Raw genomic sequence first — 461,373 nt, 5'->3', positions numbered from 1 at the left:
TGGTATTGTTTTTTACTCCCAGAGCGAGGGGCATTTTGCGCAACAAAGCGAAACAGGGCAACTCATATAGCAAGTTTTGCGCAAAATTCAGGCAAATCCCGTATGGCAGTTTTTCTGCGCAAACGGTTTCGTTACCCGCGCGCTTTCTCTATAATACCGCCCGTTTTCCCTGTTGCGCCCAATGAAGCGTCGCCCGGCGCTTCGAAGACGAGAGATCTTTAATGATGGAAATTCTGCGTGGTTCGCCCGCTCTGTCAGCATTTCGTGTAAACAAACTGCTGACCCGCTTTCAGAACGCTCATCTGCCGGTGAGTGATATTTACGCCGAGTATGTCCATTTTGCTGATGTTGCCGCACCGCTCAGCGCGGATGAACACGCCCGCCTGCAGCGTCTGCTGAAATATGGCCCTTCTCTCGCTGAACATGCGCCTCAAGGGCGTCTGCTGCTGGTCACGCCGCGCCCCGGCACTATCTCTCCCTGGTCATCGAAAGCCACGGACATTGCTCACAACTGCGATCTGCCGCAGGTTAAGCGCCTGGAGCGCGGCCTGGCGTTCTATGTTCAGGCGCCGCAGCTGACAGAAGCGCAGTGGCAGCAGCTGGCTGGCCTGCTGCACGATCGCATGATGGAGTGCGTATTCAGCGATCTGCAGGCGGCAGAGCAGCTGTTTGCTCATCATGCGCCGCAGCCGCTGCAGAGCGTTGACGTGCTGGGAACCGGACGTCAGGCGCTGGAGCAGGCGAATAGCACGCTGGGCCTGGCGCTGGCGGATGATGAAATAGATTACCTGCTGGATGCCTTCACCCGTCTGGGTCGCAACCCCAACGACATTGAACTCTATATGTTTGCGCAGGCGAACTCAGAGCACTGTCGCCACAAAATTTTCAACGCTGACTGGATCATCGATGGCGAAAAACAGCCCAAATCGCTGTTTAAGATGATCAAAAATACGTTTGAGCAGCATCCCGATCACGTGCTGTCAGCCTATAAAGATAACGCTGCCGTGATGGAAGGCTCGGAAGTTGGCCGCTTCTACGCTGATGCGCAGCAGGGCGAGTACGCTTTTCATCAGGAAGCCGCGCATATCCTGATGAAGGTAGAGACGCACAACCATCCAACCGCTATCTCTCCCTGGCCGGGTGCCGCCACCGGTTCAGGTGGCGAAATCCGCGATGAAGGCGCAACCGGGCGTGGCGCCAAGCCGAAAGCGGGTCTCACCGGCTTTTCCGTTTCCAATCTGCGTATTCCGGGCTTTGAGCAGCCTTGGGAAGAGGATTTCGGCAAGCCGGATCGTATTGTTACCGCACTGGATATCATGACCGAAGGCCCGCTGGGCGGCGCGGCGTTTAACAATGAATTTGGCCGTCCGGCGCTGAACGGTTACTTCCGCACCTATGAAGAGCAGGTTAACAGCCACAACGGCGTTGAACTGCGCGGCTACCATAAGCCGATCATGCTGGCAGGCGGGATTGGCAATATTCGTGCCGATCACGTGCAGAAAGGCGAGATCGTCGTGGGCGCCAAACTGATTGTGCTGGGCGGACCGGCGATGAACATCGGCCTCGGCGGCGGTGCTGCGTCATCCATGGCCTCCGGTCAGTCCGATGCCGACCTCGATTTTGCCTCAGTGCAGCGCGACAACCCGGAAATGGAGCGCCGCTGTCAGGAAGTAATTGACCGCTGCTGGCAGCTGGGCGAAGCCAACCCGATTCTGTTTATCCACGACGTCGGCGCGGGCGGTCTCTCTAACGCCATGCCTGAGCTGGTCAGCGATGGCGGACGCGGCGGTAACTTCAGCCTGCGCGACATTCTCAGCGATGAGCCGGGCATGAGCCCGCTGGAAGTGTGGTGTAACGAGTCGCAGGAGCGCTATGTGCTGGCCGTTGCGCCAGAGAAGCTGGCGCTGTTTGATGAGCTGTGCCAGCGCGAGCGCGCCCCGTATGCGGTGATTGGTGAGGCGACTGAAGAGCAGCACCTCTCCCTGAGCGACAGCCATTTCGACAACAAGCCTATCGACATGCCGCTGGATGTTCTGCTGGGCAAAACGCCAAAAATGACGCGCGACGTCACGCGGCAGCAGGCAAAAGGCGACGCGCTGCAGCGTAACGGCATTACGGTTGCGGATGCGGTTAACCGCGTACTGCATCTGCCTGCGGTGGCTGAGAAAACGTTTCTTATCACCATCGGCGACCGTTCCGTGACCGGCATGGTGGCGCGCGATCAGATGGTGGGACCGTGGCAGATCCCGGTGGCAAACTGCGCCGTGACCACGGCCAGCCTCGACAGCTATCACGGCGAAGCTTTCGCCCTGGGCGAACGCGCGCCGGTCGCGCTGCTTGATTTTGCCGCCTCCGGGCGTCTGGCGGTAGGCGAAGCGCTCACTAACCTGGCCGCTACCGCGATTGGTTCGCTGAAGCGCGTGAAGCTTTCTGCGAACTGGATGGCAGCAGCCGGACATCCGGGTGAGGATGCCGGCCTTTACGAAGCGGTCAAAGCCGTTGGCGAAGAACTCTGCCCGGCGCTGGGGATCACTATCCCGGTCGGCAAAGACTCAATGTCGATGAAAACCCGCTGGCAGCAGGGCAATGAAGAGCGTGAAATGACGTCGCCGCTCTCGCTGGTGATCACCGCGTTTGCGCGCGTGGAAGATGTCCGGCGTACCGTAACGCCGCAACTGCAGGCAGAGCAGGATAACCTGCTGCTGCTGGTGGACCTCGGCAACGGTGCCAATACGCTGGGCGCAACCGCGCTGTCGCAGGTCTATCGTCAGCTGGGCGATAAGCCGGCTGACGTGCGCGATGCCGCACAGCTTGCAGGCTTCTTCAATGCTATCCAGACGCTGGTCAGCGAACAGAAGCTGCTGGCCTACCACGACCGTTCCGACGGCGGGCTGCTGGTGACGCTGGCGGAGATGGCCTTTACCGGCCACTGCGGTATCGAGGCGGATATCGCCGCGCTGGGCAGCGATGCGCTGGCGGCGCTGTTCACCGAAGAGCTGGGCGCGGTGCTGCAGATCAACGCGGCCGATCTGGCAGCGGTAGAGAAGGTATTTGCTGACCACGGTCTGCGCAGCGCGCTGCATGTGATTGGCAAGGCGCTGCCGGGCGACCGCTTTGTGATCCGCGCCGGCGAGCATCCGGTCTACAGCGAAAGCCGCACGACGCTGCGTACCTGGTGGGCCGAAACCACCTGGCAGATGCAGCGCCTGCGTGATAATCCGGCCTGTGCCGATCAGGAGCATGAGGCGAAGCAAAACGACAGCGATCCGGGTCTGAACGCTCAGCTGACCTTCCGGCCGGAAGAAGATGTGGCTGCGCCGATGATCGCCACCGGCGTGCGCCCGCGCATCGCCGTGCTGCGTGAGCAGGGCGTTAACTCACACGTTGAGATGGCAGCAGCGTTCCATCGCGCCGGCTTTACCGCCGTGGATGTACACATGAGCGATCTGCTGGCGGGACGTCGCGGCCTGGAGGAGTTCCATGCGCTGGTGGCGTGCGGCGGTTTCTCTTACGGCGACGTACTGGGTGCCGGCGAAGGCTGGGCAAAATCGATTCTGTTTAACGATCGCGTGCGCGACGAGTTTGAAAACTTCTTCCATCGTCCGCAGACGCTGGCGCTGGGTGTCTGCAACGGCTGCCAGATGATGTCAAACCTGCGCGAAGTGATCCCCGGCAGCGAGCTGTGGCCGCGTTTTGTCCGCAATCAGTCTGAGCGCTTTGAAGCGCGTTTCAGCCTGGTGGAAGTGGCGGCCAGTCCGTCGCTGCTGCTGGAGGGGATGGCAGGTTCACGCATGCCGATTGCGGTATCACACGGTGAAGGCTTTGTTGAAGTGCGCGACGGCGCCCATCTGGCGGCGCTGGAAGCAAAAGGCCTGGTGGCACTGCGCTTCACGGATAACTTCGGTAAAGTGACCGAAAGCTATCCGGCTAACCCGAACGGCTCGCCAAACGGTATCACGGCGGTCACCAACGAAAGCGGTCGCGTTACGATCATGATGCCGCATCCGGAGCGCGTCTTCCGTACCGTCAGCAACTCCTGGCATCCGGCAGAGTGGGGCGAAGACAGCCCGTGGATGCGCATTTTCCGTAATGCGCGTAAGCAGCTGGGCTGATCTGCGTTTTACAGCAGGTGCCTGTAAGCAGTAAAAAAAAGCCGCCGCAGTAAAGGGCGGTTTTTTTATCTGATGCAGACGACTGTCGCTCAATTCCGACAAATCGCCTGCCGCACTGTCTCTTTATGGAGACACTTAACTCTTTGATTTATATTAATCAGAAAAATCCAGGCTAAATGCGTCGCTAAGCAGAGACACTTTTATGCGGTCAGCAGCTCAGAGCCACCTGCCGGAGGCAGCGGTACTATGGCGCCACTCTGATAAATAAAGAGTTTTAAAAAGTGGCACGATAGTTGCTATAATCAGGACGTGGCTCATTCGCCTGTCTGTGATTGCCCCGTAATTTACGGCAGAGCTCACAGAACCCTGAATGACGCACCAAACGGAGCCTGCCGTCCACCTGACCGATAATCGTCTGCATTGCAGCGTTATCAAGCACCGGACGTAACGTTGAGTTAGGCTCCACCTTTTCTGAGCGGCAGACCTTCGGGTCTGCCGTTTGCATTTCCGGCTTTCTAAGCGCGCCAGAGTTAGCTAGCATGCCTGCAGCACACTTTTTACGAGAGCGCGGCAGTATGAGATGGCGTCCGTTTCCCCGATCCCTGCGACAACTGGTTCTGATGGCCTTTTTACTGGTGCTGCTGCCGCTGCTGGTGCTGGCGTGGCAGGCGTGGGAAAGCCTCTCTGCGCTCAGTAATCAGGCGGCAGACACTAACCGCAATACCTTTACCGACGTGCGGCGCAGCGAGGCGATGGCCCGCACCGCCCTGGAGCTTGAGCGCAGCTATCGTCAATATTGCGTACTCGGTGATGCTGCGCTGGTCAGACTCTATACCACCCAGTGGACCCGCTACGGGCAGATGCTGAACAGCCATGCGGCCAGCCTGCCGGAACTGCCCACGTTTACCCTGCTGCGCAGCACGCTGCCGCAGCTCGCCACGGCCGCCTGCGAAAACGGTAATCCTTCAGCGTCCGGTGCCGCTGCGCTGGAGCGCTTTTCTGATGCTAACGCGCGTATGGTGCAGGCGACGCGCGACGTGGTGTTTTCCCGCGGGCTGCAGCTGCAGCGCGATATCGCCGAGCGCGGTCAGTTCTTTGGCTGGCAGGCGCTGATCCTGTTCCTGGTTACGCTGATGCTGGTGCTGCTGTTTACCGGCATGATTATCGGGCCGGTAAAGCGCGTGGAGCGGATGATCAACCGGCTGGGGGAAGGGCAGTCGCTGGAAAATAACGTCAGCTTTCGCGGACCGCGTGAGCTGCGCTCGCTGGGACAGCGTATTGCCTGGCTTAGCGAACGGCTAAGCTGGCTGGAGGCACAGCGACATGAATTTTTACGTCATCTTTCACACGAGCTGAAAACGCCGCTCGCCAGCCTGCGCGAAGGCACAGAGCTGCTGGCCGATGGCGTTGCCGGGCCGCTTAACGCAGAGCAGCAGGAGATCGTCGCTATTCTCGACAGCAGCAGTCGCCATCTGCAGCGCCTGATTGAGCAGCTGCTGGATTACAACCGCAAGCTGAACGAGATGCCGCTTACTCCGGAGCCGGTCGCGCTGGATGCGATCGTGGCGGCTGTCACCCGCGTGCATTCGCTGCCTGCCAGCGCCCGGCGAATAAAAACGCACGTTGATCTGCAGGCCACCCGCTGTCTGGCGGAAGCGACGCTGCTGGAGCGCGTTATCGATAACCTCTACTCGAACGCCGTGAACTATGGTCGTGAATCCGGTAACATCTGGCTGCACAGCCGGCAAAAAGGCGACCGGGTGTGGATTGATGTGGCGAATAGCGGTACTCCGATTCCGCCAGAGGAGCAGGCGATGATCTTCGAACCTTTCTACCAGGGCAGCCAGCAGCGGCAGGGGCCCGTAAAAGGCAGCGGCCTGGGCCTGAGCATTGCAAAAGATTGTCTGCGGCGCATGCAGGGAGACCTGGAGCTGGTCAGTCACAAAGAGGCAGATGTCTGTTTCCGCATTATTTTACCCGCCGGTGCCAGGAAGCCTGAACCATGAAACGCCTTATCAGACAAGCTCTTCTGAGCGTACTTATTTTAAGCGGCGTGAGCGCCTGCCAGCCGCATGCGGTGCCGGTGCCCCAGCGTGAGCATATAAGCGTCACTGAACCCGATACCCGGCTGCCGGACTACCTTACTACCGCCTGTCAGAACGTATGGCCTGCTGAAACCGCAGCGGCGGTAAACAATCCGCTTTACTGGCAGCGAGCGATTGACTGCAGCGAACGGTTTTCGGCGGCTGAAGCCCGCGCAGAGGCCCGCCGCTGGCCGGTGCAGAGCTGGGCGCGCGCCTTCAAGCAGGGCATTCTGCTGGCGAACGGTAACGTCACGCCGGTTGAGCGCCGTCAGTATATCGCCACGCTCGACAGCTACAGCGCAGACTTTCCCGCAACGGTGCGTCCGCTGATCCAGCTGTGGCGCAGTAACCAGGCTGCACAGCTGGAGCTGAGCGAGGCGCGCAGCCGCTACAGCGCGCTGCAGCAGAGTCACGATAGCGAACTGGATGCCCTGCGCCATCAGCAGGCCCGGCTGCATCAGGCGCTGAACGAAACCCAGCGCAAACTGGAGCGGCTGACTGACATAGAGCGCCAGCTTTCATCGCGTAAAGCGCCGGACAGCAGCGACAGCCCGCACGCCGGGGATGAAATCCGGGAGGAGCAGCCATGAGTGCACGTGCCCGTTTACTGCTGGTAGATGATGACCCGGGCCTGCTCAGGCTGCTCGGTATGCGTCTCAGCAGTGAGGGTTTTCAGGTCGCTACCGCCGCCAGCGGGGCTGAGGCGCTGCGTCAGCTGCAGAAAGAGCCCGCGGATGTGGTCATCAGCGATCTGCGTATGGATGAGATGGACGGGCTGGCGCTGTTTGGCGAAATTCAGCGGCGTCACGCCGGGCTGCCGGTCATTATCCTGACCGCGCACGGCTCCATACCCGATGCGGTTTCTGCCACGCAGCAGGGGGTATTCAGCTTTCTCACCAAACCCGTGGATCGCGACGCGCTGTATAAAGCGATCGATGAGGCGCTGGCGCTGCGTGCACCGATCAGTGACGACCGGTGGCGTGAAGCGATTGTCACCCGGAATCCGCTGATGCAGCGGCTGCTGGAGCAGGCGCACATGGTGGCGCAGTCGGACGTCTCCATACTGATTAACGGTCAGAGCGGCACCGGGAAAGAGGTGCTGGCGCAGGCAATTCATGCTGCCAGTCCGCGCGCGGCGAAACCTTTTATCGCCATTAACTGCGGCGCACTGCCGGAGCAGCTGCTGGAGTCAGAGCTGTTTGGCCACGCGCGGGGCGCATTTACCGGCGCGGTCAGCGCGCGCGAAGGATTATTTCAGGCAGCAGAGGGCGGCACGCTGTTTCTGGATGAGATTGGCGATATGCCTCCGGCGCTGCAGATCAAACTGCTGCGCGTGCTGCAGGAGCGCAAAGTGCGTCCCCTTGGCAGTAACCGGGATGTGGAGATCAACGTACGTATCCTTTCTGCCACCCATCGCGATCTGCCAAAAGCGATGGAGAAAAAGAGTTTTCGGGAAGATCTTTACTACCGTCTCAATGTCGTGAATCTTAAACTTCCGGCGCTGCACGAGCGTGCTGAAGATATTCCGCTGCTGGCTAACCATTTACTGCGTCAGGCCGCCGGGCGCCACAAGCCATTTGTCCGCAGCTTCTCTGCCGGTGCAATGAAGCGGCTGGTCAGCGCCAGCTGGCCGGGTAACGTCCGTCAGCTGGTTAACGTTATTGAGCAGTGCGTTGCGCTGACCGTTGCTCCCGTGATTGGTGAAGCGCTGGTAGAGCAGGCGCTGTCGGGCGAGAACACCGCGCTGCCCACCTTTGCGGAGGCGCGCAACCAGTTTGAGCTGAACTATCTGCGCAAGCTGCTGCAGATGACCAAAGGCAACGTTACTCACGCCGCGCGTCTTGCTGGACGTAACCGTACCGAGTTCTATAAGCTGCTGTCTCGTCATGAGCTGGACGCCAGCGACTTTAAAGAGTAGTTAGCCGCGCCACAGGCGCCGTTAGCGATATATACTTTCTGTTATCCGTCCGTCATGGAGGGAGCGAAAAAGGGATCTGCGATGAAAAAGATCGATGCAATTATTAAACCATTCAAACTTGATGACGTACGTGAAGCGCTGGCGGAAGTCGGCATCACCGGGATGACGGTGAGCGAGGTCAAAGGGTTTGGACGTCAGAAAGGTCACACCGAACTCTATCGTGGTGCCGAATATATGGTCGATTTCCTGCCCAAGGTAAAAATCGAGATGGTGGTCGGGGATGACATTGTCGATACCTGCGTGGAAACCATCATGAAAACGGCGCAGACCGGCAAAATCGGCGACGGTAAAATTTTCGTATTTGACGTGGCGCGCGTGGTGCGTATCCGCACCGGCGAAGAGGATGAAGAGGCAATCTGATCCTCTGTCCGGCGTCACAGTAAAAGCCTGCCTGCCGCAGGCTTTTTTATTGCTGCAATTACAGCACCTTGTGCGGGCCGAAAACCTCATAGTGAATGCGTGCGGTATCGACGCCTGCATCCAGCAGCTGGCGAGCGACAAACTGCATAAACGGCAGCGGCCCGCACAGCCAGAACGTGCGGTCCGGCTGGTTCAGCTCCGCTGACACGCAGGCCAGATCCATTACGCCCTCTGCATCATACCGGCCGGCATCGTCGCTGGCAGGCTGGCGATACCAGACGTGGCTGCGAAAGTGCGGCAGGGTGGCGCCCAGCGCGGCAACTTCCCGCGCAAAGGCGTGCTGCGCGCCATTTTCAGCCGCGTGCAGCCAGGTCACGGCTGCCGGATGCTGTTGCTGCGCCAGCACCGCGAGCATCGCTAACATCGGCGTCTGACCGACGCCCGCTGAGATCAGCGTCACCGGCGTCGCTGGTTCTGTCTGCAGCACGACGTCACCCGCCGGCGCGCTGCACTGCACAATATTTCCCACCCGGGCGCAGTCGTGCAGCCAGCCCGACACGGTGCCGTGCGCTTCACGTTTGACAGCAATACGGTAGGCTTTGCCGTCAGGCGCGTGCGTCAGCGAATACTGGCGATGCTGCATAAACCCGTTTTCTGTCAGACGCAGGCTGAGCGTCAGGTATTGTCCCGGCAGAAAATCGGCCACCGGCTGCCCGTCATTGGGAACCAGCTCCAGACTGGTAATCACGCTGCTTTCCGGCGTAATGCGGCGGATACGAAAGTCACGCAGGCCGCGCCAGCCACCACTCTTCTGCTCAGATGCCTGATAGATAGCTTCTTCACGCTGAATAAAGACCTGCGCCAGCAGCGCATACGCTTTGCCCCAGGCCGCAAGTACCTCCTCGTCCGGATTGAGCTGCTCCTTCATGGTGGCCAGCAGCGTGGCGCCTACCAGATCGTACTGTTCAGGCCGGATATTCAGGCTGGCGTGCTTCTGCGCAATTTTCTCGACCGCCGGCAGCAGCGCTGGCAAATCTTCCAGATGGGTGGCGTAAGCGCAAATCGCATTAAACAGGGCTTCACGCTGATCGCCGCTGCGCTGATTGTTCATGTTAAACACGTTTTTCAGTTCAGGATGATCGTTCAGCAGTTTGTGGTAAAAACAGCCGGTAAGAGCGGGTCCCATTTTGGCTATAGCGGGCACGGAAGATTTAATGGTCGCGATAGTCTGAGCGTCAAGCATGGTGTGTTCCTCAGCGGATAACTTAAAAGATGTATTTTAAATGCATCTTATGCCGTGCACGTCCGGCTGTAAACCGGCAGCAGCAGCTTTTAGCGTGAGCCGGGTACGCATTCCGGGCGGTTTACGCTGATCTTCCGTCAATCCATGCCCTTTTTTTGCGTGCAGCTAAAGCGTAAAAAAGGCGTTCCAGCGGCATGCCAATCGTTTGCGTAAAAAGAGCGCCCTGGCGCTATCGTCCCCTGGCAAAACCGTTTACACTGTTGGCCTTCGCCCCTAAGCGGGGGCTTAAATTGCCGTTAAAGTTGCTGAGTCAGGAGATGCGGATGTTAAAGCGTGATATGAACATTGCCGATTATGATGCCGATTTGTGGCAGGCTATGGAGCAGGAGAAAGTGCGTCAGGAAGAGCACATTGAACTGATCGCTTCAGAAAACTACACCAGCCCGCGCGTTATGCAGGCGCAAGGTTCACAGCTCACCAATAAATACGCGGAAGGCTATCCGGGCAAGCGCTACTACGGCGGTTGTGAATATGTTGATATCGTTGAGCAGCTGGCGATCGACCGCGCAAAAGCCCTGTTTGGTGCAGATTTTGCCAACGTTCAGCCTCACTCTGGTTCGCAGGCAAACTTCGCTGTTTACACCGCGCTGCTGCAGCCGGGTGATACCATTCTTGGTATGAATTTGGCGCACGGTGGTCACCTGACCCACGGTTCACCGGTCAATCTTTCCGGAAAACTCTACAACGTTATCCCGTACGGCATCGATGAAACCGGCAAAATCAACTATGACGAACTGGCCGAGCTGGCGCAGACGCATAAGCCAAAAATGATCATCGGCGGCTTTTCTGCCTACTCCGGCGTCTGCGACTGGGCAAAAATGCGTGAAATCGCTGACAGCATCGGCGCCTGGCTGTTTGTGGATATGGCTCACGTGGCAGGTCTGGTGGCAGCTGACGTCTATCCTAACCCGGTTCCGCACGCGCATATCGTGACCACAACTACGCATAAAACGCTGGCGGGTCCGCGTGGCGGCCTGATTCTGGCGCAGGGCGGAGATGAGGATCTGTATAAGAAGCTCAACTCTGCGGTCTTCCCTGGCGGACAGGGCGGCCCACTGATGCACGTCATCGCCGGTAAAGCTGTAGCTTTCAAAGAGGCGATGGAGCCGGAGTTCAAAACCTATCAGCAGCAGGTGGCTAAAAACGCTAAAGCGATGGTTGAAGTCCTGCTGGAGCGCGGTTACAACATCGTTTCCGGCGGTACGTATAACCATCTGTTCCTGATCGATCTGGTGAGCAAAGGCCTGACCGGTAAAGAAGCGGATGCCGCTCTGGGACGTGCAAATATCACCGTGAACAAAAACAGCGTGCCAAACGATCCGAAAAGCCCGTTTGTGACCTCTGGCGTGCGTATTGGTACACCAGCGGTAACCCGTCGCGGCTTCAAAGAAGCAGACGTGCGTGAACTGGCTGGCTGGATCGCCGACGTGCTGGATAACGTGAATGACGAGGCCACCATCGAACGCACCAAACAGAAAGTGCTCGATATCTGTGCCCGTCTGCCCGTTTATGCCTGACAGGTTTTAACGGATGAAAAAAGGATGGCTCCGGCCATCCTTTTTTATTGGTGCATTTTCCACTGCTTAGCGCACGATTGATCCGCTCTGCGGGTTTCTTTTTAGCCGGTGCTTTGCCAAAGTAGCGCCCAAACCGCAGGCAGTGGCGCGCGCCACAGGAGAGAGCATGACCATCGCATCAGCCAGATGGCTGGGACTGAGCTATTTCACCTACTTTTTTTGCTACGGCATCTATTTACCTTTCTGGAGCGTCTGGCTGCAGGGCAGCGGACTCGATGCGGAAAAAATTGGCCTGCTGCTCGGTTGTGGCATGGTCGCGCGCTTCGCCGGCAGCCTGCTTATCGCTTCACAGGTTAAAAATCCGGCTCAGCTGATTGTTGCGCTGCGGCTGCTGGCGCTTCTGACTGCACTGTTCGCTCTCGGCTTCTGGTTCGGCGGCCAGTGGCTCTGGCTGCTGCTGGTCATGGCAGGGTTCAATCTCTTTTTCTCTCCGCTGGTGCCGCTGAGTGATGCGCTGGCGGCAACCTGGACGCGCCAGATTGGGCTGGCCTACGGTCCGGTGCGGCTGTGGGGATCGCTGGCGTTTGTCATCAGCTCGGCGCTCACCGGCATGCTGGTCAGCGCTTATTCTTATCAGGCGGTTTTGCTGCTGCTGAGTCTGGGCGTCGTGGCCATGCTGAGCGGGATGCTGCTGCCACCGCAGACGCGTCCGCAGGGTGAGGCGCGACAGGGCGCCAGTGGCGGCTGGGCGGCGTGGCGCGATCTGCTGCGGGAAAAGAGCGTCTGGCGTTTTATGATCTGCGTTACGCTGCTGCAGGGCGCGCATGCCGCCTACTACAGCTTCAGTGCCATCTGGTGGCAGCAGGCGGGCTACTCCGCCTCCGTGGTGGGGTATCTGTGGTCGCTCGGCGTGGTGGCGGAGATTGTAGTCTTTGCCCTCAGTAACCGTCTGTTCAGACGCTGGAGCGCGCGCGATCTGCTGCTGCTTTCCGGCGTCTGCGCGTTGCTGCGCTGGACGCTGCTCGGTGCCACGACCGCGCTGCCGCTGCTGGTTGTCGCACAGATTTTGCACTGCGGCAGTTTTACCATCTGCCACCTGGCGGCGATGCGCTTTATCGCTGCACGCAAAGGCACCGAAGTGATTCGCCTGCAGTCGCTCTACTCGGCGCTGGCGATGGGGGGCGGGATTGCTGTGATGACCATGATCTGCGGCGTCCTGTTTGCCCATTTGCAGGGGCATCTCTTCTGGGTCATGGCGCTGGTAGCGCTGCCGGCGCTGTTCCTGCGTCCTGCGGCTCAGGCGTCCAGCAGCTGAAGAATACGCTGCTGCTGATGATCGCTTAACGGCAGTTCTGCGTGGATCAGCGGCGGCGAAAAGAGCGGCAGCGAAATAGCATAGGGGGTGACCACCAGCGCCACATCGCGCGGTGCGCCCTCGCGCTGGAAGTGCAGCATATCCTGATAGGTTATATTGATCGGCAGCAGCGTCATGTCGCGCAGCTGCTGCTCCAGCAGCTGCTCCAGCGCGGCGTCGACGCCGGTGAGCAGCAGTACCTGCTTCTCCTGCAGCGCGCTCTCCTGCATCATCCAGGCACCAAACAGCACCGCCACCAGGCTGGTCTCTTCCGCGCTGAACTGCGTGCCAAAGTCGCTGCTGAAATGGTACAGCGCGCGCTCGGTGGTGCGCATCAGCCGCGGATAGAGCCGCGCCACATCCAGCGCCACGCTATTATCGATGCCAATAGAAAAATGGCTGCGGTCCAGCGCCTGCGCCAGATGAGTATAGAGCTGGAGCTTCAGCTCATGCTGGTTGCGGATGCGCGTTTTTGCCAGCTGTTCAAAACGCGCAATCAGCGCTTCGGTGGCACTCATCAACCGGTGCGCCTGTGGCACACTCAGCTGGGTGGCATCAGGCGCATGAATCAGACTGAAGAGCAGCGTCCAGAAATCGGTTTCGCTGGCATCGGGCATCAGATGACAGCGTTTCTGCCAGTGGTGAATGACATCGTCTGCTGCGGCACGCTCCGCTTTGTCTGCCAGCCAGCTGCGCTGCCGCTCGCTGAACAGCGCCGCCTGACGCTGACAAAGGGCATACTTCATAAAAATAAGCAGAAAAAGCTGGTCGCGGGGAGAGAAATTGCGCATCAGCCGCAGGCTGCAGTGCTGGATCAGCGCCTGCAGGTTGATCTCATCCCACAGCGCTTTTTCAATCTGCAAAACTTTGAGCCGCTGACGCAGGGCGGGAACAAAATGGTCGCAGACAAACGCCTGCGACAGGCGCAGCGCGCGTCGCAGCCAGTGGATCAGGCAGAGTCTTCTGTCCAGTTCCGTGCCGTGAATGCGAAAGCTGCCATCCACCATCTGATGCAGTTCCAGCTGATGAAAGCGCTGTATCTCATCGCCCACATCCGCGATATCCTGACGGGCAACCGCAGGATCAACGCCGTTCAGCTGGCACAGTTTATCGAGCGTCAGGGCGGGGGCGGGCAGAAATAACAGCAGTAACAGATGGCAACGTCGCTGGGAACGGCTGAAGAGCGGTGCTGTAGCAGGCGCAAAACTCATCACGTATTTTATCCGCAGCTCATTTTTCAGCTAAGAATAGCCAATATCGCGCTGAAATTACGCTATCGGTGCAGACTTTTACTCAGAGCTTCAGGGCGGGTCACAGTTTTTTTCGGGCCACGTAAACCTTTACCTTATAAATTGTTACTTTATAACATATGAAAATTGCGCTTTTACTGGTTACGCTGTTTTTCTCCGCTGCGGCTGCATGCCATCCGCACAGTTTTATTGCGATGAAAGCAGAGCTGAAAAGCCAGAACGATCGGCTGACCGGCATAAAAATGGTCTGGACGATGGACGAAATCACCTCCGCCGACCTGCTTTATGATGCCGGGCAGGCCAGTCCGGGTGATGTGGTCTGGAAAAAGCTGGCGGCTCAGGTGATGGCTAACGTACTGGGTCAGCACTATTTTACCGAGCTGTGGCAGGAGAAAACGCGGATAAAATTTCTTAATTTGCCGCAGGAGTACAATTTGTCGCGTAGCGGACATAAGGCCGTGCTCGAATTTATTGTGCCGCTGGGCGAGCCGCAGCCGTTGGCCGGGAAGCGTTACCGTATGCTGACGTTTGATCCCAGCTATTTTGTTGATATGCAGTATGAGACGTCACAGGATATTGCCATGGATGAGAACCTAAAGGCGCACTGCCAGCTGAAGCTTACGACCCCACAGCCGGACGCGTCGCTGCAGCAGTATGCACTGTCGCTGGATAAAGCTGACGCGCCGCCGGAAGATATGGATTTGGGCCGCCAGTTTGCCCAGACGGTGACGCTGATATGTCGCTGAATATTCCGCTCCCTACGCGGCGTCGCTGGCCACTGCCCGCCGCCGGCCTGTTGCTGCTGCTGACCGCAATGCTGCTCTGGCACGCCTGGCCGCACATTCTGTTACAGAGCGTGCTGTGGCAGAAAGCGCTTAACCATTCCCTGACACAGCTGCTGCTGCAGGTCGCAGCACAGCCGCGCCAGGCGGGGATAACGCTGCTGCTGCTGAGCCTGGCGTATGGCGTCCTGCACGCGCTGGGACCGGGGCATGGCAAAGTGGTGATCGCCACTTTTTTAGCGACGCACCCTGCGCAGTTGCGCACCAGCATTCGTCTGACTCTGCTGGCTGCGCTGCTGCAGGGCGGGGTAGCCATTGCCCTGGTGACGCTGATGCTGGTGGTACTGCAGACCTCATCGCGCCAGCTCCATCTCAGCAGCTACTGGCTGGAAAAGGGGAGCTACCTGCTGGTTATCGCGCTGGGCTGCTGGCTGGGCTGTCGCGCCGTGAAATCGCTGCGGGCAGCCCTGCGTCCGGCAGCGGGCTGGCAGATCCGGGCAATACATACGCAGCATCAGCATGATGCAGCCTGCGCATGTGGCCATACTCATGTACCGGATGCGCATCAGCTGGCGCACGCGGTGAGCTTCAGGACTCAGCTGCTGCTGGTCCTCTCCATGGGCCTGCGCCCCTGTTCAGGGGCGCTGATGATGCTGCTATTCGCTAAAGTGATTGATGTTTATCTGTGGGGCGTGGCCGCTGCGCTGGCGATGGCGCTGGGGACCGCACTGACGGTGTCTCTGCTGGGCATCATGGTTCAGCGTTCGCGCGTGCTGGCAGCGAGATTGAGCCGTTCAGCAGCCGATCAAAAACGGAGTGCGGTAGTGATGGCGCTGCTTATGCTGCTGGGGGCCATTGCGCTGATACTGGCCGGAGTACTTCTGTGGCAGAGTGCACTCCCCGCTGCCAGCAACGGCCTGCGCCCCTTTTAACCGGACCCGGGATAAACATCCGGCCGCGCATAATCTGCCGGATGTTTAATTTTCCGCTATCAGAGAAAAATATCCTGCTGTGCACCTCTGGTGTAAATAGCATTCTCTGTCTACGCTAAATGACATCAGCTGAGAATTAACTTTTTTAAAATAAACTTTTATCAGTCGTCGTTTTTTGCGAGGAGAATACCATGCCTGAAATCCGGACTCATAATGGCATCACGGAGACCGTGACCGATACACATGCGGGACTGCCGTTAAAACGCATTTCATGGAGCGCAATATTTGCAGGTGTTATCGCTGCGCTGATTGTTCATATATTACTGGGAGTATTGGGTACGGCAATTGGTGCTACGACCATTGATCCACAGCAGGAGCAAAATCCTCTGGAGCATCTTGGTACTGGCGCGCTGATCTGGACCGGTGCCAGCATGCTGATTGCGATGGCGGTAGGTAGCTATATCGCCGGCCGTCTGGCACAGCGCGAAGGCGCACTGCACGGTTTACTGATGTTTGGTGTTAGTACGCTTATTACTCTGTGGCTGGCTTTCTCTCTGGCAAGCGGTATTATTGGCGGCGCCTTTAATATTCTGGGTTCAGGTGTAAATGCGCTGGGTAATGGTATTTCTTCTGTTGCGCCTTCGCTGACCAATATGGCGAAAGAGAAGCTGCAGGAAAATAATATTAACCTCGACGATCTGCAGAATGAGCTGGAGACCACGCTGCGCCAGACCGGCAAGCCGGAATTACAGCCAGAAAATCTGCAGCAGGATGCAAATAACGAAGCGAACAACGCTGAGAATCAGGCAAAAAATACGGCACAAAATCCGCAGAACGCGGATGCTGATTTGAGCAACTGGTTTAAAGGCGTGCTGAGCCGTCATTCTGATACGCTGCAGGCTGCTGACCGCGATGCGCTGAAAAATATTATCAAAGCGCGTACCGGTAAGAGTGACCAGGAAGCAGAACAGATTGTTAACCAGGCAGAGCAGAGCTATCAGCAGGCGATGCAGAAGTATCAGCAGCTGAAGCAGGAAGCGGAGCAGAAAGCACGTGAAGCAGCAGAACAGGCTGCCGCTGCTACGGCGAAAGCAAGCTGGTTCACCTTCATCATGCTGATTATCGAAGCCGTGCTGGCAGCGATTCTGGGTGGTGTAGGTCGCCGTACTCAGCCGCGTCAGGTGTTAACGCACGAACGTCGTTAATCAGTACCATTAAAAAAGGCGGCCCGCGGGCCGCCTTTTTTTTGCTTAGCGCTTCAGTGCTTCGCTCAGCTCTTCGCGCATATTAGCCAGCATGGCTTTTACGACGCGCGGATTGCCGGCTACGATGTTACCTGAGTGCAGATAACCGTGGTTGCCGGTGAAGTCAGTCACCAGACCGCCAGCCTCACGTACCAGCAGCTCACCCGCTGCAAAATCCCACGGCTTCAGGCCAATTTCGAAATAGCCATCCACGCGGCCGGCTGCGACATAAGCCAGATCCAGCGCGGCTGAACCGCTGCGACGGAAGTCTGCGCACTGGGTAAACAGTTTGCCAACAATATTGATATATGGCGTCGCGTGCTGCTTAACCTTGAACGGGAAGCCGGTCGCCAGGATGGTGCCATCCAGATCGCGGGCGTTGCTGCCGCGCAGACGATAGCCATTCAGCTGTGCGCCCTGACCGCGTACGGCGGTGAAGAGTTCATTACGCATTGGATCGTAAACCACAGCCACTTCAGTGCGGCCTTTAATGCGCACGGCAATAGAGACGGAGAAGTGTGGCAGACGTTTGATGAAGTTGGTGGTGCCATCCAGCGGATCGATTACCCATTGAATATCCTGATCCTCACCCGCCAGCTCACCGCTCTCTTCGGTGATGATGGTGTGTTGTGGGTAAGATTTACGAATGACTTCGATAATCAGGCTTTCTGCGTCACGGTCAACATTGGTCACGAAGTCGTTGCTGCCTTTCTGGCTGGCTTCGACAGCGTCCGGGGTTTCGTAATTTTTGGCAATTAAATTTCCGGCCTTGCGCGCTGCGCGCACGGCGATGTTGAGCATCGGATGCATCGGTATCTCTCGCTGGATGTTAAAGAACGGGGAAAACGGCGCGGAGTATAGCAGCGTGTTCAGCAAATGTCCTGCATTTATGTTAGGATGCGCGTCATCATTTTCTCACCCGCTCATAATTATGCTGCAAAATATCCGAATTGTACTGGTTGAAACGTCCCACACCGGCAACATGGGTTCTGTTGCCCGCGCCATGAAAACCATGGGGTTAAGCAACCTTTATCTGGTGAATCCGCTGGTTAAACCTGACTCGCAGGCGATCTCTCTTGCGGCGGGTGCCAGCGACGTTATCGGCAACGCCCGCATTGTTGATACGCTGGATGAGGCGATTGCCGGCTGCAGCCTGGTGGTCGGCACCAGCGCCCGTTCACGGTCGTTGCCATGGCCGATGCTGAATTCACGCGAGTGCGGCATTAAGAGCGTGGAAGAGGGGCAGCAGGCACCGGTCGCGCTGGTATTTGGCCGTGAGCGCGTCGGACTGACCAACGACGAACTGCAGAAGTGCCATTATCACGTAGCTATTCAGGCTAACCCGGAGTACAGCTCGCTGAATCTGGCGATGGCGGTGCAGATTATCGCTTATGAAGTGCGTATGGCGTGGCTGGATGCGCAGGAAAAAGCGGCTCCGCAACCGGAATATGAAGCCTCACCTTATCCGCTGGTGGACGATCTGGAACGCTTTTATCAGCATATCGAGCAGATGATGCTGGAAAGCGGCTTTATTCGTACCGGCACGCCGAGCCAGGTAATGAGCAAACTGCGCCGCCTCTATACGCGCGCCCGTCCGGAACGCGATGAGCTGAATATTCTGCGCGGCATGCTCTCCTCCTTTGAAAAACCCAAAGGCGATAAGGGTAATAGTTGAGTAAAACGCCAGGTTAAATAGTTGAGTAAATTACTCGGTTAAATAGTTGACCAAAATACTCGGGAATGGCAGACTGCGCTGACTGACATTCCACCGATAACCCGCCTGAGTAAGGGCGGATGCCGACGAGGTTTTACGCTATGAGACTGACATCCAAAGGACGCTATGCCGTTACCGCTATGCTGGACGTAGCCCTGCATTCGCATGAGGGGCCGGTACCGCTGGCGGATATTTCCGAGCGTCAGGGGATTTCACTCTCCTATCTGGAACAGCTGTTCTCGCGTCTGCGTAAGCACGGCCTGGTTGCCAGCGTGCGCGGGCCGGGTGGCGGTTATCTGCTGGGCAAAGATGCTAATGCTATCGCAGTGGGTGCGGTGATCACCGCGGTAGATGAGTCGGTGGATGCGACCAAATGTCAGGGTAAAGAGGGCTGTCAGGGGGGCGAACGCTGCCTGACTCACGTGCTGTGGCGCGATCTCAGCGAGCGCATCAGCGATTTCCTGAACAATATTACGCTGGCTGAGCTGGTGAATAATCAGGAAATCCTTGATGTTGCCGATCGTCAGAACAGCGTGGATAACCGTCGTTTTCAGCAGCATCGCGTGCAGGAAACCATCAACGTTAATCTGCGTGCCTGATCGCAATCATATTGCCTGACTGAAGACTGACTTTTACAAAGCCCCGGGCGCTTAGCGATGAAGCCCCCGGGGCTTTGTGCTGTTAGCGCTCCCGTTACCGGCCGCATGACCGGTTTACTCTCTGCAGGCTGAATCATGCTATAAAGACCTGTGTTTTATTTTACGGAGTTACAGCGCCATGAAATTACCGATCTATCTGGATTACGCAGCGACCACGCCTGTGGATCCACGGGTCGCCAGCAGAATGATGAAGTGTCTGACGCTGGATGGCACCTTCGGTAATCCCGCATCCCGTTCCCACCGCTTTGGCTGGCAGGCTGAAGAGGCCGTGGATGTTGCCCGCAATCAGATTGCGGCGCTGGTTAACGCCGATCCGCGCGAGATTGTCTTTACCTCCGGCGCGACCGAAGCGGATAACCTCGCTATTAAAGGGGCAGCACACGCCCGTCAGGCGCGCGGACGGCATATCATTACCAGCCAGACGGAACATAAAGCGGTACTCGATAGCTGTCTGCAGCTGGCGCGCGAAGGGTTTGACGTGACCTGGCTGACGCCCGGCAGCGACGGTATTGTCACGCCGGATATGCTGGCTGCCGCACTGCGCGACGATACCGTGCTGGTATCGCTGATGCACGTGAACAACGAAACGGGTGTCATCCAGGATATTGCGGCGCTGGGCGCGCTCTGTCACGCGCGTGATATTTTGTTCCACGTGGACGCCACGCAGAGCGTGGGCAAGCTGCCGCTTGACGTCAGCACGCTGCCGGTGGATCTGATGTCGTTCTCGGCGCATAAGCTCTACGGACCCAAAGGCATCGGTGCGCTCTGGGTACGCCGCAAGCCGCAGGTGAAGATTGACGCACAGATGCACGGCGGCGGGCATGAACGCGGTATGCGTTCCGGAACGCTGCCGGTGCATCAGATTGTTGGTATGGGTGAAGCCTATGCGCTGGCAGGCGAGGTGATGGCAGAGGAGATGACGCGACTCGCCACGCTGCGCCAGCGGCTCTGGCAGGGCATCAGCCAGCTGAGCGGCGTACAGCTCAACGGCTCGCTGACGCACAGCGCGCCAAATATCCTTAACATCAGCTTTGCGCAGGTTGAGGGTGAATCACTGATTATGGCGCTGAAAGATCTGGCGCTTTCATCCGGCTCAGCCTGTACCTCGGCGAGTCTGGAACCCTCCTATGTGCTGCGCGCCATGGGCGTTGAGCCGGAGCTGGCCTACAGCTCGCTGCGCTTTTCGCTGGGGCGTTTCACCACGCAGGAGGAGATTGACTACGCAATTGCGCTGGTCAATAAAGCCGTCAGCCGGATGCGGGCCGTTGCCCCGGCAGCCGCCCGCTGATCCATGCCACTCCGCGCCGGTCTGGCGTGGAATAAGACCAAACGTAAACGGAGCGACGCGATGACAACACAACCGATGAATATTACGCTCAGCACGCAGCCTGCTGATGCGCGCTGGGGCGAAAAAGCCCTGCTGAGCAGCAGCGAGAGTGGTATGACGCTGCACCTTACGGGCAGTGATGCGCTGCTGACGATTCAGCGCGCGGCGCGCAAGCTCGACAGCCAGGGCATCCGTCACGTTGCGCTGTGCGGTGACGACTGGGATCTGGAAAAGTGCTGGGCATTCTGGCAGGGCTATCGCAGCCCGAAAGGCGCGCGCCAGGTGGAATGGCCGGCGCTCAGCGACAGCGATCGCGCTGAATTCGATCGTCGTCTGCAGATTATTGACTGGGTGCGCGATACCATTAACCTGCCAGCGGAAGACCTGAGTCCGGAACAGCTGGCGCATAGCGCTATCGATCTGATCAGAGACGCGGGTGGCGATGCCGTCAGCTATCGCATCACCAAAGGCGAGGATCTGCGCGAGCAGGGGTACAGCGGTATCCATACCGTTGGACGTGGCTCGTCGCGCGTGCCGGTGCTGCTGGCGCTTGATTTCAACCCGACCGGTGACGCAGATGCGCCGGTTTACGCCTGTCTGGTCGGTAAAGGGATCACATTTGATACCGGCGGCTACAGCCTGAAGCAGAGCGCATTTATGGACTCTATGAAGTCCGATATGGGCGGAGCGGCGACCGTCACCGGCGCGCTGGCGCTGGCGATTGCCCGCGGGCTGACGAAGCGCGTAAAACTCTATCTCTGCTGTGCCGATAACATGGTCAGCGGCAACGCATTCCGTCTTGGCGATATCATCCGCTACCGCAACGGTAAAACCGTTGAGGTGATGAACACCGATGCGGAAGGGCGTCTGGTGCTGGCGGATGGCCTGATTGACGCCAGCGAGCAGAAGCCGGAGCTGCTGATTGATGCTGCCACGCTGACCGGCGCAGCTAAAACGGCGCTCGGCAACGACTATCATGCGCTGTTTACCTTCGACGATGTGCTGGCTGAATCGCTGCTGGGCAGCGCCACCGGCGAAAATGAAGCGTTCTGGCGTCTGCCGCTGGCGGAGTTCCACCGCAGCCATCTGCCGTCAAATTTTGCCGATCTCAACAACATCGCCAGCCCGGCTCACGCCGCCGGCGCCAGCAGCGCGGCCGCATTCCTCTCGTGGTTTGTTGAAAAATATCAGCAGGGCTGGCTGCATATCGACTGCTCCGCCACCTACCGCAAAAGCGCGGTGGATCAGTGGTCAGCAGGCGCAACCGGACTCGGCGTGCGTACCCTTGCCAACCTGTTACTGAAATAATCCCGCTTCGGGCAGGCTGGCTCCTGCCCGCTTTTTTGGAATGAAACACGCATGAGTAATCGTCTTGAAGAGGTGCTGAAGCTGGCGGCCACCGAGCCGGCGCATCGCCCGGAGTTTTTTCAGCTGTTGCTGGCCGCAGATGTCTGGGTGCCAGGCGAAAGCCCGGCTGAACAGTTTAACGCGACCTCGCCCGTCGAGTTACAGCACTGGGAGAAAGAGGGAGGCGGTAGCGTGATCCCGTTCTTCAGCTCTGAGGCGGCTATGCGCGAAGCGATAACGGATGAACAGCCGTGGCTGCGCCTGCCGGCGCGTACGCTGTTTGAGATGACGCTGGGGGAAGCGCTGTTTCTGAACCCGAAATTACCAGCGGGTAAAGAGTTTACGCCGGGTGAAATCGCGCATCTGCTGGGTGAGGAGGGAAGTGCGCTGAGCCAGCAGACAGTGCTTGAGGGCGGCCACGCGCTGCTGCTGTCGGAGGTAGCTGAGCCGCCGGCACAGATGATCGACTCCCTGACCCAGCTGTTTGCTAAATATAAACAGGTGCGCCGCGCCTACATTGCCAGCCTGCGTGAAAGCGTGAACGAAGCGCCTAATCTGCTGATTGGTATAGAAGCTGACAGTGATATCGATGAAATTATTCAGGCCGCAGGCAGCGTGGCGACCGATACGCTGACCGATGATGCTCCTGTTGATATCTGCGAAGTGGATGCCGGACAGCATGGCGTCAGCCATTTTTTTACCGCGCATATCACGCCATTTTATGAGCGGCGCTGGGGCAGTTTCCTGCGCGATTTTAAAGGCAGCCAGCGCATCATTTAACCATCGTATGTTGATGCGTATGGCCCTGGCACGCGCATAACGCGGGAATTCCCTGTAGGGGCGCCATTAATGGCGCCCTGGTTTCAGGCGGGTACGGATCCTGTAGGGGCGCCATTCATGGCGCCCTGGTTTCAGGCAGGTGACTATTTTTCAATCGGTAAATCGTCGCGGCTGCCCCATTCGCCCCAGGAGCCGTCATAGAGCGTTGCGTCGCGGACGCCCAGCGCCGTCAGCGCCAGAATCAGCACCACCGCCGTTACGCCCGAGCCGCAGCTGGCAACGATGGGCTTATCCAGCGCCACGCCTGCCTGCGCAAACTGCTGACGCAGCTCGGCGGCGGGTTTCAGCGCGCCATTCTCCACCAGACTGTTCCACGGCAGATTCAGGCTGTACGGAATATGTCCGCGCAGCAGGCCGGGGCGCGGCTCATCCACCTCAGCGTTAAAGCGGTTTGCTGCGCGCGCGTCCACAATCTGCGCGCCTCCTTCATGGCTGAGCAGCAGTACATCGTTCAGTCGCTTCACCTGACTGCTGTCGAAGTGTGCCGCGAAGTCACCTTCCGGCAGCGCCACCGGGCCGTCTGCGGTAGTCAAACCTGCGGCTTTCCAGCCCTGCAGACCGCCGGCCAGAATGGAGATGCGCTGGCAGCCAAAGGTGCGCAGCATCCACCAGGCGCGCGGGGCAGAGAAGAGATTACCCTCGTCATACACAATCAGATGCTTATCCTGCACCACCCCCAGCTCACGCATTGCGACAGCAAAACTCTCCGGGCGGGGCATCATATGCGGGTAAGGGCTGGTGTGATCGGAAAGCGCTTCAATATTAAAGAAAGCTGCCTGCGGCAGGTGACTGGCCAGATACTCTGCGGTGACATCGCGCACTGCATCCTGACCCGGCGGAACCATGCGCGCATCCAGCACCTGTACTTCTTCATCACCGTAGTGCTCATGCAGCCACTCAGCAGATACAAACAGGGGAACCGTCATTGCCATCTTCTCTCTTCTTGCGGAAAAGGTCAGTCTCCGGGAATGTGCAGGCTATCTCAAGCCCGCAATGGCTAAAGTGAGCGCCGCGGGATGAAAATGCAGCATCTGTTCTGCTGAAGATATCCGGCCTGCAGCACAGGGCGTAAACCCGTGGCGGGTGCGTCACGGTGCAGCCTGCACCGCAAAAAGTAATTATTTTCAATAATTCCACCAATCACTCATAGGCAACACGCGTCGATCTCCCTATAATCGGCGCGTTTTTCTTACCGGGAGAGGGTTCCCGGTTTATTCAGGATGCTAATTCAGAGGTAATCATGGCAATCGAACGTACTTTCTCCATCATTAAACCAAACGCCGTTGCTAAGAACGTTATCGGTGCTATCTACAACCGTTTTGAGAGCGCGGGCTTCAAAATCGTTGGCGCAAAAATGCTGCACCTGACCAAAGAGCAGGCTGAAGGCTTCTACGCTGAGCACAAAGGCCGTCCATTCTTTGATGGTCTGGTTGAGTTCATGACCTCTGGCCCGGTAGTGGTTTCTGTTCTGGAAGGCGAAAATGCCGTTCAGCGTCACCGTGACCTGATGGGTGCTACCAACCCGGACAACGCACTGGCAGGCACCCTGCGTGCAGATTACGCAGACAGCTTCACCGAAAACGCGACCCACGGTTCTGACTCTGCAGAGTCTGCTGCCCGTGAAATCGCTTACTTCTTCGCTGAAAACGAAGTCTGCGCGCGCACCCGCTAAGTGCATTGCGGCTGAAGCGGACAGGGGAGTTTACACCTTTTACGCTGGCGTAAAACGGTTACCCTGGCATCGTGCCGCAGTTATAGTACAATAATGCGCCCCTGTTGAGCCTGGCTCAGCCGGGGCGCTGTTTTTTCTTCTTCCTAACCAGAGCCGTAACGTGTAACAACGAGGCCAGAGATTATTATGTCTGAACAGATTGTGACGCCAGCTGACGCGTCCCCCGCCATGGTTTCTCCTAAAAACGAAAAAATTAACCTGCTCGATCTCAATCGTCAGCAGATGCGTGAATTTTTTATCGAAATGGGCGAGAAGCCGTTCCGTGCCGATCAGGTCATGAAGTGGATTTACCACTACTGCTGCGACGATTTCGAGCAGATGACGGATATCAATAAAGTGCTGCGCGGCAAGCTGATGCAGCGCGCAGAGATCCGCGCGCCGGAAGTAGCGGAGGAGATGCGCTCCAGCGACGGCACCATCAAATGGGCGATTCGCGTAGGCGATCAGCTGGTGGAGACGGTCTATATTCCGGAGGCGGAGCGCGCCACGCTGTGCGTCTCTTCTCAGGTAGGCTGCGCGCTGGAGTGCAAATTCTGCTCTACGGCGCAGCAGGGTTTTAACCGCAACCTGCGCGTTTCCGAAATTATTGGTCAGGTATGGCGCGCGGCCAAAATTATTGGCGCCGCGAAAGTCACCGGCCAGCGTCCTATTACCAACGTGGTGATGATGGGCATGGGTGAGCCGCTGCTCAACCTGAACAACGTCGTGCCGGCGATGGATATTATGCTGGATGATTTTGGCTTTGGCCTCTCCAAGCGCCGCGTCACGCTCTCCACCTCAGGCGTTGTGCCCGCGCTGGACAAGCTTGGCGATATGATTGACGTAGCGCTGGCGATCTCGCTGCACGCGCCGAACGATACCATTCGCGATGAAATTGTCCCAATCAACAAAAAATATAATATCGAAACCTTCCTGGCGGCGGTGAAGCGCTATATCGGCAAATCCAATGCCAATCAGGGCCGCGTGACCATTGAGTATGTGATGCTGGACCATATCAACGACAGCACCGACAATGCACATGAGCTGGCGGCGCTGCTGAAGGATACGCCCTGCAAGATCAACCTGATCCCATGGAACCCCTTCCCGGGTGCACCTTATGGCCGCAGCTCCAACAGCCGTATCGATCGCTTCTCTAAAGTGCTGATGGACTATGGCTTTACCACTATCGTGCGTAAAACCCGCGGCGATGATATCGATGCGGCCTGCGGCCAGCTGGCGGGCGATGTGATCGACCGTACCAAGCGTACGCTGCGTAAAAAGATGGCGGGTGACGCTATCTCTGTGAAGGCGATCTGAAACCGCACGCCCGCCGATTCGCTGCGGGCGTAAAGCGTGGCACTCTCCCGGTTTATTCGCAGGGAGAGCGCTATGCTAAAAGGATTAGGTATTGCCGTTGCGGCAGGCTTTGTTGTAACCGGGTGTGTCACCGGCCCGTCATCACATCGTGCGGCGGATATTCGTCTGCAGCTGGGACTGCACTATTTAGCCGCAAATAATTTAGCGGCTGCTGAACGCAATCTGCTGCAGGCGCAGCGCGTGGCTCCTGAAGATTACCGCGTGCCCCTGGCGCTGGCGCGGGTCGCTCAGGCGCAGCAGAATAGTATACAGACGCGCCGGTACTACCAGCGGGCACAACAGTTAGCGCCCGCTAATGGTTATGTCGCTAACAATTACGGTGCGTTTCTCTGCAGATTAGGGCAGTATGGCGAAGCGCATCAACAGTTTAAGCTGGCAAGTGCGGCGCCGGAGAGCGATGCCCGTCAGGATCTCCTTCTGATTTCAGGCTATTGTTATCTGCAGGCGGGCGACGAGGCCGCCGGGCGCAAACGGCTGCTGCAGGCGCTGGAAGCCGCACCTGAGCAGGGAAACTGGCTGCTGGAGGAGGGTGAACGGCAGCTGATGCAGCCGGCAGGAAAAATGCTTCCCGTGCTTTTAGAACTCTACCATCAGCGTCTGCCCGCAACGGCAGAGAGTCTGTGGTTACAGATACGTTTCGCCGCGCAACAGGGAAACGCTGCTGACGTTACACGTTATGGCGACCGGTTGGCGCGAAGTTTTCCACAATCGATACAGTACCAGCGTTATTTAGCTAATGAATACTGAAGCCACTCAAGAAAAATCTGCAGTACATTCCACAGGTGAACGCCTGCGTCTGGCCCGTGAGCAGATGGGGCTGACGCAGCAAAACGTCGCTGAGCGCCTGTGCCTGAAACTTTCCACCGTGCGTGACATTGAAGAGGATAAGTCGCCGGCCGATCTCGCATCGACCTTTCTGCGCGGTTATATTCGCTCCTATGCCCGCCTGGTTCATGTACCGGAAGACGATCTGCTGCCAATGATGGCAAAGCAGGCGCCAGTGCGCGCGGCCAAAATCGCGCCGATGCAGAGCTTCTCGCTGGGCAAGCGCCGCAAAAAGCGCGATGGCTGGCTGATGATCTTTACCTGGCTGGTGGCGTTTGTTGTTATTGGCCTGACCGGCGCCTGGTGGTGGCAGAATCACAAGGCTTCGCAGGACGATCTGGTCTCAATGGCCGATCAGAACGGCAGCAGCGACGGCGGTCAGTCTATTCCGCTGGGCGATACCAGCACCGACAGCACCAGTGACAGCGACACCAATGCCGCCGGCACGCCGGTTGATAACGGTTCCGGGGCGGTAACGTCGCAGAGCAGCACTACAGACAGCGCGGATAACAGCAGCCGCGCGCCGGCTGCCTCTTCGGCCACCTCTGGTGATAACGCGGTCGTTTCTCCTTCGCAGGCGCCGGTTGATAACGCGCCGCCAGCGGCCACCTCGCCGGCACCGGCCAACAGCGTCGCAGCTGGCAGCATGCCAACCGCGAGCGCGGCTGTCAGCCAGCCCGCAGGCGATCCCAACGCTGTGGTCATGAATTTCAAGGCCGACTGCTGGCTGGAAGTCAGCGATGCAACCGGCAAAAAACTGTTCAGCGGGATACAGCGTAGCGGTGGCAAGCTCAGCCTCTCCGGCACGCCTCCGTATCGTCTGAAAATTGGCGCACCGCGTGCGGTTGACGTGCAATATCAGAATCAGCCCGTTGATTTAAGTCGTTTTATCCGTAATAACCAGGTTGCCCGTCTGACGCTGGGTGCGCAATAACGCGCAGCGCGCTTTCCGGGGAATTGTGGAGAGAAAATATGCATAACGAAGCACCCATTATCCGTCGCAAATCAACGCGTATTTACGTCGGCAAGGTGCCAGTCGGCGATGGTGCTCCCATCGCCGTTCAGTCCATGACCAATACCCGCACCACCGACGTGGAAGCCACGGTTAACCAGATCCGCGCGCTGGAGCGTGTGGGTGTGGATATCGTGCGCGTCTCGGTGCCGACCATGGACGCGGCGGAAGCCTTTAAACTGATTAAGCAACAGGTCAACGTGCCGCTGGTAGCGGATATTCACTTTGACTACCGTATCGCTCTCAAAGTGGCGGAGTATGGCGTTGACTGCCTGCGTATCAATCCGGGCAACATCGGCAACAACGAACGTATTCGTCAGGTTGTGGACTGCGCCCGCCATTACAACATTCCGATTCGTATCGGGGTGAACGCCGGTTCACTGGAGAAGGATCTGCAGGAGAAGTATGGCGAACCCACGCCGCAGGCGCTGCTGGAATCCGCTATGCGCCATGTCGATCATCTCGATCGTCTGAACTTCGATCAGTTCAAAGTCAGCGTTAAAGCCTCTGATGTGTTTCTTGCCGTAGAGTCTTACCGCCTGCTGGCAAAAGCGATCGATCAGCCGCTGCATCTCGGGATCACCGAAGCGGGCGGCGCGCGGGCGGGTGCGGTGAAGTCGGCAATCGGCCTTGGTCTGCTGCTGGCAGAGGGCATCGGCGATACGCTGCGTATTTCGCTCGCAGCCGATCCGGTAGAAGAGGTAAAAGTTGGCTATGACATCCTGAAATCACTGCGCATCCGTTCGCGCGGGATCAACTTTATCGCCTGTCCGACCTGCTCACGTCAGGAGTTTGATGTGATCGGTACCGTGAATGCGCTGGAAGAACGGCTGGAAGATATTATTACGCCGATGGATGTCTCCATTATCGGCTGCGTAGTCAACGGTCCGGGCGAGGCTACCGTTTCGACGCTCGGCGTTACCGGCGGCAGCAAGAAAAGCGGTTTCTACGAGGATGGCGTTCGTCAACGCGATCGTCTCGACAATGATGACATGATCGATCAGCTGGAAGCGCGCATTCGTGCCAAGGCATCCATGCTGGATGAGAGTCGTCGAATCAGCGTGCAGCAGCTGGAAAAATAACCAGGCGGTGCGCGCCCGGCGCGTACCAGTTTATGAATGAACCTGTGCGGTTTCATCCTCATAAGGTATGATGCCGGACAGGTTTTTTTGTATTAAGAGATTTTAACGTGGCGAAGAATATTCAAGCGATTCGCGGGATGAACGACTTCCTGCCAGCCGACACCGCAATCTGGCAGCGTATCGAGGGCACCCTGAAGCAGGTGCTGGCCAGCTATGGCTACAGTGAAATCCGTCTGCCAATCGTCGAGCATACCCCACTGTTCAGCCGTGCCATTGGTGAAGTGACCGATGTGGTTGAAAAAGAGATGTACACCTTTGAAGATCGTAACGGCGAAAGCCTGACGCTGCGCCCGGAAGGCACGGCGGGCTGCGTACGTGCAGGTATTGAACATGGTCTGCTCTATAACCAGGAGCAGCGCCTCTGGTATGTCGGTCCGATGTTTCGCTACGAGCGTCCGCAGAAAGGGCGCTATCGTCAGTTTCATCAGATGGGCGTCGAAGTGTTTGGCCTGCAGGGGCCGGATGTTGATGCTGAGCTGATTATGATGACCGCGCGCTGGTGGAAAGCGCTGGGCATCGCTGACCACGTTGAACTGGAGCTGAACTCCATCGGCTCTCTGGCGGCGCGCGCGGACTACCGCAGTGCGCTGGTGGCGTTTCTGGAGCAGCATCAGGATGTGCTGGATGAAGATTGCAAACGCCGCATGTACACCAATCCGCTGCGCGTGCTGGACAGCAAAAATCCGGAAATTCAGGCGCTGCTGAATGATGCGCCAACGCTGGGCGAATTCCTGGATGAAGAGTCGCGCGCCCACTTCACCGGACTCTGCGCGCTGCTGGATGATGCCGGTATTCGTTATCGCGTCAACCAGCGTCTGGTGCGCGGCCTCGACTACTACAACCGCACCGTCTTTGAGTGGGTCACCAGCAGCCTCGGCTCGCAGGGCACCGTATGCGGCGGCGGGCGTTACGATGGCCTGGTTGAGCAGCTGGGCGGACGAGCCACGCCAGCGGTAGGATTTGCCATGGGTCTGGAGCGGCTGGTGCTGCTGGTGCAGGCGGTGAATCCTGAATTTGAACCGACGCGGGTTGTTGATGTCTATGTTATCGCTTCAGGGCAGGGCGTTCAGTCTGCGGCTATGCAGCTGGCGGAAACGCTGCGTGATGCCAACCCGGCGCTGAAGCTGATGACCAACTTCGGCGGCGGCAACTTTAAAAAGCAGTTTGCCCGTGCAGATAAATGGGGCGCACGCATTGCGCTGGTGCTCGGCGAAGATGAAGTGAAAGCGGGCCAGGTGGTGATTAAAGATCTGCGCACCGGCGACCAGCAGACGCTGGCTCAGCAGGACGCCGCTGCGACGTTGCAGACGCTGCTGCAGTAAGCAGCACGCGGCAACAGCCATTTTAAGGAGAGGGATTGCGTGGAAGTTTACAGCAACGAGAATGAACAGGTTGATGCGCTGCGCCGCTTTTTCGCCGATAACGGCAAAGCGCTGGCGATTGGCGTGGTAGTAGGGATCGCGGCGCTGGGCGGCTGGCGCTACTGGAGTTCGCATCAGGAAAATTCAGGCAAAGCGGCATCTGCGGAGTATCAGCAGCTCACCAGCGCGATGCAGGCGGATAAACCGGAAAGCCTGGAGGCCGTTGCCAGCTTCGCCAGCGAAAACAGCAATACCTACGGTGCACTGGCCGCGCTGGACCTGGCGAAGCAGTACGTTGAGACCAGCCAGCTTGATAAAGCCATTGCGCTGCTGCAGAAAGGGCTAAACGACACCAAAGATGCCAATCTGCAGGCGGTTATCAACCTGCGTCTGGCGCGTATTCAGCTGCAGCAGAAGCAGGCTGATGCCGCGCTGGCTACCCTGGATAACGTTAAGGGTGACGGCTGGAGCGCGATTGTGGCAGATATTCGCGGTGAAGCATTGCTGAGCAAAGGCGACAAGCAGGGCGCGCGCGATGCCTGGAGTAAAGGCGCGGGTTCGCAGGCTTCTCCGGCACTGAAGCAGATGCTGCAGATGAAAATAGATAACTTAAGTTAAGCCAGACAAGAGAGCGCACATGGAATTACGTAAATACCTGCTGCCAGGGCTGATTTCCGTCACTCTGCTCAGCGGTTGCTCGCTATTCAGCGGCGAAGAAGATGTAGTGAAGATGGCTCCGCTGCCGAAAGTGGAAAATCAGTTCACGCCGGAAACTGTCTGGAGCACGTCAGTAGGCGACGGCATTGGCGATTTCTACTCCAACCTGCATCCGGCATGGCTGGACGGCACCGTTTACGCTGCCGACCGTTTTGGCGTGGTAAAGGCGCTGGATGCCAGCAACGGTAAAGAGAAGTGGAAAGTCGATCTCTCTGAGAAGACTGGTTTCTTCTCGAAAAACATCTCTGCGCTGCTCTCCGGCGGCGTCACCGCCAGCGGCGATCGGATCTATATTGGCAGCGAGCGCGGGCAGGTATTTGCACTCAACAGCAGCGACGGCTCGCTGGCGTGGCAGACCAAAGTCGCCGGTGAAGCGCTCTCCCGTCCGGTGGTCAGCGATGGCCTGGTACTGGTTCACACCAGTAACGGTATGCTGCAGGGACTGGATCAGAGCAGCGGTGCGGTAAAATGGACCGTGAACCTCGATATGCCGGCGCTTTCGCTGCGCGGTGAGTCTGCGCCTGCGGTCGCCTTTGGCGGCGCTATCGTTGGCGGTGATAACGGTCGCGTCAGCGCGGTGATCCTGAACCAGGGTCAGCTGATCTGGCAGCAGCGCATTTCACAGCCGAGCGGCGCGACGGAGATCGATCGTCTGAGTGACGTCGATACCACGCCGGTTATCGTTAATGGCGTGGTCTATGCGCTGGCGTACAACGGTAACCTGACCGCACTCGACCTGCGTTCCGGTCAGATTATGTGGAAGCGTGAAATCGGCGGCGTTAAAGATTTGATTGTCGACGCCGGACGCATCTATCTGGTGGATCAGGACGACCGCGTGATAGCGCTTAACGCCGATGGCGGCGTAGCGCTGTGGCGTCAGAGCGATCTGCTGCACCGTAATCTGACGGCACCGGTGCTGTTTAACGGTTATCTGGTTGTGGCAGACAGCGAAGGTTACGTGCACTGGATCAACACGCTGGATGGCCGCTTTGTGGCGCAGCAGAAACTGGACAGCGACGGCTTCCAGACCGAGCCGGTTGTGGCCGGTGACAGACTGCTGATTCAGGCGAAAGGCGGCGAGGTTTACGCCATCAGCCGTTAAGTCCTGAGCGCGCGGGAATGGATTTCCGTCAGTAATTACGGCTCCTGATTCGTCAGGAGCCGTTCTGTTTTTTGTCAGGCGTGATATTCTAGGCGCCTTAAGCCTGAAGCGGGCGGCAAATGTCGTTATACTCACGCCATTCGGGCGATTCATTTTTAAACTGAGGCAAGTGTTATGGTACCTGTGGTCGCGCTGGTTGGGCGTCCCAATGTGGGGAAATCCACGCTGTTTAACCGCTTAACGCGCACCCGTGATGCGTTAGTGGCCGATTTCCCTGGACTGACTCGCGATCGCAAATATGGTCGCGCCGAAGTGGAAGGGCGCGAATTTATTGTTATCGATACCGGCGGTATTGATGGCACCGAAGAGGGCGTAGAGAACCGCATGGCGGAGCAGTCGCTGCTGGCGATTGAAGAAGCGGATGTGGTGCTGTTCATGGTTGATGCCCGCGCAGGCGTTATGCCGGCGGATCAGCAGATCGCTAACCATCTGCGCTCCCGTGAAAAAGCGACGTTCCTCGTAGCGAACAAAACGGATGGCCTGGACGCCGATGCCGCCGTGCTGGACTTTTACGCGCTAGGTCTGGGTGATATTCATCCGATTGCCGCCTCGCACGGTCGCGGCGTTACCTCGCTGCTGGAAACCGCGCTGCTGCCGTGGATGGACGTGGCAGACCCGCAGGAAGTCAGCGAAGAGGATGAAAACGAAGCCTACTGGGCCGCATTAGCCGCAGAAGAGAGTGGCGAAGAGGCGGAAGAGGAAGAGGAGTTTGATCCGACCGGCCTGCCGATTAAGCTGGCTATCGTGGGTCGTCCTAACGTAGGTAAGTCAACGCTCACTAACCGTATTCTTGGTGAAGATCGCGTGGTGGTCTATGACATGCCAGGCACGACGCGTGACAGCATCTATATCCCGATGGAGCGTGACGAGCGCGAATATGTCCTGATCGACACCGCCGGGGTGCGCAAGCGTGGCAAGATCACCGATACCGTTGAGAAATTTTCGGTGATCAAAACCCTGCAGGCGATCGAAGATGCTAACGTCGTGATGCTGGTGATTGACGCGCGTGCCGGTATCTCCGACCAGGATCTCTCCCTGCTGGGCTTTATCCTCAACAGCGGGCGTTCGCTGGTGATTGTGGTCAACAAATGGGATGGCCTGTCGCAGGAAGTAAAAGATGAAGTGAAAGAGACGCTGGATTATCGTCTCGGCTTTATCGATTTTGCCCGCGTACACTTTATTTCGGCGCTGCACGGCAGCGGCGTAGGTAACCTGTTTGAATCCGTAACGGAAGCGTACGACTGCTCAACCAAACGCGTAAACACCTCCATGCTGACGCGGATTATGAATATGGCAGCAGAAGATCATCAGCCGCCGCTGGTGCGGGGCCGTCGCGTTAAGCTGAAATATGCGCACGCCGGTGGATACAACCCGCCTATCGTGGTCATCCATGGTAATCAGGTAAAAGATCTGCCCGATTCCTACAAGCGTTATCTGATGAACTACTTCCGTCGCTCGCTGAACGTTATGGGTACGCCAATCCGTATCCAGTTCAAAGAGGGTGATAACCCGTATGCCGGCAAACGCAATCTGCTGACGCCGACGCAGCAGCGCAAGCGCAAGCGTCTGCTGGCGCACCTGAAAAAGAATAAGCGTTAAGTAAAAAAGAGCCCGCCGGGCTCTTTTTTTTTGCCTGTGATTTAACAGCGGCTTAGCCCGGCAGATGTAGCAAAAATGCTATTGGCCGGTAAACCCTGCGTTATGATCGTTCACTTTCAATTGTACCATCTGGTACAATCCTGCCGCCTTATGGTGAGCTCGCCCTGATATGCCGCGTTCTCATGCATGAGTGCGCGGTTGCGGACTGCTTTGCGGTTCGTCATTAAACAGGGTGCTGCTGTGTCCCGCGACGAAGCCGGACAGGCGGCATGCACTATTTTTCAGGAGAGTTTGTGTGAAGGCAGAACATTCCACTCGCCCCGGCAGGGGACTCAGCGTCTGGTCCGTGCTGTTCGGGCTGGTGCTGCTGGCGATCGGCCTGTTTTTCGCTATTGGCGGCGGTAAACTGGCGGCGCTGGATGGCAGTAAATACTTTCTGATTGCCGGTATCGTTATGATAGCGTCGGCGGTCCAGTTTATGCGGCGTAAAGCGTCAGCGGTGACGCTGCTGGTCCTGGCGTTTATCGGAACCCTGATCTGGGCGGTAATGGATGCCGGCTGGCACTTCTGGCCGCTGGTTTCCCGGCTGATGGTGCCGGCGGGGCTGATGCTGTTCGCATTTCTGACCTGGCCTGCGCTGCGCAAAAGCGAAGGCAAAGCGCCGCTGGCAACGCTCTCTTACGCACTGTCAGCGCTGATTGCGGTTGGCATGATCGCCACCGTGGTGCAGATGTTTCAGCCGCATCCGACCGTGGCCTTTACCGGTTCGCAGCTGCCGCTGATCCCGGTGGATAAAAGCAAACCGCAGCAGGACTGGAGCAGCTACGGCCGCACGCCGGAAGGGGATCGTTTTGCGGCGATTGATCAGATCACGCGTGACAACGTTAATGAACTGCAGGTTGCCTGGACCTTCCGTACCGGCGACACACCGCTCAGCCCGACCGGCAATGGCGCTGAAGATCAGCAGACGCCGCTGCAGGTTGGCAACACGCTCTATCTCTGCACGCCGCACAACAATGTGATTGCGGTAGAAGCGGACAGCGGTAAGCAGATCTGGAAGCGTGAAATCAATGCGCAGGCGGAAGTGTGGAACCGCTGCCGCGGTCTGGCCTATTTTGACGCCACCAAACCGGTAACGCAGCCTACGCAGCCAGGCTCCACGCCGGTGCAGGCACCGGTTCTGGCCGCAGGCGACAGCTGCCAGCGCCGTATCCTGATGAACACGATCGATGCGCGTCTTATCGCGATTAATGCCGACAACGGTGAGTTCTGCGCCAGCTTTGGCAACAACGGCGTGGTTGACCTGAAGCAGGGGCTGGGCAAGGCGCCCGATCCGCTCTATCAGCTGACCTCCGCACCGCAGGTTGCCGGTACCACCGTGGTAGTCGGCGGTCGCGTGGCGGACAATGTGCAGACCGATATGCCAGGCGGCGTACTGCGCGGCTTTGATGTGATCAGCGGTAAAATGCGCTGGGCGTTCGATCCAGGCAACGACGATCCGAATGCGGTACTGATGCCGGGCCAGGATTATACCCGCAGCACGCCGAACTCCTGGGCGCCGCTCTCCTACGATCCGGCGATGAACACCGTGTTCCTGCCGATGGGCAGCTCGTCAGTGGATCTGTGGGGCGCGAATCGCACAAAGCTCGATCACACCTACGGTGCATCTATCCTCGCGCTGGATGCCACCACCGGCAAACAGAAGTGGGTCTATCAGACAGTTCATAACGACCTGTGGGACTTTGACCTGCCGATGCAGCCAAGCCTGGTCGACTTCCCGATGAAGGATGGCACCACCAAACCGGCGGTGGTCATCGGGGCAAAAACCGGCATGATCTGGGTGCTGGACCGCCTGACCGGCAAGCCGCTGACCAAAGTGGAAGAGCGGCCGATGCCGCAGGGTCACATCCCGAACGAGCAGTACACCAAAACCCAGCCGCACTCGGTTGAGATGCCCAATATCGGCAACCAGACGCTGACGGAATCCGATATGTGGGGCGCGACGCCGTTTGACCAGCTGGCGTGCCGTATCGCGTTTAAAGGCATGCGCTATGACGGTCTGTTCACCGTACCGGACACGGACAAATCGCTCAGCTTCCCGGGTTCTCTGGGTGGTATGAACTGGGGCAGCATCTCGTTTGATCCCAACAATCAGTATATGTTCGTCAACGATATGCGCCTCGGCCTGTGGGTACAGATGATCCCGCAGGACACCAGCAAAGTGGCTCGCGGCAGCAACGGCGGTGAATCGGTTAACACCGGCATGGGCGCCGTACCGCTTAAGGGCACGCCGTATGCAGTGAATAAAAACCGCTTTATGTCGCCGCTCGGCATTCCTTGTCAGGCCCCGCCGTTTGGTACGCTTTCAGCCATCGACATGAAAACGCGTCAGATTGTCTGGCAGGTGCCGGTGGGTACCGTGCAGGATACCGGCCCGTTTGGTATCAAAATGCATGCGCAGATGCCGGTAGGTATGCCAACGCTGGGCGGTACGCTGGCGACGCAGGGCGGACTGGTGTTTATCGCCGGTACGCAGGACTACTACCTGCGCGCCTTTGACAGCTCAACCGGTAAAGAGGTGTGGAAAGCGCGCCTGCCGGTCGGCAGCCAGGGTGGCCCAATCAGCTATGTCTCGCCCAAAAATGGCAAGCAGTACATCCTTATCTCTGCCGGTGGCGCACGCCAGTCGCCGGACCGCGGGGATTATGTGATTGCTTACGCGCTGCCAGACAGCAAGTAAGAGCAGCAGGGCCGGCAGAGGATGCCGGCCTTTTTTTTGCCTACTCTCCGTTCTGCCACAGCGCCTGTAGCGCTGGCGGCGCATCTTTTTCCGCTACGTAAATCACGATAGCACCCGCCTCATGGTGGGTGGCGTAGGTGATCTGGATGCGGAAATAGTGCTGATCGCCACTGCCTGCGGAGGCAGCCTGTTCCGCCTGCTCGCCGAGCGGCAGAGCCTGCTCCAGCACCTGACAGACCCGCTGTTTCTGCGGTTCCGGCAGCTGGGCCAGCGCAAAACGCCGCTCTTTACGCAGTTTGGGAATAAAGGCGAAGCCGCCCTCCCGCGCCAGCTCTACAATGGCGTCATCCGTCAGTTCTATGTTCACTTCACACCCACCTCTTGCCAGGCGGCCTGGATCTGCTCCGCGACCTGCCGATCAAAGCGTTTTGCCGCATGCTCAACGGTAAAGCGGGCAAAGGTGCTGAAATCAGCATCCTGCGGCAGGGTTTTGTCACACAGCGTGTCATACCACGCCTGACCGGCGCGTTCCCATGCAAAACCGCCCAGCGCGGTGGCCGCAAGATAAAACGCGCGGTTAGGAATACCGGAGTTGAGATGCACGCCGCCGTTGTCATCACGCGTTTCGATATAGTGCGCCATATCCGCCGGCTGCGGATCTTTACCCAGCAGCGGGTCATCATAGGCGGTGCCGGGGGCTGACATGGAGCGCAGACCGCTGCCGTTAATGCCTTTAGCCAGCAATCCTTCGCCGATGATCCAGTCCGCTTCCTCCGCGCGCTGCTGCCGCTGATACTGTTTTACCAGTGAGCCAAAGACATCAGACATCGACTCATTCAGCGCGCCCGCCTGCTGAAAGTAGATCAATCCCGCTTCGCTTTCCGTGACGCCGTGCGTCAGTTCATGGGCGACCACGTCAATCGCGATGGTGAAGCGATTAAAAATCTCGCCGTCACCGTCGCCAAAGACCATCTGCTGGCCGTTCCAGAAAGCGTTCTGATAATTCTGGCCATAGTGCACGGTACCGTCCAGCTTCAGCCCTTTGTTGTCGAGCGAGTTTCGCTGATAAACGTTCCAGAAAAAATCATAAGTAACGCCCAGATAGTCCCAGGCTTCATCCGCAGCCACGTCGCCGTTGCCAGGCTGACCTTCCTGACGTATCAGCGTGCCGGGCAGCGTCTGACTCTCTCTGGCATCAAAAATGGCGCGCAGCACCTGGCCTGGCCGGGCGATATCCGCCGGTGCGATGACGCGGTGCGGCTCCGCCATTAGCTGCTGAACGTGAGTAAGCGTGCGGCGCGCCGACTCCTGTTGCGGCCCTGCACAGTTGTCGATGATGTTACGCAGGATATAGGGGGGAATTACGCTGTATGACATGCCGGACTCCCTGAGTGATGGGTATGCAAAGAGTATAGACCGGGGTCAGGCAGAGCAGGAAACGTGCAGGCAGGGAGGGGATCTCCCTGCGTGCTGGTCAGGATTGGCGGGGTTTACGGCGGCGTTTCAGCGGCGTGAGGGCGGTGACTTCGCTCTCCACCCAGCCATCTTCCAGCCGGGTGCGCAGCCTGTCGCCCGGCTGCAGCGGCGCGATCTGTTTTACAACTTCGCCCTGCGCATCGGTGGTAACGCTGAAGCCGCGCGCCAGCGTCGCCAGCGGACTGACCCCTTCCAGCTGCGCCATCAGCGTACCAAAGCGCTGGCGATCCTGCCCCAGCTGCTGCTGCATGCCCTGCTGCAGACGGTAGTGCCAGTGCGCGAGCTGCTGCTGCGCGCGCAGGATGCGCCCCTGTGGCTGCTGCGCACTGAGCCGCTGCAGCAGCCGATCCTGCTGGCGCTGCGCGCTGCGCAGCTGCCGATCGGCGGCCGCGCCTAAGCGACGCTGCAGCTGAAACAGGGCGGTCTGCTGCCGTGCCAGGCGCAGCTGCGGATGCTGCTGCTGCAGGCGATGCTGAAGCTGCGTGAGGTAACGCTGCTGCCCGGCGAGATAGTAGTCCATCGCCATCTCCATACGCTGCTGCTGTGACTGCAGCTGCCGCAGCAGCTCGACCTGATTGCGGCTGACAATCTCAGCGGCGGCAGAGGGCGTGGGCGCGCGCAGATCGGCGACAAAATCGGCGATAGTGACATCCGTTTCATGCCCCACGGCGCTGACCACCGGCAGGCGGCTGGCAAAAATCGCACGCGCCACGCGCTCATCGTTGAAGCACCAGAGATCTTCCAGCGAGCCGCCGCCGCGGCCGACAATCAGCACGTCACATTCGTTGCGCTGGTTGGCCAGTTCGATGGCACGCACGATAGCAGCCGGCGCATCGGCCCCCTGCACCACGGTGGGATAGATAACCACCGGTAATGAGGGATCGCGGCGGTGCAGCACGCGCAGCACATCATGCAGCGCGGCGCCGGTTGCGGAGGTGATCACCCCGACCTGGCGGGCCGGATCGGGCAGCGGCTGTTTGAACTGCTGATCGAACAACCCTTCTGCGCTGAGCTGCGCTTTCAGCTGCTCAAACTGCTGCTGCAGCAGGCCTTCACCCGCCGGATGCATGCTTTCAATGATTAACTGATAGTCGCCGCGCGGCTCATACAGCGTTACGCTGGCCCGCACCAGCACCTGCTGCCCGTGCTGCGGCCGGAACGTCACGCGCCGGTTGCTGTTGCGGAACATCGCGCAGCGCACCTGGGCGCCATCATCTTTCAGCGTGAAGTACCAGTGGCCGGACGCGGGCTGCGTGAAATTGGAGATCTCAGCGCTGAGCCACACCAGGCCCATCTCATTTTCCAGCAGCGTGCGCACCGTGGTGTTGAGGCGGCTGACGGTAAAAATATTGGCGGTTGCAGGTAGCGACATGTGATGAAGATCAAATTTTAAATCAGAGGGTTAATTCATCGATACTACAGGGCTGCTGCGCAGGATCAAGACTTTTTCTGAAAAAGCAGTAGAGGCAATCGGTTTCGTCCTGTATAATGCCGCGGCAATATTTTATCTGTTTTCAACGCCCCCAGGTGGAGATATTGCAATGCTAAGAATCGCGAAAGAAGCCCTCACATTTGACGACGTCCTGCTCGTTCCCGCTCACTCCACTGTATTGCCTAACACCGCTGACCTCAGCACCCAACTGACCAAAAACATCCGTCTGAACATTCCTATGCTCTCTGCTGCGATGGATACCGTGACCGAAGCGGGTCTGGCAATTGCGCTGGCACAGGAAGGCGGCCTCGGCTTTATTCATAAAAATATGTCGATTGAGCGTCAGGCTGATGAAGTGCGTAAGGTGAAAAAGCATGAAAGCGGCGTGGTAACAGAGCCGCAGACCGTGCTGCCAACCACGACGCTGGCGGAAGTGAAAGAGCTTACCGATCGCAACGGCTTCGCCGGCTATCCGGTCGTCAACGCCGGTAACGAGCTGGTGGGGATCATCACCGGTCGCGATGTGCGCTTTGTAACCGATCTGACGCTGCCGGTTACCGCGGTCATGACGCCGAAAGAGCGTCTGGTTACGGTAAAAGAGGGTGAGGCGCGCGAAGTGGTGCTGCAAAGGATGCATGAAAAGCGCGTTGAAAAAGCGCTGGTGGTGGATGAGAGCTTCCACCTGCTGGGCATGATTACCGTAAAAGATTTCCAGAAAGCTGAACGTAAACCCAACGCCTGTAAAGATGCGCAGGGCCGTCTGCGCGTGGGCGCGGCGGTGGGTGCCGGCGCCGGTAACGAAGAGCGCGTGGATGCGCTGGTTGCCGCTGGCGTTGACGTGCTGCTGATTGACTCTTCGCACGGCCACTCTGAAGGCGTACTGCAGCGCATTCGTGAAACCCGCGCCAAATATCCCGACCTAGAAATCATTGGCGGCAACGTTGCCACCGGCGCCGGTGCCCTGGCGCTGGCTGAAGCGGGCGTCAGCGCGGTGAAAGTGGGTATTGGTCCCGGCTCTATCTGTACCACTCGTATCGTCACCGGCGTGGGCGTTCCGCAGATCACCGCTGTTTCTGACGCCGTTGCGGCGCTGGAAGGCACCGGTATTCCGGTCGTGGCAGATGGCGGTATCCGCTTCTCCGGCGATATCGCTAAAGCGATCGCCGCAGGCGCAGCCGCAGTGATGGTTGGTTCTATGCTGGCCGGCACCGAAGAGTCTCCGGGTGAGATCGAACTCTATCAGGGCCGCGCATTTAAATCGTACCGCGGTATGGGCTCACTCGGCGCAATGTCCAAAGGCTCTTCTGACCGTTACTTCCAGACCGATAACGCCGCAGATAAGCTGGTGCCGGAAGGTATCGAAGGCCGCGTTGCCTATAAAGGCCGTCTGAAAGAGATCGTCCATCAGCAGATGGGTGGCCTGCGCTCCTGCATGGGCCTGACCGGCTGCCCGACCATTGATGACCTGCGCACCAAAGCGGAGTTTGTCCGCATCAGCGGCGCCGGTATCAATGAGAGTCACGTACACGATGTGACCATCACCAAAGAGTCACCGAACTACCGCATGGGTTCCTGATCCCTGAAGATTTCCCGCCCGGCTCTGGCCGGGCGCTTTTATTGTTAAGTCCATCCCACTGGAAATGCCTCAATGACGACTGAAAATATTCATAAACATCGTATCCTGATCCTCGATTTTGGTTCGCAGTATACGCAGCTGGTTGCGCGCCGCGTGCGTGAGCTGGGCGTCTACTGCGAACTCTGGGCGTGGGATGTCACCGAAGAGCAAATCCGTGCGTTCAACCCGAACGGAATTATCCTGTCAGGTGGCCCTGAGAGCACCACCGAGCTGGACAGCCCGCGTGCGCCTGAGTACGTCTTTAACGCTGGCGTGCCGGTACTGGGCGTCTGCTACGGCATGCAGACTATGGCGATGCAGCTGGGCGGCAAGGTTGAAGGCTCAAATGAGCGCGAGTTTGGCTATGCGCAGGTGGAAGTCACCACGCAGAGCGCGCTGGTGCGTGATATCGAAGATGCCATCAGCGCCGCCGGCAAGCCGCTGCTGGATGTCTGGATGAGCCACGGCGATAAAGTCACCGCAATTCCGGCTGACTTCGTCACCGTCGCCAGCACTGAAACCTGTCCGTTTGCCATCATGGCGAATGAAGAGAAGAAATTCTACGGCGTGCAGTTCCATCCGGAAGTGACGCACACCCGTCAGGGACTGCGCATGCTGGAGCGCTTTATCCGCGATATCTGCGGCTGTGAAGCGCTCTGGACGCCGGCGAAAATCATTGAAGACGCCGTTGAGCGTATCCGCCAGCAGGTGGGCAGCGACCGCGTGATCCTCGGCCTCTCCGGCGGCGTTGACTCCTCGGTAACCGCCATGCTGCTGCACCGCGCTATCGGCGATCGCCTGACCTGCGTATTTGTTGATAACGGTCTGCTGCGCCTGAATGAAGCGGAGCAGGTGATGGATATGTTTGGCGACCATTTCGGTCTGAACATTGTCCACGTACCGGCGGAAGCGCGCTTCCTCGATGCGCTGGCGGGTGAAAACGATCCGGAAGCCAAGCGTAAAATCATCGGCCGCGTGTTTGTTGAGGTGTTCGACGAAGAAGCGCTGAAGCTGACCGAAGTGAAGTGGCTGGCGCAGGGCACCATCTATCCGGATGTGATTGAGTCCGCTGCTTCTGCCACCGGTAAAGCGCACGTGATCAAATCGCACCATAACGTGGGCGGCCTGCCGAAAGAGATGAAGATGGGCCTGGTTGAGCCGCTGAAAGAGCTGTTCAAAGATGAAGTGCGCAAGATCGGTCTTGAGCTGGGCCTGCCATATGACATGCTCTACCGTCACCCGTTCCCGGGACCGGGTCTCGGCGTGCGCGTGCTGGGCGAAGTGAAGAAAGAGTACTGCGATCTGCTGCGCCGCGCCGACGCCATCTTTATTGAGGAGCTGCGCAAAGCGGATCTCTACAATAAAGTGAGCCAGGCGTTTACCGTGTTCCTGCCGGTGCGTTCCGTCGGCGTAATGGGCGACGGCCGCAAGTATGACTGGGTGGTCTCACTGCGCGCGGTGGAAACCATCGACTTTATGACCGCACACTGGGCGCATCTGCCATACGATTTCCTTGGCCGCGTCTCCAACCGCATCATCAATGAAGTCAGCGGCATCTCCCGCGTGGTGTATGACATCTCCGGTAAGCCACCGGCGACGATTGAGTGGGAATAACCCCGTTCTGACATAAAGCCCGCCGCATGCGGGCTTTTTTTATGGCTGAACCGCAGCCGCAGCGCACGATGATGGGTCTGCCGTCGCGTTGCGTGCCAGCGCATAGTTGGTGAATAAACAGGCGCCGTTTTGCTGCATAATAACGCACTTCTTTTTCTGCCCCGGATACCCTGAATGCTGCCTGTGAAACTTATCCTGCTGACTTTTCTTTGTGCCGTGATCCTGTCGCTGGCGGCGAGCCTGGCGCAGGCGACGCGCAGCGGCGACCTGCAGACCGGGCAGGGCGGCTGGGCCACCGCGCGGCGCGACTCCGCCGGACTGGCGCCCGATCCGCAGCGCTACGCCAGCGAAGCGGTGGTGCAGGTCTATGCGGCTCCCACTTACGGCTGGAAAGGCGCGGTGGCGGTGCATCCGTGGATCATCTTTAAGCGCGCCGGCGAGACGCAATATAATCGCTATGAGGTGATCAGCTGGGGCAGCGGTGACAAGGTGCGGCGTAACCGTAACCTGCCGGATGGCTACTGGTATGGCGCCCGTCCGCGTCTGCTGGTGGATCACCGCGGGGCCGCAGCGCAGGCGATGATCCCGCAGATTGAGGCGGCAATCCGCTCTTACCCGTGGCCCGCCACCTATCGCGCCTGGCCGGGGCCAAACAGCAATACCTTTCTGGCGCACATTGGTCGCGAAGTGCCGGCGCTGAAGCTCGACCTGCCGGCAAACGCGGTTGGCAAGGATTACCGCTCGCTGCTGCACCCGATAGGGCTGCCGCCCTCGGGGCGCGGTCTGCAGCTGTCGCTGCTGGGCGTACTGGGCGTGACAGTCGGTGCGGAAGAGGGGGTAGAGATGAACCTGCTGGGGCTTAATCTGGGCGTCGATTTCACGCCGCTGCGGCTGCGGCTGCCGTTTATCGGCGGTATTGGCCGGGATAACGTGCAGAAGGAAAATCCCTGACGGGGCGCCGCGGATTGCGGCGCGCCGGGCACTCAGCAGACGCCGAAGTCGCCCTCTTCATGATAGAGATTGACGCTGTCTGCTCTAATCTCAATCTCTTTTTTCAGCGGGTCGTCGATACGGGCGCACCAGAGCATATCGCCCTCTGCACGCAGCACCTGCATTTTAGGACCACCGGTTTTCGACTGCACAAAATCGCCTGCGTTAAACATGCTGTGTCTCCATCAGATAAGGGTATGAATGAGTGTAGCTGCGCCAGCATAAAGGCGCAGCTGTCGTGACTCAGTGCGGCAGTAAAAACAGCGTGGCCAGACCGAGAAAGATAAAGAAACCGCCGGTGTCGGTGAGCGCGGTGATCAGCACGCTGGACCCCACCGCCGGATCGCGCTTCATTTTGGTCATGATCAGCGGAATAAGCACGCCCATCAGCGCCGCCAGCAGCAGGTTCAGCACCATCGCCAGCATCATCACGCCGCCAAGCTGAATATTGTCATACATCAGCCAGGTGATGCCGCCCATAATGCCGCCCCAGAACAGGCCGTTGATCAGCGCCACGCCCAGCTCGCGACCGATCAGGAAGGAGAAGTTACCAGGCTCCACCTGATGCAGCGCCAGCGCGCGTACAATCATGGTAATGGTCTGGTTGCCGGTATTGCCGCCAATGCCCGCCACAATCGGCATCAGGGTCGCGAGCGCCACCAGCTGTGAAATTGTGGCTTCAAACAGGCCGATGACGCGCGAGGCGATAAATGCGGTGCAGAGGTTAATGGCCAGCCACGTCCAGCGCTTGCTTACCGCTTTACGCACCGGCGCAAACACATCCTCCTCCTGGCTGATCCCGCCCATTTTACGGATGTTGCTCTCATTCTCCTGGTTAACCAGATCGATCACATCCTCAACGGTAATACGGCCAATCAGTTTGCCTTTGGCGTCGGTAACGGCAGCAGAGATCAGGTTGTAGCGCTCAAAGGCGCTGGCGGCATCCTCGGCATTGTCATTGAGCTGAAAAGTAGTGGGGCGGGGATTCATCACATCTGCGACCAGCGTTTTGGGCTTATTGAGCAGAATATCGGTCAGCGGCAGCTCGCCGAGCAGCTGGTTTTGCGCATTGGTGATAAAGATTTTATCGGTGCCGTTGGGCATACTGCTGCGCTTGCGCAGAAAGCGCTGCACCGTGGCAAGGGTGACGTCGGCGCGCACGGTGAGAATATTGAAATCCATGATGCGGCCTACGCGGTCGCGATCGAGCTCAATCACATCGAGCAGGCGCGCGCGCAGCTGCGGCTCCAGCGTGGTCAGCAGGCGGCCGGTGAGATCGCGCGACAGATAGCGCGCCAGATAGACCTGATCGTCGATATCCAGCGGTTCAATCGCGCGCAGGATCTCGCGGTCGCTCATGCCTTCGGTGAGGCTCTCCCAGACGGTCTCTGAGGCTTCAACCAGCACGCGGCCACGCTGTTCGGAGGGGACCAGCTGCCAGAGCGCCCGGCGCTCCTCTTCCGGCAGCGCTTCCAGGATATCAGCGAGGTCGGCGGCGTGCAGCGGCGCCAGCTCCTGCTCCAGCTGCTGGCGCCAGGCGGCCACTTCGCGCAGCTCTGCGGCGTTGAGATCGACGGATTTATCCAGCAGGACATCCACTAAGTCCTGTTTGCTCAGCAGCAGTGAAAGAATGCGCTGGCGGGATTCGGTTAGTTGTTGTGCGTGCGAGGCAGACATAACGCGTCCTTTGTGTCTGTAAAGTCAGCACAAAGTGTAGCGTGTTACCGCCAGAACGGGCAGAACAAAGGCGCCAGTCGCAGCGTCAGCGTGTCTCGCTGCTGCTCAGCGTTGCCGGTTCCGGCAGGGTCTTTTTCTGCTGATGATGCTCAATGGCACCGGGAATGATAAAGATCAGGCGACCAGCCAGAATAAAAAAGCTGATCAGCAAAACGATGCGGGTCATGGTGCCGGTTTTGGGACGTCTTCGTGGTGATAGGGCGCTGTTCACGCGGGTGTTCCTGTTGTTACCCCTCAGGGCGATAACAATATTTAGTCACAGTTACCGGATGGGGTCAATCGCTGTATGAAAAATAAGCATTGAATGCGTGCGACAGGGGCCGCAGACCGCGGCCCTGCTTCAGTAACTCGCCTTTTGTGCCAGCAGGGTGGCAAACTGACATTTAATACGGTTGCCGTCAGCGTCACGACGGTGCAGCTCGCCGACATCCTCGTTATATTTTACGATGTGCCAGTTGCGGTAGTAGTGGCTCAGCTCGCCCGACTTAAAGGTAAACGGAAACGCCTGCGTATTGGGGTAATCAGCGGTGCTCATCGCCGCCACAATCAGGTTGTAGCCATACTTCTGCGTACTGGCCTGCATATCGGCAATCAGCTGCGGGATCGTCTCCGGCTGCAGAAACATCATCACCACCGTTGAGAGCACAAACTGATAGCTGCCGTTGAAGCGCAGCTGGTTGAGATCGCACAGTGCTGTCTGAATGTTCGGCAGCTGTTCGGTGGCAATAATGGTATTCAGGTAGTCAAGGCTTGCCGGATTAGCGTCCCAGGCGGTGACGTTAAAGCCGTGCTGGCTGAGATAAAGGCTGTTGCGGCCTTTACCGCAGCCGAGATCCAGCGCGTTGCCCGGCGTCAGCTTCGGCAGCGCCGCGCGCACTTCAGAGTGCGGCGGCGATAAATCATACTTTTCTGTAAACCAGTTATCAGGGCGTATCGTCATTGTCAGACAGCGGGCGGACGGCCCGCGTTACTCCTCTTCCAGCAGCAGTTTCCAGCCGGTCACATCGCTCCAGTACGCCTGCTCGCGCTCCAGATCGAGCTGCACCAGCGTATTCTGGCTGAGAAAACCGGCCGGGAAAGTGAGCGTCCAGTGACCATCGTCCGTTGAGAGCTTCAGTGCATCGGGGCGCGTGGTCGCCTGACGCTGGTTATTCAGCAGCGTGCCGAGGCGCAGCAGAAAAATCATCGGCAGCACCTGCTTTTTCTTGAACAGGGTAAAGCGCGGGATCTCATCCTGCTTCACCGCTTTACGATGGAAGCGTACCAGCGTGGCCAGTAGCATCTGTTGATCCTGATTAAAGCCAGGCATATTGGAGTGCTGCAGAATATAGGCGGAGTGCCGCTGCATACCGCTGTGATTAATGGTCAGCCCGACCTCATGCAGCAGCGCCGCCCATTTCAGCAGAGCGGTCAGCTGCGGGTTCGCCTGTTTCGGATTCTGCTCCTGCCACTGCAGATAGAGCTGCTCTGTTGTCTCCAGCACGCGGCGCGCCTGATCGCTGTCGATCACATAGTGGTTCGCCAGACTCTGTGCGGTGCGGCTGCGGATATCCTGATGGCGGAAACGGCCCTCCATCTCATAGAGCACCCCTTCGCGCAGCGCGCCGTCAGAGAGACGCAGTTCACGGATCGCCAGTGCGTCAAAGACGCCGCACAGGATCGCAAGGCCAGGCACAAACACCGCTTTGCGCTCTTCAGATAAGCCCGGCAGGCTCAACGCATCAAAGGATTTGTGCTTCAGCACTTCACCGACCAGCATATCGAGACTGTCAGGCGTTACGCGCTTCTCTTTCTCGCCCATTGCCAGCAGCACTTCACAGGCGGCTTTAATACTGCCGGAGGCGCCCAGTGCATATTGCCAGCCGTGCAGGCGATACTGCCACGCCAGCGTCTCCAGCTTGTGCGTAGCGGCGAGGCGGGCGCGACGGAAATTATCCTGGCTGATTTCGCCTTTCGGGAAATAGAGATTAGCGAAGCTGACGCAGCCCATGCGGCGGCTCTCAACCAGCTGCGGCTCAAAATCCTCACCGATTACCAGCTCGGTTGACCCGCCGCCGATATCGATAACCAGCTTGCGCCCTTTTTCTGGCTGAGTGTGCTCAACGCCCATGAAGATCAGGCGCGCCTCTTCGTTACCGGAGATGACCTCAATCGGATAGGGGATCACTTCCGCGGCGCGCTGCAAAAACTCTTCGGCATTGGTCGCAATGCGCAGCGTGTGCGTGCCGACAATGGTCACGTTGGCGGCGCTAAAGCCCTGCAGTCGCTCAGCGAACAGGGCCAGGCAGCTCAGGCCGCGCACTATCGCCTCTTCGCTCAGCCGGTTCTGCGCGTCAAGCCCGTCAGCCAGATGCACCCGCTGCTTGAGGCGTCCCAGAACCTGCATGGCGCCATCCACCACGCGGGCGATCACCATATGAAAACTGTTTGAGCCGAGATCGATGGCCGCAAATTCCTGCGGCTTCGGCGTACTCTTCGGAGTAATTGGCATAGGCGTTATTCGGGTTGTTCCAGTCTCTTGATGTAATCGTAAATCGCCAGCTGCGAGCGCACTTTCCTGCGATTGCCGCGCGGAACATAACGGTTACTCAGCTCTTTGTCTACGATACGTGCTTTAACCGTATCACTTAACAGAATGGCGATAATATCCAGAATCCGCTGTTTAAGACGCGGATCGAGCACCGCCACGGCGACCTCAATGCGGTAATCGATGTTGCGCGTCATCCAGTCAGCCGAAGAGAGAAACACCTTTTTCTCACCGCCATTTTCAAAAATATACACCCGGTCGTGCTCAAGATAACGATCAACAATGCTGGTGATGCGAATATTTTCGCTGATGCCAGGCAGGTCCGGGATCAGCGAGCACATACCGCGCACCAGCAGATTGATTTTTACCCCGGCTGCCGAGGCTGCATAGAGCCTGTCGACCAGGCCATTATCCACCAGGTTATTGATTTTAAGCGTAATTCCGCACGGCTTACTCTGCTGCGCATTGGCAATTTCCGTGTCAATCAGCTGATAAAGCACGGCCCGCGAATTTTGCGGTGACACCATCAGATGTTCAAAGGTAACCGGGCGATAGGGGTTCTCAATGAAGTTAAATACGCGGCGGACTTCGTTCGTGATGCGCGCGTCAGCGGTCAGCAGAGAGTAGTCGGTATAAAGGCGCGCAGTCTTCTCATTAAAGTTGCCGGTGCCGATATGCGCATAGCGCACCACCTCTTCACCTTCGCGGCGGGAAATCAGAAACAGTTTGGCGTGAATTTTCAGACCAGGCGCAGAGAAGATAACGTGCACGCCCGCCTCAGTCAGCCGCTTGGCCCAGTGGATATTCGCCTCTTCATCAAAGCGCGCCTGCAGCTCAACCACCACCGTCACTTTTTTGCCGTTGTGCGCCGCGTGGATCATCGCATCCATAATGCGGGAGTGTTTGGCTACGCGATAGATATTGATTTTGATCGCCAGCACGCTGGGATCGAACGACGCCTGACGCAGCAGCTCCAGCACATGCTCAAAGGTGTGATAGGGGTAGTAGAGCAGCACGTCGCGATCGCGGATGGCGTCAAAGCCATTGCGGAAGCCATCAAAGCCGATATGGCGGATCTGCGGCAGCGGCCGGTTGACCAGGTTACTTTTGCCGACGTTGGGAAAGCCGATAAAATCTTTGAAATTATGGTAGCGACCACCCGGCACAATGGAGTCATAGTTAGAGATAGAGAGCTTGTGGCGCAGCATCTCCACCATGGCATCGGGCATATCGCGCTGATAGACAAAGCGCACCGGTTCGGCAGTAAGGCGCTGCTTCAGGCTGGAGGACATCAGCTCCAGCAGGCTCGACTCCATCTCTGTAACCAGATCATATTCGGCATCGCGCGTCATTTTCATGGAGTAGGCGTTCAGCGCATCGTAGTCAAAGAAGCCTTTAAAAATCTCATCCAGGCAATAGCGCAGAATGTTATCCAGCAGGATCATCGGCTTGCGGCGGCGTGGCGACTCGGCCGGCAGGTTGATAAAGCGCGGCACTTTGTCTGACGGGATCTCCAGCAGCGCATAGCGGATATCCTCGCCGCGAATGATCTCCACCGCCAGATAGGTGTAGTCATCCTTGAGAAACTCAATCAGATCGGTGTCATGGTTGATCAGAATCGGCGTAACGTGCTGACGCAGCTGGTGTTTGAAATAGTGGCGCAGCCACTCCTGCTGATTGGGTGAGAGCTGGCGTTCGTTGATCAGAAAGATCTGGTTACGCGCCATCTCCAGCAGCAGCTCATTGTAGAGCGCGTCAAACTCCTGATCGGACTTCAGTACCCGCTGCTGGATCTTCTTCAGCAGATGCCGCAGGGGAGTGGGCTTACCCTGCTCTTCGCTGATCAGAATGCGCCGCTTCAGATCGGCAAAGCGCACCTTGTAGAACTCTTCAAGGTTGTTGGAATAGATCCCTAAAAACCGCATGCGCTCAATCAGCGGGTTACTTTTATCCGCCGCTTCCTGCAGCACACGTTCATTAAAGGATAACCAGCTTATTTCTTTTTCTATATACAGCTTTTCCTGACCCATTCTGACTCCGTGATGCTGTGGCGGGACGATATGTCCGGCGCAAGGCGCGCAGTGGTGCGGCTCCGCTCAGTCTCCTTCACCATTATTGCTAGAGTATGGCAGGCTTGTCCAACCGCAACAGTTGTCTTATCAATCCGCTACGGGCAACATAGCGACTCTCTAATCTGAATCCCTGACCGGCATGAGCATAAACCATATTCCTGTTGAATCTAATGACCGTCGCCGGCGCGCCATCGATCGCTTTGTGCGGCGCATGGTAACGGCGTGCGGCGCAGGAATATTGCTGCTGATGCTGCTGCTGTTCTTCTGGCTTATCTGGGTGGTCCTGCCGCTGTTCAGCGCGCCACAGCTTCAGCCTGCGCTCAGCCAGCAGCTGTGGGATAAAACGCCGGCGCTGGCGCTGGGCAGCAGCGACACGCTGGGCTGGCGCATCAGTCGTCATGAAGCGCGTTTTATTCCGCTTAACGGCGACCCCGCCGGACCGGCGCTGGCACTTTCGGATGCGCCGCAGGCCGCCGTGACCAGCAGCGCGGCTGATGCCGTGTTACTCAACGTGCAGGGCGCACTGCTATTGATGCAGCCGCGAATAGAGCACGATCGCGGCGAGTGGTATTTTCCGCTGGGCGATCGGCCGCTGCGCCTGCCGCAGGGTGCCGTCAGCCAGATGGCGCTGGCGCACATCGACGACGGGCAGTGGCGTATTGCTGCACAGACGCCGTCGGGGATCAGCGTGCTGACGCTGGCCAGTCAGCAGCCTGTCAGTCAGGTTATGCTGCCGCAGCAGCATGCCGACCAGCTGCTGCTGTCGCCTGACGGCACGCAGCTCTTTACCAGCCGTGAGCGCCAGCTGCAGGTGTGGCAGATTAGCGCTGAGGGCGCACAGCTGCGCGAAACGCAGGCGCTGACGCAGCCGGTTGCGAGCCTGCATATGCTGGCGGGTGGCCGGACGCTGCTGATCAGAGACGATCGCGGTGTCAGCCAGTGGTTTGCCATTACCGGCGAGCACGGTCCGCGCCTGCAAAAAATTAAAACCTGGCACGGCTCGCAGGGGGCGCAGGGTGTGGCAACCGAGTCACAGCGCCGGGTATTTGCCAGCTGGGATGCGCAGGGCGTACTCAGCCTGTTTGCCAGCAAACAGTCAGGCCCGATCCTCACGCGTCAGCTGGCGCCGGGCATTCAGGCGGTCGCCTTTTCGCCGCGCGGCGACGGCGTGATCGTCGAACACGCCGGGCGCTGGCAGCAGTTCCGCATTGATAACCCGTGGCCTGATGTTACCTGGCGTAGCCTGTGGCAGAAAATCTGGTATGAAAATTATCCGCACGCCGACTGGGTGTGGCAATCCACCGCGGCCGGTGACAGCTATCAGGCGAAGTTCAGCCTGGTTCCGCTGGTTATCGGTACCCTCAAGGCCGCCGCGCTGGCGCTGCTGTTTGCCACGCCGCTGGCGCTGGCTGCTGCTATCTATACCGCCTGGTTTATGTCGCCGGGACTGCGGCGCTGGGTTAAACCCGGCATTGAGATGATGGGCGCGCTGCCGAGCGTGGTGATCGGCCTGATTGCCGGTATCTGGATGGCGCCGCATATCAGCCATGTGCTGGCGGGCGTGCTGCTGCTGCCGGTAATACTGGCCGCTACGCTGCTGCTGTGCGGCGTGCTGAGCCCGCGTCTGCCGGCGCGCTGGCGTCGTCCGGGCGTCGAGGTGCTGTTACTTCTGCCGCTGCTGCTGCTGGTCACGCTGCTGACGCTATGGCTGGCAGCCCGGCTCTGGCCGGACGCCGGTGAACAGCTTATCCACTACGAACAGCGTAATCTGCTGGTTGCCGCCGTAGCAATGGGATTTGCGCTGGTGCCGCTGATATTTACCCTGGCGGAAGATGCGCTGTTCAGCGTGCCGGGGGCGCTCGGACAGGGATCGCTGGCGCTGGGTGCTACGCCGTGGCAGACCCTGACGCGGGTCGTACTGCCCGGCGCTTCTGCCGGGATTTTTGCCGCACTGATGATCGGTTTTGGCCGGGCGGTGGGCGAGACGATGATTGTGCTGATGGCCACCGGCAACACGCCGGTGAGCGAAGGCGGGCTGTTTGCCGGGCTGCGCGCGCTATCAGCGAATATTGCGATAGAGATGCCGGAGGCGGCAGCGGGCAGCGCGCACTACCGCATCCTGTTTCTCAGCGCGCTGCTGCTGCTGCTGTTTACGCTGGTTATCAACACGGTCGCAGAAGTGATCCGCCAGCGGCTGCGCCGGCGTTATGGCCAGCATGAGGGACAGGGATGAAAAACGCACATCGTCAGAACGATCGCTGGCGCTGGCTGACGGCGGGTGCGGTGGCCGTCTGTTTACTGGCGTTTACGCTGCTGATCGGCCTGCTTGGCTGGCAGGGCGTGCGCGCCTTCTGGCCGCAGCCGGTGGATCGCTATCAGTTTCAGGCTCCCGGCGCGTCGCCGGTTACGCTGCTGGGCGAGACGCTGCAGGCAGAGCGGCAGAGTACCGGATGGCGCTACCTGGTAAAAACCGGCAACCGCGATTTTGCCGCCCCCGATTTCCGCGTTATTTACGGCGCCGGGCCCGCGCGCGCGGAACAGCCGCGTGACGTGCTGGTGCTGCAACGGCGCAACGGCGGTAACGCTTACGGCTGGCTGGTGGCGCTGCGGGAAGACAATGAGACGCTCACCGCACACAACCGTGATGCGCTGCTGCAGCAGCGTCTGCAGCAGGTACAGGAGCAGCTGCGTCAGGCAGAGGATATCCGCCGTATCGATATGGCGCGGCTCAATGCGCAGCTGGAAAATCTGCAGCAGCAGGCGGATGAGCAGCAGCGCGAACAGCGTTTTGGCCTGCAGCAGCAGTCAGAGTTCGACGCCAACAGCGCGGCGCTGCATCGTCGCTTCAGCGCGCTGGCTGAGCAGCTGACGCATCTGCAGCAGGCGAGCCAGCGCGATACGCTGATCCTGCGCGACGCGCAGGGCGCAGAACATACTATCCCGCTGGCGCAGATCGTCGCGGCCTGGTACCCCAATAACATGAGCGTGTCGCAAAAAGCGCAGCACTTTTTGCGGCAGGTGTGGCAGTTTGTCAGCGACTCACCGGCGGCAGGCGGCAGCGAGAGCGGCGCGTTTCCGGCTATCTTTGGCACGGTGCTGATGGTGGTGCTGATGTCGGTCATCGTTATGCCGCTCGGCGTGGTGGCTGCCGTCTGGCTGCATGAGTATGCCGGACGTCACGCCCTGACGCGGCTGGTGCGTATCGCCGTGGTGAATCTCGCCGGCGTCCCCTCTATCGTTTATGGCGTATTTGGTCTCGGTTTTTTTGTCTGGCTGATTGGCGGCACGCTCGATCAGCTCTTCTTTTCCCGTGCGCTGCCGAACCCAACCTTTGGTACGCCAGGCCTGCTGTGGGCGTCGCTGACGCTGGCACTGCTGACGCTGCCGGTGGTGATTGTGGCGACAGAAGAGGGGTTATCACGTATACCCGATACGCTGCGTCAGGGATCGCTGGCGCTGGGGGCAACGCAGGCAGAAACCCTGTGGCGGGTGGTACTGCCGCTGGCGGTGCCGGCGATGCTCACCGGACTGATTCTGGCGGTGGCGCGCGCGGCGGGAGAGACGGCGCCGCTGATGCTGGTCGGCGTGGTTAAGATGGTACCGGAGCTGCCGGTAGACGCCGTGTTTCCTTATCTGCATCTCGACCGCAAATTTATGCACCTCGGCTTTCAGATTTACGATCTGGCCTTTCAGAGCCCGAACATCGACGCCGACAGGCCACTGGTTTATGCCACTGCGCTGCTGCTGGTCATGATTATTCTGTCGCTGAATCTGCTGGCGATGGTGCTGCGCCACCGGCTGCGCGAACGCTACCGGCTGATGACGCACTAACAAGGTTGAAATATGACGTCCACTGAGAACATTGCGCTAAGCGTAAACAAGCTATCGCTCTGGTACGGCGAGCGCCAGGCGCTGAACGCTATCGATCTGCAGATCCCGAAAAACCGCATTACGGCGCTGATTGGACCATCCGGCTGCGGAAAATCCACGCTGCTGCGCTGTTTTAACCGTATGAATGACATGATTAGCGGCTGCCGAACCGAAGGAGAAATTCTGCTGGACCAGCTGCCGGTAATGCAGGCAGGGCAGGATCTGCCTGCACTGCGGCGGCGCATCGGCATGGTGTTTCAGCGTCCGAATCCGTTTCCCAAATCGATCTATGAGAACGTGGTGTATGGCCTGCGTCTGCAGGGGGTGCGCGACCGCCGCGTTCTAAACGAAGCGTGCGAACGCGCACTGCGCGCGGCGGCGCTCTGGGGGGAGGTGAAAGATCATCTGGCGCAGAACGCGCTGACGCTCTCCAGCGGCCAGCAGCAGCGGCTGGTAATCGCCCGGGCAATTGCCATTGAGCCAGAAGTGCTGCTGCTGGATGAGCCCACCTCCGCGCTCGACCCTATCTCTACGCTGGTGATTGAGGAGCTGATGACCACGCTGAAGGCGCATTTCACGCTGGTACTGGTGACGCATAATATGCAGCAGGCGGCCCGCGTGTCTGATTACACCGCGTTTATGCATCAGGGACAGCTGATTGAGTTCGGCGAAACCGATCGGATTTTCACCGCACCCGGCGTGCGCCGCACCGAAGAGTACATCACCGGCCGGTTTGGTTAACGCCGGTTACCGGGGCGTTATTGCGTTCTAACCCAGGGGCGCATAAATGCGCCCCCTACGGGGGCTAGGGGATGGGCGCATTCATGCGCCCCTGACATACCTACGGGGCGTACCCTTCTGCGGGCAGAGGCTGACCATCCAGCCATGCTTTGCCTTCGCGCATCACCAGCCGGCCATCCATAAACCAGCTAATGGCCAGCGGATAGATGGCATGCTCCTGATGCTGCACGCGCGCCGTTATCTCGGCTTCATCATCACCGGGAAAAATGGGTACCCGCGCCTGCAGAACGACCGGACCACCATCCAGCTCATCGGTGACAAAATGCACCGACGTGCCGTGCTCTTTATCGCCGTTCTCCAGCGCCTGGCGATGGGTATGCAGGCCCGGATACTTTGGCAGCAGGGAAGGGTGGATATTCAGCAGGCGATCGTGATAGTGCGCAACAAAGGCGCTGCTGAGGATGCGCATATACCCTGCCAGCACCACCAGATCGGGCTCAAAGGCGTCGATCTCCTGCATCAGCTGGCGATCAAAAGCTTCGCGATCGGGGAAGTCGCCGGGCGACAACGCCAGGCCCGGCACGCTCGCCTGCTGCGCGCGCGTCAGGCCGTAAGCGCTCTCTTTATTACTGAAAACGGCAGCAACGCTGCCGTTGATCCGCCCGCTGGCGCAGGCGTCAAGGATGGACTGAAGATTGCTGCCGTTGCCGGAGATCAGTACAACCAGTTTTTTCATGAATTGATAACCACACGCTCTGCGGAATCAGACGCCTTAATAACGCCGATTTTCCACGCCTGCTCACCGGCATCCTGCATCAGCTGTACCGCTTTGTCTGCTTCATCCGGGCTGAGGGCAATCACCATGCCGACGCCGCAGTTAAAGGTGCGATACATCTCATGGCGGCTGACGTTCCCCGCCTGCTGCAGCCAGCTGAACACCGCCGGCCACTGCCAGCTCTGCTCATCCAGTACCGCCTGCGTATTGTCAGGCAGCACGCGTGGGATGTTTTCCCAGAAGCCGCCGCCGGTAAGGTGGGCAATGGCGTGCACATCAACCTGCTCAATCAGGCTCAGGATATTTTTTACATAGATGCGGGTCGGGGCCAGCAGGTGATCGGCCAGCGATTTACCTTCCAGCTGCTCGCGTTCCGGATCGGTGGCGCTGACTTCCAGAATCTTGCGTACCAGCGAATAGCCGTTGGAGTGCGGGCCGCTTGCCCCCAGGGCAATCAGAACGTCACCATCCTGAACTTTACTGCCGTCGATGATCTCCGATTTCTCCACCACGCCGACACAGAAGCCAGCGACATCATAATCTTCGCCGTGATACATGCCCGGCATTTCCGCCGTCTCTCCGCCTACCAGCGCACAGCCTGACTGCAGGCAGCCTTCGGCAATACCGGTGATCACCGCAGAGGCGGTATCAACGTCCAGTTTGCCGGTAGCGTAGTAGTCGAGGAAGAACAGCGGCTCGGCGCCCTGTACCACCAGATCGTTCACACACATCGCAACCAGATCGATGCCGATACTGTCGTGACGCTTAAGATCCATCGCCAGGCGCAGTTTAGTACCGACGCCATCCGTTCCCGAAACCAGCACCGGCTCGCGATATTTCTGCGGCAGCGCACACAGCGCGCCAAAGCCGCCCAGTCCACCCATCACTTCCGGGCGGCGGGTTTTCTTTACTACGCCTTTAATACGGTCAACCAGATCGTTACCAGCATCAATATCAACACCGGCGTCTTTGTAGCTGAGAGAGGTTTTGTCGGTCACTGCGGAATCCCCACGCGATTGCGATTGGTGGCAAAAATTAAGCGCGGCAATTCTAACAGCGCAGGCAAACGTTTGCGAGTCTGATCTCACGCCCGATATTCGTTATGTCAGATTTTCGCGATTCCGCTATTCTCAGGACAGGCAGCCATCCCCCTGCGCAATCCGCTGTGGCGCAAAAGCAAAAAGGCGGTATAATCCGGCGATTTTTTTTTAGCTCAACTCAATTCCGGGAGAATAATCATGAAAATCGTGGAAGTCAGACACCCGCTGGTTAAACACAAACTGGGCCTGATGCGTGAGCATGATATCAGCACCAAACGCTTTCGCGAGCTGGCCTCGGAAGTGGGCAGCCTGCTGACCTATGAAGCCACCGCCGATCTTGAAACCGAACGCGTAACGATTGAAGGCTGGAACGGCCCGGTTGATGTTGATCAAATCAAAGGTAAAAAAATTACCGTCGTTCCTATTCTGCGTGCCGGTCTTGGCATGATGGAAGGGGTACTGGAGCACGTGCCGAGCGCGCGTATCAGCGTGGTGGGTGTTTACCGCGATGAAGAGACGCTGGAGCCGGTGCCCTATTTCCAGAAGCTGGTCTCTAACATCGAAGAGCGCATGGCGCTGGTCGTCGATCCGATGCTGGCGACCGGTGGCTCAATGATTGCCACCATCGACCTGCTGAAAAAAGCGGGCTGCAGCAGCATCAAGGTGCTGGTACTGGTAGCGGCCCCGGAAGGTATTGCCGCGCTGGAGAAAGCGCATCCGGACGTTGAGCTGTATACCGCGTCAGTCGATCAGGGGCTGAATGAGAAAGGCTATATCATTCCAGGTCTCGGCGATGCCGGCGATAAGATCTTCGGAACGAAATAATGTTTACTCCGGGCTATGTTGCTGGTCGCGTTGCCTTCGGGCAGTGCCCGAAACCGCTGCCTGCGCCGGTACGCTCCGCGCTGGCCGTGAGCCCAATGCCGCCGGCAACGCCCGGCCTGCAGCTGCAGGCAGAATATGCATTAGCATTTTTAAGACATAGTATTTGAGCAGCCGACCAGAGAGTCGGCTTTTTTTTAACAAAAAAAACAGTAATTAACCGCCTGTCATACAGGAAGGGAAGGGGATACGATGACGAGACGTGCCATTGGGGTGAGCGAACGCCCGCCGCTGCTGCAAACCATTCCACTCAGCCTGCAGCATCTGTTTGCGATGTTTGGTGCCACGGTGCTGGTGCCGATCCTGTTTCATATTAACCCGGCGACCGTGCTGCTGTTCAACGGCGCTGGTACGCTGCTCTATCTGTTTATCTGCAAAGGTAAAATTCCTGCCTATCTCGGCTCCAGCTTCGCCTTTATTTCACCGGTACTGCTGCTGCTGCCGCTGGGTTACGAAGTGGCGCTGGGCGGCTTTATCCTCTGCGGTCTGCTGTTCTGCATTGTGGCGCTGATTGTGAAAAAAGCGGGTACCGGCTGGCTGGACGTGATGTTTCCACCCGCCGCGATGGGCGCTATTGTCGCCGTGATCGGGCTGGAGCTGGCAGGCGTGGCGGCCAATATGGCGGGCCTGCTACCGGCGGAAGGTACGGCACCGGACAGCACCACCGTACTGATCTCCATGGTGACGCTGGCGGTTACGGTGTTTGGCTCCGTGCTGTTTCGCGGTTTTCTTGCCATCATCCCGATTCTGATTGGTGTGCTGGTGGGCTATGCGCTCTCCTCAATGCTGGGCATTGTTGACTGGCGCAGCGTGGAAAACGCGCCCTGGTTTGCGCTGCCAACCTTCTACACGCCGCGCTTTGAGTGGGCGGCTATGCTGACCATTCTGCCTGCCGCGCTGGTGGTGATTGCCGAACACGTCGGGCATCTGGTCGTGACGGCAAATATTGTGAAAAAAGATCTGATCCGCGATCCGGGGCTGCACCGCTCTATGTTCGCCAACGGCCTCTCGACCATGTTCTCCGGCTTTTTTGGATCAACGCCCAATACCACCTATGGCGAAAACATCGGCGTCATGGCGATCACCCGCGTTTACAGCACCTGGGTTATTGGCGGGGCGGCGATTTTTGCCATTCTGCTCTCCTGCGTGGGCAAGCTGGCGGCAGCGATTCAGGCGATCCCGGTGCCGGTGATGGGCGGCGTATCGCTGCTGCTGTATGGCGTGATCGGCGCCTCCGGTATTCGCGTGCTGATTGAATCAAAAGTGGACTACAACAAAGCGCAGAACCTGATCCTGACCTCGGTGATCCTGATCATCGGCGTGAGCGGTGCCAAAGTCCATATCGGTGCGGCAGAGCTGAAAGGCATGGCGCTGGCCACGCTGGTCGGCGTTGCGCTGGCGCTGATTTTCCGGGTTATCAATATTTTACGTCCGGAAGAGGTGGTGCTGGAGGCGCAGGAGCAGCAGGATCGCTAAGCGCGGCCGCCGGGCAGGGACGCCTGGTTCATCTCTGCAGAGGATCGTGATAAACTTGCGCCGTTTTCTGCCCGCTCACTTGCTGAGGTACTTCTGAACACGCCGGCACAGCTCTCACTGCCACTCTACTTACCTGATGATGAAACCTTTGCCAGCTTCTGGCCAGGGGACAATCCGTCGCTGCTTGCCGCACTGCGCGGCGCACTGGCGCAGCAACACGGCAGCTATCTCTACTTCTGGTCGCGCGAAGGCGGTGGACGCAGTCACCTGCTGCACGCGGCGTGCGCCGAAATGTCTGCCCGCGATGAAGCGGTAGGCTATGTGCCGCTGGATAAGCGGACCTGGTTTGTGCCGGAGGTGCTGGAAGGCATGGAGAATCTGGCGCTGGTCTGCATCGACAATATTGAGTGTATTGCCGGGGAAGCGGAGTGGGAAATGGCGATATTTGACCTTTATAACCGCATTCTTGAAACCGGTAAAACCCGCCTGCTGATCACCGGCGATCGGCCGCCGCGCCAGCTCAGTCTTGGCCTGCCCGATCTGGCCTCCCGTCTCGACTGGGGACAAATCTATCGTCTGCAGCCGCTCTCAGATGAGGATAAATTACAGGCGCTGCAGCTGCGTGCCGGGCTGCGCGGTTTTGAACTGCCGGAAGATGTCGGGCGTTTTCTGCTGAAGCGTCTCGATCGTGAAATGCGTACGCTGTTTGAAACGCTGGATCGTCTCGATCGCGCCTCTATCAGTGCCCAGCGCAAACTGACGATCCCGTTTGTTAAAGAGACGCTCGGACTCTGACGTTATCCTTTCTGATACTGCCGGAAACGCCGCTGCAGCTCACGCAGTTGATCGATACGCGCGTCATAACGCGCCTGCTTCAGGCTGCCAAGCGGCACCTGTGCGCTGGCGCTGCCCAGCGCGGTAATGGCCTGATCGAGCTGGCCGCTGAGCGCCAGGCTCTCCGCCCGCGCTGACAGCTCTTCATCGCGTAATCCCTGCGCCGCCGACGCCTGCGCCAGCAGATCCCAGGCGTTAAGATCGTCCGGATGGGCAAAGGTATAGCGGTTAAGAATGCGGCTGGCGCTGGCGGGCTGTTTCGCTTCCACATAAGCGTTAGCCAGGTTGAGCTGCAGCACCGGATTAGTGCCGCCGCCGCGGGCGCTGCTCAGCATGGCGATCGCCTGCTGCGGCTGGTTGAGCCCCAAATCGATATCGGTCATCAAATCAAGAAACCAGACGTTGTCCGGCTGTTTTGCCAGCAGCGGCGCCAGCGTACGTTTAGCATTCGCAAAATCTTTGGCCTGCAAAAACTGCACCGCTTTGCCATACTGCGCGGCCTGCTGTTCACGCAGATTGCCTTTCGCATACTCATTCAGCAGATCGTCGGTGAGCTGATTGCGGCCGGTAGGATACATGCCAAGCACACGCACCTTCGCCATATAGAAATCCTGCGACGACTGTACCACCACCGGACGCATCTGGTTTGCGCGGTTGCGCGCGTCAGAGAGACGGCTGTCAGGCAGCGGGTGCGTCAGCAGAATTTCCGGCGGGCGGGAAGAGAAGCGCGTCTGGTCGGCAAGCTTTTCCAGGAAAGCGGGCATCGCCTGCGGATCAAAACCGGCACGCTGCAGCACCTGAATACCGATGCGATCCGCCTCCTGCTCATTGCCCTGCGTGAAGCTGATGATGCCCTGCTGGGTGCCTGCCAGCGTACCGGTCAGCGCCGCCATTCCCGCCTGCGGATTTGCCATCGCCAGCAGAATAGAACCCAGCGCGCCAACCCAGGTCAGCGGCGCGCTGCGTTTCTGCTCCTCCATGGCGCGCGCCAGATGGCGCTGCGTCACGTGTGAAATCTCATGCGCCATCACCGAGGCGAGCTGGCTCTCATTATCGGTATAGCGGAACAGTGAGGCGTGCAGCACCACGTTGCCGCCAAAAAAGGCAAAGGCGTTGAGCTCGTCATTCTGGATCAGGAAAAAGTGAAACGGCGTGCGCACTGAACCGGCGTGCGCGACCAGACGCTGCCCCAGCTCATTAATGTACTGGTTCAGCAGCGGATCCTGAATCAGTGGCGCGCTGGCCCGCAGCTGGCGCACGTAAAAATCGCCCATCTGCAGTTCCTGATTAATCGATAGCGTGGAACCCGCCGTCGTGCCGATGTCGGGCAGATTATCACTGAGGTCGGCGCGTGCGCTGAAGGCGGGCGTCAGCAGCAGCGCAGGAATGAGGGTGGCCAGTACGGAGATACGCAGTCGGTTTAACATGCCTCGATCCTGATGATGCTCATCTGTCGCCGGACAGAAGAGAGGGTAAATGTTCGATGTGAATCGGGTTTTCTGCTCTGTCGCTATCTTAACCGCAGGCCGCCGGGTTGCAAAGAGAGCGGTCGCAGAAGCGCAAAACAGAGCGTGGAGAGCGATGAGTCGCTGATTTGCCGCAAAAAACTGAACAGTAATGCAGCGACAGATATAAGGTTATGCTGCAATGAATTCAAAGTTACGTAAAGTTGCTCAAAAATATTGAATCTGGCATGGATTTTTCCAGGTATTCTCTGAAAAACAGGGCTGGCCCGGCCTTAACTATCACTCTGTTCCATCAGCTTTTTTTATCATCAGCACGGGATAAAAACGGACCTTAACAGAAATTAATGGTCAGGATTGATCCGTTCGTCAACCCGTGCAGTAAGCATAAATAAACCGATTTCCCGGCCATCTTATTCTGCAGCGCTGCCGCGATGACCATCGAATTCTCTGTTTAATCAGCACCGCTAATTATGTTGCGCGCAACTAAAGCGTGGTTACACGGCGCCGGTCAGTCACGCCGTTCCGCATGCGCTGTGGTATAGATAAGGCACTTTTTTCCCCTATGAACTGTTAATACACGTGCCGTGTATGCCGGAGAGTATGTATGCGTTCAGCAGTAAGCTATGCCCTGATTGCTGTTCTGGGAGGCGTGGTCGGAGCAGGAATAATTAAAGGAGACGACCTCTATCAGCGTGTAGCGAAACATTTTACCGCTGAGCCTGCCGATCCCGAAGGATTCTGGAGCACGCCCGCCATTGAAGGCTATGGCAAAATTCATTATGAAGCGGATGCCGCATTTAAGCCGGCGGCCGGCCTGAGCAATAAGGTGGTTTTCCAGCTCACCAAAAATGAGGGTGACATCAAACGTCCTAACCTCGGGCTGGAGCGGGTTGCGCGCGTGGTTAACCTCTACGTTGCCTCCGGCGTTCCTGTTGATCAGCTGGAATTTGTTGTCTCCATGACCGGTGATGCGACGCCTGCCACGCTGGATGACAGCCACTTCAGACAGTTTTATGGCGTCGATAACCCTAATCTGCCGCTGATCAATGCGCTGAATAAGCTGGGCGTAAAAGTGTCCGTATGCGATCAGTCTGTTGCCTTTCACCACTATCCCAACGCCTGGATCGATCGTTCCGTGATCCATGCGCTCTCCAGCCCGACTACGGTCTCCACGCTGGAAAATCAGGGCTATGCCCTTTTGCAGATGTAATCGTTTCGGTTAAGGAGAAACAGAATGCGTGTAGCGTCTTATATTGTTATCGCCGCGCTGGCAGGATTTGTCGGCGGCAATGTGTTACAGCTTCCTGAGCTGGTGGATAAGGTCAGCGGTAAATTCGCCGATAAAAAAGCGGAGCCTGCTGACTTCTGGAGCACGCCGGCAATCGCCGGCTATGGCAAAATTCACTTCGTGAATACGCCTGACTACAACCCGGCAACGACGCCGGGGCTGAGCAATAAAATTGTGTTTCAGATCAACCGCAGCGAAGGCGATATTCACCAGGCTAACCTGGGCCTGGAGCGCGTGGCACGCGTGACCAACCTCTATTATGCTGCGGGCGTGCCGCTTAATCAGCTAAACTTTGTGGTCTCTATCAACAGCGATGCCGTACCGGCTGCGCTGAACAACGAGCAGTTTCATAAGGCGTACGGTTTTGATAACCCGAACCTGAAACTGATCGATGAGCTGAAAAAAGCGGGCGTTAAAGTCACTGTCTGCGACCAGTCCGTGGCGTTTCACCAGCTGCAGCGTGACTGGATCGATACCCGCGTGACCCATACGCTCTCCAGCGGCACGACGGTTGCTACGCTGCAGAATGAAGGATACGCCTTTTTGATGCTGTAACATGCGCTGACAGCGGTGCAGGCCGCTGTCACTTCTCTGCCTCCCTCCGTAAACCGATCCAGCGTAAAACAGAGTTCTGTTGCCAGAGCAGCAGGATGATCCGTGCTGAAACGACCTGAGCGGTGTACACTTGCTTCTCTTTTATAACAACAAGTGACCCCCTTAATCACCACAGCGTCAGGCACGAAATCTATGAAGCAACCTATCCGCGCGGCAGCGTTATGCTGATGCGAATCCGGCCCAAAACTGACCTGCGAACGCTGATCGCGCTGCTGGCAATAATCAGTATTGTCATTACGCTGGCGAACACGCTTTATGCGACCTGGCGCGTGCAGCGTATGGTGCTGATTGAAACCACGCTGGAAGCCAATCGCGCCTATGCGACCAAGCTGGCGACCACCACGGAACTTTTCTTTCAGCAGGCACAGTCGCAGCTGCACTTCAGCGCTAATCTGCTGGGTCAGGCGTTTGATGATGAAGCACTTGCGCAGCAGGAAGTGAATCGCCTGCGCGAGCAGACCAGCAGTTTTAACTCCGTTGCGGTGGTGGACAGTAATGGCATCGTTAAAGCGATTTCACCGGAATCCCTGACGCTGAAAGGCATGCAGCTCACCAGTCAGGCGTCACGGGAAGCGCTGTCGCAGCGGCAGCCGCTGGTCAGCCGGGCAGTGATTTCAGCCGCAAACAACCTGATCGTGTTTGTTTCATGGCCGATCTGGAACAGCGAAGGGCGCTATCTGGGGTACGTGGGCGGCACGCTCTATCTGAAGAAAAAAAGCATCCTGAATGCGCTGCTGGGCGAGCAATATTATCGCGACGGGACGCAGGTCTTTGTTCTGGACCGCAATAATCAGGTGCTTTATCACCAGAACAGCCAGCTGGTGGGTAAAAGCGTGCCGGCGATTATCAGCGAACGCGAGCGGGCGGAGCGCAGCAGCGGTACCGCGCAGATCACAGAGAACAGCAGCAATAAGCTGATTGGCTACGCTGTGGTGCCCGGTACCGGCTGGATGGTCGTGGCGCTTAAGCCTGCGGCACTCACGCTGGCGCCGCTTTCCGGTCTGCTGCTGAACGTGCTGAAAAACTCGGTGCCGTTTGCGCTGCTGACGCTGCTGGTAGCGATCGTGCTGGCGCGGCTGATCGCGCTGCCGCTCTGGCAGCTGTCGCGGAAAGCCAGCCAGATGGATACGCAGGGGGTGTCGGCAGAGATCGGCGGCATCCGTGCGTGGTACTTTGAGGCGGCGCAGGTAAAGCGGGCGCTGCTGACCGGTATCGGACTGGTACAGGATAAAATCGGCCGGCTTAACTCAGAAGTACAAAGCGATCCTCTGACGCAGCTGCTCAACCGGCGAGGATTGCACGCCGTGCTCGACTATTTTGAGGCGATGCAGCAGCCATTTGCCGTGCTGGCGCTGGATATCGACCACTTTAAACGGGTAAATGATAATTTTGGCCACGGCGCGGGTGATAACGTCATTAAGCAGGTCGCGCAGACGCTGCGCAGCAACGCCCGTCAGACGGATGTAGTCTGCCGTAACGGCGGCGAAGAGTTTCTGATGCTGCTGCCGGCTACCACGGTCGAAGAGGCGCGGGTTATCGCCGAGCGGGTACGCGTCAGCATTGCGGAGAGCTGGATCGATCCGCCCGGCCATATCACGCTCTCGGTGGGCATCGCCTGCTGGCAGCCGCAGCAGGGCACGCAGGAGGAGAGTCTCCGGCAGGCGGATGCGGCGCTCTATCAGGCCAAGCACGCCGGACGAAACTGTGTGATGATTGCCGGCCATAACGCACTGGTCAGCAGCATTATACGCTGATATGCGGATCGATAAGCGGGCGGCAGCGTGCCGTGCCGGGGCAGTAAAAGGATAAGGTTGATGTTGTCTCTGTTGTTTCATTGGTACAAGCGTCGCTTCAGCGATCCGCAGGCGATTGGCCTGCTGGCGATCCTGCTGGCGGCGTTCTGCATTCTGTTTTTCTTTAGCGGGCTGCTGGCGCCGCTGCTGGTGGCGCTGGTGCTGGCTTATCTGCTGGAGTGGCCCGTAGTGCGGCTGCAGCGTATCGGCTGCAGCCGCAGCTGGGCAACCAGCATCGTGTTAATACTCTTCGCCGGCATTCTGCTGGTTATGGTACTGATAGTGGCGCCGGTTGCCTGGCAGCAGGGCATTAACCTGACGCGCGATCTGCCCAACATGCTCAATAAACTCTATGTCTCAGCGGCTGCACTGCCACAGCGTTTTCCGGCACTGGTAGATGCAGGCATTATCGATATCATCGTAGAGAATCTGCGCAGCCGCCTGACCGGCCTGGGTGAATCCCTGGTGCGCTATTCGCTGGCCTCGCTGGTCGGTCTGATGACGCTGATGATCTATCTGGTGCTGGTCCCGCTGATGGTGTTTTTCCTGCTGAAAGATAAAGAGCAGATGCTGAATGCGGTGCGGCGCGTGCTGCCGCGTAATCGCGGGCTGGCGGGCACGGTATGGAAAGAGATGAATCAGCAAATCACCAACTATATTCGCGGCAAAGTGCTGGAGATGGCGGTGACAGGCGTAGTCAGCTGGATCGCCTTTTTAGTGCTGGGGCTCAATTACGCGCTGCTGCTGGCGGTGCTGGTGGGCGTTTCGGTGCTGATCCCTTACGTGGGCGCGCTGGCCGTTACGCTGCCGGTCATTGGCGTCGGGCTGTTTCAGTGGGGGCTTAGCAGCGATTTCTGGACGCTGATGGTGGTGTATCTGGTGATCCAGGCGCTGGATGGCAACGTACTGGTGCCGGTGCTGTTTTCAGAAGCGGTAAATCTGCATCCGCTGGTGATTATTCTCTCCGTGGTCATTTTTGGCGGACTGTGGGGCTTCTGGGGCGTATTTTTTGCTATTCCGCTGGCCACGCTGGTAAAAGCGGTTGTACGCGCCTGGCCGGAAACCACGCCGGAACGGCAGATCGCAGAGTAAGAAATAGCGGGAAGCGGTGCGCAGCAAAGGCGCACCGCTTTTGATCAGGCAGACTTCACGTAATCAAGCACGATATCGTGATGGTCTGCGGTTTTAAAGCTGTCGAACACCTTTTCCACTTTACCATCCTGACCAATCAGGAAACTGATGCGGTGGATGCCGTCGTAGCTTTTGCCCATAAATGACTTCTCACCCCAGACGCCAAACTGCTCGCACACCTGGTGATCTTCATCAGAAAGCAGCGTGAAATTCAGCAGCTCTTTCTCAACAAAACGGGACAGTTTTTCCGGCTTGTCGGTGCTGATACCCAGTACCTCTACGCCCGCTTTTTTCAGCTCGTCCATGTTGTCACGCAGGCCGCAGGCCTGAGTAGTACAGCCTGGCGTCATCGCTTTCGGGTAGAAATAGACCAGAACACGCTGTCCCTGGAAGTCGGCCAAATTTACTTGTTCGCCATCCTGATCGGGCAAGCTAAATTTCGGTGCGGTATCACCGGCTTTCAGTGGATTCATCACAACTCTCCGTTTTTTGTTCATGCTGCGGGTATGACACCCGGCAGAGCCTGCTGGCTGGCCGGACGTTTACCTCAGGGTTATTTCACAACACGTTATGCTGCTGCAACAGAGTGTGTGGCGAAATAACCCGGAGCCTGATTACAGGACATTGCTGCTGTCGTCGGTGACACTATAGAGGCGAATTGAGCCTTGTGCATGCAGTTCTTCACACAGCTGATTAAACGCCTGCTCTATCGGTGCGCTTACCCGGTTTGCCGGACTGTGTGCTGTCATCTGAATATAGAGTACCGGCTGTTCATTGTCCTGAGCCGGGTTAATACGCGACACCAGCTCAGCGATATTCAGCTGATGTTTATCAAGCAGATCGGTAAAGCGCTCAATGATGCGTGGCGAATCCGGCACTTCTACCTGAATCCGGACCGTCACCGGCATCGGTGGCGTCGCGCGCGCGTTCGTGCGCTTCATTACGATCAGCAGCTCCAGCTCAGCGCCTTTCATCGGCAGCGTGGATTCAATCAGCGTAATGGCGTTCCAGCTGCCGGAAAGCAGCATAATAAAGGTGAACTCATCGCCGAGCATCGCCAGACGGCTATCTTCTATATTGCAGCCGCAACTGCTGACGTGGCGGGTAATGGCGTTAACGATACCCGGACGATCGACGCCAAGAGCAGTGATGACCAGATGATGCGGCTGTGGCTGCGACAAAATGAGTTTTCCTGTACGTTCGCTAATAACTATAAGGTAAACATAAAAAAAACTGCTGACAAGCGCGGGAATGGGCTGGCTCGCTTGCTTTTCTTTGAAGGTAAAACGTAACATGAGGCACTTGTTTGTCGAGGGGATAGCCCATGTTCACCGGAAGTATTGTTGCACTCATTACGCCTATGAATGACCAGGGCCAGGTTTGCCGCCCGAGTCTGAAAAAACTGATTGATTATCATGTCGCCAGCGGAACCGCAGCGATCGTTTCTGTTGGCACCACCGGCGAATCTGCAACGCTCAGCCATGAAGAGCATGGTGACGTGGTGATGCAAACCCTGGAGCTGGCCGATGGCCGTATTCCGGTTATCGCCGGAACGGGCGCTAACGCCACTGCCGAAGGGATCTCTCTGACAAAACGCTTTACCGGCACCGGCGTGGTCGGCTGCCTGACCGTGACGCCTTATTACAATCGTCCGACTCAGGAAGGGCTTTACCAGCACTTCAAAGCGATTGCGGAAAGCACCGATCTGCCGCAGATGCTCTATAACGTTCCGTCGCGTACCGGCTGCGATATGCTGCCGGAGACCGTGGCGCGCCTGGCTGAAATTAAAAATATTATCGGTATTAAAGAAGCGACCGGGAACTTATCGCGGGTTTCACAGATCCAACAGCTGGTTGGTGACGAGTTCATTATTGTCAGCGGCGATGATGCCACTGCGCTGGATTCCATGCAGCTGGGCGGCAAAGGCGTCATTTCTGTCACCGCTAACATTGCGGCGCGTGAAATGGCTGAACTCTGTGCGCTGGCGCAGGAAGGCAAATTTGCCGAAGCGCGTAACCTGAATCAGCGTCTGATGCATCTGCACCAGACGCTTTTCTGTGAGCCCAATCCTATTCCGGTAAAATGGGCCGCAAAACAGCTGGGATTGATCGCGGATGACACGCTGCGCCTGCCAATGACGCCGCTGACCAGCGCGGGCCAGGAAAAAACGGCGCAGGCACTTATCAAAGCGGGTCTGCGTTAATTTAGGGAGAATCAATGAGTTTTTCAGTTAAGCGCTCGGCGCTGGTAACGGTAGCAGGTCTCTCCACTCTGATGCTGCTGACAGCCTGTTCCAGCGATCAGCGTTACAAGCGCCAGGTAAGCGGCGATGAGTCCTATCTTCAGACGCCTGAACTGCGCGATCTGAACGCGCCGGCAGGGGCAATACTGCCGATACAGAACGGCGACTATGAGGTTCCGCATCGCGTAGCTAATGGCGCGCTGGGTAAAGCACTCGATATTCGTCCGCCGGCGCAGCCGCTGGCGCTGATGAACGGTACGCGCGCGCAGTTCACCGGTAATACCGGCGTACTGGCGCTGGAAAGCAGTCGCGGTTCTATCTGGTCACAGGTGGTCAACGTGGTGCAATCCTACAAGTTCCCGATTGCCCAGCGTAACGATGCCGGGCAGCAGCTCACCACCGACTGGGTGCAGTGGAACCGCGCAGATGAAGATAATCAGTATCGCGGCCGCTATCAGATCAGCGTGCAGAATCAGGGGTATCAGCAGGTCCTGACGGTGCGTCTGCTTGAGCTGCAGCAGCAGGGTGAGACGGTGACGTCACCGGCACAGGTTCAGCGCTATACCGGCCAGATGCTCAACGATCTCAGTACCGGTCTGGATAAGATCGATACTGCCAGTCAGGATGCTGCCGCCGGACGTGCGACCGGACAGATCGACGTCCAGAGCGGTGCAGATGAAACCGGCCTGCCGCTGCTGATCCTGCGCTCGCCGTTTAACGTCACCTGGCAGCGACTGCCGGCGGCGCTGCAGCGTGCTGGCATGGAAGTGACGGATGACAACCGTTCGCAGGGCAGTCTGAAAGTGACCTATAAGCAGCCGGGCAGCAGCGCGTTTGACGCGATTGGCGCCAAAGATCCGGAGTTGCCAAACGGTGACTATAAGCTGCAGGTCGGCGACCTTGATAACCGCAGTAGTCTGCAGTTTATCGATCCTAAGGGTCACGTGCTGACCCAGGCGCAGAACGATGCGCTGGTGGCCGTCATGCAGGGCGCACTGAATAAATAATTGTGTAAAGGCCGGAGATTCTCCGGCCTTTTTGTTTTGATTTTGGCATAATGGCGCCCGGCGAGGTAAACGATTGCGTCACGCAGTCGTCGCGCGGTGGAACACCGCTGAACACGGGTTATTTCATGTCTGGAGTTAACAAGATGCAAAAGCGAGCTGAGTTGTATCGCGGTAAAGCGAAAACCGTATACAGTACCGACAATCCGGATTTGCTGGTACTTGAGTTCCGCAACGATACATCAGCAGGAGACGGGGCACGAATCGAACAGTTTGATCGTAAAGGCATGGTAAACAACAAGTTTAACCACTTTATTATGACCAGACTGCAGGAAGCGGGCATTCCTACTCAGATGGAAGCGCTGCTGTCTGATAACGAAGCGCTGGTGAAAAAGCTGGAGATGGTGCCGGTAGAGTGCGTGATCCGCAACCGCGCGGCCGGATCGCTGGTCAAACGCCTTGGGGTGGAAGAGGGCATGCTGCTCAGTCCGCCGCTGTTTGATCTCTTCCTGAAAGATGACGCCAAACATGATCCCATGGTCAACGAGTCTTACTGCGAAACCTTTGGCTGGGTCAGTAAAGCGAACCTGGCGCGTATGCAGGAGCTGACGTATAAAGCCAACGAGGTGCTGAGCAAACTGTTTGATGATGCCGGTCTTATCCTGGTCGATTTCAAGCTGGAGTTTGGTCTGTTTAACGGCGAAGTCACGCTGGGCGACGAGTTCTCACCCGATGGCGCGCGTTTGTGGGACAAAGAGACCATGGACAAAATGGATAAAGACCGTTTCCGTCAGAGCCTCGGCGGCGTCGTGGAAGCGTATGAAGCTGTAGCACACCGCCTCGGGGTCAAACTCGACTAAACCGCATTACGCGGCAGGTGCTATCGGGTCGTCTCTGCAGACGGCCCTTTTTTATATCCGTCATCTGCCTGCCTGCAACGCTGGTGATTATGCCTGGCGCCATCTAAAATCATGCCTATCTGAAGATAAATAAACAGGAGCAGGCCATGCGCTGGCAAGGGCGTCGTGAAAGCGACAATGTGGAAGATCGTCGCGGCGAATCATCAGGTTTTGGCGGTGGCGGGCGACAGATCCGGCTGCCGCGCGGGAAAGGCGGCATTATCCTGCTGGTCGTTGTGGCGGTGGCCGGATATTACGGCTATGACCTTACCGGACTGCTGGGCGGCGGTGGCAGCGCACCGGTGCAGCAGCGCCAGGTGGACTCCGCACAGGATAACGAGGCGGCGAAATTTACCTCGGTGATCCTCGCGACAACCGAAGATACCTGGGACAAGCTGTTTAAGCAGATGAACAAACAGTATGTGCCACCAAAACTGGTGATGTATCGCGGCGTGACGCGCACCCACTGCGGAACCGGTCAGGCGGCGATGGGGCCGTTTTACTGTCCGGCTGACCAGAGCGTCTATATCGACCTCTCTTTCTACGATGAGATGAAAACCAAACTCGGCGCAGGCGGCGACTTTGCGCAGGGCTACGTCATTGCGCATGAGGTGGGTCACCATGTGCAGAAGCTGCTGGGTATTGAGCCGAAAGTACGTGAAATGCAGCAGGGTGCCAGTGAGAAACAGGTGAATCAGCTGTCGGTGAAAATGGAGCTGCAGGCGGACTGCTTTGCCGGCGTCTGGGGCCACTATATGCAGCAGCAGAACATTCTGGAAGTGGGCGATCTGCAGGAAGCGCTTAACGCGGCCGAAGCGATTGGTGACGACCGCCTGCAGCAGCAGAGCCAGGGGCGCGTAGTGCCGGACAGCTTTACGCACGGCACATCTGAACAGCGCTATACCTGGTTTAAACGCGGTTATGACGGCGGCGATCCGGGCCAGTGCAACACCTTCGCCACTAACTGATGTCCTGTGCGGTTATCACGGCGGCGATGCAGCAGGCAGGCATCCGCCGCTTAGCGGTTATAGCAGGTGATGCAGAGTGGGCGCGCGAGCAGGCCGGTCTATGGCAGCAGGCGCTGCCGGGTGACTGGATCACGCTCAGCAGCGCCTGCGACCTGACGCCGCACGTTGCCCCGACAGCGCTGCGAACGCTGCTGGGACGTGAATTTACCCATGCGCTGTTCGATGCGCGGCACGGCTTTCACGCTGAGGCTTTTGCCGCGCTGGCCGGTACGCTGCGCGCCGGCAGCTGGCTGCTGCTGCTGACGCCGCCGTGGGAGAGCTGGGCGACAGCTGCCGATGCGGACAGCCTGCGCTGGGCCGATGTCGCAGAGCCCATCGCCACGCCCCGTTTTATACGCCGCCTGCAGCAGCTGATGCTGAAAGATGACGAGGTGCTGCTGCAGCGACAGCATCTGCCGGTACGTCAGCCAGCCGCAGGTGTCTGGCCGCGCTGGCAATGCCAGGCGCCACAGCAGCAGGCGGCTATTCTTGCTCAGCTGCAGGCGATCGCTTCCGGGGTGGCGGTGGTTACCGCACCGCGCGGGCGCGGCAAGTCGGCGCTGGCCGGCATGCTGGCACGTAATACAACGCACGCGCTGGTCACCGCTCCGGCGAAGGTGTCAACAGAGGTGCTGGCGCAGTTTGCCGGCGAGCAGTTTTCCTTTATGGCCCCTGATGCGATCCTGCAGCAGCCGATCGATCCGCTGCCTGCATGGCTGATCGTTGATGAGGCAGCCGCGATCCCGGCGCCGCTGCTGCAGCAGCTGGTTGCACGCTTTCCGCGTGTGCTGCTGACCACAACGGTGCAGGGGTACGAGGGCACCGGACGCGGCTTTCTGCTGCGCTTCTGCGCCACCCTGCCTGACGTCCGCTATTTCACGCTGGATGAGCCCCTGCGCTGGTGCGCACAGGATCCGCTGGAGCAGTGGCTCAACCGCGCGCTGCTGTTTGAAGAAGCGGATCGCGCCGCACCCGCATCTGAAATCACGTTATACCGAGCGACGCCGGATGCGCACCCCGCTGCGCTGGAGGCGGGCTATCGTCTGCTGGCGAGCGCGCACTATCGCACTTCGCCCCTCGACCTGCGCCGCCTGCTGGACGCGCCGGGGATGCAGCTCTGGCTGGCTGGCGCAGCAGAGAGCGTGGCCGGTGCCCTGTGGCTGGTTGAAGAGGGCGGACTGGATGCAGAACTGGCGCAGGCTGTCTGGGCCGGCACGCGTCGCCCGCGCGGTAATCTGGTCGCGCAGTCACTGGCGGCACACGCCGGTTTCAGCGCGGCGGCTACGCTGCGCTCTCTGCGTATCAGCCGCATTGCGGTGACGGCCGCCCGCCGTCAGCAGGGCATTGGCCGGGCGCTGGTTTCACAGGCGCGTCAGCAGGCCGCCGGCTGTGATTTTCTCTCGGTGAGCTTTGGTTACACGGCGGCGCTGTGGCGCTTCTGGCACGCCTGCGGCTTTACGCTGGTGCGGGTCGGATCGCAGCGTGAAGCGAGCAGCGGCTGCTACGCCGCAATGGCCATCTGCGCACTGACGCCGGCCGGGAAACTGCTGCAGACGCAGGCGGCGCAGCGTCTGGCGCGCGATGCCGTCTGGCTGAACGATCTCATCGATTTGCCACTGCCAGAGGAAGCGGGGCTGTCGCAGGATATTAATGAAGAGGATGTGGTACTGCTGGCAGGTTTTGCCTGGGCACAGCGCCCGTTCGAGGCGAGCTATGCGGTGCTGCAGCGGCTGGTACGCATACAGCCACAGCCGTTAATGCAGGCCATACTGCTTCAGAAACAGACGCTGAGCGAGGCGGGCAGCAGCGCCGGTCTCAGCGGCCGCAGGGCGGTGGTACAGCGGCTGCGTCAGGAGACGGCTGAGGCGCTTGAACGGCTCGATCCGCAGGCAGCGCAGGCCTGGCAACAGCGGCTGACGTTGTTGCAATAAATCAGCGCTCTTGTTCAAATTTTCCCGGTATCACTCTGCTGGCTGCGGCGTATAGTGAATACAGGAGGTCAGTATGGCTTTACGATATGTTGTTGTTCAGCAGCCGGTGCAGGCTGCTCAGCTTTTTTTGCTTTACCACGGCGCTGATGATAACCCTGATGCGATGGCACAAATTGGCACCTGGTTTGCTGAGGCGTTTCCGGACGCGCAGGTGGTGTCAGTAGGTGCGCCTTATACCGGTAGTGTGCCGCAGGGCCGCCAGTGGTTTATGGACTATCCCGCTCAGGATCGCTCGCCGCAGCAGTGTGTCGATGCGGTCATGCCGCTATTTATCGAGTCTGTCCGGCACTGGCAGCGTACTGCTGGCGTCCGGCCCGAAGCGACGGCGCTGGTCGGATTCTCGCAGGGCAGCACCATGGTTCTGGAGGGCGTCAAAGCGCAGCCGGAGCTGGCGGGACGGGTGGTGGCGTTTAGCGGGCGCTATACCACGCTGCCGGAACGCGCCAGCAGGCGTAATACCATTCATCTTATTCACGGCGACGATGACGAACAGGTACCGCTACAGCATGCTGAAGCGGCGAACCAGCGTCTGACCGAGCTGGGTGGCGATGTGACGCTGGATGTGGTGAACGATCTGCCGCATGCGATAGATGAACGCAGCATGGCGCGGGCGCTGCATCATCTGCGCTATACCATACCGCGCCGCTATTTTGATGAAGCATTGAGCGGCGCCAAACCAAACGACGACGATGTTGTGATGTTTCTGTAGGGGCGGGCGGCATAAATGCCGCCCCTGCAACCAATCCGCCCCCTACAATAATCCGTAGGGGGCGCATTTATGCGCCCCTGATGTTTTTACGCGCCCCTGGCCTATTTTTTCTTTGGCCAGTCATCTTCATCATCCCACTTATCGTTGAAATCACGATGCGGAGGTAAATCCGGCCGGTTATCCATATATTTCTTATGATCGATGCGCTTGAGATCTTTATAGACGTTCATCAGTACGCCCACCATCAGCACAATCACCAGGATCCACCAGTACTCTTTTAACCACTCCATGCCCCGTCTCCTTGTTTATGCGGTCAGGCAATCAGCTGCTCCATAATGCGCTGATACATGCGGCTCAGCAGCTGCAGATCTGACGCTTTGACGCACTCATTGATTTTATGAATTGTGGCGTTAACCGGGCCAAGCTCCACCACCTGCGCTCCCATACGGGCAATAAAGCGTCCGTCGGAAGTGCCGCCCGTGGTCAACAGCTGCGGCTTAATTTCATTATAGTGCGTTACGGCGTTTACCACGGCGTCAACCAGCCTGCCGCGTGACGTCAGGAAAGGCTGTCCGGAAACGGTCCACTCCAGCGTATAGCGCAGCTGATGGCGGTCCAGCAGTTCCGTCACGCGATCTTTAATCATCTGATCGGTCAGCTCGGTGCTGAAGCGAAAGTTAAACTGCACAAAAAATTCGCCGGGAATAACGTTATTGCTGCCGGTACCCGCCTGCACATTCGCAATCTGCATGCTGGTTGGCGGAAAGAATGCGTTGCCCTGATCCCACTCGGTGGCCACCAGCTCATTCAGCGCCGGCATGGCACGGTGTACCGGATTATCCGCCAGGTGCGGGTAGGCGACATGTCCCTGCACGCCGTGCAGCGTCAGGTTTGCGGTCATTGAACCGCGCCGGCCGTTTTTCACCACATCCCCGACGATCTCTGTACTGGAGGGCTCACCCACCAGGCAGTAATCCAGCCGTTCATGACGCGCCATCAGGCGCTCCACCACTTTGACCGTGCCGTTGACCGCGCTGGCCTCTTCATCGGAGGTGATCAGAAACGCCAGGCGGCCCTTGTGCTGCGGATGCGCAGCGACAAAACGTTCAGCGGCTACCACCATCGCTGCCAGCGAGCCCTTCATATCGGCGGCACCGCGCCCAAACAGCATGCCGTCGCGGATAGTGGGCTCAAACGGCGGGTTGATCCAGCGGTTTGCATCACCGGGCGGTACGACATCAGTGTGTCCGGCAAACGCTAAGGTTTCACCGTGACCGCGCGTGGCCCAGACGTTCAGCGTGTCATCAATATGCATCTGCTCAATCTGAAAACCGATCGCCTCCAGGCGGGCGATCAGCAAGGCCTGACAGCCCGCATCATCCGGACTTAGCGAAGGGCGACGGATGAGCTGCTGAGCCAGCTCAATAACCGGACAGAACATGTTATGACTTCTCCTGAATAAAAGCGTGGTAAAGATCGGCGCTGTAGCCCGGCAGCAGGCTGCCATCGGGGGCGGCAAGCAGCGGACGTTTAATGATGGCAGGCTGTGCCAGCATCACGGCGCTGGCGCTGGCGGCATCCTTAATCGCGGCACGTTCTGCTTCCGGCAGCCTGCGCCATGTGGTACCGCGCGTATTCAGCAGGGCTTCATAGCCAAGCCGTTCGATAAAGTGCTGCAGCAGCGCGGCATCCAGTCCATCCGCGCGATAATCGTGAAACCGGTAGTCGATGCCGGACGCGGTTAGTGCATTGCGCGCTTTTTTTACGGTGTCGCAATTTTTGATTCCGTACATCACCCACTGCGCTGTCATAGCTGTTTCCCGTTCTGCAAAAAAATCTGCGCGCGAGTTTACCACAGCGGGGTGCGCGCGGTGAGCGTCAGTGGATATTGCCTGCATTTTTCATCATCTGCGGCCTTTAATCGAAAACGCTAATCAGGACCAGTAAGCGCTTTCATTCTGAGCGCAAACTGCCCGCTGTCTTATTATCAGGCCGGTAAGGATTATCTTAATCACGGAATTGTGCTACAGAATGAAAAAAACATTATTTTTCATTCTGAACAGAAGTTTGCAGAAATGTGCGTTACGGCACAAAAAAGAAAAACTGCAGCTTTTCCCCGCTTCTGCCGATAGTGATAAGAGGTGGAAACGTATTCACCTGCAGAAAAAAGCGGCGTACAATTGCCATCACAATAAGAGAGGTTGTTATGGTTGAACATGAACTGGGGAACTGGAAAGAATTTATCGAAGCGATGTTACGTAAGTAACGCGTGACGAGGAAAGCAGGGCGTTTCCCCCCTTGCTGTAATTCTGACCACACACATCAATAGAGCCGCCGGGAGCTTCTCCCGGCGGCTTTTTTCATGCCGGCTAATCGTGCGGTTTCTCACGCAGCGGAAAGCGACGCCGGACCAGCACAAAGAACAGGGGTACAAAGAAAATAGCCAGCAGCGTGGCTGTCAGCATACCGCCCAGAACGCCGGTCCCTACCGCGTGCTGACTGCCTGAACCCGCGCCGCTGCTGATCGCCATTGGCAGGACGCCAAACATAAAGGCAAGTGAAGTCATTAATATCGGACGCAGGCGCTGACGCGAGGCTTCCAGAGTGGCCTCCTTTAACTCACGGCCTTTGCTGTTGATCTCATTCGCAAACTCCACGATCAGAATCGCGTTTTTCGCCGAAAGCCCGATCACCGTCAGCAGCCCGACCTGAAAATAGACATCGTTTTCCAGTCCGCGCAGCCATGTTGCCAGCAGAGCACCGACAACACCCAGCGGCACAACCAGCATCACCGAAAAGGGAATAGACCAGCTTTCATAGAGCGCAGCGAGACACAAAAACACCACCAGCAGCGAAATAGCATAGAGCGCCGGGGCCTGCGCGCCGGATAATCGTTCCTGATAAGATGCGCCGGTCCACTGGAAGCCTACCCCGAGCGGCAGCTGCGCCACCAGCTTCTCCATCTCATCCATGGCGGTTCCGCTGCTGACGCCGCTGGCCGCTTCGCCAACAATTTCCAGCGAGGCGTAGCCGTTATAGCGCTCCAGGCGCGGTGAGCCGGTTTCCCAGCGGCTGGTGGCAAACGCAGAGAAGGGCACCATGCCGCCGCTGCTGTTGCGCACGTACCATTTATTGATATCGCCGGGCAGCATACGAAACTCCGGTGCCGACTGCACATAGACCTTTTTAACCCGGCCGCGATCGAGAAAATCATTCACATAGGTCGATCCCCAGGCGGTAGAGAGGGTCTGGTTGATGGTGTCCAGCGAGACGCCGAGCGCCTGCGCTTTGCGCTGGTCGATATCGATCTGCAGCTGCGGCGTATCGTCCAGGCCATTATGCCGCACGCGCGACAGCGCCGGATCGGCTGACGCCAGCGCCAGCAGCTTATCGCGCATCGCCATCATCTGCGTGTGCCCGATACCGCTGTGATCCTGCAGCTGCAGATCAAAGCCCGAGGAGCTGCCCATGCCGCTGATGGCCGGGGGGCTGCTGGCGACCACGCGTGCTTCAGCAATCGCGGCAAATGCGCGGGTAGCGCGCTCAATAATGGCAAAAGAGGTGCGGTCGTCACCGGGACGTTGATCCCAGGGCGTGAGGCGGACAAACAGCCGCGCCACGTTCTGACCGTTGCCGCCAGGCCCGGATCCAATGGTGGCAAACACGGACGTGACGTTCTCTTTTTCCGCCGTAAGGTAGTAACGTTCAACTTTCTCAACCACGCGGGAGGTCTGCTGCAGCGTTGAACCCGGCGGCAGCTGAATCTGCGTCATAAATACGCCGCGATCTTCCAGCGGCAGAAAAGAGGTCGGCAGACGCAAAAACAGAAAAGCCATCAGGCCGATCAGCGCGGCATAGAGCAGCATCCAGCGGCCACTCTGGCGCAGCAGTCGCGCAACGCCCCGTTCGTAGCGCTGAGTGCTGGCGTTAAACGCGCGGTTAAACCAGCCGAAAAATCCGCGCTGACCGTGATGTTCACCCTGTTTCAGCGGCTTAAGCAGCGTGGCGCAGAGGGCGGGCGTCAGGATCATCGCCACCAGTACTGACAGCACCATAGCGGAGACAATCGTAATGGAGAACTGGCGATAAATGGCACCCACCGTGCCACCAAAAAAGGCCATCGGGACAAAGACCGCGGAGAGAACCAGCGCAATGCCCACCAGCGCGCCCTGTATCTGCCCCATCGATTTGCGCGTGGCGGCCCGTGGCGATAACCCTTCCTCGCTCATGATGCGCTCAACGTTTTCCACGACCACGATCGCATCATCAACCAGCAGGCCAATGGCCAGCACGACGGCAAACATGGTCAGGGTATTAATACTGAAGCCGCAGATATAGAGCACGGTAAACGTACCCAGCAGCACCACCGGCACCGCGATAGTGGGGATCAGCGTGGCGCGAAAATTCTGCAGAAAGAGATACATCACCAGAAACACCAGCAGGATCGCTTCCAGCAGCGTTTTGACGACATCTTTTATGGAGGCCTTAACAAAAGGCGTGGTTTCAAATGCGATTTTCGCTTCAAGGCCGGGGGGAAAATAGTGTGCCAGCTCCGCGACGCGGGCGCGAACCAGCCGGTCAGTATTCATCTCATTCGCGCCGGAAGCCAGCTTAACCCCCAGGCCTGATGCGGACTGACCGTTATAGCGACTCAGGTAGTCATATTTCTCTGCGCCCATGGCGATACTGGCAACATCACCGAGCGTGACAACTGCACCGCTGCCGCTGCTTTTTAAGGTAATGGCGCGAAACTGCTCCGGCGTCTGCAGCATGGACTGCGCGTTGACCGTGGCATTCAGCGCCTGCTTCTCTACCGACGGCAATCCGCCGACCTGGCCGACGGCGACCTGGGTATTTTGTGACTCAATCGCCTGAATGATATCGGCGGTCGTGAGCGCATAGCGCGTCAGTTTGACGGGATCGAGCCAGATGCGCATAGCGTACTGTGACCCATAGGCATCCACCTGACCGACGCCATCGATGCGGCTGAGCGGATCCTGGATGTTACTGGCAACGTAATCAGCAATATCCTGCTTATCCATGCTGCCATCGGTGGAGACAAACGCAATCATCAGAATGTTGCTGTCGCCGGTTTTATTAACGTTAACCCCCTGCGCCTGAACGGCGGCCGGAAGTTTGCGCAGTGCGCTCTGCAGCTGGTTCTGCACCTGCTGACGCGCCTCATCGGGATCGGTACCGGCGAGAAAGGTCAGCGTAATCTGCACCTGGCCGGTATTGCTGCTGTTGGAGGACATATACATCAGATTATCGATGCCGGTCATATTCTGTTCGATAACCTGCGTAACGGTATTCTCCAGCGTCTGGGCAGAGGCGCCGGGATAATTGGCCGTGATGCGGACATTGGGCGGAGCAAGATCCGGATACTGTTCAACCGGAAGCGAGGTGATAGCCAGCGTGCCGCACAGACAGAGTAAAATCGCCAGAACCCAGGCAAATACCGGGCGGTCGATAAAAAAGTCCGACATAACTCTGTTACTCCTCAGCGGCAGCTTGTCATTATTATATGAGCAGCGCACGGCTGGCGCGCTGGCAGGCGAGGCGGGCACACTCTGCAGGCGCCTGCCCGCTTTACTTTACGCGGTGTAAATCAGAGAAACGTGGAGTAATTATGGAAGAAATGTAAATGTTGCGTGGCCGGACGGCTCAACCGGTGCCGTACTGCTTTACCTTTCCCGGCAATACAGACATTGATCTGGCTAAACATTAAACAGATTTACCGACCGCCTGGCCTGGTTTGCACAGGCTTGCCAATACTTCTCCTGTCACCCGCTATTTTCTGCCACTCAGGAGATCCTTATGAAACGAGCTACTACCCTCTTTGGTGCGGCCCTGCTTGCCACCGCAAGTTTTTCCACGCTGGCTGCTACGCCGCTGAGCGAGGCGGATGCCCAAAACATGCAGCCTGCAGGCACCATATCGGTCAGCGGCGTGCGCGGCACGCTGGATGACGCCACCCGCCAGCTGTCGCAAAAAGCGGAAGAGATGGGCGCCACACACTTTCGCGTCATTGGCGCGCAGAATCCTGGCGACTCCAGCCTCTGGAACGGCAGCGCTGAAATCTATCGCTAATGCGTTACCCGGGAGCTGCGCAACCGGGCATTTCCCGGCCCGATTTTCTGCTTTTCTGACGCCATCCTGACCGGTCACGCTGCTGACCGGTTTTTTTTGTGCGTCACGACCGATTCTTACAAATCAGATCGTGCGTCCAGCCAGTATATTTTGCTTCGTTCATGCAGAACGGGTAGGATTCATCGCCGTAATTTCCCGGGTCGCCACGCGCATCGTTCCACTGCTCCGGCACCGGTTTTTTACTCCATTTCGCACCGCAGGCGCAAACGATTGGTCAGCCGGTGATTGATGGTCAGGACAAACAGGAAAGCTATGAAACATACTAAAAAAACGCCCGACGAACAGCGTGCTGCGAGAAGGCGCTGGCTGAACTCTCACGATACCGGTTACCACAAAGCAATGGGTAACCGACAGGTACAAATGATCGCCATTGGCGGTGCTATCGGCACTGGTCTGTTCCTCGGCGCAGGCGCACGCCTGCAGCTGGCAGGTCCGGCGCTGGCACTGGTCTATCTGGTGTGCGGCATCTTCTCTTTCTTTATTCTCCGTGCGCTGGGCGAGCTGGTACTGCATCGCCCCTCAAGCGGCAGCTTTGTCTCCTATGCGCGTGAATTCCTCGGGGAAAAAGCGTCTTATGTAGCGGGCTGGATGTATTTCGTTAACTGGGCGATGACCGGGATTGTCGATATCACCGCCGTGGCGCTTTATATGCATTACTGGGGCGCGTTTGGCGACGTACCGCAGTGGGTATTTGCGCTCGGCGCGCTGGCCATTGTCGGCACCATGAACATGATTGGCGTTAAGTGGTTCGCCGAAATGGAGTTCTGGTTTGCGCTGGTCAAAGTGCTGGCAATTGTGATCTTCCTGATTGTTGGCGTGGTGTTTCTCGGTACCGGCAAACCGCTCGACGGCAACGCGACCGGCTTCCATCTGATCACCGATAACGGCGGTCTCTTCCCGCATGGCCTGATGGCCGCGCTGGTGCTGGTGCAGGGAGTGGTATTTGCCTTTGCCTCGATTGAGCTGGTAGGAACCGCGGCCGGCGAGTGCAAAGATCCTAAAACCATGCTGCCCAAAGCGATCAACAGCGTGATCTGGCGTATTGGCCTGTTCTATGTGGGTTCCGTGGTGCTGCTGGTGCTGCTGCTGCCGTGGAACGCCTACCAGGCGGGACAGAGTCCGTTTGTGACCTTCTTCTCAAAGCTGGGCGTTCCCTATGTCGGCAGTATTATGAACATTGTGGTACTGAGCGCGGCGCTCTCCAGCCTTAACTCCGGTCTCTATTCAACCGGCCGTATTCTGCGATCCATGTCGATGGGCGGCTCAGCGCCGCAGTTTATGTCGAAGATGAGCAAGCAGCAGGTGCCGTATGCCGGTATCCTGGTCACGGTTGCGGTTTACATCGTTGGCGTGGTGCTGAACTACTACGTGCCGTCGCAGGTGTTTGAGATTGTCCTGAACGTTGCCTCGCTGGGGATCATCTCTTCCTGGGGCTTTATCGTGGTCTGCCAGATGCGTCTGCGCAAAGCGATCAAAGAGGGCAAGGCTGAGGATGTCAGCTTTAAGCTGCCGTGGGCGCCGTTCACCTCCTGGCTGACGCTGCTGTTCCTGCTGAGCGTGCTGGTGCTGATGGCGTTTGACTACCCTAACGGCACCTATACCATCGCTTCCATTCCTCTGATCGCCGTACTGCTGGTGCTTGGCTGGTTTGGCGTACGCAAGCGCGTCCAGGCAGAGGCAATGAAAGAGCATGAGGTGCACGCGGATGAGAGCAGCGATGCGTCACCGCAGCTGGCGGACGAAAGCGGACGCTAAACCTTTCTCTGTAGCGTAACGGGAGCCTGGCTCCCGTTTTTTTTACCCGCCGCTGCGCAGGTAATTCAGATAGTTTTCCCCGCCGCTGCCGCCTATCATTTCAGCCTCTCTCAGCAAAGCAGCGGAGCGCTCATGGCATTCACTATCAACGTCATTAAAAATAAGATCCTGTCTGAAAACTGGTTTGTGCTGCGCAATTACACCTACGAGCTGACGCGCAGCAATGGCGAGGTGGTGCGGCACAAACGTGAAGTCTACGATCGCGGTAACGGCGCAACCATCCTGCTCTACAATCGTGAAAAAAACAGCGTGGTGCTGACCCGGCAGTTTCGCATCGCCACTTACGTTAACGGCAACGAAAGCGGTGAGCTGATTGAAGCCTGCGCCGGGCTGCTGGACGACGACACGCCCGAAGATTGCATCCGTAAAGAGGCGATTGAGGAGACGGGCTATCAGGTAGGGAAGGTTGAGAAACTCTTTGCTGCCTACATGTCACCCGGCGGCGTTACGGAACTGATCCACTTCTTTGCTGCAGAATATAGTGAAGCGATGCGTGCCAGCAGCGGCGGTGGCGTTGAAGATGAAGCGATAACCGTGCTGGAGCTGTCGTTCCCGCAGGCGCTGGCGAGGGTAAAAGATGGGGGCATCTGTGACGGTAAAACCATTATGCTGCTGCAGCATGCGCAGCTTGCCGGATGGCTGAAGCCGTAATCAGGGCGCAGTGATGCGCCCCCGCGGCGGGCCTGCATGGCTGAATATCTGTGCCTGAAGCTCAGTTACGCCACCGCGTTCTCTATCTCCCCGACCACGCACTCCGGATGCGCCTGCAGTCGCGCCAGCGCCTCGGCATAGGAGGGCATTGAGTCGGCTGCGCCAGCGCGCTCAACGCAGAGCGAGGCAAACGCTGCGGCAAACCGCGCCGCCTGCGGCAGATCGTCGCCTGAGGCGAGACGCGCGGCAAGCGCACCGTTAAATGCGTCACCCGCGCCGGTGGTATCGCGCGGCTGCGCCGGAAAGAGCGGAATACGCTGCTGCCGGTCAGGCGTGGAGAGCAGGGCTCCCGCCATGCCCAGCGTAATAATGACCTGGCGCGCGCCCTTACGATGCAGCACCCCGGCGGCACGGCGCGCGCTGGCGAAATCGGTTACCGTTACGCCGCTGAGCTGGGTAGCTTCGGTGCTGTTCGGCGTCAGCAGATCGACCTTTGCCAGCAGCGCATCGCCGATCTTCTGCCACGGCGCCGGGTTAAGGATGACAAAGGTGCCGCTGGCGCGGGCGTTGTCGATCATACGCTGGATAGCGCTGAGATTATTCTCCAGCTGCACCAGCAGAATATCGGCAGCGGCGACCGTAGGCTGGCAGCGCGTCACCTCGGCTGCGGTCACGGTGGTATTGGCGCCCGGATAGACTGAAATCATATTCTCCGCGTCGTCGCCCGCGACGTAAATCAGCGCATTGCCGGTTGGCTTCTCTTTACAGGTAAACAGCGTAATGGCATCGAACCCGGTTTTTTCCAGATGACGGCGGGCAAACAGGCCAAAATCGTCATTGCCTACTTTGCCGATGTAGTGCACCCGCGCACCTGCGCGCAGCGCCGCCGTGGCCTGATTAGCCCCTTTGCCGCCTGCGCCCATCATACTGTGGTGCGCCGTCAGCGACTCACCCGGCAGCGGAAAGCGGCGCATCACCGCCACGATGTCGAGATTAAAGGAACCAAATACACACACTTTTCCTTTCATCATACGCTCCTGAACAGGCGTTCGGCGGCCAGACAGGCACCGCGGCAGCCCGTGTAGTCGGTTGAGTGGCTGAAGATAATCTTCAGATTTTCACGGGTAACCGGCGGCCGCAGATGCTGCTGGATCTGGCTGCGCAGCTGCGCCAGCGGAAAATCAGCCATCGCCAGTACGCCGCCCCCGAGGATCAGGTACTCCGGATCGAGAATATTCATTTCGGTCGCGATAAGTTCAGCCAGCCGCCGGACAAACGCCTGCAGTTCCGGCTGTTCGCCGTGGCGGGTAAACAGCGCCGGCATCGGCGTATCGGCGGCGTTCTGTGCGGCCCAGCGGCTCAGCCAGTGGCCCGACGTCAGCGTTTCTGCACAGCCGTGGTTGCCGCACGGGCAGGGCAGGGCGTTGCCCGCCACCGGAATATGCCCCAGCTCGCCGGCACCGCCATGCTCGCCGTGATAAAAGCCACCGTTCAGCCACAGGCTGTTGCCCATGCCGGTGCCGGGATAGAGACCCACGGCGTTGTCCGGCAGCTGCTCCAGCTGCAGCAGATCCCACAGCATCAGATGGTTCACATCTTTGTCCATCGCCACCGGCACGCCAAGCAGCGCGGTGAGGCGCGACGCGACCGGCTGGCCATCCAGCGCCTGAATAAAGGGCAGCGAAATCACCTGCTGCCGGTCGCGGCTGAGAATACCCGGCAGACCCAGCATAATGCCGCTTACCGGCTGCTGCTCCAGCGTGTCGCGGATGAGCTGAGCAAGCGCCAGCAGCGCGTCGGGCTGCTGCGCCCAGCTGACGGTGGCGACTTTGCGAAAGCTGCTCCAGACGCCATCCTCTTCCATCAGCTGCAGCCGCGTACCGGTGCCGCCGATGTCGATACCGAGCCAGCGTGGTTTCATGCGGACACCTGCGTCAGCCCCTGGGCTTCATCAATGCTGTCGCGCATCATCTCCCACGCGGTCGCCAAATCATCATGAATATTGAACAGGCCGGATGTGCCGACAATCAGCACTTCTGCACCGGCCCCAATCAGCTGGTTATAGGTGCGGGTGTTGCAGGAGCCGTCGATCTCAACCAGATAGTGATAACCGTGCTGCTGTTTAAGCGTTTTCAGCTCGCGCACTTTCTCCACCATCTCCGGAATAAAGGGCTGACCGGCGTAGCCGGGATCCACCGTCATCACGGTGATTTTATCCAGCAGGTGAATATAGTGCTGGATAAAGGAGACCGGCGTGGCGGGATTCAGCACAACACCCACTTTTTTACCAAAGCTGCGGATCATATTGATCACGCGGAAGGCGTCGCGGTTAATAGTTTCTGCATGCGGGCAGATGTAATCAGCGCCCGCTCTGGCGACCGCCTCGATAAAGTCGGTCGGCTCTTCCACCATCAGATGTACATCAATGGCCACGCGGGTATAGGGCCGGATCTGTTCAATAAAGAAAGGGGAGAGCGTGATGTTTTTAACGTAGTGACCATCCATGATATCCACGTGAAGAAAGTCAGCGCGCGAATCGAGAACCTGCAGCTGGTGCTTGATCTCCATCAGGTTCATACACATCAGTGACGGGGAGATTTGAATACGCATCATACTTCCTTCTTTTCAGTCAGAGGATTAAGCACCGCGGCCAGCTTGCTGAGCTTTACCGCACGGTGTTCGTTGAGTCGGGTTTTGAGCTGTTTAAAGGCGAGTACCACAATCAGCACCGCGCCCCACATCGCCAGACTGACGTGCTGGCTGATATTCATCAGGTTGAAGCCGGTTGAGAGCACCTGCAGCGCAATCAGCGCCAGCACGACACCGGTGACGCGACCAAAGCCGCCGTTGGGATCGGTGCCGCCGAGGATAATCGCCAGTACCGTCAGCAGCAGGTAGGCGTCGCCGTAGCCCATGCGCGCGGAGTTAAAGCGCGCCATCATAATCAGGCCCGCCAGCACGCAGAGCAGGCTGGAGATCACGTAAACCAGCATCACCATGCGGTGGGTGTTAATGCCGCTAAACCAGGTTGCGTTGATGTTGCTGCCGCCCATATAGATACATTTGCCGGCCCGGGTTTTACCGAGAAACAGCGCCAGCAGCGCGGCGGCGATGAGGAACACCCAGAGCGGCAGCGGCATCCCCAGCAGCGTATCAGCGCCCAGCGCCTGCACCACCGGCGGCATGCCGCTGACGGCTGCGCCTTTGGTCAGCCAGATACCGATCCCGTTCAGCGTCATCATCGTAGCCAGCGTCACCAGAATCGGATGCGCGCCGATGCGCGTGACCATCAGGCCGGTGATGACGCCGATGGCGGCGGCAATCAGCATGGCGCCGATAATGGCGATAACCAGCCACAGCAGCTGCAGCGCCATCCCGGCACCGGCGGGCAGGGCGCTCATCAGCGTCCAGGCGATAAACAGCGCGGTCAGGTTGGCGGTGGCAATAATGGCGAGATTCAGGCCGCCGCTGAGAATGGCGATAAACATCGCCAGAGTCAGTAATCCCAGTTCCGGCAGCTGAAACGCCATGCTCATAAAGGTGGAGTCGGTCAGGAAGCGACCCGGCAGCATCAGCGTAAAGGTCGCCAGCGCCAGCGCGATCAGCAGCATCAGACCAAGGTTGGTGCCGTCAGGGCGCAGTGCAGTCAGTGATTTCATCATCAATGCCCTCAGTCACACGAAACTGACATCAGTTTCTTTGCGTTTTTTGTAGTGCGTTACGGCGATCGCAATCATGATGACGCCGCCTACCACGATGTTCATGAAGTAGTTCGACACGCCTACCAGGTTAAGACCGTTCTTCAGGATGGCGATCAGAAAGACCCCCATTAGCGTGCCGCTGACCGTGCCTTTACCGCCCATCAGACTGGCGCCGCCCAGCACCGTTGCCGCCAGCACATCAAGCTCGCCGCCGACCAGTGCATTAGGCACCACTTCGCCCATGCGATAGACCTGTACCAGGCCGCCAACCGCCGCCATTGCGCCCAGCCAGCCGTAGGCAAAAACGTGGATCAGGCCGACGCGGATGCCGATACGTCGCGCAGACTCTGCGTCGCCACCCACCGCATAAAGCTGGCGCCCGAGGTTGGTTTTATTCAGCAGCAGTGCCGTCGCCGCGGCAATGATCAGCATGGTGGTCAGCGGCAAGCCGACCTGAAAGCTCTCGCCCTGCCAGCTGAATGGCAGTACGTTACGCAGGGTGATCCACCACTCCGGCAGCGAATAGAGGCTGCGGCCGCCGGTCACCCACATCAGCAGGCCGAACAGCAGCGACTGCATGCTGATAGTGATGATGATGGAGACCACCCGCAGCGTGGTGATCAGCAGCGCATTGATCACGCCAAACAGCGTGCCGCACACGATCGCCAGCACAATGCTGAGCAGCGCGTTATCAAACTGAAACTGCACAAACAGGGACGCAAGCAGGTACTGCACCACTGAGGCAACGGCGGCAAAAGAGATATCGATCCCGCCGGTCACCAGCACTACAAACAGGCCCAGCGCAAAGATGCCGGTGACCGCGTAGCTCTCCGCCAGATCCAGCAGGTTCTGTACGGTAAGAAACTGATCGCTGGTCACAGAGAAAAACAGAATGAACGCCAGCAGCACCCAGGCGAGCCAGCCCTGGCTGGAGTGCGGACGTAAACGGGAAAAATCAGGCATTGATCACCTCCGCCAGCTGCTGCTGCTCGACGCTATCGGGTTGATATTCGGCATGAATGGTGCCATCGCGGAAGTGCAGGATACGGTCGCAGTTGTACCAGACCTCCGGCACCTCATCAGAGATCAGGATGATCGACAGCCCCTCTTTCGCCAGCTCATGGATCAGCTGATAGATGCTGGCTTTGGCACCGACGTCTACGCCAACGGTAGGCGAGTCGAGGATCAGAATACGCGGCTGCGTCAGAACCCACTTTGCCAGCACAATTTTTTGCTGATTACCGCCGGAGAGGGTAGATATGGCGAGATTCGGGTCGGCGACGCGCACGCCGAGCTGCTGGATCCACTGCAGGATCAGTTTGTTTTTACGGTACTCATCGATCAGGTGAAAGCGGTTCTGCAGTTTGTCGAGGATCGGCAGCACCATGTTGTCGGCCACCGACTGCTGCTGCACCAGCCCCAGCGTCAGGCGATCTTCTGACACATAGCCAATGCCGGCTTTGATCGCATCTTCATGACCGCGAAAGCGGACCGGTTTGCTGTCGAGCCAGATTTTGCCGCTGTCGGGACGCGTCATGCCAAACAGCGACAGCGCCAGCTCGGTACGTCCGGAGCCAAGCAGACCGCACAGCCCCAGTACTTCGCCCTCATAAAGTTTAAAGCTGACGTCACGGTACTGACCGGCACGGGTAAGATTATCTATCTCCAGGATCACGCGCTCGCTATTACGCGTCGGTGCTTTCAGCTGGTAGTCGAGCTTCAGGCCGGTCATCAGCTCGGTCAGATGATGCGGCGTCATCTCCCGGGCGGGCCAGCAGCCCATTTTGCGGCCGTCGCGGATCACCGTGACGCGGTCGGAGATCTCCAGCACCTCATCAAGCCGGTGGCTGACAAAGACCACGCAGATATTTTTATCTTTCAGATAGCGCACGGTGCGCAGCAGCTGATTGACCTCGGTACGGGTCAGCGAGGCGGTTGGCTCATCCATGATCACCAGGCGCGCATCGGCGACCAGCGCGCGGCAGATCGCGACCTGCTGGCGCTGGGCAATCGAAAGCGCCGCGACTTTCGCATCCAGATCGAGGTCAAATTTCAGCTCGGTTATAATGCTGCGCGCGCTTTCACGCAGGCGCGCGCTGCGGTGCCAGCGCAACAGGCCATTGAGGTTATGCTCAAACGCGATGTTCTCCGCTACGCTCAGGTTGGGGAACAGCGAGAGGTCCTGATAGATGACCTGAATACCGAAATCACGCGCCTGTTGCGTGGTCAGGCGCGGCAGTGCCGGGCCATCGCCCAGCGTAATATGGCTGCCGCTGTCCGGGGCGTGCACCCCGGAAATGACTTTGATCAGGGTGCTCTTGCCACAGCCGTTGGTGCCAGCGAGACAGTGCACTTCGCCTGCCAGTAAGGTCAGGGAGATATCGCTCAGCGCGCGGTTGCCACCAAATGTTTTCGACAGATTCTCGAGCGCAATTAGCGTCTGTGGAATGACCTCTTGCATATCAAAGCCCCATTTTTACCAGTTTTGGCAGGTTGTCTTTATCCAGACTCTCTGTGTTGTTGCCGAGAATGGTATGCGTCGCTTCATCCACTTTGACTTTGCCCAGTCCTTCAATCGTCATACCGTCGGTGATCGGCTCTTTCTTCTGCATCATGTCGGCGATACGCACAAAGACTTCACCTGCGGTTTCCGGATTCCAGATGTAGCCGCCTTTGATGGCGTTACGCTGCACCAGCGAGGCGCCCTGACCCGGACTGAAGGAGCCAATGACGCAAACCTGGTCAATTTTTTTGCGGTTCATGACGGCGCGCCCGGCACCAATCGGCCCCTGTGAACCAAACGCCATAATGCCTTTCAGATCGGGATATTTAGACATCAGCTCGTTGGTGGTACGGATGGAGTCATCCAGCGATTCGCCGACGCCAAATTTGTCGGTGACCAGCTGCATGTTGGGATAGTGCTCTTTCTGATAATTGAGCGCGGCATCGGTCCACTGCTGATGCAGCGGTACGGTGAGGCTGCCCACGTACATGGCGTATTTGCCCTCGTCGTGCATGCACTTCGCCAGCGCTTTCATGTGATTGATTCCGTGGGTTGCGGCGTCAACCAGCTCAAAATCCCAGTTGGCACCCTGCTGGCCGGGTGACTCATGCGTAATCACTTCGATACCGGCGTCCCGCGCCCGTTTCAGTACCGGCTCCAGCACTTTCGGATCGTTGGGTACCACGCCGATGATGTCGACTTTCTGCGCAATCAAATCTTCAATGGCGCGCACCTGCAGTGCCGGATCGGCTGCGGTAGGGCCGACCATCCATGCATCGATGCCGCGCTTCGCCGCCTCGCTTTTAATGCCCGCTTCCATGGCGTTAAACCAGGGAATACCCCCGATTTTAACGACGATACCCATGCGTAATTTATCAGCGGCATGCGCGCCGGTGGCGGCAAACAGGGCAAGCAGAGAACAGGCGATAAGATGTTTTTTCATACAGACTCCTGGTTAATTTTTAATTAGCTGCATGGACTGATGACGCTGAGAACAGACAATGACGTTAACGCCATTCCACGCCAGTTCCTGCTCCAGCTCTTTATCTTTTAATTGGTCAGTTATCAGAAAATCGACATCACGGTAGTGACAAACACGGGCAAAAGAGGGGCGCATAAATTTGCTGCCATCCAGTAACAGATGTTTTCTTTCAGCGGCCAGTAACATTTGTTGTTTTAAATGCGCGTTATTCTCATTGCCTTCACGTAAATATCCGTCATTACCTAAACTGCTACAGGAAAAAAATATCTTATTAATCTGAAATTCACGCAGCGGCTGCTCAGCCACCACGCCGTGAAAATCCTCATCGCGGTCAGAATATTCTCCGCCGAGGCAGATAGTGCGAATGCTGCCGCGCGCCGCCAGCGTCTGCACGATGCGTAGCGAATTGGTTAGCACGGTTAACTCGATATCGGGCAGCTGCCGCGCCAGATACCAGCAGGTGGTACTGCTATCGAGCAAAATACAGTCACCCGGCGTGATAAAATCGAGCGCGCGCTTGGCAATGCTCATTTTTGCATCGACATGCTCATTAATACGCTGCCGAAAAGATAATTCGTTTTCTCTGACAGCTCTGTTATTTCCCTGAATGCCGGCGTTCTGTTTTTTTACCGGAACAGCACCACCATGACTGCGCTGTAATAATCCTCTTTTTTCCAGCTGGCTTAAATCACGCCGTATGGTTTCCTGCGAAACCTGACATAGCGTGACCAGCTCTGAGACAATTACGCGGCCATTTATATTAAGTTCGTTAATAATTCTTTGCTGTCTCTCAATCGGCAACATACTTATCCTCCGATGGCTATAAATTACTGGAAGCGGGCACGGGAAAATGTGGACTGGGCAGGAGTCCACGGTGGTAAAAAAAGAGGCCCGTTATTGAGTGATATAAGTTCAGTTATTAATGTAATGCTTAACGCTTATTTGCACGTAATGTTGATGTGGCTCACATAATTAACCCCTGAAGCGTCACAGTTAAAACAGATCCGATCGCCAGCTTATTAATCCATAGCTACCATAGCATGACTGTTTATGACCGTTTATGCGGGATTGACCGTTTCAGACTGCGCCCTGATAGTCAGGGGAATCTGATTGAGCCGCCGTCAGGCGCAGTGGATGATGGGACCGCAGCGTACAACCTGTCCGTACGATGATGAATCGCTGATTTAATAAGCAGTTAATTCTGCTTTTCAGGCCGCTTCACACTTCCAGCCTGCTGATAACGCACGCAGTGCGCTATGATTTTCTTTCCAGAAATTCGGGGACCGGGTTGTTAATGTCGTATTGGATAAAGTCACTGCTCTTGAGCTCTCTGGCAGCCAGCGCCAGCGTGCAGGCTGAACCTCTGCAGAAGTCTTTTTCTGACTGGCAGCTCACCTGTAACAATGCGGCTTTTTGCGTGGCGCGCAGCTTTCCCGGCGACAATGGTCTGGTGATGACGCTGTCGCGCCACGCCGGCGTCGACGATCGTCCGCTGCTGCGTATCGACTACGGCAGCGCCTATACCGGCGCGCTGCCGGGTGGCCCGCTGAAAGATAATCTGCTGCTGGATCAGCGTCGCCTGAAGCCCGACCTTAAACACTGGACGGTTGAGCCGCACCATCTTGCTACCAGCAACGCTATTGCGATTGATGAGTTTCTGGGACAGACGCTGGACGCGAGCACGCTGCAGCTGACGTACCAGGCCAAAGCGGTGGTTCCGCTGCGTGGCCTGAAAGCTGCGCTGCTGCTGATGGATGATGTGCAGGGGCGCGTAAACGGGACCAGCGCATGGGTCAGGCGTGGGGCGCAGTGGGATCTCCCGCCACCGCCGTCGCTGCCATCGCTGCCGTCATCAGCACCGCCGCCCGCGCCGCTGACGCAGGAGGAGACCAGCGGATTGATCGACTATGGAACCTGGCGCATCACCACCGATAGCTGCTCACTGGATCCGCTGCGGCGCGAGGTGAGCGTCGCGCCGCTGACCGACAGCAAAGCGCTGCTGCTGGTCAGCTGTGAAACCGGTGCCTACAACGTTATCGATCTGGCGTTTGAAGTGACGCGCAGCCAGCCCTACGTATCACGCGGGCTGACGCTGAATCTGCCTTTTGTTCCTCCGGCGCGCAGCGACACGCAGCTGGAGCTGGTAAACGCAGAGTTTGATGCCAGTAATGGCCTGCTCTATACCTTCAGTAAAAATCGCGGGCTGGGTGATTGCGGTACGGCAACACGCTGGCAGTTTGATGGCAGCGCGTTTGTTCTGGCGGAATATGCGGAAGAGCAGATCTGCGACGCCTGGCACAGCAGCGACGACTGGCCCACGCTGTGGGTAAGCCAGCCGGCGCGCTGAGCGACTTTCCGGGTGTCAGGGGATCGCGCCGATCATCATCGGCGAACCCGTCTTATTGCCCGCCAGCTCTGTCAGCAGATTATTCACGCCGTCGCTCATGGGCGTAAAGCGGCTGAGCGGTGAGCGGGTGACGACCACAAATACGCCAAGGTTATGCTGCGGAATCATCGCCATATAAGTAATGAAGCCGCCGGCACCGCCGGTTTTCTGAATGATACCGGGCCGGCCCGCTTTGGGGGCCATATAGACCCAGCCCATACCCAGCGCATCGGCACGTCCGGGTACATCCATCCCTTCAACTTTGGTCAGCTGATCGCGCCGGTAGATCAGCGTCTGCAGGCGATCGATCTGCGGCGTGCGGTGGCTTACCGCTGAGTCGAGGAACTGCTGCATCCAGCGCGCCATATCATCAGGGGTGGAGTAGACGCCGCCGCTGCCGATCGCCGCCAGAGTATTATTACAGGGGCTGGCCCCTTTTTCCGGCACCATCAGGCGCTGGCACTGGTCCGGTGAGGGTGTAAAGGTGGTGTCCTTCATCCCCAGCGGGCGCGTGACTAACCGCTGCAGCAGCGCCGGATAGGGCGTGCCGCCCGCTTTCGCCAGCGCGTCAGCCAGCAGGTCAAACCCGAGGTTGGAGTAGGCCGCCTGAGTGCCGGGCGCGGCTTTCAGCGTGGCGTTGCCCAGCCACTGCCAGCGATCGCTTTTAGTTGGCCAGACAAACACCGGACGGTGCGGTTTACCGCCGGGCTGTTCGCGCGGCAGCGAGCCGGTGTGGGTGGCGAGGTTGATCAGGCGGATCGTCTGGCCGTTATAGGCCGGAACGCGCGCCCCCGGCGGGGCGTAGCGGCTGAGCGGGTCATCCAGGCGGATCTGCCCGCGCTCGGCCATTTTCACCATCACTTCGCTGGTCATCAGCTTGCTGAGTGACGCGATGCGGATAACGGAGTCCTGCTGCGGCCGGACATTATTACCGGGGCGGGTTTCACCAAAGCTGGTAAAGACGCGCTGATTGCCGTCGATGGCGACCAGCGCCATGCCGGTTGCACCGCTGGCGTAAAAAATATGTTCGGCATAGCGATCAACAATCTGCGATGCCAGCAGAGGATTAGGTGAGACCTGGGCCATACCGCTGACAGGCAGCACGGAGACCATCAGGGCCAGTAAAAATGAAGTCGGTTTTTTCAACGGGAGTGCGTCCGCTATCAGAATCGGAAGAAAACCTATAGTAATCAGTTTGCGCAGAGCGGGAAGGGGAAAACGCGATTTTTTTTGTATAGAAAGTGCTAAAAAAAACGGCCCTCACCGTTATCGGGTGAGGGCCGCGGGGCTTATGCCGGTTTCAGCAGCGATTCCGCCTGGCTTACCACGTTTTCAACGGTAAAGCCGAAGGCCGGGAACAGCTTGCCGGCCGGCGCGGATTCACCAAAGGTGGTCATGCCGACGATTTTGCCGTCGATGCCGACATATTTGTACCAGTAGTCTGCAATACCTGCCTCAACCGCGACGCGGGCGCGTACGGTAGTGGGCAGCACGGATTCACGGTAGGCGCTATCCTGCTTATCGAACACATCGGTGCTGGGCAGTGACACGACCCGGACCTTGTGGCCATCCGCGCTGAGTTTCGCTTCCGCTCCCAGCGTGATCTCCACTTCTGAACCGGTGGCGATCAGAATCACATCCGGCGTGCCGTCGCAATCCTTCAGGATATAGCCGCCGCGCGCAATGTTTTCGACCTGCGCCTGGCTGCGCTCGGGCTGCAGCAGGTTCTGACGGGAGAGGATCAGCGCGGTCGGGCCGTGATGACGCTCAACGGCTGCTTTCCATGCCACCGCGGTTTCAACCTGATCGCACGGACGCCAGGTGCTGAAGTTAGGCGTCAGACGCAGGCTCGCCAGCTGCTCGACCGGCTGGTGCGTCGGGCCATCTTCGCCCAGGCCGATAGAGTCATGGGTGTAGACCATGATCTGGCGTGCTTTCATCAGCGCAGCCATACGGGCGGCGTTACGCGCGTACTCAACAAACATCAGGAAGGTTGCGGTATAAGGAACAAAGCCGCCATGGTGCGCGATGCCGTTTGCAATCGCGGTCATCCCGAACTCACGCACGCCGTAGTGAATATAGTTCCCGGCCGCATCCTCTTTGATCGATTTTGAGCCTGACCAGATGGTGAGGTTACTCGGTGCCAGGTCAGCCGATCCGCCCAGGAATTCCGGCAGCAGTTTGCCAAAGGCTTCCAGCGTATTTTGTGACGCCTTGCGGCTGGCGATTTTCTGCGGATTCGCCTGCAGGTCCCGGATAAAGTCAGCGGTTTGGCTTTCCCACTCCGCCGGCATTTCACCGTTAAGACGACGGCTAAACTCCTGCGCCAGCTGCGGATGCGCCTGCTGGTAAGCGGCAAACTTCTCATCCCAGGCTTTTTCGTGCGCGGAACCCGCTTCTTTTGCATCCCACTGCTGGTAGATATCCTGCGGGATTTCAAACGGCGCATAGTTCCAGCCGAGCTGCTTACGCGTCAGCGCAATCTCTTCGTCGCCCAGCGCAGCACCATGTGACTCCTCTTTGCCCGCCTTGTTTGGCGAACCAAAGCCGATAGTAGTGCGGCAGATAATCAGCGACGGCTTATCGGTTACGCTCTGCGCCTCTTTAATCGCGGCGGCCACGGCGTCGGCGTCGTGACCATCGATGCCTTCAGCGCTGCCGATCACGTGCCAGTTATAGGACTCAAAGCGTTTATGCGTATCATCGGTAAACCAGCCTTCTGTTTCACCATCGATAGAAATGCCGTTGTGATCGTAAAAGCCGATCAGCTTGCCGAGGCCCAGCGTACCTGCCAGCGAACAGACCTCGTGTGAGATGCCTTCCATCAGGCAGCCGTCACCCATGAACACATAGGTGAAGTGGTCGACAATATCGTGTCCTGGCTGGTTGAACTGCGCGGCCAGCGTACGCTCAGCAATCGCCAGACCCACCGCATTCGCCAGACCCTGGCCGAGCGGGCCGGTGGTGGTTTCGACGCCTGGCGTATAGCCAATTTCCGGATGTCCCGGCGTTTTTGAATGCAGCTGACGGAAGTTTTTCAGCTCTTCCATCGGCAGATCGTAACCGCTGAGATGCAGCAGGCTATAGAGCAGCATTGAGCCGTGGCCGTTAGAAAGGATAAAGCGGTCACGATCGGCCCATGCCGGGTTAGTGGGGTTATGTTTCAGGAAGTCGCGCCATAACACTTCCGCGATATCGGCCATGCCCATCGGCATACCTGGGTGACCGGAATTTGCTTTCTGTACCGCATCCATACTCAACGCGCGAATCGCGTTAGCCAACTCTCTGCGTGAAGACATAGGGTTCTCCCTTGTAGTAAAGCATCAGCGGGTTCGCCTCGGCTCGCCCGCACTCAACGGTGGTGCAATCAGAGGCGTGCTGACAGCACATCTTCCAGTTTCTGCTGGTCAACGGCGAACTGGCGGATACCTTCAGAGAGTTTTTCAACCGCCATCGGATCCTGGTTGTGCTCCCAGCGGAACTCCGCTTCTGACAGCGAGGAAGGCTGATGGAAACCTTCGGTAGAAGGTTCCAGCTTGCGCTCAACCGGCGCATCGCTGTTCGCCAGCTCTTCCAGCAGGTTAGGGGAGAGAGTCAGACGATCGCAGCCCGCCAGAGCCAGAATCTGCTCAACTTTGCGGAAGCTGGCGCCCATGATCACCGTGCTGTAGCGATGCTTTTTGTAGTAGTCATAGATGCGACGCACAGATTTCACGCCCGGATCTTCATCCACAACATAGGGGTCCATTGGCTTACGCGTGTTGTACCAGTCATAAATGCGGCCCACAAAAGGTGAGATCAGATAGACGCCCGCTTCTGCGCAGGCGCGCGCCTGCGCAAAGGAGAACAGCAGCGTCAGGTTGCACTTAATGCCGTTTTTCTCCAGCTCTTCAGCCGCTTTGATCCCTTCCCAGGTTGAGGCGAGCTTGATAAGAATACGTGAGCGGTCGATACCGTGCTCTTCATACAGGCGTACCAGCTTTTCTGCTTTGGTCACGCACATACCGCGATCGAAAGAGAGGCGGGCGTCAACTTCAGTTGAAACGCGGCCCGGCACGCTTTTCAGGATTTCCATGCCGAGATTGACAGCCACTTTGTCGCTGGCGTTGATAATCTGCGTCTCTTTACTGCCACCCTGCTTTTTCGCATAGTCGATGGCGTCATCAATCAGGTGTTTATAAGCGTCAAGACCGGCAGCTTTCAGGATCAGAGAAGGGTTGGTAGTGGCATCTTCCGGATTGTAATGGCGAATGGATTCGATATCGCCACTGTCCGCCACCACGGTGGTGAACTGTTTTAGTGCGTCTAGCTGGTTCATCGCTTAACTCCTTGATTAGCAATATTGTGGGCAAAAGAATGCCGGGCAACCGTCGCCTTGTCTGCGCCCTTTGCTGGGGATAGTGGTTCCACACAGTGCTACAGACGCCCGCTGATTAAAATGCGTTTTCTCTGATTATGGCGTGGCGGAGAGAGAGGCGGCGTAATCGGTTCAGCCATGTTTTGCCATCTTCAAGCATAGCAGCTTGCGCCGGAGATGCAGGCGAGGCGGTAAGTTCGCCGTCAGCTGCGGCGGTGGCCTGTGCTCCGGCACGGCGATCGGGCAGAGGACGCCTGGCCGCGTCCTCTGTACTCCCCGATTTAGCGCCAGCTGCGTGCTGCTGCGCCGGGGCGCATGTTAAGCGCTGGTTCCGTTCGCCGTCAGCTGCGGCGGCAGCTTTTGCTCCGGCGCGGCGACCGGGCAGAGGACGCCTGGCCGCGCCCTCTGCACTCCCCGGCCCTGCGCCAGCCCCGTCCGCCGCTGTGCGGTTCCCTCTCTCACGCCCGCTTCCCCGGGACCGGCCGCCATTCGCTCCTGCTCACCGCGCCCTTTCGCCGACGTCCTGTCGGCTCATCCCGGAACCGTGCCCTCCCTCGGCGGACCCGGATGGCGCTTCCCGCCGCTGCTGGTTTTTTCTCTTTTTCTTACGTTTTTTATGGCTGAAGGTTTCGTGAAGAAGCTTCAGACCACACCGCAACACTTTTAAAAAAACAAAATGAAAAATTTACAGGCGGGGAGGAGGGGCGCTATCCGCAGCGCCGGGCGCAGAGTGACGGCCAGGGCGAGCCGGCAGGACGCCGGCGAGAGCGCGGGTTGAGCAGGAGCGAATCCGCGCGGTCCGTTAAGGCCGGAGGGATAAGTCCGGGAATTCGCGAGGACGGCGCGGGGCGCGGATTGCTAAGGGGCGCGCCCACCCGCCCCTTAGCCCGTCCGCGTGCGGAAATGCCGCTGAAACTGCCAGAAGCCTGGCGGGCGGAACCCCTCCGGTGCCGCGCGCTGCCCGGCGCCCAGCCCCGCGCTGCTAAGCGCCACTCCCGCTAAGCCACTCCCGCACGGGGAGAAAATCCGTATAAAGCTGCGCTTCCGGTGAGCCGGGCTCGGGCTGATAGTCATATTCCCAGCGCACCAGCGGCGGCATCGACATCAGAATTGACTCGGTTCTGCCGCCAGTCTGCAGACCAAACAGCGTGCCGCGGTCCCACACCAGATTAAACTCAACGTAACGCCCGCGGCGGTAGAGCTGGAACTGGCGCTCGCGATCGCCCCACGGCAGTGCTTTACGGCGTGCAACAATCGGCAGATAGGCCTGCAGATAGCCGCGGCCGACCGCCTGCATAAAGTCAAAGCAGCGGTCAAAGTCTGGCGTGTTCAGATCGTCATAAAACAGACCGCCGATACCGCGCTGCTCATTGCGATGCTTCAGGTGGAAATAGTCATCACACCATTTTTTATAGCGCGGATAGACATCCTCGCCAAACGGCTCGCAAAGATTGGCTGCGGTCTGATGCCAGTGCATGGCATCCTCGGTAAAACCGTAGTAGGGCGTCAGATCAAACCCGCCGCCGAACCACCAGACCGGATCGGCACCGGGTTTTTCAGCGATGAAAAAGCGCACGTTAGCGTGGCTGGTCGGCACATAGGGGTTTTCCGGATGGACTACCAGTGAAACGCCCATCGCCTCAAAACTGCGTCCGGCAAGCTCCGGACGATGCGCGGTGGCTGAAGCAGGCATCTGGTCGCCATGCACATGGGAAAAGTTGACCCCGGCCTGCTCAAATACCGTGCCGTTACGCAGAACCCGGCTGCGTCCGCCACCGCCACCGGGACGCTGCCAGCTATCTTCGGCAAACGTTGCGCCGCCATCCGCTGCGGCCAGTTGATTGCAGATCTCATCCTGCAGCGTCAGCAAAAACGCCTTAACGCGTGAAATATCGGGATTGCTCATGCGTCACTCTCTCTGTAAATGTGCCGTAAGCTTACCACAGCCCGGGATCACGCCTGGCGACGATCGTATGCGGCAAAATAGTTAACAATTCCGCTGGCAATGGCGGTGGCGATCTTATGGCGAAAGGCGGGAGTGCCCAGCAGCTGCTCTTCATGCGGATTGGTAATAAACGAGGTTTCAACCAGCACGGAGGGAATAGAAGGCGACTTCAGCACGGCAAAGGCGGCCTGCTCGGTATGCTGACTGTGCAGATGATGCACCGGGCGGATCTGATCCAGGACGTGCTTGCCCAGCGTCAGGCTGTTGCGAATCGTATCGGTCTGCACCAGATCAAACAGAATCTCATTCAGATAGTGATCTTTCTGCTGTACGGCGGCGCCGCCTGCTTTATCTGCATCGTTTTCACGCTGCGACAGATAGCGTGCCATTGCGCTGCTGGCGCCGCGATTGGAGAGGGCAAATACCGAGGCGCCGTTGGCATCCGGGCTGGTAAAGCCGTCAGCGTGAACCGACATAAACAGGCTCGCGCCGTGCTGATGTGCAATCTCCACCCGCTGATAGAGAGGGATAAAGTGGTCACTGTCGCGCGTCAGTCGCACCTCAATATGCGGATGTGACTGCAGCAGCGTGCGCACGGTATTGGCAATCTCCAGAACAATATGCTTCTCCTCCGCGCCTTCCTGTCCCACCGCGCCGGAGTCGATACCGCCATGACCGGGATCGATCATCACAATTCGCTTACCGCTGGCAGCAGGTTTCGGTGCGGCATGACGCGGCGCCGCTGTGATCTCTGCCCGCGTCTCCTTCGCCTGAATTGCGCGCGGCGAAAGCACTGCCAGCGCCAGTCCCGAAAGGATCAGCTGGCGGCGGTTAGTCAGGCGTGAAAGCAGTGAAATCTTTTTCATTTACAGGTCCCTGGCGGAGAAATAAGCCCAGTGTTATAACGTAACCGCCGCAGCACGGCGACCCCGCAACCATTTCAGCGTATTACTTTGTATTGCACGGTGCTAACCGGGATTTAGCCGCTTTTTTCTGCCATTGCGGAGCAGGAGGGTTGCGCCACGCAAAGAATGCGTGATAATCAGCGAATTATGCCGATCAGCAGGATACGTCGATGGAAATTCGCTCTTTCCGCCAGGAAGATTTTGATGAAGTAATCACGCTCTGGGAGCGTTGCGATCTGTTACGCCCGTGGAACGACCCGGAGCTGGATATCGAACGCAAAATGAATCATGACCCGGAACTGTTTCTGGTCGCTGAAGTGGGCGGCGAAGTGGTCGGCACGCTGATGGGCGGCTACGACGGTCATCGCGGCTCAGCCTACTATCTGGCTGTGCATCCGGACTATCAGGGGCGCGGCTTTGCCAATGCGCTGATGAACCGGCTGGAGAAAAAGCTGATTGCCCGCGGCTGCCCGAAAATTCATCTCATGGTGCGGGAAGAGAACGATCAGGTCGTGGCATTTTATGAAAAGCTCGACTATGAACCCGTGGAGGCGCTGCTGCTGGGCAAGCGGCTGATTGAAGATCGCGAATATTGATTGATCCGGCCGGCTAAACTTTTTGCCATCGCGTGACTCCAAGAGGCACGCAATAAAGTTGAAACCATGGAGTTAGCATGAAAGCTGTACGTTTTGCGGCGCTGGCGGCGGCGCTGGCCGTGTCAGGCTGCGCCACTACCGGCCAGGCACCGGCAGAGCATGAGAGCCACTGGTATAATCCACTGACTTACCACTGGGCCGCGCTCAACCCGCTAAGCTGGTTTGGCGGTTCTCTGCAGGTAACTGAGCAGGGTGTGGCGGGTCTCAATGGCAGCACCCTGATGAGTGAATCGGCTATTTCGCAGGCGCTGAATAATGATTACCAGCTGCGGCAGGGTATGCGCAGCGAACAGGGCGAGGTGGCTGAGTTCTGGCAGGCGCTGCAGGATGGCAAGGTGAAGCTGATCATCAGCGGTAAACCCACCGTTGAACGGATCGAGGTGCTGGATGCGGCAGCGGAGAGCAGCAGCGGCAGTAAAATCGGTGACCGCTTCAGCGATACGTTCACTAAAGCCTTCAACAACTGCAAAATGGTCGCAGGCCTCGATGCGCACGACGTTGAGTGCCAGGCGCCGGGCAGTCAGCATATCTTCTATGTCTACAGCGGCAAATGGCACGGCCCGGCGGGTCTGATGCCTTCAGATGACACGCTGAAAAGCTGGACGATCAGTAAAATGGTCTGGCAGCGCTAACCCTGCCGGGGGCCGCTTTCAGGCGGCCCACACCCGCCTGCGTATATTTCTGAAAACCTGCTTTTCTCTGCCGATCGCTTATGCCTTTTTCGACTTTTAAATCCCCAAAAGATATATAAAACCGTTACTGCTTTCCGGGAAGTTATAAATACACTGACAGCATCTACTGGCCCAGGCTGGATTTCTATTTATCAGGGTGCTGCATGACACTTCCGGTTTTGAAAACATGGCTCAGCGGCGTGGCGCTGTCACTGTCGCTGGCAGCGGCGGCGCAGGCAACGGAGCTGCTGAACAGCTCGTATGATGTGTCACGCGAACTTTTTGTGGCACTCAACGCACCCTTTGAACAGCAGTGGGATGCGGCACACCCTGGCGATAAACTCACGATTAAGCAGTCTCACGCCGGCTCGTCCAAACAGGCGCTGGCTATCCTGCAGGGGCTGCGGGCAGATGTCGTTACCTACAACCAGGTCACTGATGTGCAGGTGCTGCATGATAAAGGCAACCTGATTGCCGCTGACTGGCAAAGTCGTCTGCCAAATAACAGCTCGCCGTTCTACTCCACCATGGCGTTTCTGGTGCGCAAAGGTAATCCAAAGCAGATCCATGACTGGGCCGATCTGGCGCGCGACAACGTAAAGCTGATTTTCCCGAATCCGAAAACCTCCGGCAACGGCCGCTATACCTATCTTGCCGCCTGGGGCGCAGCGGAAAAAGCTGACGGTCAGGATCGCGCAAAAACTGAAGCCTATATGCAGAAGTTTTTGAAGAACGTTGAGGTGTTTGATACCGGCGGGCGCGGCGCGACCACCACGTTTGCTGAACGCGGTCTGGGTGACGTCCTGATTAGCTTTGAGTCAGAAGTAAACAATATCCGCAATCAGTATGGCAAAGATGATTACGAAGTGATTGTGCCGCGCAACAACATCCTGGCGGAGTTCCCGGTTGCCTGGGTAGATAAGAATGTGGCGCATAACAACACCGCTGACGCAGCTAAAGCGTATCTGAACTATCTCTACACCCCAGCGGCTCAGGCGATTATCACCCGTTACTACTACCGCGTGAATAATCCACAGCTGATGGCAGAGCAGAAGGATCGCTTCCCGCAGACCACACTGTTTAACGTCAATGAGGCGTTTGGCGGCTGGGAGCAGGTAATGAAAACGCATTTCGTCAGCGGCGGTGAACTGGATAAATTACTGGCAGCGGGGCGCGGCTGATGTTTGCTACAGCACAAAAACGCGTCCTGCCAGGTTTCGGCCTGAGCCTCGGCACCAGCCTGCTGTTTACCTGCCTGATTCTGCTGCTGCCTATCAGCGCGCTGCTGATGCAGCTGTCGCAGATGACGCTGGCGCAGTACTGGGCGGTGATCTCCAGTCCGCAGCTGGTAGCGGCTTATAAAGTAACGCTGCTGTCAGCCGGCGTCGCGTCGCTGTTCAACGCGGTGTTTGGCATGCTGATGGCGTGGATCCTGACCCGTTATCGTTTTCCGGGGCGTACGCTGCTGGATGGCCTGATGGATCTGCCGTTTGCCCTGCCCACAGCGGTAGCGGGGCTAACGCTGGCCGGACTCTTTTCCGTTAACGGCTGGTATGGTCAGTGGCTGGCGCATTTTGATATCAAAGTCTCTTATACCTGGATTGGTATCGCAGTAGCGATGGCCTTTACCAGCATTCCGTTTGTGGTGCGTACCGTTCAGCCGGTACTGGAAGAGCTGGGCCCGGAATATGAGGAAGCGGCGGAAACGCTGGGTGCCACGCCGTGGCAAAGCTTCCGGCGCGTGGTGCTGCCTGAGGTGGCTCCGGCGCTGCTGGCCGGAACGGCGCTCTCGTTTACCCGCAGCCTCGGGGAGTTTGGTGCGGTGATCTTTATCGCCGGCAACATCGCCTGGAAAACGGAAGTGACGTCACTGATGATTTTTGTTCGTCTGCAGGAGTTTGATTATCCGGCCGCCAGCGCTATCGCCTCGGTGATCCTTGCCGCCTCGCTGCTGCTGCTGTTTGCCATTAATACGCTGCAGAGCCGCTTTGGCCGTCGCCTGGGAGGTCACTAATGGCGGAGATTTCACACCTCAATCGCGCTGAGCGTGAGCCTTTTAACTGGGGCAAATGGCTGCTGATTGGCACCGGTGCACTGATATCGATACTGCTGCTGGTAGTGCCGATGATCTCTATCTTCTGGGAGGCGCTGGCGCAGGGCGCAGGCCAGGCGTTCAGCAACCTGCAGGATGGCGACATGCTGCACGCGATCTGGCTGACGGTGCTGGTTGCGCTCATTACCGTTCCGGTAAACCTGGTGTTTGGCACGCTGCTGGCGTGGCTGGTCACCCGCTTTACCTTTCCGGGACGGCAGCTGCTGCTGACGCTGTTTGATATTCCGTTTGCGGTATCACCGGTGGTGGCGGGCCTGATGTATCTGCTGTTCTGGGGCGTTAACGGCCCGGCGGGCGGCTGGCTCGATGCCCACAATATTCAGATTATGTTTGCCTGGCCCGGCATGGTGCTGGCGACCGTATTTGTCACCTGTCCGTTTGTGGTGCGTGAGCTGGTACCGGTAATGCTGAGTCAGGGGAGTAACGAAGATGAAGCTGCGGTGCTGCTTGGCGCATCGGGCTGGCAGATGTTTCGCCGCGTAACGCTGCCCAATATTCGCTGGGCGCTGCTCTACGGCGTGGTATTGACCAACGCGCGGGCCATCGGTGAGTTTGGTGCGGTGTCGGTGGTGTCAGGATCGATTCGCGGTGAGACCTATACGTTACCGCTTCAGGTTGAATTACTGCATCAGGATTACAACACCGTGGGCGCATTCACTGCCGCCGCGCTGCTGACCCTGATGGCAATTGTAACGCTGTTTCTGAAAAGCGTGGTGCAGTGGCGATTAGAGCATCAGCAGAAGCGCCAACAGGAGGAAAATCATGAGCATTGAGATCAAACAAATTAATAAAGCCTTTGGCCGCACCCCGGTGCTGAATGATATCTCTCTGGATATTCCTTCCGGCGAAATGGTGGCGCTGCTGGGCCCTTCCGGCTCGGGCAAAACCACGCTGCTGCGTATTATCGCCGGGCTGGAGCATCAGAACAGCGGACAGATCTACTTTCATGGCAAAGATGTCAGCCGCATTCACGCCCGCGATCGCCAGGTGGGATTTGTTTTCCAGCACTATGCGCTGTTCCGCCATATGACGGTGTTTGACAATATCGCCTTTGGCCTGACGGTGCTGCCGCGCCGCGAGCGCCCTTCAGCCGCTGAGATCAAACAGCGCGTCACGCGCCTGCTGGAGATGGTACAGCTGGCGCACCTGGCAAACCGCTTTCCGGCCCAGCTCTCTGGCGGACAGAAGCAGCGCGTGGCGCTGGCGCGTGCGCTGGCGGTAGAGCCACAGATCCTGCTGCTGGATGAGCCGTTCGGCGCACTCGATGCGCAGGTGCGTAAAGAGCTGCGCCGCTGGCTGCGTCAGCTGCATGAAGAGCTGAAATTTACCAGCGTGTTTGTTACGCACGACCAGGAAGAGGCGATGGAAGTCGCGGACAGCGTGGTCGTAATGAGCCAGGGGAACATTGAACAGACAGGTTCTCCGGACGAAGTGTGGCGTGAACCTGCTACCCGCTTTGTGCTGGAGTTCCTGGGCGAGGTCAATCGCTTTGAGGGCGAAGTACACGGCTCACAGTTCCACGTCGCTGCACATCACTGGCCGCTGGGTTATACGCCAGCGCATCAGGGCGGCGTTGAACTCTTCCTGCGCCCGTGGGAAGTGGATGTCTCACGGCAGAGCAGCCTGGAGACGCCGCTGCCGGTACAGGTGCTGGAAATCAGTCCGCGCGGACACTTCTGGCAGCTGGTTGTCGAGGCCGCTGGCTGGCACGCTGAGCCGTTTACCCTGGTCTTCGAAGGTGAGCAGGCGGCCCCGGTACGCGGCGAGCGTCTGTTTGTCGGGCTGCAGCAGGCCCGTCTCTATCAGGGGAATACCCCGCTGCGCCCGGTTGCCTTTGCCGAGAGCGCCTGATATTTTGACAACTCTTTCGGGCGGGACTTTCCCGCCCGTTTTTATTGCCTCTCTTGCGCCTGGAAAACGATCGTGACCACTCTGGAAAATACCATCGGCAATACGCCGCTGATCAGGCTGCAACGCCTGTCGCCCGATAATGGCAGCGAAGTCTGGCTGAAGCTGGAGGGGAATAACCCGGCCGGCTCAGTGAAAGATCGCGCGGCCTGGTCGATGATTCATCAGGCTGAGCTGCGCGGTGAAATCAGGCCCGGCGACAGGCTGATTGAAGCCACCAGCGGCAACACCGGTATTGCGCTGGCGATGATCGCCGCGCTCAAAGGGTACAGGCTGCGGCTGCTGATGCCGGAGAACATGAGTCAGGAGCGGCAGGATGCGATGCGCGCTTACGGGGCCGAACTGGTGCTGGTTACGCGTGAGCAGGGCATGGAAGGCGCACGCGATCTGGCGCAGGCGATGGCCGATCGCGGCGAAGGCCGGGTGCTGGATCAGTTTAACAATCCCGATAATCCGCTGGGCCACTATCTCACCACTGCACCGGAAATCTGGCAGCAGAGCGGCGGGCGCCTGACGCATTTTGTCTCCAGCATGGGCACCACCGGTACCATCAGCGGCGTGGGCCGCTTTCTGAAAGAGCACGCGCCGGCGGTTAAAGTGATTGGCCTGCAGCCGCAGGAAGGCAGCGCCATACCCGGTATCCGCCGCTGGCCTGAAGCCTATCTGCCTGGCATCTGGCGCCCTGAGGTGGTAGACGAGATCATGGATATGGGGCAGCAGGAAGCGGAAGAGACGATGCGTGCGCTGGCGCAGCGTGAAGGGCTGTTCTGCGGCGTGAGCTCCGGCGGCGCCGTGGCGGGGGCGCTGCGCATCGCCCGGGCGCAGCCCGGCAGCGTGATAGTGGCGATCGTCTGCGATCGCGGCGATCGTTATCTCTCCACCGGTGTTTTTCACTGACAGCATCTGCCCGGTCAGCCTGCTGCGCTGACCGGCTTGCCGCTTCTGTATCCGCGCATCTGACTGTAAGGATCGCGTAAATCCTGCTGCGTTTCTCCCGCAATCGGCACAAAATAGCACCACTTTAGCTGAGAGAAACCGATGAAAATCCTGCTTGTTGATGATGACGCTGAGCTGGGCACCATGCTCAGCCAGTACCTGCTTGCTGAAGGCTTTGAAACGCAGCTTGCCCTGACCGGCAGCGCCGGGATTGAGGGGGCACTGTCAGGCAGCTACAGCGCCATGATCCTGGATATCATGCTGCCTGACATGAGCGGCACCGACGTGCTGCGTCAGGTACGCCAGAACAGTCGCCTGCCGGTGATCATGCTGACGGCAAAAGGCGACAATATTGACCGCGTAATCGGGCTGGAGATGGGTGCGGATGATTATGTCCCGAAACCCTGCTATCCGCGCGAGCTGGTGGCGCGCCTGCGTGCGGTTTTGCGCCGCGTGGAGGAGTTGCCGGCGGTGGCGGATAAAAAGGAGCCGCTCTGCCTGGGTGACCTGACGCTTAACCCGGCGACCCGCGTTACCGCATGGCAGGGCAGGGCGCTGGAGCTGACCGCGTCAGAATTTAACCTGCTGCAGCTGCTGCTGCGGGCGCCTGAGCGGGTGGTAACCAAAGATGAACTCTCTGAGCAGGGGCTGGGGCGGTCGCGGGAAGCTTACGATCGCAGCGTTGATGTCCATATCAGCAATATCCGGCAGAAACTGGCGGCGCTGACAGCCGAGAGCGTAACGATTGAAACCGTGCGCAGTATTGGCTATCGCATCCGATGAAGCGCAGCTATCGCGGGCGCATGTTCTGGAAAATCCTGCTGGGTTTCTGGCTGGTATTTCTGATTATCAGCCAGCTGCTCTGGCTCGGCTTTGCGCTGTCGGGCAGCCGGCATGAGCCGCCCGACATTGCCGCTGTACGGCGCATTGTGAATCTGCAGATGGCCTCCGCTGTCTCCGTTCTTGAGCGCGGCGGTCCGGCTGCGCTTGACGACATGATGGCTGACTGGTCTGCAGAAGATCGTCAGTTTTTCTCGGTGCTGCCCCAGCGTGCGACGGCGCCGCGCGCCGCCGGCAGGACGCAGCCAGCGTTTGGCGCGCCGTTTCACGGCCCCATTCCTGACGTGATAGTGCGCCAGGTAACAGACGCAGACGGCAACGGCTGGGAGCTGCGTTATGACGTCAGGGCGTTGCGGCGCGACAGCACCTTAGGCGAGCGCCCGCGCCGCATTCTGAATATTCCGCAACCGATGTTTATCTTCGCCGGTGCGCTGGGGCTGCTCTTCAGCCTGCTGCTCGCCTGGAATCTTACGCGCCCGATGCGCCAGCTGCGCGAAGGATTCGCCCGCGTAGCCAGTGGCGATCTCTCGGTGCGGCTCTGGCCGCTGATGCGCCGTCGTCACGATGAACTCTCCAGCGTGGCGCACGATTTTGATGCCATGGTAGAGCGGCTCGATACGCTGATTAACGCCCGCGAGGCGCTGCTGCACGATATCTCTCACGAGCTGCGTTCACCGCTGGCGCGCCTGCAGCTGGCAACCGGGCTGGCGCGTCAGACGCCGGCAACGGTCGCGGTATCGCTTAACCGCATTGATGAGGAAGCGCGTCGCCTCGACAAGATGATTGGCGAGCTGCTGACGCTGTCACGCGTCAGTCACGAAAGCCTGCCGGGAGAAGATTACTTTGATCTTCTCGGGCTGCTGGAGGTGGTTATAACCGATCTGCGCTATGAAGCGCAGCTGACTGGCGTGCTGGTGGAGTTTACCGCCGATGAGACGGCTGACTATACGGTGCGCGGTAACGCCGAGCTGATCCGGCGCGGCGCAGAGAATGTATTGCGAAATTCGCTGCGTTTTTCGCAGCAGGGGCAGGTGATCCGGGTAGATCTGCACGCGGAAGCCGCCTGGCTGACGATCTGCATCCGCGATAGCGGACCCGGCGTCGATCACAGCAAACTCTCCAGTATCTTCGATCCCTTTGTGCGGGTAAACACGCCGCTGGCCGGAAAAGGTTACGGCCTCGGGCTATCTATCGTCCGTAAGGTGATGCTGGCTCATCATGGCGAAGTTCAGGCGCAGAACGTGCCGGAAGGTGGTCTTGAGGTGATTCTCAGGCTCCCGCACTGGCGCAAAGCATAGAAACAAAAACGGCACCCATCGGGTGCCGTTTTCAGAGAGTGCTAACGTCCGTTATTTTTTGATACGAATAACCGGCGTTTCGCCAACGGTTACCTGACCGGAAAGCTTGGTCAGATCTTTGATCTCATCCATATTCGAGATCACAACCGGTGTCAGCGTGGATTTCGCTTTCTCTTCCAGCAGCGGCAGATCGAACTCGATCACAACGTCGCCTTTTTTCACTTTCTGACCTTCTTCGGCGATACGTTTGAAGCCTTCACCTTTCAGCTCTACCGTATCGATACCGAAGTGGACAAACAGCTCAATGCCGTTGTCTGATTCAATGGAAAACGCGTGGTTAGTTTCGAAAATCTTGCCGATAGTACCATCAACCGGTGCAACCATTTTGTTGCCAGTCGGTTTGATTGCGATACCATCGCCCACGATTTTCTCAGCAAACACGACATCAGGTACGTCTTCAATATTGACAATTTCGCCTGACAGAGGCGCAACGATATCGATAGTCCCTGACGCGCTCTCTGATTTTTCGCCAAAAAGTTTAGAAAACAAACCCATGATCTTCTCCTAAGCAGTATTTTGGGGCCAGCATCACGTGGATCAGCAGAGCGTTTTTTCTTTAATGAACTTGTTGACCAGATTCATCAAATCTTCCGCTGTGGGTTGAGCCAGAGCCTGCTCTGCCAGAGCCTTAGCATCTTCGTAATTGGTATTACGAATGATTTTCTTGATGCTCGGGATCGAAATGGCACTCATGCTGAATTCGTCCAGCCCCATTCCCAGTAACAGTAGTGTAGCACGTTCATCACCCGCCAGCTCACCACACATGCCGGTCCATTTCCCTTCGGCATGTGATGCGTCGATCACTTGCTTAATGAGGCCAAGTACAGATGGCGTCATTGGGTTATAGAGGTGTGAAATCAAATCATTACCACGATCGACCGCCAGAGTATACTGCGTCAGGTCATTTGTCCCAATACTAAAGAAGTCGACTTCTTTCGCCAGATGACGGGCGATAACGGCTGAAGCCGGGGTTTCCACCATGATGCCCACTTCAATGGACTCATCAAAGGCTTTGCCCTCTTCACGCAGCTGCGCTTTCAGGGTCTCCAGCTCCGCTTTCAGGAAGCGTACTTCTTCCACCGAAATAATCATCGGGAACATGATACGCAGCTTGCCAAAAGAGGAGGCGCGCAGAATGGCGCGCAGCTGGGCATGCAGGATCTCTTTACGATCCATTGCGATACGAATTGCACGCCAGCCGAGGAACGGGTTCTCTTCTTTCGGGAGGTTCATGTAAGGCAGATCTTTATCGCCGCCGATATCCATCGTGCGCACGATAACCGCCTGAGAACCTACGGCCTCTGCGACGGCTTTATAGGCCTGGAACTGCTCCTCTTCTGAAGGCAGCGAATCACGGTCCATAAACAGGAATTCGGTACGATAGAGGCCCACGCCTTCTGCACCATTACGCTCTGCACCCGCCACGTCGCGAACGGTACCGATGTTGGCGCAGACTTCAACCTGATGACCATCCAGCGTAATGGCAGGCAGATCTTTCAGCTTGGCCAGCTCATGTTTCTCAGAAAGGTACTGAGTCTGAATCGCTTTCAGCTCTTCCTGTTCCGCTTCAGTTGGATTGACATAAATTTTATTGTTTACGCCATCCAGAATCAGAAAATCACCGTTTTTAACGGTGGTAGTCACGCTACCGGTGCCGACAATCGCAGGCAGTTCCAGCGAGCGCGCCATGATTGAGGTGTGCGAGGTGCGTCCACCCAGATCGGTGATAAAGCCCAGCACCTTTTTCAGGTTAAGCTGCGCAGTCTCTGATGGAGTCAGATCTTTTGCGACCAGAATCGCTTCTTCAGCAATAGAGCCGAGATCGACCATATGCAGGCCAAGAATGTTCTGCAGCAGGCGCTTACCGATATCACGTACGTCAGCTGCGCGCTCTTTCAGATACTCATCATCGAGCTCTTCCAGCGCTTTAGCCTGGCCTTCAACCACAGAGTGAGCCGCAGCGTCAGCGGTGACATGATCTTTTTTAATCAGGTCAATGATTTCCTGCTCAAGCTCTTCGTCTTCCAGCAGCATGATGTGACCTTCAAAGATCGCCGCTTTCTCTTCACCGAAGGTTTCACCGGCTTTGACGCAGATCGCCTGAAGCTGTTCTGCTGCTTTGCTACGTCCATCAAGGAAGCGCTGAACTTCCTGATCAACCTGGTCGTCTGTAATCTTTTTACGGTTGATGACGATCTCATCTTCTTTCAGCAGCAGTGCTTTGCCGAAAGCGATACCCGGTGATGCTAAAATGCCTGAAATCATAACCCTACCTTTTTATCACGATGGCTCGTTGACCCGATGCATTGCCATTGTCGTGGAGCAGTACTCTAGTGAAGCGATATCGCGGACAGGTTGTCCGCGATCAAGATAGTTGCACTCAATGGGGCAAAGGAGTCGATTTGGTGGTGACCGCGCGAAGTTACTCGAGCTCGGCCATCAGCTTAACCAGATGTTCAACTGCCTGCTGCTCATCTTCACCTTCAGCAGAGAGCGTGACTACGGTTCCCTGGGTCAGACCCAGCGTCTGCAGCTTAAACAGGCTTTTTGCGCTGGCAGATTTGCCGTTGGAAGTCACAGTGATTTCTGACTGGAACGCCTTAGCTTCTTTGACGAACTGTGCAGCAGGACGCGTGTGCAGACCGTTTGGTGCGGTAATGGTAACTTCTTGCTGGAACATGCTATTTCCCCAACTTTTTCAGGTTTGGTGTTATGGATCTAAAGTCTAGCCTGGAGCCGTAACTTTAGCCTGTGTAGGTACGCTGGTATGGCATCATGCTGACCAGAAAAGGACGCTCTGATGAATAAGCCATTTTTGCAATGACGGATCAACAACTGCGTTTGTTCGTCACCGGGTTAATTATGCCGTGATTCGCCATTTCGCCAAATCAGTAAATCGATTCAGCTTGATCCACTTCAAGGGCAGATTAATTTCAGGCACCGAAATAATTGGCAGCTTAAATACCAGAGCGGCATCACTGAAATCAATCTGCCCGGTGATGAAAGTGAGATCTGCGCCACAAAAAAGCACCCGGAGGGGTGCTTTTTTCGACACTTTAAGACTTTGACGATTACTGCTGCAGCTCTTTTTCCGTGAACAGATCGGCAAAGAGTGCGGTGCTGAGATAGCGTTCGCCGGAAGAGGGCAGGATCACTACAATATTCTTGTTTGCGAAGGCTTCATCTTCCTGCAGCTTCAGCGCAGCAGCCACCGCCGCACCCGATGAGATGCCGGCAAGAATACCTTCTTCTTCCATCAGCTGACGCGCCGTGCTGATCGCTTCATCGTTGGTGATGGCAATAACCCGATCGACCAGCTGCAGATCAAGGTTACCGGGAATGAAGCCTGCGCCGATGCCCTGAATTTTATGCGGACCCGGTTTGATCTCTTCACCCGCCATCGCCTGTGCGATAACCGGCGAGTCGGTAGGTTCTACCGCCACGGTAATTAGCTCTTTTTTGCCTTTGGTATTCTTGATATAGCGACTTACGCCGGTCAGGGTGCCGCCGGTTCCTACACCGGCAATAAAGACATCAACTTCGCCATCGGTGTCTTCCCAGATTTCCGGCCCGGTGGTTTTTTCATGAATCTCCGGGTTAGCCGGGTTGCTGAACTGCTGCAGCAGAACATACTTATCCGGATCGCTGGCAACAATCTCTTCCGCTTTGGCGATGGCGCCTTTCATGCCTTTTGGCCCTTCGGTCAGCACCAGATTGGCACCCAGCGCTTTCAGCAGCTTACGACGCTCAATTGACATCGTCTCTGGCATGGTCAGCGTTAGCTTGTAGCCGCGTGCAGCGGCGACGTATGCCAGGGCGATACCCGTGTTACCGCTGGTCGGCTCAACCAGTTCTACGCCAGGCTTCAGAATTCCGCGTTTTTCTGCATCCCAAATCATATTGGCACCGATACGGCACTTGATGCTGAAGCTCGGGTTACGCGACTCGACCTTCGCCAGAATACGTCCGTTACCGATGCGGTTCAGTCGAACCAGCGGCGTATGACCAATTGTCAGCGAGTTGTCTTCGTAGATCTTACTCATTGCCCGTCCTTAACTGTATGAAATATTGGGAACCCTTTGAGGATACCTGTTCTGTCTCCGCGCGGAAGGAAAGAAATAGTATATCTATATAGCCCCTGACCATAAGCCGTGCGGAAAAATGCATAAGCCTGGATCGCTGCGGTTAATGACGAGCTAAATCAGCACGATAGCGATCGACCCACATCGCGGTCGCCCCGCATACGGCCACCGGCATAATCACCAGATTCAGAATGGGTATCATGGTAAACAGGCTGACCATCGCGCCAAACTGCATATTGGCGACTTTATGCCGCCGCAGGGCAGTGCGCATATGCGGAAAGCTGACCTTATGGTTGTCAAACGGATAGTCGCAGTACTGGACAGAAAGCATCCATGCGCTGAACAGAAACCACAATACCGGCGCCACTATCTGACCAAAGCCAGGGATAAAATAGAGCAGCAGCAGGCCCAGCGCACGCGGCAGGTAGTAACCCAGCTTCTGCAGTTCACGTTTCATAATGCGCGGCAGATCTTTAAGCAGGCCCATCCAGCCACTGTCAGGCAGCGGCCTGCCGGTGAGTTGTCCCTCCAGCTGTTCAGCCAGCAGGCCGCAAAAGGGAGCGGCAATCAGGTTGGCGAGCGTGGAAAAAAAATAGCCAAACACCAGCACGATTGAAATCACTGAGAGCGGCCAGATGAGATAGCTCAGCCACTGCAGCCAGTCGGGCACGTGTGAAAGCAGCTGAGGGATCCACTCTCCCAGCCGCCGGAACAGCCAGTAAAACGCGCCGCCGAGCAGCAGCACATTCACCAGCAGCGGCACAATGACATAGCGGCGGATCCCCCGCATATGCACCAGGTTCCAGCCGCGGGCAAAGTAGTGAAGACCATTAAATGATGAGACTGAATTCTCTGCGGGCATAACAAGCCTTTCTCCTGTAAGTAGCGGCATCAACATCATACCCTGGCTTTTCCCGGTGAGCTGGCCTGCTTTGTGCGAAAAAACAGCGAAAAAGCGTCGGCTGGCTATCTTATTTGTCAGAAAATAGTGCGCAGACTTGCACTTGTGTAGCAGGGCAAATACAGTTAGAGGATAAAGTTTGCCGTGGTGGCAAGGTATTGGAACAACAGAGAATACAATGATGCAGGATTTGCGTCTGATATTAATCGTTGTTGGCGCGATCGCCATAATAGCGCTGCTTCTTCACGGACTGTGGACCAGTCGTAAAGAGCGTTCGTCCGTATTTCGCGATCGCCCGCACAAACGTCTCAAACAGCGCGATGACGCGGATGACGATCTGCTGAGTGATGAAGAGGATGGCGTCGGTGAAGTGCGCGTCCATCGTCAGCATGACGACAGTAATGAACCTGTGTTCACCGCGCCGCCAGCCAAACCGGCCGCGCCGCGAGCGCCGGAGCCGGCACGCCAGCCTTTCACACAGCATGAAACCCCGCTGACGGGCGATCCGCTGCTGGACAGCAAGCCTGCGCCTGCGCCTGCGCACTCCGCGCCGCAGCAGCCTGTTTCTCCGCCGCCTGTGCAGCAGCCTGCTGCGCCGCAGCCGGTTGCGAAACCGCAGCCTGCACCGGTACAGGCCGATCCGCTGCTGGATAACGAACCTCTTCCAGCGGCACAGCCCGCTCCGGAATTCAGCGCTGCACCTGAGCCTGAAGCCATACCTGAGCGTGAAGCGACGCCAGCCCCGCAGGAACCGCAGCCTGCAGCGCCTGGCAGTAAAAAAGAGACGGTACTGGTTCTGCACGTTGCCGCTCATGCAGGCGGTGCGCTCAACGGTGAAGCGCTGCTGCAGGGCGTGTTACAGGCGGGTTTCCAGTTTGGCGAGATGAACATTTTTCACCGCCATCTGAGTCCGGCCGGCAGCGGCCCTGTTCTGTTCAGTCTTGCTAACATGGTGAAGCCGGGTTCCTTCAACCCTGACACCATGGGCGACTTCACGACACCTGGCGTCTCGATGTTTATGATGGTGCCATCCTACGGCGACGCGCATCAGAACTTTAAGCTGATGCTGCAGTCAGCCCAGCGTATTGCCGATGACGTCGGCGGCGTGGTGCTGGATGACGAGCGTCGCATGATGACGCCGCAGAAGCTTGAGACTTACAAAGCCCGCATTCGCGAGGTGGTTGGCGGCTAACCGCTACGGCAGTATTACATGTTTGCGCCCGCCATTTGCAGCGTGAAACAGAGTCACTCTCAACCCCCGCCAGCCGGGGGTTTTTTATCGGATAAACACTATGAAATCAGTTCAGGAGCAGATCGCAGCGCTCAGTACCACGCTGCGTCATCATGAGTATCTCTACCACGTGATGGATGCGCCGGAAGTCCCGGATGCTGAATATGACCGGCTGATGAATCAGCTGCGCGAGCTGGAGCGTGCGCATCCCGATCTGATTACCCCCGACTCACCTACGCAGCGGGTCGGCGCGGCGCCGCTGACCGCTTTTGAGCAGGTGCGGCATGAAGTGCCGATGCTGTCGCTGGATAACACCTTTGATGAGGCAGGGTTCCGCGCCTTTAACAAACGCGTACAGGATCGGCTTAAGAGCAGCGATGAGCTGACCTACTGCTGTGAACTCAAACTTGATGGTCTGGCGGTCAGCCTGCTGTATGAAAACGGCTTACTGGTGCGGGCCGCTACCCGCGGCGACGGCACAACCGGCGAAAATATCACCGCTAACGTGCGCACCGTCCGGGCGATCCCGCTGCGGCTGCGGGGCGATAATATCCCGGCGCGGCTGGAAGTGCGCGGTGAAGTGTTTATGACTGAAAGCGGGTTTGAAAAGCTCAATGAGGAAGCGCGGCGTACCGGTGGCAAAGTCTTTGCGAATCCGCGCAATGCGGCAGCCGGCTCACTGCGTCAGCTCGATCCCCGCATCACCGCCAGACGCCCGCTAACCTTCTTCTGCTACGGCTTTGGCCTGCTGGAGGGCGGCGAGATCCCGGCCAGCCACTGGGAACGCCTGCAGCAGTTTAAAGCCTGGGGTTTACCGGTCAGTGAGCGGATCAAACGGGTTCATACCGCTGATGAAGCGCTGGCGTTTTATCATCATATTGAGCAGGAGCGGCCTAAACTCGGGTTTGATATCGACGGCGTGGTAATCAAAGTCGATTCACAGGCGCTGCAGGAGCGGCTCGGTTTTGTGGCGCGCGCGCCGCGCTGGGCGATCGCCTTCAAATTCCCGGCACAGGAGCAGCTGACCGTGGTGCGCGACGTTGAGTTTCAGGTCGGACGCACCGGGGCCATTACGCCAGTAGCGCGTCTCGAACCCGTGCAGGTCGCAGGCGTCATGGTAAGTAATGCCACTCTGCATAACGCCGATGAGATCGCCCGTCTCGGCCTGCGCATCGGCGACCGGGTAGCGATTCGCCGCGCTGGCGACGTGATCCCGCAGGTGGTCAGCGTGGTAGAGTCTGACCGGCCGGCTGACGCGCGTGAAATTGTGTTTCCGCAGCACTGCCCGGTGTGTGGCTCTGACGTGGAGCGGGTAGAGGGTGAAGCGGTAACGCGCTGTACCGGAGGGCTGATCTGCGGTGCCCAGCGTAAAGAGGCGCTTAAGCATTTTGTCTCGCGTCGCGCCATGGATGTGGATGGCATGGGAGATAAAATCATCGATCAGCTGGTTGAGAAAGAGTATGTGAAAACGCCAGCCGATCTGTTTCGCCTGACGGCCGGTAAACTGACCGGACTGGATCGCATGGGGCCGAAATCGGCACAAAACGTGGTGGCCGCACTCGAAAAAGCTAAACTGACGACGCTGCCGCGGTTCCTGTATGCGCTGGGGATCCGCGAGGTGGGTGAAGCCACGGCAGCTAACCTCGCCCGTCACTTTGGCGAGCTGGAGCGGGTGATGAATGCCGATCTCGATGCGCTGATTGCCGTGCCGGATGTGGGTAAGGTTGTTGCCGCTCACGTCCGCAATTTTATGGAAGAAGAGAGCAACCGTGAGGTGATCCGCGAGCTGACAGAAGAGATCGGCATTCACTGGCCTGCCGTCGCGGTGATCAAAGCAGAAGAGATCGACAGTCCCTTTGCCGGTAAAACGGTGGTGCTTACCGGCTCTCTGTCGCAGATGAATCGCGATGATGCGAAAGCGCGTCTTGCCGCGCTGGGCGCCAAAGTCAGCGGCAGCGTATCAAAGAAAACCGATCTGCTGATCGCCGGCGAAGCGGCGGGCTCCAAGCTGGCGAAGGCCCAGGAGCTGGGTATTCCGGTTATTGACGAAGCGGAGATGATCCGCCTGCTGGACGCATAATATGGAGAAACAGCAGCTGCTGGCTATCGCCAGCACGGTGATGCCGTTTGGTAAATATCAGGGCCGGCTGCTGATCGATCTGCCGGAAGAGTACCTGCTCTGGTTTGCGCGCAAAAATGCGTTTCCGGCGGGTACGCTGGGTGAGCTGATGCAGCTGACGCTGGCGATTAAAATTGAGGGGCTGCAGGGGCTGATCGCACCGCTCAGGCGCCCCCCGCAATAAAAAAGCCCGCTTGCGCGGGCCGTTTTTTATGACTTCTGTACCTCTGGCTGCTGCGCCAGCCGCTTTTCATTACCTGCTTTATAGCGCTGAGCAATGAACGAGCAGATCATCAGCTGTACCTGATGAAAGATCATCAGCGGCAGCACAATAATGCCTACCGCACTGGCCGGGAAAAGAATATTAGCCATCGGCACGCCGTTCGCCAGGCTCTTTTTCGAACCGCAGAACAGCACCACAATCTCATCAGCCCGGCTGAAACCAAACAGCCGTGAGGCACCAATATTGATTGCCAGCGCAATCAGCAGCAGCAGCAGGCTGCCTGCCAGAATCCACAGCAGGGTATCGACGCCAACGCGATGCCAGATGCCATTTACCACCGCTTCACTAAAGGCTGAATAGACAACCAGCAGAATCGAGGTTTGATCGGTTTTGCCAATCAGGCTGCGATGCTTTTCCACCCAGCCGCCGATCCAGCGGCGGGAGAGATGACCGACAACAAACGGCACCAGCAGCTGCATCACAATCTTACCAATCTGCTCCAGGCCGTTACCCGGCGCCGCACTGTGTACGTTCATTACCAGATTGACCAGCAGAGGGGAAATAAACACGCCCAGCAGGCTGGAGGCGGACGCAGCGCAGACCGCCGCCGCAACATTCCCGCCTGCCATAGAGGTAAAGGCGATAGAGGATTGTACGGTGGCAGGCAGAATGCAGAGGTAGAGGAAGCCGGTATAGATTTCAGGCCCGACGTTAACCGGGTGCCACCAGACCAGCAGCAGCCCGAGCGCCGGAAAAATCACAAACGTGCTGCACATAATCCACAGATGCAGACGCCAGTGGCTGCTGCCGGCAATAATCTTCTCGCGCGACAGTTTGGCACCGTGCATAAAGAAGAGCAGGGCGATAGCGGCAGTGGTGAGGTATTCAAAAAAGTCGACAAAACCGCCGCGTGCCGGCAGAAAGCTGGCCAGCAGTACGGTAATGATGAGTTTGATCATCATTGGATCGAGTCGTAAAAAGCCCATTGTTAACGTCCGGTTAAAAGAAAAAGTCTGGCAGAGATTGTGCGCTAAGCGCGTTTAGAAATAAAATTGATTTATTGCATTAATCTATGAGCAGAATCGATGAATTATACGTTACGCCAGCTGCGTACTTTTGTTGCTGTTGCCCGACAGGGAAGCTTTAGCCAGGCGGGGCAGCTGATAGGGTTAAGCCAGTCGGCGGTAAGCCATAGCGTGAAAGAGCTGGAGGCGGAAATAGGCGTGCGCCTGCTGGACCGCACGACGCGTGAAGTATTACTCACCGGGGCAGGGCAGCAGCTGGCAACCCGGCTGACGCGCCTGCTGGAAGAGCTGAATACCACGCTGCTGGATGTGCGCAGTTACGGCGAGCAGCGCAGCGGGACGGTACGGGTTGCGGCCAGTCAGACGCCCTCTGCGCATCTGATGCCGCAATGTCTGGCCAGCACGCAGCAGCACTATCCCGATATCCGCGTGATCCTGCACGACAGGGTGCAGCAGGCCGTGTTGCACAGCGTGCGTAATGCGGAAGTTGATTTCGGGATTGTGATTGGCCCGCTGGGTGACGCAGAGTTTGACGCCGAAGAGATCCTGCAGGAGCCTTTCCTGCTGCTCTGTCACCAGAATGATGCGCTGGCACAAACCGAGAGCGTTACCTGGGCGATGCTGACAGATCGCAATATGGTACTGCAGGACTACGCCTCAGGCAGCCGGATGCTGGTGGACGCGATACTGCAGCAGCTCGCTGTCAGTGTGAATGTGGTACAGGAGATTGGTCATCCGGCCACCCTCTATCCGATGGTAGAAGCGGGCATCGGCATCAGCATTTTGCCGGCGCTGGCGCTGCCGCTGCCTTCGGGACGTAAGCTGGTGGTACGCCGGCTTTATCCGGAGATGAACCGCAGTCTGATGCTGATCAAACGTAAAAACCGTTCGCTTACGCCCGCTGCGGAGGCGGTCTGGCAGGAAGTGCGTCAGCAGGCTGAGCTGCTGACGCAGACTCGCTCACTCTATCCGGCGTTTTAGATATAGACGTCGAGCTGGTTGTCTGGCGTTGGCCGGTTAATGCCATCCGCCCGGGCGCTCACCGGCTGTTCAGTCTGCTGCTGCTGTTCTGCCTTTTCCGCTTCGCGCTGCTGAATCTGAGCAATCTGTGCATAGAGCATCTGGATCTGGCTCTCCAGCATCTGCTGCTGTTCTGATTTTTGCTCCTGCGTCAGCGTATGATTGTCCGCCAGAGATTTGAGCTGGCTGGTAATAGCGGCGATCTGTTTATTAATAGCGGCAATCTCAGAGGCTGCCCCGCCTCCGCTGCTGCCCCCGGCCCCGATAGTGCTGATACCTGATATTGTCGTCATCATTTTCTCCTTGCCATAAACTCTGAAGGTTATCGGCAGCAGAAGTAAAGGCTTCAGGCGTGCAACCTGGAATGTTGAGGGCCGCGCTGATTTCAGGGCCGCATAAATGCGACCCCTACAGGTGCGAGCAGAGCGGCTTATTTGTAGGGGCGGCATTAATGCCGCCCAAAAGAAACAAAAAAAGCGCCCATAGGGCGCTTTTTTCTGAATTTGGTGGGTCGTGCAGGATTCGAACCTGCGACCAATTGATTAAAAGTCAACTGCTCTACCAACTGAGCTAACGACCCGAAGTGGTGGGTGATGACGGGTTCGAACCGCCGACCCCCTCCTTGTAAGGGAGATGCTCTACCAACTGAGCTAATCACCCACTTCGGTACTTCTTTAACAGGCTGTCTGGCTAAGATATGGTGGGTGATGACGGGTTCGAACCGCCGACCCCCTCCTTGTAAGGGAGATGCTCTACCAACTGAGCTAATCACCCATATCTTATCTCTTACTACCTGTTCACTGCGGGCCACCTTAAGAGTGGTGGGTGATGACGGGTTCGAACCGCCGACCCCCTCCTTGTAAGGGAGATGCTCTACCAACTGAGCTAATCACCCCCGCTGTGTGGAGTCGCATTATAGGGATCCTTCGAAGTGAGTCAACGCTTTTTAAAATTAAAATGTTTGTTCGCTTTAAAAATAGTCATCCTGAAGGGGTTTTAGCCAATGTGCTGGTTTTATTAGCAGAAAAAGCCGTTTGCGCTACGGCAGCGGCGGTGAGAGTGATTGAGGAATCATCTCCACCTGCTAGAATGTGCGCACTGTTTTTTCGCGTTAACCCGTTTTTTTGTCATCCAGACAAGAAAACCTGCGCATCTAAGGCAATGCTGAATGAAAATTAAAACCCGCTTCGCCCCCAGCCCGACCGGCTATCTGCACGTTGGAGGCGCCCGCACCGCGCTTTACTCCTGGCTTTTTGCACGTCATTACGAAGGCGAGTTTGTCCTGCGTATTGAGGACACTGACCTGGAGCGCTCCACGCCGGAAGCGATCGAAGCCATTATGGATGGTATGAACTGGCTGAGCCTTGACTGGGATGAAGGTCCTTACTATCAGACCAAACGTTTTGACCGCTATAACGACGTCATTGATGAGATGCTGGAAGCGGGCACCGCCTACAGGTGCTACTGCTCCCGCGAGCGTCTTGATGCACTGCGTGAAGAGCAGATGGCTAACGGTGAAAAGCCACGCTATGACGGTCGCTGCCGCGACAGCCATGAACATCACGCTGCTGATGAGCCGTGCGTGGTCCGTTTCCGTAATCCGCAGGATGGCTCTGTCATCTTTGACGATCAGATCCGCGGCCCGATTGAATTCAGCAATCAGGAGCTGGACGACCTGATCATTCGTCGTACCGATGGTTCACCGACCTACAACTTCTGCGTAGTGGTGGATGACTGGGACATGGGGATCACGCACGTTATCCGTGGTGAAGATCACATCAATAACACACCGCGTCAGATCAACATTCTGAAAGCGATTGGCGCGCAGGTTCCTGTCTATGCGCACGTCTCCATGATCCTCGGTGATGATGGTAAAAAACTCTCCAAGCGTCACGGCGCGGTAGGCGTGATGCAGTATCGCGACGATGGCTATCTGCCGGAGGCGCTGCTTAATTATCTGGTTCGTCTGGGCTGGTCTCATGGCGATCAGGAGATCTTCAGCATTCCTGAGATGAAATCGCTGTTTACGCTGGATGCGGTCAGCAAATCAGCCAGCGCTTTCAACACTGAAAAACTGCAGTGGCTGAATCACCACTATATTACTACGCTGCCGCCAGAGTATGTGGCGACGCATCTGCAGTGGCACATTGAACAGCAGCAGATCGATACCCGCACCGGGCCTGAACTGGCAAAACTGGTGACGCTGCTGGGCGACCGCTGCAAAACGCTGGTGGAGATTGCCGCTTCCTGCCGCTACTTCTATGAAGAGTTTGACGCCTTTGATGCGGATGCCGCGAAGAAGCATCTGCGTCCGGTTGCGCGTCAGCCGCTGGAGCGGGTGCGTGACAAGCTGGCTGCACTGAGCGACAGCGACTGGAATGCAGAGCAGATTCACCATGCGATTCAGAGCGCGGCGGATGAACTTGAGCTGGGTATGGGGAAAGTGGGCATGCCGCTGCGTGTTGCCGTTACCGGAGCAGGGCAGTCGCCGGCGCTGGATGTGACCGTGGAAGCGATTGGCCGCAGCCGCAGCGTTGCGCGGATTGATAAAGCGCTGGCATTCATTGCTGAGCGCGAAGCTAACGCCTGATAGCTTATCGCTCTCGCACGCCGCGGGAGCGTTATCAGGTACAACAAAAAAGCCGGAAGCAATTGCCTCCGGCTTTTTTATGCATCCTGAATACCCAGCCTTTCCAGAACACCGCGGATCCCTTCACGCAGTAACAGGGCGGCGAGCTGGTCCTGTTCTGTCTGCGTCATTTGCTGGACAGAATTTATTAATAACGCAGGTAACGTATTCTGCTGAGCGGCGTAATTCGCTGCCGGTTCACTCGCGTGGCGGGTGGACTGAATAAAGCTTTTCACCCGCTCATCGATATGGATCAAACGCGCTTTGCCGCCCTGTACGCCGGGCTTAGGCGTGGTGGTCCAGTTTTCGCGTTTGATCCATTTGTTCACCGTCTGCCGACTGTAGCCCGTTTCAAGCGCGAGCTCTTCGGGGGTTAGCCATTCCTTTTTCACGATGCTGTCCCTGTTGAATACATTAGCTCTACATATTACAACAAAACGTTACTGGGAAAAGTAATCCGGACAGAAAATGCTTTTTACGACCAATAAAAGACATTAATAGGTTACGAGGCTTCGCGAGCAACTGCCTGTTCAGGGCGGAACGCCAGGAAATAGGTCAGACCGACGAAGATAGCTCCCCCTACGGCGTTGCCAAGGAACACGGCAATTACGTTAGGCGCAAACTCGGCCCAGCTCATCTGACCCGCAAAGATAGCCGCCGGCACAATAAACATGTTCGCCACGACGTGCTGGAAACCAATGGCCACGAACGCCATCACCGGGAACCACATCCCCATGATTTTGCCCACCATATCTTTACTGGCAAACGCCAGCCATACCGCCAGGCAGACCAGCCAGTTACAGCCCACGCCAGAGATAAAGGCATGCAGGAAATCGGCGCTGACTTTAGCGTGCGCAATCGCAACGGTTTTTTTCAGGTAGTCACCTTCCGTCATGCCCAGCATATGCCCAAAGAACCAGGCGACGGCGACGCTACCAATAAAGTTCGCAACCGTAACCCAGAACCAGTTACGCAGGACGCTCAAAGCGCTGATACGGCGGGCAAACCACGCCACCGGCAGCGTCATCATATTGCCCGTCAGCAGCTCACCGCCAGCCAGCACGGTCAGAATCAGACCGACCGGGAATACGGCAGCGCCCAGAAAGCTTGAGAATGAGCCCCATTCAGCAGGCAGCTGGTTAATGACGTGCAGATCAAGCAGGAAGCCGGTAGCGATAAAGGCACCAGCCATAAAGCCAAGGATTAATAAGGTTGAAACGGGCAGGCGGCTTTTAGCCACGCCAGCCTGAATCGCCAGCTGGGCGATCTCTTTAGGAGTATGTAGTGACATAATTCTCTTTTTCTTTTATTAAACAAAGGGATGATTTTACCGGTTATTAAGGAGCTAACCCTGGCAGGTCAACCGGTTAATTAGCGTGCGAAGTTTTACACGGACCATTAACGAAAACAAGCCTGGCGCTAACATCTTTAACCTGAATTTAACCCGCCAGCGCGCTGCTTTTTGGCCACCATCAGCAGCAGGAGGAGCATAAGTGGCGAAAAAAAGGTCACTACAACACGGGTTTGCCGTCTTTTTCAGCGATTGCACACAGAACGAGAATTTGCCGTTGACACACTCAGAGCGGTTTCATATTATGCCGTCCGTCGGGTCTGCCCGGCAGTTTTTTCGGTACGGGGCTATAGCTCAGCTGGGAGAGCGCTTGCATGGCATGCAAGAGGTCAGCGGTTCGATCCCGCTTAGCTCCACCAAACCGCTCCCAACGGTTTGAACCGAAAGAATGATTCCAGATGTGGGGGTATAGCTCAGCTGGGAGAGCGCTTGCATGGCATGCAAGAGGTCAGCGGTTCGATCCCGCTTATCTCCACCAAATCTTCGTTGTTGCTCTGAATATCTTCCCGTTACTGCGATAAATCTCTTCCTGAATGACCTTTTCTGTCAGTTCTGCTCCCTGCAACGCACGCTTTATAGCGGCAGCTATTCCGTTGATGAAAATCAGTGATGTGCAGAAAGCGCAGAGAAAAGCGGGAAGCGTGGTGCTGAAGGCGTAACGGCTGAGCAGGAGAGCAGGGCGAGCCGAAGCCCGCCCTGATAATCAGAAAGCGAGTACCAGACCGGCAATGGCAGCTGAGAGCACGCTGACCAGCGTTGAACCGTAGAGCAGTTTCAGGCCAAAGCGTGATACCACGTTGCCCTGTTCTTCATGCAGTCCTTTAATCGCGCCAGCCACAATCCCGATGGATGAAAAGTTAGCGAACGATACCAGGAACACCGAAAGAATGCCCTCTGCGTTAGGTGACAGCTGGCCTGCAACTTTCTGCAGATCCATCATCGCCACAAATTCGTTAGAGACCAGTTTGGTGGCCATGATACTGCCTACCTGCAGCGCTTCATGAGCCGGAACACCCATCACCCAGGCAAACGGATAGAATACATAGCCCAGCACGCCCTGGAAGCTGATACCAAAAATCAGGTCAAACAGCGCATTCAGACCGGAGATCAGGGCAATAAAGCCAATCAGCATAGCCGCAACGATAATCGCCACTTTAAATCCGGCAAGAATATATTCACCCAGCATCTCAAAGAAGCTCTGACCTTTATGCAGATCCTGCAGCTGCAGATCTTCTTCATTCTCTACGCGGTAAGGGTTGATCAGCGACAGAACGATAAAGGTACTGAACATATTCAGCACCAGTGCGGCAACCACATACTTTGGCTGCAGCATGGTCATGTAGGCGCCAACAATGGACATCGATACGGTCGACATAGCGGTGGCCGCCATGGTGTACATACGACGCTGCGACATTTTGCCGAGAATATCTTTATACGCGATGAAGTTTTCTGACTGTCCCAGAATCAGAGAACTGACGGCGTTAAAAGACTCCAGCTTGCCCATGCCGTTCACTTTTGACAGCACGGTTCCGATACCGCGGATGATCCACGGCAGAATGCGGAAATGCTGCAAAATACCGATCAGCGCAGAAATAAAGACGATAGGGCATAAAACATTAAGGAAGAAGAAGGCGAGTCCCTTTTCGTTCATGCCGCCAAACACAAAATTGGTGCCTTCACCTGCATATTTTAGCAGGTAATCAAACATGCTGGCAAAGCCCTTAACAAAGCCCAGTCCCGCCTCAGAGGTCAGGAAAAACCACGCCAGCAGGAGTTCAATCACTAAAAGCTGTGCGATATAGCGAAAGCGAATACTTTTACGGTCGTGACTGACCAGCAGGGCCAGCACGCCGACGACCACCAGTGCTAAAAGGAAATGCAAAATATGGGACATATCGGCTCCAAATTTGAGGAGGGTTGTATTTTGCTGCGTATTCTATGTAACACGTTACTTAAAAACGAGATCAAACCCGCATTATAAGTATTCAGTATCGCAATTTTTTGCGGATAACTCTGCCTGCTCACATCACCGTAACAAACCGCTCACACAATTTATCCACACAGAGATTGTTTATAATTTGTTCCGGGCGTAGAGTAAATCCGTTCTATGCTTTGTCAAAGGCCGATCTTTGCGTTGATGTATAGCATTGGCTATACTTTATAGCACTATCTATTACTGCGATAAATATAACCAGATTTCACTTGCCTGTAAGGCCCCTTAAACTCAGCGGGTCTACACGCGTCAGGACAGGATCACACTATGTCAGAAAGCCGCACCGCAGAGCGCGCCGCCCGCGGAGCCAGAAAACTCAAGCTCGCCCTGCTGGGGCCTGCGTTTATCGCCGCTATCGGTTATATCGATCCGGGTAACTTTGCCACCAACATTCAGGCAGGAGCCGCCTATGGCTATAAGCTGCTGTGGGTGGTGGTCTGGGCAAACGTCATGGCGATGCTGATCCAACTGATGTCAGCCAAGCTGGGGATCGCAACCGGTAAAAACCTGGCGGAGCACATACGCGACCGTTTCCCGCGTCCCGCCGTCTGGTTTTACTGGGTGCAGGCCGAAATCATCGCGATGGCGACCGACCTGGCAGAGTTTATCGGTGCCGCGCTGGGCTTTAAGCTGCTGCTTGGCATCTCACTGCTGCAGGGCGCCGTACTGACCGGCATTGCGACCTTTTTGATCCTGATGCTGCAAAGCCGCGGACAGAAACCGCTGGAGCGGGTGATTGGTGGCCTGCTGCTGTTTGTTGCCGCGGCCTATATCGTTGAGCTCTTTTTCTCCCAGCCCAGCGTCAGCCAGCTCGTTACCGGGATGGCCCTGCCTTCGTTACCGGGGTCTGACGCGGTATTTCTGGCAGCCGGTGTACTGGGTGCCACCATTATGCCGCACGTTATCTATCTGCATTCAGCACTGACCCAGCACGGTAATAAAGGCACCAAAGCCGAACGCTACTCCTCCACCAAACTGGATGTGGCGATTGCGATGACCATTGCCGGCTTCGTGAACCTGGCAATGATGGCCACGGCGGCGGCGGCGTTTCACTTCAGCGGACACACCTCCATTGTCGATCTTGACCAGGCGTATCTGACGCTGGAGCCGCTGCTCGGGCAGGCCGCAGCGATTGTATTTGGATTGAGCCTGGTGGCGGCCGGACTCTCCTCCACGGTGGTCGGCACCCTGGCAGGGCAGGTGGTGATGCAGGGCTTTATCCGGTTTCATATTCCGCTGTGGGTCCGGCGGGTGATTACCATGCTGCCCTCATTTATTGTTATCTGGGCTGGCTGGGACCCGACGCGCATTCTGGTGATGAGTCAGGTGCTGCTGAGTTTTGGTATCGCGCTGGCGCTGATCCCGCTGCTGGCGTTTACCGGGAATCGTGAGCTGATGGGGGATGAACTGGTCAACTCCCGCCTGATGCAGAACACCGGTCGCCTGATTGTGATGCTGGTCGTGGCACTGAACATCTATTTACTGGTGGGAGAAGCGCTCGGCTGGTAGCGTAAAAACCGGCGCGAAGGCGCCGGGAGAGGGTTTAGTGATGGTGGTCATGAGGATGCGGCGGGCCGCCGTGTCGCCAGTGCGCGCGACGTTCCCGTTCATGATGACGATCCTGTTCACGCCAGCGCTCCCGCTCGTGCCGGCGTCGTTCATGTTCGCGGTCGCGCTCCCACGCTTTATGACGCTTCCACTCTTCATGGCGCCACCAGCGATGTTCATTATACTGGTAGCGGTCGTTCCACCAGCGCGGTTCGCGCCAGTTCCCGCCATCCCAGTAATAGCCGCGACGGTCACGTTCTCCCAGCTGTAAACTGACGCCGGGGGCAAGATCGATGGTAGCGCTGGTAGCATGGGCTGTGTGTGGCACCAGCGGCGATAATGTTGCCAGCAAAACGGCAACGAAAAGTGCAGATTTCATGTTATCTCCTTGCGACAGCTTATCACTGCTATCGTCAGACCAGTGTGCCACATCGGACCAGCTTAGCCTTGAGAGTTAGTCTGAAAAAGTACGACGGCAGCAGAATATGCGGTTAGTTAACCGCCCCTGCTGCCGTAAAAGAGAGCGGTTACATCAGGATCCGATCGATCGCCTGCAGCTCTTCAGGAGTCAGCGCCGGCTGGCTCAGCATCGCTACCGCGTCGTCAATCTGCGCGATTTTGCTGGCGCCAATCAGCACTGAAGTGATGCGCGGATCGCGTAACACCCAGCTCAGCGCCATCTGCGCCAGCTTCTGCCCGCGCTGCTGCGCCAGCACCTGCAGCTGCCGGACTTTTTCCATTTTCTCTGCGGTAAGCTGGTCCTCATTCAGGAATTTACTGCCGCTGGCAGCACGCGAATCCTGCGGGATGCCCGCTAAATAGCGATCGGTCAGTATGCCGCCCGCCAGCGGTGAAAAGGCGATGCAGCCGGTTCCCTGTTCGCCCAGCACATCCAGCAGGCCCTGTTCCGGGCCGCGTTCAAACAGCGAATAGCGCGGCTGATGAATCAGACAGGGCGTACCGAGCTCACGCAGCAGCGCTATAGCGCGTGCGGCCTGCTCAGCCGGATAGTTAGAGAGCGCAACATAGAGCGCTTTGCCCTGACGGACGCAGTGATCGAGCGCGCGCATCGTCTCTTCCAGCGGCGTATGCGGGTCGGGACGATGGTGATAAAAAATATCCACATACTCCAGCCCCATGCGTTTCAGGCTCTGATCGAGGCTGGCGATCAGGTATTTACGCGACCCCCAGTCACCATAAGGGCCGTCCCACATGGTGTATCCCGCTTTGGTAGAGATCACCAGCTCATCGCGCAGGCCGGAGAAATCTTCCCGCAAAATACGACCGAAGTTGCTCTCTGCAGAACCGGGCGGAGGACCATAGTTATTGGCCAGATCGAAATGAGTAATGCCGCAGTTAAAGGCGTGGCGCAGCAGTTCGCGACTGGTATCGACGCGCGTCGCGTCGCCAAAGTTGTGCCAGAGCCCCAGTGAAATAGCGGGCAGTTTCAGCCCGCTCTGGCCACTGCGGCGATAGTACATCTGCTGATAACGATCGGGATGAGGAAAAAGAGGCATGGCTTAGAGTTATCCTGCAATAGAAATGAGCATTCCGGCCAGTTAGTGTATGCGTTTACACGGCGCTAAAAAGCGTGAAAGATCCCATTCTGCAGAGAGATATCACGCCGTAACGAATGCTTGCCATTCAGCCCGGCGCAATCGCGGTTAAAAAGTCGCTTCCTTTCAAAGCCATCGCTGATACTCCAGAACATTCCCCCTGGAAGGAGCATCTGATGAAGAGGTTCACCGTAAGCGACTATCTGTTACAGAGGCTGGATGAGGCGGGCATCCGTCACCTGTTTGGCGTGCCGGGCGACTACAATCTGCAGTTTCTCGATAGCGTGATCGCGCATCCGGCGATCGCCTGGGTCGGCTGTGCCAACGAGCTTAACGCCGCCTATGCCGCTGACGGCTATGGCCGCTGTCAGGGCGCGGCAGCGCTGCTGACCACCTTTGGCGTGGGTGAGCTGAGCGCGATTAACGGCATCGCCGGCAGCTATGCCGAGTATGTGCCGGTGATCCAGATTGTCGGTGCGCCAGCGCTGACGGTGCAGCAGCAGGGGGAGTGCGTGCACCATTCGCTGGGCGACGGTGATTTTCACCATTTTCTGCGCATGGCGCAGGAGGTCAACGCCGCGACAGCGGTGCTTACCGCAGAGAACGCTGCGGCGGAGATCGATCGCGTGGTAAGCACTGCCCTGCATGAGCATCGGCCGGGCTACCTGCTGCTGGCGGTGGATGTGGCCGCGGCAGCGATAACCCCGCCGTCAGCCCGCGCTGAGCCGCACAGCGAAAACGCAGATGCCGCTGCAGCCTTTGCGGCGGCGGCTGAGCGTCTGCTGGCACCGGCACAGCGCGTGGCGCTGCTGGCTGATTTTCTCGCCGCACGCTGGGGGGCTGCCGCACAGCTGGCCGGACTGCGTGAGCTGCGCGCGATCCCGTCAGCGACGCTGCTGATGGGCAAAGGCGTGCTCAATGAACAGCAGCCTGGTTTTGTCGGCACTTACGCGGCGGCGGGCAGCAGCATGGCTATCCGCAGGGCGATTGAGGAGACGGATGTGACGCTGTGCGCAGGCGTGCGCTTTACCGACACGCTGACCGCTGGCTTCACCCAGCAGCTCTCCGCTGAACGCGTTATCGATATCCAGCCGTTTCACAGCTGTGTGGCGGGCGAGCGCTTTGCGCTGCCAATGAAGGCGGCGCTGGCGGCGCTGCAGTCGGTTTATCAGCGTCACTGCCCGCGCTGGCCGACCGGAGAGAGCATGCAGTGCGAGGAAAATCATCAGATTGCTGCAGGGATAATCACTCAGCAGGCATTCTGGCAGGCAATGCAGCACTTCCTGCTGCCGGGTGATATTATCCTTGCCGATCAGGGTACGGCGGCATTTGGCGCAGCGGCCCTGCAGCTGCCGGAGGGGGCGCAGCTGCTGGTACAGCCGCTGTGGGGATCGATTGGCTATACGCTGCCGGCGGCGTTTGGTGCGCAGACGGCGCGGCCCGACAGCCGGGTGATCCTGATCATTGGCGATGGCTCAGCACAGCTGACTATTCAGGAGCTGGGCTCCATGCAGCGTGACGGCCAGCGTCCGGTGATTTTCCTGCTCAATAACGACGGCTATACCGTAGAGCGCGCCATTCACGGTCCGGAACAGCGTTATAATGACATTGCGCGCTGGAACTGGACCGCACTGCCGCAGGCGATGAGCCTGGAAGGGGCGGCGCAGAGCTGGCGGGTCAGCGAAACCGCGCAGCTGGAGGCGGCGATGGCGGTGGTCAGCAAAACCGCGCGTTTGTCGCTGATTGAAGTGGTAATGGAAAAACAGGATCTGCCGCCGCTGCTGCGCAAAGTTACCGCCGCCCTGCATCAGCGTAATAGTGGTGCAGTTTAAGAAAGTTGCCTCTATACAGATGGCCTGACAATCGCCAGGCTGTGCATCACACTGGATTAACAGCGTCCGCCTCACCGGCGGGCGTTGTTGTTTTATTGGCAGGCTTCTATAGTGTTTGCCACTATTTATGACCCAAGCGGAGCAGCAGAAGAATGACAAAATACGCCCTGGTCGGCGATGTGGGCGGTACTAACGCTCGTCTCGCGCTGTGTGAGGTAGAGACCGGCGCCATCTCACACGCCAAAACATTCTCCACATCAGACTACGACAATCTTGAAGCCGTTATCCGTTTCTATCTGGCGGAACAGCAGCAGGCAGTGACTGATGGCTGTATCGCTATCGCCTGTCCGATCACCGAAGACTGGGTCGAGATGACCAACCACGACTGGGCATTCTCAACGCGCCAGATGAAACAGAATCTGGGCTTCAGCACGCTGGAAATTATCAACGACTTCACCGCCGTCTCTATGGCGATCCCGATGCTGACGGAAAACGAAGTGATCCAGTTTGGCGGCAAAGCGCCGGTTAAAGATAAGCCGATCGCTATCTACGGTGCGGGCACCGGACTGGGCGTCAGTCATCTGGTACACGTCAATCAGCGCTGGGTCAGTCTGCCGGGTGAGGGCGGCCACGTCGATTTCGCGCCGAACAGCGAAGAGGAAGATCAGATCCTCGAAGTGCTGCGTGCAGAGATGGGCCACGTTTCTGCCGAGCGCGTGCTGTCAGGAGCCGGACTGGTCAACCTTTACCGCGCGATTGTGAAATCTGACGCGCGCGAGCCGCAAAACCTCAAGCCCAAAGATGTGACCGAGCGGGCACTGCAGGACACCTGTATCGACTGCCGTCGCGCGCTGACGCTGTTCTGCGTGATCATGGGACGCTTTGGCGGCAACCTGGCGCTGAACCTCGGCACCTTTGGTGGCGTTTATATTGCGGGCGGCATCGTGCCGCGCTTCCTCGACTTTTTCAAAGCCTCCGGTTTTCGCGCGGCGTTTGAAGACAAAGGGCGTTTCCGCGACTATCTGGTCGATATTCCGGTGTATATGATCACGCACGATCAGCCCGGCCTGCTGGGTGCCGGCGCGCATCTGCGTCAGGCGCTGGGCCGCGTGCTCTGACACAGCGGCGGACGGCGCGGGTCGTCCGCCTTACAGCCGCATCAGCTGCCGGAACGGTCTGGCTTTGCTGCGGCTTACCGGCACCTGCGCTTCCAGATCGCGCAGCTTCACCAGATAGGTATTATTAAACCACGGCTCTATCTCGCGAATTTTACTCAGGTTCACACAGTAAGAGCGATGACAGCGAAAAAACAGCGCCTCCGGCAGCCGGCTGCAGAACTCACTGATGGCCACTGACATCACGTAGGCTTCCCGCCGCGTATACACAAACGTCAGCTTCTCATGCGCTTCCACATAGTAAATATCGTTGATATCGGTAACGATGATGCGCTCATCTTTCTGCAGATTCACCGTCTGCGGCGTAACAGCCGGGCTGTTCTGCGGCGGCGGCGGCTGCGTGGTGGCCTCCAGCTTATTCAGCATGGTGATGATGCGCGCCTCATGATAGGGCTTGAGGATGTAGTCAAACGCGTCGAGTTCAAACGCCTCCACCGCATAATCTTTCCAGGCAGTGATAAAAACAATCAGGGGCTTGTGGGTAAACTGATGAATATTCTGCGCCAGCAGCATGCCATCGAGCGACGGAATATTAATATCGAGGAAAATCACGTCGACCCGGTGCGTCTGCAGATATTTCAGCACATCCAGCCCGTCATCAAAGCTTGCTTCAACCGTGATCTGACTATGCTGCTGAATCATCCAGCTGAGCTCCTGGCGCGCCAGAAATTCATCTTCCACTATTATGGCTTTCATACTGTTATTTCCGGTTGAACGCTGAGCGCGGCAGGAAGAGGCTGGCTGTTTTTCGGCAGGCTAAAGGCGATTTCCGTTCCCGGCTGGTGACGCATGATAATCAGCCCCTGGCCGGTCAGCAGTCTGACACGATGGTGAACGTTCAGCAGGCCAATTTTATTGCCCGGCATCTCATTGCGCGCAACGCGACGGATCACCTCGTCGCTGATCCCCGGTCCGGTGTCGCGTACGGCGATACGCACCCGATCGCCCAGATCTTTCACGCTGAGCGTCACCACGCCTTTGCCCCGGCATGGCTGAATGCCGTGCACAATAGCATTTTCCACCAGCGGCTGAATCAGCAGGCTGGGCAGAGTAAAGTGCAGATCGTCGTCGATATCGTAGATCATTGACAGCTTATCGCCGAAGCGCGCCTGCTCAATGGCAATATAATCTTTTACCTGCCACAGCTCTTTCTTGATATCGATCAGCTCATCCTCATTGAGTTCAAGGTTGTAGCGCAGGTAGCGCGACAGGTTGATAACCAGCTGACGGGCAGTATCGGGATTCATCCGGATTGAGGCAGAGATAGCGTTCAGGGCATTAAACAAAAAGTGAGGGTTAATTTTGCTCTGCAGGGCACGGAGTTCCGCCTTATTGGCCATTTCACGCAGCTGCTCAGCGCGCGATACCTCCAGCTGGGTCGAGATAATCTGCGACAGCCCGATAGCCATCTCTTTCAGCGAGCCGGTAATGCGATGCGCCCGGCGATAGTAAATTTTCAGCGTGCCGGTCACCTGACCCTGCTCCCAGAGCGGGATCACCAGCATCGAGTGAATATCGCGCGTGCGATGCGCTTCATCGTTGTTTTTGATGATGATTTTTCCGCTGGCAATCGCCTGTGCGGTAGTGGGGCTGATGCCATCATCGCCATTATGGTAGTTCTGTTCACCATAGCCGACATACGCCTGAATCTGCTGCGTATTGGTAATGGCAACCGCATCAGCGTGGATGTCGCGCCGGATAATATCGCACACTTCGCGCAGCGCATCGCTGTTTACCTGACGAAACAGCGGCAGCGTTTTATTCGCTATCTCCAGCGCAAGTTTGGCCTGCCGGGCGGCAATCGCCTCTTTTTCTCCCTCCACGCTCTGCACCAGCAGCACAATCAATCCGATACTGGAGGCACCCAGAATCATCGGCAGGGCGATTTCCGAGACAATCGTCAGGCCGAGCGCTGCAGGCTTTGCCCATAACAGGATCAGCAGCATAGTCAGCGCCTCGCACAGCATGCCGCCCACTATGCCGGCCCCCCAGCGCTGCTCTTTGCTGACCCGGCGATTAATTACGCCAGAGGCGATACCGGCCACAATGCTGGTGATCAGGCAGGGTACTGACGTGACGCCATCTATGTCGATCAGGAAGCGGTGCAGCCCGGCAATGACGCCGGTCGTCACGCCCACCCAGGGGCCAAACAGAATGCCGCCCGCCATCACCGCAATGACGCGGACATTCAGCAGTGAGCCATCCACCGCCACGCCGGACCAGGTGCTGAACAGCGCAAACAGCGAGAAAATCAGGGTGACGATCGCTTTCTCGCTCAGCGTGTGTTCATCTTTCTGCAGCAGCTGGCGCAATACCCGGGTGCGGGTGAGAAAAAAGAGGCAGATGAGCATCAGCGCTGCGCGATCGAATACCGCCAGCAGCATGTCAAAATGGAAGGGCACAGGCATTTCCGGGACAGAATATCGGTGGCGTCATAATAAAAAATGCGCGCGCAATGCGCCAGCATAGCGCGCCGGGTTTAACGGGCCGCATAAATGCGGCCCGTGCGGAGGCGCACAGGGGCGCCATTAATGGCGCCCTGGCTGTCGCTGCGGCAGTTTGCTATGTTGCACTATTCCCCGTAGCGGAGCGCCGCCATGCAACTTCAGACCCCGCGATTAACCCTGAGCCGGTTGCAGCCGGAGGACTGGCAGATCTTCAAAGCGGTACATGAAGACGCTGCCACCATGACCTGGGTAAGCGAAATTCCCGATGAAAACGACATTCGTCAGCGTTTCAATGAACGCCTGGCGCCGTGGCAGCCCGCCAGCTTTCATATGCTGTGCCTGGTGGCGCGCCTGCAAACAAATCAGGAACCGATAGGCCTGTTTGGCTGCAGCGCCGAGTGGCACCCTTATCGCCAGGCGGAAGTTGGCTATATGCTGCGCCATAGCCACATCGGGCAGGGCTACGGTAGCGAAGCGCTGGCGGCGCTGGTTCACTTTCTGTTCAGCGCAGAATTTCATAAGCTGAAAGCGCTGGTGATTGAGGGTAACTGGCCATCCCGACGTATTCTGGAAAAGAATAATTTTATGCTGGAGGGGACTCTGCGGGATAATTATCTGCTAAACGGAGAGTGGGTAAACGATTGGGTGTTTGGCTGCCTGAATCCCGAAAAATAAAAAAATTTTCTGCTGCTCTCGACAGCGCAGGTCACAGCGCGTTATGTTCGGGGTGAGGTCACAGCAAGTGATCCGCGTCGCTCGGACGGTCCGGGCGCTCACGTAATCCTGAGGACATCATGGCTGATAACAGCATACCCCGTCGTTTCTCGCGTATAGAACGCCTTCCCCCATACGTATTCAACATCACCGCTGAACTGAAGATGGCTGCGCGTCGGCGCGGCGAAGATATTATCGACTTTTCAATGGGGAATCCGGATGGCGCTACGCCGCCGCATATTGTGGAAAAGCTCTGTCAGGTGGCGCAGCGTGAAGATACGCACGGCTACTCCACCTCAAAAGGTATTCCGCGCCTGCGCCGGGCGATTTCGCGCTGGTACGCTGAGCGCTATCAGGTGGATATCGATCCGGAGTCAGAAGCGATTGTGACTATCGGCTCCAAAGAGGGACTGGCGCACCTGATGCTCGCCACGCTCGATCATGGTGACACCGTGCTGGTGCCCAACCCCAGCTATCCTATCCATATTTATGGCGCGGTGATCGCCGGGGCGCAGGTTCGCTCCGTGCCGCTGGTCGCGGGCGTGGATTTCTTTACTGAGCTGGAGCGTGCAATTCGCGAAAGCTATCCAAAGCCGAAAATGATGATCCTCGGCTTCCCTTCTAATCCCACCGCTCAGTGCGTCGAACTCGACTTTTTTGAACGGGTTATTGCGCTGGCAAAACAGTATAACGTGCTGGTGATCCACGATCTCGCCTACGCTGACATCACCTACGACGGCTGGAAAGCGCCCTCAATCATGCAGGTGCCGGGTGCACGCGACGTGGCGGTAGAGTTCTTTACGCTCTCCAAAAGCTACAATATGGCGGGATGGCGTATCGGTTTCATGACAGGAAACAAAGAGCTGGTAGCGGCGCTGGCGCGCATCAAAAGCTATCACGATTACGGGACATTCACGCCGCTACAGGTGGCAGCCATTGCCGCGCTGGAGGGCGATCAGCAGTGCGTGCGCGATATCGCTGAGCAGTATAAGCGCCGGCGTGATGTGCTGGTAAAAGGGCTGCATGAAGCGGGCTGGATGGTGGATCTGCCTAAGGCATCGATGTACGTCTGGGCAAAAATCCCGGAACGCTACGCGCATCTTGGCTCGCTGGAGTTTGCCAAACTGCTGCTGCAGGAGGCCAAAGTCTGCGTGTCGCCGGGCATCGGTTTTGGTGAATATGGTGATACACACGTGCGCTTTGCGCTGATTGAAAACAGCGATCGCATTCGTCAGGCGGTGCGGGGAATTAAGGCGATGTTCCGCGCCGACGGTATCTTACCGGGAGCGGTAAAAGAAGCAGAAGAGACGCGTTAAGCGTGCGTCGGGGCGACTGGTATGGTCGCCCCGTCCGGTACTCAGAGCATCAGCACAAAGGTGCCGACCCAAAGCAACACGAAAAAAGAGATGCCCATCAAAGCGTATTTCACAACATAACTCCTCTGTGCGGTTACCGTGATGGCGATCCCAGACCAGCGTAACCCGAACAGAATAAGAGAAAGGTGGAGTTCATTAACGCTACACGCTTTCTACTCAGGTGGTCCCGGCCAGACCGGAACAGGATCGGGCGCTAATTTACGCGGAATCGATCCAGAAATAAATAGGCCGGTTCTGAGATATTGCTCACAATTTATTGGGTCTGAATGTGCGGGATCGCCGACATGCCGACGCGCAGCTGCGCCAGATCGGGCTGACCCGCATCAAGCACAATCTTTACCGGCAGACGCTGAACCACTTTAGTGTAGTTACCCGTTGCATTATCAGGTGAAATTGCCGAGAAGGTTGCCCCTGTTGCCGGCGCAATGCTGTCGATACGCCCGGTAAAGGTTTTACCCGGTAGCGCATCAACAGTAACGCTGACCTTTTGCCCTGGCCGCACGTCGGTCAGCTGGGTTTCCAGATAGTTAGCCGTAATGTAGAGCTGCTGCAGCGGCACCACTGCCAGCAGGCGGCTGCCGGCACTGACATAGGCGCCCGGACGTACGGTACGCTGGCCGACCGTGCCCTCTACCGGCGCAACAATACGGGTATAAGAGAGATTAAGCTGCGCCTGGTCGACATTCGCCTGCGCGACTGCGACATCCGCCTCCGCCTGACGCACGGCCGCCTGCAGGACATTAACCTGCTTAAGCGCCGCGTCCAGCGCCGCCTCACTCTGTCGTACCGTCGCCGAAGCGGAACGCTGGTTAGTATCCGCTTTTTGCTGATCGTCAGCCGCAATGGTGCCACTTTTATAAAGCTGATTATAACGTGCGGCGTTCTGGCCGGCGTAGCGGGCCGCTGCCTCACTGGCCGCCAGCGTCGCTTTTGCCTGATTAATCGTCGCCTGCTGCTGCGCCAGCTGCGCCTGGGTGCTTAGCCGCTTAGCCTCGCTGACCTGCAGCGAAGCGCGCGCGGTTTCCAGCGCCACGCGAAAATCGCGATCGTCAAGCGTTGCCAGCAGATCGCCCGCCCGGACGTGCTGGTTATCCTGCACGCTGACCCGGGCGATATAGCCTGAAACTTTGGGGGCGACCAGCGTGTAATCCGCATTAACCCAGGCATCATCGGTGCGATGATCGTTGGTGGTCATGGCACGCCAGAGGAGAAAGGCGAGCGCGAGCAGCAGCACTAACAGGGCGCTTAGCAGCGCCGTTCTTTTTACAGCAGAGAGTTGCATATCAGTTTTCCCGACGTGGCGTAACAGATTGAATCAATGTTTGAGGCGGCCAGACGCGGTGCGCCAGACAGAGCGTCAGCAGCAGCAGCAGGGCGCCAAAGGTGGTCAGCATCAGCCAGGCGTCGCTCAGGCTGAGTACCAGCGCCTGATGTTTCAGCAGGGCGGCAAATCCGCTCAGGTTCTGCACGCTACTGGCGCTGCCGTCCGGCAGCAGGGGAGTGCTGCTGCCTGCCTGCGCGCTGCTGGTCGCGGTCATCAGCCAGCTACGGCTGGCCGCCTGATCTACCAGTACATGCGAATGGAACTGTTCGCGATGGCTGATAAACCACTCCACCAGCGTGCTGGCCGCAATGCTGGAAAAACCGCGTACGGTGTTGAACATGGCAGAGGCAAAAGGGCCCTCCGGCGGCGCCACAACGCTGGTGGCACTCATCAGCACCGGCAGGATCACCATCGGCTGTCCGAACGCCTGCAGGATCTGCATCAGCCAGAAATTCTGCCGCGCCCAGTCAGTGGTAATCTGCGTTCCCAGCAGGCAGGCGGTGACCAGCAGCAGCACGCCGCAGCACAACACCCAGCGGCAATCGACCCGGCGAATGTTCAGCAAAGCGGCGATCAGCGGGGCAATCAGCAGCTGCGGCAGGCCCACGGTCAGCGCCAGCGGCGCAAACTGCAGCGTGCGAAATCCCTCTACCTGACCAAAATAGAGCGAAGGCAGCGCTGAACCGGAGAGTGCCAGAATCAGCACCGCCATCAGCGCCAGCAGGCCGTGCGCCAGGTTGGAACGGCGCAGCATCTGCAGCCTGAACAGCGGCAGCGGATGAAACCACTCGTTAATCAGAAACACCGTCAGCAGCGCCAGCGCACTCAGCAGCATGGCGGTAAACAGCGGTGAGCTGAGCCAGTCCAGCCGTTCCCCCTGAGTCAGGGCCAGAATCAGCAGCGCCATGCCGGCGCAGCCGGTAAGCATGCCAAACAGGTCGATCTGCCGAAAGCGCTCCAGGCGCAGCGGATCCTGCGGCAGTCCCCAGGCAATCAGCGTCATTGCCAGCAGCATGGCCGGGACTACCTGCCAGAACACAAACGCCCAGCCCACCTCATCGGTCCAGAACGCCGCCAGCGAGGCCGCCATATTGGGGCCGAAGGTGGCGGTAAGCGCATAGGCGCCCAGGCCATAGAGTTTGATCGGCGGCGGCAGAAAGCGCAGCGCCACTGTCATCAGCAAGGGCGGCAGCGCGCCGCCAAAGATACCCTGCAGCACGCGCAGCGCAATAAACAGCGTCGCATCCTGCGTCAGCGGCAGCACCAGGCCGCACAGCATAAAGCCGGCAGAAACCACCAGGGCAAAGCGGCGCAGAGAAAAGGTGACGGCGAACCAGGGCGCGATCATCATTGCGGCGACTTCAGCCGCCTGATAGCCGGAGACAATCCAGCTGCCGCGATCGTGACTGACACCGATAGCGGCGCGGATATCTGCCAGCGCAATATCCGTGACCCGATCGTTGAGTCCTGACGTCAGCGCCGCGATCAGCACGCCCGCCAGCCCGAGAGCCAGGCGCAATGTAAACGGGTGCGGAGCTGGCGGAGCAGCGGGCGAAGCGGTCATAGCAGAACTCTCATAAAATTATGATGCAGTGTATTACGATGTGATACAGGCCGCGCATCTTACATGCCGGTATGATGTATTGCAATGTGATACGCAGGTACAAAAGTGCGATCATTCGCGCTACAGTAAAGCAGGCTCATAAGGAACGCATTATGGTGGGATCTGCCTCAGGCCGTGAGGATGAAAAAGCGGGTGGCATTCAGGTCATTGCGCGTGCGGCAAAAATTTTACATGCGCTGGGTGAACATCCCGGCGGCATGAGTCTGGGCGAAATTGCGCAGGTGGTGAACCTGCCACGCTCCACGGTACAGCGCATCGTGGCGGCGCTCGACAGCGCTCAGCTGGTGCGCAGTAGCGGGGCAGGGGGCCTCAGGCTGGGGCCAGCTCTGCTGAAACTGATCTCCAGCGTCCATACAGATGTGGTGGAGCTGGCGCGTCCGCTGCTGGAACAGCTCTCAGCAACGGTTAATGAAACCGTCTCGCTGGCGCGCGCCAGCGGGACGCAGCTGGCGATCGTTCATTATGTCGTGGCGCCGCGCGAGCTGCGGGTCGTACCGCGGATGGGGCTTAATCTGCCGCTCTATAGTACCTCCGGCGGCCGGGCGCTGCTGGCGCTGGAGAGCGATGAAGATGTACAGCTGCTGGTGGGCGATGCCTGGCAGGAACTCACGGATAAAACGGTAAAAACGCTGCCGCAGCTGATGGCGCTGATTGCTGAAGTACGCAGCAGTGGCCTGGCGATCGATCGCGGTGAAACGCTTGAAGGGATCACCACCCTGGCGGTCGCCATTGACACACTGTTCGGACGTTTCTCTATCTCGCTGCTGGTTCCCGGCGCGCGCTTTGCGCAACATGAAGCGCGCTATCGCAAAGAGATCATCACCTGTAAAGAGGCGCTGCTGCGCGAAATTGGCAAAATAACCGCTGTGGAGAAGAGGTAACGACTCATGAAAATGTTGTTAATGGCTATCGATAACTCACCGGTCGCGGAGAAAGTGATTGCGCTGACCCTTGAACAGGCGCTGGCGCTCAACGCCCCGGTCACGGTGCTGTGCTGTATCGATCCCGCCTATTCAGCCTGCAGCCAGCCTATCGAAATTGACGCCGGTGAAGATCCGGATGATTTTGTCGCGGCAAAAGATGAGCAGAACACCGCCGAGATGGTGGTGCGTCATGCGCTGGCTCCGCTGCTGCGGGCGGGTGTGAATGCCAGAGGCGTCATCCTGGCGGGTGAAGCCGCTGAAACCATTGTGGCGCAGGCTGCGGCACTGCGCGCCAGTATGATTATCATGGGACGCCGGCACCTCTCGCCGCTTAACCGGCTGCTGAAAGGCTCGGTCAGCGCGGCAGTGATCGAACGCGCGACCTGTCCGGTTCTGCTGGACGTGCGTAAGGATTAACGCCGTATTATGACGCTGCTTTTTATTTCGGTGCTGGCCGCTTTTGCACTGCTGGCGCTGGTGATTGTGATGCTGGTACGCACCACGGCGCTGCAAGCCTGGCAGGGGGTGCTGCTGTTTATCCTGCCGCTTGTGGCAGCTAATCTGATCTGGTTTAGCTGGCTGCATCCGCGTCAGGCAGAGAAGATACAGATGGAGGCGGTTGCGCAGCAGCTCAGCGCGGCGCCAGGCTATCGCCTGCTTAGGGTTCAGGAGCCGGAGCTGTGGCAATTACTGAATCGTGAACTGCGGCATAAGCTGCAGCAGGGCGTTTCCGCCGAACAGGCGCTGGGCGACCTGCGGGGCTGGCTGACTGATATCGTCAATAAACGTATGACCCGCGCCAGCGATGATGCAGTGATCGCCTATGTTCAGGTGTCGGTGGAAGAGATGCAGGCGCTGCAGCAGCAGAGTCCGCAGCGCTGTTTTCAGTTCCTCTATCCGCAGGTCAGCGGCGGCATCAATCTGCAGGAGGTGCTCACTCCGGCACTCTATCAGCGCGACGGTCATGCACTTGAAGCCCTGCTGCTGAGCAGCCAGGGGGCAGAGCAGCAGACCGACCAGACGCTGGCCCGCCGCGATCTGCGTGAGATAGTTGACAGGCTTTATGGGAAACGGGGCAATAAACTTCAGCAGCTTAATCAGCCGGCTGATACCGCCGTCGATCGCAGCGCGCTGTGTGCTATGTCTATCGATCTCTACAGCGCCATTCTCGCATTGCCTGCTAAGCGCGCCGCCGGCCTTTTACGTAATATGGTGCACAGCAACGGCTAACCGGTGAAAAAAAGCCCGCTCAGCGCGGGCACAAAGGTCACTTTGTTACATCTTCTTATTATTGATATTACCTGGTGTGGAGCAGACATCGTGTGGTCTGACTGCACTATCGCAGTTGTCATATGATAAGAAAAGCCGTTTGGTTTTATTGATTCAATTGGCAAAAACACTGGTCTTAACACTGTTTCGCGCGTTTTCCTATAGGCGCGCGGTGGCATCGTTGTTTACACTTCGACGCCTGAAGAGGACACCTGAATGAAAAATATCGTTACCGGCGCGTTAGCGCTCATTATGCTGGCGGGCTGCAGCGTTAATCAGCCTGGCGGATTTGAACGTGTAGATGAAGATAATACGTCCAACACCGTTCAATATCGTTACGACCCGCATAGCCTTAATCGGGATGCCATGAATGTTGACCTGGCAAATTACTGCAGCGAGCGGGGTTTTGATAAAGTGGATTCGCTGCCTGCTCAGGACAGTCATCTGCCAGGATTAAAGAAAGCCTGGTATCAGTGTAATTACGCGATTAAAAGCTAAAAAAAGGGCGGGATATATTCCCGCCCTGCTTATTTATTTTTTTATTAGTGCTGTGTGCGCTTTGCCCGATTATCCGTGACGATGCCCGTGGTGGCCATGATGCCAGCCGCGGTCATGACCCCAGCCAGCGCCGCGGCCACGGTCGTGCTCAATAATACATCCGCTGAGCAAACTGACCATAACCGCTATCGACGTTAACGAAATAAGCTTTTTCATGGAAAGACCTCCTCTTTTCCAGTGAGGTCAGATTACGCCGGAATAGTGGAGTGAAGATGCAGCAAATGTAGAGTTATTTAGATAAATATTGCCAGATGTGTCTAAATAAAAGATCGGGAAAGCGGGTTTTTCTATTTGAATCAGAATAAGCTGAATAGCAGGCTATATTAGCGCGATAATTCTGAAAGACAATAATTCGCGCCTGCGGATGAAAAATAAAAGTGCGAGCGCTCAGGATAACAGCGCTCGCCTGTAAGTTAATTATGCAGTGCAGGCCTGTTAATTGCCTGACGGCGCGGCTGACGAACGCTCAGTGAAAGCAGCAGCGAAATAACCAGCAGCGTCATGATCAGACTAAAGGTAACGGTAAAGCCACCGAACAGGGAGGCGACCAGCGAGCCGAGCACGCTGCCAATACCAAACCCGAGGTAGATCAGCCCGTAATTTTTTGTCAGGTTGTTCAGGCCAAAGAAGTCGCTGATCAGCGCCGGGAAAACGGTGATTGTGCCACCGAAGCTGAAGGCTACGCAGGCCAGCGAGACAAAAAAAGTGGTTTCGTTCATACGGGTAAACAGCAAAATACTCATGCCCGCGAGCGCAATACATTGCGCCAGTGAGATCACCCGGATACGGGCCATTTTGTCTGACAGTACCCCCAGCGTTAACCGGCCGCTAAGGTTGGCAATGGCGATAACCGTTACGGCACTGGCGGCTATCTGCGGCGTAAGGTGCACCATTCCTTCGCCGATATCTTTCGCTACGCCGATCACATACAGGCCGCTCATACAGGCGGTGAGGAACATCAGCGCCAGCATCCAGTATTGCGGCAGGCGAACCGCCTGTGCCAGCGTAAAGTCGCGTCCGGCATGCTGCGGATTGTTGCTGGCAGCACGCACCGGCGCATCGCGCATCAGCAGCGCGCCGCAGAACATCATGCTCATCGCCAGCACGCCCCAGATCATGAAGGTGTTCTCCAGGCCAACAGCATCCAGCAGGGTGCCGCAGATAAATTTGAAGCCGAGACTCCCCAGACCGTAGGCGCCGATTGAACAGGCGGAGATAAGGCCTTTGCGCTCAGGAAACCACTTTACACAGTTGGATAGCGTCATCAGGTAGCCCGCACCATCTGCCAGGCCCACCAGAATACCGGCGCTCAGATAAAGCATCATCAGGTTATCAGCCTGCGCGGTCAGCCAGAATCCGGCTGCCATCAGGATGCCGGCTCCGATAGTCACATTACGCACGCCAAAACGCTCCTGCAGCTTGCCTGCCAGCGAGGAGGCGATAGCCAGCCCCAGGCTGAGCAACCCAAAGGAGAAAGCAACCTGACTGACTGATTCGTGCAGTTTATGCGCCAGCGCGCCGTTAAAGAGGCTCCAGGTATACACTGACCCCAGCGCAAGCTGGGTAATGACAGTGCCGATCAGAGTCAGTATGCGGGTGCGCTGGTAGTGCGCCGTTGAGGCTGTGGTCATGGTGATTCTCCCGTCCGGGAATATGGAGTCTGCTGGCAGCTTAGCGCGCACGCGCGTAGCCGCGGCCGGATCCCGCTTCAGCGGTCAGAGAAACAGAATGAAATGCCGTTTTTCCGGTATGAATGGCAGCAGCGTGACAATTCACGTCCCGGTATGTCCTGCGATGAGCATATGTAACCAGGTATGTTAAGCGAGGCGATTTTGCTGCAGAGTCCGGGATGTTTGCCAGGCTTATATTTCAACCAACGGGAGGAAATATGAAAGACCGAGCATATGAATCCGTATCCAGTGGAGATGAAGTCTGCTGTCTTATCGGTCAGGCGGTGATCGAATTGAGCGATGAACATCAGCCTGTCAACAAAGCCACGCTGTCGTTAAAGCTGCTGGCTATGGCCGATCGTGACAGGGATGATGAGCGGGTAATGCTTTACTGGATCGCCAGAAAAGCCCTTAATCAGCCGCAGCAGCTTCAGTCCGGCGCAGGTGGCTGGCGTTAGAGGATGAGCAGAGCGGGCTGCACGCCCGCTTCTGCTGTCAGGCCAGCCGCAGTGCGCGGCGCACCGGCCAGCGCATAAACATCACCAGGTTGCCCAGCAAAATCAGCGTCAGTCCCGCCACGGCATTAGCGTGCCACTGATAGCCTTCATAAATTGTCGAGAGCGTCAGCGCAACCAGCGGAAAAAGTAGCGTACTGTAGGCCGCCTGACTGGCACCGATGCGACCCACCAGCGTGAAGTAAGCGCCAAATCCAATCACAGAACCAAACAGCGCCAGATAACTCATCGCGCCCAGCCACTGCAGATTGCGCGGCAGCTGCAGCGCATCGCCATTAAGCCATGCCATTACCGCCATGATCAGCGCGCCGTAGAGCATGGCGTAACTGTTAGTGGTGAGAATATCGCGCTGGCGGCGCTGATGCCGGGCTGAAATCATATTACCCAGCGAAAAGCCAAAGGTGCCCAGCGCACTCAGGCCCGCGCCCCATAACAGCTGCGGCGAGGGGTGCGCCGCGCGAATATCGCTCCAGAAGAGCGCGACGATACCGCCCATACCGAGCAGCGCGGCAGGCACCAGGCGCAGCGGCGGACGCTGGCCAAAAAAGAGCCAGCCGTTGAGCGCGTTAAAGATCACCGCCATGGAAAAAATCACCGACTCCAGACCGGTGCTGATCCAGGCTGCTGCATGATAAAAGCAGACAAAGTTGAAGCCAAAAACACAGCCTCCCTGCAGCAGACAAAACAGATGATCGCGCCTGTCCAGCGATCGCAGACGGCGGCACAGCGTCAGCAGCGCCAGCATCAGCAGCGAGGCGAAGAGAAAGCGCCAGAAAACAGCCACATAGACCGGCGTGGTGGCTGCGTCCTGCTGCAGAAAGATCGCCAGCCAGGTGGTGCCCCAGATCAGCACCACGCTCAGATACAGCACTACATTCATCGTTAATACTCCGGCAGAGACAGGACGACAGTATCCGCGCAGGCGCGGGCGGGCGCTTGCACCCGATTGCGCAGCACTTGCAAAAACTTGCGCTTTTTTCATTCTCACACCGACTGCCGCGCTGTTTTCCATCGTCCGGACGGGTAAACTGCTGGTTAACCGCTGCCGATGTGATATGCGCAATGTCCGATTACCAGACCTTTACTATGCTAAAAAACCGAAAGGCTCAGCTGCGTGATAGCGTACCGCTTTCAGGCGGGATCCGGCTGGCAGCCTGGTTTAATAGCGGCGACCGCGTAACCAACCACAGCGATCACCATACCCTGAGCCTCTATATCGAAGAGGGGTATGATACCTGGCATAAAACCGCGCACGGGTGGCGCAACGGTGGCGCCCCGGATCGTTTCTGCCTGATGCCGTCCGGTATGGAGTCCACCTGGGATCTGCGGGCCGACCTCGCATTCGTGCACCTCTACTGCACCGATACCCATTTACGCCAGCTTGGCGAACAGATCTGGGATCGCACGCCAGCCAGTCTGAATCTGCAGGAGAAGATTTTTGCTGATGACGATCGCATTACGCAGCTCTATCGCCATTTTTTGCTCAGCGTCAGCTGGCAGCAGCCCGCCAATCAGCTGATGCTGAGCAGCGCATCGACGCTGCTGCTGACGCATCTGCTGCATCGCTACAGCGATGTGCACTGGCAGCTGCCCGCCGTGCGGGGCGGCCTGGCACCCGCCGTGCTGCGCCGGATCATTGCCCTGATTGATGCGCAGCTCGATCAGCCGCTGACGCTGGCGCGGCTGGCCGCAGAAGCTGCGCTCAGCGAATATCATTTTGCGCGTATGTTTCGCAGCAGCACCGGCAGCGCGCCGCACCAATATGTGATGCAGCGCCGTATGGCGGTGGCGAAAGAGCTACTGATGCACAGCACCCTGCCGCTAACGGAGATTGCACTGCGCTGCGGTTTTCACTCCGCCAGCCATTTCAGTAACCGGTTCCGCCAGCTGCACGGCGTGGCGCCCTCCGCGTGGCGGCAGGACTTTAGCCGGTAAAAAGCGCGTCGTCAGGGAAGCACTTCACCCCGCACGATAACTTTGCCCGGCTTGCTGTCGCTTTCGTTAATACGCCGGAGCGCCAGATTCAGCGCCTGCCAGGCGATGCTCTGCAGATCGTGCGCGATGCAGGGAAAGTGAAAGCCATAAATATCCGCCTGCGTGACCTCATCAATGCTGAACAGCTTTACCTGCTGTTGCAGACTGAGTTTGTGTTCGATACAGGCTTTGATAATGCCGAGTGAGATCTGATTGTTACACCCCACGAAGTAATCAGGGGCGGGGTGCTGTTTCAGCCAGCGCCGGGTCTCCTGCCAGGCCGCATCCATAAAAAAGTCGGCATAGAGCACCTCAAGCGAGGCAGCTTTTCCCTGCAGCGCGGCCTGCAGGCCGAGCACGCGCTCACGCGCAACGTTCGACTTTTCCGGGCCGGAGACCACGACAATACGCTGCGCCCCCTGTTCCGCCAGCCAGCGACCGGTCTGCAGGCCGCAGTCGAGGTTATCAATATAGACGCCGCTGCAGTGGGAAACCTGCAGCTCGCGGTCGACCAGCACCACCGGTATATTCAGCGTCTCCAGCCGTCTCATATAGGCCGGGTGATAGTGGAGATCGTTGGAGATCACCGACAGAATAATGGCATCAACGTTATACCCAATCAGCTTATCGATAATACGGTTCTCATTCTCCTGCGACTCACAGGAGTCAAAAACCAGCGTATCGTAGCCCAGCTTGTTCGCCTCAAGCGTCATCAGACGCGTCAGGCCGCCAAAGAAGGGGTTTGCCATATCGGGGTTGACGATCCCGATGGTTTTACTGCTTTTCGCCCGCAGGCTGCGCGCAGCCGTATTCATCACATAGCCCAACTGCTCTGCAGTAGCGTGAATGCGCTGCAGCGTCTCCGGATGCACTTTCTCCGGCTGTGAAAAAGCGCGCGAGGCGGTAATTTTGCTTACGTTTGCCTGGGCAGCAACGCTTGCCAGCGTTGCCTTGCGTCCCCGTCCTGCTGCCAAGTCTGGCTCCTTAATCAACCCTGTCATTTTGTATCATGAGTCAATCATGGCAGATCGTACCGCGTTAAGCGATCTCGCTGCGCTAGGCGAGTCGCCTGACGCGCGGGTCGGTGAAAATATCCAGATCGTCGCGACTTTCTGACGAAAATTCAGAGATAACGGCCCCGTGTTCGCCCGCCTGAAACCAGTGCCGCGTATCGGGTTTAATGGTGTACTGTTCGCCCGGACGCAGCAGGATATAGCGGCTGCAGGTATAGGCGGTTTCACTGCCGGCAGGCACCTGACAGCGCGGAGTGCCGGTCGCATCGTTTGGCGTAAGCTGTTCATCATCGACAAACAGATAGACCTCGCCCCAGCGGCAGCGAAAGGTTTCCTGCTTGCCTGGCGTGCCGTTAAACGGCGGATGCCGATGTTCAGGACAGGTCTGGCGGGGAAACAGCACCAGTTCTTTAGCGCAATAGCGCGGTTCGTTGATATAGGTTAACAGCTGCAAACCTGAGGCGGGGTAATCGTCCAGGCCGAAAGTAGCAATCTCAATCTTCTTCTGCTCTGCAGGGGTGAGAACAATATTCGCCTGCTCTAAAAAGGTCAGGGTGCGCTGGATCGCCTGCGGATAATCGGTCATACGGTTTCTCCTGTAATGATATCGATACCATTAAAGCGTGTTCCGCTTGTGATCTTCTGTGATCCCGATCCGCAATTCGCTGCGACAGGGCTAAATTGCGCTACTGCAGATCGATATTATTCAGCTTGCATCACAGTTTTCACGTTTTTTTTAGGTCAGTATCGCCGCATTGAAATGATATCGATACCATTAAAATGAATCCGGGGGCGTAAATGAAAGCGTTAGTTCTGACTCAGGCAGGCCACATTGCGATTGAAGATCGGGAATTTGATGAAGTGCTGGGTGATAACGATGTCAAAATTAAAATTCACTCGGTAGGGATTTGCGGCAGCGATGTTCACTACTACAAACATGGCCGGATTGGTCCGTTTGTGGTGGAGGCACCGATGGTGCTGGGTCATGAAGCCGCTGGCATTGTGCTGGAGATCGGTAAAAACGTGACGCACCTGAAGGCGGGCGATCGCGTCTGTATGGAGCCAGGGATCCCGGATATGCACTCCGATCAGTCGCGCGCCGGTCTCTACAATCTCGATCCCGCCGTGCGCTTCTGGGCAACGCCGCCGGTACATGGCTGCCTGCGTGAAACGGTCATTCATCCTGCGGCGTTCACGTTTAAGCTGCCGGAAAATGTCAGCTTCCGCGAAGGGGCCATGGTGGAGCCGCTGGCGGTGGCGATGCAGGCCGCGACCAAAGCCGGCATCAAACCTGGCGATATCGGCCTGGTGCTGGGGGCCGGTCCGATCGGCGTGGTCACGGCGCTGGCGGCGCTGGCAGGCGGCTGTTCCGATGTCATCATCTGCGACATGTTTGATGAAAAGCTTGCCGTGGCGGCAGCGTATGAAGGGCTGCACGCCGTTAACATCAAAACCGGCGATCTGGCCGGTAAAGTCTCAGAACTGACCAGCAGTAACGGCGCGGATGTGGTGTTTGAGTGCAGCGGAGCCAAACCTGCTATTGCCACGCTGGCGGAACACGCGGCGCCGGGTGCTACCGTCATTCTGGTGGGCATGCCGGTGGACGCCGCGCCAATGGATATTGTTGCGGCACAGGCCAAAGAGCTGACCTTCAAAACGATTTTTCGCTACGCCAATATGTATCCCCGCACGCTGCGCCTGTTAAGCAGCGGCAAGCTGCGGGTAGAGCCGCTGATCAGCCACACCTATAAATTCGCCGACAGCGTTGAAGCGTTTGACCGCGCAGCCGCGGGCCATGCGGCGGATATCAAAATCATGCTGGAGATGGAGTGACGCATGGCGCTCTATGCAGGCATAGATTGCGGCACGCAGGGAACGCGCGTGGTTATCGTGGAGAGCGAGCGGGGGACGATCGTCGGCGAAGGCAGCGCGCCGCACCGGCTGCAGAGCGGGGCGGATGGCGCCCGTGAACAGCATGCCAGCGACTGGATCGACGCGCTGGTCACGGCATTCCATCAGGCAGCCTCAGACGCCGCTATTGATACACAGCAGATTACTGCGCTCAGCGTCTCCGGCCAGCAGCACGGCTTTGTGGCGCTGGATGAAGCCGGAGCGGTGCTGCATCCGGTAAAGCTGTGGTGCGATACCGCCACCGATGCACAGAACAGCTGGCTGCTGCAGCAGCTGGGAGGGGTTAGCGGTGCGCTGGCACAGCCCGGGATTGTTCCGGCTACCGGCTACACCGCCTCAAAAATTCTCTGGCTGAAGCAGCAGCATCCGGCGCTGTGGGCGCGTTTACATACCGTGTTGTTGCCGCACGATTATCTTAACTTCTGGCTGACCGGCGAACGGGTTATGGAGTATGGCGACGCCTCCGGCACCGGACTGCTGGATATCCGCAGTCGCAGCTGGGATCGGCATACGGTGGAGCTTATCGATCCTGACGGCCGGCTGTGGCAGGCGCTGCCGCCGCTGGCTGCCGCGCAAAAGTGTATCGGCACCCTGCAGCCGGAAGCGGCGCAGCGGCTGGGACTACGCCGCACGGTGCGGGTCGCGACAGGCGGCGGCGATAATATGATGGCCGCCATCGGGTCCGGCAATATTGCGCCTGGCACGGTGACGCTCAGCCTGGGAACATCCGGCACGCTGTTCGCCTGCAGTGAGACGCCGGTGACTGACGAAAACGGCCTGATTGCCAGCTTCTGCTCCAGCACTAATTGCTGGCTGCCGCTGATCTGCACCATGAATGTCACCTCGGCGACCACGCTGATCCAGACGCTGCTGGCAGAGGATCTTACCGGCTTTAATCAGCTGCTGAACCAGGCAGAGCCGGGGGCTGAGGGCGTTGAGATGCTGCCGTTTTTTAATGGCGAGCGCACGCCGGCGCTGCCCCACGCGCAGGCGAGTCTGCACAACCTGAACGCCGTGAATTTTACCCGCGCTAACCTCTGCCGCGCCGCCGTGGAGAGTGCCACATACGGATTACGTTACGGACTTGATCTGTTCCGGCAGCAGGGCATCAGCGCGCAGGAGATCCGCCTTACCGGCGGCGGCGCGCGCAGCGCTGGCTGGCGACAAATTGTGGCTGACGTCATGAACTGCCCGGTGGTCTCTTTGCGTATTCCGGAAACCGCCGCGCTGGGTGCGGCAATTCAGGCGATGTGGGCCAGCGCGCTGCTGGATAACCCGGCACAGCAGCCGGATGCGTTACTGCAGTCGCTGTGCCAGCGCTTTGTCACGCCGGATGAAAGTACCCGCGCCGTGCCCAATGCCGCGCGCCATCAGACCTATGAAACGCACTATCAGCGCTATCTGAAGCGTCTCAGCACGACTTATCCGGAGGTGGCATTGTGACCAGAAATAACCAGGAGATGCTGCTGGAAGTCACGGGGATCCGCAAAGCGTTTGGTCCGGTTGTGGCGCTGAAAAACGCCGAATTTGCGCTGCGCCCCGGCTCCATTCACGCGCTGTGCGGCGGCAACGGTGCCGGAAAGTCGACCTTTCTCAGCATCTTAATGGGGTTTATCCAGCCCGACGCCGGAGAGATATTTATTCGCGGCAGGCGCTGCAGCTTTGCCCATCCGCGGGACGCGCTGGCCGCCGGTATCGCGATTGTTCAGCAGGAGCTGAGCGCAATTCCGGACCTGACGGTGGCTGAAAATATCTGGCTGGGACGCGAACCGCGCCGCTTTGGTTTTGTTGACTTTGCCACGCTCAATCAGCGTACTCGCGCGCTGCTGGCAGAGCTCGACTTTGACATCTCTGCTACTGAAAAGATGCGTAACCTCAGCGTTGCCGGGCAGCAGCTGGTGGAGATCGCCAAAGCGCTCTCGCACGCGAATGCTGACATCATCATCATGGATGAGCCAACCTCAGCGATTGGCGAGGAGGATGCGCAAAAAATCTTTCAGACCCTGACCCGGCTGGCGCAAAAGGGCAAAGGCATTATTTATGTCTCCCATCGCCTCTCCGAGATTTTCCAGATTGCCGACAGCTATACCATCTTTCGCGATGGCGCCTGGGTGCAGGAGGGCATGCTGGCCGATATCACGCGCGAGCAGCTGATTGAGCAGATTATTGGCGGAGAATATGAGAGTGAATTTGCCAAGTTTAATCAGCCGGGTAATGAGGTGATGATGGAGGTAAAAAACCTGCGCTGGCGCAATAAAATCAACGATATCAGCCTGCACCTGAAGCGGGGCGAAATCCTCGGCATTTACGGGCTGGTTGGCTCCGGGCGCAGCGAGTTTCTCGATTTACTGTTTGGGATTGAACACGCAGACAGCGGAACCATTCGCCTCGGCGAGGTGGTGCTGGGCCGCCACTCACCGAAAGAGTCGATCCGGCACGGCATCGCTTATGTCACAGAAGATCGCAAAGCAACCGGGCTGGTGCTCTGCCGTTCGATTCGCGAAAACATCAACATCGCCTCATTTGGCGCTATCTCCCGCGCCGGTTTTATCAGTGAGAAGCAGGAGCAGCAGCGCAGCCTGGAGATGATCAAACGCTTTAACGTCAGAACGCCGGATGCCGAACAGCTGGTGGGCAACCTCAGCGGCGGCAATCAGCAGAAAGTCGTGCTGGGACGCTGGGCATTACTGGACCCGGAAGTACTGCTGCTGGATGAGCCTACCCGCGGTATTGATGTCGGCGCGAAAAAAGAGATTTATCGCTTTATGTCCGAGTTTGCGTTGAAAAACAAGGGGATCGTGATGGTCTCCTCAGAGCTGTCGGAGATCATCGGCATGAGCGATCGCATTCTGGTTTTTCGCGACGGACAGCTGGCGGGAGAGCTGAGTGCGGCTCAGGCAACGCAGAGTGAACTGATGAAGCTGGCGGTTTAACAGAGAGATCACGTTATGAACACCACACATTCCATGCCTTCCGGCATCTCATTTTTTACGCGCAACAAAAGACGTATGCACAAATACGGCATCATCATCGCGTTCTTTGTGCTTTGCCTGATTGTGGCTGCCGTCGGCGAGCTGCAGGTCGCTAATGGCGCCTGGAGCAGTAACTATTTTCTCAGTAATGAAAATATGCTGATTGTGCTGCGCCAGGTCTCTATCAACGGCATTTTAGCGATCGGCATGACCTTTGTGATTATCACTGCCGGCGTCGATCTGTCGGTAGGATCGGTGCTGGCGCTGAGCGGCATTGTTGCTGCACGTTTCGCCACGAACAACAGCGGTATGGCAATTGGGGATACGGCACATGCGGTGATGGTGCCAATGATTATCGCGCTGGGAATTGGCATTGTCTGCGGCCTGATCAACGGTACCGTGCTGGCGCGTTACCGGCTGCAGCCGTTTATCGTCACCATGGGCATGCTCTCCGCTGCGCGCGGACTCACGATGCTGACCACCGGCGGCAACCCGGTTTCGCAGCTTAACAGCGATTTTCGCTGGCTCGGCAACGGCTACATAGCCGGCATACCCGTACCGGTCATTATCTTTGTCGTACTGTTTGGTCTCGCGTGGCTGCTGCTCAATAAAACTTTGCTCGGGCGCTACGTCTATGCCGTTGGCGGCAACCCGAAAAGTGCCCGCACGTCAGGGATCAGCGTCGTCGGAATAAAAGTCATGGTCTACACCCTGTGCGCCGCGCTGGCCGGAATCGCCGGGCTGATCCTCACCGCACGCACCGGATCGGCACAGACCAACGCGGGCGCAGGCTATGAACTTGATGCGATTGCTGCGGTAGTGATTGGCGGCACCAGTATGGCTGGCGGTGTCGGTACGCTTGTCGGCACCTTTTTTGGCGTGCTGATCATCGGCGTAATGAATAACGGCCTGGATTTACTGGGGGTGCAGTCTTACTACCAGCAGATCATCAAAGGCGCTCTGATTGTAGTGGCTGTACTGCTCGACCCGTCGCGTAAACAACAGCGCGATTAACCTCTGAATAGATAAACCCTGCCAGGAGAGAACAATGAAAATAAGATCTATCGCTCTGTTAACCTCAGCCCTGACGCTGGGCGCGATTAGCATAGCGCAGGCTGCCCCCGTAAAAATCGCTGTGCTGATGTATGGCAATAAGGCGGAGTTCGTTCAGCTGATGGAGCGCTACGGTAAAGCGCATCCGGCAGTAAAAAGTGGTGAAGCCGTGCTCACCTTTTATGATGGTCGTTATGACGCGTCGGTGCAGAATGACCAGGCGGCGACCGCTATCCAGACGCGTGCCGACGCGATTATCGTGAACCCGATGGATTATGAAGCCAACATCGATATTGTGACCAATGCTAAAGAGGCTAAAATTCCGGTGGTGGTCACCAACGCCCGCCTGAATACGGAAGAGATGACGTCCGAAGTGGTCTCTAATGATGAGCTGGGCGGCTATCTGGAAGCCAAAGCGGTACTGGATAAGCTGCAGTGCAAAACCAAAAAGGTCAATGTCGTCATTATTGAAGGGCCGAAGGGCGGCAGCGGTGAGATCCAGCGCGGCAAAGGCAATGATAAAGCGATAGCGGAGTGTGGTCCGGGCCAGGTTACCGTACTGGAGAGAAAAACGGCCAACTGGTCACGCGCTGAAGCACAGCCGCTGATGGAGAACTGGCTGCAGAAGCATCGCGGCAAAATCAACGGGGTGATTGGGCAAAACGATGAGATGGCGCTGGGAGCCATTGAAGCGATTAAGGGCGCCGGGCTGAACGTGAACGACTTCGCCATTGCGGGTGTGGATGGGGTGTCTGATGCGATTCATGCCGTTCAGGCGGGTGAAATGGTCTCTATTCTGCAGGATGCGAAAGGCCAGATGCAGGGCGCTATTGATGTCGCGCTGCGTGCGGTAAAAGGCGCAGGCTATCAGCCGCAGTCTGACATCTGGCAGCAGTATGCCAAAGATCTCGCCTGGGATGGCGGCACGAAAAAACACTATTACATTCCGTGGACCACGGTTACTGCGGATAATGCGCAGCAGCTGCTGGACGCGCGTAAGTAATCAACGCGACGGCGGGCAGGCTGTCTGCCAGCAGACAGCCTGCCAAAGCCGTTTACTCGTTGCCCCACTCATTCAGAAAGTTCGCCACATCATCAATGCGCGCGTCAGCAATTCCCGCCTCGCGCGCCATCTCATGCTGCGCTTCTTCACTGATCTCCTGATGGTTATTCAGGCGGGTGATCAGCAGCTGGAAGTAGTGCGCCAGCGGGTCGCGCTCGGCTTCGCTCACCGGTTTTTCACACTCTTCAGCGTAGGCGTCAGCGATATCGTAATACTTCAGATCAATCTCATGTTTCATAGTGCGCTCCGGAAACGGGAAGGGGTCAGATGCCAGCGGCATCATTTAACGTAAATCATACCACTCCTGCCAGCTTTTTCCCGCCTGCCGGAAAAGGCAGAGACATCGCGCTATTATTGTCATCATGAACCTGGTACCGGGCCGGTATTATCAGCATGCCGGCAACATAATAAACAGACACAGGGCTAAGTGGCATAACATCGTATTCTAAAGTTTTAATAGCGATGTTATCGTGGTGTTGCGCTGATGTACTTTATATACGTGGATACTGTTTTATGGCGAAATTAATGACCTCCCTGACGCTCTGTTCAGGGCGAATGACGCACGGGGAACGACGCGTCGCCCAGAGGCTTGAATCGCATCTCGGCGATGATTGTCTTATCTGGTATGACATTCCGGTCGGGCGCCAGTACAGGCATCCCGATTTTGTTATTATCGATCCTGCCAACGGGCTTATTTTCCTTGAGGTCAAAGACTGGAAGCTAAGTACATTTCAGCATGCGGACCCGCAGACGGTAACGCTGAGACATGCTCAGGGCGAAACGCAGGCGCAAAATCCGCTGCTGCAGGTCAGGGAGTATGCCTGTGCGACCGTTGACCTGTTATCTCAGGATCCGAAACTGCAGCAAAAAACAGGCCTGTATAAAGGAAAGCTGAATATCGCCTGGGCTTATGGTGTGGTGTTTACTAATATTACCCGTCAGCAGCTGACATCACTCTCAGCCGATGGCGTGGTTGAATCTATATTTCCACAGGCGCTGACGATTTGTCAGGATGAAATGACCGAGTCTGTCTCTGTTTCTGCGTTTCGCGCTAAAGTTTCCGGACTCTTTACCACCCGTTTCAGGCCTGCAATAACGCCGGCTGTGCGGGATATTCTGCGCCGGCATCTTTTTCCGGAGATCGCCATTACGGTAAAAAATAAGCGCAGTAATATTTACCGGGTAATGGATCTGCAGCAGGAGGTGCTGGCACGCAATCTCGGCGAAGGGCATCGTGTTATTCATGGCGTAGCCGGTTCCGGTAAAACGCTGATTTTACTCTACCGCTGTTTATACCTTTCCGAGACCACCACACGCCCTGTGCTGGTGCTCTGTTTTAATATCATTCTGGCTAACTATATCCGTGAATGCATCGCGGCCAGAGGACTATCGCATAAAGTACACGTCTATCATTTTCATGACTGGTGCGCGACGGCAGCCCGGACCTTTAAGCTGAAGATGAGCGGGGAAGGGCGCTATTATGATAACTGCTTTGCGGCGCTGGAAAATGCGGTTGATAGCGGCACTGTCGGGGATGCGGGGTATGATGCGGTGCTGGTGGATGAAGGACATGACTTCGACCGGCGCTGGCTTTCACTGATAGCCCGGCTGTTTGATAACACCCGCCGCTCGCTGCTGCTGATGTACGACGACGCCCAGTCTCTGTACCGGCGCGAGAAAGCGCTGAACTTTTCGCTGGCGAGCGTGGGTATTCAGGCTCAGGGGCGCACCTCTATTCTTCGGGTGAATTATCGCAATCCGCGGCGCATTCTCAATTTTGCCTACGCTTTTTCACGCGACTACTTTGACCGGCACCATAATCAGGAGCTTCCGCTGGTGCTGCCGGAAGCCTGCGGCGAAGAGAACAGCGACATTCCCGATATCGAACAGTGTCAGTCTGCAACAGATGAAGCGCGTCGCGTTGTGGCGTGGCTGCGAGAGAAGTATGCGGCGGCAGGCCGCTGGGGCGATATGGCGGTGCTTTGTCCTACGCATTTTTCAGCAGACAAACTCATCGACCTGCTGCAGCAGCATGCGATCCCCGCCGCCGTCAGCTTCACCACGGAAGATAAAAAACGCTATTCGCATCGGGAGGATGTGGTTCATCTGCTGACCTTTCAGAGCAGCAAAGGGCTTGAATTCCCTTACGTTGCCGTGATCAATGCATCATTTGTTCATAAAGGGGCTGAAGATGAGTCTGAAGCTATCCCGGCGCTGTATGTGGCGTTTACGCGCGCAACCCAGGCGTTACTGGTCACCTGCTACAAAGAAAATAGCATCAGTCAGCAGCTGTCGAAATTTGCCGGTATGGATCTGCAGGATGAGGGAGAGATGTCTGTGGTGTCCCCTGCAGGAATCGAACCTGCAACTAGCCCTTAGGAGGGGCTCGTTATATCCATTTAACTAAGGAGACATCCGGAAACGCAGTATACCCGTATGTCTCCCGGATGTTAACCGGGCGCGGCGTGATTGCTCATTCTGTCAGCAGCGCCGCGCCCGGAAGAGCGGGTTATTCCGTCTGCTCTTCGGCAGCGTTCTTCGCTTCTGCTTTCTCGCGGCGTTTTTGATCCGCCCGCGCCTTCGCTTTGGCCTCTTCGCTCATGTCGTTGCGGATCTGTGCATGGCTGATCAGGGCAAAAATCAGCGTGCCGCCGGTGATGTTACCGAGCAGCGTGGGCAGCGCAAACGGCCAGAAAAACTCCTGCCACGGGACTGTCCCCGCAAAGACCAGATAGAGTACTTCGACCGAGCCGACCACGATATGCGCCAAATCGCCCAGCGCCACCAGCCACGTCATCATAATGATGATCAGCAGTTTGGCATTCTCCGCATGCGGGATCATCCAGACCATTGTGGCGATGATCCAGCCGGAGATCACGGCATTAGCGAACATCTCGCCCGGCGAATTTTCCATCACCTTTTCACTGATGGCCGTAAACGCCTGGCGCGTCGCCTCATCAAAAATGGGCATGTAGTTAAAGGCCAGCGCCGCCAGCCCGGTACCAATCAGATTGCCCAGCAGCACCAGCCCCCACAGGCGCAGCAGCAGCATAAAATTGCTGCCGGTGGGCTTATGCATGACCGGCAGGACCGCCGTCACGGTGTTCTCGGTAAACAGCTGCTGCCGCGCGAGGATCACAATCACAAAGCCAAAGGTGTAGCCGAGGTTCTCCAGCAGAAAGGCGCCGGGGACACCCTCAAGATGAACCTGAAAAATCCCTTTCGCCATCAGCGACGCGCCCATTGAGAGGCCTGCGGCGATGGCTGACCACAGCAGCGCCATGCCGTCACGCTCTAACTCTTTCTCCCCGTCCTGCCGTATCTCTTCATGAATCGCCGCTGCCCGCGAGGGCAGGGCCTCTTCATCAACTTCAATCTCAGTGCCTTGCTCTTTTTCTTCGCTGTCTACGTCATTGTCGTGTTCAGCATTTGATGGCGATGGCTTCATGTTTGCTCCTGGTGATAGTGCCAATGCGTAATAAGCGTAGACGGTTTTAGTAAGCCTGAAATGTTACGAAGAATTTCTTCAAGCGTAACAAAATTTTAACCGCGCGGCTTTTTTATACAGTTTTCGGATCTGAAGGCGTGAAACAGCGGTGCGCAGCGAAATGAGAGCACGGTCACACTCTTCGGCGCACTGCAACAGTGTGGTATTATCGCCGCCTCATTTTTTGCGGTGATGCGCCCCTCTATGTTTGAAGTCATTAATCTCTCATGCGTTCGCGATGAGCGAATGCTGTTTCATGGGCTGAGCTTCCATGTCCGGCCGGGTGACCTCGTGCAGATAGAAGGGCCGAACGGCGCCGGCAAAACCTCACTGCTGCGTCTGCTGGCCGGGCTTAGCCGGGCAGAAGAGGGCGAAGTGCGCTGGCAGGGCGAAACGCTGCAGCGTCAGCGTGAAATATGGCAACAAAACCTGCTCTATCTTGGCCATCAGCCTGGCGTAAAAGCGGTACTCTCTCCGCTGGAAAATCTGCGTTTCTGGCACGGCGACAGCAGCCAGACGGCGCTGTATGCGGCGCTGGAGCAGGTCAGCCTGACCGGCTATGAAGAGGTGCCGGTGGCGCAGCTCTCTGCGGGTCAGCAGCGGCGCGTCGCGCTGGCGCGCCTCTGGCTCAGCTCAGCCCGACTGTGGATCCTGGATGAACCGCTGACCGCCATCGATAAAGCCGGTGTCGAAGCACTCATGGCGCGTTTTAACCAGCACGCCAGCCAGGGCGGGGCGGTGATCCTCACCACGCATCAGGAGCTGCCCGCCGCCGCGCTACGTAAAATACGCCTGAGCGGGGAGTGGCAATAATGCTGCTGCGTATTCTCCGGCGTGAACTGAAAATTGCGTTTCGCAGCGGGGCTGAAGTGATCAACCCGCTGTGGTTCTTTCTCATCGTCATTACGCTGTTTCCGCTCGGCATCGGTCCGGAGCCGCAGCAGCTGGCGCGCATTGCGCCCGGCGTGGTCTGGGTCGCCGCTCTGCTGGCTTCGCTGCTGGCGCTGGAGCGCCTGTTCCGCGACGATTTCCTTGATGGATCGCTGGAGCAGCTGCTGCTGTTGCCGGCACCGCTGCCGGTCACGGTGCTGGGTAAAGTGATCGCTCACTGGCTGGTCACCGGCCTGCCGCTGATCCTGCTGTCACCGCTGGCGGCGCTGCTGCTGTCGCTGGATATGGCAGGCTGGCGCGCGCTGGCGCTGACGCTGCTGCTGGGTACGCCGACGCTGAGCTTTCTTGGTGCTATCGGCACCGGCCTGACAACGGGATTGCGGCGTGGCGGCGTGCTGCTCAGCCTGCTGGTGCTGCCGCTGACCATTCCGGTTCTGATTTTTGCCAGTGCGGCTATCGACGCCGCCGGGCAGGGGCTGCCAGTTGGCGGCTATCTGGCGGTTCTGGGCGCGATGCTGGCGGTAAGTGCGACGCTGTCGCCGTTTGCCACCGCTGCGGCGCTGCGGATCAGCCTGCAGTAGCGCGCTTCCTCAGAGAAGCCGTTCCCTCTTTATTATTAGTGTGAGCAATGCAAATGTGGAAATGGATACATCAGTGGGCAAGGCCGGAACGCCTTTACCAGCTATGCGGGCGACTTATTCCCGGCATGGCGATTGCCGCAGCCGGCGCGCTGCTGCTTGGCTGGGGATGGGGATTTGGCTTCGCCCCGGCTGATTACCAGCAGGGCAATAGCTTCCGGATTATGTACCTGCACGTGCCCGCTGCCATGTGGTCAATGGGGATCTACGCCGCCATGGCGATTGCCGCCTTTACCGGTCTGGTGTGGCAGCTGAAGATGGCTGACCTGGCCGCCGCCGCGATGGCGCCGGTGGGAGCCGCCTTTACCTTTATTGCGCTGATTACCGGCTCCGCATGGGGCAAACCGATGTGGGGAACCTGGTGGATCTGGGATGCGCGCCTCACCTCAGAGCTGGTGCTGCTGTTCCTTTATATGGGCGCGATGGCGCTCTGGCTCGCCTTTGACGATCGCCGCACGGCGGGCCGCGCCGCCGGTATCCTGATCCTCGTCGGCGTGGTGAACCTGCCGATTATTCATTTTTCTGTGCAGTGGTGGAACACGCTGCATCAGGGCTCATCCGGTCTGCTGCAGCAGGCGATCGATCCCTCTATGCGCACGCCGCTGCGCTGGTCGATTCTCGGCTATCTGCTGCTGTTTATCACGCTGACGCTGATGCGGCTGCGTAACCTGATTTTACTGACCGAACGGCATCGTCCGTGGGCTATCGCGCTGGCACAGCAGGGAGCAAAAGCATGAGTCCGGCCTTCACCTCATGGAGTGAATTCTTTGCTATGGGCGGCTACGCCTTTTTTGTCTGGCTGTCGGTTGCCTGCACCCTGATCCCGCTACTGGGCCTGGTGCTGCATACGCTGCTGCAGCGGCGGCGTCTGCTGGCGGAGATCCGTCAGCGTCAGGCGCGGGAGCAGCGTGTGCGTGCGGCACAGACTAAACAGCGCGCGCGCGCTGCCGGGGAGGCAGGATGAATCTCCGTCGTCGCAACCGCCTTTTGGTGGTGCTGGCTATTCTTACCGGCCTTGGCCTCGCGACCGCGCTGGTGATGTATGCCCTGCGCTCAAACATCGATCTGTTCTATACGCCGGGCGAGATTATCAACGGCAAAGGCGACGCGCAGCTGAAGCCGGAAGCGGGACAGCGTCTGCGCGTGGGTGGCATGGTGATGCCAGGCAGCGTGAGGCGCGATCCGCAGTCGCTGGCGGTAACCTTCAGCCTGTATGACGCCAGAGGCGTGGTCAGCGTCAGCTATAACGGCATCCTGCCCGATCTCTTCCGCGAAGGGCAGGGGGTAGTGGCGCAGGGCGTACTGCAGGCGGGTAATGTTATCAGCGCCCGGGAAGTGCTGGCCAAGCACGACGAAAAATACACGCCGCCGGAAATTCAGGACGCAATGAATACCAATCATACCCGCGCCGCAGTGCGCTATCAGCCGGCGGGTAATCAGCCATGATGCCGGAAATCGGAACTTTTCTGCTCTGTCTGGCGCTGGGCCTGGCGCTGCTGCTGAGTATTTACCCGCTGTGGGGTGCCGCGCGTCAGGATGCGCGGCTGATGACGCTCGCGCGACCGCTGACCTGGGGCATGTTTTTAGCCATTGCCGCCGCCTTTATGGTGCTGGTGCACGCATTTGTGGTGAACGATTTCACCGTTGCATACGTCGCGACAAATTCAAATACGCTGCTGCCGGTCTATTACCGCGTCGCCGCGACCTGGGGTGCGCATGAAGGATCGCTGCTGCTGTGGGTACTGCTGCTCAGCAGCTGGTCGCTGGCGGTGGCAATTTTCAGCCGCGAGATGCCGCGCGATGCGCTGGCGCGCGTGCTGGCGGTAATGGGGATGATCAACGCCGGCTTTCTGCTGTTTATCCTGCTGACCTCCAACCCGTTTGCCCGCACGCTGCCTGATTTCCCCATCGACGGCGGCGATCTTAACCCGATGCTGCAGGATATCGGCCTGATCTTCCATCCGCCGCTGCTCTATATGGGCTATGTCGGTTTTTCGGTCGCCTTTGCCTTTGCCATCGCCTCGCTGATGACCGGACGGCTGGATACCGCCTGGGCGCGCTGGTCGCGCCCCTGGACCACCGCCGCATGGGTGTTTCTGACCATCGGTATCGTGCTGGGATCGGCGTGGGCCTATTATGAGCTGGGCTGGGGCGGCTGGTGGTTCTGGGACCCGGTGGAAAACGCCTCGTTTATGCCGTGGCTGGCCGGAACCGCGCTGATGCACTCGCTGGCGGTAACGGAAAAGCGCGGCAGCTTCAAAGCCTGGACCGTGCTGCTGGCGATCGCGACGTTTTCGCTCAGCCTGCTCGGCACCTTTCTGGTGCGCTCCGGCGTGCTGGTCTCGGTGCATGCCTTTGCCTCCGATCCGGCGCGCGGGATGTTTATTCTCGCTTTTCTGATCATCGTGATTGGCAGCTCGCTGCTGCTCTATGCGCTGCGCGGCGGTCAGGTACGCAGCCGCGTGCAGAGTGAAATCTGGTCGCGGGAATCGTTTCTGCTGGGCAATAACGTGCTGCTGATTGCGGCAATGCTGGTGGTCCTGCTCGGTACGCTGCTGCCGCTGGTGCACAAGCAGCTGGGGCTGGGCAGTATCTCAGTGGGAGAACCTTTCTTTAATACGCTGTTCAGCTGGCTGATGGCGCCGTTTGCGCTGCTGCTCGGTATTGGTCCGCTGGTGCGCTGGCGGCGTGATGAGCCGCAAAAGCTGTGGAAGCGGCTGAGTGCCGGGCTGGTGGTTACCCTGCTGCTCTCTGTTCTGCTGCCGTGGCTGCTGGAAGATCGCATTGAAGCGATGACGGTAACCGGGCTGCTGATGGCGATCTGGGTCACGCTGCTGACGCTGATGGAGCTGCATGAGCGCGCGACTCACCGGCATAGCCTGCTGAAAGGGCTGTGGCATCTGTCGCGCAGCCACTGGGGCATGGTGCTGGGGCATCTGGGCGTAGCGGTAACGGTAGTAGGCATCGCGTTCAGCACCCAGTACAGCGTTGAGCGCGATGTGCGCATGAAGGCGGGCGACAGCATCGATATTCATCGCTATCACTTTGTGTTCCGCGACGTGCATAACCTGCAGGGGCCTAACTACAGCGGCGGCGTGGCGATCATCGATGTCACCCGCGATGGCAAACCGGAAGCGGTACTGCGGGCGGAAAAACGCTTTTATACCGCTGCCCGCACCATGATGACCGAAGCGGCGATCAGCGGCGGATTTACCCGCGATCTCTATGCCGCACTCGGCGAGGAGCTGGATAACGGCGCCTGGGCCGTACGCCTCTACTACAAACCCTTTGTCCGCTGGATCTGGTTTGGCGGCCTGTTTATGGCGGCAGGCGGCCTGCTCTGCCTGCTGGATCCGCGTTATCGCGCGCGGAAAAAAGTTGCGCGTGAGGAGCGGGCATGAGCAAAAAAATTCTCTTTATTCCCCTGGCGCTGTTTCTGCTGCTGGCGGCAGCGCTGCTGTGGCAGCTGTCGCGTAATGCACAGGGTGACGATCCCTCCCGGCTTGAGTCAGCCCTGACGGGCAAACCGGTGCCACAGTTCAGACTGGAAGCGCTGGATCAGCCAGGCAAAATCTACAGCCAGCAGATCCTTACCGATGGTCAGCCGCTGCTGCTCAACGTCTGGGCAACCTGGTGTCCGACCTGCCGCGCTGAGCATCACTATCTGAACCGGCTGGCGGAGCAGGGCGTGCGCGTGGTTGGCCTCAACTATAAAGATGACCGTACAAAAGCGATAAACTGGCTTAATACGCTGGGCAACCCTTACGCGCTGAGCCTCTACGACGGCAGCGGCATGCTGGGGCTTGACCTCGGTGTCTACGGTGCGCCGGAAACCTTTCTCATTGATGGCCACGGTATCATTCGTTATCGCCACGCCGGTGATATGAACGAGCGCGTCTGGAATGAAGAAGTTAAACCGCTGTGGGAAAAATATAGCCGGGAGGCGGGGGCATGAGCAGGCTGCTTATTGCGCTGACGGCGCTGCTGCTTACGCTCAGCGTCCGGGCCACCACCACAGATAGCCTGCAGTTTACCTCGCTGCAGCAGGAGGATCAGTACCGGGCGATCACCGCCTCACTGCGCTGCCCGAAATGCCAGAACAACAGCATTGCAGATTCAAACGCCATGATTGCCGCTGACATGCGCCTGAAAGTCTATGAGCTGATGCAGCAGGGCAAGAGCCGGCAGCAGATAGTGGATTACATGGTGGCGCGCTACGGTCACTTTGTCACTTACGATCCGCCGCTGACGCCCGCGACGCTGATTTTATGGGCCGGTCCGGCGCTGTTTGTGCTGCTGGGCGGCGGGGTGATCCTGCTGCGTAACCGCCGCGCGCGTGAAACGACTGAACTGAATGACGATGAACAACAGCGCCTGGCGGCGATTCTGGAACGTAACGGGAAGCCGTAATGATTGTATTTTGCATGACTCTGATCGTCTTACTGGCGGCTGCGGTAGCGCTGTTTCTGGCTGCGGGATGGCGCCAGCGTGAATACCATGCTGACGAACGCGACCGGCTTAACACCGCCTTTTACCAGCAGCGCCTGCGCGAGCTGCAGCGTGATGAAACGGAAGGCGTGGTGGCAGACCGCGCAGAGATGGAGCGCGATCTGCAGCAGATGCTGCTGACTGACGTCACTGACGGGCAGCACGTCCCGGGGCGGCAGAGCAGCCGCTGGGTACTGCTGCCGGGCGTGATCCTGCTGCTGCTGGTGACAACCGGGGTCTATCTGCAAACCGGCGGCTACGCACAGCTCGCGGGCTGGCTCGCCGTTCAGCGTGACTATCCGGCGCTGCGCGCCCGCGTAATGGATCCGGATGCGCAGCCGCTGACGATGGAGGAGCTGGCGCGCCTGCAGCTGGGACTGCGCACGGCGCTGCAGCAGACACCCGGCAGCGCCGATGAGTGGGCGATGCTGGGGCGGCTTGGTATGGTGCTGAACAATGCTACCGCTGCCGGACAGGCGTTTGAGCGCGCGCTGCAGCGTGCGCCTGACAGCCTGGAGCTGCAGCAGGATTACGCCGAAGTCCTGACGCGTTCCGGCGATCCGCAGGATAACCGGCAGGCGAGCGTGCTGCTGCATGCGCTGCTCAAGCGCGACAGCGCGAATCTGCGTACGCTTAGCCTGCTGGCGTTCAACGCATCCGGACAGCAGAACTATACTGAAGCGCTCGACGCGTGGCGCGCCATGCTGGCGTTGCTGCCTGCCGGCGATCCGCGCATAACGCTGATTCAGCGCAGCATTGAGCAGGCGAAAACCGCCGCCGGGCAGCAGGCGGTTGCGCTGAGCCTGACGGTCAAGCTGTCGCCGCCGGCAGAAAAAATGTTGCCGCCGGACGGAGTGTTGTATATTTCTGTATCTGACGGTGTTTCACCGGTGCCCGTGGCCGTTAAGCGCCTGCCGCTTAGCCACTTTCCGCTATCGCTTACGCTGGATGACAGCAACGCTATGATGCCCGATCGCCTGCTTTCGGCGCAGCATCAGGTTCAGGTCAGAGTGCGTATTGCCCGCGACGGCAGCGCAAATCCTCAGGCCGGGGACTGGTTCGGGCTCAGTGCTATTACCTCGTGGGAGGGTCACCAGCCGCTGACTGTTGAGATCAATCAGCAGCAGCCCTGAAGCGCTACATTTATCATCCGCACAGGGAGAAGAACATGAATAACCGCCTGACCAGTCTGGCACTGGCCAGTTTACTTCTGGTGGGATGCGCCAGCTCAAAACCGGCGGATGACGCCGCCCCGGCGCAGCGCAGCGATCCGCTGGAAGGTTTTAACCGTACGATGTTCAATTTTAATTACAACGTACTTGATCCTTATGTGGTGCGCCCGGTGGCGGTAGCCTGGCGCGACTATGTGCCGGTACCGGCGCGTACCGGCATGAGTAATTTTCTCGGCAACCTGAATGAACCCGCCAGCATGGTTAACTCCATTCTGGTAGGCGAGCCGCGTCAGGCCGGGATCCACTTCACGCGTTTCTTCCTGAATACCGTACTGGGTCTGGGCGGCTTTATCGACGTCGCAGGCAAAGCGAACCCGGCGCTGGCGCGCGAGGTGCCGCATCGCTTTGGCAGTACGCTGGGGCGTTATGGTGTCGGCTACGGTCCGTATGTGGTGCTGCCCGGCTACGGCAGTTTCACCGTGCGGCAGGATGGCGGTGACTATGTGGATACGCTCTATCCGGTACTCAGCTGGCTGACCTGGCCGATGTCGATCGGTAAGTGGGCGCTGGAGGGAGTAGAGACGCGTGCTCAGCTGCTGGACTCTGACGGGCTGCTGAAACAGCAGCAGGATCCTTACTCTTTTATCCGCAATGCCTATTTCCAGCGTAACGATTTTCTGGCTAACGGCGGCAAGCTGAAGCCGGAAGAGAATCCAAACGCCAGCGCGATACAAAACGATTTGCAGGATATCGACGCGCCGTAAAAAAAGGGCAACCCACCGGGTTGCCCTTATTACTTGTGCGGCAGGCGCGATCAGAACTTATAGTTAAAGCTTGCGCCGTAAAGCCAGGCTTTGCCTTCTGAGTTGAAGGTATAAGGGGCTTCATTAACGGTAACGTGCTGACCATGCATATAAGATACGCCGACATCCACTGACGCTTCAGGCGTAAAGGCGTAAGACGCACCGGCGCTCAGCCACAGACGATCCTGATCCGGAATAGAGATAGAGCGTTTATCGGCCGGAACCGGGCTGTCATCGAAGGCGATACCGGTACGGAAGGTCCAGCGATCGTCATAGAAGTAGGTGGTACCCAGCGCAATGCGATAGGCATCTTTAAAGCTCTCATCTTTCTGGAACAGCGTCTGGCCGCGGCTGCCAGTCGCTTTCAGCTCCTGGAACTGGCTCCAGCTGGTATAGGCAAGGCTGTAGTGCACTGCCCACTGCGGCGCAACTTTATGCCAGCCGGACACTTCCCACATTTCCGGCAGGTTCAGGGTCAGGTAGCCGGGCACCGTTGAGCCGCCGGTACCGCCAAACGCCGCCGGGATATCGTTTTTATAATTGCCGTCAAAGTCGACTTTTACTTCAGAGCGGTAGGTAAAGCCGAAACGGTTATTTTTATCCACTTCATACAGCACGCCGGCGTTCCAGCCATAGCCCCACTCATTGCCTTTAAGGTGTGCGACCTGCAGATCGGACGGAAAGCCCACTGCCGGGCCAGCTTCACCGGCATAACGCTCAATTTTGGCGCGAGCATAAACCGCATCAAAGCCAACGCCAAAGCTCAGGTGCTCGTTCAGACGATAGGCGGTGCTGAGATTAAGGTTAGCGGTCATCAGATCGGTTTTACCGCCATAGCCCCCTGCGGCATAACCATTATTGAATTCAGTGGCCAGGCCATAGTTTGAGGTTGCGGATGCGCCCACCCACCACCGATCGGTAAGCGGCTGAACATAGTGAATATTTGGTACCCACTGATTAGGCGCAATGTTATTCGCGTTCAGGCTATTGCCGGTGAGCGGACTGCGTCCGCTGATATCCACTTCAGGATCGATATAGACTGCGCCGATCGAGAACATCGGGCTATCCATCAGTGCCATGGTGGCGGGGTTACGACTGGCCGATGCTGCTGTGTCACCCATCGCGCCTTCGCCTGAATAAGCGCGACCTAATCCAATTGCTGAGAATTCGTTAAGTTGAAAGCCTGCGGCGTAAACCTGGGAGGAGACGAGCGCCACTGCAGCTGCCACAGCTGACTTTGCAAACAGGTTCTTATGGTTCATGACCACAACCTCATCAAAATTATTATTAAACGTTGTCACGTCGCGTAACAAAGGACGGCGGATTGTAGGGACTGAGACTAAACAGACATATCAGACCAGTGCGACGAGTATAGGTCTGACCTGTGTGTAAGTTGCAATAATGTTTTTCAAATATTACAGACTTGATCGATAAAATCAGATCTGCTTAACAATTTCTTTATACTGCGCCGTCAGCATACCGGCTCAGGTTTGTTTTGGATCAAATTTTATTGTGATATTCGTCACTTAGCGGCGCAATGATAGAGGAAAATGGCCCGCAGGCGTACACTTTATGACAGAACATCCCCTTAGATCGCCCGCTTTTTCAGCCGGAGAAACCTCATGAGTCAGACCATTAATAAATGCAGTGCCCGCGAGACCGCTGCCTGCTGCTGTGTGGATACGGGCATTGTGATTGATAACAGCGACTGCAGTGCCCGCTGGTCAGCGCTGTTTCCCGATCGCGCAGCTGCCGAAGCGATGCTGTTAACGCTGACGGAGAAAGCGCAGCAAACTGCCTCTGAACCCTGTGAGATTACGTCGCAATTTACCTCAGAGCCGGAAGGTATACGCCTGAACGCTGAATTTACCTTTGCCTGTCAGGCTGAAGCGCTGATTTTTCAGCTCGCCCTGCGTTAATTCTGCATCGCCGTCAATCCGCGACGGCGAATCGCTATTTTCGTGTTTTTCCTCGCACTTTTTTCTCTTTGCTATTGGCGAGCCGTCGCCGGATGGTTAACACTGACGATCAGGTCAGACCTCTCTGGCAATGGTGTCAGATCGTCGGTTACAGGGGGAAAAGCATGAGCAGAGCGCAGCCGTTGCTGACGCGTCAGGGCGAACGTATCGCTATTACTCACGGGCTGCGTACGCCTTTTGTCCGGCAGGCGAGCGATTTCCACGGCATTCCGGCGCTGGAGCTGGGGCGTATGGTGGTCAGCGAACTGCTGGTGCGCAGCGAACTGCCGGTTGAGGTAATCGATCAGCTGGTGTTTGGTCAGGTGATACAGATGCCGGAAGCGCCAAATATTGCGCGCGAAATTGTGCTGAGCAGCGGGCTGAGCGTGCACACGGACGCCTACAGCGTCAGTCGCGCCTGTGCAACCAGCTTTCAGGCCGTCGCGAACGTAGCGGAGAGCCTGATGGCGGGCACCATCGATGCCGGAATTGCCGGCGGCGCAGACTCCTCCTCCGTGTTACCGATTGGCGTCAGCAAAACGCTGGCGCGTGCGCTGGTCGATCTTAACCGTGCGCGGACAGTGGGCAAAAAGCTGCAGATCCTGCGGCGTCTGCGCCCGCGCGATCTGCTGCCGGTGCCGCCTGCCGTGGCGGAGTATTCAACCGGACTGCGCATGGGAGATACGGCTGAGCAGATGGCTAAAACCTGGGGTATTACGCGTGAGCAGCAGGATGCGCTTGCCCTGCGCTCACATCAGCGTGCCGCACAGGCCTGGCAGAGCGGCGTACTGCAGCAGGAGGTCATGCCCGCCTTTGTGCCGCCGTGGAAAGCGCCGGTTGAGCAGGACAACACCATCCGCTTTAACGCCAGCGCGGCCGATTATGCCCGACTGCGGCCTGCGTTTGACCGGCGTCACGGCTCGGTAACCGCAGCAAACAGTACGCCGCTGACGGACGGCGCGGCAGCCCTCATCCTGATGCGTGAAGGGCGCGCCCGCGAACTGGGAATAGCGCCGCTGGGCTACCTGCGCAGCTACGCGTTTACCGCCATCGATGTGCAGACCGACATGCTGCTGGGCCCGGCTTACGCCTCGCCGCTGGCGCTGGATCGCGCTGGCGTCACGCTGGGTGATTTAACGCTGATTGACATGCATGAAGCCTTTGCCGCCCAGACGTTAGCCAACCTGAAGCTGTTCAGCGATGCGCGCTTTGCGCGTGAGGTGCTCAACCGGCCGCAGGCGCTGGGCGAGGTTGATGATGACCGCTTTAATGTGCTGGGTGGCTCCATCGCCTACGGGCATCCGTTTGCCGCCACCGGTGCCCGCATGATCGCCCAGACGCTGCATGAACTGCGGCGGCGCGGTGGCGGACTGGGACTGGTAACCGCCTGCGCGGCGGGCGGTTTGGGCACTGCAATGGTTCTGGAGGCTGAATAATGCAGCATACCGCGTTTGAGTTAACCCTGCGCCCGGATCATGTTGGTGTGATCACCATTGATGTGCCGGGTGAAAAAATGAATACGCTGCGCGCTGAGTTTGCCGCGCAGATCCGCGCGGTGATCGCCGCAGCCCGTCAGCATCCGCAGCTGGCGGGTCTGGTACTGATTTCCGGCAAAGCGGACAATTTTATTGCGGGTGCTGATATCAGCATGATCGACCGCTGCCACTCATCAGCTGAAGCGCAGGCGCTGGCGAAGCAGGGGCAGGAGGTGATGGCGGAGATTGCAGCGCTGCCGTTTCCGGTTGTGGCGGCGATACACGGCGCCTGTCTGGGGGGCGGTCTGGAGCTGGCGCTGGCGTGCGACGCCCGCATCTGTTCGCTGGATGAGAAGACCCGGCTTGGTCTGCCTGAAGTTCAGCTGGGCCTGCTGCCCGGTTCCGGCGGCACACAGCGGTTGCCGCAATTGATTGGCGCAGAGCAGGCGCTGTCGCTGATACTCAGCGGTAAAGCCCTGCGCGCCCGGCAGGCGCTTAAGCTGGGCCTGGTCGATGATGCGGTGCCGCCGGCCATTTTACTGGCAACGGCGGTGGCGCGCGTTCATAAAGGAAAGGGCGCGGCGCGGACGTTGCCACAGCGGGCGCGCCTGATGCAGAGCTTTGCGGGGCGCCCGTTGCTGTTTGCGCTGGCAAAGCGTCAGACGGATAAAAAAACTCAGGGTAACTATCCGGCGACCGGGCGCATTCTTCAGGTGGTGCGCATCGGGCTGGAGCAGGGTAGCCAGGCGGGACATGAGGCTGAAGCGCAGGCGTTTGGCGAGCTGGCGCTAACGCCGGAATCGGCAGCGCTGCGCAGCCTGTTTTTCGCGTCCACCGCGCTGAAAAAAGCCGCCGCCGCAGAGGGCGAAGTGCGCACGCTGCAGCAGGTGGGCGTACTGGGTGGTGGGCTGATGGGCGGAGGGATTGCCAGCGTGACGGCGCTGAAAGCGGAACTGCCGGTGCGTATCAAAGATATCCAGCTCAGCGGAATCAATCACGCGCTGCGCTACAGCTGGGATCTGCTGACAAAAAAAGTCAGGCGGCGTCAGCTGAAACCCGCAGAGCGTCAGCAGCAGATGGCGCGCATCAGCGGCGGTACCGACTATCAGGGCTTCAGCCGGCGCGATGTGGTCATTGAAGCGGTATTTGAAGATCTGGCCCTGAAGCAGCAGATGGTGGCGGAAATGGAGCAGCACTGTCAGCCCGACACCATTTTCGCCTCGAATACATCCTCGCTCGCTATCAGCGCTATCGCCGCGCAGGCGCAGCGGCCGCAAAATATCATCGGGCTGCACTACTTCAGTCCGGTAGATAAAATGCCGCTGGTTGAGGTGATCCCGCATGCGGCAACGTCAGCGGAAACGCTGGCTACCACGCTGCGGCTGGCGCAAAAGCAGGGTAAAACTGCAGTAGTGGTAGCGGATCGCCCAGGCTTCTACGTTAACCGTATTCTCGCCCCCTATATCAACGAAGCGCTGCGCTGTCTGCTGGAGGGGGAACCGGTCGAACATATTGACCAGGCTCTGGTAAAAGCGGGTTTTCCGGTAGGGCCGTTGCAGCTGCTTGATGAAGTCGGTATCGACACTGGCAGTAAAATCAGCCCGCTGCTTGAGCAGGCTTATGGCGCGCGCTTTGCCGCACCGCAGGCCGCGGTTGATGCTATTCTCGCTGACGACCGCAAAGGACGAAAAAACCGGAAAGGGTTTTATCACTATGAGAAGAGACGCTGGCCCGGCGCGCGTAAAGCGGATCGCAGCCTCTATACGCTGCTCGCTCTGAAACCTGAGGCGCGTCAGAGTGAGCAGCAGATTGCTGAACGCTGCATGCTGATGCTGTTAAATGAGGCCGCGCGCTGTCTGGATGAGTCGGTGATCCGTTCGGCACGCGATGGCGACGTTGCTGCGGTATTCGGCATCGGCTTTCCACCTTTTCTTGGCGGACCGTTCCGTTATATGGATCGATACGGCAGCGCTGCGCTTGTGGAGAGACTTACGGCCCTCGCCCAGCAGCATGGCGATCGCTTTGCCCCGTGCGAGGCGCTGCTGAAGCGGGCAGAAAGCGGCGCGCATTTTTACATTTAATCACATTCAGCAAGAGCGGTGCATATTCAGCCGCTTAGCAGAGAAGATGCAGTACAGGTCAGCCGGTACCGATTTAGCAGGCGCTTATTTAATAAGCAACCGGTTGACTATACTGAAGCCATTGGGGTAAAACACAGCCTTCATTCGCAGAATGAAGCGTCTGGTGCCGTGGTACCGGACGATATCGACCAACAACAGCGGTGCTTTATGCAAGTTTTTATCATGCGTCATGGCGATGCAGCTCTGGAAGCCGCGAGCGATTCTGCTCGCCCCCTTACGCTGTGCGGCTGTAACGAATCACGTCAGATGGCGAGCTGGCTCAACAGCCAGACGCCGGATATCGGAAGGGTGCTGGTCAGCCCCTATCTGCGCGCCGGGCAGACGCTCGCCACCGTGCGCGAGGCACTGGATTTGCCGCAAAACCAGGACGTTCTTTCTGAACTGACGCCGGGCGGCGATCCGGGACAGGTCGCATTGCATTTGCAGGCGCTGGCGGTGCAGGGCGTGAAAGCCGTGCTGGTGATTTCGCATCTGCCGCTGGTAGGATACCTGGTTTCTGAGCTGTGCCCGCAGGAAGCGCCGCCCATGTTCGCCACGTCGGCTATCGCCTGTATCGATTTTAATGCCGACGAGTGCGAAGGTAAGCTTTTGTGGCAGGTGAGTCCGGCCAGGCTTGCTAAAGCTATCTGATTCCCCTTCATAATTCAGGCTGCAGCTGCGTTGGCTGCGCGCCTTCACCCCGGTCACTTACTGATGTAAGCTCCCGGGGATTCATTTGCTTGCCGCCTTGCTGCAACCTGAATTATTTCGGGGAATACGCGCGTACAGGCTGCAGCCGCACTGGCTGCGCGCCTTCACCCCGGTCACTTACTGATGTAAGCTCCCGGGGATTCATTTACTTGCCGCCTTGCTGCCACCTGCCACCTCATCTGCTAAGGCAGTTCGGGCGGTTGCCACTCTTCTACCTCAATCAGCACCAGCAGTGCGGCGTCGCCGCCGAACATTTTAGGTGCCTGGTGAAACGCCATCACATGCGGGTGCTGCGCCAGCCATAGCGGCGTCTGCTGTTTAAGAATATGTTTTCCGTGGCCGGTCATGACGCTGGCGCAAAAAATATGTTCGCGGCGGCAGGCGGCGATGAGCGCGCCCAGCTCCTGCTTCGCCTGCATCTGCGTCAGCCCGTGCAGGTCGAGAAAAATTTCCGGCGTGTAGTCACCGCGACGCAGCTTCTTCAGTTCATAGTGGCTGACGTCAGCACGGACATAGCGCACCGGCCCGTCGCTGGAGAGCAGCGGCTGAAACTCATCGGAAAAATAGTGGCTGTTGTCAGCCTGTTCGGAAAGCAGACGTTTCAGCGGGACTTCCCGGGTTTTAACCGCAGGTTTATGTACGATAGTGTCCTGTTTCAGCTTACGCGTCCCGATCATTAACTGACGAAACAGCGCCTGATCGTCGTCGTTCAGCGGCGTCTTTTTACTCATGGCGGGAAAATTCTTTCAACGTTGCAGTTTACCGGGCTGTTACCTTACCGCTAAGCGCTGACAAATGTCAGCTTTTTCGCCTCGCTGCGCTGAATTCTGGCCCGCTTCATGGCAAACTATCGGCCGATTGATTTTATGGCCTGCGGAGGGCTACGTGGACAAGATTTTCGTCGATGAGGCAGTAAACGAACTGCACACTATTCAGGATATGTTGCGCTGGGCCGTCAGCCGTTTTTCAGCGGCTGGCATCTGGTACGGTCACGGCACGGATAATCCCTGGGACGAAGCGGTCCAGCTGGTTCTGCCCACTCTGTGGCTGCCGCTCGATATTCCTGAAGATATGCGCAATGCGCGCCTGACCGCCAGTGAACGGCACCGTATCGTTGAGCGGGTGATCCGCCGCGTGAATGAACGTATTCCGGTCGCTTACCTGACCAACAAAGCCTGGTTCTGCGGACATGAGTTCTACGTAGACGAACGGGTGCTGGTTCCGCGCTCACCCATTGGCGAGCTGATTGAAAACCGCTTTGCGGGTCTGATCCCCGGCCAGCCACAGCATATTCTGGATATGTGTACCGGCAGCGGCTGCATCGCTATCGCCTGCGCCTATGCCTTTCCTGAAGCGGAAGTGGATGCGGTCGATATCTCCCACGACGCGCTGGCGGTGGCGGAACAAAACATTGAAGAGCATGGCCTGCTGCATCACGTCACGCCGATTCGCGCCGATCTGTTCCGCAACCTGCCACCGGTAAAATATGACCTGATCGTCACCAACCCGCCGTACGTGGATGCGGAAGATATGGGCGATCTGCCTGGCGAATATCATCATGAACCGGAACTTGGCCTGGCGGCTGGCAGCGATGGCCTGAAGCTGGTACGCCGCATTCTCGCCTGTGCGCCTGACTATCTCAGCGAGCAGGGCGTGCTGATTTGCGAAGTCGGCAACAGCATGGTGCATATGATTGAGCAATATCCTGACGTGCCTTTCACCTGGCTGGAGTTTGATAACGGCGGCGACGGCGTCTTTATGCTGACGCGCGATCAGATCGTGGCGGCGCAGCACCATTTCTCCTTTTTTAAAGATTAATTTGCGGCGCGCCTGAGCGCCCGCACTATGGCAACAAGGAGCCATCATGGCCGGAAACAGCATTGGACAACTTTTTCGCGTTACTACGTTTGGCGAGTCGCACGGTCTTGCGCTGGGCTGCATCGTTGACGGCGTGCCACCCGGTATTCCGCTGACTGAAACCGATATCCAGCACGATCTCGATCGCCGCCGTCCCGGCACCTCGCGCTATACCACCCAGCGTCGCGAGCCGGATCAGGTGAAAATTTTGTCTGGTGTGTTTGAAGGGGTCACTACCGGCACCTCTATCGGCCTGTTAATCGAGAACACCGATCAGCGTTCGCAGGATTACGGCGCGATTAAAGATCTGTTCCGGCCCGGCCACGCGGATTACACCTATGAGCAGAAGTATGGTCTGCGCGACTATCGCGGAGGCGGACGCTCCTCAGCACGCGAAACCGCTATGCGCGTTGCCGCCGGTGCCATCGCCAAAAAATATCTGCAGCAGCACGGTATCGTGGTGCGTGGCTATCTGGCGCAGATTGGCGACGTCGCCTGTGAGCTGAAAGACTGGAGCATCGTTGAAGAGAATCCGTTTTTCTGTCCGGACGCCAGCAAGCTGGAGGCGCTGGATACGCTGATGCGCGCCCTGAAGAAAGAGGGCGACTCTATCGGCGCGAAAGTGACCGTGATGGCGGAAAACGTGCCACCGGGCCTCGGTGAGCCGGTGTTCGATCGCCTCGATGCCGATCTGGCGCATGCGCTGATGAGCATCAACGCCGTTAAAGGCGTAGAGATTGGCGATGGCTTTGCCGTCGTTAACCAGCGCGGCAGCGAGCATCGCGACGAAATCCGCGCCAGCGGCTTTCAGAGCAATCACGCCGGCGGCATCCTTGGCGGCATCAGCAGCGGGCAGACCATCAGCGCCAACCTGGCGATGAAACCGACCTCCAGCATTACCGTACCGGGTAACACTATTACCCGCACGGGGGAGGAGGTGGAGATGATCACCAAAGGGCGTCACGATCCCTGCGTCGGCATTCGCGCCGTGCCCATTGCCGAAGCGATGATGGCGATTGTGCTGATGGATCACCTGTTACGCCAGCGCGGGCAAAACGCTGACGTTAACAGCAGCGTACCGCGCTGGTGAGCCTGATGATGCGCCGCGCTCTGCTCACTTTCGCCGCGCTGCTGGGTAGCGCGGCCGCCGTTGCCGCCACGCCGTGGCAGCAGATCCAGCACCCTGTCTCTGGTGCGCCGCAGTCGATTGGCGGCTTTGCCAATGGCTGTATCGTCGGCGCGCAGGCGCTGCCGCTGGACGCACCGGACTATCAGGTCATGCGTCAGGACCAGCGCCGCTACTATGGTCATCCCGATCTGATCGCCTTTATTGAGCGCCTCAGCACCCGCACCCGTCAGCTTCATCTGGGGCAGGTGCTGATTGGCGATATGGGAATGGCGGCGGGTGGACGTTTCAGCAGCGGCCACGCCAGTCATCAGACCGGACTGGATGTGGATATCTGGCTACAGCTGCCAAAAACCCGCTGGAGCGCACAGCAGTTGCTGAAGCCGCAGCCGCTGGATCTGGTGGCGCCGGATGATAAACAGGTGATCGCCCGTCACTGGCAGCCGCAGATTGATAGCCTGATCAAGCTGGCAGCGAAAGACAGCGACGTCACGCGAATTTTTGTGAATCCGGCGATCAAAAAACAGCTTTGCGCCGATGCCGGCAGCGATCGCGAGTGGCTGCATAAAGTTCGCCCGTGGTTTGCGCATCGGGCGCATATGCATGTGCGCCTGCGCTGTCCGGCCGGCAGCCTGGAGTGTGAAGATCAGGCGCCACCGCCGCCGGGCGACGGCTGCGGTGCAGAGCTTGAGAGCTGGTTCCTGCCGAAAAAGCCCGGCAGCACGCCACCGGTAAAAAAAGCCCCGCCGCCGCTGCCGCCATCCTGCCAGGCGCTGCTGGATAACCACCGGCTCTGAGTACCTCTCCCGGCGCGCAACGGCTATTGCCCCGCGCCGGGCTTGTCTGCTACCTGCTGCGAGAAGTGAAATGGACCTTTTTATCGTCAGCCCGCTTATCCTTGGCGTACTGTTTTTTGTTGCCATACTGGCCGCTTTTATCGACTCCATTGCCGGCGGCGGTGGACTACTGACCGTTCCTTCGCTGCTGGCGGCCGGGCTGTCACCGGCACAGGCGCTGGCGACCAACAAGCTGCAGTCGGTTGGCGGCTCTTTCTCCGCCAGCCTCTATTTTGTCCGCCGTGGCGCCGTAAACCTGCGTGACCAGCGGCTGAACATCGCGATGACGTTTCTCGGCGCGGTCGGCGGCACGCTGCTGATCCAGCATATTCAGGCGGATATTCTGCGTCAGATCCTGCCGCTGCTGCTTATCGCCATCGGACTCTGGTTCCTGCTGATGCCGCGTCTGGGAGAGGTGGATCGCGAGCATCGTCTGCAGGGCGTGGCGTTTGCGCTGGTGGGCGGCGGCTGTGTGGGCTTCTATGATGGATTCTTCGGTCCGGGAGCCGGCTCCTTCTATGCGCTCGCCTTTGTCACGCTTTGCGGTTTCAATCTCGCCAAAGCGACGGCGCATGCCAAGGTGCTGAATTTCACCTCCAACTTCGCCAGCCTGCTGTTCTTTATGTTTGGCGGCAAACTGGTGTGGGGAACCGGCGTAGTGATGCTGCTCGGCGCATTTATCGGGGCGCGGCTTGGTGCGCGGCTGGTGCTGAGCCGTGGCCAGCGGCTGATCCGCCCGATGGTTGTGACCGTTTCTGCGGTCATGAGCGCCAAACTGCTGTGGGACAGCCACGGGGCTGAGCTACTGGCCTGGTTTGCCGCAGGATAAACCGACTCGTCAAATCGTGCCGCCGGTGCGACAATGGCGCCAGATGATTAACTGACAGATGACTATGCCGACAGAACACCACTATCAGCAGCTGATCGACATCTTCGACGGCTGCTTTGCTGAGACTTTTAAGACACGTCTAATTAAAGGCGATGATGAACCGATTTATCTTCCGGCAGATGCGGAATCACCCTGGCACCGCGTAGTTTTTGCCCATGGATTTTACGCCAGCGCGCTGCATGAAATTTCGCACTGGTGTATTGCGGGCGACGCGCGTCGGCAGCAGGTTGATTTTGGCTACTGGTACTGCCCCGACGGGCGTGATGCGCAGACGCAGAGCCAGTTTGAAGCGGTTGAAGTAAAACCGCAGGCGCTGGAGTGGCTATTCTGCGTTGCGGCGGACTTCCCCTTTAATGTCAGCTGTGACAATCTCGAAGGCGATTGTGAACCCGATCGCATTGCGTTTCAGCGCCGGGTCCATGCCCAGGTGATGCACTATCTGGAGCAGGGGATCCCGGCTCGCCCGGCACAGTTTATTGCGGCGCTGAACCGCTATTATGGTACGCCAGCGCTCACTGCAGCGCAGTTTCCGTGGCCGGAAACGCTTTAATTCGCCTGCTTAAAATGAAAGGAATGAGAGATGATCGTAGAATTTGAGTCCCGCATTCTGGCGCTGATTGACGATATGGTCGATCACGCCAGTGATGATGAGCTGTTTGCCAGCGGTTATCTGCGCGGCCATCTGACGCTGGCGGTTGCGGAAATTGAGCAGAGCGGCGAACACACGCCGGAAGCGCTGCAGATTGTCGTCTCCCGGAGCCTGCAGAATGCTATCGCCGCCGGTGAACTCTCGCCACGCGATCAGGCGCTGGTGGTCGGCATGTGGGATAACCTGTTTAGTCAGGCACGTCAGACCGCCTGATGCGCGGGGCGACTTTTCGCCCCGGCTCTCAGCGCCCCGCCTTTTTTCCCTTCAGCAATTTACGCACCCAGTAGCGGTTCGGATTCAGCGCCGCCAGCGTTGCGGCATCGAGCGGCTGCGGCTCACCGCTCATTTGTGCCGCCAGCACTTCAGCTGCCAGCGGCGCGCTGCAGAGCCCGCGCGATCCCAGCGCCCCCAGCACGAACAGCCCGTGATAGTGCGGGGCTTCAGCAATCTTCTCCCCGCGGGCGCGCTGTCCCGGCAGGTCAGCATACTGCGCCAGCGTGGCAGCGTAGTCTGGCAGGCCGCCGCTCATGGGCAGATGATCGCGCGTGGCGCAGCGCACGCCAGTCCGCGCCTCGTTATCACTGAGATCAACCTGCTGCGGCCAGGCGGCCTGCGGCAGGCATGCCATCAGACGCTGACGGTTGTTCTGCTGATCATCGGCACGAAAAGCGGTCGCGGTGTCACCGCGATGATAGCTGGCGCCGATGCAGTGGGTGCCAAACGTCGGGCTGACGGGTGTCAGATAGCCATCGTAACAGAGCACGCTCTGCAGGTTTGCCAGCGCGGCTGATGAGGGCGCATGGCTTACCTGGCCTGCGACCGGGTAGACCGGCAGATCCTGGCTCTGTTCCAGCGTCCGCAGCGCATGCCCGTTGGCCAGTACGACATTCTGATGCTGCATATCAGCCCGGTCGGAAAAGTGCAGCGTCCAGCCGTTTTCATGCGGCGTCAGCTGCGTAACCCGGTGCAGCCAGTGCTGGTGCAGACCCTGCGTCTGCGCCTGATCCAGCAGGTTGCTGGTAAGCTGGGAAGGGGAGATCCATCCGCCACGCGGATAGCAGATGCCGCCCATACCCAGCGCAACGCCCGCCAGCTGCTCCGCCTCGGCCGGTGAGACGCCGTAAGCGATCTCCGCCGGCAGCGCCAGGGCCAGCATCTGCGCAATCTTATCGGCGCTTTTTTCATCCCACGCCAGCTGCAGCACTCCGCACCAGCTCTGTTCAGCACGCTCCGGCAGGCTATCGTAAAGACGACGCGCGAAGCTGAAAGCGGCGGGGAAAAACTGCGCCAGCGCGGGATCGTGCTGGTTCAGTAAGGGGTAGAGCGCTGCCTGACGGTTGCCGGATGCACCCAGTGCCGGGGCCTCATCGGCGCAGTAGAGCGTCACGCGCCAGCCGCGGCGCAGTAATGCCAGCGCCAGCAGCGCACTGGCGACGCCGCCGCCAATGATGGCGACATCCTGGCCCGCTGCTGCAGGCCGCGCATACCACGGCTGCACGGCTGGCAGCGGCACCGCATGCGCCAGCGTGCCGGTCAGCATTTCGCGCTTATGCGCAAAGCCTTTACGTTTATTGATGGTAAATCCCGCTTCCTGCAGGCCACGCCTGACAAAACCCGCAGCGGTAAAGGTCGCCAGCGTTCCTCCGGCACGTGCCAGCCGTGCCAGAGCGCTGAACAGCGCCGGGGTCCACATATCCGGATTTTTAGACGGCGCAAAGCCGTCCAGGAACCAGGCGTCAACCTGACCCTGCAGGCTCTCATCAAACTCTGTTATCAGCGTATTAATGTCGCCAAACCAGAGATCAAGCGTAACCCGTCCACCGTCAAACAGCAGCCGCTGACAGCCGGGCAGCGCCGATGGCCACTGCTGCTGCAGCTGCGTTGCCCACGGCGCCAGCTCCGGCCAGCGCGCCTGCGCGGCAGCGAGATCGGCCTGCGTTAGCGGATACTTTTCACAGCTGATAAAGTGCAGCCGCTGCAGCGTCGCAACAGGCTGCTGCGCGCGAAACTGATCGAACGCCTGCCATAATGTGAGAAAGTTCAGACCGGTGCCAAAGCCGCTCTCCGCCACAATAAACAGATCGCGCGTATGCGTGCTGAAACGCTGCGGCAGCTGATTACCGCCGAGAAACACATAGCGGGTCTCTTCCAGTCCATTATCGTTAGAGAAGTAGACATCATCGAACGCTCGGGAAACAGGTGTACCCTGATCGTTCCAGGTTAATTGCGCGTGTTCAACCGGGGATAATTTCACGGGAAAGGCTCATTTTTCAGGCAGTGGCGCGATTTTAGCGAGTGGCGTCACATGACGCAAATTTACAAAAGGAAATGGCTGATCGGACTTGTTCGGCGTACAACTGTACGCTAGAGTGCACGTCAATCCAAAAAGATGTGGAATGAGGACTATTGAATGAAACGTGCAGTGATTACTGGCCTGGGTATCGTTTCCAGCATTGGTAATAACCAGCAGGAAGTGCTGGCTTCTCTGCGTGAAGGCCGTTCCGGTATCACTTTCTCTGAAGAGATGAAAGAAGCCGGTATGCGCAGCCACGTGTGGGGCAACGTCAAACTGGATACCAACGGGCTCATCGATCGCAAAATCGTGCGTTTCATGAGTGATGCCTCTGTTTACGCCTATCTTTCTATGGCGGAAGCGGTCAAAGATTCAGGCCTGACTGACGAGCAGTATCAGAACAATCCGCGCGTGGGTCTGATCGCCGGTTCCGGCGGTGGTTCACCGCGCTATCAGGTGTTCGGTGCTGACGCTATGCGCGGTCCGCGCGGCCTGAAAGGCGTGGGTCCTTATGTAGTGACCAAAGCCATGGCCTCAGGTGTATCTGCCTGCCTCGCGACCCCGTTTAAAATTCATGGCGTGAACTACTCCATCAGCTCCGCCTGTGCCACCTCAGCACACTGCATCGGCAACGCCGTTGAGCAGATTCAGCTGGGCAAACAGGATGTGGTCTTTGCCGGTGGCGGTGAAGAGCTGACCTGGGAAATGTCCTGCGAGTTTGACGCGATGGGCGCACTTTCGACCAAATATAACGATGCGCCTGAGAAAGCCTCGCGCACCTATGATGCTAACCGTGACGGTTTTGTTATCGCCGGCGGCGGTGGCATGGTTGTGGTTGAAGAGCTGGAGCATGCGCTGGCACGTGGTGCGCATATCTATGCTGAGATTGTTGGCTATGGCGCAACGTCTGATGGCGCTGACATGGTTGCGCCGTCAGGTGAAGGCGCGGTGCGCTGCATGAAGATGGCGATGCAGGGCCTCGATGCACCGATCGACTATCTGAACACGCATGGCACCTCCACGCCGGTTGGCGATGTGAAAGAGCTGGGCGCAATCCGTGAAGTGTTTGGTGACAACACCCCGTACATTTCAGCGACCAAAGCCATGACCGGTCACTCCCTGGGTGCAGCGGGCGTGCAGGAAGCGATCTACACCCTGCTGATGCTGGAGCACAGCTTTATCGCGCCGAGCATCAACATCGACGATCTGGACGAGGCCGCAGCAGGGATGAACATCGTGACGCAGCCAACGGAAAAAGCGCTGACCACGGTCATGTCCAACAGCTTCGGCTTTGGCGGCACCAACGCCACGCTGACCATGCGTAAATATCAGGGCTGAATTTGCCCGCGTCCCGTCGCCCCCTGACGGGATATCACAGGCTGCCGCTATGGCAGCCTGGCTTTCTCTGCTCAGCCTGAGCCGTTTTGACAACCCCGCTTTGACCTGCATACACTCCTGTTTTACCTTCCCGTAATTTCCCTGCGCTATCGTCGCTGACAAGGAGTGCGCAAAGATGACCGCTCACGCTAACGCGTCCGTATTGCCGCTCGCCTGTACCTCGTTTGCCGTGTTTCTCAGTTATCTGACCGCCGGACTGGCACTGCCGGTGATCCCGCTGTATGTGCATCAGGAACTGGGCATGAGTAACCTGATGGTGGGCATTGCAACCGGCAGTCAGTTTATTGCCACCCTGCTGACGCGCGGTTTTGCCGGCCGGCGTGCGGATCAGCAGGGAGCACGCGCTACCACCCGCTACGGTATGCTGACGATTGCGCTGACAGGGGCTGCCTATGCCGCCGCCGTGTTGCTGCCGGTCGCACCCGGCGTGCGCTTTATGCTGCTGATAGTGGCGCGTCTGCTGCTGGGGGTAGGGGAAAGCCTGCTGCTGACCGGTAATCTGACCTGGGGGCTGGGGCTGGCGGGGGCCAGGCGCTCTGGTCTGGTCATGTCCTGGAACGGAATGGCGATTTATGGCGCGCTGGCGGCAGGCGCTCCGCTGGGAGTGCTGATGTATCAGCATGGCGGGCTACTGGCTATCAGCGGTGCGGCGCTGCTGCTGCCGCTGCTGGCTCTGCTGGTTAACGGCTGGATCCGTGCGGTGCCGGTTGCCGGCGGTACGCGGCCGTCGCTGTGGAGCGTTATCAGCGCCATTTTTTCACCGGGGCTGGTGCTGGCGCTGCAGGGCGCCGGTTTCGCCGTAATCGGCACCTTTACCTCGCTCTATTTTGCTGCTCAGGCGTGGGGACACGCCGGCTTTGCGCTCACCGCCTTTGGCTGCGCTTTTACCGGGGTGCGGATCCTCTTTGGTCATCTGCCGGATCGCTATGGCGGGAGCCGGGTTGCGCTGGTGTCACTGCTGGTGGAAGCGCTGGGTCTGCTGCTGCTTGCCGTTGCCACCTCAGGCTGGCTGGCGCTGGCGGGGGCGGCCCTCACCGGCTGTGGCTGCTCGCTGATCTTTCCGGCGCTGGGGGTTGAAGTGGTACGTCGCGTCGCGCCGCAGATACGCGGTACTGCCCTGGGCGCTTTCTCTGCCTTTCAGGATATCGCCTATGGGATCAGCGGCCCGCTAACCGGACTGCTGGCGACGGCGTCTGGCTATGGCGCCGTCTATCTGGCGGGCGCGCTCTGTGCCGTGGCCGGTTCCGTTATCACCTGGTGCTGCGTGCTTCGCGCGCCAGCAGCATAACCAGCTTATCGCAGGCGCCGGCGATCTCAGCCGGCGTCAGCGCTGCAAAGCCGAGCAGCCAGCCGGGCTGCGGTGCAGCTGTATGGCAGAGCGGTGAGAGAGGCGGCAGCAGCAGACCCGCTGCCGCTGCCCGCTGTGTCAGCGCTGCCTCATTGCCCTGCAGCAGCGAGACGGCCAGTTGCAGACCACCGTTTGCCGGAAGCGGGCGCAGCCACGGCTGCATACGGCTATGAATCTCTTCCAGAAGCCGGTTGCGCCGGTAGTAATAGAGCTGCCGCATCAGCCGCAGATGGCTGGCAAAATGGCCCTGCTGCAGAAATTCAGCGGTGATAGCCTGCGGCAGCAGCGCGCTATGGCCATCCAGCACGCTGCGCGCCCGGCCCAGCGGCTCAGTCAGCTGCGGCGGTACCACCATCCACGCCAGGCGCAGGGAGGGAAACAGGGTTTTGGAAAAGGTCCCCAGTGAGATAACCCTGCTGTCGCTCGTCATGCCCTGCAGCGCCGGAGCAGGCCGATCACCGTAATGAAATTCGCTGTCGTAATCATCTTCAATCAGCCAGCTGTTATGCTGCTGCGCCCACGCCAGCCACTGCAGCCGCCGTGCCAGACTCATCGCTATACCGGTTGGATAGTGATGCCCGGGCGTCAGGTAAACCAGCCGGGCGCGACCGGAGAGCGGGACCGCACCGTGCTCATCCAGCGGCATCGCACGGCAGTGCGCGCCTGCGGCAAGAAAGGCGTTACGCGCCCCCGGATAGCCGGGATCCTCCAGCCACACCTCATCATCCGGATCCAGCAGCAGCAGCGCCAGCAGCTGCAGCGCCTGCTGCGAGCTGGTCAGGATGATGACCTGTTCCGGACGACAGCGCATACCGCGCGACAGGCTCAGATACTCCGAGACCGCCTCGCGCAGCGGCAGGTAGCCGAGCGGATCGCCGTAGCCCATTACGCGGCTGCCGAGCCGGCGCTGCACGTTGCTGCTGATGCGCCGCCACTGCGTATGCGGGAAAGCCCGTAAATCGGGCGATCCGGCGGCAAACGCGGCGGGGAAGGGCGGATCCTGACAGCCGCCGGTCGCCATCAGCTGCAGGCCACGCTGCGAGAAGTGCGGTGCCCGGCGGGTTGACGGCGTATCTGGCGGCGGAGCCAGCGTAATCGCGACAAAAGTACCGCGTCCGGTGTGGCGCTGCAGATAACCTTCGCTTTCCAGCTGCGCGTAGGCCGCTTCCGCGGTTACGCGCGCGACTGACAGCTCTGCGGCCAGCTGACGGCTGGAGGGAAGCTTCTCACCGTGGCGCAGCTGGCCGCTGACGATTGCCTGCCGCAGGGCGCGGCAGAGGCGCTCGCGTCGTCCACCCTGCGCCTGCTGCTGAAAAAGCGTAGCCAGTTCCTGATACATAATGGTCTTATTACTCTGACAGAAAGGGTCTCATTGCGGAGACCAATTTGCCGTAAAGTGGGTGCACATCGCAACAGGAGAAGAGTATGTCCGCTGTCTTACACTATCCCGCCGCCCGTGCGGAAGAGAGTTACGCCTATCTGCAGCAGAAGCTGAGTTATTACACCGATGCCTGGGATCTGGCAGAGGATCTGGCACGCGGGGAGTGTGCCATTGTCGTTTTTGATGCGCGCAGCCCTGAACACTATGCTGCAGGACATATCTGCGGCGCGCGTTCGTTTCCGCACCGTACCATCAGTGCACAAAGCACAGCGGCGCTCGATCGCAGCAAGGTCTATATCACCTACTGTGATGGCATCGGCTGCAATGGCTCAACCAAAGCGGCGCTGAAACTGGCGGCACTGGGGTTTCAGGTTAAGGAGCTTATTGGCGGGCTGGATTTCTGGAAGCGCGACGGGCATCCGCTGACGTGGGGAACCGTCGCGGGAGAGTGGCCACAGCACGGTGCTGCGGCCGGGTGCGGCTGCTGACTCAGGCCAGCAGCCAGAGCAGAAACAGCACCACCGCTACTGCGATTATCAGCGACAGCGCCGGGCGCTGCGCCAGCGGGCGCGGCAGGATCTCTGTAAACGGTGCCCAGATAGGTTGTGGCTGGCGCACGCTGTCCGTCAGCGGCAGCGTTTCACCGCGCTCAGCCCGGCGGCTGAAAAGCTGATTCAGCAGATCCTGACACTGCGCGGCGGTCAGCACGGTTTGCGGCGTCGCCTGAAAACGCTGCTGGCTGTAATCCTGCAGCAGCTGCTGTTCATCACGATTCAGCGGCTGCTTCAGCGAGCTTTCCAGCAGCTGCAGCGTGGGTGCGCTATGCTGCCCCAGCGTCTGGCGCACCTGCAGATACTGCGTCAGCAGCGGGAAGTGCCGCGACGGCACCGGATCGCCGCTTTTAAGATTCACAAGCTTCAGCGCGTCGGTCAGCAGTTTTACCGGCGACTCGCCGGTCGTGGCCGCCAGCCGCGTCACCTGCTGGTTCAGCGCCTGCTGCTCCGCCGGCAGCAGCGTGCGATCGGTACTGCGGCTCTGCTGCGGCTGCGGGATCGCCATCTGGCCGTTCTGCAGCATGGTCAGCACCTGACGCAGCTGATCCTGGCTCAGCGCACTCAGCACCGTCTGGTTAAACTGCTGGCGGATAAAGTCGCTTACCGCCTGACGGTTATTGCCCTGCGGCAGCTTATCCTGCAGCTGCTGAAGCAGCTGGCGCGTCGCGTGATTGTCCTGCACCTGACTCAGGCGACGATTAAGGTGCTGCTCGGCAGCCGGAAAATGGCGCGACTGAAAGTCAGCATCGCTCTTCACGCCCACTTCATGGCGTACGCCCGCCCACAGCTCAGGCGCTTTCAGAGTGCTGAGAGACATAATGCGTACAATGAGCCGTTCCAGCGTGGTGCGCTGCGCCGGAGAGAGAGGCTGTTCGCCAGCCGGACCGCCGGGGCGGGCCGGGCCGGAAACACCGGTAAGCGCAGAACGATCGCCCGCGGGCACACCGGGACCGCTGAGAGGTTGCATGGCGGAATCCTTGAAAAACGAGTCAGATCCGGGTGCGCCGGAAAAAGAGGGGCATATGATAGCAAAAGCCCCCGGGAAATCCACGGGGGCTGGTATCAGAAAAGCGAGAAGATGCGGATTTATTCCGCCTCTGCCGCTCTGAAGCGGCTGCGACGCCAGCGTTTCCAGACGAATGGCACCACCAGGACTGCGACCGCCAGCACCAGCAGCACTTTGCAGATGAGACTCTCCCACAGAATAGGCAGGTTGCCGTTACTGATTGAGAGCGCACGGCGCAGGTTCTGCTCCAGCATTTCCCCCAGCACAAAGCCGAGGATCAGCGGCGACATCGGGAAATCCATCTTGCGCAGGATATAGCCGAAGATGCCTAATCCCACCATCAGCAGCAGGTCGAAGGTTGTGCTGTGCACCGCATACACGCCGACGGCGGAAATGGCGGCGATCGCAGGTACCAGGAACCAGAGCGGGATGGTCAGCATACGGGCAAAGATATTGATCATCGGGATATTCATGATCAGCAGCATCACGTTGCCGATCAGCAGTGCGGCAATCAGGCCCCAGACAATGTCAGGCTGTTCGATAAACATCGCCGGGCCTGGCGTGATGTTATAGAGCGTCAGCGCGCCCACCATCACCGCCGTGGTGCCGGAACCCGGAATGCCCAGCGTCAGCATCGGAATAAATGAGCCACACGCCGAGGCATTATTTGCTGCTTCCGGTGCTGCCACGCCGCGAATATCCCCCTTGCCGAACTGGTCACTGCCGCTGATTTTCTTCTCCGTCATATAGGCGATAGCGCTGGCGATAGTGGCACCCGCACCCGGCAGCACGCCAACGAAAAAGCCCAGAAAGGAGGAGCGCAGCGTGGCGCCGGTTGCCTGGGCCGCTTCTTTCATATTGAACATCATGCGGCCGCTGGCGCGCGCGACTTTCTTGCCCCCGCTGGTGGACTCCAGCATCAGCAGAATTTCGCTGACCGAGAACAGGCCAATTACCACCACCACAAACTGAATGCCGTCGGAAAGATGAATGCTGTCGAAGGTAAAACGATAAACACCGGTATTCGCATCGACGCCCACGGTAGCCATGCTCAGACCGATCAGGGCGGCCAGGAACGATTTCAGCGGGTTGTGGCTCATCATGCTGCCGAGGCAGGCGATGGCAAACACCATCAGGGCAAAATATTCCGCCGGACCAAATGCCAGCGACCAGTTCGCCAGAATCGGGGCAAACAGAATGATGCCGATGATGGCGATGGTGGAGCCAACAAACGAGCTAACGGCGGAGATAGAGAGCGCTACGCCCGCTTTACCCTGCTGCGCCATCGGATAGCCATCCAGTGCGGTCATGATAGCACCTGCGTCACCCGGCACATTCAGCAGAATTGAAGAGATACGTCCGCCATATTCACAGCCGATATAGACAGTAGCCAGCAGGATCAGCGCTGATTCAGCCGGCAGGTGCAGAGCAAACGCCAGCGGCATCAGGATCGCCACGCCGTTAATCGGGCCCAGCCCCGGCAGTAAGCCGACAATGGTGCCGATAAAGCAGCCGATCAGGGCGATCATCAGGTTCTCCGGCGTCATAGCGACGGCGAAGCCCTGCATCAGAAAAGACCAGGTATCCATTATTGACTCCTGTTAACTCAGCCAGCTGCCCATCGGCAGCGTTACGTCAAGCAGCCGGTCGAAGGCGTAAAACAGCGCCACGCCCATCACCACGCCAGAGATCGCCGCCGCCCACCAGCGCGCACCAAACAGCAGGCCGATACCAAAGGTCAGCAGGGTCGTGCAGAGCGGAAAGCCCAGATGTTCGAACTGCCAGCCATACGCCATCAGCAGAATGCACAGGACAATCAGTTTTTTAAACGTGGTGGCTGAGGGCCACTGTATGACATCAGGCTTGCGCAGCAGCATCATGACGGCGCAGATCGCCATCAGCCCGAGCAGCAGCAGCGGGAAAGGGCGCGGACCGACCGGCTCATAGCTATATTCACTCTGGATCTGCCAGCCGATAAACAGGCCGGCAATACAGAGCGCCAGCCAGATGGCGGCAAAAATACGATCGCTCATTATCGCCTCCGCTATTTCGCCAGCCCGAACGATTTCGCTTTTTCACGATAGTCAGCGACCTGTTTTTTCACGTAAGCATCCAGCTCGCTGCCAAACATGTTGAATTCAAACAGGCCGCGCGCGTCGCGCTGCTGCTGAAACTCTTTGGTGGCAACCAGTTTTTTAAACGAATCTTCCCACCACTGGTACTCCGCATCGCTGACTTTAGGACCCAGGTAATAACCCCGGATCACCGGCCATTCAACGTTAAAGCCCTGCTCTTTAGCGGTGGGGATATCGGCCAGATTTCCCGGCAGACGTTTGTCGCTCATCACCGCCAGCACGCGCATTTTGCCGCCCTGCAGGTGTGGCACCATTTCACTCATATCACCGGACACCACCTGAATATGGTTGCCAAGCAGCGCGGTCACCGGCTCGCCGCCACCTTCAAAGGCGACATAGCGCATTTTGCGCGGATCGATACCGGCTTCACGCGCCAGCAGCGCGGTTTTCATCCAGTCCTGACTGCCGATGGAGGCGCCGGCGCCTACGACGACTTTATTAGGATCGTTTTTCATCGCCTCCATCAGCTCGCCCAGCGTTTTCCACGGCGCGTCGGCGCGTACCGCCACCATGCCGTAGTCAGTGCCGACGGCGGCCAGCCACTTCACGTCGTCCACGGAATAGCGGCCAAATTTGCCCTGTGACAGATTAAGCAGCGACCCGCCGGAGAAGGCTACCAGCGTACCCGCTTCGGCCGGGCGCTGCGCAATGATGGCGTTATAGGCCACTGCGCCGACGCCGCCTGGCATGTAGGTTACGCGCATGGGCGAGGTGAGCTGGCCGGTCTCCTGCATGGAGACCTGGATCAGCTTACAGGTCAGGTCAAAGCCGCCGCCGGGTTTAGCCGGGGCGATACACTCGGTGCGCTGTGGTACCTCTGCCAGCGCAGAGGTTACTGAAAAAGCCAGCAGGGATGAGGCGAGGACGAGAAGGCCTGTTTTTTTCATGGTTCGCTCCAGTCATTCTTCCAGATTGTGATTGCTACCGAACATTTTCGGTTGCTGAATTGTTAAAGGAGTAACCTTTCATTTACCTTTCAGCTATCAGCAAAAATGACAGGATGTGATATGCGTCTCTTACTGGTGGAAGACACCACTGAACTGGCCTCATGGCTGCAAAAGGCGCTCACGCAAAAAGGGTTTGCTGTCGACTGGGTCGCGGACGGGCTGGCCGCCGATCATATATTGCAAAGTGAGGACTACGCGCTGGTGGTGCTGGATGTGTCACTGCCACGGCTGGATGGCCTGGCAGTACTGGCCCGGCTGCGCAAACGCGGACAGAACGTGCCGGTGCTGCTGCTGACGGCGCAAAGTACCCTGGCGCAGCGGGTGCAGGGCTTAAACGGCGGCGCCGATGACTATCTGACCAAGCCGTTTGAGCTGGATGAGCTGGATGCGCGACTGCGCGCGCTGCTGCGCCGCAGCCACGGCCAGACGGCGCAGACCCAGCGGCTCGGACAGCTGGAGCGCGACAGCGAAGGCTATTTCCTGCTGAATCATAAGCCGCTGTCGCTGACGCCGCGCGAATCGAGCGTGCTCTCCACGCTGATGCAGCGGCCGGGACGACCGGTATCGCGCCAGCATCTTTATGAGCAGACGTTTACGCTGGCCGACGACGCCAGTCCGGAGAGCATTGAGCTCTATGTGCATCGGGTGCGTAAAAAGCTCTCCGGCAGCGATGTGGCGATTGTGACGCTGCGCGGGCTCGGCTACAGCCTGGAGCAGCAGCCGTGCGGCTGATGCACTCGCTGCGTGGTGAGCTGCTGCTGTGGCTGGGCGCACCGCTGCTGCTGCTGTGGGCGCTGTCGGTTTATACCCATTATCAGAGCGCGCTGCAGGCAGCGAATCAGGCTTATGACCGCTCACTGCTGGCGTCAGCGCGCACCGTGGCGGAAAGGCTGGCGGTGCGCCAGCGCCATCTGGAAGTGGATGTGCCCTGGGTGGTGCTGGACAGCTTTGAACGCAATATGAACGATCAGCTCTTCTATCAGGTTATTTCACCGCAGGGAAATACGCTCTCCGGCTACCCCGATCTGCCGCTGCTGCCGCGTAACGCGCCGCTCTCTGAGGCTTACCCGGCGCTGGTGCACTTTTATGACGCGCACTACCGCAGGCAGCCGATTCGGGTGGCGGCGCTATGGCAGCCGGTGAATGAAGAGGGGGTAGAGGGCATGGCGCTGGTGCTGGTGGCGGAAACGCTGAACTCCCGGCACGCCTTTGCCGACAGCCTGCTGCGTACGGCGCTGATCAGCCAGAGTTTCCTGGTGCTGATCACGCTGCTGCTGGCGGGGATGCTGCTGCGCCGGGTGCTGCGGCCGCTGCGCCGGCTGTCGCGGATTATGCTGCGCCGTGCGCCAGGAGAGCTGACGCCCTTGCCGTCGCTGGTACCCTGGTCAGAACTGCAGCCGCTGATTGTGGCATTTAACCGGCATCTGGAGCGGCTGCGCGGGCTGCTGGCGCGGCAGGAGCGCTTCAGCGCCGATGTGTCGCACCAGCTGCGTACGCCGCTGACCATTTTGAAAACCCAGGTCAGCGTGGCGCTCAGCAGTGACGATCCGCAGCAGTGGCGTGAGAGCCTGCAGGGCATGCGCCACACGCTGAACGATACCGTAGAGCTGACTGACCGGCTGCTGCAGCTGGCGCAGATCAAGGCGCGCCACGGCGAAGATAAACCCTTTACCCGCGTTGATCTCAGTCAGATTGTGCAGCAGGCGTGCCTGAGCGGCTATACCGCCGCGCGGCACAAGCAGATTGATTTAGGTTTCGAGGGCGAAGAGGCGTGTCGCGTACAGGGAGACGCGCTGCTGCTGGCTGAACTGTGCGCCAACCTGCTGGATAATGCGATTAAATATACGCCGGCGCAGGGAACGGTAACGGCACGGCTGCAGGGGCATCAGCTGGAGATTGAAGACAGCGGCCCCGGTATAGACGCTGCGCAGCAGCAGCAGGCGCTCCAGCCGTTTGCACGTCTCGATCCCAGCGGGCAGCCTGGTGCGGGTATCGGGCTGGCGCTGGTGAAAGATATCTGCGCCTGGCACGGCGCGCGGCTGCGTCTCGATCGCAGCCCGCAGCTGGGCGGACTGCGGGTCACCGTCAGCTTTCCCTGATGACCGGCTGGCGCAGCGGCGTCTTCAGCCGCTGCGCCAGGATCACGCCGGTAAGCGTAATACCGCCGCCAATCCAGTGATAGCTGTGCAGCTGCTCATGCAGAAACAGCACCGCAATAAGCGCTGTAAATACCGGCACCACGTTCATAAAGATACTGGTGGTGCTGGCACCCAGCCGCTGCACGCCAAGGATCCACAAAAAGGGCGCCACGATCGAGGCAAACAGCCCGGCAAACAGCACCAGCGGCAGGTTCTGCTGCGTCAGCGCGACCTCCGGCGCGAGCAGAAAGCCCGGCAGCAGCAGCACAACACCGAAGAAAATCTGCACATAGAGGCTTTGCCAGGTGGGGAGTGGGATCGCCCAGCGTTTGGTCAGTACGCCATAGAGTGCATAAGAGGTGGAGGCCGCCAGCATCATCACTTCGCCATTGCCGGGTCGCTGCGCCAGCAGCTGGGCCGGATTGCCGGCGCTGACCAGCCAGACCAGTCCGATAAATGAGAGAATCCCGCCCAGCAGAATACCGCGCGTGGGGGCCAGGCGCAGCACCAGCAGGCTGAGCAGAATCGTCAGCAGCGGAATGGTGGCGCCGAGTATGCCCATCATCACCGCCGACACGCTGTGTGCCGCATAGTAGGCAAGGCTCTGGTAGAGCACCATGCCAAGCAGCCCCAGCAGCAGCAGCTGACCGAGGTGACTTTTTATTGTGCGCCGGTGCCGCCATGCGCCGGGCAGGCAGAACGGGGTCAGCACCAGCAGCGCCAGCAGCCAGCGATAAAAAGAGATCGCAGCAGGATCGATAGCGTCAGCCGAGAGTTTGCTGACGATGGTGTTGACTGACCAGATCAGCACCGCAATGAGAGGGAACAGCAGATTCATAACAGGCTCCGTAAAAAAGTGCCGCCAGCATACGTTTGACCGGTTTAAAACAGATAGTTAAAATCGGACAATATTTGTTAATGACCGGACAGAATGACTATTCAGGTTGCCTATTGCCCGCCCGCTGACGCGCCGCGCATTTTTATGCGTTACGAACAGACGCATGCGCGCACCGAATATCTGCCGCATCAGCATGCGTGGGGCCAGGCGATTTTTGTTACCCGCCACGTGCTGGAGCTGGACATTGAAGGCGAGCGCCTGCTGGCCCCGGCTGAGATGCCGGTATGGATCCCTCCCGGCCAGCGACACAGCAGCTATAACCACTGTCAGGCACAGTTTCGTACCCTGAATCTGGCAGCAGAACTGTGTCACGGCCTGCCAACGCGCGCCTGCCTGCTGACGGCGGATGCGATAACGCATGCGATTATGAATGAGTTCGCGCAGCGCGCGCTGGCGCAGCCGCAGAGCGAGGCGGAGTGGCGCCTGTGTGATGTGCTGCTGGATCGCCTGCGCCAGGCACCCGCGCATACCAGCTATCTGCCCGCCTCAGATGATAAGTTTCTTGCGCCGGTACTGCGTGCGCTGGAGGCCAATCCCGGCGATAACACCACGCTGGCGCAGTGGGCGCAGCGCGTGTTTACCACAGAACGTACGCTGGCGCGGCGCTGCCAGCAGCAGCTGAAAATGTCCTTTAGCGAGTGGCGGCAGCGGCTGCGTTTTCTGCGCACGCTTGCGCTGCTGGAGCAGGGCAAGAGCGTGCAGGCTATCGCTCATGAACTCGGCTATAGCTCCGCCTCGGCGCTGATTGTTATGTTTCAGCAGCAGGCGGGCACCTCCCCGGAACGCTATCGCAGCCGGTTAGGCTAACAGCCGCCTTTGTGGCACACTAGCCGGCGTTCATTTCCCGCAGACAGGACCACCGCCGTGAAAATTCTCGTTGATGAAAACATGCCCTATGCCCGTGAACTCTTCAGCCGCACCGGTGAGGTGGTTGCCGTACCGGGCCGTCCGCTGCCTGAAGCGGAGCTGCGCGATGCCAGCGCGCTGATGGTGCGCTCGGTCACCCCGGTCAATGCGGCGCTGCTGGCGGACACGCCGGTAAAATTTGTCGGCACTGCCACCGCGGGCACCGATCACGTGGATCAGGCCTCGCTACAGGCAGCCGGCATCGGCTTCTCTGCCGCACCAGGCTGCAACGCTATCGCCGTGGTGGAATATGTCTTCTCTGCGCTGCTGCTGCTGGCTGAACGTGACGGCTTTGCGCTGCGCGATCGCACCGTGGGCATCGTGGGCGTGGGTAACGTCGGCAGCCGTCTGCAGGCGCGACTGGAAGCCTGGGGCGTTAAAACGCTGCTGTGCGATCCGCCCCGTGCCGATCGTGGCGATACCGGACCGTTTCATACGCTGGAAACGCTGGTGGCACAGGCGGATATCCTGACTTTTCATACGCCGCTCAACAAAGAGGGGCGCTATAAAAGCTGGCACCTGGCGGATGCGGCGCTGCTGATGGCGCTGCGGCCCGATACCATTCTGATTAACGCCTGCCGCGGTCCGGTGGTTGACAACGCTGCGCTGCTGGAAGTGCTGAAAATGCGTGGCGATCTGCGCGTGGTACTGGATGTATGGGAGCCGGAACCCGATCTCAGTCTCGATTTGCTGGCGCGCGTGGATATCGCTACCGCCCATATCGCAGGCTACACGCTGGAGGGTAAAGCGCGTGGCACGACGCAGGTCTTTGAAGCCTGGAGCGCGTTTATCGGCCAGCCGCAGCAGGTGGCGCTGGAGAGTCTGCTGCCGCCGCCGGAGTTCAGCAGCATCACGCTGCACGGTGAACTCGATCAGGCAACGCTGAAACGACTGGCACACCTGGTGTATGATGTGCGCCGCGACGACGCGCCGCTGCGTAAAGCAGCAGGCCAGCCGGGGGAGTTTGACCGGCTGCGCCGGCAGTACGAAGAGCGCCGTGAGTGGTCTTCGCTGCAGGTGATCTGCGACAACGCTGCCAGCGCCAGCATGCTGAAGCAGTTGGGCTTTCGCGTCAGCCTGCAGGGGCAGCCATCCTCTCTCCCGGAATGATGCGCCACGGCGCACAGCGGGAACGAATCTGAATTATGAGGCGGTATCATTACCGCCTTCTGTTTTTATGTCATTGTCTGGAGTAAACCAACATGTCTGACGGCTGGAATATTGCGCTACTGGGCGCAACAGGCGCCACAGGAAACGCTGTACTGGAACTGCTGGCGGAACGCCAGTTCCCGGTTGGTGAGATCCATCTGCTGGCAAGCGAAAACAGCGCGGGTGAAACACTGCGTTTTGCCGGCCGTTCGGTGCGCGTACAGGATGCGGCTGAGTTCGACTGGACCCAGGCGCAGCTGGCGTTTTTCACTGCCGGTCGCGAGGCGTCAGCCCGCTACGCAGAAGAGGCGGCGAGCCAGGGATGCCTGGTGATCGACAGCAGCGATCTGTTCGCGCTGGAGCCGGATGTGCCGCTGGTGGTACCGGATGTGAACCCGCAGGCACTGGCGGACTACCGTAACCGTAATATTATCAGCGTGGCGGATGCACTGGTAAGCCAGCTGTTATGCGCCATCAAGCCACTGGTTGAAACCGCCGGGCTGAGCCGCATTCAGGTAACAAACCTGCTGTCAGTATCCAGCCAGGGCAAAGCTGCCGTGGATGGACTGGCAGGCGAGAGTGCGCGCCTGCTGAATGGCATTCCGCCTGATGAACACTATTTTGGCCGTCAGCTGGCATTTAACCTGCTGCCGCAGCAGGCAGACAGCAGCGGCAGCGTGGCAAGTGAACGTCGCGTCGTGGAGCAGGTGCGTAAAGTGCTGCAGGATGAGGGACTGCCGATTGCCGTCAGCAGCGTGCAGGCGCCGGTGTTTTACGGTAATGCGCAAATCGTTTATCTGGAAAATCTGCGTCCGCTCTCTGCCGAAGAGGCACGTGATGAACTGGCGCGTGCGGAAGATATCAGCCTGAGCGAAGAGGGGGATTACCCGACGCAGGTGGGCGACGCCTCCGGTAATGAAGTGCTGAGCATTGGCAGCCTGCGCAACGACTACGGCATTCCGGAGCTGCTGCAGTTCTGGTCGGTGGCGGATAACGTACGCTTTGGCGGCGCGCTGATGGCAGTGAAAACGGCGGAGAAGCTGGTGCAGGAGTATTTCTACTGATGCAGGCGGAGGCGACAACCCTGAAGCTGGCGCTGGGCATTGAGTATGACGGCAGCCGCTACTATGGCTGGCAGCGGCAAAATGAAGTACGCAGCGTGCAGGAGAAGCTGGAGAAAGCGCTGGCGAAAGTAGCGAACCATGACGTCAGCGTGTTTTGCGCCGGGCGGACAGACGCAGGCGTACACGGCACCGGTCAGGTAGTGCATTTTGAAACCACTTCCCGGCGCGCTGACAGCGCCTGGACGCTGGGGGTCAATGCCAATCTGCCGGATGATATCGCCGTACGCTGGGTAAAAGCGGTGCCGGAGAGCTTTCACGCGCGCTTCAGCGCGACCGCGCGACGCTACCGCTATGTGATTTATAATCAGCGGCTGCGCCCGGCTATTCTCGGCAACGGGCTGACGCACTACTACCATCCGCTGGACGCAGAGAAAATGCAGCGTGCCGGTCAGCATCTGCTGGGTGAAAATGACTTCACCTCGTTTCGTGCCGTTCAGTGCCAGTCGCGTACGCCATGGCGTAACGTGATCCATCTGAACGTCATACGGCAGGGGGCATTTGTCATTGTCGATATCAAAGCGAACGCCTTCGTGCACCATATGGTGCGTAACATCGTCGGCAGCCTGATAGAGGTTGGCAATGGCAATCAGCCGGAGAGCTGGATAGCGGATCTGCTGGCGGCAAAAGATCGCACGCTGGCAGCGGCAACCGCGAAAGCGGAAGGGTTATACCTGGTGGCGGTGGATTACCCGTCCCATTTTGCGTTACCACAGCCTGCGCCGGGACCACTGTTCCTCGCAGATTAATTTTTAACCGTAGGGTGTCAGGGAGTTAGCTGGTATGGAGTTTATCCATTTTGTTGTCGATTTTATTCTGCACATTGATGTGCACCTGGCCGAACTGGTGGCGCAGTATGGCATCTGGATCTACGCCATCCTGTTCCTGATCCTGTTTTGCGAGACCGGTCTGGTGGTGACGCCATTCCTGCCGGGTGATTCGCTGCTGTTTGTGGCAGGCGCGCTTGCTGCCTTACCGGGCAACGACTTAAACGTGCACCTGATGGTCACGCTGCTGGTTATCGCTGCTATTCTCGGCGATGCGGTGAACTACACCATTGGCCGCCTGTTTGGTGAGAAGCTGTTCAGTAATCCGCAGTCTAAAATCTTCCGCCGCAGCTATCTCGATAAAACCCATTCGTTCTACGATCGCCACGGCGGTAAAACCATTATACTTGCGCGCTTTGTGCCAATCGTGCGAACCTTTGCCCCCTTCGTGGCGGGTATGGGACATATGTCCTATCGCCACTTTGCGCTCTTCAACGTTACGGGCGCGCTGTTGTGGGTACTGCTGTTCTCCTATGCCGGCTATCTGTTTGGCGATCTGCCGGTGGTGCAGGAGAACCTCAAGCTGCTGATTGTCGGCATTATCGTGGTATCGATACTGCCAGGCGTGATTGAAGTATGGCGTCATCGCCGTCAGGCGCGTCAGCAGAAATCGCAGTAAGCCCGTCACCAGATTTTTATCCACAGCGTGAACAGGTTGTGGTTTAATGAGCGACATTTACGGCCTGCTGAAGGTGATTTCAGCAGTAACGAAAAGACTGGACCAGGTCAGCATTAAACAGAAAGGTCATCAATGAGCTGGATTGAACGCATACTGAATAAAAGCACCACGACGCCTACGCGCAAAGCCAGCATCCCGGAAGGGGTGTGGACCAAGTGCGACAGCTGTGGTCAGGTGCTCTACCGCGCCGAGCTGGAGCGCAACCTTGAGGTCTGCCCGAAGTGCGACCACCACATGCGTATGCACGCGCGCGAGCGTCTGCATAGCCTGATGGATGAAGGGTCGATGGTTGAGCTGGGAAGCGAGCTGGAGCCAAAAGATCTGCTCAAGTTCCGCGACTCCAAAAAGTATAAGGATCGTCTGGTAGCGGCCCAGAAAGACACCGGCGAAAAAGATGCGCTGATCGTCATGAAAGGCCAGCTGCACGGCATGCCGGTTGTGGCGGCGGCGTTTGAGTTTGCCTTTATGGGCGGCTCGATGGGCTCAGTCGTGGGCGCGCGCTTTGTGCGTGCCGTAGAGCAGGCGCTGGAAGATAACTGCCCGCTGATCTGCTTCTCGGCCAGCGGCGGTGCACGTATGCAGGAAGCGCTGCAGTCGCTGATGCAGATGGCAAAAACCAGTGCGGCCCTGGCGAAAATGCAGGAGCGCGGTCTGCCTTATATCTCCGTGCTGACTGACCCGACCATGGGTGGCGTTTCTGCCAGCTTTGCGATGCTGGGCGATCTCAACGTGGCGGAGCCAAAAGCGCTGATCGGTTTTGCCGGTCCACGCGTGATTGAGCAGACGGTACGTGAAAAGCTGCCGCCGGGCTTCCAGCGCAGTGAGTTCCTGATTGAAAAAGGCGCGATCGACATGATCATCCGTCGTCCGGAAATGCGCTTTAAGCTGGCCAGCCTGCTGGCAAAAATGATGAACCTGCCGGCTCCGCAGCTGGATGGCGAGCCACCGGTGGTGGTGGAACCAGAAAGCAACGACGCCTGACAGGCAACCGAAAGGCGCAGCGATGCGCCTTTTTACTTTCATTCCGTACATCCCATTATTCAGTGAGCAGCCGTGCCGGTTCCTGCCTGTTGATAGCCATCAGCCGCGCGCAGGCCTCTCTTTCCGCCGCTGCGCTGAACGATGAGCTGTACTACGCAACAGACGGGACTCATGAACACGCATCAGCCTCCTCAGGGCACGTCGCCGCTGGCCACGTGGCTTCACTATCTTGAGCATCTTCACTCACAGGCGATTGAACTGGGTCTGGATCGTATTCAGCGCGTTGCCGCGCAGCTTGACCTGCTGAAACCCGCTCCCTTTATCTTTACCGTCGCCGGCACCAACGGCAAAGGCACCACCTGCCGCACGCTGGAAACGCTGCTGATGGCAGCAGGCTACCGTACGGGCGTCTACAGTTCGCCGCATCTGGTGCGCTACACCGAGCGCGTACGCGTGCAGGGTGCGGAGCTGCCGGAGGCGCAGCACAGCGCCAGCTTTGCTGAAATCGAGGCGGGGCGTGGTGATACCTCGCTCACCTATTTTGAATTTGGCACGCTCTCTGCGCTTAATCTGTTCCGCCAGGCGAATCTTGACGTGGTGATCCTCGAAGTCGGACTGGGTGGCCGTCTTGATGCCACCAACATTGTTGCCAGTGATGTGGCGGTGATCACCAGTATCGCACTCGATCACACGGACTGGCTTGGCCCCGACCGCGAGAGTATCGGGCGGGAGAAAGCGGGTATTTTCCGCGCCGGTAAACCTGCCGTAGTGGGCGAAGCGGAGATGCCGGCAAGCATCGCTGCGGTGGCAGCAGAGACCGGTGCCGTGCTGCATCAGGTCAATCGCGACTGGCAGTGGCAGGGCGGTAGTGATAGCTGGATGCTGCAGGATGCGCAGGGTGAGCTGCGCGATCTGCCGCTGCCGCAGGTGCCGCTGCCGAATGCGGCCACGGCGCTGGCTGCGTTACGCGCATCGGGTCTGCAGGTGCCTGACGCCATTATCCGCGCGCATCTGCCGCAGGCGGTACTGGCAGGGCGTTTCCAGACCATAAGCCATGCGCCGCAGGTGATTCTGGACGTCGCGCACAACCCGCACGCGGCTGCCTGGCTGGCGTCGCGTCTGGCAGCGCTGCCCGCGGGCGGAACGGTTCATGCGGTAGCGGGTATGCTGCACGACAAAGATATTGCCGGTACGCTCGCTGCGCTGGCGCCGCAGGTGACGCACTGGTACTGCGCGCCGCTGGCGGGTCCGCGTGGCGCATCGGCAGAGGAGCTGCTTGCGCATCTGGAGAGCGGTACGGCGTATACCAGCGTTGATGCGGCGTGGCGGGCGGCGCGTGCGCAGGCCAGCCGGCAGGATGTGATTCTGGTGTGTGGGTCATTTCACACCGTAGCACAGGTTATGGAATCGATGGCAGCGGAGAACGGCAGTGGCGAGTAAGTTTCAAAATCGGTTAGTGGGCACGGTGATCCTGGTGGCGATTGGTGTCATTGTGCTGCCGGGCCTGCTGGACGGTAAGAAAAAGCATTATAAGGAAGAGTTTGCAGCGATTCCGCTGGTGCCAAAACCTGACGATCAGCAGGATAGCGAAATGGTGCCGCCGGTCACGCAGCCGCTGCCGTCGCAGCCGCCGGAAGGTGCCGGTGCTGCGCAGCAGTCAGCGACCACTCAGGCCACGCAAAATCCGGCCGTCAGCGGCAGCGCGCAGCCGGTGCAGAACAGCCAGCCGAGCGTAGTCACGCCACCGGCGGTGCATCAGCAGACGCAGCCCAGAACCCAGCAGAAACCGGCTGAGCAGACGAAACCTAAAACCACCGAGCAGAGCAGGCCGAAGCCGGCAGAGCAACCGAAGCCGAAGCCGGTGGAGACGCCAAAACCCGCAGAGCAGCCAAAAGCAGCGGAGCAGAGCAAGCCGGCAGAAACGTCGAAGCCAGCCAGCGCGCCAGCGGGGCAGGCGTATGTGGTACAGCTTGGCGCACTGAAGAACGCTGCGAAAGTGGACGAGATTGTGGCGAAGCTGCGGCTCTCTGGCTACCGCGCCTTTACCGTGCCGTCATCGCCGGTGCAGGGGCAAATCACCCGTATCTACGTCGGACCTGACGCCTCTAAAGCGAAGCTGCAAAGTTCGCTGAGCGAGCTGCAGAGCGTTTCCGGACTGGGCGGCGTGGTGAAACCCTATAGCGTGCGCTGACAGGCTGATAAGCCACGCCGATAGCAGTAACAGGCGTGGCTTATAGCGCGTAAATGCCGGGTTAAAGCAGTTAATTAACTTTAAAATCAGCTATTTAAATATTGCTGATAGTAACGGGCGAAGGAATTATTTTTCCTCGCCCTTTTTCATCACTGCGAACAGGAAAAGGCTACGCAAACGTTTTCTTTTTCTGTTAGAATGCGCCCCGAACTGGATGCAGGGGTGCGAAGCACTGTACTGGAAGCGTTCATGATCTGGATTGATTACGTCATTATTGCGGTAGTTGGTTTTTCGGCTCTGGTCAGCCTGATTCGCGGGTTTGTCCGGGAAGCCTTATCTCTTGTTACCTGGGGATGCGCGTTTTTTGTCGCCAGTCATTACTACGCCTACCTGGCAGTCTGGTTTACAGGTTTTAACGACGAACTGGTTCGCAACGGCATCGCAATTGCGGTGTTATTCGTTGCCACCCTGATTGTGGGTGCCATCGTGAACTATGTGATCGGCTCGCTGGTTGAGAAAACCGGCTTGTCGGGAACCGACAGGGTGTTGGGGGTCTGTTTCGGGGCGTTACGTGGCGTGCTGATTGTTTCCGCCATTCTTTTCTTCCTTGATACATTCACCGGCTTTTCAAAAAGCCCGGACTGGCAACAGTCTCAGCTCATTCCCCAGTTCAGTTATATCATCAGGTGGTTTTTTGATTACCTGAAAAGCACGTCAAGTTTTTTACCCCGGTGACACCATCGGGAGTGCGGCTAATGAGGAAATGACAATATGTGCGGTATTGTTGGTATCACCGGTTTTATGCCAGTAAACCAGTCGATCTATGACGCGTTAACGGTGCTGCAGCACCGCGGACAGGATGCCGCCGGCATTTGTACTATCGATGCGCTGAACTGCTTCCGTCTGCGCAAAGCAAATGGTCTGGTCAGCGACGTGTTTGAAGCGCGCCACATGCAGCGTTTGCAGGGCAATATCGGTATCGGCCACGTGCGTTACCCTACCGCCGGCAGCTCCAGCGCCTCTGAAGCGCAGCCATTTTACGTTAACTCCCCTTACGGTATTACGCTGGCGCATAACGGCAATCTCACCAATGCGCATGAGCTGCGCAAACAGCTGTTTGAGACCGGTCGCCGTCACGTTAATACCACCTCCGATTCAGAGATCCTGCTCAACATTTTTGCGCAGGAGCTGGATCGCTTTCAGCACTATCCGCTCGATGCGGAAACCATTTTTGCCGCGGTAGCGGCAGTGCATCAGCAGGTGCGTGGCGCTTATGCCGTGGTGGCGATGATTATCGGACACGGTATGGTGGCGTTTCGCGATCCGAACGGGATTCGTCCACTGGTGCTCGGCAAGCGCGACATGCAGGATGGCCGCACAGAGTATATGGTTGCCTCGGAGAGCGTGGCGCTGGATACGCTGGGATTTGAGTTCATTCGTGACGTTGCGCCGGGTGAAGCGGTCTATATCACTGAACAGGGCCAGCTTTCGACCCGCCAGTGTTCAGAGGACCCGAAAAGTAATCCCTGCCTGTTTGAATATGTCTATTTTGCCCGCCCGGACTCTTTCCTGGATAAGATTTCCGTCTATAGTGCGCGCGTGCGCATGGGCACCAAGCTCGGGGAAAAAATTGCCCGGGAGTGGGAAGATCTCGATATCGACGTGGTGATTCCGATTCCGGAAACCTCGACCGATACCGCGCTGGAGATTGCGCGCATCCTGAACAAGCCCTACCGTCAGGGATTTGTGAAAAACCGCTATGTGGGCCGTACCTTTATCATGCCGGGCCAGCATCTGCGCCGCAGCGCCGTTCGCCGTAAGCTCAACGCCAACCGTGCAGAGTTCCGCGATAAAAATGTGCTGCTGGTGGATGACTCTATCGTGCGCGGTACGACCTCTGAACAGATTATCGAGATGGCGCGCGAGGCGGGTGCTAAACGGGTTTATCTCGCGTCGGCTGCACCGGAGATCCGCTTTCCAAACGTCTATGGCATCGACATGCCAAGCGCTACCGAGCTGATTGCCCATGGCCGTGAGGTGGAGGAGATCCGCAAGCTGATTAAGGCGGATGCGCTGATCTTCCAGGATCTGAACGATCTGATCGAAGCGGTACGCGAAGAGAATCCGGACATTGAGCAGTTTGAGTGCTCCGTCTTCAACGGCGTTTACGTCACTAAGGATGTGGATCAGCAATACCTCGAGTATCTGCAGTCGCTGCGTAACGACGACGCCAAAGCGCTGCAGCGTCAGAACGAAGTGGAAGGGCTGGAGATCCATAACGAAGGCTGATTGAGCTTTTATCCGGCACTCCCGCGGGGCAGGCGAAAGTCTGCCCCGTCTGTTTTGCGCTTTTTCACCGGGCGCCAGCGCATTTTTGCCTGTGGCAGGCTATCATTGCCGATTCTGAACAGAGTAAGGCAGAGTTATGAAACGTCTCATCGTGGGTCTTTCCGGCGCCAGCGGCGCAATTTACGGCGTGCGGCTGCTGCAGGTGCTGCAATCGGTGCCGGAAGTGGAAACCCATCTGGTGATGAGCCCGGCAGCGCGCCAGACGCTGGCGCTGGAAACTGACTACAGCGTGCGGGATGTGCAGGCGCTTGCCAGCGTGGTGCATGACGTGCGGGATATCGGGGCAAGCATCTCTTCCGGCTCATTTAAAACGCTGGGTATGGTGATCCTGCCGTGCTCAATGAAAACGCTCTCCGGCATTGTACACAGCTACAGCGACAGCCTGCTGACGCGCGCCGCTGACGTCGTGCTGAAAGAGCAGCGCCGCCTGGTGCTCTGCGTACGCGAAACCCCGCTGCACGTCGGTCATCTGCGTATGATGACCACGGCGGCTGAACTGGGCGCGATGATCATGCCGCCGGTGCCGGCTTTCTATCACCGGCCGCAGCGTATTGAGGATTTGGTCGACCAGACGGTTAATCGCGTGGTGGATCAGTTTGATATCACGCTACCGGAAGATCTGTTTATGCGCTGGAATGGCGCATAAACGTTGCGCGCTGCACAATGGATGTGCAAATTCGCGGTGTCGATCACTCTTCGTGCATAATCTGCACTAAAAGTTAGCAAACTCTCTTTTTCTTCTGCATCCCGCTGTTATATTCCCTTCATAACGAACTCTCTGCGTCCCGTTACGACGCTCTCGTTAGCGCGCCTGCATGCTGCATCGCCAGCTCTGAGACCTGGCATGAAAACTGCAATCCATTCAGCGCAAAACACACATCACACCACATAACAATAAGCACGTCACTTGAGGGTAAACTATGAAAAAGCGAGTTCTGGCTCTCTCCCTGCTGCTGGCAATGACCGGCACCGCCAGCGTTTTTGCCGCAGTACCGCAGTCGCTGCGTATCGGGACCGATCCAACTTACCCGCCGTTTGAGTCAAAAAATGCCCAGGGCCAGCTGGTGGGGTTTGATATCGACCTTGCCAATGAGATTTGCAAACGCATTCAGGCCAAATGTACCTATGTGGAAAGTGATTTCGATGCGCTTATTCCGTCGCTGAAAGCGAAAAAAATTGATGCCATTATTTCGTCGCTCTCTATCACCGAAAAGCGTCAGGAGGAGATTGGCTTCTCGGAAAAACTCTATGCGGCTAACGCCCGTCTGGTGGCGGCAAAAGGCTCTCCGCTGCAGCCAACGATTGAATCGCTGAAGGGCAAAAATATCGGTCTGCTGCAGGGTACCACGCAGGAAACCTATGCGAATCAATACTGGCGGCCGAAGGGCGTTACCGTGACGCCTTATGCAAATCAGGATCTGGTCTATCAGGACCTGAACGCCGGACGCATTGATGCCGCTTTCCAGGATGAAGTGCAGGCGAGCGAAGGCTTTCTGAAGCAGCCGGTAGGCAAAAACTATGCGTTTGCTGGCCCGGCGGTGAAAGATGACAAAATCTTTGGTGTAGGCACCGGCATGGGCCTGCGCAAAGATGACAGCGATCTTAAAGCCGCCATCGATAAGGCGTTTAATGAGATGCGCAAAGATGGCACCTACGACAAGATTGCGAAAAAATATTTCGATTTCAACGTCTACGGTGACTGATCGACCTGTTTCCTGATACTGCGGGTTGAGTGACAGGAACCGGGGCCATAACTATTCACTCCGGGCGCTTACTTATGTAAACTCCCGGGGTTCATACGCTTGCCGCTATCCTTCCGTGATTCATATCCCTGGTCAGGACTGTCCGCTATTTCCCGGGCAGCGTGTGTTATTTTCCTCTCACGACAGGATCGAAATCATGTTGTACGGCTATTCTGAAGTCATTCTCAAAGGCACGCTGGTGACGCTGGAGCTGGCGCTGAGCGCCGTGCTGCTGGCGGTTATCCTCGGCCTGCTCGGGGCGGGTGCCAAACTGTCGCGCAGCCGGCCGCTGGCCATCATTGCGGAGGGGTACACCACCCTGATCCGCGGCGTGCCCGATCTGGTGCTGATGCTGCTGATCTTTTACGGGCTGCAGATTGCGCTCAACGCGGTAACTGACGCGCTGGGCCTGGCGCAGTTTGATATCGACCCGATGGTGGCCGGTATCATTACCCTCGGGTTTATCTACGGCGCCTATTTTACTGAAACCTTTCGCGGCGCGTTTCTGGCGGTGCCGAAGGGACAGATTGAAGCCGCTACCGCCTTTGGTTTTACCGGCTCGCAGACGTTCCGGCGCATTCTGTTTCCGGCCATGATGCGTTTTGCGCTGCCCGGCATCGGAAACAACTGGCAGGTGATCCTCAAGGCTACCGCACTGGTGTCGCTGCTGGGGCTGGAGGATGTGGTCAAAGCGACGCAGCTGGCGGGCAAGAGTACCTGGCAGCCGTTCTACTTTGCCATTGTGGCAGGGGTGATCTATCTGGTGTTTACCACGCTTTCTAATGGCGTGCTGTGGTGGCTTGAGCGCCGCTACTCGGTCGGGGTAAAAAGGGCAGAATTATGATTGAGATTATTCAGGAGTACTGGAAACAACTGCTCTGGACCGATGGCTATCGCTTCACCGGCGTAGCGATCACGCTGTGGCTGCTTATTCTTTCGGTCGTGCTCGGCGGCTGTCTGGCTGTGATCCTGGCCATCGCCCGCGTATCACCCAACCGGTTTATCTCAACCCCGGTCTGGCTGTTTACCTATGTGTTTCGCGGCACGCCGCTCTACGTCCAGCTGCTGGTGTTCTACTCCGGCATGTATACGCTGGAAGTGGTGAAAGGATCTGAGCTGCTGAACGCCTTTTTTCGCAGCGGTCTGAACTGTACGCTGCTGGCATTTACGCTGAATACCTGCGCCTACACCACTGAAATCTTTGCGGGCGCCATCCGCGCCGTGCCACATGGCGAAATTGAAGCGGCGCGCGCCTACGGTTTTTCAACCGTAAAGCTTTACCGCTGCATCATTTTGCCCTCCGCGCTGCGTACCGCGCTGCCCGCATACAGCAATGAAGTGATCCTGATGCTGCACTCCACCGCGCTGGCGTTTACTGCGACCGTGCCGGATCTGCTGAAAATCGCGCGTGATATTAACTCGGCTACCTATCAGCCGTTTACCGCGTTTGGGCTCGCTGCCGTGCTCTATCTGATTATCTCTTATGTGCTGATTAGTCTGTTCCGCCTTGCGGAGCGCCGCTTTCTGGCACATGTGAAACCCTCTTCGTCGCACTGAGTATCACTATGGCTGAAAATAAATTACAGGTTGCCGAACTGCACAAACGTTACGGTGAACATGAAGTTCTGAAAGGCGTCTCACTGCGCGCCAATGCCGGCGATGTGATTAGCATCATTGGCTCTTCCGGCTCCGGGAAAAGTACGTTTTTACGCTGCATTAACTTCCTCGAAAAGCCGAGCGAAGGGGCTATCGCCGTTAATAACGAACAGATTGCGCTGGTGCGCGATACCGACGGCCAGCTGAAAGTGGCGAACAAGGAGCAGCTGCGCTCGCTGCGCACGCGCCTCACCATGGTGTTTCAGCACTTCAACCTCTGGAGTCATATGACGGTGCTGGATAACGTGACGGAAGCACCCATTCAGGTGCTCGGTCTGAGCAAGGCGGAAGCGCGCGAACGGGCGATCAAATATCTGGATAAAGTCGGGATTGATGCGCGCGCGCGGGCAAAATATCCGGTACATCTCTCTGGCGGCCAGCAGCAGCGCGTCTCCATTGCCCGTGCGCTGGCAATGGAACCGGAAGTGCTGCTGTTTGATGAACCGACCTCAGCGCTCGATCCCGAGCTGGTAGGCGAAGTCCTGCGTATTATGCAGAAGCTGGCGGAAGAGGGAAAAACCATGGTCGTGGTCACGCACGAGATGGAATTTGCCCGCCACGTCTCAAACCATGTGATTTTCCTGCATCAGGGAAAAATTGAGGAAGAGGGGACGCCCGATGAGCTGTTTGGCAATCCAAAGAGTCCGCGCCTGCAGCAGTTCCTGAAAGGCTCGTTAAAATAGGCTGCTGAGCCGTAGCGGCGCAATTCATGGCGCGCTTGTTTGCCATTTTGCGATTAACCCGGCGCGATAAATCGCGCCGCTACGTATTGCAGAAGCGTTTTAATCACCCGCCAAGCAACTTCAGCGCCGTGTCTTCGTCGGTCACTAGCCCGGAGATCCACCCACCCAATAGCGCGGCGCGAATGGCCGGATATTTCCGTGCGCTGCCGGCAAAGCCGATAATCTTCCGCTGCGTCTGGCTCTCCAGCAGCACGCTGGTGAGCAGCGCATCGGTTTCGCCCCACACCCGCTCGCCCTGCTGATTAAAGAAATGGCCAAGCATCTCACCCACCACGCCACGCGTGTTAAGCTCTCTGACCTGCACATCGGTAATAAAGCCTTCGGCATTTAGCGGACAGCCCGGCTGCACTTCACCAATGCCAACAAACGCAACGTCTGCCTGCAGGGCGCGCTGCGTCACGCGCTGATAGACCTGATGCTGCACCCACATGGTTTTGTCTTCTGGCGTGTCGGCATAGAGCGGCGCGGGGATAAAAAAATATTTGCCCTGCATTTTCTCAGCCATCTTTAGCGGCACGTCGTAACGCGTACCGGAATCATCGCGCGCAATCGCACCAATCATCGACACGCACTGATGCTGTGGTCGTTCAATCCACGGCAGCGCGTCGATCATCGAACGCAGCGTTTTGCCGGATCCAATGCCGAACACCTGCGGCTGCTCCTCGCTGATAAACTGGCTCATCACTGAGGCCCCTTCAACGGCCAGCATCTGCTGAATAGCGTCATCCTCCAGGCGGGCAGAAGGCACCACCCGACACAGCTCAAGACCAAATTTCGTCTGCACCTCGTGCGCCAGTTGCAGACAGTGGGTAACCGGATGATCGATTTTGACGCTGACCATGCCCATTTCCCGTGCGCTGGACACCAGCCGCTGCGCCACCTGACGCGATAAGCCGAGCGCGCGCGCAATCTCCTGCTGTGTTACGCCAGCGACGTAATACATCCATGCCGCTCGCGCCGCCAGCTCCTGTTTTTTCTCTTCTCTGCTCATCACGCGCTTCCGTCGAAAACTGAAGCGTCAGTTTATCGCGGAATCAGACGCAAGCGCTAATCGGGCAAAAGCCCTAAATGAGAGCAAATGTATTAATTGTGATGCATCTCGCAGAACCAAATGTTAGCCGCCGACTATGCTACGTCGCATCGGGCAAATGCCCTTCGCAGTGGCAAAAGTTTACTTTGAGGCGATTATGACAACGAATTTGGTATGGATGCACATCGGTGCAGGCTCCTTCCACCGTGCCCATCAGGCGTGGTATCTGCACAAGCTACGTGAGCAGGGTGATGAGAGCTGGAGCATTGCGCTGGGCAACATCCGCAATGATGCAGCAGCACTGCTTAATCAGCTACAGGCGCAGAACGGTGAATATGTGCTGGAGACTGTCACGCCAGAGGGCGAGCGCGCGTATGAAACCATCACCTCGCTGCGCAAAATCCTGCCGTGGGACAGTGACATCAGTGCGCTGGTCGCCCAGGGCGCAGAGGCGCACACCCGCGTGATCAGCTTCACCGTGACCGAAGCCGGTTACTACCTGACGCCAGAGCATGAGCTAGACCTGGCGCAGCCGGACGTACAGGCCGATATTCACGGTGAAATCCGCACGCTGTACGGCGCGCTAACGCGGATTCTGCAGCAGCGTATGGCCAGCGGCGGCGCAGCGGTTACGCTGCTGAGCTGCGATAACCTGCGCCACAACGGAGAGCGTTTCCGCCACGGCTTTCTCTCGTTCCTGGCGGCGAAAGGCGATATGGCGCTGGCGGCCTGGGTGCGTGATAACACCACGTCGCCTGACACCATGGTAGACCGCATCACACCGCGCCCGACATCCGATGTGGCGGAACGCGTCAGGGCCGCTACCGGTAAGGAGGATGGCGCGGCCGTGATGGCTGAATCCTTCATTCAATGGGTAATCGAAGACAATTTCATCGCCGGTCGCCCGGCGCTGGAGAGAGTGGGCGTTGAGCTGGTGGACACGGTGTTACCGTGGGAAGAGGCGAAAATACGCATTCTCAACGCCACGCACGCGGCGATTGCCTGGGCGGGCACGCTTACCGGACTGAACTACATTGACGACAGCACGCGCCAGCCGGCGATTTATCAGCTGGCGCACGACTACATCACTCAGGATGTTATTCCGTCGCTCACGCCGAGCCCGCTCGATCTCGCCGATTACCGCGATGTAGTACTGGCGCGCTTCAGTAATCCGTACATTAAAGACACCAACCAGCGCGTCGGCGCGGATGGCCTGTCAAAAATCCCTGGCATGGTAACGCCGACGCTGCGTGAGACCTGGCAGCGCGGCGTGGAGCCCGCCGCCACGGCGGTATTGCCGGCGCTGTTCTTCCTGTTTCTGCAGCGCTGGGCCGCTGACGATCTGCCTTATACCTATCAGGATGGCGCGTTGCAGGCAGAGGCATTGCATCAGCAATTTGCGGCCGCCGATGCGCTGGACGTGTTTATCCGCGACAAAGCGCTGTTTGCTGAACTGGCGGATGATGCGGCATTTCACACGCTAATGCACCGTACGGTGGCGAATCTGCAGCGCTGGCTGAAACAGCCTGAACAGATGCTGGCAGCGGTATAAGGAGCGTGTGATGTATCTCGGCATTGATATTGGCACCTCCGAACTCAAAGCGCTGATCGTCAACGCGCAGGGCGACATTGTGGCTTCCAGCCATGCCACGCTTAGCGTGCAGCGTCCACATTCGCACTGGGCTGAGCAGGATCCGGAAAGCTGGTGGCAGGCGTGCGAACAGGTGCTGGCCGCACTGCGACAACAGGTGCCGGATGCCTGGCACGCCATCCGCGCCATTGGTCTCTCCGGCCAGATGCACGGCGCAGTGCTGCTGGATGCAGACGGCCAGGTATTGCGCCCGTGCATACTGTGGAACGACACACGCAGCGCCGCCGAGTGCGAGACGCTGCGCACCCGACATCCGCAGATGATGCACATCAGCGGCAACATGATCATGCCGGGCTTTACCGCCCCCAAACTGCACTGGGTGGCTGAGCATGAACCCGCGATCTTCCGGCGCATCGCGAAAGTGCTGCTGCCGAAAGATTATCTGCGCTGGCGGCTCACCGGAGCATTCGTCAGCGAGCCGTCCGATGCGGCGGGCACGCTGTGGCTGGATGTGGCACAGCGCGACTGGTCAGATGAACTGCTGGCGATAAGCGGACTGACGCGCGCGCAACTGCCCACGCTGGTGGAGGGAAGTGCAGTCAGCGGCACGCTGCGTGAAGATGTTGCCCGCGCCTGGGGCTTGTCCGCCACGGTGAGCGTGGCAGGCGGCGGCGGTGATAACGCGGCCTCTGCGGTAGGCGTTGGCGCGGTTAATCCCGGCGATGCGTTTATCTCACTCGGCACATCCGGCGTGATCTTCGTGGTTAACGACCGTCTGCAGGCCGATCCACAATCTGGCGTGCACGCTTTTTGCCACGCGCTGCCGGGGCGCTGGCATCAGATGAGCGTGATGCTAAGTGCTGCCAGCTGTCTGCGCTGGCTGTGCCAGCTGTTATCGGTGAGCGAGAACCAGCTAATGGCAGAGATGGCAGAACTGAGCGCGGAGCAGTGCCGCCGCGCACCGCTGTTTTTGCCCTATCTCTCGGGTGAACGCACACCGCACAACGATCCTGATGCCTCAGGCGCCTTCTTCAATCTGCGTCACGAAACGCCGCGTGCGCTGCTGGGCTATGCGGTGATTGAAGGCGTAGCGTTTGGCCTGGCGGACGGACTGGCGGTGCTGGGCGATGCGCAGCGACAAATTACCCAGTGCAGCCTGACCGGCGGCGGCGCGCGCAGCACGCTGTGGGCACAGCTGATTGCGGATGTGCTGCAGCTGCCGATCGTCACTCATCCAGCCAGCGCCTCGGGCGCTCTTGGGGCCGCGCGTCTGGCCTGGCTCAGTGCCGGCGGCAACGAGCAGCAGGTATGCCTGAAACCGGCGGTTCAGGCGCGTTACCAGCCCGATGCGGCGCGCGGTGCGGTGCTACAGCAGCGCCTGCGCCTGTTCCGCGAACTCTACGCTCAACAACAGCAGGCACGCGCGCTGCTGCCTGCCTGACGGCTTACTGAACAGAGGAAGATGGTGATGCAAGCGAACGATTACTGGTTTGGCTTACCGAAAAAAATGTTCCGGGGCTTCCTCGCGATTGCCATCTTTATGGCGGGCGACGGCTTCGAAATGGCGTTTCTCTCCCGCCATATTACTGACATGGGCTTCACGCCGGGCCAGTCGGCGCTGGTGTTTACCTTTTACGGACTGGCGGCGGCGCTGGCGGCCTGGGCTTCCGGCGTGGTTGCGGAGTTGATTACCCCGCAACGTGCAATGCTGATTGGCTTTGTGCTGTGGATAGTGATGCACACGCTGTTTATGTCGCTCGGTCTTGGCCTGCGCAATTATCCGCTGATGGTGCTGTTTTACGGCATTCGCGGGCTGGCTTATCCGCTGTTCATCTACTCCTTCATGATGATGCTGGTGCAGGTATTGCCGCGCGAGAAACTGGCTGCCGCCACCGGATGGTTCTGGGCGATGTATTCGGTCGGCATTGGAGTGGTTGGCAGCTATCTGCCCAGCCTGACTATCCCGATGCTGGGTGAAACCGGCACGCTGTGGCTGGCGATTGGCTGGGTAGCGGCAGGCGGCGTACTGGCCTTTTTCAGCCTGCGCAATGTGCCGGTGGACCGTTCGCGCGTGAATCTGCCACTGCGTGACAAAATGACCGAAATGTCACGCGCAGTGACTATTCTGTTCACCAACCAGCACGTGTTTTACGCCTGTCTGATTCGCATCATCAATACGCTATCGTTGTTTGGTTTTGCGATTATCATGCCGCTGCTGTTTGTTGATCGTCTCGGCTTTACCATCTCTGAATGGTTGCAGATTTGGGCAGTGTTCTTTTTTGTCACCATTTTCACCAACATCTTCTGGGGCATCATCGGCGAAAAAATTGGCTGGATCCGCCAGGTGCGCTGGTATGGCTGCCTCGGTATGGCGATCTCCAGCCTGGCGTTTTACTACCTGCCGCTGTATGCCGGCCACAATTTCTGGGTCGCGCTGATTCCGGCGGTGATGCTGGGGATTTTTGTCGCGGCATTTGTGCCAATGACCGCCGTGTTCCCGACGCTTGAACCGCATCATAAAGGCGCAGCCGTTTCGATTTACAATCTGTCGGCAGGCCTCAGCAACTTTGTGGCACCGGCGATTGCTTCAGTTATGTTGCCGTTCTTCGATATCGTCGGCGTGGTATGGGCGTATACCGGGCTGTATGTGTTTGCCGGCGTGCTGACGTTTATTATTCGCGTGCCGCAACCGGGACACACCCGGGAAGCATCCGCAGTGAAATCACGTATCGCGCAGCAGCGCAGTTGAGCCTGTACGAAAAAGTGCACTATTTGAATATCCGCAGGTTATTGCCTCAGCTAAGCGGCACGTTAAATCTGCAGGCTTCGCTTGAACTCAGCGTACTGGCTGTCAGGCTTAGCCGTGTCAACCGCGAAATAACCCGGAGGAAAGATGTCGCGCTTTGCAGAGTAAGTGGTGGTGATCACCGGAGCCGGCATGGGTGCCGCAGCGGCAATATGGGCGCGTCGATATGCTGGTTAACAACGCCGTTTGCCCTGGCTTTGCTCTCACCGATCTTACCGAAGAGATAAAAAGAGATGAGGCGCTGCATTAACGCTTCTATGATCGCATTCTGCAGCGCCGCGCTGGTGAGCCGTAAGATACCGCTAGCGCAACTGCTTTTATCGCCAGCGATGACGAGCGTTATATCACCGGCGTTAACCTGCCGGTCGACGGAGGTCTGACGGCGTCGAATAGCCAGTCGAAGCAGGCCTGAGCCGCTTCGATGGTTATGGACGGGGCGGTGATCCCGCCACATCCTGCAGCGCCTGCTGTAAATCATACCAGCGAAAGGTAAAGCCGGACGCCTCCAGCCGTTTGGGCAGCACATGCTGACCGCCCAGCACCAGCACTGCTGATTCACCCATCATCAGTTTGATGGCGGCCGCCGGCGTGCGCATAAAAGCGGGCCGGTGCATGACCTGTCCCAGCGTCGCGGCAAACTGTTCGTTACGCACCGGATAGGGGGCAACCATGTTGAACGGACCGCGCAGCGACGGGTGATCCATCAGCCAGATGATGGCATCGATCATGTCATCAATATGGATCCACGGCAGATACTGTTTGCCGCTGCCAATCGGCCCGCCCACGCCAAGACGAAAAGGCAGTTTCATCTTTTCCAGCGCACCGCCCTCACGCGCCAGCACAACGCCGGTACGCAGCAGGCAGACCCGGGTTTGCTCGCTCTCGGCCTTGAGCGCCAGCTGTTCCCAGCGCGCGCACAGCGTATGGGTAAATTCATCCTGACCGGGATCCTCTTCGGTCACAATGACCTCGCCGCTGTCGCCATAGAAGCCAGTGGCTGAACCGGAGATTAGAAACGCGGGAGGAGTACTGCTGGCGTGGATCAGTGAAACCAGCTGTTCAGTGATTTGCCAGCGGCTTTCGCACAGCTGCTGCTTCTGGCTGGCGCTCCAGCGCTTATCAGCGATAGGTTCGCCAGCCAGATTTATAATGCCCTCTATGCCATTAAGGTCGGACTGCTGATCGAGTCCGGACCAGAGCCTGACGCGCTCATCGAGTTTTTCCCGCGCGGCTGCCACGTCACGCGTCACTACATTCACCTGATGCCCGAGCTGCAGCAGTCGCGGGATCAGGTGGCGGCCAATCAACCCGGTGCCGCCGGTAATCAGTAATTGCATCGTGAGCCTCCCTGTAAATTATTATCTGCTCAGCATTGAGCATAGAAGAGAAGCGGAGAGTGAGTGTGACAGCGCCTGCAGCGTGAGGGAAAAAGCGGCCCTGAGGCTGCCGGAGAGGCAAAGATCCGACCAGCAGATTATTGCCTTAGGTGAAAAAAGCCGGTAAAGATGTGGCACCCCGGCTGCTTATGCTGAGGCTGGCGGGATCGGGCAAAGCACGCTAAGCGCTTGCGACAGTGATAAGAACGCTTTACCTTACGCGCATTCTGATAAAGCAATAAAAAAACCGACGCGTGCCGCGCACGCTGAAACGTCAAAAGGGTTACGGATGGTGGATCAAACGGCAGATGACGCTATTGAGTGGGTGGATATCGTCAGCGAAGAGAACGAAGTGATTGCGCAGGCCAGCCGGGCACAGATGCGGGCACAGTGTCTGCGCCATCGCGCCACCTATATCGTGGTTCATGATGGTATGGGCAAGATCCTGGTACAGCGTCGCACAGAAACCAAAGATTTCATGCCCGGTATGCTGGATGCCACCGCGGGTGGCGTGGTGCAGAGCGGTGAAGAGATGCTCGAATCTGCACGGCGCGAAGCGGAAGAGGAGCTGGGGATCGCGGCAGTACCCTTCGCTGAACACGGCAAATTCTACTTTGAAGATCAGCACTGCCGCGTCTGGGGCGGGCTGTTCAGCTGTGTTTCTCACGGTCCGTTTGCGATGCAGGAGAGTGAAGTTGATGAGATTTTCTGGATGACGCCAGAAGAGATCACGGCGCGCTGCGATGAGTTTACCGACGATTCACTGAAAGCGCTTTCGCTGTGGCTGAGCCGTAATAGCGATGCAGCACGCAGCAAGCAGAACAGCGAAAGCTGACCGCTGCATCTGCACGACGCGAAAAAAAAGCATGCGCCTGGCGCATGCTTTTTTTATACCTGAGCAGGGGAGGAGAGCTTATCCTTCCGCCTGCTGCGACTGAATGGCCGTCAGGGCGATGGTGTAGACGATATCATCGACCAGCGCGCCGCGTGACAGGTCATTGACCGGTTTACGCATGCCCTGCAGCATCGGGCCGATAGAGATCAGATCGGCAGAGCGCTGCACCGCTTTGTACGTAGTGTTACCGGTATTGAGATCCGGGAAGATAAAGACCGTGGCGCGTCCGGCAACCGCCGAATCAGGCGCTTTGGACCTGGCAACATCTTCCATAATGGCCGCGTCATATTGCAGCGGACCATCAATAACCAAATCGGGGCGCTTCTCCTGCGCAATGCGGGTGGCTTCGCGCACTTTCTCAACGTCGCTGCCCGCACCGGAGTTGCCGGTTGAGTAAGAGATCATCGCTACGCGCGGATCGATACCAAAGGCGCTGGCGGAATCTGCAGACTGAATCGCGATTTCAGCCAGCTGCTCCGGGTTAGGATCGGGGTTGATGGCGCAGTCGCCGTAAACCAGTACCTGTTCCGGCAGCAGCATAAAGAACACGGATGAAACCAGCGAGCTGCCGGGCGCAGTTTTGATCAGCTGCAGCGGCGGACGAATGGTATTGGCAGTGGTGTGCACCGCGCCAGAGACCAGGCCATCCACTTCTCCGCTCTCCAGCATCATGGTACCCAGCACCACATTGTCTTCCAGCTGCTCCTCCGCCACGACTTCCGTCATGCCTTTGCTTTTGCGCAGCTCAACCAGGCGCGGCACATAGTTTCCGCGCACAACTTTCGGATCGACAATCTCAATGCCGGTGCCCAGCTCCACGCCCTGAGCCGCCGCCACGCGCTGGATCTCATCCGGATCCCCCAGCAGGACGCAGGTGGCAATGCCGCGTTCGGCGCAGATTGCCGCCGCTTTAACCGTGCGCGGTTCGTCGCCTTCCGGCAGGACAATGCGTTTGCCCGCTTTACGTGCAAGTTCGGTCAACTGATAGCGGAAAGCAGGAGGCGACAGGCGACGACTGCGTTCGGAAGTGGCGGTCAGCGACTCAACCCACTCGGCGTTGATAAAGCCGGCAACATACTCCTGCACTTTTTCAATACGCTGCGTATCGTCAGCCGGTACTTCCAGGTTGAAGCTCTGCAGGCTCAGCGACGTCTGCCAGGTGTTGGTTTTCACCATAAACACCGGCAGGCCGGTCTGGAAAGCGCGCTCGCACAGACGGGCAATAGGCGCTTCGATCTGATAGCCGCCGGTCAGCAGAATGGCACCAATTTCAATACCGTTCATCGCTGCCAGACAGGCAGCAACCAGTACGTCAGGGCGATCGGCCGAGGTCACCAGCAGCGAGCCGGGACGGAAATGCTCCAGCATGTGCGGGATGCTGCGTGCGCAGAAGGTCACAGATTTAACGCGGCGCGTCTCGATTTCACCTTCGTTGATGATTTCCGCGTTGAGGTGGCGGCACATATCGATAGCGCGCGTGGCGATCAGGTCAAAGCTCCATGGCACACAGCCCAGCACCGGCAACGGGCTGTTAGCAAACAGCTGTTTCGGATCGATGTTGGCTACGCTGGCTTTAGAGGAGTCATCAAAAATCTCTGACAGATCGGGACGGGTACGACCCTGCTCATCAACCGGGGCATTCAGCTTGTTGATGATAACGCCTGTGATGTTTTTGTTTTTACTGCCGCCAAAGCTGCTCTGGCTTAGCTCAATACGCTCTTTTAACTGAGCCGGCGAGTCATTGCCCAGCGCCATCACAAAAACAATCTCTGCGTTCAGCGTTTTGGCGATCTCGTAGTTGAGCGCCGAAGCGAACTGATGCTTACGTGTCGGCACCAGACCTTCGACCAGCACCACCTCTGCTTCTCTGGCCGTGGCGTGGTAGTTGGCAATGATCTCTTCCATCAGTACATCCTGCTGGTTTGAACCCAGCAGTGACTCAACGCGTGACATCTGCAGCGGTTCAGCGGCAGGAATAGCGGAGTTCTTACGAATAATGGTGGTCGTCTGGTCCGGTCGGTCACCACCGGCGCGCGGCTGAGCAATCGGCTTGAAAACACTCAGGCGCACGCCTTTGCGTTCCATTGCGCGGATCACGCCAAGGCTGACGCTGGTCAGGCCGACGCTGGTGCCGGTGGGGATAAGCATAATTGTACGTGACACGTTAAAAACCTCGCGGTGTTACAGGGTGTCAAAATCGCTCCGTCAGCCTGAGCTGACGGAGAAGAAAGGGATCAGGCCGTCAGACGCGCGGCATCCTGCGCAATCACCAGCTCTTCATTGGTCGGGATGACGAGTGCAGGGCGGGTACCCTCTTTATTGATAAAACCGGATTTGCCAAAGCGGGCAGCCAGATTGCGCTCGTGATCAAGGTCAAAGCCCAGCAGACCCAGTTTGCCCAGGGCCAGTTCGCGTACCAGAGCCGCATTTTCGCCAATACCGCCGGTAAAGATGACTGCATCCAGGCGACCATCCATCAGCGCCGTATAGCTGCCGATATATTTGGCCAGGCGATGGCAGAATACATCCATCGCACGCTTTGCATCATCTTTAGTCGCATAGTTATCTTCAACGTAGCGGCAGTCGCTGGTTACTTCCGTCAGGCCCAGCAGCCCTGACTCTTTGGTCAGCAGCTTGTTGATCGCATCAACGCTCATACCCAGTGCATCGTGCAGGAAGAAAACAATGGCCGGATCGATGTCACCGCTGCGGGTGCCCATGACTAAACCTTCCAGCGGCGTCAGGCCCATTGAGGTATCAACGCACTGGCCGTTACGAATAGCAGACACGGAGCCGCCGTTACCAAGATGGCAGGTAATGATATTCAGCTCGCTGACTGGCTTGTTCAGCATTTTTGCCGCTTCCTGCGTCACATAATAGTGGCTGGTGCCGTGAGCGCCGTAGCGGCGTACGCCATGCTCGCGATAGAGATGATAAGGCAGGGCGTAGAGATACGATTCTTCAGGCATTGTCTGATGGAAAGCCGTATCAAAAACCGCCACATTCTTATCAGAGAGATGCGGGAAATTTTTCATCGCCTCATCAATACCGATTAAATGCGCCGGATTGTGCAGCGGTGCAAAAGAAGAGGCATCTTTAATGCCCTGAATGACCGCCTCATCAATGATGACAGACTGGGTCAGTCGCTCACCGCCATGTACGATACGGTGGCCGATTGCAGCGATTTGTGCCGAAAGCTCTGGTTTTTGTGCCAGAATAGATTTAACGATGAAGTTCAGCGCTTCGCTGTGGGCTGCGCCTGCACCCAATGGTGCTTCCTGCTTGCTGCCTTCCAGCTTCCATTTAATCCGCGCTTCCGGCAGGTGGAAACATTCAGCCAGTCCCGACAGGTACTCATCGCCGGTAGCTGGATTGAGGATAGCAAATTTAAGAGAAGAACTGCCGCAGTTCAGAACCAGTACTAACTTCGTCGACATGGAAGTACCTATTTGTTAAATAGTGGCTAAAAATAACGCAATCAGACTAACAGCGTAGCCCATGAGAGCGGGGCGATTTATGATTAACATCATGCGCCAGCTAAAAAGAAAACGACACGCAAAAAAATTCGGTAATTTTACGCAAATTTTTGAAAGCGCTGTAGCAATACCTGGCTCTGGCTGTGCTTTAATCAGGCGGCAGCTTCCGGTAATGTTACTGAAAACGGCGTCAGAATACCCACTGTCACCTGCAAAAACAAAATGTTTTGAAGGATGTCACGTAAAGTTGTGTAGTTACAAATTTATTTTAAATAATGCAGTATTAGTTGAGGTGCATAATGGCGAATGACGCAGGTAATCCGGGCTGGTTTGGCTTATTTCAGCGCGGACAACACTACATGAAAACCTGGCCTGCGGATAAACGTCTGGCGCCAGTGTTTCCGGAAAACCGGGTCGTTACGGCGACCCGCTTTGCCATCCGTTTTATGCCGCCGCTGGCCGTATTTACCCTGACGTGGCAGATAGCGCTGGGCGGGCAGCTGGGGCCAGCCATCGCCACCGCGCTGTTTGCCTGCAGCCTGCCGATGCAGGGATTGTGGTGGCTGGGTAAACGAGCCGGTACGCCGCTGCCGCCTGCGCTGCTGCAGTGGTTCAACGAAGTCCGCAGCAAACTGGAAGAGGCGGGGCAGGCGATTGCACCGGTAGAGGGAAAGCCCACCTATCAGGCGCTGGCTGATGTACTTAAACGGGCGTTCAGACAACTGGATCGCACCTTTCTGGACGATCTTTAATTCTGCACAATCGGATAAGGAGCAGCAGGTGAATTTTAAAGGATTTCTGTTTGACCTGGATGGCACGCTGGTGGATTCACTGCCGGCAGTAAACCGCTGCTGGACGCAGTGGGGCGAGCGTCATGCGCTCAGCGCTGAGGTGGTACTCGATTATATTCACGGCAAACCCGCTATCGATTCACTGCGCCATTTCATGCGCGGCGAGAGTGAGGCCGCCATCCAGGCGGAATTTCACTGGCTGGAGCAGCAGGAAGCCCGGGATACGCAGGGCATACGGGAGATAGCCGGCGCGCGCGCGCTGCTGACGCAGCTTAATGAACAGAACATCCCCTGGGCGATTGTCACCTCCGGTTCGGTGCCGGTAGCCCACGCCCGGCATCGCGCAGCTGAGCTCCCTTTGCCAGCGGTGTTTATTACGGCTAACGATATCCGGCGCGGCAAGCCCGATCCGGAACCCTATTTACTGGGTGCTGAGCGTCTGGGCCTGCATCCGTCTGAATGTGTGGTGGTAGAAGATGCGCCCGCAGGTATTGCGGCAGGCCTTGCGGCCGGCAGCGCAGTGATCGCCATCGATCCAGCGGCAGATACGCCTGGTCTGAACCAGGTTCTGTTTAATCTGCCCGATCTGAGCACGCTGAAAATTACGCAGAACGGCACCGGCGCCTTTTCGCTGAGCCTGCGCGCCTGAATGATACCCGCTCGCTCAGAGCGGGGTCTCCTGTGAAATCTCATCAAGCGACAGAGTAAAGCTCGGGACGAACACCTCCATAAAATAATCCATTTCAGGTGAACGCCGCTCGGTCAGGGTCTTCTCCAGCCGTGTTTTAGCCAGTGAAAATTCATGGTTGCCGGCAGAGAGCTCCTCAAGGCATTTCAGATAGGCGCAGAGAGCGTCAGCCTGTTTCACCACAGCCTGTTCGGCCGCGCTATAGTGGTGTTCATCAATCAGCGGCCGATACGCTTCCTGCAATTCGGGCGGCAGCATTTCAATCAGCTTTTGCTGGGCAATTTTCTCAATCTTTTTGTATTCATGCGCAATTTGCGCGTTGTAATACTTAACCGGCGTTGGCAGATCGCCGGTCAGCACTTCACTGGCATCATGATAGAGCGCCAGCATTGCAATACGATCGGGATTGAGTTCACCTGCAAATTTCAGATTTTTGATCACTGCCAGCGCATGCGCCACCATCGCGACCTGCAGGCTGTGTTCAGAGACATTTTCTGTACGCACATTGCGCATCAGCGGCCAGCGATTGATGAGTTTCAGGCGGGAGAGGTGAGCGAAAAAGTGGCTTTGAGTCATTACAGCATCCTGTCAGCACAGCGGGGAGGAAACCCCTCCCTGGAATGCATACAGTATATACCTGACTGCAGCCAGGTACATGACAGGTTAAGCGCCTGGCTGGCTGCAGCAGAAGGTGACTTACTGCCGGTAACCCTGCAGAAAACGTCCAAACTTGCCGATCGCCATCTCCAGATCGTCTACCCGCGGCAGAGTAACAATGCGCACGTGATCCGGATGTGGCCAGTTAAAGGCGGAGCCCTGTACCAGCAGCACTTTTTCCTGCAGCAGGAAGTCGAGCACCATCTTCTGATCGTCATAAATATTAAATTTTTTCGGATCGATACGCGGGAACATGTAAAGCGCGCCCTGCGGTTTAACGCAGCTTACGCCGGGAATATCGTTAATCAGCTCCCAGGCGCGCTGGCGCTGCTCGTAGAGCCGTCCGCCAGGGGCGATAAACTCGCTGATGCTCTGGTAGCCTCCCAGCGCGGTCTGAATCGCATGCTGAGCGGGCACGTTGGCACACAGGCGCATAGAGGCGAGCATTTCCAGGCCTTCAATATAGCCTTTGGCGTGCTTTTTCGGCCCGTTTAGCACCATCCAGCCCTGACGAAAACCGGCCACGCGATAGGTTTTAGACAAACCGTTAAAGGTCACCGTCAGAAGATCGGGTGCCAGCGCCGCAATGGAGTGATGCTGCGCATCGTCGTAGAGGATTTTGTCATAGATTTCATCAGCAAAGATGATCAGGTTATGCTGACGCGCTATTTCTACCACCTCCAGCAGCAGCTCTTTACTGTAAACCGCGCCGGTCGGGTTATTGGGGTTGATAATCACAATTCCACGCGTGCGCGGTGTGATTTTGCTACGGATATCATCCAGATCCGGAAACCAGCCGGCTGACTCATCGCATCGGTAATGGACAGCTTTGCCGCTGGAGAGTGAAACGGCTGCCGTCCACAGTGGGTAATCCGGTGCCGGCACCAGCATCTCATCGCCGCTATTGAGCAGCGCCTGCATCGCCTGCACGATCAGCTCTGATACCCCATTGCCGATATAGATATCTTCAACGGTAACGTCGCGCATATCACGCGCCTGATAGTGCTGCATAATGGCTTTACGAGCAGAGTAGAGCCCCTTGGAGTCGCAGTATCCCTGCGCGCCAGGCAGATTACGTATAACGTCGACCAGAATTTCATCAGGTGCTTCAAAACCAAACGGCGCTGGGTTGCCAATATTCAGCTTGAGAACCTTGTTGCCTTCTTCTTCAAGTCGCTTTGCTTCTTTTAGTACCGGTCCGCGAATGTCGTAACAGACATTTTCCAGCTTACCGGATTTATCAATTTGGAAATTCATCGTTGCCGCCTTTTCGGGCAGAGTCCTTTAACCCGCCACCCAGTTAAAACCTGCCCAATTTACTCCTCTCCCGATAACAAAAGAAGGGTGGCAGCGGCTTTTGGCGTGATTGAGACAGATTCCCGGTGTGGGTAGCGTAATTATGGTGATATGCCGATTAAATTGGTTTTTATGACTGCCTGTGGTTAATTTACAAGACTATTATTTTGGTACATAGCGATGCGATTTGCCTGTAACGGCTACGCCAGCTGCCCCTCTGTCATAAGAAAACCGGGTTATGCTTTCCATACTAATGATTAGCTGCGCAATGAAATAGTTAAGCGTATCTTGCTAAATGATGCTGTTTTATTCAGCTGGCGTTAACTCATGCATGGCGCAGCGGCAATATCTGCATTCTTATGCGCAGTCTCAGCATAGAAATTGCGCGAATAGCAACGGGTACGATCGCAATACTGGCGGGCAATGAGCGTTTTTCTGTAACTTTATCGCTCCAAATAAGTTTACAAACCAAGTGGTCAAAATTTAACCCTGGCGTTGCCGGAGGGGCTAAACGGGCTTATTAAGCAAAAAATTTGATGTTTTGCACGAAAACATTTCCCTTTAAAGCGTAAAAATGATTAAGTATAATTTATTATTTGAAGCACTTTATGGCTTCGTTTCGACATAACAACGTGTTATCTCTTTTTTTGCTCTGCAACCTTTTATGCAGGCAACCAGGCAACTACACAGCTTCCAGCACCGGTACGACTCTTGTCTTTGGCCCTGAAGTTGTTCTGTCTCTAATGACGCCGCCTCTCTGCTGCCAGAGAACGTACGCTCGTCATTACCCGCCTGAACTCGGTTTTAAGACGATCTCCTCTGGAGATTGTCAGTAAGCACCATTGCCACTTATCTCTTTGATTTTGTGGCAATACACCAGGGTAGTAGTTCTAAAAATCTTATAAAGTGAAGAAAAAAATCATGACTAATGCAAATCGTCCGATACTGAATCTCGACCTCGATCTGCTGCGTACATTTGTTGCTGTTGCAGACCTGAATACGTTTGCAGCGGCGGCGGCGGCCGTGTGCAGAACCCAGTCAGCGGTAAGCCAGCAGATGCAACGTCTGGAGCAACTGGTAGGTAAAGAGCTGTTTGCCCGACATGGACGTAACAAACTTCTGACGGAGCACGGTATCCAGCTGCTTGGCTATGCCAGGAAAATCCTGCGTTTTAACGACGAAGCCTGCACCTCACTCATGTACAGCAATATTCAGGGCGTTCTGACTATCGGAGCCTCTGATGACACGTCAGATACCATTCTGCCTTTCCTGCTGAACCGGGTGACGTCAGTCTATCCAAAGCTCGCCATCGATGTACGTGTAAAACGTAACCCGTTTATGATGGAGATGCTGAACCAGGGAGAAGTCGATCTGGTTGTGACCACGTCCAGCCCGGGTAACTTCACGCATCAGGTACTGCGTACTTCACCAACGCTCTGGTACTGTGCCGCTGACTATATTTTCCAGCGCGGCGAAGCGATTCCTCTGGTACTGCTGGATGAACCAAGCCCGTATCGCGATATGGCGATAGACCATCTGAACGAAGCGGGTATTCCATGGCGTATCTCTTACGTGGCATCAACGCTGGCAGCAGTGCGCGCGGCCGTTAAAGCCGGTCTGGGCGTAACGGCACGTCCGGTTGAAATGATGAGTCCTGAGTTGCGCGTAATGGGCGCAGCCGAAGGTTTGCCAGTGTTACCGGATACGCAATACCTGCTGTGCCGTAACGCTGACAGCGATAATGAACTGGCGCTGGCCATTTTCAACGCCATGCAATCGACGAACGATCCTTACAATCTCAGTGCAAATCCGGATAGCTCACTGCTGCTGGATGATGAAGAGTAAGCCGTAGCGACACTGCAGTAATACGCGCGTTACGCGCTGTATAATTGCTATAAAAAAGCCTTAGTCGGCGTAACTGCGACTAAGGCTTTTTTTTTGCCTGTTATCCGGGGCCAGATACGCATTTTTATGGCCGATAATTATCAGGCTTTCCGAAAAACGAGCAGTTGTTTCAATTCCCGTCATTTTAGAAATTTTTTATCAAAAAATGCCTTCTTTGCACTAACCGATCCTGCCATATGCGCTGCTTTTTAGAGCTAAAAGCGCAGAAGTGTGTTCTGGATCAAAAAAATAACCCTGTCAGGGAGAGGGAAATCTGCGGAAGACCTGTCAAAATGTGAGTGTTAAACGCACGATCCATTCATGTAAAACCCCGCTACACTGAAATTAACCGCACAAACTGAAGCGATTTAGCTGGCGCTGATGAGGGTATATGTTAATAATATGATGCGGGTGTAAAATAATGTTTGGATACTTTTGTCAAAGTTGACAAAAGGTTATAGAAAGGAGTAAAAAACCCCATAAAATTGCTGCCTAATCAGGAAAGACAGCAACGTTTATAAGGTTTTTATCCTTCCCTTGAATCGATGTGGTGTGTTTGCTGCAACAGTGCAGGATGCCATCGCCACTTTTGATGAGTAAGCAAAGCGTATGTCAACAACCACCGAAGTCATCGCTCATCACTGGGCGTTTATTGTATTTATTGTGATCGCATTTGGCCTTTGTGCCTTTATGTTAACCGGCGGCTGGCTGCTTGGTGGACGTGCTAAAGCGCGTTACAAAAACACCCCGTTTGAGTCTGGTATTGAATCGGTTGGCGATACCCACATCCGCCTCTCTGCAAAATTCTATCTGGTTGCCATGTTTTTCGTTATTTTCGACGTGGAAGCCCTCTATTTATACGCCTGGTCGACCTCCATTCGCGAAAGCGGCTGGGTCGGCTTTGTCGAAGCCGCAATTTTCATTTTGGTGCTCCTGGCAGGCCTGGTTTATCTGGTTCGCATCGGCGCGCTGGATTGGGCTCCTGCGCGTCGTCGCGTAGTGGTCAAATCAAGCCCGGTCAGCCACAGTCACACCAACCCTCATAAGCAGTAAAAGCGAGGCAATAAGATGGACTACACGCTGACACGCGTAGACCCGAACGGCGGGGATGGCGATCGCTATCCTCTGCAGAAACAGGAGATTGTTACCGATCCTCTGGAACAGCACGTTCACCGTAGCGTTTATATGGGCAAGCTGGAACACGCTCTGCATGACATGGTGAACTGGGGTCGTAAGAACTCTCTCTGGCCCTATAACTTTGGCCTCTCCTGCTGCTATGTAGAAATGACCACGTCATTTACTGCGGTGCATGACGTGGCACGCTTTGGCGCTGAAGTTATGCGCGCCTCGCCGCGCCAGGCTGACTTTATGGTTATTGCCGGTACGCCTTTTACCAAAATGGCACCCGTTATTCAGCGTTTGTACGATCAGATGCTGGAACCTAAATGGGTGATCTCTATGGGTGCCTGCGCTAACTCAGGCGGGATGTATGACATCTATTCTGTCGTACAGGGTGTGGATAAATTTCTGCCGGTGGATGTTTACATTCCGGGCTGCCCGCCGCGTCCGGAAGCCTATATGCAGGCGCTGCTGCTGCTGCGTGAGTCGATCGGTAAAGAGCGCCGTCCACTCTCATGGGTAGTCGGTGACCAGGGTGTATATCGCGCCAACATGCAGTCTGAACGTGAAAGGAAACGTGGCGAGCGCATTGCCGTCACTAACCTGAGAACCCCGGACGAAGTGTAAGTATCCCGTACACGGATGGAGTAACGGCCACAGCAGAAAATGACAACGTAGTGTGTGCCGCCATCCTGACGCCTTCTTTTGAGTGCCTGATAACAGGCCGGAATGGTGAGTAACGTATGACAGATTTGACCACGCAAGATCTCGCTCAGCCAGCATGGCAAACCCGTGAGCACCTGGATGACCCGGTGATCGGCGAGCTGCGTAATCGTTTTGGGCCGGACGCCTTTACTGTTCAGGCAACCCGCACCGGCATTCCTGTAGTCTGGGTAAAGCGCGAACAGCTGCTGGAAATTGTAACGTTTCTGCGCAAACTGCCTAAGCCCTATGTCATGCTGTATGACCTGCATGGCTTTGATGAGCGTTTACGTACCCACCGCGCAGGCCTGCCTGCTGCGGATTTTTCCGTTTTCTATCATCTGCTTTCTATTGAACGTAACCGCGACATTATGCTCAAGGTGGCGTTATCTGAAAACGATCTGAATGTGCCAACCATCACCACTATCTTCGCCAACGCCAACTGGTATGAGCGCGAGACCTGGGAGATGTTTGGCATTACGTTCCAGGGGCATCCTCATCTGACGCGCATTATGATGCCGCAGACCTGGGAAGGGCACCCGCTGCGTAAAGATTATCCGGCGCGCGCGACTGAGTTCGATCCCTTTACGCTGACTAAGCAGAAAGAAGATCTGGAGATGGAGTCGCTGACGTTCAAACCAGAAGAGTGGGGCATGAAACGCAGCACGGCCAATGAGGACTTTATGTTCCTTAACCTTGGCCCGAACCACCCCTCTGCGCACGGTGCTTTCCGTATCATCCTGCAGCTCGACGGTGAAGAGATTGTCGACTGCGTACCTGACGTTGGCTATCACCATCGCGGTGCCGAGAAGATGGGCGAGCGGCAGTCCTGGCACAGCTATATCCCCTATACCGATCGTATCGAGTATCTGGGCGGCTGTGTTAATGAAATGCCTTACGTACTCGCCGTAGAGAAACTGGCCGGGATCACGGTACCAGACCGCGTTAACGTCATTCGCGTGATGCTCTCTGAGCTGTTCCGTATCAACAGCCACCTGCTCTACATCTCAACCTTTATTCAGGACGTTGGCGCAATGACGCCGGTGTTCTTTGCGTTTACCGATCGTCAGAAAATTTATGATGTCGTGGAAGCGATTACCGGTTTCCGCATGCATCCCGCCTGGTTCCGTATCGGTGGTGTGGCGCACGATCTGCCGAAAGGCTGGGAGCGTCTGCTGCGTGAGTTCCTCGACTGGATGCCAAAACGCCTGAAAGAGTATGACAAAGCGGCACTGCGCAACACCGTGCTGATGGGACGCTCACAGGGCGTAGCCGCTTACAATATGGATGAAGCGCTGGCGTGGGGCACAACCGGTGCGGGTCTGCGTGCAACCGGTCTCGACTTTGACGTGCGTAAGTGGCGTCCTTATTCAGGCTACGAAAACTTCGATTTTGAAATTCCGGTTGGCGCAGGCATCAGCGATGCTTACACCCGCGTACAGCTGAAAATGGAAGAGATGTGGCAGTCGCTGCGTATTCTGGAGCAGTGCCTGAACAATATGCCGGAAGGGCCGTTCAAAGCGGACCATCCGCTGACCACGCCGCCGCCGAAAGAGCGTACGCTGCAGCACATTGAAACCCTGATTACCCACTTCCTGCAGGTCTCCTGGGGACCGGTGATGCCCGCCAATGAATCGTTCCAGATGATTGAGGCGACGAAAGGGATCAACAGCTACTACCTGACCAGCGACGGCAGCACCATGAGCTACCGCACCCGCGTGCGCACGCCAAGCTTCCCGCACCTGCAGCAGATCCCGTCAGTGATCCGCGGCAGCCTGGTATCCGATCTCATCGTCTACCTCGGTAGTATCGATTTTGTTATGTCAGACGTGGACCGCTAATTATGCACGATCAAAAAATTGCCATTCAAACCATCGACCCGAATGAGGTCTTTGTGCTGAGCGAGGCCGAGCACCACGCTATTGAGCATGAAAAACATCACTACGAGGATGCGCGCGCAGCCTCAATTGAAGCGCTGAAGATCGTGCAAAAACAGCGGGGCTGGGTGCCGGATGGCGCTATTCACGCAATTGCTAATGTGCTGGGTATTCCGGCCAGCGATGTCGAAGGCGTGGCAACGTTCTACAGCCAGATTTACCGTACGCCGGTTGGCCGTCACGTGATCCGCTACTGCGACAGCGTGGTGTGCCACATTACCGGTTATCAGGGCATTCAGGCAGCGCTGGAACAGAATCTTCATATTAAACCCGGCCAGACAACGGCAGACGGCCGCTTTACGCTGCTGCCTACCTGCTGCCTCGGCAACTGCGATAAGGGGCCGACCATGATGGTGAATGACGATACGCACGTTCACCTGACGCCGGAAGGTATCGCCTCGCTACTGGAGCAGTATCAATGATGAAACCCATTATTCGTGCTGCGGAAACGCATCCGCTGACCTGGCGTCTGCGCGACGACAAACAGCCGGTCTGGCTGGAAGAGTACCGCAGCAAAAATGGCTACGCTGGCGCCGAAAAAGCGCTGAACGGCATGAGCCAGGATGAAATCGTTACGGCGGTCAAAGACTCTGGCCTGAAAGGGCGCGGCGGTGCGGGCTTCAGCACCGGCCTGAAGTGGAGTCTGATGCCAAAAGATGAGTCCATGAATATCCGTTATCTGCTGTGTAACGCGGATGAGATGGAGCCAGGCACCTATAAAGACCGCCTGCTGATGGAGCAGCTGCCACATCAGCTGGTGGAAGGCATGCTGATCAGTGCTTTCGCGCTAAAAGCTTATCGCGGCTACATCTTCCTGCGCGGTGAATATGTTGAAGCAGCAGAGAACCTGCGTCGCGCCATCGCCGAAGCTACAGAAGCGGGCTATCTCGGTAAAAATATTCTCGGCACCGGTTTTGATTTTGAACTGTTTGTTCACACCGGCGCGGGCCGCTATATCTGCGGTGAAGAGACGGCGCTGATCAACTCGCTGGAAGGGCGTCGTGCTAACCCGCGCTCAAAGCCACCGTTCCCGGCCAGCGCCGGCGTCTGGGGCAAGCCAACCTGCGTTAACAACGTTGAGACCCTCTCCAACGTGCCAGCTATCTTCCTGAACGGCGTGGAGTGGTACAAAGGGCTGTCTAAAAGTGAAGATGCCGGCACCAAAATGATGGGCTTCTCCGGCCGCGTTAAAAACCCTGGCGTCTGGGAACTGCCGTTTGGCATCACCGCCCGCGAGATTCTGGAAGATTATGCCGGCGGTATGCGCGATGGCCTGAAGTTTAAGGCGTGGCAGCCAGGCGGTGCCGGAACCGATTTTCTGACCGACCAGCATCTCGATCTGCCAATGGAGTTTGCCAGCATCGGTAAAGCGGGCAGCCGTCTGGGTACGGCGCTGGCGATGGCGGTAGATCACGAGATCAATATGGTGTCGCTGGTGCGTAACCTGGAAGAGTTTTTTGCCCGTGAGTCGTGCGGATGGTGTACGCCGTGCCGCGACGGCCTGCCGTGGAGCGTCAAGATCCTGCGCGCGCTGGAGCAGAAGCAGGGGCAGCCGGGTGATATCGAAACGCTGCTGCAGCTTTGCCGTCAGCTGGGCCCGGGTAAAACCTTCTGTGCGCATGCACCAGGCGCGGTTGAGCCTCTGCAGAGCGCAATTAAATATTTCCGTGAAGAGTTTGAAGCCGGCATTGCGCCGCAGGTGTTTGGCAATACCCGTTCTATCGGCGGTATTCAGCCTAACCTGCTGAAAACGCGCTGGTAAGCAGACCACCGTAGACGGAAGGCGCCAGACGCCAGTCCGGCTGAAAAGCGGGATAACAGAATTTGATGTTTAACGCTCGTCCCCGGACGAGCCTTACGGAAGCATGTTCACTATGGCTACAATCCATGTAGACGGTAAAGAATATGATGTGAACGGAGCGGACAACCTGCTACAGGCGTGTCTCTCTCTGGGCCTTGATATTCCCTATTTTTGCTGGCATCCGGCGCTCGGCAGCGTAGGCGCCTGCCGCCAGTGTGCGGTGAAGCAATTCCAGAATGCCGAAGATACCCGCGGCCGCCTCGTTATGTCCTGCATGACACCGGCATCGGATGGCACTTTTATCTCTATTGATGATGGCGAAGCGAAAGAGTTTCGTGAAAGCGTCGTAGAGTGGCTGATGACGAACCATCCGCACGACTGCCCGGTCTGCGAAGAGGGCGGTAACTGTCATCTGCAGGATATGACGGTAATGACGGGCCACAGCTTCCGTCGTTATCGCTTTACCAAGCGCACGCACCAGAATCAGGATCTTGGTCCGTTTATCTCCCATGAGATGAACCGCTGTATCGCCTGCTATCGCTGCGTTCGCTATTACAAAGATTATGCTGACGGCAAAGATCTGGGCGTCTATGGCGCACACGATAACGTCTACTTTGGTCGTCCGGAAGATGGCACGCTGGAGAGCGAATTTTCAGGTAACCTGGTTGAGATCTGCCCGACTGGCGTGTTTACCGATAAAACGCACTCTGAGCGCTATAACCGTAAATGGGATATGCAGTTTGCGCCCAGCATCTGCCAGCAGTGCAGCGTCGGCTGTAACACCAGTCCCGGCGAGCGCTATGGCGAGCTGCGTCGTATTGAAAACCGTTATAACGGTACGGTAAACCACTACTTCCTCTGCGATCGCGGTCGTTTTGGCTATGGCTATGTCAACCGCAAAGATCGCCCGCGTCACCCGCATCAACTGCGCGGCAGCGATACGATTACGCTGAACGCAGAGCAGGCGGTTAACGCTGCGGCTGACATGCTGCGCCAGGCGAAACGCGTGATCGGTATCGGCTCACCCCGCGCCAGCATCGAGAGCAACTTTGCCCTGCGTGAGCTGGTGGGTGCCGGCAACTTCTCAACCGGCATGCCAGCAGGAGAGCAGGCGCGCGTTGAACTGATGCTGAACGTGCTGCAGAACAGCGGTATCTATACGCCTTCACTGCGCGAAATGGAAAGTTACGATGCCGTGCTGGTGCTGGGCGAAGATCTGACGCAGGTGGGCGCGCGCGTCGCGCTGTCAGTGCGCCAGGCCGTAAAAGGCAAAGCACGCGAGATGGCAGCCGCGCAGAAAGTTGCAGACTGGCAGATCGCCGCCATCCTGAATATCGGTCAGCATGCGAAACATCCGCTGTTTGTCACTAACGTCGATGAAACCCGTCTGGATGATATCGCGGCGTGGAGCTATCGCGCCCCGGTAGAAGATCAGGCGCGCCTCGGGTTTGCCATCGCCAGCGCGCTGGATGAGAGCGCACCCGCGGTGAGTGATATCGACAAGTCACTCAGCAGCAAAATTGATGTGGTAGTGCAGGCGCTGGCAGGGGCGAAAAAGCCGCTGATTATCTCCGGCACCCACTCCGGCACGACCGCGATGATTGAGGCGGCTGCAAACGTGGCGAAAGCGCTGAAAGCCCGCGGTGCCGACGTAGGGATCACCCTGCTGGCCGGCGCGGCTAATAGCATGGGCCTGGGCATGATGGGCGGTCACTCGCTGGATGCGGCGCTGGATCAGCTGACAAACGGCGAAGCGGATGCGCTGGTAGTGCTGGAGAACGATCTCTATCGCCACGCGCCGAAAGCCCGCGTCGACGCTGCGCTACAGAAGGCGTCAGGCGTGATTGTGGTTGACCACCAGCGGACCGCCACGCTGGAGAAAGCCGGTATGGTGCTCTCCGCGGCCAGCTTCGCTGAAAGTGATGGCACCTCAATCAACCATGAAGGTCGCGCGCAGCGCTTCTTCCAGGTTTACGATCCCGCTTACTATGACAACAGCATTGTGATGCTGGAAAGCTGGCGCTGGCTGCATTCGCTGCACAGCGCGCTGGAGAGCCGTCATATCGACTGGACGCAGCTGGATCACGTGATTGATGCGGCGATTATTGCGCTGCCACAGCTGAAAGGCATCAAAGATGCGGCACCGGATGCCAGCTTTCGCATTCGCGGTCAGAAGCTGGCGCGTTCACCGCATCGCGCCAGTGGTCGTACTGCCGCCCGCGCCAATATCAGCGTACATGAGCCACGTCAGCCGCAGGATAAAGACACTATGTTTGCCTTCTCAATGGAAGGGAACAACCAGCCTGAAGCACCGCGCTCGCAGATCCCCTTTGCCTGGGCGCCGGGCTGGAACTCACCGCAGGCGTGGAACAAATTCCAGGATGAAGTTGGCGGCAAACTGCGGAATGGCGATCCGGGTGTCCGGCTGTTTGAAGCGGGCGAAGGCTCACTGCCATGGTTTAGCAACGTGCCGGAGCGGTTTGCCAGCGGCAGCCATTTCCGCGTTGCGCCTTACTACCGGCTGTTTGGCAGTGAAGAGATGACGCAGCGCTCTCCGACATTCCAGAAGCGTATGGTGCCGGCTGAGCTGGTGATTAACCCAACGGATGCAGAGAAGCTTGGCGTCAATCACGGCGCTGCCGCAGAGCTGGTTTGCGCCGGCGAAACACTGCGCCTGCCGGTACGCTTCTCCGCTTTCCTGCAGCCGGGTCAGATTGGTCTGCCGCTCGGCATGCCGGGTGTGCCGCCGTTCCTTGCGCATGCGCAAATTGATCAACTGCAGGAGGCTGCGCAATGAGCTGGCTGACATCGGACGTTATCGACATCATTCTGCAGGTGGTTAAGGCGATTGTAATTTTGCTGGTCGTGGTAGCCTGCGGGGCGTTCATGAGCTTTGCCGAGCGTCGTTTGCTCGGCTTATGGCAGAACCGCTACGGACCTAACCGTGTCGGCTGGGGCGGTTCACTCCAGCTGGCGGCGGATATGATCAAAATGTTCTTTAAAGAGGACTGGGTACCGCCGTTTACCGACCGCTTCATCTTTACTCTGGCACCGGTTATTGCTTTTGTATCGCTGCTGCTGGCCTTTGCGATTGTACCGGTTTCACCCACCTGGATGGTCACGGATCTGAACATCGGTCTGCTGTTCTTCCTGATGATGGCGGGTCTGGCCGTCTACGCCGTGCTGTTTGCCGGCTGGTCGAGTAACAACAAATACTCGCTGCTGGGTGCGATGCGTGCCTCTGCGCAGACGCTGAGCTATGAGGTGTTTCTTGGCCTGTCGCTGATGGGCGTAGTGGCGCAGGCGGGATCGTTTAACCTGAATGCGATTGTTGAAAACCAGACGCACCTCTGGAACATCATTCCGCAGTTCTTTGGCTTTGTGACCTTCTGTATTGCCGGGGTAGCGGTGTGTCACCGTCATCCGTTTGACCAGCCGGAAGCGGAACAGGAGCTGGCTGACGGTTACCATATTGAATATGCCGGTATGAAGTTCGGTCTGTTCTTTGTGGGTGAATATGTCGCCATTACCACGGTTTCCGCGCTGATTGTCACGCTGTTCTTTGGCGGCTGGCATGGACCTTTCCTGCCGCCATTCATCTGGTTCGCCCTGAAAACGGCGTTCTTCATGGTGATGTTTATCCTGATCCGTGCTGCGCTGCCGCGTCCACGCTATGACCAGGTGCTGTCGTTCGGCTGGAAAGTTTGTCTGCCGTTGACGCTGTTGAACCTGCTGGCGACCGCCGCAGTGATTCTGTACAACGCGCAGTAAGGGGTATTGAGATGACATTAAAAGATATTGTCGTTGGCTTCGGCACGACAGTGCGCAGTATCTGGATGATCGGCATGCACGCCTTTGCCAAACGCGAAACGCAGATGTATCCGGAAGAGCCGGTCTATCTGCCGCCGCGCTATCGTGGTCGCATTGTGCTGACGCGCGATCCTGACGGTGAAGAGCGCTGCGTTGCCTGTAACCTCTGCGCAGTAGCCTGCCCGGTCGGCTGTATCTCGCTGCAGAAAGCAGAGACGCAGGATGGCCGCTGGTATCCGGAATTCTTTCGCATCAACTTTTCACGCTGCATTTTTTGTGGCCTGTGTGAAGAAGCCTGTCCGACCACTGCGATTCAGCTGACCCCTGATTTTGAGCTGGGTGAGTTTAAGCGTCAGGACCTGGTGTATGAGAAGCAGGATCTGCTGATCTCGGGACCCGGCAAATACCCGGAATACAACTTCTATCGTATGGCGGGTATGGCGATCGACGGAAAAGAGAAGGGCGACGCGGAAAACGAAGCCAAACCTATCGACGTCAAAGGGTTACTACCTTAAGGAGCCAGGTATGGAATTTGCGTTTTATCTTTGCGGACTGGTGGCGGTGCTGACGACGCTGCGCGTTATCACGCATACGAACCCGGTACACGCGCTGCTGTACCTGATTGTTTCGCTGCTGTCGATTGCCGGCGCGTTTTTTGCCATGGGTGCCTACTTTGCAGGCGCGCTGGAAATTATCGTATACGCCGGTGCCATTATGGTGCTGTTTGTGTTTGTGGTGATGATGCTTAATCTCGGCAAGCAGCAGCAGGAGCAGGAACGCGAGTGGCTTAAGCCCTCGCTCTGGGTGGGACCCGGCATCGTTTCAGCGCTGCTGCTGGTGGTGATGGTTTACGCTATTCTCACCGCCACCGATCAGGGTATTGATGGCACGGTTATCGATGCAAAAGCGGTCGGTATCAGCCTGTTTGGCCCGTATGTTCTGGCAGTTGAGCTGGCTTCAATGCTGCTGCTGGCAGGCCTGGTGGTGGCCTTCCATATCGGTCGCGACGATCGTCACGCTGAAGTGATGAGCCATCGCGTCACGGATGCGGCATCCAATAAGGAGGGACAGGCATGATCCCATTACAACATGGCCTGATTCTGGCTGCGGTGCTCTTTGTTCTCGGCCTGACCTCGCTGGTGCTGCGCCGTAATCTGCTCTTTATGCTGATTGGTCTGGAGATCATGATCAACGCCGCAGCGCTGGCGCTGGTGGTAGCGGGCAGCTATTGGGGGCAGGCAGATGGTCAGGTGATGTATATCCTGGCAATCAGCCTTGCGGCAGCGGAAGCGAGTATTGGCCTGGCTCTGCTGCTGCAGCTCTATCGTCGTCGTCAGACGCTGAACATTGACACAGTGAGCGAGATGCGCGGATGAATCTTCTCTATTTAACTGTACTGTTTCCGCTAATTGGCTTTTTGCTGTTAGCGTTTTCCCGGGGCCGCTGGTCGGAGAACCTGTCAGCCGCTGTCGGAATGGGGTCGGTCGGTCTTTCAGCCCTGACCACGCTCTATGCGGGCATGGAGTTTTTCAGTCAGGGGCAACAGCCGTTTACGCAGGCATTGTGGACCTGGATGCAGGTTGGCAACTTTGACATTAAAGTGAACCTGGTGCTGGATGGCCTGTCGCTGACCATGCTCTCTGTCGTCACCGGCGTCGGCTTCTTTATCCATATGTTCGCCTCCTGGTATATGCGTGGTGAAGAGGGCTATTCGCGCTTCTTCGCCTATACCAACCTGTTTATCGCCAGCATGGTAGTACTGGTTCTGGCTGATAACCTGATGCTGATGTACCTCGGCTGGGAAGGGGTAGGGCTCTGCTCCTATCTGCTGATCGGCTTCTACTACAGCAATCCGGACAACGGCAAAGCGGCCATGAAAGCCTTTATCATCACCCGCGTGGGCGATGTGTTCCTGGCCTTTGCGCTGTTTATTCTCTACAACGAACTCGGCACGCTGAACTTCCGCGAGCTGATGGCGCTGGCACCGGCACACTTTGCCGCCGACAACAGCATGCTGCAGTGGGCGACCCTGATGCTGCTGGGTGGCGCGGTAGGTAAATCGGCTCAGCTGCCGCTGCAGACCTGGCTGGCGGATGCGATGGCGGGTCCGACGCCGGTTTCAGCGCTGATCCATGCGGCAACCATGGTAACGGCGGGCGTCTATCTGATCGCCCGTACCCACGGCCTGTTCCTGCTGACGCCTGACGTTCTGCACCTGGTGGGCATTGTCGGGGCTATCACGCTGGTACTGGCGGGCTTTGCTGCGCTGGTTCAGACCGATATCAAGCGCGTCCTGGCTTACTCAACCATGAGTCAGATTGGCTACATGTTTCTGGCGCTGGGCGTGCAGGCGTGGGATGCGGCGATTTTCCATCTGATGACGCATGCATTCTTTAAAGCGCTGCTGTTCCTCTCGTCTGGCTCCGTTATTCTGGCGTGCCATCATGAGCAGAACATCTTCAAAATGGGTGGCCTGCGCAAGAGTATTCCGCTGGTTTATGCCTGCTTCCTGGTGGGCGGTGCCGCGCTGGCTGCGCTGCCGCTTATTACCGCAGGCTTCTACAGTAAAGATGAGATCCTGTTTGGTGCGCTGGCTAATGGTCACATCAATCTGATGGTTGCCGGTCTGGTCGGGGCATTCCTTACCTCTATCTATACCTTCCGCATGATCTTTATCGTGTTCCACGGCAAAGAGAAGATCCACGCGCATGCCGGTAAAGGCATTACCCATCATCTGCCGCTGATTGTGCTGCTGATTCTCTCCACCTTCATTGGCGCGCTGATAACGCCTCCGCTGGCAGGCGTACTGCCGGAAAATGAATTTGGTGAAAACGGCAAAATGGCACTGGAGATCGCCTCAGGCTTGGTCGCTGTCAGCGGTATTCTGATTGCTGCTGCACTCTGGCTGGGCAAGCGTCAGCTGGTGACCCGCGTAGCCAACAGCGCACCGGGCCGCTTCTTCGGCACCTGGTGGTTTGCCGCGTGGGGCTTTGACTGGCTGTATGACAAAGTCTTTGTCAAACCCTATCTCGGTATCGCCTGGCTGCTGCAGCGCGATCCGCTGAACTCACTGATGAACCTGCCTGCGCTGCTGTCGCGTATTGGTAATAAAGGTCTGGTTGTCAGCGAGAACGGGTATCTGCGCTGGTATGTTGCCTCCATGAGTGTGGGTGCCGTTGTGGTGCTTGCCCTGATGCTGGTGATGTAAAGATTGATGGGCTTGGAAGAGAAGATGACAGAAACTGCTTCTCTTCCTGATAGCGAATGTGAAAATTGCCTGAATGACGAAGCGTAATCGGCGCAGCCCGTTTCGTTATCGCCAGCGCACAGCAACCGGAGCGTACTGATGTACGTAAGGATTGCAGGCACTGCCGGAAACGAAACGGGCAAGCAGGATAGCTCGAAACCAGGTTAAAAAAAGGGAAGTATGCCGTGCTATTACCTTGGCTAATAATAATACCTTTCGTCGGGGGCCTGCTCTGCTGGCTGGCTGAACGGCTTGGCGCAAAAGTACCACGCTGGATCGCCCTGATCACCATGGGGCTCACGCTGGCGCTTGGCCTGCAGCTGTGGCTGCAGGGGGGCTATTCGCTGACGCAGGCCAGCGGTCTGCCGCAGTGGCAATCAAGCTTTGATGTTGCGTGGATCCCGCGCTTTGGTATTCGCTTCCACCTGGCAATTGATGGTTTGTCACTGCTGATGGTGGTACTGACCGGTCTGCTGGGCCTGATGGCAGTCCTCTGCTCATGGAACGAGATTGAGAAGTATCAGGGCTTTTTCCACCTCAACCTGATGTGGATCCTGGGCGGCGTTATCGGCGTATTCCTTGCCATCGACATGTTCCTGTTCTTCTTCTTCTGGGAGATGATGCTGGTGCCGATGTATTTCCTCATCGCGCTCTGGGGACATAAAGCGTCGGATGGTAAAACCCGTATCACGGCGGCGACCAAGTTCTTTATTTACACCCAGGCGTCTGGTCTGGTGATGCTGATTGCGATTCTGGCGCTGGTGTTTGTGCACTACAATGCGACCGGCGTCTGGACCTTCAGCTATGAAGAACTGCTGAAAACGCCGATGTCACGCAATGTCGAATGGCTGCTGATGCTGGGCTTCTTCATCGCCTTTGCGGTGAAAATGCCGGTGGTGCCGCTTCATGGCTGGCTGCCCGATGCACACAGTCAGGCGCCGACTGCCGGCTCCGTCGATCTGGCCGGTATTCTGCTGAAAACCGCAGCCTATGGTCTGCTGCGCTTTAGCCTGCCGCTGTTTCCGAACGCTTCAGCTGAATTTGCACCGATTGCGATGTGGCTTGGCATTATCGGCATCTTCTATGGTGCCTGGATGGCGTTCTCGCAGACCGATATTAAACGTCTGATCGCCTATACCTCGATTTCGCACATGGGCTTTGTGCTGATCGCGATCTATACCGGCAGCCAGCTGGCCTTCCAGGGCGCGGTTATCCAGATGATTGCTCACGGTCTTTCAGCCGCGGCACTGTTTATTCTGTGCGGCCAGCTGTATGAACGTCTGCATACCCGCGATATGCGTCAGATGGGCGGTCTGTGGTCGCGAATCAAATGGATCCCGGGTCTGTCACTCTTTTTTGCGGTAGCGAATCTCGGCATGCCGGGGACCGGCAACTTTGTGGGCGAATTCATGATCCTGACCGGCAGCTTCCAGGTCGTGCCTGTGATTATCGTGATTGCCACCTTTGGGCTGGTGTTCGCCTCGGTCTACTCGCTGATCATGATGCAGCGTGCTTACTATGGCGAAGCGAAATCGAAAGAGCCGCTGCCGGGCATGTCAGTACGCGAATTTGCCACCATCGGCGTGCTGGTCGTGCTGCTGGTGCTGCTGGGTGTCTACCCGCAGCCGATTCTCGATACGTCCCATGCTGCGATGAGTAATATTCAGCAGTGGTTTACCGCTTCAATTTCAACTACAAGGCCGTAATTCGCCATGACAATAACTCCTCAACAATTGATCGCGCTACTGCCGCTGTTGATCGTCGGACTGACGGTGGTGGTGGTGATGCTGTCCATTGCGTGGCGACGCAACCACTTCGTTAATGCCACGCTGACCGTTATTGGCCTGAACCTTGCGCTGGTGTCGCTGTGGTTTGTTGGTCAGGCGGGCGCAATGGATGTCACGCCGCTGCTGCGCGTTGACGGCTACTCCATGTTTTATACCGCGCTGGTGATGCTGGCGAGTCTGGCGACCTGTACGTTCGCCTATCCCTGGCTGGCGGGCTTCCCGGATAACAAGGATGAGTTTTACCTGCTGGTGCTGATTGCCGCGCTGGGTGGCGTGGTGCTGGCAAGTGCCAACCATCTCGCCGCGCTGTTTATCGGTATTGAGCTGCTCTCCCTGCCGCTGTTTGGCCTGATTGGCTACGCCTTCCGGCAGAAACGTTCGCTGGAAGCGGCGCTGAAATACACCATTCTTTCTGCGGCCGCCTCGTCGTTTCTGCTGTTTGGTATTGCGCTGGTCTACGCCGATTCCGGCAGCCTGAGCTTTGTTCAGCTGGGTAACAGCCTGACCGACAGCATGATCCAGCAGCCGCTGCTGCTGGTGGGACTGGGAATGATGATTATCGGCCTGGGCTTTAAGCTGTCGCTGGTGCCGTTTCACCTCTGGACGCCGGACGTTTACCAGGGCGCGCCTGCACCGGTATCGACCTTCCTGGCAACCGCCAGCAAGATCGCTATCTTTGGTGTCATTATGCGCCTGTTTATGTACGCGCCGCTGACCGACAGCGAAGCGGTACGCACCGTGCTGGGGATTATTGCCTTTGTCTCTATCCTGGTGGGTAACCTGATGGCGATTTCGCAGAGCAACATTAAGCGTCTGCTCGGCTACTCCTCTATCGCTCATCTCGGCTATCTGCTGGTCGCGCTGATTGCGGTGAAAACGCATCAGCTGTCGCTGGAAACGGCTGGCGTCTACCTGGCGGGTTATCTGTTCAGTAGCCTGGGTGCGTTTGGCGTGGTCAGCCTGATGTCCAGCCCGTATCGCGGTCCGGATGCTGACTCGCTCTATTCCTATCGCGGCCTGTTCTGGCATCGTCCGGTACTCTCAGCGGTCATGACGGTGATGATGCTGTCGCTGGCGGGTATTCCGATGACGCTGGGCTTTATCGGTAAGTTTTACGTTATCGCATCCGGTGTGAATGCGCATCTCTGGTGGCTGACTGCTGCAGTCGTTGCCGGCAGCGCCATCGGCCTGTACTACTATCTGCGCGTAACGGTGAGCCTCTATCTCACCCCGCCAGAGCTGCATACGCGTGATACGCCTGCTAACTGGGCGTTTACCGCGGGTGGTGTGGTTGTCCTGATCTCCGCCATTCTGGTGCTGCTGCTGGGTGTTTATCCGCAGCCGCTCATCAGGCTGGTGCAGATGGCGCAACCGCTGATGTAACGATGCATTCTGCTGACGAAAATCAGGCCTCCGGGCCTGATTTTTTTTATCTGTATCGATGGCCGCTACCATCATGGTGTTACTTCGGCCGGCGGAGTAGTCTCAGAATATTGTCATTTGAAGAGGAGGATATCTGTGAAAATAGCATGGCTTGATTGCCACCACCAGGAACTGACGGCACAGCAACTCTATACGCTGCTGGCGCTGCGTAACCGGGTTTTTATTGTGGAGCAGCAGTGCCCCTATCAGGATCTGGATGGCCAGGATCTGGCTGCAGAAAACCGTCATATCCTCGGTTTTCTTGAAGGGAAGCTGCTGGCCTGCGCGCGCATACTGACACCCGCGCAGCCGGATAAGGCAGTCGTTGTGGGGCGGGTGATTGTCTCTGAAGAGGCGCGCGGGCTGAAGCTGGGCTACCGGCTGATGGAACAGGTGCTGAACAGCTGTGAAACGCACTGGCCCGGGCAGGCAATTTATCTGTCGGCGCAGGCGCACCTTGAGGGGTTTTATGGCCGGCTCGGTTTTCAGGCGGTCACTGCTGTTTACCTTGAAGATGAGATTCCGCATATCGGCATGCAGAAAATATAACGGCGAGGGAAGCCTCGCCGTTATCGTTATCAGCCCGGCGTCATCTGCCGGTCATCGGTATATTTACGCTGATCGGGCGGTGGCGGAAAATACTGGTAGAGCCAGGTTTCGCTCAACGTCTCATCTTTGGTGCGCAGGAACAGGCGCATCTCCACAGGCGTGGTCGCATCGCTGTTCGGATACCAGTCAAACAGAATGCGATAACCGTTAATCGGTTCAACGTAGAGGATCTCTACCTGTTTGAACGTGCCTGATGAAACGGTAATGACCGGCTCAATGCCCCTGGCAGCGGCTGCTTTCAGGTCGCCATCAATGAAATCTACGGCAAAGCGGCGGCACCAGGTCTCCGGGAAATGTTCACCCGGCGCCCAGCCTTCGGGAAAACCGCCAATGCCGGTACGGGTCGCATCCACGCGCGCCAGATCGCTGCGCACCGGCGGCAGCTGGCTCCAGTAGAGCTTATAGCCAAAGTTCAGCTCGCTGCCCGCCTGAATCGGCTCCTCTGGCTGCCAGAAGCAGACCACGTTATCCAGCGTTTCCCCGGTGGTAGGGATCTCCATCAGATTAATCGCGCCTTTACCCCATTTGCCGGTTGGCTCGACCCACAGGCTCGGGCGTTTGTCGTACCAGCCAATCACATCCTGATAATTTTTAAAGTCGTGATCCAGCTGCAGCAGACCAAAGCCGCGCGGGTTTTCATCTTTATAGGCGTTGAACTGCAGGCGCTGCGGGTTATTAAGCGGACGGGCGATCCATTCACCGCTGCCGCTCCACATCGCCAGGCGATCGGAGTCATGGATCTGCGGATGGTAGGTGTTGCACATGCGGCGTTCGTTGGTACCGCAGCTGAACATACTGGTCATCGGCGCAATGCCGAGCTGACGAATCGCTTTACGTGTATAGAGGTGGTTTTCCACTTCCATCACCACGCGTTTCTCTTCACAGTGAATGGTGAATTTGTAGGCACCGGTCAGGCTGGCACCATCCAGCAGGGCATACACGACAAAGGTAGTGTCGTCTGCTTTTGGCGTTTCAAACCAGAACGCGGTGAAATCAGGAAACTCCTCCTGACCGTTGCTGAACGTGTTAACAGCAACGCCGCGGGCGGAGAGGCCATACTGATAGGTTTCATCCACGGCGCGGAAGTAGCTGGCCCCGAGGAAAGAGACGATATCACGCCGCGCCAGCTCCGGCTTTTTAAACGCGCGGAAACCGGCAAAGCCGAGATCGTTTTTACCCGCCAGCTGCTGCGTGTCGACGCCGGCGTCATGATACTTAAACAGCTCCGGGCGAAAGTGGATTTCCCGTGCTTCGCGGCTGGCCGCATCAACAGAGAACATGCGGATACGCCGTTTAAATCCCATGCCGACGTGGAAAAACTGCACGTCCAGCTCGCGATCGGCGACGTTGTTCCACAGCGAGTGCTGAGCGTCATACTGAATTTCGTTGTACGCTTGCGGCGTAAGGGTCGCCAGCGTGTCAGGCAGCGCACCGGGCGCACCGCCCCAGGGCTTTTTCGCCAGCGCGGCGGCCTTCTGTTTCAATACATCAAAATCGAAGCGCACGGCTTTGCCGTCGGCGATGCCGTCATCGGCCCATGCAGATTGCGCAAACAGCGAGGAGAGCCCGGTCATGCCACTCAGGGCTGACAGAGCGACGGACGCTTTCACAAATTTTCTACGATTCATGCCGGAATTCTAATCCTTAGCTGCTCGGGTGTATTGTGTCTGTTTCCAGACGGTTAGCGTCGGGCTACAGGGGGTTACGACAGTGGCGCAATCAAAAAATTCACTCGCCGGAAAATTTATCAGATTAATCAAATAAACGAAGCAGATTCTCTGTCGCTCAGGGGGATCCGGCCTGTTTTTACAAAGCCGTCACGTTTTTACGGAGCGCACAGACGCAATTTCGGCCAGCAAAGTTATGATTTATGGCTATAGTTAATCGACACGTTATGAACACGGAGGAACCGCATAATGTCATCTTCAGACCAATTTGATAACCGTTATGAATCAGGTATTGACGACGATCTGGCGCTGTTAACTGAAACGCTTGAAGAAGTGCTGCGCGCGTCCGGCGATCCGGCCGATCAGAAGTATATTGAACTCAAACAAAAAGCTGAGCAGGCGCTGGAAGATGTGAAGAGCCGCGTCAGTCAGGCTTCGGACAGCTACTACTATCGTGCCAAACAGGCGGCCTATCGTGCCGATGATTACGTGCATGAAAAACCGTGGCAGGGCGTGGGTATTGGCGCCGCTGCAGGCCTGTTTGTAGGTTTACTGCTGGCCCGTCGCTAATACGCTGCCGGGCGCGCGCAACGCTGCGCCCGGCTTCGCCTGCCATACTTTCTTCGCTATTTACGATCTCTTTCCCGATTTCCCTTCCTGATGATTGTGTTTACCTCGCCTGCTTTCTACAGTAAAGCGTAACCAGGACAAGGAGAATGCAACGTGATACGTGTTGAGATGCTCGCCACGGGCGATGAAGTGCTGCATGGACAAATTGTGGATACCAACGCCGCCTGGCTGGCGGACGTGCTGTTTCAGCATGGCCTGCCGATGACCAGCCGCATGACCGTGGGTGATGCACTGCCGTCGCTGATTGATGCATTACAGAGCCGTAGCCAGGTGGCAGATGTGCTGATTGTTAACGGGGGACTGGGGCCGACCTCTGATGATTTGAGCGCGCAGGCCGCCGCGGCCGCCAGCGGTTGCGAGCTGGTGCTGCAGGCAGAATGGCTGGCAAAAATGGAAGCCTGGTTTGCCAGTCGCGGTCGCGTGATGGCCGCCAGTAATCGCAAACAGGCTGAAATCCCGGCTAACGCCACGCTTATCGATAACCCGGTGGGTACCGCCTGTGGTTTCGCACTCCAGCTCAACCGCTGCTGGATTTTCTTTACGCCGGGCGTGCCGTCAGAATTCAAAGTGATGGTGGAGCAGGAGATTATTCCGCGCCTGAAAGCACGTTTTACCCTGCCTGAACCCCCGCTCTGCCTGCGCCTGACGACCTTTGGTCGCGGGGAGAGTGATATTGCGGCTGAGCTGGAGCCGCTGGTGCTGCCTGAAGGGGTGGTAATGGGTTACCGCTCTTCAATGCCGATTATTGAAATCAAGCTTACCGGGCCTGCCAGTGCGCGCGTGGCGATGGAGCAGGTCTGGCAGCAGGTAAAGCTGCTGCTGGCCGAATGTACGATTTTCGAAGGCACTGAAGGGCTGCCCGCGCTGCTGGCGCGTGAGCTGCAGCAGCGTGAGTTCCGCCTCGCCACCAGTGAGCAGTATACCGCCGGCTTTCTGCACTGGCAGCTGGCCGCTGCGGACGTGCCGCTAAGCGCTGGCGAGATCCTGGCGCCGCAGGCAGAAACACTTGAAGCACAGGTTGAGCGGACACGCATGCTGGCGGCAGAGCAGGGCAGCGCTCTGGCGCTCTCTGTCAGTGAACTGGCCGAAGGAGAAATTGCGATTGCGCTGCAGACGCCGGAAGCGGGCTGGGGCCAGCGGGTGAAGTTTTCACACGGTCGTCATAATCAGGAAACCCGGCAGAAAGTGGTGGCGATGATGGCAATGAACATGCTGCGTCGCTGGCTGCACGGCAGCGAAGTTTCAACCGGACACGGCTGGATCGACATACTGGAAACGGTAAAGCACTGATTGCGCCTGCGAAGGGGCATACCGGATACGTCAGTGCTTAACCGGTATCGCTTGCAAAGGGAGCCTGGTTGCGGAAGTGACGGTGACTTGCCGCACCGGCATAAACCCCTCCGTGGGGCCTGACGCCGCGCCATCCATGGCGCGGAGGCTGCTGCAAATCACCGTCGCTTCCGCGCCCTGTGATTTCTGCATAGCTGTCAGATAACTCGCTCTTACAGCCGCACAGAAGCACAGGGGAAGAGGGGGCGTTGAACTAAGCCGGACGTCACGCGGCAGGGACGCCGCGTGCCGAGGCCCGCAGGGAGCGGGTGTTGCCGTTCCGGACGTGCTCAGCGCCCCCTCTGACCAGAGTGGCTTTCTTGTCGCATGAACGATGTGAAAGAAAACAGACGGGGCGGTTACAGCTCAATCTCAATCTCGCCGCGCGCTTTACAGCAGCAGGGCAGGATTTCACCCTGCTGAATAAAAGCCAGCGGTGTTTCAGCGTAATCGACTTCGCCCCGTACCAGGCGCATACGGCAGGAACCGCAGTAGCCTTCACGGCACTGAAACTCCACGCAGAGGTTATGGGCCTCAAGCGTGGTCAGCAGATTAGGATGTTCATCTGCGCACTCCAGGCGGGAGCCTGAACTGCGCAGGATAACAACAGCGCGGCTCATGCTCAGAGCTGGAAATCGTTGAAGTCGTCTTCGCCTACTTCAGAGTCAATCTGACCCACCAGATAGGAGCTGACTTCCACTTCCTGCGGTGCTACCTGCACGTTATCAGACACCAGCCAGGAGTTGATCCATGGAATCGGGTTGGAGCGGGTCTGGAAGGGCAGATCGAGACCCACCGCCTGCATACGGATATTGGTGATGTACTCAATGTACTGGCACAGAATATCTTTGTTCAGACCAATCATTGAGCCGCCGCTGAACAGATACTCTGCCCACTCTTTCTCCTGCAGTGCCGCCTTCTTAAACAGCTCGAAGCACTCTTCACGGCACTCGGCAGCAATCTCTTTCATCTCCGGATCGTCTTCACCGCTGCGCAGCAGGTTCAGCATATGCTGGGTGCCGGTCAGGTGCAGCGCTTCATCACGCGCGATCAGCTTGATGATTTTGGCGTTGCCTTCCATCAGTTCACGTTCGGCAAAAGCGAATGAGCAGGCGAAGCTGACGTAAAAGCGAATCGCTTCCAGCGCGTTAACGCTCATCAGACAGATATAGAGCTGCTTTTTCAGCGCACGCAGGCTGACGGTGACTGATTTACCGGCAACCTGATGCGTGCCTTCGCCCAGCAGATGCCAGTAGTTGGTCATCTCAATCAGATCGTCGTAGTACTTTGAGATATCCTGCGCGCGCGCCAGAATCTGCTCGTTGGTGACGATATCATCAAACACCAGCGACGGATCGTTGACGATGTTGCGGATAATATGGGTGTAAGAGCGTGAGTGAATGGTCTCAGAAAACGCCCAGGTTTCAATCCAGGTTTCCAGCTCCGGGATAGAGATCAGCGGCAGCAGCGCGACGTTCGGGCTGCGGCCCTGGATAGAGTCGAGCAGCGTCTGATACTTCAGGTTGCTGATGAAGATATGCTTTTCGTGATCCGGCAGTGCCTGGTAGTCGATGCGATCGCGTGAGACGTCGACCTCTTCCGGACGCCAGAAGAAAGAGAGCTGCTTCTCAATCAGCTTTTCGAAAATGTCATATTTCTGCTGATCGAAACGCGCCACGTTCACGGACTGGCCGAAGAACATCGGCTCTTTCAGCTGATCGTTTTTATTCTGTGAAAAAGTAGTATAAGCCATGACTAAGTCCAAAAAGTGAAGCGGGCTGGCAGCGCCAGCCCTGACATAAGTACGCGTCGCCGGTCAGATTTTGCAGGCGCCGCTTTCGCAGCCATCATCCTGAATTGACGGGGCCAGATCGTCCTGTGCATCTTCTGCGCCGTCGCGGGTGTTTTGATAGTAGAGCGTCTTCACACCAAACTTATAGGCGGTAAGCAGATCTTTCAGCAGCTGTTTCATCGGTACTTTACCGTTGGCAAAGCGGCCCGGATCGTAGTTCGTGTTTGAGGAGATCGCCTGATCGATAAACTTCTGCATCACGCCGACCAGCTGCAGATAACCATCATTAGAAGGCATTTCCCACAGCAGCTCATACTGATCTTTCAGACGCTCATACTCCGGTACCACCTGACGCAGGATGCCATCTTTAGACGCTTTAATACTGATGTGGCCGCGCGGCGGTTCAATACCGTTAGTGGCGTTAGAGATCTGCGAAGAGGTCTCTGACGGCATCAGGGCAGAGAGCGTGGAGTTACGCAGGCCGTGCGTGGTGATCAATTCACGCAGCGCTTCCCAGTCGAGATGCAGCGGCTCATTGCAGACGGCGTCCAGATCCTTTTTATAGGTATCAATCGGCAGAATACCCTGTGAATAGGTCGTCTCTTTAAACCACGGGCAGGCGCCTTGCTCTTTTGCCAGCTCATTTGATGCTTTCAGCAGATAGTACTGAATAGCCTCAAAGGTTTTGTGCGTCAGATTGTTAGCGCTACCGTCAGAGTAGCGTACGCCGTGCTTCGCCAGGTAGTAAGCGTAGTTAATGACGCCAATACCCAGCGTACGGCGACCCATGGCACCACGCTGTGCTGCCGGAATCGGATAGTCCTGATAATCAAGCAGCGCATCGAGCGCGCGAACCGCCAGCACCGCCAGCTCTTCGAGGTCGTCGAGGCTATTGATGGCACCGAGGTTGAAGGCGGAAAGCGTACAGAGCGCAATTTCGCCGTTCTCATCATTCACATCTTCAAGAGGCTTGGTTGGCAGCGCAATCTCAAGGCAGAGGTTGGACTGACGCACTGGCGCAATCGCCGGGTCAAACGGGCTATGGGTATTGCAGTGATCGACGTTCTGGATGTAGATACGACCGGTTGAGGCGCGCTCCTGCATCATCAGCGAGAAGAGATCGACCGCTTTTACGCGCTGCTTACGGATGCTCTCATCTTTCTCATATTTGGTGTAGAGACGTTCAAACTCCTCCTGATCGGCGAAGAACGCATCATACAGGCCCGGGACATCTGACGGGCTGAACAGGGTGATATCTTCGCCTTTCAGCAGGCGGGTATACATCAGCTTGTTGATCTGAACGCCGTAGTCCATGTGGCGCACGCGGTTACCTTCCACGCCACGGTTGTTTTTCAGCACCAGCAGGCTTTCCACTTCCAGATGCCACATCGGGTAGAACAGCGTCGCTGCACCGCCGCGCACGCCGCCCTGAGAGCACGATTTCACCGCCGTCTGGAAATGCTTATAGAACGGGATACAGCCGGTATGAAACGCTTCGCCGCCGCGGATCGGGCTGCCCAGCGCACGAATACGGCCTGCGTTAATACCGATGCCGGCGCGCTGTGACACATATTTCACGATAGCGCTGGAGGTGGCGTTGATAGAGTCCAGGCTGTCGCCGCACTCAATCAGAACGCAGGAGCTGAACTGACGGGTCGGGGTGCGCACGCCAGACATGATTGGCGTTGGCAGCGAGATCTTGAAGGTGGAGATCGCGTCATAAAAGCGCTTGATGTAGCTCATGCGCGTATCGCGTGGATAGTTTGAGAACAGGCAGGCTGCGACCAGCATATACAGGAACTGCGCGCTCTCATAGATCTCACCGCTGACGCGGTTCTGCACCAGATATTTTCCTTCCAGCTGCTTAACCGCAGCGTAAGAGAAGTTCATATCGCGCCAGTGATCGATGTAGCTGTCCATCAGCTCAAACTCTTCGGTACTGTAATCTTCCAGCAGGTGGCGGTCATATTTGCCCAGCTCCACCATTTTCACGACCTGATCGTAAAGCTTCGGTGGCTCAAACTGGCCATAGGCTTTTTTACGCAGATGGAAGATAGCCAGACGTGCTGCCAGATACTGGTAATCTGGCGCATCGCGCGAAATCAGATCGGCTGCGGCTTTGATGATGGTTTCATGGATATCAGAGGTTCTGATGCCATCATAAAACTGAATGTGGGAGCGCAGTTCAACCTGAGAAACTGAAACATTGTTCAGCCCTTCAGCCGCCCAGTCGAGTACACGGTGAATTTTATCGAGATCAATGCGTTCCTGACGGCCATCGCGTTTGGTGACGAGCAGACTTTGGTTCATGTCGCGTGTTTACCTGTCCATGAAATAGGAAATTATCCCCTAACTATTCACAAGGTCTATGCACAAGCCGCTCGCTGTGAGTAAGCCTGTGGATAAACACTATATATAGGGGGTTCGGGAAGTTTTACTAACTATATGGTGAGTATTTTAGTCAGCATTCTTTGCTTAACAAGAGTTGATTTTTGGCAAAGAATCAGTCCTGGTAGCCGGGAAAAATCCTGGATCCGCGTGGCATAAGGCCTGGGTTAGCTGTCAACGGCTTCATACTTTTTTTTAATAGTATGACTGAGCGCGTAAATCTCAATCAAAGGCGCGGAACCCGTCATTAAGGCAGAGACGAAACGGAGAAGATCGGCTAGCGGGGATGAAGAAGAGAGGCGCGCTCCGCAGAGCGGGCCTCTGTTATCAGCGTGTTTCGCCTGCGGCATCAGCCTGAGCGTGGGTATGAATCATATAGTTCACGTCCACACCCGGTCCGAGACGGAACTTGTTGGTCAGCGGATTATAGTGCAGGCCAATCATGTGGCGTTCGCGCAGTGTGGTTTCGTCTACCCAGTCCAGTAATTCAGCCGGGCGGATAAACTTTTTGGCGTCATGCGTACCGCGCGGCAGCATGCGCAGCACATATTCGGCGCCGAAGATTGCCAGCAGCCAGGCTTTAGGATTGCGGTTTATCGTGGAGAAAAAGACCTCACCACCTGGTTTTACCAGACGGGCGCAGGCCATAACAACCGAGCGCGGATCGGGTACGTGCTCCAGCATCTCCATGCAGGTCACTACGTCATACTGGCCAGCATGGCTGTTCGCATGATCCTCTACCGTCTGCTGAATATAATCGACGCTGACGCCGTTCTCTTCAGCATGCAGACGCGCGACTGCCAGCGGTTCCGCGCCCATATCCAGCCCGGTTACGTCTGCGCCTTCACGCGCCATGCTCTCTGCCAGAATGCCGCCGCCGCAGCCGACATCGAGCACTTTTTTACCAAACAGGCCGTTGCTGTGCTGCGCAATCCAGCCCAGACGCAGCGGGTTAATACGGTGCAGCGGCTTAAATTCACCCTCCAGATCCCACCAGCGCGAAGCGACCGCTTCAAACTTGGCAATCTCGCTGTGATCGACGTTCTGACGGCTTTCCTGCGGTTGTTCACTCATTGAATAACGACTCCTGGCAAAATATCTTCTGAGTATAAACGCTTAAACGTCAGGTGGCATCTCTCAGCGTGAACGAAAAGCGCCAGAAAACCCCGCTTTACGTTCACCGTACGTAAGCAATGTGATATACTTTCGCACCTTTAAAATCCGGGATTAAGTAGAGGGATAGCGGCTCCATGAGCGACCTTGCGAGAGAAATTACACCGGTCAATATCGAAGAAGAGCTGAAAAACTCCTACCTCGATTACGCCATGTCGGTCATTGTTGGCCGAGCCTTACCCGATGTCCGTGATGGCCTAAAGCCGGTGCATCGCCGCGTGCTTTACGCCATGAGCGAACTGGGTAACGACTGGAATAAAGCCTATAAGAAATCTGCCCGTGTGGTAGGTGACGTTATCGGTAAGTATCACCCGCACGGTGACTCTGCTGTATACGAAAGTATTGTCCGTATGGCCCAGCCGTTCTCCCTGCGCTATATGTTGGTTGACGGTCAGGGTAACTTCGGTTCCGTTGATGGCGACTCCGCCGCAGCGATGCGTTATACCGAAGTCCGTATGGCGAAGATCTCCTCTGAGCTTCTGGCCGATCTGGAAAAAGAGACGGTCGACTTTGTGCCAAACTACGACGGCACCGAGCAGATCCCGGAAGTGCTGCCAACCAAAATTCCTAACCTGCTGGTAAACGGCTCCTCCGGTATCGCCGTGGGAATGGCAACTAACATTCCGCCGCATAACCTGACTGAAGTGATCAACGGCTGCCTCGCCTTTATCGATGATGAAAACATCAGCGTAGAAGGGCTGATGGAGCACATCACCGGTCCGGACTTCCCGACCGCAGCCTTTATCAATGGCCGTCGTGGTATTGAAGAGGCCTATCGTACCGGGCGCGGTAAAATCTACATTCGCGCGCGTGGCGAAATCGAAACCGATGCCAAAACCGGTCGCGAAACCATTATTGTCAATGAGATCCCGTATCAGGTTAACAAAGCGCGCCTGATTGAAAAAATTGCCGAGCTGGTTAAAGAGAAGCGCGTTGAAGGGATCAGCGGGCTGCGCGATGAGTCTGATAAAGACGGTATGCGCATTGTCATTGAAGTCAAACGCGACGCCGTGGGTGAAGTGGTTCTGAACAACCTCTATTCGCTGACGCAGCTGCAGGTCTCTTTCGGCATCAACATGGTGGCTCTGCATCAGGGTCAGCCGAAGATCATGCCGCTGAAAGATATCATCGAAGCCTTTGTGCGCCACCGTCGCGAAGTGGTGACGCGTCGCACCATCTTCGAACTGCGCAAAGCGCGCGATCGTGCCCATATCCTTGAAGGTCTGGCGATTGCGCTGGCGAATATCGATCCGATTATCGAGCAGATCCGTCGCGCGCCGACGCCGGCAGAAGCGAAGGGCGCTCTGCTGGCACAGGCGTGGGATCTCGGCAATGTTGCCGCCATGCTTGAGCGTGCCGGCGATGACGCTGCGCGGCCGGAGTGGCTGGAGCCTGAATTTGGTATTCGCGATGGCCGCTACTATCTTACCGAGCAGCAGGCTCAGGCGATTCTGGATCTGCGTCTGCAGAAACTGACCGGCCTTGAGCATGAGAAACTGCTTGATGAGTACAAAGAGCTGCTGGAGCAGATTGCCGGGCTGATTCACATTCTGCAGAGTGCTGACCGCCTGATGGAAGTGATCCGCGAAGAGCTGGAAGCGATGCGCGATCAGTTTGGCGATGCGCGCCGTACTGAGATCACCGCCAACAGCGCGGATATCAATATCGAAGATCTGATCAACCAGGAAGATGTGGTCGTCACCCTGTCGCACCAGGGCTACGTTAAGTATCAGCCGCTGTCAGATTATGAAGCGCAGCGCCGCGGCGGCAAGGGTAAATCAGCCGCACGTATCAAAGAAGAGGACTTCATTGATCGCCTGCTGGTGGCTAATACCCACGACACGATTCTCTGCTTCTCCAGCCGGGGTCGTCTCTACTGGATGAAGGTTTATCAGCTGCCGGAAGCGAGCCGTGGCGCACGCGGGCGTCCTATCGTCAACCTGCTGCCGCTGGAAGCTAACGAGCGCATTACCGCTATTCTGCCGGTGCGTGAGTATACCGAAGGCTTCAATATCTTTATGGCGACGGCCAGCGGCACGGTGAAGAAAACCGCGCTGCAGGAGTTCAGTCGTCCGCGCAGCGCCGGCATTATCGCCATCAACCTGCGTGAAGATGATGAGCTGATTGGCGTAGCGCTGACCAACGGCAATGATGAAGCGATGCTCTTCTCCGCTGGCGGTAAAGTTGTGCGCTTTGCTGAGAGTGCAGTGCGTGCCATGGGGCGTTCAGCCTCAGGCGTGCGCGGTATCAGGCTGGCAGAGAACGATAAAGTGGTGTCGCTGATTGTGCCGCGCGAAGAGGGCGCGATCCTCACCGTTACGCAGAATGGTTACGGTAAGCGTACGGCTAACAGCGAGTATCCGACGAAATCGCGTGCCACTCAGGGCGTTATCTCGATCAAAGTTACCGAGCGTAACGGACCGGTTATCGGTGCGGTACAGGTGGTAGACGGCGATCAGATTATGATGATCACCGATGCCGGCACGCTGGTACGCACCCGCGTATCGGAAGTCAGCGTGGTCGGCCGTAACACGCAGGGCGTGATCCTGATCCGCACCGCGGAAGATGAGAACGTGGTTGGCCTGCAGCGCGTGGCGGAGCCGGTTGAAGAAGAGGAGCTGGATGCCATCGACGGCAGCGTGGCGGAAGGCGAAGAGGATATCGCGCCGGAAGTCGACAGCGATGACGAGGCACCGGACGCAGAAGACGACGCATAATCGTCTGAAGCACCTTATCAGCGGCAGGTCAGGGCAACCGACCTGCCGTTTTATTATCTGAGTTTTCGCCCCGCACCTCTGCACCAACTGGCTTTTTCGCAGCGATAAAGCTAGTGTATGTGCACCTTTTTGGGTCCTGTTAACCGTTACCGCCAGTGAGCCTCTCTTGAAATATCTCGTCTCCTTTCGCACCACGCTTCGTATCTCGCGCTATCTTTTCCGGGCGCTGGCGCTGCTGCTCTGGTCGCTGGGTGCATTGCTGACCACCTTCTACATCATCAATGTGCTGCATGAAAAAGAGAACGGAATACGCCAGGAGTTTGCGACGAATTATGGTAAAGCAGAGTGGTACGTCCGGCACTCGGCTGACGTCATGCGGGAACTGAAGTACATCACGGAAAATCGTCTTAGCAGCAGCGCTAACGGGCTGGACATGCTCAACGCCATGCCCGCCGGTAAAAGCACGCTGCCGCAGTTTACGCCGCTCTTTTCCGACGGTGACTGCACCTCAATGAGCAACACCTGGCGCAACTCGCTCGACTCGCTCAGCTACTATATCAACTACTGGAAAAGCAATTTTGCTGCGGCCTATGAGCTGAATCGCGTGTTTTTTATCGGCGGTGAGAGCCAGTGCCTGGCTGATTTCACCATTGGCAGCAGCAATCCGTTAGATCGGGAACGCAGCATGAAGGCGCTGCGCGAACATGTGCTGCACTATCGCAACAGCAATGAGGAAGATCGGCGCAATCCGATGTACTGGATCACCGACAGCACGCAGCCCGGAAGCGGCAACTTCTATATGGTCGTCCCGGTTTACGTCGCCAACAAACTTCAGGCGCTGCTGGGCGTTGAGCAGAATATCCGGCTGGATGAATTTGTTCAGCCCGGCGGACTGCCGCTGGTGGCGACCATTACCGATGAAAATTACCGCCCGCTGCTGAGCAGCCGCCGCAGCGGACCCGGTTACGCGCTGGACGATCTGCCCGATGAGAGCACCTGGTTTGGCTACCTCGACAGCTACCGCCAGCTGGTGCTGAAAAAGCCGCTGCCGCCGTCAGATCTGAATATCATCTGGTCTCTGCCCACGTCGGTAATGGTGGATCAGCTGCGGCTGCTGCTGCTTAACGCGCTGCTGCTTAACATCTTCAGTGCGATTGTGCTTTTTACTCTGGCGTGGATATTTGAGCGCCGCATGTTCCTGCCGGCGGAAGATAACGCGCACCGGCTGGAGGAGCATGAGCAGTTCAACCGGAAAATTGTCGCGTCGGCACCGGTAGGGATTTGCATTCTGCGCACCAGCGATGGCACCAATATTCTGAGCAACGAACTGGCGCACAACTACCTTACGCTGCTGACGCAGGAGGATCGCCAGCGGCTTAATGAAATTATCAGCGGCCAGCAGGTGAATTTTGTTGATGTGCTGACCGGCAGCAATACCAACCTGCAGATCAGCTTTGTGCATTCGCGCTACCGCAATGAAAATGTGGCCATCTGCGTGCTGGTTGATGTCTCATCCCGCGTACGTATGGAGCAGTCGCTGCAGGAGATGGCGCACGCCGCTGAACAGGCGAGCCAGTCGAAATCGATGTTCCTCGCAACCGTCAGTCATGAACTGCGCACGCCACTTTACGGCATCATCGGTAACCTCGATCTGCTGCAGACCAAAAGCCTGCCCAAAGGGGTGGAGTCGCTGGTCACCGCCATGAACAACTCCTCCAGCCTGCTGCTGAAAATTATCAGCGACATTCTCGACTTCTCGAAGATAGAGTCAGAGCAGCTGAAAATTGAGCCGCGTCCTTTCTCACCGCGCGAAGTGATTAACCATATCACCAGCAACTATTTATCGCTGGTGGTGCGCAAGCGTCTTACGCTCTATGTCTTTATGGAAAACAACGTGCCGCTGGCGCTGGATGGCGATCCGCTGCGGCTGCAGCAGGTGATCTCCAACCTGCTTAATAACGCCATCAAATTTACCCATACCGGCTGCATTATTCTGCACGCCTACGTTAAAGAGGGCTATCTTGCCTTCCGCGTGCGCGATACCGGGGTCGGCATTCCTGCCAGAGAGGTGACGCGGCTGTTCGATCCTTTCTTCCAGGTTGGCTCCGGCGTGCAGCGCAACTTCCAGGGCACCGGGCTGGGACTCGCAATCTGCGAAAAACTGATCAACATGATGGATGGCGATATTGAGGTCGATTCTGAACCGGGAATGGGCAGCCAGTTTATCGTACGTATTCCGATCTACGCCGGGCAGCAGCCGGCGCCGCCGCTGCTGGATGGCCTGCAGGAGAAAGCGATCTGGCTTGACCTGCGCAACGACTATCTCGCTGCGTTTCTGCTGCGCCTGCTGCAGCAGCAGGGACTGAAAGCGGCAGCCTGGCAGGGACAGGCAGAAAGCGATGATGTGGTGATAAGCGATCACGACGATTCACTGGCGCAGGCGGTGCGCGCGCGCATTCTGATCTGCGGTGAGCATATCGATATGCCGCAGGAGCGCTCGCCGGGCGTCTGGGTGCAGAGCAGCGCAACGCTGCACGACCTGCCGCTGCTGCTGGGTCGTATCTATCGCATCACGATTGACAGTGATACCACCACGCCGCTGCCGCCGCCTGCGGCAGAGAATGCGAGCAGCAATGAAGATATTATGATTCTGATTGTGGATGATCATCCCATCAACCGTATGCTGCTGTCGGAGCAGCTCGGTACGCTGGGCTATCAGACCAAAACGGCGCAGGATGGCGTTGATGCGCTTAACGTGCTGAGTCGCAATCATATCGACATCGTACTGAGCGACGTAAACATGCCGAATATGGATGGTTATCGCCTGACGCAGCGGCTGCGCCAGCTGGGGCACGTGTTCCCGGTGATTGGCGTAACGGCGAACGCGCTGGCGGAAGAGAAGCAGCGCTGTATGGATGCCGGTATGGATAACTGCCTGTCGAAACCGGTGACGCTGGATGAGCTGAAAGTCACTCTGGCGCGCTACGCTGCCCGCGTGCGTACCGGTCGTCAGGCGTAGGGCAGGGGATTAAACGAACGGGCGGCCTGCGGGCCGCCTGCAAAGATTAATCTTTGTCGATCTGCGTGGCGCTGACCGAGGAGAGGTAGTTCAGCAGTGCGATATCGTTATCCACACCCAGCTTCATCATGGCTGATTTCTTCTGGCTGCTGATGGTTTTGATACTGCGGTTCAGCTTCTTGGCAATCTCAGTGACGAGGAAACCTTCAGCAAAGAGACGCAGTACTTCACTCTCTTTCGGCGACAGACGCTTGTCACCGTAACCACCTGCGCTGATCTTCTCCAGCAGTTTGGCAACGCTTTCCGGCGTATATTTTTTGCCTTTCTGCAGTGCGGCCAGCGCTTTTGGCAGATCGGTCGGAGCGCCCTGTTTCAGCACAATCCCTTCAATATCGAGATCCAGAACGGCGCTCAGGATCGCCGGATTGTTATTCATGGTCAGAACAATGATCGAAAGATCGGGATAGTGACGCTTGATGTATTTGATCAGGGTAATGCCGTCGCCATACTTCTCGCCAGGCATTGAGAGATCGGTGATCAGAACATTCGCGTCCAGCTTGGAGAGGCTGTTGATCAGTGCTGTGGAGTCTTCAAACTCACCTACTACGTTAACCCATTCAATCTGTTCCAGAGACTTACGGATACCAAACAGAACAATGGGATGGTCGTCGGCAATAATTACGTTCAGGTTATTCATCTTATTGGTTACCTTGCTGCAGCAGTTGATTGACATAGGCGTCAATTTCACTGGTGGTATTTTTAATGGTTAAATCGTCGCACATTTTAATGTGCTGTTCTAACGCTTCACAAAGCTGTTTACCCGGCAGCAAATTGAGCATGGCAAAAACGCCTTTCAGGCGATGCGCTGTCTGAGCAAGAGAAGGATAGTCGCTATCCGACGCTTCAGTATACAGTCTCCTGACATCAGGCGGTACTGTCTCGGTAAACAGCTGGAAATAGCCGCCGCTTAACAGCGGTGTGCCAGCCTCATTTTCTTCACTCTCCTCCATCAAATCACTGGCCAGCTGCTTTTCAATCAGGGCCAGCAGTGCGTCAAGCAGGGCGTTGCTGAGGTTATAATTCACGCGATACTGTCTGTCGTTCAGGGCGTGATGCCCCAGCTCATCGCCCGCCAGCAGTAATGCCCAGCCGCTGAGACGTTCAGGGTCGTCCGTGATCAGGACATCATGCTCCTGACCCGAGAGCCGTTCATCTGAGGTCAGGCACTTAGCGCCCCAGTTCTCCAGATGACGACAGACGATTTTCTGTACATCCTCCACTGCTATATCGACCAGAGCGGTCACGCCCTCCAGTAATTTTTCTTCCTGCTCCTCCAGCAGCAGCTGCAGCGTCAGCGGCAGCTGGATGTTATAGCGCGTGCCGATATCGGGTTTAGCGATAATGTCTAACTGGCCGCCCATCTGCTTGCAGAGCTGTTTACAGAGGAAAAAGGCCATTCCGGAGGCCTGACCAAAACGATCCTGCGACGTCTCACCAAGATAGGGGAAATCGGCGTTGGTCAGTTCATCCGCCGTTAGCCCGGAACCGGTATCGACCAGCTGCAGCTGCAGCACATCAGGCTTGTTCGCTGGCGTTTTCACTTCCAGCGTGATTTTTCCCCATTGCGTGGTGGTGAGCGCATAATGCATCAGGGTGGTCAGCACCTTACGCAGCGCGCGGCGATCGCCGCTGCGCATTTCATCATTCGCCAGCTGGTTGTTTACCACCAGCGTCAGGCCCTTGCGTCGCAGCAGCGGCAGGCTCTCCAGCGCAATCTCATCCAGCAGATCCTGCAGATTAAACGGGCTGGTTTCCGGCGACCAGTCATGCGCTTCCAGCCGGTTCAGCAGCACGATATCATCGACCAGGCGGGCCAGCCGCTGGCTCTCATCCAGCAGATCCAGCACGCTCTCATCGTCACTGCGCTGGCTGAGCTGCACCAGCCGCGTCACCATATCCTGCAGCGGGCGGTTCAGCGCATGGCCAAGCTGCTGCATCAGCTGCTGGCGCATCTGGTGATTGCGGTCCAGTACCTGCTGTGCTTTCTGCAGCTTCTTATTAACCAGCAGTTCGCGATCCTGATCGCGCATCATAAACAGCTGCGTGTGCGGCGACAGCACGCTGCGTGCGTGACGGATCTCATAGACTTCGTTATTGATAGTCGCCTGCAGCACGCCCTGATGCTGATCGGACATATTGATAATCTTCTGCAGGTTCAGGTGCGGCAGCAGGTGATCGGCAATCTTATTACTTAGCAGGGTGCGGTTAGTGGCGAAGTCATACACCAGCAGCCCGACCGGCAGGCTGGCGACGATCTCTTCGTTCAGCATACGCAGCGAATCGAGCTCTGCGCTCTGATTCTCATTCGGGCGCAGCGCCTGCTGACGCAGCAGGGTCACGCCGGCAATCGACAGCAGGAAGAGCAACAGGTTGATAAGCAGCGGCCACATCAGGTTATGCAGCATATCAAGCGCAAGGCTAACCAGCGGTACGCGATAAACCAGCTGCAGCGGCGTGCTGGGCAGCGAGGCAGCGATCTCCAGATCCGGGTTAACCAGCGTAACGCTGGTCGTGCCGTCGCTGCCGTCATCAGTGCTGCTGCCCGGGGTCGCATCCTGACGCAGCTGGAAATTCTCCAGCGGCAGGTTCTGCGGCACCAGATCGTTAACCGGCAGATCGAAAGCTACCACCGTTGCCAGATGACCCGGCTGGTTAAAGGTGGTGCGCAGCGTAAAGTAGTGATCGTTCTGCCAGGTAAAATGACGCAGTGGAGAGAAGCTCTCGCGCTCATCCAGGGCGTTAGCCTGCTGCAGCATCTCAGCCCGGCGGCTGTCGACCAGCGTATTTAGCGCGCTCTCTTTGTAGCGCGTTGCCATATCTTTCAGCGGCAGGGTAGAGATCATGATCAGGCTATTATCCTGACCGTTCAGAAAATACATCGACCACGCCGGGTTTTCCGCACCCCATAAAGTATCGAGATAGCCGGACATACGCATAGTCATATCCAGCGTGCTGCCGTCGTGCGAACCGAAAATCAGCGCTTCCGTTTTGCGGCGCGTTTTTTCCAGATAGTAAACATCCGGGCGCAGCCGGGTCTCCTGCAGCGTGCTGTTTGGCGCAGAGCCGGCCGCACTGGTGGCGAGATTTTCGTAAATCTGCCAGGTGGCGAAGCGGTAAGCGTCGATGCGTTTTTGCATATCACGCGCCAGGTCAGCCATGGCATAACGCTTTTCGGCAATCCAGGCGCTGACGCTATTGTGCACCACGGCGCCCAGCGCCAGCAGCAGCACCAGGTTAAACACGACAACAAAACGCGTAACGTTACCGGAAGTCAGTGGAAATTTATAAAGCATAGTGAGTCTCAGGATCCTGCAATCAACGCGTAACCCGGCGTGCGCTGGCGGCGACAGCCAGCAGCATCAGAGCAATCAGCAGGAATGCACCGCTTAGTGTGAGCCACTGGGAAATAAAGCCGATTAACGCCGGGCCTGAGAGAATACCCGCATAGCCTAACGTTGTCATGGCCGATATCGCCAGGTTGACAGGCATGGCCTGCTGGTTACCGGCGGCATTAAACAGCATCGGCACTGTATTCGCCAGCCCGAATCCGACCAGCAGAAACGCCAGCAGTGCGGTTTGCGGCCAGGGGACCAGCACGGCCAGCGTCATACCTGCACTGGCTGCCAGCGCGCCGGTAAGCATGACGTGATAGCGGCCAAAGCGCTGAATGATTTTGTCGCCGGTCAGCCGGCCAATCGTCATGGCAACCGAAAACACCGCATAGCCCAGTCCGGCATAGGCTACGCTGAGGCCCGGGCTCTGCAGCAGGAGCAGGGCGCTCCAGTCGAGCACGGCACCCTCGGCGAGGAACAGAATAAAGCAGAGGCAGCCGAGAAAAGCGACCCAGCCACGCGGGATCACCAGCCAGGGTTCATCAGCCTGACGCAGCCGCTCGCTCATCAGGGTTGGCAGACTGCAGCAGAGCAGCACGGCGATCAGCACCATCATAATCGCGATGGCCTGCAGCGGCGTCAGCCCGGCACCCAGCAGCAGACTCACCGCACCGGCGCCGATAATGCCGCCGAGGCTGAAGAAGCCGTGAAAGCCTGACATCATCGGCTTGCCCGCCGCTTTTTCCACGTGAACCGCCTGCACGTTCATCGCCACATCCAGCATGCCGAGTCCGGCGCCGAATAGCATCAGCGTAAACGCCATCGCCCAGAGATGATCCAGCGTGGCAAGCAGCGGCAACACCGCCAGAATCAGCAGCGCAGAGCAGGTCATAATCCGGCGGCAGCCAAAACGACCAATCAGCGCCCCCGTCACCGGCATAGCGGCCAGCGAACCGATGCCCAGACATAGTAAAAGCCCGCCGAGGGAGGCTCCGCTCAGCTGCAGACGCTGGCTGGCATAAGGCACAAGCGGCGCCCAGGCAGACATACTCAACCCGGCGATAAGGAAAACAGTGCGCGTGCCGAAATTAACACGCTGATGCAGTTTGGCTGGCTGTGCGGCGTCCAGTGCAGTCATAGTCGTTATTTTGATCCGCTGTTAAAGCGTCGAAGTTTAGCATCAAAGCAGGCGGTGCAGCGGAATTAACGCGCAATTTGCGTTGCCTGCTGCTGCACAGGAATCGGACATCTTACCGATATTTGCCCGGGCCAGAATTTTTTCCAGATATTTCCTGGTACTGCCTGACAGATATTAAGTGACATAACGCAAATTAAGTCAGGTGATTGATGACATATACTGATGCAATCAGCGAGAGATTACTGGCTGACTATGGTTTTCGCTGGTTGCGCGTTTTACAGCCATTTTCCGGATTTTTGCCACCAGACAGCAGCCGCTAATGCGCGCTAAGATAAAGCAGGCCATCGCTAAAGGGGCCGCTTAGAGCAAGATCGCCACGCACGCCAGCCCGGCCGGGAGCGCGCATTTAACGTCATACCTTTAACCTTGTTACCTGCGGGTAACCCGTTTTCATCAGGTGAAACGGGCCATGCTGTTATGGCCTGTATGGCGCACCGATCTGCCTGAAACATTAATTCAGGTAATAACTGGTGCAATACATACTCTGTAACGAGGTTACCTATGTTTTCAGGCCAATCCACTTCATCGTTCGCGTCGTTATTTACCTCTGGCGCTGAGCGTGTCAGCCCGACAACTACCAGCCGGCAGCACCGCGATACCACGCCACCGGCCGCGCTACATCCCTATGAACCGCTGGCGCAGGATGGCGTGATCGCCGCCTGGGAGAGCAATCGCGCCATTCACCTGCGCGGACGCGCGGAGCAGGAGCCAGGCGCAACGGTCACGCTCAGCTTTAATGGCGAAAGCTGGCACAGCACGGTCAACCACTGGGGCTACTGGCATGCAACCATGCCGCCTTCGATATTACAGGGTCTTGCGGATGGCAACTACAGCCTGACGCTGACCATCAGCGATAAAGCGGGTAACAGCACCGCCACCGAAGTCGGGTTTGGCGTCTATGTGGATAAAACGCTCCGTCCGGAGATCAGCGTGGCGCCCGTGAGTGGTGATAACGCGATTAGCGTAGCGGAGGGCATTTACGGCGTGGAGGTGAGCGGACTGGTGACGCATATGCCGCTTAACAGCCATGTCACGCTGACGCTGGGAAACAGAAGCACCACTGCTCTCGTTGATGAGCACGGCGCATGGCAGGCAACGTTTACGCCGGAGGATCTGCACGCGCTGCCGGATGGCGTTTATCAGCTGCAGGTCAGCGCCCGCGATCCGAATGGCAAAACCAGCACGGTACAGCATGAGCTGACGCTGGTAACCCATCCGGAGAGCCTGCCGCATATCAGCTTTGACAGCGTTACCGCTGACAACGTCATTAACTTTGCTGAGAGCCAGCAGGATCTGATGCTGAGCGGTACGCTCTCGGCGCTGACTCCGGGCCAGAAGCTGGAGCTCTGCGTCGGGGATAACGTTTATCACGCCGCGATTGATGCACAGGGTCACTGGCAGGCGATCGTTCCTGCCGGCGAGGTCAGCAGCTTTATTTCGCTCGGTGAAGTCCGCGTTTACGCGCTCGACGCCGCCGGCAACAGCACCGACACCACGCTGGAGCTGAATGTCGTGACGACGTTGCCGGACATCTACTGTGAAATGAATATTGGCGGCGATACCTTCCTTAACGCACAGGAAGCGCAGCAGCCGCTGAGCTTTTATCTTGAGGGTGTCAACCAGCTTACGCTCAACGGTAAGGCCTATACGCCAGTCAATGGCATGGTAACGCTCAGCGTGGCCGACCTGCAGGCGCTGCCGGATGGACCGGTCAGCGCTATGGCCGAACGCTGGGACAGCTACGGTAATCACGACAGCCAGACGCTCAGCGATCTGTTCACCGTGGCGGTTCACCAGCTGCCATCGCTGACCCTGCAGCAGCCGTTTGGCGATGGCGTCATCGCGCCCGGCGACATGGATCACTGGCACCTTATTCAGGGTAGCTCTGACCATCTGACGCAGGGAAGCCTGGTCACCGTCACGCTGGGCGATCGGCACTACAGCGCCGCAGTGGATGAGAGCGGAGAGTGGTCGCTGACCATTCTGGCGGGTCAGCTGGCGACGCTGGAGCCGGGCAGCTATCAGATGAGCGTCAGCGCGCAGGATAAAGCGGGCAATCTGGCCAGCGCTGTCCGGACGGTAACGGTAGAGGACGCCGGCAGCACAGATTTCAGCGCGACCACTATCGATTCTCTGCTGGCGCACTACGGTGCCGGAGAGGCCATACCGGATGCCGCAGCGGCGGGGAGTGAGCCTGACCACCACTACGGCAGCAGCGATGCTGCCTGGACGCTGGCCGATCATCTGCAGCAGCAGCCGGTAGCGGCACTGATATAAATTATCTGCGCCACACGCAGGACATCACTCTTTTCTAAAAGGCGACCCAGGGATGCGTTCACCCTTGCATACGCGCGACGAAGCGATTGCCGCGCTAAACCGGGCTGCGGCCGCGCTGGGGATTGCCACCGATCGCCGTCGCCTGCAGCTTCAGTGGCTGGCCGCGGCGTCACCGCAGGCGCAGCTGACAGATCTGGCGCAGCATATGGGACTGACGCTGCAGTTTGTCAGCGCCCGCAGGCTGCGCTGGCGGCAGGCCGTAATGCCGCTGCTGCTGCGCCTTAACGACGGCACGCTGGCGCTTGCAGAAGCGGCAGATGATGAGGGGAGGGTGCATTACTGGCTGAGCGCAGGCGGTGACGGCCTGCGCTCAGCTCCGCTGAGTGACCTGCTGGCACAGGCGCAGCCGGAAGTAGGCGTGATTACGCTGGCGACCCGCGCACGGGATGCGCGCATGGATGAGTTTGTTCGTCCCTGGCAGCCACACTGGTTATGGCAGCATTTTCGGCCAATGAAGCGACGCCTGGTGGAAATCAGTCTCGCCTCGCTGGTCAGCAATATGCTGGCGCTGGCGGGGATCCTGTTCTCAATGCAGGTGTACGATCGGGTGATACCAGCCCGGTCACAACCCACGCTATGGGTGCTGTTTGGCGGAGTGATGCTGGCGGCGCTGATGGAATATCTGATCCGGCTGGCGCGTACCCGGGTTGCTGACGGCATGGGAAAGCGGATCGATCTGGCTCTCTCTGCGCAACTCTTTGCCCGCGCACTGCGCATCCGCAATGAGGCGCGGCCGCGCTCCACCGGGGCTTTTATTGCTCAGCTGCGTGAGGTTGAGCAGGTACGTGAATTACTGACCTCTACGACGGTAAGTGCCGCAGCGGATATCCCTTTTGTGGTGCTGTTTCTGGTGATTTTATCCGCGATTGGCGGCTGGCTGGTGCTGGTGCCGCTGCTGGCGATCCCGCTGATCGTGATCCCGGGGCTGCTGGTACAGATCCCGATGGCGCGGCTGGCTAAAGAGGGCCAGCGCGAAAGTGCTCTGCGGCAGGCGCTGCTGGTGGAGACGCTGGAAGGGGTAGAGGATATCAAGGCGCTGCAGGCTGAGGCCGGGTTTCAGCGGCAGTGGGAACAGACCCACGAAGTCAGCGCCACGCTCGCCAGCCAGCAGCGGCTGTGGGGCGCGCGTCTTACCGGCTGGGCGGGCAGCGTGCAGCAGCTGACCTACGCGGGGATGCTGGTCGCCGGGGTCTATCTGATCCTGAACAATCAGATCACTACCGGTACGCTGGTGGCCAGCAGCCTGCTCTCCGCGCGTACGCTCGCTCCCCTGATGCAGCTGACGCTGGTATTTTCGCGCTGGCAGCATGCGCGCAGCGCCATGACCGGATTTAATGAACTGCTTAAAAAGCCGGTTGATCAGCCGCAGAGCGGCGTGCCGGCTTATGCGGCGGTGCTCCGCGGACACTATGAGCTGCAGCAGGTGCGCTATCACTATGATGAAAGCAGCCTGCGTGCGGTTGCTATCGGGAGCCTGACAATCCGTCCCGGTGAGCGCATCGCGATTGTCGGCGGAGCGGGAGCCGGTAAATCGACCCTGCTGAAAATCCTGGCCGGGCAGGCGCTGCCCGACAGCGGGCGCATCATAATCGATGGCGTCAGCATGCAGCAGCTCGATCCGGCAGATTTGCGGCGGCAGCTCGGCTGGCTGTCGCAGGATTCGCGCCTGTTTTTCGGTACGCTGCGGCAGAACCTGCTGCTGGGCAATCCGCACGCCACTGAACAGGAGATGCTGCAGGCGCTGCGCATAAGCGGTGCGTTATCGCTGCTGCAGCAGGATGCTGCCGCGCTTGACCGCCTCATTCATGAAGGAGGGCGCGGGCTGTCTGGCGGCCAGCGACAGATGATTCTGCTCAGCAGAATGGTGCTGCGTCAGCCACAGATCGTGCTGCTGGATGAGCCGACGGCGGCGCTTGATGAACCGCTGGAGGCGCAGGTGATCCGTCAGCTGGCGCAGTGGCTGCCGGGGCGTACCCTGGTGCTGGTCACGCATCGTCCGGCGCTGCTGGGGCTGGTCGATCGCATCATTGTGATGAAGAACGGCGAGATTGTGGCTGATGGCCCGCGCGATGCCATTCTGCAGCGCAGCGCTTCACGGACGGAGGTAGCAGATGAACAGAGATAACGAGGCGGCGTCGTCGCGCATTATCTGGCTCTGCGCGCTCACGCTATTGCTGCTGCTGATCTGGGCGCACGTTGCCGTGCTGGATGAGGTGACAACAGGCAGCGGCAAGGTCACGCCCTCCAGCCGGGCGCAGATTATCGATAATCTGGATGGCGGGATCCTCAAACAGCTCAGCGTGCGCGAAGGCGATATTGTCCGTAAGGGGGAGCTGCTGGCCACGCTCGATCCCGCCCGCTACCAGTCCAGCTACGGGGAAGCGAGCGCCAGGGTGCGGACACTGCGGGCGACAGCAGAGCGGCTGGATGCTGAGCTCAGCGATCGTCCCCTGCAGTTCAGCGCGGATATTCGCCGTTACCCGCAGCTGGTCGCCCGTGAAACTCAGCTCTATGAGTCGCGCCGGCAAAACCTGACGACAACGCTGCAAAACCTTCAGCAGTCGCTAAAGCTCGTACAGGCGGAACTCAATCTGACTGAACCGCTGGTGGCGCGCGGTGCGGCAGGTAAAGTTGAAGCGCTGCGGCTGCGGCGCCAGGTCAGCGATCTGCAGGGAAAAATCGACGAGGTGCATAATGACTACACTGTGCGAACGCATGAGGAGCAGGTCAAAAACAGCGCAGAGCTGGATGCGCAGCTGCAGGTTGCGGCAGGCAGAGAAGATCAGCTGACGCGCACCGCGCTGCTGTCACCGGTGTATGGCATCGTCAAAGCTATCGCTATTACCACGCCGGGCGGTGTGGTAGAGCCGGGCGGTAAACTGATGGAGATTGTCCCGCTAGAGGATCGGCTGCTGATCGAGACACGCGTTGCGCCACGCGATATCGCCTGGATTCGGGCCGGGTTGCCCGCAACGGTCAAAATTACCGCGTACGATACCGCGATTTATGGCGATCTGCCGGGCATCGTCGAGAGCGTTTCTCCGGATACGCTGCAGGATAGCGACCTGCGCGAGCCACCCTATTTTCGGGTCTATGTGCGGACACAGACGGCAACGCTTACCAGCCGACGCGGTCAGCGCTTTCCTGTGCTGCCGGGTATGCTGGCAGATGTGGAGATAAAAACCGGACAAAAATCGGTGCTGGATTATCTGCTCAAGCCGCTGAATAAAGCGGCCGAAGCGCTGCGCGAGCGCTGAATGCATTATTATATTGGCGGGGAAATAGCGCAGATAAAAAAATGCCGGACAAATATGTCCGGCGGGAATCAGGGTAAAACACTCATTCGGGATGAATGAAGATAATAATAAAATAAATGATGATAGCGTGGATAATTGTAGAGGCTGGCAGCAACAAAGTTTTATCATTCAGTGCGGCATCAAATTAATGCAGCTATTTGAATGCAAAGGAATTTAATCCGGTTTGTTTATTCGTGCTTTATTTTTTGTCAATATGTGCTGATTATTAGTTCCACGGTATTTACATCTGGCAATAAATTTGTAATCAAATGAAACACTTTCGGAAATTTAGTATCATTTTCGTGATAGATTATTGCCCGCTATAAAACAACAATGAATTGCCGGCTGAATTTTTAACATTCAGTTTGCAGTGGCATAACTATAAAGGCACATAACCGAGGGTAAATAAATGAATCGTCGCGTTCTCTCCCTGATGATCCCGGCGCTGCTGGTGGCGGGTTCAGCAAGCGCAGCCGAAATCTATAATAAAGATGGCAACAAACTCGACCTCTACGGCAAAGTAGATGGTCTGCACTACTTCTCTGACAACGATGGCTCAGACGGTGACCAGTCTTACCTGCGCTTTGGTTTTAAAGGTGAAACTCAGGTGACCGATCAGCTGACGGGTTACGGTCAGTGGGAATACCAGGCCGCGCTGAACACGGCTGAAAGCGAAGGCACTAAAGACAGCTATACCCGCGTCGGCTTTGCCGGTCTGCGTTTTGGTGACGCTGGCTCTTTCGATTACGGTCGCAACTACGGCATTGCGTATGATATTGGCGCATGGACTGACGTTCTGCCGGAGTTTGGTGGCGATACCTATGGCGCGGACAACTTTATGTTCCAGCGCGGTAACGGTATGGCAACCTACCGCAATAATAATTTCTTTGGTCTGGTGGATGGCTGGAACGTGGCCGTTCAGTACCAGGGCAAAAATGATAACCCGACTGAATCCACCTCTGGCCGTGATGTGCTGGGCGAAAACGGCGACGGCTGGGGTCTGAGCACCACCTATGATCTGGGTAATGGTCTGGCACTGGGCGGTGCTATGTTCCAGTCCGATCGCACCAATAACCAGAATGCCGCAGGCGTACTGGGCCAGGGCGATAAAGCGGAAGCCTATACCGGCGGCCTGAAATATGACGCAAACAATATCTATCTGGCTGCGATGTATACCCGCTCTTACAACGCGACGCGTTTTGGCTCAGTTGATTCTGACGCTTTCGGTTATGCGAACAAAGCGGACAACTGGGAAGTGGTTGCGCAGTATCAGTTTGACTTCGGTCTGCGTCCGTCGCTGGCTTACGTCAATTCACGCGGTAAAGATATTGAAGGTTATGGCAGCCAGAACCTGAAAAAATATATCGACGTGGGCGCGACCTATTACTTCAATAAAAACATGTCGACCTATGTGGATTACCAGATCAATCTGCTGGATGACAACAACTTTACCAACAATGCCGGTATCAACACCGATGACATTGTGGCGCTGGGCCTGGTTTACCAGTTCTGAGCCTCTGGCGCGCGGCCCGGCGGGCTGCGCGCCACCTTTCCTGCCCGCTTCTTATCTGCAGCACCCGCCTCAGGCAGGCACAGCATCTGAACTACTGCACACTGCGCCAGTGCCGGGCTTTTGCCGCCGGACGCGGTTCAGCCTGCACTGCCGCAGCCGGCTGGCTGCCCTCCAGCGCAATACCTGCCAGGGTGAAAGCAGAAAAGCTCAGCCACCGCTGCCACTTTTCACTCTGCGTTTTTGACATCGCCATGCTGCACCTCGCTGAGAATAAACCTGCTCTCAACAATGCAGCATTTATGCCATGCTGCCGCTCTCAGCGTCACACGCTTCAGGCGGGGTTTGTTACACTGCGTCAGCCCTGAAGCAGTGCAGAGTGGGTAATAATGGTGCAGTACTTAACGTCGACGTGCGCTATAGCTCTCCAGTGAACGCTGACGCGCGTGCTGCCAGCTGCGATAACTGCCGTACAGGAACAGAGCGGCGGAGAGGGCGGCGATTAATACATACATCATCTGTGCTCCTTAAAGGTGGTATGCCTGGGGGTAAAGCCTGCAGCATGACCGGCGTTAATTCAATGAGATTTAGCGTAAATTACCCGCAGTTTATGCTTTGTAATACGCTGTATTTCCGTGTAACAGATGAGGAACCGATGCATTTCCGGAATATTTTGTTGACTGCTCTGATCGTGACCGGGCTGACGGCCTGCGACCGCGCACCGCAACGTGAACCCCTGGTCCTGCAGGGAAAAACCATGGGCACCGTATGGCGGGTTACGCTCGCCGGCGTTGATCCGCAGCGTAAAGAGGCGCTGCAGCAGGCGATTCAGCAGCAGCTCGATCGCGACGACGGTGAAATCTCTACCTGGAAAACCACCTCAGTGCTGTCGCGCTTCAACCAGTATCAGGGGACAGAGCCGCAGCCCGTTAGCGCGGATATGGCGGATATTGTGACTCTCTCACTGCGCATTGGTGCCAAAACCGCAGGTGCCATGGATATCACGGCAGGCAGACTGGTGAACTTATGGGGGTTCGGACCCGTCGGGCAGCCGGCGCATCAGCCTGATGTGGCAGCGATCGCGGCGGCCAGAGCTGAAACCGGCCTCTCGCATCTGCGGGTGATCCAGAGCGTAAGCGGGCAGTGGCTGCAGAAAGATCTGCCGGGGCTGTATGTGGATCTCTCAACCGTGGGCGAGGGCTACGCCACCGATCATCTGGCGCGGCTGATGGAGCAGCAGGGAATAACCAACTATCTGGTGTCGGTCGGCGGAGCCGTGCTCAGCCGCGGTCGTAATGCCAGCCAGCAGCCGTGGCGGGTGGCGGTTCAGAAACCCACCGATCGAGAAAACGCGGTCGAGGCGCGCGTTGACCTGCAGGGGCACGGCATCAGCACCTCCGGCAGCTATCGCAACTATTATGAACTGGACGGGAAACGCATTTCACACGTCATCGATCCCGCAACCGGACGGCCCGTTCAGCATAAACTGGTTTCTGCCACGGTGATCGCCACTACGGCGCTGGAAGCGGATGGCTGGGATACCGGCCTGATGGTGCTGGGCACCGCGCGCGCAAAAGCGCTGGCGCTGAAAGAGCATCTGGCCGTTTATCTAATCACCAAAGAGGGCGACGGCTTCAGCCACTGGATGTCGCCCGGCTTTAAAACATTTCTTATCGATAAATCGTAACCGGAGGCCGTGATGCTGGATCTGTTTAGCGATGAAGCGCCGTGGCAGGAGCCACTGGCAGAAGGCGCGGTCATTCTGCGCCGCCGCGCCCGCGATGATGCACCTGCGCTGCTGGCAGCGATTGAAACCGTTGCGGCGCAGCATCCTTTTACGCACCGCATCACGCCGGGAGGCTATCGTATGTCCGTGGCGATGACCAACTGCGGCGATGTTGGCTGGTTCAGCGACGCGCGCGGCTATCGCTACAGCGAACAGGATGTCAGCAATGGCCAGCGCTGGCCCGCAATGCCGCCGCTGTTTCGTCAGCTGGCGCAGCAGTGCGCGCAGGAAGCGGGGTTTAGTCACTTTACGCCAGACGCCTGCCTGATCAACCGCTATACGCCCGGGGCAAAAATGTCGCTGCATCAGGACAAAGATGAGCGCGATCTGCGTCAGCCGATCGTCTCCGTCTCGCTGGGGCTGCCGGCGATATTTCAGTTTGGCGGTTTTGCGCGCGGCGACGCCACCCGGCGCGTGCTGCTGGAGCATGGTGATATCGTGGTGTGGGGCGGGCCGTCGCGGCTGCGCTATCACGGTATTCTGCCGCTTAAACCAGGCGTGCATCCCGCGGCGGGGGCCGTCCGCTATAATCTCACTTTCCGCCGGGCAAACTAACGTAACAGGGAATGAGAATTATTCTTGCTATCATCTGACGGGCCATTAAACTGCAGGCAGCATTTTTTGACCTTTGGAACAGATTGATGGCATTGCTTCAGGTGGTTTTTCGTCAGTATTGCTGGCCGTTTACCGGCGTTCTTTTTCTTACCCTGCTGAGTGCCGCACTCGGTATCGGCCTGATCGCTTATATCAATAATGAGCTGATTGTGGCGATCAATAGCGACGCAACGGTGCTGCCGGCGTTTCTCGGTCAGCTGTTTCTTCTGATGGCGGTCACGCTCGCTTCGCAGCTGGCGCTGACGCAGCTGGGGCACCATTTTGTCTGGCGGCTGCGGGGCGAGTTCATCAAGCGTATCCTCGATACTAACGTTGAGCGCATCGAACAGCTGGGCAGCGCTCAGCTGCTGGCCGGACTGACCAGCGACGTGCGGGCCATTACCATCGCTTTTGTCCGGCTGCCGGAGCTGATTCAGGGCATTATCATCACGCTGGGATCGGCGATTTACCTTGCCTGGCTCTCGCCGGAAATGCTGCTGGTCACTATGCTGTGGCTGGTGATCACGCTGGTGGGCGGCTGGCTGCTGGTTTCGCGCGTCTACCAGCATATGGCAAAGCTGCGCGATATCGAAGATGATCTCTATCGCGATTTCCAGACCATTATTGAGGGGCGCAAAGAGCTGCAGCTTAACCGCGATCGGGCGCGTCTGATCTACGATACGGTTTATCAGACGAATGCGGGTCGCTATCGCCATCATATTGTGCGCGCCGACACCTTCCATCTCAGCGCCGTTAACTGGTCTAACATCATGATGCTGGGCGGCATCGGTATCGTGTTCTTTATGGCAAACGGTCTCGGCTGGGCCAACACGGCCGTAGCGGCCACCTATTCGCTGACGCTGCTGTTCCTGCGCACGCCGCTGATCTCAGCCGTCGGCGCGCTGCCCACGCTGCTCAGCGCGCAGGTCGCGTTTCGCAAACTCAACCGCTTCGATCTGGCGCCTTATGAGCCTGCCTTCAGCGCCCCGGCACCGGCCAGCGCATGGCAGACGCTGGAGCTGCGCGACGTCTGCTTTCACTATGGCGAACAGGGCTTTGCGGTGGGGCCGATCAATCTGACGCTGCGACGCGGCGAACTGCTGTTCCTTATTGGCGGCAACGGCAGCGGGAAATCCACGCTGGCGATGCTGCTGACCGGCCTCTATCAGCCGCACGCCGGCAGCCTGCTGCTGGATGGTAAAGAGATAAGCAGTCAGCAATCCGATCTGTGGCGGCAGCACTTTTCAGCGGTATTTACCGACGTGCACCTGTTTGACCGCCTGATTGGCCGCGGCGGCGAACCGGCCGATCCGGCACTGGTTCAGCGCTGGCTGGAGCGGCTGAAAATGAGCGAGAAACTGCAGCTGGATGGCAACCGGGTGCTGAATCTGCAGCTGTCGAAAGGGCAGAGCAAGCGCCTGGCGCTGCTGCTGGCGGCCGCGGAAGAGCGGGATATTTTGCTGCTGGATGAATGGGCCGCCGACCAGGACCCTCATTTCCGCCGGATTTTCTACCGCGAGCTGCTGCCCTGGCTGCAGGCGTCAGGCAAAACGGTGTTTGCTATCAGCCATGACGATCACTACTTTACCCATGCCGACAGGCTGCTGGAGATGCGCAACGGACAGCTGGTGGAACTCAGCGGCCGCGAGCGCGATCTGGCCACGCTCGATGCGGTGGAGCGAACGGATACCGGTCGTTAACGTCAGCGGGTAACACTCATCAAAACCGGCCATCAGGCCGGTCATGGCACACAGGCGGCATGCGGCAGCGTCAGTGATTGGGCGGGATGGCAAAGCTTTTCAGCTGAACAACAAAGTGCTGATGGCCGCGGGTGATGCGGGCGCCACGATCGCACCAGTGAGTCGCCAGACGAAAGAAGTCGTCGCTGCCGATATCATAGGCCAGCTCTACTTTGCTGATGCCTGAATGCAGAAGCTCCTCTGCATCCTGCAGGCTTTTTGCTTTGATGACCATAATCGATTTCCCATCAAATAAATGAGAGCATCAGAGTAGGGGATCTTCATGACACTTTTGTTGCGCTTTGATGAAAGCCTGTTCCGGAAGAGGCAAAGTGTGATCGCGATCGGGTGCAGCAGCAACGCGCTGAAAGCCTGAGAATTTCCGGAATAACGGTATCGGCCGGTACTGCGAGATAAACAGGCATGCCAGCTCTGACAGGCATAAAAAAAGCAGCCATAAAGGCTGCTTTTTTCGGGATTATTTGGTCGGCACGAGATCATTGGGGCTGGTTTATATAACTCTATGATTAGTAAATAGAAGTGGCGATTTTGACTTTCTGACGCTAGACCCATCACTTGGCCTTAAGCCCGGACATGCATTTTTCCTCACCTATGAAATAGGGTCGGCTGCAATCTTAATACCTTTGTTCTTTCCACATACGTCTCAGAAGGGCTACAAAGTCTTCAACGTAAGTATTCCGATCTGACGACAAAGCAAATGACTGTCTGACAATGTGTGCAGGACTCAAAAGCACAGGTTCTTTGCTTTGACCCGCACCGAAAGACTGCATTGAGTTTGGACTAGCCTGGTGTTCAGCAATAGTGCGCCAGCCAGCGGAGGAAGCTCCTGCTATGCTCACGGCGGGAACAACATGAGTAAGCCGTTGCGTATTATCTATCTCTGCCAGAAGCCATGAGGCGTAGTCAAAGCCCTTTAACAAGGTTTCGTGCACAGTTTCCTCGAGTATTACCGGCAAACCGCCTGATTGCATTGGCATGGACAGGATCAGAAGTATGTCCCCTGAGGGAGAAAGCTTGACCATGTTGTGCACGTCGCGATTTTGACTCTGGCTGATACATAATGAGTCGCTATCTAAGCTATCGTTAACTCCAGACTGTCTGTCGAAGATCGCTCTATGTCCCGATTTGGTTCCAAACAGTGCCTCCTGAGACATGGTGTCTATTAGTGCTTTAGAACCCATTTGAGCTGGACGAATGATTGTCGTATCAGGGCCTGCTGCTATGGAGATTTGAAGCCTGACTGAACTATGGAAATAGTTCTGGTTTTCCTTAGGCAAATTCGTGATAGCTCGCCTTTTCAATCCTTCCGGGTCAACTGGTGATTGTGCATGAGCAAGCTGTAACTGACTAATGGCCTTAATGGATTTCTCAAACAGATCCTCTGCGGAGTTGAACTCCTCCCGGAATAGTCCTTTTTCCCAGGTACTCACTTCATTTAGCAAATTTTCTTGTTCGGGGTCAGGATGAATATTTGCTTCAAGAAATATAATCAGTGGCTTAGTCGTGCGAGCTTCTATTACTTCTTCATGAGTAGCAGACAAACCTTTTTGCTGTGGTGCTCCGTAGCGAGAGCCGAGTATCAAGATTACAGCGTCTGCTTCTCTGACTCCTCTGAGGCAAGTGACTTGGGGAGAGTCAGAACGCGCACCGAAATCCTCGGCCATAATAGGCTTATGACCAAGAATTGAAATGGCTCGCTTAACTGCGATTCGATTTTCCTCAAAACCAGTAATCAATGAGCTGATGAAGATATTCATAGGCTTCCCTATTTATAAGGTTTAATGAAAAGTTTAAGGGATAAAGCAACTACAAGTTTAGTACAAAAAGAACGCTAAGAAATTTTACTTAAATGTAGTTATTATAAAAAGTTGTTAGATCGATAGAAAATTTTTTACCCTTGAAACATAAAACATAAAACATAAAACATAAAACATAAAACATAAAACATAAAACATAAAACATAAAACATAAAATATAAAATAGCATTTTAGATATGTTGGGATTTTAACCATCTAAAGATTAAAGAAAGGAATTATTAATTATCAAGGGTTTTAAACGTTTTCCCGGGTATTTTATGTGTGGCAGTAATAATATTACAGGGGTTGATATTTTAAATTATCAATTGTTACTTCAGTAAATAAAGTATTCTCTGCTAGGAAATGATCGCTCTTCTAATGATGAAGCCTTGCGATCAAAAAATAAAAAAACACAAAACAGGAGCATATATTATTAATGTGTGGTAAAAAATAAAGGGGGGCGCCATATGTTTTATTGATTAACATCAATGTCTTATGGTTTTCCTAGTTGCCTAATTTGGTTCACCCTACAAAAAATTTAAGTTAAGGAAGTGTCATATAGATAGACTTACCATTATAGGGAAGGAACCGATTATTTTTTGCAATCGGCGCAGTCGTTGAAGGCGTTACAACAACAGTCTATACTCCACTTTCAAGACATGTTCCGCCAGGAGTGCCAGTAGTTCCGGGTAGTAGTTTTGACATATATTAATCTTCAGAGGTTTTGTTTTAATCGTTAGCATGATTTTTTCTAACGCAGATTGACATTACCATTCTTAAAAACGCTGTTAACTCAGTTTGAGTTGATCAATTAAAAAATGATAGCTGGAGCGATTAATATTCTATAATTTGAGTTAAATAGAAATTGCAATTCACTCTGCTTTTTTAACTAAATTTAAAATTTAATTTTGTTTAAATCTTAAATGATAGTTGGCTATAATTTTCTTTTCTACAATGTCGCTTTTATGTCGCTTTTATGTCGCTTTTATGTCGCTTTTATATTTAATTTTTATCCTTACGGAATATGTTGCAGAGAGTATATTGTAATAGATAAAAATGTTTAAATATACTTAGGGATTTACTGTAGACTGAGCGTGCGCTATTAAAAAAAGCCCCGAAGGGCTTTTATGAGTTTAAATTTATAATTATCATTTTTTTGAAGATTTACTAGGCTTCAGATCTGGAGTATTTCCAGGAGTGTTTTTGTTATCACGCTGGCGCTGATCAGGTTTGCCAGTTGATTCAGCAATGCGTTTTGGTCCTGGTTTAAGTGACATGATTGGTATCCTATATGTTCGAGAGGGAAATCTCTCAAGAGTAGATATATACGTACTTGCAGGTGTTATCAAGTAGAATAACAAAATTATTTTTTCTATAGTAAAATAGTCATTATTAATAATTGAATATGTTCTTTATGAGAGGATTTATGGAATGGATTATTTGTGGGGTCATTTTATTGGCAGCTATAGGCGCGATTCTGAAACCAAGAAGATGTGATATCTGTGGAATATTGTTTAAAAGAAAATACTATACTTGGACAATTGAGGATCGTAAAAAACATTTATGTCCTAATTGCAACAATAAAATGAGCCGAAGAGTCAGTAACAAAAGATTTACCGACAGATTCGGATAATGAAATTATTATAGATGCTCTTTGCGGGTATTTATTTGCTATTTTCTGAATGTCAGGGTGGTATAGTATCAGGATTGTATGTCCAAAATTACTTGATAACCACCCTTAATTACTTTTCCAATTATGCACTCAGGCAGTAAAAGTTGTGCTAATTCTTTAAATGCCTTATTTAGCATCAACTCTATTTGTTTCTTGAAACTATAGTTATTCGATTATTCAAATTCTTCGATTATTTTTTGGTTATAATCTTCCAAATATTTCTGTAGTTCATTTCTGTCAATCAAACGTACTTTTGCTGATTCAGCAAGTTCTTTTGCCGAATTAGTGAAATATGAATTTGTAATAACCATTGCTTCGTCACATGAGTAAAATGCCTTAGCGGAGATAGCTTGTTGTACTGCTGAATTACCAACTGAGCCAGAATAGTTTTTTGCCTGAATAACAATATTTTTATCGAAACGTGTGACAAATAGATCTGCGCCTTGATCTTGAGTTTTCTTAGTTTCTTTAACATCGTATCCAAGAGTTTGAAATATCTTGACTAAAAAGTCTTCAAATTCAAAACCATTCATTGAATCAACTGAGTACATATTAACATATTTATCGGGATTGAAATGTTCAAGACGTATAGCCAATCTTTCTACCAGTATGTCAAAATATATAGTTTCACAGATTGATATATACTTTCTAACATTATCAATTGAGATCAATGGTGTGCCGGGAGTGCTTTGTGCGTTCTCATTGAATTCTAATGCAGAGAAGGCTATGTTATTGTTCCAGACAAAGTATAGAAATAATGATATATCAGATCTAAATGTTGTGCCGGCTTCTTCAATCCATGATTTTAAAGATTCTGTTAATGTAGGTTTGATATGTCTTTTGACCTCTTTCGCAAACCCGTTATATACAGCGTTAAATGATGTAGTAAGTAAAAGCTTGTCCAAAAGCATTGGCAGCTCTTCCAATTCATTAAAGCCCTTTCGAACAAGTACTTCACGGAATAATACAAAATCAGAATAAGTGCTTTTGTCTTCCGATAAATCACTTTCTGACCGCTTATCATGTGAAAATTTTGTCGTGTAGATGAAATTGGTGAAGTAAGGATCCTTAAATGTTGCATATTTATCTAAAACATTTTGCAGGAGACTATTGAGTTGGGATTGCTCTTTCTTTTTTCCGAATAAGTCTTTTATAATTCCTTTTGACTGATACTGAAATTCTGGATAAAAAGAGGGATTAAGAGGAATCATTTGTTCTGAGGTTGCAGGGGAAGGCGTTTTTGTGCCCCATGAATTCGTTGTAGTTGGTACTCCGCCAGAACACCAAGGACAAATAATTTCGAAAGATGTCTTGCTGCATGAGTAACACTGATAAATCATTAGGCTATTTCCTTTTGAAATTATTAAGCTTAGTCAGGATCGTTAGATCATAAAGTTGGGTTGCAATTTTTGTGGTTGAGTATGATAGTATATGCAAATAGTTTCAGACTTTTAAATGATATTAATCATTTACTGAATCATTTTCCAATCCTGATGAAAAGCTGTAGTTACCACTTGCTGACAGTTCAACATGCTTACCCCATCACGCCATCATATCTCTTCGTTGCTCCAGATATTGAGAATGATTGTATGCTCTCCTGACCTCATTGGTATCAATGTGAGCCAGTGCTGCTTCAATCACGTTAGGCTGAAACCCTTTCTCATTGAGAACAGTTGAGGCAATCGATCTCATACCATGCGCAACAAGGATATCCTTGAACCCCATGGGTTTTAGCGCCATGTTTGCCGTCTGACTGTTTATTGCTTCCTGTGGATTACGAAAACTTAGAAAAAGTGTGGTCTGTGTTTGCTGATAGGTTTCATAACTTCCAATACGGCAAGTGCCTGCTCAGACAATGGAACAATGTGCATACGTTTTATTTTCATGCGCCCGGCAGGAATGCGCCATTCCTTTGTCTCGAAGTTGATCTCATCCCAGCGTGTCACCGCCGCTTCTGCCGGTCGTGTCATTGTAAGGAGCTGCCATTCGATAAGACAGCGCGTCTGTCTGCCAATACTCGCAAATGTGAGATTCTTCATAAGCAGAGGTAGCTGTTCAGGTAAAAGGGCAGGGCGGTGTTTTACTTTTGGCTTATGGAATGTCTTACCGATTTTTGCCGCTGGATTTGAAGTAACTAAACCAGAGTTCAAAGCATAATCCATAACCTCATTAATACGCTGACTTAGCCTTTTAACAGTTTCGAGTCTTCCTGCTGCATAAGTTGGGCTAAGGGATCCAATGAACTGTTGGGCTGTAGTGCTGGAAATGGGTATGGAGCCAATATGTGGGAACACATATTTACTCATTGAACGCCAGATATCGTTAAGAGTGTGAGTTGTTAATCCTGCTGCCTCTTTGGTCTTAAATCACTCAGCTGCAACTTTTTCAAACGTACTTTACTCACACTCTTCTGACGGAGTTGCTCTGCCTTTTTGTGCTCTTGAGGGTCGACGTCTTTGCTGAGAAGAGCGCGGGCTGATTCACGATTTTGGCGGGCTTCAGAAAGCGAAACGGAAGGGTATGAACCAAAGCTGATCATGGCCCGTTTACGGGTGAAAGGTTTGTAATAACGAAACCGTCAGAGTTTTGAGCCTCTGAGAGTTACCTGCAGTTCCAGGCCGTCCCCGTCATAAAGAACCAATGCTCGTCCAGCAGCTTTGGCGTTCTTCACTTCGATATTGTTTAAGGGCTTGGTCTGTCTTGCCATAAGCAGTCTCCATTCTGTTCCTCGGAAGGCTTAGGCATATTAAAAGGCGGTCTTAGAAACGTATGCCCATAAGTATGCCTAAATCAGGTGGATTCCACTGTGTCAATTAGGATTTCACTAGACAACAGGAAAACAGCAGGTTGCAACAACCTGCTGTTTAAACTGTTTTTTATGGTTCTCTCTGGACTTCACCAGACAAAACATTGGGATAATTTGGTCGGCACGAGAGGATTTGAACCTCCGACCCCTGACACCCCATGACAGTGCGCTACCAGGCTGCGCTACGTGCCGAACGTGGAAAACCATACTACTGATTCCCCAGCCGATTGCAAGATGCGTCAGCGTTAACTGCCTCATATTTAATCAGTTTGCCGTGAAGCGCTTCTCTTCCGTCAGCACCTGCAGCAGCAGCGCCAGCTGCGGCTTATGATCCTTCAGCTCACGACCGCTGGCGTCCCACGCGGTATAACTGCCGCTGTTATTCAGCACCAGCGTCACCGATGGCGTGGTGATCACCAGTTTGCCATCTTCACTGCTGGCTACCCAATTATGGCTGCGCTGGGCGGCGAACAGATCTTCACCCTGCGAATAGCTGACCGGGCTGGTGCGCACGTGCAGCAGACGCTGCATGAGCGTTGTCATCACATCCTGTTGATCGGTCAGGCGATCGATAGTCTGCGCTGGCGTATTAGGCCAGTGCACCACCAGCGGGATCTGCAGCATCGCGCGGTTGCCCGGGTTATCGCTGTTATTAAAGGTCACCGCACGCTGAGCAGTGATCACCACCACCGTATTTTTCAGCAGGTCGCGCTGCTGCAGCGTGGTCAGTACCGCAGCGATCTGCTCATCCACGCTGCCCGCCTGGCGCAGATAGCTGCGCTGACGCGCCTTCGTGCTGTCGCCGCTGGCGCTTATCCCGTTCAGCGCGACCCAGGAGAACCACGGAGAGCGGCTGTTTTTCTGACCATTGAGCCAGTTCTGCCACTGCGTGACGGTCTGGCTGTTAGGCTGCGAGGTCGCTTCCGGCAGCGTATAGTCCGCCAGCAGCGCCTGCCGGTAGAGCGGCTGATTAAACCCATCAGAAGAGAACAGGCCAAACTGGTAGCCCTGCGCGTTCAGCGCGTTCAGCAGCGCCGACGGCGTGCGCGATGCCAGCACGCCATCCATATAGCTGGAAGAGATGCCGTAAAACAGGCCAAACACCCCTTTTTCAGGCTGCACCCCGGCGCTGTAGTGCCGGGTAAAGCGCACGTTCTCAGCGGCAAACTGCTTCAGCGACGGCAGTGCGCTGTCGAGCGTGGCGTTATTTACGCCATCGACCGTCAGCACCAGCAGGTTATGACCTGTTCCGCCGTCACGGAAGGTGATATCGCTTAACGGATACTGGACCGACAGCGCTTCAGGATCGCCCTGCTGCACCAGACGGCGCTGATACTCCTGCGCATCCAGCAGCCCGTGACGCTCCAGGAAGCGGCGCGCGGTCATCGGATAGGAGAGCGGCAGGTTGGCGCGCTGCATGGTGACAGGACGATAGAAATTGGCATCGGCCCAGATATAGAGCAGATGACTGGCAAAAAAGGCGCTGATAAATAGCGCGGCGAGCGGCTTGCCAAATGAGCGTCGGTTAAGACTGCGCAGCTTCTGCCAGCTCCAGGTGGCAAACAGCATCTCTACCAGAAAAATGCCCGGCACGCTGATAAACATCAGCTGCCAGTCACGCGCCATCTCGCTTTGATCGGGGTTAACCACCAGCTCCCAGACCACCGGATTAAGGTGCAGGTGGAAGCGGTTAAACACGGCGCCATCCACCATAATGAGCGTCAGCCCGGCGGTGGCAACAATCGCGGAGAGTACCCGCAGCAGACGCTGCGACATCACCACAAAGGTAAGCGGGAAAATAATCAGCAGATAGGCGGCAAAAACGATAAAGCTGAAATGGCCAATCCAGCTGGTAAAGGCGTAAATCCGGCCCGCCAGTGAGGAGGGCCAGTCAGCGACCAACAGGTAGCGGCTGCCGAGAGCCAGCGCAAACAGAATATTAAACAGCGCGAACCAGTGCCCCCAGCTAATCATCTGGGAGACTTTTTCACGGTAGCGCTGCCGGTTGGTTACCATATATAGGAGTCAGATCTGCAAATTAATGAGCGTTATCATCGCGCACGGAAGACTGCAACGCTTCCGCGAATGACCGGGCCAGGCTACGGCGCTGGGCTGGTGCGATGTCTGTGTTAATCAAATTGGTGACCATGTTTCCCAGAACCATCAGGGAAAGATCGAGAGGCGCTTTATCTTTTTCAAGAATCTGCGCCAGCTGTGCGAGAAGCTGCTCAACGCGCTCGTCGCTATAACGGGATGATTGTGGCATATCGTCGACTAATCAAGTGTGAAAAGGCGGTATAGTACCGTAACTATGCGATTTTTTCCGCACTTTTATCGCAAGCAAAGCGATCGGTTTGCGTACGCAGTTGAAAGCGACGGCGGGCAGTGATTGAATACGCGCCTGAGTTTAAAGGAGAGTCTATCATGAGTCTGGATATTGACCAGATTGCCCTGCATCAGTTAATCAAACGCGACGAGAATCAGCTGGAGCTGGTACTGCGGGATACGCTGCTGCCGGTAACGCAGGCGGTAAGCAGTATGGCCGAAGAGCTGCATCGCGTGTACAGCGCCAAAAGCAAAGCCTATGGCCTGTTCAATGAAGATAGCGAGCTGGCCGACGCGCTGCGCAACTGTCGTCGCGGGCAGGATGACTTCCTGGCGTTCAGCCGGGCTGCCACCGGACGCCTGCGCGATGAGCTGAGCAAATATCCGTTTGCTGACGGTGGCGTGGTGCTGTTTATGCACTACCGCTATCTGGCGGTAGAGTATCTGCTGGTTGCGGTGCTGAACAGCCAGTCGAGCATGCGCGTTAACGAACAGCTGGATATCAGCAGTACGCACTATCTCGATATCAATCACGCTGATATCGTCGCGCGTATCGATTTGACCGAGTGGGAAACCAGCCCGGAGTCAACGCGCTATCTGACTTTTCTGCGGGGTCGCGTCGGACGTAAAGTAGCTGACTTTTTCATGGATTTCCTCGGGGCCAGCGTCGGTCTCGACACCAAAGCGCAGAACCGCGGCCTGCTGCAGGCGGTCGATGATTACTGTGCTGAGTCAAATCTGGATAAGAACGAGCGGCAGAACTACCGTCAGCAGGTCTACAGCTACTGTAACGAACAGCTGCAGGCGGGAGAGGAGATTGCGCTGGACGATCTTTCGCAGGAGCTGCCACCGCTGGGTGAGAAAAGCTTTCAGGCGTTTACGCAGGAGCAGGGCTATGAGCTGGAGGAGCACTTTCCGGCCGACCGCAGCACGCTGCGCCAGCTGACAAAATTCTCCGGCAGCGGTGGCGGATTAACGCTTAATTTTGACGCACTGCTGCTTGGCGAGCGTATCTTCTGGGATCCGGCAACCGATACCCTGACCATCAAAGGCACGCCGCCCAACCTGCGCGATCAGCTACAGCGCCGCACCGGTGGGAAGTAAATTACAGGCATAAAAAAACGCCGCAGAGGCGGCGTTTTTTCCGATTTCGTCTGCGATTACGCGCGAACGAAGTCGATGTGGTGCAGTTTTGGCTTGAACGGGTGACGCTGAACAGCCTGAACTTTAACTTTCGTTTCTTTACCGTCAACAACCAGCGTCAGCACATCGGTGTAGAACTCAGGCTTAACCTGCATGTTCATCACGGCGTCGTGATCCAGTTCGATAGAAACTGCAGCTTCATTTCCGCCATAGATGATAGCCGGGAACTTGTTAGCTGTGCGCAGGCGGCGGCTCGCACCCTTACCCTGCTCTTTACGTACTTCTGCGTTGATAGTGAACATCATTATTTCTCTTCAATAATTCCTGCTACAGGCGACCCAGCAACAGGACGGTTATTCAAACGCTTGTGCGGATGCAAAAGCGGGCGGGATTATAGCCGGATCGGGGCAGGGGGGCAAATGATTCTGCCATCTAGCGCAGCTCATTGGCGCGGCGGAAGCGCCCCTGGTAATCAAACACTTTCTCCCGCACCTGCCAGAACTGTCCCCGGGCACGCGCCACCACAAAGTCAGGATGCCGCAGCAGCGGCTGCAGCGCGACCACGTCGGCCGCCTGCTGCCAGCCCAGCTCTACGCCAGGCGCGCGCTGGTGCGGGCGCATAAACAGCTGCTCAAATGCTTTTCGCTGCGCGGGCGTCTGCAGCCGGAAGCGTTCGCTGACGTCGCTGCCATCTTCATCGTAATAGGTCGCTTTCAGCCATTCGCCCTTGTCATCACGGCCATGCGCCAGCGTCATGCCGCTGCAGCGCAGCACCCGCGCATCTTTCAGCTTCAGCGCCGCTTTCAGCATATCATCGGGGTCGACCAGAATTTTGTCGCACTGCTGGCAGCGCCGTGCGGCGATATCATTTTCAGCGCCGCAGTCAGGGCAGCTTTTAAAGCGAAAGCGGAAATCGCACTGCTCACGACCGCCCTCATCATCCTCCAGGATACCCTGACAGCGACGACCAAAGTGCTCAATCACATGCCCGTCTTCGGTGGCTTTTCCCCAGAAGGTATTCGCAAAGCCGCAGGCAGGGCAGAACACCTGCACCGGCTGGTTGTCACTGGCGCCTTTTGGCGCACCCACTTCCGGCGTAAAGAGATCGTGCGGATTACCGGCGTAGTCGAGGATCAGGCAATCGCGTTTATCCGGGGCCAGGCGCAGTCCGCGTCCGACTATCTGCTGATAGAGGCTGACGGATTCAGTCGGGCGCAGAATCGCGATTAAATCCACGTGCGGTGCGTCGAAGCCGGTGGTCAGTACCGCCACGTTAACCAGAAACTTCAGCTGCTGCGCTTTGAACTGCTGAATTAGCCGGTCACGCTCTTTCACCGCGGTTTCTGCCGAGACCAGCGCGCTGTTCTCCGGCAGCAGCGCCAGAATTTCGCGCGCATGTTCAACCGTGGCGGCGAAGATCATTACGCCGCGCCGATCGTCGGCAAACTCAACGATCTGGCGGATAATCTGTGGCGTGACGCGCTGCTGCTGTTTCAGCTCACGGTTAAGATCCGCTTCGCTGAAGAGGCCGCTGTTCTGCGGCACCAGCCGGCTGAAGTCATACTGCACCACCGGCATATCAAGACGTTCCGGCGGCACCAGAAAACCGTGTTTGATCATGTAGCGTAGCGGCAGCTCGTAGATGCAGTCGCGAAACAGCGCTTTTTCATCGCCGCGTACCATGCCGTGATAGTGGAATTGATAGATCCAGCCTTTGCCCAGCCGGAACGGCGTGGCGGTCAGTCCCAGCAGGCGCAGCTGTGGATTATGCTGGCGCAGGTGGCTGAAGAGCTGCTGATACTGGCTCTCCTCATTGTCGCTGATGCGATGACACTCATCGACAATTACCAGTGAAAAGGCGCTGTCGAAGCGGTCAAGGTTGCGCGCCACGGACTGTACGCTGCCAAATACCACTTTGCCTTCGCTCTGCCTGCGCTGCAGCCCGGCCGCAAAAATATCCGCTTCCAGCCCGTAAGCCTGATACTTGCTGTGGTTCTGCTCGACCAGCTCTTTGACGTGCGCCAGCACCAGCACCCGGCCACGCGCCAGCCGCGCCAGTTCAGCAATGACCAGGCTCTTACCGGCACCGGTGGGCAGCACAATCATCGCCGGCGTGGTATGGCGCCGGAAGTGGGCAACGGTTGCATCAACCGCTTCCTGTTGATAGGGACGAAGTGTAAAGGCCATCAGCATAAACTTTTTTCTGGATCAGAGGCGTATTATGCCATGTAAGCGGATGAAACGCAGGATCGGCACTATTAGCAGGCAAAGCTTCAGGCTATACTGCCCGCACTTTTTTAACGGTTATCCTGGCCGACGTATTCTGCGCACAGGCACCGTTTCAGTTTTTCCCCCGCAGTAACAGGCAAAAGCGAATTCATGCGACTCGACAAATTCATATCTCAGCAACTGGAAGTTAGCCGTGCTATCGCTGGCCGCGAAATTCGCGCCAGAAAGATCACCATCAATGGCGAAATTGTGCGCGATACCGCGTACAAAGTGATGCCGGAAGATGATATTGCCTACGATGGCAACCCGCTGGTGGTACAGCAGGGGCCACGCTACTTTATGCTGAACAAGCCGCAGGGCTATGTCTGCTCCACAGACGATCCCGATCATCCCACTATCCTCTATTTTATTGAGGAGCCGTCAGCCTATAAGCTGCACGCCGCCGGCCGACTCGATATCGATACTACCGGTCTGGTGCTGCTGACGGATGATGGCCAGTGGTCGCATCGCATCACTTCACCACGTCACCATTTAGAAAAAACCTATCTGGTTGAGGTGGAAGCGCCGCTCGATCCGGCACTGGTGGAGACGTTTGCTGCCGGTATCCAGCTGCACAATGAGAAGACGCTGACCAGGCCAGCCCGACTGGAGATCCTCGATGAAAAAGCGGCGCGACTGACAATCGGCGAAGGGCGCTATCATCAGGTTAAGCGCATGTTTGCCGCGATGGGGAACCATGTGGTTGCGCTCCATCGTGAAAGTATCGGCTCGATTGTGCTGGATGAGGCGCTGGAAGAGGGGGAATATCGCGAACTGACCCCCGAAGAGGTTGACAGCATCGGTCTGCCAGACGAACTGAAACAGCACAAATAACGGAGTACAAGGTGCGCAAGGAGAAAAACTCCCCGGCAGGATTAGTGGTGATTCTGGGATTGCTGGCGATGCTGATGCCGCTCTCCATTGATATGTATCTGCCCGCTATGCCGCAGATTGCCCGCGAATTTGCCGTCTCCGCAGGCAGCGTGCAGATGACGCTGAACCTCTACATCCTGGGCTTCGCTATCGGGCAGCTGGTGTATGGTCCGCTGGCGGACAGCTATGGCCGCAAGCCGGTCATCGTGCTGGGTACGCTGATTTTCGCCTGTGCCGCCGCCGCCTGCGCACTCTCCGGCTCTATCGATCAGCTGATCCTGATGCGCTTTTTGCACGGTCTCTCTGCCGCTGCCGCCAGCGTGGTGATCAACGCCCTGATGCGCGACAGTTATTCAAAAGAGGACTTCTCGCGCATGATGTCCTTTGTGCTACTGATCACCACAATCGCGCCGCTGGTGGCCCCGGTGCTGGGCGGCTGGCTGCTGCTTATCTGGAGCTGGCACGCTATTTTCTGGGCGCTGGCGATTGCGGCACTGATCACGACCGTGCTGGTGGTGACACAGGTACGTGAGACCCTGAAGCCGGAGCAGCGTCAGCGCTTTCATCTGCGTACGATGCTGGGCAATTTTGTGGCGCTGGTACGGCATAAGCGGGTGTTCGGCTATATGCTGGCCAGCGGCTTCTCGTTTGCCGGCTTATTTGCGTTTCTCAACGCTGGTCCCTTTGTTTATATCGAGGTCAACCACGTATCGCCGCAGGATTTTGGCTACTACTTCGGCCTGAATATCATCTTTCTTTTTGTGATGACGCTGATTAACAGCCGCGCGGTGCGCCGTTTTGGTCCGCTGAAGATGTTTCGCCTGGGGCTGACCATTCAGTTTGCTATGGGCATCTGGCTGCTGATTGTCAGCGCGCTGCAGCTCGGCTTTCTGCCGCTGGTGCTGGGCGTGGCGATGTTTATCGGCTGCGTTTCTATTGTCTCCTCTAACGCCATGGCAATTGTACTCGATGAGTTTCCGCACATGGCGGGGACCGCCTCGTCGCTGGCAGGCACGCTGCGCTTTGGCGTCGGTGGTCTGGTGGGCGCGCTGCTGTCGCTGGTCAGTATGAACAGCGCATGGCCAATGGTAGCAACCATCGCGCTGTGCGCCACCCTTTCCATTATCCTGTTCAGCTACGCTGCCCGCCCACGTAAAACCACCTAATCCCGCAGGGGCCGCATTCATGCGGCCCTGGCGTATTCATGCGCGCCCGGCATATTTCCCCTCTCAGGCAAAAAAAGAGAACCATGCTCGCTAAACGCCAGCTATTCGTTATGCTTAATGTTTCCGTGATGTGAAAATTTTTAGACAAAAAAGTAACGCTAATGCGTATAAACTGGTTGTCTGCATCTGGCGATCGCGGTACACATAAGCTTAACTGCGAGAATGCTCGCAAATAACGTATTTTTTCTATGATTTTGTATTTAAAACGAGAAGGTCATCACTGACATCCGTTTTTTGATTTGAGGTGGGATTTCCGGCTGCGGGCACAGGGTTCAGGCCGGAAACAGGATTAACATCTTTGGGGAACACCATGCTGCAGCTCTCTGTTGTGCATCGTCTGCCACAGCTTTATCGCTGGTCTGCAGATCAGTTAGGCGAAATTGAACTTCTGGAAACCACCAGCGGCATTAACGATGAAGATCTGGTTGCGTTGAGATTACTGAGCCATGAAGGCACGCTGGCGCTGGATATTCTGCAGCAGCTGCGCGAAACGCTGGCGCAGATTCAGGTGGAGTGCAAAATTGCCCGTTGTGAAGGGCACCCCTGCCTGTTGATCCAGCGAATTAACGAAAGTGCTGCAAGCTGCTGCCTGAAAAATCAGGGCGTGGCCATTGCAGAAGATTTTAACGGACGCTGATCCCCGCCCCTCATTTGCTCATTTGCGCCGAGGCCAGCAGCTGGCGTGTATAAGCTGCCGCTGGCGCAGTGAACAGCACCGCGCTTTTTCCCTGTTCAACCACCTCTCCCTGCCGCAGAACCACCAGCTGATGACAGAGCGCGCGCACTACCTGCATATCATGGCTGATAAAAATATAGGTCAGCTGACGATCCGCCTGCAGGCGTCGCAGCAGCGTCAGGATCTGCTGCTGAACCGGACGATCCAGTGAGGAGGTCGGCTCATCAAGTATCAGCAGCTGTGGCTCAAGGATCAGCGCACGTGCAATCGCAATACGCTGCCGCTGCCCGCCGGAAAATGCTGCCGGATAGCGGCTGCGGCTGTCGGGATCGAGCCCGGTTTCCTGCATAACGGCAATAACGCGGGCATCCTGCTGCGCTGCGCTAAGCTCCGGCCGGTGTACCGCCAGACCTTCAGCAATAATCTGCTGCACCGTCATGCGCGGATTGAGCGAGGAGTGGGGATCCTGAAAAACGACCTGAATGCGCTGGCGCAGCGGCAGCAGCTCTCTGGCCGTCAGCTGATGCAGCGGCTGGCCGGCAAACCAGATCTCACCGCGTGCGGCGATAAGACGCAGCAGGGCCAGCCCCGTGCTGCTTTTGCCGGAGCCTGATTCACCTACCAGACCCAGGCTCTCGCCCTGATGCAGCGAAAAACTCAGCTGCTTAAGTATCTGCTTCTCCTCTGTTTTGCGCCTGAACCAGCCGCGTCGCAGCGGAAAACTTACCTGCAGATTGCGGACCTGAAGCAGCAGCGGTGTCGCTTTCAGCGGTACCGGTTCACCTGTGGGTTCAGCGGCAAGCAGTTCGCGCGTATAGGGGTGCCGGGGCTGCCGGAACAGCGCGGCGCAGCGATTCTGCTCCATCACGCGTCCGGCACGCATCACGGTAACGCTGTGTGCCAGCTGACGCACGATAGCGAGGTTATGGGTAATAAACAGCATGCCCATATTCAGCTCGCGCTGCAGTTCGCGCAGCAGCTGTAAAATCTGCTGCTGCACGGTCACATCCAGTGCCGTGGTGGGCTCATCGGCAATCAGCAGCTGCGGCTGCGTCAGCAGCGCCATGGCGATCATGACGCGCTGGCGCTCGCCTCCGGAGAGCTGATGAGGAAAATCGCGCAGGCGGCTCACCGGCTGCCGGATACCGACGCGATCGAGGCAGGCAACGATCTCGCCGCGTGCCGCTTCACGCCGCATGCCCCGGTGCAGCGCCAGCACTTCGTTCAGCTGTTTTTCAATCGTATGCAGCGGATTGAGCGACACCATCGGCTCCTGAAAAATCATCGCCATACGGTTGCCACGCAGGCCGCGCAGCGTGCGTTCGCTGGCCTGCAGCAGATCCTGACCCTGAAACAGAATTTCGCCCTGCGGATAACTTACCGCGGGCTGCGGCAGCAGGCGCATCACCGACTGAGCGGTCACGCTTTTCCCGCAGCCCGACTCTCCGACCAGCGCCAGCGTCTCGCCCGCCGCAAGGCGCAGTGAAACATCATGTACGACCCGCTGTTGCTGAAAAGCCACCGCAAGATGATTAATGGTTAACAGATCCACTCAGCCTCCCCGCGCCGGATCAAATGCATCGCGTACCGCCTCGCCGATAAAAATCAGCAGCGACAGCAGCAGCGCCAGCGCAATAAAACCGGACAGCCCGAGCCACGGTGCCTGCAGATTATTTTTGCCCTGCAGCAGCAGCTCGCCCAGTGAAGGCGCACCCACCGGCAAACCGAAACCGAGAAAATCGAGCGAGGTCAGGGTGGTAATGGCGCCGCACAAAATAAAGGGCAGATAGGTCAGGGTCGCTACCAGCGCATTGGGCAGAATGTGGCGCAGCATAATACGGCTGTCGCTGACGCCAAGCGCACGGGCGGCACGCACATAATCAAAATTACGCGTGCGCAGAAACTCGGCCCGCACCACGCCGGCCAGACTCATCCAGCCAAACAGCACCGTCAGCAGCAGCAGCCACCAGAAGCCAGGCTGGATCACGCTGGAAAGCAGGATCAGCATAAACAGCGTTGGCATGCCAGACCAGACTTCAATCAGCCGCTGGCCAGCTAAGTCGATGCGGCCGCCAAAATAGCCCTGTAGCGCCCCGGTAATAATACCGATAACGCTGGAGAAGAGCGTCAGCAGCAGGCCAAATAGCAGAGAGACGCGGGTGCCATAGAGCAGGCGCGCCAGCACATCGCCCCCGCTGGCATCGGTGCCCAGCCAGTTTTGCGCCGACGGAGGCGAAGGAAAGGGCGAACGGGTCGCAAAGTTGATTGTGCTGTCGCTAAAGCGAATCGGGGCCCAGAGTGCCCAGCCCTGCTGCGCAATCCGCTGCTGCAGCCACGGATCCTGATAGTCGGCGGCGGTAGCAAATACGCCGCCGTAATCCTGTTCACTGTAATCAACCAGCAGCGGCACATACCAGCGCTGCTGGTAGCGCACCAGCAGCGGTTTTTCATTCGCCAGCAGTTCAGCGGCCAGTGACAACAGGAAAATTAGCAGAAAAAGCCACAGCGACCAGTAACCCCGGCGGTTGTGACAGAAACGCTGCCAGCGCTGGCGATGCACCGCAGAGAGAGCCATCAGCGCGCCTCAAAATCGATGCGCGGATCGACCAGCGTGTAGGTTAAATCGCTCACAATATTCATCAGCAGGCCAATCAGCGTAAAGATGTAGAGCGTGCCAAACATCACCGGATAGTCACGCTGGATAGTGGCATCATAGCCCAGCAGCCCGAGGCCATTCAGAGAAAACATAACTTCGATTAGCACCGAACTGGTAAAAAACAGGCTGATGAACGTGGCCGGAAAGCCGGCGATCACCAGCAGCATGGCGTTACGAAACACGTGACCATAAAGGATACGTTTTTCATCCAGGCCTTTGGCGCGCGCGGTCATGACATACTGCTTGCGGATTTCATCCAGAAACGCATTTTTTGTCAGCATGGTAAGCGTGGCAAATCCGCCGATAACCGTGGCCAGCACCGGCAGCGCAATGTGCCAGAAGTAGTCGAGGGCTTTGCCATACCACGGCAGCGAGGCAAACTGCGGAGAGGTAAGACCGCGCAGCGGAAACCAGTCGAAATAGCTGCCGCCGGCAAACAGCACGATCAACATGATGGCAAAAATAAAGGCCGGAATAGCGTAGCCAATAATAATCAGCAGGCTGCTCAGGCCGTCGAAACGGCTGCCGTGATGCACCGCTTTCCGGATCCCGAGCGGAATGGAGACCAGATAGATAATCAGGGTGCTCCAGAGTCCCAGGCTGACAGAAACCGGCAGGCTCTCTTTGATCAGCTGCAGCACCGGGGCGCTGCGAAACAGGCTATCGCCAAAGTCAAAGCGCAGATAGTTCCACAGCATCTCGCCATAGCGCTGCAGCAGCGGCTTATCAAAGCCGTATCGCCGGGTGATCTCAGCAATCACTTCCGGATCGAGGCCGCGTGCACCGCGATACTGATTGTCACCCGGATTGTCGCGCAGCGACGCACCGCGCGCGCTGCTGTCGCTGCTGCCCGGCAGCCCGGTGGTATAGCCAAACTGAATAGTGGCCAGCGCCTGATCGACCGGGCCGCCAGGTGCTAACTGCACAATAAAAAAATTCAGCGTGATAATCGCCCAGAGGGTCGGGATCACCAGCAATACTCTGCGCAGCAGATAAGCACCCAAGCCAGCCTCCTTAACGTCGATCGGCCGGCAGCCGCCCGGCTTTATTGACATCGTACCACCAGTTTTCCAGCCCGGTTGCGAAAGCGGGCCGGACGGCGGGATAAGCATATTTATTCCAGTAAGCCAGGCGCTGCTCAGCGCTAAACCACATCGGTATCATATACGCCTGCCAGAGCAGAATGCGATCCAGCGCCTGACCCAGCGGCAGCAGCGCCTGCTCATCGCCCTGGTGCGCCACAATCTCTTTGATAAAGTGATCGACCACGGGATCTTTAACGCGCGCGCTGTTCCACGATGAGTCGATATACTCTGACTGCCAGTTCACGCGCAGGCTGGCAGCAGGCCACGGCGCAGCCGGATAGAGCGTCTGAATCATATCGTAGTCGCCTTCGCGCAGCCGGCGCAGAAACTGTGAGTTGTCGACCTGGCGCAGGGTGGCCGTGATGCCCAGCCGGGCCAGACTGTGCTGCCAGGGCAGCGCCCACTCATTCTGCGCGCCGCTGCGCAGCAGGATCTCAAACCGGAACGGTTCACCGCTCTGGCGATTGACCAGCTTCCGGTTGCGGATCTCCCAGCCCGCCTCTTCCAGCAGCTGCATCGCCCGCAGCAAATTAGCCCGGTTATAGCCGCTGCCATCCGAGCGCGGTGGCGTATAGATTTCACTGAAGAGGGCAGACGGCAGCTGCGCTTTCCACGGCGCCAGCAGCTGCAGCTGTGCCGCGTCGGGATAGCCGGCAGCCGCATATTCTGTGTTCTGAAAATAGCTGCCGGGGCGGCGCCACGCGTGGTAAAACAACGCCTTATTCATCCACTCAAAATCAAAGGCCAGCGTTAACGCCGCGCGTACCCGGCGATCGGCAAACAGCGTTTTTTGATTATTAAAGGCGAGCCAGCGGGTATCCGTAGCGGCGTCCTGAGGCGTGGTCAGTTTTACGATTGTCTGTTCTGCAAATGGCCCGCCCTTATACTGCGTCGCCCACTTTTTTCCCGACAGCTCTTCGCGCAAATCGTAAGCGCCCGCCCTGAAAGCTTCAAAAGCGACGTTGTCATCGAGATAGTAGTCGTAGCGCAGCGTATCCAGATTAAAGCGTCCGCGATTGACCGGCAGATCGGCGGCCCAGTAATCCTTTACCCGACTGTACTGCACAAACTGGCCCGCCTTATAGGCAGAGATCCGGTAGGATCCGCTGGAGAGCGGCGGGTAGCCAAGCGGCTCATTAAATTTGCGGCTCTGCCAGAACGCTTGCGGCAGCACGGGCAGCGTCAGCCAGCTCAGGATGCGATCTTTATCCGGTCGCGGTGGCGTGATGCGCACCGTAAGGCGATTGAGTGCGGTGACTTCCGTGCCGCGGAACGCGACGCGAAACTGCGGAACGCCTTCGCGCATCAGCTTCTGAAAAGTAAAGGCCACATCGCGGGCGGTGATAGGCGTGCCATCCTGAAAGCGGGCGTGTGGATTGAGGGTAACCTCCATCCAGCGGTAATCCTGAGGATAGCGTGCCACTTCAGCAATCAGCGGATAGTAGCTGGCGGGCTCATCATCTGAGGTAGTAAACAGCGAATCGTAGAGTGTCTCTGTGCCGGCGGCCGGATTTCCGCGTGAAGCAAAGCGGTTGAAGTTATCAAACGTACCGACCACCGCCAGCGTCATGCTGCCGCCTTTCGGGGCAGCGGGATCGGCATAAGCGTAGTGGGTAAAGTTGACCGCGTAGCGCGGCACCCCCAGCTTTGCAAACGCATAGCCTTCACGTACCGGCTCAGCGCGCAGCGGCGTCAGCACGCAGCAGAGCAGCAGAGTTATCAGACGCAGCATAAGTGAAATACTCTCCCGAATAGTCTGTGCTTCAGATCGGCCGGTAAGCGTGTTAAGCCACCTTACCCGAAACGCGGAAAGTTTTGATAGTAGCTGATCAACTTTTCCGGCCGCAGCGGCCGGCTGAACAGGTAGCCCTGCAAATGCGTCACGCCGCGGCTGACCAGCCAGCTGGCCTGTTCGTGCGTCTCCACGCCCTCCGCCACCGTTTTGAGATTGAGCTTCTTAGCCAGCAGCAGCACGGCGTCCAGCACCGGCGAGGTCAGCGTCTCGGTGCCGATACTCTGAACAAATCCCCGATCTATCTTCAGATAATCAAACGGATACTTTTCCAGATAGATCAGCGCGCTGTGTCCGGTGCCAAAATCATCGATGGCAATGCTGAACTGGTTAGCGCGCAGCCAGGCAAACACCTCTCCGGCGTTGGCTTCTTTCACCATGGTGCGCTCGGTGATCTCAAACACATAGCTGAAGTGGTCCGCAGGCATTGCGGCAATCCACGTCTGAACGTCGTGACGAAAGCTGTCGGCGGCAAGGTGCAGCGGGGAGAGGTTCAGGCTCAGACGCGTACCGCGCGGCAGCTGCTGGCTCAGGCTATGCGCATCGCGCGCGACCAGGCAAAACAGATGCCGGGTGAGCGGAATAATCAGGTTCTGCGCTTCGGCATAGCTGATGAACACATCGGGCGGGATCGTGCCCTCTATGGGATGCGCCCAGCGCAGCAGCGCTTCCACGCCGTAGGGTTGACCGTTATGCGCCATGATTAACGGCTGATATTCAACGTAGAACTGCCCGCGCCGGATTGCCAGCATGATCTCGCGCGCCGGGCGCTGGTGGCGGTTAAGCAGCACGCCGGTCAGACAGCCGATCATCAGCGCAAACAGGACGCCGGTCAGCAGCGTCATTTGATAGTCGCGCGTTGCCAGCGTGCTGCCATAGAGAACAAAGCGGATATCACTCTGCGGCAGCGTAAGGGCGGTCAGTCCGGCTGGCAGGTCGCGGCGCGGAATAGCGTGGCTGACGTCGCTCTTCAGCGCATTGTTGCCAATAACCAGCGCCATGCCGGTGATTTCAGGGTGATAAGAGGCGAGCAGCTGGTAGGGCGCAAGAGAGAGATTTACCGTTGTCAGGATGCCGCTCTCTGCGCCGCCGGGATACTTGAGCCACAGCGCCAGCGCCGGACGCGACGGCAGCAGCGGGGTGCCCGGCAGCAGCCGTATATCGCGATCGCTCTCCAGCTCGGTGGCGGGTGAAATCTCACTAACAGGCAGCCTGAAGGCGCCGGTGGCCGATGAGCACCAGGCGAGGCCGTCCCGCACCAGCAGAATCGCGCGGATATTATCTGCAAAGGCGGCACGCGAGGTGAGTTCACGGCTGACGCTGTTGCAATCCAGCATCGTATACTGCTGCAGCGGACGCAGCGTGTCGGTCAGCGTTGCGAGCATCTGCTGCAGGTCGTCCGCGCTGTGCTGCAGCAGCAGTTCATGCTGCTGCTGGCGTTTATGCCAGGTCAGCGTAAGCAGTATGGTGATAAAAAGAGTAAACGAAACCATGCCTGCCAGCGCACTCTTCCGGAACAGACGGCGCATGTGCGTAGCGTGCGGTTTCAGCGTCCGCGACAGTGGCATGGTGTCAATGTTCCTGATATTGCCATGTGAGTAAACCGTCTGAGGCTGCACCGGAGAGGCTGTGAGAATATAACGAGGATGCCAGGAAAGTCTTGTTATATTTCTGATTACCAACTGGATTTCAGCGGAGTAGATATCCGCAATAAAAAAACGCTGCCGGGGCAGCGTTTCTGTTTTCTCTGGCTGAGAGAATCATCGGAGAGAGGGGTTAGCTTTGATTTTTAGCCAGAACCCGTCGTGCTTCGCGGTAGCGCGTCTTCCAGTAGCTGTCATTGAGATTTGAAATCATGACGCCGCTGCTGGTAGAAGCGTGGACAAAGTTATCATTGCCCAGATAAATGCCGACGTGTCGCCCGGTTGAGCCGGCGCGGAACAGCACTAAATCACCCGGACGCAGTTTACCGCGTGAAATGCCTTTGCCCGTATCCTGCTGCTCATAGGTTGAGCGGGGCAGTTCCAGACCAAACTGGTCGCGAAAGGTGCGCTGAACAAAAGCAGAACAGTCGATGCCACGTTTGGTGTCACCGCCTAAGCGATAGCGAACACCTTTCCAGTCGCTGTACTGTTCCATGATGCGGGACTTGATGTCCACATTCTGCACCATTTGTTCAAATTCGTCCTGAGACGCCTGAAGTAAAAAACCATTGTGGTTGTTAACTTCATGATTCTCGTTTTTCGCATTCTGGCCATTATGGCTGCTGCTACATGCTGATAAAAGTGTTGCTAATGCTACCGCGGGAATGATCCGCCTGAGGTATCTCAGAATTGGTTGAGACTTGACCATTATACGTGTGTTCCTTCGATGTCCTTACGACAGAATGTCGCCAGCCAGATGACAAAACGGGTTGAGATTAATAAGTACAGCGGTCTAAGACAAATCCTTAATTACTAAAATGTGTTAATGCACACATTTTTCGCTCAGTTTGCCACCACATTTTATGCTGCACCAGGGTAATCGAGCTTGAGGTTAACTGATTACAGACCCCGTGGCGAGTGGTTTTATATAAATTTCTATAGGTTTTTTTGATGTAAATTAAAACATTCACTGAACGGCTACTTTATCACCAATCGGGCGTAATTAATGCGCAAATAAGCGGCGGCTTAAGCAGGTAATTCCGGCGTTAGCGCTGATTTTCAGCGGGTTCTGACTGGACAGGGGATAACAAGAGAAAATGTTAAGGCTTGTTTGCCATCATGTTTTCTTTTGATGGCAAACTGTTAGGTTGCTAATAGTTTTTTTAAACATTCAATAAGCGCAGGCGGGTCACTTTTTGCTCTCCGGTTACCTGCGCTAAACAATTACCCGCGTGGCTTATATTTGCCAGGCAGCGTGCGATATAGCCACGCCACCAGTTTGTCGCTGGCCGGCGTTAATAACCACCAGCTCAGTCCAACTAATATTACCGACAGCGAACCCACGGCAATATCGGTAAACCAGTGGGCGCCGGCCATTATGCGCGGCAGGGCAAACAGCACCACAATCAGCACGCCGGTTAAAAATGCCCGGAAGCCGAAATAGCGCCACATAAAGCAGGCAAAAATAATCAGCATCATGCCGTGGTCGCCAGGAAAACTGTCGCGCGAGGCATCCTTTGCCGGAATACCGGTGAGTTCACTGACGCGATGGACGTTATCAAAAAACAGCGTCGGGCTGGCGTGTTTCACCGGCAGCAGATGTCCCAGCTGGTTAAGTAAAACTGCCGTCAGCAGCATAGTTATCCCGATAGCCAGCATACGACGACGGCCTTCAGGCGTTTCGCGTCGCCAGAAGGCGAGGTAGAGCAGCCCCATCGCCAGCAGTGAAACCGCATCAAAACCGCGATAGTTGGTAATCGCCACCAGGACGGCAAATGCGTGGTGATCGACCATCAGATCGTTGAAGCTGAAAAAGATCCCTTTATCGATAGTGAACCAGAAACCGTGATTGGCTGGCAGATACCACGAGAGAAATAGCATCACACCCAGCGCATTAAGCAGCAGGATGGTGACAAGACGTGTTGCGCGCATAAAAAGTAACACCCAAAAAGTGAAATAACGGGCAAACCTATCGCAATTAATTTAAACGAATCTTCAACAGCGAGGTCTGCAGAGCATTCCAGTCGGCTGGCTGATGATGGATCAGTTCAATACGGCTGTCGGGAGGCGCGACCGGACGGGTTTCAATAAACAGATCGTCCCCCTGTCGGTTAACGTTCACCAGGCCATCTGGCGTACGCAGCACGCCTTTTACCCGATCGACCGGCGCACGTCGCGCCCATTCCAGCAGTGGAATGGTATCAAACTGCGTCTCTTCATCGAAAATCCAGCCACACGAAGCATAGCCCTGACCTTCATTTAACGCACGCCGCCAGCGCGCCTGACCCTCCAGTTTCAGCGCCGCCAGTCCCTGCGGGCGGGTGCTGTGAGCGTGGTGGAGTGCGTCCGGAACCGGGCGATCGTGTTGTGCGGGGTGTGTCAGCAGCGCCGGGTCTATTTTCCCCCAGGCTGTCTCTGTCAGCAGGCGATCGCCCAGATTGTCCCGCTGCCAGTCCGCCAGACGCTGGCGATCTTCCGGCTGCCAGCGATCGCTTTTACTGGCGACGATAATGTCAGCGGCAGTGAGCTGATCGCGAAAATTTTCGTTTGCGGCCACGCGCGCATCAGCAAGCTGACGCGGATCGAGCAGCGTCAGCGTCGCATCCACCGTTATCCATGGCTGATAGACGGCGGCGCGCAGCATATTAAGTAACTGTTTGGGATGGCCAAGGCCGGTGGGTTCGATAATCAGACGATCGGGTCTCGCCTGTTTCAGCAGCATATTAAGCCCGACCTGCAGCGGCAGACCGTTAACGCAGCACATGCAGCCGCCGGGGATCTCTTTTAGTTCAGCGCCGCGGTTGGCCAGCAGGGTGCCGTCTATACCGACTTCGCCAAACTCATTGACCAGAATAGCCCATTTTTCATCGGCCGGTTTATGCGCAAGCAGATGCAGCAGCGTGGTGGTTTTACCGCTGCCGAGAAAGCCGGTAATGAGGTTGACGCGCGTCATAGTTTCTCCCTATGGCCTGCTGCTGTCTGGCAGGCAGTGAACTGAGCGCGCGGCCGGTAACGCGGGCCGCGCCGGATGTTGTTATAGTATAACAACCTGCCGGGCGCGGACAACGCAGCGATCAGTCAGCGCGGCTCATATAGCGTCGTTCAGCTACGTGAATGCGAATACGGTCGCCGTTGCTGAGGTATTCAGGCACCTGCACCGAGAGGCCGGTACTCATCACCGCGGGTTTGGTGCGCGCGCTGGCAGAGGCGCCTTTGATGCCGGGCGTGGTATCAGCAATCACCATATCCACCGTCTGCGGCAGCTCCAGCGCCAGTACCTGGCCCTCCATCGTCAGCACCTGCATACCGGGAATACCCCCCTCCGGGATAAACAGCAGCTCTTCGGCAATCTGCTCCTGCTTAAAGTTGTAGGGCGTGTAATCTTCATCATCCATAAAGACATATTCGTCGCCGTCGATATAAGAGAAGGTCACCGGGCGACGGCTCAGCTGAATGGCATCGATAATATCGTCGCCTTTAAACCGCTCTTCGACCTTGAGGCCGGTACGCACATCGGTAAACCGCATTTTATAGAGCGTGGCTGCACCGCGTGCGCTGGGACTCTGCACATCAATATCCTTCACCAGCAACAGCTTGCCGTTCCAGGTCACGGCCATTCCTTTTTTGATTTCGTTTGCCTTAGGCATGATGTTATTTACTCAGAAAAGAGAGGTGCGCGTCACGTTACGCGCGCGACCGGAAACAGGCAAGTAAGGCCCTGTAAAATTGTTATCTGCACATAGCTTTCAGCAGGCGGGGCTGCTATTGTCGCCGCGAAATCTCTGCCGGAGCGCTTCATGTTATGCCGCGACCAGTGCGGTGCCTGCTGCACCGCGCCCTCAATTTCTTCGCCTATTCCGGGTATGCCTCATGGCAAGCCCGCCAATACGCCCTGCGTTCAGCTGGATGCGCAGCAGCGCTGCCAGCTGTTTGGTTCGCCGCTGCGTCCGGCCGTCTGTGCTGGCCTGCAGCCTGGACCGGAAATGTGTGGCAGCAGCCGGGATGACGCAATGATCTATCTGCTGCAGCTTGAGGCAGAGACGGCACCCTGAAAAGCTGTAAGCCTGCTGAAAATCTGCCCCACCCGCCGCCTTTACTTTCAGCAAACTCATCAGCTGAGGCGTGCGAAAAATCTTAATTTCCCGATGAAGTGTGCGTAGCGTCAAAGATCTGTTCTTTGGTTTACGCATTTTCTTGCCTCGAAGAGCCGCCTGTACCATATTCCCTGAAACGTTTCAGCGTTGTAGTTGCGGCTAAGTGGCTGTGATGCAGCGTGTTTTTTCGCCATTAAGCTGAAACGATTCAATTCAGCAAGCGAGGAGAGATATGTTCCAGCTCGAAGTTCAGGCCATCCATACCGGCGCCACGGCACAGACAAAAGAAGACGCTATTCGTCAGGTTGCCGCCGCGCTGACCGCAGCAGGCAACGTTGCTGAAGGCTATGTCAGCGGCATGCTGGCTCGCGAACAGCAGACCAGCACCTTTCTCGGCAACGGCATCGCTATTCCACACGGCACCACCGACACCCGTGACCTGGTGCTGAAAACCGGCGTACAGGTTTTTCAGTTTCCCCAGGGCGTAGAGTGGGGCGAAGGGCAGATTGCCTATGTGGCTATCGGCATCGCCGCTAAATCAGATGAGCACCTGGCGCTGCTGCGTCAGCTGACGCATGTGTTAAGCGATGACAGCGTGGCAGAGCAGCTAAAAACGGCCTCTGCTGAGGATCTGCGTGCGCTGCTGATGGGTGAGAAGCAGGGAGCTGAATTTACCTTTGATACCTCGCTGATTGCGGTGGATGTCGCGGCGAGCGATCTGATCACGCTGCAGGCGCTGAATGCCGGTCGTCTGCAGGCGGCAGGCGCGGTTGACGCCGCATTTATCACCGACGTTATCTCCCGCACGCCGCTGAGTCTGGGGCAGGGGATCTGGCTGAACGACAGCGCGCAGGGTAACCTGGGCAGCGCTGTCGCGGTAAGCCGCCCGGCGGTGCCGTTTGACCGGCAGGGCGAGCGCGTGGCGCTGCTGCTGACGGTTGCCGCAGTGGATGAGCGTCCGCTGGAGGTGCTGGGCTACCTGAGTAACCTGCTGCAGAACAATAAAGCTGAACGTCTGCTGAAAGCGGATGCAGCCGGCGTACTGGCGCTGCTCACCAGCGAAGTGGATGAAGCCGCTGAAGTGCTGACCGCAGAATTTACCATTCGCAATGAGCATGGCCTGCATGCGCGTCCGGGCACTGCGCTGGTCAGCGTTATCAAGCAGTTTAACAGTGATGTCACGGTTACCAACCTTGACGGCAGCGGTAAGCCCGCTAACGGCCGCAGCCTGATGAAAGTGGTGGCGCTGGGCGTGAAGAAAGGCCATCGCCTGCGCTTTACCGCCAGCGGTGATGATGCGCCGCAGGCGATGCAGGCTATCGAAGAGGCCATTAATTCCGGTCTGGGCGAGGGGGCAGCATGAGCCGTCGCGTCGCCACCATTACGCTGAACCCGGCGTATGACCTGGTTGGCTTTACGCCGGAGATAGAGCGCGGTGAAGTCAATCTGGTCAAAACCACCGGCCTGCATGCAGCAGGCAAAGGGATCAACGTTGCCAAAGTACTCAAAGATCTCGGCATCGACGTCACCGTCGGCGGCTTTCTTGGCCGGGAAAATCAGGATGGCTTCCAGCAGCTGTTCAGCGAGCTGGGAATAGCCAATCGCTTTCAGGTCGTGCAGGGGCGTACCCGCATCAACGTAAAGCTTACAGAGAAAGATGGCGAGGTAACCGACCTCAACTTCTCCGGCTTTGAAGTAACCGCGCAGGACTGGGAGCGCTTTACCGCAGATTCACTCACCTGGCTCGGCCAGTTCGATATGGTCTGCGTCAGCGGCAGCCTGCCGGGCGGCGTGACGCCAGAGGCGTTTACCCGCTGGATGAGCGATCTGCGTACGCTCTGTCCGTGCATCATTTTTGACAGTAGCCGTGATGCGCTGGTTGCGGGTCTGAAAGCCGCCCCGTGGCTGGTTAAACCAAACCGGCGCGAGCTGGAGATCTGGGCTAACCGCAAGCTGCCTGAATTGCAGGATGTGATTAACGCGGCGCATGAACTGCGCGAGCAGGGCATTGCTCACGTGGTGATCTCGCTCGGCGCAGAAGGTGCACTCTGGGTCAACGCATCTGGCGAATGGCTGGCAAAACCGCCGGTCTGTGAGGTTGTCAGCACGGTCGGTGCCGGTGACTCCATGGTCGGCGGCCTGATTTATGGCCTGCTGATGCGTGAATCCAGCGAACATACGCTGCGACTGGCTACCGCCGTGGCGGCAATGGCTGTCAGCCAGAGCAACGTCGGCGTAGCCGATCGTACCCGGTTGGCCGCGATGATGGCGCGCGTCGACTTACAACCCGTTAACTAACAGCAGGAGAGCGATGATAATGAAAACGCTGCTGATAAAAGATTCTTCACTGGGACTGGCCTCCGCACATCTGGCTATCGAACGTCTGCGTGCTGCAGCAGCACAGGCCGGACTGAAGCTGGTCAGCACTGCCGCTGAAGCCGAACTGATCCTGGTTGCCGGCGACAATATTCCGGAAGATACGCAGCTGACGGGCAAATCCGTAGCGCGCGTTGATGTGCAGCAGGCGCTGCGCGATCCTCAGGCGGCGATAGCACAGGCGCAGGCAAACGCGCAGCGCTGGCAGCCCGTAACCGCACCGGCAGCCGGGGCTGCCGCAGCACCGGTTACGGCCAGCGCGCAAAAGCGCATTGTCGCCGTTACCGCCTGTCCGACTGGCGTCGCACACACCTTTATGGCGGCAGAAGCGATTGACGCGGAAGCGAAAAAACGCGGCTGGTGGGTAAAAGTCGAAACCCGTGGTTCCGTTGGCGCGGGCAACCCGATCACTCCGGAAGAGGTGGCCGCCGCCGATCTGGTGATCGTGGCAGCGGATATCGATGTGGACCTGGCGAAATTTGCCGGTAAGCCGATGTACCGCACCTCCACCGGCCTGGCGCTGAAGAAAACGGCGCAGGAGCTGGATAAAGCGCAGGCGGAGGCGAAAGTTTATCAGCCCTCCGGCAGCCAGAGCGCCAGCGCACAGGGCGACAGCAAAGAGAAAGCGGGCGCCTACCGTCACCTGCTGACCGGTGTCTCCTACATGCTGCCGATGGTGGTTGCAGGCGGCCTGAGCATTGCGCTGTCGTTTGCGTTCGGGATCACCGCGTTTAAAGAGCCGGGCACGCTGGCAGCAGCGCTGATGCAGATCGGCGGCGGCAGCGCATTTGCGCTGATGGTGCCGGTACTGGCAGGCTTTATTGCATTCTCCATCGCCGATCGTCCTGGCCTGACGCCTGGCCTGATTGGCGGCATGATTGCCACCAGCATCAATGCCGGTTTCCTGGGGGGTATTATCGCCGGCTTTATCGCCGGTTATGCGGCGAAGTTCCTGAGCAGCAAAGTGAAGCTGCCACAGAGTATGGAAGCCCTGAAGCCCATTCTCATTATTCCGCTGGTTGCGAGCCTGATCACCGGCCTGCTGATGATCTACGTGGTGGGTAAACCGGTTGCCGGTATCATGAGCGGCCTGACCAGCTGGCTGGCCAACATGGGCACCGCAAACGCCGTGCTGCTGGGCGCCATTCTTGGCGGTATGATGTGTACCGATATGGGCGGTCCGGTCAACAAAGTGGCCTACGCGTTTGGCGTCGGGCTGCTGAGTTCGCAAACCTATGCGCCGATGGCCGCGATTATGGCTGCGGGCATGGTGCCACCGCTGGCGATGGGTTTGGCGACGCTGGTTGCACGCCGCAAGTTCAATAAAGGGCAGCAGGAGGGCGGCAAAGCGGCGCTGGTGCTGGGTCTCTGCTTTATCTCTGAAGGGGCCATTCCGTTTGCGGCGCGCGATCCGATGCGCGTGCTGCCGTGCTGCATCATTGGCGGAGCCGTGACCGGCGCCATCTCAATGGCGATTGGCGCGAAGCTGATGGCACCTCACGGCGGTCTGTTTGTGCTGCTGATCCCGGGTGCGATTACGCCGGTGCTGGGCTATCTGCTGGCGATTATCATCGGTACCGCGATTGCCGGTCTCGGTTACGCCGTGCTGAAGCGTCCGGAAGAGGAGCTGGCGAAAGCTGCGTAACCCGACGGACATAAAAAAAGGGAGCTAAGGCTCCCTTTTTTATTGTCCGCTATCCGGCGTGCTGCTCAGCTTTAAGCCAGGCGATCTCATCTTTCCAGATATCGGGATTGATGGTTTCCAGGATCAGCGGAATGTTATCGAAGCGCGCATCTTTCATCAGCCAGCTGAACACGGTTTTGCCGATGTTGCCTTCACCCAGACTGTGATGGCGATCGACGCGGCTGCCAAGGGCACTTTTGGCATCGTTCAGATGCATACCGCGCAGATAGTTAAAGCCCACCACGCGCTCAAATTCGGCAAAGGTAGCGACACAGTCAGCTTCGGTGCGCAGATCGTATCCGCCGGCGAAGGTGTGACAGGTATCAAGACAGACCCCCACGCGCGATTTATCCTCGACGTGCGCAATAATGGTCGCAAGATGCTCAAAGCGATAGCCGAGGTTACTGCCCTGGCCGGCGGTATTTTCAATCACCGCGACGACATTTTGCGTTTTATCCAGCGTGATGTTGATTGATTCGGCGATGCGCTTCAGGCACGTCTCTTCATCAAGCTGCTGCAGATGGCTGCCGGGGTGGAAGTTCAGCAGCGTCAGGCCAAGCTGGTCAGCGCGCTGCATCTCATCCAGAAACGCGGCGCGTGATTTCTCCAGCGCTTCGGCCTCCGGGTGACCCAGGTTGATCAGAAAGCTATCGTGCGGCAGGATTTGCGCGGAAGAGTAGTTATACCGCGCGCAGGCGCTTTTGAACGCGTCAATGGTCTGCGCAGAGAGCGGTGCGGCTTTCCACTGACGCTGATTTTTTGTAAAGAGCGCAAAGGCGGTGGCCTCCAGCTCATGGGCGCGGATCACTGCCTGATCCACGCCGCCGGATGCGCTGACGTGTGCACCGATATATTTCATGCCGCTCTCCTGTATGGGCGTTAACTAAAGCAAGGCGCACATGATAGCGGAAGCGGCTATGCCATGAAATGTTGCACCAGCAAATTCAGCGCGCCGCCGCCGACGATGAGCCAGCAGAACATCATCAGCCCCAGCAGCAGCGGTTTTGCGCCCGCCTGTTTCAGCGCGGAGAAGCGCGTGGTCAGACCCAGCGCTGCCATCGCTATCGCCAGCAGCAGGTTGGCCAGCTGGTTCAGCGCGCTAACCACTCCGGCTGGCAGCAGCTGCAGTGAATTCACCAGCGCGACCGCGATAAACAGCAGTGCAAACCACGGAAAGCTGCGTGCAGACGTTGCCGTGCGCGGGCCGCGCTGCCGGAGCCAGCTGCCCAGCAGCAGCAGGAAAGGGGCCAGCATCATGACGCGCAGCATCTTGGTGATCACCGCCATATTCTCTGCTTCAGCGCCTATGGCGTGCCCGGCGGCTACTACCTGCGCCACCTCATGCAGCGTGGAGCCGGTAAAGATGCCAAACTGCGCGGCACTGACAGCGGGCAGCAGTGCAAACAGCGCGGGATAAAGCAGGATGCCGGCGGTACCAAACAGCACCACGGTTGCCACCGCCACCGCCACTTTCGAGGCGTCAGCTTTGACCACGGGTTCCGTCGCCAGCACCGCCGCCGCACCGCAGATGCTGCTGCCGGCACCAATCAGCCACACCGTCTCGCGATCCATCTTTAGCAGCCGGATGCCAGCCAGGCAGGTAAGCAGGAACGTTGTGCCGATAATCAGCGTATCGATAATCACGCCGCGCAGGCCGACGCCGGCTATCTGCTGAACGGTGATGCGAAAACCAAAAAGAATAATGCCGAGGCGCAGCAGGCGCTGTTTTGCCAGCAGCACACCGCTGTCGCAGTGGCTGGCGATACGCGGGTAAAAAGTATTGCCGGCAATAATGCCGCCAACTATCGCCAGCGTCAGCGCGCCCAGACCGGCGTGAGACAGCCACGGCAGCGAGGTAAGCCAGGCGGCGCAGCCTGCCAGCGCCGCCGTTAGTGCCAGACCCGCCACCACCCGGCAGGGCGGGAGCACCGGTTTTATTATGCTAAATTCAGCCATTAACCACCTCCTGAGTATGGCAATAGCCTGCGCCTCTCTGATATAAAAGTGAAATTGATAATATCTTTATAATCGACCGGAATAAGTGATAAGGAGAAAGGCTATGTTTGTGCGTCTGCGCCGCTGGGCAAAGCTGATTAAGCGGGATGTCCTGACGCTGTGGTTTGCCTGTCGCGACCCGCGTACGGCATGGTGGTTCAAACTGATGGCGTTTGGGCTGGTAGCCTATGCGCTCAGCCCGATTGACCTTATTCCGGACTTCATCCCGATTATTGGTCTGCTGGATGATGCCATCATTGTACCGCTTGGCGTGATTATTCTGCTGCGCCTGCTGCCGCGCGATATTCGTATCAGCAGCGCTGAACGCGCGGAAGTACAGCGCGCGCGCGGAGTAAAAATTGTCAGTCGCGCCGGATTTGGCCTGATCCTGCTGATCTGGATCGGCATTATCGTCTGGCTGATACAGCGCTATATGGCCTGAGGAGCAAGCATGCATATTACGCTACGCCAGATTGAAGTGTTTACTGAGGTGCTGAAGAGCGGTTCCACCACCCAGGCCTCGCAGGTGCTGTCACTGTCGCAGTCGGCGGTGAGCGCGGCGCTGGCGGATCTCGAAAACCAGCTGGGAGTACAGCTGTTCGATCGCGTAGGCAAGCGGCTGGTGCTGAATGAGCATGGGCGGCTGCTCTATCCGCGCGCCGTCGGGCTACTGGAGCAGGCGGGTGAAATTGAGCAGCTCTTCCGGGAAGATAGCGGGGCGATCCGGCTGTTTGCCAGCAGTACCATCGGTAACTATTTGCTGCCGGGCATGATTGCCGCCTACCGGCGCGATTTTCCCGCACTTCCGCTGGAGCTGAGCGTCGGCAACAGTCAGGATGCGATTCAGGCCGTTGCAGATTTTCGCGTGGATATCGGCCTGATCGAGGGACCGTGTCACGAGCCGGATATCATCAGCACGCCGTGGCTGGAAGATGAGCTGGTGGTGTTTGCAGCACCCGACTCGGCGCTGCTGCTGCAGCCGGTGACGCTGGCAAGCCTGGCGGCGGCACCGTGGATCCTGCGTGAACGCGGCTCCGGCACGCGTGAAATTGTTGATTACCAGCTGCTGTCGCATCTGCCGCAGTTTCAGCTGGGTATGGAACTGGGTAACTCCGAAGCGATTAAACATGCGGTACGGCACGGCATGGGCATCAGCTGCCTGTCGCGCCGGGTCATTGCCGACCTGCTGGAAGCGGGCACGCTGGCAGAAGTGGCGGTTCCGCTGCCGCGCCTGACGCGCACGCTCTACCGCATTCACCACCGGCAAAAACATCTCTCAAACGCGCTCAACCGCTTTCTTGCCTACTGCTGTGAATAGCCGGCGGCGGCGGGTGCTGCTAATAATCGCCCGCCGATCATGAAGGTAACTAATAACCCGAGGTGAATGCTATACAGCGCAGGGTTAGCTGCTACAATCGCGCCTTATTTTTATCCGGCATAGCGTTTACACATGCATAATGACTCAAAAACAACACAACAACCTGGGCTGCGCCGTGAATTAAAAGCGCGCCACCTCACTATGATCGCCATCGGCGGCTCCATTGGTACCGGCCTGTTTGTCGCTTCCGGCGCCACCATTTCACAGGCCGGACCCGGCGGCGCGCTGCTCTCCTATGCCCTGATTGGGCTGATGGTCTACTTTCTGATGACCAGCCTCGGCGAACTGGCTGCCTTTATGCCGGTTTCCGGCTCCTTTGCCACCTATGGCGCAAAATATGTTGAAGAGGGCTTTGGCTTCGCGCTGGGCTGGAACTACTGGTACAACTGGGCGGTGACCATTGCTGTTGATCTGGTCGCCTCGCAGCTGGTGATGAACTACTGGTTCCCCGATACGCCAGGCTGGATCTGGAGCGCCACTTTTCTCTGCCTGATGTTCCTGATTAACTTCATCTCGGTTAAAGGTTTTGGCGAAACAGAGTACTGGTTCTCGCTGATTAAAGTCGCCACCGTCATTATTTTTATCGTGGTGGGGATTCTGATGATCACCGGTATTATGCGCGGTGCGGAACATGCAGGCTGGCACAACTGGACCGTGGGCGATGCGCCTTTTGCCGGCGGGTTTTCTGCAATGATCGGCGTGGCGATGATTGTCGGCTTCTCTTTTCAGGGCACCGAGCTTATCGGCATCGCCGCCGGTGAATCTGAAGATCCGGCCAAAAATATTCCGCGCGCGGTGCGGCAGGTTTTCTGGCGTATTCTGCTGTTTTATGTGTTTGCGATTCTGATCATCAGCCTGATCCTGCCCTATACCGATCCGCAGTTGCTGCATAATGACGTGACCGATATCAGCGTCAGCCCGTTTACGCTGGTGTTCCAGAATGCCGGTCTGCTCTCAGCGGCGGCGATCATGAACGCAGTCATCCTGACGTCGGTGCTTTCAGCGGGTAACTCCGGTATGTACGCCTCAACGCGCATGCTGTTTAATCTCGCCCGTGAGGGCAAAGCGCCGCGCATCTTTGCAAAACTCTCCAGAGGCGGCGTGCCGCGCAATGCGCTGATTGCGACGACCGTAGTAGCTGGTCTCTGCTTCCTGACGTCAAAGTTTGGTAATCAGGAAGTTTACCTGTGGCTGCTTAATACCTCAGGTATGACCGGTTTTATCGCCTGGCTGGGCATTGCCATCAGCCACTATCGTTTCCGTCGCGGCTATGAAGCGCAGGGGCGCGATCTGGCCGATTTACCTTACCGCTCCGGCTTTTTCCCACTGGGTCCTGTCTTCGCCTTTGTGCTTTGCCTGATTATTACGCTGGGGCAGAACTATCAGGCGTTCCTCGCCGACACCATCGACTGGTACGGTGTGGCGGCAACTTATATCGGTATCCCGCTATTTCTGATTATCTGGATGGGCTACCGGCTGACACGCGGCAGCCGCGTAGTGAAATATAGCGAGATGGAGTTCCCGGTTTTTAAACAGTAAAACCTGGCGTGGCGGCATTCCAATCCAGACGTAGGGGGCGCATTTTTGCGCCCCTGGTTTCAGGCGATTCACCCAACCCAGAGCGGCATCAATGCCGCCCCTACGCATTTATGCGTCCCTGGCATATTGATGCATCTCTGCCGGTTTGAGCTTTGTTACAGAGATATAATTGATAATTATTATCACCTGCTCTATTGTGTCAGCCGTTATGATTACGGCTATACAGGTAGACTCATGCGTACGACGGATTCCGTGCTGATAGCGGAACACCCCCCTGAAGCTGACACCCTGACACGTTATCGTCAGGTGCTGCGTCAGCGACTGCTGCTGACTGGCGTACTGGTTGTTGCTATTCTCGCCTCGGTTATTCTCGATTTCACCCTTGGCCCGGCCGGGCTTACGCTGGAAACGCTCGGGCAGACCTTGCTGCATCCGGCCGCTATGGATGCCGGTACCCGCGTCATCGTCTGGGATATCCGTCTGCCCTATGCGCTGATGGCCGTGGTTGTCGGGCTGGCGCTGGGACTGGCGGGTGCCGAGATGCAAACCATTCTGAACAACCCGCTGGCGAGTCCCTTTACGCTGGGCGTCTCTTCCGCTGCAGCCTTTGGTGCCGCGCTGGCAATTATCCTCGGCGTCGGTTTTCCCGGCCTCTCCGATCAGTGGTTTATCTCCGCTAACGCCTTTGTGTTTGCGCTGTTTGCCGCGCTGATGCTGGATGGCATTACGCGCTGGAGCAAAGTCTCGACCTCCGGCGTGGTGCTGTTTGGTATTGCGCTGGTATTTACCTTCAACGCCCTGGTTTCCATGATGCAGTTTATCGCCAGCGAAGATACGCTGCAGGGACTGGTGTTCTGGACCATGGGTAGCCTGGCGCGCGCATCGTGGGAGAAGCTGGGCGTGCTGAGCGCTGCGTTTGCGCTGCTGGTACCGTTTTCCATGCTCAGCAGCTGGAAGCTGACCGCACTGCGGCTGGGGGAAGATCGCGCCATTAGTTTTGGTATCGACGTGCGCCGTCTGCGACTGGCAACGCTGTTACGCATCAGCATTCTCTCGGCGCTGGCAGTAGCCTTTGTCGGCCCGATTGGCTTTATCGGCCTCGTCGCCCCGCATATCGCCCGCATGATGTTTGGCGAAGATCATCGTTACTATCTGCCCGCCAGCGCGCTGGTGGGCGCATTGGTGCTGTCGCTGGCCTCGGTTGCGTCGAAAAACCTGATCCCGGGCGTGATTATTCCGGTGGGGATCGTGACCTCGCTGGTCGGCGTTCCCTTCTTTCTGAGTATTATTCTGCGTCACCGGGGGAGCGTGTAATGGATTCAGGCTTACGTATTGAGCAGTTCAGCGCCGGTTACCCTAAGCGTCAGGTGATCGACAATCTGGACGTTGCCACGCTGCCGCGCGGCAAAATCACCGTGCTGCTTGGCCCGAACGGCTGCGGTAAATCCACGCTGCTGCGCGCGCTGGCGGGCCTGGGTAAAGGCGAGGGCGCACTCTGGCTGAACGGCGTTGATTTAATGGCGCAGCCCTTCACGCAGCGAGCAAAGCGGGTGGTCTACCTGCCGCAGACGCTGCCGGCCGGGGTTCATCTGCACGTACTGGAATCGATTATCGTGGCGCAGCGCGCCTCGGGCGGCCTCCATAGTGCGGACAGCGAAGCAGAAATTATGGCGCTGCTTGAGCAGCTGGGTATCGCTCATCTGGCGATGCGCTACCTCGATCAGCTCTCAGGCGGGCAGAAACAGCTGGTAGGTCTGGCGCAGTCGCTGATCCGCCGGCCGGAGCTGCTGCTGCTGGATGAACCGCTGAGCGCGCTGGATCTCAACTATCAGTTTCACGTGATGGATCTGGTACGACGCGAAACCCGGCTGCGCAATATGGTCACGGTGGTGGTGGTGCACGATATCAATATTGCGCTGCGGCATGCTGACCACGCGCTAATGCTGAAGCAGGGCCGGCGTCTGGCGGATGGCATACCCGCAGAGGTGATTACGCCGCAGACGCTGGCGCAGGTGTATGGCGTGCGCGGCCGGATTGAGCACTGCTCGCAGGGCATGCCGCAGGTAATGATTGACGGGCTGGTGGCAGAGTCGCTGATGTAGCTATATCTGCAATGCCAAATCTATAGTGTGATGGCTTGCCTGCCCACTGCTCGATCGGCCAGCCTGTCTCCTTCACCGGTATCAACACCTGTCAGGCCCCTTCGCCCTTTTAGCCCTGTAGTTAAGCGACAGGTTCACCATGAATGGCTATGAGGCCATGCAGGGGGCATGACCTCTTAAGGCCAGAGGTATGCCAGCATGGCGTGAGAGGGACTTAACCTGCACGATTTTTTCATTTCAAAATATCGATGAGAGCTTATCAATATTAAGCTTTTTAAGCGCTGAATGTCGCTGAGAATAAAACGTTTTAATGCTGCAGCTCCAGTCAAGCTTCCTGGTTTTCGTTAGCAGCGTTGTCTTTAATGCTTCAAATTCCCTTGGCGTAATGATTTTTTTATTGCTGCTGCATTTATACAGATTGCCCATAGCGGCAGAGTAGATATTACCATTGTCAAATATAATGATTTTGCTGGAGCGGTAAGCCAGGCTGATAGCTAAAGGCATCATATCTCTGGACACCAGCAGTAAGATGATTTCATCAGCCCGCTCATTCTCTTCGCAAAAGCAGATGAAATCTTTTAGTGATGCTTTGTTAAGCAGGAAAACCGATGCTTTACTAAAATGAAAAAGAAAGCGCTCTTGCAGATAAAGTTCGCTAAATCCCCTCTCCAGAAAGTAGTTTTCTTTTTGAATTAAATTAACATCCATATTACACCCCGTTAACAGTATGGTTGATTTTATTTCCATTCTTTTGCTTTTAGCCGTAGCATATAATTCCCAAGGCCATAGGATCGGGAATTCTTATGAAAACAGGTGTAAAAGCAACTACAGTCAGAGATATCGAAAATTGCTATAGCAAAATAATGCAAAGCGAGAATTTTCATGCGGCTTTGATGACGCATGCAAATATGATCTGTAAAGAGTTCGCATCCAATAAGATGTTCTATAAATACATTTTCAAAAATAACAGATTTCTTGCATCCGTGATTATCACATGTGTCTTCTTTAAAAAAGAGAAGCCTTGCCTGAATGATATAAAGTATCAGTGCATCAGAACCAATATGATCAGTCCTAATACTGTCTCTTCTCTGCTATTACTGTTAAAAACGGGTAGCTATATATCCACCAGAAAAGACACTATTGATAAGAGAAAAACGCATTTTTCAATTACTGACCGGGGATTGAAGTCAGCGATGTCGTTAACAAAGACGGTGGCTATTCCATTAGATGAAATGGGTATAACGGATTTCAAAGTCAATAACTTCTCAGTAGAGAATATGCAAAGCTTCTTTAAAAGATACTATGACATATTTCATCACGATATCCATCTTATTAATATTGCTGACAAAGCTGATATTTTTATCAACAAAGACTCCGGTCATATGATTATGACTCATCTATATCTTCACGGAACTACCGCACAAGACTGCGGTGAGGCATTAACCATCATCAGCCTGGCGAAGCGCTGCGGCGTATCACGCTCGCATCTTCGTAACATCATATTAGAAGCGAAAGAAAATTCCCTGGTGGACTACGATCCGAAATCAGGCCGCATACACATTCTGGAGTCTTATAATGCGATGTATCATAAATACATGGCGTATTATTTTTCTTTTGTCCTTTATGCCGCTGAGAATTTCAAAGATTAGTTGCTCTTCCTTTCTGCATTGCGGTAACACTGGTAATGCAGAAAGAGTAAGTAATCCTCCTGGCTTTGTAAATGTTAATGATTAGACCCAAAAAAAAACACCTGATCTGGACAGGTGACTTCCCCTGAACGCAAAGAGCTGAATAAAAGATCGCATTTAGCAAGCATTCTTTCTTAGCAAGCAAGGCACGACACTAAAAGCGTTGCATTTCGGCGATAATGCCGAACTATGATTATAACTAATTGTTTTTGATCAATAATATGCAATGATAGTTGTCATGATAGACCTATCTGCTTTTGTGATTCAAATTTTTAATTCATAATAGCTAATGTAAATGATCAACGGTGATTATTATTACACAGGTAAACCGATCATTGTTTCTTAACTGAATCATTAAAGAAAACGTATTTTGCTATCCTGGTTAGCTGTTTATTCGAAATGCGAGTTAGGATTTTTCTCAATACCGATCAGTATGCCTGGATACATATAGGAATATAATAAAATAGGATGATTTAAATAATCTTATTACCTGGTTTTTAATTTTACATAAACGTGCTCTGAACGGGCTGAAGCAGATATAAATTCTGTCTCTGCCGTTATGTCATTTTTTTATTTCAATTTATTCCGCTGCTTTTTTTTCAGGTTTACCGGGTTAGCTCGTAACTCTACTCTCTGGCTTCCCTGGTCAGGGATTGATAGTTAGGGCGATAGCTGTTTTTCGGCAGCATTCGGTTATCTTGAGACGAGGTATAATTATGAAAAAAACGACACTTATTGCTGTGCTGGCGGCTGCCGGCATGTGCCCGGCCGTATTTGCTGCCGATGGCACAATAAATTTCACCGGGAGTATCCGCGATACAGCCTGCACCGTTAATACCAGCTCTGCTACGCAGACCGTCAATCTGGGCACTGTAGCCGCCAGCTCTTTTGGCGCGGCCGGTACGCAGGCCTCGGCAACGCGTTTTACCATTAACCTTACCAGCTGTCCGACAGCGGTGACGTCAGCCAGCATCCGCTTTGACGGTCCGCTGGCGAGCGGCAACTCCAGCCTGCTCGGCCTGACGTCCGGAACCGGCGTGGCTACCGGCGTTGGTATCGGTATCTATGAACAGAACAGCACCACGCTGATTCCTGTCGGGCAGGCATCTGCGCCTGTCACGCTCTCTTCTACCGGCACCAATGCCCTTAATTTCATCGCCAAATATGTGTCAACTGCTGCCACCGTTGGCGCAGGTACGGCGAATGCTGCTGCCACGTTTACCGTTGCCTATAACTGATAATGCGAGCCGCTTGCGGCTCCTTCTCTTCAGGGAAGACTTCATGATTCGTTTTTGTATTCTATTGATAGTGCTGATCAATCCACTGATGAGTCTGGCAGGGGTTGAGATAGGGGGTTCACGGCTCATTTATGAGGGGAATGCGCGGCAGGCTGCGCTGAGCATCAGTAATCCGGATGATTATCCCTACCTGATTCAGGCATGGGTAGATAAAGATCCTACACAACGTCACAGTGACAACACGTTTATTGCCACGCCGCCCCTGTTCCGGCTGGAGCCGCATACGCAAAATTCTGTCCGCATTGTCTATACCGGCGCGGCGCTGCCTGCCGATCGGGAATCTCTGTACTGGCTGAGCATTAAGTCCGTGCCGGGCACGCCGAAAGAGGAGACCAATCGCCTGTTAATCACCGTAAAAAGCGTCTTCAAACTCTTTTACCGGCCGGCAGGGTTACCAGGCGATGCGGCGACAGCGTTTGAAAAAATCACTTTTCGTCGTCAGGGCGACCGTATTTACGCTTCTAATCCCACGCCGTTTTATATCTCCTTTTATGAACTGAAAATGGGCAACGCTAAGCTGAAATCGCTGCCTGTGCTCAGTCCATTATCAGAGCAGGCTATCGATTTTCCGCCGGGAACCGCAGGCACGCTATCCTGGCGGGCGATTAATGATTACGGCGGTATTACCGACGTCAGAACTGCAAAAATCTGATTAAGGCCTGACCATCAATGCGGACGACGCTTTTTACCCGCCAGTCAGGCCGGTCGGCGTCAGCGATGACAGGCTTCATGCTGGCAGCGCTGATGAGCCCTCCCGGATCTGCAACAGATTATTTTGATCCTGCCGCGCTCGAGCTGCGCGGGCAGGTGAGTGCTATCGACCTCTCGGCACTGGAACAGCCCGGCGGTCAGATCCCCGGACGATATCGGACGGAAATCTATCTGAACAGCCGCTATATGGCTGAAAGAATACTAAATTTCACGCTGGGTGAGCGTGGACTTATCCCGGAGATCACTAAAGAAGATCTGCTTTCCTGGGGCGTGCGCAGCCAGGCGACACCGGCATTTTCAGCGATGAGCAAGGGATCACTCCGCCAGCCGATCGATCGCGTCCTGCCCGACGGCCAGCTTAGCTATGACTTTGCTCAGCGGCGTCTGGATATCAGCATTCCTCAGGCGTTTATGCAGCAGAGTGTGCAGGGAGCGGTCTCCCCTGAAGAGTGGGATGACGGGCTGCCTGCTGCCTTTGTGAATTACGCCTACAGCGGTGCCAGCAGCCGCAGCGACGCTCGTCAGGGAACGGTTCAGAATAATTATCTGAATCTGCGCAGTGGCGTAAACCTGGGAGCATGGCGTCTCAGAAACTATTCATCCTGGTCTGATAACGGGCGCTCGCGCCAGTGGAACAGCATCAATACTTACCTGCAGCATGACGTTAAATCACTTAACGCGCAGTTTGTGGCGGGCGACAGCTATAGCCCGGCAGGCGTGTTCGATAGCGTCGCTTTTCGCGGCGTGCAGCTCTACTCTGATGACAATATGCTGCCGGAAAGCCGGCGTGGATTTGCCCCGGTCATTCGCGGCATCGCGCAGAGTAATGCGCGCGTTACCATTCGCCAGGATGGAAACATCATCTATCAGGCTTATGTTCCACCAGGACCTTTTGCAATTACCGATCTCTATCCTGTCTCCTCAGGCGGCGATCTCAGCGTCTCAATTCGCGAAGCAGATGGCACAGTGCGTCAGTTTGTTCAGGCATTCTCAGCAGTGCCGCTGATGCTGCGTGAAGGTCAGGCTAAATATGCACTGACGGCGGGTAAGTATCGGGTGGTTGCCGCTGATAATGCCGCCCGGTACGAACCACTCTTTTTGCAGACAACCGGGAGCTATGGTCTGACGAATGCCAGCACGCTCTACGGCGGAATAATTCTGTCCGGCGATTATATGAGCAGTAGTCTGGGATCGGCTAAAGGGCTGGGTTATCTGGGTTCGGTCTCGATAGACGGAACCTGGGCGCATGCGCAGTCAGGTGAGATCGAAAAACAGGGGGCATCGTTCCGTTTTCAGTATGCCAAAGATTTTACCGCCAGCGGAACCACGTTTAATCTGGCCGGCTATCGCTACTCAACATCCGGCTATATGGATTTTAATGAGGCAAATGGCTATTACAATACGCCCCCGCTTAATGCCAGCAATGATGAGCTGATTGGTTCAAAGCAGGCGCAACGCGTCTGGACGGAGTGGCGCAATCGCCACAATAAACGCAGCCGGGCCGAGCTAAACATCAATCAGAGGCTGGGCGATTTTGGCAGTCTCTATCTGTCTGCTTATCAGCAACAATACTGGGGCATAAGCGGCCGGGAAAATACGTTTAATCTCGGCTACAGCATCAGCCACAATGCGGTGAGCTATACGCTTAACTACATGCGTTCGTCCTCGCCCTGGCTAAGCCAGCAGAATAACGTGTTTTCGCTGGCCGTTCAGATTCCGTTTGAACGCTTCATGCCGAAAAGCTGGCTTAACGTCTCAGCCAGCCAGACAAACAGTAGTGGATTGATGGCATCAGCCGGTATTGCGGGCGTGGCGCTGGCGGATAACACGCTTAGCTATAACATTCAGCAGGGTTATGCCAGCCGGGGAACCGGCGGGTCGGGCAGCGCAACCCTCGACTATAAAGGTTCTTCCGGTGAATATCTGGCGGGCTATAACGTAACCCGCCAGACGCGACAGCTTAATTATGGCGTCATGGGGGGGATCCTGGTTCACCCCTGGGGCCTTACTCTATCGCAGCCCTTAGGCGATACGATGGCGCTGGTAAGGGCAGACAAAGCGGCAAATGTGAAGGTAGAAAATAGCACTGGTGTTTATACCGATAGCCGGGGTTATGCCGTGGTGCCCTATCTCTCTCCCTACCAGCGAAACATCATCAAACTAGATTCCGGCACGCTGGCCGACGACATCGATCTTACTGCAGATACCCGTCGTGTTGTGCCAGGACAGGGCGCGCTGGTTCTGGCAGATTTCCCGACAGCGGCGGGGCAGAAAATAATGCTGACGCTGAATTCAGAAAAAACTATTCCTTATGGCGCGTCGGCCACGGTAACCAGCGGCAGCCAGACATCATCAGGTATCGTAGACGATCGTCATCAGGTTTATCTGAGCGGCGTGCCGTCGCGCGGCACGGTAAAGGTGGTCTGGCAGCACGACGGATGTCAGGCCGATTACGTCCTTCCCGGCGACAAGCCGGTTATACAACTTATTAGCCTGCAATGCCGGTAAAGGATTAACCATGCGAAAAATTCTGCTGCTTATTATTCTGGCTCTGCCCGGTGCCTTTACGGTGCAAACGGCTTACGCCTGGAACTGTTCCGTTGCGACAGCGACAAGCGTTATCACGCCGCCAACGCTGGTGGTACAGAGAGATCTACCGGTTGGCGCCATGATCGGGAGCGTGCTGACCTCAGATATGGCGGGAAGATTTAGCTGTTCAGATACGCCTGCGCCGGCGCTGACCTATCAGGAGTTTGGCATCAAGAGTCATGGCAAAAATGTCACGATTATTGACGGACGCAATATCTACAGTACCGGTATTGCAGGCATTGGCTACGCATTCGGCGGGCTGTCCGGGAATAACTGTGCCGGCACGTCAGGGTGGGTGGATAGTGTCTGGGGACCGAACGTCCAGCAGCTCTGCAAAAGCAGTGGCCTGCTGGCCAGTCAGCCGATGACGGGGCAGGCGCTGGTGCAGTTCTATAAGACGGCGCAAACCACCGGCAGCGGTAGCGTCGGCGCGCAGCTGATTGGCTCATTTATCCTGCGCAACAATCAGTCAGCCTGGATGTGGCCGGAGGCATATATCAACCTCGGTGCATTGACGGTAACGACGGTGGCCTGTTCGGTAACCAATAGCGCGCTTTCGGTCACAATGGGTACGGTGCAGAAGCGGGCCTTCAGGGGCGCGGGCACCGGACCGGGCGACAGTTTTACCCGCACGCTGACCATTCCGCTGAACTGCAATGCAGGTACGCGGGTAAACGTGCAGATCGATGGCAGCGTTCAGGATGCGGCAAATGGCGTACTCAATCTGACCGGCGGAACTGGCAGTGCAACAGGAGTGGGCATTCAGCTGCTCTACAACAATGTACCGTTAACGCTGCAAAAGCCAATTAACACCGGCAGTGCGGACACAGCCGGAACGTTCAGTATCCCGCTGCAGGCGCGCTATTATCAGACCGGAAGTGATATTACGCCCGGTACAGCAAATGCCACCGCCACCTTTACAATTACCTATCAGTAATGGTGCGACGCCTGCCGGGAAGGTCTAATCGCAGTGAACCGGTCAGAGATAAGCGGAAGGGGCAGCTGATAGCCAGCGCGGGCTGAGAAGCCCGCGGCTGGCAAAGGACTATACCAGCAGATGTTTCGCGTGAAAGCGCAGGTGATCTTCCACAAAAGTGGCGATAAAGAAGTAGCTGTGGTCGTAACCCGGCTGAATGCGCAGCTCCAGCGGGAATCCCTGTTCGCGCGCAATCGCCTCAAGGCGCTCCGGACGCAGCTGGTCCGCGAGAAACTGATCGCCGTCGCCCTGATCGATCAGCAGCGGCAGACGCTGCTCCGCCTCCTGCATCAGCAGGCAACTGTCCCATTCCCGCCACGCCTGGCGGTCGTCGCCGAGATAGGCAGTAAACGCCTTTTGCCCCCAGGGGACGTCGCAGGGATTCACAATCGGTGCAAAGGCTGAAGCGGAAGCAAAGCGTCCGCCGAGGCGCAGTGCCAGTACCAGCGCACCGTGTCCTCCCATTGAGTGGCCCATAATCGACTGCCGATCGCTCAGCTTGAAGTTATCCGCCAGCAGCGCCGGCAGCTCCTCGCTGAGGTAGTCAAACATACGATAGTGCGCCGCCCACGGCTGCTGCGTTGCGTTGAGATAGAAGCCGGCACCCTGGCCGAGATCGTAACTCTCATCGTTAGCCACCGCGTCCCCGCGCGGGCTGGTGTCCGGCATAATCAGCACCAGACCCAGCTCTGCGGCCACGCGCTGCGCGCCCGCTTTGGTGGTGAAATTTTCGTCGCTGCAGGTCAGTCCGGCGAGAAACCAGACCGCAGGCGGCGGCGTATCAGCTTTGGGCGGCGGTAAAAAAATGCTGAACGTCATCGGGCAGTTCAGCACCGATGACTGATGTCGCCAGCGTTGTTGCCAGCCGCCAAAGATGCGGTGTTCTTCCAGCAGTTCCAGCGTGGATGCCATAACGCCTCCGGTTATTTGTTGAAGTGCACCACAGAGCGAATCGATTTCCCTTCGTGCATCAGATCAAAGGCGTCGTTGATCTCATCCAGCGCCATGGTATGGGTGATGAAATCGTTCAGCGCAAACTTGCCATCCAGATAATCCTGCACGATACCCGGCAGCTGGCTGCGGCCTTTCACGCCGCCAAACGCGGAACCCCGCCAGACGCGGCCCGTGACCAGCTGGAACGGGCGGGTGGAGATCTCTTCACCGGCACCGGCCACGCCGATGATGACCGACTCACCCCAGCCTTTATGACAGCACTCCAGCGCCGAACGCATGACGTTGACGTTACCGATACACTCAAATGAGAAATCGACGCCGCCATCGGTCAGCTCAACGATGACATCCTGAATAGGCTTATCGTAATCTTTCGGGTTGATCAGGTCGGTGGCACCCAGCTTGCGGGCCAAATCAAATTTGCTGGTATTGATATCGATAGCGATAATGCGGCCCGCTTTTGCCATCTGCGCACCGATGATCGCCGAGAGGCCAATACCGCCGAGACCAAAAATTGCCACGGTGTCGCCCGCTTTAACTTTAGCGGTATTCATCACCGCGCCCATGCCGGTGGTCACGCCGCAGCCCAGCAGGCACACCTCTTCCAGCGGAGCTGCTTTACTGATTTTCGCCAGCGAGATTTCCGGTACAACGGTGTACTCGGAAAAAGTAGAGGTGCCCATATAGTGGAAAATAGGCTGGCCATCTTTAAAGAAGCGCGTAGTGCCATCCGGCATCAGTCCCTTGCCCTGGGTGGCGCGGATCGCCTGGCAGAGGTTGGTTTTGCCGGAGAGACAGAACTTACATTTGCCGCACTCCGGAGTGTAGAGCGGGATAACGTGATCGCCCACCGCCACGCTGGTAACGCCTTCGCCCACCGCTTCCACCACGCCGCCACCTTCATGACCGAGAATGGCCGGGAAAACGCCTTCCGGATCTTTGCCGGAGAGCGTATAGGCGTCGGTATGGCAAACGCCGGTAGCAACGATGCGTACTAACACTTCGCCTTTCTGCGGCGGCATCAGATCCACTTCTTCAATTTTCAGCGGCTCGCCAGGTGCCCAGGCAACGGCGGCACGGGTTTTAATCATGTTCATGCAATCCCTCTTGCGGTAGATGCGGGCCAGTGGCCCTGGTGGTCATTACTTATTTCAGCAGCGTCTGCTCGCTGTCCGGCAGCGGATGCAGCAGGCCGTCGTGCTGTGGCCGGTCATCAAACATATCAATAATCAGGTATTTCAGCGCCTCGACGTTTGGCGTAAACGCATCGCGTCGCCACATCAGCCAGGTAGCGGTATCGCGATAGAGCGGCGGCAGCGCGTGCTCCTGTACCCGCTCGCGCGCCGGCATCTGCGCCAGCACGGAGGCGGGCAGCATTGCCACGCCGCCGCCGCCCGCCACGCAGGCAACCATCGCGTGATAGGACTGGATCTCCATGACGTTGCGCGGTGCGCTCTGGCTGTCGCGGTACCAGCTCTCCAGCCGGGTGCGGTAGGAGCAGCTGTTGCCAAAGGCAAACAGCGTATCCTGCTGGGTATCGCGTGCGCTGAGGATCGGCGGATGTTCAGGGCTGGAGATCAGCACCATCTCTTCGCTGAAGGCGATACAGCCGTTCAGGTCATCATAGGGAGCCGGACCATCAACCAGCGCCGCCGCCAGCGTGCCGGCGCGCACTTTGTCGATGATATCGCCCGATGTGCCGGTCACCAGGGAGAGCGCCACCGCCGGGTAGCGCTGATGATAGGCGGCCAGCAGCGCCGGCAGGCGGGTAGCTGCCGTGCTCTCCATTGAACCAAAAGCAAAATTGCCGCCTGGCTCACCGGCGCGGGCGATATTCAGCGCTTCATCGCTCAGCGCCAGAATACGGCGGGCGTAGTTGAGAAAATTATGCCCCATCGGTGACAGACGCATGCGCTGCTTCTCGCGGATAAACAGGTCAACCCCGATCTCCTCTTCCAGCTGGCGCAGGCGCGTAGTGAGATTAGAGGGCACGCGATGCAGCTGTTCAGCGGCACGCGCCAGAGAACCGGTATCGGCTACACAACAGAACATTCGCAGCTGAACTAAATCCATCTTCTCATCCCGTAAACAACAAGTGCAATGTTATTCATATTTTGTGAGTCTAAACTGCCCGCCGGCGGCTGGCAAGTGCGTTATTGCCGCTTTTGCAGTTTAGCCAGGCGCGCTGCTGATAAGTGTAGTGATAGCGACAGCAACAGCCGCTTTTTTGCGCCTTTTGGTGCCGCGCACGCGCACGTGCTGATTGCCAATCAGATTGATTACTGGATTAAGCCTGCGTTGTGTTTCACAATACGCGCTCAGAATTTCCCCCGCGGGCTATGTTCCGCGGGCGCATCACCTGCCGGAGAATGAGAACGATGAGCACCTTAAGTCAGGAAGCCGCCCTGGTTCATGAAGCGCTGCTGGCGCGCGGTCTGGAAACGCCGTTACGCGCCCCGGTGCGCGAAATGGATAGCGAAACGCGCAAGCGTGAAATTGCCGGTCACATGACGCAAATCATGCAGCTGCTGAATCTGGACCTGGAAGATGACAGCCTGATGGAGACGCCGCATCGCATCGCAAAAATGTATGTGGATGAGATTTTCTCAGGTCTCGATTACGCCAACTTCCCGAAAATCACCGTTATCGAAAACAAAATGAAAGTGGACGAGATGGTGACGGTGCGTGACATCACGCTGACCAGCACCTGCGAACACCATTTTGTGATCATCGATGGCAAGGCGACGGTGGCCTACATTCCCAAAGACAAAGTGATTGGCCTGTCGAAAATCAACCGCATCGTGCAGTTTTTCGCCCAGCGCCCGCAGGTGCAGGAGCGCCTGACGCAGCAGGTGCTGGTCGCGCTGCAGACGCTGCTTGGCACCACTAACGTGGCGGTGTCGATTGATGCAGTTCACTACTGCGTAAAAGCGCGCGGCGTGAAAGATGCGACCAGTGCAACCACGACCACGTCGCTGGGCGGGCTGTTTAAATCGAGCCAGAATACGCGTCAGGAGTTCCTGCGCGCGGTACGTCATATCTGATCCCCAGGCGGCCCCGGTGCCGCCTTTTTTGATGGCTGAGGGCCGCAATGCAACGCTACCAGGCGCTGGATTTTATTCGCGGATGCGCGGTTCTGGGCATTTTGCTGCTCAATATTAGCGGCTTTGGCCTGCCGTCAGCCGCCTATCTTAATCCCGCCTGGCAGGGCAGCGTTACGCCGCAGGATGCCTGGACCTGGGCGATACTGGACGGGCTGGCGCAGCTGAAATTCCTCACGCTGTTTGCACTGCTGTTTGGCGCCGGACTGGCGCTGCAGATCCCCCGCGGTAAGCGCTGGATCAGCACGCGCCTGACGCTGCTGGTGCTGCTCGGGTTTATCCACGGCGTCTTCTTCTGGGAAGGGGATATTCTCCTCGACTATGGGCTTATCGGCCTGATTATCTGGCGTCTGCTGCGTGAAGTGCCCTCTGAGCGTGCGCTGTTTCAGACCGGCGTGCTGCTCTATCTGGTCGGCTGTGCGGTGCTGCTTATCTTCGGAGCGATCTCCGGCAATCAGAGCAGCAGCGGCTGGCAGCCGGGTGCCGCTGTGCTGGAGTATGAAAGTTACTGGAAGCTGGTGGGCGGCTGGGAAGCGGTACGCAACCGGCTCGATCTGCTCGCATCAGGCCTGATGGCGCTGGCATCCCAGTATGGCTGGCAGCTGGCGGGGCTGATGCTGATGGGTGCCGCGCTGCTGCGCTGCGGCTGGCTGACCGGTGAGTTCAGCCTGCAGCACTACCGGCGCGCCGCACTGCTGCTGCTGACGACCGGCTGGCTAATCGCGGTGCCGGGTATCGTTGCGCAGTGGCAGCTGCAGTGGGCGCAGCGCTGGACCAGCTTTTATCTGCAGGTGCCGCGCGATCTCGCCTCGCCTTTTATCAGCCTCGGCTATGCGGCGCTCTGTCTCGGCTTCTGGCCTGCGCTCGCGCGTAACCGGCTATGCAACCTGATTCAGGGAGTGGGGCGCATGGCGCTGAGCAACTATCTGTTACAGACGCTAATCTGTACCACGCTTTTCTACCGGTTTGATCTCTTCCTGCACTTTAACCGGTTACAGCTGCTGGCGCTGGTGCCCGTTATCTGGGTAGTCAATCTTCTCTTCTCAGCGCTCTGGCTGCGCTATTTTCGTCAGGGGCCGCTGGAGTGGCTGTGGCGCTGGCTGACGCAGCGTCTCTCTGCAACCGGCACCGCAGTGCCGCCTGTCAGATAATGACCTGCATCACAAAGATCGCATAAAGCAATGTAACCGTTTTCATTGATGTGAGCTGTTTCACGTAGCTGAAGTCTGCGGCCTGACACTATAGCGCTATTACGCGCCCGTCGCGTCTTTCAGCCTTTGTGGAACCGCTGCATGATAACGATTCGTGATGTCGCCCGACTGGCGGGAGTTTCTGTTGCCACCGTGTCGCGCGTGCTCAATAACAGCAGTGCCGTCACCTCTGATACCCGCGACGCCGTGCTGCAGGCGGTGGAATCGCTGGGCTATCGTCCGAACGCCAACGCACAGGCGCTCGCCACCCAGGTCAGCGACACGATTGGTGTCGTTGTCATGGATGTCTCCGATCCCTTTTTTGGCGCGCTGGTGAAAGCGGTGGATACCGTGGCGCAGCGGGTGCATAAGCATGTTCTCATCAGTAATTCCTGGCATCAGGAAGATAAAGAGCGGCACGCCATTGAGGTGCTGATCCGTCAGCGCTGCAATGCGCTGGTGGTACATGCGAAAACGCTTTCAGACGCTGAACTCACGCAGTTTATGGATCAGGTGCCGGGAATGGTGCTGGTTAACCGGGTGATCCGCGGCTACGAGCATCGCTGCGTCTGTCTCGACAATGTAACCGGTGCGCAGGTTGCCACCCGCATGCTGCTGCAGCAGGGGCATCAGCGTATCGGCTATCTCAGCTCCAGCCACCCGATTGAAGATGTGGCTCAGCGCCGCGATGGCTGGCTGCAGGCGCTGTCAGAGCAGGGTATCCAGCCGGCAGAGGCGTGGATCGCCCATGCTGAACCCGATATGCAGGGCGGTGAAGCCGCGATGGTGGAGCTGCTCGGGCGCAATCTGCATCTGACCGCCGTGTTTTCCTATAACGATGGCATGGCGGCTGGCGCCCTGACGGCGCTGAAAGATAACGGCATTCAGGTGCCGCAGCATTTTTCTGTCATCGGTTTTGATGACATTCCTATTTCCCGTTACACCGATCCCCAGCTGACAACCGTACGCTATCCCATTGTTTCTATGGCAAAACTGGCAACAGAGCTGGCGCTGAAAGGCGCAGCCGGTGAGCTGGATCCTCAGGCATCGCACTGCTTCATGCCTACGCTGGTGCGGCGTCACTCAGTGGCCCAGCGACAAATTGTGGAGTCGATCACTAATCCAGGCGATAGCGCCATGTAACCGTTTCCAATATGTGATTACATTCACAGTTAATTACCAGACCGCTCACTATGATGGCAGCGTCTTACCGGACTGAAACATCATGAAACGCCGGGTCACGCCTCTCCGGACAGGTTTCAGTAGCCGATTGAAATGGTTCACAACACTCTTCAGGAAGCGGTTACGTACAGGGAAGTCAGGATAGGGAGAGCGGTCCGGCCAATGCCTGCGCCTGCTCCAGAATGATAGCGTTTCAACCGACTGCGTTCGCTGCCCGCAGGCAGCAGGGCGCAATGAAATACCCTGCATAATTAAAACCGGAGATACCATGAATAAGAAGGTTTTCACGCTCACAGCACTGGTTGCCAGCATGATGTTTGGTGCAACTGCACACGCCGCCGATACCCGCATTGGCGTGACCATTTACAAATATGATGACAACTTCATGTCAATGGTGCGTAAGGATATCGAGAAAGAGGCGAAAACGCTGGGCGGCATTCAGCTGCTGATGAATGACTCGCAGAATGACCAGTCCAAACAGAACGATCAGATTGACGTGCTGATGGCCAAGGGCGTGAAAGCGCTGGCAATTAACCTGGTAGATCCGGCAGCGGCAGCGGTAGTCATCGACAAAGCAAAAGCCAATGACGTACCAATTGTGTTCTTCAACAAAGAGCCGAACGCCAAAGTGCTGGCCAGCTATCCGAAAGCCTATTATGTCGGTACAGACTCAAAAGAGTCAGGTATCAAACAGGGCGAGCTGATTGAGAAGCACTGGAAATCGACGCCAGCCTGGGATCTGAACAAAGATGGACAGATTCAGTTTGTCCTGCTGAAAGGCGAGCCAGGCCACCCGGATGCTGAAGCGCGTACCAAATATGTTATCGACACCCTGAACAAAGATGGCATCAAGACGCAGCAGCTGGCGATGGATACCGCAATGTGGGATACCGCTCAGGCGAAAGATAAAGTCGATGCGTGGCTCTCCGGTCCGAACGCTAACAAAATTGAAGTGATCATTGCCAACAATGATGCAATGGCAATGGGCGCGGTTGAAGCGCTGAAAGCACACAACAAATCAAGCATTCCGGTGTTTGGTGTTGATGCGCTGCCAGAAGCGCTGGCGCTGGTGAAATCGGGTGCGATGGCGGGTACCGTGCTGAACGATGCGGAAAACCAGGCGAAAGCCACGCTGGATATCGCGAAGAACCTGGCAGATGGCAAAGAGCCAACCGCGGGCACTAACTTCAAGATGGAAGATAAAGTGGTTCGCGTGCCTTATGTCGCCGTAGATAAAGAGAACCTCTCTCAGTTTGCGAAGTAATCTATTCCGGGCGCGGCAATTTGCCGCGCCTTATTGCATCTGCATACGCTTTTTTTAGCCAGGTAAATTATGGCCAGTGAGAATCCGACCACACAGCGTGAATATCTGCTGGAGATGACGAATGTCTCGAAATCATTTCCAGGGGTGAAAGCCTTAGATAATGTGAATTTGAAAGTGCGGCCGCACTCCGTCCATGCCTTAATGGGTGAAAACGGTGCCGGAAAATCGACATTATTAAAGTGCTTATTTGGCATCTATAAAAAAGATACGGGGAGTATTCTTTTTCAGGGCCAGGAGATTGACTATAAAAGCTCCAAAGAAGCGCTGGAAAATGGCGTCTCAATGGTGCATCAGGAATTAAACCTCGTGCTGCAGCGCAGCGTGATGGATAATATGTGGCTGGGTCGCTACCCGCGTAAAGGGCCATTTGTCGATCAGGACAAAATGTATCGCGATACCAAAGCGATCTTTGATGAACTCGATATTGATATCGATCCGCGCGATAAAGTGGCGAATCTTTCTGTATCGCAGATGCAGATGATTGAAATTGCCAAAGCGTTCTCCTATGACGCCAAAATTGTCATTATGGATGAACCGACCTCTTCGCTGACGGAAAAAGAAGTTAACCACCTGTTTACTATTATTCGTAAACTAAAAGATCGCGGCTGCGGTATTGTCTATATCTCGCATAAGATGGAAGAGATCTTTCAGCTGTGCGACGAGATCACCATTCTGCGCGACGGACAGTGGATCGCCACTCAGTCGCTGGAAGGGCTGGATATGGATAAGATCATCGCCATGATGGTGGGTCGTTCGCTCAATCAGCGCTTCCCGGATAAGAGCAACGTGCCGGGCGAGGTGATTCTGGAGGTCCGCAACCTCACTTCACTGCGTCAGCCCTCGATTCGCGATATCTCATTTGACCTGCATAAAGGGGAGATCCTCGGTATCGCCGGGCTGGTGGGTGCCAAGCGTACCGATATCGTTGAGACGCTGTTTGGCATTCGTGAGAAGTCGGGCGGAACTATCCGGCTGCACGGCAAAGCGATCAACAACCACAGTGCAAACGAGGCGATCAACCACGGTTTTGCGCTGGTGACAGAAGAGCGTCGCTCCACCGGGATCTACGCCTATCTCGATATCGGCTTTAACTCGCTTATCTCCAATATTAAAAAATATAAATCCAGTATCGGCCTGCTTGATAATAAGCGTATGAAGAGCGATACCCAGTGGGTTATTGACTCGATGCGGGTAAAAACGCCAGGTCACCATACGCAGATTGGCTCGCTTTCAGGCGGTAACCAGCAGAAGGTCATTATTGGCCGCTGGCTGCTGACCCAGCCGGAAATATTAATGCTTGATGAACCTACGCGCGGTATTGACGTAGGGGCTAAATTTGAAATTTATCAGCTGATTTCAGAACTGGCCAAAAAAGAGAAGGGCATTATTATTATCTCCTCAGAAATGCCAGAGCTGCTGGGTATAACCGATCGTATTCTGGTAATGAGTAACGGTCAGGTAGCCGGTATTGTCGATACAAAAACGACCTCGCAGAATGAAATCCTGCGTTTAGCGTCATTACACCTTTAATGAAGCAAGGGCTTTAAAATGAAAGCGACTACTAAAAAGAATGCGCTAACCTGGTTAAAAGAGGGCGGTATTTACGTCGTCCTGTTTGTTCTGCTGGCGATTATTATTTTCCAGGATCCGACGTTTTTAAGTTTAATGAACCTGAGTAACATCCTGACGCAATCGTCGGTGCGTATTATTATCGCGCTGGGCGTGGCCGGGCTGATTGTGACTCAGGGTACTGACCTCTCCGCCGGGCGGCAGGTTGGCCTGGCGGCGGTAGTGGCGGCGACGCTGCTGCAGTCGATGGATAACGCGAACAAGGTTTTCCCGCATCTGGAAACCATGCCGATTCCGCTGGTTATTCTGGTAGTGTGCATTATCGGCGGCGTGATTGGCCTGGTAAACGGCGTGATCATCGCATACCTCAAGGTAACGCCGTTTATTACCACGCTGGGTACGATGATCATCGTGTATGGTATTAACTCCCTCTACTACGATTTTGTCGGTGCCTCGCCGATCGCCGGCTTTGACGCGGGCTTCTCCACCTTTACCCAGGGGTTCCTGCGCTTTGGTGACTTCAAGCTCTCGTTTATCACCTTTTACGCCATTATCGCTATCGTGTTTGTCTGGATCCTGTGGAATAAAACCCGCTTCGGTAAAAACATTTTTGCGATTGGCGGTAACCCGGAAGCGGCAAAAGTTTCAGGCGTTAACGTGCCGTTCAACCTGATTCTGGTCTATGCCCTGTCAGGTGTGTTCTATGCGTTTGGCGGTCTGCTGGAAGCGGGCCGTATTGGCAGCGCCACCAACAACCTCGGCTTTATGTATGAGCTGGATGCGATTGCCGCCTGCGTGGTGGGCGGCGTCTCCTTCGCCGGCGGTGTGGGTACGGTCGCAGGCGTCGTGACCGGGGTAATTATCTTTACCGTAATCAACTACGGCCTGACTTACATCGGCGTGAACCCTTACTGGCAGTACATCATCAAGGGCGGCATCATTATCTTCGCCGTGGCGCTGGATTCACTGAAATACTCGCGCAAGAAATAAGCGTGAAGTAACGGAAAAAGGCTGCGCTGGCGCAGCCTTTTTTTATGGCTGCCGGCCGCAGCAAAGGCTACTTACGCAGCTTCTCTTCCAGCTCCAGCAGCTGTTCAGGCGTGACCGCCGGATAGCTCTGCGCATCTTCCGGCACCGTATGCACTGCCGGAATCGGCACCAGCGGTCCGAGAAAACGCGGCTCGCGCTTCATCAGATAGAGATCGGCCATCGCGCCCAGTCGGGCACCGACTTCGCGTGCGCGCACCGACAGCATATTTTTCGGCGAGGGTACGGCATAGCACTGTGCCTGAATGCCAAGGTGCAGCGCAATGTAGAGCGCCCGCTCGCAGTGAAAGCGCTGGGTGATAATAATGAAGTCGTTGGTGTCAAACACCTTGCGCGTGCGCACAATGGAGTCGAGCGTGCGAAAACCGGCATAATCCAGCACGATGTCGGCCGGATCGACGCCAGCTTTAATCAGATCGCGTCGCATGGTGGCGGGCTCGTTATAGCTCTGCTGGGCGTTGTCGCCGCTCAGCAGCAGGTAGTTAACTTTGCCGCTGTTATAGGCGTTGAGCGCGCCCTGCATGCGATAGAGGTAATACTGATTAATGACGCCGGCACGATAATATTTCGCGGTGCCCAGTACCACGCCAACCTGACGATGCGGCAGCGAGGCGACATCTTCATAGATAAACGGCGCGGTTTTCCAGCTGATCCAGCGATCAAGGCCGAGCGCGGTCGCCACCATCGCTAAGATGATGATGATCAGAGCAAAGAAAACGCGTTTCAGCATGCGCGCGGCAACTCAACAGGCAGGATTCAGGGTGCTTCAAGGCTACTTGAGCCGGGGCGGCTAAGCAAGCTCACCCCGGCTGGCTGATGTTTTTTTCGGCAGTGCCGGATCGAAATCCGGCGCTGAGGCGATCAGATAGAGGTACGGCGGTAGTGGCGATACTGCGGCAGCCAGAAGTTGTTGTGAACCGCTTTAGAGAGCACATCCTCCGACGTTACCACGGCAACGCCAGCCAGCTGTGCCGCTTTGCCCACTTCCATCGCAATCAGTTTAGAGACGCCCTGAATATCTTTGATCTCCGGCAGGACCGGACCTTCGCCGTCGTTAACCAGCGGCGAGCAGTCAGCCAGCGCGCGGCTGGCGGTCATCAGCATGGAATCGGTCACGCGCGTTGCGCCCGCGGCAATCACGCCGAGTCCGATGCCCGGGAAGATATAGGAGTTGTTGCACTGGGCAATCGGATAGGTTTTGCCTTTCCAGGTCACCGGTGAGAACGGGCTGCCGGTGGCAACCAGCGCGGCACCGTCGGTCCAGGCGATGATATCCGCCGGCGTCGCTTCCACGCGTGACGTCGGGTTAGAGAGCGGCATCACGATAGGGCGTTTGCAGTGCTTATGCATCTCGCGAATGATCTCTTCGGTAAACAGGCCTGGCTGGCCCGATACGCCGATCAGAATATCGGGCTGCGCGTTGCGCACCACATCCAGCAGCGAAATCGTGTCGCTGGTGACGTCCCAGGCTTTCAGATTGTCACTTTTCTGCACCAGCCTGCTCTGGAAGTCGAGCAGGTTTGGCAGCTTGTCGGTGAGCAGACCAAAGCGGTCAACCATCATGACGCGCGAACGCGCTTCATCATCGCTCAGTCCTTCAGATTTCATCTGCGCAACGATCTGTTCAGCAATACCACAGCCTGCAGAACCGGCGCCGAGGAAGACCACTTTCTGCTCGCACAGGCGGCTGCCTGCGGCGCGGCTGGCGGCAATCAGGGTACCAACGGTAACGGCTGCGGTGCCCTGAATATCGTCGTTGAAGCAGCAGATTTCATCGCGATAGCGCTGCAGCAGCGGCATAGCGTTTTTCTGTGCAAAATCTTCGAACTGCAGCAGGACGTTTGGCCAGCGACGTTTCACCGCCTGAATAAATTCATTCACAAACGACTCATACTCTTCGCCGCTAATGCGCGGATGACGCCAGCCCATATAGAGCGGGTCGTTGAGCAGCTGCGGGTTATTGGTTCCGACATCCAGCACCACCGGCAGGGTATAAGCCGGACTGATGCCGCCGCAGGCGGTATAGAGCGACAGTTTACCAATCGGAATACCCATGCCGCCGATGCCGAGGTCGCCCAGGCCCAGAATGCGCTCGCCATCCGTGACCACAATAACCTTCACATTCTGCTTGGTGGCGTTCTGCAGCATGTCTTCGATGCGATCGCGATTGTTGTAGGAGATAAATACGCCGCGCGCGCGACGGTAAATTTCGGAGAAGTGCTCGCATGCCGCGCCCACGGTCGGGGTGTAGATAATCGGCATCATCTCTTCCAGATGATTATCCAGCAGGCGGTAGAACAGGGTTTCGTTGGTATCCTGGATATTGCGCAGATAGACGTGCTTGTCGTTGTTGTTTTTGAAATCCAGGAACTGACGCCAGGCGCGTTCCGCCTGCTCTTCAATAGTCTCCACCGCATCCGGCAGCAGGCCATTAAGATTAAATTCGTTTCGCTCTTCCAGAGAGAAGGCGCTGCCTTTATTCAGCAGCGGAAATTCCAGCAGAATCGGACCCGCATAGGGGATATAGAGCGGGCGTTTACTTTCGTACTCGAGTTCCATGCAATGTTTGCTCCGGTTGCAGTGTTTGCTGACGTATCGCTACGAAAAGGTCACGCCAGATCTGATTATTGTGAAGGTCTGGCGCCCGATCCTATGAAAATTCCGGCAGATGTACAGCTTTTGTTAACAGCAGGTCACAAAAGCGGTAAAAGGATCACTAAACGGATGTTTTTGAAACTAAAGTAATCGTCAGCTCACGGCAGCCGAGCGCGGCCAGCGTCGCCCGCGTGGCGTCCGCCTGCGTCAGCGTACCCTCTGCAGACTCGGCCAGCGCCGCGCGGCGAATAGTTTCCAGCGGTTCATGATGCATATTCATCAGGATCAGCGCGGCCTGCAGCGGCGGCAGGCTCGGGTTGAAGGCGGCATTCTCCGCATAGCGGCCGCTGTAAATGGCGCCGCTGTGGCTCTCCAGCGCCACACCGCTGTAGCTGAAGCTGTAAGGCGCGTGGCTCTGGCTGGCTGCCCGGATTGCCGCCTGCTGCAGCGCATCGCCGGCAGGGGCAAAGGCGTGGTCAACCGGCGTCATCAGCCGTTCGGTAATATTGAGGTCGGCAGGACCAAATGCATCGGGCAGGTAGTGGGCCAGCGTGTTCACGTCACGGCCCGGCAGGCTGATGCGGATCGCCGTGCCGCTGTTCAGCTCATTCATAAACTGACGGCAGTGGCCGCACGGCGTGTAGTTTACGGTGATGGCCGCCAGCGCCGTTTCACCGCGCAGCCAGGCGTGGGTAATCGCGCTCTGCTCAGCGTGTACCGTCTGCTGCATCGTGGCGCCGCGAAACTCCATATTTGCCCCAAAATACCAGTGGCCGCTGACGCCACGCGCGATAGCGCCAACGTTAAAGCGCGAGAGCGGCGCAACCGCACAGCAGGCGGCGAGCGGCAGGAGCGCCAGCGCCAGCGCATCCTCTTCCAGTCCGGTGACCTGCTGCAGCTGTATCAACTCGTCAGGGCGGAGCACGCCGTGAAAATCGGGCGCGTCCAGCAGCGGCTGCAGCGCCTGCTGCAGGGCAGCCGGCAGGTCGGAGAAAGCGGAAGAGAATCGTGGGTGCATGGTGTCAGGCCTCATTAACTCATCAGCGGCGGGGCGCCGCCTGCTGAGTTATATGTGATCCATGTCGCTATGACAATGCAAGCTGATTGAGTTGTTTCAACTTTGCGAGATCTCTCGCAAACTTTCAGCCAAACCACGCCATCAGCAGCGGAAAGATAAACGGTGCCAGTAAAGAGGTAATGATGCCGCAGATCACCAGCGCCAGCGAACTGAACGCCCCTTCCTGATAGTCGATTTCCGCCGCCCGCGCCGTGCCCAGCGCGTGTGACGCGTTGCCAATCGCCAGGCCACGCGATGCTTTGCTGCGAATGCGCAGCAGGTTCAGCAGCATGTGCCCGAATACGGCACCAAATACGCCCGCGATCAGCACGCAGATAGCGCTGATGGCCGGAATACCGTGCAGCGAGGCAGAGACCGCCATCGCAATCGGGGTGGTGACTGATTTGGGCAGGAGCGTCGCGGCGATCTCCGGTGTGGCGCCCAGCCACAGCGCCATCGCCGTGCCGGATACCATGGCGGTCAGGCTGCCAATAAAGCAGACGCTGATGATGGTTTTCCAGCGTGCGCGGATCTGATGCATCTGCTCATAAAGCGGCAGCGCTAAGGCCACGACCGCTGGCTGCAGCAGCTGATTCAGCAGTGCGCTGCCGGCAAAATAGCGCGTATAGGGGGTATGCGTCAGCAGCAGCACCGGAATAATGATGGCCATGGCTACCAGCAGCGGATTAATCAGCGAGATTTTGAGCTTTGCCGCCAGTCGGCGCGCCACAAAATAAGCAGCCAGCGTCAGCGGCAGGGACCACCAGGCGTCACTCATGCGGCTGCTCCTGTTTCGGGCGCTGCAGGCGTTCAGCGCTAAAACCCACCACCACCAGCACCATCAGCGTACTGGTGAGGCAGGAGACCACAATCGGCCCAAACTGCGCGGAAAGTACATCGGTATAGCTGATGACGCCGACGCTTATCGGTACAAACAGCAGCGCCATATAGCGGATCAGCAGATGGCAGCCGGGCTTTACCCAGCGGACCGGCAGAATTTGCAGCCCCAGTAGTAAAAACAGCAGCAGCATACCGATAATACTGCCGGGAATAGTAAAGGGAAGCAGGGCGGCGAGCGCGATACCGGCATAGAGCGCGGCATAGATAATCATAAAGGCGCGCAGATAGCGCCAGCAGGCAGTTAACACGTCAGACATCTCCGGCTTCGGTCATCTGTTTTACATCATACGCATTACGCGCTTAGCGTGCCAGACGTCACAAAAGCCGGCGCTGAACCAGAAACTCATAAAAAGGGCGCCCGGGTCCTCTGCGGTTTGCAGACGATGCCCGGAGCCGCAGTCAGAAGCGATAGCTGACGCTGATGGCCGCCTGAGTATCAGACCAGCCGTTATCACCCACCTGCTGACCAATAGTGCCTTTCAGGCCGAGACCACCGCCCAGCGCACCGTCCACGCCCACGCGCGCTTCGGCAATATTGCGACTGCCCTGTTGTGAGACCACTACATCATCCATGCGCACCGCGTATTCACGACTGTTGTGGATCCAGTTGGCTTCGGTGAACAGGCTGAAGCGGCGGTCGTTGCGATCGTCCTGCGCAGCATGGCTCTTCATAAAGGCTTTAACCCCCAGGCTGCTGCTGACGTTATCCTGACCGCTGCCTTGCACCAGTGTGCCGTTGCGCTCGGTATGGTCATCAGCCTTAATACCGGACCAGCCGATGCGCGCCTGCGGCTGCAGATAGAAAGCACGACGCTCGCTCTGCGCCAGCGGAATGACATAGCCGGAAGAGAGCGAGGCATTAAGCCCTTTTGAGCGATAAGATTCACCCGCTTCATCCTCACCCTCTACCTGATTGTTAAACCAGCTGTACTGCAGTGTGCTGTCTGCCCACAGGCCTTTTTCATCGGTCCCTTTGGCAAACCAGGTACCATATATACCAGTGGTATAGCCATTGATCTGGCCGCCGGCGCGGTAGCCGGTGATCCCGGATGCAGTACTGCTTTTGCTGTTGCCATAGCCCGCCATCAGGCCGACGCGGGCAGTGTCAGTAGCGGCAATATCGCCGCCGAGCAGGGTCACTACGCTGTTGGCTCGGGTACGTAGCTGGCCGTCACCGGCGTGCTGACGATTATGATCGCCGGAGACGTGCAGCCAGAGTGACGTGTACTGCTGTTCGCCGGTCAGCGGATCAAGGTACCAGGTGCCCTGACGATCGCTCATACGGGTATCGAACAGCGTGGATGCAGTGGCGAGGTTAGCAGCATAAGCGCCGCCTTCCGGGCGCAGTACTGCCACGCTTTCCCCGCCGCCGTTATTACCGCTACTGCCGTTATCACCGCCGCCGCCGTTATCACCGCCGCTGCCGTTATCACCGCCGCTGCCGTTATCACCGCCGCTGCCGTTATCACCGCCGCTGCCGTTATCACCGCCGTCACCGCCACCGTTGTCGCCACCGCCGCCGATAATCGGCAGGCCCGTTTCCAGATTAACGCGATTGGTCAGATACCAGTTTTTATTACCGCGCAGCAGGCGGTATTCATAGGCGCCCGCTACAATGCGTCCCTGCTGACGGAACGCGCTGCTGTCGGCGCTGCCCTGCACTTCAATCAGCTCAATGCCGTTATAGGTTTGCGCGCCGCGTCCGCCAAGGTTATTCACGACGATATTGGTGGTACCGCTGGCATCGCCGGTGACCACCAGCCGATCGGTACGGGCATTGTCATCATCAAGCTCGGTGCCGAATATCAGAGTGCCGTCGTTACCGGTGTAGTTGCCATCGACAGTAAGGACATTACCGGCAGCGGCGCCGGCAAGCCGGATAGTACCGGCATTGGTGGTGTCGCCCAGCGTCTGACGGTAGCCGTTCAGATCCAGTTCACCGTTGCTGCCAATATTCCAGGTGGAGGCTGTGCTAAAGGTATTGTCTGCACCTGCCCGCAGAGTCCCCCCCGTTACGGTAGTGCTCCCTGAGTAGCTATTGAGGCCAGAGAGTGTCGTTACCCCGGATGTCACCACGACATCCCCTGCACCGGTTACAGGCGAAGCAAAATTATAATTCGCATTGGTGTGGTTAAAATTCACCAGCGCGCGCGAGGTGGGTGAGGAGGCGAGCGTAATCTCCCTGGCATTGACGCGCCCGGCGCTATCAGCAACATAACCATTAATGTTGCCGACAGAGAGCATTGAGGGCGCAGTGGTGCTATTACCGCTTATCAAAAGGCTATCAGCTGCCAGCGTAGCCCCGCTCTGTACCAGTACTATGCCGGTACTCGCCAGCTGTCTGGCCACCGTTAGCGTGGTGCCATTGCCGTTCAGCAACAGGTTACCGCTATTACTTACGCTGCCTGTCAACGCGGTTGCGTCGTTCAGAATTTGTAATGTTTGAAGGTTAGTAAGCTGATTAGTAACCCGCAGAGCAGTATTATTACCACTGACGCTAAACACCGGGCCATTATTATATACCGTACCAGCTGTAACACTGGCACCGTCGGTAAACCGAATCTGACCGTTATTATTACTGAGCGTATCAGCACTGAGCGTTGCGCCTGACGCAACGGCCACCGTTCCCCGGTTAACCAGCCCGTTTAACACATTCAGTGTGACACCACGCCCGGTAACGGTCAGTGCGCCGCGGCCATCATAGCCATTCGCGATATTAACCCGGGTGCCGGCAGTCGCACCCTGAACAATAACCTTACCGCCATTATTCGTTATTGATCCAATCTGCTGGCTGTAACCATTGGTATCCAGCGTGCCTTTAGAGCGAATTTCAAATGTGGCATTCTGACCCAGTGCATTCGGCGCGCCAGCAAGCAGCGTCGCATAGTTTTGTGTCCAGCCATTATCGATCAGGTAGGAGCCTGAGAAGTTACCGCTCTTTGCCAGCGTAGTGGTACCTTCTCTGACATAAATTTCTCCCTCTCCTGCTGTATTACTGAGAAGGCTGGCATTAAAAATATAGTTATTACTGTTGTGTGAAAAGTTAATAAATGAGGTATCAGCAAGCGTTACGGATGAAGCAGAAACCGCACCTGGAGCAGGCGCGATTCCTGTAACAGAACCTCCAATTATAAAAGAAGAGGATAAACGCAGCAAAATGTTATTCGCACTTAGCAATGCGCCGTTGCCGACAGTAATTGCCACATTTCTATCTGTTGTCAGCGTGCCGAGCGTTGCGCGCGTACCGGCTCCGGACAGTACCAGATCTCCTTCACCTGCAAACCTCAGACTGTTAGCCGTAAGCTGGCTGCCGCTGGTGATAAACATACCGCCAACGCCAGGCAATGTTTCAGTTGCAGTTATGTCGTTGCGGGCATCAATCCAGTCAGCACCGTTAGCGGGCGGGGATGACGTAGTGCCCGTAACGTTACCCTGATAGGTAATGGTGGCAAATACGGTGCCTGAGCCAGATAATGCTCCGGCTATAGCGAGCGCCAGCGCAGAGGGGTTAAACAGTTTGTGGCTCATGATTCCGGGTCCTGTAATGTTGGTACATTATGAGTTGCGGCCTGAGCCGGTGTGTCTTGCTACGAGAATTAACGCTGCTGGTGGGAAAGCTAAAAGTATAGCAGGCAATAAATTAGCTAAAGCGCTGCATCATCTTAAAATAAAAACAGCATTTTGAGATGGGATTATTATTTTTTGCACATACAGCTAAGTTTTTTGTATAAAGGATGCCTGGTTTTCGGTACGACAGATATATATTTACTCTGCTTTTAAGGCAGATAATTAGTATGTCATAATAAAACAGAATAGTTATATGATTTGATCTCCAGAAATAATCTTGTATTTGCAAGGCAGTTCACAGGTTTATGCTATAACTGGCGTTAGCGCTAAAAGGGTGTTCTGAGGTTGCGTTGCAAAAATCGATTATCTGGCTGTATCGCGTTGTCTGAATAATGGCACTAAAAAAAGCCCTCTCAAAGGAGAGGGCTGAAAGGCGATTACTTAACCGGCATGCCTGGCTGTGCGCCGCTGTCCACAGAGAGCACAAACAGATCGCTGCCGCCAGAGCCGGCTGAGAGCACCATCCCTTCCGATACGCCAAAGCGCATCTTACGCGGTGCCAGGTTGGCCACGATAATGGTCATCTTGCCCACCAGTACCGAAGGATCGGGGTAGGCAGCACGAATGCCGGAGAAGATCTGACGCTTCTCACCGCCGAGATCGAGCTGCAGGCGCAGCAGCTTGTCTGAACCCTCAACCAGTTCCGCCTGCTCAATCAGCGCCACGCGCATATCGACTTTGGCGAAATCATCAATGGTGATAGTGTCGCCAATCGGCGCGTCAGCAAGCGGGCCGCTCACCGCAGGCTGACTGGCCGCCGCCGCATCCTCTTTCGATGCCTCAATCAGCGCCTCCACTTTTGCCATCTCAATACGGCCATAGAGCGCTTTAAACGGTGCCACGCTGTGATTCAGCAGCGGCTGCGCGATGCCATCCCAGCTCAGTTCGCTCTGCAGAAACGCCTCGGCGCGCTCGCTCAGCGACGGCAGTACCGGCTTCAGCCAGGTCATCAGCACGCGGAACAGGTTGATGCCCATTGAGCAGATCGCCTGCAGGTCAGCGTCGCGGCCTTCCTGTTTCGCCACCACCCACGGTGCCTGCTCATCAACATAGCGGTTCGCCAGATCGGCCAGCGTCATGATCTCACGGATAGCGCGGTTATATTCACGGTTCGCCCACGCCTCGCCAATCTTCTCTGATGCGGCCACAAAGGTCTGATACAGCGCCGGATCGGCGAGTTCAGCGGCCAGCTCGCCGTTAAAGCGTTTGGTGATAAAACCAGCGTTGCGCGAAGCCAGGTTAACGACTTTGTTCACTACGTCAGCGTTAACGCGCTGCACGAAATCTTCCAGATTCAGGTCGATATCATCAATGCGCGAAGAGAGCTTGGCCGCGTAGTAGTAGCGCAGGCTGTCGGCATCAAGATGCTTCAGCCAGGTGCTGGCTTTGATAAAGGTGCCGCGCGATTTTGACATCTTCGCGCCGTTTACCGTGACATAGCCATGCACAAACAGGTTGGTCGGCTTGCGGAAACCGCTGCCTTCCAGCATTGCCGGCCAGAACAGGCTGTGGAAATAGACGATATCTTTACCGATAAAGTGATAAAGCTCGGTCGCGGAATCTTTCTGCCAGAATTCGCTGAAGTCGATATCGCCGCGCTTGTCGCACAGGTTCTTGAACGAGCCCATGTAGCCGATTGGCGCATCCAGCCAGACATAGAAATATTTGCCCGGCGCGTCCGGGATCTCAAAGCCAAAGTAGGGCGCATCGCGGGAGATATCCCACTGCTGCAGTCCCGACTCAAACCACTCCTGCATCTTATTGGCGACCTGCTCCTGCAGCGCGCCGGAACGCGTCCACGCCTGCAGCATCTCGCTGAACGCCGGCAGATCAAAGAAGAAGTGCTCGGAGTCACGCAGTACCGGCGTAGCACCGGATACCACCGACTTTGGCTCAATCAGCTCGGTCGGGCTGTAGGTGGCGCTGCACACTTCGCAGTTATCGCCATACTGATCGGCCGCTTTACATTTCGGGCAGGTGCCTTTCACAAAGCGATCGGGCAGGAACATCCCTTTTTCCGGATCGTAGAGCTGCGAAATGGTGCGCTTCTTAATAAAGCCATTTTCATTCAGGCGCGTGTAGATCACCTCAGCCAGCTGACGATTCTCATCGGCATGCGTTGAGTGATAGTTGTCATAGCTGATATTAAAACCGGCGAAGTCAGTTTCATGCTCCTGCTTCATATCGGCGATCATCTGCTCCGGCGTAACGCCCAGCTGCTGTGCTTTCAGCATAATCGGCGTGCCGTGCGCATCGTCTGCGCAGATGAAGTAAACCTGGTTGCCACGCATTCGCTGGTAACGGACCCATACATCAGCCTGGATGTGTTCCAGCATGTGACCAAGATGGATAGAGCCGTTTGCGTACGGCAGGGCGCACGTTACCAGTAATTTTTTAGCGACTTGAGTCATGATTTGCGTAGCTTTCCGTTAATGAAAAATCGGGGTTAGATGTTAACCGAAGCACCCTCCGGCGTAAACACAGGAGGCGCGTCGCGCTCTTTTTCGCGCTGCTCTGATATGATTGACCTTATACCGCTACATTCTGGCGTCATGATGAAATAAGGAGAGGGGATGAGCACACAATCCCGGGATTATCATTCACCTGAAGCGTTGCGTGCCGTGGTCAGCGGCGTGCTGAGCGCATTTACGCACCCCACGCTGCAGCAGAATCTCACTACGCTGAAAGCGCTGCGGCACGTGGCGCTGCTGGATGAAAAACTGCATATCGAGCTGGTTATGCCGTTTATCTGGCGCAGCGCGTTTGAGGATCTCAAAGCGCAGGTCAGCGCGGAGCTGCTGCGGCTGACGCAGGCGCGCGCCATCGACTGGCGTCTGCGTCACGATATCGCCACCCTGAAGCGGGTAAAAAATCAGCCGGGCGTGAACGGCGTGAAAAATATCATTGCGGTCAGCTCCGGCAAAGGCGGCGTCGGCAAGTCGAGTACGGCGGTTAACATGGCGCTGGCGCTGGCCGCCGAAGGGGCGCGCGTGGGGCTGCTGGATGCGGATATTTACGGTCCCTCCATTCCGAATATGCTGGGAACGGAAGCGGAGCGTCCGACATCGCCTGACGGCACGCACATGGCACCGATTATGGCGCACGGGCTCGCGACCAACTCAATTGGCTATCTGGTTACGGACGATAATGCGATGGTGTGGCGCGGACCGATGGCGAGCAAGGCGCTGCTGCAGCTGCTCAACGAGACGCTGTGGCCCGACCTCGACTATCTGGTTCTCGATATGCCGCCCGGCACCGGCGATATCCAGCTGACGCTGGCGCAGAGCGTACCCGTCACCGGCGCCGTGGTGGTGACCACCCCGCAGGATATCGCGCTGCTGGACGCGCGCAAAGGCATCGTGATGTTTGAAAAAGTAGCGGTGCCGGTGCTGGGAGTGGTGGAGAACATGAGCATGCATATCTGCAGTGAGTGTGGCCATCATGAGCCTATCTTCGGCACCGGCGGGGCTGAGCGGCTGGTGCAGGATTACCACACCCGCCTGCTGGCACAGCTGCCGCTGCATATTCACCTGCGGGAGGATCTGGATGACGGAACGCCTACGGTGATCCGCCGGCCAGAGAGCGACTTTACCGCCCTCTATCGCCAGCTGGCGGGGCGCGTAGCCGCTCAGCTTTACTGGCAGGGCGAGGTGATCCCGGGCGACATCGCCTTTCGGGCGGTTTAACTCACGCCGTTTCGCTGGCGCGCCCCGCCAGCGGATAGTGCATCAGCACATAGGTACCCTGTTCGCCTTCGCCGCTGGCGACGCGCTGCCAGCCGTGATGCTGGTAGAACGCCAGCGCGGCCCGGTTCGCAGCCAGACATTTCAGCGCGCCGGTTGAGGTAAAGCGTGCTGTAACCTGCTGCAGCAGCGCGCTGCCCACACCCTGACCCTGATACGCCGGGTCAACATAGAGGCTGTGCAGAAAATTGTCGTTATCGAGAATGCCGGCAAAACCCGCGCGTTCGCCGCCGATCTCCGCTACCAGCACCGTTTCACCCAGGATCACCGCATCAAAATCCTCCAGCTGCCACGCATCACCGTTAAGCCACGTCCAGCTGTGCCGGCGCGCGGCGAGAAACAGCGTGCGCAGAAACGGGCGATCGCTCTCCTGAAAAGGTCGGATATTCACGTGCGGGGTCTCCTGAATCGCAAGCATCGCTTATGGCACGCGGTCATGCGTGCCAGCCTGTAAAAAAAATAGCAGTTTAGCCGCATTCTGAGAAAGCCTGTTATCGCCGCCGCTTTTCTGTGTAGAATGCCGCGGCAAGCCGCACCGGATCTGGTCTCGCTGCATTGATAGCTTTTGTTTATCTGATTGATAACGTCTGCGTATTAGCACCTGGCCTGAAAAAACTGTAGCCTGCATCACATCTTTTTAACGGAGGTCACTATGTCAATCATTAACACCAAAATTAAACCGTTCAAAAACGCAGCGTTCAAAAACGGCGAATTCATCGACGTAACCGAGAAAGACGTTGAAGGTAAATGGAGTGTTTTCTTCTTCTACCCGGCTGACTTCACCTTCGTATGCCCGACCGAACTGGGTGACGTTGCAGACCACTACGAAGAGTTCCAGAAACTGGGCGTAGATATCTACTCCGTTTCTACTGACACGCACTTTACCCACAAAGCCTGGCACGGTTCTTCCGAGACCATCGGTAAGATTCAGTATGCCATGATCGGCGATCCAACCGGCGCGCTGACCCGCAACTTTGAAATTATGCGTGAGGCAGAAGGTCTGGCCGATCGCGGTACGTTCATCGTTGACCCGGAAGGCATCATTCAGGCGATCGAAATCACTGCTGAAGGTATTGGCCGCGATGCCTCTGACCTGCTGCGCAAAGTGAAAGCTGCACAGTACGTGGCTTCTCACCCAGGCGAAGTTTGCCCGGCTAAATGGAAAGAGGGCGACGCCACGCTGGCTCCGTCACTGGACCTGGTCGGTAAAATCTAAGTTACCTGACGCCATTCGGTCTCTTTTTTATCGGGTGCTGCGGCACCCGATTTTCTTCACAGGAACTCACTATGCTCGACACCAATTTAAAAACCCAGCTTAAGGCTTACCTTGAGAAACTAACGAAACCGGTTGAGTTGATTGCTACCCTGGATGAGGGCACCAAATCTGCTGAGATCCGTACGCTGTTAGCAGATATTGCCGCGCTCTCTGACAAAGTCAGCTTCCGTGAAGAGAACGATCGTCCGGTACGCAAACCGTCGTTTCTGATCACCAACCCAGGCAGCCAGAGCGGTCCGCGCTTTGCCGGCTCGCCGATGGGTCATGAATTTACGTCACTGGTGCTGGCGCTACTCCAGACCGGTGGACATCCCTCTAAAGAGGCGCAGAGTCTGCTGGATCAGGTGATGTCACTTGATACCGATCTGCACTTTGAAACCTACTACTCGCTCTCCTGCCATAACTGCCCGGACGTGGTGCAGGCGCTGAACCTGATGGCGGTACTGAATCCGCGTATCAGCCACACCGCCATTGATGGTGGCGTGTTCCAGAATGAAATTACCGAGCGCAACGTCATGGGCGTGCCGGCCGTCTATCTGAACGGCAAAGAGTTTGGACAGGGCCGCATGAGCCTGGCCGAAATCGTCGGAAAAGTTGATACCAACGCTGACAAGCGTGCGGCAGAAGAGCTGAATAAGCGTGACGCTTATGAAGTCCTGATTATCGGCAGCGGTCCGGCAGGCGCCGCAGCGGCTATCTACTCCGCGCGTAAAGGTATTCGCACCGGCCTGATGGGCGAGCGTTTTGGTGGTCAGGTACTGGATACGGTAGATATTGAAAACTACATCTCTGTACCAAAAACAGAAGGGGCGAAGCTGGCGGGTTCACTGCGCGCGCACGTCGATGATTACGCGGTAGATGTGATTGACACACAGAGCGCCATTAAACTGATTCCCGCCGCGCAGGAAGGGGGATTGCACGCCATTGAAACCGCTTCCGGCGCGGTGCTGAAATCACGCAGCATCATCATCGCCACCGGCGCGCGCTGGCGCAACATGGGCGTACCGGGCGAAGATCAGTATCGCACCAAAGGCGTGACCTATTGCCCGCACTGCGACGGCCCGCTGTTTAAAGGCAAGCGTACCGCGGTTATCGGCGGCGGTAACTCCGGCGTGGAAGCGGCCATCGATCTGGCCGGTATTGTTGAGCACGTTACGCTGCTGGAGTTTGCCGGCGAAATGCGCGCTGACAAAGTGCTGCAGGATAAACTGCGCAGCCTGAAAAACGTCGACGTGATCCTTAACGCCCAGACCACCGAAGTTAAAGGCGACGGCAGCAAAGTCACCGGGCTGGCGTATCTGGATCGCACCACCCAGACTACGCACGAGCTGGCGCTGAGCGGCATCTTTGTTCAGATTGGTCTGCTGCCTAATACCGGCTTCCTTGAAGGCGCGGTAGAGCGCAACCGCATGGGTGAAGTGATTATCGATGCGAAGTGCGAAACCAGCCTGAAAGGCGTATTTGCCGCCGGCGACTGCACCACAGTGCCGTATAAGCAGATTATCATCGCCAGCGGCGAGGGCGCTAAAGCGTCACTCAGCGCCTTTGATTATCTGATCCGCACCCAGCCAGCACAGTAAATCTCGCTGTCCGGCCCGCGCCCCGCACCTTGCTGCGGGGCTTTTTTTTGCGCTAAATCAGCCGAGCCAGCGGCGCGCTTCGCTATCGCTGAGGTCGCGGTAGTAGAGCTTATGCAGCTGCACACCACAGCTGCGACAGCGCGCGGTGATAAAGGTAGCCTGACAGTAACGTCCGGCAGGATTCAGGACGCCGTGGCGGCTGATGGTAATCTGATGCCAGCGGTGAGCGTGCGGAATAAGATGGCGCAGCAGGTTAAGCATGGTGATATCCGGCAGGGTGATCCGGCAGCAGATTAAGCATGCTGCCGCGTTGTCGCGGCTTGCGCTGTATCAATAAACCGGTCACTCCAGCGGTCTGTCTGCTTCTGCTACCGCGCAGATCAAGCTTTCTGCTCTCTGCGGCTTGCTTCGTGCGATCGCTTCCCCTAAGCTGCCGGTGTGTCGTAACAGACACCATGACTCGGGGTGCCCTTCTTTGTGAAGGCTGAGAAATACCCGTATTACCTGATCTGGATAATGCCAGCGTAGGGAAGTCAGATGCCTGCGCGCATTCGCCTTCCTGTACGCCTGACAGGAGCGCTATGATGACCCACCCTTCCTCTGTTTTACCGCGCGGCTTGCCCCGTATAAATGCCCTGACCATTGCCGGCACCGATCCCAGCGGCGGCGCGGGCATTCAGGCCGATCTCAAAACCTTTTCTGCGCTCAGCGCCTACGGCACCAGCGTTATTACCGCGCTGGTGGCGCAAAACACCTGTGGCGTACAGTCGGTCTGTTACATTTCACCGGCGTTTGTCGCCGCCCAGCTGGATTCGGTGCTGAGCGATATCCGTATCGATACGGCAAAAATCGGCATGCTGGCAGAGAGCGCTATTGTGGCGGTGGTGGCAGAGAAACTGGCGCGTGCGCGGCTGCCGTTTGTGGTGCTGGATACGGTAATGATTGCCAAAAGCGGCGATGCGCTGCTGGCGCCAGAGGCGGTGGCGGCGATGCGTGAGCGGCTGCTGCCGCAGGTTTCGCTGATCACGCCTAATCTGCCGGAAGCCGCGGCGCTGCTGGAAACAACACCTGCCCGCGATGAGCGCACCATGCAGCAGCAGGGGGAGGGGCTGCTCGATCTCGGCTGTGCCGCGGTGCTGATGAAAGGGGGACATCTGGAGGATGCGGAAAGCCCGGACTGGCTGATTACCCGCAGCGGACGTTTCCGCTTTACGGCCCCGCGCGTAGCGACGCGCCATACTCACGGCACCGGCTGTACCCTCTCGGCGGCGCTGGCAGCGCTGCGGCCGCGTCATGAGAGCTGGGCTGATACGGTGACGGCGGCAAAAGGCTGGCTGCAGCAGGCGCTGCTGCAGGCCGATTCGCTGGAGGCAGGAAAGGGCATCGGGCCGGTGCACCACTTTCATCACTGGTGGTAGGGCGGATAACACGCAGGCATAAAAAAAGCAGCCTTACAGGCTGCTCTTTTTAAGAATCTGGCTCCTCTGACTGGACTCGAACCAGTGACATACGGATTAACAGTCCGCCGTTCTACCGACTGAACTACAGAGGAATTGTGTGGAACGGGGCGCATAATATCGGGCAGCCTGCTGCGTGTCAAAGCCCTTTTGCAAAATTTTTACTGACTGCTGAATAAACCGCCACTGCCTGACTTAATGTGAGGAATATCACCAAAGTACTGCAAAATTACAGCGGGATTTGTTGATTTTGTCGTGTGCTCCACATCAATGATCACAGATATTTCATTTCGCCATTGTGGCGCCAAAAAATGAAACATATATTCCGCGAAACCTCCTCCACTTTTCACGGGTGCAGCATGAACAGAGTCAGAATAGGAATGATCGGCAGCGGATATATCGGGCGGTGTCACGCTATCGCCTATGCGCAGGCGCCCACGGTGTTTGCCCTGAAAGGTGAGATCGTGCGGGAGATGCTGGCTGAAGTCGATCCGGCACTGGCGGCAAAGCAGGCGGCCACGTTTGGCTTCGCCCGCTCCACCGGCGACTGGCGCGAGCTGGTCAGCGATCCGCAGATCGACGTTGTCGATATCTGCGCGCCCAACTTCCTGCATAAAGAGATGGCGCTGGAGGCGATCCGCCACGGCAAACATGTCTACTCGGAAAAGCCGCTGTCGCTGAGCGTGGCGGATGCAGAGGAGATGGTGCAGGCGGCAGAGCGGGCGGGTGTAAAAACGCTGGTGGGTTTTAATTACATGAAAAATCCGACCAGCCAGCTGGCGCGGGAGATCATCGCGCGCGGCGAGATTGGTGAAGTGGTGCACTTTTACGGCACGCATAATGAAGATTACCTCGCCAGCCCGCAGACGCCGCTGGACTGGCACTGTCAGAAAAAACTGGCAGGGCTGGGCGCACTCGGCGATCTGGCCGCGCACATCGTCAATATGGCGCACTATCTGGTGGGCGACATTGAGGAGGTCAGTGGCGACATGATGACGGTAATCGCGCAGCGCCCCGACCCTAAAAATCCTGCGCGTCTGCTGCCGGTCGAGAATGAGGATCAGGCCAGCGCGCTGCTGCGCTTTAGCAATGGCGCGCACGGCGTGATTGAGACTTCACGTATTGCCTGTGGCAGCAAGATGGGGCTGACCTATGTGGTCACCGGCACCCGGGGTACGCTGCGCTATACCCAGGAGCGTATGGCCGAGCTGGCGCTCTATATCCACGACGAACCAGCCGGACGGCAGGGCTTTAAAACGCTGCTCACCGGACCGGCGCATCCCGACTACGCCAGCTTCTGCGTCTCCGCCGGGCACGGTATCGGGTTTAACGATCAGAAAACCGTGGAGATCCGCGATCTGATCAACGGCATTGCGGCAGGCGATCGCATGTGGCCAGACTTTGCCGAAGGGTTACAGGTACAGAAAGTGCTGGAAGCCATCGCAGTTTCGGCAGCTGAGCGGCGCTGGATGAAGGTGTAACGCGGAAGGTTAAGCCGTTTTGCCCGGCAAACCACCGGGTGCGCATCAATGCGCACCCGGCGATGCGTGCGGCGTCAGGCCAGCAGCGCGCACTGGGGCGGCAGGCGACAGCTGAGCGCGCCTGGCAGCACGTCGATAGTAAACTCGCTGCCGCTCAGCGGCTCACCGTCCAGATTAAACGTCATCTCATGCGGCGAACGAATAGTCAGCGAGTCGAGCTGAGCCGACACAATATTGGGGTTCTCATCATCGCGCGTCAGCGAATGCAGCAGCGTTGGCAGCAGCTCCTGCGCGGTAACAATGCTGAGGTTAAGCTGACCATCGTTGATCAGCGCATCGGGGCAGAGGCGCTGCCCGCCACCCGCCTGACGACCGTTACCGATACCGATAACCAGCGCATCACCCTGCCAGCTGAAGCCAGGCCCGCTGATTTCACAGCTGTCAGGTTTGAGCGCATCCACGCGCATCAGGCCGTGAATAAAGTAGGAGACGCCACCCAGCGCGGATTTCAGTTTCTCCGGCGTTTCGGTGGTAATACGCGTACCAAAGCCGCCGGTCGCCATATTGATAAAGTAGCGGTCGCCATTCACCCGCGCCAGATCGATAGCGGTGGCTTTACCCACCACGGCAAGGCGCAGCGCCGGCTCCATCTCCGCCGGAATGCCCACGCTGGTGGCAAAATCGTTAGCGGTGCCGAGCGGCAGAATGCCGAGTACCGGACGTGAGGCCTCGGGTATAGCGGCCAGCGCGGTGGCAATCTCATTAATGGTGCCGTCGCCGCCGCCTGCAATAACGGTTTCCGCCTGCAGAGCAACCGCTTCCTGTACATAGCGATCGCCATCACCTTTTTCCCAGGTGACGCGCACGGCCAGATTAAAGCCCTCTTCGCGCAGCGTATTAACGGCCGCGCGCAGATCTTCATTGCCGGCGCCTTTTCCATTCAGGATCAGCAGCGTGAGCGGTGTAGTGTGCATCTTCAGTTCCTTGAAACGTGAGACAGGGATGTGGTTATAGCATAGCTGCGGCGGGAACTTTATCGGCAGGCGCTGAAAAAAGAAAACCCGCGCGGGGGAGCCGGGCGGGTAAATGAGGTGGTTCCTGGTCGTGCACGCTGGATATTGTTACTCATTAGCAGCAGGCGGGATTCTAAAGCGCGGCGCTGTAACCGTCTGTGATCCTGTTCTAACTTCGCCGCCTTTTTTTCATTTTGTGCGATTTTTGCCGTGCGGATCGCTGGTAGTATTGCCTTCAGTGAGGTTGCGCAGCAGCAGCGCAAAGCGGAGATCCACCTCTGCCGGCACCGGGATCCAGACCCGATGACCGTCGCCAGGAGCGACGGTGACCGCCTCGCCGCGATCGTTTTCCATCGCCTCCAGCGTGCAGGTCAGGTTGCCCTGCGGCGTCATGATCTCTGCCACATCGCCCTGCAGGAATTTGTTTTTCACCGCAATCTGCGCCCGGTCGCCGCGCCGCTCGCCGGTAAATTCGCCCACAAACTGCTGACGTTCAGAAACGGAAAAGCCCTGCTCATAGTTCTGGTAGCTGTCGTGGGTGTGACGCCGCAGGAAACCCTCGGTATAGCCACGATGCGCCAGACCTTCCAGCGTGGCGAGCAGTGAGGTATCAAAAGGTTTACCCGCTGCGGCGTCGTCAATCGCGCGGCGATAGACCTGTGCGGTGCGCGCGCAGTAGTAGAACGATTTGGTACGCCCTTCAATTTTCAGCGAATGAATGCCCATTGCGCTCAGCCGTTCCACATGCGCCACCGCACGCAAATCTTTTGAGTTCATGATGTAGGTACCGTGCTCATCTTCAAACGCGCTCATCACCTCGCCCGGTTTCATCTTCTCTTCCAGCAGAAACAACCGGTCGGTTGGCGCGTTGTGGCCGGGCACGGGAGCCTGCTGCTCTGCCGGTTCATGGATACCGGTAATATTGCCGACCTCATCCTGCTGGCCTTCTGAGACCTTATACGACCAGCGGCAGGCGTTGGTACAGGTGCCCTGGTTTGGATCGCGCTTGTTGAGATAGCCGGAGAGCAGGCAGCGACCGGAGTAGGCCATGCAGAGCGCGCCGTGGACAAAAATCTCCAGCTCCATCTCCGGCACCTGCGTGCGGATCTCCGCAATCTCCTCCAGCGACAGCTCGCGTGACAGAATGACGCGCGTCAGCCCCATCTGCTGCCAGAATTTCACCGTGGCCCAGTTGACGGCGTTGGCCTGCACGGAAAGGTGGATCGGCATCGCCGGAAACGCCTCGCGCACCAGCATAATCAGTCCCGGATCGGACATGATCAGCGCGTCGGGCTGCATCGCCACCACCGGTGTAAGGTCGCGAATAAAGGTTTTCAGTTTGGCGTTATGCGGCGCGATATTGACCACCACATAGAACTTTTTACCCAGCGCGTGCGCTTCGGCGATCCCCTGTGCCAGATTGTCATGCGTAAATTCATTATTGCGGACGCGCAGACTATAGCGCGGCTGGCCGGCATAAACGGCGTCAGCGCCGTAGGCAAAGGCGTAGCGCATATTTTTCAGCGTTCCCGCCGGGGAGAGCAGTTCAGGTTTAAACATGGAAGACTCACTGATGTCAGGTCAGCTGACCATCGCGGATGGCCACAGCAGAAGCCGCGGCGTGCGGCTCTGCAAAAGAGGCGGAAATTGTAGGCAGGGTGCGGAGTGAAGTAAATTGATCGGGATCAATAACAGGCTATGCCAGCCGGCACATATCCGCTTCCCAGCGATAGCCGATGCCATATACCGCACGAATAAACGGCTGATCGGCATCCAGCGCCTCAAGCTTGCGGCGCAGATTCTTGATATGGCTGTCTATGGTACGGTCAGTTACCACGCGGTAATCATCATAAAGCTGATTGAGCAGCTGCTCGCGGGAAAAGACTTTGCCTGGCTCCAGCGACAATGTTTTCAGCAGGCGGAACTCCGCCGGCGTCAGCTCCAGCGGCGCAGTACGCCAGCTGGCCTGAAAGCGGCCCTCATCAATCAGCAGCAGCGACGCCTGCTGCGTCTCTTCCGGCGATTTACGCGCGCGGCGCAGAATGGTTTTCACCCGCGCCACCACTTCGCGCGGGCTGAATGGCTTACAGATATAGTCATCCGCGCCGGTTTCCAGCCCCAGCAGGCGATCAATCTCTTCGGTACGGGCGGTGACCATAATAATCGGCAGATCGGAGTGGCGGCGTATCTCGCGGCACAGCGTCATGCCGTCGCAGCCTGGCAGCATCAGATCGAGCAGCATCAGCGCTGGCGTAGTGTGCTGCAGCCAGGCCTGTACCTCGCCGCCATTGGCAATATGGTGCGTGCGGTAGTTTGACGCCTGCAGATAATCGATCATCAGCTGCGCCAGTTTGGGTTCATCTTCAACAACAAGAATTAGTGGATCGCTATTTTCCGGGCTCATACGGGCTTTCTACTGGGGAACATAGGGCAAGTTTAGCCTGATTTGCACGCCACCTAAATCAGAGTGCTCCGCAGAAATCGTGCCGCCGTGCGCCTCGACGATATTTTTACAGATAGCCAGTCCCAGGCCGGACCCTCCGCTGGCGCGATTGCGGGAGTTTTCCGCACGGAAAAAGCGCTCAAACAGCTGCGCCCGCTGCGTCGCCGCTACGCCGGGCGCGCTGTCATCAATACAGAGCAGCCACTGATTCTCCTGCTGCCGCATGGTGATGCGGACCTCGCCGCCGGGATGGGTATAGCGCAGGCTGTTTTCCAGCAGATTCGTAAACAGCTGCATCAGGCGGTCAGGATCGCCAAAGCTGCTGGCTTCAGCAGGCAGCTGCAGCTGCAGCGTCAGCTGGTGCGTGCGATAGCGTCCGGCAAAGCTGCCGGCGATCACCTCCAGCAGGTTAACCAGATCCAGCGGCTGTTTACGATAGGCGAGGGCGCCTGCATCGGAGAGCGAAAGCTGATGCAGGTCATCCACCAGCTTGGTCAGTACCACCACTTCACTCTGCAGCGAACTTATCGCCTCGGGCGTGACCTGCCGGACGCCATCCTGAATCGCTTCCAGCTCACCACGCAGGATCGCCAGCGGCGTGCGCAGCTCATGGGAGATATCCGCCATGAACGCGCGGCGATTACTCTCATTTTTCTCCAGCGACTGCGCCAGCTGATTAAAGTCGCGCGCCAGCTGACCGATTTCATCACCGCTATCCACCTCAACCCGGGTAGCAAATTTTCCCGCAGCCAGCTGATGGGTGCCCTCTACCAGCCGTTTAACCGGTGCCAGCAGGCCGCGTGCCAGCAGCCAGGTGACCAGCGCCGCCAGCAGAGTGGAGAGTGTGACGATCATCCAGTTGGTCTGGCGCTGCTGCCGGTCAAAATTGATGTCGGTGCTGCGCGTCAGGTTTTCCGCCGGAGAGGCAATTACCCAGCCGACAATTTTACCGCTGCTGGTGGTGATGTTACGCCGCGGCCCTTTTGGCGGAATCGGGGCGCGCGGGCCTGACAGCACCTTATATTGCTGATCGATGATCCAGAACTGCGTGCGCCAGCCGTGCGGCGGCAGCGGATTGTGGCTGCCTGGGTTCTGCTCCAGCGAGCGCAGAATGGTGAAGATCAGCCGATCGTTCTGGCGCAGAAAATCCCAGCTGCCGTGCTGCTCATACTGATCTGCCAGCGCATCACTCAGCAGTGTCAGCCGCTGTTCGTTGCCTTTTTTGATGTAGTCAACAAAGCCATGCTCAAAGCTGAGCCGTACTCCCCAGTGCATCGTGATGATGACCAGCATGCAGGTGCCAAAAATCGCCATAAAGAGTTTGGCGCCAATGCCGGGCCGGAAACGCGCCATCACTTTTTACTCCTGGTTCTGAGATCAACATTTTTACTGAGTGCTTCCGGTACCCGCCAGAACACCAGCGCCGGCAGGGCGATGACGACCACCATGCAGAGCCAGGTCCAGGCAAACGTCTGCTGCGCCATGTCGCTGCCCGCGGCAGCCTGCTGGCCAAAAGCGCCGAGCAGCAGGCCCGCCAGCGTGACGCCGATACTCATCGACAATTGCATAATCATCGACAGTAAGCTGTTGCCGCCAGAGGCGAGATCGTCCGGCAGATCTTTCAGCGTCAGGGTATTCATAGCGGAAAAACGCAGGGCATTGACCATGCCGAGCAGCAGTAATACCAGCGGCAGGAGCCAGATCCAGCCAGCCAGCGCGACCACGGCAAACAGCGCCACCACCAGCGCCAGCGCGAGCGTGCTTCCCACCAGTACGCGGCGATAGCCAAACAGGTTAACAATGCGCACCACCACCCGCTTGATGCCCATATTTCCCAGCACCATCGGGATCATCATTAACCCGGCGTGAAACGGCGTAAAACCCAGACCTACCTGCAGAAATACCGGCGTCATAAACGGCAGCATGCCGCTGCCGATGCGCCCGGTAAAGCTGCCCAGCAGACCAATCGAATAGAGGCGGTTATCAAACAGTCGCAGGCTGAAAAGCGCGTTGTCATTGTGGCGGCCGTGCATCAGATAAAACAGCAGCGACAGCACGCCCGCCAGAATCAGGAAGCCGGGCAGCAGCGCGCCATTGCCGCCGCCATCCAGCGCCAGCGTCAGCGCCGCCATGCCGGCCGCCAGCAGCAGAAAACCGGCAAAATCAAACCGGCGCGTCTGCATGATGTAGTTCGGCATCAGCATCAGCGTGGCGACAGCGCCAATAATGCCGACCGGAATATTGATAAGGAAAATCCAGTGCCAGCTGGCGTACTCAACCAGCACGCCGCCAAGGGCCGGACCGAGCAGCGGGCCAATCTGGCCCGGCAGGGTAACAAAGGTCATGGCGGACATATATTGCTCGCGCGGCACAATTTTCATGACCGTTAAGCGGCCCACCGGCACCATCATTGCGCCACCGATACCCTGAACCACGCGCGCCACTACCAGCTGGTTAAGCGTGGCAGCCAGCGCGCAGAACAGCGATCCGACGCTGAATAGCACAATCGCGCTGAAAAAGATGTTACGCACGCCAAAACGGTCAGCCAGCCAGCCGCTCAGCGGCAGCATCACCGCAACCGTCAGAACGTAAGAGACGATAACGGAATGCATATGCAGCGGGCTGACGCCGAGATCGCGCGCCATAGAAGGCAGCGCGGTGTTGACAATGGTGGTATCCAGCGTTTGCATAAAAAAGCCAAACGCCACAATCCACAGCTGCCAGCGTACCGTAGTGGCAGGTTTGTTCATCTTCTCTCCTCCAGCATAAGGCGCGTTTGTTTACCCCGGGGTGCATTAATGCAGCAATCGTCCCCGCAGGGGCGCCATTAATGGTGCCCTGGTTTCGTGCGCGTTGTTTGCCCAGGGGCGCATAAATGCGCCCCCTACGGAAACCGGAAGGCACGTCCCCCTGTAGGGGCACCATTAATGGCGCCCGGGTTTCGTGTGCGTTGTTTTCCCGGGGCGCATTAATGCGCCCCCTACGAAATTCGGGTGGTTGCTGGCTCTGTGACGGCTTTGCGGCGGCGTAATTTATCCATCAGCAGATAGACCACCGGCGTGGTGTAGAGCGTCAGCAGCTGGCTTACCACCAGGCCGCCGGCGATGGTGATGCCCAGCGGCTGCCGCAGTTCAGCACCGTCGCCGCTGGTCAGCACCAGTGGCAGGGCGCCAAACAGCGCGGCCAGCGTGGTCATCAGAATCGGGCGAAAACGCAGCTGACACGCCTGGAAAATCGCCTCGCGCGGGCTCAGCTGCTGCTGTCGTTCCGCCTCCAGCGCAAAGTCGACCATCATGATGGCGTTCTTTTTCACAATCCCTATCAGCAGCAAAATGCCAATCAGCGCAATCAGGCTGAACGGCGTATCAAACAGTTTAAGTGCCAGCAGCGCGCCGGTTCCGGCCGACGGCAGCGTCGACAGAATCGTGAGCGGATGCACATAGCTCTCATACAGAATGCCCAGCACGATATAGACCGCTGCGATGGCTGCCAGCATCAGCCAGAGCTGGCTGGACTGCGACTGCTGAAACACCTGCGCGGTACCGGCAAAGCTGCCGCGCACGCTGGAGGGCACCCCCAGCACCGTCATGGCGCGATCGATCGCCGCGGAGGCCTGCGACAGAGAGACGCCTTCCGGCAAATTAAACGAAATGGTTGTCGCTGCAGAAAGCCCCTCATGGTTGACGGAGAGCGGTGCGTTAGCGGGCTGCCAGTGGGCAAAACCGCTCAGCGGAATCGCTTTGCCGTCGCTGCTGACCACAAACATCTGGTCGAGCGCGCTGATATCCTGGGTATAGCGCGGATCCACCTCCATCACCACTTTGTACTGATTCAGCGGCTGATAAATGGTTGAGATCTGACGCTGGCCAAAGGCGTTGTTCAGCAGATCGTTGGCGGCTGAAACGTCTATGCCGAGGCGCGCCATGCTTTCACGATCGTATGTAATAGCCATTTCGCTGCCTTTATCCTGCTGGTCGGAGTTAACGTCAGTGAGCTGCGGCAGGGCAGAGAAGGCCTTACGGATTTTGGGTTCCCACTCACGCAAATCGGCAAGGTTATCCGACAGCAGGCTGTACTGATAGCTGGCGTTCGACTCCCGTCCGCCGACGCGAATATCCTGTACGGCGTTGAGATAGAGGCTGGCCCCCGGCTCCTTAGCCAGTTTGGTGCGCAGGCGGGCGATCACCTGCTGGGCGCTTTCGCTGCGCTCAGAGAGAGGCTTCAGCGCCACAAACATCAGGCCGCTGTTGGTGCCGAGGCCGCCGGTAAAGCCGGTGACATTATCCACCGCCGGATCCATTTTGATGATATTCATAAAATCTTCCAGCTTGCCGCGCATCGCCTGAAACGAGATGCTCTGATCGGCAGACAGAAAACCGCTCAGGCGACCGGTATCCTGTTCCGGCATAAAGGTTTTGGGTATCGTAATAAACAGCCAGACGGTCATCGCTACCGTGCCGCCCAGCAGCAGCAGTACCCAGATGGCGTGGCGTAACACCCAGCGCAGCGAGCGGGCATAGCCATCCTGCGTCCGCTGCAGCAGCCGGCTGAACAGCCCGGGCGCGGCAGGCTGTGCCGGTTGCGGCTTCAGCAGATACGCGCACATCATCGGCGTCAGCGTGACGGAGATAAACAGCGAGATCAGAATCGCCACCGACAGCGTAATGGCAAACTCCGAAAAGAAGCGTCCGATAATGCCGCCAATCATCAGCAGCGGCAGAAACACCGCAATCAGCGACAGGCTCATCGACAGCACGGTAAAGCCCACTTCGCGGACGCCGGTCAGCGCCGCCTGCAGCGGCTTCATGCCAGCCTCAACGTGGCGGGCAATATTCTCCAGCACCACAATCGCGTCATCCACCACAAACCCGGTGGCGATGGTTAGCGCCATCAGCGACAGGTTGTTAAGACTGAAGCCGCACAGATACATGGCAGCAAAGGTGCCAATCAGTGAGACCGGCACCGCCGCAGCAGGAATGAGCGTGGCCCGGCCGTCGCGCAGGAACAGAAACACCACCAGAATCACCAGCACCACGGCAATCACCAGCGACTGCTCGACTTCATGCAGCGAAGCGCGGATAGTCGGTGAGCGATCCTGGGCAATCTGCAGATCGATCGCCGCCGGAATGAAATCGTGCAGCACCGGCAGCTCAGCGCGAATGCGATCCACGGTATCGATGATATTGGCGTCCGGCGACTTACGGATCACCAGCAGCACCGCCGGCTTGCCGTTGGTCATCCCGGCGTTACGCACATCCTGCACCGAATCCTGCACGCTGGCGACATCGCTCAGGCGAACCGCCGCACCGTTGTTATAGTGCACCACCAGCGGCTGATAGGCGCTGGCGCTCTGCAGTTCATCATTGGTACGCAGCTGCCAGCGCTGCTGGCGATCGTCGATTGCGCCCTGCGGTCGCCGCTGGTTAGCGTTGCTGATGGCGCTGCGTACCGCATCCAGCGACACGCCCTGATTAAACAGCGCCTGCGGATTGAGATCGACGCGCACGGCGGGCAGCGAACTGCCGCCTACCGTGACGTCGCCGACGCCCTCAATCTGCGACAGTTTTTGCGCCAGCTGCGTCGAAGCGTAATCATAGAGCTGACCCGGATTATAGTCGTCCGAGGTCACCGTCAGGATCATAATCGGCGCATCCGAGGGGTTCGCTTTTCGATAAGAAGGCCGGCTCGGCATGCCCGACGGCAGCAGGCTCTGCGCCGCATTAATCGCGGCCTGCACATCGCGCGCGGCACCGTTAATATCGCGGTCAAAATCAAACACCAGAATGATGCGCGTGCTGCCCAGTGAGTTCGTCGAGGTCATTTCACTGACGCCGGCAATGCGCCCCAGCGAGCGCTCCAGCGGCGTGGCCACCGAGGCGGCCATGGTTTCCGGTGAGGCACCCGGCAGCGAGGCTGAAATCATAATCACCGGAAAGTCGAGCTGCGGTAGCGGGGCGACCGGCAGCAGACGAAAACCAAGCATCCCCGTCAGCGCAATCGCCAGCGTCAGCAGGATGGTGGCGACCGGGCGGTGAATGAAGAGGGCAAAAAACTTCACGACTGCGCCTCCGGACGACCGAAGCGCCTGCGGGTAGCGTGCGCCAGGCGATCAAACAGCAGATAGATGACCGGCGTGGTAAACAGCGTCAGGATCTGGCTGAGGATCAGGCCGCCCACCATGGCGATGCCGAGCGGATGGCGCAGCTCAGCGCCGACGCCGGTGCTGAGCATCAGCGGCAGCGCGCCCAGCAGCGCCGCCAGCGTGGTCATCAGGATCGGGCGAAAGCGCAGCAGGCAGGCCTGATAGATAGCGTCACGCGGCGCCATGCCCTGTTCACGCTCCGCCGCCAGCGCAAAGTCAATCATCATAATGGCGTTTTTCTTTACAATACCGATCAGCAGAATGATGCCGATAATGGCGATGATATCGAGTTCGTTACCGCTCAGCATCAGCGCCAGCAGCGCGCCGACGCCCGCGGTGGGCAGGGTAGAGAGAATGGTAATCGGATGAATAAAACTCTCATACAGCACGCCAAGAACGATATACATTGCGACCACGGCCGCCACAATCAGCCAGACGGTGCTGCTCAGCGCGGCTTCAAACGCCAGCGTACTGCCCTGGAACTGCGTGACGATATCCGCCGGCATACCCAGCGCCCCTTCTGCGGCGGTAATGGCCTGCAGCGCTTCCTCAAGTGAATAGCCATCGGCCACGTCAAAAGAGAAGGTTGCGGACGGGAACTGATCGAGATGATTAATACTGAGAGCGGTATGCCGCTCCTCTGTGCTGGCGATAGCGCTGAGCGGTACGCTGCCGCCGTCGCTGCTTTTAAGCCGGATCCCCTCCAGGCTCGCCAGTCCCGGCGTCTGCGCATTATGCTGCTCCAGCACCACGCGATACTGGTTTGCCTGCGTGTAAATCGTTGAGATCAGCCGCTGACCAAACGCGTTATACAGCGCATTATCGACGTCAGCCATGGTGATCCCGAGCCGGCTGGCGCTGTCGCGGTCGACGCGCACATACGCTTCCAGCCCCTGATCCTGCCAGTCGCTGCTGACGTTGCGCAGCTGCGGTGCCTTTTCCAGCTGGCCGATCAGCGCCGGGACCCAGCTGCTCAGGGCGTCAAGCGAGCCAGACTGCAGCGTAAACTGATAGGGGGTACGGCTGCTCTGCGTCTCAATGGTGAGATCCTGCACCGGCTGCAGCCAGAGCGAGACGCCCGGGATCTGCGCCACCGCCTGCTGCAGCCGCGCCTGCACCACCGGAATGCGGTCGTCGCGCTCATCCAGCGGCTTGAGGTTGATCTGCAGCCGGGCGCTGTTAAGCGCAGGATTGGTGCCATCCACCCCGACAAAAGAGGTCAGACTTTCAACCGCCGGATCCTTCATCACCGCTGAGGCAACATCGCGCGTGCGCTGCGCCATGCTGGCGTAAGAGACCGACTGCGGCGCCTGCAGGGTGCCCTGAATAATGCCGTTATCCTGCTGCGGGAAGAAGCCTTTCGGGATCGCCACCCACAGCAGCACCGTCATCAGCAGCGTGCCGAGCGCCACGCTGAGCGTCAGCCACGGATGCTGCAGCACGCGCGTCAGTCCACGTCCGTAACCGGCAATGACCCGCTCAAACAGCGCCTCGCTGGCGCGTGAGAAGCGGTTCTGCCGGCGCAGTGACTCCGCGCTCAGCATGCGCGCGCACATCATCGGCGTCAGCGTCAGCGACACCACGGCTGAGATCAGAATGGCGATAGCCAGCGTGACGGCGAACTCGCGAAACAGCCGGCCAATCACATCGCCCATAAACAGCAGCGGGATCAGCACCGCAATCAGCGAAAAGGTGAGCGAGATAATGGTAAAACCGATCTCTCCCGCCCCTTTCAGCGCGGCGGTGAGCGGCTTCTCGCCTTTCTCGATATAGCGTGAAATATTCTCGATCACTACAATGGCGTCATCCACCACAAAGCCGGTGGCGATAGTCAGCGCCATCAGCGTGAGGTTGTTGATCGAGAAGCCCATAAAATAGATGGCGGCAAACGTACCAATCAGCGAAAGCGGTACCGCCACGGCAGGAATGATCGTAGCCGGTACGTTGCGCAGAAACAGGTAGATGATCATGACCACGAGCGCCATGGCCAGCATCAGCTCATGCTGCGTATCAGATACCGAGGCGCGAATATTGGTCGTGCGATCGGTCAGCAGTTTCATGTCGACCGATTTGGGCAGCGTGGCGGTAAGCGATGGCAGCAGCGCCCGGATATTATCAGCGGTGTTGATAATATTGGCGCCGGGCTGACGCTGGACGTTCAGCACAATCGCCTGCTGGCGGTTAGCCCAGGCGCCCAGCCAGCTGTTCTCTGCGCCCGATTCGATGGTCGCAACGTCGCCCAGTCGCACCGGCGCGCCGTTGCTGTAGCTGATAATCAGGCGGCGGTAATCCTCAGCCGATGTCATCTGATCGTTTGCTGACAGCGTGATAGATCGCGCCGGGCCATCAAGGCTGCCTTTCGCTGAGTTGACGTTGGCGTTGCTGATAGCCGTGCGCACATCTTCGCTGGTCAGTCCTAACGCTGCCAGCGCCTGCGCATTCATTTTGACCCGCACCGCCGGACGCTGTCCGCCGGAAAGGGTAACCAGGCCTACGCCGGAGACCTGCGCAATCTTCTGCGCCACGCGCGTTTCCACCATATCCTGCACCTGCGTCAGCGGCAGGCTGGTCGTGGTGACCGCCAGCGTCATGATAGGCGGATCGGCCGGGTTGACTTTGCTGTAGGCGGGCGGATTAGGCAGATCGCCAGGCAGCAGGTTAGTGGCGGAGTTTATCGCCGCCTGAACCTCCTGCTCCGCCACATCCAGCGCCAGCGACAGCTGAAACTGCAGCGTGATCACCGAGGCGCCGCCGGAACTTTGCGATGCCATCTGTTTCAGCCCGGACATCTGGCCAAACTGGCGTTCCAGCGGTGCGGTAATCGACGAGGTGACCACATCCGGACTGGCTCCGGGATAGAGCGTGACAACCTGAATAGTGGGGTAGTCCACTTCCGGCAGGGCGGAGACCGGCAGAAAGCGGTAGCCAAGCAGGCCAGCCAGCAGAATCGCAATCATCAGCAGCGTGGTGGCGACCGGGCGTAAAATGAACTGACGTGACGGACCGCCGCCAGCGTCAGGAGGCAGCACCTGCATTATTGACGCTCTCCCCGGGCTGGCTGCGCGGCACGCGTGGTCTCTGTTGCCGTACTCTGTGGCGCCACGACGTCAACCGTTGCGCCGTCAGTGAGGCGATCGATGCCGTCGGTGATGACCCGCTCGCCCGCCTCCAGTCCGGCACTGATCACCACTTTCTGGCTATCCTGCAGTCCGGCGGTGACGCGTTTCTTGCTGACCTTATTCTCGCTGTTAACCACCCAGACAAAGTGGCCCTCATTGCTCATCTGCAGCGCGGCGGCCGGAATAGTCACGGCGTTCTGCAGCGTATCTGCTTTCAGACGTGCGTTAACAAACTGGTTGGGAAACAGGGTGTCATCTTCATTGCTGAAGCGTGCTTTCAGCTTAATGGTGCCGGTAGTGGTATCGATCTGGTTGTCCAGGCTCAGCAGCGTGCCCTGCGTCAGCAGCGTGGTGTTGCTGCGATCCCAGGCCTCCACCACCAGCGGCTGACCGCTTTTCTGCGCTTTCAGGATCTGGCTGATATAGCTCTCAGCCACGCTGAATACCACATCAATCGGATGCGTCTGGGTGATCACGACCAGGCCATCGGTGTCGCCGGTGGTAATGTAGTTGCCGATGTCGACCTTGCGTAACCCGATACGTCCGGCAATCGGCGCGGTGATGCGGCTGTAGGTCAGATTCAGCTGCGCGCTCGCGACGTTGCCCTCATCCGCTTTAATGGTGCCCAGCGTTTCGCTCACCAGCGCGCGCTGGGTGTCGAGATCCTGCTGCGATACCAGGGACGTTTTCGACAGCTTCTCATAGCGGCTGAGATCGCGGCGGGCATTCGCCAGCGTGGCCTGATCCCGGGCCAGCTGGCCCTGCGCCTGCGTGAGAGCAACCTGATACGGGCGCGGATCGATCTCAGCCAGCAGCGTGCCGGCAGCCACCTGCTCGCCTTCTGTAAAGTGCAGCGCCATCAGCTGCCCCTCAACACGGCTGCGCACCGTAACCGTATTTGCAGCGGTGACGGTGCCGAGGCCGTTCAGATAGTAGGGCACGCTTTGCAGTTCAGCCGTTGCCGCCTGTACCGGCGCGGCTGGCCGGTTTGCTCCACCGCGCTTCTCTTTAGCCTGCGCCGGCTGTGCTGGCGTGGCGCGCGAGTGCCAGGCGTAATAACCGCCAGCCGCTACCGCCAGCGCGATAAGAATTAACAGACCTGTTTTGGTTCGACTCTTCATTACTCTGCGTGCTCTCCAGCCATGTCGCTTTCCTGATACGCTTGCCCGACATCCGGACAGCGCAAACGAAAATAAGTGTAGCCGCCTGCGCCAGGCGAAAATTGAAGGAATTAAGAATATCTGCTCAGCGCGGCGTAAAGGATTTCCCGGTTCTGACACTATTCTGGCATGAATAGACCCCGGTGCGACTTTTTCATTTGCTACGCTTAAAGACAAACCTATCTCGTTTAACCAGGGAGAGCGCAATGAAACAACCTGCAACCCGTCAGCTGGGCGACAGCGGTATTACCGTTCCGCGCCTGACTTTTGGTGGTAACGTTTTTGGCTGGACAGTCGATGAGAAGACCTCCTTTTCACTGCTGGATGCGCTGGTCGAAAATGGCCTGTTTTTTATCGATACCGCGGATGTCTATTCCCGCTGGGTGCCGGGCAATCAGGGAGGTGAATCGGAAGCGATCATCGGCAAATGGTTAAAGCAGAGCGGCAAACGCGATCGCATCGTGCTGGCGACTAAAGTCGGCATGGAGCTGTCGCCGGAAAAAACCGGGCTGAAGCCTGCGTATATCCGCCAGGCGATAGAGGATTCCCTGCGCCGGCTGCAGACGGACGTGATCGATCTCTATCAGGCGCATCGCGATGATGAGCAGACGCCGCTGGCAGATACCCTGAAAGCGTTTGATTCCCTGATCAAAGAGGGCAAGGTACGCGCTATCGGCGCCTCAAATTACTCCGCAGCGCGTCTGCAGGAGGCGCTGGATGTCAGCAGCAAAGAGGGGCTGGCGCGCTATGAAACGCTGCAGCCGGAATATAACCTTTACGATCGCGAAGGGTATGAGAACGGCCTGGAGCAGGTGGCGGTGAAAAACGGTCTTGGCGTGATCAACTACTACTCGCTGGCGAGCGGCTTTCTCAGCGGCAAATATAAAAAGCCGCAGGATGCGGGTAAAAGCCCGCGCGGTCAGGCGATAGTGGAAAAATATCTCAATGAGCGCGGCAGCCGCATTATTGAGGCGCTGGAGGATATCGCTGCCTCACACGATGCGTCAGCCACGCAGGTGGCGCTGGCGTGGCAGATTGCGCGTCCCAGCATTACCGCGCCGATTGTCAGCGCAACATCGCTGGCGCAGCTGGATGAGCTGGTAAAAGCCACCCAGCTGGAGCTGAGCAAACAGGAAATTGAGGAGCTGGCGCGCGCCAGTCACCTCTGATCCCGCCCGGGGTGCTGCGGCACCCCGTATATTGATACAGAGCAATTAATAGTCACTGTCACACTTTAAAGTTTAAATCTTAGATATTCATCACAAATGCGCTAATCCACTGACTGAGCAGGCGTAAATCCACACGAAATTGCAAAACCCTGCTGCTGCCCGGCACTATCCTCTGCGCGGTTTTCCTTATAACTTTGCAGAAGATAACAACGATGAAAAAAATTTTTGCTTTGCACCCGCTGCCGCAGCTGGCTGCGGGCACGCTGATGCTGGCTATGTTCAGTTCTGCCGCCGTCGCGGCAGATGCATTCAGCTACGATTCGCCCTGGATGCTGGGTGACTGGAACGGCAGCCGCACGCAGCTGGAGAGTGCCGGCGTGAAGTTTGACGTAAATTACACCATGGAGAGCGCCGCTAATCTCGGCGGCGGAGCAGACAGCCACACCTCAATGCGCTACAGCGATCAGTGGGCGTTTGGCGCGAATTTCGATCTGCAAAAGCTGCTCGACTGGCAGGATGCGCAGTTCCAGGTCACCGTCACTAATCGCGACGGGCGCAACATCTCCGATCAGGTAGCCGATCGCCGCACCGGCATGCTCTCCTCCGTGCAGGAGGTCTATGGCCGCGGCCAGACGTGGCGTCTGACACAGTTCTGGCTGAGCAAGGGGCTGTTTGACAACCGGGTTAATCTCAAGGCCGGACGGGTCACCGTGGGTGAAGATTTTGACAGCCTCGACAGCAGGTTTCAGAACCTTGCCTTTGGCAGCGGTCAGGCAGGCAACTGGCGCGGCGACCGCTGGTTTAACTGGCCGGTTTCACAGTGGGGCGGACGCCTGAAAGCGAATATCACGCCCGAACTCTTCTTCCAGGTCGGCTTTTATAACCAGAATCGCGCCAACTACGATCGCGGCGACGGTTTCCGCCTGGATACCCGTCATTCAGAAGGCAATCTGGTGCCGGTCGAGCTGGGCTGGAAACCGACCCTGGGCGCAGCGGGGCTGCCGGGCAACTATCGACTCGGCTATTACTACTCATCCGTAAACGGGGATAATTACGGCAGCTGGCGGGATGGGGGCTATCAGCGTCAGGAGCACGCTTATGGCGGCTACCTGCTGCTGCAGCAGCAGCTGACCGCGCAGGGCGGAGACGCCAGCCGCGGACTGGGGGTAACGGTGCAGGCGGTCATGAACGATCGTAAGACGTCGAAAACCGATAATTATCAGTCCATCAGTTTTACCTGGAAGGGGCCGCTTGATGCGCGTCCGCAGGATGAAATCGGTATTGGTGCCGCGCGTATTCACGTTAACAGCGCCTACAGCCGCGCCCTGCGCCAGCAGAACGCAGCCAGTGGTGAAACGCGCTTTGACAGCCCGGCTTATCTGCCGCTGCAGGCGGGATCGGAATACAACTATGAGATTTACTACAATGCGCAGCTGGCGAAGTGGCTGCAGCTGCGGCCTAACCTGCAGTATGTCGTGGCGCCGGGCGCGGTCGGAGAGGTAAAAGATGCCTTTGTCGGCGGCATCTCAGCCAATATCAACTTCTGACGGGCAGGGAGGAGGCGCAGGCTGCGCCTCCTGTTACGATCCGCTAGCGGAACATCACCTCTGCCCAGCGCGCCAGTCCGGCGGTCACCGAACCAAAGTCGTCGCCGCCGGCAATCGGGGTATCAGGCAGCGCCTGCTGCAGCGCCGCACGCAGCAGCGGCGAGCGTGCGCTGCCGCCAGTAAGATAGATCACGTCCGGTCGGGTCTCGCTGGTGGTCAGCGCCAGCTGTACCTGCTCCAGCATCCGCTCCAGCGGCTGGCTGATCGCCTCTTCCAGCTGCGTCGCGCTGATCTCCGCCTGCAGCGACTGCGCAATAAACGCCAGCGACGCATCCGTTTCCGCCTGCGCTGAGAGCGCAATTTTGCTCTCTTCAGCCGCGCGCACCAGCCGGTAGCTTAGCTTCTGCTGCCATACTTTGAGCAGATGCGCCACGCGGTTTCCCTCTTCTGCATCGCGCACCAGATCCTGCAGCAGCTTGCCGCAGGCGGCGGAGTAGAACTCGCTCTGTGCCGGAACGTCGTTAATTGCGACAGCGTTCCACCACGGCAGGGCGGGGAGCGCCGTGCCCTTGCGGGTGCTGCCGCCCAGACCCAGCAGCGGCATCAGCGTTTTAAACGCCAGCATGATATCGAGATCGTTGCCGCCGACGCGGCAGCCGCTGTGCCCCAGCAGGCTGGCGTGGCGGTCAGCTTTCTGGCGCCACTCCGGCCCCATCAGCAGCATGGAGCAGTCGGTGGTGCCGCCGCCGATATCGACCACCAGCACGCGCGTCTCTTTGTCCAGCGTGGCTTCAAAGTCCAGGCCGGCGGCCACCGGCTCAAACTGAAACTCAACGTCACGAAAGCCGGCGCGCTGTGCCGCACGCAGCAGGATCCCCTGCGCCTGCTGGTTGGCATCGTCACCGCCCAGCCCCTGAAAGTTGACCGGGCGACCGATAACCGCCTGGTTGATCTGCTGCCCGAGCTGCGCTTCACCCTGCTGGCGGATATGCAGCATCATGGCGCACACCAGATCTTCAAAAAATGCGATCTGCTGCGGCTTCAGGCCAGAGGCGCCCAAAAAGGATTTCGGTGATTTGACGAACCAGACATCTTCCGGCTCTGTCATATATTGCTGCAGCGCGGTCAGGCCAAACTGCACGCTGCCAGGGGTTATCTCGATATCTTCTTCGCGGTTGTAGCGCAGCGCGCGCTGCAGCAGGGCGGTGTTTTCGCTCGCGGGCGTGGGCACCTGATGGTGGCGATGCAGCCATTCGCTGATCGCCTCGCGCACCGGGGCGCAGATCATTGAGGGCAGCAGCGGCTGGTCATTTTCCAGCGCCAGCATCCGCGGCGTGCCGTTATCGCTTACTGCAATAGCGCAGTTCGCTGTGCCGTAGTCAAAACCGATATACATCTTATGCCCCATGCCAGAAAAAAAGGGGGCGACTTTAGCGCAGGCTGGTCATGCTGGCAATATGCAGTGCTTTATCTCTCTGCATCCTGATAAACCTGATACTGACCGCGCCCGGCATGTTTGGCGCTGTAGCAGGCGACATCGGCCTGCGACATCACCACATTGCTGAGGCAGTTGCGCGCATCAATCTGCGTGATGCCGGCGCTGGCACCCACCTGGTAAGGATGCGTTTTCCAGTAAAATGTATAGTTATTGACGACATTCACGATGCCCTGCACCAGATCGCGGATCTGATCGACCTCGCAGTGCGGCAGCAGGATGCCAAACTCATCGCCGCCGAGGCGCGCCAGCATATCGCTGCTGCGCAGCTGCTGCTGCATCAGCACCGCCAGCTCGCGCAGCAGCGCGTCCCCCGCCGCATGGCCGGCGGTATCGTTGACCGCTTTAAATTTATCCAGGTCGATAAACACCAGCACATGCGGCGTGCCGGTGACGGCCGCATCATTCACCAGCCGTTTCAGCCGATCTTCAAAGCTGGGCCGGTTAGGCAGCTGCGTCAGCATGTCGTGTGACGCGCTATAGCTCAGACGCTTCATGATCTGGCGCGACTCGCTGACATCCTGAATGACCATCACTACCCCAATGGTGCTGCCGGCCAGGGTTTTCAGCGGCGTAATACTGTAGTGGATCTCTATCTGCGCGCCTGCCAGCGTATGCAGCACCAGCCCCTCATCCAGCGCCGGAGAGATTTTTTCATCCGGCAGCGTACAGAGCAGCAGATTGTCGATGCGCGGGCCGTCAGCGCCGCGCGTGATATTCAGCAGCTCGCCAAGGGGCGTGCCGGCCGCCTGCTCCTGCGGCCAGCCGCTCAGGCTTTCAGCAACCGGGTTCATAAAGGTCACGCACATCTCATCGTCGGTGCTGATCACCGCTTCGCCAATCGAATCCAGGGTGATCGCCATACGCTCTTTTTCCTGGAACAGCGCGTCATTAAGGGTACGCAGTGAGGTGATATCCTGGCAGATCCCGAGCATGCGCTCGATCTGTCCATCCTGGCTCAGGATACGATTCGCTTCTGAGCGAATAAACTGTACGCCGTGCGGCAGGTTGAGACGATACTCAAGATGAAAGGCCGAGCGGCGCTCAATCGCCTGCTGCACAATCAGCGCCAGGCTTTCGCGCTCGGCAGGATCGACCAGATGCAGCCAGAGGTCATAAGTGGGTTTCTGCTGCGGATCCAGCGCAAACAGCTCATACATGCGCTTGTCCCAGAGCATCTCCCCGGTTTTCAGGTTCCACTCCCAGACGCCGATGCCGCCCGCTTCATTGGCCAGCGTAATGCGCTCCATCAGCTGGCGGTTGCGCTGCTCGCTCTGCCGCAGCTCGGAGATATCGACAATCTGCGCGATAAAATAGAGCGGCTGCTGCTGCGCGTCGCGCACCATAGAGACGGTCAGACGCGACCAGACGATCTCGCCATCTTTGCGAAAATAGCGCTTTTCAAAGGTATAGGACATCAGGTCGCCCGCCAGCAGACGCTCCATCAGCTGCAGATCGCTGTGCAGATCGTCCGGATGGGTGATCTCCTGGAAGGTCAGCTGCGTCAGTTCATAGGCGCGATAACCCAGCGTACGGCAAAGTGACTGGTTCACCTGCTGCCACTTTCCGTTGGTGCCGACCAGCGCCATACCGATAGCAGAGTACTCCATCGCATTGCGGAAGCGCGCTTCACTCTCGGTGATATGGTTTTTCTCGCGCCGGAAGGCGTCCATGATCAGCGCCATGACATGGCTGGGCAGCAGCACCAGCAGAAAGGGCAGCCAGGCAGAGACCAGACCGGGCGAAGCGCCACTCTGTACCGGGTTGACCCAGTCCAGCGCCAGCAGCAGCGAAATGAAACTGGCATTAATAAAGCAGAGCAGGAACGCTTCAAATTTTGGCAGCCGGACCGCACACCAGAACAGGATCACCACGATAAAAGTAAACGGCCACGGCAGAAAGCGCAGGGAGAGATAGCTGGCGAGCAGGGTAACCAGCAGCGTCAGCAGGGTCTCCAGCTGGCGGCCCGGCGCGATCAGTTCACGCAGCGGCTTAGCGGGCCACAGCAGTACCACCGGACCAAACGCCAGCACGCCGATCACTTCCGAAATCACCCAGGTGGAGAAGAAGGGAAGCAGCGCCTGCTGATCCACCTGCAGCAGCCAGATCGCAATCAGCCCGCCCAGCAGAGGAGCCAGCAGGCCGGCGCAGAGCGCAAAGCGGATCCAGTCGGGCAGGGCGTTCAGCGGCGCGCGGCGGTTCAGCAGCAGACGCAGCATGCCGCCGGCCAGCAGCGCCTGTATCAGATTCAGAAGGGCAAATTTAGCATTGCTGAGCGCGGGACCAATAACCAGCAGATTTGCCAGCGCGGTGCCCGCGACGCAGCCCGCCAGCAGCAGCGGAATATGTTTTAGCGGCGCGCGGAAAACGACGCCGGTCATCAGCGCCGTTGAGTACCACAGCGGCGAAATACGACCGCTGACCACAATCAGCTCCAGACAAAACAGCGTAAGCAGAAAAGCCAGTATGCTCAGCGTAACGGCAGTCAGCCAGCGGCCTGGCGATTTATCCTGCGCGGTGACTATCTCAACAATCATGTACCAGTCCAGCAGCGCGCAACCCGGTATGGGGAAAATACGCCAGTCAGTTTCTGCCCTGCATGCTAGCACATTCAGACAGGATCTTTACGCTGAATTGGCTTAAGTCATGGCGCTGTCAGCGAAAAAGGTCGGCACGCTTAAACGGTTTTTCCAGTCCGGCGAGCTTGACCGACAGACGCTCCAGGAACTGCTGCGTGGTGGCGACGCGCCCGTGACCCATCAGCAGCAGCGGCACCAGGAAGGCGACGCCAACCTGCAGGGCGCTAAAGCCTTTCAATACCGTGCGGCGCTGGCTGATGAGAAACGCGCTGCTCAGGGTAAAACCGAGCAGCAGGCCCGCCAGCACTTCACTGACGGAGTGCGCATGAATAACCAGGCGGGAGAAACCCACCATCAGCGGGATCGCATACCCGATGGCGATCGTCACGGCGCGCCAGAAAGTGGACCAGCGCCCGGAGATCAGCCACATCATTACCGGCCAGAGCGTGGAGGACATCGCGCTGTGGCCGCTGAAGCCGGTGAAGTTAAAGCGTGCGCTGCCGATGCCAAAGCCAAGAAACATAATTTTAGACAGGCTGACCAGCAGACCGGCGAGACCAAACGCCAGCAGCCAGTACCAGACGGTACGCTGACTGCTGCTTTTCCACGGCAGCACCAGGGCGATGATCACCGCGGTGGGGATCAGCAGCATGCTGTCGCCAAAATAGGTCAGTGTTCTCCAGCTCATATTTTTCCTTGCAGGGCTAACGGGCGACCCGCACAAACCGGGCGCGGGCAGCCCGACAGTCTATCGGTTCAGCGGCTGCCTGCCAAAAGGAGATTTTCTGAAAAAGGGCGCCGCCGCATTTACTCTGGCGTCAAACCGGCGAAATACCTATAATTGCCGCCACCAAACCCTCTCATTTGGCCCGTTGCTGCTTCGGCAGAGGCGTGCTCCCAGTTATCAGGTCTCAAAAAAGTATGACTGACAAGTCCCATCAGTGCGTGATCGTTGGCATCGCAGGTGCATCTGCATCCGGAAAAAGCCTTATTGCCAGCACGCTCTTTCGTGAAATCCGTGACCAGGTCGGTGACGAGCATATCGGTGTGATCCCCGAAGATGCCTACTATAAAGATCAAAGCCACCTCACCATGGAAGAGAGGGTAAAAACCAACTATGACCATCCGAGCGCGATGGATCACGATCTGCTGCTGCAGCATCTGCGTGCGATCAAGTCAGGACAGGATATCGATCTGCCGGTTTACAGCTACGTTGAACATACCCGCACCAGCGAAAGCATTCATCTGAAGCCAAAAAAAGTGATTATCCTTGAGGGCATTCTGCTGCTCACTGACGCGCGCCTGCGTCAGGAGATGAACTTCTCTATTTTTGTCGACACCCCGCTGGATATCTGTCTGATGCGCCGCATGAAGCGCGACGTGAATGAACGCGGTCGCTCTATGGATTCCGTCATGAATCAGTATCAGAAAACGGTCCGTCCGATGTTCCTGCAGTTTATCGAGCCTTCCAAACAGTACGCCGACATTATTGTGCCGCGCGGCGGTAAGAACCGTATCGCTATCGATATTCTCAAAGCGAAAATTAATCAGTATCTTTAATACGCTGTTTCGGCATGGATCGAATGCGTCAGGGCTGTCACCGTGCTGGCGGCCTTTCGCTACACTTTAATTAGGGAGTTACTGCGATGAGATTATGCGATCGCGATATTGAAGCCTGGCTCGACAGCGGCAAGCTGGCCATTGAGCCGCGTCCGCCGGTGGAACGCATTAACGGCGCCACGGTAGATGTGCGGCTGGGTAACGGGTTTCGTACCTTCAGCGGCCATACTGCCGCCTTTATCGATCTGAGCGGACCCAAGCAGGCGGTAAGCGCCGCGCTGGATCGGGTGATGAGTGACGAGATTGTATTACCGGATGGCGAAGCGTTTTTCCTGCATCCGGGTGAGCTGGCGCTGGCGGTGACGCTGGAGTCGGTGACCATTCCGGACGATCTGGTTGGCTGGCTGGATGGACGTTCTTCCCTGGCACGACTAGGGTTAATGGTTCACGTTACGGCACACCGCATCGATCCGGGCTGGCAGGGGCGTATCGTGCTGGAGTTTTACAACTCCGGCAAGCTGCCGCTGGCGCTGCGTCCCGGTATGCTGATTGGAGCGCTGAGCTTTGAACCGCTGTCGGGCCCGGCCGCACGTCCCTATAACCGGCGTGAAGATGCAAAATATCGCGGTCAGCAGGGTGCTGACGCCAGCCGTATCGATAAAGATTAATCGCTGTACCCGCGCCCGGGCAGGGCTGACGAGGCGCGGATCATCACATTGAGGATGCAATGAGAAGATTGATAACCACGCTGGCCATCCTGTTAGTGGTAGTGGTGGCAGGGATGGCCGCACTGGTACTACTGGTTAACCCCAACGACTTTCGCGCCTACATGGTAAAACAGGTAGAGCAGCGCAGTGGTTATCAGCTGGTCACGGGCAGCGATTTGCGCTGGCACGTCTGGCCTCAGCTCAGCATTCTTTCCGGACGTATGAGCCTCACCGCACCCGGTGCCAGCCAGCCGCTGGTGACCGCCGAAAATATGCGGCTGGACGTCGACCTCTGGCCGCTGCTCACGCATCAGCTCAGCGTCAGTCAGGTAATGCTGAAAAACGCGATTATCCGCGCCACGCCGGAGAGCGCGCCGCAGAAGCCTGGCGGCGCCCCCATCGGCCCTGGCGACAGCGAGCCGGCATTAGCCGCCTCACAGAGCTGGAGCCTGGCCATTGCGAAACTGCGCGTGGCTGACAGCCTGCTTATCTGGCAGCAGCCGGGCGGGGAAGAGTACAACTTCCGCAATCTTAATCTGAGCCTGGATCAGGACAGCCGCAAACAGAACCACATTGAGCTGAGCACGCGCCTGTCGCGTAACCAGCGCAATCTCAGCGTTAATCTGCAGGGCGAGATGGATGTCTCACGCTATCCGCATCAGGTCAGCGGCGAGCTGGCGCAGCTTGATTATGCGCTGGATGGCGCGAACCTGCCGGTACAGGGCATTAAAGGCGCGCTGAGCGGAAAAGCGATATGGAACGCCGATAAACAGCAGTTCTCGCTGGCCGATTTGCAGCTTACCGCCAATGACAGTACGCTGCAGGGCAGCGCGGAAGGACGTATTGCGATGCCGCAGCAGCTGCGCCTGGCGCTGCATGCAACCTCGCTAAACATCGATAACCTCGCCGTCAGTACCCCGGTCAGCAGCGGCAGCGGGACCGTGCAGGCCGCGCCGGTGCAGCCGCCGGTCATTGCGGAACCGGTACTGCGCAATAACGCCGATTCACCGCTTAATACGCTCGATCTGCAGCTTGCCCTGAAGGCGGACCAGAGCCAGTGGCGCGGGCTGACGCTCAGTAACCTGCAGATCGACGCCAGCAATCAGCAGGGTCTGATGACGCTCAGCCGGTTACAGGGCCGGCTGGGTGACGGTCATTTCTCGCTGCCGGGTCAGATTGATATCCGGCAGCCGGTTACCCGGGCTGCGTTTCAGCCTGAACTGGAGAATATTGCGATTGCCCCTCTGCTGAAAGCGCTGGCGCTGCCCGCTGCGCTTGAGGGGACGCTATCGCTGCAGGGTAAGGTGAGTGGAGCCGGGCTGAGTGTAGAAGAGGCGAAGCAGAACTGGCAGGGCAGTGCCGATCTGGAGGCCACCAATCTGCAGCTTACGCAGCTTAATCTGCAACAGATGGTACGCCGCGCCGTCGCGCGCGCCAGTAGTGAGGTCACCAACGATCAGCCTGATAGCCAGGGCATACAGCAGCTGGCGGGCCATATCAGCCTGCAGCAGGGAAAAGTAGCGTTTACCGATCTGCAGGGCGGCAGCAGCCAGCTGGCACTTCAGACGCGCGGAACCGTTGACGTTGTGCAACAGCAGCTGGATGTCACCATCAATATGATGCTGCGCGGCTGGAAAGGGGACGAGCGTCTGGCAAAAGTCCTGAATCAGCAGCCCATTCCGCTCCGTATGTATGGTCGCTGGGACAAACTGCAATATTCGCTGCCGATAGATGATGTTGTGCGCCAGCAGCTGCAGAGCGAAGCGAAATCGCGTCTTAATCAGTGGCTCGATCGCCACCCGTCAGGGGCGCATTAATATGGCAGGTGCGCGTTAACCACCAGGGGCGCATCAACACGGCTGGGTCGCATAAACACGCCAGGGGCGCCTTAATGCGCCCCCTACGGTTTTGTAGGGGCGTCGTTTACGGCGCCCGAATGCCGGGTTGCGGATTCACCAGGGGCGCATTAATGCGCCCCCTACGTTTACAGGGACGCTGCTACGGCGCTTCTGATAAAGGATGCGGCATAATTTCCACTTTCTGCACCCGATGATTCTCCACCTGCAGCGCGCGCAGCAGGTAATCTCCTATCCGCAGCTCTTCACCCTCTTCGGGGACATGCTGCAGCGTGTCCATCAGCAGACCGGCCAGCGTGTGATAATCGCGTTTATCATTTACCGGCAGCGCGACATAGAGCGCCAGATCGTCCAGCGGCATATGTCCGTTTGCGATCCAGCCTCCCTGCGGGCCGGGTTCAATATCGTAGCGCGCATCCAGCTCCTCTCCTTCATTAGGCAGATTACCGGCGATCGTCTCCATCACGTCGCTCAGCGTCACCACGCCTTCGACGGAGCCAAACTCATCGACAATAAAGGCAAAATGCGTGCGCGCCTGGCGAAACTGCTCCAGCGCCTGCAGCAGCGTTACCCGTTCCGGAAACACCAGCGGCTGACGGATCAGCGCGCGCAGGTCAAGGGAATCACTGTGCAGCGACTGATGCAGCAGATCGATAACGTGCACCACCCCCAGCGGATCGCGGCCATTTTCCGTCACCAGAATACGCGTGTGCTGATTGCGATCGAGCTTCGCCATAATCTCTTCAGGCGCTTCACTTAAATCAACCGATTCCACATCGTGCCGGGAGGTCATAATGGTGTTGATCTGCCGCTGCGCCAGCCCCAGCACCCGGGCGATCATCAGCCGCTCCTGACGATTAAACAGAGCGCCTTCATCGCTATGGCTCAGCAGCGAGGCCGTATCCGCATCCAGTTCAGCACGCTGCGCCTCTCCGCGCAGAATGCGCAGGACCGCTTCGGCCGTGCGCTGGCGTAGCGGACGGCCGGCTGACAAAAAGCGGCGGCGATTAAAGCTCGCCAGCTGATTGAGCATTTCAATCAGAATAGAGAAACCGATAGCGGCGTAGAGATACCCTTTGGGAATAACAAAGCCAAACCCCTCTGCAACCAGGCTGAAGCCAATCATCAGCAGAAAGCTCAGGCAGAGGATCACAATCGTGGGATGACTATTCACAAAACGCGTCAGCGGCTTGCTGGCGAGCAGCATAAGCAGAATAGCGATGGTGACCGCGGCCATCATTACCGGCAGCTCATTGACCATGCCCACTGCTGTGATGACAGCGTCGAGGGAGAAAATGGCATCCAGCACCACGATCTGCGCCACCACCGGCCAGAATTTAGCGCCGTTCTTATTTTGACCACCCTCATCGTCACCCCCTTCGAGTCGCGCATTTAGCTCAGTGGTCGCTTTATAGAGCAGGAAAATACCGCCCAGCAGCAGCAGCAGATCGCGTGCGCTGAAGCTATGCTGCCAGAGGGTGAGCAGAGGCTGTGTCAGCGTGACCAGCCATGAAAGCGAGGCCAGCAGCCCGAGGCGGGTTAGCAGCGCCAGCATCAGGCCAATCACGCGCGCCCGGTCGCGCAGCAGCGGCGGCAGCTTTTCGACCAGAATGGCAATAAACACCAGGTTATCAATGCCCAGCACCAGCTCCAGAATGATTAGCGTTACTAATCCCGCCCAGAGCGACGGATCAAAGATCCACTCCCACATACTCATGTCACCGTAATGTCTCAAAATGGGTTTAATCTGATGATAGTGAATGGCCGGAAACAGGGCAAAACCCTGCCGACCCTGCTGGTATAAGGTTATACGTGTCAATCGGGAAAATGTTCAGAGTGCAGCAGGCAAAATAAGCAAAATGTATGGATTAAGAATGCAGGAGGAGGGGCGTCGCGCACAATTAATTGTTATGCCAGGTGGTGAGGTTTGCCGCGTACATTTTACCAATCGTATATCCGAATAATTCTGAATTTTCACCGCTGATTGCGCGGCAGATGTGGCGTCATTACTAATGGCTGGTAGTCTTTTTCCTAAAATAGCACAGGGGGGACGGGCCCTACTTGTAAACAAGCCAGTAATAACTAGTATAGCAACGTGTCAGTAAATGTCTGCGCCAATCTGGTTAATAGCGCAGGGTAATGCATTTTAAAGTTGTGAATTGTGAACCTGCACGATCCTGCCAGGAGTTATCCTGGAAAAATGGTTAAAAAAGCGCAAAACAGGATGAGCAGGCGGTATTGGCAGCGACAGCCAGGGGCGGTAGCGTGCCTGAACCGGCTTAAACAGGAAATGAACTGTCTGGTGTAGCGGCAATGGAACTCAGACTAATCCGTTGGTATTTATCACAATTTTCTGGCGAAAAGCAATAGAGAATTGACCTAAATACCGGGGAGTTCGCCGCAGTTTGCTCAACAGGCTCCGACTGAGTATCGCTCATTTATTACACAGGCCTGTAGCGTTAGGGATTAGGGAAATAAAATAAAAGAGTTAAATATGCGCGATAACGAATTTACATATAAAAGTCTTCTGACCAAATTTTTACTGGCGTGCTCAGATTTAATTTGTTTTAACGCGGCGTTGTTTATTGCACTCGCCCTGATTAATTCATTATCTGACTCGCCACTGGCTGATATCTCTGAAAAAGATCTCAATTTAAAAATTGCTACTCACATCTGTCTGTCAATTATCTGTACGGGCTGGTTTTGGGTTCGTCTGCGCCATTACACTTACCGCAAACCTTTCTGGTTTGAGCTGAAAGAGATATTTCGTACCGTGTTTATTTTCTCGGTTATCGATTTGTCTATTTCTGCATTATCGCAGTGGCAGATGTCGCGTTTTGTCTGGGTACTCACCTGGATTCTGGCGCTGATCCTGATCCCGGTGGCGCGTGCCGTTTCCAAACGGGTACTGAACCATTTTGGTATGTGGAAAAAGCAGACCATCATCATTGGCAGCAGCCGTAACGCACAGGAAGCCTGGCAGGCGCTGCAGAGTGAAGAGGTGATGGGCTTTGACGTTATCGCCTTCTTTGATGTCGACGGCAGCTGTCCGCAGGCCAGCATTTCCGGCGTACCTGTGCTGCATAACGAAGCTGAGCTCTGGCAGTTAACCAACAGCGAAACGCAGTTTATCGTTGCGGTTGAGTCTGAGCAGAGTCAGCATCGCGATCTGTGGCTGAAAAACCTGGCTATGCACAATTGCCGTTCAGTCTCCGTTATTCCGACGCTGCGTGGTGTACCGCTCTATGGTACGGATATGGCCTATATCTTCAGCCACGAAGTGATGATTCTGCGTGTAAACAATAACCTGGCGAAGCGTACCTCGCGCTTCCTCAAGCGCGCGTTCGATATCGTTGGTGCGCTCGGTATTATCGTGGCGCTGTCGCCGGCGCTGCTGGTCCTCGGCTTTATGGTTGGCCGCGATGGCGGACCGCCGATTTACGGTCACGAACGCGTCGGTATGAACGGACGTAAGTTTAAATGCCTGAAGTTCCGCTCAATGGTGATTAACTCCAAAGAAGTGCTGGAGGAGGTGCTGCGCACCGATCCGGTTGCGCGAGCGGAGTGGGATAAAGATTTCAAACTGAAAAACGACCCGCGTATTACCAAAGTCGGCCATTTTATCCGTAAAACCAGTCTGGATGAGCTGCCGCAGCTGTGGAACGTGGTGCGTGGTGACATGAGCCTTGTCGGGCCGCGTCCGGTGATTGAAGATGAACTCTGCCGTTATGCCGGGGATGTAGATTACTACCTGATGGCGAAGCCAGGCATGACGGGATTGTGGCAGGTCAGCGGTCGTAACGACGTTGACTACGAAACACGCGTCTATTTCGACTCGTGGTATGTCAAAAACTGGTCGCTGTGGAATGACATCGCGATTCTGTTTAAGACAGTCGGCGTAGTGCTTAAGCGCGACGGCGCATATTGATAGACAGCGAAGGCGGGGGAGGGTATCTCTCTCGCTGAATAACTGCCGGTGCTGGGAGTCTTGTTATCTGAACACTGCCATTATCGAGCCTGATTAAAGCGGAGAGGTTGTTGAGCTGCACTATTCCGCTTTAATTGATGTCGTCCGGGGGCACGGTGACAACATAAAAACCAAGGGAGCAATGATAATGACCCACAGTTTCAGTGTTTAACCCGTTAAATTAAATTTTTGTAAGACGCTTACACAGCGGCGTTTTCGCCTCTATCAATCATTAACTGATAGCGAATAACCAGATGATAATGAAAACTAAATTGATACCTTTACTGGTATCCGCAACTTTTCTCTCCGGGTGCACCATTGAACCAGGTTCGCACCTTACGACCAGCGGAAAAGATGTCATTGAGCAACAGGATAGCAACTTTGACATCGATAAATACGTAAACGTCTTCCCGATGACTCCTCGTCTGGTTGAACAGATGCGTCCTAAGCCACTGGTTGCACAGGCTAACCCACAGCTGCAGAACGAGATTCAGAGCTACGAATACCGCATCGGCGTGGGCGACGTGCTGAATGTCACCGTCTGGGATCACCCGGAGCTGACGACCCCGGCCGGCCAGTATCGCAGCGCCAGCGACACCGGCAACTGGGTACAGGCTGACGGTACGATTTTCTATCCGTACATCGGCAAGGTACGCGTTGCGGGTCGCACCGTAACGGAAGTGCGTGCTGAGATTGCGCGCCGTCTGGCGCAGTACATTGAAAGCCCGCAGGTAGATGTTAACCTGGCGTCTTTCCGCTCGCAGAAAGCGTATATCACCGGTTCAGTGACCACTTCCGGTCAGCAGCCTATCACCAACGTGCCGCTTACCGTGCTGGATGCGGTTAACGCCGCGGGCGGCCTGGCTGCTGATGCTGACTGGCGCAACGTCGTGCTGACGCACAACGGCCGCGAGCAGCGTATTTCGCTGCAGGCGCTGATGCAAAATGGCGACCTCAGCCAGAACCATCTGCTCTATCCGGGCGACATTCTTTACGTTCCGCGTAATGACGACCTGAAAGTCTTTGTGATGGGTGAAGTGCGTCAGCAGGCTACGCTGAAGATGGATCGCAGCGGCATGACGCTGGCAGAAGCACTGGGCAACGCGCAGGGTATGGATCAGACCACCTCTGATGCAACCGGCGTGTTCGTTATCCGTCCGATTCGCGGCGCGAACCGCACCAAAATCGCCAACATCTATCAGTTGAATACCAAGGATGCGGCGTCAATGGTGATGGGTACGGAGTTCCAGCTGGAACCGTATGACATCGTCTACGTCACCGCGACACCGATTACCCGCTGGAACCGCGTTATCTCCGGACTGCTGCCGACCATCGTAGGTATCGACGATGCAAGCTCGTCAGCGCTGCGCTTCCGCAACTGGTCGAACTAAGGTTTTACCATGATTAAGTCAGTGTTAGTGGTCTGTGTGGGTAACATCTGCCGTTCGCCAACCGCCGAGCGGCTGCTGAAGCGTGCACTGCCGCAAACGCGCGTGGCCTCGGCGGGCCTGGGTGCCCTGGAAGGGTACCCGGCCGATAAGATGGCCAGTGAGGTTGCCGCTGAACATGGCCTCTCGCTCGACGGACATCAGGCGCAGCAGTTAACGGCAGAGATGTGCCGTGACTTCGACCTGATTCTGGTGATGGAGAAGCGCCACATTGAGCAGGTCAACCGCATCGATCCCGCCGCGCGCGGAAAAACGATGCTGCTGGGGCACTGGCTTAATCAACAGGAAATTGCGGACCCGTACCGAAAGAGCCGTGAGGCCTTCGACGCTGTGTACGGGTTACTGGACAACGCAACCCAGAAATGGGTCAACGTATTAAGCCGATAGTTGGGATTATCCATGAATATTAAAAACAAGGTCATGACCGCGCCAAAAGAAGATTCGAATGGATGGGATCTGGCGCATCTTGTGGGACAGCTGGTTGATCACCGCTGGATCATTGTTGCCGTTACCGCCTTCTTTATGCTGGTGGCAACGCTCTACACACTGTTTGCGACGCCAATCTATAGCGCAGACGCCATGGTTCAGGTTGAGCAGAAGAACACCGCTTCGGTGCTGAACGACCTGACCGACGTTCTGCCAGCCATGCCGGCATCCGATACCGAGATTCAGATCCTTGAATCCCGTATGGTTATCGGTAAAACCGTTCAGGACCTGGGCCTGGACAGCGTGGTGCAGCAGCACTACTTCCCGGTTATCGGTAAAGGCCTGTCGCGCCTGATGGGTAACAAGCCAGGCCAGATCGCTATCTCACGCCTGGAAATCCCGCGCAGCATCGATAAGCGTACCGTTGAGCTGGAAGTAACCGGTGCAGATACCTATACCGTAAGCAGCGACGGCGACGAGCTGTTCAAGGGCCGCGTGGGTCAGCTGGAGCAGCATGGCGAAGTCACTATGCTGGTCAGCGGTATTCAGGCGGATGAAGGCACGACCTTCAGCGTCACGAAACTGACCGACCTGCAGGCGATTAAAACCGTTCTGGGCGCGCTGACCGTAGCCGATAAAGGCAAAAGCACCGGCGTACTGGGCCTTGAGTATCGTGATGAAGATCCGGAGCAGGCGAGTCGTGTCCTGAACCAGATCGTCAACAACTACCTGCTGCAGAACGTTGAGCGTAAATCTGAACAGGCGGAAAAGAGCCTGCAGTTCCTGCGCAATCAGCTGCCTCAGGTGCGCGCCAAGCTGGATGATGCGGAAGATAAGCTGAACACCTTCCGTCGTCAGAACGCGTCAGTGGATATGTCGCTGGAAGCCAAATCCGCTCTGGATACCTCTGTCAGCGTGCAGAGCCAGCTGAACGAGCTGACCTTCCGTGAAGCGGAAGTATCGCAGCTGTTCACCAAAGATCACCCGACCTACCGCGCGCTGCTGGATAAACGCAAAACGCTGGAAGCGGAGCAGGCTCAGCTGAATAAGCGCATCTCCTCTATGCCGCAGACGCAGCAGGAGATCCTGCGACTGACGCGTGACGTACAGTCCGGTCAGGAGATCTACATGCAGCTGCTGAACCGTCAGCAGGAGCTGGGGATCAGCAAGGCGAGCACCGTAGGTGATGTGCGTATCATCGATAACGCTGAAACGGCCGGTAGCCCGGTTGCACCGAAGAAAACGCTGATTGTACTGGCTGGTCTGATTCTCGGTCTGGTGCTCTCGGTTGGTCTGGTGCTGCTGAAAGCGCTGTTCCATCACGGTATCGACAATCCTGAGCAGCTGGAAGAGCTGGGCATGAACGTCTACGCCAGCGTCCCGCTCTCTGAGTGGCAGCGCAAGAAAGATACCGAAGCACTGGCGCGTCGCGGTCACAAAGAGAAGAGCGATCCGCACAATACGCTGCTGGCGCTGGGTAACCCAACTGACCTCTCTATCGAAGCGATTCGCAGCCTGCGTACCAGCCTGCACTTTGCGATGATGGAAGCGAAGAACAACATCCTGATGATCACCGGCGCCAGCCCGGGCATTGGTAAAACCTTTGTCTGTGCCAACCTGGCAACCCTGGTTGCCAAAGCGGGTCAGCGCGTACTGTTTATCGATGGTGATATGCGTCGCGGCTATACCCATGAGCTGCTGGGTGCGGATAACAAGCAGGGCCTCTCTAACGTCCTTTCCGGCAAGACTGAGTTCTCTCCGGCGATGATTCAGCGCGGCGTCTACGGCTTTGATTTCCTGCCACGCGGTCAGGTGCCACCTAACCCGTCTGAACTGCTGATGCATCGTCGTATGGGTGAGCTGCTGGAGTGGGCGAGCAAGAACTATGATCTGGTGCTGATCGATACCCCACCAATTCTGGCGGTTACCGATGCATCTATCATTGGTAAGCTGGCTGGAACGTCGCTGATGGTTGCACGCTTTGAGACCAACACCACGAAAGAACTGGATGTCAGCTACAAGCGCTTTGCGCAGAACGGCATCGAGATCAAGGGCGTGATCCTCAACGCCGTGGTACGCAAAGCGTCAAACGCCTACGGTTATGGCTACGACTACTACAACTACGAATACGGCAAAGAAGCCAAAAGCTAAATAACACCTTCACGGGGCGGTTTATCCGCCCCGTTTTTATGGTGAAGAATAGCGGCTTACCGCAGGGCAGGGGCTTTTCAGCCTCACCCTCTTTTTGGTGCGTTTTGCACCGCAAAACAGACACACAGCACAATCTTTGGTATTTCCGTAATGGTACGCGGCATCCTCAGAAGAAAGAGTAATAACGGTATGATTTTTCGGAATAAAACCGATTTCTTTCCATGGCCTGCTCGCGCTACCGTTGGATCTGGAACAGCTGTTTAAGAGGTGCTGGCAATGCAGGACATTCGCTTCTCAATCGTTATTCCGGCGTATAACGCGTCGAAATCGATTATCACCACGCTCGACTGCGTAAAAGCGCAAAGCTATCGTAATTTTGAAGTCATCATTGTGGATGACAAATCAGCTGATGCGGCCGAGCTGGCGCAGGTGGTGCAGGGTGAGCGCTATCAGGAGCTGACAATTAAGCTGGAGCTCTCTGAGGTCAAACTCAACGGCGCCGGCGCCCGTAACAAAGGTATTGAACTGGCTGAAGGCGACTTTATCAGCTTCCTCGATGCGGATGATGAGTGGCACCCGAATAAACTTGCAGAGGTACGCGACACCATTGCGCGTCTGGAAGCGCAGGGGCGGTCACGCTACGTCATTTTCAGCCAGGTCAATATCCACCAGGATGGCCACTTTCTGAAAGTGATGCCGATGCAGGCGCCGGGCAAAAATGAGACCGTCGCTGAATATCTGTTTGGCTGCTACGGCTTTATCCAGACCAGTACCATCGTGCTGAAGCGCGAGGATGCGCTGAAAATCCAGTTCGATACGCGCTACATCCGCCATCAGGATTACGATTTCTGCATCCGCGCCGATCGCATGGGCTACGAGTTTGTGATGATTGCCAAACCGCTGGCAACCTATCACCTGGTGACCAAATTTGGCTCTAAGCATAAAGGGGAGTCGGTGAAATACTCCTACTTCTGGCTGGATAGCATGAAGCCGCATCTGACGACGCGTGACGTCCATACCTATAAGGCATTTAAACTGCCGCTGCGCTACAAGATGGACGGTAAATCGCTGCAGGCGAGCCTGAGCTTTGCCCGCTACTTTTTCCTGACCAACCGCGACAACCGCGCCTACTTTATGAATCGCCTGAAAGATAAGGTGAAATCGCGGTTTGGCGGCAGAAAAGCGGTCTCCTGACACACATTCACTTGCTCCCTGCGCGGGAGCAATTTTTTTGGTTCCTGACACTCCGGGCAATAAAAATGACAAATCATGTTGGCACCATCGGTATTGTGATGCCGATGTATAACGCACGTAAAACGGTACTGCGCGCGGTAGAGTCGATTGTTAAACAGACCTACAGCGACTGGCATCTCTATCTGGTTAACGACACCTCCACGGATGACTCTCTGGCCCTGGTGCGTGAGCACTGCCAGGATGCGCGCATTACTATCCTCAGCAATGAGGTTAACCAGGGCGCAGCAGAAACGCGCAACGTCGGACTGCGTGCTGCCAGCGAAGAGATCATCGCGTTTCTCGACAGCGATGATGAGTGGCACGCTGAGAAGCTGGCTGAGCAGGCTGCCGCCATTGCCGCCGGTGATGACTTCGTTATTACCCACTACCACTATAAAACGCAGAGCGCCGAACACGATATCACCTGGGGCAAGCCGTATCTGCAGCAGGATAATTTCGTGAAGAAGCAGTATCGCGTCTGCTTTTCATCCGTCTGCTTCCGTCGTCCGCCCCAGGGGATCTTCTTCCAGCGTAAAGGTCATGAAGACTTTCTTTTCCTGTACGAGCTCTTCTCCCGCTACAAACAGGCGCGGGTGATCCGCAAAACGCTGGTGAACTATTACGAGCTGGGTGATTCGTTGTCGCGCAACAAAAATAAAGCGGCGAAATGGCACCTGGAATTATTAAGAATTATCTACAAAAACAACCCATTAAAAGTCTATTACTATTACACCTGGTATATGGTGAATGGCGTCCTTTTTGCCCTGAAGCATCGCTGAAATCCGCATGTTTGCGTGCAGTCATGCAGCCAGTAGGGGTTTTACGTTCACTATTTTTGAGGTGGAAAGCGTTAAATGAAAAAAGTCGTTTTGGTGATCAAAGATGCCTACTCCTATGCGGGCACCGAGAACATCTGTAACTTCATGTCAGAGTGCCTCGGTGAAGAGCACGCCGTCACTGTTTACTCCCTTGAGGGCCATGGCGAAACCTTTTACCCCTTTACACATGTAAAAGAGATCGTCAGTTTTGAAGGCCACAGCAACCCGATCAAAAGTGCCGTAGCACGTATCCATCAGGAAGGTTTCGACAGCGTTTTCCTCATCAGTATGGGCCGTCTGAGCGTTATGTTTGCGTTCTGGAACCTGATGATGCTGAAGAAAAAAACCTTTAAGGCTTACGCCTGCGAGCATATCGCTATCAACTCCTTCAGTAAGCCGATCAAACTCATGAAGTGGCTGCTGCTGCGCTACTACGATCGCGTGATTGTCCTGACGGATAAAGATCAGCAGGTCTTCAGCCGCTGGCATATCCGCAGCCAGCAGATCCCCAATCCGGTGGTGTACAAAGGCTTTGAACGGCGTCAGCGCAGCCGCCAGGCGCTGGCGGTCGGGCGGCTTGATCACCAGAAAGGGTTCGATCTGCTGCTGGATATCTGGGCAGATTTCAGCAAAAAGCATCCGGAGTGGACGCTGGCGATTGCCGGCGATGGCGAGCTGCGCCAGCAGCTGCATGAGCAGGCGGCCGCACTCGGCATTACCAACAGCGTGAACTTTGTCGGCAAGGTCAGCAACATCAATGACTACTACCGCGACAGCGATATGGCGCTGATGACGTCGCGCTATGAAGGGCTGCCGCTGGTGCTGCTGGAGGCGAAATCCTGGTCCCTGCCGGTGGTTGCCTATGACTGCCCGACCGGCCCGCAGGAGATCATCAACCACGGCGCAGATGGTTTCCTGGTGCCGATGAACGATAAAGCCGCTTTTCTGGCGCGGATGGAACAGCTTGCCAGCGATGACGCCCTGTTCTTTGCTATGAGCGATAAGACAAAAGAGACCGCACTCAAGTTTGACGGTAATCAGATCAAACAGAGCTGGCTGGCGCTGGTATAAGCGTCACGCCTTTTTATGCCTGCCGGGACACACTGACTTTGACCACGGGATTATCAGCATGAAAAGAAGAGAAGTGTTGCAGGCAGCCGCCTCCTCCATTGTCACCGCGCTTTCCGTAAGCGCGTTTTCCAGCTATGCGGCGAAAAGCGGCCAGCCCGCGCTGAAGCCGGTCGATCCGGCCAGCGTGCCGCAGGGCGATGTGCCCATCCTTACGCCGGAAAATGTCTATACCATGCCGCCGCAGTTCTGGCAGAACTTTGAAGGCAGGCTGTGGATCGGTAAAGCGGGCAGCGAGGCCAGCCAGAAAGGCAATCAGATACCGGTGTATCTGCGCGACGCCAGCGGTAAAGTGGCGCAAATCAGCCAGCCGATCGCGCTGAACAAAGGTAATTTTGCGCAGTTTATTCATGATAACGCTGCGCTGATCGCCAATCCGGCGCACTCCATGGCGGTGGAAGACAGCGAAGGAAACACGCTCTTCTCCATCACCGATGTCTCACGCCCCGGCCAGAATAATTTCAGCCAGCGTCTGGCCCAGCCAAACGGCTATCAGCTGATTGGCGAGATCCCCTCCGTTGAGGAGCTGCGTAAAACCCGTCCGCTGTTTGCCGGCGCCAAGATCAAGCTCAAGAGCTGGCATGAAGGGCTGGAAGTGGGTGGCGGTGAATTTGTCGGGACGTACGGCGACGCGCGCGATGATGATGGCGTCATCTTCAGCGGCAGCGGTTTTTACTGGCGGCGTGTGGTGGAAGATTTTAACCGCCTGACGCTGTTTGAATTCGGCGCTATCGCCGACGGCAAAACGGATGCGGCGCCGGCTATCAAGGCGATGTATCAGTGGTCACTTGATAACAGTCAGCCAATCTGCGTGCAGTTTCCGGCGGGTAAGTTCTTTGTCACCGGCTGTGACTTCGGCGAGGAGGAGCAGCGCTTTTTCCGTATCTCCGGCGCGATGGTTAACTTTGGCTATTTTCCGGCGACCACGCTGGTCTCTGATGGACGCTCCGACTTTGTGTTTAAAGTCAAAGCGCGCTGGACTGAGATCTCCAACCTCAACTTCAACGGCCAGAATGACAAGCGGCCCAACCGGCAGGGACTGTTCAGCAACACCTGTCCGGGCGGCCAGTTCTTTCGCGGCGCCTGCCTGCGCTTCAACCGCGTGGGCGGCACCTCAATCAGCCTGCTCGATACGCTCGACTGCAAAATTGACCAGTGGTATGCCGATACCTGTACCGGTGATGTTATCAAAGCGGGCTGGTCAGGTCAGAAAGCGGGCGCCTGGGATCACAGCACGGCGATAGAGCTCTCTAACTTCAACGCCCAGCGCTGTACCGGCGGGATGGTGCTGAACCTGCCGCGCTGCAGTCAGTCGATTATTCATAACGGCTGGATTGAGCACAGCGAGCATCCTGGCGATATCTCTAACGGACAGTGGATTATCGACGCGCTGAGCTTGGAGGATTGCAAAAATCCGCTTAATGCGCGCAACTCACGCCTCAATATGCGCCAGACGAATCTGCAGTCAGGCAGCTGGATCGACAACTCGCTGCAGGGTGAGCGCTGGCTGAGCATCTGGGAGATGGGCTCTACCCGCGTGGAGTCTTATGGCGTCGCCATCGACGGCAGCCTTAAATATAACTACATCACCTCGCGCTTCCGCCTGAGTAATAACACCAACCAGGCGACGTGGTTTGAGCTGGGCAACTTCTACTCGCCGGACGTGGGCGACAGCTGGGAGATTGAGCTGTTTGGCCAGTCACAGTTCAGCCCCGGCACCGATAATGCGCCGATGATGGAGGTGACCGGCGGCAAGCAGACTGGCGGACGGGCGGTGATCCAGCTGCAGCGCAAAACGCAGAAAGCGGAGGCGAGCTGGTCAGCCGAAGGCAGCTCCCCGGTGCTGGAGGTGCGGCTGGTGGCACGCTCTGACACCGATACCAAAGTCTGGGTCAGGCTGGCAGGCTGGACGCCGGCCACCGTGGTGCTGATAAAAAGCACCGCCAAAGATCGCTTTATGACCGGACGCTGTGCGCGCGTTGACGCCACGATGGTCAAAGGTACGCCAGGCAACGGCAGCCAGCAGGCGCCGCAGCGCTTTAGTCTGCATAACGGTAAAGCGGGCATCGGTGGCAATGAGCAGGGCGATCTGCTGATGGCGTCACGCGAGCTGAAACCGGAGCAGGTGGATACGCGTCAGCCAAAAGGGTTTGTGTCGGTAATAATCAACGGCGAGCAGGTTGCGATGCCTTATTTCGCCCTTAAGGGATAAATAAACGCTGCAGGGGGCACATTAATGCGCCCCAATGGGATACACAGGGGTCACATTTATGCGCCCCTGAAACCCCGTAAGAAGCTTTAGGTTAGATAACAGGCAGTTGGCATTACTTTTCGGGCGTTGTCCCATTGCAGTTTTTTTTGCCAGAGTTCACTTTGCTGCTCAGGACAGAAGCGGCGGCTTGTAAGAATTACAAAAAATACATCTGGAGTTTGTATGAGGATTTTATTGGCGGGTAATCATACCTGCGGGAATAGCGGTGATGGCGCAATTTTGCACGGGATGACTGACTTACTGCAGGCAGCGTACGCAGAGCAGGATAGCGATCCGGCCTGCTGTTATCAGCAGCAGAAAACGCCCCGGAGCCTGATGGCTCGCGTAAAGCGTAAGAGCGTGCTGGCTGACGACGGCAATGTAAGACTGAACGTAAATACCGCGGTCGCGCAGGCGCGTGAAACAGGCAACCGCATCACCGAAAAACTTCTGACTGTACTGGGGTAAGTGATGAAGTTAACCTTTTTCACCATGCGTTTTCCGGTTGCCTCTGAGACGTTTGTCCTCAACCAGGTAACTCACTTCATTGATGCCGGCTATGACGTTGAAATCATCTCGGTGTTTCCGGGTGACCTGATCAACCGTCACGCCGCGTTCGACGACTATAACCTGGCGGCAAAAACACACTATCTGCTGCCGGAAGAGAAGGTATCGAACCTCGACAAGCTCACGCAGCGTATCGGCCTGATGCTGCCGAAGATTGCCAAACCGGCGCTGATCAAATCGCTTAACGTGGGCCGCTACGGTGCACAGGCGAAGAAGCTGCTGCTGCCGGCGATAGTCGCTAACGCGAAACAGACCTTCACCGCCGATGTCTTTCTGGTGCATTTTGGCTACGCTGGCGCGCTGGCTAACAAGCTGCGCGAACTGGGCGTGCTGAAAGGCAAGCAGGCGACCGTATTCCACGGTGCAGATATCTCACGTCGCCATATTCTGGAAGAGCACAAGCAGGATTACGTCAATCTGTTTAAGCAGAGCGAGCTGATGCTGCCTATCAGTCACCTGTGGGAGAACAAGCTGATTGAGATGGGCTGTCCGCGCGAAAAAGTGCACGTGACGCGCATGGGCATTGAACCGGAGAAATTCAACTTCCGGCCGCGCGAAGCGTTTCATCAGCCGCTGCGCATCGTCTCTGTGGCGCGCCTGACCGAGAAAAAAGGGCTGGACGTTGCCGTCAAAGCCAGTGAAATTCTGCGCGACAAAGGCGGCCAGTTTGAATTCACCATTATCGGCAATGGTGAGCAGGAAGGGATGATGCGCGAACATATCGCCCGTGCCGGCCTGAAAGAGATGGTCAGCATGCCGGGCTTTAAGCCGCAGGAGGAGATCCGCCAGGCGCTCAACGACGCTGACATTTTTCTCCTGCCTTCAAAAACGGCCGCCGATGGTGATATGGAAGGGATCCCCGTAGCGCTGATGGAAGCCATGGCGGTAGGGCTGCCGGTGGTATCCACCTACCACAGCGGCATTCCGGAGCTGATCCAGAACAACGTCAGCGGCTGGCTGGTCTCTGAGAACGATGCTGACGAGCTGGCTGCCACGCTGCTGCGTCTGTCGCGCGGGGACATAGATGTGGCACCGGTAGTCGCTGCCGCGCGTCATAAAGTGGAAACAGAGTTTAACCAGCACATTGCCTACGGGGAACTGGCGAAAATTCTGGAGCAGATGGTGTAAGCAGAATGAACGTCCGGGCAGGCTATTGGCAGGGTCATTTGCATGACAATGCCGGTCACCTGCGCGCTGGCTCAGAATCCAACCGGCAGGGGCGCTCTTCACGGCGCCCCTGTTTATTGTCTGACCATCCTATGCACGTCGTATCATTCTGAAAAACGACGGTCTCAACCCCATGCCCGAATGTTATTTACGTCACGCTTTTCACCGCCTTTAGCGCTTGAATTTGCCCGGAAAATTACCGCTGCTCACCGCCTTAAATAACTAATTTTTGATGCTGTGACAGAGAGTTAGTGTCGCCTTTTCAGATAAAGATTATACTTGCCCGAGCGGCCATTCCTGCATAATCGATGCATGTCTACACTTCATAAAATGGAACAAATATGACCAAGCTTAAAGCAGTAATCCCGGTTGCGGGCCTCGGTATGCATATGCTCCCTGCGACTAAAGCCATTCCAAAAGAGATGCTGCCTATCGTCGACAAACCAATGATCCAGTATATCGTTGACGAGTGCGTGGCGGCAGGCATCAAGGAGATTGTGCTGGTCACCCATGCTTCCAAAAATGCGGTGGAAAACCACTTCGATACAACCTACGAGCTGGAAGCCCTGCTGGAAGCGCGCGTTAAGCGTCAGCTGCTGAGCGAAGTGCAGTCCATCTGCCCGCCAGGCGTTACCATCATGAACGTGCGTCAGGCCGATCCGCTGGGTCTGGGCCACTCCGTACTCTGCGCGCGTCCGATGATTGGCGACAACCCGTTTGTAGTTGTGCTGCCAGACGTACTGCTGGATGACTCTACTGCCGATCACCTGCGCTATAACCTGGCCGCCATGGTCGCGCGTTTTGAAGAGACCGGCCGCAGCCAGGTTCTGGCAAAACATATGCCGAATGAAGATCTCTCCGAGTATGGCGTGCTGACCACCGAGCAGCCTATCGACAACCCGGGCGATATCAGTACGATCACCAGCATCGTTGAAAAGCCGGAGCATGCCGCTGAGCTGAACTCTGACCTGACGGCAGTGGGTCGCTATGTTCTTTCTGCAGACATCTGGGCTGAGCTTGAGAAAACCGAGCCAGGCGCATGGGGCCGTATCCAGCTGACTGACGCCATCGCGTCGCTGAGCAAAACCAAACCGGTTGATGCGCAGCTGCTGACCGGTACCAGCTTCGACTGCGGCCGTAAACTCGGCTACATGCAGGCGTTTGTCTCCTATGGCCTGCGCAGCAACGCACAGGGCCGCGACTTCCGCGAAGCGATTCATAAGATTCTGGATAAGTAAGCATTCCCATACCGCGCAGCCTGCGCGGTTTCCAAGGAGTAGACATGGCTATTTTGGTAACGGGCGGGGCAGGGTATATCGGATCCCATACGGTACTGGCGCTGCTGGAGCGCGGTGACGACGTGGTAGTTCTGGATAACCTTTGCAATGCATCACGCGAAGCGATTAACCGCGTTGAAAAACTGGCGGGTAAAAAAGCGGTATTCGTTGAAGGCGATATCCGCGACCGCGCCTGCCTGCGCGATCTGTTTGCCAGCCACAGCATCTCTGCTGTGATCCACTTCGCTGCGCTGAAAGCCGTTGGGGAATCCACGCGTAAGCCGCTGGAATACTACGAAAACAACGTAGCCGGCACCGTGGTCCTGCTGGAAGAGATGCGTGACGCGGGCGTCTGGAACTTTATCTTCAGTTCATCAGCCACCGTATATGGTGCTGACGCCCCGGTTCCTTATGTGGAAACCACGCCGATTGGTGGCACCACCAGTCCTTATGGCACCTCCAAGCTGATGACCGAGTTTGTGATGCGCGATTTCGCCAAAGCGGAACCCAAATTCAAAGCTATCGCGCTGCGCTACTTTAATCCGGTAGGCGCGCATGAGTCTGGCGAGATTGGCGAAGACCCGACCGGCATTCCGAACAACCTGCTGCCATACATTGCGCAGGTGGCGATTGGCCGTCTCGACAAGCTCGGCGTATTCGGTAACGACTATGAGACGCCAGACGGCACTGCACAGCGCGACTATATTCATGTTGTCGATCTGGCAGAAGGGCACCTGAAAGCGCTGGATCACCTCAGCAAGGTTGAGGGCTATAAAGCCTACAACCTCGGCGGCGGCGTCGGCTTCTCCGTGCTGGAGATGATCAAAGCGTTTGAAGCGGCTTCCGGTAAAGCGATCCCATTTGAGTTCAAACCGCGCCGCGACGGCGACCTGCCAGCCTTCTGGGCCGATGCAACGCTGGCGAACAATGAACTCGACTGGCGCGTCACGCGCGGCATCGACGCGATGATGCGCGATACGTGGAACTGGCAGTCGAAGAATCCGAATGGTTATAATTAAATCAAACTAATAAATAAACCCTTCAAACGCTGTAACACTCATACAGTAGTTTGAGGGGTTTTTTTATATCGCACAGCTTAATTGTTTAAAATTGAAGCAATGTCTGATTAAATTTGGTTGTTTATTGAAGGCTTAGCAATTATCCTTGCTAGTAATAATTTGCATTATGGATGCTTAACAAATTGAATGATTTGAGCTTTTGGCAGCTAAGCTAAGGGCGGTAGCATTGCATTTTCTTAAAAATCCTTTAAATCATAGGTAAAACACAATTTTTCTTTGGGTTTTAATACCGGTCAACAGGCTTTATTTTCATTTGTCTTAAGGAGATTCGGGTTGAAGAAAGTTATAACATTCGGAACTTTTGATGTTTTTCATGTAGGACATATCAATATTCTGGAAAGAGCCGCTAAGCAAGGGGACTATCTGATTGTAGGAGTTAGTTCTGATGAGTTGAATTTCAGCAAGAAAGGGCGTTACCCTATATACAACGAAAATGACAGATGTAAAATAATCAGCTCTTTAAAGTATGTAGATGAAGTGTTCATAGAAGAATCTTTGGAAAAAAAGAAAGAATATATAATCAATTATGATGCTAATATTTTGGTCATGGGTGATGATTGGGCTGGACGATTTGATTGGGTAAATGATGTATGTGACGTAATCTATCTGCCAAGAACACCTTCAATATCCACCACAGAAATCATTGAAGTTGTGAAGTCGAGTAAAAGATGATAATAAAAAAAGCAATTGTCAAATTTTTGAAAGCTTTATTTTGTGCGATTAATTCGGTCATACCTAAAAAAAGCAATTTAATTCTGTTCAAAAGTAGACCTGATTTTAGTGGCAATGCTAGAGCATTTTATGAGTTTATAATAATAAATCATCCAGAGTTTGACCCTGTCTGGGTAATTGAAAATCAAAGCACACGTCCTGATCTTAAAACGGTCAAGCCAAAATCAGTTAAATGGTTTTTTTGTTTTATACGTTCGAGATATATCGTTACAACACATAATGAAATGATTGGTGTCAAAGGCAATAATCAGGTTTATATTAGCTTATGGCACGGCATGCCACTGAAAAAGATATGCTATCTGGGGGATTACGACTATAAAGGAATGGAAGATTACTCAGCCTACCGAATAGCTTCTTCAGAGATAATGCGCTCAATCATTTCGGCAAGCTTTAGAGAAAAAGCAAACAATGTATATATCACTGGACAACCCAGGAACGATTATCTCTTCGAAGGAGATAAAGCAAATAGCTTATTATCAGGAAGGCAGGAAAATAAAAGAATTATACTTTACATGCCTACCTTTAGAGAGAATCAAGAAGCTGAAAGGTATTCGGACGGTAAAAAAATTGAAAAAGATAATTTTTTCAGAGTAACAGATTTCTCTTTGAATGAGTTAAATTGTTTTTTAAAGGAAAATAATTACCACCTTGTTATTAAGCTACATCCATACGAAGAAAGATCACTGATTGATATAAATCTCGGCGAGAATATAACGCTTATAACAACTGCCACTCTAAGAGAACATGACGTTGATGTTAATCATTTAATGGCAAAGGCGGATATTTTAATAAGCGATTATTCTTCCGCTTATTTTGATTTTATGATATTAAATAGACCGATTTGTTTTTTAATTCCTGATTTAAATGCTTATTCTGAAAGCAGGAGTGGATTTACATTAGAGCCAGTAGAATCCTGGATGCCTGGAGCTAAAATTCATACGCAAAAAGAACTTCTTATAGAACTCGAAGAATTGGCGCAAGGGAATGATAAATTTTCAGGTAAGAGGAACGAAATATCAGAAATGATAAATAAACATAAGGATAATAAAAATAGTGAGCGAGTGTTCAGGCAATTTATCAGATAAAGAAAATGAAATACATCTGTTTTTAGGTGATGTTTCAGCAAAAGGTGGAATAGAACGCGTAACAATATCTCTGGCAAACGCATTGAGCTCATTGTATCGTGTGAAAATAATTTCTTTATATAAAGAAAATTTAGACGTAAGCTTTAATATCAATAGAGAAGTTGAGTTGATAATCCTAAGTGATGGGTTAGAAAAAAGCATGTACAACAGGAAAATGGGCCTGTTGAAAGGTGCATTTTTTGATGTTTACTACATAATAAAAAAATCCCGTAAGTTAAGAAATATAATCAACCCTGAAACAGCTGTGGCAATTAGTTGTGATGTAAAAATGACGGCACTCATTAAAAAGTCAGGGTATGAAAAAATTATAGCAATTGAGCACTTTGAGTATGATGTAATAAATAGTCTTTTAAAGAAAGCAAGAATAAAGCTTTATAAAAAAATAAGTGCTGTTGTATCCCTTACCCTGGAAGATGAAAGTAAATATAAATGGCTTCCGAAAGATAAACATTTCGTAATTAATAATATAGTTGAAGATCCTGTTATTATTTTACCCCCTGATGCCCGACAAAATGTTGTTTTAGCAGTTGGCAGATTAACTCATCAAAAAGGATTTGACTTATTATTGCGTGCCTGGGAAGAAATTGACAGCTCTGATTGGCAATTGTTAATAGTGGGGGATGGGGAAGAGAGAACCAATCTTCTCAATTTCATTAAAGAGAAATCGTTAAAAAACGCAAACATAATACCGTTCGAAAAGAATATTGCAGACTATTATAACAAAGCAAAAGTTTTTGTATTGAGTTCGCGTTATGAAGGACTTGGTATGGTTTTGGTCGAAGCGTTATCATTTGGTCTGGCATGTATTAGTTTTGATTGCCCAGCCGGGCCTAAATCAATTCTTAATAAAAATAATGGAATTTTAGTAAAAGCTAATGATGTCTCAGCTCTTGCTATAGAGTTAGAAAAATTGATTTCTAATCCAGACAAAATCGAACAATTAAATAAAATAGCTCCTGAGAGCATTGATGATTTTCGAGCTAATACTGTGCTGAAGCAATGGAAGCATTTGATAGATTGGGTGATAAATGAAGAGATTTGACATTGTTTTTATAACAAATCTACCTGCTTTTTATAAAGTAAATCTTTTCAATGGCTTATCTAAATATCTTAATATAAAAGTTATATTTGTATCTAATAAATCAAGCATTAGAAATAACGATTTCTTTAATTTTGATATGAATTTTGAGCATGTATTTTTATCTGATGGAAATTATGAGTCCAGAAATAAATTTTTATGCTCCTTTAGGCTTGCTAAAGAGCTAGCCAGTATCAAATATGGAAGGTTAATTTACCCAGGCTGGGAAATAAAAGAGTTTTTCTTTAACTCATTATTGACAAATAAAAATAAAAATGCTGTCGCTATAGAAAGCAGTGTCATAGAGAGTGACTTTACTGGATTAAAAGGTAAAGTAAAATCTCTTTATATAAAAAGAATGTCATCAGCATATCCAGCAGGCTTCTTACAAAATGAGATCTTGAAGAATGTTAGTTTTAAAGGTGATATACACATAACTCATGGTGTAGGGATTATCAATCATAAATTAAAAGCTAATAAAAATGAAATAACAGCGAATTGTGAAGCATTAAGATATATATATATTGGAAGGTTATCTCACGAAAAAAACTTAAAATTATTAATTGAGGTTTTCAACCAAACAGGAATCCCTTTAAAAGTTGTTGGCGAAGGTCCGCAATCTAACGAATTAAAACAGCTAGCGGAAAAAAATATAGAATTTACGGGCTATATAAAAAATGAAGCGCTTAGCGATTTACTACTTGAATCTGATGTTTTCATTCTGCCATCGATTGTAGAACCTTGGGGGCTTGTAGTAGAAGAGGCGCTTGCTGCAGGATTACCTGTAATAGTCAGTGATAAGGTTGGTTGCAATAAGGACATTGTTAAAAGCAATAATGGAATTGTCTTTAACAGTGATAGCGCGGCTGACTTGAAACGTGCAATCAATGATATGAGCAATTTATATCTATATTTCAAAAAAGAATTGCAGAGTATGGATATCAATGAAAATAGCAAGATTCAAATCGACTCCTATACAAAGTCACTAAGTAAATAATTATGAAAAGTAAAATGATTCGCGACTTTAGAAACTATTTTCTAGGAGACGTATTCGTTAAGGGTTTTTTGTTTATTTCGCTGCCTCTCTTATCGCGAATAATGGATCCGCAACAATATGGAAAGCTATCCATTATAAATACCGCAATAATGATAATGTATGTATTTGTGAGTTTGAATCTTCAAAACGCAGTTACTAACAGATATATGCTAAAATCCGAAGGATTCAATAACTATCTAAAATCCATCTTTTCATTTTTAATACCATTCCAGGTGTTTTTAATTTGTATTTCACCAATCATAGCAAAATATATGGCTGTGATTTTGGGCATTAGTGAAAGTGATTTTTTATGGGTTATGCTAATTTGCGTGTTATTAAGTTATATATATATATATACCAGTTATCTTCAGGCATCCCGTCAAAGTGGAGTCTATGTAAAAATAAATGTTTTATCTAAAATAAGCGAGATTGTATTAATATTCGCTTTCGCATATTTTATGACCAGCGAACAGTATCTTTCAAAAATATATGCTCAGCTAATCATCAGTACGTTTATGATTTTTTTCTTGTTCAAGAAGCTAAAATCTATTTCCAATGGTTCATTTAATTCAAGTGAGTTAAAAGACGCATTGTATTTTTCTGTGCCGCTAATTATACACGTTCTTTCTAACTCGCTTTTATCACAAGCCGACAGAATTATCATAAATAATATGTTAGGTCCAGGAGAGGCTGGTATTTACTCATTTGCCTATAATATCGCTATGGGAATGGTGGTTTTGATTATGGCATGGAACTCTTCATGGCAACCAAGATTATTTAAACATATTGAGATGGATTCAGGGATAAAAATCACTGATACGACTAAAGCCAGTGCTTATCTTATTCTTGCTATAGGTATTATTGGTATCTTTTTTTCAAAAGAAGTCATTCTCTTAGTTGCAGATAAAAACTACTATTCAAGCATTGAAATATTACCTATTATAATAATTGCCAATGCTTTTACGCATCTTTACTTGTGTTATGCCAACTTTGTCTTTTATAAAAAGAAAGCTTTTTTTATATCGTTTGCTACCATGTTGGCTATGGCGATAAATGTAGGCCTTAATATATTATTAATACCTAAATACGGAATAATTGGTTCTGCCTGGGCTACGGCGTTTGCTTACGTGATGTTAACGATATTCCACTATCTTTCATCAACCTTCCTTACAAAAAATAACAGTATTAGTTTTATTTATATTGTCATATATTTGTTTGTCCTTATGGCTGCTTATTATTTTTCTGAATTTGTAAACAATAGCTTTACTTTATGGATTGCAATTACAATAAAAACAATTTTGTCTGGTTTAATAACAGCGTTTCTCCTCAAAGTTAATTTGCATAAAAAGCTGAGCGATTAGAATGACATCTTATTTTATTTTTATTATTGCTATGGCATCTTTTGCTTTGCTTGATGTAGTATCAATCAGCCATAAAAATAAACTATTGTTAATAGCTTCTTTTTTTATTTTCACTTTTATTGGCCTTAGATATGAAGTTGGTGTTGACTGGTTATTTTATCAGGAGAGTTATGAAGGGCTGGAAAAAAACCTTACTATTGAGCCCGGGTACCTTTTTCTAACTTCGCTCAGTTCGTTTATATTCAATTTCTGGTTTTTTTCAGCATGTGTTACCGGCATACTAATCTTAGCGTTAAACCGCTTTTTTTATAGTTATTCTCCCTATCCAGTTTTTTCACTATGTTGTTATTTTATTATCTCTTTTGGCTTTAATGTTGAGGCATTGAGACAGATAATTGCAGTTGCTTTCTTTTATATTGCACTTAAATTTTTTATCGAAGGGAAAAAACCGAATTACTATATTTTGTGTTTAATTGGATCTTCCTTACATATCTCATTATTGCCCTTTGTATTTATACCATTGATATTTAGGGCTAACGCTTTTAACATTATAAAATTAGTCGCTTTTTGTGGGTTTGCGCTTGCTATTGCAAAAATTTTTCCTGTAGTTGAAATTATAAAAGTTTTGAGTAGTGCATTTAGCAATCCTTATTTAGCTAAAATAGTTTGGTATGCTACAAACGCTAGCGAAGAAACAGCTATAACTTTTAATTATTTATTTAAATTATTGCTATTTACTTTGTATTGCTTAAATAGGCGTAAAATAAAAGAAAGTTTAGCCAAAGATCGCATTCTTACATCGATGATTAATATTGTTGAAATACTATTTGCAGTTATGTTGCTAATAGACGTATATTTTATGCCGTTTTCAACTATAACCTCCAGATATGATGAGTATTTTATTCCAGCAATGTTAATATCATTTGCATATGTAATCAGAGTGAAATATTTCATATTTAATAGAATTGTTTTTTCTTTTGCTTTTATAGTTGCAATATTTTTGAGTTGGGTCAAGTTTTCAGATAACGAATACTTTACTAAGCAATACTTACCATACTCTAATTCATTGCTTCAAATGATTGATGCGCAGACAGATGATGCTGAACGAGCAAAGTCTGTCTATGAACATTGGAAAAAAAGCGATAAATGATATTGATCAATGCAAGTAATCTTTATGTAGGTGGTGGAATGCAGGTAGGCATTTCTGTGATTGAAGAACTCGCTAAAATTGAAGATGAGTTCATAGCTGCAGTATCACCACCTGTTTTCGAGCAATTAAGCCACAATGCCAGAAAAAAATGCTTTGTTATAAGTAAAAGTCCTTCTGGATTATTTAACTTTGCAGCGCGCAGACAGCTTGATAAATTGGTGGCAGATTATAAAATATTGCGTGTATTTACTGTATTTGGACCCAGTTATTGGAGCCCTAAAGTAGGTAACCATACGGTTGGTTTTGCCCTCCCATGGCTTATATATGATACGAAGCTGGTTTTCAGAAAGCTATCATTTTTGCAGAAAGCTAAAAAAATGCTTTTGCTGCAGCTTCAGCCTTATTTTTACAAAAAAAATGCACATAAAATTATTGTAGAAACTGATGATGCTAAAATTTTATTGAGCAAGAAGGTTGGGTTTGCAGAAGATAATATATTTGTTGTTCCTAATACAATAAGTTCTTATTTTAACCGTAAGAGAGATTACTTATTATCTAAAGAGTTTGACTTAAAAAAAGCGCCGGGTGATATATGGCTTTTAACTATATCCCACAATTACCCTCATAAGAATTTAGAAATCATTCATCAACTAATAAAAATACTGCCAGAACATTATAAGTTTGTTTTAACTTTAGATGATTCATTTTTAAAAAATGTTGATAAGAAGTTTTGGCACAGATTTATTCTGCTTGGGAAAATTACAAATTCACAATGTCCTGAAGTCTATTCGCATGCAGATGGAATGTTCCTTCCTACTTTACTTGAATGCTTTAGCGCTTCATATCCTGAAGCAGGATTCATGAAAGTACCGATCTTTACTTCAGATCTTAGTTTCGCGAAAACAATATGCGGAGATGGTGCTTTTTATTTTGATCCTATGGATTGCATAAATATTGCATCAGTGATAACCAGTGCATACAAAAATCCTGACAAGATAAAAGAAAAAATTGAAATTATGTATAACATTCAATCCCGGCTGCCCACCGCAGTTGATCGGGCAGTGGCTTATAGAAATATTCTTTTAAAGAAAACTCATTAAGTAAAGTAAATATGTTTAATTAAGGGTACAGCTTATGTTCAACTCTAAAACTCTTTTGATTACTGGTGGTACAGGCTCTTTCGGCAATGCAGTTCTCAAAAGATTTCTTGACACCGATATTGGTGAAATTCGCATTTTTAGTCGTGATGAAAAAAAGCAAGATGACATGCGCAAAAAATTCAACAGCGATAAGTTGAAATTTTATCTGGGAGATGTGCGTGACGAAAACAGCATTGCTGCTGCAATGCGTGGTGTGGACTATGTTTTTCATGCGGCAGCGCTGAAACAGGTGCCTTCCTGCGAGTTCCACCCGATGCAGGCTGTGCGCACTAACGTTCTCGGCACCGAAAACGTGCTGAACTGCGCAATCAATGCTGGCGTAAAACGTGTCGTTTGTCTGAGCACCGATAAAGCAGTTTATCCAATCAACGCTATGGGCATCAGTAAAGCGATGATGGAAAAAGTCATGGTAGCGGCCAGTCGTAATCTCGAAGGCACTGGCACCGTCATCTGTGGCACGCGCTACGGTAACGTAATGGCATCACGCGGTTCTGTTATCCCGCTATTTGTTCAGCAGGTACAGCAGGACAAAACCATTACTATCACTGAACCCAGCATGACGCGTTTTATGATGACCCTGGCGGATGCGGTTGATCTGGTGCTGTATGCATTTGAGCACGGTAACAATGGTGATATCTTCGTTCAGAAAGCGCCGGCGGCTACTGTTGAAACCCTGACCAAAGCCATCCTGAAAGTGATGAATAAGCCTGAGCACCAGGTCAGCGTCATCGGGTCCCGTCATGGTGAAAAGCTGTATGAATCTCTGCTCAGCAAAGAAGAACGTGCCTGCGCTGAAGATATGGGTGATTATTTCCGTATTCCAGCAGATACCCGCGATCTGAATTATGCGAAGTTTGTAGAAGAAGGTGAGAAAAAAATCACGGATGCTCTATGCGGTGAAGAATATAATTCTCATAATACAGTTCGACTTGACGTTGAAGGGATGATTAAGCTCCTTATGAAGCTCGAGTTTATGCATAAAATTGCAAATGGCGAGTACGCTGACGCGGAGGAGTAAGCCTTGAAAGTCCTGATAACGGGGTCTGATGGTTTTATAGCAAAAAACCTGGCTTTAAGCCTGCAACAACGTCAGAACATCCAGGTAATATCTTTCAATCGTGAAAGCAAAACTGAAGATCTTTCTGCTTTGATTGAAAAAGCGGATTTTATATTCCATCTGGCGGGAATCAATCGACCTCAGGACCCCGCTGAATTTACACGTGGCAATGTTGATTTATCCTCTCTTGTCTGCGACGCGATTAAAAAATGTGTTAACGAAACCGGACGTCATATTCCGGTTGTATTTAGTTCTTCAATTCACGCGTCTGCCGACAATGAGTATGGCCGGACAAAATTAGCAGCAGAAAATGTTTTCGCCACTTTAGCCAGCGAAACGGGTAACCCGGTGTTTATCAGCCGTCTTCCGGGCGTTTTTGGTAAGTGGGCTAAACCGAACTATAATTCTGTGGTTGCAACGTTTTGCTATAATATAGCGCATGGTCTCCCTGTCACCGTCAACGATCCGCAATATCTTCTCAGGCTCGTGTATATAGACGATGTTGTAAAGGTGTTCACGGATTTACTGGAGCAGGAAATAAAACCTGGTAATAAGCAGCATTTTATCAAGGTTGTTCCTGAATATAATGTTGCGTTAGGTGAGATCGCCGAAAGCATCACCGGTTTTCGTGAGGGCCGTAATTCTCTGGAACTCGAGCGCGTCGGTACTGGTTTTTTAAGAGCGCTTTATTCAACCTATGTCAGCTATCTGCCTGAGCAGGATTTTTCATATCCGGTAAAACAACATACCGATCCGCGTGGCAGCTTTGTCGAGTTATTCAAGAGTAAAGATTCTGGACAGGTTTCTTATTTTACCGCTCACCCTGGCATCACACGTGGCGGGCACTACCATCACACCAAAACTGAAAAATTTATGGTCATAAGTGGTACGGCTCGTTTTAGGTTTCGCCATATGTTAACTGATGAATATTATGAAACGGTTACCAGCGGTGATAAACCGGTGATGGTAGAGACGATTCCTGGATGGGCTCACGATGTGACTAATATCGGTGATGAAGAGCTTATAGCTATTGTCTGGGCTAATGAAGTCTTCGACCCTTCTCATCCGGATACTATTTTCTCTAAATTAGATAAGTAATTTATGAAAAAACTAAAAATTGTTTCAGTTGTAGGAACGCGTCCGGAAATTATCCGCCTGTCGCGCGTGCTGGATAAACTTGACCAGTACTGTGAGCATATTCTGGTTCACACCGGTCAGAACTACGACTATGAGCTCAACGAAGTCTTTTTCAACGACCTGAATGTGCGTAAGCCGGACTTTTTTCTGGATGCTGCAGGAAAAAACGCAGCAGAAACAATTGGTCAGGTGATCATTAAGATCGATCAGGTGTTTGCCGAAGTTCAGCCGGAAGCGATGCTGGTCTTAGGGGACACCAACTCCTGCATTTCTGCTATCGCGGCTAAACGTCGTAAAATCCCTATTTTCCACATGGAAGCGGGTAACCGCTGCTTTGATCAGCGGGTACCTGAAGAAACCAACCGCCGCATCGTTGACCATACCGCAGATGTTAACCTCACCTACAGCGATATTGCGCGTGAATATCTGCTGGCTGAAGGCCTGCCGGCAGATCGGGTTATCAAAACCGGTAGTCCGATGTATGAAGTGTTAACGCACTATATGCCGCAGATTGATGGCTCTGATGTACTTCAGCGTCTGCAGCTTCAGGCTAATCAGTTCTTCGTTGTCAGCGCTCACCGGGAAGAGAATGTCGATTCGCCGAAGCAGCTGGCTAAGCTGGCGGATATTCTGAATACTATTGCTGAGAAGTATCAGCTGCCGGTTATTGTCTCTACGCATCCGCGTACCCGTAACCGCATCGAAGCCAACGGCATTGTGTTTCACGAAAAAATCCAGCTGCTGAAACCTCTCGGATTCCACGACTATAACCACCTGCAGAAACATGCCCGTGCAGTGCTTTCTGACAGCGGAACCATCACTGAAGAGTCCTCAATCATGAACTTCCCGGCGCTGAATATTCGCGAAGCGCATGAACGTCCGGAAGGGTTTGAAGAAGCTTCGGTCATGATGACGGGTCTGGAGCGCGATCGCGTACTGCAGGCGCTTACCGTGCTTGAGACTCAGCCGCGCGGCGAAGAGCGCTTGCTGCGCCAGGTCTATGATTACAGCATGCCGAATGTATCAGACAAAGTCGTCCGGATTATTCATTCCTACACTGACTACATTAAACGGGTTGTCTGGAAAGAGTACTGATGAAATTTGCTTTTATAATTGACGATTATCTTCCGCACAGTACCCGCGTCGGCGCAAAGATGTTCCATGAGCTGGCGCAGGAGTTCATTCAGCGTGGTCATAGCGTTACGGTTATTACCCCGGATGCAAATCTGCAGCACGCGTTGCAGGAGGATATGTTAGAGGGCGTTACCGTCTGGCGTTTCAGAACGGGCCCTATAAAAGATATCAGTCATATTCAGCGGGCAGTTAATGAAAGCCTGCTGTCAGTGCGTGCGTGGAGAGCGGTACGTCATAAGATAAAAGCAAACTCATTCGATGGCGTCGTGTACTACTCTCCCTCTGTTTTCTGGGGATATTTAGTCAGGAAGATCAAACAGCGTTGTGCATGCAAATCCTACCTGATTCTGCGTGACTTTTTTCCACAGTGGGCCATTGATGCGGGCATGATTAAGCAGGGCTCGCTAACCGAAAAGTATTTTCGTCATTTTGAGAAAAGCCTTTACGATGAAGCCAGCGATATAGGCCTGATGTCGGAAAACAACCTCAGGCTGTTTATGCAGCATAATCCGCACCGAAAAGCGGGAGTATTACGCAACTGGGCCAGCATTGAACCTGCTCGCGCAGGGGATAGCGGATACAATTCAATTATCAACGCATCCGGCCTGCAGAATAAAACGGTGTTTTTCTACGGCGGTAATATTGGCCATGCGCAGGATATGGCGAACCTGATGCGGCTGGTCAGGAGCATGCAGGCTTTTCCGCAGGCGCATTTTTTGTTTGTCGGGCAGGGTGATGAAGTCACTCTGATTAACCGACTCGCTCAGGAATGGGCGCTGACAAACTTCACCTATTTGCCGTCGGTGGATCAGAAAACGTTTAAATATCTGCTGACCGAAGTTGATGTTGGGCTGTTCTCTCTGGCAGCAAACCATACCTCACATAATTTCCCGGGAAAACTGCTGGGTTACATGGTGCAAAGTATCCCTATCCTCGGTAGCGTCAACGAAGGTAACGATCTGGCCGATATCGTTAATGCTAACAAAGCCGGAACGATTTTCATCAACGGTGAAGATGAGCGTCTGCTGCAGGCGGCAATAAACTTTACGCAGGATGAGGCATTGAGAAAAGAGATGGGCGCGGCTGCTTATCAGCTGCTGCTGGATCAATTTTCAGTGGGCGCTGCCGCAGGTCAGATTGAAAACGCGTTTGGGGTGAATAATGAGAGTCATTGATAAGGCCGTTACCGAGCAGCTCTACCGGGATGCAGAGCTGTCAGTGCGCAAACGCGCGCATCTTCTTATGCATGCTTCCCATGATGACAAAGTTCAGCGTCTGCTGATTGGTTTAGTCAGCGGAAGCTTCGTTGAGCCTCACTACCATGAGCTTTCGCATCAGTGGGAGCTGTTCACGGTGCTGGAAGGAGAGCTTGATATCCGGCTCTATGATGAACAGGGTGCTGTGGTACGTCAGTTTGTTGCGGGGCCGCGCTCGGGTATCACGCTGGTTGAATTCAATCCTGGTGATATTCATAGTGTTGAATGCCTTTCAGAACGCGCCCTGATGCTTGAGGTCAAAGAAGGACCGTTTGACCCCGCGTTTGCAAAAACCTCTCCGCCATGGGCAGATAACTAAGCCATTCATTTTTTGGGTTATCTGATTTCATGCCTGACATTTACGCAAATGAGCCGGGTGAAGCATCTTAGGCTATCTAAATCTGAGATGAGTGAGTTAACATCGAAGTACTTTTGTGCTGCTAATCACATCAGCAGTAAATACATCTGACAGGAGTATGTAATGTCTAAGCAACAGATCGGCGTAGTAGGGATGGCAGTAATGGGCCGTAACCTGGCTCTCAATATCGAAAGCCGTGGTTACACCGTTTCTATCTTCAACCGCTCACGCGAAAAGACCGATGAAGTCATTGCTGAGAATCCGGGTAAGAAACTTGCTCCGTTTTACACCGTAGAAGAGTTTGTTGAGTCGCTGGAAAAACCGCGTCGTATTCTGCTGATGGTGCAGGCGGGTGAAGCGACAGATAAAACTATCGCATCGCTGACGCCGCATCTGGATAAAGGCGACATTCTGATTGATGGCGGTAACACCTTCTATAAAGACACCATCCGTCGTAATCAGGAGCTCAGCGAGCAGGGCTTTAACTTCATCGGTACCGGCGTCTCCGGCGGTGAAGAGGGCGCGCTGAAAGGCCCTTCTATCATGCCTGGCGGTCAGAAAGAAGCTTATGAACTGGTTGCTCCTATCTTTGATAAGATTGCTGCCCGTGCAGAAGATGGCGACGCCTGCGTGGCGTATATCGGCCCGAACGGCGCGGGTCACTATGTGAAGATGGTGCATAACGGTATCGAATATGGCGATATGCAGCTGATTGCTGAAGCTTATGCGCTGCTGAAAGGTGCGCTGGGTCTGAGCAATGAAGAGCTGGCTGAAACCTTCACCGACTGGAATAACGGCGAGCTGAGTAGCTACCTGATTGACATCACCAAAGATATCTTCACCAAGAAAGATGAAGAAGGTAACTACCTGGTTGATGTGATTCTGGATGAAGCAGCAAACAAAGGCACCGGTAAGTGGACCAGTCAGAGCTCGCTGGATCTGGGTGAGCCGCTGTCGCTGATCACTGAATCTGTATTTGCCCGCTACCTCTCTTCACTGAAAACGCAGCGCGTTGCTGCCTCTAAAGTCCTGAGCGGTCCACAGGCGCAGGCAGTAAGCGGTGATAAAGCGGAGTTCGTTGAGAAAGTGCGTCGCGCACTCTACCTGGGCAAAATTGTCTCCTATGCGCAGGGCTTCTCACAGCTGCGTGCGGCATCAGAGCAGTACAGCTGGGATCTGCAGTATGGTGAAATCGCGAAAATTTTCCGTGCCGGCTGCATCATTCGTGCACAGTTCCTGCAGAAAATTACTGACGCCTATGCTGCCGATGCCAATATCGCCAACCTGCTGTTAGCGCCATACTTCAAAGATATCGCTGACCAGTATCAGCAGGCGCTACGCGATGTAGTGGCTTATGCAGTACAGAACGGCATCCCGACCCCGACCTTCTCCGCAGCTATCGCGTACTATGACAGCTACCGTTCAGCGGTGCTGCCTGCTAACCTGATTCAGGCGCAGCGCGACTACTTTGGTGCGCATACCTACAAGCGTACCGATAAAGAAGGTGTATTCCACACCGAGTGGTTAGAGTAACTGTCCTTAACACCTCCCGTCCGGGAGGTGTTTTTTTATGCTGATAATGATTGGCGAGTAATGAATTTATGAATGCAAACAATAAGCCCGGACTGAATAACGATCCGGGCGTTCTGGCTTCAAACAATAATGATGAAATAGATTTGCTCGACATAATTGTCCAGCTGTGGAAAGGCAAATGGATAATTATTGTGACGATGGTAGTGACGATGTTGTTAAGCATTGTCTATTTAAGCGTGGCGAAGGAAAAATGGACGTCTGAGGCCATTGTTACGCAGCCTTCAGCGGGACAGGTTGCCAGCTATAACGCCACGCTGAGCGTGCTTTATGCGCAAAACATCCAGGAAAAACCGTCAGTTACCGATCTGCAAAACCAGCTATTTGGCCGCTTTAGCGCCTCAATGAATGCGCTCGCTGGCGCCCTGGCAAATCAGGAAGAGCCTGAAACATTAAAAATCAACCAGGTGAATAAAGGTAGTAATGATGCGCTGACTATCTCTTTTGTCGCGCAGAGCGCAAAAGAAGCGCAGGCGCAGCTGAAAAAGTATCTTACGACTGTAAATAATGAAGTCGTCAGCGATTATGGTCAGGATCTAAAACATAGCCTGGGCGTAAAAGCCAAAGAGCTGAAAGAAATTCTGGATGCGCACAAGCAGATCGCCATTAACAAAAAACAGCATCGTCTTGATGTGATTAATCAGGCGCTGAAGGTGGCGGAAGCGGCCGGCCTCGCAAAATCACAGCTGAGTCAGGCAGAGTATCTCTCTGATGACACGCTCTATCTGCTGGGCAGTGAACCGTTACGGGCGATGGTAACCAATGAAGCGACCAAGCCGCTCGATTTTGATGATGACTATTACAGTGCCGAGCGCGCGCTGCTCTCTATTACGCACGTCACCATCAAGGCAGACAACCTGCAGTCGTTCCGCTATATCGCTGAAGCTGACCTGCCGATTCGCCGCGACAGTCCGAAAAAGACCCTTACCGTATTGTTAGCCCTGATCCTGGGCGGCGTGCTGGGTTCGGCTATCGTGATTGGCCGCAGCATCGTCAGCAACTACCGCAGTCGTCACTAAAATAAAAAAACCGGCCCCTGAGCCGGTTTTTTTATGCCGTCACATCACCAGCAGCTCACCGCTGCGTCCCGCACTTTCCCCCGCCAGCCGCACCGCCAGCATTCCGGACGTGACAAATTTGGTCAGGTTTCTGGCGTAGAGCACGCCGCCATACTCAGCAACCAGCGGCGTAATGTGGTCGCTGACCGGATCGATCACTTCTGCCACCACTTCCCCCGGTTTAATCCACTCACCCAGCTTACGCCGGTTCAGCAGCAGGCCGGAGTAGGGCGCATGAATATATTCACAGCCCGCCAGCGGCGTGGGCGGATGGCGCAGGGCAGGAGAGACGCCCGGATCGCCGCTGATATAGCCGCTTTCGGTGAGCGCATTAATGATTGCATCGGCATCTTTTTCCGCCTGTTCCGCAGAGACATCGGCGACGCCGCGCAGCTCCAGCGTCACCGGCAGCAGACCGCGCGGCATCGGGTAGTCATCGCCAAAGCGTTTTGCCAGCGTCAGCCAGGGTTCGCAGCACGCTTCGTCGAACGGCTCACCGCCGGAAATCTGCGCCAGCAGCTGCACCTCACTGCCGAGCCAGCGCGCCAGCGGTTCCACTTCAGACCAGGCGTGAGGCGTTGTATAGAGATGCGGCAGCGCATCCCAGTCGCAGTGCAGGTCGATCATCAGATCGGCCTGACTTGCCATACGCATCAGGGTATAGCGCTGCGACTCCAGCTCGGTTCTGGCTATCTGATCGCGGTAGTAAAGGTCGATGGCATCGCGGATCAGGCGTCTGTTTTCATATTCACTCTGCGTCAAAGACCCCGCCAGTTCAGCGGCCAGCTTCTCACCCAGCGCCGGAAAGCGCCGGTTAAAATCCTGGCCAGAGAGAGTATGAAAACGCCCCAGATGCGTGCCGTGCCAGTGCTGACCCAGCGCCAGCGGATTGGCGACCGGGACCAGCGTGATTTTCGCTTTCAGCTTGCCGGCGGACTCCAGCGCCAGCAGCTTCTGTTTAAGATACCAGGCAACCGCCATACCTGGCAGCTCATCGCCATGCAGGGCGGCCTGAATATAGACGCGCTTTTGCGAGTCGGTACCGAAATGAAAGCTGACTATCTCTCGCTGGGTGCCCAGCGAGGCGCTCAGTAATGGATGATGTTGTTGTTGCATAGGGCGGCCGGTGTCCTGTTTCTGAGGCTGCAGTAGCGCGCATGCCTGTTAAGGTGACTGAACAGAGTATAGTTCCGTTAAAAAAGCGGCGGCAAACGCGCCGCCGGAGATTCACGGCTGGACAGAGATATCTGTCGCGAAGTAGCGCTTCTGGATAGTGTCAAATGTGCCGTTTTTCTTCAGCTCATCAAACGCGCCGTTGAGCGCCGCTTTGAGTTCAGTGTCGCCTTTACGCAGGCCGATAGCGGTGCCAGGGCCAATCAGCGGGTCCTGCACAATCGGGCCGGCCAGCGCAAAATCTTTCCCCTGTGGATGTTTCAGAAAACCGATAGCCGCCTGCGCAGCGTCGGTAAACACCGCGTCCAGACGGCCGGAGATGAGGTCGCTTTCCACCTGAGCCTGGTCGCCATACGGCACCACATTGACGCCGTGCGGCTGCCATTTAGCGCGCGCATAACGCTCCTGCACCGTACCCTGTTCCACGCCCACGCTTTTGCCCTTCAGCGACTCTGCGATCGGCAGCAGGCCGGAGCCTTTACGCGCTATCAGCTGCACGTGCGTGTCATACATCGGTTCGGTAAAGTCGATCTGCTTCAGGCGCTCTTCGGTCACGCCCATATCGGAGAGGATAGCGTCAAACTTGCGCGCCTTCAGTGCCGGGATCATGCCGTCAAACTGGCTTTCCACCCAGACGCATTTGGCCTGCATCTGCGCGCACAGCGCGTTGCCCAGATCGATATCAAACCCCACCAGCTTGCCCTGCGGGGTTTTGGACTCAAACGGCGGATAGGTCGGATCAACCGCGAAACGCACCTGATCAATCTTTGCCTGCGCGCCAAAAGCGCAGCCAGCCAGCAGCGCCAGCGCTGCGGTATTGCGCAGACGCGCGGTAAAACGGGAGTGTGCCATAAACGGGTTCTTCTGTTGTAAAAGCGGGTATTCCGAGAGTACCCCCCGCGGTGGCGGATGGCAATTAGAGGATTATTTTCATCACGTTACCATTATGCAGCCGCTGGTAATCGTTAATATTCAGCACTACGGATCTCTCCAGCACTCCGGCATTAAACGCGATTTCGCCATAGCGTTCAAACAACAGCGGATCGACTACCAGCCGTAAATCTTCATGAAAGCTAAACGGTGGAATCGCCCCAAATACACAGGCGGTCAGGGCATCCACTTCTGCCGGGGAGGCCAGCGAGGCACGACGTCCACCCACCGCAGCCGCCACTTTACTCAGGTCCGCCTGCCGATCGGCCGGCAGCACCGCCAGTACATATTGCTTGATACCGTTACCTTTGACATGGCACACCAGCGCTTTCGCACCCTGGCCCACCTCTGTACCTCGCAAAGCCGCCACTGCTTCACACTTCCCGTTCGCTGCATGCTCCAGCAGGCGATATTGAGCGCCGTGCTGGTCGAGCAGGGCGATAAGTTTTTCATGGGTGGTCATGGGATGCGCCCTGTTGAGCCAGCAGCGCAATCAGCGTTTGCCGCATGTGAGATTGTTGTGGCAACAAACCCATTTCCAGCCCCAGCGGCCTGAAAGCGCGATTCAGCACATTCAGGGTTACGCTCTCTTTATCCTGTTCGATATCTGACAGGGTACGCCGGCTGATGCCAGCCAGCGCCGCATAGCGATCCTGTGAAAATCCCAGCACCTGTTTGCGGAGTTGCATAAGTAACTTGCCGTGGCTGGCTTTTTCTTCAATCGACTGACGTAATAACGCCAGTAATAACGCTTCACGTTCAAACGGCGTCATGGTTTTCATCATAATTTCCACCCTGCGATGCGCTCATCCAGAAAATTGAAGCCAACGCCGGGCATTTCGAGAATTGACGCAGGCACACCGCGTTGCGCCAGGCGCACCTTAAGACCAGTCAGCTTTTTCGCTAGTATACGTAGCGCCTCCAGTAACCTTTTCTCAGAGACCAGATAGTTCAGACGTTGTGCAATCAGATGCCAGTTGTAATGACCGCCTTCTTCATACGGTGAGCCCCATTGTGTAGTACGAACCACACCTTCAGGATCGGCTTTCATGGGCGCAAAGTCGTAAACGGGGGCAAGCCACATACCGCTGGGTTTTTTCAAAATAGCACTGTTACGGCCATGATTATCGGAGTTGCCAAAGGCAATGTTCAGCATGTCGCGTTTAACCCATTCAATAACCAGTAATTCGCGTTCTGCCTCTGCCAAATTCAACTTTTCTATCAGACAGTGAATGATGTCGAAATGGTTGAGATAGCTTCCCGGCGCTTTTTGCATCAGTGAGTAGACGGATTCCAGTCCATACAGGACTTTTCTGTTTTCAACGAACGCTATATCAAATCGTGGTAGCCATAGCGATGGGTAACGTGTGCCTTCGCACAACAGCATTTGCCTGGTATCAATAGTGTCTATGCCCAGTGCCTGAAGTTCATGATAGAAGTGATACTCGGCGCGCAGAATATCGCAATCAATCGGGCTGCGAGCACCACGCGGATATTTAACGAGATAAGAGGTATCCTGATTCAAAGGATCGTCTTGCCAGGTATCTATCCACACTTCCTGTTGTGCATTCCGGCGTAACAATAATTTTGGCGCTTCCCCGCCTGCACCCGTTGCACCGCCGCTGGCCGCGCCCATCTGCTGTGCGTATTCAAGAAAATCACTGTCGCGCTCAATAGCCCATTCTGCGGAAAAACGCCGGGTTGGCAGAGTGCTATTCACAGGAAGCTGTGGCAGAGACTCTTTAATACGCAGATTACCCACGGGGGCGATGGTACCCGCTTTCAGTAGTGCGTAATCCTGCTCACCTGCGGATTTGCCCTGCAGTCCCAGTTGGCTGATCCAATAACGACGGCTGGCACCGGCCGGAATAATATCATCCAGAAACCCAAACCAGGGCTGCGCAAAATGGCTACCGATTAGCATGACAGGATAATTCAGGCTACAACTGGCAATATCATTGCGCTCCAGGTGTTCTGCTGCATAGGTAAAGTCATAAGCCAGTAATGCTTCGCTGCCACGACCAAGCTGGGGGGCTTTAACATTGAGCATGGCAGCATCATGCCAGACTCCGTCAAGGCAAAGTTGTAAGGTCAGCATAACCAGCCCTCTTTGAGCAATATATTGCTCAATATTAGCTGGATTTGCTTTTTTTGAGAAGAATGCTGCTCAAAATAATTCCTGGTTACTAATTTTGAGCAGCATGTTGCACAATTGGTTACTTATGACGGACGCGCAAATTGTTAACGATCGCGCTTAAATCCAGATCCTGGTCCTGCAGCAGCACCATCAGGTGATAGAGCAGGTCGGAGGCTTCGTTGGTCAGTTCATGACGATCGTTCACCGTGGCCGCCAGCGCGGTCTCCACGCCCTCTTCGCCAACCTTCTGCGCAATACGCTTGGTGCCGCTGGCGTAGAGGCTGGCGGTATAGGAGCTGGCGGGATCGGCATCTTTCCGCGACGCCAGCAGCTGCTCCAGTTGATAGAGGAACGTCCACTCCGGGGCGGCAGGCGAGAAGCAGCTGGAGGTGCCAAGATGGCACGTCGGTCCGATGGGGTTCGCCAGCACCAGCAGCGTATCGTTATCACAGTCTGGCGTAATGCTCACCACTTGCAGAAAGTGGCCGGAGGATTCGCCTTTGGTCCAGAGCCGCTCTTTGGTGCGCGAGAAAAAGGTGACGTTGCCTTCCGCCAGCGTTTTTTCCAGCGCCGCCTCATTCATATAACCGTGCATCAGCACTTCGCCGGAGACGTTGTGCTGCACGATAACGGGCATCATGCCCGCGGTTTTGACCCAGTCCAGGCGGGCCAGTTGGTCTGCTGTTAACACGCGCGAATCTCCACACCGTTGTCGATCAGAAAGTTTTTCAGCTCACTGATATTAATAATCTGCTTATGAAACACCGACGCCGCCAGGGCACCATCAACGTTTGCCTGCGTAAAGGCGTCAAGGAAGTGCGGCATGGTGCCGGCACCGCCGGACGCGATTAGCGGCACGCTGCACACTTCGCGGACCTTCTGCAGCTGAACCAGATCGTAGCCGTTACGTACGCCATCCTGATTCATCATATTCAGCACAATCTCGCCCGCGCCGAGCTTCTGCACTTCCCGCACCCAGTCAAGGGTTTCCCACTGCGTTACCCGGGTACGCGCTTCATCACCGGTATACTGGTTAACGTGATATTTACCGCTCGCCTCATCAAACCAGGTATCGATACCCACTACTATGCACTGCACGCCAAAACGGTCGGCGAGACGGGTGATCAGCGTCGGATCGGCCAGCGCCGGGGAGTTGACAGATATTTTGTCAGCGCCAAACTGCAGAATGCGCGCGGCATCCTCCTCGCTTCTGATGCCGCCCGCGACGCAGAACGGAATGTCGATCACTTCCGCTACGCGGGAGACCCAGCTTTTGTCGACCACGCGGCCATCCGATGAGGCGGTGATGTCATAAAACACCAGCTCGTCGGCCCCTTCCTGCGCGTAGCGCTGCGCCAGCGGCACAATGTCGCCGATGATTTCGTGATTGCGGAACTGCACGCCTTTTACAACCTGTCCGTCACGCACGTCCAGACAGGGGATTATCCGTTTTGCCAGCATGAAATCGCCTCCGCTACCGTAAATTTATCTTCCAGCAGGGCACGACCGACGATCACACCCTGCGCACCGCTGCCGCGCAGCGCGGCGATATCCGCCAGCGAGCCGATGCCGCCGGAACTCTGAAAGGCGATGTCCGGAAAAGCAGCAGACACCTCTTTATACAGCGCCACGTTTGAGCCGCTCAGCGTGCCGTCGCGTGAAATGTCAGTGCAGAGCACATGCTTCAGGCCCACCGGCTGATACCAGCTAATCACCTCTTCCAGCGTAACGCCCGCCGCTTCCTGCCAGCCGCTGATCGCCACTTCTTTACGGTTAGCCGCGTCGATGCGCACATCCAGCGCCAGCACGATGGCGTCGGCACCGAATTCGCTGAACCAGCTTTTCACTTCTTCCGGCTGTTTGACTGCCGTTGAGCCGACCACCACGCGCGTGGCCCCGGCGGCAAGCAGGGCGGCCACATCATCACGCTGGCGAATGCCGCCGCCAACCTGCACCGGTACGCTGACGCCGCGCAGCAGCGTGGTCAGCAGCGGGATCTGGCGCTTAGCCGGATCTTTTGCACCGGTCAAATCCACCAGGTGCAGCACACCGGCGCCCTGGCGTTCATACTCCTGCAGGCGCGGCAGCGGATCGCTGCCGTAGTCGCGCTGCTGACCGTAGTCACCCTGATGCAGGCGCACCACCTTGCCATCAATCAAATCTAACGCGGGGATAATCATTACATCTCCAGAAAGTTTTTCAGCAGCTGCGCGCCCGCTTTGCCGGAGCGCTCGGGGTGAAACTGCACGCCAAAGAAGTTATCTTTCTGCAGTGCGGCGGTAAAAGGCAGGCCGTAGTCACACTGCGCAATCGTGGCGGCGTTAACCGGCATCGCGTAGCTGTGCACAAAGTAGAAGTAGCTGCCATCCGGAATATCGCGGAACAGATGGTGTCCCGCTTTGGCGGTGATCTGATTCCAGCCCATGTGCGGCAGCGGCAGGCCCTGCGTATCCATCAGCGCCACCGGCTCATCAACGATACCCAGCGTGCTGATGCCGCCATTCTCATCGCTGCCGCGTCCCAGCAGCTGCATACCGAGGCAGATCCCCAGCACCGGCTGCGTACAGGCTTTGATCAGATCAATCAGCTCGCGCTCTGCCAGCTGGTTCATCGCCGCCTGTGCGGTGCCGACGCCCGGCAGCAGCAGTTTATCGGCGCGCAGTACCACATCGGCATCGCGGCTCACTTCAGGCGTATAGCCGAGGCGCTCAATCGCCCATCTGACCGACGAGAGGTTGGCGCAGCCGGTGTCGAGAATGACCACGTTCATCACAGCACTCCTTTTGAGCTCGGCAGGGTATTCCCCTCGACGCGGATCGCCTGGCGCAGCGTGCGGCCAAAGGCTTTGAACAAACTCTCCACGCGGTGGTGATCGTTACGGCCTTTGGTTTTCAGGTGCAGCGTGCTCATCATGGCGTAGGAGAGCGAGCGGAAGAAGTGCTCGACCATCTCAGTGCTGAGATCGCCTACGCGCTGGTAGCTGAACTCCGCTTTGTATTCAAGATGCGGCCGGCCGGAGATATCGAGCGCGCAGCGCGCCAGACACTCATCCATCGGCAGCACAAAGCCGAAACGGCCAATGCCGCGCTTGTCGCCCAGCGCCCTGAGCAGCGCTTCGCCCAGCGCCAGGCCGGTATCCTCCACCGTGTGGTGATCGTCAATATAGAGGTCGCCTTTGACGTCGATATTCATGCGAAAGCCGCCGTGTACCGCGATCTGGTCCAGCATGTGGTCAAAAAAGCCGACGCCGGTGTTGATTTTGCTGCCGCCTTCACGGTCGAGCCACACTTCCACTTTGATCTGCGTCTCTTTGGTGTTGCGGTTGACCAGCGCATAGCGGTCGCGTTTGGTGAGCTGCGCCTGAATGGAGGCCCAGCTCTCGCCTTCGGCGCCGTAGCGCAGGCCCTGAATGCCCATGTTTTCCGCCAGCTGCAGATCGGTCTGACGGTCGCCAATCACATAGCTGCTGGTTTTATCCAGCGCGCCCTCTGCCAGCCACGCCTCAACCAGCCGGGTTTTGGGTTTACGGCAGTCGCAGTTATCGGCGGGCAGGTGAGGGCAGATCAGCACATCGCTGAAGTTGATTCCCTGCGAGGTAAAGATCTGCATCATCAGCGTATGCGGCGCATCGAAATCGGCCTGCGGGAAGCTTTCGGTACCCAGACCATCCTGATTGGTGATCATCACCAGCTGGTAGCCCGCTTCCTGCAGCGCCAGCAGCGCGGGGATCACATCTTTCTCCAGCGCCAGCTTATCCAGGCGATCTACCTGAAAGTCAGACGGCGGCTCGGCAATCAGCGTGCCGTCACGGTCAATAAAAAGGATCTTCTGGCTCATGCTTGCTCCACGGAAAAGGCTTGCAGCGCGGCGATCAGGCGCTCGCACTCGGTTCGGGTACCAATTGAGATGCGCAGGCATCCGGCAAGACCGGGATTTTTGTTCTGGTCACGCAGAATAATGCCCCGATCCCACAGCGATTTAAACACGGCTGGCGAGTCGGTGAAGCGCGCGAGAATGTAGTTGGTCTCGCTCGGAAACACCTGCTCCACCACGGGCAGCTGCGGAAGCTGTTCATACAGCCATGCGCGGTTCGCGTTGAGTTCAGCGACATGCTGACGCATCAGCGCAATGCCCGCCTCGCTCAGCGCCTGCGCCGCAACGTCAGCGACCGGCGTGGCCAGCGGATAAGGTGCGATCACCTTCATCAGCAGATCGATAACCGGCTTGTTAGCCAGGGTGAAACCGCAGCGCAGACCCGCCAGCGCGAACGCCTTTGAGAGCGTACGCAGGATCACCAGATGCGGATACGCCTGGAGCCACGCCGCAAGCGTTGCGGCCGGGCAGAACTCAATATACGCCTCGTCTGCTACCACCAGCGCTTTACCGGCGGTCATGTCCAGCAGCGCCCGGATATCATCCTGATTGATCAGGTTACCGGTCGGATTGTTCGGGCTGCAGAGGTAAACCACTTTTACGCCATCGAGCTTACCGGCAATGGCCGGCAGGTTAAGCTGCCAGTTGTCCAGCGCCGGCACGGTACGGTACTCAATACCGATGGTTTCGGCGCTGACGCTGTACATACCATATGTCGGCGGACAGAACAGAATGGCATCTTTGCCCGGCTCGCAGAACGCGCGCATCAGCAACTCGATGCCCTCATCAGCGCCGCGGCTGACCAGAACCTGCTCCGGGGTTAAACCGGCGTAGGCGGCATAGCGCTCAATCACCAGCCGCGGCTGGCACTCCGGATAGCGATTCAGTGTCTGCTGTGACAGCTCAAACGGCACCGGCAGCGGAAATTCGTTAGCGTTCAGCCAGACATCCCCGTTGCCACCCAGGCGACGCGCTGACTGGTAGGGCGTCAGGGCGCGGACGTTAGCACGCGCTAACGCTTCAATTTCAGTGCTCATGCTTGCTCCTTCAGGGCGGCAACGCGCAGGGTAACGGCGTTTTTGTGCGCATCAAGCTGCTCGGCGGCGGCCAGGGTTTCAATGGTGGCGGCCAGGTTCATAAAGCCCTGCGGTGTCAGCTCCTGCACCGTCATCCGCTTCTGGAAATCTGCCAGTCCGAGGCTGGAACTGGTGGCGGTATAGCCATAGGTTGGCAGGACGTGGTTAGTGCCCGAGGCGTAGTCACCGGCAGATTCCGGTGACCAGTCGCCGAGAAATACCGATCCGGCGCTGGTGATAGCATCGACCAGATCGCGCGGCTGGCGCGTCTGAATGATCAGGTGCTCCGGACCATACTGATTTGAAATCGCCACGCACTGCGCCAGATCCTGCGCCACGATCAGGCGGCTGCTCGCCAGCGCCTGACGCGCGGTGGCGGCGCGCGGCAGTGCGGCCAGCTGCGCCTCAACGGCCTGTGCCACCTCTTCGGCCAGCCTCTGCGACGGCGTCAGCAGGATCACCTGAGAGTCAGGACCGTGTTCCGCCTGCGACAGCAGGTCAGAGGCGACAAACGCGGGCGTCGCCCCTTCATCTGCGATCACCAGCACTTCAGAGGGGCCGGCAGGCATATCGATAGCCGCGCCGTCGAGCCGCTGGCTGACCTGACGCTTCGCCTCCGTCACCCAGGCGTTGCCCGGGCCAAAGATTTTGTCCACTTTCGGCACCGATTCGGTGCCGAAAGCCAGTGCAGCAATCGCCTGCGCGCCGCCGACCTGAAACACCTCCTGCACGCCGCACAGCTGTGCGGCATAGAGAATTTCATCGGCAACCGGTGGCGGCGAGCAGAGCACTACGCGGCCGCAGCCAGCGATGCGCGCCGGCGTTGCCAGCATCAGCACGGTGGAAAAGAGAGGCGCAGAGCCGCCCGGAATATAGAGGCCTACCGACTGCACCGGCCGCGTAATCTGCTGACAGCGCACGCCGGGCTGCGTTTCGACATCCACCGCGGCCAGAATCTGGGCGTTGTGGAAGGTCTCAATATTGCGCACGGCAACCGCCATCGCCTGTTTAAGCTCGTCGCTCAGGCGTGCGCTGGCGGCCTGCATCTCTGCCGCAGAGACGCGCAGCTGGCTGACCTGCGCCTTATCAAACTGCGCGCTGAAGTCGCGCAGTGCCGCGTCGCCGCGCGATTTCACTTCCGCCAGCACGTTCTGCACGGTGGCGCTGACGGTGGCAGAAGCGGCAATGGCCGGACGCTGCAGCAGCGCCTGCTGCTGTGCGGCGTCGCACTGCTGCCAGCTGATTGGGGTCATCAGGGTGCTCATCGGTTACTCCAGCATTTTTTCAATCGGCAGCACCAGGATCGAGCTGGCGCCCAGCGCTTTCAGTTTTTCCATGGTTTCCCAGAACAGCGTCTCGCTGCTGACCATGTGCATCGCCACGCGGCTCACTTCACCCGCCAGCGGCAGCACGGTAGGGCGCTCGGCACCAGGCAGCAGGGCGATAACCTCTTCCAGCCGCTCGCTCGGCGCGTGCAGCATGATATATTTTGATTCGCGCGCTTTGATCACGCCCTGGATGCGCGTCATCATGGTGTCGACCAGCGCCTGCTTGGCAGCCGGCAGCTCGCCGTCGCGCTGGATCAGTACCGCTTTGGAGCGGTAGATCACCTCGACCTCACGCAGGCCGTTGGCCTCCAGCGTGGCGCCGGTAGAGACCAGATCGCAGATCGCATCAGCCAGGCCTGCGCGCGGCGCGACTTCTACTGAACCATTCAGCAGGCAGGATTTAAACGGGATACCCTGTTTGTCGAGATACTGTTTCAGCAGATGTGGATAGGAGGTGGCGATACGGGCGTTGTTCAGGCACTGCGGACCGGTATAGTCGGCATCTACCGGCATCGCCAGCGACAGGCGGCAGCCGCCGAAATCCAGACGACGCAGCGTAAAGTAGCGCGGATCCTCACCCTGCGAGCGGCGGGTCAGCAGCTCCTCTTCCAGCACGTTCTCACCGACAATGCCGAGATCGACCACGCCATCCATCACCAGACCGGGAATATCGTCATCGCGCACGCGCAGGATATCGATAGGCATGTTCTCCGCAAACGCAATCAGACGCTGCTGCTGAAGGTTGATTTTGATGCCGCAGCGCGCCAGCAGTTCGCGTGATTCATCACTTAAACGGCCAGATTTCTGCATAGCTATGCGTAAACGGGTGTTATCTAACATGGTTCCTGTCCTCTTATTTGATCCTGTCTGAACGTGTTACGTTTGCGTTCGCCCATAAAAAAACCCCCGGAAGATGATCTTCCGGGGGCTCTCTTTGCGCTCGCACCACTGGAAGATCCTGAACGTCTCCCAGCACACATCGCCTGAAAGACTAGTCAGGGTGATGGTGGTGATGATGGTTGAACTGAACGCGTGTCATAATAAATTCCGTTGCTGAATGAGTATTCATTTGCGTGCTGATTAACCTAGCGAAGATGGCGCGGCTTGGCAACCCTTTTTTAACGTCAGTTTACGGAACCTTCCGCAACACTTTGCGCTGGTTTGCCGGGCGGCGCCGCTCTAAGATGAGATAACGATGGCGCGCAACAGCAGGAGCAGAGATGAAACGAGTCGCGATTACGGGTCTGGGCTGGCTGGGGATGCCGCTGGCAATGGCGCTGACGGTGCGGGGCTGGGAAGTGACCGGCACAAAAACCACGCCGGATGGCGTTGAAGCCGCGCGGCGCTGCGGCATTGAGGCGTATCAGCTGAAACTGACGCCGGAAATTGAGTGTGATGCTGACGAACTTGAGGCGCTGATGCAGGTGGATGCGCTGGTGGTTACGCTGCCGGCCAGCCGCACCGTGCAGGGGGCTGACGCCTATATGCAGGCGGTACAAAACGTGGTGGACACGGCGCTGGCAAGCCGGGTGCCGCGCATTATTTTCACCAGCTCCACCTCGGTCTACGGCGCAGGTGAGGGGATCATGAAAGAGCAGAGCGCGCTCCAGCCGGAGACAGTCGCCGGCAAAACACTGGTCGAGCTGGAGCACTGGCTGCACGGCCTGCCGGGCACCAGCGTGGATATTCTGCGGCTCGCCGGTCTGGTGGGGCCGGATCGCCATCCTGGTCGCTTTCTGGCCGGGAAAACCGGGCTGGAACAGGGCAGTCACGGCGTGAACCTGGTGCATCTGGATGATGTGGTAGAGGCGATTATGCTGCTGCTGCAGCGGCCAAAAGGCGGGCACACCTACAACCTCTGCGCGCCGCATCATCCGTCGCGGGATACGTTTTACCCTGACGTGACAAAGAAGCTGGGCCTGGTGCCGCCCACGTTCAGTGCGCAGTCCGGCCGCCCGACCGGCAAACTGATTGATGGCACAAAAATCTGCGATGAGCTCGGCTTTGAGTATCGCTACCCCGATCCGGCACGCATGCCGCTGGCATAAACCCGGCGGGAGATCTGCGTCTCCCGCTGCGGCTCAGACGCCCAGCCGATCGCGCAGCGCATACCATACGGCGCCCATTGCCGTCAGAGGAACTTTAAACCGGCGTCCGCCAGGGAATGGCAGATGCGGCAGCCGGGCAAAGGCATCAAACCGCTCCGCCTGACCGCGCAGCACCTCGGCAATCAGCCTGCCGGCGAGATGCGTGCAGGTTACGCCATGGCCGCTGTCGCCCTGCATAAAATAGGCGTTCCGCTCCAGCTGACCAAACTGCGGCATCCGCGACAGCGTCAGCAGAAAATTACCGCTCCAGCGGTGGCTGATTTTGATATTGCGCAGCTGCGGAAATGTGCGCTGCAGCTTGGGCAGGATCAGAGCGTCAATGTCAGCTGGTTCGCGCGCGCCATATACCACGCCTCCGCCATACAGCAGACGGTTATCCGCGGTAAGACGAAAGTAATCGAGCAGATAGTTACAATCTTCCACGCAGTAGTTGTTAGGCAGCAGCCCGAGCGCCTGGTCGCGGCTCAGCGGTTCGGTGGTTACAATCTGCGAGCCGCACGGCATGCTTTTGCGGCTCAGGCGCGGCTCCAGCTGCGCCGGCAGATAGGCGTTGCCGGCAAAGATCACAAAGGTAGCATGCACCTCCCCGTGCGCGGTGGTAATGCGGTGCGGTGCGCCGTAGTGCACGGCGAGGGCGGCGGAATGTTCATAAATACGCCCGCCGTGGCGGCGGATCGCCTCCGCTTCTCCCAGCGCCAGGTTCAGCGGATGCAGATGCGCACCGCGCTTATCCAGCAGACCGCCGACATAGCGATCGGTAGCGATTTCCCGCCGGATGCCGCGCTCATCCAGCAGCTCCAGGCTCTGATTGCCGTAGCGCGCCCAGCTCGCCTGCTGACGATGCAGGTGGCCCATCTGCCGCGGGTTGAGGGCAGCGAAAATACCGCCCGGCCGGTAGTCGCAGCTGATGGCGTAGCGATCGATACGGTCGCGGATAATATCGGCACCCTCAAACATCATGCTGCCGAGCATCGCGGCGGTTTCTTTACCGTAGCGCTGCTCGATCACATCCACGTCGCGGCTATAGGAATTAACCACCTGACCGCCGTTACGTCCGCTGGCACCAAAGCCGATGGTGGCCGCCTCCAGCACGACCACGTCGTAGCCCGCTTCGGTCAGAAACAGCGCCGAGGAGAGACCGGTAAAGCCGCCGCCGATAATACAGACGTCGCACTGAATACTTTCCTGCAGCGCAGGCCAGGGGGCGTGCGGGTTAGCGCTGGCTGCGTAATAGCTCTCCACATGGTGCATCACATCCTCCTCAGGGTCGTGCCCGGTGATAATCGCTGGCGGCCTGAATAAAAGCAGCAAACAGCTGGCGTGAAACCGGGTTCTGCTCAGACTGCCACTCCGGATGCCACTGTACCGCCAGCGCAAAAGGGTGATGACGCAGGCTCACCGCCTCAATCACGCCATCTGCGGCGCGTGCTTCTATGCGCAGCTGCGGACCCGGCGTGCGTACGCCCTGCGCATGCAGTGAGTTAACGGCGAAGGGGGCCTGGCAGTCAGGCAGCTGACTCAGCAGCCCGCCCGGTTCCGGCGTGACCAGATGCGCCGCAGCGTACTGTTGCGACAGCGGCCGGGCGGGGTCTTCACGGTGATCCTGAAACCCGTCAACCTGATGCAGCTGACGATAGAGCGCGCCGCCATTGGCGACCACCAGCTCCTGCAGGCCACGACAGATACCCAGCAGCGGCATCTGCCGGCTGGTGGCCCAGGTAATGGCCGCAAAGGCCAGGCGATCGCGCCCCGGATCGCTGTGCGCTTCACTGCCCGCTTCGCCATAGTGCCAGGGTTCAATATTGCTGGGGCTGCCGGGCAGCAGCAGGCCGTCCAGCAGCGCCATGCTTTGCGCCAGCAGCTTTGGTGCCTGCAGCAGCTGATGCGGCAGCGGCAGCGGTACGCCACCGGCCGCAACCACCGCATCCGGATATTTATTGTGCAGCGTCTGAGCGGGGTGGGGACCGGCCATGTTCTGGCACATCACTATTCCGATCAGCGGTTTTACAGCATCTGTTATCATCGGGTTACCACGCTGAGAGTGCTGACGCTCTGCCGGCAAATTCAGGCAGGCGTTTAAGCGAGCCTGTTATTCTCAATCTAATCTGCCCGCGCCGAACTGCAAACCAGATTGTTACATTTGCACACTATTTGTGTTGGCGCTATGTTAGAGCTGTAGTTCGGAATTAAAGCATCGCGCAAACCTCATTAACGGTAACTGGCGGGTGGTATATGACGAATATCGTGGAAGTAGAAGATTTCACGCGGCACAGTGAAGAGAAGCGAACAAGCGCGTTCCAGCTGGAGGTGAAAACCTGGCTGGAACGCCATCCCGAAACGCAGTATGTCGATATCCTGTTAAATGATTTAAATGGTGTTTTTCGCGGTAAGCGCATTCCGGTTGCCGCGCTGCCAAAGCTGGAAAAAGGGTGTTACTTTCCCGCCTCTGTTTTTGCCATGGATATTCTCGGCAACACCGTTGAGGAAGCCGGTCTCGGACAGGCACTTGGCGAACCCGACAACCTCTGTATTCCTGTTCCTGGCACGCTTATCCCTTCTGCTTCCGATCCGCAACGCATTGCCCAGCTGCTGCTGACGATGTGCAACCAAGATGGCACTCCCTTTGACGTTGAACCCCGAAACGTGCTGAACCGGCTGTGGCAGCAGCTGCGCAATCGCGGGCTGTTTCCGGTGGTAGCGGTAGAGCTGGAGTTCTATCTGGTTGATAAGCAGCGCGATGCCGGCGGCTTTATTCAGCCACCGTGTTCGCCGGGCAGCGCAGAGCGCAACATGCACTGTCAGGTTTACTCCGTGGACAATCTCGACCATTTTGCTGACGTGCTGCGCGATATCGACGCGCTGGCGCAGCGGCAGGGTATCCCGGCAGATGGCGCCCTGGCAGAAGCCTCACCGGGCCAGTTTGAGATCAACTTGCATCACACGCAGGACATCCTTAAAGCGTGCGACGACGCGGTGCTGCTGAAGCGACTGGTGCGGCAGGTGGCGGAAAATCACGGTATGACCGCCACGTTTATGGCGAAGCCCTATGAAGAGTATGCCGGCAGCGGTATGCACGTACATATCAGCATGCTCGACGCGGCGGATCATAACGCTTTCTCTCTCGATGATGGCAGCAACTCGCCGCTGCTGAAGCGCGCGCTGGCGGGCATGATTGACCTGATGCCGGCGTCAATGGCGCTGCTGGCGCCCAACGTCAATGCTTACCGGCGCTTCTCGCCAGAGTCGTTTGTGCCGCTGCAGGCGTCGTGGGGACATAACAATCGCACCGTGGCGCTCCGCATTCCGTGCGGTGACAAAGAGAACCATCGCGTGGAGTATCGCGTAGCGGGTGCGGATGCAAATCCCTATCTGGTCGTGTCAACAATTCTTGCCGGTATTTTGCACGGTCTGGATAATCAGCTACCTTTACCTCATGCGGTGACCGGAAACGGACATGCGGCGGAAGGGCTGGCACTGCCGATTCGCCAGAGCGACGCACTCTATGAGTTTGAGAGCAGCTACCCGCTGCAGAAGCTGCTGGGAGAGCGTTTCAGCCGCGTGTGGCATAGCTGCAAGCAGTGTGAGCTGCGCGAGTTTGAGCGATTGATCACCGCTACAGAGATTGACTGGATGCTAAAGAACGCGTGACGCACAGAAGAATTGCGTTAACGTCTTGTGTCGATGGTATAAGTTGGGGCAAAATATGCCCCCTGCAAAAGACAGAACATAGCCGACGCATTGAGCGTCGGTTATTTTTTTGCATAATGTTTTTAATACATACATAACCGAGGCCGGACACGTATCCGGATAGATAGACACCGAAACACGCTTCTGCGTGAGATTTGAGGAACAAAGATGGGACTGTTTACAATTGCACCAGCACTGGCTGGTTCTCGCTTTCGTGATGATTACGGCGCGGCGACAATCGCAAACACTAATATCACTTCTCACTGCAGCACGTTGCGCAGTATCCCTGTGGTACAACTGACATCAGTTGCTGCTGTAGGGGGTCTGAACAATGTCGCTTAATACCTCTGCCGCACCTCAGCGTGCACATCTGAAAAAAACTCTGACCCTGCTTCCGGTCGTCATGATGGGCCTGGCGTATATGCAGCCAATGACCCTGTTTGATACCTTCGGCATTGTGTCAGGTTTAACCGACGGCCACGTCGCCACCGCCTATGCTTTCGCCCTGATTGCGATTCTGTTTACGGCTGTGAGTTACGGTAAGCTGGTACGCCGCTTCCCATCTGCGGGCTCCGCTTATACCTACGCTCAGAAAGCCATCAGTCCGCACGTCGGCTTTATGGTGGGCTGGTCATCGCTGCTGGACTATCTGTTCATGCCGATGATCAACATCCTGCTGGCAAAAAGCTACTTTGAGTCGCTGGTGCCGGGCATTCCGTCGTGGATTTTCGTTGTGCTGCTGGTGGCCTTTATGACCATCTCCAACCTGCGTGGTATCAAAACCGTGGCCAACTTTAACAGCGTCATTGTGGTGCTGCAGGTTGTAGTCATGGCCGTGATCACCGGTATGGTGGTTTACGGTGTGGCGCACGGTATTGGCTCCGGTACGCTGGTGAGCACGAAGCCGTTCTGGTCTGAGCATGCTCAGGTGGTGCCGATGATCACCGGTGCGACGATTCTCTGCTTCTCGTTCCTCGGCTTTGACGGCATCAGCTCGCTGTCGGAAGAGACCAAAGATGCTGAACGCACCATTCCGCGCGCCATTTTCCTGACGGCGCTGATTGGTGGTGTGATCTTTATCGCGGTCTCCTACTTCCTGCAGCTCTACTTCCCGGATATCTCGCGTTTCCAGAATCCGGACTCGTCACAGCCTGAAATCATGCTGTTTGTGGCCGGTAAAGCGCTGCAGATCGGGATCCTGATCTTTTCCGTGGTGACCGTGCTGGCGTCAGGCATGGCAGCACACGCAGGCGTTTCACGTCTGATGTACGTGATGGGCCGCGATGGCGTCTTCCCGCAGCGTATCTTTGGCTTCGTGCATCCAAAATATCGCACGCCGTCACTGAACGTACTGCTGGTCGGCGCGGTGGCACTGCTGGCTATCAACTTTGATCTGGTGACCGCTACGGCGCTGATCAACTTTGGTGCGCTGGTCGCGTTTACCTTTGTTAACCTCTCTGTGATCGCGCAGTTCTGGATCCGTGAGAAGCGTAACAAGACGCTGAAAGACCATCTCAACTATCTGGTGCTGCCTGTGATGGGCGCGCTGACGGTGGGTGCACTCTGGATCAATCTCGAAGAGACTTCCATGGTGCTGGGTCTGGTATGGGGCGCAATTGGTATCATCTACCTGGCGTTCGTGACCCGTACTTTCCGTAATCCGGTCCCGCAGTTCAGCGAAGAAGTGTGATGTTCGTGACCGGGTGCGCAGCGATGCGCACCCGGTCTGCTCTCTGCAGTACCTGCCTCCTGATATTCGTTACCTGCGCCTGCCGTTTCCTCTCTGTGCTTCCAACTCTTTGTTCATCATTACTCGTCCCTCAGCAGCAGCATAATGACGCCACTATCCCGGCGGGCCGGGCGATGGTGAAACCTAACGCTCACTGCTACATCGTCGATAACACGCCACACAGCTTTATTAAGCCACTGAGCCGCGTAATGAAGTCTGCTAACACCTTTTCGCGAATAAATCACAGTTTTTTATTTTATTCACAACTTAATAAAATAAAAAAATATCAATAAGAATATCTGCCCGCGTGCTTCTGCTAATTCATAAGCTGACTTATGTAAAGTTGCTTTATTTTTTGACTAAATTGATTGTGCTTTATTTAGCAGGATTGAATAATTATCAATATTACTCTCTGTGTCCTTTTAAAAGGAATATTAAATGGCGCTTCTCAGGCTCGTTACAGCGACAGGCTGTCAATTCATCCTCGGGGCTGCTCTCTGCAGCGTGCCTGTCTCCCGGGCTCAGGTTTCTAACTCAGGCGATTCATCTCTCACCTGTCAGCCATCGGGAGGCTGTTCAGGGAATATTGGTATTTTAGCCACGGGAACGGCAACCCTCTCTGATGGATCGTTTTCCAGCCTTTCAGACATTATCAGAGTAGGCCGGTTTGGCACGTTTTTGCTGACTGGCGCGACTACTCATCTCACTTCTTTTGACATGAGCCTCGGTGACAGCAGCGCGCCGGGCGCAGGTTCAGTGCTGGTGAGCAATGGCGGCCGTCTCTATCTACAGCGAAGTGAGATCTATGGCACCGTGACGGCCAGAGGCAGCGGTTCACACTTTAACTTGTATAATTTCGATAATAATTATTCATTAGATAAGGGATCGGTGCTCAATACACTGGATGGTGCAACAGGCAATGTTGCGCAAATAAACGGTTTAATCAGTGACGGCAGCACAATTAACGTTTCTGGTAAAGGTTCATACCTGAGGATGCATTCAAGCATACTCGTGGATGACCAGCGGTTAACAAACAGTACTATTAATATAGACAATGGCGGCCTGCTCGATATACGGGCGGGGACCAGTAGTAATGCCCCTCCAAAAAATATAATAGCGAACGGGAGTTTAATAAGCGTCAACGGCGCGAACTCAACTCTGCAGGTGGCTGACCTGATTGCCACTGGAACCAACCTGCAGGTTCTGAACGGTGGATTAGCCGATCTGACGGGCAATATGGTTCAGACCGGGGGGCGCCTGCTGCTTGCCGGAGGCGGCACTCTGACGGCAAATACCTTCAGCTTAACCGGAGGCTCAGGCTCAGCCCCGGCAACCCTCCAGATTGGTGATGCCACAAATGGAATAAATGGGCCAGGCGTGATCAATACCCGTTTAACCCGTTCAATTGCCCTGGCTTCAACGTCATCATCGCGTGCAGGCGTGGTATTTGATCACACCGGTTCAGATTATGTTTTTACCCATGCTCTCACAGGCAACGGGGATGTCGCCGTGTTATCCGGCACCACTACTTTGGCTAATCAGAACAGCTATTCAGGCACCACCTCTGTAACCGGCGGAGTGCTGCGCGCGGGAGCGGCCAACGCCTTAAGCAGAAACTCCCGCTATCGCCTGTCAGGCACAGGTACGCTGGACCTGAATGGCCTAAGCCAGGATCTGGGGCAGGTAACCAACGACGGCACCGTCATCGTAAGCGGTTCAGCATCACCAACCGTTGTGAATATGAATGCAGGATATACAGGCAGCGGACGGCTGTCAGTGGCTGGCGAGAATACAACGCTTAATATTACCGGACCGTTTACAAATGTGGGCGCTGTTGAGGCGGCATCCGGCGCAAAAATCACTGCAGCTGCGCTGACTAATAATGGCCGGGTCATGCTCAGAGATACCGGGACCACGCTCACGCTCACAGACGGGCTGACCAGCAATGCTGACTTCAGCGTCACTGGCGGCGCAGCAGTTACCACCCGGCGCGTGACGAACGGCGGCACTATGCTGCTGAGTGGCGCAGGCAGCAGCATGCGTCTCTCCGGCCAGTATGACAACGCCGGCATCCTGCAGCTTGAAGAGGGTGCTGGCTTTACGTCAGGCACTTTCGTTAACGACGGCACCGTGCTGATTACCGGCAGCGGTACGCAGCTTCACACTGACACCCTGACAAACAACAGCACCGGTCTTATTGACCTTAACGGCTTTAGCCGGACGCTGGGCGACATCATCAACGCCGGTACCATCAACCTTGCCGGGAGCAGCGCCGGTGCGGTGCTGACCGTAAACGGCAACTACACCGGCTATAACGGCCTGCTGCTGTTTGGTACTGAACTGGGCGACGACAGCGCCACTTCAGATCGGCTGATCGTGACCGGTGATGTAACCGGCACTACCCGGGTCCGGGTGAATAATCTGGGCGGTAGCGGCGCAGAGACGCTGAACGGTATTACGTTGATTGAGGTAGAGGGCAGCGCGGACAGCAGCGCCTTTACGCAAGAGGGCCGCATCGTGGCGGGCGCCTACGACTACCGTCTGGTGCGCGGGAACCGGGACTGGTATCTCACCAACCGTACGGATCTTGAAACCGGGCTTCCCATTATTCCGGATGAAGAAGAGGGCAACGGCAGCGGTGGCGATAATGGTGGCGGTGATGGTGATAGCGGCAGCGGTGATAACAGCGGTGGTGATAACGGCAGTGGCAGCGGGGGCAGCAGCGGTAGCGACGGCAGCGGCAAAGGCGTCATGGTGCTGCGTCCGGAGGGGGGCGCCTATGCGGCAAACCTGGCCACGGCTTCGACGCTGTTCGACACACGCATGAACGACCGCCAGGGCACCTGGTACCTTGATCCGGTCACGGGGGAAGAGAAGCATACTTCGCTGTGGCTGCGCACATCGGGCGATCATAACCGCCTGAACGCGGGCGGCGGACAGCTTTCAACCCGCGCTAACAGCAGCGTGACGATGCTGGGCGGTGATGTGGCGGCGACGGAAACGGCGCGTTTTGGTCTGATGGCGGGCTACGGCAACAGCAAAAGCAACACCGCATCAACCATCACCGGCTACCGGGCCCGGGGGCAGGTTAACGGGTACACTACCGGCCTTTACGGGACCTGGTTCGCGCAGGGCACGGACGAAAAGGGCCTGTGGGCAGACAGCACGCTGCAGTACAGCTGGTTTAACAATAGCGTGGATGGCGAAGATGAGGCGGGCGAGTCCTACAGATCAAAAGGGCTGAGCGCATCACTCTCCACCGGCTACGTGATCCCGCTGGGCGAAGGAGCGCGCACGGCATTCTTTCTGCAGCCGCAGGCGCGGGTGAGCTGGTCAGGAATTAAGGCGAATGATCACACCGAGCGCAACGGTACGCTGGTGCAGGGTTCAGGCCAGGATAACATAAGCAGCAGCCTGGGGATGAAGGCGTTCATGAAAGGTCACTCGCAGCTGGACGACAACACCGGACGCCAGTCCGGGCTGTTCGCGGAGGTGAACTGGATCCACAACACGCGCGAGTACGTGGTGCGGATGGATGGCGTCAGCGTTTCGCAGAACGGCAGCCGCAACATCGCGGAGGCGCGCGTGGGAATAGACGGGGCGCTGGGAGGCGGCTTGGGCGTAAAAGGGACTATCGGGCAGCAGGTGGGTGATAAAGGCTGGTCAGATACGGCGGCGGCGATAAGCATCAGTTACCGGTTCTGAGCCTGTGCGGCCTGATACGGGCCTGCGGCGGCAGGCAACACCCTGCCGCCGCAGCGCCTCTCCTCAGGAGACCAGCGCCTGAGCGTAGTGATAGAGCGCTTTCAGCTGCGCCATCTTATCCGCATCCTCTTCGTGCAGGCTGGCGAGCGACTCCAGCTCCAGCAGAAACGCCTGTACCCGCTCTGCATTTAACGCTTCGCGGCGATGCTGCAGCCAGCGCTGCTGCTCGCGATCGTCGAGGGTGCCGGGGAAATTACGCGCCCGGTAGCGGAACAGCAGCGGATTGACGCGCGCGTCGTTAAACGTAAGATCCAGCGCGGGCAGGTTCTGCGGCGCCGTCTGACGCAGAATATTCATGCCGGCGCGATCGGCATCGCTGAAGAAGCCGTCATAGAGCTGCGCATCAACATCCTCCGACGGCGTAAACGGCTCCGCTTCAGCAAACAGCGTCACCACTTTTTCGCGTACGTCGACGTGCTGGCGCAGCAGGGCGAGGTTCGCCAGACAGTGCTGGCGATCGATCCCGAGCCGCTCCGCATCCTCCGGGCGCAGCGTACTGGCCGGGGCCAGCACCGGGCACTTATTGATGTGCACCAGCTTGATCGGCACCGGAGCCGCATCGCCCAGTTCGCTCTGCCGCGTATAGAGGCGCTCGCGCAGCGCGTCCGGCTCCAGTTCCAGCAGCGGCGTCATATCACCCGCCAGGTCCGCCACAATCAGCGCATTTTTATTATCAGGATGCCACGCCAGCGGCACGATCCAGCTGGTATTGCCCCGCGCGGCGCCAAACATACCGGAGACGTGAACCAGCGGCTTCATCTGCGGAATATCAATCAGGGTCATCAGCTTCTGCTTATTACGATGCGCAAACAGAAACGCATACAGCTTTGGCTGCTTCTCTTTGACCAGTTTTGCCATCGCCAGCGTCGCCCATACATCCGACATCGCATCGTGCGCCTGTTCGTGCGCCACGCCGTTGGCTTGCGTGAGATGCTCCAGCTTAAAGCTGGGAAAGCCCTCATCATTTTCCGGCCAGACAATCCCTTCCGGGCGCAGCGCATAGCAGGCGCGCATCACATCCAGCAGATCCCAGCGCGAATTGCCGTTCTGCCAGCTCCAGCCGTAGGGATCAAAAAAGTTGCGGTAGAAGATGTTGCGCGTGACTTCGTCGTCAAAGCGCACGTTGTTATAGCCGATCACGCAGGTATTGGGCTGGGTAAACAGCGCGTGGATACGTGCAGCAAACTCCGCTTCCGTAACGCCGCGCGCGCGCGCAACCTGCGGCGTAATGCCAGTGATCATCACCGCTTCCGGCTGCGGCAGATAGTCATCTGCAGGCTGACAGTAGAACACCTGCGGTTCACCCACCGGGTTAAAGTCGGCATCGGTGCGCAGGCCGGCAAACTGGGCCGGACGATCCAGCGACGGGCTCTTCCCGAAGGTTTCATAATCATGGAACAGAAAGGTGAACTCAGAGGCGGGCACGGCGTTATCCTGGATTGAAAAATCAACCCACAGAATAGTCGGGCGTTTCAGTCAGCACAACCCTCATCCATTGCGCTGCGGGCGGGTCTGAGTTTTTTCTGTACGGGACATACTTTTTTTCAATTTATTCAGATATCAAAGCGCTATTTGCCGTACAACGTGCGGCGGTAAATTCATTTTTAAACTGAGGACGATGTGTTGAAAAGGCGTGTGTGGGTAACTCTTTCTGGATTAGTGTTTGTGGCATCAATAGCGCAGGCGGAGGACAGCCTGGCGTTTCCCGTGACGGCGCCGGGTATTGATGCCGCATCATGGGTATTAATGGACGCTACCACCGGGCAGATCCTCACTGCCGGCAATCCGGATGCGGAGCGTAATCCCGCCAGCCTGACTAAACTGATGACCGGCTATGTGGTTGATCGCGCCGTCGATCAGGGGAAAATTACCCGGGATGATGTTGTCACCGTAGGCAAAGATGCCTGGGCGGCCGGAAATCCGGTGTTTAAAGGCTCTTCGCTGATGTTCCTCAAGCCAGGCGATAAAGTCACGGTACGCGATCTGATGCGCGGGGTCATTATCGACTCCGGCAACGACGCCTGCGTGGCGCTGGCAGACTATGTCGCCGGCAGCCAGGAAAGTTTTGTCACCATGATGAACCACTATGTACAGAAGCTCGGTCTGACGCATACCCATTTTGAAACCGTGCACGGTCTCGATGCGCCGGGCCAGCACACCACAGCGCGCGATCTGGCGGTGCTGTCGCGCGCCATTATTAATGGCGAGCAGGACTTTTACGCCATGTACAGCGAAAAGACCCTGAGCTACAACGGCATTACGCAGAACAACCGTAACGGCCTGCTGTGGGATCAGCATCTGCATGTCGACGGCATGAAAACCGGGCATACCGAAAGCGCCGGGTTCAATATCGTTGCCTCCAGTGTTGAAGGGCGTCACCGGCTGATTGCGGTGATCATGGGCGGCAAAAGTTCCAAAGGACGCGAAGAGCAGGCGCGCAAGCTGCTGACGTGGGGGCAGAGCAACTTCGATACCGTGCAGCTGTTCCATGCCGGTAAGAAGATCGGCAACGAAAACGTCTGGTACGGCAATCCGCATAAAGTCGAGGTAGGCACCACGCAGGATATCTATCTGTCTCTGCCGCGCAGCGAAGTGGCTAACGTGATGGCGAAATATGTTATCGATCGCAAAGATCTTACCGCGCCGCTGAAAGCGGGCGAGCAGATTGGTGAGATTCAGGTACTGGATAAAGACAAACAGCTGGCGAGCTATCCGCTCTATGCGCTGCAGACGGTTGAAGAGGCGGGCATTCTTACCCGTATCAGCGACTACGTGAAGCGTAAACTCTGACAGGTTTAACCGTGGCGTTATCGCTGCGTTTCTTTATTGAAAGCAGAATGTAACGCCACGGTTACCTGATACGTACGGATAGAAAAAAAGCGGGAAAAAGCGGCGGCAGGGGCTGAAGCCAGCTGCCATGCCAGGGTAACATAGCGCGCAAATTTTTCCCGTTTCCGGATCACCATGTTACGCGCTGACAAGCCTGTCTCGTCGATTGAATTCTGGTTTTACCGCCACTACCGCGCCGTACACGGCGTGCGTATCGCTATCGCCTTTGTGCTCTGCTTTCTGTTTGTCAGGCTGACAAATATTCCTGAAGGTACCTGGCCACTGATTACGCTGGTGGTGGTAATGGGACCTATCTCAACCTGGGGAAACGTGCTGCCGCGCGTGATCCAGCGCATCAGCGGAACCTTTGCCGGGCTGATTTCCGGACTGATTGCGCTGAAGCTGGAACTTATCTCGCTGCCGCTGATGCTGGTCTGGTGCTTTGCGGTAATGATTGTCTGTGGCTATCTGACGCTGGGCAAACATCCCTACATGGCGCTGCTGATTGGCATCACGCTCGGCGTGGTAGTAGGGGCGCCAGCCGGTGATTTCACCGTGGCGCTGTGGCGCGGCGGCGATGTGATTTTAGGCTCGCTGATGGCGCTGCTGTTCAGTGCCATCTGGGCGCAGCGCGCCTATATCCACTGGCGTATACAGCTTTCAGATGCGTTTGTCAGCATGGCAAAGATTCATCACGCCGGCTTTTCCCCTAATCTGGTCGAGAAGCCGCGTCTCAATACGCGCTTTCAGAAGCTGCTCAGCAGCGTGATCAGAATGCGCGCGCTGCTTGAGCCCGCCAGTAAAGAGACGCGTATTCCAAAATCGGTGTTTGAAGCGATCCAGACCATCAACCGTAACATGGTCAATACCATGCAGATGCAGATTGAAGCCTGGTGGGCCTCACGCGAGAGTCATCTGCTGCTGCTCAGTGCACCTGCGCTGCGGCGTACCCAGCAGATGACTGAAGAGACGCTGAACGCGCTGGCGCTGCTGCTGCAAAAAGGCGAAACGGAACAGGTTATCGCAAACAGCCACGCCCTGGAGGAGATAGTGCAGGAGCTGGAGGCGCTGATCGCCAGCGGCAGCGCGCAGCTTGAAACCACGGCGATTTACGGCTACGTCTGGCTGAGCCTGGAGCAGGCGCGGCAGCTGGAGCGCATGACCGATCTGGTCCGGCTGGCGCTGCGTAAATAGTTTTCTCCGGCAACCACTTAGTGCGAATCGCCCTTTCTTTGCGCTAAGATAAGAGCCAGTCTGAAATTTGCTGTGAGAATTGCTAACCCGGCTCAACAGCCGCTAAGCTACAACTCTTGACGTTATATGACTATTCCGCCTGCTGCTGCAGGCCTTAAGAAAGGTGCCAACATGGAAAATGCCAAGCAATCATTTCAGGACGTGCTGGAGTTTGTGCGTATGTTTCGTCGTAAAAACAAACTGCAGCGCGAAATTCACGATAACGAAAAGAAAATCCGTGATAACCAGAAACGTGTGTTGCTGCTGGATAACCTGAGTGAATATATCAAACCCGGCATGAGCGTGGAGGCGATCCAGGAGATTATCGCCTCTATGCGCGTGGACTATGAAGATCGCGTGGATGAGTACATCATTAAAAACGCCGATCTGTCGAAAGAGCGTCGCGACCTGTCGAAAAAACTGAAAAGCATGGGTGAGCCGAAAGGACACTAAGTGCGGCAGTAAGGTTTCACTGTGACGAGGTCGCCATTATGGCGACCTTTTTAATGCCTGCGCCAGGACCTGCAGCTGGCGGGCAATTTCGCTGTTATCCAGGCCATCCTGCTGCGGAGCGGCCGTGGTTTCGCGCAGAATCAGCCCGGTCTCGAGCAACGGCGCAGGCAGCGTCTCTCCGGCCAGCTGCGCCAGGATCCGGTCCACGCTGATACGCCCAAGCTGCTGCAGATCCTGCCGGATGGTGGTCAGCGGTGGCTGATACCAGGCGCTCTCTGCGGTGTCATCGTAACCAATCAGCGAGATATCCGCCGGGATCGCCACGCCGTGTTGGTGTAGCGCGCGCATCGCACCCAGCGCCATCTGATCGTTAGCCACCAACAGCGCCTGCGGCAGCCGATCCGGCAGCAGGGTGAGCAGTGCCTGATAGCCGGACGCCGCGCTCCAGTCACCCTCCAGAACACAATAAGGCTGCAGCTGATGCTGTGCCAGCGCCCGCTGCCAGTCCGCAAAACGTGCGCGGGCAGAGGCTGAGCGCGCCGGACCGTTCAGCACGCCAATTTCACGATGCCCCAGCGCCACCAGATGATCCACAGCCTGCCGCGCCCCGCAGCTACTCTGATACTGACACTGCGGCACCGGCGCGCAGGTTTCGACATCAAGAAACAGGGCGGGTTTACTGCCGCACTGCTGCTGAATCTGCGCCGCCTGTGCGGCATCCAGCGGCAGGTTAATCAGCAGGGCATCAACGCGCTGCGCCAGCAGCTCATTGACCGTATCGGATGCGGCGCTCTGCGCGTTAGCCATGGCGATCACCAGGTGATACCCCGCCGCCGCGGCCCGCTGCTGAATCGCAGAGGCGATCTGCGCCGGCGCCATCAGCGCCAGATCGCTGGTGGCCAGTCCCAGCGTGCGCGTTGCCTTTCCCGCCAGCTGCTGCGCCACCCGGTTGGGTACGTAGCTGAGTTCTGCCATCGCCGCCTCTACCCGGGCGCGCGTGCGTGCCGAGACCTGCGACGAATGGTTCAGTACCCGGGAAACCGTTTGATAAGAGACGCCGGCCAGGCGGGCGACATCATCCAGCGTTACAGAGCGCGCGGTCATTACATTCTCCTGAATTGACTGCGGCGAGTGTAACAAATTTTCCCGTTAGTCACCTGTTCCCGCGTTGTTCAGAGCCGGGTAACGCCCATGGCTGCCGCCTGCTGCTCCCACGCGAGCACCTCATCATAGTAGCTGCGGCGGGGCACGGAGAAACCGGCCAGCAGGTTAGCCTGCATCAGCGGTTTAAAATCCTCAACGTTGGCCAGTTCAAATAAGGCGCTGCGCAGTTTTTCCAGCAGCAGGCTATCGGTGCGGGAAGAGGTAATAAGCGGCAGGGCCGGGCAGAGCGGCGTCTCGCCAATAATTGTCACATCGGCCAGCGCCTGCGGCTGATACTTCTGCAGCAGCGCCCAGGTAATGCAGTCAATGGCGGCGATATCCGCTTCATTGCGGCGCAGCGCCGCCAGCGACTGCTGATGGCTGCCGCTGAAGTGCGTTTCGGCAAAAAATTTATCGTTCTCTGCAAGCGGTGCGATCGCATAGCGCAGGGCGTTGTAACCGGAGTGTGAGTCAGCGCTGTTGCATACGGCACGGCGTCCGCGAAAATCTTCCAGCATGCGGGCGTTCTCCGCCTGGCGCACCACCAGCCAGCTGCGATAACGCAGATCCTGGCAGCCCGCTGCGCACGACTGCATCGTACCAACCAGCTGTACCTCCGGCAGCTGACTGACCAGCGCATAGCCGCAGGTCTGGCTCAGCAGCAGATTGTCGTCGCGCCAGTGGGTAAGCAGATCGTCCGGGGCGACCACCTCTGCTGTCACATCGCGTTTTGCCAGCAGTTTCAGCAGCGCGCTGGTTGTCGCCGCCGTCGTCGCGCTGTCGATGTCATACATAGGTAAAGAGATAAGGTGCATAGGGCATCCCTGAGTGCATCAGCCTGTTCGGCAAATCAGTGTTTAAGGATAGCTGAGATTGATAAGCGAGAGGGTGGCTGCGGTTGTACAAAAAAGTTGAAGATGCGCACGAAAACTATTGGCTATCACTGCCTGCCGCGCTGGCGTACCCTTTGTTTATCGATTTATGCACACGTAACGCCAGGCGGTCCTGTCGCCGGCGGGGAGCACTGAAACATGAAAAAAATTGGCTTTCTCTCATTTGGTCACTGGACGCCGTCACCCCATTCTGCCACCCGTTCGGCGCAGGATGTGCTGCTGCAGTCTATCGACCTTGCGGTGGCGGCAGAAGAGCTGGGGGCCGACGGCGCCTACTTCCGCGTCCACCATTTTGCCCGTCAGCTGAGTTCGCCGTTTCCGCTGCTGGCGGCGGTGGGGGCGAAAACCCGCCGCATTGAAATCGGGACTGGCGTTATCGATATGCGTTATGAAAATCCGCTCTATATGGCAGAAGATGCGGGCGCAGCCGATCTGATCTCTAACGGCCGTTTGCAGCTCGGACTGAGCCGCGGTTCACCGGAGCAGGTGATTGAGGGTTATCGCTACTTTGGCTTTGATCCCCGCGCCGGCGAGAGCGATGCAGATATGGGACGCCGGCATACCGAGGCGCTGCTGGACGTGCTGCGCGGTGAGGGGTTTGCAAAGCCAAATCCGCAGCCGATGTTCCCGAACCCGCCAGGGCTGCTGCGCCTGGAGCCGTTCTCTGAAGGGCTGCGCGAGCGTATCTGGTGGGGCTCCGGCTCAAACGCCACTGCCGTCTGGGCCGCAGAGCAGGGGATGAACCTGCAGAGTTCTACCCTGAAAGATGATGAAACCGGCGAACCCTTCCATGTGCAGCAGGCGCAGCAGATCCGTGCCTACCGTGCAGCCTGGGCTGCCGCAGGCCATCAGCGCACGCCGCGCGTGTCGGTGAGCCGCAGTATTTTTGCGCTGATGAATGATACCGATCGCGCCTATTTTGGCCGCGGTGGTCAGGATCAGGATTCAGTCGGTTTTCTGGATGAGAAGACGCGCGCCATCTTCGGCCGCAGCTATGCAGCCGAGCCGGATCGCCTGATAAAGATGCTGGCAGAAGATGAAGGCATCGCAGAGGCAGATACGCTGCTGCTGACAATTCCAAATCAGCTCGGCGTTGATTACTGCGCGCACGTTATCGACAGCATCCTCACCCACGTCGCCCCGGCGCTCGGCTGGCGTTAACCGGCCGTTTGAAACCAGGGCCGCATAAATGCGGCCCCTACGTTGCATTATCATTCATGGCGCCCTGGCCGCGTAAAATCAGGGCCGCAATAATGCGGCCCTTACCGCCATTACAGGGGCGCCATTCATGGCGCCCTGACCGCGTATAAAACCAGGGCCGCATAAATGCGGCCCCTACGGTACACCATCATTGTAGGGGCGCCATTCATGGCGCCCTGGCCGCCGATGAAAACCGGCGCCGCTATGCGGTACCGCGCTCCCACCACAGCTTGTCCAGCGCATAATAGCGGTCGCGCTCTTCTTCTGGCTGATTGAGATCGCGCTTCCACGGCTTGGCGAGGATATAGTGCAGGTTTTTAACTTTATCCTGCTGCCACATAGCGCTGTGCTGAAATGGCAGCGTCTTCAGCGCGTTATAGATATAAGAGAGCGGCAGCCAGCGTCCGGCAAACACCTCATTCAGCAGATCCTGCTCGGAGAAGGGATAGCGCTTAAGATCGTCAATCTCCTGCACTTTCTGCTGCAGCCAGCTGAACACAGCGTTATCCGGTTTCAGCACCAGGAAACCGCCATTGAGATAAGCATCAAGCGTGGCGGGCGCCGTTTCACCCCGGTCATGCCAGGTATAGTGACAGTTTTCCGGCTGCCAGCTGGCCGGATAGCTCGCAATCTGGTTTGGATTACAGCGGCAGGCGTGGCAGGCGGCCAGCGCATACTTACCCATATCCAGCGTAAACAGCTCATCCATATTCTGCAGGACCAGCATATCGGCATCCAGAAAGACCACGCGCTCATAGTCGGTCAGCTCCCACGCGCGTAGTTTACTCCACACCTCGCCAAACTGTGCCGAGGCGTAGTGCTGCTCCAGCGCGCTGTCAGGCATCAGCGGTGCGACCGGATGGATCACGCAGCCCGCAGCCTGCAGCGCAGCGCGCGTGTCAGCATCGATTGCATCCGTTACCATCACAACCAGCGGCCAGCGGGTTTCACTGCGCTGAAGCGAACGGTGCAGCGCTTTCACGCCAATAACATAATCGGGCTGCGTCAGCAGCGTTACCCAGGCGAACATACTCTCTCCCTGTACAAACATCAGTCAAAAAGCGCGGTGGTATAGTCGTTACTGAAACGACGGGCAGGATCCAGCGTCTCACGCACCGCGCGGAACGCATCCCACTGTGGATAGATATCGCGCCACTGATAGCGCTGCGGATCGTAATATTTCCCCCAGTGCGGACGTCCGCCTTCGGCAGCCAGCAGCTTCTCCACCTCCGTCAGAAAATGCAGGCCCTCCTGCGACAGCGAGCCATCATCCGCGTAGTAGACCACAAAGCCAAAGAAGCAGGAGGGCTGCTGATGTGACGGGCTCAGCCAGCCCTCCGAGGCGCCGGTGCAGCGCAGGATAATCGGGTAGTGCATATGCGGCTGATGCTCAGCGTACCAGGCTTTGATTTTGCTGATAACCTGCGGCGTTCTATCGAGCGGCACGGCAATTTCTACGTTGATCTGCGGCACCGCAATACCGCGACAAAAAAGCTGATAAATATCGCCGCTGACATCGGTGAAATCGCGGAACCGGGTGACGGTGCGGAACTGTTTACCGCCTTTACCGTGGATTTGCGTATCGCGGTGCATTTGCGCCAGCGTCTGATCGATCGTATGGTTCAGGCTGCTGTCGGCGTTATCGCCATGCTCAATCACCTGACGTCCGTTGGCGTGCCAGGCCTGCGTATCCTCATCGCTCGCCTGTTCAGCGTTCCAGACGTGCATCAGGTTGTCATCGACAAACCACCAGGCTTTGCTCAGCTCATAGTCGCTATTCCACTTCAGCAGATCCTGCTCCAGTCCATCGGCACTGACGGCAAACTTGTAGCAGGTAAATAAGCGAAACGGCTGGGTGCGCAGCGTAACCGCCGTCACGACGCCAAGCGAACCCAGTGCAACCTGCGCTGCCGGAAACTCGGGCTCACCGCGCGTAAACTCGCGTACGCTGCCATCAGCCAGCACCATACGGATGCGCAGCGCTTCATCGGCCAGTGAACTCTGCTGTAAACCCTGACCGTGAGTGCCGGTCGCCAGCGCGCCGGCCAGCGTCTGAACGGCAATCACGCCCGGCGAAGAGGCGAGCATGCGATCGCGTGCGGTTAAGGTGTCGTAAACTTCCTGCAGCAGCGTACCGGCTGCAAAAGTGATGGAATTGTCATCTTCAGCCACCACGCCGGTAAAGGCGCTCAGGTCGAGCAGCAGGTCATCAGGCTGCACGCAGAGCATCCGGCCTGGCGACAGCCGGCTGCCGACCAGACGCACTTTTCCGCGCGTATCGCGCAGCAGCTGCTGTAGCTCAGCTTCCGTTTGCGGCTGATGCAGCTGCTGACGCTGGCCCACGACAGAGTTCTGCGCCCAGTTCCACAGGGCCGTATCATGTTCAGTATCCTGGGTGTTGCGTAACGGATAGAGAAGGGCATCTTTGTTCACTTCAGTGTTCCTTAGTCTCAGGTCTGTGACGGTCCCGTTGATGAGATCAAGCGTAGACCATCACAGCGAACCCGCAGACGACGGGGCCTGGCGAATGTAACGCAGCGTTGCCGCCACAGCCAGCTGGCGGTTGCGGCGGATGGTTTCCGCTTCGCTGTCGTCAGGCGTGAACAGCGTATGAAAGGTGTAGCGGTTCGACACATGATGCACGCAGATACTGCTGATCAGGCGGTGCACATCCACGCTGTTAAGGTCGCGGTAAAACAGCCCCTGCTGCTGGCCACGCGTCAGTATCGCTTCAAGCAGATCGAGCGCGCTGCGGTTAAGCGTTTTGATCCGCTCAGACTGCATGATATAGCGCCCGCGCAGCAGGTTCTCGCTGCAGACCAGCCGCATAAAGTCCGGGTGCGCCACATGATAATCAAAGCTCGCCTCAACCAGTTTGATCATCGCCTGTTCCGGTTCGAGTGTGGCAAGCTGCAGGCTGGTTTCATGCTCGCGCATGGCGCGATACACCTGCTCCAGCACCTCAATGTAGAGCGCTTCTTTGCTGGTGAAGTGATAAACCACCATGCGTTTCGTGGTCTGCGCCAGCGCTGCAATCTGCTCCATGCGCGCGCCCGGCAGGCCATATTCGGCGAAAACAGAGAGCGCAGCCGCAATGATACGGCGCTTTAATCCTTCCGGATCGTTTTTGCGTTTACCGGGGGTCTCAGACATGGTTCTCACAGCGTTGATTAAAAACCCCATGATAACACAGGCATACTCCAGCCCGGACAGCAGTACGTGTGGCGCGAAGCCAGCGGTGAATTTCAGGCCGTAAGGAGCGAATTTAGAGAGCGCGCAGAGAGGAGATCATTTTTACTATAGGGCTGTTTTTTAGACGCAGTTCAGGAGAAATTATGTCAGTTTCTGCTTTAGACAGTATACGTGAATTACCAAGATTTAATGAATATGCAATAGGTATTGAGAATAAAGAGAATGCCAATAGCATTTTCAGGCCTAAAGACATGATGCAATACATTGCCAGTTTTTTTAGTTCTGGAAGGCTGACACAGAATAATAAGGGTGATTATGAGCCAGCTATACAGGAATTGCGAAATGCTCTTTACCGTCATGATGTAAATTTGACATCGTTGCTTGAGAACCCAAAGATAGATTTTCAAATTGATAATTTGAATATTTCTCTGCAGTCACTATGTAACATGCCAACAGAAATTAAGCGGCTTAATACGCTGGAGGTTTCGGTATGCACAGAAAAAAAGAGTGTAGATAAAGTGTTGCCTGACAGCATCTTTACACTTCAATGTGCATCAATCCTGCTCAGGGATATGCTGGGTCTAAATAAAGATAATGATCTTTTCACGCCAGGTGGTGAGATTAATCTGTCAGATATTGACGAAAGTAAGTTGCCCTCAATCGATATTGAGGGAATACTTCAAGATGTACCAGCAGAGTTGAAATTTTTGTTGCCTGAGGAAGTTCAAAGGAATTTAAATGATGGCAAAAACAGAGCTTTAATTAATGAGATTAATAATGAATTAGTTAGTGACATTAACAGCTCAGGGATAGATAAAGTTAGAGATATTGCTGAAAATAGTGCTATTTTATTGGAGAATATATCATCTTATATCAGAGGCGAGTTAGGATTGTCCGCAAAAAAACCTCCTCTTACTCCCGATGGAAAAATTAATCTTTCAGATATCGCGGAGAGTGAATCAGGGTTTGTTGAGGCTGTTAATATCCTGCAGGCTTTACCGGCAGCGTTAAGATGGTGCTTGCCTGAAGGAATTCAAAAGGCTTTGAATCATATACGCGACACAGATGCAGGGATAATTCATACGGACGGTGTAGTTGTCAATGATAAGAGTGACATCATTTTACGGAATGGATCAGCTTACATCAGAGATAAGTTAGGGCTGCGCAGAGATAGACCTCTTCTTACATCCGATGGAAAAATTAATCTTTCAGATATCGCGGAGAGTAAATCAGGGTTTGTTGAGGCTGTTAGTGTCCTGCAGACTTTACCAGCAGCGTTAAAAGGGTACTTGCCTGAAGGAATTCAGAAAGCTTTGAATAATATCCGAGACAGAGACGCAGGAATAATTCATACGGACGGTGTAGTTATCAATGATAAGAGTGACATCATTTTACGGAATGGATCAGCTTACATCAGAGATAAGTTAGGGCTGCGCAGGGATAGACCTCTTCTTACATCCGATGGAAAAATTAATCTTTCAGATATCGCGGAGAGTAAATCAGATTTTGTTGAGGCTGTTAATATCCTGCAGGCTTTGCCGACGGCGTTCAAATGGTGCCTGCCTGAAGAGATTCAGAAAGCTTTGAATAATATCCGAGACACAGATGCAGGGATAATTAATAGGGAAGGTGGAGTTTTCGATATCGAGAGTGATGTCATTTTATGGAATGAATCAGTTTCCATCAGAGACAGGTTAGGGCTGTCCGGGAATAGACCTCCTCTTACACCCGATGGAAAAATTAACCTTTCAGATATCGCGGAGAGTAAATCAGGTTTTGCTGAGGCTGTTAACATCCTGGAGGCTTTACCGGCAGCGTTAAAAGGGTACCTGCCTGAAGGAATTAAAAAAGGACTCGATAATATCAGAGGCATAAATAAAAAAGTAAATATTGGTGCCGGCGCGAATGTTAGTTCTGCTGATTTAGAAAAGAGTCAGCCCGGAAATGTTCTAAATGATAGTATCAATCTACTATGTGACATATCAGCCCGCATCAGAGCGGAGTTGGGATTAAGCAGACATGAAGTTCTTCTTACGCCTGATGGGAAAATTAACCTTTCAGATCTCAAAAAAAGCAATTTAGGTTTCAACGATATCGCAAGTATTTTGATGAGAATGCCTGCATCATTAAGATGGGATTTGTCTGATGAAATTCAAAAAAAGCTTAATAATTTAATAGACAATAACGCGTTTAAGAGAAATCTGCCTGCGTTGTATATTAAACCTGACGCCGAAGTAAATGCAAATGGCAAAGAGGAAGGTGATAGCAGCTTGTTATTATCTCAGAAGAAAATACCTTTGCCCGAAAGTTATATTGTCGAACTTAAGGGGAGGCTTAACCCGAAAGAAAATACGCAGCAAAATAAAGATGAGGAATTGTCTTTTAATAATCAATTAAATAATCATAATGATATAGTAGAAAAGAGCGATCAGGCGCTATTAAATTTAACGGGGTCAGATTCAAAAGATAAATATCCTTACTATGGTGATTCTCCCGAAAACAATCTTATCAAAAGTGGTTACGTGCGTGGCGTAAAGGATATCAATGCCTTAGCTCTATTTAAGCCCGTGCCTGCTAACACTCTCTTAGCCACCAAAGCCTGACCCTTCTGGCCAGCCTGGTACATCACCAGCCAGTACCACATCAAAACGCAACATAGCAAAAAGCCCGCTCAGGTTTCCCTGAGCGGGCTTTTCTAATTCTGGCTCCTCTGACTGGACTCGAACCAGTGACATACGGATTAACAGTCCGCCGTTCTACCGACTGAACTACAGAGGAATCGTGTGAACGAGGCGAATAGTAGCGAGCCCGATCCCGCTTGTCAAAGCCGTACTGCACACTTTTGGTTTAAGTGCGCGCAAAAGCACCATTCTGCTGCTTTTCTGCCTGATATGGTGGCAAAGCAAACTGCCAACAGGATCTCACTTCAGAGGCATTTCCGCTGAGATGTTAGAGGCGTGTCAAATTTTTGCGGTTTGCTGATTTTAAAACAACCGTTTCAGTGCTTTTATGATGAAAATTTCATATGAAGCAAGTATGAAACAAATGAACTGCTTATCATCACGCCGGAAACTATTTTTTACCCGGCGGCGGTGACAGCAAAATTAACCTGTTGATAAGGAGCGCGTTCTTCAGAACAACATCAGCTGGCTTCAGCGCGAAAAGTGCAACTATCCAAAATCTGTACCCATAAATAACGCCAGCCGCGGTGCGCAAAGGCAAAAAATTTTTTTCATTTACCTGATGCATCATGCTGTGCGTGCGTTAACCAACAATAAGAAGGTAGAAGGTGCCCTATGAAATTTAAAAAAGCGTTAGTCACTTCCCTGTTGGCCTGCATGTTGCCCGCTGCGGTTATGGCGAAAGATCTGCAGGTTGGCGTCTCAATGGCGCTGTTTGACGACAATTTCCTGACCATTCTGCGCACGGCCATGCAGAAAGAGATGCAGAAAGATAACGTAAAAGGCCAGCTGGAAGATGCCAAAGGGGATGTGTCACAGCAGCTGCAGCAGGTACAGAATTTTATCGGACAGGGCGTGGACGCCATCATCGTCAACCCGGTGGATACCAACGCCGTGAAACCGATTATGGACGCGGCGAAAAAAGCTAACATTCCGCTGATCTTCGTTAACCGTAAACCTGCCGGTGAACTCACGGACAAGATGGCGTATGTCGGCTCAGACTCCGAGCTGGCGGGTCGCCTGCAGATGGAAGCGCTGGCTAAAGCGATGAACGGCAAAGGCAACGTGGCGATCCTGATGGGCGATTTAGCGAACGAATCAACGCGCGACCGCACCAAAGGGGTGGAAGCGGTGGTCGCGAAATATCCCGATATCAAAGTGGTGCAGAAACAGACCGCAAAATTCACCCGTAACGACGCGGTGGATGTGGTCAGCAACTGGATGACCGCCGGCGATGACATCCAGGCTATCGCCTCTAACAACGATGAAATGGCGATTGGCGCACTGCAGGCGCTGGGTAAAAACCCGAACCATATCCTGATCGCCGGCGTGGATGGCACCCCGGATGCGCTGCAGATGCTGAAAAACGGCAAAATGGTCGCCACGGTTTTCCAGGATGCCAGCGGGCAGGGTGCAGGCGCAGTGCGGGCTGCGGTGAGCCTCGCAAAAGGGGAGAAAGTTGAGAAAGTGATCAACATCCCTTACCAGCTGATCACCAAAGAGAACATGGCGCAGTTTGAGAATCGCAACCAGAAATAACCGCTCTCCCCTTAAGCCGTATGGAGGTGATGTATGACCGCTTTTGCGCTTGAAGCCGAAGGCATCAGCAAGTTCTTCCCCGGAGTGAAGGCGCTCGATAACGTCTCACTGCGAATCAGGCCGGGGTCGGTACATGCCCTGATGGGCGAGAATGGCGCAGGCAAATCCACGCTGATGAAATGCCTTATCGGGATTTACCGTCCCGATAAGGGCACTATTCGCATCAAAGGGGAACCCGTGCAGTTTCAGGACACCATGGACGCGCTGCGTTCCGGCATCTCGATGATCCATCAGGAGCTGAACCTGGTGCCGCATATGACCGTGGCGGAGAACATCTGGCTCGGGCGTGAACCGATGAAGTTTGGCTTCGTCGATCACGCCCTGCTAAACCGCCAGACGCAGGAGTTGCTCAACAAACTCAATATTCGCCTCAAAGCGGATCGCATGGTGGGCGAGCTGAGCATTGCGGCGCAGCAGATGGTGGAGATTGCCAAAGCGGTATCGTGGAACTCTGACGTGGTGATCATGGATGAACCCACCTCCGCGCTGACCGAAACTGAAGTGGCGCACCTGTTCACTATCATTCGCGACCTGCGGGCGCAGGGCAAGGCGATTATCTATATCAGCCATAAGATGGATGAGATTTTTACCATTACCGATGAGATCAGCATCTTCCGCGACGGCACCTGGGTCGGCAGCAACGATACCAGCGCGTTTACGCGGCAATCGCTGATCACCCAGATGGTAGGGCGTGAGCTGACCCAGCTGTTCCCTAAATTCAACGGCACCATCGGCGACGATGTGCTGACGGTGCGCGGCCTGAGCAGCAAAGAGCGCTTTAGCGATATCAGCTTCAGCGTGCGCAGGGGAGAAATTCTGGGCGTGGCCGGGCTGGTGGGCGCAGGGCGCAGTGAGGTGATGGAGAGCCTGTTTGGCATGGAGAGCTACGACAGCGGTGAAGTGCTGATTGACGGCGTGCCGGTCAGCATCGATTCGCCCTCCACGGCCATCGAGAAAGGCATGGCGTTTCTGACTGAGGATCGCAAGAAGTCAGGGCTGTTTTTGGTTCTCTCAGTAATGGAGAACATGAGCATCGTTAACATGCCCGGTTACACCGGCAAAAGCGGCTTTGTCAGCCATGTGAAAATGGCGCAGGACTGTATGGAGCAGATCCGCAAGCTCAATATCAAAACCCCGACCATGGATCAGATCATCAATAACCTCAGCGGCGGTAACCAGCAGAAAGTGCTGATTGCGCGCTGGCTGCTGGCACAGCCGAAGATCCTGATTCTGGACGAACCGACCCGCGGCATCGATGTGGGAGCCAAAGCAGAGATCTACCGCCTGATCAGCGAACTCGCTAATCGCGGCGTCGCTATCATCATGGTCTCCTCTGAGCTGCCGGAAATTCTCGGTATGAGTGACCGCATCATGGTGATGCACGGCGGGCGCATAACCGGCATCCTCAGTAAAGAAGAGGCCGATCAGGAAACCATTTTGTCGCTGGCATCTGAGTGAGGCTTGAGATCCCTATGAATAATGTAAAAGCTACGGCCCCGCAGGCCACTGAACAAAGCTCCTTCTTCAGTAATCTGCGCCACAAGCTGCCGAAAGATACCGGCATTTTTGTGGTGATGTTAGGCATTGCGCTGATCTTTGAAATTGCCGGCTGGTACGTACGCGACCAGTCTTTTCTGCTCAACACCAACCGTTTAGTTCTGATTGTGCTGCAGGTCGCCATCATCGGTATTATCGCGGTCGGCGTTACGCAGGTCATTATCACCACCGGTATCGATCTCTCCTCCGGCTCCGTTATCGCCCTGACTGCGGTGGTGGCGGCAAGCCTGGCGCAAACCTCAGAAAGCCTGTCGCCGATGTTTCCCTCGCTGGTTAACCTGCCTGCGGCTATCCCTATCGGCGCCGGTATTGGCGTCGGGCTGCTGTGCGGCGTCATCAACGGCGTGCTGATCACCCGCACCGGTATTCCGCCCTTTATCGCCACGCTGGGGATGATGGTGTCCGCGCGCGGTCTGGCGCAGTACTATACGCAGGGTAATCCGATCAGCTTTCTGTCAGACAGCTTTACCTCGATTGGTCAGGGCGCCATGCCGGTTATCATCTTCCTGGTGGTGGCGTTCCTGTTCCACATCGCGCTGAAACATACCCGCTACGGCAAATATGTCTATGCGATTGGCGGCAACATGACGTCAGCTAAAGTGTCCGGCATCAACGTTAACAAGTATCTGATCATTGTCTACACCATCGCCGGCGCGCTCTCGGGCCTGGCAGGCGTCGTACTGGCAGCACGCGTCAGCAGCGGCCAGTCAAGCATGGGGATGGCGTATGAGCTGGATGCTATCGCCGCAGCGGTTATCGGCGGCAGCAGCCTGATGGGTGGCGTGGGGCGTATCACCGGCACGCTGATCGGCGCCGTGATCCTGGGACTTATCAAAAGCGGCTTTACCTTCGTGGGCGTGGACGCCTATATACAGGACATCATCAAAGGCATGATCATTGTGGCTGCGGTTTCCATTGATATGCATCGCAACCGCAAAAAACGCTGAGTCACCTCGCTCTGCGACACGGCTGACCCCGGCATAACCGGGGTCAGGCCGGAGGCGGCACGGGACGCTACCACCTCTCCGTCATCACTTTTTTGCACGTCTGCCTTGCAGGTTTTGCACCAGCAGAGTGCATGCCATCCTCCGCTTTACCCGCCCGCTGCGGCATCAGCACGCTCTGTTTCCTTTCAGGTAATCACAAAAGCTTATTTTCCAGTCTCTTAATTACCACTGCCCGCCGTTTTTTTCCGCGATGAAATAACTGGCCTGCTTATTGCAAAACTCTGTTTATCGGCCAGCAGGCTAAGCGCCCTTCAGGGGTTAACCGGATTGACGGAGGCAACATGAACTTAAGACGGCTGAAATATTTTGTGAACATCGTCGATATCGGCAGCCTGACCCGCGCCGCCGAAGTGCTGCACATTGCGCAACCGGCGCTCAGTCAGCAGGTGGCGACGCTGGAGAGCGAGCTGGATCAGCAGCTGCTGATCCGCACCAAGCGCGGCGTAACGCCCACCGACGCGGGTAAAATCCTCTATGCGCACGCCCGCACCATATTGCGCCAGTGTGAACAGGCGCAGGCCGCCGTCAGCAAAGCGGGCCAGACGCTGAGCGGACAGGTTTCTATTGGTCTCGCACCCGGCACGGCCGCCTCTTCTCTGACCATGCCGCTGCTGCAGACCGTGCGCGAGCAGTATCCGGACGTGCTGGTGTATCTGCATGAAAACAGCGGCAGTTCGCTGAATGATAAAGTGCTGAACGGTCAGCTCGATATGGCCGTGCTCTACGATCGCTCGCCTGCGGCTGGCGTGACCAGCCTGCCGCTGCTGAAAGAGGAGCTCTATCTGGTCGGCGCCACCGCCTGTCCGGGATCGGCGGTGGATCTGGCCGACGTGGCGCAGATGAACCTGTTCCTGCCGCGCGACTACAGCGCGGTACGCAAGCGGGTAGACGAAGCGTTTTCACTGCGCCGCCTGAGCGCGCGCATCATCGGCGAAATTGAATCGATCGCCACCCTGACCGCCGCGGTCTCCAGCGGGCTGGGCGTAACCGTGCTGCCTGAATCCGCGGCCCGGGCGCTGGTCAGCTCAACGCACGCCTGGATGGCGCGCATTACCTCACCGTCGCTGACGCTGCCGCTGTCGCTGAATATGTCTGCGCAGCTGCCGCTCTCACCTGCGGCGCAGGCGGTCAAAACCATACTGCTGTCGCTGCTGAATAAGCCAGCGGTTACCGATCGCGAGCTGATGCTGGTGGGCTGAAAACCACGGGATCTCAGCAACGCTCCTTATTACTAAACCGCATAACAGGCGGTTTTTTATTATTTGTTGTATTGGCGCCTGCTCCCTACCATGGCGAAAACCGTGCCAGAAGGGAGAGAGGGTGTGAATTTCCAGCAGCTTAAAATTATACGGGAAGCCGCCCGCTGCGACTTCAATCTGACTGAAGTCGCCAACACGCTGTTTACCTCGCAGTCCGGGGTCAGCCGGCATATCCGCGATCTGGAAGATGAGCTGGGCGTAGAGATATTTATCCGGCGCGGAAAACGTCTGCTGGGCATGACGGAGCCTGGTAAAGCGCTGCTGACCATAGCCGAACGCATTCTCGATGAGGCGGGCAAGGTGCGGCGTCTGGCCGATGTGTTTACCAACGAGACCAGCGGCGTGCTGACAATTGCCACCACCCATACGCAGGCGCGTTACAGCCTGCCGCGCGTCATCAAAGCGTTCCGTCAGCTCTATCCCAACGTGCGGCTGGAGCTGAATCAGGGCTCGCCGCAGGAGATTGTCGCCATGCTGCTGGCCGGCGAGGCGGATGTCGGTATCGCCTCCGAACAGCTGGTTAACCACGCCAGCCTGGCGGCTTTCCCCTGGTTCAGCTGGCATCACTCGCTGCTGGTGCCGCCCGGGCATGAACTGCTGCTGCAGCAGCCGGTGTCGCTTGAAAACCTGAGCGCCTGGCCGTTAATCACCTACCGACAGGGGATCACCGGTCGTTCACGCGTGGATCGGGCGTTTCAGGCGGCCAGCCTGCGGCCCGATATTGTGCTGAGCGCGCAGGATTCTGACGTGGTGAAAACCTATGTTGAGCTGGGGCTGGGCGTTGGCGTACTCGCCGATCAGGCGTGTGATATCTATCAGGGCGAAAACCTGGTCAAGATTGATGCCCGTCACCTGTTTGAAGCTAACACCGTCTGGCTTGGGCTGAAGCGCGGACAGCTGCAGCGCAACTATGTCTGGCAGTTTCTGGAGCTCTGCAATGCTAATTTGTCGCTGGAGGAGATCAAGCGACAGGCGCTCTCCTATGAGAGTGAAGAAGAGCCGGCGCTCGATTTTCAGATCTGAGGCTGTCAGGCGCGGCAGCGGTGTGGCACTCTTCTTTTGCATTCATTAAGGGAGAACCGCATGAGCATGACGTTGCGTGATATTACGGCGGCCGACGCCGCGGCGGGCCATGCCCTGACGCAGCAGGCGGGCTGGCCACACCGTCCTGAGGACTGGCAGCAGCTGATTGCGCTGGGTGAAGGCGTGGTGATGGAGGAGGCGGGACGACTCTCCGGCTGCGCGCTTGGCTGGCGCTGGGGAAGCAGCGCAGCCACCATCGGCCTGGTGGTGGTGGATCAGCAGGCGCGCGGACGCGGTATCGGCCGCAAGTTAATGCAGGCGCTGATTACGCGCTTCGCCGGCTGCACGCTGCGCCTGCATGCAACGGAAATGGGTAAAGGGCTTTATGCACAGCTGGGATTCAGGGAGTGCGGTCAGGTATGGCAGTACCAGACGGCGGCATTAGCCGCGCCTCCCGCTATAGCGCTGCCGCCTGCGCTAAGCCTGGAGCCGGCATGCAGCGCAGCCTGTGCGGAACTCTGCACGCCCGACTGGCAGGCGACCGGCCTGCAGCGTGCGCGTCTGCTGCAGCAGTTGCTGCCCGGCAGCGTGCTGGCACGCGATGCGCAGGGGATACAGGGTTTTGCCAGCCTGCGTCGCTTTGGTCGCGGCTGGACCATCGGCCCGGTTATCGCCCGGGACGGCAGCGTGGCGCAGGCGCTCGTTGCCACGCTGCTGCAGACGCTGACCGGTCAGTTTGTCCGGCTGGATACGCCCGACGCCGGGCTGGCGGAGTGGCTGGCAACGCTGGGTCTGCAGCAGGTCGATGCGCCGCACATTATGGTGCACGGCACCCCCTGGCGCCCGACAGAGGAGATGCACTGTTTTGCGCTGGTCTCCCCGGCGCTGGGTTAGGCAGCCAGCGGGCGCAGTCAGGCCATAATCCGGCAGATCCTCTGCACGCCCGTTTCTGTCAGCTACCCTTAAAAGCTGACAACAGCCTTTAAGGGAGCAGCGGGATGAGTAAAAAAACCAGCGATTTTTTTGTCGAGCGCCTGCAGGCGTGGGGCGTCACGCGCATTTATGGCTATCCGGGCGATGGCATCCACGGCGTGCTGGGCGCTATCCAGCGCGCCAATAAAGCGGGTGCCGGCATTGAGTTTATCCAGGTGCGGCATGAAGAGATGGCAGCATTTATGGCTGCCGGCCACGCCAAATTTACCGGTGAGCTTGGCGTCTGCCTCTCCACCGGCGGGCCGGGCGCTACCCACCTGCTGACTGGTCTTTACGATGCGAAAATGGATCATGCACCGGTGCTGGCGATCGCCGGACAGGCTGAAGTGACCGCGCGCGGCGCCAGCTATCAGCAGGAGATGAACCTCGATCGCGTGTTTGCTGATGTCGCTAATTTTGTTCAGGAAGCGGCCGCACCGGCGCAGATCCAGCATCTGGTCGATCGCGGCGTGCGCATTGCGAAAGCGCAGAACGGCGTAGCGGTGCTGATCCTGCCGAAAGATATTCAGGATGAAACCTGGCAGCCACCGCAGCACGCGCACGGTTTTACCCACTCCGGTCCTGGCTATCAGCGTCCGAAAATCGTGCCGTATGAAGCAGATCTGCAGCGTGCGGCAGACGCCCTCAACGCCGGCAGCAAGGTGGCGATCCTGATCGGTGCAGGCGCGCGCGGCGCGGCAGTGGAAGTGGTGCAGGTTGCGAACCTGCTTGGCGCGGGCGTCGCCAAAGCGCTGCTGGGCAAAGATGTGCTGCCGGACGATGCGCCTTTTGTCACCGGCTCGATCGGCCTGCTTGGTACTAAACCGTCGTGGGATCTGATGCAGGAGTGCGACACGCTGCTGATGATCGGCACCGGCTTCCCGTGGACCGAATTTTTACCCGCTGAAGGTAAGGTGCGTGCGGTACAGATTGATATCGATCCGGCGATGCTGGGCCTGCGCTACCCCTGTGAAGTCAACCTGCACGGGGATAGCGCCGAAACGCTGCGGGCGCTGATCCCGCTGCTGCAGCACAAAAGCGATCGCCACTGGCAGGAGCAGATTGCGCTGCAGGTACGCGACTGGTGGCAGCTGATGGAGGAGCGGGCGCTGGCGCCGGCTAATCCGGTTAATCCACAGCGGGTAGTGTGGGAGATGTCGCCGCAGCTGCCGGATAACGCTATTGTCACCTCAGATTCCGGCTCCTGTGCCAACTGGTTTGCGCGCGACTATCGCGTGAAGCAGGGGCAGCGCGCCACGCTCTCCGGCGGTCTTGCCTGTATGGGTGCCGCCGTACCGTTCGCTATCGCCGCTAAATTTGCTTATCCCGATAAACCGGTTGTGGCGCTGGTCGGAGACGGGGCGATGCAGATGAATAATATGGCTGAGCTGATCACTATTCAGAAATACTGGCAGCAGTGGGACGATCCACGGCTGATCGTCTGCGTGTTTAACAATCAGGATCTTAATCAGGTGACCTGGGAGCAGCGCGTGATGGAAGGCAATCCGCGCTTCGAGGCGTCACAGCAGCTGCCCGATGTACCCTACGCGCGTTTTGCCGAGAGTCTTGGCCTGCAGGGGATCGTGGTGGATAATCCGGATGAGTTAGCCGCCGCGTGGCAGCAGGCGCTGAGCGCAAACCGCCCGGTGGTGCTGGAGGTGAAAACCGATCCGGAAGTCGCACCGCTGCCGCCGCATATCACCTTTAAGCAGGCGAAATCCTTTATGGCCTCCATGGTTAAAGGCGATCGCGGCGTGGCACAGATTATCGGTGACACCGCCAGTCAGCTTATCCGCCCCAAACGCTGATTCCGTCGTAGGGGACGCATTCATGCGTCCCTGACGTCATTAATGTACCGTGTCCAATTGTTGCCAGGGCGCCATAAATGGCGCCCCTGCGGGGTTATGTTCGGGGGCGATAAATAACGTATCCCCCGGTGCTCGCAGGGGACGCATTAATGCGTCCCTGGCGTCGTTTATGCGCCGTGCCCGGTTGTTACCAGGGCGCCATAAATGGCGCCCCTACAGATTATGTGCGGATGCGATAAATAACGTATCCCCCGGTGCTCGCCAGGGACGCATTTATGCGTCCCTGGCGTTGTTTATGCGCTGTGCCCGACTGTCGCCAGGGCGCCATAAATGGCGCCCCTACAAAGTTGTGTTCGGGCGCGATAAATAACGCATCCCCGTTGCCGCTGTAGGGGGCGCATTCATGCGCCCCTGACGTCATTAATGCGTCCCTGGCGTCGTTTATGCGCCCCTGACATCATCTATTCACCCCCGCATCCTTTAAATGTCTCGTCTCTCCTCGTACAAACAACCGGTCCAGCTCCCACTTCAATGGATTCTCTGCAATATAACGGCGAACTGCAGACAGCTCCTGTTCCGAGCGGATAACGCGGTCATAAAAGCCACGCTGCCAGACAGGCGTTCCGAGCTGGCGGGAAATACCCGCTTTAAAGTGATTAATAATGGCTGATAAACAACAGATATTACCCGGCTGAAGCCAGATGATGCCGTGCAGGTGATTGGGCATCACAATAAATGTATCGGTTGCCAGCGTGTTATAACGGGCAGAAAGGCGCTCCCACTCTTCGGCAACACAAAGGCCGGACGGCGAAGCGTGCATACTGCCGGACAGGATCTCACCCAGCAGCAGCGCACGCTGTCGGGTGACCAGGGTAACGAAATAAGCGCCGGGCGTACGATAATCAAATTGCGTCAGGCGCGGATTTTTTCGGTTTCGCATTGTGCCTCCTTGCGCCTTTATTCTCTCTTTTCAGCGCAGAAAGGCGAGTCAGCCACGTTAACGATGCGAGATGTCGCGAAAAAGAAAACGGTGCCGGTTGTTACCAGGGCGCCATAAATGGCGCCCCTACAAAGTTGTGTTCGGGCGCGATAAATAACGCATCTCCGGTGCCGGTAGGGGACGCATTTATGCGTCCCTGGATTCGTTTATGTGGACCTAACGTCGTTTATGTGCCGTGCCCGGTTGTTACCAGGGCGCCATAAATGGCGCCCCTACGGGGTTTTATCCTGTCGTTTCCTATACCATTTTTTCAATCTCGGTCAGCGGGACGGCGTGGCTGAACAGATAGCCCTGCAGCTGATTACAGCCGGCGTTGGCGAGGGCGTGCATCTGTCCTTCGGTTTCTACACCTTCGGCGGTGACGGTCAGGCCCATGGCGTGCCCCAGCCGAACGACGGATTCAATAATCGCGGTTGAGTTATCTGCCACGCCGAGCGACTGGGTAAAAGAACGGTCGATTTTTATCTTATCGACCGGGAAACTGCTCAGATAGTTAAGGCTGGAGTAGCCGGTGCCAAAATCATCCAGCGCGATACGGAAGCCCGCTTCGCGCAGCGCAATGATAGAGCTGCGGGCCGCATGCTCATCCTCAATCAGCACGCCTTCGGTGATCTCCAGCTCCAGGCGCTGCGGATCGGCGCCTTCGCTCGCAACAATCTCCAGCAGCCGGGAGACAAAGCCGCTGCTGCGAAACTGCACCGGTGAAACGTTCACCGCCACCACCACCTGCGGCAGCTTCAGCGACGTCTTACACGCTTCGCGCAGCACCCACTCGCCCAGCGGCAGGATCAGCCCGGTCTCTTCGGCGATAGCGATAAAGTCAGCCGGTGAGATATCACCACGGGACGGATGGTGCCAGCGCAGCAGTGCCTCAACGCCAACCACGCGTTCACCGTTAATCTCCATCAGCGGCTGATACCAGACGGCCAGCCCGGTAAAATTAACCAGCGCCTGACGCAGCTCTGCCGCCAGCTCCTGCCGGGTACGCAGCGACTCATCCATCGCTTTCTCAAACTGGCGAAACTGACCGCGCCCGTGATTTTTGGCGTCATACAGCGCGATATCCGCCTTACGCATCAGCTCCAGCCGGTCCACGCCATCTTTCGGTGCCAGCGCCAGGCCGATACTGACGCCAACCCACAGCTCATTGCCCAGCAGATGATAAGGAGCGCTGAGCGCGCTGATAATGCGCTGCGCCAGCGTATGCACCTGGCCGATAGTCTCCGTATCCGGCATCACGATAATAAACTCATCGCCGCCGATGCGTCCCACGGTATCGCTGGTGCGCACAATCTCGCTCAGGCGCCGCGCCACTTCGCGGATCAGTTCATCGCCGGCGTGATGGCCCCAGGTGTCATTGATATTTTTAAACCGATCAAGATCGAGCAGCAGCAGCGCCACGCGGCGATCGTGCCGCAGCGCCGCGGCCAGCGCCTGGGTCAGGCGATCTTCCACCAGCGCGCGGTTGGGCAGGCCGGTCAGCACGTCATGAAACGCAAGGTGCTGCGCCTGCGCCTCGCTGGCACCCAGCCGGACCAGCGACTGCGACAGGCTGAGCGAGGAGGTCCAGATGCGCCGTACCATAAAAAGGCAGAGGAGGGTGATAATCAGCACCGACAGCAGCGTTGAGGGCACGATCGTGCGCAGCATCTGCGCGCCGGGCTTATCGGGTTGCCAGCTCAGATAGCCTACCCGCTGGCCGCTCTGCGATGAGAGGGGCCAGAAAGCCATCTCCTTATCAGTGGGTGGCGCGTTGCTAAAGTGCAGCTGCGCCAGCTGGCTGCGATCGGAAAGGTGACGCAGATAGCCATCGTCAAGAAACGCGACGCTCACCAGGCTAAACCGGTTTGTCGTGTCAGGCGTGCTAATTTCACCCACGGCCAGCGCGGCAGCGCGACCGGCAATGCGCACAAAATCGGCCCGATCTTCTGCGCCAGCCGCGCTGGCTACCAGCGGCGTGGCGAGCAGATCGCGCAGCCACGGACCGACTGCCTGTGGGCTGACCGGCTCACCGTTGCGCCAGGCGGCAACCGGCTGCTGCCTGCTGTCCAGCAGCAGGATCAGCTGATGGGCAAACATCTCATAAAGCCAGCTGCCGACGTTCTGATCCAGCCACGCCCGGTCGGCGTCACGCAGCGTCAGGTGGCTGGCGAGCGGCGACCAGCGCGTCAGGCTGCGCAGCTGGCGCAAATGCTCGCTGAGGCTCTGGTCGAATGAGGCGGCAATCATCCGCTGCTGCTGCTCACGCGCTTCACTGTTGGTCACGGATGTCCCCCAGTAAAGTCCGCTGCCGGCCCCGGCAAACGACAGCACCAGAATCGCGATCAGCGGCGCGACCACCTGACGCAAAAAACTGTGCCGGAATTGACGGGATGTTCTGATTGAATTCATTATTTTTTCTTCATATAAACAGGCGGCCGTATTGAATAAGTTAGCAGAAAGACGGGTTTGTGCCTGGCGGAGAGCGGCGCGGCGCGAGATGCACTTATTAATCATCCTGATGCGTTAGCTGCTCATTGGCCGCGGCTGATTCATCGCGCCGTCACGCCATCGTCACCGCACTGTCATCTGCTGCGCGCATCCTGAGCGTTCATTAAAACGGGCGGGGCAGCCGGACACGGCGCTGAAAGCGCCCGGCTATTTATTGTTTATTCCGGTATCCGGAGAGGACCCATGACTTTACTGGCCAGTTTTCATTATTCCGTCGCGGATGCTCAGCAGGCGTCCCGTCGCGTACACAAAGCGATGAGCGAGCCAGGCGTTATCGTGTCGCTGCCGCTGATGCCAGGCCAGCGCGAACTCTCCTCTGCTGCCAGCGCGCTGCTGCTGACGCGGGAAGAGGGGGCAGATACGCTGTGGCTCGATCCGCAGATTGACAGTGCGGCGCTGCGCAGCACGCTGCATTTTTGTACCGGCATGCCGCTTGTCTCTGCCTGCAACGCCTCGCTGGCCCTGAGTCACGCCCGTGCGAATCCCGATCCCGCTACTTTGATGGCCCGGCAGGCTGCCGCCGGGCATAACCGCACGCTGATTATTGAGCTGCCAGGTCTGAACGGCGGTTTGACGCTGCGTCTCAGCGGCGACGGGCTGCGTGAAACGCGCGCGGTTGCACCGCAGCTGCCGCCGGCGGTGCTCGCTTATCTGCGTGAGCATCCGCATCCCGGCCGGCAGCGGTCAGATCTCATTTTTACCTGCGGTGAAACGCTCATGGCGCTGCCGCATACTGTCCGGGTGGCGGTGTGCTGAGCGCAGGCTATCAGCGGGAAAGCGGTGTGGCAGCAGCCTGCCGCGCGCGGTTAAGCCGTGCGCTGCGCTGCCAGGCCCGCTCCAGCGCCTGAACCAGCTGCGCCTGCTGCCACGGCTTCGCCAGCCGTTCACACAGCGGTAACGTCACCTGCGACCGGCGCAGATCCTGCCCGCTGACCAGCAGCGTGGCGAGCTGCGGCCACTGCTGCTGCGCCTGGCGTATCACATCGGCGCCGTTGAGCGCACCGGGCAGCATCAGATCGCTGATCAGCAGATCGATATCGGGTGTCTGCTGCAGCAGCGCCAGCGCGCTGGCACCGTCGGCGCACTCCAGCGTCAGATAGCCAAGCTGATGCAGATGGTCACACAGCGTCTGCCGTACGGCGGGTTCATCATCCAGCACCAGCACCAGCCGATCGCGGCTCGCACCGGGCTGCGCGGGTGGAGGAGCCGCCACCGGCTGTACCGCCTCCGCCGCGCGCGGCAGCAGCAGGCGTACCGTGGTACCCTGGCCCGGTGCGGTCTCCAGCGCAATTTCACCGCCCGACTGCCGCACAAAGCCATACACCATCGATAGCCCCAGACCGCTGCCGCTGCCGGTGGGCTTGGTGGTGAAGAAGGGTTCAAACACCTGCTGACGCACCTCCGCTGACATGCCGCAGCCGCGATCGATCACCTCCACCACGACCCACTCGCGTTTACCCGCCGCGGACGCTTTGCGCTGGTTCCAGACGCGCAGCACTATCTCACCGGGCTGCTGCTGCAGCGCGTCGCGCGCGTTAACCACCAGGTTCATCAGCGCATTTTCAAGCTGACCGGCATCGATCCATGCCGGCCAGCCCGGGCGTGCTGCTTCTGTTACCAGCTGCTGACCGGGCAGCAGGGCGTGCTGCAGCAGCGAATGCAGATCCTCTACCAGATCCACGACCGCGACCGCCCGTGGATAGAGCGCCTGTTTACGGGAAAACGCGAGCAGTCGCTGGGTGAGCTGCGCTGCGCGGTCCGCCGCCTGGCGGGCGCGTTCGATACGGGTTGCCAGCGTGCCAGCCGGCAGCTGATCGGCGGTGAGCGCCAGGCTGCCGATGATCACCGCCAGCAGATTATTAAAATCGTGCGCCAGTCCGCCGGTCAGCTGGCCCACCGCTTTCATTTTCTGGCTGTGCAGCAGCGCCTCCTCCAGCGCTTTTCGCGAGGTGCGCTCCAGCACGGTGTTGACCATGCCGCGACGCGGCACCGGACTGAAGCGCAGCTCCAGCGTCCGCCCGTCCGGCAGCCGCACTTCCTGCGCATCCTGCAGGCTGAGCAGCTGCAGATCCAGCCGTGCCAGCAGCTGCTGATAGTGCAGGCCACGCTGCAGCTCATGCGGCGCAATACCGAGCAGTTGCGCATACTGCGCGTTCCAGACCACCAGCTGACCGCTGTTATCAAACAGCGCAAAGCCGTCGCGCATGGCGAGAAAGGTTGACTCCAGCTGGGTGCTTTTCTCTTTCAGCAGTGAAGAGGTGTGCGCCAGTGAGGCAGTGTTGCGGGCAAAAACGTTAAACGCCCGCGCCAGATCGCCCAGTTCGTCGCGCCGCGACTGGCCGGGTACGCTGACGCCTTTCTCCCCCTGCGCCAGCTGCGTCATCGCGTGGGCGATAGCGGTAAGGCCGGAGCCGAGATTGCGGTAGATGTAGTAGCCGGCGTAACCGGTGATCAGCAGCGCCAGCAGCATAAACAGCGCGATAAAACCGATGACCGAGTTGAGTTCACGGTGGGTGCTGGCGCTGCGCGCATCGCTCTGCTGCGCCACCTGCTGTACATAGCGGGTGATATCCTCATTGAGCATCGCCACCAGCGCCTTGATACGGTAGGTCGCGTAGGCGATGCCGGTATCGCTCTCCTCAAGCCCGGCGGCGACCGGCTCCAGCGCACGGAGGGCATGGACAAAGCGCGCCCGCTGCAGCGCCAGCACGCCTTCCAGCGGCAGGGCTGACCAGACCGGAAGAATGGATGAGAGCTGCTGCACCGCAGCCTGCGGCGCGGCAGAGCGGATCGCTACCGCCAGCAGGCTCTCGCTCTGCTGGCGCAGCGGCAGAAAAGCGGCGTCGCTCGCAAGCGCTGAGATCCGGTTCAGCAGCAGCTGCGCCTGCCACAGCCCGCTTAGCATGGTGTTGCGCTGCAGGTGGCGCTGATGCCCCCGCTGCAGCAGCAGCGTGATGCTCTGCTCCAGCATCTGGCTGCGCTCACGAATACGGCTGAGCAGGGCGGGCTGCTGCCTGGCCACGGGGGCCGCCGCCAGCTGCGTCAGCGCCTGCTGCAGCGCCTGCTGCGTCTGCTGCAGGCGGGCCGACTCACTCTGATACTCCAGCGCACCCACCACCTGCGACAGGCGTACCGCCGCCGTCGCCACGTTGGCCGTATCACGCGCCAGCGCCAGGCTGCCATTCATATCGGCCAGCGTCTGCGCCTGCGCCTGTTCCTGAATCGTGCCGGCGTGGCGGAATCCGGTAATCGCCACCAGGCTGACCGCCAGCGTCACGCCGACCACCAGCAGATTAAACAGCAGCAGGCGTCCACGGGCACCGGCATACCACGGCAGAGTCTGACTCATGCGCCACCCCTCGCAATGCGGAACGTCAGCCGAGTATAAAAGTGGCGCGCAGAGGCAATATGACAAATATGAACGGGCGCTGACATTTTCCATTTATGTTGCGCGGCGACACTGCTCAGCACTATCCGGCAGCAGGAGCGCGGCAATGACAGCACCGATACTGGAGATGCGCGGTATTACCCGGCGCTTCGGCAGCTTTTACGCCCTGAAGGGCGTGGATCTCACTATCTGGCCGGGCGAAGTACACGCGCTGATGGGCGAAAACGGGGCCGGTAAGAGCACCCTGATGAAAATCCTGGCCGGTGCCTACAGCGCCAGCAGCGGGGAGATCCTGATTGAGGGCAAGCCGTACGCCATCCGCGGCCCTAAAGAGGCGCTGGCGGCGGGCATTACGCTGATCTATCAGGAGATCAATCTGGCACCCAACCTCACGGTGGCAGAGAACATTTTTCTCGGCAGTGAGATTGCGCGCGGCGGGCTGGTGAAACGCCGGCAGATGGCGGAAGAGGCGCAGCAGGTGATTGCGCGGCTTGGCGCGCGCTTCAGCGCCACCGATCTGGTCGGCCGTCTGAGCATCGCCGAACAGCAGCAGGTGGAGATCGCCCGCGCGCTGCACCGCAACAGCCGCATTCTGGTGATGGATGAACCTACCGCCGCGCTCTCCAGCCGGGAAACAGAGCAGCTGTTTGCGCTGATCAAGCGGCTGCGCAGCGAAGGCATGGCGATTATCTACATCAGTCACCGCATGGCTGAAGTGTATGAGCTGTCAGATCGCGTCAGCGTGCTGCGCGACGGTGAATATGTCGGCAGCCTGACGCGTGAGCAGCTCAACGCCAGCGAACTGGTGCGCATGATGGTCGGGCGTCCGCTCAGCGATCTGTTTAACAAAGCGCGCGACATTCCGTTTGGTGCTATCCGCCTGGCGGTCAATCACCTGACTGACCGCAACAAGGTCCACCCCAGCAGCCTGGCGGTACGCGCGGGCGAAATTGTCGGCCTCGCCGGCCTGGTGGGCGCCGGACGCAGCGAGCTGGCGCAGCTGATATTTGGCGTGCAGCAGCCCGCCGGCGGCGAAATCTGGATTGACGGAGAAAAAGTGCACATCCGCTCCCCGCGCGAGGCGATCGCGCGCGGCATCGGCTTTCTCACTGAAAACCGCAAAGAGCAGGGGCTGTTTCTGGAACTGGCCGCCCGGGAAAACATTGTGATGGCGACGCTGGAGCGCGACGCCAGCTACGGCCTGCTGAACCGGCGTAAGGGGCAGAAGATCGCCACTGACGCTATCGCCTCGCTCAATATTCGCGTGCCGCATGCGCAGGTTCGCGCGGGCGGGCTATCGGGCGGCAACCAGCAGAAGCTGCTGATCTCCCGCTGGGTATCTATTGCGCCGCGCATTCTGATTCTGGACGAACCGACGCGCGGTGTGGACGTCGGTGCGAAGAGTGAAATTTACCGCATGATGAATCAGCTGGCGCAGCAGGGCGTGGCGATTCTGATGATCTCCAGCGAACTGCCGGAGGTGGTGGGCATGAGCGATCGCGTCTACGTCATGCGTGAAGGCACCATTGCCGGCGAGCTGAGCGGTAACGCCATCAGCCAGGAAAATATCATGACACTGGCCACCGGCGCTCAGCCGGTTACAGCCTGAGGAGAAAGGAATGACCAGCGAAACCGCACGCGTAACCAGCCCGACGCTGAAACGGGCGTTAATGAGCGATCTGCTGCAGACGATCGGGATCCTGCCGATTCTGATCCTGATTGTGGCGGTGTTTGGCTTTATCGCACCTAACTTCTTCACCGAGGCGAACCTGCTGAACATTACCCGGCAGGCCTCTATCAATATCGTGCTGGCGGCGGGGATGACGTTTGTCATTCTGACCGGCGGTATCGATCTGTCTGTGGGCTCCATGCTCGGCACCACGGCAGTGGTCGCGATGGTGGTGTCGCTCGATCCCGCCTTTGCCGACCTGACGATCCCTGCTGCACTGGGTGCCGGGCTGATCATGGGACTGTTCAACGGCATCCTGGTCGCCTGGGCCGGGCTGCCGCCGTTTATCGTCACGCTTGGCACCTATACCGCCCTGCGCGGGGCCGCCTATCTGCTGGCTGACGGCACAACGGTCATTAACTCCAGCATCAATTTTGAGTGGATAGGCAACGGCTATCTCGGGCCGGTGCCGTGGCTGATCATCATCGCCTTTGCGGTTATCGCGCTCTGCTGGTTCATTCTGCGCCGTACCACTTTAGGCATCCATATCTATGCGGTGGGCGGCAATATGCAGGCGGCCCGTCTGACCGGGATCAAAGTCGGCGCGGTGCTGATTTTTGTCTACGCCATGAGCGGCCTGCTCTCCGGGCTGGGGGGGCTGATGAGCGCCTCACGACTCTACAGCGCCAACGGCAACCTTGGCGTGGGCTATGAGCTGGATGCGATTGCTGCGGTGATCCTCGGCGGCACCAGCTTTGTCGGCGGTATCGGCACCATCACCGGCACGCTGATTGGCGCACTGATTATCGCCACGCTCAACAACGGCATGACGCTGATGGGCGTCTCCTACTTCTGGCAGCTGGTGATCAAAGGCGGCGTAATCATCGTCGCCGTGTTAATCGATAAATACCGTACCCGTCATCACGTCAGCTGAAGGCCGGCAGAACATTTCCAGGTGGCGATCCCGCGGACCGCTGACAATAAAAAAAGCAGGAGAACATCAACTATGCGTTTTAATCCGATTGTAACCGGACTGCTGGCCGCCACGCTGCTGAGCGCGCCGCTGGTACAGGCAAAAGAGCTGAAATCGATAGGGGTGACCGTAGGCGATCTGGCCAACCCGTTCTTTGTGCAGATCACCAAAGGTGCCGAGCTGAAAGCCCGCGAGCTGGCAGGTGACAAGGTCAACGTGACGCTGGTCTCCAGCGGCTACGATCTCGGTCAGCAGGTGGGACAGATCGATAACTTTATCGCCGCCAAAGTCGATATGATCATTCTCAACGCCGCCGACTCCAAAGGCATTGCGCCAGCGGTGAAGCGGGCGCGCGACGCCGGCATCGTCGTGGTGGCGGTGGACGTGGCCGCAGATGGCGCTAACGCCACCATTACCTCGGATAACACCCAGGCAGGCGCGATGGCGTGTAAATATATCTCTGACCGACTGAAGGCGAAGGGCAACGTGGTGATCATCAACGGACCGCCGGTTTCGGCGGTGCAGAACCGTGTCGAAGGCTGCATGAGCGAGCTGAAGACGCACCCCGATATTAAGCTGCTCTCTTACAACCAGAACGCTAAAGGCAGCCGCGAAGGCGGGCTGGAGGTGATGACCGGTCTGCTCTCCGCTAATCCGAAAATCGACGCCGTGTTTGCTATCAACGATCCGACCGCAATCGGCGCTGACCTGGCGGCCAAACAGGCGCAGCGCAGCGAATTCTTTATTGTAGGGGTCGATGGTTCACCGGACGGGGAAGAGGCGCTGAAGCGTAAAGGCTCGCTGTTTGTGGCGACCCCGGCGCAGGACCCGCAGGTGATGGCGGAGAAAGCGGTGGAAATTGGTTACAACATACTGCAAGGCAAGTCTGCTCCCGACAAACCGGTGCTGATTCCGGTGACGATGATCGATCGCGACAACGTGAGCAGTTACAAAGGCTGGACAGTGAAATAACGCGGCAGATTTTCTGGTCGTCATCCCTTTCCTGCCTGCAGGAGAGGGCTGCGGCGGCAGGTATGTTGCCTGGCCGCCGCAGCCTCCATTACCCCTCACGTGACGGGAGCACTTCATGGCACTGATATCTCTGGCGCAGGGGCTGGCCCATGCGCAGCAGCACGGCTACGCGCTGGGCGCATTTAACGTCCTCGATACCCACTTTCTGCGCGCGCTGTTTCAGGCAGCGGAGCAGCAGCGTTCACCCTTTATCATCAACCTTGCAGAGGTGCACTTTAAGTATGTCAGCCTCGATCACCTGGTCGCGGCGATTCGCTGCGAGGCGGCGCGGCACGCGATTCCGGTGGTGCTCAATCTCGATCACGGTCTGCATTTCGAGGCGGTGGTGCAGGCGGTGCGCCTGGGCTTTACCTCGGTGATGTTTGACGGCTCCGGGCTGAGCTATGACGAGAATGTGCGTCAGACGCAGGAGGTCGTAAAACTCTGTCATGCGGTGGGCGTCTCGGTCGAAGCGGAGTTGGGCGCGGTGGGAGGCGACGAGGGCGGGGCGCTGACCGGTGAAGCGGACAGCGCAAAATTTACCGATCCGGCGCTGGCGGCTGACTTTGTGCAGAGTACCGGCATCGACTGCCTGGCGGTGGCGATCGGTAACGCACACGGTAAATATAAAGGCGAACCGCGCCTCGATTTTGACCGGCTGGCAGCGATCCGCAGCGCGGCAGATATTCCGCTGGTGCTGCACGGCGGATCGGGCATTAGCGACGCCGATTTCCGCCGCGCTATTACGCTCGGCATTCATAAAATCAACTTCTACACCGGCATGTCCCAGGCGGCGCTGGACGCAATAGAAACGCAGATGGAGCAGCGCGACGCCCGCTATGACAGCTTTGCTGAGCTGCTTATGGCGGTGGAGCGCAATATCAGCCGCGTGGTCGCGCAGCAGATGCAGATTTTCGGCAGCAGCGGACGCGCCTGAGATGACGGCACGCAGCGGCATTCTGGCCGCCGGTACTCTGCTGGTCGATCATGTCCAGCGCATTACGCACTGGCCGGATCAGGGCTGGCTGACCGAAATCGTGGCGCGCGAGCGCTGCAGCGGCGGCGCGGTGCCGAATGTGCTCCTGACGCTGGCGCGCATGCAGTCAGGTTTACCGCTGGCGGCTGCCGGTATCACGGGCGAGGATGCGGACGGTGACTATCTGCTGCAGCGACTGCGCGAGGAGGGGGTGGATTGCCGCGGCGTAACGCGCACCCGCGCGGCGGCCACTGCCATGACGCAGGTAATGACCGCGCCGGATGGTCAGCGCACCTTTTTTCACGCGCGCGGCGCCAGCGCGCTGCTTGATGTGGCGCATTTCCGCGACCTTACTACTCCGCACCGCATTTTTCACCTCGGCTATCTGCTGCTGCTCGACCAGCTTGACCGGCCCGACGCGCAGTTCGGCACGCGCAGCGCGCGGCTGCTGGCGCAGATGCAGCAGCGCGGCTATCTGACCTCGCTCGATCTGGTCTCGCGCGCCGGCGATCACCGCAGCCTGGTGCTGCCGGCGCTGCGCTGGCTCGACTATTTAATCATTAATGAGCTGGAGGCGGCGGCGCTGACCGGTATCCCGCTGCGGCACGGCGCCGGGCTGGCATCGCCGGAGACGTTTGCTGCCGCGGGCGCGTGGCTGCTGCAGCAGGGGGTGCGTCAGCGCGTGGTGATCCACGCGCCGGAAGGGGCGTGGGGGACAGAAAGGGGCGGTGAGGCGTGCTGGCAGCCGGCGTGGCGGCTGAATGCCAGCGACATTGTCGGCAGCGTGGGAGCGGGTGACGCTTTCTGCGCCGGCGTGCTGTACGCCAGCCACGAGGGCTTTACGCTGTCAGCCACGCTGCAGCTGGCGCACACCTGCGCCTGCTTTAACCTGCGCGCGGCGAACGCGCTGGATGGGATCCGGCCGCTGCCGGAGATGCAGCGCTGGATGGATCAGGCGATCTGCGATACGCGCGCTGCCGGACGCACCACGTCAGCTGAAAATACATAGCCGAGGCCGCGAATGGTGCGGATAAGGTTTGGCTGATGCGGATTAGCTTCGATTTTGCGCCGCAGCCGCATGATCAGCACGTCGATAGTACGGTCAAAGACATCCAGCGTTTCGCTGTGCGTCAGCTCCAGCAGCTGGTCGCGGGTTAACACTTTGCGGGCGTGTGCGACCAGCGCGCGCAGCAGCGTATATTCCCCCTGCGTCAGCGGCACGCTTTCACGCTGCGGATTCAGCAGCTGGCAGCGCACCTCATCCAGCTGCCAGCCGTTGAACTGCCAGCCCGCAGGGATAACAGCGTCTGGTTCATCCTGCCTGCCGCTGCGGCGCAGTGCGGCGCGCGCCCGCGCCACGACCACGCGCGGATTAAAGGGTTTAGCGATATAGTCATCGGCACCCATTTCCAGGCCCACCACCATCTCCGCTTCCGAGCCCATTCCGGTCAGCATGATCACCAGCACATCCGGCCGCTCACGCTGGATCTGCTGCAGAACCAGCAGCCCGTTCGTATCCGGCAGCATCATATCGAGCATCACCAGCGAAATATCCGGATGCTGCGTCAGCAGCGCCTGAACATCGCGCCCGAGGTGGCAGCGATACACGGCGGAAACGTGCTCACTTAAGACATCGTGCAGCAGTTCGCAGATGGCACGATCATCGTCAACGATCAGTATCGCGGGCTTCATGGCGCGGCCTCGTTATCATGCAGAGAGTAAAGGCACTATAACCTGCTGTTTTTAGCCTGCTGAATCGTGCAGCAGAAACGTGAGCGATATCGCCAGGCAGAACGCGAAAGCGTGCGGCACCGCAAAATTATCGCGCTTTATAGGGTAGCAAGGAAAACGATTGCGCAGCAGCGGGGCAATGCACCATAATCGCGCCTCTTTCTGGTTCAGACTTTTCTTAACCGGATGCGCAACGGAAAACGTAAACGATTGCGCAGGAGATGGCACAGCAATTGCTATCAGGACAGGGGAAAGCGGAGGGGACACCTCACGTCCGGCAGGCTCGCTTTCAGCAACAACGATCAGCTGTTAACCACTTTGGCCAGTGAGAACGCGCAGCCGCTGCGTCTCCGCTCATGAGAGAAAATGATGTTAGAGAAACTGTTTAAGCTTAAAGCGCACAACACCACCGTGCGCACGGAGATCGTGGCGGGGATCACCACTTTCCTCGCCATGGCCTATATCCTGTTTGTTAACCCCTCTATTCTGGGCGCGACCGGCATGGATAAAGGGGCGGTGTTTGTGGCGACCTGCCTGGCGGCGGCGATCGGCTCAATTCTGATGGGACTGATTGCTAACTATCCGATTGCGCTGGCACCCGGCATGGGGCTGAACGCGTTCTTTACCTACACCGTGGTGCTGCATATGGGCTACACCTGGCAGATTGCGCTGGGCGCGGTGTTTCTGTCGGCGGTGATCTTCTTTGCGCTCTCGATTTTTAAAATCCGCGAGTGGATTATTGCCAGCATCCCCCTGCCGCTGCGCGCCGGCATCGCCGCCGGTATCGGCCTGTTCCTGGCGCTGATTGCGCTGGAAGGGGCCGGCATTGTGGTGGATAACCCGGCGACGCTGGTCGGGCTGGGCGATCTGACCAAACCAGGGCCACTGCTGGCGCTGCTCGGCTTTTTTATCATCGTGGTACTGGAAGCGCGCCGCGTGACCGGCGCGGTGCTGATTGGCATACTGGTGGTGACCTTTATCTCTATGGGCATCGGCCTGACGCCGTTTGGCGGCGTCTTCTCCGCGCCGCCTTCAATCGCACCGACCTTTATGCAGCTCGATATTGCCGGCGCCTTTAATGTGGGGCTGGTAAGCGTAATTTTTGCCTTTCTGTTTGTTGATGTGTTTGATAATACCGGCACCCTGCTGGGCGTAACTAAGCGCGCAGGTCTGGCGGATGAGCAGGGCAACGTGCCAAAAATGGGGCGCGCACTGATTGCTGACAGCGCGGCTGCGCTGTTTGGCTCACTGCTCGGTACCTCAACCACCACCAGCTATGTGGAATCTGCGGCTGGCGTCAGCGCCGGCGGACGCACCGGCCTGACGGCCATTGTGGTGGCCGCGCTGTTTCTGCTGAGCCTGTTCTTCTCGCCGCTGGCGGGTAGCGTACCGGTCTGGGCCACCGCCCCGGCGCTGCTGTTCGTCGCCGTGCTGATGGCATCGGGGCTGGCGGAAATCGACTGGAAAGATGTGACGACGGCGGCACCGGTAACGGTAACGGCGCTGACCATGCCGCTGACCTACTCAATTGCGAACGGCATCGCCTTTGGTTTCATTACCTGGACCGTTGTTAAGCTGCTGAGCGGCCGCGCCCGTGAAGTGAATAGCGCACTGGTGATCCTCTCGCTGCTGTTTGTCATCAAGCTGGGCTGGCTCAGCGCCTGATGAAAAAAGGGAAGCCCGGACGAGCTTCCCTGCTGATAATGGCTGGCCGGTGCGTTAGCGGAACGGCGGCTCATTAAAGGTGCGCAGCTTGCGGGAGTGCAGCTTATCGCCCTCGGCGCGCAGCAGCTCTACCGCACAGATGCCAATCTGCAGATGCTCAGAGATGGCCCCTTCATAAAAGCGATTCGCCTGACCCGGCAGCTTGATCTCACCGTGCAGCGGTTTATCCGATACGCACAGCAGCGTGCCGTAAGGCACGCGGAAACGGTAGCCCTGCGCCGCGATGGTCGCGCTCTCCATATCCACCGCCACGGCGCGGCTCAGGTTGAAACGCAGCGCGGAAGCGGCGTAGCGCAGCTCCCAGTTACGATCGTCTGTGGTCACCACCGTACCGGTACGCAGCCGCTGTTTAACCTCTTCACCCGGCATACCGCTCACTGACTTGGTTGCGTCATAGAGCGCACGCTGCACTTCGGCGATGCTGGGTACCGGAATATCCGGCGGCAGCACGCTGTCGAGCACATGGTCATCACGCAGGTAGGCGTGCGCCAGCACATAGTCGCCGATATTCTGACTTTCGCGCAGGCCGCCGCAGTGGCCAATCATCAGCCAGGCGTGCGGACGCGTTACCGCCAGGTGATCGCAGATCGTTTTAGCATTGGAGGGGCCCACACCAATATTGACCAGCGTAATCCCGCGTCGGTTAGGCGAGGTAAGATGCCAGGCGGGCATCTGGTGCTTTTTCCACGCCAGATCGGACATCATCGCCGCCGGATCGGCCGTTTCCGCCGTGATCACCACATCGCCGGCGCAGGCGAGGCTGTCATACGGCGTGGCGGGATCCTGCACCTGTTCTATCGCCCAGCGCACAAACTCATCGACGTACCGGGTGTAGTTGGTAAACAGCACGAAAGGCTGGAAGTGTTCCACTGCCGTGCCGGTGTAGTGCCGCAGGCGCGCCAGCGAGAAGTCGGTGCGCAGTGCGTCAAAATGGGAGAGCGGAAAGCGGGCATCGGCGTTGAAGAGGCCATCAGCGGTTTCATCGCCAATCTGCGACAGCTCGGTAGTCGGAAAGTGGCGGGCAATACTGGCGCTCATTGAGCGATCCAGCGACAGATCCGAGCCGTCAATCACGTAAGGGTAGGGGATCTCCTGCTGCGACGGCCCCACTTCAATCAGCACCTCATACTCTTTCTCAATCATCTGCAGCTGCTCGCTGAGATAGTGGCGCAGCAGCGCAGGGCGGGTGATGGTGGTGCTGTAGCGGCCGGTATGGGTAAAGCGGCCCCAGGCACGGGTGCGGTTCTGCTGCGGACCCTCCCCCTGCCAGGTCAGGCGCAGCTCCGGATAGACAAACAGCCCCTGCTGCCGCTGCTCTGCGTCGGGCAGCGTACCCTGTTCAGTGAAGTCGCGGATAGCGTTGCGCAGTGCGTCAACTGCTGCTTCATAGCTGCGCTCCAGCTCATCCAGTGCCTGATGGGCAGTCAATCCGTTCCGTTGTGTTTGCATAGATTCTCCTTCAGGAAAATGGATCAGGTTGAGCAGAGCATAGCGGATAAACCGGCTGATATAATCAAGAATCTGTGACGCTATGCCAGCGTAATTATTGCGTACAGAAATTAACGTGGCTGCGCAAAGCGGGCAGAAATAAAAAGTTTGTAATAATGATTAAATGGCCGCCGCAAAGACTTTGCATAATCGCTGGCCGCCTATCATCATTACCTCTCCTCTCTCATCCAAAGTGATTTGGTACTCTCTTGCAAAATCCCGGTGTGGCAGTAATGCGGGCGGTGCGTAATACGGCGTGGTATCCGCGGCGCCGGATGTACCGCACGCTGTTGTGGCGTGAGATCGCGCCGCTGGCGATCCCTATCTTTATTGAAAACCTCTGCGTAATGCTGATGGGCGTGCTGAGCACGTTTCTGGTCAGCTGGCTGGGCAAAGAGGCGATGGCGGGTGTCGGGCTGGCAGACAGCTTCAACATGGTGATCATCTCCTTTTTTGCCGCTATCGATCTTGGCACCACGGTGGTGGTGGCGTTTAGCCTGGCGCGCCGTAACGGTAAACGCGCCCGCGCCGCCACCCGGCAGTCGCTGGGGCTGATGACCGTGCTGGCGCTGGTACTGGCGCTGGCGATAGAGTTCTGGGGACACCTGATTATCGACGTTATCGCCGGCAGCGCCGATCCGCAGGTCAAACAGCTGGCGCTGAGCTACCTGCAGACCTCCGCCTGGAGCTACCCGGCGGCGGCGATTGCGCTGATCGGCAGCGGCGCCCTGCGCGGGGCGGGCAACACCAAAATCCCGATGCTGATCAACGGCGGCATGAATATCCTGAACATCATGATCAGTAGCGTGCTGATTTATGGCGTGCTGGGCTGGGAAGGGATGGGCTTCGTCGGGGCGGGCCTCGGGCTGACGATTTCGCGCTATATCGGGGCGCTGGCGGTGCTCTATGCGCTCTGGCGCGGTATCAGCCCGGCGCTGAAGCTTACGCTCAGCAGCTACTTCCGCCGCTGGGATCGCGCCATTCTGATAGAGGTGCTGGGCATCGGGGTGCCGGCGAGTATTGAGTCCGTGCTGTTTAACGGCGGTAAGCTGCTGACGCAGATCTTTGTCGCCGGTATGGGCACCAATGAAATCGCCGGCAACTTTATCGCCTTTTCTATCGCCACGCTGATTAACCTGCCGGGCAACGCGCTGGGTTCGGCCTCTACCATTATTACCGGCAAGCGTCTGGGCCGGAATCAGGTGATGCAGGCGGAGCGGCAGATCAGGCATGTGTTCTGGCTGGCGATGATCGGGCTCTGTACGCTGGCGCTGATCACCGTGCCGCTGGCGGGTACGCTGGCGCGCTTCTATACCCGCGACCCGGAAGTGATTGAAGTCACGAAACATCTGATCTGGCTCAACGCCGCGTTTATGCCGATCTGGACCGCCTCCTGGGTGCTGCCTGCCGGACTGAAAGGCGCCCGCGATGCGCGCTATACCATGTTTGTATCAATGTTCAGCATGTGGGGCGCTCGCGTGGTGGCAGGCTACCTGCTGGGCATCGAACTGGGCATGGGGGTGATCGGCGTGTGGCTTGGCATGTTCCTGGACTGGACGGTGCGCGGTCTCTGCTTCTGGTGGCGGCTCAATAGCGGCAAGTGGCTGCTTAACTACCGGCGTATGGTGGCAAAAGCGGCTGGCTCAGCACCATAACTCACGCAAAGGCGTCTGCGGCGGAAAATGGTGGGCACACTGCGCCTGCAGCAGTTCGGCACAGCCCAGCGCATCCGTCAGCGCGTTATGGGCCGGGTAGTGCGGCAGATGATAGCGCGCCCGGCTCTCCGGCAGGCTGAGCGAGGGGCGTGACCTGCCGCGCCAGAGTCTCTTCAGCCGGCTGAGCGGCGCTTGCTGACAGAGCAGCCCCTCCAGCGCCAGCGTGTCGATACAGGGGAAAATAATGCCCTCTCCGATGCGCCGCTGCAGCGCCGCGTTCAGAAAATGCTGCTCAATGCCGCGATGGTGCACCACCATGACGCGACCCGCCATCATCGTCAGCAGCTTCAGCAGCCGCTCGCTCAGGTCGGGCGCCTGCGCGACCGTCGCGTGGGTGATGCCGTGGATCACCACTGATTCATGGCGCAAGTCGGCCCGCGGGTTGAGGATCCAGTGTGCGCTTTCACTCAGCCGGATACGCGTCAGGCTGAAAGGGATAAGGCCAATACTGACAATATCGTCGCGCCGGGTATTCAGCCCGGTGGTTTCAAAATCCATTGCCAGCAGCGGCACCTCGCCGATCGGCGTCGCCGCGTCCGGTACGCCCGCCCGGTAGTAGTGCTGCAGCGCCGGATGGCGTGCCGTCGCGGCCTGCTGCGCCAGCAGCGCGGGCCACGCGGGCGCGACTCCCGCATGCGGCGCGGGCGCGGGGGCGGAACGCAGCAGCTGTTTACTGATGTGCAGCATGTTTACCTCACACTTTCCGGCCTGGCTGATAGCGGTATTTGAGAAATTTTTGTGCGTTGCTCAGGATCTGAAACGCATCTTTGAGATTTTTGCGTTCGAACTCAGAAAGATTAAGCGGTTCAATGCGGTTATCCGGCTCCTGA

The 461,373-nt window shown here is 56.7% G+C and carries 395 protein-coding genes, 10 tRNA genes, 2 pseudogenes, 1 riboswitch and 1 other annotated feature (1 of these 409 only partly in view); of the genes and pseudogenes, 241 read left to right on the top strand and 166 right to left on the bottom strand.

Going from position 1 to position 461,373, the window contains the following annotated elements; translation table 11 throughout:
* Positions 1 to 221 precede the first annotated feature (221 nt).
* The 5 genes from purL (at position 222) to glnB (ending at position 8,534) form a co-directional block, all read left to right on the top strand.
* Positions 222 to 4,112, top strand: coding sequence for a phosphoribosylformylglycinamidine synthase (gene purL, locus C1Y41_RS09270; RefSeq protein WP_104085295.1), 3,891 nt, complete (start codon positions 222 to 224; stop codon positions 4,110 to 4,112).
* 575 nt (positions 4,113 to 4,687) lie between these two features.
* Positions 4,688 to 6,118 (top strand): HAMP domain-containing sensor histidine kinase, encoded by a 1,431-nt coding sequence (locus tag C1Y41_RS09260; RefSeq protein ID WP_104085293.1) that lies wholly within the window; start codon positions 4,688 to 4,690, stop codon positions 6,116 to 6,118.
* Entirely contained in the window at positions 6,115 to 6,786 is a 672-nt protein-coding gene (qseG, locus tag C1Y41_RS09255; protein WP_039379666.1) for a two-component system QseEF-associated lipoprotein QseG, read from the top strand. The genes C1Y41_RS09260 and qseG overlap by 4 nt, the downstream gene beginning before the upstream one ends.
* On the top strand, positions 6,783 to 8,114 hold the full coding sequence (glrR, locus tag C1Y41_RS09250; protein WP_039379663.1) for a two-component system response regulator GlrR: 1,332 nt from the start codon (positions 6,783 to 6,785) through the stop codon (positions 8,112 to 8,114). The genes qseG and glrR overlap by 4 nt, the downstream gene beginning before the upstream one ends.
* An 81-nt stretch (positions 8,115 to 8,195) precedes the next feature.
* Positions 8,196 to 8,534: a nitrogen regulatory protein P-II gene (gene glnB, locus C1Y41_RS09245; RefSeq protein ID WP_007886217.1), complete on the top strand. Its 339-nt coding sequence runs from the start codon at positions 8,196 to 8,198 to the stop codon at positions 8,532 to 8,534.
* 58 nt (positions 8,535 to 8,592) lie between these two features.
* Here the strand turns inward: glnB and hmpA are convergent, their stop codons facing one another.
* A complete protein-coding gene (gene hmpA, locus C1Y41_RS09240; protein WP_071667890.1) occupies positions 8,593 to 9,777 on the bottom strand; it encodes an NO-inducible flavohemoprotein in 1,185 nt (394 codons plus the stop codon).
* Between the two features lie 323 nt (positions 9,778 to 10,100).
* On the opposite strand from hmpA, the gene glyA reads away from it, so the two are divergent.
* The gene (glyA, locus tag C1Y41_RS09235; protein WP_039379655.1) at positions 10,101 to 11,354 is read left to right on the top strand and encodes a serine hydroxymethyltransferase; all 1,254 of its coding nucleotides are present in this window, start codon (positions 10,101 to 10,103) and stop codon (positions 11,352 to 11,354) included.
* A gap of 166 nt (positions 11,355 to 11,520) precedes the next feature.
* Positions 11,521 to 12,669: a 3-phenylpropionate MFS transporter gene (locus C1Y41_RS09230; protein WP_104085292.1), complete on the top strand. Its 1,149-nt coding sequence runs from the start codon at positions 11,521 to 11,523 to the stop codon at positions 12,667 to 12,669.
* Here the strand turns inward: C1Y41_RS09230 and csiE are convergent.
* The gene (csiE, locus tag C1Y41_RS09225; RefSeq protein WP_071667892.1) at positions 12,651 to 13,919 is read right to left on the bottom strand and encodes a stationary phase inducible protein CsiE; all 1,269 of its coding nucleotides are present in this window, start codon (positions 13,917 to 13,919) and stop codon (positions 12,651 to 12,653) included. The genes C1Y41_RS09230 and csiE overlap by 19 nt on opposite strands.
* A 158-nt stretch (positions 13,920 to 14,077) precedes the next feature.
* On the opposite strand from csiE, the gene C1Y41_RS09220 reads away from it, so the two are divergent.
* From C1Y41_RS09220 to C1Y41_RS09210, 3 genes are all read left to right on the top strand, one after another.
* Positions 14,078 to 14,704, top strand: a complete 627-nt coding sequence (locus C1Y41_RS09220) for a DUF1007 family protein (RefSeq protein ID WP_094112081.1) — start codon at positions 14,078 to 14,080, stop codon at positions 14,702 to 14,704.
* On the top strand, positions 14,695 to 15,672 hold the full coding sequence (locus tag C1Y41_RS09215) for a nickel/cobalt transporter (RefSeq protein ID WP_104085291.1): 978 nt from the start codon (positions 14,695 to 14,697) through the stop codon (positions 15,670 to 15,672). The genes C1Y41_RS09220 and C1Y41_RS09215 overlap by 10 nt, the downstream gene beginning before the upstream one ends.
* Positions 15,673 to 15,863: 191 nt before the next feature.
* Entirely contained in the window at positions 15,864 to 16,877 is a 1,014-nt protein-coding gene (locus tag C1Y41_RS09210; RefSeq protein ID WP_039379643.1) for a TIGR04086 family membrane protein, read from the top strand.
* Positions 16,878 to 16,922: 45 nt separating this feature from the next.
* On the opposite strand, the gene suhB is transcribed toward C1Y41_RS09210, so the two are convergent.
* Complete coding sequence (gene suhB / locus C1Y41_RS09205; RefSeq protein ID WP_039379640.1) at positions 16,923 to 17,726, bottom strand: inositol-1-monophosphatase; 804 nt, start codon at positions 17,724 to 17,726, stop codon at positions 16,923 to 16,925.
* 121 nt (positions 17,727 to 17,847) lie between these two features.
* On the opposite strand from suhB, the gene trmJ reads away from it, so the two are divergent.
* The 5 genes from trmJ (at position 17,848) to sseB (ending at position 22,743) form a co-directional block, all read left to right on the top strand.
* Positions 17,848 to 18,591 carry a tRNA (cytosine(32)/uridine(32)-2'-O)-methyltransferase TrmJ gene (gene trmJ, locus C1Y41_RS09200; protein ID WP_039385614.1) on the top strand — a complete coding sequence of 248 codons (744 nt, stop codon included), beginning with the start codon at positions 17,848 to 17,850 and terminating at the stop codon, positions 18,589 to 18,591.
* A 140-nt stretch (positions 18,592 to 18,731) separates the two neighbouring features.
* Positions 18,732 to 19,229, top strand: a complete 498-nt coding sequence (gene iscR / locus C1Y41_RS09195; protein WP_039379638.1) for a Fe-S cluster assembly transcriptional regulator IscR — start codon at positions 18,732 to 18,734, stop codon at positions 19,227 to 19,229.
* A 178-nt stretch (positions 19,230 to 19,407) separates the two neighbouring features.
* Complete coding sequence (locus C1Y41_RS09190; RefSeq protein WP_104085290.1) at positions 19,408 to 20,577, top strand: IscS subfamily cysteine desulfurase; 1,170 nt, start codon at positions 19,408 to 19,410, stop codon at positions 20,575 to 20,577.
* Positions 20,578 to 20,637: 60 nt separating this feature from the next.
* A complete protein-coding gene (gene pepB, locus C1Y41_RS09185) occupies positions 20,638 to 21,924 on the top strand; it encodes an aminopeptidase PepB (RefSeq protein ID WP_039385612.1) in 1,287 nt (428 codons plus the stop codon).
* A 51-nt stretch (positions 21,925 to 21,975) separates the two neighbouring features.
* Positions 21,976 to 22,743 (top strand): enhanced serine sensitivity protein SseB, encoded by a 768-nt coding sequence (gene sseB, locus C1Y41_RS09180; RefSeq protein WP_039379633.1) that lies wholly within the window; start codon positions 21,976 to 21,978, stop codon positions 22,741 to 22,743.
* A 143-nt stretch (positions 22,744 to 22,886) separates the two neighbouring features.
* Here the strand turns inward: sseB and sseA are convergent, their stop codons facing one another.
* Positions 22,887 to 23,729: a 3-mercaptopyruvate sulfurtransferase gene (gene sseA, locus C1Y41_RS09175; protein WP_039385610.1), complete on the bottom strand. Its 843-nt coding sequence runs from the start codon at positions 23,727 to 23,729 to the stop codon at positions 22,887 to 22,889.
* A 314-nt stretch (positions 23,730 to 24,043) separates the two neighbouring features.
* Here sseA and ndk point away from each other — a divergent pair, with 314 nt between their 5' ends.
* The 10 genes from ndk to C1Y41_RS09125 all read left to right on the top strand — a co-directional run bounded on the left by ndk (position 24,044) and on the right by C1Y41_RS09125 (position 36,449).
* Positions 24,044 to 24,475: a nucleoside-diphosphate kinase gene (gene ndk / locus C1Y41_RS09170; RefSeq protein ID WP_039379630.1), complete on the top strand. Its 432-nt coding sequence runs from the start codon at positions 24,044 to 24,046 to the stop codon at positions 24,473 to 24,475.
* A 186-nt stretch (positions 24,476 to 24,661) separates the two neighbouring features.
* A complete protein-coding gene (locus tag C1Y41_RS09165) occupies positions 24,662 to 25,831 on the top strand; it encodes a bifunctional tRNA (adenosine(37)-C2)-methyltransferase TrmG/ribosomal RNA large subunit methyltransferase RlmN (RefSeq protein ID WP_104085289.1) in 1,170 nt (389 codons plus the stop codon).
* 72 nt (positions 25,832 to 25,903) lie between these two features.
* Positions 25,904 to 26,638 carry a type IV pilus biogenesis/stability protein PilW gene (gene pilW, locus C1Y41_RS09160; RefSeq protein ID WP_071667896.1) on the top strand — a complete coding sequence of 245 codons (735 nt, stop codon included), beginning with the start codon at positions 25,904 to 25,906 and terminating at the stop codon, positions 26,636 to 26,638.
* The gene (gene rodZ, locus C1Y41_RS09155; protein WP_104085288.1) at positions 26,628 to 27,650 is read left to right on the top strand and encodes a cytoskeleton protein RodZ; all 1,023 of its coding nucleotides are present in this window, start codon (positions 26,628 to 26,630) and stop codon (positions 27,648 to 27,650) included. Before pilW ends, rodZ begins: the two co-directional genes overlap by 11 nt.
* 38 nt (positions 27,651 to 27,688) lie before the next feature.
* A complete protein-coding gene (ispG, locus tag C1Y41_RS09150; protein WP_039379618.1) occupies positions 27,689 to 28,810 on the top strand; it encodes a flavodoxin-dependent (E)-4-hydroxy-3-methylbut-2-enyl-diphosphate synthase in 1,122 nt (373 codons plus the stop codon).
* Between the two features lie 107 nt (positions 28,811 to 28,917).
* Complete coding sequence (gene hisS, locus C1Y41_RS09145; RefSeq protein ID WP_039379615.1) at positions 28,918 to 30,192, top strand: histidine--tRNA ligase; 1,275 nt, start codon at positions 28,918 to 28,920, stop codon at positions 30,190 to 30,192.
* A 39-nt stretch (positions 30,193 to 30,231) separates the two neighbouring features.
* A complete protein-coding gene (locus C1Y41_RS09140) occupies positions 30,232 to 30,849 on the top strand; it encodes a YfgM family protein (RefSeq protein WP_039379613.1) in 618 nt (205 codons plus the stop codon).
* 19 nt (positions 30,850 to 30,868) lie between these two features.
* Positions 30,869 to 32,050, top strand: coding sequence for an outer membrane protein assembly factor BamB (gene bamB, locus C1Y41_RS09135; protein ID WP_071667898.1), 1,182 nt, complete (start codon positions 30,869 to 30,871; stop codon positions 32,048 to 32,050).
* Between the two features lie 174 nt (positions 32,051 to 32,224).
* A complete protein-coding gene (gene der, locus C1Y41_RS09130; protein WP_039379608.1) occupies positions 32,225 to 33,709 on the top strand; it encodes a ribosome biogenesis GTPase Der in 1,485 nt (494 codons plus the stop codon).
* 295 nt (positions 33,710 to 34,004) lie between these two features.
* Positions 34,005 to 36,449: a glucose/quinate/shikimate family membrane-bound PQQ-dependent dehydrogenase gene (locus C1Y41_RS09125; protein ID WP_104085287.1), complete on the top strand. Its 2,445-nt coding sequence runs from the start codon at positions 34,005 to 34,007 to the stop codon at positions 36,447 to 36,449.
* 40 nt (positions 36,450 to 36,489) lie between these two features.
* Here the strand turns inward: C1Y41_RS09125 and C1Y41_RS09120 are convergent, their stop codons facing one another.
* The 3 genes from C1Y41_RS09120 to xseA all read right to left on the bottom strand — a co-directional run bounded on the left by C1Y41_RS09120 (position 36,490) and on the right by xseA (position 39,297).
* A complete protein-coding gene (locus C1Y41_RS09120; protein WP_104085286.1) occupies positions 36,490 to 36,816 on the bottom strand; it encodes a protealysin inhibitor emfourin in 327 nt (108 codons plus the stop codon).
* Positions 36,813 to 37,826 carry a M4 family metallopeptidase gene (locus C1Y41_RS09115; RefSeq protein ID WP_039379600.1) on the bottom strand — a complete coding sequence of 338 codons (1,014 nt, stop codon included), beginning with the start codon at positions 37,824 to 37,826 and terminating at the stop codon, positions 36,813 to 36,815. The genes C1Y41_RS09120 and C1Y41_RS09115 overlap by 4 nt, the downstream gene beginning before the upstream one ends.
* 97 nt (positions 37,827 to 37,923) lie before the next feature.
* Positions 37,924 to 39,297, bottom strand: coding sequence for an exodeoxyribonuclease VII large subunit (xseA, locus tag C1Y41_RS09110; RefSeq protein ID WP_104085285.1), 1,374 nt, complete (start codon positions 39,295 to 39,297; stop codon positions 37,924 to 37,926).
* Positions 39,298 to 39,466: 169 nt separating this feature from the next.
* Here xseA and guaB point away from each other — a divergent pair, with 169 nt between their 5' ends.
* The 3 genes from guaB to C1Y41_RS09095 all read left to right on the top strand — a co-directional run bounded on the left by guaB (position 39,467) and on the right by C1Y41_RS09095 (position 43,537).
* Positions 39,467 to 40,933: an IMP dehydrogenase gene (gene guaB / locus C1Y41_RS09105; protein WP_071667901.1), complete on the top strand. Its 1,467-nt coding sequence runs from the start codon at positions 39,467 to 39,469 to the stop codon at positions 40,931 to 40,933.
* A 72-nt stretch (positions 40,934 to 41,005) separates the two neighbouring features.
* Entirely contained in the window at positions 41,006 to 42,586 is a 1,581-nt protein-coding gene (gene guaA / locus C1Y41_RS09100) for a glutamine-hydrolyzing GMP synthase (protein ID WP_071667902.1), read from the top strand.
* Between the two features lie 174 nt (positions 42,587 to 42,760).
* Positions 42,761 to 43,537 (top strand): DUF3750 domain-containing protein, encoded by a 777-nt coding sequence (locus C1Y41_RS09095; protein WP_104085284.1) that lies wholly within the window; start codon positions 42,761 to 42,763, stop codon positions 43,535 to 43,537.
* A gap of 32 nt (positions 43,538 to 43,569) precedes the next feature.
* On the opposite strand, the gene C1Y41_RS09090 is transcribed toward C1Y41_RS09095, so the two are convergent.
* The 6 genes from C1Y41_RS09090 to ppk1 form a co-directional block, all read right to left on the bottom strand.
* On the bottom strand, positions 43,570 to 43,749 hold the full coding sequence (locus tag C1Y41_RS09090; protein ID WP_104085283.1) for a DUF2158 domain-containing protein: 180 nt from the start codon (positions 43,747 to 43,749) through the stop codon (positions 43,570 to 43,572).
* Positions 43,750 to 43,819: 70 nt separating this feature from the next.
* Complete coding sequence (mgtE, locus tag C1Y41_RS09085) at positions 43,820 to 45,253, bottom strand: magnesium transporter (RefSeq protein ID WP_039379576.1); 1,434 nt, start codon at positions 45,251 to 45,253, stop codon at positions 43,820 to 43,822.
* 85 nt (positions 45,254 to 45,338) lie between these two features.
* Positions 45,339 to 45,524 (bottom strand): YfgG family protein, encoded by a 186-nt coding sequence (locus C1Y41_RS09080; RefSeq protein ID WP_039379573.1) that lies wholly within the window; start codon positions 45,522 to 45,524, stop codon positions 45,339 to 45,341.
* 129 nt (positions 45,525 to 45,653) lie between these two features.
* Positions 45,654 to 46,253, bottom strand: a complete 600-nt coding sequence (gene tehB, locus C1Y41_RS09075; protein ID WP_071667903.1) for a tellurite resistance methyltransferase TehB — start codon at positions 46,251 to 46,253, stop codon at positions 45,654 to 45,656.
* Between the two features lie 27 nt (positions 46,254 to 46,280).
* On the bottom strand, positions 46,281 to 47,804 hold the full coding sequence (gene ppx / locus C1Y41_RS09070; RefSeq protein ID WP_039379568.1) for an exopolyphosphatase: 1,524 nt from the start codon (positions 47,802 to 47,804) through the stop codon (positions 46,281 to 46,283).
* 5 nt (positions 47,805 to 47,809) lie between these two features.
* A complete protein-coding gene (gene ppk1 / locus C1Y41_RS09065) occupies positions 47,810 to 49,870 on the bottom strand; it encodes a polyphosphate kinase 1 (protein WP_104085282.1) in 2,061 nt (686 codons plus the stop codon).
* 181 nt (positions 49,871 to 50,051) lie between these two features.
* Here ppk1 and C1Y41_RS09060 point away from each other — a divergent pair, with 181 nt between their 5' ends.
* Genes C1Y41_RS09060 through pstB form a run of 3 tightly spaced genes read left to right on the top strand, consistent with a single transcriptional unit; the run spans position 50,052 to position 54,523 of the window.
* On the top strand, positions 50,052 to 52,145 hold the full coding sequence (locus tag C1Y41_RS09060; protein WP_104085281.1) for an ABC transporter permease subunit: 2,094 nt from the start codon (positions 50,052 to 50,054) through the stop codon (positions 52,143 to 52,145).
* Entirely contained in the window at positions 52,142 to 53,743 is a 1,602-nt protein-coding gene (gene pstA / locus C1Y41_RS09055; protein WP_104085280.1) for a phosphate ABC transporter permease PstA, read from the top strand. Before C1Y41_RS09060 ends, pstA begins: the two co-directional genes overlap by 4 nt.
* 12 nt (positions 53,744 to 53,755) lie before the next feature.
* Positions 53,756 to 54,523, top strand: coding sequence for a phosphate ABC transporter ATP-binding protein PstB (gene pstB, locus C1Y41_RS09050; RefSeq protein ID WP_094112267.1), 768 nt, complete (start codon positions 53,756 to 53,758; stop codon positions 54,521 to 54,523).
* A gap of 100 nt (positions 54,524 to 54,623) precedes the next feature.
* On the opposite strand, the gene purN is transcribed toward pstB, so the two are convergent.
* Positions 54,624 to 55,259, bottom strand: coding sequence for a phosphoribosylglycinamide formyltransferase (purN, locus tag C1Y41_RS09045; RefSeq protein WP_104085279.1), 636 nt, complete (start codon positions 55,257 to 55,259; stop codon positions 54,624 to 54,626).
* A complete protein-coding gene (purM, locus tag C1Y41_RS09040) occupies positions 55,256 to 56,296 on the bottom strand; it encodes a phosphoribosylformylglycinamidine cyclo-ligase (RefSeq protein ID WP_039379553.1) in 1,041 nt (346 codons plus the stop codon). Before purM ends, purN begins: the two co-directional genes overlap by 4 nt.
* A gap of 240 nt (positions 56,297 to 56,536) precedes the next feature.
* Between purM and upp the strand changes: the two genes are divergently transcribed.
* The 3 genes from upp to hda all read left to right on the top strand — a co-directional run bounded on the left by upp (position 56,537) and on the right by hda (position 59,491).
* Positions 56,537 to 57,163, top strand: coding sequence for a uracil phosphoribosyltransferase (upp, locus tag C1Y41_RS09035; protein WP_039379551.1), 627 nt, complete (start codon positions 56,537 to 56,539; stop codon positions 57,161 to 57,163).
* Between the two features lie 249 nt (positions 57,164 to 57,412).
* Positions 57,413 to 58,696, top strand: a complete 1,284-nt coding sequence (gene uraA / locus C1Y41_RS09030; protein ID WP_104085278.1) for a uracil permease — start codon at positions 57,413 to 57,415, stop codon at positions 58,694 to 58,696.
* 93 nt (positions 58,697 to 58,789) lie between these two features.
* Entirely contained in the window at positions 58,790 to 59,491 is a 702-nt protein-coding gene (hda, locus tag C1Y41_RS09025; protein ID WP_211049497.1) for a DnaA inactivator Hda, read from the top strand.
* Positions 59,492 to 59,493: 2 nt separating this feature from the next.
* On the opposite strand, the gene C1Y41_RS09020 is transcribed toward hda, so the two are convergent.
* The gene (locus C1Y41_RS09020) at positions 59,494 to 60,957 is read right to left on the bottom strand and encodes a M48 family metallopeptidase (protein ID WP_094111936.1); all 1,464 of its coding nucleotides are present in this window, start codon (positions 60,955 to 60,957) and stop codon (positions 59,494 to 59,496) included.
* 643 nt (positions 60,958 to 61,600) lie between these two features.
* On the opposite strand from C1Y41_RS09020, the gene C1Y41_RS09015 reads away from it, so the two are divergent.
* The 4 genes from C1Y41_RS09015 (at position 61,601) to C1Y41_RS09000 (ending at position 65,784) form a co-directional block, all read left to right on the top strand.
* Entirely contained in the window at positions 61,601 to 62,206 is a 606-nt protein-coding gene (locus C1Y41_RS09015) for a DsrE family protein (protein WP_094111937.1), read from the top strand.
* A gap of 24 nt (positions 62,207 to 62,230) precedes the next feature.
* The gene (locus C1Y41_RS09010) at positions 62,231 to 62,839 is read left to right on the top strand and encodes a DsrE family protein (RefSeq protein ID WP_104085277.1); all 609 of its coding nucleotides are present in this window, start codon (positions 62,231 to 62,233) and stop codon (positions 62,837 to 62,839) included.
* A gap of 221 nt (positions 62,840 to 63,060) precedes the next feature.
* Entirely contained in the window at positions 63,061 to 64,653 is a 1,593-nt protein-coding gene (locus C1Y41_RS09005; RefSeq protein ID WP_104085276.1) for a sensor domain-containing diguanylate cyclase, read from the top strand.
* Positions 64,654 to 64,713: 60 nt separating this feature from the next.
* Positions 64,714 to 65,784: an AI-2E family transporter gene (locus C1Y41_RS09000; RefSeq protein ID WP_104085275.1), complete on the top strand. Its 1,071-nt coding sequence runs from the start codon at positions 64,714 to 64,716 to the stop codon at positions 65,782 to 65,784.
* A gap of 44 nt (positions 65,785 to 65,828) precedes the next feature.
* Here the strand turns inward: C1Y41_RS09000 and bcp are convergent, their stop codons facing one another.
* Positions 65,829 to 66,296: a thioredoxin-dependent thiol peroxidase gene (bcp, locus tag C1Y41_RS08995; RefSeq protein ID WP_071667909.1), complete on the bottom strand. Its 468-nt coding sequence runs from the start codon at positions 66,294 to 66,296 to the stop codon at positions 65,829 to 65,831.
* Between the two features lie 141 nt (positions 66,297 to 66,437).
* Complete coding sequence (locus tag C1Y41_RS08990) at positions 66,438 to 67,004, bottom strand: glycine cleavage system transcriptional repressor (protein WP_039379528.1); 567 nt, start codon at positions 67,002 to 67,004, stop codon at positions 66,438 to 66,440.
* Positions 67,005 to 67,147: 143 nt separating this feature from the next.
* Between C1Y41_RS08990 and dapA the strand changes: the two genes are divergently transcribed.
* The 6 genes from dapA to ypfH all read left to right on the top strand — a co-directional run bounded on the left by dapA (position 67,148) and on the right by ypfH (position 73,675).
* Positions 67,148 to 68,026, top strand: coding sequence for a 4-hydroxy-tetrahydrodipicolinate synthase (gene dapA / locus C1Y41_RS08985; RefSeq protein ID WP_104085274.1), 879 nt, complete (start codon positions 67,148 to 67,150; stop codon positions 68,024 to 68,026).
* Between the two features lie 14 nt (positions 68,027 to 68,040).
* Positions 68,041 to 69,072 carry an outer membrane protein assembly factor BamC gene (gene bamC, locus C1Y41_RS08980; RefSeq protein WP_104085273.1) on the top strand — a complete coding sequence of 344 codons (1,032 nt, stop codon included), beginning with the start codon at positions 68,041 to 68,043 and terminating at the stop codon, positions 69,070 to 69,072.
* 143 nt (positions 69,073 to 69,215) lie between these two features.
* The gene (gene purC / locus C1Y41_RS08975) at positions 69,216 to 69,929 is read left to right on the top strand and encodes a phosphoribosylaminoimidazolesuccinocarboxamide synthase (protein WP_039385608.1); all 714 of its coding nucleotides are present in this window, start codon (positions 69,216 to 69,218) and stop codon (positions 69,927 to 69,929) included.
* 146 nt (positions 69,930 to 70,075) lie between these two features.
* Entirely contained in the window at positions 70,076 to 70,936 is an 861-nt protein-coding gene (locus C1Y41_RS08970) for a neutral zinc metallopeptidase (protein ID WP_039379523.1), read from the top strand.
* Positions 70,936 to 72,906: a tRNA(Met) cytidine acetyltransferase TmcA gene (locus C1Y41_RS08965; RefSeq protein WP_104085272.1), complete on the top strand. Its 1,971-nt coding sequence runs from the start codon at positions 70,936 to 70,938 to the stop codon at positions 72,904 to 72,906. The genes C1Y41_RS08970 and C1Y41_RS08965 overlap by 1 nt, the downstream gene beginning before the upstream one ends.
* Before the next feature lie 73 nt (positions 72,907 to 72,979).
* The gene (gene ypfH, locus C1Y41_RS08960) at positions 72,980 to 73,675 is read left to right on the top strand and encodes an esterase (protein ID WP_039379519.1); all 696 of its coding nucleotides are present in this window, start codon (positions 72,980 to 72,982) and stop codon (positions 73,673 to 73,675) included.
* A gap of 101 nt (positions 73,676 to 73,776) precedes the next feature.
* On the opposite strand, the gene C1Y41_RS08955 is transcribed toward ypfH, so the two are convergent.
* The 3 genes from C1Y41_RS08955 to C1Y41_RS08945 are packed head-to-tail and all read right to left on the bottom strand — an operon-like array spanning position 73,777 to position 75,486.
* Positions 73,777 to 73,965: a YpfN family protein gene (locus C1Y41_RS08955; protein WP_039379517.1), complete on the bottom strand. Its 189-nt coding sequence runs from the start codon at positions 73,963 to 73,965 to the stop codon at positions 73,777 to 73,779.
* Between the two features lie 23 nt (positions 73,966 to 73,988).
* Positions 73,989 to 75,116 (bottom strand): succinyl-diaminopimelate desuccinylase, encoded by a 1,128-nt coding sequence (gene dapE / locus C1Y41_RS08950; protein ID WP_104085271.1) that lies wholly within the window; start codon positions 75,114 to 75,116, stop codon positions 73,989 to 73,991.
* A 1-nt stretch (position 75,117) separates the two neighbouring features.
* Entirely contained in the window at positions 75,118 to 75,486 is a 369-nt protein-coding gene (locus tag C1Y41_RS08945; protein WP_104085367.1) for an ArsC family reductase, read from the bottom strand.
* Between the two features lie 395 nt (positions 75,487 to 75,881).
* Between C1Y41_RS08945 and ypfM the strand changes: the two genes are divergently transcribed.
* Positions 75,882 to 75,941 (top strand): protein YpfM, encoded by a 60-nt coding sequence (gene ypfM / locus C1Y41_RS20440; RefSeq protein ID WP_104085366.1) that lies wholly within the window; start codon positions 75,882 to 75,884, stop codon positions 75,939 to 75,941.
* Positions 75,942 to 76,044: 103 nt separating this feature from the next.
* On the opposite strand, the gene acrD is transcribed toward ypfM, so the two are convergent.
* Entirely contained in the window at positions 76,045 to 79,161 is a 3,117-nt protein-coding gene (acrD, locus tag C1Y41_RS08935) for a multidrug efflux RND transporter permease AcrD (RefSeq protein WP_071667915.1), read from the bottom strand.
* Positions 79,162 to 79,492: 331 nt separating this feature from the next.
* Here acrD and C1Y41_RS08930 point away from each other — a divergent pair, with 331 nt between their 5' ends.
* From C1Y41_RS08930 to nudK, 3 genes are all read left to right on the top strand, one after another.
* A complete protein-coding gene (locus C1Y41_RS08930; RefSeq protein ID WP_071667916.1) occupies positions 79,493 to 79,765 on the top strand; it encodes a DUF1471 domain-containing protein in 273 nt (90 codons plus the stop codon).
* A gap of 312 nt (positions 79,766 to 80,077) precedes the next feature.
* Positions 80,078 to 81,580: an L-asparagine permease gene (gene ansP, locus C1Y41_RS08925; RefSeq protein ID WP_039379509.1), complete on the top strand. Its 1,503-nt coding sequence runs from the start codon at positions 80,078 to 80,080 to the stop codon at positions 81,578 to 81,580.
* Positions 81,581 to 81,712: 132 nt separating this feature from the next.
* Positions 81,713 to 82,291, top strand: coding sequence for a GDP-mannose pyrophosphatase NudK (nudK, locus tag C1Y41_RS08920; RefSeq protein WP_104085270.1), 579 nt, complete (start codon positions 81,713 to 81,715; stop codon positions 82,289 to 82,291).
* Positions 82,292 to 82,356: 65 nt separating this feature from the next.
* Here the strand turns inward: nudK and C1Y41_RS08915 are convergent, their stop codons facing one another.
* The 8 genes from C1Y41_RS08915 to C1Y41_RS08880 are packed head-to-tail and all read right to left on the bottom strand — an operon-like array spanning position 82,357 to position 90,281.
* Positions 82,357 to 83,319 carry a ribokinase gene (locus C1Y41_RS08915; RefSeq protein ID WP_071667918.1) on the bottom strand — a complete coding sequence of 321 codons (963 nt, stop codon included), beginning with the start codon at positions 83,317 to 83,319 and terminating at the stop codon, positions 82,357 to 82,359.
* Positions 83,319 to 84,212 (bottom strand): allose kinase, encoded by an 894-nt coding sequence (gene alsK / locus C1Y41_RS08910; RefSeq protein ID WP_104085269.1) that lies wholly within the window; start codon positions 84,210 to 84,212, stop codon positions 83,319 to 83,321. Before alsK ends, C1Y41_RS08915 begins: the two co-directional genes overlap by 1 nt.
* Positions 84,209 to 84,901 carry a D-allulose 6-phosphate 3-epimerase gene (alsE, locus tag C1Y41_RS08905; RefSeq protein WP_104085268.1) on the bottom strand — a complete coding sequence of 231 codons (693 nt, stop codon included), beginning with the start codon at positions 84,899 to 84,901 and terminating at the stop codon, positions 84,209 to 84,211. Before alsE ends, alsK begins: the two co-directional genes overlap by 4 nt.
* Entirely contained in the window at positions 84,901 to 85,950 is a 1,050-nt protein-coding gene (locus C1Y41_RS08900; RefSeq protein WP_039385603.1) for an ABC transporter permease, read from the bottom strand. Before C1Y41_RS08900 ends, alsE begins: the two co-directional genes overlap by 1 nt.
* 15 nt (positions 85,951 to 85,965) lie before the next feature.
* Positions 85,966 to 86,955 (bottom strand): ABC transporter permease, encoded by a 990-nt coding sequence (locus tag C1Y41_RS08895; RefSeq protein WP_104085267.1) that lies wholly within the window; start codon positions 86,953 to 86,955, stop codon positions 85,966 to 85,968.
* Positions 86,948 to 88,453 (bottom strand): sugar ABC transporter ATP-binding protein, encoded by a 1,506-nt coding sequence (locus C1Y41_RS08890; protein WP_039379496.1) that lies wholly within the window; start codon positions 88,451 to 88,453, stop codon positions 86,948 to 86,950. The genes C1Y41_RS08895 and C1Y41_RS08890 overlap by 8 nt, the downstream gene beginning before the upstream one ends.
* Before the next feature lies 1 nt (position 88,454).
* Entirely contained in the window at positions 88,455 to 89,438 is a 984-nt protein-coding gene (locus C1Y41_RS08885) for a substrate-binding domain-containing protein (RefSeq protein WP_104085266.1), read from the bottom strand.
* 12 nt (positions 89,439 to 89,450) lie between these two features.
* On the bottom strand, positions 89,451 to 90,281 hold the full coding sequence (locus C1Y41_RS08880) for a DeoR/GlpR family DNA-binding transcription regulator (RefSeq protein ID WP_071667920.1): 831 nt from the start codon (positions 90,279 to 90,281) through the stop codon (positions 89,451 to 89,453).
* A gap of 490 nt (positions 90,282 to 90,771) precedes the next feature.
* Between C1Y41_RS08880 and C1Y41_RS08875 the strand changes: the two genes are divergently transcribed.
* Positions 90,772 to 91,824, top strand: a complete 1,053-nt coding sequence (locus tag C1Y41_RS08875; protein ID WP_039379487.1) for a DUF1176 domain-containing protein — start codon at positions 90,772 to 90,774, stop codon at positions 91,822 to 91,824.
* A gap of 15 nt (positions 91,825 to 91,839) precedes the next feature.
* On the opposite strand, the gene ampH is transcribed toward C1Y41_RS08875, so the two are convergent.
* The 5 genes from ampH to amiA form a co-directional block, all read right to left on the bottom strand.
* Complete coding sequence (gene ampH, locus C1Y41_RS08870; protein WP_039379485.1) at positions 91,840 to 93,009, bottom strand: D-alanyl-D-alanine-carboxypeptidase/endopeptidase AmpH; 1,170 nt, start codon at positions 93,007 to 93,009, stop codon at positions 91,840 to 91,842.
* Between the two features lie 143 nt (positions 93,010 to 93,152).
* On the bottom strand, positions 93,153 to 95,162 hold the full coding sequence (gene tkt / locus C1Y41_RS08865) for a transketolase (protein ID WP_039379483.1): 2,010 nt from the start codon (positions 95,160 to 95,162) through the stop codon (positions 93,153 to 93,155).
* A 68-nt stretch (positions 95,163 to 95,230) separates the two neighbouring features.
* Entirely contained in the window at positions 95,231 to 96,181 is a 951-nt protein-coding gene (tal, locus tag C1Y41_RS08860) for a transaldolase (protein ID WP_039379481.1), read from the bottom strand.
* Between the two features lie 1,021 nt (positions 96,182 to 97,202).
* The gene (gene hemF, locus C1Y41_RS08855; RefSeq protein WP_039379477.1) at positions 97,203 to 98,126 is read right to left on the bottom strand and encodes an oxygen-dependent coproporphyrinogen oxidase; all 924 of its coding nucleotides are present in this window, start codon (positions 98,124 to 98,126) and stop codon (positions 97,203 to 97,205) included.
* Between the two features lie 47 nt (positions 98,127 to 98,173).
* Positions 98,174 to 99,031, bottom strand: coding sequence for an N-acetylmuramoyl-L-alanine amidase AmiA (gene amiA, locus C1Y41_RS08850; RefSeq protein ID WP_104085265.1), 858 nt, complete (start codon positions 99,029 to 99,031; stop codon positions 98,174 to 98,176).
* Between the two features lie 209 nt (positions 99,032 to 99,240).
* Here amiA and C1Y41_RS08845 point away from each other — a divergent pair, with 209 nt between their 5' ends.
* The 9 genes from C1Y41_RS08845 to C1Y41_RS08805 all read left to right on the top strand — a co-directional run bounded on the left by C1Y41_RS08845 (position 99,241) and on the right by C1Y41_RS08805 (position 107,492).
* Positions 99,241 to 99,666: a GNAT family acetyltransferase gene (locus tag C1Y41_RS08845; protein WP_039379472.1), complete on the top strand. Its 426-nt coding sequence runs from the start codon at positions 99,241 to 99,243 to the stop codon at positions 99,664 to 99,666.
* A gap of 77 nt (positions 99,667 to 99,743) precedes the next feature.
* A complete protein-coding gene (locus tag C1Y41_RS08840) occupies positions 99,744 to 100,358 on the top strand; it encodes an RpoE-regulated lipoprotein (protein WP_104085264.1) in 615 nt (204 codons plus the stop codon).
* A 203-nt stretch (positions 100,359 to 100,561) separates the two neighbouring features.
* Positions 100,562 to 101,578, top strand: a complete 1,017-nt coding sequence (locus tag C1Y41_RS08835) for a sulfate ABC transporter substrate-binding protein (RefSeq protein WP_039379467.1) — start codon at positions 100,562 to 100,564, stop codon at positions 101,576 to 101,578.
* On the top strand, positions 101,578 to 102,411 hold the full coding sequence (gene cysT / locus C1Y41_RS08830) for a sulfate/thiosulfate ABC transporter permease CysT (protein WP_039379465.1): 834 nt from the start codon (positions 101,578 to 101,580) through the stop codon (positions 102,409 to 102,411). The genes C1Y41_RS08835 and cysT overlap by 1 nt, the downstream gene beginning before the upstream one ends.
* On the top strand, positions 102,411 to 103,283 hold the full coding sequence (cysW, locus tag C1Y41_RS08825; RefSeq protein ID WP_104085263.1) for a sulfate/thiosulfate ABC transporter permease CysW: 873 nt from the start codon (positions 102,411 to 102,413) through the stop codon (positions 103,281 to 103,283). The genes cysT and cysW overlap by 1 nt, the downstream gene beginning before the upstream one ends.
* A complete protein-coding gene (gene cysA, locus C1Y41_RS08820) occupies positions 103,273 to 104,361 on the top strand; it encodes a sulfate/thiosulfate ABC transporter ATP-binding protein CysA (RefSeq protein ID WP_104085262.1) in 1,089 nt (362 codons plus the stop codon). Before cysW ends, cysA begins: the two co-directional genes overlap by 11 nt.
* 72 nt (positions 104,362 to 104,433) lie before the next feature.
* On the top strand, positions 104,434 to 105,315 hold the full coding sequence (gene cysM, locus C1Y41_RS08815) for a cysteine synthase CysM (RefSeq protein WP_104085261.1): 882 nt from the start codon (positions 104,434 to 104,436) through the stop codon (positions 105,313 to 105,315).
* A 141-nt stretch (positions 105,316 to 105,456) separates the two neighbouring features.
* Positions 105,457 to 106,137, top strand: coding sequence for a response regulator transcription factor (locus C1Y41_RS08810; protein ID WP_039379457.1), 681 nt, complete (start codon positions 105,457 to 105,459; stop codon positions 106,135 to 106,137).
* Positions 106,134 to 107,492 carry an ATP-binding protein gene (locus tag C1Y41_RS08805; RefSeq protein WP_104085260.1) on the top strand — a complete coding sequence of 453 codons (1,359 nt, stop codon included), beginning with the start codon at positions 106,134 to 106,136 and terminating at the stop codon, positions 107,490 to 107,492. Before C1Y41_RS08810 ends, C1Y41_RS08805 begins: the two co-directional genes overlap by 4 nt.
* A 51-nt stretch (positions 107,493 to 107,543) precedes the next feature.
* Here the strand turns inward: C1Y41_RS08805 and crr are convergent, their stop codons facing one another.
* The 6 genes from crr to cysZ form a co-directional block, all read right to left on the bottom strand.
* Complete coding sequence (gene crr, locus C1Y41_RS08800; RefSeq protein ID WP_039379452.1) at positions 107,544 to 108,047, bottom strand: PTS glucose transporter subunit IIA; 504 nt, start codon at positions 108,045 to 108,047, stop codon at positions 107,544 to 107,546.
* Positions 108,048 to 108,089: 42 nt separating this feature from the next.
* Positions 108,090 to 109,817, bottom strand: coding sequence for a phosphoenolpyruvate-protein phosphotransferase PtsI (gene ptsI / locus C1Y41_RS08795; protein ID WP_039379450.1), 1,728 nt, complete (start codon positions 109,815 to 109,817; stop codon positions 108,090 to 108,092).
* A 157-nt stretch (positions 109,818 to 109,974) separates the two neighbouring features.
* Positions 109,975 to 110,232, bottom strand: coding sequence for a phosphocarrier protein Hpr (gene ptsH, locus C1Y41_RS08790; RefSeq protein ID WP_007889063.1), 258 nt, complete (start codon positions 110,230 to 110,232; stop codon positions 109,975 to 109,977).
* 180 nt (positions 110,233 to 110,412) lie between these two features.
* The gene (locus tag C1Y41_RS08785) at positions 110,413 to 110,607 is read right to left on the bottom strand and encodes a hypothetical protein (RefSeq protein ID WP_039379447.1); all 195 of its coding nucleotides are present in this window, start codon (positions 110,605 to 110,607) and stop codon (positions 110,413 to 110,415) included.
* A 16-nt stretch (positions 110,608 to 110,623) separates the two neighbouring features.
* Entirely contained in the window at positions 110,624 to 111,595 is a 972-nt protein-coding gene (cysK, locus tag C1Y41_RS08780) for a cysteine synthase A (RefSeq protein WP_039379445.1), read from the bottom strand.
* A 142-nt stretch (positions 111,596 to 111,737) separates the two neighbouring features.
* The gene (gene cysZ / locus C1Y41_RS08775) at positions 111,738 to 112,496 is read right to left on the bottom strand and encodes a sulfate transporter CysZ (RefSeq protein WP_039379442.1); all 759 of its coding nucleotides are present in this window, start codon (positions 112,494 to 112,496) and stop codon (positions 111,738 to 111,740) included.
* Between the two features lie 217 nt (positions 112,497 to 112,713).
* Between cysZ and zipA the strand changes: the two genes are divergently transcribed.
* The 3 genes from zipA (at position 112,714) to C1Y41_RS08760 (ending at position 116,069) form a co-directional block, all read left to right on the top strand.
* A complete protein-coding gene (zipA, locus tag C1Y41_RS08770; protein ID WP_104085259.1) occupies positions 112,714 to 113,727 on the top strand; it encodes a cell division protein ZipA in 1,014 nt (337 codons plus the stop codon).
* A 100-nt stretch (positions 113,728 to 113,827) separates the two neighbouring features.
* Positions 113,828 to 115,846: an NAD-dependent DNA ligase LigA gene (ligA, locus tag C1Y41_RS08765; protein ID WP_039379437.1), complete on the top strand. Its 2,019-nt coding sequence runs from the start codon at positions 113,828 to 113,830 to the stop codon at positions 115,844 to 115,846.
* Position 115,847: 1 nt separating this feature from the next.
* Positions 115,848 to 116,069 carry a DUF3820 family protein gene (locus tag C1Y41_RS08760; RefSeq protein WP_071668082.1) on the top strand — a complete coding sequence of 74 codons (222 nt, stop codon included), beginning with the start codon at positions 115,848 to 115,850 and terminating at the stop codon, positions 116,067 to 116,069.
* A gap of 26 nt (positions 116,070 to 116,095) precedes the next feature.
* On the opposite strand, the gene C1Y41_RS08755 is transcribed toward C1Y41_RS08760, so the two are convergent.
* A complete protein-coding gene (locus C1Y41_RS08755) occupies positions 116,096 to 117,094 on the bottom strand; it encodes a bile acid:sodium symporter family protein (protein ID WP_039379433.1) in 999 nt (332 codons plus the stop codon).
* Positions 117,095 to 117,193: 99 nt separating this feature from the next.
* On the opposite strand from C1Y41_RS08755, the gene C1Y41_RS08750 reads away from it, so the two are divergent.
* On the top strand, positions 117,194 to 118,114 hold the full coding sequence (locus tag C1Y41_RS08750; RefSeq protein WP_104085258.1) for a LysR family transcriptional regulator: 921 nt from the start codon (positions 117,194 to 117,196) through the stop codon (positions 118,112 to 118,114).
* Here C1Y41_RS08750 and C1Y41_RS08745 read toward each other — a convergent pair.
* The 5 genes from C1Y41_RS08745 to C1Y41_RS08725 form a co-directional block, all read right to left on the bottom strand.
* The gene (locus C1Y41_RS08745; protein ID WP_039379428.1) at positions 118,111 to 118,446 is read right to left on the bottom strand and encodes a FlxA-like family protein; all 336 of its coding nucleotides are present in this window, start codon (positions 118,444 to 118,446) and stop codon (positions 118,111 to 118,113) included. The genes C1Y41_RS08750 and C1Y41_RS08745 overlap by 4 nt on opposite strands.
* Positions 118,447 to 118,657: 211 nt before the next feature.
* A tRNA-Lys gene (locus C1Y41_RS08740) sits at positions 118,658 to 118,733 on the bottom strand.
* A 4-nt stretch (positions 118,734 to 118,737) separates the two neighbouring features.
* Positions 118,738 to 118,813: transfer RNA gene (locus tag C1Y41_RS08735), tRNA-Val, on the bottom strand.
* Between the two features lie 38 nt (positions 118,814 to 118,851).
* A tRNA-Val gene (locus tag C1Y41_RS08730) sits at positions 118,852 to 118,927 on the bottom strand.
* 45 nt (positions 118,928 to 118,972) lie between these two features.
* A tRNA-Val gene (locus C1Y41_RS08725) sits at positions 118,973 to 119,048 on the bottom strand.
* Between the two features lie 5 nt (positions 119,049 to 119,053).
* On the opposite strand from C1Y41_RS08725, the gene C1Y41_RS19895 reads away from it, so the two are divergent.
* Together C1Y41_RS19895 and gltX are read left to right on the top strand one after the other, a co-directional pair.
* Positions 119,054 to 119,332, top strand: a complete 279-nt coding sequence (locus C1Y41_RS19895; protein WP_146065232.1) for a hypothetical protein — start codon at positions 119,054 to 119,056, stop codon at positions 119,330 to 119,332.
* Positions 119,322 to 120,743 (top strand): glutamate--tRNA ligase, encoded by a 1,422-nt coding sequence (gene gltX / locus C1Y41_RS08720; protein WP_071668079.1) that lies wholly within the window; start codon positions 119,322 to 119,324, stop codon positions 120,741 to 120,743. Before C1Y41_RS19895 ends, gltX begins: the two co-directional genes overlap by 11 nt.
* Before the next feature lie 77 nt (positions 120,744 to 120,820).
* Here gltX and C1Y41_RS08715 read toward each other — a convergent pair whose 3' ends face one another.
* Both C1Y41_RS08715 and C1Y41_RS08710 read right to left on the bottom strand, forming a co-directional pair.
* The gene (locus C1Y41_RS08715; protein WP_039379424.1) at positions 120,821 to 121,174 is read right to left on the bottom strand and encodes a YfeC-like transcriptional regulator; all 354 of its coding nucleotides are present in this window, start codon (positions 121,172 to 121,174) and stop codon (positions 120,821 to 120,823) included.
* A 110-nt stretch (positions 121,175 to 121,284) separates the two neighbouring features.
* Positions 121,285 to 122,073 carry a formate/nitrite transporter family protein gene (locus tag C1Y41_RS08710; RefSeq protein WP_094111922.1) on the bottom strand — a complete coding sequence of 263 codons (789 nt, stop codon included), beginning with the start codon at positions 122,071 to 122,073 and terminating at the stop codon, positions 121,285 to 121,287.
* Positions 122,074 to 122,416: 343 nt separating this feature from the next.
* Here C1Y41_RS08710 and C1Y41_RS08705 point away from each other — a divergent pair.
* Both C1Y41_RS08705 and C1Y41_RS08700 read left to right on the top strand, forming a co-directional pair.
* A tRNA-Ala gene (locus tag C1Y41_RS08705) sits at positions 122,417 to 122,492 on the top strand.
* A 43-nt stretch (positions 122,493 to 122,535) separates the two neighbouring features.
* Positions 122,536 to 122,611, top strand: a tRNA-Ala gene (locus tag C1Y41_RS08700).
* Between the two features lie 225 nt (positions 122,612 to 122,836).
* On the opposite strand, the gene C1Y41_RS08695 is transcribed toward C1Y41_RS08700, so the two are convergent.
* A complete protein-coding gene (locus C1Y41_RS08695; RefSeq protein ID WP_039379419.1) occupies positions 122,837 to 124,027 on the bottom strand; it encodes a NupC/NupG family nucleoside CNT transporter in 1,191 nt (396 codons plus the stop codon).
* Between the two features lie 366 nt (positions 124,028 to 124,393).
* Between C1Y41_RS08695 and C1Y41_RS08690 the strand changes: the two genes are divergently transcribed.
* Positions 124,394 to 125,635, top strand: coding sequence for an Nramp family divalent metal transporter (locus tag C1Y41_RS08690; protein ID WP_039379417.1), 1,242 nt, complete (start codon positions 124,394 to 124,396; stop codon positions 125,633 to 125,635).
* Positions 125,636 to 125,669: 34 nt separating this feature from the next.
* Here the strand turns inward: C1Y41_RS08690 and C1Y41_RS08685 are convergent, their stop codons facing one another.
* Together C1Y41_RS08685 and mgrA are read right to left on the bottom strand one after the other, a co-directional pair.
* Entirely contained in the window at positions 125,670 to 126,053 is a 384-nt protein-coding gene (locus C1Y41_RS08685) for a DUF2502 domain-containing protein (RefSeq protein ID WP_052246436.1), read from the bottom strand.
* 148 nt (positions 126,054 to 126,201) lie between these two features.
* On the bottom strand, positions 126,202 to 127,191 hold the full coding sequence (gene mgrA, locus C1Y41_RS08680) for an L-glyceraldehyde 3-phosphate reductase (protein ID WP_104085257.1): 990 nt from the start codon (positions 127,189 to 127,191) through the stop codon (positions 126,202 to 126,204).
* A gap of 215 nt (positions 127,192 to 127,406) precedes the next feature.
* Here mgrA and C1Y41_RS08675 point away from each other — a divergent pair, with 215 nt between their 5' ends.
* Positions 127,407 to 129,062, top strand: a complete 1,656-nt coding sequence (locus C1Y41_RS08675; protein WP_104085256.1) for an alpha-keto acid decarboxylase family protein — start codon at positions 127,407 to 127,409, stop codon at positions 129,060 to 129,062.
* Between the two features lie 152 nt (positions 129,063 to 129,214).
* Positions 129,215 to 130,180, top strand: coding sequence for a glucokinase (gene glk, locus C1Y41_RS08670; protein ID WP_039379409.1), 966 nt, complete (start codon positions 129,215 to 129,217; stop codon positions 130,178 to 130,180).
* A gap of 30 nt (positions 130,181 to 130,210) precedes the next feature.
* Here the strand turns inward: glk and C1Y41_RS08665 are convergent, their stop codons facing one another.
* On the bottom strand, positions 130,211 to 130,933 hold the full coding sequence (locus C1Y41_RS08665) for a LytTR family DNA-binding domain-containing protein (protein ID WP_104085255.1): 723 nt from the start codon (positions 130,931 to 130,933) through the stop codon (positions 130,211 to 130,213).
* Positions 130,930 to 132,621, bottom strand: coding sequence for a sensor histidine kinase (locus tag C1Y41_RS08660; protein WP_039379405.1), 1,692 nt, complete (start codon positions 132,619 to 132,621; stop codon positions 130,930 to 130,932). Before C1Y41_RS08660 ends, C1Y41_RS08665 begins: the two co-directional genes overlap by 4 nt.
* A gap of 213 nt (positions 132,622 to 132,834) precedes the next feature.
* On the opposite strand from C1Y41_RS08660, the gene C1Y41_RS08655 reads away from it, so the two are divergent.
* Both C1Y41_RS08655 and alaC read left to right on the top strand, forming a co-directional pair.
* Positions 132,835 to 133,359, top strand: a complete 525-nt coding sequence (locus C1Y41_RS08655; RefSeq protein ID WP_039379402.1) for a GNAT family N-acetyltransferase — start codon at positions 132,835 to 132,837, stop codon at positions 133,357 to 133,359.
* Positions 133,360 to 133,478: 119 nt separating this feature from the next.
* Entirely contained in the window at positions 133,479 to 134,714 is a 1,236-nt protein-coding gene (gene alaC / locus C1Y41_RS08650; RefSeq protein ID WP_039379399.1) for an alanine transaminase, read from the top strand.
* 41 nt (positions 134,715 to 134,755) lie between these two features.
* On the opposite strand, the gene ypdK is transcribed toward alaC, so the two are convergent.
* The 3 genes from ypdK to C1Y41_RS08635 all read right to left on the bottom strand — a co-directional run bounded on the left by ypdK (position 134,756) and on the right by C1Y41_RS08635 (position 137,662).
* Positions 134,756 to 134,827, bottom strand: coding sequence for a membrane protein YpdK (ypdK, locus tag C1Y41_RS08645; protein WP_006120362.1), 72 nt, complete (start codon positions 134,825 to 134,827; stop codon positions 134,756 to 134,758).
* A 200-nt stretch (positions 134,828 to 135,027) separates the two neighbouring features.
* Positions 135,028 to 136,056 (bottom strand): HlyD family secretion protein, encoded by a 1,029-nt coding sequence (locus C1Y41_RS08640; RefSeq protein WP_094111915.1) that lies wholly within the window; start codon positions 136,054 to 136,056, stop codon positions 135,028 to 135,030.
* Position 136,057: 1 nt separating this feature from the next.
* Entirely contained in the window at positions 136,058 to 137,662 is a 1,605-nt protein-coding gene (locus C1Y41_RS08635; RefSeq protein ID WP_104085254.1) for an MFS transporter, read from the bottom strand.
* 152 nt (positions 137,663 to 137,814) lie between these two features.
* On the opposite strand from C1Y41_RS08635, the gene C1Y41_RS08630 reads away from it, so the two are divergent.
* The 4 genes from C1Y41_RS08630 (at position 137,815) to C1Y41_RS08615 (ending at position 140,412) form a co-directional block, all read left to right on the top strand.
* Entirely contained in the window at positions 137,815 to 138,603 is a 789-nt protein-coding gene (locus C1Y41_RS08630) for an IclR family transcriptional regulator (RefSeq protein WP_039379392.1), read from the top strand.
* A 6-nt stretch (positions 138,604 to 138,609) separates the two neighbouring features.
* A complete protein-coding gene (locus C1Y41_RS08625) occupies positions 138,610 to 139,062 on the top strand; it encodes a universal stress protein (protein WP_039379390.1) in 453 nt (150 codons plus the stop codon).
* A gap of 9 nt (positions 139,063 to 139,071) precedes the next feature.
* Entirely contained in the window at positions 139,072 to 139,875 is an 804-nt protein-coding gene (locus C1Y41_RS08620) for a hypothetical protein (protein ID WP_104085253.1), read from the top strand.
* 255 nt (positions 139,876 to 140,130) lie between these two features.
* On the top strand, positions 140,131 to 140,412 hold the full coding sequence (locus C1Y41_RS08615) for a hypothetical protein (RefSeq protein WP_039379385.1): 282 nt from the start codon (positions 140,131 to 140,133) through the stop codon (positions 140,410 to 140,412).
* A 69-nt stretch (positions 140,413 to 140,481) separates the two neighbouring features.
* Here the strand turns inward: C1Y41_RS08615 and C1Y41_RS20125 are convergent, their stop codons facing one another.
* Entirely contained in the window at positions 140,482 to 140,628 is a 147-nt protein-coding gene (locus C1Y41_RS20125) for a hypothetical protein (RefSeq protein ID WP_166714036.1), read from the bottom strand.
* Between the two features lie 257 nt (positions 140,629 to 140,885).
* The gene (locus C1Y41_RS08610) at positions 140,886 to 142,103 is read right to left on the bottom strand and encodes an MFS transporter (protein WP_039379382.1); all 1,218 of its coding nucleotides are present in this window, start codon (positions 142,101 to 142,103) and stop codon (positions 140,886 to 140,888) included.
* A gap of 257 nt (positions 142,104 to 142,360) precedes the next feature.
* Here C1Y41_RS08610 and C1Y41_RS08605 point away from each other — a divergent pair, with 257 nt between their 5' ends.
* On the top strand, positions 142,361 to 142,600 hold the full coding sequence (locus C1Y41_RS08605; RefSeq protein ID WP_039379380.1) for a hypothetical protein: 240 nt from the start codon (positions 142,361 to 142,363) through the stop codon (positions 142,598 to 142,600).
* Positions 142,601 to 142,637: 37 nt separating this feature from the next.
* On the opposite strand, the gene C1Y41_RS08600 is transcribed toward C1Y41_RS08605, so the two are convergent.
* On the bottom strand, positions 142,638 to 143,537 hold the full coding sequence (locus C1Y41_RS08600) for a DMT family transporter (RefSeq protein ID WP_104085252.1): 900 nt from the start codon (positions 143,535 to 143,537) through the stop codon (positions 142,638 to 142,640).
* Positions 143,538 to 143,719: 182 nt separating this feature from the next.
* Here C1Y41_RS08600 and C1Y41_RS08595 point away from each other — a divergent pair, with 182 nt between their 5' ends.
* A complete protein-coding gene (locus C1Y41_RS08595) occupies positions 143,720 to 144,592 on the top strand; it encodes a helix-turn-helix domain-containing protein (protein ID WP_104085251.1) in 873 nt (290 codons plus the stop codon).
* 11 nt (positions 144,593 to 144,603) lie between these two features.
* On the opposite strand, the gene C1Y41_RS08590 is transcribed toward C1Y41_RS08595, so the two are convergent.
* Both C1Y41_RS08590 and C1Y41_RS08585 read right to left on the bottom strand, forming a co-directional pair.
* The gene (locus C1Y41_RS08590; protein ID WP_039379376.1) at positions 144,604 to 145,605 is read right to left on the bottom strand and encodes a LacI family DNA-binding transcriptional regulator; all 1,002 of its coding nucleotides are present in this window, start codon (positions 145,603 to 145,605) and stop codon (positions 144,604 to 144,606) included.
* Positions 145,606 to 145,687: 82 nt separating this feature from the next.
* Positions 145,688 to 146,230, bottom strand: a complete 543-nt coding sequence (locus C1Y41_RS08585) for a D-lyxose/D-mannose family sugar isomerase (RefSeq protein WP_094112061.1) — start codon at positions 146,228 to 146,230, stop codon at positions 145,688 to 145,690.
* A 212-nt stretch (positions 146,231 to 146,442) separates the two neighbouring features.
* Here C1Y41_RS08585 and C1Y41_RS08580 point away from each other — a divergent pair, with 212 nt between their 5' ends.
* From C1Y41_RS08580 to C1Y41_RS08560, 5 genes are read left to right on the top strand one after another with little or no spacing between them, the layout of a single operon-like run.
* Positions 146,443 to 147,477, top strand: coding sequence for an NAD(P)-dependent alcohol dehydrogenase (locus tag C1Y41_RS08580; RefSeq protein WP_104085250.1), 1,035 nt, complete (start codon positions 146,443 to 146,445; stop codon positions 147,475 to 147,477).
* 3 nt (positions 147,478 to 147,480) lie between these two features.
* Positions 147,481 to 148,998 carry a xylulokinase gene (xylB, locus tag C1Y41_RS08575; RefSeq protein WP_104085249.1) on the top strand — a complete coding sequence of 506 codons (1,518 nt, stop codon included), beginning with the start codon at positions 147,481 to 147,483 and terminating at the stop codon, positions 148,996 to 148,998.
* 17 nt (positions 148,999 to 149,015) lie between these two features.
* Positions 149,016 to 150,488 carry a sugar ABC transporter ATP-binding protein gene (locus C1Y41_RS08570; protein ID WP_071668099.1) on the top strand — a complete coding sequence of 491 codons (1,473 nt, stop codon included), beginning with the start codon at positions 149,016 to 149,018 and terminating at the stop codon, positions 150,486 to 150,488.
* A 33-nt stretch (positions 150,489 to 150,521) separates the two neighbouring features.
* Positions 150,522 to 151,541 (top strand): ABC transporter permease, encoded by a 1,020-nt coding sequence (locus tag C1Y41_RS08565; protein WP_369826788.1) that lies wholly within the window; start codon positions 150,522 to 150,524, stop codon positions 151,539 to 151,541.
* 34 nt (positions 151,542 to 151,575) lie between these two features.
* Positions 151,576 to 152,583 carry a substrate-binding domain-containing protein gene (locus C1Y41_RS08560; RefSeq protein ID WP_039379361.1) on the top strand — a complete coding sequence of 336 codons (1,008 nt, stop codon included), beginning with the start codon at positions 151,576 to 151,578 and terminating at the stop codon, positions 152,581 to 152,583.
* A 52-nt stretch (positions 152,584 to 152,635) separates the two neighbouring features.
* Here the strand turns inward: C1Y41_RS08560 and C1Y41_RS08555 are convergent, their stop codons facing one another.
* Positions 152,636 to 152,881, bottom strand: coding sequence for a DUF2543 family protein (locus C1Y41_RS08555; RefSeq protein ID WP_039385596.1), 246 nt, complete (start codon positions 152,879 to 152,881; stop codon positions 152,636 to 152,638).
* A 275-nt stretch (positions 152,882 to 153,156) separates the two neighbouring features.
* Between C1Y41_RS08555 and C1Y41_RS08550 the strand changes: the two genes are divergently transcribed.
* Positions 153,157 to 155,022: a 3'-5' exonuclease gene (locus C1Y41_RS08550; RefSeq protein WP_369826787.1), complete on the top strand. Its 1,866-nt coding sequence runs from the start codon at positions 153,157 to 153,159 to the stop codon at positions 155,020 to 155,022.
* On the opposite strand, the gene C1Y41_RS08545 is transcribed toward C1Y41_RS08550, so the two are convergent.
* Positions 154,982 to 155,056: transfer RNA gene (locus C1Y41_RS08545), tRNA-Arg, on the bottom strand. The two genes, C1Y41_RS08550 and C1Y41_RS08545, sit on opposite strands and share 41 nt — an antisense overlap.
* 96 nt (positions 155,057 to 155,152) lie before the next feature.
* Complete coding sequence (locus C1Y41_RS08540; protein ID WP_104085248.1) at positions 155,153 to 156,091, bottom strand: formate/nitrite transporter family protein; 939 nt, start codon at positions 156,089 to 156,091, stop codon at positions 155,153 to 155,155.
* 243 nt (positions 156,092 to 156,334) lie between these two features.
* Between C1Y41_RS08540 and ccmA the strand changes: the two genes are divergently transcribed.
* The 10 genes from ccmA to mlaA are packed head-to-tail and all read left to right on the top strand — an operon-like array spanning position 156,335 to position 164,083.
* Positions 156,335 to 156,943 (top strand): cytochrome c biogenesis heme-transporting ATPase CcmA, encoded by a 609-nt coding sequence (gene ccmA, locus C1Y41_RS08535; protein WP_039379169.1) that lies wholly within the window; start codon positions 156,335 to 156,337, stop codon positions 156,941 to 156,943.
* Positions 156,943 to 157,602: a heme exporter protein CcmB gene (gene ccmB, locus C1Y41_RS08530; protein ID WP_039379167.1), complete on the top strand. Its 660-nt coding sequence runs from the start codon at positions 156,943 to 156,945 to the stop codon at positions 157,600 to 157,602. Before ccmA ends, ccmB begins: the two co-directional genes overlap by 1 nt.
* Before the next feature lie 53 nt (positions 157,603 to 157,655).
* Complete coding sequence (locus C1Y41_RS08525) at positions 157,656 to 158,396, top strand: heme ABC transporter permease (protein WP_039379166.1); 741 nt, start codon at positions 157,656 to 157,658, stop codon at positions 158,394 to 158,396.
* Positions 158,393 to 158,623: a heme exporter protein CcmD gene (gene ccmD / locus C1Y41_RS08520; RefSeq protein ID WP_039379165.1), complete on the top strand. Its 231-nt coding sequence runs from the start codon at positions 158,393 to 158,395 to the stop codon at positions 158,621 to 158,623. The genes C1Y41_RS08525 and ccmD overlap by 4 nt, the downstream gene beginning before the upstream one ends.
* Positions 158,620 to 159,105, top strand: a complete 486-nt coding sequence (gene ccmE / locus C1Y41_RS08515) for a cytochrome c maturation protein CcmE (RefSeq protein ID WP_039379164.1) — start codon at positions 158,620 to 158,622, stop codon at positions 159,103 to 159,105. Before ccmD ends, ccmE begins: the two co-directional genes overlap by 4 nt.
* Positions 159,102 to 161,060: a heme lyase CcmF/NrfE family subunit gene (locus tag C1Y41_RS08510; protein WP_039379162.1), complete on the top strand. Its 1,959-nt coding sequence runs from the start codon at positions 159,102 to 159,104 to the stop codon at positions 161,058 to 161,060. The genes ccmE and C1Y41_RS08510 overlap by 4 nt, the downstream gene beginning before the upstream one ends.
* Positions 161,057 to 161,614, top strand: coding sequence for a DsbE family thiol:disulfide interchange protein (locus C1Y41_RS08505; protein ID WP_039379161.1), 558 nt, complete (start codon positions 161,057 to 161,059; stop codon positions 161,612 to 161,614). The genes C1Y41_RS08510 and C1Y41_RS08505 overlap by 4 nt, the downstream gene beginning before the upstream one ends.
* Positions 161,611 to 162,069, top strand: coding sequence for a cytochrome c-type biogenesis protein (locus C1Y41_RS08500; protein ID WP_039379160.1), 459 nt, complete (start codon positions 161,611 to 161,613; stop codon positions 162,067 to 162,069). Before C1Y41_RS08505 ends, C1Y41_RS08500 begins: the two co-directional genes overlap by 4 nt.
* Positions 162,069 to 163,280 (top strand): c-type cytochrome biogenesis protein CcmI, encoded by a 1,212-nt coding sequence (gene ccmI, locus C1Y41_RS08495; RefSeq protein WP_104085247.1) that lies wholly within the window; start codon positions 162,069 to 162,071, stop codon positions 163,278 to 163,280. Before C1Y41_RS08500 ends, ccmI begins: the two co-directional genes overlap by 1 nt.
* 35 nt (positions 163,281 to 163,315) lie before the next feature.
* Positions 163,316 to 164,083, top strand: a complete 768-nt coding sequence (gene mlaA, locus C1Y41_RS08490) for a phospholipid-binding lipoprotein MlaA (protein WP_039379156.1) — start codon at positions 163,316 to 163,318, stop codon at positions 164,081 to 164,083.
* Between the two features lie 50 nt (positions 164,084 to 164,133).
* Here mlaA and fadL read toward each other — a convergent pair whose 3' ends face one another.
* Entirely contained in the window at positions 164,134 to 165,384 is a 1,251-nt protein-coding gene (gene fadL / locus C1Y41_RS08485) for a long-chain fatty acid transporter FadL (RefSeq protein ID WP_104085364.1), read from the bottom strand.
* A gap of 360 nt (positions 165,385 to 165,744) precedes the next feature.
* Between fadL and C1Y41_RS08480 the strand changes: the two genes are divergently transcribed.
* The 4 genes from C1Y41_RS08480 to sixA all read left to right on the top strand — a co-directional run bounded on the left by C1Y41_RS08480 (position 165,745) and on the right by sixA (position 170,326).
* Positions 165,745 to 166,041 (top strand): YfcZ/YiiS family protein, encoded by a 297-nt coding sequence (locus tag C1Y41_RS08480; RefSeq protein WP_082032635.1) that lies wholly within the window; start codon positions 165,745 to 165,747, stop codon positions 166,039 to 166,041.
* Between the two features lie 164 nt (positions 166,042 to 166,205).
* Positions 166,206 to 167,516, top strand: a complete 1,311-nt coding sequence (fadI, locus tag C1Y41_RS08475) for an acetyl-CoA C-acyltransferase FadI (protein WP_039379155.1) — start codon at positions 166,206 to 166,208, stop codon at positions 167,514 to 167,516.
* Positions 167,516 to 169,636, top strand: coding sequence for a fatty acid oxidation complex subunit alpha FadJ (fadJ, locus tag C1Y41_RS08470; protein ID WP_039379154.1), 2,121 nt, complete (start codon positions 167,516 to 167,518; stop codon positions 169,634 to 169,636). Before fadI ends, fadJ begins: the two co-directional genes overlap by 1 nt.
* A gap of 207 nt (positions 169,637 to 169,843) precedes the next feature.
* On the top strand, positions 169,844 to 170,326 hold the full coding sequence (gene sixA / locus C1Y41_RS08465; RefSeq protein WP_039385580.1) for a phosphohistidine phosphatase SixA: 483 nt from the start codon (positions 169,844 to 169,846) through the stop codon (positions 170,324 to 170,326).
* Between the two features lie 242 nt (positions 170,327 to 170,568).
* On the opposite strand, the gene smrB is transcribed toward sixA, so the two are convergent.
* A complete protein-coding gene (gene smrB, locus C1Y41_RS08460; RefSeq protein WP_039379153.1) occupies positions 170,569 to 171,117 on the bottom strand; it encodes an endonuclease SmrB in 549 nt (182 codons plus the stop codon).
* Positions 171,118 to 171,271: 154 nt separating this feature from the next.
* Here smrB and prmB point away from each other — a divergent pair, with 154 nt between their 5' ends.
* From prmB to C1Y41_RS08430, 6 genes are all read left to right on the top strand, one after another.
* Positions 171,272 to 172,204, top strand: a complete 933-nt coding sequence (prmB, locus tag C1Y41_RS08455) for a 50S ribosomal protein L3 N(5)-glutamine methyltransferase (RefSeq protein ID WP_039379152.1) — start codon at positions 171,272 to 171,274, stop codon at positions 172,202 to 172,204.
* Positions 172,205 to 172,250: 46 nt separating this feature from the next.
* Positions 172,251 to 173,333 carry a chorismate synthase gene (gene aroC, locus C1Y41_RS08450; RefSeq protein WP_104085246.1) on the top strand — a complete coding sequence of 361 codons (1,083 nt, stop codon included), beginning with the start codon at positions 172,251 to 172,253 and terminating at the stop codon, positions 173,331 to 173,333.
* An 8-nt stretch (positions 173,334 to 173,341) separates the two neighbouring features.
* Positions 173,342 to 174,166: a penicillin-insensitive murein endopeptidase gene (gene mepA / locus C1Y41_RS08445; protein WP_094111139.1), complete on the top strand. Its 825-nt coding sequence runs from the start codon at positions 173,342 to 173,344 to the stop codon at positions 174,164 to 174,166.
* Positions 174,167 to 174,236: 70 nt separating this feature from the next.
* Positions 174,237 to 175,034: a sulfite exporter TauE/SafE family protein gene (locus tag C1Y41_RS08440; protein ID WP_039379149.1), complete on the top strand. Its 798-nt coding sequence runs from the start codon at positions 174,237 to 174,239 to the stop codon at positions 175,032 to 175,034.
* A gap of 64 nt (positions 175,035 to 175,098) precedes the next feature.
* Complete coding sequence (locus C1Y41_RS08435) at positions 175,099 to 175,644, top strand: elongation factor P hydroxylase (RefSeq protein ID WP_039379147.1); 546 nt, start codon at positions 175,099 to 175,101, stop codon at positions 175,642 to 175,644.
* Positions 175,645 to 175,674: 30 nt separating this feature from the next.
* A complete protein-coding gene (locus C1Y41_RS08430) occupies positions 175,675 to 175,956 on the top strand; it encodes a YfcL family protein (protein WP_039379145.1) in 282 nt (93 codons plus the stop codon).
* Between the two features lie 28 nt (positions 175,957 to 175,984).
* Here the strand turns inward: C1Y41_RS08430 and mnmC are convergent, their stop codons facing one another.
* Positions 175,985 to 177,997, bottom strand: a complete 2,013-nt coding sequence (gene mnmC / locus C1Y41_RS08425) for a bifunctional tRNA (5-methylaminomethyl-2-thiouridine)(34)-methyltransferase MnmD/FAD-dependent 5-carboxymethylaminomethyl-2-thiouridine(34) oxidoreductase MnmC (protein ID WP_104085245.1) — start codon at positions 177,995 to 177,997, stop codon at positions 175,985 to 175,987.
* A 156-nt stretch (positions 177,998 to 178,153) separates the two neighbouring features.
* Between mnmC and fabB the strand changes: the two genes are divergently transcribed.
* Together fabB and C1Y41_RS08415 are read left to right on the top strand one after the other, a co-directional pair.
* Positions 178,154 to 179,374, top strand: a complete 1,221-nt coding sequence (gene fabB, locus C1Y41_RS08420) for a beta-ketoacyl-ACP synthase I (protein WP_104085244.1) — start codon at positions 178,154 to 178,156, stop codon at positions 179,372 to 179,374.
* Between the two features lie 175 nt (positions 179,375 to 179,549).
* Entirely contained in the window at positions 179,550 to 180,722 is a 1,173-nt protein-coding gene (locus C1Y41_RS08415; protein ID WP_039379142.1) for an arabinose transporter, read from the top strand.
* Here C1Y41_RS08415 and C1Y41_RS08410 read toward each other — a convergent pair.
* Positions 180,685 to 182,121 (bottom strand): PLP-dependent aminotransferase family protein, encoded by a 1,437-nt coding sequence (locus tag C1Y41_RS08410; protein ID WP_104085243.1) that lies wholly within the window; start codon positions 182,119 to 182,121, stop codon positions 180,685 to 180,687. The two genes, C1Y41_RS08415 and C1Y41_RS08410, sit on opposite strands and share 38 nt — an antisense overlap.
* A gap of 86 nt (positions 182,122 to 182,207) precedes the next feature.
* On the opposite strand from C1Y41_RS08410, the gene C1Y41_RS08405 reads away from it, so the two are divergent.
* The gene (locus tag C1Y41_RS08405; RefSeq protein WP_104085242.1) at positions 182,208 to 182,651 is read left to right on the top strand and encodes a rhodanese-like domain-containing protein; all 444 of its coding nucleotides are present in this window, start codon (positions 182,208 to 182,210) and stop codon (positions 182,649 to 182,651) included.
* A gap of 1 nt (position 182,652) precedes the next feature.
* On the opposite strand, the gene flk is transcribed toward C1Y41_RS08405, so the two are convergent.
* The 4 genes from flk to C1Y41_RS08385 form a co-directional block, all read right to left on the bottom strand.
* Positions 182,653 to 183,684 carry a flagella biosynthesis regulator Flk gene (gene flk, locus C1Y41_RS08400; RefSeq protein ID WP_104085241.1) on the bottom strand — a complete coding sequence of 344 codons (1,032 nt, stop codon included), beginning with the start codon at positions 183,682 to 183,684 and terminating at the stop codon, positions 182,653 to 182,655.
* A gap of 119 nt (positions 183,685 to 183,803) precedes the next feature.
* Positions 183,804 to 185,312, bottom strand: coding sequence for a tripartite tricarboxylate transporter permease (locus C1Y41_RS08395; RefSeq protein ID WP_094111107.1), 1,509 nt, complete (start codon positions 185,310 to 185,312; stop codon positions 183,804 to 183,806).
* A gap of 12 nt (positions 185,313 to 185,324) precedes the next feature.
* A complete protein-coding gene (locus C1Y41_RS08390; protein ID WP_039379131.1) occupies positions 185,325 to 185,756 on the bottom strand; it encodes a tripartite tricarboxylate transporter TctB family protein in 432 nt (143 codons plus the stop codon).
* Between the two features lie 11 nt (positions 185,757 to 185,767).
* Complete coding sequence (locus C1Y41_RS08385; RefSeq protein WP_039379130.1) at positions 185,768 to 186,745, bottom strand: tripartite tricarboxylate transporter substrate binding protein; 978 nt, start codon at positions 186,743 to 186,745, stop codon at positions 185,768 to 185,770.
* Positions 186,746 to 186,865: 120 nt separating this feature from the next.
* On the opposite strand from C1Y41_RS08385, the gene tctD reads away from it, so the two are divergent.
* Both tctD and C1Y41_RS08375 read left to right on the top strand, forming a co-directional pair.
* A complete protein-coding gene (tctD, locus tag C1Y41_RS08380) occupies positions 186,866 to 187,537 on the top strand; it encodes a transcriptional regulator TctD (RefSeq protein ID WP_104085240.1) in 672 nt (223 codons plus the stop codon).
* Positions 187,528 to 188,904 (top strand): sensor histidine kinase, encoded by a 1,377-nt coding sequence (locus C1Y41_RS08375; RefSeq protein WP_104085239.1) that lies wholly within the window; start codon positions 187,528 to 187,530, stop codon positions 188,902 to 188,904. Before tctD ends, C1Y41_RS08375 begins: the two co-directional genes overlap by 10 nt.
* Here the strand turns inward: C1Y41_RS08375 and C1Y41_RS08370 are convergent.
* Positions 188,891 to 189,781, bottom strand: coding sequence for a DMT family transporter (locus C1Y41_RS08370; protein ID WP_104085238.1), 891 nt, complete (start codon positions 189,779 to 189,781; stop codon positions 188,891 to 188,893). The two genes, C1Y41_RS08375 and C1Y41_RS08370, sit on opposite strands and share 14 nt — an antisense overlap.
* A gap of 93 nt (positions 189,782 to 189,874) precedes the next feature.
* On the opposite strand from C1Y41_RS08370, the gene C1Y41_RS08365 reads away from it, so the two are divergent.
* The 15 genes from C1Y41_RS08365 to hisP all read left to right on the top strand — a co-directional run bounded on the left by C1Y41_RS08365 (position 189,875) and on the right by hisP (position 204,125).
* Positions 189,875 to 190,648: a helix-turn-helix domain-containing protein gene (locus C1Y41_RS08365; protein ID WP_104085237.1), complete on the top strand. Its 774-nt coding sequence runs from the start codon at positions 189,875 to 189,877 to the stop codon at positions 190,646 to 190,648.
* 57 nt (positions 190,649 to 190,705) lie between these two features.
* Complete coding sequence (gene pdxB / locus C1Y41_RS08360) at positions 190,706 to 191,857, top strand: 4-phosphoerythronate dehydrogenase PdxB (RefSeq protein WP_104085236.1); 1,152 nt, start codon at positions 190,706 to 190,708, stop codon at positions 191,855 to 191,857.
* 92 nt (positions 191,858 to 191,949) lie between these two features.
* Entirely contained in the window at positions 191,950 to 192,960 is a 1,011-nt protein-coding gene (locus C1Y41_RS08355; protein ID WP_104085235.1) for an aspartate-semialdehyde dehydrogenase, read from the top strand.
* Positions 192,960 to 193,766 carry a tRNA pseudouridine(38-40) synthase TruA gene (gene truA, locus C1Y41_RS08350; protein ID WP_039379116.1) on the top strand — a complete coding sequence of 269 codons (807 nt, stop codon included), beginning with the start codon at positions 192,960 to 192,962 and terminating at the stop codon, positions 193,764 to 193,766. The genes C1Y41_RS08355 and truA overlap by 1 nt, the downstream gene beginning before the upstream one ends.
* Before the next feature lie 34 nt (positions 193,767 to 193,800).
* Positions 193,801 to 194,463, top strand: coding sequence for a DedA family protein (locus C1Y41_RS08345; protein ID WP_104085234.1), 663 nt, complete (start codon positions 193,801 to 193,803; stop codon positions 194,461 to 194,463).
* A 132-nt stretch (positions 194,464 to 194,595) separates the two neighbouring features.
* Positions 194,596 to 195,504, top strand: coding sequence for an acetyl-CoA carboxylase, carboxyltransferase subunit beta (accD, locus tag C1Y41_RS08340; protein ID WP_039379111.1), 909 nt, complete (start codon positions 194,596 to 194,598; stop codon positions 195,502 to 195,504).
* Between the two features lie 171 nt (positions 195,505 to 195,675).
* Positions 195,676 to 196,944 (top strand): bifunctional tetrahydrofolate synthase/dihydrofolate synthase, encoded by a 1,269-nt coding sequence (folC, locus tag C1Y41_RS08335; RefSeq protein WP_039379108.1) that lies wholly within the window; start codon positions 195,676 to 195,678, stop codon positions 196,942 to 196,944.
* Complete coding sequence (gene dedD / locus C1Y41_RS08330; RefSeq protein ID WP_104085233.1) at positions 196,934 to 197,695, top strand: cell division protein DedD; 762 nt, start codon at positions 196,934 to 196,936, stop codon at positions 197,693 to 197,695. The genes folC and dedD overlap by 11 nt, the downstream gene beginning before the upstream one ends.
* A gap of 249 nt (positions 197,696 to 197,944) precedes the next feature.
* The gene (gene cvpA, locus C1Y41_RS08325) at positions 197,945 to 198,430 is read left to right on the top strand and encodes a colicin V production protein (RefSeq protein WP_039379104.1); all 486 of its coding nucleotides are present in this window, start codon (positions 197,945 to 197,947) and stop codon (positions 198,428 to 198,430) included.
* A 36-nt stretch (positions 198,431 to 198,466) separates the two neighbouring features.
* A complete protein-coding gene (gene purF, locus C1Y41_RS08320; protein ID WP_094111116.1) occupies positions 198,467 to 199,984 on the top strand; it encodes an amidophosphoribosyltransferase in 1,518 nt (505 codons plus the stop codon).
* Between the two features lie 136 nt (positions 199,985 to 200,120).
* A complete protein-coding gene (locus tag C1Y41_RS08315) occupies positions 200,121 to 200,690 on the top strand; it encodes a UbiX family flavin prenyltransferase (RefSeq protein ID WP_039379099.1) in 570 nt (189 codons plus the stop codon).
* Positions 200,691 to 200,964: 274 nt separating this feature from the next.
* A complete protein-coding gene (gene argT / locus C1Y41_RS08310) occupies positions 200,965 to 201,747 on the top strand; it encodes a lysine/arginine/ornithine ABC transporter substrate-binding protein ArgT (RefSeq protein ID WP_039379096.1) in 783 nt (260 codons plus the stop codon).
* Between the two features lie 196 nt (positions 201,748 to 201,943).
* A complete protein-coding gene (locus C1Y41_RS08305; RefSeq protein WP_039379095.1) occupies positions 201,944 to 202,630 on the top strand; it encodes a histidine ABC transporter permease HisQ in 687 nt (228 codons plus the stop codon).
* Positions 202,627 to 203,343: an ABC transporter permease gene (locus tag C1Y41_RS08300; RefSeq protein ID WP_039379094.1), complete on the top strand. Its 717-nt coding sequence runs from the start codon at positions 202,627 to 202,629 to the stop codon at positions 203,341 to 203,343. The genes C1Y41_RS08305 and C1Y41_RS08300 overlap by 4 nt, the downstream gene beginning before the upstream one ends.
* An 8-nt stretch (positions 203,344 to 203,351) precedes the next feature.
* Positions 203,352 to 204,125 carry a histidine ABC transporter ATP-binding protein HisP gene (hisP, locus tag C1Y41_RS08295; protein WP_039379092.1) on the top strand — a complete coding sequence of 258 codons (774 nt, stop codon included), beginning with the start codon at positions 203,352 to 203,354 and terminating at the stop codon, positions 204,123 to 204,125.
* Between the two features lie 103 nt (positions 204,126 to 204,228).
* Here hisP and C1Y41_RS08290 read toward each other — a convergent pair whose 3' ends face one another.
* Positions 204,229 to 205,176, bottom strand: coding sequence for a sugar-binding transcriptional regulator (locus tag C1Y41_RS08290; protein WP_104085232.1), 948 nt, complete (start codon positions 205,174 to 205,176; stop codon positions 204,229 to 204,231).
* Between the two features lie 196 nt (positions 205,177 to 205,372).
* On the opposite strand from C1Y41_RS08290, the gene dalD reads away from it, so the two are divergent.
* From dalD to C1Y41_RS20435, 4 genes and pseudogenes are all read left to right on the top strand, one after another.
* On the top strand, positions 205,373 to 206,767 hold the full coding sequence (dalD, locus tag C1Y41_RS08285; RefSeq protein ID WP_104085363.1) for a D-arabinitol 4-dehydrogenase: 1,395 nt from the start codon (positions 205,373 to 205,375) through the stop codon (positions 206,765 to 206,767).
* 10 nt (positions 206,768 to 206,777) lie between these two features.
* Entirely contained in the window at positions 206,778 to 208,247 is a 1,470-nt protein-coding gene (gene xylB, locus C1Y41_RS08280) for a xylulokinase (RefSeq protein ID WP_104085231.1), read from the top strand.
* 27 nt (positions 208,248 to 208,274) lie between these two features.
* Entirely contained in the window at positions 208,275 to 209,555 is a 1,281-nt protein-coding gene (locus tag C1Y41_RS08275; RefSeq protein ID WP_039379086.1) for an MFS transporter, read from the top strand.
* A 235-nt stretch (positions 209,556 to 209,790) separates the two neighbouring features.
* Positions 209,791 to 210,024: pseudogene (locus tag C1Y41_RS20435) on the top strand (SDR family oxidoreductase); the annotation flags it as partial.
* 13 nt (positions 210,025 to 210,037) lie between these two features.
* On the opposite strand, the gene C1Y41_RS08265 reads toward C1Y41_RS20435, so the two are convergent.
* Positions 210,038 to 210,949 (bottom strand): TIGR01777 family oxidoreductase, encoded by a 912-nt coding sequence (locus C1Y41_RS08265; RefSeq protein WP_039379083.1) that lies wholly within the window; start codon positions 210,947 to 210,949, stop codon positions 210,038 to 210,040.
* Between the two features lie 328 nt (positions 210,950 to 211,277).
* Here C1Y41_RS08265 and yfcD point away from each other — a divergent pair, with 328 nt between their 5' ends.
* Positions 211,278 to 211,823 (top strand): NUDIX hydrolase YfcD, encoded by a 546-nt coding sequence (gene yfcD, locus C1Y41_RS08260; RefSeq protein ID WP_039379079.1) that lies wholly within the window; start codon positions 211,278 to 211,280, stop codon positions 211,821 to 211,823.
* Positions 211,824 to 211,901: 78 nt separating this feature from the next.
* Here yfcD and pta read toward each other — a convergent pair whose 3' ends face one another.
* Both pta and ackA read right to left on the bottom strand, forming a co-directional pair.
* A complete protein-coding gene (gene pta / locus C1Y41_RS08255) occupies positions 211,902 to 214,046 on the bottom strand; it encodes a phosphate acetyltransferase (RefSeq protein WP_199181679.1) in 2,145 nt (714 codons plus the stop codon).
* A 71-nt stretch (positions 214,047 to 214,117) separates the two neighbouring features.
* Positions 214,118 to 215,320 (bottom strand): acetate kinase, encoded by a 1,203-nt coding sequence (ackA, locus tag C1Y41_RS08250; RefSeq protein ID WP_039379064.1) that lies wholly within the window; start codon positions 215,318 to 215,320, stop codon positions 214,118 to 214,120.
* Positions 215,321 to 215,399: 79 nt separating this feature from the next.
* On the opposite strand from ackA, the gene C1Y41_RS19890 reads away from it, so the two are divergent.
* Genes C1Y41_RS19890 through C1Y41_RS08240 form a run of 3 tightly spaced genes read left to right on the top strand, consistent with a single transcriptional unit; the run spans position 215,400 to position 216,799 of the window.
* Complete coding sequence (locus C1Y41_RS19890) at positions 215,400 to 215,669, top strand: hypothetical protein (protein ID WP_139239657.1); 270 nt, start codon at positions 215,400 to 215,402, stop codon at positions 215,667 to 215,669.
* Positions 215,659 to 216,111: a terminus macrodomain insulation protein YfbV gene (gene yfbV, locus C1Y41_RS08245; protein WP_039379043.1), complete on the top strand. Its 453-nt coding sequence runs from the start codon at positions 215,659 to 215,661 to the stop codon at positions 216,109 to 216,111. The genes C1Y41_RS19890 and yfbV overlap by 11 nt, the downstream gene beginning before the upstream one ends.
* A 28-nt stretch (positions 216,112 to 216,139) precedes the next feature.
* Positions 216,140 to 216,799 carry a sugar phosphatase gene (locus tag C1Y41_RS08240; RefSeq protein WP_104085229.1) on the top strand — a complete coding sequence of 220 codons (660 nt, stop codon included), beginning with the start codon at positions 216,140 to 216,142 and terminating at the stop codon, positions 216,797 to 216,799.
* A gap of 15 nt (positions 216,800 to 216,814) precedes the next feature.
* On the opposite strand, the gene yfbR is transcribed toward C1Y41_RS08240, so the two are convergent.
* Positions 216,815 to 217,414: a 5'-deoxynucleotidase gene (gene yfbR / locus C1Y41_RS08235; protein ID WP_039379039.1), complete on the bottom strand. Its 600-nt coding sequence runs from the start codon at positions 217,412 to 217,414 to the stop codon at positions 216,815 to 216,817.
* A gap of 120 nt (positions 217,415 to 217,534) precedes the next feature.
* Positions 217,535 to 218,752, bottom strand: a complete 1,218-nt coding sequence (locus C1Y41_RS08230; RefSeq protein WP_039379037.1) for a pyridoxal phosphate-dependent aminotransferase — start codon at positions 218,750 to 218,752, stop codon at positions 217,535 to 217,537.
* A gap of 960 nt (positions 218,753 to 219,712) precedes the next feature.
* Here C1Y41_RS08230 and lrhA point away from each other — a divergent pair.
* The 15 genes from lrhA to C1Y41_RS08155 all read left to right on the top strand — a co-directional run bounded on the left by lrhA (position 219,713) and on the right by C1Y41_RS08155 (position 237,049).
* On the top strand, positions 219,713 to 220,636 hold the full coding sequence (gene lrhA, locus C1Y41_RS08225) for a transcriptional regulator LrhA (protein ID WP_039379035.1): 924 nt from the start codon (positions 219,713 to 219,715) through the stop codon (positions 220,634 to 220,636).
* Positions 220,637 to 221,284: 648 nt separating this feature from the next.
* Positions 221,285 to 221,728, top strand: a complete 444-nt coding sequence (locus tag C1Y41_RS08220) for an NADH-quinone oxidoreductase subunit A (protein WP_039379033.1) — start codon at positions 221,285 to 221,287, stop codon at positions 221,726 to 221,728.
* 15 nt (positions 221,729 to 221,743) lie between these two features.
* Complete coding sequence (locus C1Y41_RS08215; RefSeq protein ID WP_039379030.1) at positions 221,744 to 222,421, top strand: NADH-quinone oxidoreductase subunit B family protein; 678 nt, start codon at positions 221,744 to 221,746, stop codon at positions 222,419 to 222,421.
* Between the two features lie 116 nt (positions 222,422 to 222,537).
* Positions 222,538 to 224,337: an NADH-quinone oxidoreductase subunit C/D gene (nuoC, locus tag C1Y41_RS08210; protein ID WP_039379028.1), complete on the top strand. Its 1,800-nt coding sequence runs from the start codon at positions 222,538 to 222,540 to the stop codon at positions 224,335 to 224,337.
* 2 nt (positions 224,338 to 224,339) lie between these two features.
* A complete protein-coding gene (gene nuoE / locus C1Y41_RS08205; protein ID WP_039379025.1) occupies positions 224,340 to 224,855 on the top strand; it encodes an NADH-quinone oxidoreductase subunit NuoE in 516 nt (171 codons plus the stop codon).
* Complete coding sequence (nuoF, locus tag C1Y41_RS08200; RefSeq protein WP_039385572.1) at positions 224,855 to 226,195, top strand: NADH-quinone oxidoreductase subunit NuoF; 1,341 nt, start codon at positions 224,855 to 224,857, stop codon at positions 226,193 to 226,195. Before nuoE ends, nuoF begins: the two co-directional genes overlap by 1 nt.
* 112 nt (positions 226,196 to 226,307) lie before the next feature.
* Positions 226,308 to 229,031 carry an NADH-quinone oxidoreductase subunit NuoG gene (gene nuoG / locus C1Y41_RS08195; RefSeq protein WP_071668056.1) on the top strand — a complete coding sequence of 908 codons (2,724 nt, stop codon included), beginning with the start codon at positions 226,308 to 226,310 and terminating at the stop codon, positions 229,029 to 229,031.
* On the top strand, positions 229,028 to 230,005 hold the full coding sequence (nuoH, locus tag C1Y41_RS08190; RefSeq protein ID WP_039385568.1) for an NADH-quinone oxidoreductase subunit NuoH: 978 nt from the start codon (positions 229,028 to 229,030) through the stop codon (positions 230,003 to 230,005). Before nuoG ends, nuoH begins: the two co-directional genes overlap by 4 nt.
* Before the next feature lie 11 nt (positions 230,006 to 230,016).
* Positions 230,017 to 230,559, top strand: coding sequence for an NADH-quinone oxidoreductase subunit NuoI (gene nuoI / locus C1Y41_RS08185; RefSeq protein WP_039385566.1), 543 nt, complete (start codon positions 230,017 to 230,019; stop codon positions 230,557 to 230,559).
* A 10-nt stretch (positions 230,560 to 230,569) separates the two neighbouring features.
* The gene (gene nuoJ, locus C1Y41_RS08180; RefSeq protein ID WP_039385563.1) at positions 230,570 to 231,121 is read left to right on the top strand and encodes an NADH-quinone oxidoreductase subunit J; all 552 of its coding nucleotides are present in this window, start codon (positions 230,570 to 230,572) and stop codon (positions 231,119 to 231,121) included.
* On the top strand, positions 231,118 to 231,420 hold the full coding sequence (gene nuoK / locus C1Y41_RS08175; RefSeq protein WP_013509877.1) for an NADH-quinone oxidoreductase subunit NuoK: 303 nt from the start codon (positions 231,118 to 231,120) through the stop codon (positions 231,418 to 231,420). The genes nuoJ and nuoK overlap by 4 nt, the downstream gene beginning before the upstream one ends.
* Positions 231,417 to 233,252 carry an NADH-quinone oxidoreductase subunit L gene (nuoL, locus tag C1Y41_RS08170; protein ID WP_104085228.1) on the top strand — a complete coding sequence of 612 codons (1,836 nt, stop codon included), beginning with the start codon at positions 231,417 to 231,419 and terminating at the stop codon, positions 233,250 to 233,252. The genes nuoK and nuoL overlap by 4 nt, the downstream gene beginning before the upstream one ends.
* A gap of 224 nt (positions 233,253 to 233,476) precedes the next feature.
* Positions 233,477 to 234,997, top strand: a complete 1,521-nt coding sequence (nuoM, locus tag C1Y41_RS08165; protein WP_039385553.1) for an NADH-quinone oxidoreductase subunit M — start codon at positions 233,477 to 233,479, stop codon at positions 234,995 to 234,997.
* A gap of 6 nt (positions 234,998 to 235,003) precedes the next feature.
* Positions 235,004 to 236,461, top strand: coding sequence for an NADH-quinone oxidoreductase subunit NuoN (gene nuoN, locus C1Y41_RS08160; protein WP_039385550.1), 1,458 nt, complete (start codon positions 235,004 to 235,006; stop codon positions 236,459 to 236,461).
* Positions 236,462 to 236,596: 135 nt separating this feature from the next.
* Positions 236,597 to 237,049, top strand: coding sequence for a GNAT family N-acetyltransferase (locus tag C1Y41_RS08155; RefSeq protein ID WP_104085227.1), 453 nt, complete (start codon positions 236,597 to 236,599; stop codon positions 237,047 to 237,049).
* Positions 237,050 to 237,078: 29 nt separating this feature from the next.
* Here the strand turns inward: C1Y41_RS08155 and C1Y41_RS08150 are convergent, their stop codons facing one another.
* A complete protein-coding gene (locus C1Y41_RS08150; protein ID WP_039385544.1) occupies positions 237,079 to 238,737 on the bottom strand; it encodes a glucan biosynthesis protein D in 1,659 nt (552 codons plus the stop codon).
* Between the two features lie 288 nt (positions 238,738 to 239,025).
* Here C1Y41_RS08150 and elaB point away from each other — a divergent pair, with 288 nt between their 5' ends.
* Entirely contained in the window at positions 239,026 to 239,346 is a 321-nt protein-coding gene (gene elaB / locus C1Y41_RS08145) for a stress response protein ElaB (protein WP_039385541.1), read from the top strand.
* A gap of 153 nt (positions 239,347 to 239,499) precedes the next feature.
* Positions 239,500 to 240,696 carry a nicotinamide mononucleotide deamidase-related protein YfaY gene (locus C1Y41_RS08140; RefSeq protein ID WP_104085226.1) on the top strand — a complete coding sequence of 399 codons (1,197 nt, stop codon included), beginning with the start codon at positions 239,500 to 239,502 and terminating at the stop codon, positions 240,694 to 240,696.
* Between the two features lie 398 nt (positions 240,697 to 241,094).
* Here the strand turns inward: C1Y41_RS08140 and yfaE are convergent, their stop codons facing one another.
* From yfaE to ubiG, 4 genes are all read right to left on the bottom strand, one after another.
* A complete protein-coding gene (yfaE, locus tag C1Y41_RS08135; RefSeq protein WP_039385536.1) occupies positions 241,095 to 241,355 on the bottom strand; it encodes a class I ribonucleotide reductase maintenance protein YfaE in 261 nt (86 codons plus the stop codon).
* Between the two features lie 2 nt (positions 241,356 to 241,357).
* Positions 241,358 to 242,488: a class Ia ribonucleoside-diphosphate reductase subunit beta gene (gene nrdB, locus C1Y41_RS08130; RefSeq protein WP_039385534.1), complete on the bottom strand. Its 1,131-nt coding sequence runs from the start codon at positions 242,486 to 242,488 to the stop codon at positions 241,358 to 241,360.
* A gap of 63 nt (positions 242,489 to 242,551) precedes the next feature.
* Positions 242,552 to 244,837: a class 1a ribonucleoside-diphosphate reductase subunit alpha gene (gene nrdA, locus C1Y41_RS08125; RefSeq protein WP_104085225.1), complete on the bottom strand. Its 2,286-nt coding sequence runs from the start codon at positions 244,835 to 244,837 to the stop codon at positions 242,552 to 242,554.
* Positions 244,838 to 245,242: 405 nt separating this feature from the next.
* The gene (gene ubiG / locus C1Y41_RS08120; protein ID WP_039385530.1) at positions 245,243 to 245,989 is read right to left on the bottom strand and encodes a bifunctional 2-polyprenyl-6-hydroxyphenol methylase/3-demethylubiquinol 3-O-methyltransferase UbiG; all 747 of its coding nucleotides are present in this window, start codon (positions 245,987 to 245,989) and stop codon (positions 245,243 to 245,245) included.
* A gap of 176 nt (positions 245,990 to 246,165) precedes the next feature.
* Here ubiG and gyrA point away from each other — a divergent pair, with 176 nt between their 5' ends.
* The gene (gene gyrA / locus C1Y41_RS08115) at positions 246,166 to 248,805 is read left to right on the top strand and encodes a DNA topoisomerase (ATP-hydrolyzing) subunit A (protein ID WP_039385529.1); all 2,640 of its coding nucleotides are present in this window, start codon (positions 246,166 to 246,168) and stop codon (positions 248,803 to 248,805) included.
* Positions 248,806 to 248,971: 166 nt separating this feature from the next.
* A complete protein-coding gene (gene rcsC, locus C1Y41_RS08110; RefSeq protein ID WP_104085224.1) occupies positions 248,972 to 251,824 on the top strand; it encodes a two-component system sensor histidine kinase RcsC in 2,853 nt (950 codons plus the stop codon).
* 46 nt (positions 251,825 to 251,870) lie between these two features.
* Here the strand turns inward: rcsC and rcsB are convergent, their stop codons facing one another.
* From rcsB to C1Y41_RS08095, 3 genes are read right to left on the bottom strand one after another with little or no spacing between them, the layout of a single operon-like run.
* A complete protein-coding gene (gene rcsB, locus C1Y41_RS08105; protein WP_033750421.1) occupies positions 251,871 to 252,521 on the bottom strand; it encodes a response regulator transcription factor RcsB in 651 nt (216 codons plus the stop codon).
* 1 nt (position 252,522) lies between these two features.
* Positions 252,523 to 255,177: a phosphotransferase RcsD gene (rcsD, locus tag C1Y41_RS08100; protein ID WP_094111128.1), complete on the bottom strand. Its 2,655-nt coding sequence runs from the start codon at positions 255,175 to 255,177 to the stop codon at positions 252,523 to 252,525.
* A gap of 22 nt (positions 255,178 to 255,199) precedes the next feature.
* On the bottom strand, positions 255,200 to 256,354 hold the full coding sequence (locus tag C1Y41_RS08095; protein WP_039385523.1) for an MFS transporter: 1,155 nt from the start codon (positions 256,352 to 256,354) through the stop codon (positions 255,200 to 255,202).
* A gap of 561 nt (positions 256,355 to 256,915) precedes the next feature.
* On the opposite strand from C1Y41_RS08095, the gene C1Y41_RS08090 reads away from it, so the two are divergent.
* From C1Y41_RS08090 to ompC, 4 genes are all read left to right on the top strand, one after another.
* Positions 256,916 to 258,691 (top strand): Ig-like domain-containing protein, encoded by a 1,776-nt coding sequence (locus C1Y41_RS08090; protein ID WP_104085223.1) that lies wholly within the window; start codon positions 256,916 to 256,918, stop codon positions 258,689 to 258,691.
* Between the two features lie 52 nt (positions 258,692 to 258,743).
* Entirely contained in the window at positions 258,744 to 260,876 is a 2,133-nt protein-coding gene (locus C1Y41_RS08085; RefSeq protein ID WP_104085222.1) for a type I secretion system permease/ATPase, read from the top strand.
* Complete coding sequence (locus tag C1Y41_RS08080) at positions 260,863 to 262,008, top strand: HlyD family efflux transporter periplasmic adaptor subunit (protein WP_104085221.1); 1,146 nt, start codon at positions 260,863 to 260,865, stop codon at positions 262,006 to 262,008. Before C1Y41_RS08085 ends, C1Y41_RS08080 begins: the two co-directional genes overlap by 14 nt.
* A 448-nt stretch (positions 262,009 to 262,456) precedes the next feature.
* Complete coding sequence (gene ompC, locus C1Y41_RS08075) at positions 262,457 to 263,560, top strand: porin OmpC (protein ID WP_039385507.1); 1,104 nt, start codon at positions 262,457 to 262,459, stop codon at positions 263,558 to 263,560.
* A 91-nt stretch (positions 263,561 to 263,651) separates the two neighbouring features.
* Here ompC and C1Y41_RS20120 read toward each other — a convergent pair whose 3' ends face one another.
* Complete coding sequence (locus tag C1Y41_RS20120; protein WP_199181678.1) at positions 263,652 to 263,813, bottom strand: hypothetical protein; 162 nt, start codon at positions 263,811 to 263,813, stop codon at positions 263,652 to 263,654.
* Between the two features lie 399 nt (positions 263,814 to 264,212).
* Between C1Y41_RS20120 and apbE the strand changes: the two genes are divergently transcribed.
* The 3 genes from apbE (at position 264,213) to C1Y41_RS08060 (ending at position 267,637) form a co-directional block, all read left to right on the top strand.
* The gene (gene apbE / locus C1Y41_RS08070; RefSeq protein WP_104085362.1) at positions 264,213 to 265,244 is read left to right on the top strand and encodes an FAD:protein FMN transferase ApbE; all 1,032 of its coding nucleotides are present in this window, start codon (positions 264,213 to 264,215) and stop codon (positions 265,242 to 265,244) included.
* Positions 265,245 to 265,256: 12 nt separating this feature from the next.
* Positions 265,257 to 265,898 (top strand): DNA oxidative demethylase AlkB, encoded by a 642-nt coding sequence (gene alkB / locus C1Y41_RS08065; RefSeq protein ID WP_039385509.1) that lies wholly within the window; start codon positions 265,257 to 265,259, stop codon positions 265,896 to 265,898.
* A gap of 86 nt (positions 265,899 to 265,984) precedes the next feature.
* Positions 265,985 to 267,637 carry a multidrug ABC transporter permease/ATP-binding protein gene (locus C1Y41_RS08060; protein ID WP_071668048.1) on the top strand — a complete coding sequence of 551 codons (1,653 nt, stop codon included), beginning with the start codon at positions 265,985 to 265,987 and terminating at the stop codon, positions 267,635 to 267,637.
* A gap of 70 nt (positions 267,638 to 267,707) precedes the next feature.
* Here the strand turns inward: C1Y41_RS08060 and C1Y41_RS08055 are convergent, their stop codons facing one another.
* The 8 genes and pseudogenes from C1Y41_RS08055 to C1Y41_RS08015 all read right to left on the bottom strand — a co-directional run bounded on the left by C1Y41_RS08055 (position 267,708) and on the right by C1Y41_RS08015 (position 276,237).
* On the bottom strand, positions 267,708 to 267,911 hold the full coding sequence (locus C1Y41_RS08055) for a hypothetical protein (RefSeq protein WP_039385513.1): 204 nt from the start codon (positions 267,909 to 267,911) through the stop codon (positions 267,708 to 267,710).
* A 400-nt stretch (positions 267,912 to 268,311) separates the two neighbouring features.
* Positions 268,312 to 269,454 (bottom strand): DUF4062 domain-containing protein, encoded by a 1,143-nt coding sequence (locus C1Y41_RS08050; RefSeq protein ID WP_104085220.1) that lies wholly within the window; start codon positions 269,452 to 269,454, stop codon positions 268,312 to 268,314.
* A gap of 1,187 nt (positions 269,455 to 270,641) precedes the next feature.
* Positions 270,642 to 270,770 carry a hypothetical protein gene (locus tag C1Y41_RS20350; protein WP_004170291.1) on the bottom strand — a complete coding sequence of 43 codons (129 nt, stop codon included), beginning with the start codon at positions 270,768 to 270,770 and terminating at the stop codon, positions 270,642 to 270,644.
* A gap of 568 nt (positions 270,771 to 271,338) precedes the next feature.
* Entirely contained in the window at positions 271,339 to 272,505 is a 1,167-nt protein-coding gene (locus C1Y41_RS08040; RefSeq protein WP_104085218.1) for a restriction endonuclease, read from the bottom strand.
* A 202-nt stretch (positions 272,506 to 272,707) separates the two neighbouring features.
* Positions 272,708 to 273,872 (bottom strand): annotated as a pseudogene (locus tag C1Y41_RS20345) (integrase domain-containing protein).
* A 214-nt stretch (positions 273,873 to 274,086) separates the two neighbouring features.
* A tRNA-Pro gene (locus C1Y41_RS08025) sits at positions 274,087 to 274,163 on the bottom strand.
* Between the two features lie 72 nt (positions 274,164 to 274,235).
* Entirely contained in the window at positions 274,236 to 275,987 is a 1,752-nt protein-coding gene (gene yejM / locus C1Y41_RS08020) for an LPS biosynthesis-modulating metalloenzyme YejM (RefSeq protein ID WP_071668047.1), read from the bottom strand.
* A gap of 22 nt (positions 275,988 to 276,009) precedes the next feature.
* A complete protein-coding gene (locus tag C1Y41_RS08015; protein ID WP_039385503.1) occupies positions 276,010 to 276,237 on the bottom strand; it encodes a YejL family protein in 228 nt (75 codons plus the stop codon).
* A gap of 158 nt (positions 276,238 to 276,395) precedes the next feature.
* On the opposite strand from C1Y41_RS08015, the gene yejK reads away from it, so the two are divergent.
* A complete protein-coding gene (gene yejK, locus C1Y41_RS08010; protein WP_039385500.1) occupies positions 276,396 to 277,400 on the top strand; it encodes a nucleoid-associated protein YejK in 1,005 nt (334 codons plus the stop codon).
* A gap of 56 nt (positions 277,401 to 277,456) precedes the next feature.
* On the opposite strand, the gene rplY is transcribed toward yejK, so the two are convergent.
* Positions 277,457 to 277,741, bottom strand: a complete 285-nt coding sequence (rplY, locus tag C1Y41_RS08005) for a 50S ribosomal protein L25 (protein WP_039386023.1) — start codon at positions 277,739 to 277,741, stop codon at positions 277,457 to 277,459.
* A gap of 130 nt (positions 277,742 to 277,871) precedes the next feature.
* Positions 277,872 to 279,626 carry a DEAD/DEAH box helicase gene (locus tag C1Y41_RS08000; RefSeq protein WP_104085361.1) on the bottom strand — a complete coding sequence of 585 codons (1,755 nt, stop codon included), beginning with the start codon at positions 279,624 to 279,626 and terminating at the stop codon, positions 277,872 to 277,874.
* A gap of 192 nt (positions 279,627 to 279,818) precedes the next feature.
* Here C1Y41_RS08000 and rsuA point away from each other — a divergent pair, with 192 nt between their 5' ends.
* The 3 genes from rsuA (at position 279,819) to C1Y41_RS07985 (ending at position 282,443) form a co-directional block, all read left to right on the top strand.
* Positions 279,819 to 280,541, top strand: a complete 723-nt coding sequence (gene rsuA, locus C1Y41_RS07995; RefSeq protein ID WP_039385498.1) for a 16S rRNA pseudouridine(516) synthase RsuA — start codon at positions 279,819 to 279,821, stop codon at positions 280,539 to 280,541.
* A gap of 11 nt (positions 280,542 to 280,552) precedes the next feature.
* A complete protein-coding gene (locus C1Y41_RS07990) occupies positions 280,553 to 281,746 on the top strand; it encodes a Bcr/CflA family multidrug efflux MFS transporter (RefSeq protein WP_039385496.1) in 1,194 nt (397 codons plus the stop codon).
* A 370-nt stretch (positions 281,747 to 282,116) separates the two neighbouring features.
* The gene (locus tag C1Y41_RS07985) at positions 282,117 to 282,443 is read left to right on the top strand and encodes a hypothetical protein (RefSeq protein ID WP_071668046.1); all 327 of its coding nucleotides are present in this window, start codon (positions 282,117 to 282,119) and stop codon (positions 282,441 to 282,443) included.
* Positions 282,444 to 282,453: 10 nt separating this feature from the next.
* Here C1Y41_RS07985 and yejF read toward each other — a convergent pair whose 3' ends face one another.
* From yejF to yeiP, 9 genes are all read right to left on the bottom strand, one after another.
* Positions 282,454 to 284,034, bottom strand: a complete 1,581-nt coding sequence (gene yejF, locus C1Y41_RS07980; protein WP_104085216.1) for a microcin C ABC transporter ATP-binding protein YejF — start codon at positions 284,032 to 284,034, stop codon at positions 282,454 to 282,456.
* Positions 284,035 to 285,057 (bottom strand): ABC transporter permease, encoded by a 1,023-nt coding sequence (locus tag C1Y41_RS07975; protein ID WP_104085215.1) that lies wholly within the window; start codon positions 285,055 to 285,057, stop codon positions 284,035 to 284,037.
* A complete protein-coding gene (locus C1Y41_RS07970; protein ID WP_071668043.1) occupies positions 285,057 to 286,142 on the bottom strand; it encodes a microcin C ABC transporter permease YejB in 1,086 nt (361 codons plus the stop codon). The genes C1Y41_RS07975 and C1Y41_RS07970 overlap by 1 nt, the downstream gene beginning before the upstream one ends.
* A gap of 10 nt (positions 286,143 to 286,152) precedes the next feature.
* On the bottom strand, positions 286,153 to 287,955 hold the full coding sequence (locus C1Y41_RS07965; RefSeq protein ID WP_104085214.1) for an extracellular solute-binding protein: 1,803 nt from the start codon (positions 287,953 to 287,955) through the stop codon (positions 286,153 to 286,155).
* A 62-nt stretch (positions 287,956 to 288,017) separates the two neighbouring features.
* Positions 288,018 to 289,583 carry a cyclic di-GMP phosphodiesterase gene (locus tag C1Y41_RS07960; RefSeq protein ID WP_071668041.1) on the bottom strand — a complete coding sequence of 522 codons (1,566 nt, stop codon included), beginning with the start codon at positions 289,581 to 289,583 and terminating at the stop codon, positions 288,018 to 288,020.
* Between the two features lie 208 nt (positions 289,584 to 289,791).
* Positions 289,792 to 290,367 (bottom strand): bifunctional murein DD-endopeptidase/murein LD-carboxypeptidase, encoded by a 576-nt coding sequence (gene mepS, locus C1Y41_RS07955; protein WP_071668040.1) that lies wholly within the window; start codon positions 290,365 to 290,367, stop codon positions 289,792 to 289,794.
* 515 nt (positions 290,368 to 290,882) lie between these two features.
* On the bottom strand, positions 290,883 to 291,590 hold the full coding sequence (locus tag C1Y41_RS07950; RefSeq protein WP_071668039.1) for a phosphatase PAP2 family protein: 708 nt from the start codon (positions 291,588 to 291,590) through the stop codon (positions 290,883 to 290,885).
* 46 nt (positions 291,591 to 291,636) lie between these two features.
* The gene (locus C1Y41_RS07945; protein WP_104085213.1) at positions 291,637 to 292,611 is read right to left on the bottom strand and encodes a GTP-binding protein; all 975 of its coding nucleotides are present in this window, start codon (positions 292,609 to 292,611) and stop codon (positions 291,637 to 291,639) included.
* Positions 292,612 to 292,732: 121 nt separating this feature from the next.
* Entirely contained in the window at positions 292,733 to 293,305 is a 573-nt protein-coding gene (gene yeiP / locus C1Y41_RS07940; protein ID WP_065648868.1) for an elongation factor P-like protein YeiP, read from the bottom strand.
* A 150-nt stretch (positions 293,306 to 293,455) separates the two neighbouring features.
* On the opposite strand from yeiP, the gene C1Y41_RS07935 reads away from it, so the two are divergent.
* From C1Y41_RS07935 to fruA, 4 genes are all read left to right on the top strand, one after another.
* Entirely contained in the window at positions 293,456 to 293,710 is a 255-nt protein-coding gene (locus C1Y41_RS07935; protein ID WP_071668037.1) for a YkgJ family cysteine cluster protein, read from the top strand.
* 274 nt (positions 293,711 to 293,984) lie between these two features.
* Positions 293,985 to 295,115 carry a fused PTS fructose transporter subunit IIA/HPr protein gene (fruB, locus tag C1Y41_RS07930; RefSeq protein WP_094111138.1) on the top strand — a complete coding sequence of 377 codons (1,131 nt, stop codon included), beginning with the start codon at positions 293,985 to 293,987 and terminating at the stop codon, positions 295,113 to 295,115.
* On the top strand, positions 295,112 to 296,050 hold the full coding sequence (gene fruK, locus C1Y41_RS07925; protein WP_039385473.1) for a 1-phosphofructokinase: 939 nt from the start codon (positions 295,112 to 295,114) through the stop codon (positions 296,048 to 296,050). Before fruB ends, fruK begins: the two co-directional genes overlap by 4 nt.
* A gap of 19 nt (positions 296,051 to 296,069) precedes the next feature.
* A complete protein-coding gene (gene fruA / locus C1Y41_RS07920; RefSeq protein ID WP_104085212.1) occupies positions 296,070 to 297,773 on the top strand; it encodes a PTS fructose transporter subunit IIBC in 1,704 nt (567 codons plus the stop codon).
* A 49-nt stretch (positions 297,774 to 297,822) separates the two neighbouring features.
* On the opposite strand, the gene nfo is transcribed toward fruA, so the two are convergent.
* Together nfo and C1Y41_RS07910 are read right to left on the bottom strand one after the other, a co-directional pair.
* Positions 297,823 to 298,671, bottom strand: a complete 849-nt coding sequence (nfo, locus tag C1Y41_RS07915) for a deoxyribonuclease IV (protein ID WP_071668034.1) — start codon at positions 298,669 to 298,671, stop codon at positions 297,823 to 297,825.
* Between the two features lie 56 nt (positions 298,672 to 298,727).
* Positions 298,728 to 299,768 (bottom strand): YeiH family putative sulfate export transporter, encoded by a 1,041-nt coding sequence (locus C1Y41_RS07910; RefSeq protein ID WP_104085211.1) that lies wholly within the window; start codon positions 299,766 to 299,768, stop codon positions 298,728 to 298,730.
* A gap of 103 nt (positions 299,769 to 299,871) precedes the next feature.
* Between C1Y41_RS07910 and C1Y41_RS07905 the strand changes: the two genes are divergently transcribed.
* The 5 genes from C1Y41_RS07905 to C1Y41_RS07885 all read left to right on the top strand — a co-directional run bounded on the left by C1Y41_RS07905 (position 299,872) and on the right by C1Y41_RS07885 (position 304,826).
* Complete coding sequence (locus C1Y41_RS07905; RefSeq protein WP_039385465.1) at positions 299,872 to 300,249, top strand: YkvA family protein; 378 nt, start codon at positions 299,872 to 299,874, stop codon at positions 300,247 to 300,249.
* A gap of 9 nt (positions 300,250 to 300,258) precedes the next feature.
* Complete coding sequence (yieE, locus tag C1Y41_RS07900) at positions 300,259 to 301,125, top strand: DNA-binding transcriptional regulator YeiE (protein ID WP_104085210.1); 867 nt, start codon at positions 300,259 to 300,261, stop codon at positions 301,123 to 301,125.
* A 132-nt stretch (positions 301,126 to 301,257) separates the two neighbouring features.
* Positions 301,258 to 302,724 carry an amino acid permease gene (locus tag C1Y41_RS07895; protein ID WP_104085209.1) on the top strand — a complete coding sequence of 489 codons (1,467 nt, stop codon included), beginning with the start codon at positions 301,258 to 301,260 and terminating at the stop codon, positions 302,722 to 302,724.
* A gap of 234 nt (positions 302,725 to 302,958) precedes the next feature.
* Complete coding sequence (locus C1Y41_RS07890; RefSeq protein ID WP_039385458.1) at positions 302,959 to 304,038, top strand: iron ABC transporter permease; 1,080 nt, start codon at positions 302,959 to 302,961, stop codon at positions 304,036 to 304,038.
* On the top strand, positions 304,038 to 304,826 hold the full coding sequence (locus C1Y41_RS07885) for an ABC transporter ATP-binding protein (protein WP_094111860.1): 789 nt from the start codon (positions 304,038 to 304,040) through the stop codon (positions 304,824 to 304,826). The genes C1Y41_RS07890 and C1Y41_RS07885 overlap by 1 nt, the downstream gene beginning before the upstream one ends.
* A 237-nt stretch (positions 304,827 to 305,063) precedes the next feature.
* Here C1Y41_RS07885 and C1Y41_RS07880 read toward each other — a convergent pair whose 3' ends face one another.
* The gene (locus C1Y41_RS07880) at positions 305,064 to 305,534 is read right to left on the bottom strand and encodes a hypothetical protein (protein ID WP_039385454.1); all 471 of its coding nucleotides are present in this window, start codon (positions 305,532 to 305,534) and stop codon (positions 305,064 to 305,066) included.
* Positions 305,535 to 305,629: 95 nt separating this feature from the next.
* Here C1Y41_RS07880 and C1Y41_RS07875 point away from each other — a divergent pair, with 95 nt between their 5' ends.
* From C1Y41_RS07875 to C1Y41_RS07855, 5 genes are all read left to right on the top strand, one after another.
* Positions 305,630 to 306,475 (top strand): hypothetical protein, encoded by an 846-nt coding sequence (locus C1Y41_RS07875; RefSeq protein WP_039385452.1) that lies wholly within the window; start codon positions 305,630 to 305,632, stop codon positions 306,473 to 306,475.
* 755 nt (positions 306,476 to 307,230) lie between these two features.
* On the top strand, positions 307,231 to 307,752 hold the full coding sequence (locus C1Y41_RS07870; protein ID WP_039385450.1) for a fimbrial protein: 522 nt from the start codon (positions 307,231 to 307,233) through the stop codon (positions 307,750 to 307,752).
* A gap of 43 nt (positions 307,753 to 307,795) precedes the next feature.
* The gene (locus C1Y41_RS07865) at positions 307,796 to 308,464 is read left to right on the top strand and encodes a molecular chaperone (protein ID WP_039385448.1); all 669 of its coding nucleotides are present in this window, start codon (positions 307,796 to 307,798) and stop codon (positions 308,462 to 308,464) included.
* Between the two features lie 92 nt (positions 308,465 to 308,556).
* A complete protein-coding gene (locus C1Y41_RS07860; protein WP_224144712.1) occupies positions 308,557 to 311,031 on the top strand; it encodes a fimbria/pilus outer membrane usher protein in 2,475 nt (824 codons plus the stop codon).
* A gap of 10 nt (positions 311,032 to 311,041) precedes the next feature.
* Entirely contained in the window at positions 311,042 to 312,049 is a 1,008-nt protein-coding gene (locus C1Y41_RS07855) for a fimbrial protein (protein WP_039385445.1), read from the top strand.
* A gap of 108 nt (positions 312,050 to 312,157) precedes the next feature.
* On the opposite strand, the gene fghA is transcribed toward C1Y41_RS07855, so the two are convergent.
* Genes fghA through C1Y41_RS07840 form a run of 3 tightly spaced genes read right to left on the bottom strand, consistent with a single transcriptional unit; the run spans position 312,158 to position 315,112 of the window.
* On the bottom strand, positions 312,158 to 313,000 hold the full coding sequence (fghA, locus tag C1Y41_RS07850; protein ID WP_104085208.1) for an S-formylglutathione hydrolase: 843 nt from the start codon (positions 312,998 to 313,000) through the stop codon (positions 312,158 to 312,160).
* Between the two features lie 11 nt (positions 313,001 to 313,011).
* Positions 313,012 to 314,136 (bottom strand): S-(hydroxymethyl)glutathione dehydrogenase/class III alcohol dehydrogenase, encoded by a 1,125-nt coding sequence (locus C1Y41_RS07845; RefSeq protein ID WP_104085207.1) that lies wholly within the window; start codon positions 314,134 to 314,136, stop codon positions 313,012 to 313,014.
* A gap of 49 nt (positions 314,137 to 314,185) precedes the next feature.
* Positions 314,186 to 315,112, bottom strand: a complete 927-nt coding sequence (locus C1Y41_RS07840) for a LysR family transcriptional regulator (RefSeq protein ID WP_039385440.1) — start codon at positions 315,110 to 315,112, stop codon at positions 314,186 to 314,188.
* Between the two features lie 305 nt (positions 315,113 to 315,417).
* Between C1Y41_RS07840 and folE the strand changes: the two genes are divergently transcribed.
* From folE to mglC, 6 genes are all read left to right on the top strand, one after another.
* Positions 315,418 to 316,083, top strand: coding sequence for a GTP cyclohydrolase I FolE (gene folE / locus C1Y41_RS07835; protein ID WP_039385439.1), 666 nt, complete (start codon positions 315,418 to 315,420; stop codon positions 316,081 to 316,083).
* Between the two features lie 47 nt (positions 316,084 to 316,130).
* Positions 316,131 to 317,291: a DUF418 domain-containing protein YeiB gene (gene yeiB / locus C1Y41_RS07830; RefSeq protein WP_104085206.1), complete on the top strand. Its 1,161-nt coding sequence runs from the start codon at positions 316,131 to 316,133 to the stop codon at positions 317,289 to 317,291.
* Between the two features lie 141 nt (positions 317,292 to 317,432).
* A complete protein-coding gene (galS, locus tag C1Y41_RS07825; RefSeq protein ID WP_039385437.1) occupies positions 317,433 to 318,473 on the top strand; it encodes an HTH-type transcriptional regulator GalS in 1,041 nt (346 codons plus the stop codon).
* Between the two features lie 307 nt (positions 318,474 to 318,780).
* On the top strand, positions 318,781 to 319,776 hold the full coding sequence (mglB, locus tag C1Y41_RS07820; protein ID WP_071668025.1) for a galactose/glucose ABC transporter substrate-binding protein MglB: 996 nt from the start codon (positions 318,781 to 318,783) through the stop codon (positions 319,774 to 319,776).
* A gap of 69 nt (positions 319,777 to 319,845) precedes the next feature.
* Positions 319,846 to 321,366 carry a galactose/methyl galactoside ABC transporter ATP-binding protein MglA gene (gene mglA / locus C1Y41_RS07815; RefSeq protein WP_071668024.1) on the top strand — a complete coding sequence of 507 codons (1,521 nt, stop codon included), beginning with the start codon at positions 319,846 to 319,848 and terminating at the stop codon, positions 321,364 to 321,366.
* 18 nt (positions 321,367 to 321,384) lie between these two features.
* Positions 321,385 to 322,395, top strand: a complete 1,011-nt coding sequence (gene mglC / locus C1Y41_RS07810; RefSeq protein WP_039385433.1) for a galactose/methyl galactoside ABC transporter permease MglC — start codon at positions 321,385 to 321,387, stop codon at positions 322,393 to 322,395.
* Positions 322,396 to 322,462: 67 nt separating this feature from the next.
* Here mglC and sanA read toward each other — a convergent pair whose 3' ends face one another.
* The 7 genes from sanA to metG form a co-directional block, all read right to left on the bottom strand.
* Positions 322,463 to 323,182: an outer membrane permeability protein SanA gene (sanA, locus tag C1Y41_RS07805; RefSeq protein WP_094111868.1), complete on the bottom strand. Its 720-nt coding sequence runs from the start codon at positions 323,180 to 323,182 to the stop codon at positions 322,463 to 322,465.
* 131 nt (positions 323,183 to 323,313) lie between these two features.
* Complete coding sequence (locus C1Y41_RS07800; protein ID WP_039385428.1) at positions 323,314 to 325,011, bottom strand: NAD-dependent malic enzyme; 1,698 nt, start codon at positions 325,009 to 325,011, stop codon at positions 323,314 to 323,316.
* A 157-nt stretch (positions 325,012 to 325,168) separates the two neighbouring features.
* Positions 325,169 to 326,065 (bottom strand): cytidine deaminase, encoded by an 897-nt coding sequence (cdd, locus tag C1Y41_RS07795; RefSeq protein ID WP_039386013.1) that lies wholly within the window; start codon positions 326,063 to 326,065, stop codon positions 325,169 to 325,171.
* A gap of 124 nt (positions 326,066 to 326,189) precedes the next feature.
* Positions 326,190 to 326,882: a CidB/LrgB family autolysis modulator gene (locus C1Y41_RS07790; RefSeq protein ID WP_104085205.1), complete on the bottom strand. Its 693-nt coding sequence runs from the start codon at positions 326,880 to 326,882 to the stop codon at positions 326,190 to 326,192.
* Positions 326,875 to 327,261, bottom strand: coding sequence for a CidA/LrgA family protein (locus tag C1Y41_RS07785; RefSeq protein WP_039385425.1), 387 nt, complete (start codon positions 327,259 to 327,261; stop codon positions 326,875 to 326,877). Before C1Y41_RS07785 ends, C1Y41_RS07790 begins: the two co-directional genes overlap by 8 nt.
* Positions 327,262 to 327,403: 142 nt before the next feature.
* On the bottom strand, positions 327,404 to 330,532 hold the full coding sequence (locus tag C1Y41_RS07780; protein WP_104085204.1) for an autotransporter outer membrane beta-barrel domain-containing protein: 3,129 nt from the start codon (positions 330,530 to 330,532) through the stop codon (positions 327,404 to 327,406).
* A 476-nt stretch (positions 330,533 to 331,008) separates the two neighbouring features.
* Positions 331,009 to 333,042 (bottom strand): methionine--tRNA ligase, encoded by a 2,034-nt coding sequence (gene metG, locus C1Y41_RS07775; protein ID WP_039385424.1) that lies wholly within the window; start codon positions 333,040 to 333,042, stop codon positions 331,009 to 331,011.
* Positions 333,043 to 333,204: 162 nt separating this feature from the next.
* Here metG and apbC point away from each other — a divergent pair, with 162 nt between their 5' ends.
* Positions 333,205 to 334,317 carry an iron-sulfur cluster carrier protein ApbC gene (gene apbC / locus C1Y41_RS07770; protein WP_104085203.1) on the top strand — a complete coding sequence of 371 codons (1,113 nt, stop codon included), beginning with the start codon at positions 333,205 to 333,207 and terminating at the stop codon, positions 334,315 to 334,317.
* A gap of 1 nt (position 334,318) precedes the next feature.
* Here apbC and C1Y41_RS07765 read toward each other — a convergent pair whose 3' ends face one another.
* A complete protein-coding gene (locus C1Y41_RS07765) occupies positions 334,319 to 334,765 on the bottom strand; it encodes a GNAT family N-acetyltransferase (protein WP_039386010.1) in 447 nt (148 codons plus the stop codon).
* A gap of 261 nt (positions 334,766 to 335,026) precedes the next feature.
* Here C1Y41_RS07765 and ahpC point away from each other — a divergent pair, with 261 nt between their 5' ends.
* Together ahpC and ahpF are read left to right on the top strand one after the other, a co-directional pair.
* On the top strand, positions 335,027 to 335,590 hold the full coding sequence (ahpC, locus tag C1Y41_RS07760; protein WP_039385421.1) for an alkyl hydroperoxide reductase subunit C: 564 nt from the start codon (positions 335,027 to 335,029) through the stop codon (positions 335,588 to 335,590).
* Positions 335,591 to 335,661: 71 nt separating this feature from the next.
* Entirely contained in the window at positions 335,662 to 337,230 is a 1,569-nt protein-coding gene (gene ahpF, locus C1Y41_RS07755) for an alkyl hydroperoxide reductase subunit F (RefSeq protein ID WP_071668018.1), read from the top strand.
* A 57-nt stretch (positions 337,231 to 337,287) separates the two neighbouring features.
* Here ahpF and C1Y41_RS07750 read toward each other — a convergent pair whose 3' ends face one another.
* Positions 337,288 to 337,491, bottom strand: a complete 204-nt coding sequence (locus tag C1Y41_RS07750; protein ID WP_104085202.1) for a hypothetical protein — start codon at positions 337,489 to 337,491, stop codon at positions 337,288 to 337,290.
* 190 nt (positions 337,492 to 337,681) lie between these two features.
* A riboswitch (TPP riboswitch) is annotated at positions 337,682 to 337,778 on the top strand.
* A gap of 69 nt (positions 337,779 to 337,847) precedes the next feature.
* Here C1Y41_RS07750 and thiD point away from each other — a divergent pair.
* The gene (thiD, locus tag C1Y41_RS07745; protein ID WP_039386007.1) at positions 337,848 to 338,648 is read left to right on the top strand and encodes a bifunctional hydroxymethylpyrimidine kinase/phosphomethylpyrimidine kinase; all 801 of its coding nucleotides are present in this window, start codon (positions 337,848 to 337,850) and stop codon (positions 338,646 to 338,648) included.
* Between the two features lie 58 nt (positions 338,649 to 338,706).
* Here the strand turns inward: thiD and C1Y41_RS07740 are convergent.
* Positions 338,707 to 338,782: transfer RNA gene (locus C1Y41_RS07740), tRNA-Asn, on the bottom strand.
* A gap of 264 nt (positions 338,783 to 339,046) precedes the next feature.
* Between C1Y41_RS07740 and C1Y41_RS07735 the strand changes: the two genes are divergently transcribed.
* Positions 339,047 to 340,168 (top strand): Gfo/Idh/MocA family protein, encoded by a 1,122-nt coding sequence (locus tag C1Y41_RS07735; protein WP_039385417.1) that lies wholly within the window; start codon positions 339,047 to 339,049, stop codon positions 340,166 to 340,168.
* 74 nt (positions 340,169 to 340,242) lie between these two features.
* Here C1Y41_RS07735 and yegS read toward each other — a convergent pair whose 3' ends face one another.
* From yegS to C1Y41_RS07695, 8 genes are all read right to left on the bottom strand, one after another.
* The gene (gene yegS / locus C1Y41_RS07730; RefSeq protein ID WP_104085201.1) at positions 340,243 to 341,142 is read right to left on the bottom strand and encodes a lipid kinase YegS; all 900 of its coding nucleotides are present in this window, start codon (positions 341,140 to 341,142) and stop codon (positions 340,243 to 340,245) included.
* Between the two features lie 228 nt (positions 341,143 to 341,370).
* Entirely contained in the window at positions 341,371 to 342,741 is a 1,371-nt protein-coding gene (yegQ, locus tag C1Y41_RS07725; protein WP_039385414.1) for a tRNA 5-hydroxyuridine modification protein YegQ, read from the bottom strand.
* A gap of 136 nt (positions 342,742 to 342,877) precedes the next feature.
* Complete coding sequence (gene baeR, locus C1Y41_RS07720) at positions 342,878 to 343,585, bottom strand: two-component system response regulator BaeR (RefSeq protein WP_039385412.1); 708 nt, start codon at positions 343,583 to 343,585, stop codon at positions 342,878 to 342,880.
* Between the two features lie 9 nt (positions 343,586 to 343,594).
* The gene (gene baeS, locus C1Y41_RS07715) at positions 343,595 to 344,977 is read right to left on the bottom strand and encodes a two-component system sensor histidine kinase BaeS (RefSeq protein ID WP_104085200.1); all 1,383 of its coding nucleotides are present in this window, start codon (positions 344,975 to 344,977) and stop codon (positions 343,595 to 343,597) included.
* Positions 344,977 to 346,374 (bottom strand): multidrug transporter subunit MdtD, encoded by a 1,398-nt coding sequence (gene mdtD, locus C1Y41_RS07710; protein WP_104085199.1) that lies wholly within the window; start codon positions 346,372 to 346,374, stop codon positions 344,977 to 344,979. The genes baeS and mdtD overlap by 1 nt, the downstream gene beginning before the upstream one ends.
* 230 nt (positions 346,375 to 346,604) lie before the next feature.
* On the bottom strand, positions 346,605 to 349,682 hold the full coding sequence (gene mdtC / locus C1Y41_RS07705; RefSeq protein ID WP_104085198.1) for a multidrug efflux RND transporter permease subunit MdtC: 3,078 nt from the start codon (positions 349,680 to 349,682) through the stop codon (positions 346,605 to 346,607).
* The gene (locus C1Y41_RS07700) at positions 349,679 to 352,801 is read right to left on the bottom strand and encodes an MdtB/MuxB family multidrug efflux RND transporter permease subunit (protein ID WP_039385406.1); all 3,123 of its coding nucleotides are present in this window, start codon (positions 352,799 to 352,801) and stop codon (positions 349,679 to 349,681) included. Before C1Y41_RS07700 ends, mdtC begins: the two co-directional genes overlap by 4 nt.
* Positions 352,801 to 354,006, bottom strand: a complete 1,206-nt coding sequence (locus C1Y41_RS07695) for an MdtA/MuxA family multidrug efflux RND transporter periplasmic adaptor subunit (RefSeq protein WP_094111744.1) — start codon at positions 354,004 to 354,006, stop codon at positions 352,801 to 352,803. Before C1Y41_RS07695 ends, C1Y41_RS07700 begins: the two co-directional genes overlap by 1 nt.
* Before the next feature lie 245 nt (positions 354,007 to 354,251).
* Between C1Y41_RS07695 and C1Y41_RS07690 the strand changes: the two genes are divergently transcribed.
* Positions 354,252 to 355,214, top strand: coding sequence for an aldo/keto reductase (locus tag C1Y41_RS07690; RefSeq protein WP_039385402.1), 963 nt, complete (start codon positions 354,252 to 354,254; stop codon positions 355,212 to 355,214).
* A 212-nt stretch (positions 355,215 to 355,426) separates the two neighbouring features.
* The gene (locus C1Y41_RS07685; protein WP_104085197.1) at positions 355,427 to 356,761 is read left to right on the top strand and encodes a carbohydrate porin; all 1,335 of its coding nucleotides are present in this window, start codon (positions 355,427 to 355,429) and stop codon (positions 356,759 to 356,761) included.
* A gap of 43 nt (positions 356,762 to 356,804) precedes the next feature.
* Here the strand turns inward: C1Y41_RS07685 and yegD are convergent, their stop codons facing one another.
* From yegD to C1Y41_RS07670, 3 genes are all read right to left on the bottom strand, one after another.
* Positions 356,805 to 358,157 carry a molecular chaperone gene (gene yegD, locus C1Y41_RS07680; RefSeq protein ID WP_104085196.1) on the bottom strand — a complete coding sequence of 451 codons (1,353 nt, stop codon included), beginning with the start codon at positions 358,155 to 358,157 and terminating at the stop codon, positions 356,805 to 356,807.
* Between the two features lie 71 nt (positions 358,158 to 358,228).
* Positions 358,229 to 360,793, bottom strand: a complete 2,565-nt coding sequence (locus C1Y41_RS07675; protein ID WP_104085195.1) for a diguanylate cyclase — start codon at positions 360,791 to 360,793, stop codon at positions 358,229 to 358,231.
* Positions 360,794 to 360,911: 118 nt separating this feature from the next.
* On the bottom strand, positions 360,912 to 361,523 hold the full coding sequence (locus tag C1Y41_RS07670; protein WP_039385398.1) for a phosphatase PAP2 family protein: 612 nt from the start codon (positions 361,521 to 361,523) through the stop codon (positions 360,912 to 360,914).
* Positions 361,524 to 361,756: 233 nt separating this feature from the next.
* On the opposite strand from C1Y41_RS07670, the gene udk reads away from it, so the two are divergent.
* The 3 genes from udk to asmA all read left to right on the top strand — a co-directional run bounded on the left by udk (position 361,757) and on the right by asmA (position 364,919).
* The gene (udk, locus tag C1Y41_RS07665; protein ID WP_039385396.1) at positions 361,757 to 362,395 is read left to right on the top strand and encodes a uridine kinase; all 639 of its coding nucleotides are present in this window, start codon (positions 361,757 to 361,759) and stop codon (positions 362,393 to 362,395) included.
* Between the two features lie 86 nt (positions 362,396 to 362,481).
* A complete protein-coding gene (gene dcd / locus C1Y41_RS07660) occupies positions 362,482 to 363,063 on the top strand; it encodes a dCTP deaminase (protein ID WP_039385394.1) in 582 nt (193 codons plus the stop codon).
* A gap of 59 nt (positions 363,064 to 363,122) precedes the next feature.
* On the top strand, positions 363,123 to 364,919 hold the full coding sequence (asmA, locus tag C1Y41_RS07655; RefSeq protein ID WP_104085194.1) for an outer membrane assembly protein AsmA: 1,797 nt from the start codon (positions 363,123 to 363,125) through the stop codon (positions 364,917 to 364,919).
* 181 nt (positions 364,920 to 365,100) lie between these two features.
* Here the strand turns inward: asmA and C1Y41_RS07650 are convergent, their stop codons facing one another.
* The gene (locus C1Y41_RS07650; protein WP_094111748.1) at positions 365,101 to 366,669 is read right to left on the bottom strand and encodes a TerC family protein; all 1,569 of its coding nucleotides are present in this window, start codon (positions 366,667 to 366,669) and stop codon (positions 365,101 to 365,103) included.
* Between the two features lie 783 nt (positions 366,670 to 367,452).
* On the opposite strand from C1Y41_RS07650, the gene wbaP reads away from it, so the two are divergent.
* From wbaP to wzzB, 26 genes are all read left to right on the top strand, one after another.
* The gene (gene wbaP / locus C1Y41_RS07645) at positions 367,453 to 368,886 is read left to right on the top strand and encodes an undecaprenyl-phosphate galactose phosphotransferase WbaP (protein WP_039385388.1); all 1,434 of its coding nucleotides are present in this window, start codon (positions 367,453 to 367,455) and stop codon (positions 368,884 to 368,886) included.
* A gap of 299 nt (positions 368,887 to 369,185) precedes the next feature.
* Positions 369,186 to 370,316, top strand: a complete 1,131-nt coding sequence (locus C1Y41_RS07640) for a polysaccharide export protein (RefSeq protein ID WP_199181677.1) — start codon at positions 369,186 to 369,188, stop codon at positions 370,314 to 370,316.
* Between the two features lie 9 nt (positions 370,317 to 370,325).
* Positions 370,326 to 370,760: a protein-tyrosine-phosphatase gene (locus C1Y41_RS07635; RefSeq protein ID WP_039385385.1), complete on the top strand. Its 435-nt coding sequence runs from the start codon at positions 370,326 to 370,328 to the stop codon at positions 370,758 to 370,760.
* A 12-nt stretch (positions 370,761 to 370,772) separates the two neighbouring features.
* Positions 370,773 to 372,950 (top strand): tyrosine-protein kinase Wzc, encoded by a 2,178-nt coding sequence (wzc, locus tag C1Y41_RS07630; RefSeq protein ID WP_039385383.1) that lies wholly within the window; start codon positions 370,773 to 370,775, stop codon positions 372,948 to 372,950.
* 276 nt (positions 372,951 to 373,226) lie between these two features.
* A complete protein-coding gene (locus tag C1Y41_RS07625; RefSeq protein ID WP_094111749.1) occupies positions 373,227 to 374,144 on the top strand; it encodes a glycosyltransferase family 2 protein in 918 nt (305 codons plus the stop codon).
* Positions 374,145 to 374,209: 65 nt separating this feature from the next.
* Entirely contained in the window at positions 374,210 to 374,962 is a 753-nt protein-coding gene (locus C1Y41_RS07620) for a glycosyltransferase family 2 protein (protein ID WP_104085192.1), read from the top strand.
* 75 nt (positions 374,963 to 375,037) lie between these two features.
* On the top strand, positions 375,038 to 376,072 hold the full coding sequence (locus C1Y41_RS07615) for a glycosyltransferase (protein WP_104085191.1): 1,035 nt from the start codon (positions 375,038 to 375,040) through the stop codon (positions 376,070 to 376,072).
* A 58-nt stretch (positions 376,073 to 376,130) separates the two neighbouring features.
* On the top strand, positions 376,131 to 378,341 hold the full coding sequence (locus C1Y41_RS07610) for a phage tailspike protein (protein ID WP_104085190.1): 2,211 nt from the start codon (positions 376,131 to 376,133) through the stop codon (positions 378,339 to 378,341).
* A gap of 222 nt (positions 378,342 to 378,563) precedes the next feature.
* Positions 378,564 to 378,848 (top strand): hypothetical protein, encoded by a 285-nt coding sequence (locus tag C1Y41_RS07605; RefSeq protein ID WP_104085189.1) that lies wholly within the window; start codon positions 378,564 to 378,566, stop codon positions 378,846 to 378,848.
* Positions 378,849 to 378,851: 3 nt separating this feature from the next.
* Positions 378,852 to 380,075: a glycosyltransferase gene (locus tag C1Y41_RS07600; RefSeq protein WP_104085188.1), complete on the top strand. Its 1,224-nt coding sequence runs from the start codon at positions 378,852 to 378,854 to the stop codon at positions 380,073 to 380,075.
* Positions 380,076 to 380,455: 380 nt separating this feature from the next.
* On the top strand, positions 380,456 to 381,352 hold the full coding sequence (gene galF, locus C1Y41_RS07595; RefSeq protein ID WP_065648921.1) for a UTP--glucose-1-phosphate uridylyltransferase GalF: 897 nt from the start codon (positions 380,456 to 380,458) through the stop codon (positions 381,350 to 381,352).
* A gap of 44 nt (positions 381,353 to 381,396) precedes the next feature.
* Positions 381,397 to 382,410 carry a UDP-glucose 4-epimerase GalE gene (gene galE, locus C1Y41_RS07590; RefSeq protein WP_065648922.1) on the top strand — a complete coding sequence of 338 codons (1,014 nt, stop codon included), beginning with the start codon at positions 381,397 to 381,399 and terminating at the stop codon, positions 382,408 to 382,410.
* 333 nt (positions 382,411 to 382,743) lie between these two features.
* On the top strand, positions 382,744 to 383,142 hold the full coding sequence (locus C1Y41_RS07585) for an adenylyltransferase/cytidyltransferase family protein (protein ID WP_104085187.1): 399 nt from the start codon (positions 382,744 to 382,746) through the stop codon (positions 383,140 to 383,142).
* Positions 383,139 to 384,287 (top strand): CDP-glycerol glycerophosphotransferase family protein, encoded by a 1,149-nt coding sequence (locus C1Y41_RS07580; protein ID WP_104085186.1) that lies wholly within the window; start codon positions 383,139 to 383,141, stop codon positions 384,285 to 384,287. Before C1Y41_RS07585 ends, C1Y41_RS07580 begins: the two co-directional genes overlap by 4 nt.
* A complete protein-coding gene (locus C1Y41_RS07575) occupies positions 384,256 to 385,389 on the top strand; it encodes a glycosyltransferase family 4 protein (protein WP_104085185.1) in 1,134 nt (377 codons plus the stop codon). The genes C1Y41_RS07580 and C1Y41_RS07575 overlap by 32 nt, the downstream gene beginning before the upstream one ends.
* Complete coding sequence (locus C1Y41_RS07570; protein ID WP_104085184.1) at positions 385,376 to 386,422, top strand: glycosyltransferase; 1,047 nt, start codon at positions 385,376 to 385,378, stop codon at positions 386,420 to 386,422. Before C1Y41_RS07575 ends, C1Y41_RS07570 begins: the two co-directional genes overlap by 14 nt.
* 2 nt (positions 386,423 to 386,424) lie before the next feature.
* Entirely contained in the window at positions 386,425 to 387,822 is a 1,398-nt protein-coding gene (locus C1Y41_RS07565) for a lipopolysaccharide biosynthesis protein (RefSeq protein WP_104085183.1), read from the top strand.
* Between the two features lies 1 nt (position 387,823).
* Entirely contained in the window at positions 387,824 to 388,972 is a 1,149-nt protein-coding gene (locus tag C1Y41_RS07560; protein WP_104085182.1) for an EpsG family protein, read from the top strand.
* A complete protein-coding gene (locus C1Y41_RS07555) occupies positions 388,969 to 390,072 on the top strand; it encodes a glycosyltransferase (protein ID WP_104085181.1) in 1,104 nt (367 codons plus the stop codon). Before C1Y41_RS07560 ends, C1Y41_RS07555 begins: the two co-directional genes overlap by 4 nt.
* A 34-nt stretch (positions 390,073 to 390,106) precedes the next feature.
* Positions 390,107 to 391,150: a polysaccharide biosynthesis protein gene (locus tag C1Y41_RS07550; RefSeq protein ID WP_065648930.1), complete on the top strand. Its 1,044-nt coding sequence runs from the start codon at positions 390,107 to 390,109 to the stop codon at positions 391,148 to 391,150.
* A 3-nt stretch (positions 391,151 to 391,153) separates the two neighbouring features.
* On the top strand, positions 391,154 to 392,287 hold the full coding sequence (locus C1Y41_RS07545; protein WP_104085180.1) for an NAD-dependent epimerase/dehydratase family protein: 1,134 nt from the start codon (positions 391,154 to 391,156) through the stop codon (positions 392,285 to 392,287).
* Positions 392,288 to 392,290: 3 nt separating this feature from the next.
* Positions 392,291 to 393,421, top strand: a complete 1,131-nt coding sequence (gene wecB, locus C1Y41_RS07540) for a non-hydrolyzing UDP-N-acetylglucosamine 2-epimerase (RefSeq protein ID WP_104085179.1) — start codon at positions 392,291 to 392,293, stop codon at positions 393,419 to 393,421.
* Positions 393,421 to 394,635, top strand: coding sequence for a glycosyltransferase family 4 protein (locus C1Y41_RS07535; RefSeq protein WP_104085178.1), 1,215 nt, complete (start codon positions 393,421 to 393,423; stop codon positions 394,633 to 394,635). Before wecB ends, C1Y41_RS07535 begins: the two co-directional genes overlap by 1 nt.
* Complete coding sequence (locus tag C1Y41_RS07530) at positions 394,622 to 395,035, top strand: WbuC family cupin fold metalloprotein (RefSeq protein ID WP_104085177.1); 414 nt, start codon at positions 394,622 to 394,624, stop codon at positions 395,033 to 395,035. The genes C1Y41_RS07535 and C1Y41_RS07530 overlap by 14 nt, the downstream gene beginning before the upstream one ends.
* A 162-nt stretch (positions 395,036 to 395,197) precedes the next feature.
* Complete coding sequence (gndA, locus tag C1Y41_RS07525) at positions 395,198 to 396,607, top strand: NADP-dependent phosphogluconate dehydrogenase (protein WP_039385340.1); 1,410 nt, start codon at positions 395,198 to 395,200, stop codon at positions 396,605 to 396,607.
* A 68-nt stretch (positions 396,608 to 396,675) separates the two neighbouring features.
* Complete coding sequence (gene wzzB, locus C1Y41_RS07520; protein ID WP_104085176.1) at positions 396,676 to 397,683, top strand: LPS O-antigen chain length determinant protein WzzB; 1,008 nt, start codon at positions 396,676 to 396,678, stop codon at positions 397,681 to 397,683.
* A 39-nt stretch (positions 397,684 to 397,722) separates the two neighbouring features.
* Here the strand turns inward: wzzB and C1Y41_RS07515 are convergent, their stop codons facing one another.
* From C1Y41_RS07515 to hisL, 14 genes are all read right to left on the bottom strand, one after another.
* Positions 397,723 to 398,838, bottom strand: a complete 1,116-nt coding sequence (locus C1Y41_RS07515; RefSeq protein WP_039385336.1) for a succinylglutamate desuccinylase/aspartoacylase family protein — start codon at positions 398,836 to 398,838, stop codon at positions 397,723 to 397,725.
* A gap of 111 nt (positions 398,839 to 398,949) precedes the next feature.
* Positions 398,950 to 399,747, bottom strand: a complete 798-nt coding sequence (locus C1Y41_RS07510; RefSeq protein ID WP_104085175.1) for an ABC transporter substrate-binding protein — start codon at positions 399,745 to 399,747, stop codon at positions 398,950 to 398,952.
* A 64-nt stretch (positions 399,748 to 399,811) separates the two neighbouring features.
* Positions 399,812 to 400,288, bottom strand: a complete 477-nt coding sequence (locus C1Y41_RS07505) for a YbaK/prolyl-tRNA synthetase associated domain-containing protein (protein WP_039385330.1) — start codon at positions 400,286 to 400,288, stop codon at positions 399,812 to 399,814.
* A complete protein-coding gene (locus C1Y41_RS07500; RefSeq protein ID WP_104085174.1) occupies positions 400,275 to 400,610 on the bottom strand; it encodes a helix-turn-helix domain-containing protein in 336 nt (111 codons plus the stop codon). Before C1Y41_RS07500 ends, C1Y41_RS07505 begins: the two co-directional genes overlap by 14 nt.
* Positions 400,607 to 401,923: a type II toxin-antitoxin system HipA family toxin gene (locus tag C1Y41_RS07495; protein ID WP_039385322.1), complete on the bottom strand. Its 1,317-nt coding sequence runs from the start codon at positions 401,921 to 401,923 to the stop codon at positions 400,607 to 400,609. The genes C1Y41_RS07500 and C1Y41_RS07495 overlap by 4 nt, the downstream gene beginning before the upstream one ends.
* 118 nt (positions 401,924 to 402,041) lie before the next feature.
* Positions 402,042 to 402,653: a bifunctional phosphoribosyl-AMP cyclohydrolase/phosphoribosyl-ATP diphosphatase HisIE gene (gene hisIE, locus C1Y41_RS07490; RefSeq protein ID WP_071667989.1), complete on the bottom strand. Its 612-nt coding sequence runs from the start codon at positions 402,651 to 402,653 to the stop codon at positions 402,042 to 402,044.
* Positions 402,647 to 403,423 (bottom strand): imidazole glycerol phosphate synthase subunit HisF, encoded by a 777-nt coding sequence (hisF, locus tag C1Y41_RS07485; RefSeq protein WP_039385316.1) that lies wholly within the window; start codon positions 403,421 to 403,423, stop codon positions 402,647 to 402,649. Before hisF ends, hisIE begins: the two co-directional genes overlap by 7 nt.
* A complete protein-coding gene (gene hisA, locus C1Y41_RS07480; RefSeq protein ID WP_039385314.1) occupies positions 403,405 to 404,142 on the bottom strand; it encodes a 1-(5-phosphoribosyl)-5-[(5-phosphoribosylamino)methylideneamino]imidazole-4-carboxamide isomerase in 738 nt (245 codons plus the stop codon). Before hisA ends, hisF begins: the two co-directional genes overlap by 19 nt.
* Complete coding sequence (gene hisH, locus C1Y41_RS07475) at positions 404,142 to 404,732, bottom strand: imidazole glycerol phosphate synthase subunit HisH (protein ID WP_039385312.1); 591 nt, start codon at positions 404,730 to 404,732, stop codon at positions 404,142 to 404,144. The genes hisA and hisH overlap by 1 nt, the downstream gene beginning before the upstream one ends.
* A complete protein-coding gene (hisB, locus tag C1Y41_RS07470) occupies positions 404,732 to 405,799 on the bottom strand; it encodes a bifunctional histidinol-phosphatase/imidazoleglycerol-phosphate dehydratase HisB (protein WP_039385309.1) in 1,068 nt (355 codons plus the stop codon). The genes hisH and hisB overlap by 1 nt, the downstream gene beginning before the upstream one ends.
* The gene (gene hisC, locus C1Y41_RS07465; protein WP_039385308.1) at positions 405,796 to 406,872 is read right to left on the bottom strand and encodes a histidinol-phosphate transaminase; all 1,077 of its coding nucleotides are present in this window, start codon (positions 406,870 to 406,872) and stop codon (positions 405,796 to 405,798) included. Before hisC ends, hisB begins: the two co-directional genes overlap by 4 nt.
* Positions 406,869 to 408,176, bottom strand: a complete 1,308-nt coding sequence (gene hisD / locus C1Y41_RS07460) for a histidinol dehydrogenase (protein ID WP_104085173.1) — start codon at positions 408,174 to 408,176, stop codon at positions 406,869 to 406,871. Before hisD ends, hisC begins: the two co-directional genes overlap by 4 nt.
* Before the next feature lie 3 nt (positions 408,177 to 408,179).
* A complete protein-coding gene (gene hisG / locus C1Y41_RS07455; RefSeq protein WP_039385304.1) occupies positions 408,180 to 409,079 on the bottom strand; it encodes an ATP phosphoribosyltransferase in 900 nt (299 codons plus the stop codon).
* Between the two features lie 54 nt (positions 409,080 to 409,133).
* Positions 409,134 to 409,255, bottom strand: a sequence feature (His leader region).
* Positions 409,231 to 409,278 carry a his operon leader peptide gene (gene hisL, locus C1Y41_RS07450; RefSeq protein WP_100396937.1) on the bottom strand — a complete coding sequence of 16 codons (48 nt, stop codon included), beginning with the start codon at positions 409,276 to 409,278 and terminating at the stop codon, positions 409,231 to 409,233. It overlaps the preceding feature by 25 nt.
* Positions 409,279 to 409,459: 181 nt before the next feature.
* On the opposite strand from hisL, the gene C1Y41_RS07445 reads away from it, so the two are divergent.
* Positions 409,460 to 410,287, top strand: a complete 828-nt coding sequence (locus C1Y41_RS07445) for an SDR family oxidoreductase (protein WP_104085172.1) — start codon at positions 409,460 to 409,462, stop codon at positions 410,285 to 410,287.
* A gap of 33 nt (positions 410,288 to 410,320) precedes the next feature.
* On the opposite strand, the gene C1Y41_RS07440 is transcribed toward C1Y41_RS07445, so the two are convergent.
* Complete coding sequence (locus tag C1Y41_RS07440; protein ID WP_039385296.1) at positions 410,321 to 411,598, bottom strand: FAD-binding oxidoreductase; 1,278 nt, start codon at positions 411,596 to 411,598, stop codon at positions 410,321 to 410,323.
* Between the two features lie 10 nt (positions 411,599 to 411,608).
* Positions 411,609 to 412,370 (bottom strand): gamma-glutamyl-gamma-aminobutyrate hydrolase, encoded by a 762-nt coding sequence (gene puuD / locus C1Y41_RS07435; protein WP_104085171.1) that lies wholly within the window; start codon positions 412,368 to 412,370, stop codon positions 411,609 to 411,611.
* Positions 412,371 to 412,579: 209 nt separating this feature from the next.
* Between puuD and C1Y41_RS07430 the strand changes: the two genes are divergently transcribed.
* From C1Y41_RS07430 to C1Y41_RS07420, 3 genes are all read left to right on the top strand, one after another.
* Positions 412,580 to 413,995 (top strand): glutamine synthetase family protein, encoded by a 1,416-nt coding sequence (locus C1Y41_RS07430; RefSeq protein ID WP_039385294.1) that lies wholly within the window; start codon positions 412,580 to 412,582, stop codon positions 413,993 to 413,995.
* A gap of 370 nt (positions 413,996 to 414,365) precedes the next feature.
* Entirely contained in the window at positions 414,366 to 415,724 is a 1,359-nt protein-coding gene (locus C1Y41_RS07425; protein ID WP_104085170.1) for an APC family permease, read from the top strand.
* Positions 415,725 to 416,927: 1,203 nt separating this feature from the next.
* Positions 416,928 to 419,468: an autotransporter outer membrane beta-barrel domain-containing protein gene (locus tag C1Y41_RS07420; RefSeq protein WP_158249867.1), complete on the top strand. Its 2,541-nt coding sequence runs from the start codon at positions 416,928 to 416,930 to the stop codon at positions 419,466 to 419,468.
* Between the two features lie 63 nt (positions 419,469 to 419,531).
* Here the strand turns inward: C1Y41_RS07420 and sbcB are convergent, their stop codons facing one another.
* Positions 419,532 to 420,953 carry an exodeoxyribonuclease I gene (sbcB, locus tag C1Y41_RS07415; RefSeq protein ID WP_104085168.1) on the bottom strand — a complete coding sequence of 474 codons (1,422 nt, stop codon included), beginning with the start codon at positions 420,951 to 420,953 and terminating at the stop codon, positions 419,532 to 419,534.
* A gap of 195 nt (positions 420,954 to 421,148) precedes the next feature.
* On the opposite strand from sbcB, the gene dacD reads away from it, so the two are divergent.
* The 3 genes from dacD (at position 421,149) to C1Y41_RS07400 (ending at position 424,043) form a co-directional block, all read left to right on the top strand.
* Entirely contained in the window at positions 421,149 to 422,318 is a 1,170-nt protein-coding gene (dacD, locus tag C1Y41_RS07410) for a serine-type D-Ala-D-Ala carboxypeptidase DacD (protein ID WP_094112140.1), read from the top strand.
* A 174-nt stretch (positions 422,319 to 422,492) separates the two neighbouring features.
* The gene (locus tag C1Y41_RS07405) at positions 422,493 to 423,551 is read left to right on the top strand and encodes an FUSC family protein (protein WP_039385281.1); all 1,059 of its coding nucleotides are present in this window, start codon (positions 422,493 to 422,495) and stop codon (positions 423,549 to 423,551) included.
* A gap of 171 nt (positions 423,552 to 423,722) precedes the next feature.
* Positions 423,723 to 424,043, top strand: a complete 321-nt coding sequence (locus C1Y41_RS07400) for a DUF496 family protein (protein ID WP_039385998.1) — start codon at positions 423,723 to 423,725, stop codon at positions 424,041 to 424,043.
* Positions 424,044 to 424,079: 36 nt separating this feature from the next.
* On the opposite strand, the gene C1Y41_RS07395 is transcribed toward C1Y41_RS07400, so the two are convergent.
* Together C1Y41_RS07395 and C1Y41_RS07390 are read right to left on the bottom strand one after the other, a co-directional pair.
* The gene (locus C1Y41_RS07395; protein WP_039385279.1) at positions 424,080 to 425,147 is read right to left on the bottom strand and encodes a LacI family DNA-binding transcriptional regulator; all 1,068 of its coding nucleotides are present in this window, start codon (positions 425,145 to 425,147) and stop codon (positions 424,080 to 424,082) included.
* Positions 425,148 to 425,215: 68 nt separating this feature from the next.
* Entirely contained in the window at positions 425,216 to 426,001 is a 786-nt protein-coding gene (locus C1Y41_RS07390; protein WP_104085167.1) for a phosphate/phosphite/phosphonate ABC transporter substrate-binding protein, read from the bottom strand.
* Between the two features lie 216 nt (positions 426,002 to 426,217).
* Between C1Y41_RS07390 and C1Y41_RS07385 the strand changes: the two genes are divergently transcribed.
* Positions 426,218 to 427,240 (top strand): LLM class flavin-dependent oxidoreductase, encoded by a 1,023-nt coding sequence (locus C1Y41_RS07385; protein ID WP_039385272.1) that lies wholly within the window; start codon positions 426,218 to 426,220, stop codon positions 427,238 to 427,240.
* 241 nt (positions 427,241 to 427,481) lie between these two features.
* Here C1Y41_RS07385 and C1Y41_RS07380 read toward each other — a convergent pair whose 3' ends face one another.
* Genes C1Y41_RS07380 through C1Y41_RS07370 form a run of 3 tightly spaced genes read right to left on the bottom strand, consistent with a single transcriptional unit; the run spans position 427,482 to position 430,432 of the window.
* Positions 427,482 to 428,309, bottom strand: coding sequence for a glycosyltransferase family 8 protein (locus tag C1Y41_RS07380; RefSeq protein WP_104085166.1), 828 nt, complete (start codon positions 428,307 to 428,309; stop codon positions 427,482 to 427,484).
* 20 nt (positions 428,310 to 428,329) lie between these two features.
* A complete protein-coding gene (locus tag C1Y41_RS07375) occupies positions 428,330 to 429,712 on the bottom strand; it encodes a D-arabinono-1,4-lactone oxidase (protein WP_094112142.1) in 1,383 nt (460 codons plus the stop codon).
* A gap of 60 nt (positions 429,713 to 429,772) precedes the next feature.
* The gene (locus C1Y41_RS07370; RefSeq protein ID WP_104085360.1) at positions 429,773 to 430,432 is read right to left on the bottom strand and encodes a TetR family transcriptional regulator; all 660 of its coding nucleotides are present in this window, start codon (positions 430,430 to 430,432) and stop codon (positions 429,773 to 429,775) included.
* A gap of 182 nt (positions 430,433 to 430,614) precedes the next feature.
* On the opposite strand from C1Y41_RS07370, the gene C1Y41_RS07365 reads away from it, so the two are divergent.
* Complete coding sequence (locus tag C1Y41_RS07365; RefSeq protein WP_104085165.1) at positions 430,615 to 433,074, top strand: hypothetical protein; 2,460 nt, start codon at positions 430,615 to 430,617, stop codon at positions 433,072 to 433,074.
* A 99-nt stretch (positions 433,075 to 433,173) separates the two neighbouring features.
* On the opposite strand, the gene C1Y41_RS07360 is transcribed toward C1Y41_RS07365, so the two are convergent.
* Positions 433,174 to 433,249, bottom strand: a tRNA-Asn gene (locus C1Y41_RS07360).
* Positions 433,250 to 433,767: 518 nt separating this feature from the next.
* Between C1Y41_RS07360 and C1Y41_RS07355 the strand changes: the two genes are divergently transcribed.
* From C1Y41_RS07355 to C1Y41_RS07325, 7 genes are all read left to right on the top strand, one after another.
* Positions 433,768 to 434,691, top strand: a complete 924-nt coding sequence (locus C1Y41_RS07355) for a sugar ABC transporter substrate-binding protein (RefSeq protein ID WP_039385265.1) — start codon at positions 433,768 to 433,770, stop codon at positions 434,689 to 434,691.
* 33 nt (positions 434,692 to 434,724) lie between these two features.
* On the top strand, positions 434,725 to 436,209 hold the full coding sequence (locus tag C1Y41_RS07350; protein WP_039385263.1) for a sugar ABC transporter ATP-binding protein: 1,485 nt from the start codon (positions 434,725 to 434,727) through the stop codon (positions 436,207 to 436,209).
* Between the two features lie 14 nt (positions 436,210 to 436,223).
* Positions 436,224 to 437,255 carry an ABC transporter permease gene (locus C1Y41_RS07345; protein ID WP_104085164.1) on the top strand — a complete coding sequence of 344 codons (1,032 nt, stop codon included), beginning with the start codon at positions 436,224 to 436,226 and terminating at the stop codon, positions 437,253 to 437,255.
* Positions 437,256 to 437,596: 341 nt separating this feature from the next.
* Positions 437,597 to 438,514, top strand: a complete 918-nt coding sequence (gene nac / locus C1Y41_RS07340; protein ID WP_039385258.1) for a nitrogen assimilation transcriptional regulator NAC — start codon at positions 437,597 to 437,599, stop codon at positions 438,512 to 438,514.
* Positions 438,515 to 438,637: 123 nt separating this feature from the next.
* A complete protein-coding gene (gene cbl, locus C1Y41_RS07335; RefSeq protein ID WP_039385255.1) occupies positions 438,638 to 439,597 on the top strand; it encodes an HTH-type transcriptional regulator Cbl in 960 nt (319 codons plus the stop codon).
* Between the two features lie 60 nt (positions 439,598 to 439,657).
* On the top strand, positions 439,658 to 440,491 hold the full coding sequence (locus C1Y41_RS07330; RefSeq protein WP_104085163.1) for a GNAT family N-acetyltransferase: 834 nt from the start codon (positions 439,658 to 439,660) through the stop codon (positions 440,489 to 440,491).
* A 104-nt stretch (positions 440,492 to 440,595) separates the two neighbouring features.
* Positions 440,596 to 442,377, top strand: a complete 1,782-nt coding sequence (locus C1Y41_RS07325; RefSeq protein WP_104085162.1) for a thiamine pyrophosphate-requiring protein — start codon at positions 440,596 to 440,598, stop codon at positions 442,375 to 442,377.
* 457 nt (positions 442,378 to 442,834) lie between these two features.
* On the opposite strand, the gene C1Y41_RS07320 is transcribed toward C1Y41_RS07325, so the two are convergent.
* Both C1Y41_RS07320 and C1Y41_RS07315 read right to left on the bottom strand, forming a co-directional pair.
* Entirely contained in the window at positions 442,835 to 443,317 is a 483-nt protein-coding gene (locus tag C1Y41_RS07320) for a transposase (protein ID WP_104085161.1), read from the bottom strand.
* Positions 443,318 to 443,614: 297 nt separating this feature from the next.
* The gene (locus C1Y41_RS07315; protein WP_369826777.1) at positions 443,615 to 445,768 is read right to left on the bottom strand and encodes a putative bifunctional diguanylate cyclase/phosphodiesterase; all 2,154 of its coding nucleotides are present in this window, start codon (positions 445,766 to 445,768) and stop codon (positions 443,615 to 443,617) included.
* Positions 445,769 to 446,050: 282 nt separating this feature from the next.
* Between C1Y41_RS07315 and C1Y41_RS07310 the strand changes: the two genes are divergently transcribed.
* On the top strand, positions 446,051 to 446,623 hold the full coding sequence (locus tag C1Y41_RS07310) for a phosphonate C-P lyase system protein PhnH (RefSeq protein ID WP_104085160.1): 573 nt from the start codon (positions 446,051 to 446,053) through the stop codon (positions 446,621 to 446,623).
* 10 nt (positions 446,624 to 446,633) lie between these two features.
* Here the strand turns inward: C1Y41_RS07310 and C1Y41_RS07305 are convergent, their stop codons facing one another.
* On the bottom strand, positions 446,634 to 449,216 hold the full coding sequence (locus C1Y41_RS07305) for an ATP-binding protein (RefSeq protein WP_104085159.1): 2,583 nt from the start codon (positions 449,214 to 449,216) through the stop codon (positions 446,634 to 446,636).
* Between the two features lie 145 nt (positions 449,217 to 449,361).
* Here C1Y41_RS07305 and C1Y41_RS07300 point away from each other — a divergent pair, with 145 nt between their 5' ends.
* The 5 genes from C1Y41_RS07300 (at position 449,362) to C1Y41_RS07280 (ending at position 454,893) form a co-directional block, all read left to right on the top strand.
* On the top strand, positions 449,362 to 450,864 hold the full coding sequence (locus C1Y41_RS07300; RefSeq protein ID WP_104085158.1) for a sugar ABC transporter ATP-binding protein: 1,503 nt from the start codon (positions 449,362 to 449,364) through the stop codon (positions 450,862 to 450,864).
* A gap of 10 nt (positions 450,865 to 450,874) precedes the next feature.
* Positions 450,875 to 451,858, top strand: a complete 984-nt coding sequence (locus C1Y41_RS07295; protein ID WP_039385246.1) for a ribose ABC transporter permease — start codon at positions 450,875 to 450,877, stop codon at positions 451,856 to 451,858.
* Between the two features lie 72 nt (positions 451,859 to 451,930).
* Positions 451,931 to 452,869 (top strand): ABC transporter substrate-binding protein, encoded by a 939-nt coding sequence (locus C1Y41_RS07290; protein WP_039385245.1) that lies wholly within the window; start codon positions 451,931 to 451,933, stop codon positions 452,867 to 452,869.
* A 115-nt stretch (positions 452,870 to 452,984) separates the two neighbouring features.
* A complete protein-coding gene (locus C1Y41_RS07285) occupies positions 452,985 to 453,845 on the top strand; it encodes a ketose 1,6-bisphosphate aldolase (protein WP_104085157.1) in 861 nt (286 codons plus the stop codon).
* A gap of 1 nt (position 453,846) precedes the next feature.
* On the top strand, positions 453,847 to 454,893 hold the full coding sequence (locus C1Y41_RS07280; protein ID WP_071667971.1) for a carbohydrate kinase family protein: 1,047 nt from the start codon (positions 453,847 to 453,849) through the stop codon (positions 454,891 to 454,893).
* On the opposite strand, the gene C1Y41_RS07275 is transcribed toward C1Y41_RS07280, so the two are convergent.
* A complete protein-coding gene (locus tag C1Y41_RS07275) occupies positions 454,836 to 455,576 on the bottom strand; it encodes a response regulator (protein ID WP_039385241.1) in 741 nt (246 codons plus the stop codon). The genes C1Y41_RS07280 and C1Y41_RS07275 overlap by 58 nt on opposite strands.
* 405 nt (positions 455,577 to 455,981) lie before the next feature.
* On the opposite strand from C1Y41_RS07275, the gene C1Y41_RS07270 reads away from it, so the two are divergent.
* Positions 455,982 to 457,280: an NCS2 family permease gene (locus tag C1Y41_RS07270; RefSeq protein ID WP_217647492.1), complete on the top strand. Its 1,299-nt coding sequence runs from the start codon at positions 455,982 to 455,984 to the stop codon at positions 457,278 to 457,280.
* Positions 457,281 to 457,334: 54 nt separating this feature from the next.
* Here C1Y41_RS07270 and C1Y41_RS07265 read toward each other — a convergent pair whose 3' ends face one another.
* A complete protein-coding gene (locus C1Y41_RS07265; RefSeq protein WP_104085156.1) occupies positions 457,335 to 458,789 on the bottom strand; it encodes an AMP nucleosidase in 1,455 nt (484 codons plus the stop codon).
* 272 nt (positions 458,790 to 459,061) lie between these two features.
* On the opposite strand from C1Y41_RS07265, the gene C1Y41_RS07260 reads away from it, so the two are divergent.
* The gene (locus C1Y41_RS07260) at positions 459,062 to 460,483 is read left to right on the top strand and encodes an EmmdR/YeeO family multidrug/toxin efflux MATE transporter (RefSeq protein ID WP_104085155.1); all 1,422 of its coding nucleotides are present in this window, start codon (positions 459,062 to 459,064) and stop codon (positions 460,481 to 460,483) included.
* Here C1Y41_RS07260 and C1Y41_RS07255 read toward each other — a convergent pair.
* Both C1Y41_RS07255 and C1Y41_RS07250 read right to left on the bottom strand, forming a co-directional pair.
* Entirely contained in the window at positions 460,472 to 461,230 is a 759-nt protein-coding gene (locus C1Y41_RS07255; RefSeq protein WP_104085154.1) for a 3'-5' exonuclease, read from the bottom strand. The two genes, C1Y41_RS07260 and C1Y41_RS07255, sit on opposite strands and share 12 nt — an antisense overlap.
* 7 nt (positions 461,231 to 461,237) lie before the next feature.
* A protein-coding gene (locus C1Y41_RS07250) for a DUF294 nucleotidyltransferase-like domain-containing protein (RefSeq protein ID WP_104085153.1) crosses the window boundary here: on the bottom strand, positions 461,238 to 461,373 show its end. The gene runs 1,742 nt beyond the window's last position; the window shows 136 of its 1,878 coding nt (coding positions 1,743-1,878); its start codon lies beyond the right edge, outside the window; the stop codon is at positions 461,238 to 461,240.

Source organism: Pantoea sp. ICBG 1758 (assembly GCF_002928325.1).
GTDB lineage: Bacteria > Pseudomonadota > Gammaproteobacteria > Enterobacterales > Enterobacteriaceae > Pantoea > Pantoea eucrina.
Note: the sequence above shows the minus strand (reverse complement) of the source record. Positions and strands in the feature narration are given on the sequence as shown.

Bases quoted from the DNA above. Each gene is read 5' to 3' on its own strand.
- dapA (WP_104085274.1), top strand. From the start codon at position 67,148: ATGTTCACCGGAAGTATTGTTGCACTCATTACGCCTATGAATGACCAG.
- rcsB (WP_033750421.1), bottom strand. From the start codon at position 252,521: ATGAATAACCTGAACGTAATTATTGCCGACGACCATCCCATTGTTCTG.
- mglA (WP_071668024.1), top strand. From the start codon at position 319,846: ATGGCCAGTGAGAATCCGACCACACAGCGTGAATATCTGCTGGAGATG.
- glrR (WP_039379663.1), top strand. From the start codon at position 6,783: ATGAGTGCACGTGCCCGTTTACTGCTGGTAGATGATGACCCGGGCCTG.
- cysZ (WP_039379442.1), bottom strand. From the start codon at position 112,496: ATGCCCGCAGAGAATTCAGTCTCATCATTTAATGGTCTTCACTACTTT.
- C1Y41_RS08660 (WP_039379405.1), bottom strand. From the start codon at position 132,621: ATGCTGCTGGCGGTATTCGATCGCGCAGCGCTGATGCTCATCTGCCTC.
- C1Y41_RS09115 (WP_039379600.1), bottom strand. From the start codon at position 37,826: ATGTCATACAGCGTAATTCCCCCCTATATCCTGCGTAACATCATCGAC.
- tkt (WP_039379483.1), bottom strand. From the start codon at position 95,162: ATGTCTTCACGCAGAGAGTTGGCTAACGCGATTCGCGCGTTGAGTATG.
- C1Y41_RS08900 (WP_039385603.1), bottom strand. From the start codon at position 85,950: ATGAAATCACTGACTGCACTGCGCCCTGACGGCACCAACCTTGGTCTG.
- ahpC (WP_039385421.1), top strand. From the start codon at position 335,027: ATGTCAATCATTAACACCAAAATTAAACCGTTCAAAAACGCAGCGTTC.
- C1Y41_RS09005 (WP_104085276.1), top strand. From the start codon at position 63,061: ATGCTGATGCGAATCCGGCCCAAAACTGACCTGCGAACGCTGATCGCG.
- C1Y41_RS07270 (WP_217647492.1), top strand. From the start codon at position 455,982: ATGATGTTAGAGAAACTGTTTAAGCTTAAAGCGCACAACACCACCGTG.
- bamC (WP_104085273.1), top strand. From the start codon at position 68,041: ATGAGTTTTTCAGTTAAGCGCTCGGCGCTGGTAACGGTAGCAGGTCTC.
- hisF (WP_039385316.1), bottom strand. From the start codon at position 403,423: ATGCTGGCAAAACGGATAATCCCCTGTCTGGACGTGCGTGACGGACAG.
- C1Y41_RS08345 (WP_104085234.1), top strand. From the start codon at position 193,801: ATGGAGTTTATCCATTTTGTTGTCGATTTTATTCTGCACATTGATGTG.
- ccmE (WP_039379164.1), top strand. From the start codon at position 158,620: ATGAATCTCCGTCGTCGCAACCGCCTTTTGGTGGTGCTGGCTATTCTT.
- purN (WP_104085279.1), bottom strand. From the start codon at position 55,259: ATGAAAAAACTGGTTGTACTGATCTCCGGCAACGGCAGCAATCTTCAG.
- fruA (WP_104085212.1), top strand. From the start codon at position 296,070: ATGAAAACGCTGCTGATAAAAGATTCTTCACTGGGACTGGCCTCCGCA.
- C1Y41_RS08390 (WP_039379131.1), bottom strand. From the start codon at position 185,756: ATGAGCGATCGTATTTTTGCCGCCATCTGGCTGGCGCTCTGTATTGCC.
- C1Y41_RS07315 (WP_369826777.1), bottom strand. From the start codon at position 445,768: ATGAATTCAATCAGAACATCCCGTCAATTCCGGCACAGTTTTTTGCGT.
- C1Y41_RS08435 (WP_039379147.1), top strand. From the start codon at position 175,099: ATGCCGACAGAACACCACTATCAGCAGCTGATCGACATCTTCGACGGC.
- C1Y41_RS07880 (WP_039385454.1), bottom strand. From the start codon at position 305,534: ATGGATGTTAATTTAATTCAAAAAGAAAACTACTTTCTGGAGAGGGGA.
- C1Y41_RS08665 (WP_104085255.1), bottom strand. From the start codon at position 130,933: ATGAAAGCCATAATAGTGGAAGATGAATTTCTGGCGCGCCAGGAGCTC.
- C1Y41_RS08610 (WP_039379382.1), bottom strand. From the start codon at position 142,103: ATGACCACAGCCTCAACGGCGCACTACCAGCGCACCCGCATACTGACT.
- C1Y41_RS09060 (WP_104085281.1), top strand. From the start codon at position 50,052: ATGAGCATAAACCATATTCCTGTTGAATCTAATGACCGTCGCCGGCGC.
- C1Y41_RS09020 (WP_094111936.1), bottom strand. From the start codon at position 60,957: ATGTTAAACCGACTGCGTATCTCCGTACTGGCCACCCTCATTCCTGCG.
- alkB (WP_039385509.1), top strand. From the start codon at position 265,257: ATGCTGGATCTGTTTAGCGATGAAGCGCCGTGGCAGGAGCCACTGGCA.
- baeS (WP_104085200.1), bottom strand. From the start codon at position 344,977: ATGGCGCGTTTCCGGCCCGGCATTGGCGCCAAACTCTTTATGGCGATT.
- C1Y41_RS07275 (WP_039385241.1), bottom strand. From the start codon at position 455,576: ATGAAGCCCGCGATACTGATCGTTGACGATGATCGTGCCATCTGCGAA.
- yegS (WP_104085201.1), bottom strand. From the start codon at position 341,142: ATGCACACTACACCGCTCACGCTGCTGATCCTGAATGGAAAAGGCGCC.
- C1Y41_RS08685 (WP_052246436.1), bottom strand. From the start codon at position 126,053: ATGAAATCTGCACTTTTCGTTGCCGTTTTGCTGGCAACATTATCGCCG.
- C1Y41_RS08570 (WP_071668099.1), top strand. From the start codon at position 149,016: ATGCTGCTGGAAGTCACGGGGATCCGCAAAGCGTTTGGTCCGGTTGTG.
- ackA (WP_039379064.1), bottom strand. From the start codon at position 215,320: ATGTCGACGAAGTTAGTACTGGTTCTGAACTGCGGCAGTTCTTCTCTT.
- yfbV (WP_039379043.1), top strand. From the start codon at position 215,659: ATGGCGAATGACGCAGGTAATCCGGGCTGGTTTGGCTTATTTCAGCGC.
- C1Y41_RS08230 (WP_039379037.1), bottom strand. From the start codon at position 218,752: ATGAATTTCCAAATTGATAAATCCGGTAAGCTGGAAAATGTCTGTTAC.
- C1Y41_RS07675 (WP_104085195.1), bottom strand. From the start codon at position 360,793: ATGATTGTTGAGATAGTCACCGCGCAGGATAAATCGCCAGGCCGCTGG.
- C1Y41_RS09220 (WP_094112081.1), top strand. From the start codon at position 14,078: ATGAAAATTGCGCTTTTACTGGTTACGCTGTTTTTCTCCGCTGCGGCT.
- C1Y41_RS07565 (WP_104085183.1), top strand. From the start codon at position 386,425: ATGAAAAGTAAAATGATTCGCGACTTTAGAAACTATTTTCTAGGAGAC.
- C1Y41_RS07320 (WP_104085161.1), bottom strand. From the start codon at position 443,317: ATGCGAAACCGAAAAAATCCGCGCCTGACGCAATTTGATTATCGTACG.
- C1Y41_RS08640 (WP_094111915.1), bottom strand. From the start codon at position 136,056: ATGCAACTCTCTGCTGTAAAAAGAACGGCGCTGCTAAGCGCCCTGTTA.
- C1Y41_RS07800 (WP_039385428.1), bottom strand. From the start codon at position 325,011: ATGGAACTCGAGTACGAAAGTAAACGCCCGCTCTATATCCCCTATGCG.
- C1Y41_RS08810 (WP_039379457.1), top strand. From the start codon at position 105,457: ATGAAAATCCTGCTTGTTGATGATGACGCTGAGCTGGGCACCATGCTC.
- C1Y41_RS08215 (WP_039379030.1), top strand. From the start codon at position 221,744: ATGGACTACACGCTGACACGCGTAGACCCGAACGGCGGGGATGGCGAT.
- C1Y41_RS08745 (WP_039379428.1), bottom strand. From the start codon at position 118,446: ATGACGACAATATCAGGTATCAGCACTATCGGGGCCGGGGGCAGCAGC.
- C1Y41_RS09010 (WP_104085277.1), top strand. From the start codon at position 62,231: ATGCGTGTAGCGTCTTATATTGTTATCGCCGCGCTGGCAGGATTTGTC.
- purC (WP_039385608.1), top strand. From the start codon at position 69,216: ATGCAAAAGCGAGCTGAGTTGTATCGCGGTAAAGCGAAAACCGTATAC.
- C1Y41_RS07505 (WP_039385330.1), bottom strand. From the start codon at position 400,288: ATGACCACCCATGAAAAACTTATCGCCCTGCTCGACCAGCACGGCGCT.
- C1Y41_RS07385 (WP_039385272.1), top strand. From the start codon at position 426,218: ATGAAAAAAATTGGCTTTCTCTCATTTGGTCACTGGACGCCGTCACCC.
- C1Y41_RS07865 (WP_039385448.1), top strand. From the start codon at position 307,796: ATGATTCGTTTTTGTATTCTATTGATAGTGCTGATCAATCCACTGATG.
- C1Y41_RS08880 (WP_071667920.1), bottom strand. From the start codon at position 90,281: ATGTTGCCGATTGAGAGACAGCAAAGAATTATTAACGAACTTAATATA.
- accD (WP_039379111.1), top strand. From the start codon at position 194,596: ATGAGCTGGATTGAACGCATACTGAATAAAAGCACCACGACGCCTACG.
- C1Y41_RS09260 (WP_104085293.1), top strand. From the start codon at position 4,688: ATGAGATGGCGTCCGTTTCCCCGATCCCTGCGACAACTGGTTCTGATG.
- C1Y41_RS08965 (WP_104085272.1), top strand. From the start codon at position 70,936: ATGTCCTGTGCGGTTATCACGGCGGCGATGCAGCAGGCAGGCATCCGC.
- pstB (WP_094112267.1), top strand. From the start codon at position 53,756: ATGACGTCCACTGAGAACATTGCGCTAAGCGTAAACAAGCTATCGCTC.
- C1Y41_RS08620 (WP_104085253.1), top strand. From the start codon at position 139,072: ATGACGCTGCTTTTTATTTCGGTGCTGGCCGCTTTTGCACTGCTGGCG.
- C1Y41_RS07600 (WP_104085188.1), top strand. From the start codon at position 378,852: ATGAAGTTAACCTTTTTCACCATGCGTTTTCCGGTTGCCTCTGAGACG.
- C1Y41_RS07390 (WP_104085167.1), bottom strand. From the start codon at position 426,001: ATGCACCTTATCTCTTTACCTATGTATGACATCGACAGCGCGACGACG.
- ppx (WP_039379568.1), bottom strand. From the start codon at position 47,804: ATGCCAATTACTCCGAAGAGTACGCCGAAGCCGCAGGAATTTGCGGCC.
- ccmI (WP_104085247.1), top strand. From the start codon at position 162,069: ATGATTGTATTTTGCATGACTCTGATCGTCTTACTGGCGGCTGCGGTA.
- C1Y41_RS08480 (WP_082032635.1), top strand. From the start codon at position 165,745: ATGAGTCAGACCATTAATAAATGCAGTGCCCGCGAGACCGCTGCCTGC.
- C1Y41_RS08305 (WP_039379095.1), top strand. From the start codon at position 201,944: ATGTTGTACGGCTATTCTGAAGTCATTCTCAAAGGCACGCTGGTGACG.
- hisG (WP_039385304.1), bottom strand. From the start codon at position 409,079: ATGTTAGATAACACCCGTTTACGCATAGCTATGCAGAAATCTGGCCGT.
- C1Y41_RS07790 (WP_104085205.1), bottom strand. From the start codon at position 326,882: ATGAGTGACGCCTGGTGGTCCCTGCCGCTGACGCTGGCTGCTTATTTT.
- ndk (WP_039379630.1), top strand. From the start codon at position 24,044: ATGGCAATCGAACGTACTTTCTCCATCATTAAACCAAACGCCGTTGCT.
- C1Y41_RS19890 (WP_139239657.1), top strand. From the start codon at position 215,400: ATGATTAACATCATGCGCCAGCTAAAAAGAAAACGACACGCAAAAAAA.
- C1Y41_RS08560 (WP_039379361.1), top strand. From the start codon at position 151,576: ATGAAAATAAGATCTATCGCTCTGTTAACCTCAGCCCTGACGCTGGGC.
- ligA (WP_039379437.1), top strand. From the start codon at position 113,828: ATGAAATCAGTTCAGGAGCAGATCGCAGCGCTCAGTACCACGCTGCGT.
- nuoK (WP_013509877.1), top strand. From the start codon at position 231,118: ATGATCCCATTACAACATGGCCTGATTCTGGCTGCGGTGCTCTTTGTT.
- amiA (WP_104085265.1), bottom strand. From the start codon at position 99,031: ATGAAAAAGATTTCACTGCTTTCACGCCTGACTAACCGCCGCCAGCTG.
- C1Y41_RS07425 (WP_104085170.1), top strand. From the start codon at position 414,366: ATGTCGCTTAATACCTCTGCCGCACCTCAGCGTGCACATCTGAAAAAA.
- C1Y41_RS08840 (WP_104085264.1), top strand. From the start codon at position 99,744: ATGAAAGCTGTACGTTTTGCGGCGCTGGCGGCGGCGCTGGCCGTGTCA.
- yejM (WP_071668047.1), bottom strand. From the start codon at position 275,987: ATGGTAACCAACCGGCAGCGCTACCGTGAAAAAGTCTCCCAGATGATT.
- cysK (WP_039379445.1), bottom strand. From the start codon at position 111,595: ATGAGTAAGATCTACGAAGACAACTCGCTGACAATTGGTCATACGCCG.
- rplY (WP_039386023.1), bottom strand. From the start codon at position 277,741: ATGTTCACTATCAACGCAGAAGTACGTAAAGAGCAGGGTAAGGGTGCG.
- elaB (WP_039385541.1), top strand. From the start codon at position 239,026: ATGTCATCTTCAGACCAATTTGATAACCGTTATGAATCAGGTATTGAC.
- C1Y41_RS07960 (WP_071668041.1), bottom strand. From the start codon at position 289,583: ATGCCACTGTCGCGGACGCTGAAACCGCACGCTACGCACATGCGCCGT.
- C1Y41_RS09215 (WP_104085291.1), top strand. From the start codon at position 14,695: ATGTCGCTGAATATTCCGCTCCCTACGCGGCGTCGCTGGCCACTGCCC.
- C1Y41_RS07845 (WP_104085207.1), bottom strand. From the start codon at position 314,136: ATGAACATGATTAAAACCCGTGCCGCCGTTGCCTGGGCACCTGGCGAG.
- C1Y41_RS07785 (WP_039385425.1), bottom strand. From the start codon at position 327,261: ATGTCTGACGTGTTAACTGCCTGCTGGCGCTATCTGCGCGCCTTTATG.
- C1Y41_RS07430 (WP_039385294.1), top strand. From the start codon at position 412,580: ATGACGAATATCGTGGAAGTAGAAGATTTCACGCGGCACAGTGAAGAG.
- nuoL (WP_104085228.1), top strand. From the start codon at position 231,417: ATGAATCTTCTCTATTTAACTGTACTGTTTCCGCTAATTGGCTTTTTG.
- mgtE (WP_039379576.1), bottom strand. From the start codon at position 45,253: ATGTCTGCCTCGCACGCACAACAACTAACCGAATCCCGCCAGCGCATT.
- C1Y41_RS07290 (WP_039385245.1), top strand. From the start codon at position 451,931: ATGCGTTTTAATCCGATTGTAACCGGACTGCTGGCCGCCACGCTGCTG.
- C1Y41_RS07650 (WP_094111748.1), bottom strand. From the start codon at position 366,669: ATGTGGGAGTGGATCTTTGATCCGTCGCTCTGGGCGGGATTAGTAACG.
- C1Y41_RS07350 (WP_039385263.1), top strand. From the start codon at position 434,725: ATGACCGCTTTTGCGCTTGAAGCCGAAGGCATCAGCAAGTTCTTCCCC.
- C1Y41_RS07985 (WP_071668046.1), top strand. From the start codon at position 282,117: ATGCTGCAGCTCTCTGTTGTGCATCGTCTGCCACAGCTTTATCGCTGG.
- C1Y41_RS07910 (WP_104085211.1), bottom strand. From the start codon at position 299,768: ATGGCTGAATTTAGCATAATAAAACCGGTGCTCCCGCCCTGCCGGGTG.
- C1Y41_RS08635 (WP_104085254.1), bottom strand. From the start codon at position 137,662: ATGACCGCTTCGCCCGCTGCTCCGCCAGCTCCGCACCCGTTTACATTG.
- C1Y41_RS07690 (WP_039385402.1), top strand. From the start codon at position 354,252: ATGAAACAACCTGCAACCCGTCAGCTGGGCGACAGCGGTATTACCGTT.
- C1Y41_RS07555 (WP_104085181.1), top strand. From the start codon at position 388,969: ATGATATTGATCAATGCAAGTAATCTTTATGTAGGTGGTGGAATGCAG.
- C1Y41_RS08845 (WP_039379472.1), top strand. From the start codon at position 99,241: ATGGAAATTCGCTCTTTCCGCCAGGAAGATTTTGATGAAGTAATCACG.
- C1Y41_RS07885 (WP_094111860.1), top strand. From the start codon at position 304,038: ATGGATTCAGGCTTACGTATTGAGCAGTTCAGCGCCGGTTACCCTAAG.
- C1Y41_RS07255 (WP_104085154.1), bottom strand. From the start codon at position 461,230: ATGCTGCACATCAGTAAACAGCTGCTGCGTTCCGCCCCCGCGCCCGCG.
- yegQ (WP_039385414.1), bottom strand. From the start codon at position 342,741: ATGTTTAAACCTGAACTGCTCTCCCCGGCGGGAACGCTGAAAAATATG.
- sseA (WP_039385610.1), bottom strand. From the start codon at position 23,729: ATGACGGTTCCCCTGTTTGTATCTGCTGAGTGGCTGCATGAGCACTAC.
- C1Y41_RS07260 (WP_104085155.1), top strand. From the start codon at position 459,062: ATGCGGGCGGTGCGTAATACGGCGTGGTATCCGCGGCGCCGGATGTAC.
- nuoF (WP_039385572.1), top strand. From the start codon at position 224,855: ATGAAACCCATTATTCGTGCTGCGGAAACGCATCCGCTGACCTGGCGT.
- lrhA (WP_039379035.1), top strand. From the start codon at position 219,713: ATGACTAATGCAAATCGTCCGATACTGAATCTCGACCTCGATCTGCTG.
- fabB (WP_104085244.1), top strand. From the start codon at position 178,154: ATGAAACGTGCAGTGATTACTGGCCTGGGTATCGTTTCCAGCATTGGT.
- C1Y41_RS20125 (WP_166714036.1), bottom strand. From the start codon at position 140,628: ATGAAAAAGCTTATTTCGTTAACGTCGATAGCGGTTATGGTCAGTTTG.
- C1Y41_RS07780 (WP_104085204.1), bottom strand. From the start codon at position 330,532: ATGAGCCACAAACTGTTTAACCCCTCTGCGCTGGCGCTCGCTATAGCC.
- smrB (WP_039379153.1), bottom strand. From the start codon at position 171,117: ATGAGTAAAAAGACGCCGCTGAACGACGACGATCAGGCGCTGTTTCGT.
- glk (WP_039379409.1), top strand. From the start codon at position 129,215: ATGACAAAATACGCCCTGGTCGGCGATGTGGGCGGTACTAACGCTCGT.
- wecB (WP_104085179.1), top strand. From the start codon at position 392,291: ATGAAAAAACTAAAAATTGTTTCAGTTGTAGGAACGCGTCCGGAAATT.
- nuoE (WP_039379025.1), top strand. From the start codon at position 224,340: ATGCACGATCAAAAAATTGCCATTCAAACCATCGACCCGAATGAGGTC.
- C1Y41_RS08550 (WP_369826787.1), top strand. From the start codon at position 153,157: ATGGCGAAATTAATGACCTCCCTGACGCTCTGTTCAGGGCGAATGACG.
- galS (WP_039385437.1), top strand. From the start codon at position 317,433: ATGATAACGATTCGTGATGTCGCCCGACTGGCGGGAGTTTCTGTTGCC.
- C1Y41_RS07345 (WP_104085164.1), top strand. From the start codon at position 436,224: ATGAATAATGTAAAAGCTACGGCCCCGCAGGCCACTGAACAAAGCTCC.
- C1Y41_RS07700 (WP_039385406.1), bottom strand. From the start codon at position 352,801: ATGCAGGTGCTGCCTCCTGACGCTGGCGGCGGTCCGTCACGTCAGTTC.
- C1Y41_RS07265 (WP_104085156.1), bottom strand. From the start codon at position 458,789: ATGCAAACACAACGGAACGGATTGACTGCCCATCAGGCACTGGATGAG.
- C1Y41_RS08805 (WP_104085260.1), top strand. From the start codon at position 106,134: ATGAAGCGCAGCTATCGCGGGCGCATGTTCTGGAAAATCCTGCTGGGT.
- tehB (WP_071667903.1), bottom strand. From the start codon at position 46,253: ATGACGATACGCCCTGATAACTGGTTTACAGAAAAGTATGATTTATCG.
- C1Y41_RS08630 (WP_039379392.1), top strand. From the start codon at position 137,815: ATGGTGGGATCTGCCTCAGGCCGTGAGGATGAAAAAGCGGGTGGCATT.
- yegD (WP_104085196.1), bottom strand. From the start codon at position 358,157: ATGTATATCGGTTTTGACTACGGCACAGCGAACTGCGCTATTGCAGTA.
- glnB (WP_007886217.1), top strand. From the start codon at position 8,196: ATGAAAAAGATCGATGCAATTATTAAACCATTCAAACTTGATGACGTA.
- nuoN (WP_039385550.1), top strand. From the start codon at position 235,004: ATGACAATAACTCCTCAACAATTGATCGCGCTACTGCCGCTGTTGATC.
- purF (WP_094111116.1), top strand. From the start codon at position 198,467: ATGTGCGGTATTGTTGGTATCACCGGTTTTATGCCAGTAAACCAGTCG.
- yejK (WP_039385500.1), top strand. From the start codon at position 276,396: ATGAGTCTGGATATTGACCAGATTGCCCTGCATCAGTTAATCAAACGC.
- C1Y41_RS08755 (WP_039379433.1), bottom strand. From the start codon at position 117,094: ATGGGCTTTTTACGACTCGATCCAATGATGATCAAACTCATCATTACC.
- C1Y41_RS08050 (WP_104085220.1), bottom strand. From the start codon at position 269,454: ATGAATATCTTCATCAGCTCATTGATTACTGGTTTTGAGGAAAATCGA.
- guaA (WP_071667902.1), top strand. From the start codon at position 41,006: ATGACGACTGAAAATATTCATAAACATCGTATCCTGATCCTCGATTTT.
- ppk1 (WP_104085282.1), bottom strand. From the start codon at position 49,870: ATGGGTCAGGAAAAGCTGTATATAGAAAAAGAAATAAGCTGGTTATCC.
- C1Y41_RS08760 (WP_071668082.1), top strand. From the start codon at position 115,848: ATGGAGAAACAGCAGCTGCTGGCTATCGCCAGCACGGTGATGCCGTTT.
- C1Y41_RS07695 (WP_094111744.1), bottom strand. From the start codon at position 354,006: ATGAAGAGTCGAACCAAAACAGGTCTGTTAATTCTTATCGCGCTGGCG.
- C1Y41_RS07965 (WP_104085214.1), bottom strand. From the start codon at position 287,955: ATGCTGCGTCTGATAACTCTGCTGCTCTGCTGCGTGCTGACGCCGCTG.
- C1Y41_RS07935 (WP_071668037.1), top strand. From the start codon at position 293,456: ATGTTATGCCGCGACCAGTGCGGTGCCTGCTGCACCGCGCCCTCAATT.
- cysA (WP_104085262.1), top strand. From the start codon at position 103,273: ATGAGCATTGAGATCAAACAAATTAATAAAGCCTTTGGCCGCACCCCG.
- C1Y41_RS09000 (WP_104085275.1), top strand. From the start codon at position 64,714: ATGTTGTCTCTGTTGTTTCATTGGTACAAGCGTCGCTTCAGCGATCCG.
- C1Y41_RS08750 (WP_104085258.1), top strand. From the start codon at position 117,194: ATGAATTATACGTTACGCCAGCTGCGTACTTTTGTTGCTGTTGCCCGA.
- hisA (WP_039385314.1), bottom strand. From the start codon at position 404,142: ATGATTATCCCCGCGTTAGATTTGATTGATGGCAAGGTGGTGCGCCTG.
- C1Y41_RS07510 (WP_104085175.1), bottom strand. From the start codon at position 399,747: ATGGCACACTCCCGTTTTACCGCGCGTCTGCGCAATACCGCAGCGCTG.
- C1Y41_RS07875 (WP_039385452.1), top strand. From the start codon at position 305,630: ATGAAAACAGGTGTAAAAGCAACTACAGTCAGAGATATCGAAAATTGC.
- C1Y41_RS08895 (WP_104085267.1), bottom strand. From the start codon at position 86,955: ATGCCTGATTTTTCCCGTTTACGTCCGCACTCCAGCCAGGGCTGGCTC.
- glyA (WP_039379655.1), top strand. From the start codon at position 10,101: ATGTTAAAGCGTGATATGAACATTGCCGATTATGATGCCGATTTGTGG.
- C1Y41_RS07530 (WP_104085177.1), top strand. From the start codon at position 394,622: ATGAGAGTCATTGATAAGGCCGTTACCGAGCAGCTCTACCGGGATGCA.
- C1Y41_RS07495 (WP_039385322.1), bottom strand. From the start codon at position 401,923: ATGCTGACCTTACAACTTTGCCTTGACGGAGTCTGGCATGATGCTGCC.
- C1Y41_RS08040 (WP_104085218.1), bottom strand. From the start codon at position 272,505: ATGATTTATCAGTGTTACTCATGCAGCAAGACATCTTTCGAAATTATT.
- nrdA (WP_104085225.1), bottom strand. From the start codon at position 244,837: ATGAACCAAAGTCTGCTCGTCACCAAACGCGATGGCCGTCAGGAACGC.
- galE (WP_065648922.1), top strand. From the start codon at position 381,397: ATGGCTATTTTGGTAACGGGCGGGGCAGGGTATATCGGATCCCATACG.
- C1Y41_RS07890 (WP_039385458.1), top strand. From the start codon at position 302,959: ATGCGTACGACGGATTCCGTGCTGATAGCGGAACACCCCCCTGAAGCT.
- mglC (WP_039385433.1), top strand. From the start codon at position 321,385: ATGAAAGCGACTACTAAAAAGAATGCGCTAACCTGGTTAAAAGAGGGC.
- C1Y41_RS08095 (WP_039385523.1), bottom strand. From the start codon at position 256,354: ATGACTGCACTGGACGCCGCACAGCCAGCCAAACTGCATCAGCGTGTT.
- mdtD (WP_104085199.1), bottom strand. From the start codon at position 346,374: ATGAACAAACCTGCCACTACGGTACGCTGGCAGCTGTGGATTGTGGCG.
- aroC (WP_104085246.1), top strand. From the start codon at position 172,251: ATGGCCGGAAACAGCATTGGACAACTTTTTCGCGTTACTACGTTTGGC.
- truA (WP_039379116.1), top strand. From the start codon at position 192,960: ATGCAGGCGGAGGCGACAACCCTGAAGCTGGCGCTGGGCATTGAGTAT.
- C1Y41_RS09190 (WP_104085290.1), top strand. From the start codon at position 19,408: ATGAAATTACCGATCTATCTGGATTACGCAGCGACCACGCCTGTGGAT.
- C1Y41_RS07285 (WP_104085157.1), top strand. From the start codon at position 452,985: ATGGCACTGATATCTCTGGCGCAGGGGCTGGCCCATGCGCAGCAGCAC.
- qseG (WP_039379666.1), top strand. From the start codon at position 6,115: ATGAAACGCCTTATCAGACAAGCTCTTCTGAGCGTACTTATTTTAAGC.
- puuD (WP_104085171.1), bottom strand. From the start codon at position 412,370: ATGATAACAGATGCTGTAAAACCGCTGATCGGAATAGTGATGTGCCAG.
- C1Y41_RS07750 (WP_104085202.1), bottom strand. From the start codon at position 337,491: ATGCTTAACCTGCTGCGCCATCTTATTCCGCACGCTCACCGCTGGCAT.
- sseB (WP_039379633.1), top strand. From the start codon at position 21,976: ATGAGTAATCGTCTTGAAGAGGTGCTGAAGCTGGCGGCCACCGAGCCG.
- apbE (WP_104085362.1), top strand. From the start codon at position 264,213: ATGCATTTCCGGAATATTTTGTTGACTGCTCTGATCGTGACCGGGCTG.
- rcsD (WP_094111128.1), bottom strand. From the start codon at position 255,177: ATGCTTTATAAATTTCCACTGACTTCCGGTAACGTTACGCGTTTTGTT.
- gyrA (WP_039385529.1), top strand. From the start codon at position 246,166: ATGAGCGACCTTGCGAGAGAAATTACACCGGTCAATATCGAAGAAGAG.
- C1Y41_RS07840 (WP_039385440.1), bottom strand. From the start codon at position 315,112: ATGGATTTAGTTCAGCTGCGAATGTTCTGTTGTGTAGCCGATACCGGT.
- C1Y41_RS08835 (WP_039379467.1), top strand. From the start codon at position 100,562: ATGACACTTCCGGTTTTGAAAACATGGCTCAGCGGCGTGGCGCTGTCA.
- ccmB (WP_039379167.1), top strand. From the start codon at position 156,943: ATGCTGCTGCGTATTCTCCGGCGTGAACTGAAAATTGCGTTTCGCAGC.
- ansP (WP_039379509.1), top strand. From the start codon at position 80,078: ATGAAACATACTAAAAAAACGCCCGACGAACAGCGTGCTGCGAGAAGG.
- fruK (WP_039385473.1), top strand. From the start codon at position 295,112: ATGAGCCGTCGCGTCGCCACCATTACGCTGAACCCGGCGTATGACCTG.
- crr (WP_039379452.1), bottom strand. From the start codon at position 108,047: ATGGGTTTGTTTTCTAAACTTTTTGGCGAAAAATCAGAGAGCGCGTCA.
- ahpF (WP_071668018.1), top strand. From the start codon at position 335,662: ATGCTCGACACCAATTTAAAAACCCAGCTTAAGGCTTACCTTGAGAAA.
- rodZ (WP_104085288.1), top strand. From the start codon at position 26,628: ATGAATACTGAAGCCACTCAAGAAAAATCTGCAGTACATTCCACAGGT.
- C1Y41_RS08655 (WP_039379402.1), top strand. From the start codon at position 132,835: ATGCAACTTCAGACCCCGCGATTAACCCTGAGCCGGTTGCAGCCGGAG.
- C1Y41_RS07300 (WP_104085158.1), top strand. From the start codon at position 449,362: ATGACAGCACCGATACTGGAGATGCGCGGTATTACCCGGCGCTTCGGC.
- yfcD (WP_039379079.1), top strand. From the start codon at position 211,278: ATGGTGGATCAAACGGCAGATGACGCTATTGAGTGGGTGGATATCGTC.
- C1Y41_RS09090 (WP_104085283.1), bottom strand. From the start codon at position 43,749: ATGTTTAACGCAGGCGATTTTGTGCAGTCGAAAACCGGTGGTCCTAAA.
- suhB (WP_039379640.1), bottom strand. From the start codon at position 17,726: ATGCATCCGATGCTCAACATCGCCGTGCGCGCAGCGCGCAAGGCCGGA.
- C1Y41_RS07610 (WP_104085190.1), top strand. From the start codon at position 376,131: ATGAAAAGAAGAGAAGTGTTGCAGGCAGCCGCCTCCTCCATTGTCACC.
- C1Y41_RS07560 (WP_104085182.1), top strand. From the start codon at position 387,824: ATGACATCTTATTTTATTTTTATTATTGCTATGGCATCTTTTGCTTTG.
- C1Y41_RS08090 (WP_104085223.1), top strand. From the start codon at position 256,916: ATGTTTTCAGGCCAATCCACTTCATCGTTCGCGTCGTTATTTACCTCT.
- nfo (WP_071668034.1), bottom strand. From the start codon at position 298,671: ATGAAATATATCGGTGCACACGTCAGCGCATCCGGCGGCGTGGATCAG.
- C1Y41_RS08395 (WP_094111107.1), bottom strand. From the start codon at position 185,312: ATGGATACCTGGTCTTTTCTGATGCAGGGCTTCGCCGTCGCTATGACG.
- C1Y41_RS08600 (WP_104085252.1), bottom strand. From the start codon at position 143,537: ATGAATGTAGTGCTGTATCTGAGCGTGGTGCTGATCTGGGGCACCACC.
- pstA (WP_104085280.1), top strand. From the start codon at position 52,142: ATGAAAAACGCACATCGTCAGAACGATCGCTGGCGCTGGCTGACGGCG.
- C1Y41_RS07395 (WP_039385279.1), bottom strand. From the start codon at position 425,147: ATGACCGCGCGCTCTGTAACGCTGGATGATGTCGCCCGCCTGGCCGGC.
- C1Y41_RS07380 (WP_104085166.1), bottom strand. From the start codon at position 428,309: ATGTTCGCCTGGGTAACGCTGCTGACGCAGCCCGATTATGTTATTGGC.
- C1Y41_RS07500 (WP_104085174.1), bottom strand. From the start codon at position 400,610: ATGATGAAAACCATGACGCCGTTTGAACGTGAAGCGTTATTACTGGCG.
- alaC (WP_039379399.1), top strand. From the start codon at position 133,479: ATGGCTGATAACAGCATACCCCGTCGTTTCTCGCGTATAGAACGCCTT.
- bamB (WP_071667898.1), top strand. From the start codon at position 30,869: ATGGAATTACGTAAATACCTGCTGCCAGGGCTGATTTCCGTCACTCTG.
- yieE (WP_104085210.1), top strand. From the start codon at position 300,259: ATGCATATTACGCTACGCCAGATTGAAGTGTTTACTGAGGTGCTGAAG.
- C1Y41_RS07280 (WP_071667971.1), top strand. From the start codon at position 453,847: ATGACGGCACGCAGCGGCATTCTGGCCGCCGGTACTCTGCTGGTCGAT.
- C1Y41_RS07325 (WP_104085162.1), top strand. From the start codon at position 440,596: ATGAGTAAAAAAACCAGCGATTTTTTTGTCGAGCGCCTGCAGGCGTGG.
- C1Y41_RS07440 (WP_039385296.1), bottom strand. From the start codon at position 411,598: ATGCACCATGTGGAGAGCTATTACGCAGCCAGCGCTAACCCGCACGCC.
- xylB (WP_104085249.1), top strand. From the start codon at position 147,481: ATGGCGCTCTATGCAGGCATAGATTGCGGCACGCAGGGAACGCGCGTG.
- C1Y41_RS07855 (WP_039385445.1), top strand. From the start codon at position 311,042: ATGCGAAAAATTCTGCTGCTTATTATTCTGGCTCTGCCCGGTGCCTTT.
- fadI (WP_039379155.1), top strand. From the start codon at position 166,206: ATGAGCAGAGCGCAGCCGTTGCTGACGCGTCAGGGCGAACGTATCGCT.
- C1Y41_RS08430 (WP_039379145.1), top strand. From the start codon at position 175,675: ATGATCGTAGAATTTGAGTCCCGCATTCTGGCGCTGATTGACGATATG.
- xylB (WP_104085231.1), top strand. From the start codon at position 206,778: ATGTATCTCGGCATTGATATTGGCACCTCCGAACTCAAAGCGCTGATC.
- mglB (WP_071668025.1), top strand. From the start codon at position 318,781: ATGAATAAGAAGGTTTTCACGCTCACAGCACTGGTTGCCAGCATGATG.
- tal (WP_039379481.1), bottom strand. From the start codon at position 96,181: ATGAACCAGCTAGACGCACTAAAACAGTTCACCACCGTGGTGGCGGAC.
- C1Y41_RS08675 (WP_104085256.1), top strand. From the start codon at position 127,407: ATGAAGAGGTTCACCGTAAGCGACTATCTGTTACAGAGGCTGGATGAG.
- dalD (WP_104085363.1), top strand. From the start codon at position 205,373: ATGACAACGAATTTGGTATGGATGCACATCGGTGCAGGCTCCTTCCAC.
- C1Y41_RS09165 (WP_104085289.1), top strand. From the start codon at position 24,662: ATGTCTGAACAGATTGTGACGCCAGCTGACGCGTCCCCCGCCATGGTT.
- fadL (WP_104085364.1), bottom strand. From the start codon at position 165,384: ATGAACCATAAGAACCTGTTTGCAAAGTCAGCTGTGGCAGCTGCAGTG.
- trmJ (WP_039385614.1), top strand. From the start codon at position 17,848: ATGCTGCAAAATATCCGAATTGTACTGGTTGAAACGTCCCACACCGGC.
- C1Y41_RS07670 (WP_039385398.1), bottom strand. From the start codon at position 361,523: ATGAGCTGGAGAACACTGACCTATTTTGGCGACAGCATGCTGCTGATC.
- C1Y41_RS07685 (WP_104085197.1), top strand. From the start codon at position 355,427: ATGAAAAAAATTTTTGCTTTGCACCCGCTGCCGCAGCTGGCTGCGGGC.
- cysW (WP_104085263.1), top strand. From the start codon at position 102,411: ATGGCGGAGATTTCACACCTCAATCGCGCTGAGCGTGAGCCTTTTAAC.
- acrD (WP_071667915.1), bottom strand. From the start codon at position 79,161: ATGTCGGACTTTTTTATCGACCGCCCGGTATTTGCCTGGGTTCTGGCG.
- C1Y41_RS08565 (WP_369826788.1), top strand. From the start codon at position 150,522: ATGCCTTCCGGCATCTCATTTTTTACGCGCAACAAAAGACGTATGCAC.
- xseA (WP_104085285.1), bottom strand. From the start codon at position 39,297: ATGTCGCTACCTGCAACCGCCAATATTTTTACCGTCAGCCGCCTCAAC.
- pilW (WP_071667896.1), top strand. From the start codon at position 25,904: ATGCTAAAAGGATTAGGTATTGCCGTTGCGGCAGGCTTTGTTGTAACC.
- ompC (WP_039385507.1), top strand. From the start codon at position 262,457: ATGAATCGTCGCGTTCTCTCCCTGATGATCCCGGCGCTGCTGGTGGCG.
- C1Y41_RS08415 (WP_039379142.1), top strand. From the start codon at position 179,550: ATGACCGCTCACGCTAACGCGTCCGTATTGCCGCTCGCCTGTACCTCG.
- C1Y41_RS07905 (WP_039385465.1), top strand. From the start codon at position 299,872: ATGTTTGTGCGTCTGCGCCGCTGGGCAAAGCTGATTAAGCGGGATGTC.
- C1Y41_RS08290 (WP_104085232.1), bottom strand. From the start codon at position 205,176: ATGAGCAGAGAAGAGAAAAAACAGGAGCTGGCGGCGCGAGCGGCATGG.
- bcp (WP_071667909.1), bottom strand. From the start codon at position 66,296: ATGAATCCACTGAAAGCCGGTGATACCGCACCGAAATTTAGCTTGCCC.
- C1Y41_RS07870 (WP_039385450.1), top strand. From the start codon at position 307,231: ATGAAAAAAACGACACTTATTGCTGTGCTGGCGGCTGCCGGCATGTGC.
- C1Y41_RS08315 (WP_039379099.1), top strand. From the start codon at position 200,121: ATGAAACGTCTCATCGTGGGTCTTTCCGGCGCCAGCGGCGCAATTTAC.
- hisH (WP_039385312.1), bottom strand. From the start codon at position 404,732: ATGAACGTGGTCATTCTCGACACCGGCTGCGCCAACCTCTCGTCGGTC.
- hemF (WP_039379477.1), bottom strand. From the start codon at position 98,126: ATGAGCAATCCCGATATTTCACGCGTTAAGGCGTTTTTGCTGACGCTG.
- rsuA (WP_039385498.1), top strand. From the start codon at position 279,819: ATGCGACTCGACAAATTCATATCTCAGCAACTGGAAGTTAGCCGTGCT.
- mgrA (WP_104085257.1), bottom strand. From the start codon at position 127,191: ATGCCTCTTTTTCCTCATCCCGATCGTTATCAGCAGATGTACTATCGC.
- der (WP_039379608.1), top strand. From the start codon at position 32,225: ATGGTACCTGTGGTCGCGCTGGTTGGGCGTCCCAATGTGGGGAAATCC.
- C1Y41_RS08055 (WP_039385513.1), bottom strand. From the start codon at position 267,911: ATGGTCATCAAAGCAAAAAGCCTGCAGGATGCAGAGGAGCTTCTGCAT.
- C1Y41_RS08410 (WP_104085243.1), bottom strand. From the start codon at position 182,121: ATGTATCAGGAACTGGCTACGCTTTTTCAGCAGCAGGCGCAGGGTGGA.
- C1Y41_RS08220 (WP_039379033.1), top strand. From the start codon at position 221,285: ATGTCAACAACCACCGAAGTCATCGCTCATCACTGGGCGTTTATTGTA.
- cysT (WP_039379465.1), top strand. From the start codon at position 101,578: ATGTTTGCTACAGCACAAAAACGCGTCCTGCCAGGTTTCGGCCTGAGC.
- C1Y41_RS07400 (WP_039385998.1), top strand. From the start codon at position 423,723: ATGGAAAATGCCAAGCAATCATTTCAGGACGTGCTGGAGTTTGTGCGT.
- C1Y41_RS08690 (WP_039379417.1), top strand. From the start codon at position 124,394: ATGTCAGAAAGCCGCACCGCAGAGCGCGCCGCCCGCGGAGCCAGAAAA.
- csiE (WP_071667892.1), bottom strand. From the start codon at position 13,919: ATGAGTTTTGCGCCTGCTACAGCACCGCTCTTCAGCCGTTCCCAGCGA.
- C1Y41_RS07305 (WP_104085159.1), bottom strand. From the start codon at position 449,216: ATGAGTCAGACTCTGCCGTGGTATGCCGGTGCCCGTGGACGCCTGCTG.
- gltX (WP_071668079.1), top strand. From the start codon at position 119,322: ATGAAAATTAAAACCCGCTTCGCCCCCAGCCCGACCGGCTATCTGCAC.
- ubiG (WP_039385530.1), bottom strand. From the start codon at position 245,989: ATGAGTGAACAACCGCAGGAAAGCCGTCAGAACGTCGATCACAGCGAG.
- wbaP (WP_039385388.1), top strand. From the start codon at position 367,453: ATGCGCGATAACGAATTTACATATAAAAGTCTTCTGACCAAATTTTTA.
- ptsH (WP_007889063.1), bottom strand. From the start codon at position 110,232: ATGTTCCAGCAAGAAGTTACCATTACCGCACCAAACGGTCTGCACACG.
- C1Y41_RS07605 (WP_104085189.1), top strand. From the start codon at position 378,564: ATGAGGATTTTATTGGCGGGTAATCATACCTGCGGGAATAGCGGTGAT.
- C1Y41_RS08525 (WP_039379166.1), top strand. From the start codon at position 157,656: ATGTGGAAATGGATACATCAGTGGGCAAGGCCGGAACGCCTTTACCAG.
- alsK (WP_104085269.1), bottom strand. From the start codon at position 84,212: ATGAAACCACGCTGGCTCGGTATCGACATCGGCGGCACCGGTACGCGG.
- nuoH (WP_039385568.1), top strand. From the start codon at position 229,028: ATGAGCTGGCTGACATCGGACGTTATCGACATCATTCTGCAGGTGGTT.
- hisC (WP_039385308.1), bottom strand. From the start codon at position 406,872: ATGAGCACTGAAATTGAAGCGTTAGCGCGTGCTAACGTCCGCGCCCTG.
- C1Y41_RS08970 (WP_039379523.1), top strand. From the start codon at position 70,076: ATGCGCTGGCAAGGGCGTCGTGAAAGCGACAATGTGGAAGATCGTCGC.
- C1Y41_RS09015 (WP_094111937.1), top strand. From the start codon at position 61,601: ATGCGTTCAGCAGTAAGCTATGCCCTGATTGCTGTTCTGGGAGGCGTG.
- C1Y41_RS07615 (WP_104085191.1), top strand. From the start codon at position 375,038: ATGAAAAAAGTCGTTTTGGTGATCAAAGATGCCTACTCCTATGCGGGC.
- C1Y41_RS08000 (WP_104085361.1), bottom strand. From the start codon at position 279,626: ATGGCCTTTACACTTCGTCCCTATCAACAGGAAGCGGTTGATGCAACC.
- C1Y41_RS07570 (WP_104085184.1), top strand. From the start codon at position 385,376: ATGAAGAGATTTGACATTGTTTTTATAACAAATCTACCTGCTTTTTAT.
- mlaA (WP_039379156.1), top strand. From the start codon at position 163,316: ATGAATAACCGCCTGACCAGTCTGGCACTGGCCAGTTTACTTCTGGTG.
- C1Y41_RS08085 (WP_104085222.1), top strand. From the start codon at position 258,744: ATGCGTTCACCCTTGCATACGCGCGACGAAGCGATTGCCGCGCTAAAC.
- C1Y41_RS07365 (WP_104085165.1), top strand. From the start codon at position 430,615: ATGTCAGTTTCTGCTTTAGACAGTATACGTGAATTACCAAGATTTAAT.
- ypfH (WP_039379519.1), top strand. From the start codon at position 72,980: ATGGCTTTACGATATGTTGTTGTTCAGCAGCCGGTGCAGGCTGCTCAG.
- C1Y41_RS09210 (WP_039379643.1), top strand. From the start codon at position 15,864: ATGCCTGAAATCCGGACTCATAATGGCATCACGGAGACCGTGACCGAT.
- guaB (WP_071667901.1), top strand. From the start codon at position 39,467: ATGCTAAGAATCGCGAAAGAAGCCCTCACATTTGACGACGTCCTGCTC.
- C1Y41_RS07310 (WP_104085160.1), top strand. From the start codon at position 446,051: ATGACTTTACTGGCCAGTTTTCATTATTCCGTCGCGGATGCTCAGCAG.
- C1Y41_RS08875 (WP_039379487.1), top strand. From the start codon at position 90,772: ATGTCGTATTGGATAAAGTCACTGCTCTTGAGCTCTCTGGCAGCCAGC.
- C1Y41_RS08595 (WP_104085251.1), top strand. From the start codon at position 143,720: ATGTCCGATTACCAGACCTTTACTATGCTAAAAAACCGAAAGGCTCAG.
- ptsI (WP_039379450.1), bottom strand. From the start codon at position 109,817: ATGATTTCAGGCATTTTAGCATCACCGGGTATCGCTTTCGGCAAAGCA.
- C1Y41_RS08080 (WP_104085221.1), top strand. From the start codon at position 260,863: ATGAACAGAGATAACGAGGCGGCGTCGTCGCGCATTATCTGGCTCTGC.
- C1Y41_RS08625 (WP_039379390.1), top strand. From the start codon at position 138,610: ATGAAAATGTTGTTAATGGCTATCGATAACTCACCGGTCGCGGAGAAA.
- C1Y41_RS08300 (WP_039379094.1), top strand. From the start codon at position 202,627: ATGATTGAGATTATTCAGGAGTACTGGAAACAACTGCTCTGGACCGAT.
- sanA (WP_094111868.1), bottom strand. From the start codon at position 323,182: ATGCTGAAACGCGTTTTCTTTGCTCTGATCATCATCATCTTAGCGATG.
- nrdB (WP_039385534.1), bottom strand. From the start codon at position 242,488: ATGGCTTATACTACTTTTTCACAGAATAAAAACGATCAGCTGAAAGAG.
- C1Y41_RS07295 (WP_039385246.1), top strand. From the start codon at position 450,875: ATGACCAGCGAAACCGCACGCGTAACCAGCCCGACGCTGAAACGGGCG.
- C1Y41_RS08150 (WP_039385544.1), bottom strand. From the start codon at position 238,737: ATGAATCGTAGAAAATTTGTGAAAGCGTCCGTCGCTCTGTCAGCCCTG.
- fadJ (WP_039379154.1), top strand. From the start codon at position 167,516: ATGCAGCATACCGCGTTTGAGTTAACCCTGCGCCCGGATCATGTTGGT.
- C1Y41_RS07405 (WP_039385281.1), top strand. From the start codon at position 422,493: ATGTTACGCGCTGACAAGCCTGTCTCGTCGATTGAATTCTGGTTTTAC.
- pepB (WP_039385612.1), top strand. From the start codon at position 20,638: ATGACAACACAACCGATGAATATTACGCTCAGCACGCAGCCTGCTGAT.
- baeR (WP_039385412.1), bottom strand. From the start codon at position 343,585: ATGAGCCCGGAAAATAGCGATCCACTAATTCTTGTTGTTGAAGATGAA.
- C1Y41_RS08580 (WP_104085250.1), top strand. From the start codon at position 146,443: ATGAAAGCGTTAGTTCTGACTCAGGCAGGCCACATTGCGATTGAAGAT.
- C1Y41_RS08275 (WP_039379086.1), top strand. From the start codon at position 208,275: ATGCAAGCGAACGATTACTGGTTTGGCTTACCGAAAAAAATGTTCCGG.
- C1Y41_RS08885 (WP_104085266.1), bottom strand. From the start codon at position 89,438: ATGAAAAAACATCTTATCGCCTGTTCTCTGCTTGCCCTGTTTGCCGCC.
- fghA (WP_104085208.1), bottom strand. From the start codon at position 313,000: ATGGCATCCACGCTGGAACTGCTGGAAGAACACCGCATCTTTGGCGGC.
- ispG (WP_039379618.1), top strand. From the start codon at position 27,689: ATGCATAACGAAGCACCCATTATCCGTCGCAAATCAACGCGTATTTAC.
- fruB (WP_094111138.1), top strand. From the start codon at position 293,985: ATGTTCCAGCTCGAAGTTCAGGCCATCCATACCGGCGCCACGGCACAG.
- C1Y41_RS09230 (WP_104085292.1), top strand. From the start codon at position 11,521: ATGACCATCGCATCAGCCAGATGGCTGGGACTGAGCTATTTCACCTAC.
- C1Y41_RS08370 (WP_104085238.1), bottom strand. From the start codon at position 189,781: ATGAATCTGCTGTTCCCTCTCATTGCGGTGCTGATCTGGTCAGTCAAC.
- C1Y41_RS07370 (WP_104085360.1), bottom strand. From the start codon at position 430,432: ATGTCTGAGACCCCCGGTAAACGCAAAAACGATCCGGAAGGATTAAAG.
- C1Y41_RS08385 (WP_039379130.1), bottom strand. From the start codon at position 186,745: ATGAAAAAAACAGGCCTTCTCGTCCTCGCCTCATCCCTGCTGGCTTTT.
- C1Y41_RS07895 (WP_104085209.1), top strand. From the start codon at position 301,258: ATGCATAATGACTCAAAAACAACACAACAACCTGGGCTGCGCCGTGAA.
- C1Y41_RS07515 (WP_039385336.1), bottom strand. From the start codon at position 398,838: ATGCAACAACAACATCATCCATTACTGAGCGCCTCGCTGGGCACCCAG.
- cvpA (WP_039379104.1), top strand. From the start codon at position 197,945: ATGATCTGGATTGATTACGTCATTATTGCGGTAGTTGGTTTTTCGGCT.
- alsE (WP_104085268.1), bottom strand. From the start codon at position 84,901: ATGCGTATTCAAATCTCCCCGTCACTGATGTGTATGAACCTGATGGAG.
- iscR (WP_039379638.1), top strand. From the start codon at position 18,732: ATGAGACTGACATCCAAAGGACGCTATGCCGTTACCGCTATGCTGGAC.
- C1Y41_RS20350 (WP_004170291.1), bottom strand. From the start codon at position 270,770: ATGTCACTTAAACCAGGACCAAAACGCATTGCTGAATCAACTGGCAAA.
- C1Y41_RS07640 (WP_199181677.1), top strand. From the start codon at position 369,186: ATGAAAACTAAATTGATACCTTTACTGGTATCCGCAACTTTTCTCTCC.
- mepS (WP_071668040.1), bottom strand. From the start codon at position 290,367: ATGGTCAAGTCTCAACCAATTCTGAGATACCTCAGGCGGATCATTCCC.
- nuoJ (WP_039385563.1), top strand. From the start codon at position 230,570: ATGGAATTTGCGTTTTATCTTTGCGGACTGGTGGCGGTGCTGACGACG.
- C1Y41_RS08915 (WP_071667918.1), bottom strand. From the start codon at position 83,319: ATGAAAGGAAAAGTGTGTGTATTTGGTTCCTTTAATCTCGACATCGTG.
- C1Y41_RS07735 (WP_039385417.1), top strand. From the start codon at position 339,047: ATGAACAGAGTCAGAATAGGAATGATCGGCAGCGGATATATCGGGCGG.
- C1Y41_RS07620 (WP_104085192.1), top strand. From the start codon at position 374,210: ATGACAAATCATGTTGGCACCATCGGTATTGTGATGCCGATGTATAAC.
- C1Y41_RS08585 (WP_094112061.1), bottom strand. From the start codon at position 146,230: ATGACCGATTATCCGCAGGCGATCCAGCGCACCCTGACCTTTTTAGAG.
- flk (WP_104085241.1), bottom strand. From the start codon at position 183,684: ATGCAACCTCTCAGCGGTCCCGGTGTGCCCGCGGGCGATCGTTCTGCG.
- yeiP (WP_065648868.1), bottom strand. From the start codon at position 293,305: ATGCCTAAGGCAAACGAAATCAAAAAAGGAATGGCCGTGACCTGGAAC.
- uraA (WP_104085278.1), top strand. From the start codon at position 57,413: ATGACGAGACGTGCCATTGGGGTGAGCGAACGCCCGCCGCTGCTGCAA.
- C1Y41_RS08540 (WP_104085248.1), bottom strand. From the start codon at position 156,091: ATGAAGCCATCGCCATCAAATGCTGAACACGACAATGACGTAGACAGC.
- dapE (WP_104085271.1), bottom strand. From the start codon at position 75,116: ATGTTCTGTCCGGTTATTGAGCTGGCTCAGCAGCTCATCCGTCGCCCT.
- zipA (WP_104085259.1), top strand. From the start codon at position 112,714: ATGATGCAGGATTTGCGTCTGATATTAATCGTTGTTGGCGCGATCGCC.
- C1Y41_RS20120 (WP_199181678.1), bottom strand. From the start codon at position 263,813: ATGGCGATGTCAAAAACGCAGAGTGAAAAGTGGCAGCGGTGGCTGAGC.
- C1Y41_RS07945 (WP_104085213.1), bottom strand. From the start codon at position 292,611: ATGACGCGCGTCAACCTCATTACCGGCTTTCTCGGCAGCGGTAAAACC.
- C1Y41_RS08615 (WP_039379385.1), top strand. From the start codon at position 140,131: ATGAAAAATATCGTTACCGGCGCGTTAGCGCTCATTATGCTGGCGGGC.
- C1Y41_RS08695 (WP_039379419.1), bottom strand. From the start codon at position 124,027: ATGTCCCATATTTTGCATTTCCTTTTAGCACTGGTGGTCGTCGGCGTG.
- udk (WP_039385396.1), top strand. From the start codon at position 361,757: ATGACTGACAAGTCCCATCAGTGCGTGATCGTTGGCATCGCAGGTGCA.
- wzzB (WP_104085176.1), top strand. From the start codon at position 396,676: ATGAATGCAAACAATAAGCCCGGACTGAATAACGATCCGGGCGTTCTG.
- C1Y41_RS08265 (WP_039379083.1), bottom strand. From the start codon at position 210,949: ATGCAATTACTGATTACCGGCGGCACCGGGTTGATTGGCCGCCACCTG.
- hisP (WP_039379092.1), top strand. From the start codon at position 203,352: ATGGCTGAAAATAAATTACAGGTTGCCGAACTGCACAAACGTTACGGT.
- nuoC (WP_039379028.1), top strand. From the start codon at position 222,538: ATGACAGATTTGACCACGCAAGATCTCGCTCAGCCAGCATGGCAAACC.
- ccmD (WP_039379165.1), top strand. From the start codon at position 158,393: ATGAGTCCGGCCTTCACCTCATGGAGTGAATTCTTTGCTATGGGCGGC.
- C1Y41_RS07550 (WP_065648930.1), top strand. From the start codon at position 390,107: ATGTTCAACTCTAAAACTCTTTTGATTACTGGTGGTACAGGCTCTTTC.
- C1Y41_RS08945 (WP_104085367.1), bottom strand. From the start codon at position 75,486: ATGACAGCGCAGTGGGTGATGTACGGAATCAAAAATTGCGACACCGTA.
- C1Y41_RS08605 (WP_039379380.1), top strand. From the start codon at position 142,361: ATGAAAGACCGAGCATATGAATCCGTATCCAGTGGAGATGAAGTCTGC.
- yeiB (WP_104085206.1), top strand. From the start codon at position 316,131: ATGCAACGCTACCAGGCGCTGGATTTTATTCGCGGATGCGCGGTTCTG.
- galF (WP_065648921.1), top strand. From the start codon at position 380,456: ATGACCAAGCTTAAAGCAGTAATCCCGGTTGCGGGCCTCGGTATGCAT.
- C1Y41_RS07580 (WP_104085186.1), top strand. From the start codon at position 383,139: ATGATAATAAAAAAAGCAATTGTCAAATTTTTGAAAGCTTTATTTTGT.
- C1Y41_RS08355 (WP_104085235.1), top strand. From the start codon at position 191,950: ATGTCTGACGGCTGGAATATTGCGCTACTGGGCGCAACAGGCGCCACA.
- C1Y41_RS08365 (WP_104085237.1), top strand. From the start codon at position 189,875: ATGACTATTCAGGTTGCCTATTGCCCGCCCGCTGACGCGCCGCGCATT.
- hisD (WP_104085173.1), bottom strand. From the start codon at position 408,176: ATGAGCACCCTGATGACCCCAATCAGCTGGCAGCAGTGCGACGCCGCA.
- yfaE (WP_039385536.1), bottom strand. From the start codon at position 241,355: ATGAGCCGCGCTGTTGTTATCCTGCGCAGTTCAGGCTCCCGCCTGGAG.
- nuoG (WP_071668056.1), top strand. From the start codon at position 226,308: ATGGCTACAATCCATGTAGACGGTAAAGAATATGATGTGAACGGAGCG.
- C1Y41_RS08500 (WP_039379160.1), top strand. From the start codon at position 161,611: ATGAGCAGGCTGCTTATTGCGCTGACGGCGCTGCTGCTTACGCTCAGC.
- nudK (WP_104085270.1), top strand. From the start codon at position 81,713: ATGGCATTCACTATCAACGTCATTAAAAATAAGATCCTGTCTGAAAAC.
- C1Y41_RS08890 (WP_039379496.1), bottom strand. From the start codon at position 88,453: ATGCAAGAGGTCATTCCACAGACGCTAATTGCGCTCGAGAATCTGTCG.
- C1Y41_RS07445 (WP_104085172.1), top strand. From the start codon at position 409,460: ATGAAACGAGTCGCGATTACGGGTCTGGGCTGGCTGGGGATGCCGCTG.
- metG (WP_039385424.1), bottom strand. From the start codon at position 333,042: ATGACTCAAGTCGCTAAAAAATTACTGGTAACGTGCGCCCTGCCGTAC.
- C1Y41_RS08505 (WP_039379161.1), top strand. From the start codon at position 161,057: ATGAGCAAAAAAATTCTCTTTATTCCCCTGGCGCTGTTTCTGCTGCTG.
- hmpA (WP_071667890.1), bottom strand. From the start codon at position 9,777: ATGCTTGACGCTCAGACTATCGCGACCATTAAATCTTCCGTGCCCGCT.
- dcd (WP_039385394.1), top strand. From the start codon at position 362,482: ATGAGATTATGCGATCGCGATATTGAAGCCTGGCTCGACAGCGGCAAG.
- hisB (WP_039385309.1), bottom strand. From the start codon at position 405,799: ATGAGCCAGAAGATCCTTTTTATTGACCGTGACGGCACGCTGATTGCC.
- C1Y41_RS09095 (WP_104085284.1), top strand. From the start codon at position 42,761: ATGCTGCCTGTGAAACTTATCCTGCTGACTTTTCTTTGTGCCGTGATC.
- sixA (WP_039385580.1), top strand. From the start codon at position 169,844: ATGCAAGTTTTTATCATGCGTCATGGCGATGCAGCTCTGGAAGCCGCG.
- tctD (WP_104085240.1), top strand. From the start codon at position 186,866: ATGCGTCTCTTACTGGTGGAAGACACCACTGAACTGGCCTCATGGCTG.
- nuoI (WP_039385566.1), top strand. From the start codon at position 230,017: ATGACATTAAAAGATATTGTCGTTGGCTTCGGCACGACAGTGCGCAGT.
- C1Y41_RS07975 (WP_104085215.1), bottom strand. From the start codon at position 285,057: ATGGCTCTCTCTGCGGTGCATCGCCAGCGCTGGCAGCGTTTCTGTCAC.
- C1Y41_RS08930 (WP_071667916.1), top strand. From the start codon at position 79,493: ATGAAACGAGCTACTACCCTCTTTGGTGCGGCCCTGCTTGCCACCGCA.
- nac (WP_039385258.1), top strand. From the start codon at position 437,597: ATGAACTTAAGACGGCTGAAATATTTTGTGAACATCGTCGATATCGGC.
- C1Y41_RS07635 (WP_039385385.1), top strand. From the start codon at position 370,326: ATGATTAAGTCAGTGTTAGTGGTCTGTGTGGGTAACATCTGCCGTTCG.
- folE (WP_039385439.1), top strand. From the start codon at position 315,418: ATGAGCACCTTAAGTCAGGAAGCCGCCCTGGTTCATGAAGCGCTGCTG.
- gndA (WP_039385340.1), top strand. From the start codon at position 395,198: ATGTCTAAGCAACAGATCGGCGTAGTAGGGATGGCAGTAATGGGCCGT.
- C1Y41_RS07860 (WP_224144712.1), top strand. From the start codon at position 308,557: ATGAGCCCTCCCGGATCTGCAACAGATTATTTTGATCCTGCCGCGCTC.
- upp (WP_039379551.1), top strand. From the start codon at position 56,537: ATGAAAATCGTGGAAGTCAGACACCCGCTGGTTAAACACAAACTGGGC.
- C1Y41_RS08405 (WP_104085242.1), top strand. From the start codon at position 182,208: ATGTCCGCTGTCTTACACTATCCCGCCGCCCGTGCGGAAGAGAGTTAC.
- C1Y41_RS08440 (WP_039379149.1), top strand. From the start codon at position 174,237: ATGGACCTTTTTATCGTCAGCCCGCTTATCCTTGGCGTACTGTTTTTT.
- ccmA (WP_039379169.1), top strand. From the start codon at position 156,335: ATGTTTGAAGTCATTAATCTCTCATGCGTTCGCGATGAGCGAATGCTG.
- C1Y41_RS07355 (WP_039385265.1), top strand. From the start codon at position 433,768: ATGAAATTTAAAAAAGCGTTAGTCACTTCCCTGTTGGCCTGCATGTTG.
- wzc (WP_039385383.1), top strand. From the start codon at position 370,773: ATGAATATTAAAAACAAGGTCATGACCGCGCCAAAAGAAGATTCGAAT.
- mepA (WP_094111139.1), top strand. From the start codon at position 173,342: ATGCGCCGCGCTCTGCTCACTTTCGCCGCGCTGCTGGGTAGCGCGGCC.
- C1Y41_RS08955 (WP_039379517.1), bottom strand. From the start codon at position 73,965: ATGGAGTGGTTAAAAGAGTACTGGTGGATCCTGGTGATTGTGCTGATG.
- yfbR (WP_039379039.1), bottom strand. From the start codon at position 217,414: ATGACTCAAAGCCACTTTTTCGCTCACCTCTCCCGCCTGAAACTCATC.
- C1Y41_RS08510 (WP_039379162.1), top strand. From the start codon at position 159,102: ATGATGCCGGAAATCGGAACTTTTCTGCTCTGTCTGGCGCTGGGCCTG.
- C1Y41_RS07625 (WP_094111749.1), top strand. From the start codon at position 373,227: ATGCAGGACATTCGCTTCTCAATCGTTATTCCGGCGTATAACGCGTCG.
- C1Y41_RS07535 (WP_104085178.1), top strand. From the start codon at position 393,421: ATGAAATTTGCTTTTATAATTGACGATTATCTTCCGCACAGTACCCGC.
- C1Y41_RS08710 (WP_094111922.1), bottom strand. From the start codon at position 122,073: ATGTCACTACATACTCCTAAAGAGATCGCCCAGCTGGCGATTCAGGCT.
- folC (WP_039379108.1), top strand. From the start codon at position 195,676: ATGAACACGCATCAGCCTCCTCAGGGCACGTCGCCGCTGGCCACGTGG.
- apbC (WP_104085203.1), top strand. From the start codon at position 333,205: ATGAGCACACAATCCCGGGATTATCATTCACCTGAAGCGTTGCGTGCC.
- purL (WP_104085295.1), top strand. From the start codon at position 222: ATGATGGAAATTCTGCGTGGTTCGCCCGCTCTGTCAGCATTTCGTGTA.
- C1Y41_RS08060 (WP_071668048.1), top strand. From the start codon at position 265,985: ATGGCATTGCTTCAGGTGGTTTTTCGTCAGTATTGCTGGCCGTTTACC.
- asmA (WP_104085194.1), top strand. From the start codon at position 363,123: ATGAGAAGATTGATAACCACGCTGGCCATCCTGTTAGTGGTAGTGGTG.
- C1Y41_RS07330 (WP_104085163.1), top strand. From the start codon at position 439,658: ATGAGCATGACGTTGCGTGATATTACGGCGGCCGACGCCGCGGCGGGC.
- C1Y41_RS08555 (WP_039385596.1), bottom strand. From the start codon at position 152,881: ATGAAACATGAGATTGATCTGAAGTATTACGATATCGCTGACGCCTAC.
- argT (WP_039379096.1), top strand. From the start codon at position 200,965: ATGAAAAAGCGAGTTCTGGCTCTCTCCCTGCTGCTGGCAATGACCGGC.
- C1Y41_RS07950 (WP_071668039.1), bottom strand. From the start codon at position 291,590: ATGCGCGCAACACGTCTTGTCACCATCCTGCTGCTTAATGCGCTGGGT.
- C1Y41_RS08015 (WP_039385503.1), bottom strand. From the start codon at position 276,237: ATGCCACAATCATCCCGTTATAGCGACGAGCGCGTTGAGCAGCTTCTC.
- cdd (WP_039386013.1), bottom strand. From the start codon at position 326,065: ATGCACCCACGATTCTCTTCCGCTTTCTCCGACCTGCCGGCTGCCCTG.